Annotated in this window: 303 protein-coding genes, 17 tRNA genes and 1 rRNA gene; 89 read left to right on the plus strand and 232 right to left on the minus strand. The window is 60.4% G+C overall.

What is annotated here, in order from left to right:
* Positions 1-314: 314 nt before the first annotated feature.
* The 7 genes from AAAX35_RS00005 to aspS all read right to left on the minus strand — a co-directional run bounded on the left by AAAX35_RS00005 (position 315) and on the right by aspS (position 7,239).
* Positions 315-1,394: a substrate-binding domain-containing protein gene (locus AAAX35_RS00005; RefSeq protein WP_349116320.1), complete on the minus strand. Its 1,080-nt coding sequence runs from the start codon at positions 1,392-1,394 to the stop codon at positions 315-317.
* 144 nt (positions 1,395-1,538) lie between these two features.
* Positions 1,539-1,739, minus strand: coding sequence for a hypothetical protein (locus AAAX35_RS00010; protein WP_035136858.1), 201 nt, complete (start codon positions 1,737-1,739; stop codon positions 1,539-1,541).
* Positions 1,740-1,914: 175 nt separating this feature from the next.
* Positions 1,915-4,242, minus strand: coding sequence for a ferrous iron transporter B (locus AAAX35_RS00015; RefSeq protein WP_349116321.1), 2,328 nt, complete (start codon positions 4,240-4,242; stop codon positions 1,915-1,917).
* A 123-nt stretch (positions 4,243-4,365) separates the two neighbouring features.
* A complete protein-coding gene (locus AAAX35_RS00020; RefSeq protein WP_006234774.1) occupies positions 4,366-4,587 on the minus strand; it encodes a FeoA family protein in 222 nt (73 codons plus the stop codon).
* Positions 4,588-4,627: 40 nt separating this feature from the next.
* Positions 4,628-4,870 carry a FeoA family protein gene (locus tag AAAX35_RS00025; protein WP_022094360.1) on the minus strand — a complete coding sequence of 81 codons (243 nt, stop codon included), beginning with the start codon at positions 4,868-4,870 and terminating at the stop codon, positions 4,628-4,630.
* A gap of 188 nt (positions 4,871-5,058) precedes the next feature.
* A complete protein-coding gene (locus AAAX35_RS00030) occupies positions 5,059-5,307 on the minus strand; it encodes an HPr family phosphocarrier protein (protein ID WP_195404046.1) in 249 nt (82 codons plus the stop codon).
* Positions 5,308-5,451: 144 nt separating this feature from the next.
* On the minus strand, positions 5,452-7,239 hold the full coding sequence (gene aspS / locus AAAX35_RS00035) for an aspartate--tRNA ligase (protein WP_349116322.1): 1,788 nt from the start codon (positions 7,237-7,239) through the stop codon (positions 5,452-5,454).
* Between the two features lie 256 nt (positions 7,240-7,495).
* Between aspS and serB the strand changes: the two genes are divergently transcribed.
* The 4 genes from serB to AAAX35_RS00055 all read left to right on the plus strand — a co-directional run bounded on the left by serB (position 7,496) and on the right by AAAX35_RS00055 (position 10,522).
* The gene (gene serB / locus AAAX35_RS00040; protein WP_055285969.1) at positions 7,496-8,131 is read left to right on the plus strand and encodes a phosphoserine phosphatase SerB; all 636 of its coding nucleotides are present in this window, start codon (positions 7,496-7,498) and stop codon (positions 8,129-8,131) included.
* 114 nt (positions 8,132-8,245) lie between these two features.
* On the plus strand, positions 8,246-9,028 hold the full coding sequence (gene larB / locus AAAX35_RS00045) for a nickel pincer cofactor biosynthesis protein LarB (RefSeq protein ID WP_349116323.1): 783 nt from the start codon (positions 8,246-8,248) through the stop codon (positions 9,026-9,028).
* Positions 9,029-9,038: 10 nt separating this feature from the next.
* Entirely contained in the window at positions 9,039-9,980 is a 942-nt protein-coding gene (locus AAAX35_RS00050) for a LarC family nickel insertion protein (RefSeq protein ID WP_349116324.1), read from the plus strand.
* Positions 9,981-9,982: 2 nt separating this feature from the next.
* Positions 9,983-10,522, plus strand: coding sequence for a TetR/AcrR family transcriptional regulator (locus AAAX35_RS00055; protein WP_349116325.1), 540 nt, complete (start codon positions 9,983-9,985; stop codon positions 10,520-10,522).
* 305 nt (positions 10,523-10,827) lie between these two features.
* On the opposite strand, the gene larD is transcribed toward AAAX35_RS00055, so the two are convergent.
* From larD to AAAX35_RS00150, 19 genes are all read right to left on the minus strand, one after another.
* Entirely contained in the window at positions 10,828-11,559 is a 732-nt protein-coding gene (larD, locus tag AAAX35_RS00060; protein WP_349116326.1) for a D/L-lactic acid transporter LarD, read from the minus strand.
* 49 nt (positions 11,560-11,608) lie between these two features.
* Positions 11,609-12,886: a nickel-dependent lactate racemase gene (gene larA, locus AAAX35_RS00065; protein WP_349116327.1), complete on the minus strand. Its 1,278-nt coding sequence runs from the start codon at positions 12,884-12,886 to the stop codon at positions 11,609-11,611.
* A 576-nt stretch (positions 12,887-13,462) separates the two neighbouring features.
* Complete coding sequence (locus AAAX35_RS00070; RefSeq protein ID WP_349116511.1) at positions 13,463-16,195, minus strand: phosphoenolpyruvate carboxylase; 2,733 nt, start codon at positions 16,193-16,195, stop codon at positions 13,463-13,465.
* A gap of 338 nt (positions 16,196-16,533) precedes the next feature.
* On the minus strand, positions 16,534-17,847 hold the full coding sequence (gene hisS, locus AAAX35_RS00075; RefSeq protein WP_349116328.1) for a histidine--tRNA ligase: 1,314 nt from the start codon (positions 17,845-17,847) through the stop codon (positions 16,534-16,536).
* Positions 17,848-18,194: 347 nt separating this feature from the next.
* On the minus strand, positions 18,195-18,938 hold the full coding sequence (locus tag AAAX35_RS00080) for an MFS transporter (protein ID WP_349116329.1): 744 nt from the start codon (positions 18,936-18,938) through the stop codon (positions 18,195-18,197).
* A gap of 40 nt (positions 18,939-18,978) precedes the next feature.
* The gene (locus AAAX35_RS00085; protein WP_349116330.1) at positions 18,979-20,277 is read right to left on the minus strand and encodes a M20 family metallopeptidase; all 1,299 of its coding nucleotides are present in this window, start codon (positions 20,275-20,277) and stop codon (positions 18,979-18,981) included.
* Positions 20,278-20,405: 128 nt separating this feature from the next.
* On the minus strand, positions 20,406-21,377 hold the full coding sequence (locus AAAX35_RS00090; protein WP_349116331.1) for a DMT family transporter: 972 nt from the start codon (positions 21,375-21,377) through the stop codon (positions 20,406-20,408).
* A gap of 201 nt (positions 21,378-21,578) precedes the next feature.
* On the minus strand, positions 21,579-23,768 hold the full coding sequence (locus AAAX35_RS00095; protein WP_117790208.1) for a YhgE/Pip domain-containing protein: 2,190 nt from the start codon (positions 23,766-23,768) through the stop codon (positions 21,579-21,581).
* Positions 23,769-26,534, minus strand: a complete 2,766-nt coding sequence (locus AAAX35_RS00100) for a YhgE/Pip domain-containing protein (protein ID WP_349116332.1) — start codon at positions 26,532-26,534, stop codon at positions 23,769-23,771.
* A 314-nt stretch (positions 26,535-26,848) separates the two neighbouring features.
* Entirely contained in the window at positions 26,849-28,873 is a 2,025-nt protein-coding gene (gene htpG, locus AAAX35_RS00105) for a molecular chaperone HtpG (RefSeq protein ID WP_055309659.1), read from the minus strand.
* A gap of 202 nt (positions 28,874-29,075) precedes the next feature.
* Positions 29,076-29,576 carry a GNAT family N-acetyltransferase gene (locus AAAX35_RS00110; protein WP_349116333.1) on the minus strand — a complete coding sequence of 167 codons (501 nt, stop codon included), beginning with the start codon at positions 29,574-29,576 and terminating at the stop codon, positions 29,076-29,078.
* 39 nt (positions 29,577-29,615) lie between these two features.
* Positions 29,616-30,266 carry a CpsB/CapC family capsule biosynthesis tyrosine phosphatase gene (locus tag AAAX35_RS00115; RefSeq protein WP_022094060.1) on the minus strand — a complete coding sequence of 217 codons (651 nt, stop codon included), beginning with the start codon at positions 30,264-30,266 and terminating at the stop codon, positions 29,616-29,618.
* A 17-nt stretch (positions 30,267-30,283) separates the two neighbouring features.
* Positions 30,284-31,021: a CpsD/CapB family tyrosine-protein kinase gene (locus AAAX35_RS00120; protein ID WP_055309657.1), complete on the minus strand. Its 738-nt coding sequence runs from the start codon at positions 31,019-31,021 to the stop codon at positions 30,284-30,286.
* Between the two features lie 2 nt (positions 31,022-31,023).
* Entirely contained in the window at positions 31,024-31,680 is a 657-nt protein-coding gene (locus AAAX35_RS00125; RefSeq protein ID WP_349116334.1) for a Wzz/FepE/Etk N-terminal domain-containing protein, read from the minus strand.
* Positions 31,681-31,875: 195 nt separating this feature from the next.
* A complete protein-coding gene (locus AAAX35_RS00130) occupies positions 31,876-33,300 on the minus strand; it encodes an ATP-binding protein (protein ID WP_342995928.1) in 1,425 nt (474 codons plus the stop codon).
* A gap of 3 nt (positions 33,301-33,303) precedes the next feature.
* Complete coding sequence (locus tag AAAX35_RS00135; RefSeq protein ID WP_117770432.1) at positions 33,304-34,032, minus strand: response regulator transcription factor; 729 nt, start codon at positions 34,030-34,032, stop codon at positions 33,304-33,306.
* A 64-nt stretch (positions 34,033-34,096) separates the two neighbouring features.
* Positions 34,097-34,972, minus strand: a complete 876-nt coding sequence (gene pstB / locus AAAX35_RS00140) for a phosphate ABC transporter ATP-binding protein PstB (protein WP_349116335.1) — start codon at positions 34,970-34,972, stop codon at positions 34,097-34,099.
* A 103-nt stretch (positions 34,973-35,075) separates the two neighbouring features.
* Entirely contained in the window at positions 35,076-36,314 is a 1,239-nt protein-coding gene (locus tag AAAX35_RS00145; RefSeq protein ID WP_349116336.1) for an ATP-binding protein, read from the minus strand.
* 26 nt (positions 36,315-36,340) lie between these two features.
* Positions 36,341-37,036 (minus strand): response regulator transcription factor, encoded by a 696-nt coding sequence (locus tag AAAX35_RS00150; RefSeq protein ID WP_250786886.1) that lies wholly within the window; start codon positions 37,034-37,036, stop codon positions 36,341-36,343.
* A gap of 197 nt (positions 37,037-37,233) precedes the next feature.
* Between AAAX35_RS00150 and AAAX35_RS00155 the strand changes: the two genes are divergently transcribed.
* On the plus strand, positions 37,234-38,574 hold the full coding sequence (locus AAAX35_RS00155; RefSeq protein WP_349116337.1) for a D-alanyl-D-alanine carboxypeptidase family protein: 1,341 nt from the start codon (positions 37,234-37,236) through the stop codon (positions 38,572-38,574).
* A 161-nt stretch (positions 38,575-38,735) separates the two neighbouring features.
* On the opposite strand, the gene AAAX35_RS00160 is transcribed toward AAAX35_RS00155, so the two are convergent.
* The 9 genes from AAAX35_RS00160 to serS form a co-directional block, all read right to left on the minus strand.
* Positions 38,736-39,233 (minus strand): hypothetical protein, encoded by a 498-nt coding sequence (locus AAAX35_RS00160; protein WP_349116338.1) that lies wholly within the window; start codon positions 39,231-39,233, stop codon positions 38,736-38,738.
* Positions 39,234-39,795: 562 nt separating this feature from the next.
* Positions 39,796-39,886, minus strand: a tRNA-Ser gene (locus AAAX35_RS00165).
* Positions 39,887-40,095: 209 nt separating this feature from the next.
* On the minus strand, positions 40,096-41,178 hold the full coding sequence (locus tag AAAX35_RS00170; RefSeq protein ID WP_349116339.1) for an AAA family ATPase: 1,083 nt from the start codon (positions 41,176-41,178) through the stop codon (positions 40,096-40,098).
* Between the two features lie 162 nt (positions 41,179-41,340).
* A complete protein-coding gene (locus AAAX35_RS00175) occupies positions 41,341-43,722 on the minus strand; it encodes a hypothetical protein (RefSeq protein WP_349116340.1) in 2,382 nt (793 codons plus the stop codon).
* Between the two features lie 440 nt (positions 43,723-44,162).
* Positions 44,163-44,239, minus strand: a tRNA-Arg gene (locus AAAX35_RS00180).
* A gap of 158 nt (positions 44,240-44,397) precedes the next feature.
* Positions 44,398-44,474: transfer RNA gene (locus tag AAAX35_RS00185), tRNA-Arg, on the minus strand.
* 354 nt (positions 44,475-44,828) lie between these two features.
* Positions 44,829-44,905: transfer RNA gene (locus AAAX35_RS00190), tRNA-Arg, on the minus strand.
* 74 nt (positions 44,906-44,979) lie between these two features.
* Positions 44,980-45,357 (minus strand): hypothetical protein, encoded by a 378-nt coding sequence (locus tag AAAX35_RS00195; RefSeq protein ID WP_349116341.1) that lies wholly within the window; start codon positions 45,355-45,357, stop codon positions 44,980-44,982.
* Between the two features lie 173 nt (positions 45,358-45,530).
* On the minus strand, positions 45,531-46,814 hold the full coding sequence (gene serS, locus AAAX35_RS00200; protein ID WP_349116342.1) for a serine--tRNA ligase: 1,284 nt from the start codon (positions 46,812-46,814) through the stop codon (positions 45,531-45,533).
* A gap of 111 nt (positions 46,815-46,925) precedes the next feature.
* Between serS and AAAX35_RS00205 the strand changes: the two genes are divergently transcribed.
* Positions 46,926-47,099 carry a DUF6724 family protein gene (locus AAAX35_RS00205; RefSeq protein ID WP_006235069.1) on the plus strand — a complete coding sequence of 58 codons (174 nt, stop codon included), beginning with the start codon at positions 46,926-46,928 and terminating at the stop codon, positions 47,097-47,099.
* A 157-nt stretch (positions 47,100-47,256) separates the two neighbouring features.
* Here the strand turns inward: AAAX35_RS00205 and proC are convergent, their stop codons facing one another.
* From proC to AAAX35_RS00335, 26 genes are all read right to left on the minus strand, one after another.
* Positions 47,257-48,027, minus strand: a complete 771-nt coding sequence (gene proC, locus AAAX35_RS00210; protein WP_349116343.1) for a pyrroline-5-carboxylate reductase — start codon at positions 48,025-48,027, stop codon at positions 47,257-47,259.
* Between the two features lie 73 nt (positions 48,028-48,100).
* The gene (gene rlmH, locus AAAX35_RS00215; RefSeq protein ID WP_349116344.1) at positions 48,101-48,571 is read right to left on the minus strand and encodes a 23S rRNA (pseudouridine(1915)-N(3))-methyltransferase RlmH; all 471 of its coding nucleotides are present in this window, start codon (positions 48,569-48,571) and stop codon (positions 48,101-48,103) included.
* A 6-nt stretch (positions 48,572-48,577) separates the two neighbouring features.
* On the minus strand, positions 48,578-49,516 hold the full coding sequence (locus tag AAAX35_RS00220; RefSeq protein ID WP_349116345.1) for an SPFH domain-containing protein: 939 nt from the start codon (positions 49,514-49,516) through the stop codon (positions 48,578-48,580).
* 306 nt (positions 49,517-49,822) lie between these two features.
* Positions 49,823-49,909: transfer RNA gene (locus AAAX35_RS00225), tRNA-Leu, on the minus strand.
* 43 nt (positions 49,910-49,952) lie between these two features.
* On the minus strand, positions 49,953-50,870 hold the full coding sequence (locus AAAX35_RS00230; protein ID WP_349116346.1) for a TatD family hydrolase: 918 nt from the start codon (positions 50,868-50,870) through the stop codon (positions 49,953-49,955).
* Positions 50,860-51,720: a 16S rRNA (adenine(1518)-N(6)/adenine(1519)-N(6))-dimethyltransferase RsmA gene (gene rsmA / locus AAAX35_RS00235; protein WP_349116347.1), complete on the minus strand. Its 861-nt coding sequence runs from the start codon at positions 51,718-51,720 to the stop codon at positions 50,860-50,862. Before rsmA ends, AAAX35_RS00230 begins: the two co-directional genes overlap by 11 nt.
* A gap of 107 nt (positions 51,721-51,827) precedes the next feature.
* Positions 51,828-53,429, minus strand: a complete 1,602-nt coding sequence (metG, locus tag AAAX35_RS00240; RefSeq protein ID WP_349116348.1) for a methionine--tRNA ligase — start codon at positions 53,427-53,429, stop codon at positions 51,828-51,830.
* 69 nt (positions 53,430-53,498) lie between these two features.
* Positions 53,499-54,377, minus strand: a complete 879-nt coding sequence (gene rsmI, locus AAAX35_RS00245) for a 16S rRNA (cytidine(1402)-2'-O)-methyltransferase (RefSeq protein ID WP_349116349.1) — start codon at positions 54,375-54,377, stop codon at positions 53,499-53,501.
* Between the two features lie 6 nt (positions 54,378-54,383).
* Entirely contained in the window at positions 54,384-55,445 is a 1,062-nt protein-coding gene (locus AAAX35_RS00250) for a cellulase family glycosylhydrolase (RefSeq protein WP_117770515.1), read from the minus strand.
* A 478-nt stretch (positions 55,446-55,923) separates the two neighbouring features.
* Positions 55,924-55,996, minus strand: a tRNA-Phe gene (locus AAAX35_RS00255).
* Between the two features lie 135 nt (positions 55,997-56,131).
* A complete protein-coding gene (locus AAAX35_RS00260; protein WP_195445762.1) occupies positions 56,132-56,416 on the minus strand; it encodes a ribbon-helix-helix domain-containing protein in 285 nt (94 codons plus the stop codon).
* Complete coding sequence (locus tag AAAX35_RS00265; RefSeq protein ID WP_349116350.1) at positions 56,416-56,682, minus strand: hypothetical protein; 267 nt, start codon at positions 56,680-56,682, stop codon at positions 56,416-56,418. The genes AAAX35_RS00260 and AAAX35_RS00265 overlap by 1 nt, the downstream gene beginning before the upstream one ends.
* A gap of 58 nt (positions 56,683-56,740) precedes the next feature.
* Positions 56,741-57,100, minus strand: coding sequence for a DUF192 domain-containing protein (locus AAAX35_RS00270; RefSeq protein WP_349116351.1), 360 nt, complete (start codon positions 57,098-57,100; stop codon positions 56,741-56,743).
* On the minus strand, positions 57,097-57,573 hold the full coding sequence (locus AAAX35_RS00275; protein WP_349116352.1) for a hypothetical protein: 477 nt from the start codon (positions 57,571-57,573) through the stop codon (positions 57,097-57,099). The genes AAAX35_RS00270 and AAAX35_RS00275 overlap by 4 nt, the downstream gene beginning before the upstream one ends.
* On the minus strand, positions 57,573-59,633 hold the full coding sequence (locus AAAX35_RS00280; RefSeq protein ID WP_349116353.1) for a hypothetical protein: 2,061 nt from the start codon (positions 59,631-59,633) through the stop codon (positions 57,573-57,575). Before AAAX35_RS00280 ends, AAAX35_RS00275 begins: the two co-directional genes overlap by 1 nt.
* Before the next feature lie 76 nt (positions 59,634-59,709).
* Positions 59,710-60,210 (minus strand): TadE family protein, encoded by a 501-nt coding sequence (locus tag AAAX35_RS00285; protein ID WP_349116354.1) that lies wholly within the window; start codon positions 60,208-60,210, stop codon positions 59,710-59,712.
* Entirely contained in the window at positions 60,185-60,403 is a 219-nt protein-coding gene (locus AAAX35_RS00290) for a hypothetical protein (RefSeq protein WP_147333370.1), read from the minus strand. Before AAAX35_RS00290 ends, AAAX35_RS00285 begins: the two co-directional genes overlap by 26 nt.
* Before the next feature lies 1 nt (position 60,404).
* On the minus strand, positions 60,405-60,968 hold the full coding sequence (locus AAAX35_RS00295; protein WP_349116355.1) for a hypothetical protein: 564 nt from the start codon (positions 60,966-60,968) through the stop codon (positions 60,405-60,407).
* Entirely contained in the window at positions 60,932-61,165 is a 234-nt protein-coding gene (locus tag AAAX35_RS00300; RefSeq protein ID WP_349116356.1) for a hypothetical protein, read from the minus strand. Before AAAX35_RS00300 ends, AAAX35_RS00295 begins: the two co-directional genes overlap by 37 nt.
* Before the next feature lie 10 nt (positions 61,166-61,175).
* Complete coding sequence (locus AAAX35_RS00305) at positions 61,176-61,817, minus strand: type II secretion system F family protein (protein ID WP_349116358.1); 642 nt, start codon at positions 61,815-61,817, stop codon at positions 61,176-61,178.
* Complete coding sequence (locus tag AAAX35_RS00310) at positions 61,814-62,740, minus strand: type II secretion system F family protein (protein WP_349116359.1); 927 nt, start codon at positions 62,738-62,740, stop codon at positions 61,814-61,816. The genes AAAX35_RS00305 and AAAX35_RS00310 overlap by 4 nt, the downstream gene beginning before the upstream one ends.
* On the minus strand, positions 62,713-64,041 hold the full coding sequence (locus AAAX35_RS00315) for a CpaF family protein (RefSeq protein ID WP_349116360.1): 1,329 nt from the start codon (positions 64,039-64,041) through the stop codon (positions 62,713-62,715). Before AAAX35_RS00315 ends, AAAX35_RS00310 begins: the two co-directional genes overlap by 28 nt.
* Positions 64,038-65,681, minus strand: coding sequence for a P-loop NTPase (locus AAAX35_RS00320; RefSeq protein WP_349116361.1), 1,644 nt, complete (start codon positions 65,679-65,681; stop codon positions 64,038-64,040). Before AAAX35_RS00320 ends, AAAX35_RS00315 begins: the two co-directional genes overlap by 4 nt.
* Positions 65,681-66,340, minus strand: coding sequence for a Flp pilus assembly protein CpaB (gene cpaB / locus AAAX35_RS00325; RefSeq protein WP_349116362.1), 660 nt, complete (start codon positions 66,338-66,340; stop codon positions 65,681-65,683). The genes AAAX35_RS00320 and cpaB overlap by 1 nt, the downstream gene beginning before the upstream one ends.
* Before the next feature lie 252 nt (positions 66,341-66,592).
* The gene (gene rsgA, locus AAAX35_RS00330) at positions 66,593-67,672 is read right to left on the minus strand and encodes a ribosome small subunit-dependent GTPase A (protein WP_349116512.1); all 1,080 of its coding nucleotides are present in this window, start codon (positions 67,670-67,672) and stop codon (positions 66,593-66,595) included.
* 345 nt (positions 67,673-68,017) lie between these two features.
* On the minus strand, positions 68,018-70,699 hold the full coding sequence (locus tag AAAX35_RS00335; protein ID WP_349116363.1) for a cation-translocating P-type ATPase: 2,682 nt from the start codon (positions 70,697-70,699) through the stop codon (positions 68,018-68,020).
* A 441-nt stretch (positions 70,700-71,140) separates the two neighbouring features.
* Here AAAX35_RS00335 and pyk point away from each other — a divergent pair, with 441 nt between their 5' ends.
* Entirely contained in the window at positions 71,141-72,601 is a 1,461-nt protein-coding gene (pyk, locus tag AAAX35_RS00340) for a pyruvate kinase (RefSeq protein WP_138374409.1), read from the plus strand.
* A gap of 422 nt (positions 72,602-73,023) precedes the next feature.
* Positions 73,024-74,097 (plus strand): hypothetical protein, encoded by a 1,074-nt coding sequence (locus AAAX35_RS00345; protein ID WP_225094193.1) that lies wholly within the window; start codon positions 73,024-73,026, stop codon positions 74,095-74,097.
* Here AAAX35_RS00345 and AAAX35_RS00350 read toward each other — a convergent pair.
* From AAAX35_RS00350 to pheS, 6 genes are all read right to left on the minus strand, one after another.
* On the minus strand, positions 74,094-74,942 hold the full coding sequence (locus AAAX35_RS00350) for a hypothetical protein (protein ID WP_349116364.1): 849 nt from the start codon (positions 74,940-74,942) through the stop codon (positions 74,094-74,096). The genes AAAX35_RS00345 and AAAX35_RS00350 overlap by 4 nt on opposite strands.
* A gap of 80 nt (positions 74,943-75,022) precedes the next feature.
* Complete coding sequence (locus tag AAAX35_RS00355) at positions 75,023-75,793, minus strand: ABC transporter ATP-binding protein (protein WP_229090555.1); 771 nt, start codon at positions 75,791-75,793, stop codon at positions 75,023-75,025.
* A 46-nt stretch (positions 75,794-75,839) separates the two neighbouring features.
* Positions 75,840-76,676, minus strand: coding sequence for an energy-coupling factor transporter transmembrane component T (locus AAAX35_RS00360; RefSeq protein WP_349116365.1), 837 nt, complete (start codon positions 76,674-76,676; stop codon positions 75,840-75,842).
* Positions 76,654-77,739 (minus strand): cobalt transporter CbiM, encoded by a 1,086-nt coding sequence (gene cbiM, locus AAAX35_RS00365; protein ID WP_349076059.1) that lies wholly within the window; start codon positions 77,737-77,739, stop codon positions 76,654-76,656. The genes AAAX35_RS00360 and cbiM overlap by 23 nt, the downstream gene beginning before the upstream one ends.
* A gap of 246 nt (positions 77,740-77,985) precedes the next feature.
* Positions 77,986-80,439 carry a phenylalanine--tRNA ligase subunit beta gene (gene pheT / locus AAAX35_RS00370; RefSeq protein WP_349116366.1) on the minus strand — a complete coding sequence of 818 codons (2,454 nt, stop codon included), beginning with the start codon at positions 80,437-80,439 and terminating at the stop codon, positions 77,986-77,988.
* Positions 80,440-80,502: 63 nt separating this feature from the next.
* Positions 80,503-81,579 (minus strand): phenylalanine--tRNA ligase subunit alpha, encoded by a 1,077-nt coding sequence (pheS, locus tag AAAX35_RS00375; protein ID WP_035136801.1) that lies wholly within the window; start codon positions 81,577-81,579, stop codon positions 80,503-80,505.
* Between the two features lie 502 nt (positions 81,580-82,081).
* Here pheS and AAAX35_RS00380 point away from each other — a divergent pair.
* Positions 82,082-83,665, plus strand: a complete 1,584-nt coding sequence (locus tag AAAX35_RS00380) for a carboxypeptidase M32 (RefSeq protein WP_349116367.1) — start codon at positions 82,082-82,084, stop codon at positions 83,663-83,665.
* A gap of 147 nt (positions 83,666-83,812) precedes the next feature.
* Here the strand turns inward: AAAX35_RS00380 and glmM are convergent, their stop codons facing one another.
* The 3 genes from glmM to AAAX35_RS00395 all read right to left on the minus strand — a co-directional run bounded on the left by glmM (position 83,813) and on the right by AAAX35_RS00395 (position 88,650).
* Positions 83,813-85,144, minus strand: coding sequence for a phosphoglucosamine mutase (gene glmM / locus AAAX35_RS00385; protein WP_349116368.1), 1,332 nt, complete (start codon positions 85,142-85,144; stop codon positions 83,813-83,815).
* 12 nt (positions 85,145-85,156) lie between these two features.
* Positions 85,157-87,478 carry a DUF4012 domain-containing protein gene (locus tag AAAX35_RS00390; protein WP_349116369.1) on the minus strand — a complete coding sequence of 774 codons (2,322 nt, stop codon included), beginning with the start codon at positions 87,476-87,478 and terminating at the stop codon, positions 85,157-85,159.
* 149 nt (positions 87,479-87,627) lie between these two features.
* On the minus strand, positions 87,628-88,650 hold the full coding sequence (locus AAAX35_RS00395) for an EamA family transporter (protein ID WP_349116370.1): 1,023 nt from the start codon (positions 88,648-88,650) through the stop codon (positions 87,628-87,630).
* Between the two features lie 289 nt (positions 88,651-88,939).
* On the opposite strand from AAAX35_RS00395, the gene AAAX35_RS00400 reads away from it, so the two are divergent.
* Positions 88,940-89,014: transfer RNA gene (locus AAAX35_RS00400), tRNA-Val, on the plus strand.
* 294 nt (positions 89,015-89,308) lie between these two features.
* Positions 89,309-89,995, plus strand: coding sequence for a DUF5710 domain-containing protein (locus AAAX35_RS00405; protein ID WP_349116372.1), 687 nt, complete (start codon positions 89,309-89,311; stop codon positions 89,993-89,995).
* Between the two features lie 445 nt (positions 89,996-90,440).
* Here the strand turns inward: AAAX35_RS00405 and AAAX35_RS00410 are convergent, their stop codons facing one another.
* Entirely contained in the window at positions 90,441-91,523 is a 1,083-nt protein-coding gene (locus AAAX35_RS00410) for an HNH endonuclease (protein WP_349116373.1), read from the minus strand.
* A 215-nt stretch (positions 91,524-91,738) separates the two neighbouring features.
* Between AAAX35_RS00410 and AAAX35_RS00415 the strand changes: the two genes are divergently transcribed.
* Positions 91,739-92,230 carry a hypothetical protein gene (locus AAAX35_RS00415; protein ID WP_270226133.1) on the plus strand — a complete coding sequence of 164 codons (492 nt, stop codon included), beginning with the start codon at positions 91,739-91,741 and terminating at the stop codon, positions 92,228-92,230.
* Positions 92,231-92,330: 100 nt separating this feature from the next.
* Here the strand turns inward: AAAX35_RS00415 and AAAX35_RS00420 are convergent, their stop codons facing one another.
* The gene (locus tag AAAX35_RS00420) at positions 92,331-93,797 is read right to left on the minus strand and encodes an ATP-binding protein (protein WP_270226134.1); all 1,467 of its coding nucleotides are present in this window, start codon (positions 93,795-93,797) and stop codon (positions 92,331-92,333) included.
* Between the two features lie 404 nt (positions 93,798-94,201).
* Here AAAX35_RS00420 and AAAX35_RS00425 point away from each other — a divergent pair, with 404 nt between their 5' ends.
* The gene (locus AAAX35_RS00425) at positions 94,202-97,246 is read left to right on the plus strand and encodes an insulinase family protein (RefSeq protein ID WP_349116374.1); all 3,045 of its coding nucleotides are present in this window, start codon (positions 94,202-94,204) and stop codon (positions 97,244-97,246) included.
* A 366-nt stretch (positions 97,247-97,612) separates the two neighbouring features.
* The gene (locus tag AAAX35_RS00430) at positions 97,613-98,209 is read left to right on the plus strand and encodes a 5-formyltetrahydrofolate cyclo-ligase (protein WP_349116375.1); all 597 of its coding nucleotides are present in this window, start codon (positions 97,613-97,615) and stop codon (positions 98,207-98,209) included.
* A gap of 23 nt (positions 98,210-98,232) precedes the next feature.
* Here AAAX35_RS00430 and metA read toward each other — a convergent pair whose 3' ends face one another.
* Positions 98,233-99,159, minus strand: a complete 927-nt coding sequence (gene metA / locus AAAX35_RS00435; protein ID WP_006235124.1) for a homoserine O-succinyltransferase — start codon at positions 99,157-99,159, stop codon at positions 98,233-98,235.
* Positions 99,160-99,370: 211 nt separating this feature from the next.
* Between metA and AAAX35_RS00440 the strand changes: the two genes are divergently transcribed.
* The gene (locus AAAX35_RS00440) at positions 99,371-100,348 is read left to right on the plus strand and encodes an L-lactate dehydrogenase (RefSeq protein WP_117563734.1); all 978 of its coding nucleotides are present in this window, start codon (positions 99,371-99,373) and stop codon (positions 100,346-100,348) included.
* A gap of 132 nt (positions 100,349-100,480) precedes the next feature.
* Here AAAX35_RS00440 and AAAX35_RS00445 read toward each other — a convergent pair whose 3' ends face one another.
* The 12 genes from AAAX35_RS00445 to AAAX35_RS00500 form a co-directional block, all read right to left on the minus strand.
* On the minus strand, positions 100,481-101,449 hold the full coding sequence (locus AAAX35_RS00445) for an SIS domain-containing protein (RefSeq protein WP_349116376.1): 969 nt from the start codon (positions 101,447-101,449) through the stop codon (positions 100,481-100,483).
* Positions 101,450-101,593: 144 nt separating this feature from the next.
* Positions 101,594-102,349, minus strand: a complete 756-nt coding sequence (locus AAAX35_RS00450) for a GntR family transcriptional regulator (protein ID WP_349116377.1) — start codon at positions 102,347-102,349, stop codon at positions 101,594-101,596.
* A gap of 2 nt (positions 102,350-102,351) precedes the next feature.
* The gene (locus tag AAAX35_RS00455) at positions 102,352-104,331 is read right to left on the minus strand and encodes an ATP-dependent DNA helicase RecQ (protein ID WP_349116378.1); all 1,980 of its coding nucleotides are present in this window, start codon (positions 104,329-104,331) and stop codon (positions 102,352-102,354) included.
* Between the two features lie 344 nt (positions 104,332-104,675).
* Positions 104,676-105,395, minus strand: coding sequence for a GntR family transcriptional regulator (locus tag AAAX35_RS00460; RefSeq protein WP_349116379.1), 720 nt, complete (start codon positions 105,393-105,395; stop codon positions 104,676-104,678).
* A 219-nt stretch (positions 105,396-105,614) separates the two neighbouring features.
* Positions 105,615-106,622 (minus strand): YitT family protein, encoded by a 1,008-nt coding sequence (locus AAAX35_RS00465; protein ID WP_349116380.1) that lies wholly within the window; start codon positions 106,620-106,622, stop codon positions 105,615-105,617.
* A 354-nt stretch (positions 106,623-106,976) separates the two neighbouring features.
* The gene (locus tag AAAX35_RS00470) at positions 106,977-107,606 is read right to left on the minus strand and encodes an HAD family phosphatase (RefSeq protein ID WP_349116381.1); all 630 of its coding nucleotides are present in this window, start codon (positions 107,604-107,606) and stop codon (positions 106,977-106,979) included.
* A 158-nt stretch (positions 107,607-107,764) separates the two neighbouring features.
* Positions 107,765-108,748: an SIS domain-containing protein gene (locus AAAX35_RS00475; protein ID WP_260699123.1), complete on the minus strand. Its 984-nt coding sequence runs from the start codon at positions 108,746-108,748 to the stop codon at positions 107,765-107,767.
* 198 nt (positions 108,749-108,946) lie between these two features.
* Positions 108,947-109,780, minus strand: a complete 834-nt coding sequence (locus AAAX35_RS00480) for a PTS system mannose/fructose/sorbose family transporter subunit IID (RefSeq protein WP_152067312.1) — start codon at positions 109,778-109,780, stop codon at positions 108,947-108,949.
* Between the two features lie 13 nt (positions 109,781-109,793).
* Positions 109,794-110,588, minus strand: a complete 795-nt coding sequence (locus AAAX35_RS00485; protein WP_006235136.1) for a PTS sugar transporter subunit IIC — start codon at positions 110,586-110,588, stop codon at positions 109,794-109,796.
* A 36-nt stretch (positions 110,589-110,624) separates the two neighbouring features.
* Positions 110,625-111,548, minus strand: coding sequence for a PTS mannose/fructose/sorbose transporter subunit IIAB (locus AAAX35_RS00490; protein ID WP_349116382.1), 924 nt, complete (start codon positions 111,546-111,548; stop codon positions 110,625-110,627).
* A 183-nt stretch (positions 111,549-111,731) separates the two neighbouring features.
* Positions 111,732-112,814: a DMT family transporter gene (locus tag AAAX35_RS00495; RefSeq protein ID WP_349116383.1), complete on the minus strand. Its 1,083-nt coding sequence runs from the start codon at positions 112,812-112,814 to the stop codon at positions 111,732-111,734.
* 397 nt (positions 112,815-113,211) lie between these two features.
* Positions 113,212-114,204 (minus strand): SIS domain-containing protein, encoded by a 993-nt coding sequence (locus tag AAAX35_RS00500; protein WP_006235139.1) that lies wholly within the window; start codon positions 114,202-114,204, stop codon positions 113,212-113,214.
* A 205-nt stretch (positions 114,205-114,409) separates the two neighbouring features.
* Here AAAX35_RS00500 and AAAX35_RS00505 point away from each other — a divergent pair, with 205 nt between their 5' ends.
* Entirely contained in the window at positions 114,410-115,132 is a 723-nt protein-coding gene (locus AAAX35_RS00505) for a GntR family transcriptional regulator (protein WP_349116384.1), read from the plus strand.
* Positions 115,133-115,153: 21 nt separating this feature from the next.
* Here AAAX35_RS00505 and AAAX35_RS00510 read toward each other — a convergent pair whose 3' ends face one another.
* The 27 genes from AAAX35_RS00510 to AAAX35_RS00640 form a co-directional block, all read right to left on the minus strand.
* Complete coding sequence (locus AAAX35_RS00510) at positions 115,154-115,744, minus strand: N-acetyltransferase family protein (protein WP_349116385.1); 591 nt, start codon at positions 115,742-115,744, stop codon at positions 115,154-115,156.
* Positions 115,745-115,823: 79 nt separating this feature from the next.
* Positions 115,824-116,849, minus strand: a complete 1,026-nt coding sequence (locus AAAX35_RS00515) for a beta-eliminating lyase-related protein (protein WP_349116386.1) — start codon at positions 116,847-116,849, stop codon at positions 115,824-115,826.
* A gap of 45 nt (positions 116,850-116,894) precedes the next feature.
* Positions 116,895-117,758: a phosphatase PAP2 family protein gene (locus AAAX35_RS00520; RefSeq protein ID WP_349116387.1), complete on the minus strand. Its 864-nt coding sequence runs from the start codon at positions 117,756-117,758 to the stop codon at positions 116,895-116,897.
* A 211-nt stretch (positions 117,759-117,969) separates the two neighbouring features.
* Entirely contained in the window at positions 117,970-121,602 is a 3,633-nt protein-coding gene (gene mfd, locus AAAX35_RS00525; protein ID WP_349116388.1) for a transcription-repair coupling factor, read from the minus strand.
* Between the two features lie 222 nt (positions 121,603-121,824).
* On the minus strand, positions 121,825-123,303 hold the full coding sequence (locus AAAX35_RS00530) for a hypothetical protein (RefSeq protein ID WP_349116389.1): 1,479 nt from the start codon (positions 123,301-123,303) through the stop codon (positions 121,825-121,827).
* 197 nt (positions 123,304-123,500) lie between these two features.
* Positions 123,501-124,547 carry a zinc ribbon domain-containing protein gene (locus AAAX35_RS00535; RefSeq protein ID WP_349116390.1) on the minus strand — a complete coding sequence of 349 codons (1,047 nt, stop codon included), beginning with the start codon at positions 124,545-124,547 and terminating at the stop codon, positions 123,501-123,503.
* Between the two features lie 118 nt (positions 124,548-124,665).
* A complete protein-coding gene (nth, locus tag AAAX35_RS00540; RefSeq protein WP_349116391.1) occupies positions 124,666-125,331 on the minus strand; it encodes an endonuclease III in 666 nt (221 codons plus the stop codon).
* Positions 125,332-125,394: 63 nt separating this feature from the next.
* Complete coding sequence (locus tag AAAX35_RS00545) at positions 125,395-127,197, minus strand: ABC transporter ATP-binding protein (protein WP_349116392.1); 1,803 nt, start codon at positions 127,195-127,197, stop codon at positions 125,395-125,397.
* A 123-nt stretch (positions 127,198-127,320) separates the two neighbouring features.
* On the minus strand, positions 127,321-128,676 hold the full coding sequence (rmuC, locus tag AAAX35_RS00550) for a DNA recombination protein RmuC (RefSeq protein ID WP_349116393.1): 1,356 nt from the start codon (positions 128,674-128,676) through the stop codon (positions 127,321-127,323).
* A gap of 51 nt (positions 128,677-128,727) precedes the next feature.
* Positions 128,728-129,291, minus strand: a complete 564-nt coding sequence (locus AAAX35_RS00555) for a hypothetical protein (protein WP_349116394.1) — start codon at positions 129,289-129,291, stop codon at positions 128,728-128,730.
* Positions 129,288-129,818: a DUF6036 family nucleotidyltransferase gene (locus AAAX35_RS00560; RefSeq protein WP_349116395.1), complete on the minus strand. Its 531-nt coding sequence runs from the start codon at positions 129,816-129,818 to the stop codon at positions 129,288-129,290. The genes AAAX35_RS00555 and AAAX35_RS00560 overlap by 4 nt, the downstream gene beginning before the upstream one ends.
* A 123-nt stretch (positions 129,819-129,941) precedes the next feature.
* The gene (locus AAAX35_RS00565; RefSeq protein WP_349116396.1) at positions 129,942-130,364 is read right to left on the minus strand and encodes a hypothetical protein; all 423 of its coding nucleotides are present in this window, start codon (positions 130,362-130,364) and stop codon (positions 129,942-129,944) included.
* Positions 130,365-130,796: 432 nt separating this feature from the next.
* Positions 130,797-131,429 carry a hypothetical protein gene (locus AAAX35_RS00570; RefSeq protein ID WP_349116397.1) on the minus strand — a complete coding sequence of 211 codons (633 nt, stop codon included), beginning with the start codon at positions 131,427-131,429 and terminating at the stop codon, positions 130,797-130,799.
* Between the two features lie 311 nt (positions 131,430-131,740).
* On the minus strand, positions 131,741-132,280 hold the full coding sequence (gene rbr, locus AAAX35_RS00575) for a rubrerythrin (protein ID WP_006235152.1): 540 nt from the start codon (positions 132,278-132,280) through the stop codon (positions 131,741-131,743).
* A 114-nt stretch (positions 132,281-132,394) separates the two neighbouring features.
* Complete coding sequence (locus tag AAAX35_RS00580) at positions 132,395-133,300, minus strand: adenine glycosylase (RefSeq protein WP_349116398.1); 906 nt, start codon at positions 133,298-133,300, stop codon at positions 132,395-132,397.
* A gap of 21 nt (positions 133,301-133,321) precedes the next feature.
* The gene (locus AAAX35_RS00585) at positions 133,322-133,807 is read right to left on the minus strand and encodes an Rrf2 family transcriptional regulator (protein ID WP_349116399.1); all 486 of its coding nucleotides are present in this window, start codon (positions 133,805-133,807) and stop codon (positions 133,322-133,324) included.
* 359 nt (positions 133,808-134,166) lie between these two features.
* Positions 134,167-134,244: transfer RNA gene (locus AAAX35_RS00590), tRNA-Asp, on the minus strand.
* Between the two features lie 408 nt (positions 134,245-134,652).
* Positions 134,653-135,120: a YfcE family phosphodiesterase gene (locus AAAX35_RS00595; protein ID WP_117821523.1), complete on the minus strand. Its 468-nt coding sequence runs from the start codon at positions 135,118-135,120 to the stop codon at positions 134,653-134,655.
* A 95-nt stretch (positions 135,121-135,215) separates the two neighbouring features.
* On the minus strand, positions 135,216-135,932 hold the full coding sequence (locus AAAX35_RS00600) for a response regulator (RefSeq protein ID WP_006235156.1): 717 nt from the start codon (positions 135,930-135,932) through the stop codon (positions 135,216-135,218).
* Positions 135,933-136,004: 72 nt separating this feature from the next.
* Positions 136,005-137,348 (minus strand): histidine kinase, encoded by a 1,344-nt coding sequence (locus AAAX35_RS00605; protein ID WP_055310084.1) that lies wholly within the window; start codon positions 137,346-137,348, stop codon positions 136,005-136,007.
* Positions 137,345-138,532, minus strand: coding sequence for a glycosyltransferase (locus AAAX35_RS00610; RefSeq protein ID WP_117803913.1), 1,188 nt, complete (start codon positions 138,530-138,532; stop codon positions 137,345-137,347). The genes AAAX35_RS00605 and AAAX35_RS00610 overlap by 4 nt, the downstream gene beginning before the upstream one ends.
* Before the next feature lie 171 nt (positions 138,533-138,703).
* Positions 138,704-139,963 (minus strand): MFS transporter, encoded by a 1,260-nt coding sequence (locus AAAX35_RS00615; RefSeq protein WP_006235159.1) that lies wholly within the window; start codon positions 139,961-139,963, stop codon positions 138,704-138,706.
* A 101-nt stretch (positions 139,964-140,064) separates the two neighbouring features.
* Positions 140,065-141,009 (minus strand): zinc dependent phospholipase C family protein, encoded by a 945-nt coding sequence (locus AAAX35_RS00620; protein WP_349116400.1) that lies wholly within the window; start codon positions 141,007-141,009, stop codon positions 140,065-140,067.
* Between the two features lie 92 nt (positions 141,010-141,101).
* Positions 141,102-141,836 carry a response regulator gene (locus tag AAAX35_RS00625; RefSeq protein ID WP_117743933.1) on the minus strand — a complete coding sequence of 245 codons (735 nt, stop codon included), beginning with the start codon at positions 141,834-141,836 and terminating at the stop codon, positions 141,102-141,104.
* A gap of 38 nt (positions 141,837-141,874) precedes the next feature.
* Positions 141,875-143,266: a histidine kinase gene (locus AAAX35_RS00630; RefSeq protein WP_346981649.1), complete on the minus strand. Its 1,392-nt coding sequence runs from the start codon at positions 143,264-143,266 to the stop codon at positions 141,875-141,877.
* Positions 143,267-143,378: 112 nt separating this feature from the next.
* Positions 143,379-144,656, minus strand: a complete 1,278-nt coding sequence (locus tag AAAX35_RS00635; RefSeq protein ID WP_117633809.1) for an amidohydrolase family protein — start codon at positions 144,654-144,656, stop codon at positions 143,379-143,381.
* A gap of 131 nt (positions 144,657-144,787) precedes the next feature.
* Entirely contained in the window at positions 144,788-146,239 is a 1,452-nt protein-coding gene (locus AAAX35_RS00640) for an APC family permease (protein WP_349116401.1), read from the minus strand.
* A 354-nt stretch (positions 146,240-146,593) separates the two neighbouring features.
* Here AAAX35_RS00640 and AAAX35_RS00645 point away from each other — a divergent pair, with 354 nt between their 5' ends.
* Entirely contained in the window at positions 146,594-147,595 is a 1,002-nt protein-coding gene (locus AAAX35_RS00645) for a C39 family peptidase (protein WP_349116402.1), read from the plus strand.
* A 152-nt stretch (positions 147,596-147,747) separates the two neighbouring features.
* Here the strand turns inward: AAAX35_RS00645 and arcC are convergent, their stop codons facing one another.
* From arcC to AAAX35_RS00660, 3 genes are all read right to left on the minus strand, one after another.
* Positions 147,748-148,710 carry a carbamate kinase gene (gene arcC, locus AAAX35_RS00650; protein WP_006235166.1) on the minus strand — a complete coding sequence of 321 codons (963 nt, stop codon included), beginning with the start codon at positions 148,708-148,710 and terminating at the stop codon, positions 147,748-147,750.
* Positions 148,711-149,365: 655 nt separating this feature from the next.
* Positions 149,366-152,905, minus strand: a complete 3,540-nt coding sequence (gene nifJ / locus AAAX35_RS00655) for a pyruvate:ferredoxin (flavodoxin) oxidoreductase (protein WP_347478456.1) — start codon at positions 152,903-152,905, stop codon at positions 149,366-149,368.
* Between the two features lie 451 nt (positions 152,906-153,356).
* Entirely contained in the window at positions 153,357-153,830 is a 474-nt protein-coding gene (locus AAAX35_RS00660) for an FHA domain-containing protein (RefSeq protein ID WP_349116403.1), read from the minus strand.
* A gap of 516 nt (positions 153,831-154,346) precedes the next feature.
* On the opposite strand from AAAX35_RS00660, the gene AAAX35_RS00665 reads away from it, so the two are divergent.
* Together AAAX35_RS00665 and AAAX35_RS00670 are read left to right on the plus strand one after the other, a co-directional pair.
* Positions 154,347-155,705, plus strand: coding sequence for an SPASM domain-containing protein (locus tag AAAX35_RS00665; RefSeq protein ID WP_349116404.1), 1,359 nt, complete (start codon positions 154,347-154,349; stop codon positions 155,703-155,705).
* A gap of 169 nt (positions 155,706-155,874) precedes the next feature.
* Positions 155,875-156,078 (plus strand): hypothetical protein, encoded by a 204-nt coding sequence (locus AAAX35_RS00670; RefSeq protein ID WP_124785779.1) that lies wholly within the window; start codon positions 155,875-155,877, stop codon positions 156,076-156,078.
* 1,096 nt (positions 156,079-157,174) lie between these two features.
* On the opposite strand, the gene AAAX35_RS00675 is transcribed toward AAAX35_RS00670, so the two are convergent.
* From AAAX35_RS00675 to AAAX35_RS00705, 7 genes are all read right to left on the minus strand, one after another.
* Positions 157,175-158,803: an ABC transporter ATP-binding protein gene (locus tag AAAX35_RS00675; protein WP_117564924.1), complete on the minus strand. Its 1,629-nt coding sequence runs from the start codon at positions 158,801-158,803 to the stop codon at positions 157,175-157,177.
* Positions 158,804-160,092: 1,289 nt separating this feature from the next.
* Positions 160,093-161,031 carry an FHA domain-containing protein gene (locus AAAX35_RS00680; RefSeq protein WP_349116405.1) on the minus strand — a complete coding sequence of 313 codons (939 nt, stop codon included), beginning with the start codon at positions 161,029-161,031 and terminating at the stop codon, positions 160,093-160,095.
* Between the two features lie 3 nt (positions 161,032-161,034).
* Positions 161,035-162,879: a hypothetical protein gene (locus tag AAAX35_RS00685; RefSeq protein ID WP_349116406.1), complete on the minus strand. Its 1,845-nt coding sequence runs from the start codon at positions 162,877-162,879 to the stop codon at positions 161,035-161,037.
* The gene (locus AAAX35_RS00690) at positions 162,876-163,574 is read right to left on the minus strand and encodes a hypothetical protein (RefSeq protein ID WP_349116407.1); all 699 of its coding nucleotides are present in this window, start codon (positions 163,572-163,574) and stop codon (positions 162,876-162,878) included. Before AAAX35_RS00690 ends, AAAX35_RS00685 begins: the two co-directional genes overlap by 4 nt.
* A 48-nt stretch (positions 163,575-163,622) precedes the next feature.
* Complete coding sequence (locus tag AAAX35_RS00695) at positions 163,623-163,781, minus strand: hypothetical protein (protein WP_349116408.1); 159 nt, start codon at positions 163,779-163,781, stop codon at positions 163,623-163,625.
* Between the two features lie 245 nt (positions 163,782-164,026).
* Positions 164,027-164,623 carry a recombination mediator RecR gene (gene recR / locus AAAX35_RS00700; protein ID WP_349116409.1) on the minus strand — a complete coding sequence of 199 codons (597 nt, stop codon included), beginning with the start codon at positions 164,621-164,623 and terminating at the stop codon, positions 164,027-164,029.
* 13 nt (positions 164,624-164,636) lie between these two features.
* Positions 164,637-164,957: a YbaB/EbfC family nucleoid-associated protein gene (locus tag AAAX35_RS00705; RefSeq protein WP_006235174.1), complete on the minus strand. Its 321-nt coding sequence runs from the start codon at positions 164,955-164,957 to the stop codon at positions 164,637-164,639.
* Between the two features lie 341 nt (positions 164,958-165,298).
* On the opposite strand from AAAX35_RS00705, the gene AAAX35_RS00710 reads away from it, so the two are divergent.
* A complete protein-coding gene (locus AAAX35_RS00710) occupies positions 165,299-165,772 on the plus strand; it encodes a hypothetical protein (RefSeq protein ID WP_349116410.1) in 474 nt (157 codons plus the stop codon).
* A 21-nt stretch (positions 165,773-165,793) separates the two neighbouring features.
* On the opposite strand, the gene dnaX is transcribed toward AAAX35_RS00710, so the two are convergent.
* A complete protein-coding gene (dnaX, locus tag AAAX35_RS00715) occupies positions 165,794-168,274 on the minus strand; it encodes a DNA polymerase III subunit gamma/tau (RefSeq protein WP_349116411.1) in 2,481 nt (826 codons plus the stop codon).
* Positions 168,275-168,389: 115 nt separating this feature from the next.
* Between dnaX and AAAX35_RS00720 the strand changes: the two genes are divergently transcribed.
* The 7 genes from AAAX35_RS00720 to pknB all read left to right on the plus strand — a co-directional run bounded on the left by AAAX35_RS00720 (position 168,390) and on the right by pknB (position 179,413).
* A complete protein-coding gene (locus AAAX35_RS00720; RefSeq protein ID WP_349116412.1) occupies positions 168,390-169,106 on the plus strand; it encodes a hypothetical protein in 717 nt (238 codons plus the stop codon).
* A gap of 144 nt (positions 169,107-169,250) precedes the next feature.
* Positions 169,251-171,104: a serine/threonine-protein kinase gene (locus tag AAAX35_RS00725; protein WP_349116413.1), complete on the plus strand. Its 1,854-nt coding sequence runs from the start codon at positions 169,251-169,253 to the stop codon at positions 171,102-171,104.
* Positions 171,101-172,114 carry an FhaA domain-containing protein gene (locus tag AAAX35_RS00730; RefSeq protein WP_035136732.1) on the plus strand — a complete coding sequence of 338 codons (1,014 nt, stop codon included), beginning with the start codon at positions 171,101-171,103 and terminating at the stop codon, positions 172,112-172,114. The genes AAAX35_RS00725 and AAAX35_RS00730 overlap by 4 nt, the downstream gene beginning before the upstream one ends.
* 6 nt (positions 172,115-172,120) lie before the next feature.
* Entirely contained in the window at positions 172,121-172,537 is a 417-nt protein-coding gene (locus AAAX35_RS00735) for an FHA domain-containing protein (protein WP_006235180.1), read from the plus strand.
* On the plus strand, positions 172,534-174,432 hold the full coding sequence (locus AAAX35_RS00740) for a Stp1/IreP family PP2C-type Ser/Thr phosphatase (protein ID WP_349116414.1): 1,899 nt from the start codon (positions 172,534-172,536) through the stop codon (positions 174,430-174,432). Before AAAX35_RS00735 ends, AAAX35_RS00740 begins: the two co-directional genes overlap by 4 nt.
* Before the next feature lie 16 nt (positions 174,433-174,448).
* Entirely contained in the window at positions 174,449-177,319 is a 2,871-nt protein-coding gene (locus tag AAAX35_RS00745; protein ID WP_349116415.1) for an FtsW/RodA/SpoVE family cell cycle protein, read from the plus strand.
* Between the two features lie 132 nt (positions 177,320-177,451).
* On the plus strand, positions 177,452-179,413 hold the full coding sequence (gene pknB / locus AAAX35_RS00750) for a Stk1 family PASTA domain-containing Ser/Thr kinase (RefSeq protein WP_349116416.1): 1,962 nt from the start codon (positions 177,452-177,454) through the stop codon (positions 179,411-179,413).
* 284 nt (positions 179,414-179,697) lie between these two features.
* Here the strand turns inward: pknB and AAAX35_RS00755 are convergent.
* From AAAX35_RS00755 to AAAX35_RS00785, 7 genes are all read right to left on the minus strand, one after another.
* Positions 179,698-179,773 (minus strand) — tRNA-Arg (locus tag AAAX35_RS00755).
* 303 nt (positions 179,774-180,076) lie between these two features.
* A complete protein-coding gene (locus tag AAAX35_RS00760) occupies positions 180,077-180,475 on the minus strand; it encodes a DUF956 family protein (protein ID WP_006235193.1) in 399 nt (132 codons plus the stop codon).
* A 120-nt stretch (positions 180,476-180,595) separates the two neighbouring features.
* On the minus strand, positions 180,596-181,516 hold the full coding sequence (locus tag AAAX35_RS00765) for a PTS system mannose/fructose/sorbose family transporter subunit IID (protein ID WP_055310058.1): 921 nt from the start codon (positions 181,514-181,516) through the stop codon (positions 180,596-180,598).
* A gap of 16 nt (positions 181,517-181,532) precedes the next feature.
* Entirely contained in the window at positions 181,533-182,351 is an 819-nt protein-coding gene (locus AAAX35_RS00770; protein ID WP_006235195.1) for a PTS mannose/fructose/sorbose transporter subunit IIC, read from the minus strand.
* 18 nt (positions 182,352-182,369) lie between these two features.
* Positions 182,370-183,359 carry a PTS sugar transporter subunit IIB gene (locus AAAX35_RS00775; protein ID WP_148332486.1) on the minus strand — a complete coding sequence of 330 codons (990 nt, stop codon included), beginning with the start codon at positions 183,357-183,359 and terminating at the stop codon, positions 182,370-182,372.
* 378 nt (positions 183,360-183,737) lie between these two features.
* On the minus strand, positions 183,738-184,166 hold the full coding sequence (locus AAAX35_RS00780; protein ID WP_349116417.1) for a hydrogenase maturation nickel metallochaperone HypA: 429 nt from the start codon (positions 184,164-184,166) through the stop codon (positions 183,738-183,740).
* A 30-nt stretch (positions 184,167-184,196) separates the two neighbouring features.
* Positions 184,197-186,974 carry an FAD-dependent oxidoreductase gene (locus AAAX35_RS00785; RefSeq protein WP_349116418.1) on the minus strand — a complete coding sequence of 926 codons (2,778 nt, stop codon included), beginning with the start codon at positions 186,972-186,974 and terminating at the stop codon, positions 184,197-184,199.
* 188 nt (positions 186,975-187,162) lie between these two features.
* On the opposite strand from AAAX35_RS00785, the gene AAAX35_RS00790 reads away from it, so the two are divergent.
* The 3 genes from AAAX35_RS00790 to AAAX35_RS00800 all read left to right on the plus strand — a co-directional run bounded on the left by AAAX35_RS00790 (position 187,163) and on the right by AAAX35_RS00800 (position 190,634).
* On the plus strand, positions 187,163-187,825 hold the full coding sequence (locus AAAX35_RS00790; RefSeq protein ID WP_349116419.1) for a TetR/AcrR family transcriptional regulator: 663 nt from the start codon (positions 187,163-187,165) through the stop codon (positions 187,823-187,825).
* A gap of 63 nt (positions 187,826-187,888) precedes the next feature.
* The gene (locus AAAX35_RS00795; RefSeq protein ID WP_238057916.1) at positions 187,889-188,896 is read left to right on the plus strand and encodes a DUF5692 family protein; all 1,008 of its coding nucleotides are present in this window, start codon (positions 187,889-187,891) and stop codon (positions 188,894-188,896) included.
* Between the two features lie 241 nt (positions 188,897-189,137).
* Positions 189,138-190,634 (plus strand): hypothetical protein, encoded by a 1,497-nt coding sequence (locus AAAX35_RS00800; protein WP_349116420.1) that lies wholly within the window; start codon positions 189,138-189,140, stop codon positions 190,632-190,634.
* A gap of 117 nt (positions 190,635-190,751) precedes the next feature.
* On the opposite strand, the gene AAAX35_RS00805 is transcribed toward AAAX35_RS00800, so the two are convergent.
* Entirely contained in the window at positions 190,752-190,946 is a 195-nt protein-coding gene (locus AAAX35_RS00805; RefSeq protein WP_238057913.1) for a hypothetical protein, read from the minus strand.
* Positions 190,947-191,078: 132 nt separating this feature from the next.
* Positions 191,079-193,706 (minus strand): ATP-dependent chaperone ClpB, encoded by a 2,628-nt coding sequence (gene clpB, locus AAAX35_RS00810; protein ID WP_349116422.1) that lies wholly within the window; start codon positions 193,704-193,706, stop codon positions 191,079-191,081.
* 891 nt (positions 193,707-194,597) lie between these two features.
* Between clpB and AAAX35_RS00815 the strand changes: the two genes are divergently transcribed.
* The gene (locus AAAX35_RS00815; protein WP_260699699.1) at positions 194,598-195,245 is read left to right on the plus strand and encodes a hypothetical protein; all 648 of its coding nucleotides are present in this window, start codon (positions 194,598-194,600) and stop codon (positions 195,243-195,245) included.
* Between the two features lie 168 nt (positions 195,246-195,413).
* Here AAAX35_RS00815 and AAAX35_RS00820 read toward each other — a convergent pair whose 3' ends face one another.
* From AAAX35_RS00820 to dnaK, 5 genes are all read right to left on the minus strand, one after another.
* Positions 195,414-197,714, minus strand: a complete 2,301-nt coding sequence (locus AAAX35_RS00820) for a hydratase (RefSeq protein ID WP_349116423.1) — start codon at positions 197,712-197,714, stop codon at positions 195,414-195,416.
* Positions 197,715-198,167: 453 nt separating this feature from the next.
* On the minus strand, positions 198,168-198,584 hold the full coding sequence (locus AAAX35_RS00825) for a helix-turn-helix transcriptional regulator (RefSeq protein ID WP_006235210.1): 417 nt from the start codon (positions 198,582-198,584) through the stop codon (positions 198,168-198,170).
* A 72-nt stretch (positions 198,585-198,656) separates the two neighbouring features.
* Entirely contained in the window at positions 198,657-199,622 is a 966-nt protein-coding gene (locus tag AAAX35_RS00830) for a DnaJ C-terminal domain-containing protein (RefSeq protein ID WP_035136622.1), read from the minus strand.
* A 107-nt stretch (positions 199,623-199,729) separates the two neighbouring features.
* Entirely contained in the window at positions 199,730-200,572 is an 843-nt protein-coding gene (locus AAAX35_RS00835) for a nucleotide exchange factor GrpE (RefSeq protein ID WP_349116424.1), read from the minus strand.
* Positions 200,573-200,574: 2 nt separating this feature from the next.
* Entirely contained in the window at positions 200,575-202,467 is a 1,893-nt protein-coding gene (gene dnaK, locus AAAX35_RS00840) for a molecular chaperone DnaK (protein ID WP_006235214.1), read from the minus strand.
* A 658-nt stretch (positions 202,468-203,125) separates the two neighbouring features.
* Here dnaK and AAAX35_RS00845 point away from each other — a divergent pair.
* Positions 203,126-203,311, plus strand: a complete 186-nt coding sequence (locus AAAX35_RS00845) for a 4Fe-4S binding protein (protein ID WP_006235216.1) — start codon at positions 203,126-203,128, stop codon at positions 203,309-203,311.
* A gap of 114 nt (positions 203,312-203,425) precedes the next feature.
* On the opposite strand, the gene AAAX35_RS00850 is transcribed toward AAAX35_RS00845, so the two are convergent.
* The 4 genes from AAAX35_RS00850 to nadA are packed head-to-tail and all read right to left on the minus strand — an operon-like array spanning position 203,426 to position 207,292.
* Entirely contained in the window at positions 203,426-203,971 is a 546-nt protein-coding gene (locus AAAX35_RS00850) for a transcription repressor NadR (RefSeq protein ID WP_148332500.1), read from the minus strand.
* Positions 203,971-204,831, minus strand: coding sequence for a carboxylating nicotinate-nucleotide diphosphorylase (gene nadC, locus AAAX35_RS00855; RefSeq protein WP_035136620.1), 861 nt, complete (start codon positions 204,829-204,831; stop codon positions 203,971-203,973). Before nadC ends, AAAX35_RS00850 begins: the two co-directional genes overlap by 1 nt.
* A 3-nt stretch (positions 204,832-204,834) precedes the next feature.
* On the minus strand, positions 204,835-206,211 hold the full coding sequence (locus tag AAAX35_RS00860; protein ID WP_226812466.1) for an FAD-binding protein: 1,377 nt from the start codon (positions 206,209-206,211) through the stop codon (positions 204,835-204,837).
* 55 nt (positions 206,212-206,266) lie between these two features.
* Positions 206,267-207,292 (minus strand): quinolinate synthase NadA, encoded by a 1,026-nt coding sequence (gene nadA / locus AAAX35_RS00865; RefSeq protein WP_349116425.1) that lies wholly within the window; start codon positions 207,290-207,292, stop codon positions 206,267-206,269.
* Between the two features lie 292 nt (positions 207,293-207,584).
* On the opposite strand from nadA, the gene AAAX35_RS00870 reads away from it, so the two are divergent.
* The gene (locus tag AAAX35_RS00870) at positions 207,585-208,307 is read left to right on the plus strand and encodes a LytTR family DNA-binding domain-containing protein (RefSeq protein WP_349116426.1); all 723 of its coding nucleotides are present in this window, start codon (positions 207,585-207,587) and stop codon (positions 208,305-208,307) included.
* Positions 208,307-209,584 (plus strand): GHKL domain-containing protein, encoded by a 1,278-nt coding sequence (locus tag AAAX35_RS00875; protein WP_349116427.1) that lies wholly within the window; start codon positions 208,307-208,309, stop codon positions 209,582-209,584. The genes AAAX35_RS00870 and AAAX35_RS00875 overlap by 1 nt, the downstream gene beginning before the upstream one ends.
* An 18-nt stretch (positions 209,585-209,602) precedes the next feature.
* On the opposite strand, the gene AAAX35_RS00880 is transcribed toward AAAX35_RS00875, so the two are convergent.
* Positions 209,603-210,178 (minus strand): hypothetical protein, encoded by a 576-nt coding sequence (locus AAAX35_RS00880; protein WP_035137124.1) that lies wholly within the window; start codon positions 210,176-210,178, stop codon positions 209,603-209,605.
* A 136-nt stretch (positions 210,179-210,314) separates the two neighbouring features.
* Here AAAX35_RS00880 and trxA point away from each other — a divergent pair, with 136 nt between their 5' ends.
* The 8 genes from trxA (at position 210,315) to AAAX35_RS00920 (ending at position 217,581) form a co-directional block, all read left to right on the plus strand.
* The gene (gene trxA / locus AAAX35_RS00885) at positions 210,315-210,635 is read left to right on the plus strand and encodes a thioredoxin (protein ID WP_035137123.1); all 321 of its coding nucleotides are present in this window, start codon (positions 210,315-210,317) and stop codon (positions 210,633-210,635) included.
* A gap of 230 nt (positions 210,636-210,865) precedes the next feature.
* The gene (locus AAAX35_RS00890; protein WP_006235225.1) at positions 210,866-211,114 is read left to right on the plus strand and encodes a hypothetical protein; all 249 of its coding nucleotides are present in this window, start codon (positions 210,866-210,868) and stop codon (positions 211,112-211,114) included.
* Between the two features lies 1 nt (position 211,115).
* Complete coding sequence (gene nikR / locus AAAX35_RS00895; RefSeq protein WP_198019884.1) at positions 211,116-211,628, plus strand: nickel-responsive transcriptional regulator NikR; 513 nt, start codon at positions 211,116-211,118, stop codon at positions 211,626-211,628.
* Positions 211,629-211,745: 117 nt separating this feature from the next.
* Positions 211,746-214,217 (plus strand): carbamoyltransferase HypF, encoded by a 2,472-nt coding sequence (gene hypF / locus AAAX35_RS00900; RefSeq protein ID WP_349116428.1) that lies wholly within the window; start codon positions 211,746-211,748, stop codon positions 214,215-214,217.
* Between the two features lie 134 nt (positions 214,218-214,351).
* Positions 214,352-214,612 (plus strand): HypC/HybG/HupF family hydrogenase formation chaperone, encoded by a 261-nt coding sequence (locus AAAX35_RS00905; protein ID WP_055310039.1) that lies wholly within the window; start codon positions 214,352-214,354, stop codon positions 214,610-214,612.
* Positions 214,612-215,724, plus strand: a complete 1,113-nt coding sequence (hypD, locus tag AAAX35_RS00910) for a hydrogenase formation protein HypD (protein WP_349116429.1) — start codon at positions 214,612-214,614, stop codon at positions 215,722-215,724. Before AAAX35_RS00905 ends, hypD begins: the two co-directional genes overlap by 1 nt.
* A 48-nt stretch (positions 215,725-215,772) precedes the next feature.
* Positions 215,773-216,807 carry a hydrogenase expression/formation protein HypE gene (gene hypE / locus AAAX35_RS00915; protein WP_349116430.1) on the plus strand — a complete coding sequence of 345 codons (1,035 nt, stop codon included), beginning with the start codon at positions 215,773-215,775 and terminating at the stop codon, positions 216,805-216,807.
* A gap of 105 nt (positions 216,808-216,912) precedes the next feature.
* Positions 216,913-217,581 carry an HAD family hydrolase gene (locus AAAX35_RS00920; RefSeq protein ID WP_349116431.1) on the plus strand — a complete coding sequence of 223 codons (669 nt, stop codon included), beginning with the start codon at positions 216,913-216,915 and terminating at the stop codon, positions 217,579-217,581.
* Positions 217,582-218,074: 493 nt separating this feature from the next.
* Here the strand turns inward: AAAX35_RS00920 and AAAX35_RS00925 are convergent, their stop codons facing one another.
* Together AAAX35_RS00925 and AAAX35_RS00930 are read right to left on the minus strand one after the other, a co-directional pair.
* Complete coding sequence (locus AAAX35_RS00925; protein WP_349116432.1) at positions 218,075-218,632, minus strand: hypothetical protein; 558 nt, start codon at positions 218,630-218,632, stop codon at positions 218,075-218,077.
* Positions 218,633-218,868: 236 nt separating this feature from the next.
* On the minus strand, positions 218,869-219,405 hold the full coding sequence (locus AAAX35_RS00930; protein ID WP_349116433.1) for a PTS glucose transporter subunit IIA: 537 nt from the start codon (positions 219,403-219,405) through the stop codon (positions 218,869-218,871).
* A 577-nt stretch (positions 219,406-219,982) separates the two neighbouring features.
* On the opposite strand from AAAX35_RS00930, the gene AAAX35_RS00935 reads away from it, so the two are divergent.
* A complete protein-coding gene (locus tag AAAX35_RS00935) occupies positions 219,983-221,155 on the plus strand; it encodes a Fic family protein (RefSeq protein ID WP_035136612.1) in 1,173 nt (390 codons plus the stop codon).
* A 353-nt stretch (positions 221,156-221,508) separates the two neighbouring features.
* Here the strand turns inward: AAAX35_RS00935 and pyrE are convergent, their stop codons facing one another.
* The gene (gene pyrE / locus AAAX35_RS00940) at positions 221,509-222,192 is read right to left on the minus strand and encodes an orotate phosphoribosyltransferase (protein WP_154518188.1); all 684 of its coding nucleotides are present in this window, start codon (positions 222,190-222,192) and stop codon (positions 221,509-221,511) included.
* Between the two features lie 437 nt (positions 222,193-222,629).
* Between pyrE and mgtA the strand changes: the two genes are divergently transcribed.
* Positions 222,630-225,398 (plus strand): magnesium-translocating P-type ATPase, encoded by a 2,769-nt coding sequence (mgtA, locus tag AAAX35_RS00945; RefSeq protein WP_349116434.1) that lies wholly within the window; start codon positions 222,630-222,632, stop codon positions 225,396-225,398.
* Positions 225,399-225,579: 181 nt separating this feature from the next.
* Here the strand turns inward: mgtA and AAAX35_RS00950 are convergent, their stop codons facing one another.
* Positions 225,580-227,124, minus strand: a complete 1,545-nt coding sequence (locus AAAX35_RS00950; RefSeq protein ID WP_349116435.1) for a helix-turn-helix domain-containing protein — start codon at positions 227,122-227,124, stop codon at positions 225,580-225,582.
* Between the two features lie 377 nt (positions 227,125-227,501).
* Between AAAX35_RS00950 and AAAX35_RS00955 the strand changes: the two genes are divergently transcribed.
* From AAAX35_RS00955 to AAAX35_RS00970, 4 genes are all read left to right on the plus strand, one after another.
* Positions 227,502-228,239 carry a DUF4428 domain-containing protein gene (locus AAAX35_RS00955; RefSeq protein ID WP_035136607.1) on the plus strand — a complete coding sequence of 246 codons (738 nt, stop codon included), beginning with the start codon at positions 227,502-227,504 and terminating at the stop codon, positions 228,237-228,239.
* A 24-nt stretch (positions 228,240-228,263) separates the two neighbouring features.
* On the plus strand, positions 228,264-229,586 hold the full coding sequence (locus AAAX35_RS00960) for a hypothetical protein (protein ID WP_349116437.1): 1,323 nt from the start codon (positions 228,264-228,266) through the stop codon (positions 229,584-229,586).
* Positions 229,587-229,634: 48 nt separating this feature from the next.
* The gene (locus tag AAAX35_RS00965; RefSeq protein WP_349116438.1) at positions 229,635-230,870 is read left to right on the plus strand and encodes an SPFH domain-containing protein; all 1,236 of its coding nucleotides are present in this window, start codon (positions 229,635-229,637) and stop codon (positions 230,868-230,870) included.
* 80 nt (positions 230,871-230,950) lie between these two features.
* The gene (locus tag AAAX35_RS00970; protein ID WP_349116439.1) at positions 230,951-231,793 is read left to right on the plus strand and encodes a hypothetical protein; all 843 of its coding nucleotides are present in this window, start codon (positions 230,951-230,953) and stop codon (positions 231,791-231,793) included.
* Positions 231,794-231,903: 110 nt separating this feature from the next.
* Here the strand turns inward: AAAX35_RS00970 and AAAX35_RS00975 are convergent, their stop codons facing one another.
* From AAAX35_RS00975 to AAAX35_RS01025, 11 genes are all read right to left on the minus strand, one after another.
* Positions 231,904-232,524 (minus strand): response regulator transcription factor, encoded by a 621-nt coding sequence (locus AAAX35_RS00975; RefSeq protein ID WP_138375254.1) that lies wholly within the window; start codon positions 232,522-232,524, stop codon positions 231,904-231,906.
* Positions 232,521-234,014: an ATP-binding protein gene (locus AAAX35_RS00980; RefSeq protein ID WP_349116441.1), complete on the minus strand. Its 1,494-nt coding sequence runs from the start codon at positions 234,012-234,014 to the stop codon at positions 232,521-232,523. The genes AAAX35_RS00975 and AAAX35_RS00980 overlap by 4 nt, the downstream gene beginning before the upstream one ends.
* A gap of 2 nt (positions 234,015-234,016) precedes the next feature.
* Complete coding sequence (locus AAAX35_RS00985) at positions 234,017-235,816, minus strand: histidine kinase N-terminal 7TM domain-containing protein (RefSeq protein ID WP_349116442.1); 1,800 nt, start codon at positions 235,814-235,816, stop codon at positions 234,017-234,019.
* Positions 235,817-236,069: 253 nt separating this feature from the next.
* A complete protein-coding gene (locus AAAX35_RS00990; protein WP_349116443.1) occupies positions 236,070-236,714 on the minus strand; it encodes a DUF4867 family protein in 645 nt (214 codons plus the stop codon).
* Between the two features lie 144 nt (positions 236,715-236,858).
* Positions 236,859-237,347 carry an S-ribosylhomocysteine lyase gene (locus tag AAAX35_RS00995; RefSeq protein ID WP_055310646.1) on the minus strand — a complete coding sequence of 163 codons (489 nt, stop codon included), beginning with the start codon at positions 237,345-237,347 and terminating at the stop codon, positions 236,859-236,861.
* A gap of 201 nt (positions 237,348-237,548) precedes the next feature.
* Complete coding sequence (locus tag AAAX35_RS01000; RefSeq protein ID WP_349116444.1) at positions 237,549-238,559, minus strand: LacI family DNA-binding transcriptional regulator; 1,011 nt, start codon at positions 238,557-238,559, stop codon at positions 237,549-237,551.
* Between the two features lie 182 nt (positions 238,560-238,741).
* Positions 238,742-240,160, minus strand: coding sequence for a 6-phospho-beta-glucosidase (locus AAAX35_RS01005; protein WP_349116445.1), 1,419 nt, complete (start codon positions 240,158-240,160; stop codon positions 238,742-238,744).
* A gap of 146 nt (positions 240,161-240,306) precedes the next feature.
* Complete coding sequence (locus tag AAAX35_RS01010; RefSeq protein ID WP_040360110.1) at positions 240,307-241,755, minus strand: PTS transporter subunit EIIC; 1,449 nt, start codon at positions 241,753-241,755, stop codon at positions 240,307-240,309.
* Between the two features lie 70 nt (positions 241,756-241,825).
* Positions 241,826-242,665: a PRD domain-containing protein gene (locus AAAX35_RS01015; RefSeq protein ID WP_349116446.1), complete on the minus strand. Its 840-nt coding sequence runs from the start codon at positions 242,663-242,665 to the stop codon at positions 241,826-241,828.
* 248 nt (positions 242,666-242,913) lie between these two features.
* Positions 242,914-243,888: a nucleoside hydrolase gene (locus tag AAAX35_RS01020; protein ID WP_161144658.1), complete on the minus strand. Its 975-nt coding sequence runs from the start codon at positions 243,886-243,888 to the stop codon at positions 242,914-242,916.
* 30 nt (positions 243,889-243,918) lie between these two features.
* Positions 243,919-244,881 carry a ribokinase gene (locus tag AAAX35_RS01025; RefSeq protein ID WP_161144657.1) on the minus strand — a complete coding sequence of 321 codons (963 nt, stop codon included), beginning with the start codon at positions 244,879-244,881 and terminating at the stop codon, positions 243,919-243,921.
* A gap of 186 nt (positions 244,882-245,067) precedes the next feature.
* Between AAAX35_RS01025 and AAAX35_RS01030 the strand changes: the two genes are divergently transcribed.
* Positions 245,068-247,311, plus strand: coding sequence for an acyltransferase family protein (locus AAAX35_RS01030; protein WP_349116447.1), 2,244 nt, complete (start codon positions 245,068-245,070; stop codon positions 247,309-247,311).
* A 544-nt stretch (positions 247,312-247,855) separates the two neighbouring features.
* Here AAAX35_RS01030 and AAAX35_RS01035 read toward each other — a convergent pair.
* The 8 genes from AAAX35_RS01035 to AAAX35_RS01070 form a co-directional block, all read right to left on the minus strand.
* On the minus strand, positions 247,856-249,052 hold the full coding sequence (locus AAAX35_RS01035) for an Nramp family divalent metal transporter (protein WP_006235731.1): 1,197 nt from the start codon (positions 249,050-249,052) through the stop codon (positions 247,856-247,858).
* Between the two features lie 74 nt (positions 249,053-249,126).
* Complete coding sequence (locus tag AAAX35_RS01040; RefSeq protein ID WP_117758587.1) at positions 249,127-250,971, minus strand: CBS domain-containing protein; 1,845 nt, start codon at positions 250,969-250,971, stop codon at positions 249,127-249,129.
* 328 nt (positions 250,972-251,299) lie between these two features.
* Positions 251,300-252,706: a polysaccharide deacetylase family protein gene (locus AAAX35_RS01045; protein WP_349116448.1), complete on the minus strand. Its 1,407-nt coding sequence runs from the start codon at positions 252,704-252,706 to the stop codon at positions 251,300-251,302.
* 72 nt (positions 252,707-252,778) lie between these two features.
* Positions 252,779-253,534, minus strand: a complete 756-nt coding sequence (locus tag AAAX35_RS01050) for a hypothetical protein (protein ID WP_055252569.1) — start codon at positions 253,532-253,534, stop codon at positions 252,779-252,781.
* The gene (locus AAAX35_RS01055) at positions 253,534-253,923 is read right to left on the minus strand and encodes a YtxH domain-containing protein (protein WP_035136593.1); all 390 of its coding nucleotides are present in this window, start codon (positions 253,921-253,923) and stop codon (positions 253,534-253,536) included. Before AAAX35_RS01055 ends, AAAX35_RS01050 begins: the two co-directional genes overlap by 1 nt.
* Before the next feature lie 136 nt (positions 253,924-254,059).
* Positions 254,060-254,893 carry a hypothetical protein gene (locus AAAX35_RS01060; RefSeq protein ID WP_226790502.1) on the minus strand — a complete coding sequence of 278 codons (834 nt, stop codon included), beginning with the start codon at positions 254,891-254,893 and terminating at the stop codon, positions 254,060-254,062.
* Between the two features lie 24 nt (positions 254,894-254,917).
* Positions 254,918-256,291, minus strand: a complete 1,374-nt coding sequence (locus AAAX35_RS01065; RefSeq protein ID WP_118206595.1) for a hemolysin family protein — start codon at positions 256,289-256,291, stop codon at positions 254,918-254,920.
* A 110-nt stretch (positions 256,292-256,401) separates the two neighbouring features.
* Complete coding sequence (locus tag AAAX35_RS01070) at positions 256,402-257,085, minus strand: hemolysin III family protein (RefSeq protein WP_349116449.1); 684 nt, start codon at positions 257,083-257,085, stop codon at positions 256,402-256,404.
* Positions 257,086-257,271: 186 nt separating this feature from the next.
* On the opposite strand from AAAX35_RS01070, the gene AAAX35_RS01075 reads away from it, so the two are divergent.
* Complete coding sequence (locus AAAX35_RS01075) at positions 257,272-258,237, plus strand: alpha/beta hydrolase (protein WP_349116450.1); 966 nt, start codon at positions 257,272-257,274, stop codon at positions 258,235-258,237.
* A gap of 164 nt (positions 258,238-258,401) precedes the next feature.
* On the opposite strand, the gene AAAX35_RS01080 is transcribed toward AAAX35_RS01075, so the two are convergent.
* From AAAX35_RS01080 to AAAX35_RS01105, 6 genes are all read right to left on the minus strand, one after another.
* Positions 258,402-259,607, minus strand: coding sequence for a DUF362 domain-containing protein (locus tag AAAX35_RS01080; RefSeq protein WP_349116451.1), 1,206 nt, complete (start codon positions 259,605-259,607; stop codon positions 258,402-258,404).
* Between the two features lie 206 nt (positions 259,608-259,813).
* On the minus strand, positions 259,814-262,480 hold the full coding sequence (locus tag AAAX35_RS01085) for an FtsX-like permease family protein (protein WP_349116452.1): 2,667 nt from the start codon (positions 262,478-262,480) through the stop codon (positions 259,814-259,816).
* Between the two features lie 8 nt (positions 262,481-262,488).
* Complete coding sequence (locus AAAX35_RS01090) at positions 262,489-263,202, minus strand: ABC transporter ATP-binding protein (RefSeq protein ID WP_349116453.1); 714 nt, start codon at positions 263,200-263,202, stop codon at positions 262,489-262,491.
* 325 nt (positions 263,203-263,527) lie between these two features.
* A complete protein-coding gene (locus AAAX35_RS01095) occupies positions 263,528-264,733 on the minus strand; it encodes an ABC transporter permease (RefSeq protein ID WP_349116454.1) in 1,206 nt (401 codons plus the stop codon).
* On the minus strand, positions 264,720-265,907 hold the full coding sequence (locus AAAX35_RS01100; protein ID WP_349116455.1) for an ABC transporter permease: 1,188 nt from the start codon (positions 265,905-265,907) through the stop codon (positions 264,720-264,722). Before AAAX35_RS01100 ends, AAAX35_RS01095 begins: the two co-directional genes overlap by 14 nt.
* Before the next feature lie 9 nt (positions 265,908-265,916).
* Positions 265,917-266,855 (minus strand): ABC transporter ATP-binding protein, encoded by a 939-nt coding sequence (locus AAAX35_RS01105; protein ID WP_349116456.1) that lies wholly within the window; start codon positions 266,853-266,855, stop codon positions 265,917-265,919.
* 210 nt (positions 266,856-267,065) lie between these two features.
* Between AAAX35_RS01105 and AAAX35_RS01110 the strand changes: the two genes are divergently transcribed.
* Complete coding sequence (locus AAAX35_RS01110; RefSeq protein WP_349116457.1) at positions 267,066-268,211, plus strand: histidine kinase; 1,146 nt, start codon at positions 267,066-267,068, stop codon at positions 268,209-268,211.
* On the plus strand, positions 268,208-268,837 hold the full coding sequence (locus AAAX35_RS01115; protein WP_055310726.1) for a response regulator transcription factor: 630 nt from the start codon (positions 268,208-268,210) through the stop codon (positions 268,835-268,837). Before AAAX35_RS01110 ends, AAAX35_RS01115 begins: the two co-directional genes overlap by 4 nt.
* Before the next feature lie 596 nt (positions 268,838-269,433).
* Here AAAX35_RS01115 and AAAX35_RS01120 read toward each other — a convergent pair.
* The 9 genes from AAAX35_RS01120 to AAAX35_RS01160 form a co-directional block, all read right to left on the minus strand.
* The gene (locus tag AAAX35_RS01120) at positions 269,434-276,825 is read right to left on the minus strand and encodes an FctA domain-containing protein (RefSeq protein WP_349116458.1); all 7,392 of its coding nucleotides are present in this window, start codon (positions 276,823-276,825) and stop codon (positions 269,434-269,436) included.
* A gap of 718 nt (positions 276,826-277,543) precedes the next feature.
* Positions 277,544-277,885, minus strand: coding sequence for a 4Fe-4S dicluster domain-containing protein (locus tag AAAX35_RS01125; RefSeq protein ID WP_349116460.1), 342 nt, complete (start codon positions 277,883-277,885; stop codon positions 277,544-277,546).
* A 7-nt stretch (positions 277,886-277,892) separates the two neighbouring features.
* Positions 277,893-278,981, minus strand: coding sequence for a nickel-dependent hydrogenase large subunit (locus AAAX35_RS01130; RefSeq protein ID WP_349116461.1), 1,089 nt, complete (start codon positions 278,979-278,981; stop codon positions 277,893-277,895).
* A 5-nt stretch (positions 278,982-278,986) separates the two neighbouring features.
* Complete coding sequence (locus AAAX35_RS01135; RefSeq protein ID WP_349116462.1) at positions 278,987-279,706, minus strand: NADH-quinone oxidoreductase subunit C; 720 nt, start codon at positions 279,704-279,706, stop codon at positions 278,987-278,989.
* Entirely contained in the window at positions 279,706-280,290 is a 585-nt protein-coding gene (nuoB, locus tag AAAX35_RS01140) for an NADH-quinone oxidoreductase subunit NuoB (RefSeq protein WP_349116463.1), read from the minus strand. Before nuoB ends, AAAX35_RS01135 begins: the two co-directional genes overlap by 1 nt.
* Positions 280,291-280,302: 12 nt before the next feature.
* Entirely contained in the window at positions 280,303-283,185 is a 2,883-nt protein-coding gene (locus AAAX35_RS01145; protein WP_349116464.1) for a proton-conducting transporter membrane subunit, read from the minus strand.
* Positions 283,186-283,365: 180 nt separating this feature from the next.
* A complete protein-coding gene (locus AAAX35_RS01150; protein WP_006235758.1) occupies positions 283,366-283,761 on the minus strand; it encodes a transposase in 396 nt (131 codons plus the stop codon).
* Positions 283,762-284,210: 449 nt separating this feature from the next.
* On the minus strand, positions 284,211-286,241 hold the full coding sequence (bilR, locus tag AAAX35_RS01155) for a bilirubin reductase, long form (RefSeq protein WP_349116465.1): 2,031 nt from the start codon (positions 286,239-286,241) through the stop codon (positions 284,211-284,213).
* A gap of 540 nt (positions 286,242-286,781) precedes the next feature.
* Positions 286,782-286,858, minus strand: a tRNA-Met gene (locus tag AAAX35_RS01160).
* A gap of 197 nt (positions 286,859-287,055) precedes the next feature.
* On the opposite strand from AAAX35_RS01160, the gene AAAX35_RS01165 reads away from it, so the two are divergent.
* Complete coding sequence (locus tag AAAX35_RS01165) at positions 287,056-287,829, plus strand: type III pantothenate kinase (RefSeq protein ID WP_349116466.1); 774 nt, start codon at positions 287,056-287,058, stop codon at positions 287,827-287,829.
* Between the two features lie 198 nt (positions 287,830-288,027).
* Here AAAX35_RS01165 and AAAX35_RS01170 read toward each other — a convergent pair whose 3' ends face one another.
* From AAAX35_RS01170 to AAAX35_RS01180, 3 genes are all read right to left on the minus strand, one after another.
* The gene (locus AAAX35_RS01170; RefSeq protein ID WP_349116467.1) at positions 288,028-288,729 is read right to left on the minus strand and encodes a hypothetical protein; all 702 of its coding nucleotides are present in this window, start codon (positions 288,727-288,729) and stop codon (positions 288,028-288,030) included.
* Positions 288,730-290,478, minus strand: a complete 1,749-nt coding sequence (folP, locus tag AAAX35_RS01175) for a dihydropteroate synthase (protein ID WP_349116468.1) — start codon at positions 290,476-290,478, stop codon at positions 288,730-288,732. It abuts the gene before it with no gap.
* Between the two features lie 95 nt (positions 290,479-290,573).
* Positions 290,574-291,326, minus strand: a complete 753-nt coding sequence (locus AAAX35_RS01180) for an NAD-dependent protein deacylase (RefSeq protein WP_138113649.1) — start codon at positions 291,324-291,326, stop codon at positions 290,574-290,576.
* A gap of 135 nt (positions 291,327-291,461) precedes the next feature.
* On the opposite strand from AAAX35_RS01180, the gene AAAX35_RS01185 reads away from it, so the two are divergent.
* Positions 291,462-292,280, plus strand: coding sequence for an exodeoxyribonuclease III (locus AAAX35_RS01185; protein WP_349116469.1), 819 nt, complete (start codon positions 291,462-291,464; stop codon positions 292,278-292,280).
* Between the two features lie 151 nt (positions 292,281-292,431).
* Here AAAX35_RS01185 and AAAX35_RS01190 read toward each other — a convergent pair whose 3' ends face one another.
* Genes AAAX35_RS01190 through AAAX35_RS01200 form a run of 3 tightly spaced genes read right to left on the minus strand, consistent with a single transcriptional unit; the run spans position 292,432 to position 295,671 of the window.
* Positions 292,432-293,145 carry a DUF6580 family putative transport protein gene (locus tag AAAX35_RS01190; protein WP_349116470.1) on the minus strand — a complete coding sequence of 238 codons (714 nt, stop codon included), beginning with the start codon at positions 293,143-293,145 and terminating at the stop codon, positions 292,432-292,434.
* Positions 293,146-293,149: 4 nt separating this feature from the next.
* Positions 293,150-294,793: an ATP-binding cassette domain-containing protein gene (locus tag AAAX35_RS01195; protein WP_349116471.1), complete on the minus strand. Its 1,644-nt coding sequence runs from the start codon at positions 294,791-294,793 to the stop codon at positions 293,150-293,152.
* Positions 294,793-295,671, minus strand: coding sequence for an energy-coupling factor transporter transmembrane component T (locus AAAX35_RS01200; protein ID WP_349116513.1), 879 nt, complete (start codon positions 295,669-295,671; stop codon positions 294,793-294,795). The genes AAAX35_RS01195 and AAAX35_RS01200 overlap by 1 nt, the downstream gene beginning before the upstream one ends.
* A gap of 208 nt (positions 295,672-295,879) precedes the next feature.
* On the opposite strand from AAAX35_RS01200, the gene glmU reads away from it, so the two are divergent.
* The 5 genes from glmU (at position 295,880) to gltA (ending at position 301,941) form a co-directional block, all read left to right on the plus strand.
* Complete coding sequence (glmU, locus tag AAAX35_RS01205; protein ID WP_196031373.1) at positions 295,880-297,292, plus strand: bifunctional UDP-N-acetylglucosamine diphosphorylase/glucosamine-1-phosphate N-acetyltransferase GlmU; 1,413 nt, start codon at positions 295,880-295,882, stop codon at positions 297,290-297,292.
* Positions 297,293-297,486: 194 nt separating this feature from the next.
* Positions 297,487-298,473: a ribose-phosphate pyrophosphokinase gene (locus AAAX35_RS01210; protein ID WP_022094252.1), complete on the plus strand. Its 987-nt coding sequence runs from the start codon at positions 297,487-297,489 to the stop codon at positions 298,471-298,473.
* Positions 298,474-298,697: 224 nt separating this feature from the next.
* The gene (gene pth, locus AAAX35_RS01215) at positions 298,698-299,327 is read left to right on the plus strand and encodes an aminoacyl-tRNA hydrolase (RefSeq protein WP_349116472.1); all 630 of its coding nucleotides are present in this window, start codon (positions 298,698-298,700) and stop codon (positions 299,325-299,327) included.
* A gap of 374 nt (positions 299,328-299,701) precedes the next feature.
* On the plus strand, positions 299,702-300,541 hold the full coding sequence (locus tag AAAX35_RS01220) for a sulfide/dihydroorotate dehydrogenase-like FAD/NAD-binding protein (protein WP_006235793.1): 840 nt from the start codon (positions 299,702-299,704) through the stop codon (positions 300,539-300,541).
* Positions 300,532-301,941, plus strand: a complete 1,410-nt coding sequence (gltA, locus tag AAAX35_RS01225; RefSeq protein ID WP_117647774.1) for an NADPH-dependent glutamate synthase — start codon at positions 300,532-300,534, stop codon at positions 301,939-301,941. Before AAAX35_RS01220 ends, gltA begins: the two co-directional genes overlap by 10 nt.
* 326 nt (positions 301,942-302,267) lie before the next feature.
* On the opposite strand, the gene AAAX35_RS01230 is transcribed toward gltA, so the two are convergent.
* The gene (locus AAAX35_RS01230; protein WP_349116473.1) at positions 302,268-303,830 is read right to left on the minus strand and encodes an LPXTG cell wall anchor domain-containing protein; all 1,563 of its coding nucleotides are present in this window, start codon (positions 303,828-303,830) and stop codon (positions 302,268-302,270) included.
* Between the two features lie 56 nt (positions 303,831-303,886).
* Positions 303,887-305,506: an LPXTG cell wall anchor domain-containing protein gene (locus AAAX35_RS01235; protein ID WP_349116474.1), complete on the minus strand. Its 1,620-nt coding sequence runs from the start codon at positions 305,504-305,506 to the stop codon at positions 303,887-303,889.
* A 194-nt stretch (positions 305,507-305,700) separates the two neighbouring features.
* Between AAAX35_RS01235 and AAAX35_RS01240 the strand changes: the two genes are divergently transcribed.
* Positions 305,701-306,498: a helix-turn-helix transcriptional regulator gene (locus AAAX35_RS01240; RefSeq protein ID WP_349116475.1), complete on the plus strand. Its 798-nt coding sequence runs from the start codon at positions 305,701-305,703 to the stop codon at positions 306,496-306,498.
* A 52-nt stretch (positions 306,499-306,550) separates the two neighbouring features.
* Here the strand turns inward: AAAX35_RS01240 and AAAX35_RS01245 are convergent, their stop codons facing one another.
* The 11 genes from AAAX35_RS01245 to purF form a co-directional block, all read right to left on the minus strand.
* The gene (locus tag AAAX35_RS01245) at positions 306,551-307,174 is read right to left on the minus strand and encodes a cytidylate kinase-like family protein (protein ID WP_117746190.1); all 624 of its coding nucleotides are present in this window, start codon (positions 307,172-307,174) and stop codon (positions 306,551-306,553) included.
* A gap of 48 nt (positions 307,175-307,222) precedes the next feature.
* A complete protein-coding gene (locus tag AAAX35_RS01250; RefSeq protein WP_006235796.1) occupies positions 307,223-307,861 on the minus strand; it encodes an amino acid ABC transporter permease in 639 nt (212 codons plus the stop codon).
* 3 nt (positions 307,862-307,864) lie between these two features.
* The gene (locus AAAX35_RS01255; RefSeq protein WP_349116477.1) at positions 307,865-308,611 is read right to left on the minus strand and encodes an amino acid ABC transporter permease; all 747 of its coding nucleotides are present in this window, start codon (positions 308,609-308,611) and stop codon (positions 307,865-307,867) included.
* A gap of 25 nt (positions 308,612-308,636) precedes the next feature.
* Positions 308,637-309,512: a transporter substrate-binding domain-containing protein gene (locus tag AAAX35_RS01260; protein ID WP_161144972.1), complete on the minus strand. Its 876-nt coding sequence runs from the start codon at positions 309,510-309,512 to the stop codon at positions 308,637-308,639.
* Positions 309,513-309,520: 8 nt separating this feature from the next.
* Positions 309,521-310,252 carry an amino acid ABC transporter ATP-binding protein gene (locus AAAX35_RS01265; protein WP_022094215.1) on the minus strand — a complete coding sequence of 244 codons (732 nt, stop codon included), beginning with the start codon at positions 310,250-310,252 and terminating at the stop codon, positions 309,521-309,523.
* Positions 310,253-310,499: 247 nt separating this feature from the next.
* Positions 310,500-310,943 (minus strand): GatB/YqeY domain-containing protein, encoded by a 444-nt coding sequence (locus AAAX35_RS01270; RefSeq protein WP_117769746.1) that lies wholly within the window; start codon positions 310,941-310,943, stop codon positions 310,500-310,502.
* Positions 310,944-310,997: 54 nt separating this feature from the next.
* A complete protein-coding gene (locus AAAX35_RS01275; protein ID WP_349116478.1) occupies positions 310,998-312,218 on the minus strand; it encodes a peptidylprolyl isomerase in 1,221 nt (406 codons plus the stop codon).
* A 170-nt stretch (positions 312,219-312,388) separates the two neighbouring features.
* Positions 312,389-312,853 (minus strand): PTS sugar transporter subunit IIA, encoded by a 465-nt coding sequence (locus AAAX35_RS01280; protein WP_349116479.1) that lies wholly within the window; start codon positions 312,851-312,853, stop codon positions 312,389-312,391.
* Positions 312,854-313,005: 152 nt separating this feature from the next.
* The gene (purN, locus tag AAAX35_RS01285; protein ID WP_349116480.1) at positions 313,006-313,707 is read right to left on the minus strand and encodes a phosphoribosylglycinamide formyltransferase; all 702 of its coding nucleotides are present in this window, start codon (positions 313,705-313,707) and stop codon (positions 313,006-313,008) included.
* Positions 313,697-314,800: a phosphoribosylformylglycinamidine cyclo-ligase gene (purM, locus tag AAAX35_RS01290; RefSeq protein WP_349116481.1), complete on the minus strand. Its 1,104-nt coding sequence runs from the start codon at positions 314,798-314,800 to the stop codon at positions 313,697-313,699. Before purM ends, purN begins: the two co-directional genes overlap by 11 nt.
* Before the next feature lie 157 nt (positions 314,801-314,957).
* Complete coding sequence (gene purF, locus AAAX35_RS01295; protein WP_052043972.1) at positions 314,958-316,628, minus strand: amidophosphoribosyltransferase; 1,671 nt, start codon at positions 316,626-316,628, stop codon at positions 314,958-314,960.
* A 294-nt stretch (positions 316,629-316,922) separates the two neighbouring features.
* Between purF and AAAX35_RS01300 the strand changes: the two genes are divergently transcribed.
* A complete protein-coding gene (locus tag AAAX35_RS01300) occupies positions 316,923-318,152 on the plus strand; it encodes a putative ABC transporter permease (protein WP_349116482.1) in 1,230 nt (409 codons plus the stop codon).
* A 90-nt stretch (positions 318,153-318,242) separates the two neighbouring features.
* Here AAAX35_RS01300 and AAAX35_RS01305 read toward each other — a convergent pair whose 3' ends face one another.
* The 15 genes from AAAX35_RS01305 to rpsF all read right to left on the minus strand — a co-directional run bounded on the left by AAAX35_RS01305 (position 318,243) and on the right by rpsF (position 335,298).
* Positions 318,243-318,662, minus strand: coding sequence for a molybdenum cofactor biosynthesis protein MoaE (locus AAAX35_RS01305; protein ID WP_349116483.1), 420 nt, complete (start codon positions 318,660-318,662; stop codon positions 318,243-318,245).
* A gap of 64 nt (positions 318,663-318,726) precedes the next feature.
* A complete protein-coding gene (locus AAAX35_RS01310) occupies positions 318,727-319,725 on the minus strand; it encodes a class B sortase (RefSeq protein ID WP_349116484.1) in 999 nt (332 codons plus the stop codon).
* A 35-nt stretch (positions 319,726-319,760) separates the two neighbouring features.
* Positions 319,761-320,225 (minus strand): 5-(carboxyamino)imidazole ribonucleotide mutase, encoded by a 465-nt coding sequence (purE, locus tag AAAX35_RS01315; protein ID WP_006235810.1) that lies wholly within the window; start codon positions 320,223-320,225, stop codon positions 319,761-319,763.
* Positions 320,226-320,669: 444 nt separating this feature from the next.
* A complete protein-coding gene (gene carB / locus AAAX35_RS01320) occupies positions 320,670-323,984 on the minus strand; it encodes a carbamoyl-phosphate synthase large subunit (RefSeq protein ID WP_349116485.1) in 3,315 nt (1,104 codons plus the stop codon).
* A 1-nt stretch (position 323,985) separates the two neighbouring features.
* Positions 323,986-325,425 carry a glutamine-hydrolyzing carbamoyl-phosphate synthase small subunit gene (gene carA, locus AAAX35_RS01325; RefSeq protein ID WP_349116486.1) on the minus strand — a complete coding sequence of 480 codons (1,440 nt, stop codon included), beginning with the start codon at positions 325,423-325,425 and terminating at the stop codon, positions 323,986-323,988.
* A gap of 211 nt (positions 325,426-325,636) precedes the next feature.
* Positions 325,637-326,599 carry a hypothetical protein gene (locus AAAX35_RS01330; protein ID WP_035136527.1) on the minus strand — a complete coding sequence of 321 codons (963 nt, stop codon included), beginning with the start codon at positions 326,597-326,599 and terminating at the stop codon, positions 325,637-325,639.
* Between the two features lie 19 nt (positions 326,600-326,618).
* Entirely contained in the window at positions 326,619-328,391 is a 1,773-nt protein-coding gene (locus AAAX35_RS01335) for an ABC transporter ATP-binding protein (RefSeq protein ID WP_349116488.1), read from the minus strand.
* Between the two features lie 81 nt (positions 328,392-328,472).
* Positions 328,473-329,168 carry an NUDIX hydrolase gene (locus AAAX35_RS01340; RefSeq protein ID WP_349116489.1) on the minus strand — a complete coding sequence of 232 codons (696 nt, stop codon included), beginning with the start codon at positions 329,166-329,168 and terminating at the stop codon, positions 328,473-328,475.
* Between the two features lie 21 nt (positions 329,169-329,189).
* Positions 329,190-330,494 (minus strand): phosphoribosylamine--glycine ligase, encoded by a 1,305-nt coding sequence (purD, locus tag AAAX35_RS01345; protein ID WP_349116490.1) that lies wholly within the window; start codon positions 330,492-330,494, stop codon positions 329,190-329,192.
* A gap of 118 nt (positions 330,495-330,612) precedes the next feature.
* On the minus strand, positions 330,613-331,899 hold the full coding sequence (locus AAAX35_RS01350; protein ID WP_022094075.1) for an adenylosuccinate synthase: 1,287 nt from the start codon (positions 331,897-331,899) through the stop codon (positions 330,613-330,615).
* Between the two features lie 93 nt (positions 331,900-331,992).
* Positions 331,993-333,384: a replicative DNA helicase gene (gene dnaB, locus AAAX35_RS01355; RefSeq protein ID WP_022094074.1), complete on the minus strand. Its 1,392-nt coding sequence runs from the start codon at positions 333,382-333,384 to the stop codon at positions 331,993-331,995.
* A 225-nt stretch (positions 333,385-333,609) separates the two neighbouring features.
* Positions 333,610-334,149, minus strand: coding sequence for a 50S ribosomal protein L9 (rplI, locus tag AAAX35_RS01360; RefSeq protein WP_022094073.1), 540 nt, complete (start codon positions 334,147-334,149; stop codon positions 333,610-333,612).
* Between the two features lie 15 nt (positions 334,150-334,164).
* Positions 334,165-334,431, minus strand: coding sequence for a 30S ribosomal protein S18 (gene rpsR / locus AAAX35_RS01365; protein WP_006235829.1), 267 nt, complete (start codon positions 334,429-334,431; stop codon positions 334,165-334,167).
* A 72-nt stretch (positions 334,432-334,503) separates the two neighbouring features.
* Positions 334,504-334,956, minus strand: a complete 453-nt coding sequence (gene ssb / locus AAAX35_RS01370; protein ID WP_006235830.1) for a single-stranded DNA-binding protein — start codon at positions 334,954-334,956, stop codon at positions 334,504-334,506.
* 48 nt (positions 334,957-335,004) lie between these two features.
* Entirely contained in the window at positions 335,005-335,298 is a 294-nt protein-coding gene (gene rpsF, locus AAAX35_RS01375) for a 30S ribosomal protein S6 (protein ID WP_006235831.1), read from the minus strand.
* A gap of 494 nt (positions 335,299-335,792) precedes the next feature.
* On the opposite strand from rpsF, the gene AAAX35_RS01380 reads away from it, so the two are divergent.
* The 4 genes from AAAX35_RS01380 (at position 335,793) to AAAX35_RS01395 (ending at position 338,333) form a co-directional block, all read left to right on the plus strand.
* Positions 335,793-335,883: transfer RNA gene (locus tag AAAX35_RS01380), tRNA-Ser, on the plus strand.
* Positions 335,884-335,931: 48 nt separating this feature from the next.
* Positions 335,932-336,022 (plus strand) — tRNA-Ser (locus AAAX35_RS01385).
* Between the two features lie 369 nt (positions 336,023-336,391).
* The gene (locus AAAX35_RS01390) at positions 336,392-337,081 is read left to right on the plus strand and encodes a TRIC cation channel family protein (protein WP_229065363.1); all 690 of its coding nucleotides are present in this window, start codon (positions 336,392-336,394) and stop codon (positions 337,079-337,081) included.
* 106 nt (positions 337,082-337,187) lie between these two features.
* Entirely contained in the window at positions 337,188-338,333 is a 1,146-nt protein-coding gene (locus tag AAAX35_RS01395) for a polymer-forming cytoskeletal protein (protein ID WP_349116491.1), read from the plus strand.
* Between the two features lie 128 nt (positions 338,334-338,461).
* Here AAAX35_RS01395 and typA read toward each other — a convergent pair whose 3' ends face one another.
* The 14 genes from typA to AAAX35_RS01465 form a co-directional block, all read right to left on the minus strand.
* A complete protein-coding gene (typA, locus tag AAAX35_RS01400) occupies positions 338,462-340,300 on the minus strand; it encodes a translational GTPase TypA (RefSeq protein WP_006235837.1) in 1,839 nt (612 codons plus the stop codon).
* Between the two features lie 117 nt (positions 340,301-340,417).
* The gene (locus AAAX35_RS01405; protein ID WP_089572580.1) at positions 340,418-340,867 is read right to left on the minus strand and encodes a hypothetical protein; all 450 of its coding nucleotides are present in this window, start codon (positions 340,865-340,867) and stop codon (positions 340,418-340,420) included.
* 30 nt (positions 340,868-340,897) lie between these two features.
* Complete coding sequence (locus tag AAAX35_RS01410; RefSeq protein ID WP_349116492.1) at positions 340,898-341,254, minus strand: hypothetical protein; 357 nt, start codon at positions 341,252-341,254, stop codon at positions 340,898-340,900.
* A 33-nt stretch (positions 341,255-341,287) separates the two neighbouring features.
* Complete coding sequence (locus AAAX35_RS01415) at positions 341,288-341,788, minus strand: bifunctional nuclease family protein (RefSeq protein ID WP_349116493.1); 501 nt, start codon at positions 341,786-341,788, stop codon at positions 341,288-341,290.
* 158 nt (positions 341,789-341,946) lie between these two features.
* Positions 341,947-342,023 (minus strand) — tRNA-Ile (locus AAAX35_RS01420).
* A 4-nt stretch (positions 342,024-342,027) separates the two neighbouring features.
* Positions 342,028-342,103 (minus strand) — tRNA-Ala (locus AAAX35_RS01425).
* 67 nt (positions 342,104-342,170) lie between these two features.
* Positions 342,171-342,247 (minus strand) — tRNA-Ile (locus AAAX35_RS01430).
* A 297-nt stretch (positions 342,248-342,544) separates the two neighbouring features.
* Positions 342,545-345,253: a DNA gyrase subunit A gene (gene gyrA / locus AAAX35_RS01435; protein ID WP_349116514.1), complete on the minus strand. Its 2,709-nt coding sequence runs from the start codon at positions 345,251-345,253 to the stop codon at positions 342,545-342,547.
* A 41-nt stretch (positions 345,254-345,294) separates the two neighbouring features.
* Positions 345,295-347,325, minus strand: coding sequence for a DNA topoisomerase (ATP-hydrolyzing) subunit B (gene gyrB, locus AAAX35_RS01440; RefSeq protein ID WP_055310298.1), 2,031 nt, complete (start codon positions 347,323-347,325; stop codon positions 345,295-345,297).
* Between the two features lie 105 nt (positions 347,326-347,430).
* Positions 347,431-347,994 (minus strand): DciA family protein, encoded by a 564-nt coding sequence (locus AAAX35_RS01445; protein ID WP_271734049.1) that lies wholly within the window; start codon positions 347,992-347,994, stop codon positions 347,431-347,433.
* Entirely contained in the window at positions 347,981-349,087 is a 1,107-nt protein-coding gene (gene recF, locus AAAX35_RS01450) for a DNA replication and repair protein RecF (protein WP_349116494.1), read from the minus strand. Before recF ends, AAAX35_RS01445 begins: the two co-directional genes overlap by 14 nt.
* 9 nt (positions 349,088-349,096) lie before the next feature.
* Positions 349,097-350,200 carry a DNA polymerase III subunit beta gene (gene dnaN, locus AAAX35_RS01455; RefSeq protein ID WP_349116495.1) on the minus strand — a complete coding sequence of 368 codons (1,104 nt, stop codon included), beginning with the start codon at positions 350,198-350,200 and terminating at the stop codon, positions 349,097-349,099.
* Between the two features lie 238 nt (positions 350,201-350,438).
* Complete coding sequence (locus AAAX35_RS01460; RefSeq protein WP_349116496.1) at positions 350,439-352,163, minus strand: DnaA/Hda family protein; 1,725 nt, start codon at positions 352,161-352,163, stop codon at positions 350,439-350,441.
* A 15-nt stretch (positions 352,164-352,178) separates the two neighbouring features.
* Positions 352,179-353,531, minus strand: coding sequence for an ATP-binding protein (locus tag AAAX35_RS01465; RefSeq protein WP_349116497.1), 1,353 nt, complete (start codon positions 353,529-353,531; stop codon positions 352,179-352,181).
* Positions 353,532-353,876: 345 nt separating this feature from the next.
* On the opposite strand from AAAX35_RS01465, the gene rpmH reads away from it, so the two are divergent.
* The 9 genes from rpmH to AAAX35_RS01510 all read left to right on the plus strand — a co-directional run bounded on the left by rpmH (position 353,877) and on the right by AAAX35_RS01510 (position 358,907).
* Positions 353,877-354,011 carry a 50S ribosomal protein L34 gene (gene rpmH, locus AAAX35_RS01470; protein WP_019127408.1) on the plus strand — a complete coding sequence of 45 codons (135 nt, stop codon included), beginning with the start codon at positions 353,877-353,879 and terminating at the stop codon, positions 354,009-354,011.
* A 20-nt stretch (positions 354,012-354,031) separates the two neighbouring features.
* Entirely contained in the window at positions 354,032-354,370 is a 339-nt protein-coding gene (gene rnpA, locus AAAX35_RS01475) for a ribonuclease P protein component (RefSeq protein WP_006236191.1), read from the plus strand.
* Positions 354,367-354,591, plus strand: a complete 225-nt coding sequence (gene yidD, locus AAAX35_RS01480; RefSeq protein ID WP_082222962.1) for a membrane protein insertion efficiency factor YidD — start codon at positions 354,367-354,369, stop codon at positions 354,589-354,591. The genes rnpA and yidD overlap by 4 nt, the downstream gene beginning before the upstream one ends.
* A gap of 29 nt (positions 354,592-354,620) precedes the next feature.
* Positions 354,621-355,391, plus strand: a complete 771-nt coding sequence (locus AAAX35_RS01485; protein WP_006236192.1) for a YidC/Oxa1 family membrane protein insertase — start codon at positions 354,621-354,623, stop codon at positions 355,389-355,391.
* Between the two features lie 44 nt (positions 355,392-355,435).
* Positions 355,436-356,005 carry a R3H domain-containing nucleic acid-binding protein gene (locus AAAX35_RS01490; protein ID WP_022093802.1) on the plus strand — a complete coding sequence of 190 codons (570 nt, stop codon included), beginning with the start codon at positions 355,436-355,438 and terminating at the stop codon, positions 356,003-356,005.
* Between the two features lie 96 nt (positions 356,006-356,101).
* Positions 356,102-356,839 (plus strand): 16S rRNA (guanine(527)-N(7))-methyltransferase RsmG, encoded by a 738-nt coding sequence (gene rsmG, locus AAAX35_RS01495; RefSeq protein ID WP_229030414.1) that lies wholly within the window; start codon positions 356,102-356,104, stop codon positions 356,837-356,839.
* 134 nt (positions 356,840-356,973) lie between these two features.
* Positions 356,974-357,774, plus strand: a complete 801-nt coding sequence (locus AAAX35_RS01500; RefSeq protein WP_022093800.1) for a ParA family protein — start codon at positions 356,974-356,976, stop codon at positions 357,772-357,774.
* Positions 357,767-358,663, plus strand: a complete 897-nt coding sequence (locus tag AAAX35_RS01505; RefSeq protein WP_349116498.1) for a ParB/RepB/Spo0J family partition protein — start codon at positions 357,767-357,769, stop codon at positions 358,661-358,663. The genes AAAX35_RS01500 and AAAX35_RS01505 overlap by 8 nt, the downstream gene beginning before the upstream one ends.
* Positions 358,653-358,907, plus strand: coding sequence for a hypothetical protein (locus tag AAAX35_RS01510; RefSeq protein WP_349116499.1), 255 nt, complete (start codon positions 358,653-358,655; stop codon positions 358,905-358,907). The genes AAAX35_RS01505 and AAAX35_RS01510 overlap by 11 nt, the downstream gene beginning before the upstream one ends.
* Positions 358,908-359,107: 200 nt before the next feature.
* Here AAAX35_RS01510 and rlmN read toward each other — a convergent pair whose 3' ends face one another.
* A complete protein-coding gene (gene rlmN / locus AAAX35_RS01515; RefSeq protein ID WP_055287295.1) occupies positions 359,108-360,160 on the minus strand; it encodes a 23S rRNA (adenine(2503)-C(2))-methyltransferase RlmN in 1,053 nt (350 codons plus the stop codon).
* 85 nt (positions 360,161-360,245) lie between these two features.
* Between rlmN and AAAX35_RS01520 the strand changes: the two genes are divergently transcribed.
* Together AAAX35_RS01520 and AAAX35_RS01525 are read left to right on the plus strand one after the other, a co-directional pair.
* Positions 360,246-361,211 carry a D-alanine--D-alanine ligase gene (locus tag AAAX35_RS01520; protein ID WP_349116500.1) on the plus strand — a complete coding sequence of 322 codons (966 nt, stop codon included), beginning with the start codon at positions 360,246-360,248 and terminating at the stop codon, positions 361,209-361,211.
* Positions 361,205-364,099 (plus strand): helicase C-terminal domain-containing protein, encoded by a 2,895-nt coding sequence (locus AAAX35_RS01525; RefSeq protein ID WP_349116501.1) that lies wholly within the window; start codon positions 361,205-361,207, stop codon positions 364,097-364,099. The genes AAAX35_RS01520 and AAAX35_RS01525 overlap by 7 nt, the downstream gene beginning before the upstream one ends.
* Before the next feature lie 54 nt (positions 364,100-364,153).
* On the opposite strand, the gene AAAX35_RS01530 is transcribed toward AAAX35_RS01525, so the two are convergent.
* Positions 364,154-364,942 carry a WYL domain-containing protein gene (locus tag AAAX35_RS01530; protein ID WP_349116502.1) on the minus strand — a complete coding sequence of 263 codons (789 nt, stop codon included), beginning with the start codon at positions 364,940-364,942 and terminating at the stop codon, positions 364,154-364,156.
* Positions 364,929-365,951: a WYL domain-containing protein gene (locus tag AAAX35_RS01535; RefSeq protein ID WP_349116504.1), complete on the minus strand. Its 1,023-nt coding sequence runs from the start codon at positions 365,949-365,951 to the stop codon at positions 364,929-364,931. The genes AAAX35_RS01530 and AAAX35_RS01535 overlap by 14 nt, the downstream gene beginning before the upstream one ends.
* Positions 365,952-366,149: 198 nt before the next feature.
* On the opposite strand from AAAX35_RS01535, the gene AAAX35_RS01540 reads away from it, so the two are divergent.
* Entirely contained in the window at positions 366,150-369,341 is a 3,192-nt protein-coding gene (locus tag AAAX35_RS01540) for a hypothetical protein (protein WP_349116505.1), read from the plus strand.
* 21 nt (positions 369,342-369,362) lie between these two features.
* Positions 369,363-369,581, plus strand: coding sequence for a hypothetical protein (locus AAAX35_RS01545; RefSeq protein WP_022094153.1), 219 nt, complete (start codon positions 369,363-369,365; stop codon positions 369,579-369,581).
* Positions 369,582-369,647: 66 nt separating this feature from the next.
* Here AAAX35_RS01545 and AAAX35_RS01550 read toward each other — a convergent pair whose 3' ends face one another.
* Complete coding sequence (locus tag AAAX35_RS01550; RefSeq protein ID WP_349116506.1) at positions 369,648-373,079, minus strand: SpaA isopeptide-forming pilin-related protein; 3,432 nt, start codon at positions 373,077-373,079, stop codon at positions 369,648-369,650.
* Between the two features lie 297 nt (positions 373,080-373,376).
* Here AAAX35_RS01550 and AAAX35_RS01555 point away from each other — a divergent pair.
* The 11 genes from AAAX35_RS01555 to AAAX35_RS01605 all read left to right on the plus strand — a co-directional run.
* Positions 373,377-373,451, plus strand: a tRNA-Gly gene (locus AAAX35_RS01555).
* 426 nt (positions 373,452-373,877) lie between these two features.
* A complete protein-coding gene (gene purB, locus AAAX35_RS01560; RefSeq protein ID WP_055251306.1) occupies positions 373,878-375,224 on the plus strand; it encodes an adenylosuccinate lyase in 1,347 nt (448 codons plus the stop codon).
* 128 nt (positions 375,225-375,352) lie between these two features.
* On the plus strand, positions 375,353-375,616 hold the full coding sequence (locus AAAX35_RS01565; protein WP_006236206.1) for a TIGR03905 family TSCPD domain-containing protein: 264 nt from the start codon (positions 375,353-375,355) through the stop codon (positions 375,614-375,616).
* A complete protein-coding gene (locus tag AAAX35_RS01570) occupies positions 375,616-376,827 on the plus strand; it encodes a hypothetical protein (protein ID WP_349116507.1) in 1,212 nt (403 codons plus the stop codon). The genes AAAX35_RS01565 and AAAX35_RS01570 overlap by 1 nt, the downstream gene beginning before the upstream one ends.
* A 153-nt stretch (positions 376,828-376,980) precedes the next feature.
* Positions 376,981-377,703 carry a response regulator transcription factor gene (locus tag AAAX35_RS01575; RefSeq protein ID WP_006236208.1) on the plus strand — a complete coding sequence of 241 codons (723 nt, stop codon included), beginning with the start codon at positions 376,981-376,983 and terminating at the stop codon, positions 377,701-377,703.
* A gap of 11 nt (positions 377,704-377,714) precedes the next feature.
* Positions 377,715-379,280 (plus strand): ATP-binding protein, encoded by a 1,566-nt coding sequence (locus AAAX35_RS01580; protein ID WP_349116508.1) that lies wholly within the window; start codon positions 377,715-377,717, stop codon positions 379,278-379,280.
* Between the two features lie 118 nt (positions 379,281-379,398).
* Positions 379,399-380,277, plus strand: coding sequence for a phosphoribosylaminoimidazolesuccinocarboxamide synthase (locus AAAX35_RS01585; RefSeq protein ID WP_117743382.1), 879 nt, complete (start codon positions 379,399-379,401; stop codon positions 380,275-380,277).
* Positions 380,278-380,853, plus strand: coding sequence for a hypothetical protein (locus AAAX35_RS01590; RefSeq protein WP_117848470.1), 576 nt, complete (start codon positions 380,278-380,280; stop codon positions 380,851-380,853).
* 89 nt (positions 380,854-380,942) lie between these two features.
* A complete protein-coding gene (locus AAAX35_RS01595; protein WP_349116509.1) occupies positions 380,943-382,223 on the plus strand; it encodes an aminopeptidase in 1,281 nt (426 codons plus the stop codon).
* A gap of 28 nt (positions 382,224-382,251) precedes the next feature.
* Positions 382,252-382,327, plus strand: a tRNA-Lys gene (locus AAAX35_RS01600).
* A gap of 777 nt (positions 382,328-383,104) precedes the next feature.
* Positions 383,105-383,428: ribosomal RNA gene (locus AAAX35_RS01605) — 16S ribosomal RNA — on the plus strand; the annotation flags it as partial.

Consider the following 383,428-nt stretch of genomic DNA (forward strand, 5'->3'; position numbering starts at 1 on the left):
GCTCGGGCGGCGCGCCAGGGAGATAGTGGACGAGATAGTCGAGAGGCGCGGTCTCAAGAAGGAGTAACATCGGGACTTGCAGCGACGGACCTCAGGACGCTCTTACACCACGTCTGCGCGCGCCACCCCACGCACCGTCCTCAATGCCCTATTTGATGCTCATATTGCGCCCAATCGGCATAAATAAGTGCCGCCGATGGCGAATTACGCCATCGGCGGCACTTAAAACAGTCGTTCTGAGCCTCTTTCGGGACACGCCATTGCTGAATACTCCAAAAAATGCACGTCGCAAGAGGGGGTACCAGACCAAACGGCTAAATTCCCGCAAGCTCGCAGTAACGGTCAACGTTGCTGGCAAACACCATCTCCACAGCACCCTTCTGCACGGGCTCCGCCGGAGTTTTACCCCACAGCAAATACTCGCCCAAGGTCTTGGCACCGCGGTAGGCCAGGCTCACCGGGTCTTTATAGACAATATTGGTAAAGATGCCACGACGCAAGGCCAAGGCGCTCTCGGGGAACAGGTCGTTGCCGATTACCATGACCTTGCCGGCCTTGCCGCTCGAAACAAGCGCGTTGGCGACTACCTCGGAACCAACGGCAAAAACGCTACAGATGAGCTCGGGAGCATCCGGCGCACTCAAGCGCTGCTCAAGCTCGCGCTCGAGCTGTTTGACTTGCGCATGGGCGCCGGCAAGATCCTCAACCTGCCATGGAATATCACGTTCGCGCAGGTAATTATGGAAGGCGCGGGCGGTCAGATAGTGTGAATCGGTATAGGGGTCGCCCGCCAACAGGAGCACGCGGGCGTCAGCCCCAGAAGCGTGAACCAGGTTTGCCGCCTGCTCTGCCATAAGACTGCCCGCCGCGGAATAGTCTGCCAGACTGGCACCCAGGCGATCGAGGTGCGGTCGGTCGCCATCGACGAGCTCGATCGCCACACCCGCCTCGGCAATCTGCCTCAAAAGCTCGGTTGCGCGGTCATCGCTCGGAACATAGGCAAGCAGGCCATCAATCTTCTCGCCTACCTGCAGGCGCTCATCAATCTGCTCGAGCGCATCGGCGTAGCCACCCACGCCAAATTCAACACGTTCAACCGTAATGCCCCGGTCGATGACCTCCTGCTCAAAGCGGTTGCAGCCTTCCCAAAGGTAACGGAAAAAGTACGCTCCCTCGCGCGATGCGCGGGGCAGGCAAAACACCAGGTTGATATCCTTGCGGCGCAGGCTCGAGGCACTCGTATTGCGATGGTAACCCATGGCCTCGGCCTTAGCATTCACTTTGGAGCGCACGGATTCGCTCACGCCGGCTTTACCCGTCAGGGCCTTGTGCACGGTATTGATGGAAACGCCAAGCTCGGCGGCTATGTCCTTCATGGTTACGCGAGCGCTCATGGGGATACTCCGTTATAGATAAGTTGCCAATTAACAGTACAGGTAACGATACCCCAAAATCACTCTTCAACTCGCCGCGCTCGCCCCCAAATGTGCAAAGCGCCTCGCGAACGGATGCTCGCGAGGCGCTTGGATGCCTAGACCTTATTTAATACCGCGGCCCAAGTCTTCGGCGATTTTGTCCACGCCCTTAAGTGCGGCGCACGTCTTTTTGTTGGAGCAATGCCCCGTGCAAACGCCACCCTGAGCGCAGTCGGCGCAGGTGCCCTTGCGGTAGATGCGCACGCATACCGCGACAAACGCAATACCGATAACAGCCAGTACAACAATATCGATAGGTGCCATAGCAAGCCTCCTCTAGTTAACCACCACTTACTTTACCCCATTCTCCACCTACCAAAAAGGGACAGGTTTATTTTGGTCGGTTTTATCTGCGGAAACGCCACATCTCCCCTACCAAAAAGCCCGAGTGTCGCTGGGACACCCGGGCTTTCGGAAAGGGGTTGATCCTTATTCGGACTTAAGCGGAAACTGCGGCGGAAGCAGTGTTGGTCTCGTCCTCATCGGTCCATGCATGTTTGGGCATGGGACGGAAGATCTGGAAGAGCATCGCGACCAGCAGCACGATAGCCACAACCGTCCAGAAGCCAAACTGACCCAGAACAAGCAGGTTGTAGAACTGGTTGATGAACAGGCCGATAACCCAAGCGAAGGCGCACTCGTAGCCGATGGCAATCGCAGTCCACTTGCCGGAGTCCATCTGGTTGCGGATGGTGCCAATGGCGGCAAAGCACGGAGCGCACAGCAGGTTGAAGGCGCCGAAGGCAACGCAGGCGCCCATGGTGGGGAACATGCCGGCAAACGCGGTCCACAGGCTCGGGTCGGTTTCGCCCGCGTCGGCAACGGAGAGCAGCGAGCCGGCGGTGGCGACGACGTTCTCCTTGGCGACAAGGCCAGAGACGGTCAGTGCGGTTGCCTGCCAGGTGCTAAAGCCGAGCGGGGCGAAGATCCAAGCGACCAGGTTGCCCAGCATGGCAAGCACGGAGTAGTCCATAAACTCCTCGGGGATGCCGTCCATCGCAGGCAGGAAGCCAAAGGAACCGTTATAGCTACCAAAGTTGGAGAGGAACCAAACGACGACGGTGGACGCAAAGATGACCGTGCCGGCCTTCTTGATAAAGGCCCAGCAGCGCTCCCACACGTGCAGCGCCCAGGAACGGATCGCCGGGAAGTGGTAGGCAGGAAGCTCCATGACAAACGGGGTCGGACGGCCGGCGAAGAGCTTGGTCTTCTTGAGCATGAGGCCCGAGGCGATGACGGCAAAGACGCCCAGGAAGTAGAAGAGCGGGCTGATCCATGCGGCCGTGGTGGAAGAATCGCCAATGATGGAGCCCATGAGCAGGGCGATGATCGGCAGCTTGGCGCCGCAGGGGATGAACGTGGTGGTCATGACCGTCATGCGGCGGTCCTTCTCGTTCTCGATGGTCTTGGTGGCCATGACGCCGGGGACGCCGCAGCCCGAGGACACGAGCATGGGGATGAACGACTTACCGGACAGGCCAAAGCGGCGGAACACGCGGTCCATGATGAAGGCGACGCGGGCCATGTAGCCGCAGTCCTCCAGGAAGGACAGCATCACGAACAGCAGGAACATCTGCGGCACAAAGCCGAAAATGGCGCCCAGGCCGCCAACGATACCGTCGCAGACCAGCGAATCGACCAGGCCACCGTCCTCGGTGCCACCCGCCACGAGGGCATCGTGCACCATGGTGGTGATACCCGGGACATAGGGGCCGTACTGTGCCGGGTCGACCGAGTCGGCGTCGTCACCCGCGGCCTCGACAGCCTCATCGTAAGCATCGCGGCCCTGACCGAGCACATACCAACCGTCGGTGCCAAAGAGCTGATCGTTGGTGAAGTCGGTCACCGTGCCGCCCAAGGTGGAAACGGCAATGTAGTACACGCAGAACATGATGACGACAAAGATCGGCAGGCCCAGGATACGGTTGGTAACCACGCGGTCGATCTTCTCGGAGGTGCTCATCTTGGCCGGAGCCTTGGTCATGCACTCGTCGATGATGTGCGCAATCACGCCATAGCGCTCACCGGTGATGATGGACTCTGCATCGTCGTCGCAGTCCTGCTCGCACTGAGCGACCAGCTCTTCGACGCGAGCGGCTTTCTCCTTGGTGAGGTTGATGAGCTTGCAGGCGTCCGCGTCGCGCTCAAACAGTTTGACCGCGTAGTAGCGACGCTTGTTAGCGGGAACGCTCGCCGGAAGGTTGTTCTCGATGTGCGTCAGAACGTCCTCGATGGAGGAGTCGAACTTGTGCTCCGGCACCTGCCCCTTGGAAGCAGCGGACTTCTTGACCTGCTCGAAGAGCTCCTTGATGCCCTTGTTCTTAAGAGCCGAGATCATCATGACCGGACAACCGAGCTTCTTGGAGAGCTTGTCCGTGTCGATCTTATCGCCGTTCTTCTCGACCAGGTCGGCCATGTTGAGGGCAACGACCACGGGCAGGCCGGTCTCGATAACCTGAAGCGCCAGGTACAGGTTACGCTCGAGGTTGGTGGCATCGACGACTTGGACGACAACATCGGGCTCGCCACTCATGAGGTAATCGCGCGAGCATTGCTCCTCGGGGCTGTAGGGGGAAAGCGAGTAGATGCCAGGGAGGTCCGTGATGGTAACGTTCTTGTCGCTTAGGAGCTTGGCCTCCTTTTTCTCAACCGTGACGCCGGGCCAGTTGCCAACGTAGCCGTTGGCGCCGGTGATCAGGTTGAAAAGCGTGGTCTTGCCGCAGTTGGGGTTACCCGCCAACGCGACATGGATCTGAGAATCCGCCATTCAATCCTTCTTCCTTGTGTGCCTGCGCTGCTTTCTCCGCGCAGGCTGGATAATGTGCTTCAAAGTTGCAGCATCAAGTTAGAAAAACCTAACTTTATCTGCAGAAATATACGCCTCGGGCCCTTACTGGACCTCGACGACGGCCGCCTCCTCCTTGCGGATGGAAAGCTCGTAGCCGCGCACGTTGATCTCGACCGGATCACCGAGCGGTGCAACCTTCACGACCTTGAACGAAGTGCCCTTGATGAGCCCCAGATCCATAAGGTGGCGGCGAAGCGCACCCTCACCGTGAAGCTTGACGATGGTGGAGCTCTCGCCCACCTTAACGTCACCCAACGTCTTCATTTACTTGTCCCCCTTTCAGTGCGTACAGAAATACCGTCGACTAACCGACGGTCATGATGTGCATGGCGACCTTGGAATCGATGCCAAAGCGTGCGCCCAGCACCGTGACGATGATATTGGCGCCACTCGAGCTCACCACGTGGATTTCGTTGCCCTCGACAAAACCGAGGTCCTTGAGGTGGTGTTTCATGTCCTCATTGCCCTTTACACGAGACACGCGCACGGTTTCGCCCGCTTTTACCATCGAAAGCGGCATGGCCGGCATCTGCGGTCCGCAAGACATGAGTGGCTCCTAACGTCAGTTCGTCCTCAACATCGACGCGATAAAAGTTAACCACGTCTATGTTCGCTTTAGTAAACTAGCACGTGGTTAACTTTTTGGAAAGGGTCCCTATTCAGATTTCGAAAAAGTTTCCTATATGAAACAAAAAGGCGCGGCAAAGAGCTGTCCTTTGCCGCGCCCAGTCATGCTTAAAGCGAGAGGTTTCTGATCGACGTAACGCAGGAAGCCTCGTCTACGCCCGAAACGCGGAAGACGACGCTCTCGCCGCACTCGCCGTAGAGAGCCATGAGGCCCATAACGTCGCGACCGTCGGTATGGCGGTCGCCGATGCTGACCGACACGTCGCTACGATGCTTGGCAATAATGTCATAGAGCAGCGCAACCGGGCGGGCATGCAATCCCAACGGATCTTTAATCGTCTTCGTAAACTCGACCATGTCCCCTCCCGCGACGTCGTACATTCGGCCGGCAAAACCCAGCCATGTGGTAGCTATTGTACGTTACCGGCGCACCCCCGTCTCACAAAAAACGAGGGAAGGCACACGTCCTTCCCTCGTTGCTGGCAATAGGTAGCCGCTCGCCTACATCAGGCGCAGGCTGACGTCCTTGAGCTGGGCGCCGGAAACGGCACTCGGAGCACCCGACATAAGGTCGGAGCCGCTGGCCGTCTTGGGGAACGCCATGACGTCGCGGATGGAGTCGGAACCGGTGAGCAGCATGCACACGCGGTCCAGGCCCAGAGCAAAACCACCCATCGGGGGTGCACCAAACTTGAGCGCCTCCATGAGGAAGCCGAACTGCGACTCGGCTCGCTCCTCGGTGAAGCCCAGGAGCTTGAGCATAGACATCTGCATCTCGGCGTTGTGGATACGCATACCGCCGCCGCCGGCCTCAAAGCCGTCCATGACAAAGTCGTAGGTGCAGGAACCGGCCGCCAGCGGGTCGGCCTCGATCTTGGCGATGTCGGTCTCGGTCGGCAGCGTGAAGGGCTGATGCTCGGCAGCGTAGGCCTTGCGGTCCTCATCCCAGTGGAACAGCGGGAAGTTGACGACCCACAGGAAGTCGTGGCCCTCACGCTTGATCTCGAGTGCGTTGGCCATGTGGGAACGCATGCCGCCCAGGATCTCGTCAGAGAGCAGGCGCGGGCCGGCGGCAAACATCACAAGATCGCCGGGCTCGACGTCCATGCGCTCACGCAGAGCAGCCATCTCCTCGTCCGAGAAGAACTTGACGATGGGGCTGTTGATGGAGCCATCCTCGCGGAAAGCGATCCAGGCCAGACCCTTGGCGCCAAACGTGGAGGCCACGCCGGCGAGCTTATCGATCTTGGCACGTGCCCAGGCACCGGCACCCTTGGCGTTGATGGCCTTGACGACGGAGCCCTCCTCGTTTGCGGCGGTCGCAAAGACCTTGAACTTGGAGTTGGCAAAGATGTCGGTCAGGTCGATCAGGTGCATGCCATAGCGAGTATCGGGCTTGTCGGAGCCATAGGTGTCCATGGCCTCCCAGTAGTTCATGCGACGCAGCGGCGTGGGCATCTCGACGCCCATGCGGCCGAAGGCATCGGCCAGGACCTCTTCGAGCGCACTCATAACGTCGTTCTGGTCCACGAAGGACATCTCGATATCGACCTGGGTGAACTCGGGCTGACGGTCGGCACGCAGGTCCTCGTCGCGGAAGCACTTGGCGACCTGGTAGTAGCGCTCGACGCCACCGACCATGAGCAGCTGCTTCAGGAGCTGCGGGGACTGCGGCAGGGCGTAGAAGTTACCCGGCTGGATACGGCTGGGAACGATGAAGTCTCGAGCGCCCTCGGGCGTGGACTTAAACAGGGAGGGCGTCTCGACCTCCATGAACTCACGGTTGTGCAGCGCCTCGCGAATGGCAAAGGTGAAGTCGGAGCGCAGCTTGAGGTTGGCCATCATCTCGGGACGGCGGAGGTCCAGATAGCGATAGCGCAGGCGGGTGTCCTCGCTGGTCTCGATGCCGTCCTCGATCTGGAACGGCGGGGTGACGGACGTGTTGAGCACCTCGGCGTGGTCGGTCAGGACCTCGATCTCGCCGGTCGCGAGCTTGGTGTTGGTGGTCTCCTCGCCACGGGCGCGCACGACGCCGTGAATCTTGATGGGCCACTCGGGGCGCATGGTCTCGGCGATCTTAAAGGCATCGCCGTCGGAGTGCTCGGGGTCGAAGGTGAGCTGCGTGATGCCCTCGCGGTCACGAAGGTCGCAGAAGATAAGGCCGCCGTGGTCGCGGCGACGACTCACCCAACCGGTGAGGGTGACCTCTTCGCCCACGTTCTCGAAGCGAAGCTCGCCGCAGGTACGGGTGTGCATGGAATGCTCATCGATGGGACGGGTCTGGCTCATACCAGTGATCCTCCTTTATGGATCTGTGCCGCCCCGTGTCGTTCCGGGCGGCGTCGTACAGATTTGCCCAGCCTGCGTAAACCGCGCAGCCAGACATGGCGTTCTATCTTATCGCACCTGTGTCGATGTGCCGCGGAAAAGTGGCTCCTGCCCAAAGACTTGACGGAGACGAAACAATTGATGCGTCGCGGCACCCGTCTGCACGCGTCACGTGCGACAATATGCCCCAATAAAACAGCACTTGGAAAGGCCCGTCATGACTGCACGGCTCATTGTTATGGATATCGACTCCACGCTCATCAACCAGGAGGTCATCGACCTGTTGGGCGAGGAGGCCGGCGTAGGCGAGCAAGTGGCGAAGATCACTGAACGCGCCATGCGCGGCGAACTGGACTTTAAGCAGGCGCTCGAGGAGCGCGTGGGGCTGCTTGCCGGCTTGGACGAGAGTGTGTTCGAGCGTACCTTTGAGCGCGTGACGTTTACTCCTGGCGCGCTGGAGCTTGTGCGCTCAGCGCACAGCAAGGGCTGGAAGGTCGGCGTGGTAAGCGGCGGCTTCCATGAGGTGGCCGACAAGATCGTGGCCGCCGCGGGCATCGATTTTTGCCTGGCTAACCGCCTAGAGGTCGTGGACGGCAAGCTCACCGGTAAGCTGGCGGCAGACATCGTGACCAAGGAATCCAAGCTCATCCAGCTGCTGGATTGGGCGGTTGAGTGCGGTGTCGACATGGCCCACACCGTCGCGATCGGTGACGGCGCCAACGACATCCCCATGATTCAGGCCGCGGGCACGGGCATCGCGTTTTGCGCCAAGCCCAAGACGCGCGAAGCCGCCCCGTTTGCCATCGATGAGCGCAACCTGATGCTCGCCATGGACATCATCCTGCGCGACTAGTCGATCCTTCTAACAAGAGAATCAGTCTGTCCTATAGTTTCCGAACAATTTTGTCTTAGTGTTCGGAAACATACCCTTTGAGTGCTAGACTTTGCGCCGTCGAAGGGAACATATATGGATAAGCGAGATCTTGAGCAATTGCTGAGCGATGTTGCCGGCGGAGTAGTCACCCCGGCAGTCGCCCTTACGCGCATCCAGACGGCTCCGACCGCCGATTTGGGCTTTGCGCAGCTCGATCTTTCGCGCGGAGTGCGCCAGGGAGCCGGCGAGGTTGTCTACGGTGCCGGTAAAACCGCCGAGCAAATTGCCGCCATTATCGAAGCGTTGTGCGATGCCGGCCAGGAGCGCATCCTGGTCACGCGCCTGGATGCCGAAAAAGCCGCGCTCACCGCTGAGCTTCTCGGCAACGACATTGACCTGGGATATGTCCCAGACGCCCAGCTCGCCCTCGTGGGCGGCAAGCCCTCCCCCACCGGCAACGGGCGCATCGTCGTCGCCTGCGCCGGCACGAGCGACTTGCCCGTCGCCGAGGAGGCCGCGTTGACGGCCGAGTTCTACGGCAACGAGGTCGACCGCCTCTACGACGTAGGCGTCGCCGGCTTGCACCGCTTGCTCGCGCATGCCGAGGAACTTGCCCGGGCGCAGGTGGTCATCGCCATCGCCGGCATGGAGGGCGCCCTGGCGAGCGTTATCGGCGGTCTGGTGAGCTGCCCGGTCATCGCCGTTCCCACCAGCGTGGGCTACGGCGCGAGCTTTGGTGGCGTAGCCGCGCTGCTCGCCATGCTCAACTCCTGCGCCAGCGGCGTTTCGGTCGTCAATATCGACAACGGCTTTGGTGCCGCCTACCAGGCAAGTCTTATCAATTATCTGAGCGCCGGCACACCCCGTACCCGTTAAGGAGCATTCCATGTCCAACCATCAGCATACGCTTATCATCGACGGTACCTCGGGCATCAGCGGCGATATGACCGTCGCGGCCCTGCTCGATCTGGGCGCCAACGAGAAGCACCTGCGCGAACAGCTCGCCACGTTGCCGGTCGACGGCTTTTCAATCGCCGTGACGCGCGTAAACAAGCATGGCATCGACGCCTGCGATTTCGACGTCCAGCTTGCAGAGGGCCTCGAGAACCATGATCACAATATGGCCTGGCTCTACGGCAACGAAGCAGCTGTCGAGCATATGCATGAGCATGAGCACCACCATCATGACCATGACGAGCACGAACACGAACACTGCCACGAGCATGAACACGTGCACTGCCACGAGCATGAACATGAGGCCCACGGCCATGGCCACGAGGGCCATCATCACGCCCACCACCATCACCACCGCTCTTTGGCGGACGTCACCGCCATCATCGACGGTTCACAGCTAAGCGATGGCGCCAAGCGTCGCGCCCTCGCCATTTTTTCCGCACTCGCCGCTGCCGAGGCAAAGGCTCACGGCAAAACGCCCGACACCGTCATGTTCCACGAGGTGGGCGCCGTTGACTCCATCGTCGACGTCTGCTCTGTCGCCATCTGCCTCGACGACCTGGGTATTGAGGACATCGTGGTCGAGTCGCTCTCCGAGGGTCACGGAACCATTCGCTGCGCCCACGGCCTTATGCCCATTCCCGTCCCCGCTGTCGTCAACCTGTGCCAGGCGGGCAATATCGCCCTCACGCCTGCACCGGTCGCCGGCGAGCTCGTGACGCCCACGGGCGCCGCCATCGTCGCCGCGCTGCGCACGTCCGACCAACTGCCCTCACGCTACCGCATCGAGGCCGTCGGCTACGGCGCCGGTAAGCGCCCCTACGAGGGTTGCTCCGGCACGCTCCGTTGCCTGCTTGTTCACGTGGATGCATAGCCATGGATGCCCGCAAAACCAAAAGCCGCGCCGCCATCGTCGCAGCATTCTCCGAGCTCCTTCGCGAGGAGGACTACGGCAAGATCACCGTCGGCGACATCATCGCTCGCGCCCATGTAGGTCGGGCCACGTTCTACGGCCTCTTCAAGAGCAAAGACGACCTGCTGGCCGAGCTCGTGAGCGACATCTGCACCCATGCCCTCGACGACGATGGCGCACCGCTCGATGATCCGCTCGTACAAGTCGAGCATATCCTCAACAACCTCTGGGAGCGCCGCCAGGGTGTACGGGCACTGGTAGCCGGCGCCGGTTCACGCATCTTCGCCGACAGCCTCCGCAAGACCATCATGTCACGAGCGGCTGAAACCGTCCCCACCGACCCAAACGGCCCCGCCGCCACCATGGACCGCAGCTTCCTACTACACCACATAGCCTCAAGCTTCGTAGGAATGGTCCAATGGTGGGCCTGGCACAATTTCCAAGCAGATAAAGCCGACGTAGCCAAAGACTACTTGTCAGCCATAAAGCCCCTCTTCACCTAAGTAAGAAGCTCATCCCACATCATCGACCCAGCCCAGGGCTCCGCGCATCCCAAAGTGTCACTCGCGCTTCAACGCCCCCACCAGCAACAAGCCCCTCCCATCCAAATTCAGATATATATGTTGGGTTGCTTGTTCGAATACAGCCAAGAATGCCCAGGGCTCGGTAGGGGTTAACTTTCCAACGCACTCCGCAGGACGCAAAAAGGCTCGCCGCACGAAGTGCGCAGCGAGCCTTTTTGCATGTCCGAGGACGCGTTGGAAAGTTAACCCCTACCGAGCCCGGACCTTATAGAGCCGTCCTTTGACTAGAACATGCCCAAGAAACCGTGCACAAACAGTGCGGCCAGAGCGGCACCGACAAACGGCGCGATGCCAGGAACAAGCAGACCATACTTCCAGTTGTTGTCGGCCTTGTTCTTAATCGGCAGCACCTGATAGGCCATGCGAGGACCAAGGTCACGAGCCTGGTTCATGGCAAAGCCGGTGATGCCGCCCATGCCCATGCCAACGGCCCAAACGATCAGACCGACGCAGATAGCGAGCATCAAAACGTTCTCGCCAGCACGGTTAGCAGCAGCAAGGATGGCGCTGATGAACACAAAGGTGCAGATAGCCTCGCAGAAGAAGTTACGGGCATAGTTGGTGCCCTCGGTGGTGGGGTTGGTCGAGAAGATGTTGCGCTGAGCAACGGGATCGATGACACCATCGGAAGCCTTGAACTCATCGGCATACATCAACCACGCGATCACGGCACCCGCAAAGCCGCCGAGCATATCGGCAACCATGAAGGGGATGCAGCTGCTCCACGGCACCAGGCCGACGATGCACTGGGCAAGCACCATGGCGGGGTTCATGCACACGGCGCCGCCAAAGATAAACAAGGCGACCGAGATACCAAAAGACCAAGTGGTGATGGCAAACATATGACCAGAGCCCTGATACTTGGTGCCCTTGAGCACGGTATCGCAGTGTACGCCCACGCCAAAGATGATCATGAGGGCCGTTGCGCCGAATTCGCAGAGGAGTTTGGTAAGCATAAAACCTTATCTTTCTTGTCGGTTATAAACGATTCGTTTAGGCCGCACGCTAGTGCTGCGCGACGACAACGCCCAGGCCATCGGGAATGACGGCCACCTTGGCGTCAGCACCCTTCATCTCAAAGGCGAGCTTGAGCGCCTCCTCGAGGGTGTTAACCGGCGTCATGTGCATATCCTTAATCATCTGGTGATCGCACAGGTCGGTGACCATAATCACAGGGTGATGCGCCAGGATGCGGGCGAAAATCTGGCTCGTCCACTGGTCGGGCAGGGTCTCGTCCTTGGGACGATCGATGCAGGCACGCTCAAACTCTGCCGGATCGTTGTCAGCGATGTTGTGATAGAAGCCCTCGCCACCGTGACCGTCGGCACAACCGGCAACGTCGATAATCACACCGCCCTCGGGAAGCGTGGCCTCGGCAGAGCACATGCCCTTCACGGCCTGGTAGATGTTCTGGTCGAGCGGGTAGCCGCCGTTGGTGGTGATGGCAATCTCGCACTCGACGGACTCAACGCCTGCAAGGCTCTTCACGAACTCGCAGCCAGCCTCGTGTGCCTTGTGAATGTCGCCGGCGAAGGAGCCGATGACCTCATGCTTGCCGTTGAGCACAACGTTCAGCACAAAGGCAAGGTGAGCCATCTCGGCAGCGGCAAACATGTCCTCGCTCACGTGGTTGTGGCACAGGTTGCCGGCACGCGAATGAGAATCGTTCACAAACTGACCGTTGTGGTTGTACATGATGGTCTTGTAGCTGGCAATGCCGGGCAGGACGGACTTGCGGCTACCAGAGAAACCGGCAAAGAAGTGCGGCTCAATAAAGCCCTCGGCAAGCAACAGATCGCAGTCGGCGGCAATCTTGTTGATGATGCACTCGCCACCAGAAGGCAGGGTGCCGATCTTTTTCATCATGCTGTCATCAGTCGCAACGTGCATAACGATTTCCTCGTTGGCAACGATCTCCTCGCCATACTTGTTGACGAGCTCCTCGTGCGTCGACGGACGATGCATACCCGTAGCAACCAGAATGCGCACGCGAGCCTCGGGCGCAGCGGAATGGATGTGATGCAGCAGAATAGGCATCATCACACGCGAGGGGACGGGACGCGTATGATCGGAGCTAATGATGACAATATCCTTCTTGCCAGCACAAAGCTCCTCGAGCGAAGGCGAGCCATAAGGGTTGGCAAGCGACTCCTCTACCAGCTCTTCCTGCGATTTCGTAGTCTTAAACTCGTTTTGGTGACCTTCCATCACACTCGCGAAGTTCTTATCCTCGAGCTCCAGATGCAACGTCTTGTGGTCAAACGGCAGTTCACATTCAAACAATGACGAGCGCCCTCTTCCTTTCAACTGACACACTAGATAAACCGTTGGAAGGATACGCCGCTCACCGAAAAACGCCACCGTCCACCGACTCATTAACACAACGTTCATATTTGGCCCACAACAAAACAACCGCGATCCCAAACGGGACCGCAGCCGCTACAGTCGTAAGGCGAGGAGCGCCCCATGCATCTCAATCCCGATCGATAAGACGCGAAGCGCGAAGCGCCAAACGCGCCGCCGGGACAAACCCCATCCAAAACGCGCGAAGCGCACCATTATTCTCCTCAGCCCCAATCCCTGAAGACCGAGGACGAAGGGACCCGACGGGTTTCCCTCTGAATGCATTCCGCAGCACGAAGCCCTTTCCAAACGCGCGAAGCGCACCATCTTTTTCCCAGCCAGTAATCCGCCGAAGACCGGACATCGCAGGGCCCGCCATTAGTTTACTTTTAGGCACACTCCGCAGGACGCAAGAAGCCCTCGCCGCACGAAGTGCGCAGCGAGGGCTTCTTGCATGTCCGAGGACGTGCCTAAAAGTAAACTAATGGCGGGCCCGGACGACTACAGGGCTATCGATTACCCCGTGTTCTGCAATCCTGCCGAGACGCCGGTCACAGTCGAAAGAATCAGGCTCATGTACTCGGCCTTCTTCTCCTCGGCCATCTCGTCCTGGTTCATACGCACCTCACGAAGGGCGCGGACCTGGGCGATGGACAGGGCGTCGACATAGGGGTTACGCACGCGAACGGCGCAGCCGAGCACGCGACGACGCTGCAGCGGCCACTCGTCACCGACGATGGCAAGGACCCACTTACGCGTGAGCTGCATCTCGGTGAAGACCTTCTCGGACAGATCCTGGCGGTCGCCCAGGTGCAGATACATCTTGGCAATGCGCTGATCGGTCTTAGCAATCGACATCTCGATGTTGTCGATAAAGGTGCGGAAGAACGGCCACTCCTGATAGGCAGCCTTGAGCTGGTCAAGGTCACCCAGCTGCTCGCAGGCGGTGCCCAGGCCGTACCAAGCGGCCAGGTTGATGCGTGCCTGGCTCCAGCTGAAGATCCACGGAATGGTACGCAGGTCGTCGAGCGACTTGGCGCCCAGGCCGCGCTTGGCGGGACGCGAGCCGATCGGCAGCAGACCGACTTCGGTCAGCGGCGTCACGGTCGAGAACCACGGTGTAAAGTCCTCGGTGTTCAGCAGGTCCAGATAGCGCTCGTGGCTTGCGGCGTTGAGCTTCTCGGCCATATCCCAGAACTTCTGCGTGGTCTCGGTGTTGGTCTTCTCGACACTCGGGGCCGACTGCAAAAGCGTTGCGGCGGCAACGGACTCAACATGGCGCTGAGCCAGCGTGCGGTTGCCGTAACGGGCAAAGATGACCTCGCCCTGCTCGGTGAGCTTAAAGAAGCAGTTGACCGAACCCTTGGGCTGCGCCAGCACGGCCTTGTTGGCCGGGCCGCCGCCACGGCCCACGGCACCGCCGCGACCGTGCATGAGCACCAAGTCGATATCGTTCTTCTCAGCCCACTTGGCGATGCGCTCCTGCGCGGAATGCAGCGCGAGCATGGCCGTGGTGGGACCGGCATCCTTGGAGGAGTCGGAATAGCCCAGCATGACCTCCATGCGGCGGTTGGTCTGGGCAAGGCGCTTCTGCACCACGGGCAGCGTAAGCATCTGGTCGAGCACGTCGACGCAGCCCTCGAGGTCCTCGAGCTGCTCAAACAGCGGGATCACGTCGAGCTCGGGGACATCCTCCTCGTGTGCGAAGGACAGGTGGGCCAGCTCGAAGACGTCGGCCACATGCTGGGCGCTCTTGGTAAACGAGATGATGTAGCGGTGCGCCATCTTCTTGCCGTAACGCTTTTGGATGGAGCCGATGGCACGGAAGGTATCGATGACCTCGCGTGTCATGGGCTGCAGGTCGCCATGGATACCGTTCTCGTGGATATCCTTGAGGGCGCGGGCATGCACCACGGAGTGCTGACGGAACTCCATCTCGACCATATGGAAGCCGAAGGACTCGACCTGCCAGATGATGGTCTGGACCGGGCCGTAGGCGGCACGGACGGCACCGCAGGCAGCCAGCGAACGCTGGACGACGCGCAGGTCATCCAGGAACTCATCGGCGCTGTGGTACATGGTGTCGGTGATACGGCGCACGGTGGCGTTCAGACGGTCGGCCATGACGAGCATGACGGCGCGATGCGGCTCGTGCTCGGAGATCAGCTCGGCGCGGGCCGTGTACCGAGGGCTCATCTCGACCTGATGGTTCCACAGGTTAATGAGCTCGGCAGAAGGCTTGCTGTAGGTGGCCTCGAGCGTGAGGTTGCGGCCGATGCGGCGGCATTTGTCCTCGAGTTTGAGTACCATGTGGGTGAAGTACTTGGCGGCGACCTCGCGGCTTACCTTGGCGGTAACGTTGGGGTTGCCGTCACGGTCGGAACCGATCCAGCTGCCGGGGTGGAAGAACGCCGGGCACAGCGGCGGCACGGTGCCGGCCTTGTCGCCCAGCACCCAGTCGTCAAAACGACGGTAGATGACGGGGATAACGTCGAACAGCGTGTTATCGAAGATGTCAATGATGGTATCGGCTTCCTCGACCGGCGTGGGCTTCTTGAGCGCGATGGGGCTCGTGCGTACCAGGGCGTCGATCTCCTGCAGCATATGGCGCTCGTTCTCCACCAGGTCGGAGCCGCCCAGACGCGGACGCTCCTCCAGCAGGTTGGAGATACGGCGAATCTTGCCCTCGACGGCCTTGCGACGGGCCTCGGTGGGATGCGCGGTAAAGACGGGATGGAACTCGAGCTTGCCGAGCAGCTCGTTGGCGCCCTCGACGCCCAGCTCATTCACCAGCTGGTGATAGGCGACGGTGAGCTCGTTGGCGGGATCGACCTCGGTATCGGTCGACGCACCGGCCTCGCGCTCGCGCAGCTGCGCCACACGGTAGTTCTCCTCCGACAGGTTTGCCAAATGGAAGAAGCTCGTAAAGGCGCGGACAATGACCTGCTGCTTATCGAGCGGCAGGCTGTCGATCAGATCGACGACCTCACGAAATGCCACGGCAGTGGGCTCGTCGGCGGTAGGCACGCCCTGCTCGTCGACGGCTTCGTCGGCAGCGCGGGTACCGGGGTTGCCGGCATTGGCCACAATCTCGGCCGACAGGATCTTGTCGAACAGGTCCGCGATCTCAGGATCATACTCGCTAAGCACACGACGCTCCAGGCGCAAGAACAGCGCCAGATTATCGCGCAGCTCCTCGGGGATCTCGATCTCGGCGAGACGCTCCCTGGACTCGGCATTCGAGCCGATTCGGTTAACGAGGCGGTTGACCACGGCAGCGACGCGCGCCGCGGCTTCGGGTACAGACTGGTTGCTTAGGTTCTCAGCCACGTTTCCTCCCATTCCTCCTTCTATGCACGTAACATGCGGTATTCATTATAGGCGCTTGAGAAATACTTTCGACACTGATTGCGCTTTACCACACAAAAGTATTTTCTGCATTGCAAGGGTTTTTGCCCCAAATGGTCGTATTTCTCGGTGGGCGGCATACGTAAACGGGGGCATTCCGCATAAAAGCGAAACACCCCCGTAACAATCGCTCTCCATGAGCAGGGCACGTTAGCAGGCCCGCAGCTCAAAAAGATGCGCTACAGGCGCTCGCGAACCGCCTCGACCACGTTGGCCAGATCGACGAGGACCTCGTCATGGCTCTGCATGTCGCGTACCTTGACCTTGCCGGCGGCGAGCTCGTCGCCGCCCAGGACCAAAATGAGCTTGGCGCCCACCTTGTCGGCCTGCTTAAACTGAGCCTTGAGCGAACGACCCTGGTAGTCGGCCTCGGTTACGATACCTGCAGCGCGAAGCTCCTGCGTAATGGCAAAAACGTTCTGGCGCAACTCCTTGCCGGCGTTGGCGACGTAGACACACGGGGTCTCATCGGCGCCCAGGTCACTGCCAAAAGCCTGCAGGGCCAGCAGGGCGCGCTCAAAGCCGACAGCAAAGCCGACGCCGGCCGTAGGCTTGCCGCCCTCGAGCTCGACCAGGCCGTCGTAGCGACCGCCGCCACCGATGGAGCCGACACCGGCGCCGGGGGCCTCGACCTCAAAAACGGTGCGGGTGTAGTAGTCCAGGCCGCGCACCAAGGTGGGATCCTCGACATACTCGATGCCGACGGCATCCAGATAACGCTTGACCTGCTCGTAGTGCTCGCGGCACTCGTCGCACAGGTTGTCGCCCATCAGCGGGGCCTCGCCCATGATCTCGCGGCAGTGGTCGTTCTTGCAGTCGAAGGCGCGCAGCGGGTTAAGTTCGGCGCGCTCGCGGCACTCGTCGCACATCTCGTCGGCGTGATCGAGAATGAACTGCTTGACCTGCTCGCGATAGGCCGGACGGCACTGGGGATCGCCCATCGAGTTAATGAGCAGACGGAGCTTGGAAAGATCGAAGCCCAGGCGCTTGTAGAACTCCATGAGCATGATGATGCACTCGGCGTCTGCCGCCGGATCGGGAGCGCCGAGCCACTCGATGCCCACCTGATGGAACTGGCGCAGGCGGCCCTTCTGGGGACGCTCGCCGCGGAACATGGCCTCGGCGTAGTAAGCCTTAAACGGCGTGGAGCCCTGGGGCACCAGGTTGTTCTCCACGACGGCGCGCACCACACCGGCCGTGCCCTCGGGACGAAGGGCCAGACGCTGCTTAGGCTTGAGCTTGGTATCGGTACCCTCGGTAAAGACGCGCTCCAGGTTGGCGCCGCTAAACACGCGGAACATCTCCTTGCGCACGACGTCGGTCGACTGGCCGATGCCGTGGACAAAGACGTCCACCTGCTCGATCGCGGGCGTCTCGATGGGCTTAAAGCCAAACGGCTCGAATACGCCGGCCGCAATCTGCTGCATCTTTTGCCAGGCGCGCATCTCGGCGCCGATAAGGTCGCGGGTTCCCTCCGCCTTCTGTGCCTGCATGGGCAAACACCTTTCTTTTGTATCGCGTCATAGGTAGTGGACATTATACGGCACAAAGCAGCAACGCGGCGGCGCGTCTGACCGAACGAGGGTATGGGGGCTCGTTCGGCCAGATGCCCCGCCGCGGTTTGTGATCCGTTTTCCTCCGTCCCCTTCGGATCACGCGATCTGTTGGGGACGGAGGAAAACGGATCATTTCGTAGGCCCGTGGCCGCCTTGGAAACCGAATGATGGTACGAGCATCCATTCGGCTTCCAGGGCGGCCACAAGCAGAACGGGGCAAACAGAAAAGAGCGACGGACGTCTACTCCCCCGCCACGCTTGCACGCAGCTTGGCGGCGATGGGCTCAGACGCCAACAGAAACACCAACATAGCCACCGAGCACGCCAGGCACACAATCCAGGTGCTCGCAAAAGAGGCCGTGGCGTCGAAGAGCACGCCCGAGACAATGGCGCCCACGGTGCCGCCGACCATCTCGAGCGAGGTAATGGTACCCGTGACCTTGCCCAGGTCGGCCATACCAAACTGCTTGGACGCGGCTGGGCAGCGCCGCCAGCATGCAGATAGCCGCGAGCACCAGGAAGGCGGAACGCCAGCCAACGCTCACGATAAGCGAGCTCACGATGGGAGACAGAATAGCGCCGCCAAAGCCCGAGCCCGAAAGTGCGATGGAGATGGCAAGGCCTCGCTTGGCCGTAAACCAGTTGGCGGTCACCAGGCTAATGAGCAGTCGGGTCGAGGCAACGGCAAAGCAGCCCGAAACGGCAAAGAGCACGTAGACCTGCCAAAGCTCGCCCACAAAGCTCATGCCGACAAGCACGGCAGAGGTGGCGATTACAGTGAGGGAGCCCAAAACACGGCCGCTTACTTTATCGGCAACATGGCCAATGACAAGTGAGCCGATAACGCTCACCACGGTAGAGATCGCATTGGAGATGTTGTACTGCGCAAGGGAAATGCCCAGGTCGCTGACGATCAGCGGCTGAAACAGGCTCATGCAGTTGACGAAAATCGTGTAGCACGTGGCCATGATCACAAAGCCGGAGGCCACGACGAGCCAACCAGGGAAGAGCTTACGTTGTTGGGACATACTGTTCCTTTTTTAAAAAAACGAGTAGCAAGGTTGGGTGCTACCGGTGGTCGGCGATGTAGCCCAAAGCGACGGCGGCATAAGCCGCGGCGCCAAGGGGAAGCTCAGCATCGCTAAAACGTGCCTTGGGATGATGCTGAGCAAAATGCTCGTCCGTATCAGTCACGGCAGCGCCCACGGTAAAGTACGCACTCGGGATCTCGCTCGAAATCAACGCGAAGTCCTCGCTCGCCATGGCGTGGAACAGCGGCAGGAAGGCGGCCTTGGGCAGCGCCACACCCACATAGCCAAGCGAAGCCTGAGTCATATCGTCATCGAGTACGAGCGGGGGAACATCCGAGAGCGTCTCGATAGTCGCCGGCGTACGATAGGTCGAGGCAACGCCTTTAACGACCTCCGCGATGCGGGTCTTGAGGTGCTCCATGAGCTCGACGTCGAAGCCACGCAGCGTTCCCTCGAGCACACAAGTGTCGGGGATGACATTTGCGGCCTGACCGCCGGCGAACTTGCCAACGGTAAGCGCGACCTCCTTGGCCGCCGGCACCTCGCGGGAGATGAGCTCCTGAAGCGCCAGATGCACATGGACGCCGGCCGTGATGGGGTCGATGCAGATCTCGGGGCTCGAGCCATGGCCGCCCTTGCCCTGAAGCGTGATGCGAAAACCGTACACGCCCGAGAGCGCCGGGCTGCCGTAGAGCACCAGGCCAAGCGGCGACTGGCTATTGACATGCATGGCAAAGGCGGCCTGGGGACGCGGATTCTGCAGCAGACCGTCGGCAATGGCGGCGCGGGCGCCCTCAAAGGTTTCCTCGCCCGGCTGGAACAACAACTTAACTGTGGCGTTGGCGTCGACAAGCTCGGACTCGCGGGCCTTGAGCAGGTGGGCGGCACCAAGCAGGGCCGTCGCATGCATATCGTGGCCGCAAGCATGCATGCAGCCGTTGACAGAGGCGAAAGGCTCGCCCGACTCTTCCGCGACGGGCAGTGCGTCCATGTCGCCACGGAGCATGATGACCGTGCCGGCCTGATCGTCCGTGCACATACCGTTGCCCTGGGCCGCCACGGCCGCACCAGCACCAATAAGGCCCACAACACAGGAGCCGTCGACGAGCGTGGCAAACGGGATGCCCATCTCGGTCAGACGTGCCTGGATATACGCAGAGGTTTGCGGAAGGCGATTACCCAACTCGGGCGTCTGATGCAGGTCGTGGCGCCACGCAGCAAGTTTGTCTGCAAAAGCTTGAGCCTCGGCAACAAGACCGTCACCGATAGCGGCTTGCGCTGCCTGGGTGGCCTTGGGCGCTGGTTGCGGTTGAAGATTGGACTGAGCTGGTGCCATAGATGCCCTCCAGTATTATTTGTGCAGCAAACACTTTGATAGTCTAAAGTGCAAGGCATAACTGTAAGGGCGTTACATAAAAAACGCCGCCCCAGGAGGGCGGCGCAACAAGTTGTTTACAATTGCGCTCAATTATTTCGGCGCAAAAAATCGAAATGTGTCTCGCTCAAGATGATCGACAAGAAGATGAGGACGAAGCCGGCGAGCAGGCGCGAGGTGAGCGCCTCCCCCATCAGCAGCACCGAGAACAGCACGCCCGAAGGCGACTCCATCGAAAGGAGCAGTGAGCCCGTCGAGGCCGAGACATGCGCCAGGCCGACGTTTTGGATGAGCAGAGCCGCGCATGTGCAACCAACCGAGAGAAACGCCATCGCGCTGATAAAGCTCGGCGTCCACACGGACAGAGGCGCTTGGGCCTCGAATAGCAGCGACGTTGCCAGGCTCAGCACGCCGTTGCCCACAAACATCCAAAACGTGATGACGTTGATGTCCATTTTGCGACCGTACTTGGCAGTCACCGCCATCTGGATGGCGAAAAAGACCGCACCCGCCAGCGTAATGACATCACCGATGTTGAATTCAACGCTATCGAGCGCCACCAAGCCAATGCCCGCCAAGCACAGCAGCGCCGCGCCCAGGTTATAGCGGGTGAGTTTTTCGCCGCTCAGAAAATAGCTCGCGAACGGCACAACGATGCAATACGTGCCCGTCAAAAAAGCATTCTTGCCCGCCGTGGTGTGCGCCAGACCGACTGTCTGCAGGGCGTAGGCGGCCCACATAAGTGCGCCCATGCCAAGTCCGACGATAAGGTTGCGGGCGTTGAGGTGCGCGATGATGCGCTTGTGGAAGATGAAAAACATGACCAACGCCGCAGGCAGAAAGCGCACGTAGAGCAGTTCGAACACCGGAATGGTGTCGAGCGCGTCCTTCATGGTCGTAAAGGAGTAGCCCCAGACGACTGCCACCGAAAGCAGCAGGACTTTCCAGAACAGCGGCGAGCGAGCGCCGGCGCCGCGGGAGGTGCCGCCCGCGCCCAGGTCCTCGCGAGCAACAGGGCTATCGGGCATCATTTCGATATTGTCAGTGGCATGCTGGGCCATAGGGCATCCTCGCGCTCAATCTGGGCGTGGTGTCCGCACGCGCATGGCTGCGTGCCGCCTCATGGTCAAATAAAAGCAGGGCGCACCGGACCCCCGGCACGCCCCGCTACTGTAGCAACAACCAAGCAGCCCGTGCAATTCACTACGCTAAAGCATCGGGTTGGAAGATCTCGATGTTCCGACGGCGTTTACGTTGCTGAACTAAATCAATTTGGTTGACTCCAGTTTTTCGATGATCCAGTCGTTGGCTTTGATGACCGGGCGGCGGAAGACGACGCCCAGTGCCAGCGACGGAATCAGATAGCTCGCCAGAATGCCTAGCTCAATCCAGTACTCCATGTGGTACGCACCGGCCATGGCGGCATGCATGGCGTTGATGCCGTGGGTGAACGGCAGGAACGGATAGATCGCCTGGAACACGGGGCCGGTCATCTCGATGGGGAACGTGCCGCCCGAACCGCCGACCTGCATGACCAGCAGCACGACGGCGAGCGCCTTGCCGATATCGCCAAACGAAACCGTAAGCGTGTAGACGATATTGGAGAACACGAGACTCGCGACCCAGCCCGCCAGCACAAACTGCAGCGGGTCGTCGCACTGGATGCCAAAGAACAGGATGTCGCCCGCACACACGAGCGTTGCCTGCAGCAGGGCCAGACCGCCAAAGAACAGGTAGCGGCCCAGGTAGATCTCGTGCAGGCGCACGGGGATGAGCTCGTTGATAAGCTCATCGTCAACCGAGACCTTCATCATGGCCGCCAGCACAATCGAGCCCACCCAGAGCGACAGAATCGTGTAGAACGGTGCCATGGCCGAACCGTAGTTGCGGATCGGATAGACCGGCTTGCGATCGAGCGCGACGGGGCCGGAAAGCGACACGGCCAGACCCTCGGGATCATTGCCGATCATCGTCTTGATCGTAGCGAGGTCATCCGACATCAAGGCGCCGTCGAGCTCGTCCTTAAACGCACTGATCTTGTCCGACGCCTCGCCCAGCTGATCAGAAGCCTTGTTGACCAGCTTTGCAGCTTTGGAGAGGCCCTTTGCCAGCGAACCGGATGCGTCGGTCAGGCCAGCAACAGCACTATCCAGATCGTTCGAAATACCGTTCAGCGAATCCAAAACGCCCGAGATGGTCTTCTTGAGCTCCTTTGCCTTGGCCGAAAACGTAGAGTCGTAGTCAGTCTTGGCGCCCGAGATACCAGCCTTGGCATCCGCGATTGCCTGATCGACCTCGGCACGCGACTTATTAACCTCTGCCATGCTGTCAGAGAGAGACTTCGCGGTGGCCGTCAAGTCCTTGGCGTTGTTGCGATACTCCACAGCAATCCTGCTCAGCGATGTTGCCACAGACTTGAGGCTGTCCTGGAGTTTTTCGTCAGTCACCTGATCGGCAAAGCTGCGGAGCTGGTCGGCCGTGGCGTCGATATCGTCGGCACGCGTGTTGAGCGCCGCCGCGGCATCGTTGAGCTGGGACACTGTAAGGTCGACATGTTGATTCGCGGCATCAAATGCCTTCGCAAGCTCGGCGGACACGTTGTCAAACGAGCCCGCGCTTCCGTCAATCGCGGCATTGATGGCGTCGTTGGCGTCCTTCAGCGCTTCCTTGGAATCGCTAATACCGCTCTTGACATGCTCCATCAGCTGCTTCGTTGACTCATCGACCGTGCCCGTCTGCTTGAGCATGCCGCTCGCCGACGTCAGCGAATCGGACGTGGAGCTCAAAATGCCCGCCAGCGACGAAGCATTTGCCCGAACGTCTCGCAGGTCCTCAATCGAATCGCCGAGCGTCGAGGACAGGTTGGCGATAAAGTTACCCACCTGGTCGGTGCTCATGTAATCGAGCAGGCTGGACACCGTCTTAAGACCGATCGTCGTAATGGTCTCGGTAAAAGTTTTGTTAACCTGGCTCTGGACGGCGCTCGAACCCTTCTCGGTCACGATCTGCGCAATGGCGTTGGCCTTCTGATTCTCGTAGAACTCGATATCGGCATGCTTCACGTCGGTCGAGAAAAGCGTCATCATGTCAGCGCTAAACGTTTTGGGGATAACGACGGCAGCATAGTACGCGCCCGACTTAACGCCCTCGATAGCCTTTTCGCGATTGTTGAGCACAACCCAATCGAAGCTCTCGTTGCCGCGTAGGGTGGCGGTCACGTTTTCGCCCACGTTAACCTCGACGGGGATCAAATCGCTCTCGTAACCCTCATCGGTGTTGACCACGGCGATCTTAAGATTGCCGGTGTTGCCGTACGGATCCCAGCTGCCGGCGATGTTAAACCACGCGTACAGACACGGTACGATAATGAGGCCCATCACGACAACCAAGCCGATCACGGAGCGAGACACGTTTTGGACATCGCGCTTAAACAGATGCAGGATGTTCTTCATTTATGCCTCACCTCCTTTGGAGTGCTTGCCAAGCGCGGTGGTATCTCCATCATTTGTGGCTGTGCTGTCGCTGCCCTGAGATTTATGGTGCGAGCCGATATGCGGCAAGCGGCCCGTGGACTGATCGCCGCCCTTGGCACCACGCTCGCTGGCGTTGAGGCCAAACATGTGGCGGGCGGCAGGAATGGCGGCCGTGTGTTCGCGCATCTCGCGACGCAGGTCCTCATCCGAAAGCGCCGAGATGCGCATCTGGGTATTGAGGCTCGCTCGGATATATTCGATATTGATAAGCCAGCCGCAGATGGCAATAACCGAGATGATCCAAATGACAAGCAGGATGATCTTGCCGTTATTGTCGATATCGAGAACCGTCGACAGGACAAAGAGCAGGACCTGAACGCCCACCACGGCGGCAAAACCACCCTTGATGTAGTACGGGTAGCGATGTTCAAAGGCGACCGCATGATCGAGCAGTTCGCGACGGTACGAATCGGAATCGAGCATGACGCGCATGGCCGTGCGCAGCGAGTAGCGCTGGCGCGGCAGGTCGTTGGACTCGCAAATCATCATACCGGTCGTGGAGAGCTGTTTATCAAAGAGCAGGTTAAGGTTGAGCAGCAGCGGACGCAGCTGCAGGCCGATAAAGAGCGCCACGATCAAGAACACGCCCAGAATGCACAGGTTAAACAGGTAGTTGAACGAATACATGCCGCCGACCGTCTCGCGCAGCAGATTGATGCCGTAGGTAAAGGGCAGCAGCGGGTGCAGCCACTGGAAGAAGCCGGGCATCATCTCGATGGGGTACATGCCCGACGAACCCGGGATCTGCACGATGACGAGAATGACGCCGATAGCCTTGCCGATATGCTTAAACGTGGTGGACAGCGCATAGATGATATTGACGTAGGTGAACGAAATGGCGATGCCGCCCAGCACGAACAGCAGCGGGCTGACGCACTGCACGCCAATCACCAGATCGCCTACCGTAACGATGATGGCCTGCAACGCGCCCAGGATCACCATGAGCAACCAGCGGCCAAAGTAGCCTTGGCGCGCAGTAAAGCTGCCAACACCTTCACGGTCGACCTCGAGCTTGTAAATGGCGATGAGCACATAGCCGCCCACCCAAAGCGCCAGATTGGTGTAGAAGGGAGCGATGCCCGAGCCAAAGCTCTTGACCGGATAGATTGACTTGGACGTCAACTCAACCGGAGACGCCATGAAATCTGCCACGTCATTGACATCGACGCCCATCAGATCGGCCAGCTCGCCCATGGACTCGGAGGTCTGCAGCGCCGCGATGTCATTGGCGGCGGTTGCAAGCTTGTCCTGGACCTTGGCAAGCGAGGAATCGGTCTGGGACAGCGTGGTCTTGGCCTGGCCGAGCGTAGCGCTAAGCTGCGCCAACGTGCCGCGCGCATTTGCAAGTGTAGGTGTCATACCCGAGACGATACCGGTCAGGTCGCCCGAAACGGCAGCAAAAGAGTCGAGCGCGCTCGAGGCCTTCGGCAGCGCGTTTTGGCCCAAGTCCGTCTGGGCTTGGCCAAGGTTGGTCGCACCGGTATGAATTGCGTTATTGATAGCGTCACTGGCACCCGAAACAGCCGCTGCGTCATTCGCCATGGCGCTCGACTGCGCGGACAGACCGTCCTTGATGCTCTGAAGCTTTTCATTCTGCTCTCGAAGCAAATCGATGGTCGATACAATGCGCGCGTCAATTTCCTCGGAACCTGTCGACGTGTCATTGGCGAGAATCTCCAAGTGCCCGATAACGGCCTTATTGTGGTCGATCGTCGCTTGAAGAGACTCGAGCGAGTTGTCGATACGGGTGGTCGTAGATGTGACCGCGCCCGTCAGCTTGCCGATGGCAGCGTTCGCAGAGGCCGACGTCTTGGTGAGCGCAAGGCTGCCTTCCGAGAGCGCCTTGGAGAGCGAGGTGATGGAGTTGCCCGCCGTGGTGCGAGCTTCGCTCAGCAGGTCGTTGCCCTGGGAGATCGCCTGCGTCAGCGACGGTGCCTGGCCTTGCAAGCCGGCAAGTGCCGCATCAGCCGAGGCGATAGCGCCACTCGTCTTATCGATGGCGGCATTCATATCGCCAATCGAATCGCGCACCTCGCCCAAGGTGTCGGACGCCTCGGACACCGAACTTGCCAGCGAGTCCTGAGTCTGGGTTGCCTTGTCCTTTAAATCGACACCGGCATCCTTGGCGATACCGGCAACAGTCTTGCCTACCGTAGAGACAAATTCCGAGTTGATCTGCTCCTCGATGGTGTTTGCACCGGTATCGGTAACCTTGGGCGCAATGGCGCTCTTCTTCTCATTGACGTAGTACGTGAGCTTGGGCTGATGGTAGTTGCCGTCGAGCATCGAAACCAGGTTATCCGAGAAGTTCTTGGGAATCACGATAGCGGCATAGTACTCGCCGCTCTCGACGCCCTCCTTGGCATCGGCCGTCGAGCCGACGAACGTCCAGCCCAGCTGATCGTTCTCCTTGAGCTGATCGACAACCTGGTCGCCCGCGTTGAGCTCGCCCACCAAGTCGTTTTGGGTGCCCCGATCGTTGTTGGCGATGGCAATCTTGATACCCTGGGTGTTTCCGTACGGATCCCAGTTGGCCACGATGTTGTACCAGGCATACAGCGAGGGAATAACGCACACGCCAAGGGTAACCACCAAGGCGACGGGGTTCACAAGCAGTCGCTTAATGTCGCGCTTAAATATCGCAAAGGACACCTTTGCATTGGATAGTTTGCTGCCGAGACTCACGCTTGGACCATCCATCCTGTCGTTAAATCGAATCGTACTATCGACAACCATTGTACGTAGGCGCTTTAGCGTCTCAAAGCACAATGGTATTGAGTTTTGCGGGTAGCAATATACTACGAAGACAAATTAACGTACAGTTGTACAGTATCTTTAATTTCAGCAGGTCACAAAACCACAACCCCGACAAATAATTGATCCCTTGGGGACGGAGGAAAACGAGAGTGGAAAATCTCCCACTTCAAGCCCGCATTCGAGCCAAAAGTGGGAGATTATCCACTCTCGTTCTAATCTAGTTACGGTGCCGTATCCCCGAACTACATCAAGTTGCAAACAGATGCCGCGAAGGCCACGGGGTCCTCGGGCAGAATACCCTCGACCAGCAGGGCCTGGTCATAGAGCAGGCCGGAGTACTGCTTGATCTTGTCGGCGTCGCCTGCCTTCTGGGCAGCGACGAGCTTGGCAAAGACCGGGTGCTTGGCGTTGAGCTCGAGCACGCGCTGACTCTTGGGCATGCCGTCGGGCGCGCCCTCGGGTCCCTTCTGGAGCACCTTCTCCATCTCGAGCGAAAGTGGGCCCTCGGTGGTGATGCAAGCGGGGGCATCGGTCAGGCGCGCGGAGACGGCAACTTTCTCGACCTTGTCACCGAGCGCCTCCTTCATAGCGCTGAAGAGGTCCTCGTTTTCCTTGGTGGCGTCCTCGGCCTCCTTTTTCTCGTCCTCGGTCGCCAGGTCAAGATCACCGGTCGCGACGTTCTTGAGCTCCAGATGACGATCCTCGACCTCGGGCTCGGCACCGTCGGCCACAGCCTTCTCGGCAGCCTCGCGGGCAGCATCGTCCTCGTAGATCTTGGGCATATCGGCGGCAACGTACTCACGCATAGCCTGGAACGTGAACTCATCCACATCCTGCGTCAGCAGCAGCACGTCATAGCCGCGGTCGAGCACGCCCTTTACCACGGGCATCTTGGCCAAGCGCTCGCGCGAGTCGCCGGCGGCGTAGTAGATGGCCTTCTGATCCTCGGGCATGCCCTTGGCATACTCGGCCAGGGTAATCATCTTCTGTTCCTTGGCAGACCAGAACAGCAACAGGTCGGCGAGCTCATCGGCCTTCATGCCATAGCTCGAGTAGATGCCGTACTTAAGACCGCGGCCAAAGTTCTCAAAGAACTTCTCGTAGGCCTCGCGGTCGTTGTCACGCATATCCTCAAGGTCGGCGGTAATCTTCTTTTCCACACGCTTGGCGATGGCCTTGAGCTGACGGTTCTGCTGCAGCGTCTCGCGCGAGATGTTGAGCGACACGTCGGCGGAATCCACGACGCCGCGGACAAAGTTGTAGTAGTCGGGCAGCAGGTCGTCGCACTTCTCCATGATCAGGACGTTGGAGCTGTAGAGCGCCAGGCCCTTCTCGTAGTCCTTACTGTACAGATCGAACGGCGCGCGGCCCGGCACAAACAGCAGGGCGTCGTACTCGAGCGTGCCCTCGGCGTGGAAGCTGATGGTGCGCGCAGGATCGTCAAAGTCGTGGAACGTAGACTTGTAGAACTCGTCGTAGTCCTTCTGCTCGACATCGGAGCTGCGCTTCTTCCAGATCGGCGTCATGGAGTTGACGGTCTCGAGCTCCTGGTAGTCCTCGTACTCGGGCTTGTAATCGTCGCCGGCGTCCTCGGGCTTGGGTTTCTGGCGGCTCTTGGACACCATCATCTGAATCGGGTAGCGCACATAGTTGCTGTACTGCTGAATCAGGCTCTTGAGACCCCACTCGGTCAGGAAGCGATCGTAGGTCTCGGCCTCGCCGTCGGCATCGAGCTTCTCGTTCTCGCGCAGCGTCAGGATGACATCGGTACCGTGCTCGGCGCGCTCGCCATCTTCGATGGTGTAACCCTCAAGACCATCAGACTCCCACACGTGAGCGGTGTCCTCGCCATAGGCGCGGCTGACGACCTTCACGTGGCTGGCGACCATAAAAGCCGAGTAGAAGCCCACGCCAAACTGGCCGATGATGTCGACATCCGAACCCTGCTGCTCGGCGTTCTCGGTCTTAAACTCCTCGGAGCCGGAATGGGCGATGGTGCCCAGATTGCGCTCGAGCTCCTCGGCGGTCATGCCAATGCCGTTATCCGAGATGGTAATGGTGCGGGCGTCTTTATCAAAGGAGACGCGAATGGCCAGGTCGCCCTGGTCGATCTTGACGCTCGGATCCTGCAGGCTCTTAAAGTTGAGCTTGTCGACGGCGTCGCTCGCGTTAGAGATAAGCTCGCGCAGGAAGATTTCCTTATTGGTGTAGATGGAGTTGATCATAAGGTCGAGCAGTTTTTTGCTCTCGGTCTTAAATTGACGCATGTGCAGTCCTTTCGCGCTACCCCTGCCCGCAAAAACGGCCCGGTTGCCCGAGCCGCATTGCAGACCTGCTATGTTCAGACTTAGATTTTATAACCCAATAGCGCGCATATATACACACGGTATCGAAAAACTGTATGTCTGAGCGCTCCAATGCGTCAATTGCCAAGGAGTGTCCCCAACTGCCGGCAGAAAAGGAACGTCCCTATCTGCCATCTACGCGCTTGGCCATCCAGACATGGGGTTGGCCCTCGTCTTCGTAATCTACCGGGGCAATTTGCGTGTAGCCCGCCTTTGCATAGAGCGGAAGCACGTATTCCTGCGCATGCAGCTTAATAAGCTTAGCGCCGGCATCGCACGCAGCAGCTTCGCTGGCTTCGACAATCTTGCTTGCCAGACCGCGACGGCGCATGGTGGACAGCACGGCGACGCGCCCCATAATGTAGGTCTCCCCCGCCGCAACGCCTTCGTCCATGTCGCATGCCGGCAACACCGGGGCCTCTGCGTCAGCCACGCGCTCAAGCTCTTCGGGAAACACGCGCGAGCAACCGGCAAGCTCGCCGTCTACATAGAGCGTCACATGAATGCAGTTTGGATCCTCGTCGATAGCGTCGAACTCATTCTCGTAGCCCTGCTCGCCCATAAAAACGACGCGGCGCACCAACGCCGCGTCATCAAAGCATCCCGTCTTAAGTTGGATATCCATGGCTGCCCTTTCATTCAATGCGAACGTTAGGGACAGATATTAGCGAAAATGAGCTCCGCGCACACTAAACTTCGCGCGAGCCTTCGCCAGGCAGTCGTAATGACCCACGTTATGGGCATCGCTCGCGATGAAGCTGTACAGGTTCTGATCGAACAGGCGCTGTGCCGGCTTTTTCTCGCGACCAAAGCGACCGCCGGCAATAAAGTCCGCCGAAGCCTGCAGCTTGCAGCCCATATCGACCAGGCGCTCCGCCACGCTTACATCCTTTTGAACCGCACGATAGCGCTCAGGATGAGCGATGATCACCTGGTAGCCACGGCACTGCAAATCGTAAATCGTGTTCTCGTACTCTCTAAACGCATACGCATCGGCATGCGTCGAAAGCTCGAGCAGAAACTCGTTGGTTCCATCGAAATGCAAGTGCTCCGCGGCATCGATACCAAGCTCAACGAGCTTTCGATGGTTGACCTCGAAGCCCATCTGGAGCGGAAAACCGTCAGCGTTATCACGCAGCAGCTCAAAGGCATCCCACATCTTGTCGTAATCAAAATAGGGATCACGGCAGTGAGGAGTGCAAACGATTCTGGTTACACCGGCCCGCTTGGCAGCCTCGAGCATCGCCAAGCTCTCATCGAGATCGGCGGCGCCGTCGTCTACACCCGGCAAGATATGGCAATGAATGTCACGCATAGGTCAGCCTTAATCAACTAAACGTTTGCTCGGTTGGTGAAGATGCCCTTTTTGGAAGTCCCCTGATCGTCGGAGCCCTTCTTCACCTTCTTACCGTCCTTGGTGTAGTAGGAGTAGTAGTACTCGCTGGTCTCGGTCTCGCAGTAGTTCATAACGGTACCGATGAGCTTGACCTTCTCGGACTTCTTAAGCTGGCCGATAGCGTTGAGTGCCTCCTCGCGCTTGGTGAAGTCCTCGCGCACCACGAACAGCGTACCGTCGGTCAGGCTGGCAATCTCGGCAGCATCGATGAAGGTGCCGACCGGGGGAGCATCAAAGATGACGTACTGGAACTTGGCGGACAGTGCCTTTACCAACTTGGCAAAGCGGTGAGAGACGATGATGTCGGCAGGATTGGGAATGTGCGGCTCGGCATCGAGGAAGTAGAAGTTCTTCTGACCCGTCTCGACAATTGCCTGGTCAATGGAGATCTGCTCGGAAAGGACCGCATAGAGTCCGCCGCGCGAACGAACGCCGAGCATATCGGAAAGGGACCTGCGGCGCATATCGGCCTCGACCAGGAGCACGGACTTGCCGCTCGTGGCGATTGCCTGAGCAAGGTTAATGGAAACCGTAGACTTGCCCTCGTTGGGAATCGAGGAGGTAACGGTGATGGTGCGAATGGGGTCGTCCACACTCGCAAAGCGGATGTTGGCCAGAAGGGTCTTGGCGGCATTCTGTACAACGAGCTTATCGGTGTTCTTTGCCTTAGCCATGCCTATTTACCACCTTTCATAGCCGGAATTCGGCCAACAACGGGAATGCCCAGGAGCTCTTCTGCCTCTTCGGCACCGCGGATGCGGGTATTGAGCATGTCTGCCAAAACGACATAGGCAACTGCGATAAAGATACCGGCGAGGAACGCGACGGCAATATACAGCGTGCGCTTGGGGCCGCTGGGGGCTTCGGGGGTCTTAGCCTCGTCGATAACGTTGATGCTCTGGGCAGCGCCGACGTTCTGAGCGACCGTACTCACCGAGCTGGCCATGGCCTTTGCGACCTTAGCCGTCTCCTTGGCATCGGTGCCGGTAACCGAAAGCGTAATGACACGCGTGGTGGTCTCAGAGGAAACAGACACCTTGTAGTCATCCAGGTCAGCAAGGCCCAGCTCATTGGCAGCACCGCTCTTAACGCTATCGCTATCCAGCAGCGTGGCAATATCGTTGGAAAGCATCTGGCTCGCCGAGAGATCGTTATAGCTCATCTGACCGCTATCGTCGGTCTTGGCGAGAATGTACATGCTCGTCGTCGCGGTATAGGTGTTGTCCATCGCAACGAAGGACACGATGCCCATGGCGATCGCGCAGACCACCGGAAGGGTGATGACCAGCTGAAGGTGCTTCTTCAGCAGCTGGAACAGTTCGAGAAGGGTCATGCAGCTTGCCTTTCATTTCCCCAGTTCGGATTGACAAAACTGTCCGTATGTTATCGCATCTTTTTACCGAGGCCAAACTCTATACATAAGAAACAGGCTCTCCTGTAAAAATGTCGGAAGCAATCGTAAAATTGCACAACAACGCCGCACCCGAAAGTCAAATGCGGCGTCTACATCAATATCTATGTTGCATCGCTATGCGAATGGCTCGTCCTGCTGTATGGGAAACGTCACCGTAATGGTGGTTCCCACGCCCAACTCGCTCGACAGATCGAGCGTGGCGTGATGATACAGGGCCGCATGCTTGACAATGGCAAGCCCCAGACCGGTTCCGCCGCGTGCCTTGGACCTACTCTTGTCCACGCGATAGAACCGCTCAAATACCTTGCCCTGTTCTTCAGGCGCGATACCGATTCCCGTGTCGGCGACCGCGAGGAACGGATGGCCTTCGTCGTTGGTGCCGCACTGCAGCGTAACCGTACCGCCGGGTCGATTGTAGCGGATGGCGTTGCTTGCCAGATTATAGATGAGCTCGTCGATCAAGCGCGACACGCCTTCGATGACCACAGGCTTGGTCTCATGACTGATCGTCACATTCGCCTGACGGGCGACCTGTTCAAGACGCTGCTCAACCGCGTAGATGGCACGCGAGAGCTCAATAGGCTCCGTGGACCCAATGGGCACCGCCTCGCCCTCAGTTGCACGCTCGGCCTCGTCCAAGTTAGACAGCGTAAGGATGTCGTTGACAAGCGCCGCCAAACGGCCCGCCTCACGATAGATGCGACCGCCAAAGTTGCGCAGGTCGTCCTCGCCCTCGACCATGCCGTTTGCGATGAGCTCGGCATAGCCCGAAATCGCCGTAAGCGGAGTCTTGAGCTCATGGGTGATATTCGCCGTGAACTCGCGGCGCATACGGTCGTTGTCCGCTAGCACCGCCATTTGGCGCTTGAGTTCCTGGCGCTGCGACTCGATACGCTCAAGCATGGGGACCATCTCGGCATAGGCGTGCTCATAGCTACGGCGTGGGTGGTCCAAATCCACCTCTTGCAACGGAGCGATGATGGCACGGGACTCGCGGCGCGCCATAAAAAACGAGAGCACCGCACCCGCTGCTGCGATAAGCAGCATCGGCGCCACCATCGACAGCAAAATCGCCGCAACGCCAGGCTGGGCCTGCGCCAAGCGGACAACCTGGCCGTTATCAAGGGCGACGGCGCGATACAGCATAATCTCATCGAGCGTAGAGCTTGCGCGCTCCGCGGAACCCGAACCATTCTCAAAGGCCTCGATGACCTCGGGGCGATCGCCGTGGTTGGGCAGTGTGGAAGGCGACGCCTCGTTGTCGTAGGCAACCGATCCATCCTTGTTAATCAGCGTGATGCGCAAGTCCTCACGATCGAGGCTACGCAAGAACGGGATGGGCTCCTGCTGCTCGTCGAGGGCGGCAGCAATGAGCTCGGTTTCCTGCGCCAGGTTGGCACTCGTGGCATCCGCCAAGGTGTTTTGCACAAAGAACGCACCCAGCACCGTAAACGCCACGATAACCGCCATGGCACAGACAAAGATCGTCACAAAAACGCGGTGCGACAGCGTATGTTTTCCCTGGGGGGCGAAGACCACGGGTTACTCCTCCGATGCGGTGGCCGCGGTGTCGTCACCTTCGGCACCATCGCCGGCAGAAGGCTCGGCCAAGCGGTAGCCCACGCCGCGCACGGTCTCGATGGCGCTGGCATGCTCGCCCAGTTTTTGGCGAAGCGTCTGCACGTGCACGTCAACGGTGCGCGAACCGCCGTCGAAGTCCCAGCCCCACACGCTCTGCAGCAACGACTCGCGGGTAAAAACCACGCCGGGCTTGCGCATGAGGTACTCGAGCAAGTCGAACTCGCGCAGGGTGAGCTTAAGCGGCTCGCCGGCAACGGTCACCTCGCGATGGCTGGGCGAGAGCACGATGTCGCCCACGCTGAGCACATCGCTCGCCTGCTTGACCATGCCGCCGCGACGCAGCAGTGCGCGGCAGCGGCTGGCGAGCTCCATGAGCGAAAACGGCTTAGTCAGGTAATCGTCAGCACCGCCATCGAGCGCCATCACCTTGTCGAGCTCGGTATCCTTGGCGGTAAGCATCATGATGGGCACCGTCGCCGTCAGGCGATCGGCACGCAGGCGACGCATAATCGCCAAGCCATCGGTATCGGGCAGCATGATATCGAGCAGCACGGCATCGGGTACCCGTCGCGCCACGGCAGCCTTAAACTCGCCGTCGCACGAAAAGCCCTCGGCCTCGATTCCCTGCTTATGCAGCGCATAGACCGTCAAATCCCTGATGTTGTCATCGTCCTCGACGTAATAGATCATGTTGAACCCCTTTGCGGCCGACATGACCGCATCTTAACCCTAAAGGTGCCTGTACTAGATGGTATCAGCCAAAACGGCCCGTCAAATAATCCGCCGTGCGCGGATCGATCGGGTTTTTGAAGAGCCGGGCAGTGGGCGCATGCTCCACCAGCTCGCCCAGCAAAAAGAACGCGACCGAGTCGGAGATGCGCGCAGCCTGCTGCATGTTGTGCGTAACGACCACCAGCGTGCAGGTCTCCCTGAGCTCGCAGGCCAGCTGCTCCACCACCAGCGTCGATACGGGATCGAGCGCCGAGGTCGGTTCGTCCATCAGCAGAATGTCGGGCTGCACGGCCAGCGCACGGGCGATGCACAGGCGCTGCTGCTGTCCACCCGAAAGACCCAGACCCGATTCTTTGAGCTTGTCCTTGACCTCGTCCCACAGGGCGGCGCGACGCAGGGAGTCTTCGACCAGCTCGTCGAGCACGGCGCGATCGCGCACGCCCATGCCGCGCGGACCATACGCGACGTTGTCGTAGATGCTCATGGGAAACGGGTTGGGGCGCTGGAACACCATGCCCACGCGCTGGCGCAAACGGCAGATGTCGTAATCGCCCAGGATATCTTGACCATCGAGCGCAATTTTGCCCTCGATGCGGCAATCCTTGATGCCGTCGTTCATGCGGTTAAAGCAGCGCAGCAACGTGGACTTTCCGCAGCCCGAAGGCCCGATGAACGAGGTGATCTGCTTGTCGCGGATCTTGATATTCACGTCCTTGAGCGCATGATGGTCGCCATAGAACAGGTCGAGGCCCTCGACGTCGATGCGCGTCGGCGAGGCGGCAAGATCCTCTGCCGTGGGGCGAGTCGCATCCCCAACCTCGCGCTCGTGCGCGGCCTCGGCCTGCGCTTTCATGAGTTCTTCAAGCTCCGTGGGCTCCACAGCCGCAGCAGCCGTCATACCGCATACCTCCACATCGATATCAATTCAGCAGTATCGATAGTAGAAATCGCGGCTCATATGCACGTGAGCGCATTGTCAAGTGTTTGTAAGGGCACGCTGGCTATGCGGCGGGCAGCTCGATGGTGAATATCGTGTGTTCGGGCGTCGATTCACATGCAACGGTACCGCCGTGTGCCGCGATGATCTCCTTGGCAATAGCAAGGCCCAGACCGGCACCACCGCGATTGGTCGCACGCGCCGCATCTAGGCGATAGAACTTCTCAAAGATCACCTTGAGCTTAGCAGCAGGGATAGGATCGCCCTGATTGATAAAGCGCACGCGCACGCCGTCATCGTCTTGGCGCCTAGCCTCAATCGTGATAGTGGAGCCCTCGTAGCTATAGGCGACGGCGTTTTTCATGATGTTGTTAAACACGCGGGCCATCTTGTCGCCATCCACGAGCACCGTCAGGTCCTCGCGAATATCAACTTGGGCTTCCTTATGCTGCTCGTTGAGGATGGGATAGAACTCGTCAGCCACCTGAGCCAGCAGCAACCCCAGATCAACATAGCCGCGCGTGAGCACGATATCGTGGAAGTCAAAGCGCGTGATATCGAAGAACTCTTCGATGAGCGCATCAAGCCGGTGCGCCTTGTCGAGCGCCACGCCCGTAAAGTGCGTACGTTGCTCAACCGGCAGCTCGGGAGCCTCTTGCAGCAGCGAAAGATAGCCCACCACGCTGGCAAGCGGGGTGCGCAGGTCATGTGCCAAGTACGTGACCAGATCGTCCTTGCGATGCGACTCGTCACGCAGAGCTTGCTGCACCTTGCGCTCACGGTCACGCACGCGGTTAAGGGCGCCCTCGACCTCCAAGAAGTCGCCGTCGATGTTGTCCCAGGTGTCGGGGTGATCGATCAGGCGATCTTGAATACGAGCGGCCAGCATACAATCGGCATGCTGCTCGCCCTGTTCGTAGCCCTGGTAGTACAGGGCGCGGCCGCAAAAGAACAGCACGCACGCGGCAAGCGCCAGCACAAAGCCAAGCATGTTGAATACAAAGCCGGCATCGAACAGCACCGGCCCTTCGATGCCGCCGAGCGCCATGGCGCCAATCGCCAACATCATGGCCCACGCGGCGCCGCCAATCACCACGCAGCGGCGAACGATTTCGAATCGATCGATCAGCAAAAAGCCGATAAGCAGCACCGCCAAGATTCCAGCGATGTTATCAATGCCAATCAGCAGCAGGGTCAACAAAAAGAGCAGCACCGTTGCAAGCGCGCGATTGTCGACGACCGACCTCACGTATTCAAAGAGTCGATCGGGCACCTCGAACGCTTGTCTATCGTCTTTTGTCATATCAAGATCCTCACAAGCGAAAAGCGTTATTCGATTATGTAGCCGACGCCCCAGACGTTTTTGATAAAGCGCGGCTTTTGTGCGTCGTCGCCAATCTTTTCGCGCAAGTGGCGAATGTGCACCATCACCGTATTGTTGGAGCCGGGCATAAAATCCTCGTTCCACACCGCACGGAACAGGTCCTCCACGGCCACCACGCTGCCGCGATGCTCGACCAGATACAGCAAGATTGAATACTCGGTGGGTGTGAGGCGTACCGGCGCACCGTCCACCGTCACGGAACGAGCGTCGCGGTTGATCTCCAAGCCGTCGAGCTGAATGGTCGGCGACTCGGCCGCCTGTGCACGGCTACCGTAGCTGGTGTAGCGGCGAAGCTGAGCGTGCACGCGCGCGATGAGCTCCAGCGGACGGAACGGCTTAACCACGTAATCGTCCGCGCCAAGCGAAAGGCCCTCGATCTTGTCTTGCTGGGCATCGCGCGCCGTCAGCATGATCACAGGATAGGTATGGCTGGAACGGATCGTACGCAGCAGCTCAAATCCATCGATATCGGGCAGCATGACATCCAGCAGCGCCAAATCGAACTCCTGCTCCAAGATTGCCTTGGCAGCATCGGCCCCGCTATAGGCAATCTGGACATCAAAGCCCTCTTTTGTAAGGTAGATACCAACCAAGTCGGCGATGGCCTTCTCGTCATCAACTACCAGTATGCGCTCGTTCATGCGTGCTCCTCTCGCGCTCCATTATGCCCGAGGCGACGCACGCCACACACAACAAGCGTGGGTGATTAAGTCGGCCTTAAGCACCCTTGTGCCCGTTCGGGAGCGGATGTGGGCCACGCACGCACGCGATGATCGCCGACGCCGGCAAACGATATACTCTAGTTCCAGAAGAGACCATCCCGTCGAAAGCGAAATCCGTGAAGCCCCTCACCTCTTTTGCAAAGCGCTCAGCCCAGCTTGCCGCCGGCTTTGTCTGCGCTATCGCCCTTGCCGCTGGCGTGCCCACCGTCGCCGGCGCCCAAGTGCTCACGACCGACAATGTTTGCGGCAAAACCGCCGATGCGCGCGGCATCACGGCCGAAAACCTGCCCGATATCGATGCGACCAATGCCCTCGTCATGGGCAAAGACGGCACCGTCTACTATGCCCGCGACGCCGATGAGCAGGTCAAAATTGCCTCGATCACCAAGGTCATGACCGCAATCCTAACCGTCGAGAATTGCAAGATGGACGAGAAGGTCACGGTGAGCAACGCTGCAGCCACCGTGGGCAATTCGACCGCCGGCTTGCTCGAAGGCGACAAGCTGACCGTGGAGCAGGCGCTGCGCGGCCTGATGATTCCCTCGGGCAACGACGCCGCCATCGTGCTCGCCGAATATGTGGGCAAGAAGATCGACCCTAAGACCAAAGACGCCGAGGCCACCTTTGTGAAGGCCATGAACGAGCGCGCTAAGAAGCTCGGCTGTACCGGTACGCTTTTTGAAAACCCGCATGGTCTGGACTTTGATGAGTGGGCTGGCGATATGCACTCAACCGCACATGACGTGGCGCTGATGATGCAGGAGGCCATAAAAAACGACACGATCCGCGAGGTCGTAGCGAGCGAGGATTCCTGGATCGAGGTCACGGGCGCCGACGGCACCGACCATTCGCATTCCATGGACACGCATAACTATTTGCTGGGCCAAGATGGCAACATCGGCGGCAAGACCGGCACCACCGACGACGCGGGCTATTGCTTTACGAGCGCCTACAACCGCGACGGCGACGAGATCTACACCGTTATTTTGAACTCCACCACCACCGATCAGCGCTTTACCGATACCGCCACCCTTGCCAACTGGTACTACGGCCACAAGGTGACGGTCGCAATCGCCAACACGCAGGAAAAGACCGCCAACGGCAACCCGCTTATGGCGCGCGTTGGCCAAACCGACTGGACGGATAAGACAATCGACGCCACACTCGCCGATCCTACGGCGCAAGCGACCGTGTTTTCCCTTGCCGGCGAGGTGACCGAAAAGGTTAGCTACGATGATCTTTCGGGCACGGTACATGTGGGCGACAAGGTGGGTAGTGTCACGCTCAAGCAAGGCGACACCAAGATCGCCGTCATGGATTTGGTTGCCGACGAGGAAGGCTCGGGGCCGAATCCCATTGAGTGGCTCCTTGTAAAACTCGACCGCCTGGGCCGCCGCATCGACAACCGCCCACTTACGGCAGAAAGCGAGACCGTAGCCAAGGCACCCGAGGTGTAGGGCTGGGGGAACATTACATTTGAGATTGGAGAGGCGTCCAACGGGGCGCCTCTTTTTGAATACCTCTTAAACGGGATGCGTCAGAATCACCAAAGCGACATTGCTAGCCGTTTACCTTCGCTGTGTCTTTTCGGACCTTGAAAACGGGTCCACCGGGCATGCTAGTAGATCCTTTCGACCTCCTTGGTCAAGGCCCTGAAAAGATCCCCAGCTGAGGGGTCTGCCCCAGGACACAGCGATTGCCAGGCACCCGTTTCTCCGATGGTGCCCGCACTCGTCATAACAAGATCGTCGCTCCGCCTGCGAATGGAGACACTAACGGAGCGACCATTATGGAACCCATGGATATCGACTTTATTTATGCGCCCATCAGCTAGATAACTAATCGTGACATTGATGCTGTCACCATACTCCGGCAATTCGAAGCCGTGGGAATCCATCAATAGCTTCACGTCCTGATGGTAAATGCGGGCCTCGACGACATTCTTGGGCATTTTCCCCGTCTTTGTTGGAGAGCAAAAGCTGATGCTTGGCTCCTCTTCGCTCATGCCTCGGTCAAACCTAAGCATGCACGGGCATACCGACTCAATGGTTCGCAAGGCGTCCGCCGCGACCTTTTCCTCGGTAAACATCTCCACGTCGATGCCGTTTTCTTCCATATAGGCACGGTTTTTACGTTGAAGCTCTAGCCGAGCCGCAGCCTCCCCATCTCCACGCTGTTCCCAATTTCCGGAGTCGGCGACATTTCGATCGAATGTAGAATCAACGGAACATGGCGCTTGCTGTTGAGTCGGATCACTGTCGCCGAGACGCCTCAGCTCGGAGCGCCTGATTTAGCAACGGCGCGAGCGACATCCCCAACTCCGACGGTCGTTCTGCTGTATACGGCATTGTAAGCAGCCTTCTTCGGATTTTTGATCCACCCCATGCCCTTCTTACCATAGCCGGGGATTATCGCCCGCTTTACCGCGCGCTTCGCTCTGCCGGTCGTTCTTGCCTTGAGTGATGTCTTTAGATTCGGCTTACGCAGCCCGACCTTTACCATATTTCTACTCCATCCCCTCGGAACCCCACACCGGGGTGCACGAGCACGTCTGGGTCTCCCCGTTTTCAAGCGCCCCGTGTTTGCCTAATGTTCACGCCCTTTCGGACTCTAATCCCCAGCCGCCATTCTTGATAATAAAAAAGGGCCCCAAATGGGACCCTTCTTCAAAGTCATACTGGCGGAGAGCTGGGGATTCGAACCCCAGATGCCCTTTTGGGGCATACTCGCTTAGCAGGCGAGCACCTTCGGCCTCTCGGTCAGCTCTCCGTAACAGCCGTTCTATAGTAACCAAACAGCCGAAGTTGGGCAAGGGGAATTTTGAGGCGTTTCCTCTTTTACCTCTCTTTTACCAGTAAACGTCTCAGTCAATCATCTCAATCTGTAACATCTGCAGGCCGTAATCCCCTCCAGATGTTACAGATTGAGACAAAGATACAAGGACAGCCCCAGCGACAGCGCGGACAGCCCATTCTTTATTAGTTCTCTCGAACGGTCTCCAACAGATAATCGCGCATGTACGGAATTGCAAACGAAACACAGCCATAGCCCGCGGGCTCAATCAACCCCGCATCGATCAGACGCTTGCGATATGACCCAACTTTGTTCGCCGACAAACCCATCTTCTTGGCGATATCGCCGTTGGCGATATCGACGCCCTCGCATTGAGCCATCGCCGCGAGATACTGAAACTGCCGTTCCGACACCCTGCGCAGCGCTGGGGCAATCACCATAGCATTAAAGCTATCAAGAGCCGCCTGGATACCCTTACGAGCCGCCTCTTCGCTCACGCTCTCCGCCCCACTGCGCGCAGCAACCTGCCAAGCGTAATATCCGACCAGCTGGACCATAAAGGGATAGCCTGCCGAAGCTTTTGTTAATAGCTCAGCGGCACCTTTGTCGAGCTCCTTGCCCGCTCGTCTCATCGTATCCTCAAACGATCCGCCAACTTCAAAATCGGAAAGCCGAGTAAGTTCAACATGTTTGGCTCGCTGAAGGAACGTCAACGTATCATCCACCACCACGCCATCTACCGATGTCGGCAGCCCGGCGAAAGCGAAAGCGACATTCGCTCCTTGGCGGATCAAGAGCTGTATCTCATTGCCTAGCTCGCGCATTTCCTCAGTTGAGGCATCCTGGATCTCGTCGAGCGTAATGAGCAGACCACCGCGCTTCGCAGCATCGTACATCGCCTCGCCCAGATGAGAGGCCGACTTCGACATCTCCATGGAGCCAAGGCTGACCCCTAAAATCGATGGGGAAATCGAGATTGATTCAAGACGAATGTTTCGCTGCAGAGCCTCGAGGATTCTATTGCAAAAACCAGCATTGGAGGCAACGTCAACGACCTCGAATCCTTTTTTGCGTGCAAGGTCACCCAATGCATTAAGGAGCACCGTTTTACCTGTGCCTCGGACGCCCGAGATGCGCATGAGTCGATCGGGGGCACCAGGACCATTCTCAAGAGCCTCGGCAAAGTCATCCAAAACAGTGTCCCGTCCGATAAGCTCAGGCGGATTCATGCCCGCCGTTGGCTTAAAGGGGTTAACAGCTTTCGTCATTCTGCCCTCCTCTGCTAGTTTTAACAACTTTAACAAAGTTTAGCAACTTTAGCAGAGTTTAACAGTTTTAGCAGGCTCGGCGGCTTTATGCCTTACCGATCCTGCCGGGTCCTCCCGCCCGCGCCGATACAAATAGCGCGGTGCGGCCCCTCTATATCGCCCCTACCCCAGCGAGCGACTGAGGGAGCCGAGCTCATCGTTACCCATGGTGCGCCACATTTGGAAGATGCAGACGCGCGCCAGGAAAAAGAAGCCGTTATCGACCAGCTGCACGGCGGCATCCGCCAGCTGGTTGGTCACGGCGGACACGGGAGGCAGCTCGAGCCCGGCCTTCCGGATGGTCTCAACCGCATCCTCGAACGTCGGCGGCTCATTGACGCCCATCTCGTTCATAAGGCCCTGCATTTCCTCCAGCGCGCTGCTACCCGACTCCTCGCCGCGCGGCACGAGGCGGTAGCACGCCAACGCGAGCTCGAGCTGGTCGCAGTTCCAATAGGCAAACGCCAGACGATAGAACAGATAACCGATTGCGGAACGGTCACTGGCAATGCGCAGGCCGTGGCGCGCCACCTCGATAATCTCGTCAAAGCGCTCCAGGCGCGCCAGCACGTTGATGAGCGCAAAGTGCGACTGCATGGACGAGCGAGCCAGATCGTAAAGACGACGCACCTCGGGCAATGCCCGTTCAAAATCCTCCTGCTCGGCGTAATAACTGCAGATCTCGTGCTGGGCAAAGTACAGCGCATCGGGAGCACGTAGGATGCGCACCGAGCGATCTTCCTCCATTACCGGCAGCACCATACGCACCAGCTGGTTGTCGCAAAACTGCGTCTGAACCGGACCCGTTGCCAAAAGCTCGGCAACGGCGCACTTAGCCTCCAACTCCTCAACAAGACGGGAGAAACCCTCAAACGCGCTTGCACGGTCAACTTTTGCCTGCTCGCGCAACTCGACGACGCGCGCCACATACGGGTCATCGTCCATCTCCATGACCTCGAGCTCATCAGCCGTATCGGCAAGCAGCAGGTCGCGCAACGCCGGCGGTAGCGAACGGTGGTCGTCACGCGGGCGAGCGTGAACCTCTGCAGGCTCAATCGCATCCGGCGCGTCCGACTCATATGCCTCAAGCATGCGCTTGCACGGCATATCGTCCATATCCATGCTCTCAAGATCCTTGGCGACAGGCACGCAATTGGCCAGATAGGCCGCACGCCCAAAGGAATATGTTGCAATGACGCGCTCGCCCTGCTCGCCGTCGGGAACCGCAATCTGAACATAGCAGCGCGCAATGCAGGCACCTGCGGCAAAACACGCCGCCGCAAGCGTAAGCGCCACGCGCGCGTCGTGCTCCGCGGCCCAAATCACACGCGCGTTCTCGTCCAACTCGCGCCAGACATCATCCTGAGCGTCGTATTCACGTTGTGGCATGGCATCCACGACAGAGTGTCCAAACCGAACGAGCATAATCCCCTCGGCAACGTTTGCCCGATAGGTATAGTCGAGCCGTGTGACCACGTTAAGTGCCTCGACAATACGCGCGAAGCGGCTGCGCACATCCCACTCACCGCCCGGCCGGCAAGCTACCGTTCCCGGTTTGCCCCACGGGTTGTCGCTCGAGGCCGTATCGAGCAGTCGGGGAACATCGTTGGTCGTCTTGGCGATATGCCACGCGTCAAAGAGCGCGCAGCCCTCAAGACTCGGCGAGGATGCCGCTGGGACCAATCCGGCCCCAATGCGCTCAAGGATGCCGGAGAGGCGGTTGAGACGGCACTCGATAGCAAGCAGCATGTCAATCTCGTCCTGGTCCAGCAGGCTACGATCAAAATTGAGATAGAACAGCTTTGAGCGGTCAATGCGCGCTAGGCTCATTTCGGACTTGGCAGCAATGGTGCGCAGGCGGGGCAAGTCGATCTCGCTCATCAGGGCGGCGGCATAACGCTCGATACCGCTCGGATTCTCGGCATGGTCAACACGGTAAAGCAGCGTCTCGATAGCATCGGGGAGCGGTGCCGTGTCAAAGCCCAAAAACACCTCGACCGGCTCGGGCAACTTTACGAGTTTGATCTTGTCGACAACGTTTTGCATGCCTGCATCGAGACCGTCGACGCCCGCCGTGTTCGCAATAGCGCTTTCGGAGTTGGCAAATATCACGTAGCGCAAGAACATCGAGGCCATGAACTCGCCGAAAGGAAGGGCGCGGGTCGAATTCCATGTCTCGTAGTCGGACTGCTCGCGCATGGGACCTTCGGGGGAGCCGGCAGTTCGTGCACAAGCGCGCATTGCACCGTTGGCTTCCCTCACCATAATCTCGCCAATACTGGAATCGGACTCGTGAAGGACCAGCTCCATGTCAGGGTCCTCGGGCAACGGTACTTCCCGAACAGGACGATCAACCTTATAAACCTTGCCCGACACGCTCACGTAGCCCAAGAGCGATATGTGAGTTTTGCCGACAAATTCAACGACATAGCACGACTCTTTGGGGTCCTCGCCAAAGACTTTCCAGACAACACCATATGAGCGCCCCGCAGGCTGCTCTGGCATCGATGGAAAACGCTTTTTGGGGTCGAGAAATCTGAGCTTGTATGTCGGACGCTCTGCCACGAAATATCACCCTGATCGGTCGTCGAGAGAAGGAGCGGTCGCGGATGGGCCGCGACACCTACTCGGAATCTTACACGAGTCGATAAGAAATAGTCTCCCGCGGGCGGAGGTGCACGATTCCGGTCGCGTATCAAATATCGAGTGCCGGCGTAAAAGAAAAGCCCCCGTCGCCGGAGGCTTCAAGCTCAAATGGTGCGGCGTATAGGATTCCGCGCATCCGCTGCGCGGATCCGCGCCGGCTTCGCCCGCCTGCCGGCGCGCTCGCCCGCTCGCTACGGACGCTCCGCGTCCGCTTCACGCTCGCGCCTCGACCGAGGTTCGAATCCATGGGATGCCGCCATAAAAGAAAAGCCCCCGTTACCGGAGGCTTTAAGTTCAAATGGTGCGGCGTATAGGATTCGAACCTATGACGTTCTGATTCGTAGTCAGACCCTCTATCCAGCTGAGGTAACGCCGCGACTTGTTAATTATTATGCACATGGACTGAATATTGGTCAAGCACTTTTCGAAAAAAGTTATCAAATTTAATTTTTACTCATTTTTGACCACTTGATGCAATCTTCGACGCATCGCGATATAAGAAAAGCTCCCGTTGCCGGGAGCTTTAAAGTCAATTGGTGCGGCGTATAGGATTCGAACCTATGACGTTCTGATTCGTAGTCAGACCCTCTATCCAGCTGAGGTAACGCCGCAACGCACGGATTATTATGCACGCGAGCCACCGATGGGTCAAGCGACAATTTGAAAAAATTTTACGGAGCGGTGATTAGGCTGTTCACGCCTCGACCGAGGTTCGGATCCGTGCGGTGTTGCCATAAAAGAAAAGCCCCCGTTGCCGGAGGCTTCAAGTTCGATTGGTGCGGCGTATAGGATTCCGCGCATCCGCTGCGCGGATCCGCGCCGGCTTCGCCCGCCTGCCGGCGTGCTCGCCCGCTCGCTACGGACGCTCCGCGTCCGCTTCACGCTCGCGCCTCGACCGAGGCTCGAATCCATGCGGCGTCTGCCTAAAAGAAAAGCCCCCGTTACCGGAGGCTTTCGATTTCAATTGGTGCGGCGTATAGGATTCGAACCTATGACGTTCTGATTCGTAGTCAGACCCTCTATCCAGCTGAGGTAACGCCGCAGCGCAAGACATATAAAACCACTTTAGCTTATTGGAGTCAAGCACAATCTCAAACTTTTTTGAGAATATGTTCCTCACGCAGCTCCGCATGCGCCGGCGTCCCCCATGCGATCAATCGGTTTTTCAACCACATCGAACCCAGCACCGAGCTCCCTCAAAAGCGAGCGCACGCGCTGGGCACAGTCATAATCGGCAAACGAGATACTCAACATGCGCGCAACCTGCTTAGAAGTCCCAACTCCATAGAACTGCTCAAGCGCCACAAGCCCCTCGTGCGTCACAAAGGTCTCGACCACATGCGGCGACTCCTCAAAGCACCATTGGGTCAACGGACCCTCGCTCGTCTGCCGCACCACCAAACCACCCATACCGGATGGCTCACACGTAACTAGTAGGTGCTCCCCACCTTCATCGCTTTCAAACAAAATCATCCGCTCGTCAAACAGATCCATTGCATCCCCTTTCTCTCACCCGTATCAAGTAAAAGCATAGCAGGTAGATGACTGTATACAGAACGTTTGTTCGTGTGTTTTCTATTGAGCTGTCCGCACGATATGGTAAAGCTCCGCGCACAAAAAGGGCGCCCCGGAAAGGAGCGCCCTTGCAAATCGCTTATGCAGGCAACCTACGCGACCGGCTCGATCTTCTCGAGGCCGCCCATGTAAGGACGAAGAACCTCGGGGATCGTGATGGTGCCGTCGACGTTCTGGTAGTTCTCCAGAATGGCGGCCATGGTGCGGCCAGCCGGCAGGCCGGAACCGTTGAGGGTGTGCAGGTAGCGCGAGCCCTTGAAATTCTCGGGGTCGCGATACTTGATATTGGCGCGACGGGCCTGGAAGTCGCCGCAGTTGGAGCAGGAGCTGATCTCCTTGTAAGCGTTGTAGCTCGGCAGCCAGACTTCGATGTCGTAGGTCTGACGGGCAGAGAAGCCAAGGTCGCCGGTGCACAGGCTAATCACGCGATAAGGAAGGCCCAGCTGCTGCAGCAGGTACTCGGCCTCGGCGGTCATGCTCTCGAGCTCCTCGTCGGACTCCTCCGGCTTGGCAAACTTGACCATCTCGACCTTGTCGAACTCGTGCTGGCGGATGATGCCGCGGGTGTCGCGGCCGGCGGAGCCGGCCTCCTCACGGAAGCAGGGAGTGAAGGCAGTGTAGCGGCGCGGCAGGGTGTCGGCGTCGAGAACCTCGCCAGCGTGCAGGTTGGTAAGCACGACCTCGGCGGTGGGGATCAGGAAGTTATCGCCCGAGACGTGATAGGCGTCGTCCTCGAACTTAGGCAGCTGACCCGTGCCAAACATGGTCTGACGCTTGACGACGATAGGCGGCCACCACTCCTTAAAGCCACGGCTGGTGTGCGTGTCGAGGAAGAAGTTGATGAGGGCGCGCTCCAGACGGGCGCCGGCGCCACCGAGAACGGTGAAGCGGCTGCCGGAGAGCTTGTTGCCGCGCTCGAAGTCGAGGATGTCAAGGTCGGTGCCCAGGTCCCAGTGCGGCTTAAAGTCGAAGTCGAACTCACGCGGGGTGCCCCAACGACGGCGCTCGATGTTCTCGTCCTCGTCCTTGCCAAACGGAGTGGCCTCGCAAGGGATGTTGGGCAAGTGAGCCATAAAGTCGTACTGCTCCTGCTCGAGAGCAGTGCGGCGCTCGGCCAGACCGTCAATCTTCTCGTTGACGGCGCGCACGGCCTCCTTGGCGGCCTCGGCCTCGTCCTTCTTGCCCTCCTTCATCAGGGCGCCGATCTTCTTGGACTCGGCATTACGCGTGGCCTGGAGCTCCTCGACCTCGGTGATGACGGCACGGCGCTCGTCGTCGAGCTCAAAGAACTTCTCGCGATCCCAAGACGTCTGGCGGTTAGCCATGGCGGTATCGATGGCATCGGGGTTCTCGCGAACAAACTTGATATCAAGCATTAGATCCTCCGGCGATATACATTCCATTTAGGTTGCAACCTTGTACATGTATGGGCAAGTATATACTTATGAGCGTTTACGACCCAACTCAACTACGCAAGAAGGCACCCAATGGACGCAGTTTTTTCCTTTTTGTTTGGCACCCGCACCGGTTTTGCCATCCTTTTCGCCGGCGGCATCCTGCTGTTTGCGATTCTTGCCTTTGTAATGGAGAAGCGCACCCATAAGATGTACGTCGACCGCGGGCCCAAGTCCGAGGATGAGGAAGACAGCTTCTGGGACTAACCTGCCAAAAAGGGACAGGTTTATTTTGGTCGGTTTTATCTGGGCAAACGCAAGCGCCCCGCAACTGGAATTGAGCCAGTTGCGGGGCGCTTTTCGCACATGCGACAAAACCGCAGGAAAAACCTGCCAAAATAAACCTGTCCCTAAATGGCGGGTTTTACTGGAGGGTGGCGTCGATGGCCTTGACCAGGGCGCTGCGCATGCCGGCGTCCTCGAGCGCGACGACGCCCTTGATGGTGGCACCGCCGGGCGAGCATACGGCATCCTTCATCGCCGCAGGATGCTGACCAGTCGCAAGCTGCAGCTTTGCCGTGCCCAGCACCATCTGGCTCACAATGCGATAGGCATCGGCGCGCGGAATGCCGTGCTTGACGGCCGCGTCGCCCAGGGCCTCGATCGCCATGGCGACAAATGCCGGTGCGCATCCGCCCACGGTACCGCCCACAAACAGCAGGCTCGTGTCGAGCTCGACGACAGTGCCAAGCTTACCGAGCAGGTCGAGCACCGCGGCACGCTGCTCGCCGTTGAGCGTAGAGGACTTCTCGCAAGCGATGACGCCCTCGCCCACCGAAACCGGCGTGTTGGGCACCGTCGAGATGTGCGCAACACCCGGCAGGACCTGCTCCCACTTGGCGCTATCCCAAGTCCAGGCGACCGAAAGGACAACTTTGTCGGCTAGAGCGTCCTTGAGCGGAGCGAAGACCTTCTCGATCATGTACGGCTTGACCGCGGCAACCACGATATCAGATGCGGCGACAACCTCGGCGGCATCGTGGCAGGCGACCATGCCGCGCGCCTCGCAGCGCTCAACCAGTGCGTCGTAGCGACCCGCGCAGGCGCACATGTCGCTCGCAGCTACACCGGCAGCGATCCAGCCATCAGCCATAGCGCTCGCCATATTGCCAAAACCGACAAATCCAATCTTCATATTACATAGTCCTTTCAGACACATTCCTCAAAACGAAAGGTATTGTCCCACGCCATTGTTTCGTATTGCCGACCTATTTGTGATACGGCTCGCCACGGCTGATCTTGCAGGCACGGTAGATCTGCTCCAGCAGCACCACACGCGCCAAGTTATGCGGCAAAGTAATGCGTCCAAAGCTGAGCATCTCGTCGGCTCGTTCGCGCACATCATCGCTCACACCGTCCGATCCGCCAATCACAAAGGCGATGTCGCTGTTACCACGCAGCATAAGATCATCGAGCCGCGCCGAAAGCTCCTCGCTCGAGCGCTCTTTGCCCTCAATGGCCAGCAAGATCACATGCGCTCGAGGCGGCAGGGCTGCAAGTATCGCCGCCCCCTCCTTGTCGCGCGCGGCATCCACGCCGCCCGCCTTAGCCGGGTCGATATCGGCCACCTCGCGGATATCCACCTTGGCATAGGCACCTAGGCGCTTGGTGTACTCAGCGCACGCGTCCTTCCAAAAGCGCTCCTTGAGCTTACCGACGCAAACGACGGTGTACTTCACGCGCACCTACTCCTTCGAATCGTTTTGCACTTTGTCGGCGGTCAACATCTGCTCGAACATCGAGGCCGACTGCGAGAAATCGCTCGGCAGCACGACCGTCGAGGTTTTACCCGTGCGAGCGAACTCCGTCATCATCTCGGACCACTGCGTAAACATGAACAGCTGGTTGGCCTCGTCGTTGCCGACACCCGTCTCCTGGATGATCTCGAGTGAATCCTTGATGCCCAGCGCGATGGCCTTGCGCTGGTTGGCGATGCCCTCGCCCGCCTTTTCCATCGCCTCGGCCTCGGCGGTCGCCTCGGTGACGCGCTTGATGCGATCGGCCTCGGCGAGCTCCTGCGCAGCAGCGCGCTTGCGCTGGGCAGCGTTGATGTCGTTCATGGAGTTCTCGACCTCGGTCGGCAGCGCGATCTTGGTGATGAGTGTCGACACGAGGGTGAATCCGTAGGCCGCCATCTGCTCGGACACGGTGGCATTGACGTCCTTGGCGATGTCATCCTTCTTGGCAAAGACCTCATCGAGCGTGTAGACAGGGATGGAAGAGCGCAGGGCATCGGTGATGAAATCGCGCATCTGGTCGACGGGCTCCTGCAGCATGTAGTAGCTCTTGTAGATGCCCGAATCTGCCGGGCCAGCGCCCATGTCATAGCTCACGTGGTACTGAGCAGAGACTTCAAGGCCGATGGTCACGTTGTCCTGGGTCTTAACGTCGATGCCGAAGCCGTTTTTCATGGTGCGCAGACTCACCGTGGCGGCCTTGCGGTCGATTACGGGCACCTTCATGTGGAAGCCCGCGTTGACGATGCGGTTAAATTTGCCCAGACGCTCGATGATCACGGCATGCTGCTGTTCAACGACATAGCAGGCGTTGGGGAGCAGCAGCAACAAAATGATGATGGGAAGTAGAAGGCTTGTAAGGGCGGCAATGATACCGGACAGCAGCATGGTCTCTCCTCTGATAGGCACACGTTGGCACTAGGATACCCACACAAAGCAACCACGTGACATCAACAAGAGGCCCATAACAAAAAAGCTCCCATTGCTGGGAGCTCTTTCATTTAATGGTGCGGGCGAAAGGACGTCCGCGCATCCGCTTCGCGGATCCGCACCGGCTTCGCCCGCCTGCCGGCGGACTCGCCAGCTCGCTAAAAACGCTCCGCGTTTTCTTTACGCTCGCTCCTTCACAGGTTCAAGTCCCCACGATGGGCCCATAACAAAAAAGCCCCCATTGCTGGGAGCTCTTTCATTTAATGGTGCGGGCGAAAGGACTTGAACCTTCATGGGGTTGCCCCCATACGGACCTGAACCGTACGCGTCTGCCAATTCCGCCACGCCCGCGTGCAGGAATTAGAATAACGGAGCGCCACCGCGAACGCAAGAACTATTTTTGAAAAAGTTTGCAGGCATTTTCCCAGGCGGCTCGAGCGATTGCCTCAGCGTCCTCGCCGGTACGATCGACGCGGTCGTTGACCAGCGCGTTTGCTGTGATGGAAATCATTGCCGGCTCGCACTCAAGACCACGAATGGGCTCCGGCGCCATATACGGGCAATCCGTCTCGAACAAAATGCGATCGAGCGGGGTTGCCGCAAATGCCTCGCGCACGTCGTCGTTGCGCTTAAAGGTGGCCGCGCCGCCATAGGCGATATAGCAGCCCAAACCCACAAAGCGCTCCATTGTGGCGCGATCTTCGCCAAAGCAGTGCAGCACGCAACCGGCCTGAGGCACACCCACCTCGCGCAGCACGTTGTACGCATCCACGTGCGAGGTGCGCTCCCCATCCGAGTCCTCGTGCCGCAGGTGCAGCTCCACCGGCACATCGCGGCGCACGGCAACTTCGAGCTGACGTGCCATGCAATCAATCTGCACGCTATGGGGCGCCGGTGCGATGTCGTCGTCGTAATCCATGTGGTAGTCCAGACCGATCTCGCCGATACCGGCGCACAAAGGGTCATCAAGCGCGGCAACGACCTGTGCGTGAATGTCGTCGGTATAATCCGGCGCGCCATAGGGGTGAACGCCAGCGAGATACTTGACCTGCGGAATATCCCGTATCGGCAGAATTTCGCGCACGAGCCAGTCACTATAGTCCGTCACGCTGCGCTTGTCGGCGATGGGGTCGAGCATCGTCACCAACAGGTCGACGCCCGCGGCTTTGGCGCGCACGAGCGTCTCGGGCACTTCTTTGCCCCAAAACGAAAGCAGATGCGCATGAGTATCGGCAAGCGGTGCCAAGGGCACGGGACAAGCAACCGTCTTCTTTTTCTTGGTAAACGTCACGCGTTCGGCATTAGGCATCATGGATTAGCTCCTGGGCCAGACGGATAAAGTCGGCAACGTCAAGCGTCTCGGCGCGCGTGGTGGGCGCGATATCGCAAGCCACAAAGGCGGCATCGAGCACGTCCTTGGCAAAACCATTGGCGCTCATGGAATTGCGGATGGTCTTGCGACGCTGAGCAAATGCAGCGTCAATCACGCGGGTCACAAACTCGCGATCGAGCCCCTCGGGCACCACGCCGTCAGCACGGTCAATACGCACGACGGCCGAGTCCACGTGCGGCGCCGGCATAAAGCAACGCGGCGGCACCTCAAAGCGACCCGTAACCTGCGCATATAGGCCAAGCTTTGCCGTATAGCCGCCATAGGTCTTGTTGCCCGGCGTTGCGGCAATGCGATCGGCAACCTCCTTTTGAACCATGACAACGGCGCGCTTGAGCGCAGGCATCGTCTGGAAGAACTGCAGAATGATTGTCGCTGCCACGTTATAGGGCAGGTTCGCGACAAACACCGTCGGCTCACCGCCCGCAGCCTGCTCAATCTGCCCCGGCGTCACCTTGAGCGCGTCGCCCATGATAAAGCGGAAGTTGGCATAGTCGGCGGCGTGGGCATCGAGCACCGGCTCGAGCTCGGGATCGGCCTCGATCGACGTGACACACGCCGCCTCCTGCAGCAGCGCAAGCGTAAGCGTACCAACGCCCGGGCCAACCTCGAGCACGCGCTCATCGCCCGCAAGCTCAGAAAGCTCGCAAATGCGCTCAATTACATGGTTGTCGATCAGGAAATTCTGTCCCAGGCGATGCTTGGTCGCAAGGCCAAACTCCTCCAGCAGTTCCCTTGTTGCCGTGGGGTTTGCCAAAGGCGAAGTTGTCATAGTTGCCTCCTTAGCATGGTGGCGGCGTCTTGAAACAAAAGGGCATGGACCGTTGCGGCCATGCCCTTACATCTAAACAGCAAATTGCCGATATGGCGCGCGGCGTCTTAGCCCAGACGCGGGAACAGCGGCTCGCCCTTCTCGACGGGCTGACCACCGGCAAGCAAGCCCCAAGCGCAAATGCCCTTAAGGTCGTCGCTCGTGGCCTCGTCCTCGCAGGACAGGCGGCGCAGGGCCTCGGCAGAAGTCTGAGGCATGAGCGGCATCAGCAGGTGAGCGGCAATGCGGATGGCCTCGAGCAGGTTGTAGATCACAAATGCCAGCTCGTCAGCCTTGGCCTCGTCCTTGGCAAGTGCCCAAGGCTCGGAGTCCTCGATGTAGTGGTTGGCGGCGTGGATGAGCTCCATGACCTCGTCCTTGGCTCCACCGTAATCGAGCACGTCCATCTTGGCCATGTAGCGCTCGACCAGGCCATCGACGATCTTTGCCAGCGGGTTGTCGAACGCGTCGAACGACGCGGGCTTGGCGGGCGCGCAACCGTCAAAGTACTTGCCGCTCATGTTGAGCGAACGCGAAATCAGATTGCCCCAGCTGTTGGCCAGGTCGGCGTTGTAGACCTGCTCCATGCGATCGAAGCTGATGGCACCGTCGGTGCCGGGGACGACGTCGGTCATGAAGTAGTAGCGATAGCCCTCAACGCCCAACATGTCGATAACGTCCTGCGGAGCGATAGCGTTGCCACGGCTCTTGGACATCTTCTCGGCCTTGCCGGTCTCGGCATTGCGCACGGTCAGGAAGCCGTGGGCAAAGACGTGCTCGGGCAGGGCCTCGCCGATGGCCATGAGCATGGCGGGCCAAATGACGCAGTGGAAGCGGATGATGTCCTTACCCACGATGTGGAACTGCGCGGGCCAGCGATAGGCCAGCTCGGCACGCGCCTCGTCGGTGTCGACACCGTAGCCGACGGCCGTCATATAGTTGAGCAGCGCATCGAACCACACGTAGGTCACGTGGCCCTCGTCAAACGGGACCTGAATGCCCCAGTCAAAGCTCGTGCGGCTCACGGAAAGGTCGTTAAGGCCGCCTTCGACAAAGCTGCGCACCTCGTTCATGCGGAACGCGGGCTCGACAAAGTCGGGGTGCTCGTCATAAAGCTTGAGTAGCTTGTCCTGGAAGGCGGAAAGCTTAAAGAAGTAGGACTCCTCCTGCACGCGCTCAAGCGGACGGTGGCAGTCGGGGCACAGGTGCTGGCCGACGCTGCCGTACTCCTCGTCGCCCTTCTGAACCTGCGTATCGGTAAAGTAGGTCTCGTCAGGCACGCAATACCAGCCGTCGTAGCTGCCCTTATACAGGTAACCGGACTCCTTCATGCGCTCCCACAGGTACTGTACGGCATGATGCTGGCGCGGCTCGGTGGTGCGGATGAAGTCGTCGTTGGAAATCTCGAGCTTGTTCCAAAGCTCCTTGAAGTGTGGGGCCTGGCTGTCAGTCCACTCCTGCGGCGTCATGCCATGCTTGGCTGCGGCCTCGGCGACCTTCTCGCCGTGCTCGTCCATGCCGGTCAGGAACTTGACGTTATAGCCGGCGGAGCGGCGATAGCGAGCCTGAACGTCGGCGATGATGGTGGAATAAGCCGTGCCCAGGTGCGGATCGGCGTTGACGTAGTAGATGGGCGTCGTGATAAAGAACGAAGGCTTGCTTTGATCCATGGGGTTTGTCCTCCAGAAAAACGTTGCATACAGGGGATGATTCTAGCGCAAGGGCTGGATATCCTCCATCTATTGCATATCGAGCACCATGGCATAGACATCGCGCTTGCGGCGCGAATACTTCTGAGACAGGCGCTTGGCCACCGCAGAGGCGGGCTCCCCCTCCTCGAGCGCGGCGCGGATATCCTCGCACAGGGCCTCGTCGGGATCCGCTGCCGCGGCGCCAACCGGCACGATACCGGCCTCCTCATCCTCGTTCGGCGGCGCGATGACCAGCGCAATCTCGCCCTTTACCTCGCCGCGAGCACGCAGCTCCTCGGCGAGTTGGGCAGCGGGCCCGCGCAAGACCTCCTCGTGCAGCTTGGTGAGTTCGCGGCAGACGGCAACCTCACGCTGGGAAAAGACCTCCGCCACGGCCTCGAGCGTCGCCACGATGCGATGTGGAGACTCATAGAAGATGAGCGCGCCGGGCACTACGGCAAGGCGCTGCAAACGGCGCACGCGGTCGCCGTGCTTTCGGCCCAAAAAGCCCTCGAAGAAAAAATGCTCGCAGGGAATGCCGGACGAAACGAGCGCCGTAACGCAAGCAGAGGGCCCGGGAATAACTTCTACGGGCACATCGGCCTCACGCGCTGCCTCGACCAGCGCCTGACCGGGATCGGACACACTCGGCATGCCGGCGTCCGAGGCAAAGGCGAGGGTCTCCCCCGCCAGCAGACGGTCGACCAGACCGGCGGCGCGGCTGGCGATCACATTCTCGTCGCAACGGACAAGCGGCTTGGAAATGCCCAGGTGCATCAGCAGCTTTGACGTCACACGCGTGTCTTCGCAGCAAATGGCATCGGCGGCGGCAAAGGCCTCGCCAACGCGCGGGGACAGGTCACCCAAGTTGCCGATGGGCGTGCCGACCACATAGAGTTTGCCCGTATGGGCGCTGTTTTGCGTCATATCAACCTATTCAATCATGCCGCGCTCGAGCGTACCGAGCGCCGCGCGGGCGTCCCATGCTGCAATGCGCTTCTCGGTCTTCCACGTTTGGAAGAACCAACCGGCAGCCGGCGCAAACGAAGCCAGCTGGTTGGCGATAAACACACGCTCGTAGGCATTACGTCCCTCGGGCGTAACCGACGAGTTGGCAAAGATCGCCGCGCCCGACCATTCGCCCACCAGCACGGGGAACCCAGTCGAAATCGCTTCTTTAAGCTCGCGCTTGTTACGCGAAATCGCCGTCGTCAGCCCGCGGGGGCTCGTGATGTCGAGCGCATACTCGTCGCGGTAATGGTACAGGTGAAGGTCCATGTAGACGTTCTTATACTTGGCGCCGCGCATAAAATGCTTCCATTCGCTGGGATGCCCCGACGACGAGAAGACGACGATCTTATCCTCGGGCATATACGAACGGACGAGCTCGTAGGCATCGCGATAGAAATTGCGCAGGTAGTGGGCCGGAATGCCGTCCGTCATGGTAAAGAGACTCTTGCGGACGCTCATCTGCGGCGTGTCCAGCAGCTCAATGCCCAGCAGGCTCTCGGCCTCGCCGTAGCGATCGGCCAAGCGCTCGAGCACGTCGAGTGCGACATGACGGCCGTTGGTGGACGAATGCCATTCGGCAACAGCCTCCGGCGTGGTGGGCGAATCGTTGGAATCGCCCTGGCCACCGGGCACCGTCGCCAGATCGAGCAGCACGCGGATGTCGTACTTGGCTGCCCACTCAATTGCACGGTCGATGTAGTCGACAACCGAGATGTAGGACGCATCGGACTCTTGCGAACCAAAGGCATACCAGGGCACCGGCAGACGCACGGCATTGAGACCGATCTGCGCCATGCGGCAAAAATCGTCCTCACTCACAAACGTCTCGTAATGACGGCGCATGCGCTCGTTATAGGCGGCGGTGCCCATGGCCTCCTGCAGCTCGGCCGCATTGGATGCACCGGTCGCCGCGTATAGCGACGGGGTCACCCAAGGCTCGGGAATAAACCAGCCAGAGAGATTAACGCCGAGTATCCTCTCCATCACTGCCCCCTTCGGATCGTGCAGGCCAAACCTGCATCGTATTGCATAGGAAAAGTATCGTTTTGAGTATACCCGCGCGTGCGGACAGACGACCGAACGGTCTGCAAAGTGGCGCAAAAGCGGGAGGAATGTCTGGGGCGGGCCCGAGCTAGTGCGCCGAGATGTGCACGCACGTCGGAAGCAAGCGCCGGAAAGCGCATCCCGCTCTAAAGCCCAATTCTGGGATGCATTTTCCGCGGAACCCCACATAAAAGAAAAGGACCCCTTTGCAGAGGTCCTAGCCAATTCAAGGTGGCGGGGAAGGGAATCGCGTCCGCGCGCCGCGCGGACGGACCGCTGCGGCGCTTGCGCGCCTTGCGAGCTGCGCTGGCAAACGCTACCGCGTTTCCTCAGCTCCGCGCCCTCACGGGGTTCGATTCCGTGCAAGGGCTACATAAAAGAAAAGGACCCCTTTGCAGAGGTCCTAGTCAATTCAAGGTGGCGGGGAAGGGAATCGAACCCCTGACACGAGGATTTTCAGTCCTCTGCTCTACCAACTGAGCTACCCAGCCATTTGAGGTGTGCCTTGTTTCAAGGCTTGATTAGTATAACCAAGGACGCGCTCCGGTCAACCGAGAATTTGAAAAAAGTTTTTGAGCACGGCGCCAGCCACAAGGCCGACCCTATAGAACAGCACGTTAGAGACATCAACCCACCGCAAGAAGTTTTTCGCTCAAGGCTGCACGGGCAAACTCACTTGGCGTCATTCCTTCAGCCGCCGCCCGACGACGAATCGCCTCCTTCATCCCTAGGGGAATCTTGACCGATAGCGTTGCCGTCCCTTCGCTTGAGAGCGGAGGCCGCCCGTGCACGATCCCCCCAACGGTATGCTCGCCGTCCGGAAACCCGCCATGCTCGTACGACTCGCACCACGCGTCAATCATTTCATCCGTTACAACCTGACCATTGGCAGCCGTATACGCCTTGCTCATCATCGACCCCTCTGCCGAGCTTGCTCGATCTCTTGCCAGAATTTCTTCTGAACCGGAGACAGGGCATGAATAATGAGCCATCCACGAATTAGTTCGACTGTAACAAGTTCCACACTTCGACCATCTGGAAGCCATCCAATGGCAAGCCATCTCGGCGGCTCGTCCTCCGACTCGCGGCGAATGCACTCAGTAACCGCGAACCAGGCACCAAGCACTTGCTTTTCCGTCAAGTGTTTTTTGGCGTTGGGATGGATCTCAACATCCATGCATCTTCTCCTCCATCTTACCCAATTTCGTATGACGAAAGTCCGCTGTCGCCAATTCTTACGCCGGCACTTGTTGAAAGGCGGGAGGTGTAGCGAGGATTGAAGGGCGTTCCAGCACCGCCCAGGCACCGGGACAGGAACACATGCGCCAAGGACGGACGTTTTCGTAGCATGCGAGGATGCTGCCGTTGCGGTCGATAAAAGCAATGTCGATGGGGTAGGCCATAAAGCAGGTGTGGACCGAAGAGCAGCGTGGGAACGCCATGACGAGCGGCAACCTGTTGGCGGCAATCGGAGACCGTCCCAGCATGCCGCGCAGGCGCACGGCAAACGACTCCGCCACCACAAACTCGGCAGGCGTCCAACCCAGCCTGTTGAGCGCCCGCGCGTAGGCAATGTAGGATGAGGCCGCGGTCACATAACCACCCCCGGACGCCACGGATCGACCGTCACTGCGCGCTCGTGCGACAACTTTGCCGGTGCCCCCAGCGAAACGCCGGCGATGCTGAGCGAGCTCGGCCACGGCTCGTAGCGCATGGTACAGGTATAGGTCCTAAACGTGCCGGAGAGCGAAAGCAGACCGCCATCCGATGTCGTCGCACCCTGCTCGCTCGAGACCTCAATCTGCAAGTCATAGCCTTCCATGGCATGTTGGATCTGAGCCTGAACGGTCGCGGAGGCATCGATGGAGCTGTCATCGCCCTCCCCGCTCGGCGCCACGGCATGCGCTAGCACGATATCGGGCACCACGCGATCGAAGCGCGCGACCGCGCCGGCAAAGACCATGACGTTGTACACGATGAGCGCCAGAACCAGCAGGACGGGCGTGACCACGGCCATCTCGACCGTCGCCTGGGCGCGCTCCTCGCGCAGGCGCTTGCGGATGCTCATTACGACCCACCGCCCAGGGCACCCGCCAGCGTGGCGACATCGACGGTGAGTGGAATGGAACCGCCGCCGGGCAGCGGAATCTCCGCAAGCGTGAACACCGTGCCGCTGATGGTGCGCTCGACTTGATATTCCAGCGCCTCGCAAAGCGCCTTGGGGTCGGTCACGCCCAGCGGAATACTTCGTAGCTTGTCCTGCACTTTAGAAAGACCTGTGATGTCAGACCCAGGGCTCTTGATGACATTGGCGGTGTCGGTCAGCACCGGCTTTCGCAGGCGCAAGTCGCACGGCTCCAAGCCCAGCGCCGCCACGGACGCCGAAACGGTATCGCCGAGCCACGATGCAATGGAGCCCAGCGCGCCACTGCTCCCTCCCAGGCCATCGATCATCTCATCCATAAGCTCGTCGGCCGAGCCCTGGATGTCTCCGTATCCCACAAGTAGCCGTCCCCAAACATCCATGACGCCATCGAGTACGCCGGCAACGCCACCCGAACGTTCCTCCAACGTCGAGAAAAACCGCGAGAGAACGTTGTTCTGCGCCGTCGCGTCATCGGGTGCCAGCACCGCAGCAGAGATCGAACCGCGCTCACCAAGTCTGACTGTCGTGTTAAACGAAGAGTTGAGCTCATCGGGGCTCGAGATGGCACCCGAAACCGCAAAGGCGACCACGCCGTTGCGACCGGGCGGGGCGATACGCGGACGCTCGCCCGAAAGCGTTTTAATAGCCTCGTCAAACGCATTGCCCGCACGGTCAGCCTCGTCCTCGGTCTGGCGCATGAGCTCAAGCTCTTTGTTGCGGCATTCGACGTAGTCTTCCAGAGCGTCTTTGAATCGATCAAAGTGGTACTCGAAGCCGTTTTCGATTGAAGTCGAAGGAGCCGCAACGGCGCCGAGCGACGAAACACCAAAATGGCATCTGTTGCATTTGTCCTGCCCGTCATAAGCAGCGACCGAGGCTAGCCCGCCTGGCGTCCCTTTCTTATAGTTGGGGCAACTCGTTCCGTAATGCAGATACGTCTTGCCATCATTGGCACTGGCTGGCCACACCGCATCGGTATAGAGCTCCGTCGCTCGCACCTCGTCGGTGTTGCGCGGCAACAGCGGGATATAGAAAGCGACTTCATCTCCGTCCTCGGTTACATATGCACGATTGACCTCTGTACTCGCATAGGTGTAAAACGCCTTGCGCGCCGCCGACTCCGCCTTCATCTCGACGCTTGAACCCTGCGGTTTTTCGTCTGCCAGACGCTGGTGATAGTAGGTCTTCGCGCGATCGAACGCCACCTGTGGCTCCCATGTGACGCTCGAGGCATAGTGCGGATTCTCAATATCCGAAAGCTTCGCCAAACTCCTCGCGCGTTCCCACATGCATGAGCAACTGCCGACCGAAGCCGGATCCGACCCGCCGCAATCCGCAAGCCAGGCGCGCTCTTTTGCTTTCGCCGTCTCCTCCGAGGCCTTCTGCAGCTCATCTGCTGCGCGTTCCAGATCTTTCGATGTGTCTTTAATGATATCGGTCGAGATCTCGGACCCCTCGAGCGCAACGAAATCCGACTCGGACGTCCTGGGTACGGCAAGCGCCGTACCGGTATAGGTCGCGCCCTCGGTTTCCTGCGCCGACACGGCCTGCGTAGCTCGCGCAGCGACCAGATACGGTAGAGCCGTCTCGATTTTCTGCAGGCCCTTGGAGGCGCTTTTGGCAAACTTGTTGCGCGTTTTAATGATCTCAATTCCCGTGTCGACCATATCGCCCGCGGCAAGCTCGGCACCCGGAATAAGGATGGCGACCAAGCCGGTGCCGATCGTGGCAAACCCCGCCAGGCCCAAACTCAAAATGCTCGCATCCACCACCGTCGCAGCCGTGTGGTAGGACGACACCACATTGGCGCCTGCCAGCGCGCCGCTATCGGCAGCCACCTGGGTGTCCCCCGCGCGCGACATGCTCCATATCGCCGCCGTTGACGAAAACAGCAGCGTGAGCACCACCAAGATGACCACCGCAGAGGAGAGCGTGGTATAGGCACCGTCTTCGATAAACAGGTCGATCCCGGCTCGACCCATAAAGCCGCCTCGCTTGCAGCGAGCACGCGGTCGGCAACGGCCCGCAAGCCCCCTCGTCACCTTCAACAGGCAGCGCTTAATCCCATGCAGCAATCCATGAATCATAATCTCCCTCCAGCCACTCGGGACGCGATTGGTACGAGACGTCGACCTTAAGCTCGACATAGCCGTTTTTGCCTGCGCTACCCATAGCCTGCGCAAACGCACCGATCACGGGCAGCGGTTTAACCTCGCCGGTAACGGAAACAGACGAGACGCCGCCCGCATCGGCCCGACCAAGCTCGATATCCCACGACAGGGGCCCGCCGGCATGGAAAATCGAAACGTCGGGAACCGCGGCAAGACGGCGGCGGGCAAACTCCTTAATATCCTCGTCATCCCCCACCGTCGTCGTGGTCATGAGCCGCGCGGTCTCGGCGGCGGCAGACTCCATGACCGCGCGTGTATAGAGCAGGCACACCGGCTGCAGCGCCAACAGGACGAGCGTCAGAAACGTCGGCAGTAGGAATGCCGCCTCGACCGTAGACTGAGCCCGGTCCTCGCGCGCAACATCAATACAGCACGATGTCCTTAGCACCCGCAGCAGCGTCGACAACCGATGTCGAGGTGACGCCGTGAGATGCCGTCCGCTCGACCAGCGCCGCCAAGCGCCCATCGGCACCGGCACGCCAAAGCCCTGCGATCGCCAGCACGATGGAAAGCAGTGCCACCGTGACGATGGCGTATTCGACCGTTGCCTGGGCAGATTCCTCGCGCAGGACATCATGCATTTCACGACCCCTCCTTTGAGTTCGTTGTCTGCGGGGTCAGGCGGACCACGCGCAGGCAACACGAAGTATCACCAGCATCCGCGGCAACCGTCACCATATCGACCCAGCCGCGTCCGTCACGCACGATGGCGCCCCACACGTTGCCCTTGATGTCGAGATAGCCGCTCAGAGCAAGTTGCGCCGTGGGCACCTCGCGATAGGCACGCAGCATATCCGCCGCCGCCTCGGTCATCGGTCGGCACTCGGACCATGCGAGACGAACAGCGACGGCATTGTTTGCAGATGAACCCGTTGCAGCGTCCGCTCGCTCGTCGAGTGCTTGCAAGAACGTTTGCGCCGTGACGGCGGCATTCGCATCGGCCGCGTCTCGCGCATCGTCTATTTGAGACGCCGCAGCCGAACCCGATCCCGCATCCGCGGCAGCCCCTAAACGTTGTTGCCGTGCTGCGTTAAGCCCCCAAACCGCCACTGCCACTGCCACGACCGCACAGGCGAGCACCAGCAACGCGCCGACGGGACGGGCGCCCTCTACAGGCTGTTGATGCCCTCGCTGATAGCGCTCCATAAATCTTGGACCTTGCCCTTAAATGCGACGATGGCAATGATGGCAATCACCACGAGCACACCGACTAGGATGGCGTACTCGGTGGTGCCCTGCGCGCTCTCTTCCCGCAGCAGTTCTTCGGCACGCTGGCGAGCGTGAATTGACTGGCAAAACGCCAAGCTCCAGACCTTGTCAACAACGTCAGTCATCGTATTCATGTATTCCTCCCTACATCATCCCGCCTGCTCCCAGCAGCGGGCCCAATATGGACAGAAGCAACGCCGGCAAGATGAGCGTGCCGGTGGGAATCAGCAGCTTGACCGGCGCGCGCTCAATCTCGCGCTCGACTGCAGCGCGATGGGCCGCGCGAATCTCGCGACTTTGAGCCGCCAGCGTCTCGGCAAGCGGGGCACCGAGGGCAAGCGCCTGCCCCGCTGTGATGGCAAAGGTCTCGAGCGCCCGCACATTCAGGTCGCGCGCGGCCGCCAGAAGCTCGTCCTCGCGCGTCCCCACGCCCACCTGCCACGCCATGCAGGCTCGCTCAAGGCGGAGCGCCAACGTCGATCGGCGATTGGCGCAAAAAACCTCAAGCGCCGCATCGAACGAAAGGCCAGCAGAAAGCCCCAGACGCACCACGTCGATCATCTCGGACACCTCGCCAAGCGACACCTGCGCCGTACCACCCGTGCCGAGCATGCCCTTCAACCGTGTTACCAGGCCATCGGTCACCGAGCGGGCAGCCGCGACAACCAGCAGCGCCTCGCATTTGCAGACCTGGGCGATCTTGCATGCGTCTGCACGCTCCAAACCCGTCACGATAAACACACTGAGCGCGCACAGGCACGCCGCGGCCCCGACCAAGACGCTCATAGCTCCACCCGCATAATGCGCCGGATAACCACCAGCGCGACGGCGTTGAGGGCAAGGCCCAACACCACGGCACCGGCACCCGCCGGCGTTGCAAGGCCGCGGCGAAAGTCGGCCGAAAGCAGCGCCAGCACCGCGCACATACCCGCCGGCATCGCCGAGACCATGTGTGCCGACATACGAGCCTGCGATGTCTTGACGTCCAAGCGGCGCTTGAGCTCAATGCGCTCCCCCACCATGCTCGACGCCTCGGATAGCAGGTCGGCAAGCGGGGCGCCGGTTCGCTGCGACACCTTGAGCGCCAAAGTGACAAGCGAAAGGCCGGGGGCATCGATACGGTCGAGTAGGTCATCCAACGCATCAGTCGCCGAGACGCCGCAGTCGATCGCCGCCGCCACGCGCAAAAACTCGGTATGTACCGGCTCTTGCGCGTGAGTTCCCACAAACCTCATGCCCTGGGCCAGCGAATGACCCGAGGCGAGCGACATAGAGAGCGCCGTAAAGGCCTCGGGCATGGCTTCTTCCACATCGTGTTGCTCGCGGCGACGGTCGAAGGTGTCGCGAGCGGCGCCTACGCCAAACGGTGCGAGCAGCCCCAGGACAAAGCCGATGGGCGACAGCGATACGACAGTCAGGGCAATGCCGCAGACACCACTCGATAGCAGCAAGCATGCCAGGCGCGCCTCGTCATCCTCGATAACAAGGCCAAGGCGATGTGCTGGAACCAGCGCCGCCCAGGAGCGGGCAATCTTTTTTAGCAGGTCGTTTTCTACCAACTCGCGCGGCAGCCTCTCGGCAACCGACTCAAGCGCATGACTGACCAGTTCCGCCGGCGGCACGCGCGACACACGAGGCTCCGCCCCGCACGCCACCGCGGCAGAAAGCCCTGTCAAGCCCCCTACGACGAGGGGCACAACGATCTCCATTCGTCCACCTCCTCTTGTGTGAGCGTTCCCGAGCGCAGGCCCTCCGCGATAAACGGAGGCTCGCGATCGAGCGTCCAGGTGCGCGTGGCGGCATCGAACGTCACGTAGCGCTCAAGCTCCACGCCGCCTGACGTGCCGCGTCGCACCCCCGAATAGGAGGACACGAAACGCCTGCCGTCCGCATGACGCTCGGACATCACGATGCCGTCGAGCGCCATGGCAATCTGCTCCTCGATAAGCTCGCTCGGCAGATCGATGCCATAGCGCGCAAGCAGCGTCAAACGCACCACGGTCTCCTGCTCGGTGCCCGCATGAAGCGTGGTGAGCGATCCGTCGTGCCCGGTGTTCATGGCCTGCAGCATGTCGCAACATTCCGCACCGCGCACCTCACCCACCACAATACGGTCGGGACGCATGCGCAGGGCGTTGGTCACCAGATCGCGGATTGTCACCGCGCCCTCGCCCTCAATTGAAGCCTCGCGCGCCTCCAGGCGAACCACATGCGGGTGATGCGCAAACTTGAGCTCGGCGGAGTCCTCGATCGTCACGATGCGCTCGCCGGTGGATATCTCGCATGACAGCGCGTTGAGCAGCGTGGTCTTGCCCGATCCCGTGCCACCCGCAACCGCCAGATCTTGACGCAGCGACACCGCACACGACAGCAGTTGCGCATACCAAAGCGGCAGCGACCCCAGGCCCACAAGCTCGTCCAACGAACAGATGCGATCTGAGAACTTGCGGATGGTGAGGATTGGCCCATCAATCGCCACGGGCGGGATCACCGCGTTGACGCGATAGCCCGTCTTGAGGCGGGCGTTGACAATGGGGCTGCGCTCGTCGATGCGCCTGCCCAGCGGCGAGATGATGCGGTCGATAAGCACGCGGATCTGCTCGTCATCCTCAAATGCATGCTCGATGGGATATAAGACGCCGCCGCGTTCAAAGAAAGCCGAGCGGCAACCGTTGACCATGATCTCGGTGACGGTGTCGTCCTCGATGAGCGGCTGCAGCGGGCCCAGGCCCACCACGTCGTCCAAGATCTCGTCGATGATGGTCTCGCGCTCGGGCGTCGCCAGGTCGCCCGGCTCCTCCACGTTGAGCGCCGCCTCCACCGCAGGACGCAATTCCGAGCGGGCGCGCGCCGGATCGATGTATGCGCTGATACGCGCCACCTCGTCATAGCCCATGCGGTCCATCACGGCGCGCTTGGTGCGGCGCTTGACGGCACGGTGGCGCCCCGCATCAACAGGCGCCGCCGCCGCGGCCGCACCGGCTTCCTTAATCCTTGTTTGCAAGCTCATCGCGAATCACCCTCGCGCGACCAGGGAAGACGGATACGTGGGCGCTCGGTGCGCGTCGCGCGGTCGGTGACCATGTCACTCCAGGGACCGACGGCGCAGCCCAGCTCCACGAGCATCTCGCGCGTGGCTTCGCGCACGCTGGTGGCAAAAGCGCTGGTCTGGCCCACTGCCTCGTCAGCACGGCCGAATGCCATGAGCGCCGTCAAGTCCTGCCCGCCGTCGGCAATGCGAATCTTGGAGCTCAACGCGCAGGTAATCTCAAAGCGCATGGCGACATCCTCGTCGGCGCCGCGCGCGCCAAACCGGTTGAACACGGCGCTCATGCGCGTACGCGGCACGCCCACACGGCTCGCCAACTCGATGACGCGTGCCGCGGACGTCGCAGACGACACCGATGGATCGCCCACGACCAGGCAGCGGTCGCTCGCCGCCACCGCGGCCGCCACGGCGTCGCCCCAAAAGACCGAGGTGTCGACAAGCACCACGTCGGATTCGCGGCGCAAGACATCGAGCAACAGCTCCACCGGACGCGCCATGAGCTCGGCCTGTTCGGGCGCGGCGACCGGGCCCCAAAGCGTAACGCCCGGGGCCACGCGCATCGAGGCGGCCACGATGTCCGATTCGGCAAGTGTGCCCGCAGCCGATGGCTCGATAAGCGTCGCCATGTCATGCGGGGTATCGGCACCCAGCAGGTCGTAGAGGTTTCCAAACATCAGGTCCAAGTCGAGCACGGCAGCGCGCAGGCCCAGCAGCGACGCCGCGTGCGCCATGGCGGCGACGATCGTCGACTTGCCGCAACCGCCCGAACCCGAGACGGCGCAGACAACCGGGGCTCGATGCGACGAAGCGGCGGCATCCGCCGACGGCGTGGGGGCAGGCGGCGCCGGCACAGGCGGCAACGTCCCCGTCTCCCCGGCAGCGCTCATATGCTGCGCCCAAGCCGGCATGGCAGGCTGCTCGGTCCGCGGGGCCGAATCTGGGGACTTCACGGTCGCATCGACACGAACATTGTCGTTCCCGGCAAGTCCCTCAACCTCGTCGAGCTCATCGACCAGGCTCACGCCATGCACGTATCCCATATCTACAGCCAAAAGATCCTCGCCATACGGCACCGGCTCTCCGACTTCATCGTATGCAAGGGGGTCCCGGGGACACCGACCATGCTCGGCTTCCGCTTTTCCACAATCATCAACACGCGGGCCTCTTGTAGCGCGAGGCGCCCCGGGTTCCCTATCAACAAAAGCCTCGGGCTCAATCGTCATACACCGGCCGTAATCAACCGTTCCCTCGCCCGCGCGCCCGTTGCCGCATATGCTGCGCGCAGCGATAACCTCGGTCGCCCCCGCGCGAAACAGCCCCTCGATATCCGAAGGATCGAGCGTCTCTATCAGTACGACCACGCGGCTCACACGGCCCTCGGCCGTCAGGCGTGCAACAGTCTTTCGCACGTCTTCGGCATCGAACAGGGCTGCCGCGATAATCGCCGCCCCGCGACGCGACGGAAACGCCCGCGCCATGGACACCAGCCCATCCAGGTCGCCCACGCGAAGCACCTGCGCGCCCGCATCGCGACCCTCGACTTCCCGCTGCAGCAATCCGTAATCACCACACGCGCAGCATGCAAGCCAGATCGCCTTCATCACTCGTCGCCTCCGCTCTTTTTGCCGCGCACCGTGGCGGGAATCGTCAAACTGACCGTCCCCTTGCCCGAGGCCCCCAGCAATTCCTTAACGTCTTCGGGGTCGGCCGCCAGCGTCACCCATTCGATCTTGCCTTCGCGCGTGGCGCCGGCCACTTCGCTGGTATCGATCACGCGCGCGCCGCACAGCCGATCGGTCACGCCGTCCTTTTGCACGTACACGTCCACGTAGCTGCCCACGCCCGTGGCGCCCCCGACCGAATGCTCGGCATCAACCGCCACCGAAACGGCGACCTTGCCTTTGGGCACCTCGAACGTGTGGCTTTCGGCCTTGGTGTAGACATCGCAAATCACGGCATTTTTAGGGATGCGTGAGGTCGTCACGTCGCCGCGCACCTGGCGCAACTCGGTCGCCGCATCGCGCGGCAACAGGCTCGCCAGCCATTCCTGGGTTATGACATTGGTCTCGTCAAGCGTCTCGCCCGCATCGATATCGCGTGCCGCGACGCACACCTCGACGCGATCGCCGCCATACTTGGCCAGCGTCTCGGCCTGGGCCTGCTCAGCCCGCGAGCGGATCGACGATGCGTAGACCATGCAGAGCAACGCGGCGAGCACGCCCGCGATCAGACTGATGGCGATGCGCTTGCTCTTGTTCACGGCCGCTCCTCTCAAGGTAGCACCGGGCGGATGCCCGTACCACCATTGTCCGAGCGGGCAAGCAGCAAAACGACGCGATCGCGATCTTGGTTTTGAGTGTCAAACCAATTGCCGACCAAAAGCTGACCGGCCCGTCAAGCTCGTGGCAAGGTTTTGGTCAGCACGTCGGCAAAACGCACGTTTAGGGGCGCATCGGCAATAAAAAAGCCGCCTCCCGTGCCATTGGGAGACGGCTGTCATAGGTAGATTCGATTACAGATGGACATCGGGATCGAGCATCTGAGCACTCACACGCATGGATGACGCCAGATTTTGGAACGTCTCCAGGCGCAGGCTGTCGATCTGCCCGGCATCCTCGGCCTCGCGAACGGCGCAGCCCGGTTCGTGGGTATGCGTGCAGTCGCCAAACCGGCACGCACGCGACGCCTCGACGATCTCGGGAAACGCGCGTGCCAAGCCCCGCTCATGCCCCACGAGCGGCAGGCTGCGAAGGCCCGGCGCGTCAGCAATAACGCCGGCTTCGCCCGGCAGCGCCACCATCACGCGCGCGACCGTGGTGTGACGACCCTGGTCATCGCGCTCACGCACGCCGCCGGTCGCCAATGTATCGTGACCCAGCAGCGCGTTGAGCAGCGTCGACTTGCCAGCACCCGATTCACCCAAGATCATGGCGCAGCTCCCGGCGGGCACGCAGGCGCGCACCTCGTCCAGGCCACGACCCTCGGCAGAGGACGTCACGATCACGCGCACGTCCGGACCCACCAAGCGGTGCACGCGGTCCAGATCGCGTTCGAGCTCATCGGCGTCGCAGCGGTCGGCCTTGGTGAGTACCACCACCGGCTCGGCATCGCAGTCGAGTGCCAACACCAGCGAGCGCGCCACGCGGTCGAGCAGTACCTCGCCGGCGCCGAGCGCCTGCACGATCAGCACGCTATCCACGTTGGAGCAAAGCACCTGACGCTCGCCGCGAGCGCGTCCGCGCCAGCGCTCAAAACTCGTGCGGCGTGGCAGCACGCACTCGATCACGCCCATGTCGTGCCCGGGCGCACGACGCACCGCCACGCGGTCGCCCACGGCGGGCAGCAGAACCTCGTCCTCGCCACGCGACTTGGCAAACCCCACGGCATGCTCGGCACGAAAGGTGTCATCGGCAGTCGCCACCAGCGGAAACCCACGATCCAGGCGCACCACGGCACCAAGCTGCATCTGCTCGGGCTCCTCGGCCCGAGCACAATAATCATCGAAGGCAGCCCGCTGAGCATCATCGACCGGCAGATCGTCGAACGCCGGAACATCCTGCAGCGCATCGAGTCCCGGCACGCTTGCCAGCAGCTCCTCGGCAGACGCGGGAGCTTCGGTCGCAAGCTTCCGACGACGATCGCGCTTAGCCCGCGCCCCCGTCGTCTTTTTCTTCGCTTTAGCTTTAGCCTTAGCCACAAACGCCTCCCAGCAGCCAAAATCACAACTGAGCAGGTATTTTAAATCAAAAAGAGCTGGCCGGGCAAAGCCCGACCAGCTCACAAACTTTCCCTCAGCCCTTTTCATCCGCACGGGAGAAAAGCCAACAAGGATACCGCAGGGCCCGCCCCGGAAGCCCTTTCTCCCGAACGATCCCGCAGCGCGAAGCGCGAGGACCAGTGAGGGAGAAAGGGCGTGGGGCGGGCCCGGACGAGTACGCTACTCTTTCTCCACAGCGCGCATGATCGCCTTGTAGATCTCCATCAGCGGGATGATCAGGAAGGCCAGGCCCAGCGCGGCAAGAACGCCCTTGAGCTCAAGCGTCACAGGGCCAAAGAACATCTCGGCAAGCGTCGGCTGTACGGTCACGATCACCGTCAGCACCAGCGCCAGCGCAGCGGAAGCCCACAGCCACTTGTTCTGCTTCTTCATGGTGAACAGCGACGCACGACGGCTGCGCATATTGAAGCAGTGGAAAATCTCGACCATGTTGAGCGTGATGAACGCCATCATCACGCCTTCCTCGTCGGCATTGCCGGCGATCATATCAGCGATGTGAATGTAGCCCATGTCAAAGTACACGCCCACAAAGAAGCTCGCCAGCACCAGCGCGGTGATGATCAGACCCTGGACCACGCAGTCCAGACCCATATGTCCGGCGAAGACACCGTCCTTAGCGTTGCGCGGCTTGCGCTTCATAATGTCGCCCTCGGCGTCCTCCATGCCCAGCGCGAGCGCGGGGAAACAGTCGGTGACCAGGTTCACCCACAGCAGCTGCACCGGCTGGAAGATGGTAAAGCCGATGAGCGTGGCGATAAACACCGAGAAGACCTCGGCAAGGTTTGCCGAAAGCAGGAACTGGATGACCTTGCGGATGTTGTCGTAGATGCGACGGCCCTCTTCGCAGGCACCGATGATGGTGGCGAAGTTGTCATCGGCAAGCACCATGTCGGCGACGTTCTTGGTGACGTCGGTACCGGTGATGCCCATGCCAACGCCGATGTCGGCGCGCTTGATGGACGGGGCGTCGTTGACGCCGTCGCCCGTCATGGCCACGATCTGGTCGCGCGACTTCCAAGCCTCGACGATGCGGGTCTTGTGCTCGGGCTGAACGCGGGCGTACACGCCGTAGTCCTCGATGTGCGCGTCGAGTTCCTCGTCGCTCATGCGGTCGAGGTCGGCGCCCGTGATGGCCTGGCTGCGATCGGTGACGATACCCAGCTGCTTGGCGATGGCCACGGCGGTGTCGATGTGGTCGCCCGTAATCATGACGGTGCGGATACCGGCATCGTGGGCCTCGCGGATGGCGTCGGCGACCTCGGGGCGGACCGGGTCAATCATGCCGGACAGGCCGCAGAAGACCAGGTCGTGCTCGAGCGCAGCGGGGCTGCAGTCGGCCGGGACCTCGGTGTAGGTGCGGCTTGCCAGCGCCAGCACGCGCAGGGCCTCGTCGGCCATGGCCTTGTTGGCGGCCACGAGCTCGGCGCGACGCTCCTCGGTCAGCGGAACGACCTTGTCGCCCTCGTAGATATGGGTGCACAGGCCGATCACCACGTCGGGCGCGCCCTTGGTGTACTGCTCATACTCGCCGTCCAGGGTCTCGACGACCACGGACATCATCTTGCGGCCCGAGTCAAACGGGGCCTCGCCCACGCGCGGATGCTCGGCAGTCAGGCCAGTGAGCCCCGCCTTGCCGGCATCGTTGACGAGCGCACACTCGGTCGGCTCACCCACGGCCTCGCCCAGCTCCTCGTCCCACTGGGCGTCGGAGCACAGAGCCATGCCGGCCAGGAACTTCTCCTTAGGCGCAGCGAGCTCGTGCTTGACGACGGTCATCTTGTTCTGGGTGAGGGTACCGGTCTTGTCGGAGCAGATGGTCTGCGTGCAGCCAAGGGTCTCGACGGCAGAGAGCTTGCGGATAATCGCCTGACGCTTGGCCATCTTGGTCACGCCGAGCGACAGCACGATGGTCACGACGGCAACCAGGCCCTCGGGGATGGCGGCGACGGCAAGCGAGACAGCGACCATAAAGGTGTCGAGCAGCGCGGTCGGATCGGTGAGAACGTTGCCCACGCCGTGGCGGATGATGTCGACGCCAAAGATGACGACGCAGATGACGATAACCATGATGGTGAGGATGCGGCTGAGCTCGGCGAGCTTCACCTGCAGCGGCGTGAGCTCTTCCTTGGCCTCGGCCAGGGCGCCGGCGATCTTGCCCATCTCGGTGTTCATACCGGTGCCGACCACGACGGCGCGACCGCGGCCGTATACCACGGTGGAACCCATGTAGCACATGTTCTTGCGGTCGCCGAGCGGCACGTCGTCGGTGCCGACGGCGAGCTCAATGACGTTGGCATGCTTCTCGACGGGCACGGACTCGCCGGTAAGGGCGGCCTCCTCGATCTTCATCGTGGCGCTCTCGAGCACACGGCAGTCGGCCGGGACGGAGTCGCCCGCCTCGAGCATGATCACATCGCCGGGCACGAGCTCGGCGCTCGGCAGGTGCACGAGCTTGCCGTCGCGCAGCACCTTGGACTGCGCCGCGCTCATCTCCTGCAGGGCCTCGAGAGCCTCCTCGCTTTTAGCCTCCTGGACCACGCCCAGCACCGAGTTGACGATAACGACGAACATGATGATGGCGACATCGGCAAAGTCCGCCTCGCCCTTGACCATGCCCGTGAGCGCGCTGATGACGGCGGCAACGATCAGCATGATGACCATGGGGTCGGCCATCTGCTCAAAGAAGCGCTTCCACAGCGGCGTCTTCTCGGCTTCCTCGAGCTTGTTAGGGCCTGTCTTAGCGAGGCGCGACGACGCCTCGTCGTCGCTCAGGCCGAGGTTCTCATCGACACCTTGGTCGCTGAGCACCTCCGCCGCGGCGGACAGGTATTCCTTTTGCATATAGAGTCCCCTCCTGGGATTCGGGCCACTCAGCAGATTGATGCCCGATCATAATTCCCAGGAGAAGGGCAAGGGCTCATCAAGGCTGCCGTGCTGAGCGGCAGTTGATAGTGGAGCTATGGTACCCCAAAGCAACGCGTCTAGCCAAAACAATCCATTTGGAAATATGGTCCATAAGCAACGGTGCAGACCGTGTGATGCTCAATACTGATAAAACGTTTTTTCTTCGGCGCATCATCAAATTGAAATATCGCCCAGATAGCAGCGGTTAGAACGGTTGGTAAAGTTTTTGCATATACCGTTTTTCCGCAAAAAATGAACTTCTAATTCGGCATACGGTCGATTTTTTGGGGTATTCGGACGCCATTTCGTTATAATCAACTCGGTTTTATTTCTTATGGTTTATCTATCAGCGCAAGACGATGTCAGATGGAGGTCTGAATGTACAAGCGCACCAAGATTGTATGCACCATGGGTCCCGCCTGCGATAGCGACGAGACCATCCGCGAGATGATCAAGGCGGGCATGAACGTCGCCCGTTTTAACTTCTCGCACGGCTCCTACGACGAGCACCACGGTCGCATCGAGCGCGTCCGTCGTATTTCCAAGGAGCTCGGTATGCCCGTCGGCATCCTGCTCGACACCAAGGGCCCCGAGGTCCGCACCGGCCTTCTGGTCGACGGCAAGAAGGTTGCCGTCAAGACCGGCGACAAGATCGTCGTCACCGCTCAGCCCACGACCGAGGATTTCCACGGCACCTCTGAGCACATCTCCCTCGACTACCTGGCTCTGCCCTCCGAGGTCGAGAAGGGCTCCCTCATCCTGATCGATGACGGCCTGGTTGCCCTCGAGGTCGAGTCCGTCGACGGCCAGGACATGACCTGCGTCGTTAAGAACGACGGCCTGATCGGCGAGCGCAAGGGCGTCAACATGCCCAACGTCAACATCTCGCTGCCCGCCATCACCGAGCGCGATCGTCAGGACATCCTCTTTGGCCTGACCGAGAACATCGACTACATCGCCGCTTCCTTCATCCGCGACGGCGAGTCCGTCCGCGGCATCCGCGAGCTTTGCCGCGAGAACGGCGGCGAGCACGTGACGATCTTCCCGAAGATCGAGTGCGCCCTGGGCGTCGAGAACTTCGACGAGATCCTCGAGGCTTCCGACGGCATCATGGTCGCCCGTGGCGACCTGGGCATCGAGATCAAGCCCGAGCTCGTTCCGCACATCCAGAAGGAGATCATCGCCAAGTGCAACGCGGCCTACAAGCCCGTTATCACCGCTACGCAGATGCTCGACTCCATGCAGCAGAACCCGCGCCCGACGCGCGCCGAGGTTGCCGACGTTGCTAACGCCATTTACGACGGCACCGACGCCGTTATGCTGTCCGGCGAGTCCGCTGCCGGTAAGTACCCGGTCGAGGCCGTCAAGATGCAGGCCAGCATTGCTCTCGAGACCGAGAAGTACCTCCCGGCTCACGCTCCGCTCGAGGTTCCGGCTGACGCTCACGGCACCCGCGTTGTCAACAACGTTGTGGGTATGTCCGCTGTGAACATGGCCACCACCGTTGGCGCCAAGTGCATCACCGTGCCGACGACCACCGGCCGTACTGCTCGCCTGATCTCGCACTTCCGTCCCAACATGCCGATCTGCGCGTTCTCCCGCCACGAGTGGGCCGTCCAGCAGATGATCATGTACTGGGGCGTTATCCCGCACCAGGCCGAGATTACCCAGGGCACCGTCAACGGCACGATCGTCAAGGCGATCGAGACCGCTAAGGAGCTCGGCTACGTCGAGGCCGGCGACCTGACCGTCGCCACCGCTGGCGATCCCCGCATGAGCGTCCAGCTCGAGGACAAGGTCTCCTCGACCAACGTCGCTTACGTCGCTCAGGTGCGCTAAGTCGTACTTGCAAGCACACTTGCATCGCAAAGGGCCCGGAAGGCGAAGCCTTCCGGGCCCTTTTTCTGTGCCAATGCCGGCGCACGGCAAAACACACACTCATTTCTTTACCAAAAGCGCGAAATCCACCCTTCGAGACCCAATGAATAAAGTCCCAAGCGCTAAAAGTGTTCGCCCGGTGGCAAACCCACACCTTAACCGACGCTGCTAAATCGTTTTAGCAAGAGCCGGATTGACCTGCTTTTCGGAAGTATGCGGCAAATTCTGATACCTCCGAGCACACCCCGTTTTTTCGCAACAAAATGCCTGATAAACTAGCCTCAAAAGCCAGGTCTGCTCACAAGGTTTAGATTTTGCCGCATACTTCCGAATTGACACTGGCATCGCACGGTCCAAAAGCATATTTCGACCAGGAGGACGTCATGGACCTGACGCTATGCGGTCAATCCGCTTTTTACTATCACCGTATCCCGCCACAGATATTAGGCCTTTACCCTGCCATTAGCCTTGGCAATATGGATCGCAGATGTTGCGGCCTCGGAAGTCATGCAGTTGTAAAAGACCTGCTTCACGCACCGCTTCACAGGATTGTATTCACTCGGGCACAATCCGGGTCGCGAAGCCTGTTTAAATCGCACCTCCTGACCCAAGAGCCGCCTCCCGGGTCGTTTAGGCAAACCGAGCATGGGTTTGATGTCACATCGCCCGAGTTCACACTGCTCAACCTTGCTACGCAGGTCTCACGCAACCAGCTGCTTATGGCGTGTTATGAGATGTGCAGCTCGTTTGCTGTGTATACACCCTGCAAACGAGCGCAACGGCAACTTGATGAAGCTATTTCGCTTAAGCTCATTCCACCCAACTGCGGCTGGGAGCGGGTTATCGACGTCAACGGCAAGGATACCAACCTGTGGAAGCGCACGCCGCTTCTTTCCGCAGCGGATATCGCCGCGTTCGCCAAGCAGGCCGCAGGCCTGCGCGGTGTTAAGCAGCTCCGCTGGGCCGCCGAACGCATGACAGGACAGACCGCCTCGCCCTTCGAAGTACAGACCTCCATGCTTATCTCGCTCCCCCGCGACGAGGGCGGCATGGGCATCAACATCGCAAACAACGTGCGCATCCCACTCAGCGACGCCGCGCGCTCGCTGTATGACAAAACCTGCTGCTACGCCGATATCCTCATCGAAAGCGCCACCGACAGCATGGGTGTCATCCTTGAATGCCAAGGCCGCTCCGCCCACGACAGCGAAGCCGCGAGCCTCTCCGATGCCGAGCGCGCCACCGCGCTCACAAGCATGGGCTACGACGTCATCCAAATTACCTTTGGCCAGATTAAGGATAAGAAGAGCTTCGACCACATAGCCGAGCTCATCCATAAAAAGGCTGGACTTTCCTACACCCCAAAGACCAAACAGGAGCGCGCCGCCGAAGTCACCCTGCGGCAAGAGCTACTTGTCAATTGGGTTGAGCTATTCACCGCCAAGCCGGCCAGCTAGCAGCTAGCAATCAGGGGGACTGCGGGAACGCCAGAAGCGGCAACGCGAGCCGCAAAGCCCGCCTCGGTCAGCTCGATGACCTCGGTAAACGTTGCGTCGAAGAATTTCTCGGTCAGCAGGCGGTATGGCGGATGGTCGGGCTCGCCGGGGTTTTCGCGCACGATCTCGTGCATAACGCCGATGGTCTTGAGCACATACTCCTTATGGATGGGATACTGCCCAAAACGCGTCGCCGCAGTATACAGGCGATCGGTCGCGCGCGGAATCGAAACAATGCCGAGCGTCTTGCCAAACCAGTCAAAGTCGCCTTGCTTTTTAATGCGGAACTCCTCGCACGGCTTGCCGCCGTGCGCCTCCAGGTACTGATTCACGCGCGTATTCCATACGGTATCGGCCACCAGATGCGACCAGACACCCAGTGTCAAATCGAGCAACGACTGCGCCACATCTTCGGATGCAAGCGAGAACTCACAGGCGCCGGGACCGGCAACCGGCTCGGCATCCCTGTAGCGCTGGGGATAGTGCACGCGATTCAGTCGCTCGCGCTCATCGACAATCGAGGTGGCCGCGGCTGGCGCACCGGTGGGCGAACTTTTAAGCAACGGTGCCACATAGGTATCCCAGAACTCATGCTCACGAGGCTTAGGGATAGGCTCGGGCTTTGCAAAGTGCGTAATGCGGTACGGGATGGGATCGGCGATGCCAGGGACCATATAGCCCACGAAGATATCCGGAACCACGCAGCCAAACAAAAAGGCATTGCGGTCGCGCACGCTATTGGCAAGCGCACCGGTGCGCTCCAGCAAACGCTCCGTCTGAGCGATATGAATGTTCCAGCTTGGCATAGCCACCCCCATAAAAAACCTGGATAACTATACCATCACGGCAAAGCCGCGCGGGCGGCTACGCACGCTCTACGCAGCAACTAGTCCGTAGCACCGCTTTCGGTTCCATACGACGGCGAAGGCGCCTCGATCACATGGTGATATCGATCGATATAGATTGCACGGGCACCCAGGCGTCGCACCAAATCCTGGTGATGTGTGCTCATCAAGACCGTCTTACCCGCCGCGACGTAGGCCAGCAAGAAGTTGACCACAATGTCGCATGAATCCTCGTCGAGCCCATTGGTAGGCTCGTCGAGGACCAAGATATCCGGGTTCATCGACACCACCGCAGCCAGCGCAACGCGCTTCTTTTGCCCGCCCGAGAGCTGATAGGGAGAGGCGTCGGCAAGGTCGGCAACCTGGAACAGCCCCATGGCATCGCGCACGCGGCGCTCGAGCTCGTCTGCCGGCAGCCCCATCTGCGCGGGACCAAAAGCAACTTCCTCGCCCACCGTAGCGCAGAACAGCTGAGCATCGGCATTCTGAAACACAAAACCTACGCGCTGATGAAAACGCTGAGCGGCCGCGGAATCCTTTAGAAACGCCTCATCGATCACGTGCCCGTCAAACAGGTATGCCCCTGCATCCACGAGTTCAAGGCCGTTAATAAGACGCATAATCGTCGTCTTGCCGCAGCCGTTGGGACCGAGCAGGGCAACGAGTTCACCACGGTCCACGCGCAGCGAAACGCCGTCGACCACCGTATGGCCCGCATAGGAAAACACCACGTCGCGAAACTCGATGAGCGGCGTTGCCTCGGCGCCAACAGCACCGCTCGCGCCCATCGCGTCATTTGTATCGTTTGCCAAAACGTCGCCCTTCCCCATTTGCATCCCCAGTCGGAACCAGCAGCGCCTACAGCACGGCGCACAACACTGTCAGCAGCGCCACGCCGGCCGCATAGGCCGCATCGCGCCAGCCAAACCTGGCGCGCGCGGGAGCCGGATACGCACCGGCAAAGCCGCGGCAAAGCATAGCCTCGTCCATCGCGCGGCTGCATTTCATCGCCTTGATAAAGGTCATGCCCATGATACCCGCGATCGAATCGGTACGCGAAAATCCCTCGGGCGCACGGCCAACGCTGCGCAGCATGACCGATTCGCACAGATCGTGCGCCGTGCGTCCCAGCACCTCGATATGCTTGAGTGCCATATCAAACGTAAAGATAACCTCGTCGGGCAGGTGCAACATCTTGAGCGCCGCCGACATGCGGCTCCAGGTAAGCGTCCACGAAACGCCCAGCACCAGCGACACATTAATGAAGGTCTTGAGCGCGATCTTGAGCATGGCGCCCGTGGCAGACGCGCCCAGCAGCAGGGCAGGCAATGCCAGAACCACCGCAAGCCCCGTGGCGCCGAGCGTCGGTACAATGGTCGCACGCAGCCCGCGTGCGGGGCGCACCGCGACCAGCACCAGCGCGATAGCCGCCATCAACATGAGGTACAGCGGGCTCTGCGTCAGACACACGCACAGGACGCAGACGAGCATCCCCACCAGGCGCACCGGAGCCGAAACGCAAGAAAGGGCGCGGTCGACCATCGACCCGCCCTCGTGCGCGCCTCCACCCAGGCGAACCCGCTCAAGCAGGCTCGCCAGGTGCAGGACGTTCTTTTGCATCACACGATGCCGAGCCCCCACGGGCTCGTAACGCTGCTCGACCGCAAGCCAGCTAGGCAGCTCGGCTATTGCCATGAGCACCGCTTTCCTTAACCGTCAGCGAGATCAGACGGAATGCGATGGTGAGCACCGCCACGCCAATCACGCCGGACAGGATATACATGGCAGCCTGACCGGCAAAGCCAAGACCCTGCTCCTCGGAATAGGCCTGCAGGTAATCACCCGTAGGCAGAGCGTCGGCAAAGGTCGGGGTATCAAGGCCGACCGAAGCCTGCAGGCTGTCGTCACCAGCCTCCTGAACGGCGGTCGCGGCGCCCTCGGCGTCCCACTCGCCCCATGCGTCACCTGTGGCAAGCAAGCCGAGCGGCGTAGCCACGACAAGCACGGCAACCAAGATGAGCGTGGGGACCAGCGAGGTCTTCTTGGCAGCAGCGCCCTCGGCAGTAAGCTGGCCATCGACGGCCTCGGGCCCGACGATAACGCTCGGCGCCGTCTTCTTAATGAAACCGTAGATGGCGGCCGTCGCCACGCCCTCGATCACGCCGGCAACCAGCATATGCGGGATCAACATGGCCGGAATAGCCACGGACAGCGGGAAGGGGCAGTACAGCGGCGCGCCCGAAGCGTTGGTAAAGAGCATCGGCTGAATACCAAACTCGATTGCCGCGCACAGGGCCGCCAGGCACAGGCCGACCCAACCGCTCACGACGGCAGAAACCGAGGTGCCCCAGCTCTTGTCGTGCAGGCGGCTGTTGAGCGCACGGAACACGATAGCAGCGACAAACGGCAGCACAAAGGCCATGTTAAAGCAGTTAGCGCCAAACGACAGAACGCCGCCGTCGCCAAACAGCAGCGCCTGCAGCGCCAGCGCAACCGAGACAGCGATAGCCGCGGCCTCGGGGCCTAGCAGCAGTGCAATGAGCGCGCCGCCGACGGCGTGACCTGTGGTGCCGCCGGGCAGCGGCACATTGAACATCATAAGCAGGAAGGAGAACGCGGCGCAGATGCCCAGGAAAGCCATGTGCTCGCGATCGAGCGTGGCGCGCACTTTCTTGATGCAGTGGATCCAAACGGGCACCATCGCCACTGCCATGACGGCATCGGTCTGCGGGGACAGATAATTATCTGGAATGTGCATGTACGCCTCCCGGTTATCGGCGCACGGAATTGCAACGCCGCTTGAATCACCTTGTCAGTGTTACGTATTGTCAGATTCGTAACACGCCGCGGGCTATCATAGCAAAACGGCGCACTGCCGACAAAGCAGCACGCCGTTATGTAATGCGCGTGTCATATATGCAGGCTCAGCAGCGCCTTATACCGGGCATAGCAGTCACGTAGGATTCGGCAGCAGCCACCGCTGACCCATACCCCAGCGCAGGACCTAGCCGCGGACCTCGCCGTTTACGCCCTTGCACACCTTGGTGACGATCTTCTGGTGCGCCTTTTCGACCTCTTCGCTGGTGAGCGTGTGGTCGTCGGAGCGATACGTAAGCGCAAAGGCCATGGATTTCTTGCCCTTGCCGATGCGGACCGGATCGCGGTAGACATCGAACAGGCGCACGCCCTCGAGCAGCTTGCCGCCGGCACTCGTAATACGACGCTCAAGATCCTCGCAGGTCACAGTGTTGTCGACCACGATAGCAAGGTCGTGCTCAACGGCCGGGTACTGCGAGAACTCACGGTAGTTCTCCTGGTTGCGGGCGCCCTTGATCAGCTTGTCCAGGTCGAGCTCAAAGGCAACGACGACCTCGTCAATGCCCATAGCCTCGCGCGCCTCGGGGTGGATCTCGCCAACCCAGCCCAGCACGGTACCGCCCGAGAGCACCTCGGCAGCACGACCCGGCTGCAGGAAGGCATAGCTCTCGCCCTCGACGGGACGGAATCGAACCTTCTCGATGCGCAGCTGAGCAAGCAGCTCCTCAACGATGCCCTTGCCAAAGAAGAAGCGCAGCTTACGGTACTTCATGCTCCAGGACTGCTCGCTCCACTGGCCCGAGAGCACGCCCGCTACGGACTTGGTCTCCTTGGGCAGGCTGGCGTTCTCGCGACCGTGGAACAAGCTGCCGACCTCGTACAGGTGCACGTTGGGCGTGCCGTGGGCCTCGTTATAGGCCACGGATTGCAGCAGGCCCGGCAGCAGCGAACGGCGCATCTCGGTCTGCTCGGCCACCAGCGGGTTCATGAGAACCACGGGGCAGCCGCGGCCCTCGGTGGACATGCCAATCTTCTCCAGGTCGCCCGGGGCAGCAAAGCCAAAGGTCGTGGTCTCGTTGAGGCCACAGGCGCGCAGGATCTCGCCGACCTTGCGGGTAAGCTTCTGCTCGCGCGTCAGACCGCCGATGTGGTTCTTGGCAGCCGGAATGGTTGCCGTGACGCGACCCATGCCCCATAGGCGCAGGACCTCCTCGATCAGGTCGATCTCACGCGGCAGGTCGGGACGGAAGCTCGGCGGCGTGACCATAAAGTCCTCGCCGTCGCGCTCGACGGTGCAGCCCAGGCGGGTGAGCGAGCGCTCGATAAAGTCGGGCTCGATGTCGGCACCGCAGATGGCGTGCACGCGGGCCAGGCGCAGCTTGATGCTGTCGATGGTCTTGGGCGCGGGGAACACGTCCACATAGCCGGGGGCGACCTCGCCGCCGGCGATCTCCTCGATAAGCGCGCACGTCACATTGGCGACGTCCACGCAGCCGGTCTCGTCGACCTGGCGCTCAAAGCGGATGGAGGCGTCGGAGATCAGCGACAGGTCACGGCTGGTGTGCGAGGTGCGGCCGGCGTTGAAGCAGGCGCTCTCGACCATCACATCGACGGTATCGTCCTCGATCTCGGAATCCATACCGCCCATGACACCGGCCAGCGCCACGGGACGCTCGCCGTCGGTGATGAGGCCCATGCCGGCGTCGAGCACGCGCTCCTCGCCGTCGAGAGTCGTGAACTTCTCGTCCTGCCGGGCGGCGCGAACCACCACGCGACGGTGGCCATCGCGCTCGGCAAAGGTGTCGAGGTCAAAGGCGTGCAGCGGCTGGCCGGTGAGCATCATCACGTAGTTGGTGATATCGACGATGTTGTTGTGCGGGCGCACGCCCAGGGCGTTGAGGCGCTTGACCATCCAGTCGGGCGAGGGACCGACCTTCACGTTGCGCACGATGCGGGCGACGTAGCGGTCGCACAGGCCCTCGTCGGCAATCTCGACCGAAAGCTCGTCGTCGGTCGCGCGGCCGGTCTCGACCTTGATGGCGGGCAGCTCAACGTGGAAATCGCGGTCGAAGATGGCACCGGTTTCGCGGGCCATGCCGATCATGGACAGGCAGTCGGGGCGGTTGGGCGTGATCTCGCAGTCGAGCACGGTGTCGCTCGAGCCCACGTACTCGGCAAACGGCATGCCGCAGGGCGTATCCTCGGGCAGGATCATGATGCCGGAGTGGTCGCCGCCCAGGCCGAGCTCGCGCGCGGAGCAGTTCATGCCCATGGACACGACGCCGCGAAGCTTGCTCTTCTTGATCTTGACGTCGCCGGGCAGGACAGCGCCGATCATGGCCGTGACGATGTGGTCACCAGCCTCGAAGTTCTGCGCGCCGCAGACGATCTGCAGCGAGGCGGGGTTGCCATCGGCGTCGAGGTTCTTGTCGCCCACGTCGACCGAGCACACATACATGTGGTCGCTATCGGGGTGCGGGGTCTTGGTGAGCACCTTGGCGGTCACCACGTGGTCGAAGGACTCGCCCACGGTGTCGATCGCCTCGACCTCGGTACCGGTACGGATATATTCGTCCGAAAGGGTCTTGGGATCCTCCGGAATATCGATCATGGTCTTGAGCCAGTCGTAAGAAACGCGCATCTAACTGGTCTCCTTTCATAAATGCGGCTTTGAGCCGGAAACTGCAACTAAGAAGAAAGCGTTCTAGAACTGGTTCAAGAACCTCATGTCACCAGTCATCAACGTGCGCAGGTCGGGCAGGTCGTAGCGCAGTGCCGCGACGCGCTCGGCGCCAATACCAAAGGCGAAGCCGGTGTACTTCTCGGGGTCGATGCCGCAGTTGATCAGGACGTTGGGGTCGACCATACCGCAGCCCAGGATCTCGATCCAGCCGCTGTGCTTGCAGAAGTTGCAGCCCTTGCCGCCGCACACGTGGCAGCTCACGTCCACCTCGCAGCTGGGCTCGGTGAAGGGGAAGAAGTGCGGGCGGTAACGCGTCTTGCGATCCTCGCCAAACATGCACTTAACAAAGTAGTCGAGCGTGCCCTTAAGATCGCCAAAGGTGATGCCCTCGTCGACGACCAGGCCCTCAATCTGGTTGAACTGCGGCAGGTGGCAGGCGTCGGCCGTGTCGGGACGGTAGACGGTGCCCGGGCAGATCATGTAGATGGGCGGCTTCTGCGACTCCATGGTGTGGATCTGCACGCCCGAGGTCTGGGTGCGCAGCAGCACGTCGGACTCACCGTGAGCGTGAGCCTCGGGATGCGCGACGCTGCCGGGGTTGTTGTCGACCACATAGAACGTGTCGCGAGCCGAGCGGCTCGGGTGATCCATGGGCGCGTTGAGCGCGGTGAAGTTGTAGTAGGAAGTATCGACCATGGGGCCGGACTCGACGGTGTAGCCGATACCGCAGAAGATGTCCTCGGCCTCCTCGATGATCTGCTTGATCAGGTGCTGGTGACCGATCTGCGGACGGATGCCCGGCAGCGTGATGTCGACGGCCTCGTGCTCGAGCGCGTGCTTGAGGGCGGCAGCCTTCATCTCGGTGGTGCGCTCGTCGAGCATGCCCTCGATCAGCTGGCGCATCTCGTTGGCGCGTTTGCCCATCATGGGACGATCCTCGGGGGCGAGCTTGCCCATCATGCGCATCAGGCCGGTGATACGGCCCTTGCGACCGAGCAGCTCAACGCGCGCAGCCTCGAGCTTGGCAGCGTCGTCGGCGCCTGCGACGAGCTCCTTGGCCTCTTCCTCGAGTTTGACCAGATCATCAATCAGACTCATGTCTTCCCTTTCGTCTCTCGCGCATCTCGCTTGCCGGGGCGGCTAGCACCCGATAGCTGCGGATGTGCGGCCCGGTTCGGTAACAAAAAACCGCCCTCGGGCATGTACATTGCCCAAGGACGGTTGAATTCCGCGGTACCACCTTGTTTGACCCGGCGGATGTCTGGCCCGCCGTGCCCACTCTGCGCCCCTTGTCGCGAGGCTCACGGCTTCCCTACTGGGGCTTCGCTGCCACCGGCCGCGCGCCCGTTGAGGTCGCTGCTCGGGAGTGAACGCTTGGCCCTTGCCACCGCAGGAAGGCTTGCAGCCCATGACCTTCCCTCTCTTGCCGGCGACACGGCGGGCAAAACCCTCTCCGTCAACGCATTGGGCTATAGGATAACACATTTCGCGGGCGCATCGCCGCGTTCCGTTTTGTTCGCGCTGGGTACAAGGCAGGTAGCTGTGCAAACTGGCCGTGCACCCGTCTGCGGCGCTCGGCCTGCGAGATTAAGGATGCGGTATGGGAAAGAAACTCGATAAGAAGGCCAAGGCCGCCGTGGCAAAGGCTGCCAAGGGCGTCAAGGCTGCTAAAGTCGACAAGGCCGTCAAAAAGTTCCGCAAACTCGAGGGCAAGCTGTGGACTCGCGAGTACCTGCTCAAGATTGCCGAGTTCGATGGAGCGACGATTGCTCCTGCCAACGGCGCTGCCGCCCGTGCCGACGCCATGTGCACGCTTGCCGGCGAACATCACAAGCTACTGACCAGCGAGAAGTCCGTTGAGCTCGTACGCTCGTTAGCGCGCGAGACGGTTGCAGGCGGCAAAATCGACGACCCGCAGCTGCTCGACGAGATCCGCGTGCTCGGCCGCGACCAGCGCGAGGCAAGCGTTATTCCTACCGAGGAGGCCGAAGCCTGGACCAGGCTCACCTGCGAGGCCGACGCCGTGTGGCACAAGGCCAAGACGGCCAACGACTGGGCGAGCTTTGAGCCCTATGTGGATAGAATCGTCGCCCAACTTAAGCATCAGGCCGAACTCATGGACCCCAAGCGCGACCCATACGACGTTTGGCTCGACCAGTACGAGCGCGGCCTTTCTGCCGAGAGCTTCGACGCGTTTTGCGAGGAGGTCAAGGCCACGGTCGTGCCGCTCGTGCACGCCATCGGCGAGCGCGGCCAGCAGCCCGATGCCGACTTTTTGCACGCCCGCGTGCCCGAGGCCGCCCAGCGCGCCATGAGCTTCGACCTGATGAAGCTCGTCGGCCTGAACCTGGACGACACCACGCTTGCCTTTACCGAGCACCCGTTTAGCGAGGGCTTTGCCGTGGGTGACGCGCGCATCGCGACACACATCTACGAGGACGATTGCATCTCCAACGTCTACAGCATCATCCACGAGGCGGGGCACACCATGTACGAGCTGGGCGTCAATCCCGCCTATGCGCGCACGTGCCTGGAGGGCGGCACCTCCATGGGCATCCACGAGAGCCAGAGCCGCTTTTTCGAAAACACCGTGGGTCGCAGCCGCGCCTTTATGGGACCGCTGCTCGAGGTGCTGCGCCGCCACGCACCCGAGGTCTACGGCGACGTCGACGAGGACACGCTCTACCACGCCGTGAACATCGCGCAGCCTTCGCTGATCCGCACCGAGGCCGACGAGCTCACCTATCCGCTGCACGTTATGGTGCGCTACGAGATCGAGCGCATGCTGTTTGCCGGCGAGGCTACGGCCAAGGACATCCCCGCGCTTTGGAACCGCTTCATGGATGAGTACCTGGGCATTCCCGTTCCCGACGACACGCACGGCTGCCTACAGGATACGCACTGGAGCGGCGGCTCGTTTGGCTACTTCCCCACCTATGCGCTGGGCAGCGCCTACGACGCCATGTTTGTGCCGGCCATGTGCCGCGACGGCGTCGACCTTACCGGCGCCTGCGCGAGCGGCGACCTGACACCCGTCCGCGCCTGGCTGGGCGAGCACATTTGGCAGTGGGGCCGCGCCAAGGACGCGCCGGAGCTCATCAAGGGCGCGTGCGGCATGGCGTTCGATGCCCGCTACTACTGCAGCTACCTGCAGGACAAGTTCACCACGCTGTACCAACTGTAAAGCTTAGGCGACACGCCAACGCAAAGGGGCGCCGCAGGATCTATCCCGCGGCGCCCCTTTACACCCAGCCACCAACCCGACAGTTAGGGACGTTCCTATTGTGCCGGCAGAAAAGGAACGTCCCCAAGTGCCAGATTGGCCGCGTAACTAAAGAGCCTCGAGCGCGTTGGCGATGCGCTTCATGGCAGCATCGGCGGATGCTTGGTCGGGCGCCTCGGCCAGCACGCGGATAACCGACTCGGTTCCGCTCTTGCGCACGAGCACGCGGCCCTCGCCTGCCAGCGCAGCCTCGGCCTCGGCGATGGCGTTCTGCACGCCCATGTTCTCGAGCGCGGCGTCCTTGTCCGCCACGTGCACGGCCACCTGCGCCTGCGGCAGCAGTTTGCACGGAGCCGTGAGCTGCGAGAGCGTCTCGCGCTCGGCACGAATCACTTCCATCACACGCAGCGAGGTCATAATGCCGTCGCCCGTGCGCTCGATATCGCCAAAGATCGTATGGCCCGTCTGCTCGCCGCCCAGGCTGTAGCCGCCCTCGCGCATCTTGGCATACACGTGACGGTCGCCCACGCCGCTGGTCACGGCGCTCAGTCCGGCAAGCTCCAGCGACTTGAGCAGACCAAAGTTGCTGGCGATCGTCGGCACCACGGTACCGCCCGAGAGACGCCCGTGCTTGTTCAGGTACACGCCGCACACGTACAGGATCTGGTCGCCGTCGACCACGCGGCCGCGCTCGTCCACGGCCAGGCAGCGGTCGGCATCGCCGTCGTAGGCAAAGCCCACGTCCAGACCCTGCTCCACCACGTGGCGCTGCAGGCGCTCCATATGCGTGGAGCCGCAGTCGACATTGATGTTAAAGCCGTCGGGCGCGGCGTTGATCACGCGCACGTCGGCACCGAGCGCGTCAAACACCGGCTTGGCCACCGAGGAAGCCGAGCCGTTGGCGCAGTCGATACCGATCTTGACGCCCTGCAGCGAAAAGTTCGCACTTGCAATGAGCGAAGCAATGTAGCGGTTGCGACCCTGCATGTAGTCCACCGTGGCGCCGATGTGGTTACCCGTGGCCAGCGGCACCTCGCTCTTGCCATCGATATAGTCCTCGATGAGCTCCAGTACGTCCTCGTCCATCTTAAAGCCGTCGCTGTTGACGAGCTTAATGCCGTTATCGCAAAACGGGTTGTGGCTCGCGCTGATCATGATGCCGCAATCGAAGCAGCCTTCCACGGTCTGATGCGCTACGCCCGGCGTGGGGATCACGTGCAGCATATAGGCGTCCGCACCGCTCGCGACCAGGCCGCTCACCAGCGCCGCCTCGAACATGTAGCTCGAACGACGCGTGTCCTTGCCCACGATCACGCGTGCCTTGCGCTCGCGGTTGGCACCGTAATACCAGCCCACAAAACGGCCAATCTTATAAGCGTGCTCTACCGTCAGCCCAACGTTGGCCTCACCGCGAAAGCCGTCGGTGCCAAAGTACTTCATATCTTACTTATCCTATTCGAACGTTTGAGCGGTTGGCGTGGTACGAACCTTAAGCTCTTTGTGCCCAGAGTCCTTCGAAGTCGTGACCGTGTACTCGACCTTTATGTCTTGTCCAAGAAGCATGTGGACACCGCCCCATGCAACCTTCAAGCCATCGTGCGTCGCTTCGTTCATCTCGATAGAACCGGAGCCCGAAGTCTTAATGTCCGAAATGCTGCCTCCCGCAGGAGCATAGAGATAAAGCCTCAGCACCTCATCATCAATATCCTGGCTAATGCCGTTATGGCCCTGGAAATAACCAGGCATCTCGGCCTTCTCCTGGGGGGTCATCGTGTTTTTGAGCGAGGTGGTCACTCGATACGTCGTCGAGCCATCGGCATTTTCAACCGAAGAATCGATGGTGACTCGCTTATCGAGGAGCCAATCCATCTTTGAATAGCTGTAGTTGTTCACATAGACGCCCAAAATCGGAGCCTCCGACGTATCGGTTTGGAGAGCGCCCGATATTCCAAGAGCCTTCGCGGCCTTTTCCTCGTCATCATTTCTCGAATACATGAGGATGCGACCCTCGGAAGCGCCCTTTTCGATGGCGGCAGCAATCTTAGTAATATCGCTGGAGCCCAGTTCGTCCACGATCTTGTTAAAAGCTGATCCGGCAACCGCCGCAAAAATGGCGTCCTGTTCCTCTACCGGGTAATTCCAATAAATATCGTGCAGCAGCACCTTTACGGCGTTGCTTCCATCAACGACGGTGCCGTCAGGAAGCTGTGTGCCGCCTACAACGCCGAGCATATACTGCAAAAATACCGGATCGACTGCAAATACGCCGTCGATGTCATCTCCGACAATGGCCTTCTGCATATCGCTGGCAAGCTGAGCCGCACGCGGATAATCAGGCGTCATCGTAACGTCGCCCATCGTGTATCCGAGCGTGTTGAATCCGGTCAGGCCCCATCCGGTCGTGAACAAGTTTGCCTCTTCATCGGTGATGGGAAGCGGGCTCAAAGGCTCTTTCATCATGTCGACTTTGACAAAATCGCCCAGTTCGAGCTTACCGTCAGTCACCGACATCACGCCGCGAGAACCGGGGAAACCGCCGCAGGCGCGGATCTCGACATTGCTCATCGCGAGCACAAGGTAATGACGCGTCTGGCCGTTGGCGCCGAGCATCTGGGGAAGGACGGGGGCGACCTTCTCCGCCGCGTCAACCGCGCCGTTGAGGGTGGCAAAGCCGTCCTTGGCCTTATCGACCAGCTCGGTCACCTGGGAAATATGAGTATCGCCAATGCCCTGGACCTTCTCGTTGGCGCTCTTGAACACCTTCGAGCTGCTGGAAAGCGAATCGGCGACCGCCTGCAGCGCGGACACGTTAATCATGCCGTCCTGGAACAGCTTGCCGGGCGTAGCCTGCGAAAGGTTATCGGCCATGGGAACCAGCGCATTGCTCGAGACATCGGACAGGGCGTCAATCATGGTGCGGGCCGCATTGATATCGCTGCCATACACCGGGATAAACGAAGCCGCCGCCCACAGCGGGCTCGAGGTCTCCGCCTTCATGCTGTTACAGAGCTCATCGATCTTCTTCGCGTCGTCAGGCAGCGTCGAAAAATCGCCCGACGTGACCTTGTCCTTAAGGCCACCGACGATCTCGACAGCCTCCTTCGCTTCGCTCTTTACGGTCTTTGCCGAGTTAAGCAGCATAAAGCCGCTTGCGCCAAGCGCAACGAGAAGCACCGCGACTACAACGGCAATAATGGCGCCGGTGTGACGCTTTTTGCGCTCGCCCTTGCGATGGCGATGACGGACCAGACCGTCAGAGGTCGAACTCGGCGAAGCGTCGCCACCGTAGTTCAAGCCAAAATCGTAATAATCTTCCTTGGAACCCGAGCCCGCAAACTCGGCACCGCTATCATCCAGGCGGGCGAACGTGCCAGTCTCGGAGGCGCCGGTGTAAATCGTGCCAAGGTTACCCGTAAGCCCCGCGCCACCGGCAGAGGGAGTATTGTTGGCGGCCTTGTCGGCATTAACGTTGCCGGCGGCATTCGCGGCGTTGGCAGCACCTGCGTTGTTCGCGGGTACCGAAGGAGCCCCGCTCGGCTGCGACGTGGAGGTTGCACCGCCCGCAAAGACATTCCCTCTTGCACGGCCGGTCTTTTTTGCCTTTTGAGACTGCTCGTACAGAGCGGTAAACATCGCCGTCTCGCCCGGGGACACGCGCTTACCGGAACCGCCCTGTCCAGCGCCGCCCGGCGTGCCGGCCTTACCAGCCCCGTTCGGACGCGGCGGAACTGCAGGGCGGCCGCTATCGCTGCCCTTAAAGTGATTACCAGCCATAAAGAAATCCTCGCAATTGAGTCGCAATGAAAAAGTCCATAACGTTACTAGTTTATGGCATTTTGAGCATCGACAGCTAAACTCCAGACACGGACATCAATTGGCGAAAATGCGGCACAACACCTTTTCTGTCTTGGCGGCGGCGCTAGCTACACCGTGAGGAACATCATTACGATGATCATGACAAAGCCGATAAGGTCGGTCGGAAAAAACACCGTGCCCAGCATAACGGCGCTGGTGATGGTCGCCGAAACCGGCTCCACAGTTCCGATGAGGCTCGCGCGCACCGAGCCGATGTCCTTAACGCCCTGCATATAGAGCATGTAAGCAAAAAACGAGCCGATAACCACGAACACCGCGAGCGCCTCGATACCGGCGGCATCGAGCGCCGGCATATGCGCCCAGGGCTGCACGAAGACACATGAGGCCACGCCCGCCGTGAGCATTGCCGAGCCCGTGACGATGGGGCTACCGTATTCGGGCAGGATCTTGGCGGGAATCACCGCCATACACGCGGCGCTGACCGCACACATAAGACCTGCTGCCAGGCCAAGCGGCGAGATATTCAGGCTGGTAGGGTCGCCGCCGGTGGCAATTAAAAAGGTTCCACCCAGAGCCAGGCCAATGCCGATGACTTCGCGAGTACGCGGCATGCGGCGATCGGTCACGCAGGCGTAGCCCATGATGATAACGAGCTGCAGGCACTGGAGCACCGTCGCGGTTCCGGCGTTCGTCAGGCGCACGGCCGAAAGATAGCAAAACTGGTTGAACAGCAGGCCAAAGGCGGTAAAGAGCAGCAGCTGCTTGCGATCGGCGGGTGTGGTCCAGAGCTTAATCAGGCGCTCGCGGTCGCGCGTAACAACCACGGCCATAAAGAGTAGACCGGCGAGAATCTGACGCACGCTCATAAGCCACAAGGTGTCGACGTGGTAGGTATCGAACAGAAAGCTCGCGCTGGTGCCCGAGAAGCCCCAAAACGAACCGCCCACCAACGTAGCCAAGACGCCCGTGATCATCTTGCGCGACGACGCATCGTTAAGGCGGTCGCGCCAGGCGCGGCGGGTGCTACGGCTGAGCTCGTCGGTGCCCTCGGGCACATCAATGTTCGACATATCGGTCATCGGCACCGAAGCCCCTGCGCCTTCGACCTGCTCGACACACTCTTTGCTCATTCCACTCCCCCGAAACAGCCTGGAAACAATTCGGCTTACCTTACCACGGCGAAGTCACCAGCTGGAGGCTTGTCCGCTTATCGGTAGGACAATTCCGCAGGCGTCTTTCCATAGCTCGATACCGCAATGGCCTTGCATTATGCGACAGCCAAATCGCGGCAGCAGGCTCTTTTGAAATGGATATGGCAAAGCCCCCGAATTCCACAATGTAAGCGATTTTTAAAAATGTTCTTGCCACCGAGTTCAGGCTCCGTTATATTATCCCTTGCGCGCTTGCGCACCCTTGATCGGGCGTTTAGCTCAGGGGGAGAGCGCTTCCCTGACACGGAAGAGGTCAGAAGTTCAAATCTTCTAACGCCCACCAAATGTTCGCAGCTCAGAGGCTATGTCCTCTGGGCTGTTTTGTTTTATGTCGCCAAATCCGCTGGCAGCTCCAACCGCCCAAACAACCACCCCGCCCATGCGCAAAACCGCGTCAGCGACCCAAGCGCCTATCCCGGCTGACCCCGCAGTCAATCAAAACCGCCCCAATAGCCACCGAGGCCGAGACCAACGCGTCTCGAACCCATCTGAGCCGCAGCTTCTCGGCAAAACGCCACAACGTCCACACCCTGCGGTATCCTTGAGTCACTTGCACCTGCAGCACCAAGGAGCCGCCATGCGCACCGAGCTCGATGTCCCCTTTTCGCACAAAGAAGAAGCCAAGGCGCTGGGCGCCAAATGGGACCGGACCAAGAAGATCTGGTATGTACCCAGCGGCGTCAACCCCGAGCCCTTTGCCGAGTGGCTGCCCGGTGTTGACCGATCCGACCCCTCAGCGCCGTATATATATCTAGTACTGGGCAAGCGCGAGTGCTGGAAGTGTCACAAAGAGACCCCGGTCGCGGCCTTCGGCATTCCCTATCGAGCCGATAACGACGAGAGCATCGTAATCGCGCACGCGCCCAACGAAGCCGGGCACATTGCCATCGACACGGTCAACGCCAACGCACTCGCCATCGTGCCCGCTCTTGGCTGCGTGCCGGGCGAGATCCGTGACTACCTTTCTAAGCGCTGCGGCTACAAGCCCGTAGGCGCGCGAGCCTCCAAAGCCCCGTCGCTCGGCAACACGTGCACCAGTTGCGACGCGCTGCAAGGCAGCCGCTATCTGTTCGAGGAGCCCTCGTCCCCGTTTGCCCTCACTGCCATCAACAAGCTGCCGGCACTGGAGTTTATACGCGTCGAAGTTGCCGGCGTCTTTGGCGTCCCGGCCACGCGTACCGACTTTGACCAGGCGCTCTTTACCTGGGCACGCGACCATCACGCCGAGTTCCACAGGCAACTCGGTGAGGGGGTTTATTTGTAGAGGCAAAAGACACTCACAGCCAACTCCTCCGCATCACCTATCCCTCGTCGCCGGCGTCGTACACGATATCGAGGCCACAAACAGGGCATTTCTCCGGATACACCGGCATATGAACGCCCGTCCGTTTTCTCACTTCGTCGCTGAGTCTGTCGCGCGCATCGATGAACCGAATGTCGAGACACGGTTATTTGCGAGCCGCAGCAAGGGCAGGTGACGACAAACGACCCGCAATCAACCTCTACGCTCGGAAACATATTGTTGTCTATAAGGGCACACGGCAGTTTTCCGTACTTCCCCATCGCAATATCGCCTCGCCAGCTCATACACGCTCCCCTCTCGCTATACAAATCAGGAAGAGCATGCACCGGCGGGTGGGCGCGATATTGCATCGCCACGCGATCCGATCAAACAACACGATTGTCAAAGAATGCCAAAGCCAAATACGCTAATACGGCAGAAGCCCCGCCTTTTCACGCTTCTTTTCCGAGCGATCGAACTCAATGCGATGGGCCTCAAGAAACACCGTATTGGGTCGCCACTGACGTTCATTCGGCTGCCTTAGCGTCGCACCCGCAAAGGAAACGTAGTCGGTCTTATCCAGCAGGTACGATCCGCACAGCCGATATTCGCCGCAAACAGGCTCAAACGAAATCAGGTGAGCATCAAATAGGGAATGAAGATCGCGCCGAAGCAGAATGCCGTTGCTGGCAACCTGCGATTTGGGTCCCGAGTAATTCTCGATATGTGCAGCCTCCAGAGCTTCGCTGACGCCGCAGTCCGACACCGCGCAACGGCCATCATAGGCGGCAACGAGCTGTTTGCGGAACCATTGCTGCCCCAATCGCTCGCGCCTTAACGCATAGCGGACCTTTTCGTCGTCGGTCGTACCCTGTCCGGTAAACTCAATATCGACGGGCATGTGCTTCAGATAACTCATGTCGGGTGCAAAACGAGGGTCCGGTCCGCCTTTATGAACAGGACCGTGCAGAACAAACCATCCGTTTTCGGGCTCGAACCGCTCAACAAACGCAAGGCCGAGCACCTTGTAGCCCACCTCGGTTGCAAATATGACTCCGACTGGAACGCCACATTCCATGCAGTTGAGCATTTTACGGTTGTAATTCTGGTCTCGAAAACCAACGGTACCCGGCGCTTGAACCGAGTACTTAATGACCCACGTACCATCGTCCAAATAGAGCGGAGGCACATCGGTGTAGAAGCTCTTTTTAGAGTTATGGACCGAAAGCGCAAAGATCTTATTGGGATCTTGCTTCACCCGATCCTGGCCCGGCCAGAAGATCCCTGAATCCCGCGTTACGGGAAAGAAGTCCGAGCCAATTCTCAAACGATACTGATACTGAGGGCTATCTTCCTTGGTGTGGTGCGGAAGGCTGGTCCAAACGCCGCCGCGCCGTTCCTCACCCAGAAACCACTCCCATGCCTCAACGTATTCGGAAGGCACGAGACTGCAGGCACGGTCATAGCTTGGTCCATCCATCAACGGAACAGCAAGGTCAATGTCGTTCATCGCCAGCACCTACAACCATACGAACGCGAGTCATGCCCCTCAATAATATGGCCGAGAGTCAATTATTACGAGATCTCATTCCGCGATCGGCACATCGTTGATGCTCTCGGTTTGCCGCTGGCGCGCTTGTACCCCGCTGCCCCACTCCCCTGTATACTGATGTAGCACGTGTTTCATCCGGGCTTGTTGGGCCGGTTCGTTCATGGGAGGTTCTTGTGGCTGTTTCGAATCCGCCTAAGGGAAGCGTTTCTTCTTCGTCCATCAGGCCGGTTACGCGCAAGGCCGTGCGTTGCCAGCGCGAGGTCGCCTGGCTTATCACGCAGGCAGCGGGCAGGCTTGTGGCGACCACTCAGGACGTCAATGCGCCTACACCGAGCTTTGTGTTAGCGGCGGCGCTGGATTTTGTGCGCCAATTGGAGCTTGCCGAACAGGATGCCAGCGGCCACCTCGACTACCAGAATGTTATGGCGCCCGACCTGCAAACGTTCTGCCACATGGCCAAGTTGCCCGCCGCGCCCAATGCGCTTTCGGACGCAGGCTACATGTTTACGCTTTCGGGCGCGGACCTTATCCGCGACATCTATGCATACTGCAGCGAGCTCGCCGAGCGCAGCGTCTTTGGCACGGCTGAAGTCAAACCGGGAAATGTCATCAAGCTGGTTCTTAGGCTGTTCTTGATAGACGGGTTCGGGGCCATGCCGGCGTAAGCCGAGTCTTTAGCATTACCATCGACTGGGCAACAACCGCTTTACCTTAATGGACGTCAATCGAGGGTCGATTATTGGGTCGCCTCGTCCACTAACGCATCTATCCCACGCGCTCCGACAGTCGATACTTGCGGTTGCGGCTCGTCGCCGGCGCCGTGGGCTCAAGCTCGCCTTGAGCAATGAGCGCGTTGACGCGCGACCTAACCTGGGAAATTGTGAGCCCTGTGTGCTCTGCCAGCTCGCGCGTCCCCAGCTCGCCGTAGTGTTTGAGTGCCGTCACAATTAAGCCCCCGCCATGATCGACCGGCTCGATCTTTGAACGGTAAAGTACGACCTTGAACCGATCGAATCCCGGGCAGAACAGGGGATCGGCCAGACCATGCGCGCGCATGGCATCGATCATCATCGGGATGCCCGAGCCATTGCCCTCAGCCGGCGAACCTGCGCCATCCGGCAGCGGGACAATCGACATGAGCTTCACAAGCGTCGCGTTACGGCATCGGGAGCTGCCGTCAAACAAGTTCTCGCGAGTCTTTCCCCCGTAAAGGCCGCCAGGATTCGTCACCTCGACACGATCGTCAAAGACGTCGACGGCGATCGATTGTCCACAGAACCGATCCCCGTATTCTCGATGGATTACGGCATTGGCGATTGCCTCGCGCAGAACCTCCTCGGGAATCTCAAGCGAGTCGACACGCGAGACGCCTTGGACGGTCGAGGTTCGCCGCAAATTCTTGGCGACGGCTGCGACGGCATCCGAGATCATCTCGCCCAACGTTCCCTCACAGATTGTGCGGTCCATGAACCTCAGCGACCCCGCCATGCCCTTCTGAGTTCCCGCATGGACAGCCACGTCAATGAAGAGCTTGGGATAGAACTGCTGAGGGTAAACGCCCGCGGCAAGGAGGCCGGCCTTGGTAACATTGCCCTGGAAGTCGAGGAAATTCAGACGCTCCATCTTTGTCTTCTTGTCCGCCGCACCGCGCATCGCTCGAGGCGTCAACGAATAGGCACGCTCTATCGTGCGGTCGACCAGCGACTCGTCGAGATCGCCCACACTCGTGCCGGGCACCGCATCGCGATCGCTAGGACTCGTCCGCTCATATGACGGCAGTGCCAAAACCTCAGTCGACGAAAGCGGGACATCTTTGTCATCGATGCGTTTGTAGCTGCCACCTTGAGCGCCCCGCTCTATGACATAGCAAGGCTTGCTCGACGGGTCGAGCTCCTCAATCGTAATGACGAGAACGATGACGCCCTGAAGCTCCACTCGCTCGATCGCGTATTTGGGCGGATTGGCCAGCTTTCCGCGACCGCCCGCATCGCCCATGCCCGCCACGAATTGGTTGAGCACTTTCTCGGTCTCAAAGTTTGCAACTGGGACAAAACCCGCGCGCTCGCTCACTCCGAGTACGATGATGCCGCCGGCGGTGTTTGCGAAAGCGCTGACCGTTTCCCATACGTCGCGGGAAAGCGTCGTGGCGCTCTCCTTGACCTCGACGTTAAAATCGTCCGAGCCCATGCGCCTTAAAGACTCGAGCAGACCGGTCAGTTCGTTTTCGTTCATCTGCACGTCCTTTCGCTCGGTTCTGCGGAGAATGCCGCGAATAAATTTCCTTCGTCTCTCAGTTATCTCTTGTAATTATCTCTCATCTTTCTGTTATCTCTCATATTAGAGACGAATGAGATATGAGAGATGTGTGGGCGGCGGATGAGCGTGGATTTTGGACGGTCGGAAAATGAGGGTGGATATTTGGACGGTTTTTGGGCGTTTTGAGGCTGATTCCGTCCGAAAATCCACTCTCATTCGATAGGCGTCCAAGTTTCCACGCTCGCGCGGCGGGCACGCGGGGCCTTTACCCAATCCGTTGGCATCGTCTTCAGTTCGCCGCAGAACCGCAGCCCCATATGGGTATACTCACGAGGATTCGACTCGATTCGCCCCCGCTGGGGCGTCAAAGGAGACTACATATGTCCACTACCTCAACCGACCCGCGCGCCGCTGCTGCCGCGCTGCTGGTGCCCGGTACCACCTGCCACGGTTTTGCCGTCGAGCGTTGCGAGACCGTGCCCGAGCTCGACTCGGACGCCTACGTGCTGCGCCACACCGCATCGGGCGCTCGCCTGCTGTACCTGGCATGCGACGACGAAAACAAGGCCTTTGCCATTGGCTTTAAGACGCCGCCGGCCGATTCCACCGGCGTGTTCCATATTCTTGAGCACTCGGTGCTGTGCGGATCGGCCAAGTTCCCCGTCAAGGAGCCGTTTGTCGATCTGATCAAGAGCTCCATGCAGACGTTCCTCAACGCCATGACCTACCCCGACAAAACCATCTACCCCGTTGCTACCACCAACGAGCAGGATCTGTACAACCTGATGGACGTGTACCTGGACGCGGTGTTCAACCCGGCCATCTATACCAAACCCACCATTTTTGAGCAGGAGGGCTGGCACTACGAGCTGGACCTGCCGGAGGGCGTCGAGGGCGAGGGCAACGGCAGTTCCGCAAGCCTGCGCGAGGGCACGCTGCGCTATAACGGCGTGGTGTTCAACGAGATGAAGGGCGCGCTGTCCGACCCCATGAGCGTGCTGGACGACGCCGTCAACGCCGCGCTCTATCCCGACACCGCTTATGCGCACGAGAGCGGCGGCGACCCGCGCGCGATTCCCGCGCTCACCTACGAGCAGCTCCTGGACACGCACGCGCGCCACTACAATCCTTCCAACTCCTACATCACGCTCTACGGCGACCTGGACGTGGGCCGCGCGCTGGCCTTTTTGGACGAGCGTTATCTGTCGCAGCCGAGTGCCGCGAGCCGTCGCATGGACGCAGCCGTCGCCGCTGGTGAGGACCCGTCCACGCTGGCGCCCAATCCGCTGGCCGTGCAGGCGCCCGTGACCTGCGAGTACAAGCGTGTCGAGATGGCAACCACACCCGAGAACGCCCTGGTGGGCCTAGGTCTTGTGCTGGGCAGCGCGCTCGACCGCAAGCGCACGATCGCGGCGGACATCCTGTTCGAGGCACTGCTGGGTTCCAACGAGGCACCGGTTAAGAAGGCCATTCTGGCCGCCGGCCTGGGCGGCAACGTGGTGAGCTACACCGCGGCCGAGAGCCTGCAGCCCTACGAGCTCATCATGCTGCAAAACGCGCAGCCCGGCGTGGCGCGCGAGCTGCGCCGCGTGTTCAAGGACGCCTGCCGCGACCTGTGCGAGCACGGCGTTCCGCGCGAGCGCCTGGAGGCCATCATCAGCAGCAACGAATACGACCTGCGCCAGCGCGACTACGGTATCGCCGACGGAGTGGCCATTGCGTGCGACGCGCTGAGCACCTGGCTCTACGATGACGACGCCGCGACGCTGGCGCTCAAGTACGGCCCGGTGTACGAGGAGCTGCGTAGCGAGCTGGACGGCAGCTATTTTGAGGACCTGCTGCGCGAGCTCGTGCTGGAAAACGACCACATGGCACTGGTCGAGCTGGTGCCGGTGGACGCCGCCGAGGGTTCGGAGGGTGCCGAGGCCGCCGAGCTGGCAGCCAAGCGCGATGCCATGACCGATGCCGAGCTGGCCGACGTGGTCGAGCGCACGGCCGCGCTGCGTGCCGCGCAGGAGGCGGAAGACACACCCGAGGCCAAGGCCACGCTGCCGCGCCTGCGCGTGTCCGACATTGGCGAGGCGCGCCCCGAGCCGCCACTGATCGTGGACACGACCGCGCCCATCCCCTGCCTGCGCCACGGCATCCCCACCAACCGTCTGGCCTACGCCATGCAGTATTTCGACCTGAACTGCGTCGCGTTTGAGGACCTGCCCTATGTGACACTGCTCTGCCGCCTGCTTAAGCAGCTGCCCACGCGCGAGCACTCGGCCGAGGAACTCGACAACTTGCTCGCTGGCAAGCTCGGCTTTTTGAGCTTTACGACCGAGGTCATGACGCAGCCCGAAGTAGACGGCGTGCGCCCCTACCTGCAGGTGAGCGCCGGCGCCCTGTCCGAGAAGATCGATGCACTGGCGAGTCTGCCGCGCGAGGTATGGTCGAGCACGCTTTTGGCAGACGCCGACGCCGACCGCATGCGCGACGTGCTCACGCAGATTCGCATTGGGCTTGAGCAGGGCTTTATCAACAACGGCCACTCGGCGGCGCTCGGTCGCGCGATGAGCTACAGCTCGCCTTCGGCCGTGGTGCGCGAGCAGCTTTCGGGCGTTGATTTCTATCTGTTCCTGCGCGATCTGCTCGACCACTTTGACGAGCGCCTGGACGGCCTGCGCGCCAAGCTTACCGAGCTGGCGGGCCGCATCTTTGTGGCCGACGGCTGCATGGCGAGCTTTACCGGCAGCGACGAGGACTTTGACGCGTACTGGGATGCCGCGGGCGACCTGGGGCTGGACGCTGGCGACGGCGCCGATGCCGGCCGCGACGCGCTCGTGGTGCCGGCGCCGTGCGACCGCCACGAGGCTTTTGTCATCCCCAGCGACATCTGTTTTGCCGCGCGTGCGTGCGATCCGCGTCGCCTGGGCATTGACGTGACGGGCGCCTGGGCGGTTGCCGCCAACGCGCTCTCCTACGATTACCTGTGGAACGAGATTCGCGTGAAGGGCGGTGCGTACGGCTGCGGATTCCGCGCAGCCGGCGAGCGCCAGACGGCGTTCTACACCTACCGCGACCCGGCGATCGATCCTTCGATTGAGCGCGTGGAGCGCGCGGGCGCATGGCTTGGCAGCTTTGAGCCCGACGAGGCCGCCTTTGAGGGCTTTATCGTGAGCTGCGTGAGCGGCATGGACGCGCCGGTGAAGCCGTACGCGCTCACCAAGCGCCGCAACACGACCTACCTGGCCGGGCTCGATCCGCATGCGCGCGAGGAGCGTCGCGCCCAGATGCTCGCCGCCACGCCCGGTGAGCTGCGCTCGCTCGGCGCCGACGTGACGCGCATCGCAGCCGAGTCGCCCACCTGCGTCTTTGGCGGCCGAGACGTCATCGCCAAGAGCAACGCCGGCTTTAACGTCATCGACCTGCTGGGCTAACGCACAAAGGTAGATTTTTGGGACATGCCCGGAAATCTACCTTTTTCTGCGGCTTGGGCGAGGCGGCGCAGCCCACCGCGGCGGTTTGTCTCGATCTGTAACATCTAGACGGCAATATCGGCTCCAGATGTTACAGATCGAGACGTTCCCGAACGGCACCAGCTCTTTGTCTCAATCTGTAACATCTAAGTCCAATTTTGCCAAGTTACTGTTACAGATCGAGACAAACCGCCGCAGACACCCATCACAACACAGACCACCACGAAGGTGCATGTATCCCCTTCGTGGTTGTTTTGCTGTTTGCCCAGATAAAACCTGCCAAAATAAACCTGTCCCTTTTTGGCAGGTTTGCTAGAGGAGGTTGGGATGGACAAGGCTAAATTGCGGCGAGCGGTGATTGCCCGGCGCGATGCGATTGATTTGGATGTGCGGGCGGCGAAGTCTGCCCTTATCTGTGCGCGGCTTGTTGAGCGACTGGGTCGCTCGGATCCCGCGGCACCGCACACCGTTGCCGTCTATGCCGCGATGGGTTCCGAAGTCAATCCTGCCGCGTTTGCCGCAGCGGCCGCCAAACGCGGCTGGCGCGTAGCCTATCCGTGCATGCTCTCGGCAATTGATGCCGCAGCTTGTGGCCAGCGCATGTGTATGCGGGCAGTTGCTGCTGCCGATGCGTCCTCGGCTCCGTTTATCGGCCACCCCACGCGAGCCTTCGCGGCCACGGACATCGACAGCAGCCGCTTCCCTATCGTGCCTGCCGAAGCTCTCGACATGATCGTCGTACCGCTTGTAGCCTTCGACCGCGCCGGCGCACGCCTGGGCTATGGCGGCGGCTGCTATGACCGCTACCTGCCCATGCTCTCACCCACATGTCAAATCATCGGCATCGCCTTTGACGAGCAGCGTGTCGATGGCGTTCCTACCGATGCGCACGACCTGCCGCTACCCCACATCATCAGCGCCTAACGGCTGGCGCACCTCCCGACGGCCTAGTGTTCCTCGCCGGCGCGGGCCAGGTCGTAGGGCGTGGTCTGGTAGACGTAGTAGTTGAGCCAGTTGGTGTAGAACAGCTGAGCCTGGCTGCGCCAGACGTTACGCGGCTCGGCGGTGGGGTCATCGCCCGGGAAGTAATGCGCCGGCACCTGAGGGTTGAGCCCGCGCTTCACGTCGCGCTCGTACTCCAGGCGCAACGTGTCGGTATCGTACTCGGGATGACCAAATACAAAGAAGCGGCGGCTGTCGGTCGACTTGACGATGTACAGGCCAACCTCGTCGGACACGGCCACAACCTCAAGCTGCGGCTCGGCCTCCACGTCCTCGCGGCGCACATCGGTGTTGCGCGAATGCACGGCATAGAAACGGTCGTCAAAGCCGCGAACCAGCGGGCTTTGCGGCTTCACCAGATAATGCTCGAACACGCCGCTCGCCTTTGCCGGCAGGTCGTACTTCTGGATACCGTAATGATGGTAGAGCCCCGCCTGTGCGCCCCAACAAATGTGCAGCGTGGAGTGCACGTGCGTGGTGGACCAATCCATGATCTGGCAGAGCTCGGGCCAGTAGTCGACCTCCTCGAACGGCATCTGCTCCACGGGCGCGCCCGTGATGATCAGACCGTCGTAGTGGATGTCGCGGATGTCGTCGAACGTGCGGTAAAACGTCTCCAGGTGGCCGGCGCTCACGTGCGTGGCCTCGTGCGTCTTGGTGCGCAGCAGGTCCACCTCCACCTGCAGCGGCGTGTTGGAGAGTTTGCGCATGATCTGCGTCTCGGTGGCAATCTTGGTGGGCATGAGGTTGAGAATGAGCACGCGCAACGGACGGATGTCCTGGTGCAGCGCGCGGTACTCGGTCATGACAAAGATGTTCTCGCTCTCGAGCTGCGCGGCGGCAGGGAGGGCGTCGGGGATGCGAATGGGCATGGATGCTCCTTACGAGTCAGTTGCAGCTATGGTACAACGACCGGCCCCATCCGCGCGAGCGCATCGCCCAGCGATGCCGTCAGCGGCCCAAATCACTCCAAAAGTAGAAATTAAGGCATGTCCCAAAAATCTATGGCGCTTTAGCCTAGCAAAGTGACGGCAGGAGGCTACAATGGTCCGACGTGAAAAACTCGGCCGGAAGGATACTCATATGTACCAGACGCGTAAGATCGGTGTGGTCGGCCAAGGCCACGTAGGAGCACATGTCGCCAACAGCCTGCTTATGCAGGGCATTGCCGATGAGCTGTACCTGTGTGATATCAACGAGGCCAAGGTGACGTCCGAGGTCCAGGACCTGCGCGACTCCCTTTCGTTTGTCCCGTACAACACCAAGATCGTCAACTGCTACGACCACTACGAGGAGCTGGCCTGCTGCGACGTCATCGTCAACGCCGCCGGCAAGGTCGCGCTTGCCGCTGGCAACCGCGACGGCGAGCTGTTCTTTACCACCGACGCCGCCCGCACCTTTGCCAAGCGCATCGTCGACGCCGGCTTCGACGGCATCTTTGTGAGCATCTCCAACCCCTGCGACGTCGTGTGCACCGAGCTGTGGCACCTGACCGGCTACGATCCCAAGAAGATCATCGGCTCGGGCTGCGGCCTGGACTCCGCCCGCCTGCGCACCGAGATCTCCAAGAAGGTCGGCGTGAGCCCCAAGTCCATCGACGCCTACATGATCGGCGAGCATGGCTTTAGCCAGCTTGCAGCCTTTAAGGCCGCGACCATCGCCGGCAAGAGCCTTAACGAACTTCAGGCCGAGAACCCCGACAAGTACGCCTTCGACCACATGGAGGTCGAGGAGCTCGCGCGCAAGGGCGGCTATGTAACCTACCAGGGCAAGCAGTGCACCGAGTACGCCGTCGCCAACTCCGCCGCACGCGTCTGCGCCGCCGTGCTTCACAACGAGCACGCCGTGCTTTCCGCCTCCACGCTTATGACCGGCCAGTATGGCGAGGAGGGTATCTTTACCTCCCTGCCGTGCGTGATCGGCGCCGAGGGCGTCGAGGAGGTCTACACGCTCGACCTGTCCGAGCACGAGCTCGAGGGCTTCCACAAGAGCTGCCAGCACATTCGCGACAACATCGCCCAGCTCGACTGGTGGGACGCCGAGGCCTACGACGCAAAGTAGGCCGCTGGCTGCCGCAACCTTGCGAATCTAAGCGCGATACCAAGCGGGCCGCGCCGGAAATCCCCGGCGCGGCCCGCTTTTTTGACTCACGCAGTGCCCTTGCGAATCGAAGGTGAAAGGTTTTCCCGTTACCTAGTACTGCTCGATGCCCATGTAGCGACGGACCTCGGGGCTGTGGTCGAACACCTTGCCGCGAGCGGCGCGCAGCTCGCAGCTCATCGCATAGAAGAAGATCGGCTCCAGGAACGAACGCACGCTGGTGGGCACCTCGCCCACGCCGTACTCGAGCGCATCGAGCACCATGACCGTATCGGTGTGCGTGTTGAGGAACGCCAGCGCGCGCTCCTCCATGGGGCGGCACTCGCCCGATCCGAGCTGTACAAAGTAAAACACGCCGGGCTCGGTGGCCTCGAACGGGCCGTGGAAATACTCGCCGGAGTGAATGTAGCAGCAGTGCTGCCATTGCATCTCCATAAGCGAGCAGATCGCCATGGCGTAGGTCTGGCTAAAGTTGGGGCCGGATCCCAGGATGTAGAAGAACTTATGCTGCTGGCAGAGCTCGGCAAAGCGATCGCCCAGCTCGGCATTGACCTTCTCACGGGCAGCGGGCAGCAGCGCATCCATCTGCTTAAGGCCGGCGTACATGTCGGCGAGTGCCTCGTAGCCTTCCTGCTGGTCGAGCAGCTCGGCGGCGATCAGAGCGCCGATACCCTGCGGCACCTCGGCCTGTGACACGCCTTCGCCCCACGGATAGACCCAGGTGGCCCACTTGCCGTTATCGATCTTGGAGCCCTCGCAGTCGGTCATGGCCACGACCTCGGCGCCGGCAGCCAGCGCCATCTCGCAGCCGTCGACGACCTCCTGCGTGTTGCCGCTGTGGCTGCAGGCGATGACGAGTGACTTCTTGCCAAGACTCTTGGGAGCCATCAGGCAAAACTCGCGTGCCGTGTAGACCGTCGAGGCAAACGTGGTGGCCTCGCGCTTGAGCAGCTCGTTGGCCGGCATCAGGTCGATCATCGAACCGCCGCAGGCGATCCAAAAGACGTTCTCGATCTTGCCCTTGCGCTCGATAATTTCCTGAATCAGATCGTGTGCGTTCATGGTGATGCCCCTTCTTGTGTGGCGGCTTTGAACGACGGCAGCTCGTACCTGAGGTCGTTCTATGTTGTCCTATTTATAGCACGCACGACGACGCCCGTGAAGTCATTTCACCAAACTTGTTCCATGTTGTTCTATCTATGGACGTTAGATGTCGAACACGTAGCGCGAGCCCACGATCTTTTGGCGTCCGAGCAGCAAGGGCCGATCGTCCGCATCGGTAAAGTACGCCTCCATATAGAAGAGCGGCTCGCCGACCGGCACCTCCAACAGCGGGGCCGCCTGAGCATCGGCGAGCGCGATCTCCACGGTGCAAGGGTCGGACTTGAGCGGTGCGCGGCCTGAATGCTCGGCAACGAGCGCAAAGATCGAGTTATCGGTGAGGTCCTCGTCGGCAAGCGTCTGCAGATAGGGATGGTCAGCCAGCACAAAGGCGTTGTTCTCGAGCATGACGGGCACGCCGTCTGCCGTGCGCACACGCTCGACCACGATGAGCTCGCAGCCGGGTTCCACCCCAAAAAACGCCGCGTCCTCGCGCGTCGCCGCAACCACCGTGCGCGACACCAGGCGTGCTCCGGCCACCATGTCGTTGGCAGCGCAACCCTCGGAAAAGCTCTGAACGTCACCCTTCTGGACAATCTTGCGCTTGAGCTTGGGCGCGCACACGAACGTGCCCCTCCCCTGCTGGCGGTTGAGATACCCCGCGCGCGACAGCTCCTCAATGGCGCGGCGCACGGTGACGCGTCCCACACCATAGGACTTAGCGAGCTCCATTTCGGAAGGAATGCGCGAGCCGGATGCGTACACGCCACGCGCGATCTCGCCCTTTAGGTCGTCCATAACCTGCTGGTACAGCGGAACGGCGGATACCTCAGTGCGCTCGGTTTTATCGTCGAATGCCATCGTTACGCTCCATCCCGTGCATGCTCGGACTCAAACTCTTCAATCGCCGCCATAAACTGCTCGCCAAAGGCGTCGGCCTTTTTCTCGCCAATGCCGTTGACCTGGATAAGCTCGTCGCGCGTCTGTGGACGCAGGCGGCACAGACCGCGCAGGGCCTTGTCGGAAAAGACCATATACGGCGCCATTTCCAGCTCGGTCGAGATCTCCTTGCGCAGGGCACGCAGGCGCTCGAACAACTCGGCATCGTCGCCAACACGCGGGCGCTGATCCAGCTCAGCCTCCTCACGCAGCAGATCGACGGCGCGGCGGGCGCGGGCCGAGGCCTTGCGCTTGGACGCACGACGCTTAACGGTAAAGGCGAACGCCTCGTCCTCGACCTCGCCGGCACGCGGACCCAGCCCCACGACCGGGTACTGCCCCTGCGAGGTGGCCAGATAACCGCGGCCGCACAGCTGGCCGATGATGTCCTTGATGCGCCCGACCGATTCGCTCGACAGCTCACCGTAGCCGCGGTCCTCGTCCAGATGCATCTGGCGAATGCGCTCGGTGTTGCCGCCATGGAGCACGTCGGCGACCAGCGATTTGCCAAAGCGCATGGGGCGCGTGGCCACATAGCGCACGGCGGCGCGGGCCATATCGGTGACGTCCTCGACCTCGAACTGCGTGAGGCAGTTGCTGCAGTTGCCGCAGCCCTCGGCCTCGTCCGTGGCGGCGCTGCCCGTACCAGCCGCGGCATGCTCAGCCGCGGCCTCGTCGCCAAAGTAGCGCAGCATGTATTCGCGCAGGCAGCCGGTAGTATTGCAGTAGCCCTCCATCTGGCTGAGCAGGCGGTAGCGGTTCTGGAGCGCCCATGCGCGCTGCTCGTCGTCGAGCGCCTCATCGGCAGCATCGCCGCGGTCGATCAGAAAGCGACGCATGCGAAAATCGTTGCCGTTCCACAGCAGGTGGCAGCTGGCCGGGTCGCCATCGCGGCCGGCTCGACCCGCCTCCTGGTAGTAGGCCTCGATGCTCTCGGGCACGTTGTTGTGGATCACGTAGCGCACGTTGGGCTTGTCGATGCCCATACCAAAGGCGTTGGTGGCAACCATCACCTGGATATCGTCGTCGATAAAGGCACGCTGGCTTTGGCGACGGGCGTCGTTGCCCATGCCTGCATGGTAGCGGCCAACGCGAATGCCGCTGGGGCCCAGAGCCTCGGCAAGCTCCGCGGCCAGCGTGTCGACCGTCTTGCGGGTCGAGCAATACACGATGCCGCTCTCGCTCGAATGCGCAATCACGTAGTCGCGCACCCACGCGGTCTTGGCCTTGTCGCCCATCTCCTCGCAACCAAAGTAGAGGTTCTTGCGATCAAAACCCGTCACCACCGTCGCGGGGTTTTGCAGACCAAGCATCTGCTGAATGTCCGCGCGCACACGCTCGGTCGCCGTAGCGGTAAAGGCCGCCACGATGGGGCGCTGCGGCAGGGAATCGATGAACTCGCGAATCTGCAGGTAGGCGGGGCGGAAATCCTGACCCCATTGGCTTACGCAGTGGGCCTCGTCAATGGCCACGAGCGGCACGCCAATGCCGCCGTCCGCCGCGGCCTCCCGCGCAAAGGCCAAAAAACGCGGCTCGAGCAAGCGCTCGGGCGCCACGTACATAAGCTGGTAGCGGCCCTCGCGCGCCCGCTTGAGCACGGTGTTTTGCTGGGCCGGAGTAAGGCTGGAGTTGAGATAGCTGGGTCGCGCACCCGCCGCGAGCAACGCACGGGTCTGGTCCTCCATAAGCGACAGCAGCGGACTCACCACAAAGGTGATGCCGGGCAGCATGAGCGCGGGCACCTGGTAGCAAATGGACTTGCCGGCGCCCGTGGGCATAACACCCAGCGCATCACGACCGGCAAGGATCGCATCGACCATGCGGTCCTGTCCCGGGCGAAACGAGGTGTAGCCAAAATAGGCGCCGAGCGTGTCGAGCGCCATCTGCTGCATGCTATCGGTCATGGTTTCCTAACGTTCAAGTCATCTGCCGCCGATTATACGCCGCCACGCGGGCAGCAGCACACGGCCGCCGCCCAGACTAGTCGTTTAAGAACGCCCCCAACGGCTAATCTCTTGACAAACGCGGAATTATCGTAGGTTGAGCATAAGTCAGCGAAAACGCCCCTAGGCGAGCAAGGTGACGTGAAAGAGGAGGGAAGCGTACTTTTGTACGCGACCGACGATTGAACGTCAGATTGCCGCTTAGGGGCGTTTGCAGCGTCGACCGGTCCGCCGTTCGTTAGAACGGCGGAACCAAAGGCGCAGCGTCGAGCCGTTGCGCGGTTTGGAAAACCGCGCAACTAGAGCTACATCACCATGACGTAGCGGCTACCCACGTAGTACTGTTTGCCGAGCAAGACCGGCTCATCGTTGGGACCGGTAAAGCCGGCACGCAGGTTGAGCAGCGGATCGTGCGGAGCAATGCCCAGCTCGGCCGCCTGCTCGGTATTGGCGCGAACGGCCTCGACCGTGCGGTAGCCAACCGAGACAATCGGCGTTCCGCCAACACGCTCGACCTCGGCAAAAATCGACTTGTCCTCAAGATCGGCCGTCAACAGCTCACGGTAGGCGTCAAACGGCACAAAGATGTTCTCCTCAAAGATGGGCTCGCCGTCGGCTGTACGCACGCGCTTAATATGCAGCAGCAGCGCGTCCTTCTGCAGGCCAAAGAACTCCATCTCGTTTTGGCGCGCCGGAACGATCTGGCGATCGATCACGTGCGCACCGGCCTTCATGCCGTTGCCGGCACACAGCGCGGTAAACGTCTGCAGCGTCGAGGCGTGAAACTGGCGATTGATGTGCGGCGTGGAGACAAAGGTGCCGCGGCCCTGCTGCTTAACCAGGTAACCATCGGAGCACAGCTCCTCGACAGCGCGGCGCACCGTAATACGGCTCACCTCGTACTGCTCGGCTAGTTCAAGCTCGGACGGAATACGCTCCTTGGGTGCATAAACACCTTTCTCGATCGCATCCTTGATTTCGTCGTAAATCTGCTGGTAAAGCGGTGCATTTTTGGGCGCGGGCATATCTGATCACTCTTATCGAAATATCGAAATAACTAATACGTATATAACGTCTAGTTTCATGTTACCTCATATTGATAAAACGATACACCCTCCCTACCAAAAAGCGACAGCTTCATTTTGGTAGGTTTTATCTGGGCAAACGAGAGCCTCTCGAAAGCAACGGGGCTTTCGGGGGGCTCGTTCGGATGGGTTGCGCAGGACCGGCAAAATGCCAATACCCTACTTGCCGTCGTCCTGCTGCAGGCTGTCCTGTTCGCTGAGGCGCGCCTGCCTGCTGGCCATACGTGCGGGCTTGTCGGGATCGGGAACGGCCGTGGGCATGGGCTCGTCGACATGACCACCCCACCAGCCGCCCACAAAGTTGAGCGTGTGGAACACATTGATCACAGCGCCGGGGTCAACATCGCACACCAGCTTGATAATGTCCTGGCTCTCGTAGGTCGAGACAACGGTGTGCAGCAGGTACATCTTTTCGCGGCTGTATCCGCCGACGACCTCGGCGCAGCTAATGCCGTGCTGAAAATGGTTTACGTAGGCAGTCATGACCTCGTCTGCCTTACGCGTCGTGATCTGCAGCGTCACGCGATCGTAGCGACGATAGAAACTGTCGATGGTCTTGGTCGAAATAAACTGGAACACAATGGAATACGCCGCCTTGTCCCAGCCAAACATAAAGCCAAAGATCGCCAGGATAAAGCAGTTGAAACCAAAGATGACGCCCCAGATGGTCTTGCCCGTGTGGTTGGAAACCCACAGCGCGATAAAGTCGGTGCCGCCGGTGGATGCGCCGGATTTAAGCGCGATGGCAGCGCCCAGACCCGAGACCACGCCGCCAAAAATGATTAGCATGATCTTGTCGCCCAAAAATGGAGCGAAGTGAAAGACGTTGAGGAACAGCGACGAGAGCACGACCTGCATCATCGAGAAGATGACGAAGCGCTTGCTGATGCCGCTCCAGCATAGGAGCGCCACGGGGATGTTGAGCGCGAGCATACCGAGCGAGATGTCGATGTGAACGCCGCCCAGCGAGGTAACGCGATCGAGCAGGACCGCAACGCCGGTGAGGCCGCTCGGAAGCAAGTCGGCGGGCTGAATGAACGCCTGGATCAGGAATGTCTGGAGAACGGCGGAAATCGTGACCGCCACGGCAGTAATAGCGCGGCGGACGATGGTGAGGCGGCCGAGTACGAGCACTCGGTCCGTGAGCTGATCGATGGCGTTCGCCACGCAGGCTCCTTTCGAAGGCAGATGTAGTTGTGGGGTATGTCCGCGATTGTAGCATGGAGCGTGCGGGGGCGCTTCAATTCACCCTCTCTCGACAACCAAAGCGGGACCAGCAACCCCACGACCAAAGGCCCAAATTACAAGTGAGTAGACTTTACGCGACCTGCAGAGCACACCCAAAACCGCCACCCCTGTGACCTGCGGTTTTACTAGAGCAGATGCGCTTTGTGCTCGTCCTGCACCAAAAAGTCTACTCACTTAATCCGAATCGAAGCCAAACGGATCCAAATAGATGACAAATTAAGCCAATCCGCAGCAAAAGACGCGTGAATCAGTGCTTCTCGCGGCGGATTGACGCTACAAAGCGGCCAAAATGTCGGTCAGATTATCAATAACGGCATCGGCTCGCGATTGATCGAGGTTGACGCCCTCGTGCGGACGCAGTGCCAGGACGCGGGCGCCGGAACGTTTGCCAGCCTCGATCCCCAAAGGCGAATCCTCGATAACCAGGCACTCGGCAGGCTCCACCCCCAGCGCCTCCATGGCACGCAGGTAGATCTCGGGGTCGGGCTTAAACGCACTGCACTCGTGACCGCTGATGGTGTAGTCCAGCACGTCGGCGATACCGGCAATCTCCACCAGCTCGTCGATCAGCTCGCGATAGGACGAGCTCGCGATGGCGCACTTCACGCCGCGCTCATGTAGCTCACGCATCACCGGTTCCGTCTGCTCGTTGAGCAGCTCGGCATACGGAACGGGGTGGTCCGGGCTATAGACCTGCTTGTACTCCACGCGCAGACGCTCGCGCAGCTCAATATCGTCGGGCACCAGCGCCTCCCAAATGGCGGGCTCGTTAGACCCCGAAAGATCGGGGATCTCGTCAAAGTGGAACCCCTTCTCTTCCATAAACGCCACGCGACGACGGTTGTAGAACCACTCGGTATCGACCAGCACGCCGTCCATGTCAAACAGCACTGCCTTGATCATACGCATCTCCTCCCACCTGCCAAAAAGGGACAGGTTTATTTTGGTAGGTTTTATCTGGGATTTGCGACGCGACAGACACGCCCTCCCCAAAGCAAAAAGGGGACGGGGCGCAAACCCCATCCCCTCTCAATCAACCCGTAAGGTCTACTTACTTGTGATTAGTAGGAAAGCTTCCACATGTAGCGACGCATGGTCAGCGGGTGCTGACGGGCCTCGGCGATCTGGTTGCCGTACTCGCGCATAACGGCGAGGTGCAGCAGCGGGTTGAAGTAGGTGACGACGCTCGCGGGCACGGCGTCGGCCAGGCCGTAGTCCTTGGAGTCAATCAGAGCGACCTTGGCGCCCATGCGCTCAAGGAAGGTGAGGGCGCGAGCGTCCATCGGACGGGTGGCGCCATCGGACATGAAGAAGACGTAGGGCTTACCCTCGGTGGAAACCTCGAACGGGCCGTGGAAGTACTCGCCGGTGTTGTAGGCGGCGGCGTCGATCCACTGCATCTCGGTGAACAGGAAGGCGGCGTGAGAATAAGCCATCTTCTCGGAGGCACCGGAAGCCATGAAGTAGATCATCTTGTCGTCCTTGAAGTCCTCGGCGAACTTCTTGGCGAGCTTCTTGCAGTGCTGAGCGGCGTTCTCGCAGAGATCGAAGACGTTGGTGAGGCCGGTGATCATGTCCTCGTAGTGGTCATAGCCCTCGGTCTGCTGAAGGATCTCGACAGCAAGAGCGATGGCGTAGCCGGGCTTCTCGCACTTGGCAGCGAAGTTGGCGTGGAAGCCGTGAACGATGACGTAGTCAGCGTCGACGGTCAGGGCGGAGCCAGCCTTGTTGGTGAGGGAGACGACCGGGCAATTGTGCTTCTTGGCGGTCTTGTTGGCCTCGACGGTCTCGGGCGTGGAGCCACCGAGGGAGCAGGTGATCACGAAGGTGTGCTCGTTGACCCAGGAAGGCGTGTCGTAGTTGAACTCGTTAGCGGTGAAGATCTGAACGTTCAGCTTGTCCGTGTTGTTGGCCAGGAAGTACTTGGCGGGGTAAAGGTCGGACATGGAAGCACCGCAGCCGACGAAGGCGACGCTGTGGATCTCGTGGTTGGACAGGACGTCAGCGACGATCTGCTTAGGGAGGTTAAGGTCGATCTCGTACATCTGACACATTCCTTTCGATTTTTGCGGCGCCACATTGCCGAGCGCTCGCAGGGTTACCGTGGTTTGGACCGAGTCGCCGGCCCGTTGAGGATGTGTCAAAGGAACTGTCCCTTTGACACATTTAGGGATGGAAGCCTGCCTGGGGTATGGGATGTCAGGCAGGCTCCCCGGGGAAAGCGATTAGACGCTTGATCGCGACTAGGCCAGGATGCCGGCCGCGGAGAGGGCGATGCCGCCCACGATGGCGATCACGAGAAGCCAACCGGTGTTGACGTTCTTCTTGATGAGCCAGTACATAAGGCCGGTGAGGCCGAGGGAGATCATCTGGGGCATCATGCCATCCAGGATGTCCTGGATCACGACGGTGCCGTCAGCGAACTGCAGCGGGGTGGTGGCGCCGATCAGCGTGGCGATCATGCCGCCCACGGACATAAGGCCCACGATGCCGCAGACATACATGAGCTTCTCCATGAGGTCGCCGCCCTGAAGCTTGCTCAGGTACTCGTGGCCACCCTGATAGCCCATCTTGGCTGCGAACCAAGTGATCAGCACGGAGGGCACGATGGAGATGAGCATGGCCAGGATCGGGCCCATGATGGAGCCCTGCTGAGCCAGCTGAACGCCCAGACCAAAGGCGATAACGCGGATGGTGCCCTGGAAGAAGGAGTCACCAATACCGGAAAGCGGGCCCATGAGGGAGGTCTTGACCGCGTTGATCGAATCGGGGTCGAAGTTCTCGGGATCCTTGGCGTACTCCTCCTCCATGGAGGCGGCGAGGCCCAGGATGAAAGCGCTCGTCTGCGGGGTGCAGTTGTAGAACGCCATGTGACGGTGGTAAGCCTCTTTCTTAGCAGCGAGCTGCTTGGGGTCGGACTCATCCGGATAGAGGCGATCGAGCGTGGGAACCATACCGTAGAGGAAGCCCATGTTCATCTGACGCTCGTAGTTCCAAGAAGCCTGGATGGCCCAGGAGCGCCAGAAGAACTGGCTGACCTTCTTGTTCAGGGACACGTCCTTGGTTGCGGTTGCCATAGTGTGTTCCTCCTTAGTCTTCGTCGTCTTCGAGCGGATCGTAGTCGGAATCGACACCGGCGGCTGCATGGGAACCGTTGAACTTGAAGCCCATGAAGACGACAGCCAGGCACACACCGATCAGAGCGACCGCGATGACGGACAGGTTGAGGTAAGCGGCGAGCAGGAAACCGATGAACAGGAACGGAGTCATACCCTTCTTGATCATCATGGTGAGCAGCAGGGCCAAGCCGTAGGCGGTCATGATCTTGGTCGAAACGTTAAGACCAGTGGACAGCCACTCGGGAACCATGTTGACGATGGCCTGAACCAGGTCGGTGCCAACAAAAACGGCGAGGAAGATCGGCAGGAAGTACATGACGGCGTACAGACCGGAGCCGGCGCAGATGTGCATACGGTAGGCGGTCTTGAACTTTCCGTTATCGATCGCGCTATCTGCCACATGGGTGAGGGCGGCGATGATGGAACGGAACACGATGCCGAGAAGCTGACCCAGGACGGCGACCGGGATGGCGATCGTCATGGCGGTCTCGGCGGAAGCATCGGTCAGGCACGCAAAGGCAGCGGCCACGATGCCGCCCAGGACCATATCGGGCGGAACGGCGGCGCCGACCTGCACCAGGCCCATGGACACGAGCTCGACGGCGGCACCGACGGCAAGGCCGGTGGGCACATCGCCCAGCAGCAGACCGACGAGCGTAGCGCCAACGAGGGGCTGCTCGAAGTTAAGACGACCGAGCAGGCGGGAGTCCCACATGCAGAACACGCCGACGAGGCCGACGAGCACCGCACTGATGAACGTATTCATACCCTTCTCCTTTCAGTCAGGCAAAAGCCTGGTTGATTACAGCTTGGCGTCGATGTCGACGCTCTGATACGTAGGGGTCTGCTGGACGTAGAGCTTAATGCCCATGTCGAGCAGCTGGTTGACGTCGGCCTTCTGGTTGGCGTCGAGGAAGACGGAGCTGTCCTTGCCGCCGACCTGATCGGCACCGTCGTGGTTGGCGGTGGCGCCCAGGTTGATGGCGTCGAGCTTGTAGCCCTGGCAGAACTGCAGCATCTCGGCCGTGTTGCCAAAGACGAACATGACGCGCTCGCCGAGGGTGTTGAGCTTGTCCATCTTGGCGAGGGCACGCTCGACGGTGAAGACGTTCAGGCGCACGCCCTGAGGCTTGGCCAGCTTAAGAGCGCCCTTCTTGATGTCATCGTTGGCGGCAGCGTTGTCGACGACGATGATGCGCTCGGCCTGAACCTTGGTGGTCCAGGTAAAGACGACCTGGCCGTGCAGCAGACGGTAGTCAAGACGTGCGAGGACGATCTTGGCGGGACCGGAGCTGTGACGGGGCGCCTTTGCCTTCTTAGCGGGAGCCGCGGGAGCCTCGACCGGCGCGTTGGGGTTGGTCAGACCGGTGCGGGCCTCGTTGATGAGGGCCGCGAGCTCGGCGCCCTTGACGGGAACGGGGCTCATAGCGAGCGTGAGCGCCAGCGGAATGTTGAAACCACTGACAACCGTGAACTTCGTGCCGTTCTTGGAAAGCTCGACCATGTTGTTGTTGACCGAGCTGCCGAGCATATCGGTCAGCACATAGACGGTGTCGTCCGCGTTGAACGTGGCGATCATGGCGTCCACCTTATCGGTGATAGGCTCCTTGTCGTCACGAGCAAGCGACACGACGTGGACGTTCGACACGTCGCCGAGAACCATCTCGAGCGTGTCTTTGGCGCCTGCGGCCAGGCCGCCATGAGATGCGAGAATGATCTGATTCATCTTGCCTCCTCCTTTTCGTTATGGTCATTATAACGTCTTATACGTTGCTTATATTGCTAATTAGTATAAAGACCGTTTGCGGGTGAAAATCGACCGTTCGCGGGTTTAACGCACTTGAAACGTGGGAGCTGGGCAGGCCGGCGACGGCGGGATAACCCCAGGTCGGACGCCGTGCGCAACCCCCTATCGCACGAAGTACCAGGGGCTTTCTTGCACGGTGGGCTCCAAGGCAATGCCCGTGCGTTCCTTAAACAGATCCATGTCCTGAGATTTTTCGGTCCACCACGCGTTGGGCTTAAAGGTCATGCTCTCAACGACATGACCGACAAACACACTGTTGCGCAGCTTGGAGAAGTCGGTGTTCATAATCAGGATGGACGCGAGCACCAGCACAATGCCCAGGACCTTGATCGCGCCGGCGGGCTCGGCATAGACACCAATGCCCACCAGTACGGTGACGACCGTCTCGAAAGACATTACGACGGGAACCTTCGATGTCTCGAGTCCCATGGACAGACCCTGCATATATAGGATGTAGGCCACGGCTGTGGGGATGAGTCCAAAACCAAGGAACAGCAGCAGCAACTGTGGCGACATTGCCGCGGCGACATCCGGCCACGGAGCCGCGATAGCTGCCATAACCGCACCGCCAAAAACAAAGCCCCAAAACGTGACAGCCAGCGGGTGGACCGTCTTGGTTGCTATCCGGCTAAACACCGCGAGTGACGCACCACAAAGGCCTGCAATCACGCCCGACGTGACGCCCCAAACCGAAAAATGAAAACCGGAAAGGTCACCATTGGTCACTGCAAGCACGCAGCCAACGATGTTAAAGACAATGGCAACGAGCTTGTTGGGGGTCACGTCCTCGCGATAAAGCACGCGGCCGAGCATGACGCCAAACACCGGCGAGGTGTAGAGCAGCACCGAGGCCGTGGACATGCCCACCTCGCCCATGCACTCGTAATAGCAGGTGTTGGCGGCGGCCAAACCGACGATACCGACAAGCGCGCAGGGAACGAGCTCTTTAGGACTTGCCTTGAACAGAGCCAGCGGACCCTGAGCCACGGTAGACCCCTCACCCGGACGGCAGCCCATAAACATCAGGACCGGCGCCAAGATAAGCGCTCCGACCAACAAGCGAAAGGCAGCCATGCTCTGGGACGAAACGCCCATGGCCGAGATGCCGTTTACAAAGATTCCGATGCTGCCCCACATAAGCGCGGCGATCAGCACCAGCACATAGCCCAGATTGCTTTTCTTCAACGCAGCCTCCTCGGTATTGTTTCCAATATGTTTCACACTACGTTATAGTCGTTATATACATTTTTCAAGACACAAATCGGCGAGCGGAAAAATCTGCTCTACCGCTACAACCCATTGGTGCAAAGGGGTCAGGTTCATATGCGCCAACTTGGTGCAAAGTAACCTGTCCCCAATGACTAGGACTGTCCCCAAGTGCCGAACGTCTCCAAGTGCCGCATCTGGGCCAAGGCGACGCCGATGCTTTGGCAACGCCAGCGAAAACCCACCTGAGCGAGCAAGGTGCCTTGAAGCGAAGCGGCATTGACCTTCTGGTCATGCCGCTGAAGCTGAAAGGCAGATTGCCGCTCAGGTGGGTTTGCAGCGTCGAGCCGTTACGGCGTTTGGTAAAACGCCGTAACTAATAATCCAGCTTCCACATGTAGCGGCGCGTCATGTAGTCCTTGTGGGTGACGGCAGAGAGCGCGCGCATGTACACGTTGTTTAGGATCGGCGCAAAGATCAGGTGGTTGAAGTACTCGCTCACGCTGTCCTTGATGTCGTTGAGGCCAAGCTCCTTGGCGTCGAGCTGATAGACGCGCTCGCCACCGTACTGGTTGACGAAGCGGATGCCGCGCTCGTCGTTGCAGCGGCTGCGGCCGACGCTGATGAGCTGGAACAGCGAGGTGCGCTTGTCCAGGATCTCGAAGGGACCATGGAAGAAGTCGCAGGTGTTGATGGTGCAGGAGTCGATCTGCAGCATCTCCTGCACGTTGCAGATGCTAAAGACGTAGGCGGCACCAAAGAGCGGACCCTGAGCCATGACGTTGATGCAGGGCTTGTCGGCGTTCTGCTCGGCCCACTTGGCAGCGAGCGGACGGGTGTACTCGACGGCCTTGCGATAGATGGGGTCGACCAAGTCGAACGCGGCCATAGCGGTCTCGTACTCGGCATAGCCCTCGGTCTGCTGCGTGAGCTCCATGGCGATCATGGTCACGACGGCGGAGTTGGTGCGGCCCATGCAGGACTCATCGACGGCCAGGCTGTCGTACTGGATCTTGTAGTCGCAGACCTCGGTGAGGCCGGACTCGTCAACATAGATGGCGATGGTGCTGGCGCCGTGGTCCTTGGCGACCTGGGCGGCAACGATGGTCTCCTTGGTGCCGCGCATGGACACGACGACGGCCAGGGTGTTCTCGTTGACGTAGGCCGGGGTGGCGTGCACGAACTCGTTGCTGGTGTAGCTGGAGCTCACGACCTGCGTGGCCTCGTGCTCCATAAAGTACTGGGCAGGATAGTTGCCGCCGTTGGATCCGCCGGCGCCAATCCACACGACGCGCTTGATGCCGCCCTTGTCAGCCTTGTCAGCCAAAACCTGGGAGACGACGTCCTTAACCTGTTCCTGAGTAGTCATCGTGCATCAGCCTTTCTTCTCGTTTGATGCTCTCGATGGCATACAAGTTACATACATGTTTTGGTTATGTCGACTAGTTGTATGCTATATTTGTCTTAGATATTTTGCTGATGCGGTTTTCGACAACTGGCTACCAGCGGTTTTGTTGTTGTATTGAATATATGCTTGCTTAGATAGGCATACAAGTTAGATACAGGTTGATCACATGAACGCTTCGTCTAAAAAGAAACTGAGCCAATACGAGCGCTTGGCGGGCATGTTGCGTGACCGCATCGCCGCCGGCATCTACGCACGCGAAGACAAGCTGCCGTCCGAGATGGAACTCATGGACGAATCGGGGCTGTCGCGCAGCACCGTGCGCCACGCCCTTAAGGTTCTCGTTGATGAGGGTCTGGTTCGAACCGAGCGCGGGCGCGGCGCCTTTGTGGCCGACACGCCCGCGCTCCTCGAGAACAACCTGATGTTTTCGAGCTATACCAAGCAGGTCGAAGGCCAGGGCATGAAGCCCACCACGCGCACCGTGGACTCGGGCTTTGCCAAGGCGGCCGGCAGCATAGCTAAATTCTTTGACGCCGCCGTGGGCAGCAAGCTCGTCAAACTTGTCCGCCTGCGCTACCTGGACGACGCGCCGCTGTGCCTGGAGACAACCTACCTGCCGCCAAGCTTCGAGACGCTCATCGACCGCGATATCAACGGTTCGCTCTACGCCACGCTGCGCCAGGAATTCCATCGCGCGCCGGCACAGGGGCATAAGACCTTTGAGGTGTGCTATGCCTCGCAAAACGAAGCGTTTTTGCTCAACGTTGAGCGCGGGCAGGCGCTGATCCTGATCACCGACTACGTCTACGACACCGACGGCCGACCGCTCCATGTCTCCAAGCGCATCCAGCGCACCGACCGCGCCAAATACACCGAACCCATCGGCTAACCTGTCAAAATAAACCTGTCCCTAAATGGTAGGTTTGGGGAGGTCGGGGAACCAGGTTGGCTTGGGTTGGTTGGGTGTGCGCTCGGCCAGGACCAACTCCATCCAGCACATGTCGTACCAGCGGCCGAACTTTTGGGCACAGCGGTCGAAAGCACCCACCAAGCGATATCCCATATGGGCATGGAAGTCCTGACTGTTGTGCGTCAGGTACTCGTCGTCCTTATCGTGCGGCACGGCGATGAGCGCGCACATGTTGGTGATGCCCATCGCGACCAGGCATTGTTTGAGCGCATCGTGCAGCTTGCGGCCCAGCCCGCCGTGACGCACGTCGCGCGCCAGGTAGATCGACGTCTCGACCGACCAGTCATATGCCTCGCGGCTGTTGAGCGGACTCACATAGGCATAACCTACCGGACGCCCGTCCAGCTCCATCACCAGATACGGATAGCGCTTGAGCGTACGCTCGATGCGCCCGGCGAACTCCTCAACGCCCGGCACCTCGTATTCGCAGGTAATCGCCGTCTGGCGCACATACGGCTCATAGATGGCAAGCAACGCCGGCGCATCATCGGGCGTCGCCAGGCGAATCGTCGGCTCGGACATCTCGGTCATACAACCCTTCCCCCTCAAAAACAGAGGCCGCCTTGCGCCAAACCCAGCGCAAGGCGGCCCCCCCCGTCATTACATCAGGCTACAGGACAGCCGCCAACGCGTCGATATCCTCCTGCGTCGTGGCCCAGCTGGTGCAAAAGCGCACCACCGTGTGGGTCTCGTCGTACTTTTCCCAGTACTCAATCGCCGCATGCTCGCGAATGCGCGCCATGTCCTCGTTGGGCAGAATCACGAACTGCTGGTTAGTCGGCGTCTCCAAGAAGAACCGGTAGCCGTGCTCGTGCAGCACGCGACGAAGCGCCTGCGCGGTTTCGATCGCCTGACGGCCAATCTCAAAATACAGGCCATCGGTAAAGAGCGCCTCAAACTGCACGCCCGTCAGGCGGCCCTTGGCCAACAGCGCGCCGTGCTGCTTAATGCGCGGAATGGGATGCGCCGGGGCGTGCATGCCGCAGAACACCACAGCCTCGCCGCAGAGCGCGCCGCACTTGGTGCCGCCGATGTAGAACACGTCGCACAGCTGCGCCAGCTCGGGCAGAGCAATGTCGCACTCATCGGCCGCCAACGCATAGGCCAGACGGGCGCCATCCACAAACAGCGGAATCTCGCGCTTCTGGCACACTGCGTGAATCGCCGCGAGCTCGGCCTTGGAGTACAGCGTGCCGTACTCAGTCGATAGGCTCACGTACACGGCACCTGGGAACACCGTGTGCTCGTAGCTCTCGTTTTCGTAGAACACCTGGATATAGCTCTCGAGGTCCTCGGCGTGCATCTTGCCCTCGTAGCCGGGAATGGTAAGCACCTTGTGGCCGCCAAACTCGATGGCGCCCGCCTCGTGACAGGCGACGTGGCCAGTCTCAGCAGCAACGACGCCCTCGTACGGCGCGAGCAGCATGTCGATTACCGTCGCGTTGGTCTGCGTGCCGCCCACCAGCAAAAACACATCGGCATCGGGCGCCTGACAGGCCTCGCGGATGAGCTGCTTGGCACGCTCGGTGTGCGCATCGGTACCGTAGCCGGGCTGCGGCTCCATATTGGTGTCGACGAGCGCCTGCAGCACTGCCGGGTGTGCGCCGTGGGAATAATCGTTGTTGAACGCGAGCATGGCAATCCTCTCTTACCGGGTATCGGCCAGATGATTCAAACGGAGCTATTGTACGCCGTTGGGATAGGCAATGCGCGCGGCGAGACACTCAAGCGCCAGCACCAGGGCAAAGCCGCAGCTCACGTCGCTCAAAAAGTGTGCGCCAATCACGATGCGACCAAACGCGACGAGCGCCGCGACGGCCGCCGCCACCCAAAAGACCACGCGACGACGCGAAGGCTTTTCCTTAAAGGCCGCCGCGGGAAGCCCGGCGAGCATAAGGCCAATCGCCGCGTGCGCCGTGTGTCCACTCGCGAACGACTTAAAGCCGTCCTTGATTACGCCGGCCGCAATATAGCTCCACTTGTCGGGGTTGCCGATTACCCACCACGGCTGAAACTCGAGCCCCTGCGTCACCTCGATCACGCGCATGCGCGGGCGCGACCACAGCGGCTTGACGATCACGTTGAGGATAATGGCCTGAGCGACCCACACGGCAAGCACCATCAACGCCCAGCGCGTGAGCTCGTCAGGCTCGGTCGCGCACGTGAGGCGATAGACGATAAGGTTGGCGGCGATCACCAGCACAAACGTCAGCACCAGCTGAACGGCAATGAGTTTACCGCCAACCCGCAGGGACGAAACGATCTCGTAGCCGGCCAGGCCAACGTTGACGAGGATGCCGAGCACGGCGAGCCATTTGCTCCCCCTGGAGTCGGGACGCACCGCGCGTACGAGCATAACGCCCGCGACGCTTGCCGTCAGCTCGAACGGCAGCTCGCCGGCGGCCTCGATAAGGCGACCGTACATACTGCCGATATTGAACAGCGCGCTCGAGATCTGATAATCAAAGAAACTGCCAACGCCCAGACAAAGGCACAGGACAACCGCGATAATGGCGACATCTTTCTTATAGATGTATCCGAACATGCTTTCCTTTCGGTCGGGCGAAGGGTCGACCCGCAACATGGTGGGGCAAAGATAGCTTTGTCCCATAAATACCCTTACAGGTTGAGCATAAGTGAGCGAAAACGTTCCATTTGTGGCAAGGTGGCCCGAAGGAGGAGGGAAGCGTACTTGCGTACGCGACCGACGAGTGAGGGTCAGATTGCCCAAATGGAGCGTTTGCAGCGTCGACCCGCTAGTCGTCGTCGCTAGCACCCAACTGCTGCAGCAGCATGAGCGCCGCGGCCACGGGGCCGGTGCCGTCGTTGGCGTCGAGACCGCGACCCAGGCCGCTGCCCGCGCCGGCGCCCGCCTTGTAGGGCACCGACAGCTTGCGGCTCTTGGGGAAATTCACCGCGCCATAGCGGGTCTTAAGCTCAAAGGCCACCTTCTTGGGCACGTCGACGCCCAAAAACGTGATGCGGCCGCCACTGAGCGTGACGCTCTCGAGCCCCAGGCGCTCGCCGCGAATGCGGATACGCGCGCGATTGAACAGGTTGAGTCCCGCCAGCGGCAGCTCGCCATGCGCAGCCTCGGTCTCCTCCTGCACCTCATCGATGCTCTCTAGGTCCTCGGCCGCTGCGAGCTTACGGTACACGAGCACGCGCTGGTCCACCGCCGGCAGGTACTCCTCGGACAAGAAGTAGTCGGCCGGCAGGTTAATACCCACGCTCGCCGCCTCCACGCCGGCGTCGTCATCGCCGCGCGCCTCGGCCACGGCCTGGCCCAGCATCTGCGTAAACAGGTCAAAGCCCACGCTCGACAGGTTGCCGTGCTGCTCGGCGCCCATAAGCGAGCCGGCGCCGCGAATCTCCAGGTCGCGCATGGCGATGCGCATGCCGCTGCCCAGGTCCTGGAACTCGGAAAGTGCAGTCAGACGCGCCGTGGCCTCTTCGGTGAGCGGTAGCTCGCCCGGGAACATAAAGTACGCGTAGGCCTGCGTGGCAGAACGGCCCACACGGCCCTTGAGCTGGTAAAGCTGTGCTAGACCCAGGCGCTGCGAGTCCTCGATGATGAGCGTGTTGGCGGTCGCGTTGTCGATGCCGCTCTCCACGATGGTCGTGGCGATGAGTACATCGATCTTTTTGGTCGCGAACTCGATCATCACGTCCTCGACCTCGCGCGGGCTCATCTTGCCGTGCGCCACACCCACGCGCGCCTCGGGCGCGGCCTCGTGCACGCGCGCCACGGCGTCGTCGATGGTTTTGACGCGGTTGGACACGTAGTACACCTGACCGCCGCGACCCACCTCCAGGCGAATCGCCGCACTCACCACGTCGGGGTCGTACTCCCCCACGTGCACGATCACGGGACGACGCCCGGTCGGCGGCGTCGTGATCAGGCTCATGTCGCGCACGCCGCTCGTGGCCATCTGCATGGTTCGCGGAATCGGCGTGGCCGAGAGCGTGAGCACGTCAATCTGCTCGCGCAGGTTCTTGAGCTGCTCCTTGTGCTGCACGCCAAAGCGCTGTTCCTCGTCGATGATCACCAGGCCCAAGTTCTTGGGGTTCACATCGGCCGAAAGCAAGCGGTGCGTGCCGATGAGCACATCGATCGTGCCCTCGGCAAACGCCTTGAGCGCGCGCTTCTGCTGCGCCGGCGTGCGGAAGCGGCTGAGCACCTCGACCTCGAGGCCAAACGGGGCAAAGCGCTCAAAGAAGGTCTCGTAGTGCTGCTGGGCCAGAATGGTCGTGGGACAGAGCACCATGACCTGACGGCCGGAGTCCACACACTTAAACGCCGCACGCAGGGCGACCTCGGTCTTGCCAAAGCCCACGTCGCCGCAGAGCAGGCGGTCCATGGGCTTGGGCGCCTCCATGTCGGCCTTAATATCGGCGATGGCCTCCAGCTGGTCGCGCGTCTCGTCGTAAGGGAAGCTCTCCTCCATCTCAATCTGCTCGGGCGTGTCGGGCGGGCAGGCGATACCGGTAATCGACGAGCGGCGCGTATACAGGTCGACCAGGTCAAACGCCAGCTTTTTGGCGTTCTTGCGCGCCTTGTTGGTAGCGCGCGTCCAGTCGGCTGTGTTGAGCCTGGTCAGGCGCGGCTTGTCGCCGTCGGGGCCAACGTAGCGCGTGATGCGGTCGACCTGCTCGAGCGGCACGTAGAGCTTGTCGCCATCGGCATATTCCAGCAAAAAGTAGTCGCGTTCCTTGCCGCCCACTTCCTGGCGCGCGATCTCGCTAAAGAGCGCGATGCCGTGGGTAGCGTGCACCACGTAATCGCCCGGCTTAAACGGGAACGTGATCTGCGTAATGTCCACCTTGCGGCGGCTGCGCGCGCGGTTGGCGTCCATGCGGGCGTTGAGGTCGGCGATCGAGAACACGGCCAGGTTGGCATCGGGCACCACCACGCCCTGCGGCAAGGCGGCATCGACAAAGGTCACACGTCCGCGCGAAATAGTGGGCACGGCGGCGCCGGCGGCAGCCTGCGCGGCGCCCGCCTCGAGCGAGCGGGCGTTGAGCGCGTCGGCCTTACGCTCGCGAATGGAAGCATGAGCCTCCTGGCGTGCGGCACGGTCGGCGGAATCCGCCGCTGCCACGCGAACGCGGTCGCCGATAGCGCCGACATTTTCGGGCGCCGCGGTCAGCGATTCCTCAAAGGTAACGCCCTCGTCGCCAAAGGTGAGCTCCATCGACTCGCGCGCACCGCGGTCGGGGATGGCAAACACGCAGGCATAGCGCTTGCCCACGACCTCCTGGATGCGCGTCATAAAACGGTTGTCCGAGCCTGCGATGGCCGGCTGCTCAATCTTGAGCTCGGCCGTCACCGCACCGCCGGCACGGATGAGGCTCACGTAGTTCAGGCGCTGCTGGGCACCAAAATCGAGCTGTTGGGCGCGCACGTACAGACCATCCAGGCGGTCAATCCCTGCCTCGCCGGCACGGGCCTCAATATCCTCGTAGGCGCGCAGACAGTCGTCGAACAGCGAGCGCGGCTCGGACAGAACCACGAGTGCCTTGCCGCTCACGTGCGCCAACGGGCTTACGGTCTGGCCGTACATCACCGGCAAAAAGCGGTCGAGCTCGGGCGTGACGATGCGCGCATCCACCATCTCGAGCAGCGCCGCCAGCTTGCTGTCGTCCTGGCTGGCGCGATAGAGCGCCACATGCATGTTGTGGACGGCATCGTCGGTAAGCGCCAGCTCGCGGCAGGGGAAGATCTCGATACTGTCCTCGTTGCCGATGGTTTGGCCCGTGGAGCTCACCATACGGCGGATGCGGTCAATCTCATCGCCGAAAAACTCAATGCGCACGGGCGCCTTTTCCTGCGCGGGAAACACCTCGACGGTGTCACCGTGCACGCGGAACAGACCGGGCGCATCGGCGGCACCGGCATTGGTGTAGCCCATGCCCACCAGGCGCTGCGGCACCTCGTCAAAGGGAATCTCCTCGCCCACCGCAAAGGTCGTGGACTCCCAATAGCGGCTCTCGACCGGCGGCACGCAACGCAGCAGCGCGCGAGCCGAGGCGACCATGATGCAGTTGTCCCCGCGCACGATGCGCCCCAGCGCCTCGCAGCGCTGCGCTACCACGGCGTCGTCGGGCGCCTGCTCGCGCCACGGATAGTCCTTACGCTCGGGAAAGCGGCACACGTGCGCCAGGCCCACATAGGCGGCAAGGCTGCGCGCGGCGCGATCGGCCGCATCCTCGCCGCTCACAATGTAGACCGTCGGGCGCGGACGACGCGCAAACTGGGCGGCCGCCATAAGCGTGCGGCCCGACTGAGACACGGCCAGCGTCACGTCCTCGCCAGAATCGAGCCCGGCCTCGACGGTCTGCAGCGCCTCGGCAGTGTAGAGCTGCGCGGCTATACGGTGAATGAGCATGCTGTTCCTCCGGCATTGCAACGCCAAAAGCCCGCCGAGGCAAGCTCGGCGGGTCGTTCGTCAAATTCGTTGCCTGTCATGGTAGCGCATGGAGAGGACTCCGGCTCAAGCGTACGCCCGGCCCCGCAACAAAAACGCCAGATAGAACCGGGCTCATCGGCTTCGCCAAAATCTCCCCGTCACTTCGAACGCCGCAACCACGGAAGGTGCCCCAAGAAACGGCTATTCCTCAAAAAAGCTCGCAACGTTCAAGCGGCTCGTCCACTCGCCTATGGTGTTGGCAAAGCCGACGCGTGTGTACACGCCCGCGAAACGACCGCGATACAGGTACAGGCCTTCCATATTAGAAGCGGGCGCAAAACCGAGATCATCCACAAGTCCTTTGGGTGCCTCTCCTCGATGCGGCCCATTGACAAGCGTTCCGCGCAAGCAGGGAGTCTGATACTGCTGAGCATACTCCTGTACAATCGCCCCAGCGGCCGCAGCGCGAGCAAGCACCTGGGACCATTCCCGTTCCGTGGCATCCAAGCCGGCAACAACGCCAACCGCGTTGTAGCCGCCGCACGGCTTGACAATCCATCGATCCTTTTCGGCAAATCTCGACAACTGGGCGCTTTCGTCCAAAATCTCGGTATAGGGCACATGCTCCCGTACAAACGATTGCTCCTCCGGGCTCAACAAGGACTGACCGGCCCGAGACCACAGAAATGCAAATACGGTCTTAGTCGCACACGGCCACGTTCTAAATCCGCCGACGACGCATGCGAGCCCTTCTTGGGCAGCCTCAATTAAGGCCGAGCGTCCGTCGCACGGCTTATCCCACAGCTCGCCGGTCACCGCGCGCCGCCAAACGCAATCAATAGGACCGGCGGCATCGCACAGCCGCCTAGCACCGCTCTCGTCTTCGCCAATCCGCAGGTCGCGCACATCCGCAAAGCGCGCCACCACACCCCGTCGCCTCATAAGGTCGACAAAATGAGCCGCATCTTCCAAGTCGATGCTTTCCGAATAGTCGACGATTGCCACCGAAGCAGGATATATTTTTGATTGCGGTGCATAGAGCCCCTCGTCAACGCGGGCCCCGTCGTCCGATCGTGCACTATCCTCGGTGCGGCGAGGATGGGCCAGCTTCCACTCTGCATAGGTCTCAAACAATGCGTCTATCCAGCTACCGCACAAATCGTACTGCCGAAAGCCGGGGTGGTCGGATGCAAATTCCTCAAAGGAAGGCGTCATTCGCACCGCCTGACAGACCGCATCGGTCACTACCATTCCGGCACTGCCGTCGGTATTGAGCTCGCAAAACGTATACGAACCGGCATCTTCGTCAAGAAAGATATCAACACGCGCAAGGGGAATTTGGCAATCATAGCCGGCATCCATAGCGCACAGGTCAGCAAAAGCCGGATCCATGCGAAACCACGCACGCACGGAGGCATCGGAACAAAACGCCCGCGTCACCTTGTCCATAATGCCGTACATGCGCTCGGCGGCCTCCTTAAGAAGCGCCGTCATATCCATGTCGAATATCTTTGGCGTCAGAGCCCAGGGCGCAGGATCACCATGGTAGAGCGCATGGGTTTGAGACAAGTATTCGTCGCCTTTGCGACGACCAGGTAGGTCACCTTCGCGCGTGCGTACGATGCGTTCAAAATAATCTTCGAGCTCTCGCGTCTTCAATGTTGCCACGTTACCCTCCATTGCTTGATTTTTTGCTCATGCTACGCCAGCACGCACGACTTCGGCGCGCGTGAATAGGCTTCTAAATTAGCAACACATTTTTGCATGAGGCGGCAGGAGGCGACAAATACTCCAGCTCAAGCGCATGCCCAGCCCCGCAACAAAAACGCCAGACGGACGAGTCGCCTGGCGTTATCAGAGTGAGCTATACGCCGAGTCTAATCGTAGACGCCCATTTTAAGCAGTGTGAAGGTCGGGGCGCCGTCACCCTGTGCGACGCGGACCGTGCAAGTTTCGGTACGGCCCCTGGATGCATCCGCTTGAATTGCGGCGATGAACTGGTCCTTTGGCAGGCCGTAGGTGCTCTCGGGGATGTCGGAAGGAAGTAACGCACCGCCAGCACTGTAAACCTCATAGGTGAGCTCGTAGATGTTGTCGCCAAGGTCAGTCGCGCCCGTAACGATGGCACACGATGGGTTGTAATTTCCCTGGCCGTATTCCTGCTTCAGATACAAGTACCCGTCATGCGCTTCGGCCGAATCGGCAAGCATCTGCCCACCCGACCCTTTATCAAAGGTCATGTCAGCATCCGAGAGCGTCAGACCCGTCAGGCGATTGAGTTCCCTATTGATCACATCGGTCGCCATGCGCTGATAGTGACCGTTGTCATAGTCGCCTTTCTCGATTCGATACGGCGCGTTGTCAATAAAATGGCACCAGATAAACTTGACCAGCTTGTATTTCTCGTCATCAGAAAGTCCGTCAGTCGAATCGAAGCCGCCCGCCTGATACCAGTCCCGATCGAAGTGCTCCTCCGTAAAGTTCGACAGGAACAGGTTCGCCGCGGCATAAGTTGCCTGGTCGTTGAGGTCGACCTTTACGCTGCTGCCCGTCTGCCCGGGCTCTTCCGGCTCCTCTTGCTCTTCGGCAGGCTTCTCCTTGGCGCTTCCCTGGTCCTTAAGCTCGGCCGAACCCTCGTCAGACCCCAGCACCGTGATCTGCGATGAATTGCCCTGCCCAAGCGGACCCAGCACGCCGGTCAGCGCCAGAGCGGCACCGCCGGCAACGAGCACGCCCACCACGCACATGCCGACAATCACCGCGCGCTTATACGACTTCTTCTGCACGGAAGGCATCCCTGCCGCCGGCATCGGTGCGGGCTCAGCAGGCGCGGCCGCCGGAGAGGCAGCGCCCATGCGTGCCCCGCAGTTCGTGCAAAAATCGGTTCCGTCGGGCATCTCGGAGCCACACTTGGTGCAAAACATATTCGGGCATCCCCTTACAACAAACGGCATCTGCCGTCATCATATTGAGCCCTCGCGACCCAAATGTGTTGCGCAACATTGGCCAAAGCCTTCGGACGCCGGCAAAACGTGCCGGGCCCTACCCCGTCACGCGCACGCTGGGGCAAAGGTCTGCCAGTGGGCACTCGTCGCACTTAGGTTTGCGGGCGTCGCAGATCTCGCGGCCAAAGGTAATCCACTGGTGGTTGACCGACTCCCAATACTCGTGCGGCAAGATCTTGAGCAGATCCTGCTCGGTCTTGAGCGGCTCTTTGGCGTGCGTCTTGGGACTCAGCATCAGGCGGTGCGCGATGCGGTTGACGTGCGTATCCACCGCGATGCCTTCCACGATGCCGTACCCCACGTTGAGCACGATGTTCGCTGTCTTGCGCCCCACGCCCGGCAGCTTTACAAGCTCCTTCATGTCGGCCGGTACCTCGCCGCCGTAGTCGGCAACGATCATCTGCGCGGCCTCCACGGCATGCTTGGCCTTACTCTTATAAAAGCCGAGTGACTTAATGGTGTCCGCCACGTCGGTCACACTTGCCCCGGCCATGGCCTCGGGCGTTGGCCACTGGGCAAACAGTTGGGGCGTCACCTTGTTGACCTGCGCGTCGGTCGTCTGCGCCGAGAGCAGTACCGCGACGAGCAGCCTAAAGGGATTCTCGTGGTCCAAGAAGCACTCGACCGGGCCATAGCGACGGTTAAGGCGCTCGCACACCTCGATGGCGCGCTCGCGTTTGGCGGCATTGGTCTCGCGTGGCATAACGACTCCTCGGCTCGGCAGAAACAAAACTTCACGGAAACGATTGTCCCACGTACGGGGGCTTTAAGCCTCCAAAAATGCGCCAGTCTGGCGACCCCACAGGCTTGCATACTCGCCGCCCGCCTCGACAAGCTGCGCATGCGTACCGTCCTCGACAATCTCGCCGTCCGCCAGCACCACGATGCGGTCGAGCGCCGCCACGGTGGACAGGCGATGCGCCACCACAATGGAGGTGCGGCCGCGCATCAGGTTCTCGAGCGCCTCCTGCACCAGCGCCTCGGACTCACTGTCGAGGGCAGATGTCGCCTCGTCGAGCACCAGAATCGGCGCGTCGGTAAGGATGGCGCGGGCGATGGCCACGCGCTGGCGTTGACCACCCGAAAGCTTAACGCCGCGCTCGCCCACCATGGTGTCAAAGCCATGGGGCAAGCGGTCGATAAACTCAGTCGCGTTGGCCAGGCGCGCGGCCTCGCGAATCTGCTCGTCAGTGGCATCGGGGCGGCCGTAGGCGATATTCTCGCGAATGGAGCGGTGAAACAGTAGCGCCTCCTGCGGCACGTAGGCAACCTGGCGGCGCAGGCTCTGCTGCGTGCAGCGCGAGACATCCTGGCCGTCCACGAGCACGCGGCCGCCCTGAACGTCGTCCAGGCGCAGCAACAGCTTGGTGAGTGTCGTCTTGCCCGAGCCCGATTTGCCCACCAGGCCCACGCGCTGGCCCGCCGCCACATGGAGCGTCAGGTCGTTGAACACACCCTCGCCCGCCGCGGCGTCACGGTATGCAAAGCTCAAGTGCTCAAAATCAATCGCGCCCTCGGTCACTTTGAGCTCGGGGGCGTTCTCGTCGTCTGCCACCAGACGCGGCTCGTCCAGGACGCGCGTCATCTCGGCCGCATCGCCGAGCGTGCGGTTGATGCGCTGCATCATGGAGCTCACGTAGTTCAGCCGCATGGTGAGGTTGTACGTATAGGTAAAGATCATGACGAGCGCGCCGGCAGAGATGCCAAACCACGCGTTGCCGCCCGCCACGAACACGCTCACCACAGCCATGGTGATGACGATAAGGCCCGAGGTCGTAAAGTTGCGTTGCATCATGGCGTGCATCGATACCGTTTCGGCATCGCGCGCGGCGCGGTCGGCAGCATCGAACAGGTCGCGCTCAAAATCCTCGCGCCCACAGGTCTTGACGGCCAAGATGTTCGTGACCGCATCGGACAGCACGCCCGAGAGCTTGTTCTGCGCGGCGGACGTCGCGGCCGAAAGCGGCATGATGCGCTTGTACATAAGCCAGACAAACGCGATGTAGACGACCATGATGCACACCAGGATCACGGTAAACGTCGGCACCACCGGGGCGAGTGCGGCCACGGTGCAGATGACCGAGGTGATGGTGGGGATGAGCGAATACACCGTCACGTCGACCAGACCCGTGTAGCCGCTCATAAAACGGCTTGTCTGGCTCACAAGCGATCCGCCAAAGCGGCTGGTATGGAATGTCATGGATTGGTTGGAGAGCGTGTCGAAGCATAGACGCGCCAGGTGATAGTTGCCTGCGATCTCGAGCTTGTAAACGGTGTAGTCCTGTAGCTTGGAGAGGATCTGACCCACCAGGTTAACGAGTACGAGCGCCAGGATATAGGGGCCGAAGACCTCAAACACCTGGTCACCCGCCACGGGACCGGCTTGAACGCGGTCGACAATGAGGGCCATCACATAGGTATTGGCAAACGTCAGCAAAAAGATGTAGCCCGCCGACGAGAATACCGAGAGAAAGACAATCAGCGGCTGCGTGCGCGTGACACCCCAAAACCGCTGCAGCGTGCGGCGCACGGTGGAGCGGCTGAGCGGGCTGGTGCTTCTCTGAGACATGGGCTTCCTTTCGCATCTGATAGGGCGAATCGCCATTGTTGCACATTGAAGCGCACTTCGGGCAAGCGCGATGCGAAAAGCGTCCGCGCCGTGCTCGTACAGGCGCCCCGCCGTCAGATGCAGCTAGTCCTCGTCTTTTTGGTCTGCGAGCAGCTCCGCGGACGTAAGCCCCAAAATCTCGTCGGCCTCCTCGGCATCTTCCAGCGCGTCGATGTCCTTGAGCTTGCGCTCCATGACGTTAGTGCGCGTGGTGATGATGCCCTCGACCGTTTTGCCCGCGGTCTCGATCTGCTGCTGGGCGCGGCGCAGCGCCTTTTGATAGCGCGGCAGCTCGGCCTTGACGGCGGAGAGCACGCGCAGCACGTCGTCGGTACGTTTTTGCAGCCTAAACGTCTGGTAGCTCATCTGCAGGCTGTTGAGAATGGCCGCCATGGTGCTGGGGCCGGCAACGTTGACGTGATAGTCGCGGCCCAGGGTCTCGATAAGCCCGGGGCGGCTGACGACCTCGGCGTACAGTCCTTCAAACGGCACGAACATGATGCCAAAGTTGGTCGTTGCCGGCACACTCAGGTACTTTTCGCAGATATCCTTGGCCTCGCGCTTGACCATGGTGTCGAGCGTCTTGCGCGCAGCCGCCACGGTCTCCGCATCGCCCGACTCCTGCGCGTCGAGCAAATGCTCGTACGCGTCGCCCGGAAACTTGGAGTCAATCGGCAGCAGCACGGGGTCGCCCTCGTCCACCGGCAGCTTGACGGCAAACTCAACGCGCTCCGAGGCGCCGGGCTTGGTGGCGACGTTTTCCAGATACTGGTCGGGTGTAAGAATGTCCGCCAGAATTGCACCCAGCTGCACCTCGCCCAAAATACCACGCGCTTTTACATTGCCCAGCACGCGCTTAAGATCGCCCACGCCGGTGGCGATAGATTGCATATCGCCCAAACCCTTGTACACAGCCTCGAGCTGGTCGCTCACCTGCTTAAACGATGCCGACAGGCGATCGTTAAGCGTGCGGGAGAGCTTCTCGTCCACCGTCGCACGCATCTGATCGAGCTGCACGTTGTTGTCCTTGCGGATAGCGCCCAGCTGGGCATCGACCGTCTCGCGCACTTTGTCCAGACGATGCTCAATGCCTTCGCGGTTGGCGCCGAGCTGTTGGGCCGTCTCGCGGCGCAGGTCATCCATCCGGTCACCAGCTTGCGAGAACTCGCGTGCGATGGCCAGGTAACGTTGCTGCTCCACGGCCGCATCTGTCGTCTGCTGCTGCGCGATGGCATTGGCCGTGCGGCGAGTTTCGGCCAGCGCGACGTTCAGGGCATCGAGTGCGTTGTTGGCCTGCTCGAGTGCTGCCAGCGTTTCCGCGCTACTGTCGCCACGCTCCCGCAGCTCGGCGCGAAGGCCCTTGAGCTGCAGGGCACAAGCCACAGCAACCCCCACCGCCACCAAGGCGATCACAACAAGCACGATATCAATAGCAGACATAGTCTCCGCCCAACAAACCCAATCGATCATCAATCAAAACCGCGATCAATCTTACCCCGCCACACGCACCGGGCGCCCGGCCCCTTCTTGGGTGCCCCTCTCCTCCGCATATTCCATAATGCGGCGTGCCGTCTCCCTGCTCACCTTTGAGTCATCGCCGGCCAAGTATGCGTATACGTTTCCTTTATTCAGGTGCAGAGCACGGCAGAGGCCATAGCGCGTTACACCCGATTCCTCCAATGCTTCCAGCGTTTTCTTTCTCATCAGGGCGTTCACCCTTCTGTCGGCCGCCGGCTTTTCCTTCGCCGCTCTATACGCGCGCCAAACGTTGGCATAACGGTTAGGGAGTTTGTCTTCGGCGCATAGAGATACCAGGTTACCCGTTTGGCCGTACAAGGACAAAACGCCTCGGTAACCCTCTTCCATCCACGAGCCCTCGGATAAACCCAGAACGTATTCTGCTTTGCCCTGCGCCAAAGCGAGCAAAAACAGAGGCTCCGCCACGCGCGGCGCAACCGTCATCGCCTGCTCAACCAGTTTTCTAAAACTCAGTGACTGCTGTCCGGATAGCTCTCGGCAATAGCCTTTTAAGAATCCCTCAAAGGTCAGATTCAACCGAGCACCTCCTTTTTGTATTGCCTGTATGCGCAGACCATCTCTTGATAACTCCGCTCCGAAGGCGACGACGCCAGCGCCTCTCCCTCGTCGAATATAAGCCGTTCGAGCAACCCCCAATCAAGTCGGTCGACGAATGCCTGACTATGAAGATCGACGATGTCGTTCGGTCGATAGGCATAGAGCTTCATTACCGCCAGGTCCTCCAAGGATGGCGTAAAGTACCTGATAAAACGCGCCCCAATATCTAACGGAATCAAACGATCTTCGTAATTGAATGGCATCTGGTTGCAATATGCCACCGCCATACCGTTCACCTCGGGGTATCGAGCTATGATCTCGCGGAGGCACCTGTCTGCCTCAAACACATCAATGTCATGTGTAACCGACCGATTCGTCACATCGTTTAGCATGAAGGCGCTTCCTCCCACCAATACAACGCTCGGCCTGTCGTCTCTTGGACCTATTTCCAGCTCTGCCTCTTCGTCAATGCCCAAAAGAGTCTGCTCTAAATCCTGCTTATACATAACAAATCCTATTATTATTCATCTTCAATAATACTATTCAGTCGCACGACAGGGCCCACAGGATGCAAGAATTTTACTCGTGGCGATAATCCCAACACCCTAGAAGTCCTAATGTGACAAACGCTAGCTCTCCCAGCCGGTGCGAATGGTTGTCATGACGTCGCCTAGGCGCTGGCCCAGGGCTGACAGATGTTGGAGCACCTCGTTGGGCGATGCGCCGTTGAGGATGCACGTGAGGGCATACGACGCCAGAAAGATGGCCACAAGCCCTAACGGGATGAGCACGATCATCGCCAAGGTGCGCAGGCGCTGGCCCACGCGGCGACGACGCGTGCGGCGTTTGTCGAACGCAAGCTCCTGCGCATATGAATCTTGTTGTACGGAATAGTTCTCTGGCGCCGATCCGCCCGCAGGCGAAACCGCAGGCGTGGCATTTTGCGCAGGGGGCTGGGCGGCTACCCCTTGCATTTGCATCTCCATAAGCCGTTGCTGTTGGCGCAACATGCGCTCGGCTTGTTGCTGCGGAGTCTCAAGAAACAGATCCATGCTGGCCTCCAAAATCGGAGCATTCGACGCTTACGACCAGCATCCCGCACCGCCATGACCGCGACAACGCAATCGCCGGCAATAGCCACAAAGTTTCTTCTGCTCAAAAGCTGTCGAAAAGCTCAACAACTCCCCTACCAGCACTTTCTCTGAGCTTTTTTCGTCAGCAATCTTTTGGCCTTCCACCCTTACGCCAACTGACCAAAATCTAACCAAAAGCTTGACGAAAATTGTGGAGACCGGGACCCCCACAAAAAGTGCCGCCCCAAAGGGGCGGCACACAAACTTATTATCAGCTTTTCTGTAACGAGCATGCGACGACTCAACGCCGGAGCGCAGGGCGGGGAAACCTTTGCCTCGCGCGACCCTGCGAAGCCGTGAGCGAGAGGGGAAGGTTTCCCCGCCCTGCGCTCCGTGGTCGGTGAGGACAGACTACATGCCCGCGAGACCGCGGGCGGCGGTGGCGCACATAAACGCCAGGGCCAGAATCACAAGCGAGCCGGCAATGTCAGCCAGGGCGCCCGCAAAGCGACGCTCAAACAACCAGCTCTCGAAGTGCGGGGCAACGTTGCGCCAAACACGCCACAGCAAGATGCCCATACCGATGACGCCCGGGATATTGAGCAGTAGGATCTCGGAGCACAAAAGACCAATCAGGTTGCCGGCGGCAAAGCCCGCATCGCCCTCGCAGTATTTGCGGTAGACCATATACAGCATGTACGCCACAAACGGCTGCAAGCACGCAGAAATAAACGTGACCACCATCGAGGGGTCCTGCGAAAAGACCTCGGTGAGTTTATCGACACTCGTGGCGTCCTTCGAAGCCAAGAACAAACCGATAACCACAAGGGGCACCACGCCCAAAATTACCTCGACCAGAGTAAACAACTTGGCAGTCAAATCCTCACTAGCCGAATTCAAATGAGGCGCCCACTCAGGATGAGCATGCGCGCCGACTTTCTTGTCCTTCTCGGCACGATCGGCCTTTTTACCCTCGGCAACCCGACGACCAGGATCCTTGCGAGTTCCCGCCGCAGCAACCCGAGCCCGAGACTTCTTACCCATACAAAAACACCCCATCAGGTAGTAGATAAACTAAAAGCCGCTACCCAGTGTACCCCCTAAACAACGGCGCCGCCCCAACCCGGAGCAAGCCCCGTCAACCAAATGGCCGCAACCCAATCCCTATACAAAACGTGCCGCCCCTATCGGGGCGGCACGCAAACTTCTTATCAGCTTTTCAGTAACGAGCACGCGACGACCCAAAGCGGGCCGGGAGGGCCGGACTACCTTCCCTCAACGCGACCCTGCGAAGCCGTGAGCGAGGAGGGAAGGTAATCCGGCCCTCCCGGCCCAGCTCACGCCAGCGCCAAGCGTTAGTAGTTCACCACCTGCTCTTCAAAGTACGCCTTGGGGTGGTTACACACCGGGCACACCTCAGGCGCCTCGGCACCAACGTGCAGGTGCCCGCAGTTCAGGCACTTCCACACCTTCACGCCCTCACGCTCAAACACCTCGCCCGACTCGATGCGCTCGACGAGTTTGTTGTAGCGCTCCTCGTGGGCCTTCTCGACGGCGGCGACACCACGGAACTTCTCGGCGATCTCGGCAAAGCCCTCCTCCTCGGCGGTCTTGGCGAACTCGTCGTACATCGTGGTCCACTCGTAGTTCTCGCCCGCGGCGGCGTCGCGCAGGTTGTCCAGAGTGCCCGGAACGGCGCCGTCGTGCAGATACTTAAACCACAGTTTGGCGTGCTCGGACTCGTTGCCCGCCGTCTCGGCAAAGATATTCGAGATCTGAACGTAGCCGTCCTTTTTGGCCTTGGATGCATAGTAGCGATACTTGGTGTGTGCCTGGGACTCACCGGCAAAAGCAGTCTCGAGGTTCTTCTTGGTCTGAGAGTTCTCAAAATCCATAGGTGTACTTCCCTTCAACACATGCCGCCCATAGGCTTTGAGCGGCCTTGTCTTTAGGATGCCCTCAAGCCGAGAATTTAAACCTTATAATCCTGTTCTTCAGATTCGAGCGAGCTATACACTCAGCCAACGATCGCCCTCGGAGCGGCAAAAGCCCTCGCGCTCCAGATCGGCAAGAATACTTGCGACCAGCTCGCGCTCGACCGACTCTCGGCCGGCTGCCGTCTCCATTTCGTTAACGCCCACCACGGCATCAGCAAGCGTAATCCCCGCCGGCTGGCCATCGCGCGCTGCCAGCAACATGCGCACGATATGCGCGCGTTTTTGGCGACGCGAGCCCTCGAACTTGGACTGACGACTATAGCCCGCCGAGCGCCTGGACGGATTGGGCAGCGTCTTCTTAAGATACGCGCCATAATCTAGCAGCGCGTAATACCACGCGCGCGGCGTGTCGGCATCGTCTTGAGGCACGGCAAAGGGCGCGATCTCATCCGCCACCGCACCGGGGGCCGCCGGACAGGCGGCTTGAATCAGCGGCACCAGCTCGCGATCGGGAACAGCCGGCACATCGGGAAAGAAATGATGCAAAAAGACCGTGCGCACGTTGGTCTCTAGATACACACCCGGAAGATCAAACGCAAACGACCGGATACCCTGCGCCGTTGCCGGGCCAATACCAGGCAGAGCGACCAAGTCACGCGTCTCACGCGGAAACTCCCCGTCCCAGTCCTCTACAACGCGCTGAGCGGCCCCGTGAAGCGCCAGAGCGCGTCGGTTGTAGCCCATGCCCTGCCAAGCGTCCAAAACATCGGAAGGCGCGGCCTGGGCAAGCGCCTGCACAGTCGGAAAACGATCGAGCCACACCGGCATGCGCGCCTCCACACGCGGCACCTGTGTTTGCTGCAGCATGACCTCGGAAAGCCAAATGATGTACGGGTCACGCGTACGGCGCCACGGAAGGTCGCGATAACGCAGGACCCCTTCCGAACGAATCATCGAACGAAAGGGGTCCTGAATCATGGCTATGCTCCTTATGCGGCGCTATTCCTCCCGGTAAGCGCACGCGCAGGTGGCGTACTCGGGAAACGCTTCGCGGTCGGCGAACTTGGGATCGACGGCCGGGAACTGGCGGTGAGCGACGATGTCGCCGAGCGAAACGGAATCGAGGTAGTCGCGCATCAACGCCTGGGCTCCGGCCCACAGGGGATGATAGCAGCACGCGCCCATGCGCGCACAGTCACCATCGGGCGCAGTGCAATCGTTCATAACCATAGGACCCTGAACGGCCTCGACGACCTGACGGATAGTGACGTCGTCCGGACTGACCTTGAGACGCATGCCACCGTGGACGCCACACAGGCTCTCCACAATACCGGCCTGGACCAAACCGTGCTGAATCGAGCGGGCAAACGAATACGGAACATTGACCTCTTCGGCAGCGGTGCGAACAGAAAGCAAACACTCCGGATCCTCGGCAAGCATCGCCAGCATACGAAGGGCGTAATCAGTCTTCCTCGATATGTCCATTTTTCCCCTTTCAAGGAATACGAACAGCTCGAACGAGCTCCGGGGCCGAGCTTGTGTCGAGACGCTAAATGACCGCCAGGACATCCAAATGGTAAATCGGATATCCACTGAGTGCCGCGCTTGGAGCGAAATGCATCAGATGCGGCGCACAGTGCAATTTAGTATAACCTAACCCCCTGTCTCGTAGAACAGGTGTTGCGCAACAAAGCTGTTGTTCAGACAGATATACTTATTAGATTTTACTTGCGTTCCCGAAGGCGCGAGGATTCTGGGCGAAGATGCACCAGGGCGATCGTTCTATCGAAACAAAGTGCATCAAACGCAAAAAGCCACGTCCGAAGACGTGGCTTTAATTGCGTTGGCGGGAAGTACGGGGCTCGAACCCGCGACCTCCGACGTGACAGGCCGGCGCTCTAACCAAACTGAGCTAACTCCCCAGGCAGACGTTCGCGTTTGTTTCCGCTCGCGTGCGCTGCGGGGATTAGTATACACAGAAGTCTGTCTGGCGCGCAACAACTTTTTTGAAAAATTTTTTGGGGCCATCCGGGAGGGCTTCCGGGGCTGAGGGCGGGGGTTAAGTTTGCTGCTCTACAGTCCTGCGCAAGACGGAAAGCACATTAAGTGCTTTCCTTTGCGTGCGGAACTCGCGACAAACTTAACCCCCGCCCTCAGCCCCGGAAGCCCTCCCTGCCGTCACATTATTCAACCAGTTTTGCGGGCGTGCGCCGCTGCGCGGCTAGCCCGCGTGCTCCTCGGCGGGGTTGGTCTGATTGTTTTTGTTGAAGCTCTGCCTTTGGCTTAAAGAAAAACGGGAGACGCATCTGCATCCCCCGTTTTTGTTGCGGTTAGTCTAGGTCAATAAACTTGGTACTTATGATCTTGCCGTCTTTGACGAGCATTCTGGCCATGGTGGGGCCTCGGGTGCCTCTGGGGTAGCTGGCGCTGCCCGGGTTGAGGACTAAGCAACGGCCCACTTGGGCTTCTTTGGTTACGTGGGTGTGGCCGTTGATGGCTACGTCTACGGATCCCACCGGAAGGTCTTCGCGGTAGTGGGCTACGGCGAATTTGAGGCCTTCGTAGGTAAAAAGCGCAAGACGGTCTACATCGGGGCCGTAGTCGCGGTAGTAATCGTTGTTGCCCAGTACGGCCCGCACGGGGGCGATGGTGCATAGGTGCTCGTAGTCCATCTCTGACGTGAGGTCGCCGGCGTGGATAATCAGGTCTGCGCCCTCAAGCTCATCCAAGAGCGCAGGCGATAAATAGCCATGGGTGTCCGAGATGATGTCGATGCGCTTGGCGCTTGCGCTGTTCATGGGATCCTTCCGCAAAAAACGATTCGGCAGATACATACAAAAAAGGCCCCACGGCTCCGCAGACGATGGGTCTACAGGGCTGCGGGGCCAGTGTGCTAGAGACTCAGGGCCTTCTTAAGCGGCACGACGCGGCGGCGCGAAACCGGCACGCGTTCGTCGACGCCCGTAATGCCCAGCTGGATGGCACCCGAGGGCACCGTCTCGACATCCGTGACGCACGCCAAGTTGACGATATAGCGGCGGTGAACACGGAAGAAGCCAAAATCGCAGAGCTTGGCCTCAAACTGCGCCAGCGAGGTCGTCGACAAAAAGCGATCATCGACGGTATAGATGCAGGAGTAATCGTCCTTGGCCATGATAAAGCGAATGTCGTCCACGGGAATGAGCACCTTGCGGCCGCCCTTTTCCACCGGGATACGCTCGATGGTCACCTTGCTGTCCGTAACCGGCTTGGCGCGTTGCATGACCTTCTCGATCGCGCGATCCAAGCGAGCTTCCTCGACCGGCTTCATCAGATAATCGACGGCATCCACGTCGAATGCCTCGACCGCATGGTCACTATACGCAGTCACAAACACGATCGCCGGCGGATTTTTGAGCTTATGCAGCGCCTCGGCAAGTTGCAGGCCCGAGGCACCGGGCATCGAGATATCGAGAAACACGACATCCACGCGACTTTCCATAAGCATCTCGATGGCGGAGCGGACGCTCGACGCCTCCGTGATCGTGCCGATCTTGCCCGTTTGCTCGAGCAGGAAGCGAAGCTCCGAGCGAGCCGGCGCCTCATCATCCACAATCATCGCACGCAGCATAGGGATAAAACCTTTCGTCAACTAACTACGCCGGGCATCCGTCGCATGACGTTGAGCCCGTAGCCTTTTATTTTACTCTTGAATGTCAAAGATGCTCTCTGACAAATCAAGATGAAGGAGCACTTTGGTGCCCTTGCCCGGCGCCGATTCGACACGCGTATAGGAGTGCGGCCCATAAAAGCGATGGATGCGCTCCGAAATATTGTGCATGGCCACACCGGCGCCGCCACCCTGGGGAGAGCTGGCGTCGGGACGGGCAGAGCGCTCGTCAAACAGTCTGGCGGCGGTACCCTCATCCATGCCCACGCCATTATCGGCCACGGCAATCAAGATTGCATCCTCGCCGTCTTGGTGAACGGTCACGTCGATCCTCAGGGCGTCGTCATCACCCATACCATGACGTACGGCGTTCTCGACAATCGGCTGGATCACGAACGCCGGCACCAGCGTATCTTCCACGTCCTCGGACACATCGAACGTCGCAAGCACGCGGTCCTCGCCAAAGCGGGCCTTCTCAAAGGTAAGGTAGCGCTTGGTCTGTGCAACCTCGCGCGAGACCGGAATAAGCGATCCCGAGTTGTCGAGCGTGGCACGATAGAACGATGAGAACTCACGAAGCAATTCGCGGGCCCGCAGCGGGTCGGTGCGCGTAAACGATGCAATGGTGTTCAGCGTGTTGAACAGGAAGTGCGGGTTAATCTGCGCTTGCAGCGCACGCACCTCGGCGCGCGCCGTGAGTTCCTTTTGCACCTCGAGCTCGTGGATGGCGAGCTGCGTGGACAAGATCTCGGCAAAGCCCGAGGCAAGCGCGTACTGGGTACGGTCGACGGCGCGCGGGGTCTTGTAGTAGAACTTGAGCGTGCCGACGGTACGATCGCCTACCTTGATGGGGGCGATAATGCCGGCGGGGACTTGGTTGTGCGAACCGTCCGAGCCCACGACATCCACCATACGGTTGAACGACTGCACGATGCCATGTTCGATAACGTAGCGTGTGGCAAGCGTGTGGATGGGAGAATCTGGCAGTAGTTTTTCCTCAAACTCGCCCGCGCAGGCCAACACGTTGCCCTCGTCGGTGATGGCAACTGTCATGGCGCGCGTCTCGGGCAAAATGCGCCGGCACACCAAACGCGCCGACTCCTGCGTCAGACCGCCCTTAATGTCCTCGAGCATGGCCGAGGCCACCGAGAGCGTCTCCTCGGTGTACTGGGAGCGCACCGAATCGGGATTGAGCGTCAAAAAGATAAAGATGCACAGAAAGATGCACAGCAGCGCGCAGGCAATCACCGTGGCGATCGGCTCGATACCGGTCACCAAGGCAAAAATAAAGTACACCAGCACGCAAATGGCGCAGGCAACGGCAATGATGCGAAAAATTGATATTGAACTATCGCGCTGGGCGCGGCGGTCGATCATTCGGCCCCCTCCAGGATACTGATCAGTTGTGCGTCACGCCAAAGCCCGTCCATGATCTTGGGCCAAAAGCTCTGGAAACGCAGGTAGCTTGCAGCGTTTTGGCGCGCATAGGCCTTTGCCTCGCCGATACCATGGCGCCAAATGCGCAGGTAGCCCTCATGCTCGCGGGTAAACACGCTGCGGACCATAGCGGTCTTGCGCACGCGGTCGTCGAGCTCGCGCGAAATCCACGGGCCCGGGTAGGGCATGAGCGATGCCGCCGTAACGGGAATGAGCTCCTTTTGATGCGCGGCGAATGTCAACTTGGCCCGTTCGTAGTACCAACGGTATACATCCTGCATAAAGCGCGGTGAGCGCTTTTCGGACTCCGGAGGCAGATGGCGCACGGTCCACTCGTTATCGAACCACACGTCGTAGCCAAACATGCGCATGTTAAAGAGGTAATCCAAGTCCTCGCCGCGGGTGATAAACGGGTCAAAGGCTACACGCGTAAAGGCGCGGGCGTGCAGGGCCATCAGGCCGCCGCACACGTAGTTGGAGCGCGAGATGCGGGTGCCCGAGAGCGCCTTTTTCATCCAACGGTTGAACTCGATGCGCTTGGTCCACCAACGATGGCAGATGCCCGCCTTGTCCGTGGGAGCCAGCGGCGAGCCGTCGCGATCGTAGAAATAGCCGCTCTTGACCAAGATCGGCAAGCCCTGACGCGTCTGCTGCCCCAACGCATAGGTCGCGCGCTTCATAAAGTCGGCGTCGATGACAGTCTCATCGTCATCCAAAAAGATAACCGCGTCATGCCCCAGCACAGCGGCACAGGCTAGCCCCATGTTGCGGATGGCACCGTAGCCTCGCAGGCTCACGCACTCGCCCGAACCCTTGGGCGCGATCTGAGCAACCCGGTCTGCAATGCGCGAGGCCTGGGTGTTGGTGACAACGGTGACCTTGAGCGTGGGATGTGCGTCGACAATCTCGTGCACGCGCAACGACACATCGGCTGTGGCAGAAACGGGACAGACCACCAAAAGGATGATGCGCGGGATGTCACGTACCTGCTCAAGCGAGGCCAGACAGCGGTCGAGTTCGGGATTGTCGGCGTTGAGTCGCGTCGAATGGTCATAGGTGCCAGGGGCGTTTGCGCAAGCGTCATCGCCCGCCCAATACGTTGGAATCACGACTGTGGCGTTCATGCCTTACCCTCCCTGCAACACAAAAACGGGACGCCGCCAAACACAGGCGACGCCCCGCGACCTAGCTGATTCCATCATACCCACTTGGGCAAATCATTGCTCGCAAGTCGCAATGTTTATTGCGGATAACCCCAAAAGAGTACCGTGGACAGGCACAATAGCCGCTCGCTCCTATGCGGCATGCTCTGCCGCCCGAGTCATGCGGGACAGGCGGACCAGCAGCATAAAGCCAACGATCAGCAGCACGCCAATGGAAAGGACGCCCAGCGACGGGTTGCCGGTCAGCGAGGTGACGACCGACACTAGGAAAGTGCCCATGACGCTTGCATAGCGACCGAAGATGTCAAAGAAGCCGTAGTACTCGTTGGACTTTTCCTTGGGGATAATGCGACCAAAGTAGCTACGGCTAAGCGCCTGCACGCCGCCCTGGAACAGGCCGACCATAATGGCAAGCACCCAGAATTCAAAGGCGGTCTTTAGGAAGAACGCGGCGAACAGCACAATGCCCATGTAGGCGGCGACTGCCACCAAGATCATGTTGAGCGTGCCCACGCGTCCGGCGAGCTTGCCGTAGATGATGGCGGACGGAAAGGCCACGAACTGCGTGACGAGCAGCGCCAGGACCAACTGGGTCGAATCGATGCCCAAAGCCGAGCCGTAGCTGGTAGCCATGGAAATGACCGTGTGCACACCGTCGATATAGAAGAAGAACGCAATCATGTAGACCAGCACGGTCTTGTTGTGGGCGATCTCGCGCATGGTGTGTCCGACCTCGGAGAACACACCGCCCACGATGTGGCCGATAGTGTCCTCGGGACCGCGCTCGCGACCGTACTTTTGCTTATAGGTGCGAATGAGCGGCAGGGTAAAGATGAGCCACCAGGCACCAGTGATGATAAACGACAGACGCGTTGCCAGCATGGTGGGGACGCCAAGAGCGGGGCCACCCATGATGAGCGCCAGGCAGATGACGAACGGCACGGTGGAACCGATGTAGCCCCAGGCATAGCCCGAGCTGGACACGGCGTCCATGCGCTCGTCGGTGGTAATGTCGGGCAGCATGGCGTCGTAGAACGTCATAGAAGAGTTAAGGCCGATGGTGCACAGCACGTACACGGTCAAAAATGCCATGGCGGACATTGGGATAGCCTGCGCCAAGCAAAGCACCAGGCCCGTGAGGAAGAAGCCCAAGAAGAACTTGATCTTGTTGCCGGCGTAGTCGGCAAGCGCGCCCAGAATGGGCATGAGCATGGCGATGACCAGCGAGGCGATCGTCTGCGCATTGCCCCAGGCGACCACCAGGTCGGCCGAAGAAGCGCCGGTATTGATGGCGTTAAAGTAAATGGGCACCACCGAGGTATTGAGCAGCACGAGGGCCGAATTGCCCACATCATACATAACCCAGTTACGCTCGAGCTTGGTGTATTTCATGGACAGGGACCCTTCGTATTCGCCCGATATGCAGTTAGTTCATCGTACCCCAATTGTCCAGAACCGCCGGTAAGGATTCGGCAAAGGGGCACGCACGGGCCCTATTCCTCGCGGTCGAACTCCTCATCGGCTTCGAGCACGCGACCGCTGTAGTTGACGTGACTGGTCACGGCATCCATGTCACCGGTCTCGATAAAACGTGCGACCGTGCACTCGTAATCGCCCAGCGCGCGATCAAAGACCTCGGGGAAACTCTCGTTCGAGACCTCGTCGGTAAAGGGATTCTTCCATGTCAGATGGCCTAGGTTACCGGTGCGCTCGGGCAACTCCGTCGTCACGCGATGGGCAAGGCCGTCGAGCAGCGAGTAATCGTGCACCAAGCCCTCAACCAGCGAGATCGCGCGCGTCTTTGCGGAGCCGGCCGGCTCAATCGCGCGGTAAAGTCGCTGCATATTGGCAACGGCAGCACCGTACTCCCCCGCCGGAATGTCAATGCCGTACACGCGTCCGGCAACATAGCTCATCAGCACGCCGGCCACGCGATTGATGCGATCGGTGGTGACGATCTCGCCCGCCGGCGGGTAATCGTCAACCGTAGCGCCATCGCGTTTAAGCTGCAGCATCAGCACATCCAGGTCGCTCTCGATCACGGCATGGACCTGACTGCTCGAATCCTCAAGCTCTGAATCGGACTCCACGATGCCAAACTGCTGCTCATAGACAAAGGGGTGGGCGTTGCGGTCGAGCACGTAATGAGACAGCAGGCCCAGCGCAAAAGCGCGACCCAAGCTGGCGTCGCGCGGCAGCAGATGCGACACGCCGTCGCGCAGGCACGCGAACTGGCGAGACATGCGCGACCGATGCATGACCTGCGCCAGCAGCGTGCAGTCGGAAACACGCGGTGTCAGAATGTGAAAGAAAAACGGGTCGGGGCCTTGGTTGCCCAAGATAAAGGCAATGCGCTCTTCATCGGACGTGATGACGCCCTGCGGAAGACGGTCGATGCTTTCCTCGCCAAACAGATGATGGGTGATAAGCGCGGGCATAATGATCCTTTCGATTTCATTCGATGCCACCCATTATGCCCACCGCGCGCCCATGCCAAACCTGCGATGGTAAACGACGGCACGCAGACCGTCTACGCAAGCCCCAAGTGTGCTTTAACCTCGGCAGCGCGACGGCGGGACACGGGCACCGTCGAGGTTACGCGATCGAGCCTGAGCTCCATAAGACCCGTGGAACCGATCTCGACATTGTGCACGTCTTCCAAATTGACCAGATAGCTGCGATGAACGCGAATAAAGCCCTCGGAGACCAAGCGACGCTCGAGCGAAGAGATCGACTCATTGATCAGGTATGTTCCCTCGGCGCAGATGGCGTTGCAAAAATCGGCGCGCGCCTCAAAGTAGCAGACGTCTGCGGCGGGAATGAACACCTTTTTGCCCCCGCGGTCCACCGTCAGACGCAAAGGCTGGCGCGGAGCGTGGATAACACGACGGACACCCAAGGCTGCCTCGATCTTGTCGAGTGCCTTTGACAGGCGTGCGTCCTCGACCGGCTTGACGACATAATCGACGGCATCGAGGTTATAGGCATCAGCCGCATACTCGGCAAACGCCGTCACAAACACAACCACCGGCGGCGTCTTTAGGTTCTGCAGCGTCTCGGCAAGCTCAATTCCCGAGCGACCGGGCATGGTAATGTCTAAAAACAGCACGTCGGGCTTGTTCGACAGAATCGACTCCACGGCTTCGGTGACATTGCCCGCCTCGGCAATCTGGCCCACACGCGTATCCTTTTCCAACAGATAGCGTAGCTCAGCCCTAATGGGAGGTTCGTCATCAACCACCAAGATGTTCCAGCCTTCGGACATATGTGCTTCCCCTCTTTTTCTCTCAATCCAACCGCGTGCTACGCCGTCAACGGCGCGGGCTCATGCGGCTCGCCGTTCAGCTCGACGATGACCTGCGTTCCCACGCCCTCCTGGGACTTCACGCGCATGCCGGAATCTTCTCCGTAAAAGAAATGGATGCGCTGAAGCACGTTGAAGAGCGCCAGGCCGCAACCTCGCTTGACGGAGCCGTCGGCGGTAATGCTCTCGGGCTCCTCCAGGCGGTGTTGCTCAAACAGATGCGCGCAGACCTCTTCGCTCATACCGATGCCATCGTCCTCGACGATGATCTCCAAACCGTCATCGGTCTCGAAAGCCCTAACATGAATAGAAAGCGGCTCGGTCTCGCGCTGCGCGTGCTTGATGCAGTTTTCGAGCAACGGCTGCAAGATAAACGGCGGCACCATGCAATCGCGCACCTCAAAGTCGATATCGACCGAGACGCGCAGACGGCCGTCGCCATAACGAGCCTGCATAAGATTGATATAGCGAGTGCCCTGTTCCACCTCGTGCTCGAGCGTGGTGAGCGTATCGGAATCAGAAAGCGTCTGACGATAGTAGTTGGAGAAGTCGATCAGCAGCGACCTGGCCTTGTCCGGCTCGGTACGTACGAGTGACACGATGGTGCTGATGGTGTTAAACAGAAAATGAGGATCGACCTGCGATTGCAAGGCGCGCAGCTCCACGCGGGCCGTAAGCTCGTCCTGGCGCTCAAGCTCAAAGCTCGCAAGCTGCGTGGAAATGAGGTCGGCAAAGCCCGAGGCAAGCGCCGTCTGGCGCATATCGATGCTGCTCAGACGGGGATAATACAGCTCGAGCGTGCCCACGCAATGCCCGCGCACGGTAAGCGGTGCGACAATACCGGCGCGCAGGCGCGGAAAGTAGCCACCCGTCTCGGTCGAGGCATCGCGCGAGAACACGCTTTGCTCACCGCTGTTGATCACGTTGAGCGTAGTCCGCAGTACCACCGGGGTGCCCGCGGGGCATTTTGCCGAGTCCTCGCCCCAGCTCGCCAACACCTGCCTGCCGTCGGTAAAGCAGATGGCAGAGGCGATAGTTTCGGACAGGATGATCTTAGAGGCGCCCAGAGCAGCTTCGGGCGTAAGGCCGCGCGACGTGTAGGCGAATATTTTTGATGCGATGGCGAGCGTGCGGTCGGTTGCGCTCGATGTGAGGTCGTCGGGAACGACAAAGACGTACGAGAAGAAGAAGCACAGCATGACCAAGCCGGCAATGACGACAACGGCCGGAACGGGATTGGGATTATCGGTTAGATCCCAGATGAGCAGCAGGATAAGCAGTGGAACGACAATACCGAGCAAGATGGCTTGAACCACATGCTGAGCGGTACGAAAGACCTTGGTAGAGTTGTAGCTCTTGCCCAGAATCAGCCTATTGAGATCCACTGTCATCTCCTTCTTACTGACGCACCCCATAGCAATAAAGAGGGCCGCAAGCGACCCTCTCCATTGCATTATGCAATCAAATACTGTGTTTTACATCAAGCCATCGATGAACGGTAGCTTAGGCGCTGTACTTGTTTGCCTCGCCGAAGGTGCCGGCCTCGACAATCCAGCCGTCCTTCATGATGACGTCCATGTTGTCGGTGTTGAGCACGTGGATGTCGGCGGCGACGTCACCGTTGACGACCAGCAGGTCGGCGCACTTGCCGGCCTCGATGGAACCGGTCTCGTCCTCGATGTGGCACATCTTGGCACCGTTGAGGGTTGCACAGGTGATGGTCTCGACCGGGGTGAAGCCGATCTTGTCGACGAACTCGTACATCTCCTCGATGGAGCAGGTGCCATACGGGGTGACGAAGGAGAAGGAGTCGGAGCCGATCGTCATGACGACGCCGCGCTTCTTGGCCTCGCGCAGGCAGTCGTAGTTGCGCTGCAGCTCCTTCTCGACCAGGGTGCCCTCGTACTTGTCGTGCAGTTCGGGGACGTAGACGGGCGGATAGGTGGCGTACCAGGTGGGCAGGAAGGCGATCGTCGGGGTGAAGAAGGTGCCCTGCTCGGCCATGAGGTCCATGGTGCGCTCATCGATATCGAAACCGTGAATCAGCTGTTCGCAGCCAAAGCGAACGGAATCGTAGGCAGCGGCGTGATTGTTGTAGCAGTGGCTCCACACGGGGATACCGACCATCTTTGCCTCTTCGACCACGGCCTGGATCTCCTCGGAGCAATAGTGCTGGTCGCGACCGGAGTCCCAGCGCCAGATGCCGCCACCGGTAGCCCAGATCTTGATGGCATCGGGGTTCTCGCGCAGGCGACGACGGACGGCCTTGCGCAGATCCCAAGGACCGTCGACTTGATCGCCCCAGGGATGCGATTCCTTGTTGAGCTCCTGGCTGCAGTGGTGGGAGTCGCCGTGGCCGGCAACGCGGCAGAAGCCAAGGCCGGTGGCCAGAACGCGCGGGCCCTTGAAGACGCCCTTGTCGATGCAGTCACGGATCTGGATACCAAAGCGGCCGATCTCGCAGACGGTGGTGAGGCCGTGGGTGAGGCAGTCGTAGGCCTGCTTGACTGCGACAGCCTGCTTCTCGAGGAGCGGCTGCATGACCCAGTCGGTGTCATCGTCGGTCAAGTTGCCCGAGAAGTGCAGGTGGGTGTCGATCAGGCCGGGAAGGACGGTCTTGCCGGCGGCGTCGATAACTTCAACGCCCTCGGGAAGGTCCTGCATGGCGCCGGCGTACTCGATCTTGCCGTTGTCGTCGACGAGAACGAGGGAGTTCTCGACCGGCTCGGCACCGGTACCGTCGATGAGCTTACCGCCAACGATTGCATACTTAGTGGACATGGTTCCTCCTTATGGATCCATATAGTGGGCGAGGCCGTGTTGGGTTAAGGCCTCACAAAGCTACCCAAGTGGCGCCGGGTTCGGTGCGCGGAAGAGAGGGTCCCGCGCACCTGATCCGCCCCGGCTAGGCGTTACTTTTTGCGGGAATTGGTGAAAGCCATGAGGGCCAGGCCAATAGCCAACCAGCCGATCACGATGCTCCACTCCACCATGTTGAGGGAGGCGGGAGAGAACGGAATCACGAGCAGGCCGATGATGATGGCGCAGGCAGCGATAGCGAGGCCGATGCCAAACTTACCGCCGGGCACCTCGTAGGGACGAGGCAGGTCGGGCTCGGTGAAGCGCATGCGCAGGCAAGCGAGGGCGACCATGCCGCAGGAGAAGATGAAGGCGAGAGCCGACACGTTGGTCAGAGGGATGAGCATGTTCTTGCCCAGGAACGGACCGACGACGGTGATGACGCCCAGAACGACGCAGGCGAGCTTGGGAGCGCCGGACTTGGGGTCGACCTCGGCGAACTGCTCGGGCAGCTGGCCCTTGCGGCCCATGGCGAGCATGATGCGGCTCGTGGCGCCGTAGAAGGAGTTCATCGGGCCCATGGGTCCAAGCGTGGCGATGACGAGCATGGCCAGGTACAGAAGCATGTTGATGCCCTTGAGGCAGGCGAGCGCGGGAACCGGGCTCTTAACAAACTCATGCCAGTCGAGGATGGTGCCGAACGAGTAGATGCAGACCATGTAGAAGCCGCCGGCGGCCAGCAGGGCCAGGGAGATGATCTTGCCGAACTTGTTCCAGTTGAGGCCCTCGGCTGCTTCCTCAGCCTGCTGAGGAATGGTGTCGAAACCGGCGTAGAAAAACGGAGTCAGAACCAGGACCGACACGATGCCGGCGAACAGGCTGGTGCTCTCGGTAGCGGCCTTGCCGCCGCCAGCGCCGGCGACCTGGGAGAACACGGGCATGGCGTTGTCCGGCGAGCCGCTGAACAGCGAGACGCCCATGGCGAGCAGCATGCCGCAGAGCAGGGCCTTGGTCAGGAAGGCCTGGAGTTTGGCAGCCGAGCTGGCGCCGCGGAAGTTGAGGAAGATGACGTAGACTGCAAAGCCGAGCGCGATCAGCGTCGGGAACAGGTAGACGTCGGCCCCCAGTATGGTGTAGAGCTTGACGGCGCGCAGCCACTCAAGGCCGGGCAGGCTGCCGAACATCTCGGACACGAGGGTCGAAATGGCGATGGCCTCCCACGGGCACAGGATGCCGTTGCCCAGGGCCAAAAGCCATCCGGTGATGTAGCTCAGCGTACGGCCAAAGCTACGATCGACATACTCGACGATGCCGCCCGAGATGGGGATAGCAGCCGTGAGCTCACCGAAAACAGCTCCGACGGGCACGAGGAAGATTGCACCCAAGAGGAATGCGATCATAGCGGGAACGGGACCGCCGCCCACGACCATCCAGTCGCCGACCTGCAGAACCCAACCGGTACCGATGATGGCACCGAAACCGATGGTGAAGAAGTTCCAGAGCGAAAGCGTTTTCTTCATGCCGCCATTATCCTCGACTGCAACTTCTGCGTTCTTGTCCGCCATTGTTCCCCTCCTTTCCTGTTTGACGCCCTTGGCGTCACCCCTTGCGCGGTCCGTTTTGCCGCGCGCTTTTATTCCATGGCTTTAAGATACGGCCTTGGCGCAGCAGCGCCGCTCGCAGCTCGACCGAAGGCAGAACTGCAAAACGAGCGGCACCGTTTTTGGGACGAACGGCGGGAGACGTCATTCGTCTTGGACGTTTTCATCTTGTCTGCTTTTGAAGACCTGTTGCCGTGACGCTTGGCGCGCGGCGCGGCAACGTTCATACCATTTGTCGGGCTTTTGGCGCACATGCCCATGTGTCGTGCATCTTTTTATGTAGGATAGACAAGTTACACATGAGGCAAGGTGATTCGAATGGCATACGGATACAATGACGGCGACCAACGGCCACAAAGCGTGCGCCTTGCCGGCCGCACCACGCCAACGCCCAGAAGCACCTCCGACAACGACGACCCGCAGCGCCCCCAAGAGCAGCCCGGGGCTTCTTCGCGGCAACAAAGCCGTGCCGTGCAGCAGTCAGACCGCGTGAGTACGAGCACACGCCAACGCCAGACCGACACATCGCAGCCACGCCGCTACGATCGCCGTAAGACCGACTACTACGTCAAGCGCTCCTTTTCGCGACCTCAACGCGATCGCGGCAATTCCGCCCCTCACCCTGCGTCACACGCCACAAGCCACGCGCTTCCGGCCCGCCGCCTACGCCTTACGCTCTGCTCCATCGCCGCCTGCCTCGTCTTTGTGTTTTTGGGATCCTGTATCTCCCACGGATCAGCCGGTCTTGAGCCCACTGCCGAGGACAAGCTGCTTAAAGCTCCCGTCGCACCCGGTTACTCCTTTGCGTTCTCGACCCCACGCTCGCAATGGCAGGCCGGCACCATGCCCCACATCTACCAAATTGACCCCGCATGGTCGGAGCTGCCCTATGCCGGTGGCACTATTCGCGAAAACGCTTGCGGTCCTACCTGCCTCACCATGGTCTATATCTTTAAGACCGGCCATACCGATAAGACGCCGGTCGATATATGCGCACTGGCCGAAGCCGGCAACTACGCCCCCACCGGTGCCACCGAGTGGTCGTTTATGACAGGCGGTGCGTGGCAGCTGGGGCTCAACGGAACACAGCTCTATAACGATCGCGAATCGATTGCCCAAGCACTTCGCTCGGGTGTGCCCGTCATCGCCGCAGTGCGCCCCGGTACGTTTACCAACGTAGGCCACTACATCGTGCTCTACGGCATCGACGATGCCAACCAGATTGGCGTCTACGACCCCAACTCGGCCAGCCGCAGCGCCCGCCGCTGGGGCGTCGTAGAGGTCCTCAACGAAGTCGAAGCCATGTGGGCCTACTACTAGTCATTTAAGAACGTCCCCAATGACTACTCACCCATCGGGGACTAGGTAAATAGCAAAAGCCCCGCAGTCGGAGCGGACTGCGGAGCTCATGAAGAGAGGCTAGTTTGTGGGCGTCTTGTCTGGCGCCCACGAGAGAGGCAATGGAGTAGAGGCTACTCGTGGATGCGGGTACCGGAGAGACCGGCCATGGTCTCGGCGGCCTTGTCCAGAGCACCGATGATGCAGGTGCGGCCCTTGCGGGAACGGGCGAACTTGATGGCAGCGCGGACCTTGGGCTCCATGGAACCCTTGCCGAACTGGCCCTCGTCGGCCAGGCGCTCGGCCTCGTCGGCGGTGAGGTCCTCGAGCTCCTCCTGGTTGGGCTTGCCAAAGTTGATGGCGACATGCTCAACGGCGGTCAGCAGGAACAGAACGTCAGCGTCGCAATCCTCGGCCAGCAGCTCGCCGCCCAGGTCCTTGTCGATGACGGCGGGAACGCCCTTGTAGCAGCCCTTGTTCTCGTAGTCGCGGACGACGGGGATGCCGCCGCCACCGCAGGCGATGACGATGAACTCGTTATCGAGCAGGTTGAGGATGGAGTCGGCCTCGACGATCTTCTTGGGATCGGGGGAAGCGACGACGCGACGCCAGCCGCGACCGGAATCCTCGACGAAGACCTTGGAAGGATCCTCGGCCATGAACTCCTTGGCCTGCTCCTCGGTGTAGAAGGGGCCAATCGGCTTGGTCGGGTTCTTGAACGCAGGGTCGTCCGGGTCGCACTCGATCTGGGTGACGACGGTTGCGGCGTGCCAACGCTTATAGCGCTTGTGCATCTCGCGGCCAATGCCCTGCTGCAGGTGATAGCCGATGTAGCCCTGGGACATGGCGCCGCACTCGGGCAGCGGCATCTCGGGGGTGCCGATGGCGTCGTGGGCGGCGGCGAAGGCGTTCTGGATCATGCCGACCTGCGGACCGTTGCCGTGGGTGATGATAATCTCGTTGCCCTGCTCGATCAGGCCGAGGAGGGCGTGGGCGGTGTTGCTCACGGCCTCGATCTGCTCAACGGGGTTGTTGCCGAGGGCATTGCCGCCAAGGGCGACGACGATACGATCGGGCTTGCCAAGAGGCTTAGACATTGCTGGAATCCTTTCTGTAAAAGGCCTACAACCCATTAATAACCCGCGCCCGTGCGATACGCGAGTTTATTAAGGTTTATATTCTCTTTATCGCTCATTTTATTCATTTTGAAAATAGCGGAACGGTGAACGGTCGTTTTTGTCCGCTCAGCGTACAGAACTCCAGCTCAGACATATCTACGTAATTTACGTGCGACTTTATTTAAATGAAGCGAGGATTATGTCGGATTATGCAAACTACATCTCTGCTAAACACAAAACGGACAGCGCAATATCTTACTCGCGCTATACGAGATTCTATGCACTTATAAGTCGAGTATGCACCCCTGCAAAAACAAGGGGCTTTTCATCCAGCAAAAGGAATAAAGAAGCGCTCCGAAAAGGCGGCAACAGCCAAGTCCCCCATCCATCCCCAAAGTGGCGCGAGGTTTCGCGGCAAAGCCGCGAAACAGCGAAAGGGACGGAATACCCGGCCAACTACGTCCTTCATCCGCCCACACAATCCAAGGACGTAGTCGTAGCAGGATCTGAGGGCTGACCTTCGCGGACACTCCGCAGGACGAAAGAACCCCCGCCGCACATAGTGCGCAGCGGGGGTTCTTTCATGTCCGAGGACATCCGCGAAGGTCAGCCCTCAGATCCTGCGGTGGGAGACCTAGGCCTCGTTATACACCGTTTTGAGCTTCAGCAGGTGCTGATAGCGGTCCATAGCAGCCTGCTCATTCTCCTTGAAGAGCTCCTCGGCGCGCTCGGGGAAGGAACGCGTCAGCGAAGCGTAACGGGCCTCGTTCATCAGGAACTCCTGATAACCGCCCGCGGGCTCCTTGGAATCGAGCGAGAACTTCTTGCCGGCAGCAGCCTCGGGGTTGAAGCGGAAGAGGTTCCAGTAACCGCACTCGACAGCCTTCTTCATCTCGGCCTGGCAGTTCTGCATGCCGCCCTTCTTGATGGAGTGCATCTCGCAGGGGCTGTAGCCGATGATGAGGGACGGGCCGTCGTAGGCCTCGGCCTCGTGGATGGCCTTGAGGGTCTGAGCCGGGTTGGCGCCCATGGCGACCTGCGCCACGTAGACGTAGCCGTAGCTCATGGCAATCTCGGCCAGGGACTTCTTCTTGGTCACCTTACCGGCAGCGGCGAACTGAGCGACCTGGCCCAGGTTCGAGGCCTTGGAGGCCTGACCACCGGTGTTGGAGTAAACCTCGGTGTCGAAGACGAAGACGTTGACGTTGTGGCCGGAAGCCAGGACGTGGTCCAGGCCACCGAAGCCGATGTCGTAGGCCCAACCGTCGCCGCCGAAGATCCAGAAGGACTTCTTGGTGAGGTAAGCCTTGTCGGCGAGGATCGCCTTGGAAGCGTCGCAGCCGCACTTCTCGAGCTCGGCAACGTAGGCAGCAGCAGCGGTCTTGGAGGCCTCGGCGTCGTTGACGGAGTCAATCCAAGCCTGGCCGGCGGCCTTGAGCTCATCGGACGGACCATCGGCAGCGATGATGTCCTGGGTAGCGGCGATCAGCTTCTTCTGGACGGCCTCGTAACCGACGGCCATGCCCAGACCGTGCTCGGCATTGTCCTCGAACAGGGAGTTGTTCCACGCCGGGCCGTGACCGTCCTTGTCCTTGCAGTAAGGAGCGGTGGCAGCGGGGTTGCCCCAAATGGAGGAGCAGCCGGTGGCGTTGGAAATGAACATGCGGTCGCCGGCGACCTGGGTCACCAGACGTGCATAGGCGGTCTCGGCACAGCCGGCGCAGGAGCCGGAGAACTCCAGGTAGGGCTGCTTAAACTGGCTGCCCTTGACGTTGGCCGCGATGAGCTCCTTCTTCTCGGAGACGTTCTCGACCATGTAGTCCCAAACGGGCTGCTGGTCCATCTCCTGCTCGGTGGGAACCATCTCGAGGGCGCCCTTGGGGCAGACCTTGACGCAGTTGGTGCAACCCATGCAGTCGAGCGGGGACACAGCCATAGTGAACTTCATGCCCTTGGCCTTGGGGCCCATGGCGTCAAGCGTGCGGGTAGCCTCGGGCGCGGCGGCAGCCTCGTCCTCGGTCATCGCGAACGGACGGATGGTGGCATGCGGGCACACATAGGCGCACTGGTTGCACTGGATGCACTTGGTCTCGTCCCAGTGGGGAACGACCACAGCGACGCCGCGCTTCTCGTATGCGGAGGCGCCCAGCTCAAACTGTCCGTCGGCGCAACCGACGAAGGCGGAAACAGGCAGGCTGTCGCCATCCATGCGATCGATGGGCTCGAGCAGGTTCTTGACCTGCTGGGCGATGGCAGACTTGGTCTCCTCGGAGAGCTCGACGGGAGCGGCATCCTCGGCAGTTGCCCAGTCGGCCGGAACCTCGAACTTACGGAAGGCGGTAGCGCCGGCATCGATGGCCTTGTGGTTGGCGTCGACGATAGCCTGACCCTTCTTCATGTAGGACTTGGTAGCCGCATCCTTCATGTACTGCAGGGCGTCCTCGGCGGGCAGGACCTTGGCCAGCGCGAAGAAGGCGGACTGGAGCACCGTGTTGGTGCGCTTGCCCATGCCGACCTTGGCCGCCAGGTCGATAGCGTCGATCAGGTAGACGTTGACGTTGTTGTTCGCGATGTAGCGCTTGGCCACGGCGGGCATGTGCTCGGCGAACTCCTCGTCGCTCCACTGGCAGTTGACCAGGAAGGTGCCGCCCGGCTTGACGTCGCGGACCATCTTGAAGCCCTTAACGATGTAGCTGGGGTTATGGCAGGCGACAAAGTCGGCCTTGGTCACGTAGTACGGCGAACGGATCGGGGAATCACCAAAGCGCAGGTGCGAGACGGTGACGCCGCCGGTCTTCTTGGAGTCGTACTGGAAGTAGGCCTGGACGTACTTGTCGGTGTGGTCGCCGATGATCTTGATCGAGTTCTTGTTGGCGCCGACGGTACCGTCGCCACCCAGACCCCAGAACTTGCACTCGATGGTGCCGGGGGCTGCGGTGTTGGGCGCATCCTCGGCCTCGGGCAGGCTCAGGTTGGTCACGTCATCGACAATGCCGATGGTGAACTCGCGCTTGGGCTCGTCCTTCTTAAGCTCCTCGAAGACAGCGAACGCGGACGCGGGAGGCGTGTCCTTGCTGCCCAGGCCGTAACGGCCGCCGACGACCTTGATGCCCGTCTTGCCGGCCTCGTAGAGAGCGGAGACGACGTCCTGGTAGAGCGGCTCGCCGATGGAACCCGGCTCCTTGGTGCGGTCCATGACGGCGATCTTCTGGACGGTCTCGGGGAGAACGTCGACGAAGTGCTTGATGGAGAACGGACGGAACAGGCGAACCTTGACCAGGCCGACCTTCTCGCCGTGAGCGTTGAGGTAGTCGATGACTTCCTCGAGCACGTCGCAGAAGGAGCCCATGCACACGACGACACGATCGGCGTCGGGAGCGCCGTAGTAGTTGAACAGGCCGTAATCGGTGCCGAGCTTCTCGTTGATCTTCTTCATGTAGCCCTCGACGACGGCGGGAAGCTCGTCGTAGACCTTGTTGCAGGCCTCACGGTTCTGGAAGAAGATGTCGCCGTTCTCGTGGCTGCCGCGGGTGTGCGGGTGCTCAGGGTTGAGCGCGTGGTCGCGGAAAGCCTGGACGGCGTCCATGTCGCACATCTCGGCCAGATCCTTGTAGTCCCACATGGCGACCTTCTGGATCTCGTGGCTGGTGCGGAAGCCGTCGAAGAAGTTAAGGAACGGGGTCTTACCCTCGATAGCGGCAAGGTGAGCCACCGGCGAGAGGTCCATGACCTCCTGGACGTTGCCCTCAGCGAGCATGGCGAAGCCGGTCTGACGACAGGCCATGACGTCGGAGTGATCGCCAAAAATGTTCAGGGCGTGGGAAGCGACGCAACGCGCGGAGACGTGGAAGACGCCCGGAAGCTGCTCGCCCGCGATCTTGTACATGTTCGGGATCATCAGGAGCAGGCCCTGAGAAGCCGTGTAGGTGGTGGTCAGAGCACCGGCGCCCAGCGAACCGTGAACGGTACCGGCTGCACCTGCCTCGGACTCCATCTCGACGACCTTGACCGGGGTGCCGAAGATGTTCTTTCGACCCTGGGCCGCCCACTGGTCGACATGGTCGGCCATCGGGCTGGACGGCGTAATGGGATAGATTCCCGCTACCTCGGTGTACGCATACGAAACATATGCGGCCGCCTCGTTGCCGTCCATAGACTTAAACTTACGCGCCATATACCCCTCTCCTCTCATATAGGTATACAGGCCCCGGCGATCGCCGGGATGTTGGCGTTATGGGATTTACGCTGTTGCTTCCAATCATCTGGCAGGCAGGCTCAGCAGCAGGTACGTGGCGTGGAGAGAAGACATGCCGAGGCGAGGAGCAGCTGATGCGCCCCACAGACCCGACCGCCCGTCTTGCACATGACCGAGCGCCGCAAAGGCCGCATGCCGGATGCTCCCGGGCACGCCCCGGCGATGGGAAGCGCCCGCAACGGAAATCCGCATGCGGGTTTATTGTACCCCGCCGTCAAGTGTAATTTCGGCAAATATAGGCGGGCGGTAAAGGTTTACCCCGACTGACCGCCAAAGGCCAGAATGGTCCCTCCATCCCCGGACGACTGGCTCTGACGCGCCAAGGAGTGTCCCCAAGTACCGGCAGGAAAGGAACGTCCCTAACTGCCGGCTAGAGGGCGCCGAGCAGGATGGCGTAGGTGGTGGATTCGCCGAGTTTGAGCTCGTCGCCGGGGTTGAGCTGGGCGGAGCGGCCGGGCTCTACTTGAATACACACACTCGTGGCCCCGTTTACCACCATGGTGCCGTTAGTGGACGACAGGTCCTCGACAAACCATGCGCCAGACTCGTCGCACCAGATATGGGCATGGCGGGCCGAGACGTCGTCGGTGATGCCGCCCTCCCCCGTTGCCAGCGCGCCGATCTCAACGCCCTCCTCACTCGGCTGAATCCAGCGCGGGACGCTCACCACGTAGCCGTTTTGCACGCACAGCAGTCCCAGCGGATGCGCCGGCGCGACCTCGTGCTCGCCCGCGACCGAAGATGTGCTCAGCGAGCGCGGCGTCGACGTGTCGCCGCCACGGGTCGCATGAGCGCGGCGGCTCGCCCGACTTGGAACTAAGGCGGGCGTGAGAGCAAACGGCATAGGGAACGAATCTTGCGGATGTACTCCTCGACGTCAGGCAGGTAAGCCCCACGAAGTCACCGGGGAGGCCCAAGCGGCCCGGCACCACTTCCAGATTCTGACCAGGGCGAGTCGTTCGCCGGTGGCCGAAGGCTCGCTCCCACCCAAAAGGGGAGATTCGCGTTGTTCCCCAATCGCTCTCGCATCTTTCATTTTGCTCGAGGTGGGCTATAAAAACTTTCCTGGTGAAAGGCGGCGATTGGTTTCCTTTCTTTCTAGAGGAGCGCGCCTGTAATCTGTTTTCATCCTAAATCAAGTTAAGATCGGACCTTCCAGAGGCAAGTCGACTCAAACTGCGAGGCTCCATGTTGGAATAAAGAGCGCTGTCGAAGTGCCAACAACACAAAGCTTGCCAGTCTCAAATAGAACCTTTTGGGAGTCCGATTGGGCCGCACACCGAATCCCCGCTGGTGGTTTTTTATAGCTGCGCAACAATAAACAAGGTTAGTGCCAGTCCAGCATGAAATTGAGGAACGTATGCATTTTTTCTCAGTAAGTGATCGTCGTTACTGCTTCGATGAGGTCACTCGCAATTGCTTTCAGGTTGACCAAGCATCAGAAGATGCGCTTCGCATATTTGAAGCATCGGGAAGAACGGTCAACTCGAAGTTGCTAACAAAGTCACTTGCTGCGAAAGGCTACGACCAAACGACCATAGCAGAACTTGAAGACGACATTGATGAGTATCAACGATTGTCTGAGCGGACTTTCTTAACAAAAGACACGCCTCGAAAACTTAGATCCATCGAACTCCACGTTTCACATGCATGCAACCTTGGTTGTAGTTACTGTTTTGCCGGTAAAGGAGATTATGGAACGTCTCCTCTGCTGATGACAGACGAGATGGCCTTCAAGGCGGTCGACTACCTCGTCGCAAGTTCATCGGAAAACGAAACGCTTGCGATCGTCTTTTTTGGTGGGGAACCCATGATTAACGAGCCGCTGATATGGAAAACGGTCGACTATTCAAAAAGAATATACCCCAATAGAAACTTTACCTATTCTATTACGACCAACGGAACGCTTTTGAATGACACTGCTGTGAATTCTTTCAAGGAGCACGGGTTTTCTGTTCTGATTAGTCTCGATGGTACAGGATGCAAGCACGATGCATCGCGCCCGTACAAGACGGGAGGCGGCTCTTTCTCCGATATCGACAAAAACGTTCGTCGTTTTTCCGAGTCGTTCCCCTTCGGCGCAAGAGCGACCTTAACAAATAATAACTGTAACCTTGTTGAAGACTATCTTCAGTTTAAAGAGATGGGCTTCAGAAGGATTTACTTCTCGCCCGTGAGCTCATTCGATGAGAATATCAAACTCGACGAACACTCATTAAACAAAATCAGGGCGGGCCTAATAGATTTGGCGGATCAATATCTCAAACAGATTGATCAAGGGGAAAAGCCCTTGTTTAGAACATTGAAAACTGCAGTTGATTTGATTATGAGTAACAGGATCGCCTTTGTCGGATGCGGGGCTGGCAGGCGTTTTATTTCCGTGACTCCCGAAGGGGACGTATACCCCTGTCACAGGTTTGTCGGGATGATGCGATTCAAAATGGGCAACATCGTCACCGGAATTGACGAAACTAGGTATATTGAAAACTGGAGTCAGGGTGTCGAAAAAAGAATTGACTGTACGGACTGTTGGGCTCGGTCTTTCTGTGGTGGGGGCTGTAGCTGGGAGGCTGCAGACGAGCACGGCTACTTGCCCAAGAGTCTACACCCTGCATCATGTGAATATAGAAAAATGTGCTACGAGATGGCTTTTGACCTTATTTCCCGCCAATCATCTTCGCAGGAGAAAAATCAACGAGAAGCTACTGTATCGGAATAAGCGGTTCAGCGCATTGCTGTCACCATTGTGGAGGTGTTCGTTCTTCTGATTACCGTCTGCGAAGCTTATTGCTACGTTCGCCAAAACCATTCTAGAAATATGGTGAACTAGACATCTTGGTTTGTTATACACAATATTGAGGTTTTTCTGCACTCAAAGGGAGGTAGTCGTGAAGCATATTCATCCGATTAATCCAGGAAGTGGCGACGAGGCAGGCGTGAAGCCGATGTCTTTTGACTGCCTCTTGGGCATTACTGACATCTGTACTGTTTATGATAAAGCAGATGGCTGTGGTGCATACGATTACTGCGACTATGACATGGATGGCGGCAGCATCTGCGTTGTAGATCACTGTGGCATTGATCAAACGTAGTCTCTAATTGGATTAAGGTGAGGAGCTGTTATGAAGCATATCCATCCTGTTGGTTCAAATGAACATCCTCCCGTTGAGCCTTGTTGTCTTGGAGTTGATATATGCAATTTTTACGACATCGCCGAGTGCCCTGTTGCGGATTGGTGCTATGTCGATAAAGAATCAAGCTGTGTTTTGCCAGCAGATTGGTGCGATCCAGTTGACGAGTAGTTTTGTGGCTAGGAACTATTTGGTCCAATTCAGAATAAGATGGGAACAAATACCAAAATCTCGTGTCTGGGAGGAGTTATGCCATTATTGCAAGGTCTCGTTGGATTAGCCTTTATACTTGCGTTATATCTGGCACCTTTTTTAATTCTATTCTTCATTATCCGACTCTTTCTTCGGAGAAAATAGGAGTGTCACGCAAACATTAGCGTAGCTTTCTTCCAATATGAGCCGAGCATTGGCAAGTGGAATAAGAAGCCCGACCGTTCGCCACATGAAAGTGATCGGACGGGCTTCTCTATTTAACCCGGGCCGCCACCCATAGCGGCTTTCCAAGCGTATTCTCAGTGCAAAGCAATCGTCAGTTTAATCCTATGCGCTGATACCGCATTTCATTTGTTCGGCTCGAATTCTACGGCCTGGCAACCCTCGCACTCTCCGGCAAATGGATTGAACGCGAAGGCAGAGATGATGTGTGCGTGGACATCGAGGCTGCTGTAGGCAACATACTGGGACATGGACCCCCGCTGCGCGTGGTATGCGGCCCGGCATATTCATTGCCGTCCAACCCCGTGTAGTTGCAGCAAAGGGTGGAACCTCAATGCTCAGCTCATGTTGTCCGTGGGACACGAGAATCGTAAGTACACTTTGGTGCGATTCTCACGCTGATACTGAGCCACCTGGAATAAGATACGTCGCGACAACACTTCGCTTCACCTCTGTCTCGACAAGATGACGTAGACTAAAGTTTCCTTTAGTAAGAGAACGAGAACTATATCTGAAAGCGTTGCGATGGCGTGAAGGCACCGAGTCCGAACCGCCTGAATGCTACGTGCATCTGCATCGCCTTTTTGTTATCTCTGCCAGTTGGGTAGCACTACACTTGTCATCATTTACCCTGGTACATGCTGCCTAAATCCACTACCCCTTCTACCGCGCCGACCATCTCGTCATCGTGAGAGACAACGATGATCAGCTGGCTTTGCTTGTTGCGCTTAACATAGGCCGCAAGCTCGGCGCGGCTTACAGCGTCTAACCCAGTCGTGGGCTCGTCGAGTACCAAAACTGACGACTTGCGTGAAATCGCCGACCATAAGTACACTCGGCGCAGCTCACCGCCCGAAAGCGCGGAGCAACGTTTCCCGAGCAACTCCTTCACGCTGTTTTCCAGCGAAAGTAGGCCATCTACACCCCGGTGATAGGAAGAAAAGGGCGTGTCGAAATACTCTAACAGCTCTTTCACCGTTTCGTCCGGCGCGAAGCACGACTGTGGGCAGCACGATATCTCTCTCGCACGTATGTAATCCAAGTCGCATTCTTCGATTGGCACGCCGTTGTATTTTACTTTGCCTTTCGATGAGTATAGCCCGAGCATCAAGTAAAGAAGTGACGTCTTGCCTCTTCCGTTTTCCCCAACTATGCAATATGTACCAGGACCGGAAAACTTGAAAGAAAACCCGCCGAGGACCTCTCGGACAGATCCGTCTGGAAGGGCAACCGAGAATTCCAAATCAGATACCGAAATGTCATTTATTTCATCGAGTTTAGCTAAATCGGTCCGATTCCACCCCGATCTCTCCTTTTCTCTCGTCGCGATAGCCGTCCTATCCCATGATGCTTTGGCATCTTGATAGGATTTGAACAATGACATCATACTTTTCAAAGTCTTAAAGAGAACCGCGAAGTATGTACCGATGATAGTGTACTCGCCTATTGACATAGTTCCGTTAATGATTCGTACTCCGGAAACAACAAGTATCACCGCTTGAAACAACGCTGCGAAAAGACCATCGAGCGATGTCAGAGAATATGATAGCTTTCCGGAGCGCAAAACTTTGGGAAAATAGCTCTTAAACCCAGCGTCGAGCGCTTGTTCGCTCTTGCCGTACGAAGATGTCAGTTGAATGTTGAGAATCTGATTAAGCTGCGATGCAATTGCGGCGTAAAAGGCGCTGTCCGCCTCTTTCTTCTCATACGTGACCCTATACAAAAGTTTCCTCAACCCAGTAATTACACAGAAATACACGATGAGGAGAATGATGGAAAACACCGCGAGAGTTGAATCAATTGACCATATGATAAGCAATACGATGGGAATGGCTACAATGGACAGCGGCGCACTGATAAAATTCGCCAAAACGAAGGATGAGACCACGCTGGAGTCGGAAATAATCCGTTGCGTTGTATAGGCTGGATCGATGGTCCGACTCACCAAGTAATCGTCTCTTTCAAAACGCAAGACGGCCTCCCTGAGAAGATCAAAGGAAAGTCTCGTGGTTATGCGAATGGAAAGTGTTCCTGCAAAATAAGTAAAGAGGGTGGAGAAAACTCCTATTGACGCAACCAGGAGCGCGAAGAGTACGGCGTCTCTTTCGCTGCGGTTACCGAGAAGAAAATCTAAGAATTTCCCGTTCACGTATGGCATGGCATAGGAGAGAGCGGTTCCAATCACCGTGATAGCAATGAAGACGAAAGCCCCTTTTGCTCTGATGAACCTCGAGAGAACGCATCGAATCAAGGAAGGCCCCAATCTACCCGCCACAAAACATCAATCACTGATACCTTACACCTCAACACAACAGGAGCGAAGATTTGCCAATGAGACTGCTTTAAGATTGCCTTGGGCCAATACGATCTCAAGCTCTTCCTACAAGAGAGTCGGAATCGGACATCTCCTCCGACGAACCTGGCAATCGGGCGGTTGAAATATCTTTTTCAACCGCCCGATTGCCACAATAGATTTGAGCATCCGCCCACAAACGTCCGCGTTTTATACCCATCAAATCCTTTGCCTTTTGTCGTCTAGACTAGAAAAATCGCTCGAAATAACGCAACCGGCCTGCTCGCTTGAAGAAACCTAAGCCCGTAACGTAGATGTGCAAACTTCCGAAACGCCTTGCGCGGCATAGTGCGTATAAACTTCGTCAACCGCCTCAGAAATATCTGAGTATCGCGCCGGGTCAAAAGCATACGATGTCGCAGCTATACCCTGCACCCATTCGGAACGCGGATTAATTGAATAGCCACACAGCATCATCATACATGCATCTAGACCTGATTTCCCAAGTATCCGACGTATTGATGAGAGCATCGCGGGTCGCCCCTGCACCATCGTCGTCACCCCTATTAGCAGTATTTACCGTTTTTCTCTAAATGCGTATCGCCACCCTTAAGAATACGAAGTGTTTTATCCAGACCCGATTGTCCTCCATCTCAAACGAAGGGATAAGGAATCTCATCCGGAATCGGCAGTAACGGAGGATTCACAACGACAAGCGAAAAACATGAGTCATCTCTCAGAGGGGAGTAAAGGCTCCCCTCAAGCACCCTAGTTTCGTCATCCAAAGAGTTGATGGCAGTGTTTTTCTTACAAAGGTCGACAACAAAAGGGTTGATTTCTACAGATGTTACATCCATGCCACAGTTGGTAAGTATCAGGCCCTGTATTCTGGGGCCAGAACACAAATCGAGAGCCTTCCGTGCGCTCTGCGGTGTAAGGCGCCAATCTCAGCAAATCTGTCCCACAATACTGCGCTGAAGAACAAGACGGAACCCCTGAGCCAAACTCCCCTATACCTTATTAAGGCTAAGACAGGCAAGTTCACGCACCCGGCATATTCCAGAATAACATCCTATTGTTTTAGATGCTCTACAAGCATGAACAGCCGCGAATCGGAAAGTTCTTCTAGTTTCGCCCCGACTGACCGCCAAGGGCCAAAATGGCCCCTCCATCCCCGGGCGACTGGCTCTGGCGCGCCGAGGAGTGTCCCCAAGTGCCGGCAGAAAAGAAACGTCCCTATCTGCCGGCTAGAGAGCACCGAAGAGAATGGCGTAGGTAGTGGATTCGCCGAGCTTGAGCTCGTCGCCGGGATTGAGTTGGGCGGAACGGCCGGGCTCGACCTGAATGCAGACGCGCGTGGCCCCGTTTACCACCACGGTTCCGTTGGTGGACGACAAGTCCTCGACGTGCCAGATATTTTGAGCATCGCACCAGATATGGGCATGGCGGGCCGAGACATCGTCGCCGACGTCGGTAATATCGCCCTCACCAGTGGCCAGCGCGCCAATCTCAACACCCTGCTCACTCGGCTGAATCCAGCGCGGGGCGCTCACGACAAAACTGTTTTGTACGCGCAGCAAGCCCAAGGGGTGCGTCGGGGCGGGTTCGCGTTCGCCCGCGGCCATCGACATGCCAAGCGAACGCGGCGTGGAGGTGCCTCCGCCACAGGTCGCGTGCGCGTAGTCGATGGCATAGTTCACCGAGGACCGCACATCCGCCGAACAGCCGACGGCGACAAACAGCACCAGCACGGCCTCGGCGCGCTCGGCAGGCATGAGTTCCGCCGCCTGGGACAGGCGATCGAGCGCGTTGCGATAGAGATTCGTGTCCTGGTGGCACTCTTCGAGCGCGCGTACCATCGGTTCACCTGCAGGACCGCACACCATATTGATCACAGCCGTGGAGTCCATGGGATTGCGCTGGCGCAGGGCCAGTTGCGACATAATACGCGCAGCCGAGGTACCGTATTCGGCAAAGTAGCGCTGCTGAAGCGTGCCGACCGGCGCGCGAACGATAAAGCGGGAAACCCAAGAGCGATCGGCGGCTCGGCTCTGCGGGCTGCGGCCGTCGGCGAGCGGACGGGACGAAAGCACCAGGCCGCACAGCTCGATATGGCTCAGATGCGCCGCGCGCTTAAAGATGTCAAACATGGCCCCGCATGGGGTGAGCTCAACTTGAGATGCCATGACCTAGGCCTCCTTGGTCGTAGAAATAGAATCGGACGATACTTCAACAGGTCCGCCAAAAGTACGGGCAGCTGCGGCTCCACCGGCAAGCGGAGTCGCCATCTGGGCTTTTGTGCGTCGCGGTGCCGAAACGGGAAGTTCAAAGGCAAAGCCCATCGCAAGCAAAAACCACGTAAGCGTATAGGTTGCAACCAGAGCGGCAACAAGGCCGCCCATCACGGCGCGTTGGGAAAATACGCTACATGCAGCCACAACCAGCACCGGAACCTCGCAGGCAGAAAGCGCAAGCACGCCCTGCAGGAACCCCGAGCGCCGATTGCGCGCAAGTGCCCCCGTGGCAACGCCGGCTATGCCTGGCAGCGCCAACGCCAGTGCGGCAATAATACCCGGTAGCGACCCAGACCACACGAGCGATCCCAAAGTCGCCGTCGCGCGAGCGCCCGACGCCAGCAGCGCGGCCGAAACCACGACCACAGCCCAAACCACGCCACAGACGACCGTCGCGCCGACCATCAGCGCGCGACGAACCGCGCGGCCAGACGCATCCATGGGGCACGGCGTGAGCGGCTCGCCGCGGAGCGAACGACCGACATTTTGCGCATAGTGGTCACAAAACGCCGAGAGCGCCGCCTCGACCGCCGCCGGCTCGGGACGATCTTTTTGATGGCTGGACAGACAGGCCATCACCACGTCGAACAGCTGGGCATCGACAAACGTCAGCGCATCGCGTAGCTCTTCGGAATCCGGCTCAAGCCCTAGCTGCTGGGCCTGCTCGGCCGCGGCGAGCGCCACATCGGGCTCACGACGAAGCAGCTGAGTCAAATCACAACCGGGCGCATGGGCACCAATGGGATAGTCGGGCCGCGTGTCCATCTTGAGACGGTAGGGGCTCGCGATGTCGCGCGTCTTTTTGCGCGAACCCGAGGTGCCCGAAGTGCCCGGCGCGGCTTCGTATGGCGCGACGCCGGCAATGAGCTCGTAAACCGTGCTTGCCGCGGCATAGACGTCAATCGCCGGCGACATACGCAAAGCGCGCAGGTCGGGAATATCGTCGGTGAGCATCTCGGGCGGGGCATAGGCAACCGTCGCGCGACGCAGCGTGGCATAACGCTCCGTAAACGACGCCTTGCCGCCGGTACCGGCCACGGCCGACGCAGGCTCAAGCGCCAGCGACGAGCCAAAGTCGATCAGGCACAGGTCAAAGGTGCCCTCGGCAAGCTGCCGGTCAAGCGGTAGACGCGCCGTACGCACCATAATATTAGCGGGCGAGATATCGCGATGGACAAAGCGCTCGCCCACCAGGCTCATACGGCAGAGCAGATCGAACAGGTCGCGACCCAGACGCGCCGCCGCAAGCGGCGACAGGCGTCCGGCATCGTCCACGGCAAGTCGCGAACGCAAGTGGGCAAGCGTCTCGCCCTCGACCCATTCCATGACAATTGCAGGCACACCGTCGACCTCGCCCCAGCCATAGAGGCGGGGAAAGCCCTTAAGGCCCGAAAGGGCGCGATGGCATTCGTATTCCTCGCGAAACGCCGCCTTGAACTTGGCGACCAGCGCCTCGTGAGCGGCATCGTCATCAAACTCATCGCGCGTCGGCAAGATGAGCTGCTTGAGTGCCACGGCCTCGCCTTGGGCGTTGACAGCACGCGTCACGCGGCCGATACCGCCACGGCGCATGGTGGCATCGTCGGCAAACAGCATCGTAAAACGACGCAGATAGGCAGGCAGTTCGTCCTGACCGAGCGCAATGGCCGGCTCAAACCCGTCGACACGCGCCAGGCGCAGGCCGACCATGGGATCGCGACCGAGCGATTGTGGTGTGGTGGATGCAAGATCGGTCATCATAGGGCAAGCGCCGCCACGTTATTGTTGAAGTTACCGAGTGCGGCGTCATCATCGCCGTAATGGCCGACCCATTGACATAGGTTGGTGTAACAGCCCCACAGATTGGCATACTGCTGATACCACTTTGACCGGGGCGAGAATGTCTGACGACCGAACTCGGCTCGAATGACAAACATCTCCCCGACCAGGCTGTCGCACGGCCTGGAATCTCCCGTAGAGTTATAGGTCGAGACCACGTCATTGGCACGAGAAACGTAGCCGTCGAGCATGTTGTACTTGGTCACAAGCCAACTGTGAATGCTCTCTTCCTCAGCAGCGGAAAGGCCACCGGAGTTTGCATCGTTGTCAGTGTTGCCGCCCGTCGAGCCGCCATTTCCAGACCCTCCGGTAGAGGAGCCCGACCCAGAGCCGCCGCTCGAACTCGACGAATTCGAGCCGGAGCCAGAAGTATCCGAGCTACCGGGCTTTCCGGACTGCTGGGCGTCCTGCTCCTTCTGCTGCTCGACCTTATTCACCGTTGCCGCCACACTATTGTTGGACAACCGATCGATGATCTTGGTGTTGGTGAGCACGATGGTTTTGCCATTGGCAAGCGTGACTTCGTTGTCCGGGGCCTCGGCGCCGTCCGCATCGTCGGTGCCAAACACAATATGCGCGACCACACTTGCCCAAGCATATCCAGTCGTGGTACCCAAATCACTTTTGACCTCATGCCCCACGCGCGGTTCGCGTGCGGTATGCGCCTACATCATGGACGGCACGGTCATGCCATAGGCAGAAACGCCAGCTATGACCAGCACCAGCGAGCAAGACAGCAGTGCGTACGCCCGCGGCGCCAAGCCCAGTCGGCGTCGCATGCGCACCGCGGCGCCGCGCTTTGTCTGAGTGCCACCGGGCCGCATGCGTTCTCCTCCAACAAAAACACGCCGCTTGGGAGCGGCGCATTCATTCAAATCCATATTTGAGTGTATCAGCGAACCCAAAAGGTTGCGCAACGAATGGGCAAATTAAGGATGCGAGCGGAAGCATCCATGCGATAAGCGGATACGAAGCATCTTTGTTGCACAACAAACTCACAGTCGCACGGGGAAATTATGGCTACCCCGTGCGTCGCGAGGAAAACATACGGCAGGAGCAGGCTCGCCGCCTAGATCGCGCGGCGGGCCTCGATAGCGCGGCCAAGCGTAAGCTCGTCGGCATACTCCAAGTCGCCGCCCACGGGAAGGCCGCTCGCAAGACGCGACACCTCAACGCCCAATGGCTTGATGGTGCGAGCAAGGTAGCTCGCCGTAGTCTCGCCCTCAATGTTGGGGTTGGTGGCGATAATGACCTCATGGATGTCCTCGTGGCCCAGGCGCGCCAGCAGCTCGCGGATACGCAGCTGCTCGGGACCGATCTTGTCCATGGGGCTGATCACGCCGCCCAGCACATGGTAGAGGCCATGGTAGCTGCCCGTGCGCTCGATTGCCTGAACGTCGCGCGGCTCGCCCACCACGCAAATGCGAGTGGTATCGCGCATCGGGTCCTGGCAGATGGAGCACTCGTCGGCCGTGGCGTAGTTAAAGCAACGGCTGCAAAAGTGGACCTCCTGCTTAACCTCCAGGATGGCCTCGGCCAGGCGGCGGGCCTCCTCGGCATCGGCCTCGAGCAGGTAATAGGCGATGCGCTGGGCCGACTTGGGACCAATGCCCGGCAGACGGCCCAGTTCATCGAGCAGTTTTTGCAGACTGTGATTCGCACTCATATATATGCGTGTCTTAGAACGGCATGCCCGGGATGTTGAGGCCGCCGGTGATGGCGCCCATCTGCTTGTTGGCGAGCTCGTTGACGCCGCGGACGGCCTCGTTGACAGCAGCCATGATCATGTCCTGCAGCATATCGACGTCCTCGGGATCGAGGGCATCGGGATCGATGGTGAGGTTGACGAGCTCCATCTCGCCGTTAACGGTCACCTTGACCATACCGCCGCCGGCAGAGGCGTCGACGGTCTGGGACTTGAGGTTCTCCTGCGCGGCGGCAAGCTGCTCCTGCATCTTGCGAGCCTGCTTCATCATCTGCTGCATGTTCATACCGGCCATAATGGCTCCTTTACGTGCGGCCGCACGCCAAGCTGCAAGGGCAGCCGGAGCGCGGCGGGACTTTCAAACTCAAAAATCGTACCACGGCACAAGGCCAGCGAGCAGGGCAGACACGCTACCTCAGTCGATATACATGTCCTGGAGTGCAAGCCGCACCCAAAGATTATGCAAAGTTGAATAATTCGCATCTGCATAATATCGAAAGCTAAATCTTGTAGAGCCGGAATCCGACATTTAATGCGTACCACTAAATGGCTAAATGCCGAGCCACTACTCGAGGCGGCGCTCATAACGACGGGGTATAATTTGATTGCCATAGATAGCAATTTGGAGGTGCCCCCATGAATGCCCCCGACGTGCTCCAAAACATCCGCTCAAAACACCCCGTTGCATATTTTGTTCTCTATCTCTTTGTCGGCTGGGCATTGCTGGTTGTCATCACCCATGCTATAGCCTTTGGAGCAGAACTACTGATAGCCAGCTCGGACCAGCCCGTCGTCAAATGGGAAGCGACCGATAAGTGCACCGACGGAACTCGAACCATTTACTACAACAGCCCGTCCCTCTACCAAGAGTTCAAGGTCAAGATAAAGGACTCCAAGATTGTCGATGCCGAACTAGGCTCTTTCTTGACAATCGGAGCAACCCTCAACGCCGAGCAAGTCGAATACACGGACAGCCATGCGACGTATCGTATCGACCTCAGCATCCTAGGCCGACCGTCACGCACTTGTCTGCTCGAATGCGATATACGCGGCACCACGTTGCACATGTCCGAAATACAGATGCGCCCGGACAAAGAGACCTCTTCTTGAGCAGTATACCCGCCTGCGCAGCTACTCCACCGGTTTGAAGATGGTGGACTGGCCGAAGACGCTGCGGATGAGGGCTTTGGCCTCGTCCTCGGTCTGCGGGATGCTCGGGGCTGCACCCTGATGGCCGAAGGGGCTGCCCGCACCGGGGTTGGACTCCCAGGGAGTCGCGGGGACGTCGTCGCTTGTAGGGGCCGCGGGTGCCGCCGCAGCGGACTTGGGCGCGGACGCCGCACCCGGCACGTCGAACGGAGGCAGATCGTCCCCGCTCGCATCGCCGGCGAAGCCGCCGACCATAGCGTCGTCGTAGGGCACCTGCTCGGATTCCCACGGCACGACAGGCTGAGCCTTGGGAGCGGACGCGCGCTCGGGCGCTCGGGGCGCGGGCTCAGTCGGGAGCTTACCCGTGGCAGGAGCGCCGGCGGGGTTGTCGGAGCGTAGCCAGGGGGCTTTGCCCAGGTCAGACGACTTGGGCGCGGGCGAGACGGGCTTGAGCGCGGGTGTCGGAGCAGCCGGTTTGGGCGCTGCAGGCTTAGGCGCCAACGGGGTCGATGCCGCTACCGGCGCCGCTTGCTGCTGCGGCGCGCTGGCGCTCGAGGATACAGGGGCCGCCGAGGACACGGGTTGCGGGTCCGCAGATGCCGCAGCCCGTGCAGATGGAGAATGCTCCTCATGTTGAGGAGCCGGCGTGCCACCCCCATCCAGGACATAGTCGACGGTACGACGACCGAAGACCGCGCAGACCGTCGGCAGGACCACCGATTGCGTGTCAGCGCGGCCGAGCATCTTGATGGCAAAGGTCGAACCCGCGGGGAACGAGACGGTGAGCTTGGAGCCGTCGTCGGCCGTGGCGCGGGCGTTGAGCAAAAGCCCTGCGTAGGAAGCCTGACGCGCCTTGACACGCTCGACGACCTCGGCCCATTTGCGCTGCAGCTCTCCGGCATCCTCGACCGCGGGCGTCTCGGCAGCACCGGCGGCGGCAACCTGGGCGGCATTGTTGGACTGGGGCTTAGGTGCCGGAGCGGTGGCAGGCGCGGGGGCCGCAACGGGCTGAGACGTCGGAGTCGGCGCAGGCTGAGGTGCAGGCGCTGCAGGCTTGGAAGCTGACACGGACGCAGAACGGGGCGCAGGCTGGGCAGCCGGAACAGCAGCACCACGGTCCCAAGGCATACCGACCTGGCGCGCGGACGTAGCAGCGGGGGCAGTGGATGCCGCCGGAGCGGCAGCACGGGCGCCCGAAATGAGCGTCGGCTGTTGGGCAGCAGCGGGTACGGATGCTGCAGGCGCGGCGGCCTGAGCAGCAGCCACGCTCGCCGGCACGGCGCCGTTGGCAACCATGGCCTCCAGGCGTGCCACGCGCTCGGCCAATGCCTCAATCGTTAAATCAGCCTCGGGACGAGCCAGACGCGTGCAGGCAATCTCGAGCACCAGGCGCACGTCGCTCGCGCCCCTCATCTCCAGTGCGGCATCGTCGAGCACTGTCAGCACACGAGCCAGGCGGTCGGCAGGATGCTCGCCAAAGGCAGCGGCCTCGGCAGCAAGCGCCTCGGCCTGCTCGGAGCCGCACTCAAACAACTCGGCACGGGCACCGGCAACGCAGGCAACATACACGTCGCGCACGTGCGCCACCAGGTCGCGCGTCAGTTCCAGCAGATCGTTACCTTCCTCGACCTGCGCGCGAATCAGTCCATAGAGCTCGGCAACATCGCGATCGGCGATGGCGCGGGAAAACTCGCCCAGAATCTGGTCCGAAACCTCGCCTAAAAGCGAGCGGGCGTCGTCCGCATGCACAGAACCGTTGCCAAAGACGCTCAGCTGCTCCAGCGTGGACAGCGCGTCGCGCATGCCGCCCTTGGCATGGCGCGCCACGATAGCGAGCGCCTCGTCGTCGTAATCGAAGCCCTCCTGCTCGCACACGTATGCCAGGCGGCGCTCGATATCCTCGTTGCCGATGCGATGGAAATCGAAACGCTGGCAGCGCGAGAGGATGGTCTCCAGAATCTTTTGCGGGTCGGTGGTGCACAGCACAAAGATCACGTGTGCCGGCGGCTCCTCAAGAGTCTTGAGCAGCGCGTTGAACGCCGCCGTCGTGAGCATGTGGACCTCGTCGATGATATAGATCTTGTACTTGCCGCGCACCGGGGCAAAGTTGACGGAGTTGATGATCTCCTCGCGCACGTTGTCCACGCCGGTACGGCTTGCGGCATCGAGCTCGTAGACATCCGGGTGGTTGCCCTCGGCGATGAGCTCGCACTCCTCGCAAGTACCGTCGGGCATGCAGCCGCTTGCACCCTCGGCGCGCGCCGCCTCGGCATTGCGGCACAGCAGCGCCTTGGCCAGAATGCGCGCCATGGTGGTCTTGCCCGTGCCGCGCGGTCCGCAGAACAGGTAGGCGTGGGACAGGCGCCCCTCGGTGATGGCGTGCTCGAGCGTCGAGACGATATGCTGCTGGCCCACCACGGAGTCGAAGGTGAGCGGGCGATACTTTCGGTACAACGATTCCATGGGTGCTCCCCCGGGTATACTGAGTCTTGTTGCCGCGGCGGCCATGCGGTCGCACGGCATACTGCATTCATAATAACCCGTACGGCGAGCCCGCCGCGATAGGAGTCCAAAGAGCATGGCAGACGCAGAGAGTAACCTCGTTCCCTCCGAAGCAGCCGACCAGGTCGAGGTCGCACTCGAGGAGCAGGCCGCAGCCGACGACGGCATCCTGTACCTCAACGAGTACCAGTATGAAAACGACCTGGTCACCGACTTCGCCCGCCTGGTCGCCTCGCCCAGGCGTCGCGGCTCGCTGTATGTCGCCGCGGCAATTGCCGCGCTCATCGGCATCGGCATGCTGGTGGCCGGCGGCAACTGGATCAAGTTTGGCGTCGTGTTGATCGTGTTCGGCGCCTTTTTGGCCTGGTGGAGCAAAAACCTGCACCACACCCTCGCCCGCGACTTTATCGACGCCGTCGAGGCCGACGAGTCCATGGGTGGCCGCTATCGCCGCGTCGCCGCCAACGAGGACGGCCTGATGGTTTGGGGCAAGAGCGGCAAGTCGCAGTTCTTCCCGTTTGACAAGCTCGACCACGTACTCGACGGCGAGCGCATCTTTGTGGCCATGTTCGCCGACCAGGGCGTGACGATCCCCAAGGACACCTTCGTCCGTGGCGATGCCGAACAGTTTGGCTCCTTCCTCAAGGCCCGTATCAACAAAAAACTCCGCATCGAGACCAAGAAGAAGAAAATGAAGGCCGAGAAGGCCGCCGCCGAGGCCAAACAGGGCGACAAGCCCCAGGAGACCAAGGGCAAGCAGCGCAAGCAGAAGAAGAACAAGAAGAAGCGCTAAGGGCAAGCCAGACAGGCAGCCTCGCATCCCGTTATCCTCGCCATCCGCCCGAGCGTGCTACACTAGCAGCATCTATGCCACCGCGAACGGCTCGGCTCCGCGCCCGCCGCTCGCAAACGAACTTTAAACGCACGAGGGTTGGCCATGCCGCTTTTCTCGCAACATACCGCCCGGTTCTCGCCGGACGTTCCTTTGGAGGGCACCAGCTCTCGCGAGCTGCTCAAGCGGTACCAGCCGCTCGAGACACTTGCGACCGGCGGTTTTGGCTCCATCGAGATCTGCCGCGACACGCACCTGCGCCGCCGCGTCGCCATTAAGCGTATCCCCCTTATCAACGGTGCCGGCATGCCCGCCAGCGACATCATGGATGTCCTGCGCGAGGCGCACACCGCCGCCATGCTTCAACATCCCAATATCGTGCAGGTCATCGACTTTACGCACGACACAGCCTATGCCTACCTGGTTATGGAATATGTCGATGGCATGTCGCTGGCCGAGTTTTTGCACCGCGTGGACGGCCACTCACTTACCTTTGACGAGGCCGCGGCTATTGCCGATGCCCTGGGCCAGGCGCTCACCTTCGCCCATAGTAATGGCGTACTCCACCTGGACATTAAGCCCGCCAACGTGCTCATCGACCACTCGGGCAATGTAAAGCTCACCGACTTTGGCATGGCGCGGCTGTCGTCCGCCGGTGGCTTTGGCGGCTCGCGCGGCGGCACCATCGGCTACATGCCGCCCGAGCAGCTCGATATCGAGACCGGCACGGTCGACGAGCGCGCCGATGTCTTTGCCCTCGCCTGTGTGATCTACGAGGGCCTGTGCGGCAGCGCTCCCTTTATGGCGGCCACGCCCGCCGACTCGCTCGACCGCATCATCGGCGGCGCCACCTATCCCAGCGAGCTGATACCACACTTTCCCCCGGGAGCCGAGGCCGCGCTCATGAGCGCGCTCTCCCCCATGCCGCAGGACCGCCCCAACAGCATCGAGGCATTTTGCGACCAGCTCCTTGCCGGTCTGGGCAGCGTACGCGAGGGCCGTCGCAGCCTGGAGCAAATGGTTGGCGAGCTTTCGGATGACGAGCAGGAGCTCGACGATATCGAGCCGTCGCACTACGAGGACGACGCCATCGAGATCGACCCCGCACTCGGCTGGGCGGGCACGCGCTGGAGCCATGCGCGCGACTACACCATGCGCGCTATCTCGACGCTAGCGTGCGGCACCTTTAGCTTTTTGCTGATGCAAACGGCCGGGGTCGCGGCGCTTCCCGGCCTGGTCATTGCGGCTATCGCAATCGGAGCGGCGGCCGGCCTGGCCCCCCAGATCGGCTCGGCCATCTCGGCTGTGGGCTTTTTGGTGCTCATGGCCAACGCCACCATGCAGGCGCAGGGCATCCTGTCGATGTTGCCCGTCGCGGTGATCTTTGCCGCTGCCATGTCCGGTTGGTGGATTGCCTGGGGTCGCACCGAGGCTGCCGCGAGCGCCGCACTCACCTGTGCACTCGCGCTTGGCTGTCTGACCGGCAATACCTTCCTGGCAGCTGGGGTCGCCGCCGGCGTCGCGTCATTTTGGCTCGGCCCGGCAAGCGCCGCCGCGGCAACGGGCATGGGCACGCTTTTTGCCCGCCTGGCGACAGTCGCGCTTTCAGCCGGAGGCGTGCTGGGGCTCGGTAACGTTGCCGCAGCGCTGGGAGACCCGCTCCTTTGGGCTGCCTTTGTGCTGGTCGCGGCAACTGCCGCGGCGTCATCTGCGCTGCTCAATGCCCATGCCAAGCGTGCCGATCAGGGCTCAAACCTTGCCGCAATCGCCGCCATCGCTGTCACCGGCATCGGCTGCGCAGCGGCGTCCTGTCTTGCACACCATATGGAAATTGCCAGCCTTGCAGCCGCGGTCGTCGCCAAGGCGGCGGTTGCGGGAACCCTATCCTCTATAATCGTTGGGATATGCCTATATTTGCTCGGATACCAAAGAACCTATACGGAGAGTGATCTTTCGTGAACTTCCTGAACATCTTCGAGGACCACGTGGCCGGCATCTTCGGTGCCACCCGTGCCCCGTTCTCCTTTAAGAAGCTTGCTAAGCAGGCCGCTCGCGACATGGAGGATCAGACTCTGGTGATTAACGGCGTCAACACGGCGCCGGCACTCTATACCATCCTTATCGCCGCCGACGACGATCCCATGCTCGCCCCGTTCTACCCCGAGCTTTCGCGCGAGGTCCGCGAGTTTGTGAAGGCGCAGGCCGAAAAGCGCCGCTATGTCTTTGTCGGCGAGCCCCTCGTGCGCTTTATGATCGATCCGCAGCTGCGCGCCGGCAAGTTCTCGGTCTTTGCCGAGAACGTCGATGCCCCCACGCTCGGCCGCCTGTACGAAGAAGAGCGCGCCTATCAAAACGGCCTGGGCCAGAACAACTCCGCGGCAAGCCGTGCCGCCAGCGCCCCGCGCGCCGGCCAGCAGCAGTTTGCTGCCCCGCAGCAGCAGCGCCCCGCCGCCATGCCCCAGCAACAGCCGACGCCTCGCGCCGCCGCTCCCGACCCGCTTGCCGTGGCAGACCCCTTCGCGCCTAGCGTCCCCGACCCCGCCGCAGCACCCATCCCGGTGCCGCAGACCGTCTCGCGCGACGCGCTTGCCGGCATGGGCGGAGCCGCCGCGACCGGTGCCGCCGTGGGCCTAGGCGCCGCAGCCGGCATCGCCTCCAACATGGCGAGCACTCGCGCCCCGCAGCGCCCGCTCGCCCAGCTCGTCGACGTCGTGAGCGGCGAGAGCCATAGCATCACCTCCGCACAGGTGACCATCGGTCGCGAGCGCTCAGTTTCCGACATTGCCCTGCGCGACCCCAACGTGTCGCGCCGCCACGCCCAGCTCACCTTTACGGGCTCGGATTGGTCGATCGAGGACCTCAATTCCACCAACGGCACGCTCGTCAACAACCGCCGCATTACGCGCTGCCCACTGCGCAACGGCGATCTGCTGACGTTTGGCCTGAGTACCTTTGAATTTAGGGGATAGTCGCTTATGAACATCGATATCGTCCTTTTTGCAGGCCGCATCGTCTTGGTCGCCCTGCTCTATATCTTCCTGTTCGCCGTCATGAAGACCGGCGTGGGACTTGTGCGCGGGCAGCGCCGCGACTCGGCTATCTGGACGATTGATGTGGACAAGGGTCCGCGCGGTATCCGCGGCATCCACGTAGACATGCTCGGCCCCGTCATCGTCGGTCGCTCGCCATCTTCGGACATCTGCATCAACGAACCGTTCGTCTCGGCCTCGCATGCGCGCTTTTCGCTGCAGGGCCCGGCGCTCATCATCGAGGACCTCAACTCGCTTAACGGCACGCTCGTCAACGGCCGCCAGCTCGTGGAGCCCGCGACGCTGCGTGAGGGCGACGAAGTCCAGATTGGCGACGTGGTCATGAAGGTGAACCGTCGATGATCGACGAGGAGAACAAGTCCGCAACTATGACCGAGACGCCAACTGTCCCCGCAGCTGCGCCGGCTCATGCCGCTCCAGCGCGCCCTGCGACCGTGGAGCCCGAGGACACGGTGTTCTCCCTGCCTCTTTCGCATGTAACTCAAGAATATCCGGCACTCGTCGATGACGAGGACGCCAGCACCGAGCAGCTCGACGCCCCCATCGGCGCGCACGCTGCCGAGCAGCCCGCGGAACCGGAGGCAACGCCCGCACCGGCTCACTTTGCCGAGCCCGTCGCCGAGGCGATTAACGAGAGCGCTGCCGTGTTTGCAGCCTCCGAGCTTGCCGCGCCGGTATTCCCCGTCGCCCCGGCAAGCGAGGCGGCACCCGCATCCGCAACGCCTGCCGAAGTCGAGCAGCCCGTTGCCGCGCCCGCCGCAGCTCCCGAGCCCTCCGCTCAACCCCAGAGTACGCCCGCGCCGTCGCACTTTGCGACGCCCGAGCCGACGGCTGTCGAGCCGCAGCAGGACGGCGATCCCGCCGACCGCATAACCGAAGATCTCAACCTTCCGGACGTCTCCGACGCCGAGTCGGGCAACGATGCCGACACCGTCTCCCCCGGCGACACCGCCGAAATCGATGTCGCGGCCGTGGAGGCAAAGCTCAAAGATCCCGGCTCGACCATGAGCTTCGAGCCGCTGACCGACGAGCGCATCGAGACCGACTCGACCTACGACGCCGGCACCACCACACAGCTTATGTGGGGCGCCCGCTCCGACGTCGGATGTGTGCGCCCGCACAATGAGGACTCCTATCTGGTGCAGTCGCCGCTCTTTTGCGTGTGCGACGGCATGGGAGGACACGCCGCCGGCGAGGTGGCATCCTCCATCGCCGTCGAAACCATCGCCAAGACGGCGCCGCAGTCCGCCGACGCCGCGCGCCTGGCCGCAGCCGTCGAGGCCGCCAACGCCGCCGTGATCGAGGCCGCCCTCAACGGCCTGGGCAAACCCGGCATGGGATGCACGGCCACCTGCGCCTACATCGAAAACGACACGCTCGCCATCGCCCACGTGGGCGACTCGCGCGCCTACCTGCTCCACGAGGGTACGCTCATCCGCGTGACCCGCGACCATTCCTACGTGGAGGAGCTCGTGGATGCCGGCGAGATTACGGCCGACGAGGCCCGCGTCCACCCCAACCGCTCGGTCATCACCCGCGCGCTGGGCTCGGATCCCGCTATGTATGCCGACCACTTTACCCTGCACATCGAGGAAGGCGACCGCCTGATTCTGTGCTCCGACGGTCTTTCGAGCATGATTCCCGATAGCGATATCGAGAACATCGCTACGCAGTCCTCGAGCGCACAGATCTGTGTCGACAACTTGGTGGACGCGGCGCTCGCCGCCGGCGGCCACGACAATGTGACCGTGGTGGTCGTCGACCTGGTCGACGACGGCGTCATGCGCGAGGCAAAACGCGTCCGACGCCGCAATGTCACCATCGCCACCGTCTTGGCCCTTGTCTTTGTGCTGATAGCAGGCATCTGGGCATACACGGGCGTCACCGGCTCCTATTACTTGGGAACCTACCACGGCAATGTCGCCGTCTGGCGCGGCCTGCCCGGCAAGACGCTCGGGGTCGAGCTCCACTGGCTCGAAAGCGAAACCAGCATCAAGCTGTCCGACCTGCCCGAAGACACGCAAAACCGCCTGAAGGCAGGCATTCCGCAAACGAGTGTCGACGATGCGCAGGACACCATTTCCAAGTACCGCCATCAGATTGACGAGGAGCAGACCCGTCAGGTGATTGACGCGCAAGCGATTCGCGACAACACCAATCAGGAATCCACCTCCGAGTCAGATTCCGAGAAAACCGCCGAACAGTCAGCCGAGGCCGAAGCCTCCGATAAGAATTAGAAAGGGAGTGCCGCTTATGAGTCGCCGCAACACCGAACTGCTCTTGCTCATCGCCTCGGCGTTCCCCGTCATCCTGCTCTATGCGATGTACGTGCTCACCGCGGGTGCCACGATTTCCTTTGAGACGCTCGCCGTGCCGATCGGCCTGTTCGCCGCCTTCGCCGCGGCGCATATCGCCGTGCGCATCCTGGCGCCCGGCGCCGACCCCGCCATCCTGCCCATCGTCTTTGTGCTCTCGGGCATCGGCATCACATTCGTGACGCGCCTGGCCCCCGACCTCGCCATCTCGCAGCTCATCATCTTGTTTGTCTCGGTAGCGCTCATGGTGGGAACGCTCGCACTGGTCAAGAACCTCGACGTTGTCATGCGCTACAAGTACACCTTTGGCATTATCGGCATCATCCTGCTGATGCTGCCGATCTTTATCGGCACCACGATCTCGGGCTCCAAGCTGTGGATTCGCATCGCGGGCTTCACCATCCAGCCCGGCGAGTTCGCCAAGGTCTTCATCGTCTTGTTCCTGGCAGGCTATCTGGCCGAGAACCGCGAGCTGCTCTCCATCTCCAACCGCAAGATCCTGGGCCTCAAGATTCCGCGCTTCCGCCTGCTGCTGCCGCTGTTTGCCGTGTGGGGCGTGTGCCTGCTCATCGTCGTCTTCGAACGCGACCTGGGCTCGGCCGTCCTGTTCTACACCATCTTTTTGCTGATGCTCTATGTTGCCACGGGACGCTTTTCGTACGTCATCATCGGCCTTGCGCTGCTGGCCGTTGGAGCCGTGGGTGCCTACAAGTTCCTGTCGCACGTGCAGGTGCGCTTTCAGGTCTGGGTCGATCCGTTTAAGGACGCCCAGGGTCAGGGCTACCAGATCGTACAGTCACTTTACTCGCTGGCTGACGGCGGCCTGGTTGGCGTCGGCATCGGCAATGGCATGGCAAACAACATCCCCGTCGTCGAGTCCGACTTTATCTTCTCGGCCATCGGCGAGGAAATGGGCCTTTTGGGCGGCGGCGCCGTGCTCATCCTGTTTATGCTTTTTGCCGTGCGTGGCCTCACCACGGCAGCCCGCGCCAAGTCCGACCTTGCCGCCTTTAGCGCGACCGGCCTTACGGCGGCCATCAGCTTCCAGGCATTCTTAATCGTTGGCGGCGTAACCCGCCTGATCCCGCTGACCGGCGTCACCCTGCCCTTTATGAGCCAGGGCGGCTCCTCGCTGCTGGCGAGCTTTATCATCGTCGCGCTGCTGCTGCGCGCCGGCGACGAGGCAACCGGACGCGAAGCCGAGCTCACCGGCACCGGCACCATGGCCGCCATCACCGATGACCAGGTCGCATCCGCCGCTGCCCCGACCGGTACGCGTTTTGCCAACGCACCTTCCTACAGCCACGGCAACCACTCCGCGGGTTCTCGCATGCGTCGTCGCCTGCTCGACACGCCTGAGTCCGGCGTGCTCGGCCGCGTGGCGCTTGCCAACCGTCTGACTCGTGCCGTGCTTGCCTTCACGGCGCTGTTCGCCATCCTTATCGGCAACCTCACCTATGTCCAAGTCATCAAGGCGAAGGACTATCAGGATATGCCGACCAACAACCACACCATCGCCCGCTCCAAGTACATCCAGCGTGGCTCCATCATCACGTCCGACGGCGTGACGCTAGCCGAGTCGCTGCAGCAGGAGGACGGCACCTACGCCCGTTCCTACCCCAACGGCAACATGGCCGCGCACGTGGTGGGCTACGTGAGCCAGCAATACGGCACCGCCGGCATCGAGAGCGTCATGAACGATACGCTCACCGGCTCCAAGGATTACTCCAGCTGGAACAACGCCATCGCGTCGCTCGCGGGACAGACACAGCCGGGCAATACCGCCAAGCTCACCATCGACTCGCGCATCCAGACGGCTGCCGAGCAGGCGCTCAAGGGCTTTAAGGGCGCTGTGGTGGTCATGGATCCGCGCACCGGTGCGGTCCTTGCGTGCGCGAGCTCACCCACCTATGACAACACCAACATCGATGCCCTGATGCAGTCGGGCGGTGGCGAGGACGGCTCCATGTACGACCGCGCCATGGACGCGCTCTACACCCCGGGCTCGACCTTTAAGGTCGTCACACTCTCCGCGGCGCTCGAAACCGGCACCGCCAGCCTTACCAGCACGTACCAGGCGCCCGGCTCCATGGACATCGGCAACGCGCCGGTCACCAACTCTGCCAACGAGAGCTACGGCACCATCAGCCTGCAGCAGGCCTTCGCCGTGTCGTCCAACGTCGTCTTTGGCCAGGTGGCCAACGAGGTCGGCGCCAACTCGCTGGTACAGTTTGCCAACGCCTTTGGCTATGGGCAAAAGCTGGGTCAGGACCTTACCGCCGCGGCCTCCATCATGGCCGACCCGTCGCTTATGACCGAGTGGGAGACCGCTTGGGCAGGCGCCGGCCAGCCCGTCGGCATGGACCACACGCCTGGCCCGCAGACCACCGTCATGCAGAATTGCGTGATCGCCGCCGCTATCGCCAACAGCGGCGTGGTCATGGACCCGTTCTTTGTGTCACAGATACTCGCCCCGGACGGAACCGTGGTTAAGACCACGCAGTCCCGCTCGCTGGGCCAGGCTGTCAGCTCCACCACGGCCGACCAGGTCAAGCAGGCCATGCTCGCCGTCGTCCAGTCCGGTACCGGCACCGATGCCCAGATTCCGGGCGTCAAGGTTGCCGGCAAGACCGGTTCGGCCGAGACCGGCGGCACCAACGTCAACTCTATGTTTGTTGGCTTTGCACCTTACGATTCACCCACGGTTGCCATCTCGGTGGCCCTGGAGGATTACGACAAACACGACGTCGAGGCGGCCAAGATTGCCGGCATCGTCCTGACCGCAGCGCTCGCCGCACAGGGAGCGTGATGCCCGTGATCAAAGCGGAAACTTATGGCACGCCGCGGCCGATGAGCTAGCGGCAACGCGCCACACGGCCCCGGCGGCCACACGTTTGGTACTACACACATCGTTGAGCGAATAGTTATGTTAGGAGCAGGAATGGAACAGAGGGTCCTCGGGGGAAGATACCTCCTCAAGGATAAGGTGGGAACGGGCGGTATGGCGACCGTCTTCCGTGCACAGGATCAGGTCCTCGACCGCACGGTTGCCGTCAAGATCATGCTGCCGCAGTATGCCGGCGACGCCACCTTCGCCGCCCGCTTTAAGCAGGAGGCCCAGGCAGCGGCCGGCCTGTCCTCCCCCTATATCGTGGGCGTCTACGACTGGGGCAAGGACGGCGACACCTATTACATCGTCATGGAGTACCTGCGCGGTACCGACCTTAAGAGCGGCATCAAGAGCCACGGCGCCCTCGATCCCAAGAAGGTCGCGCAGATCGGCTCGCAGATCAGCTCCGCGCTTTCGGTCGCACACAAGCACGAGATCATCCACCGCGACATTAAGCCGCAAAACATCATGGTGCTGCCCGACGGCAACATCAAGGTGATGGACTTTGGTATCGCGCGCGCCAAGAACAGCCATCTCACGCAGGATAACAACGTGCTGGGCACCGCCCACTATGTAAGCCCCGAGCAGACCCGCGGCCAGGACCTCGGCCCCACCTCGGATATCTACTCGCTGGGCGTCGTGATGTACGAGTGCGCCACCGGTCGCGTACCCTTTGACGGCGACGACGCCATCTCGGTCGCGCTCAAGCAGGTCAACGAGCTCCCCATCCCGCCGAGCCAGATCAACTCCGGCGTCGATGCCGATCTGGAGCGCATCATCCTCAAGTGCATGGAGAAGGACCCGGCAAACCGCTTCCAGACGGCCGACGAGCTGCGCCAGGTGCTCAACAGCTACCTGTCCGGCCGTGCCGTCAACGTCTCGGAGCCCACGCGCATCATCGGTGCCGCCGGCGACCTGGGTGCCACCAAGACCCGCGAGCTTTCCGACTCAACGCGCGCTATGGTTCGTCCCGTCTCGGGCGTGAGCGGTCAGAACACCGCCCGTAGCGCTGTCTCGGGCTCCACGGGCTCCTACGAGGTCGAGAAGCCTAAGTCCAACAAGAACAAGATTATCGCCGCCGTGATTGCCGCCGTCGCCGTGATCGGCGTTGTAGTGGCCTTTGCCACGGGCATGTTCAGTGGCGAACAGGTCACGGTGCCCGACGTGCTGGGCAAGGACCAGAAAACCGCTATTGAGCTGATCAAGGAAGCCGGCCTTGAGGTTGGCACCGTCGACCAGAGCTACAACGACGATGTCGACGAGGGAAAGGTCGCCGAGCAGACCCCCAACGGCAACACCAAGAAGGCCAAGGGCACGAGGGTGAACCTGGTAGTCTCCAAGGGCCCTAAGCCCTCCGAGAAGGTTGAGGTTCCGCAGCTCGTCGGCCTGACCAAGGACCAGGCCGAGGCCGCACTGGCAAGCGTGGGCCTGAAGGGCAGCGCTTCGGAGGAAGCCAATGAGGCCGAAGAAGGCCAGGTCTTTGAGCAGAGCACTGTTGCCGGCAAGGAGGTCGAGAAGGGCACGACCATCTCGTACAAGGTCTCCAGCGGCCCGGACACCACCTCGGTGCCCGATCTGACCGACATGACCGAGGCCCAGGCGCGCAACGCTCTCGACATGGCTGGCTTTGGCGTCGACGTGAGCTACCAGGAAAACGACTCGGTTACCGAGGGCACCGTAATTAGCTGGAACCCCAGCGGCAAGCAGAAGCCCGGTGCCACGATCACCGTCGTCATCGCCAAGAAGTCCGGCAAGGCCAGCGTCCCGGGCAACCTGTACGGCAAGAGCATCTCCGCCGCCGTCACCGCGCTCAACAACGCCGGGTTCTACAACATCGCATTCTGCGATCAGAACGGCAACCCCGTGAGTGGCAACGAGAATGCCACCGTTACGGGCGTCTCCCCCACCGGCAAGCAGTCCACCGACAGCACGATCACGCTAACAGTCGCACTTTCTGGCTCGGGCTCTGACTCTGGCTTGGGCACGGGTGACGATTCCGGTACGAACAACTAGTCGCCACCCCACCGCTCATCACGGCTTTCGCCGCAAACATATTCGCTCACAGGCGCCCGCTTGCTCCCCCAGCAAGCGGGCGCCTCGTTTTTGACATGGCATGAACCAGAAGAGCCCGGCACCGTAGCGGTACCGGGCTCGATATTCCTCTGGTGCCCCCGGGCGGATTCGAAAACTCCCCCCCCCGCGGGGAAATTGGTGACGCGGGTGTCGACGGTCCGAATCCGCCGGCGGTCCCCACAAACCAGAAACGGCGCCGCTCTCGCGACGCCGTCATAATCTTCTGGTGCCCCCGGGCGGATTCGAACCGTCGACACCCGCTTTAGGAGAGCGGTGCTCTATCCCCTGAGCTACGGAGGCATGTTGTACTAGTGTAGCAGATTTACGCCGTTGTAATACAGCGTATAGCCACTCTTCGAAGTTGCGGTGGAACAGCCCTCCGGAAAGTGTGTCCCACTATCCAGGCAAATTCTGGGTCAAACTTTCCCAATGGGACCTCGCTGGAAACTGTGTCCCAGAATTTCGGCTCGAAACGGGACACGGTTTCCCAAACGACCCCGTTCCGGAAACTACATCCCGGAATCGGCGCTCGAACTGGGATGCACTTTCCCAATCGAGCCCCATGGGAAACTGCGTCCCACTTTGGGGGGCGCTCTTTAATGACTAGTTACCTTTGTGGAAGAGGTTTTTGATAACGGAGGGGATGCTCTTGGCGCCCTTGGCCGTCACATCGATAAAGTCGGGCGAACGCACAAGCTTATCCTCGTCGACGTACTTGCGGACAGCACGAAGCGTCTCTTTGTCGTCGCGCGTCGAAAACGTAAAGTGACCGTTGTCCTTGGTGAAGATGGCAAAACGCGTGATCTTCTTGGTGCCGCGTAAAACCTCGGCGGCAATATAGTCGACCTCGTCCCACGGGATTTGAATATAATCCTCGGGATTGCGCTCGTTGTAATACTCGAACGCCTTATTGCCCACCATCACGTTACCGTGGCTGGTAAGCCCCATCAGGCAGGTTGCCGGCGTTGCCAGATCGACCGTGCTGTTCTGAGATTGCGCCATGCGCGCCTCGCCCTCCAAATAAAACAATCGGACCGCATCCAGTGTACCCACCGGGTGCGGTCCGTTTCAATGGCTCAAAAGCCCTTGCCTAGCAATTCTCGGTCTTAAGCCGAAGCGTGCTTACATGAAGCCGCAGAAGCGACCGATGATGCCGACGGCGAAGAGAGCCAGGATGATGACGATCGGGCTGACCTTCTTCTTGAGGAGCTTGCAGACCAGCAGGGTCAGGCACACGGCGGCAAGGCCGGGGATGAGCTGATCGAGGTTGGCCTGAAGCGTGGTGACCTTCATCTGATCAAGGGCGGTAGCACCGACGGAGTTGTACATCGTCAGCGCTTCCTTGATACCCTCGGAACCGGAGGGCAGGCTAGCCCAGTCGATAAAGGCGCCAGCAGACTGCTTGACCGTGGAGACGATCGGGGTGAAGGAAATGGACACCCAGCGCTCGACCAGGGCGCCGATGATGAACATACCCAGGATGGAAGCGCCCTCGGTGACCTTGCCCATCAGACCACCGGAGAGGTCCTTGGCGATGGAGGAGCCGACCTTGTAGCCAAACTCCTGCGTGTACCACAGGAAAGCGTAACGGATGATGTTCCACGCGAAGAAGAACAGCAGCGGACCGACGATGCTGCCGGACATGGCCAGGGAAGCGCCCAGAGCGCCCAGAATCGGGCGAAGGGTGAACCAGAAGACGGGGTCACCGACGCCGGCGAGCGGGCCCATCATACCGACCTTGACGCCCTGGATGGCGACGTCGTCAATCGGGGCACCGTTGGCGCGCTCCTCCTCGAGAGCGAGGGTAACGCCAATGACGGGGGCGGAAACATAGGGGTGGGTGTTATAGAACTCCAGGTGGCGCTTAAGAGCGGCAATCTGGTCATCCTTGCTGGTGTAGAGCTTCTTGATCGCAGGGATCATTGCGAAGCACCAGCCGCCGTTCTGCATACGCTCGTAGTTCCACGAGCCCTGAAGGAACTGATGACGGAAGCAAACCTTCTTGCGGTCAGCCTTGGTGAGCTGAATCTTGTTCTCTGCCATATGTATCACTCCCCTCCTACTCGTAATCGTTCAGAATGTCGCCGAGCGGGTCGCCGGAGCCACCGCCCATGCCGCCACCCTGCTTGGCCAGATCCTTAAGGCCAAGGTAGATGAGGGCAAGGGAGATGCCGATGAGACCAAGGGCAATCAGCGTGAGCTGAGGGATGGCAGCAAGGACAAAGCCGAGGACGAAGAACGGCCAGGTCTCCTTGGTGGCCATCATGTTGATGACCATGGCGTAACCGACGGAAGCGACCATGCCGCCGCCGACAGCCATGCCGCCGGACAGCCAGTCGGGCATAGCGTTAAGCGCGTTGGTAACGGCCTCGGCCGGGATGACGCACAGAAGCACTGCCGGGATGGCGATACGAAGGCCCTGCATGAGGATGGCAGCATACTGCCAGCGCTCGATGCCGGAGAAGTCGCCCTTCTCGGCGCAACCGTCCATGGCGTGAGCGATAGCGGTAGCAATGGTACGGCAGATCATGGTCAGGAACAGACCAGCGACCGACAGCGGGACGGCGACGGCGATAGCGGTGGTAACGGCCTTGGCCGAATCGGTGGCGCCACCGTTGAGGGCGAGCACCATGATAATCGAAGAAGCGACCGAGGCCAGAGCGGCGTCAGGCGCGACAGCGGCGCCGACGTTAGCCCAGCCAAGGGCCATCATCTGGAGCGAACCGCCCAGGAGGATGCCCTCCTGAAGGTGACCGGTTACGAGACCGATAAGCGTGCATGCCACGAGCGGCTGATGGAACTGGAACTCATCCAGAATGCCTTCCATACCGGCAAGCAACGCGACAATCGCAACAAGCAGAATAGTGATTGCAGACATGTATCGGACCCTCCTTTACTATGCTTGAGCGGCCAGTTCGGCCTTAGCTTTCTTCAACATGGCGTCGAGATCCTCGGAGGAATCCGAAGGAACCTTGCGGACCTCGAACTTGACGCCCTTGGCCTTGAGGGCCTCGAGAGTCTTGACGTCGTCATCGCCCATAGCGACGGCGTTGGTGACGACGACCTTGCCCTTGGAGTGAGCCATGGAACCGATGTTGACTTCCTTGATGTCGACGCCGGCCTCGATGGCCTTGAGCAGATCCTGCGGGTTCTCAAAGAGCAGCATGGCCTTGGTGTCACCAAAGCGCGTGTCCTTGACGACCTCGGCCATCTTCTTGATGGGCACGACGTTGGCATGGACTCCCGGAGGGGCAGCCTGCTCGATCATGGTCTTGCGGAGCTCGTCGTGAGCAACGCCGTCGGAAACCACGATGATGCGGTTGGGGTTGATCTGCTTGGTCCACGTGGTGGCCACCTGACCATGAAGCAGACGGGTGTCGATACGGACGTGGGCAATCTTGATGTGCCCGTCGCCGATGACCGTTCCCGGAGGAATGGCGCCTGCAGGAGCAGCGGCGGCCGCAGCCGGCTTCTTCTCCTCGGGCTCCAGAGACTCGGGCTTGACGCGCACGCCAGCCTTAGCCTCAGTCACGAGATGTTTTGCGATCGCATGTGCAGTGTTCTTTGCGTCAAAGCGCTGCGAATATGCCTCGATGAGCATAGGCAGGTTGACACCGGTGACGATAGCCCAGGAATCGTGGCCCTCGATGAGCCCGCTGATCTGGTTGAACGGCGTGCCGCCCCACAGATCAACGAGGAAGAGCACCTGCTCCTGGTCCTCGAAGGAAGCGACTGCTTCCTCGACCTTGGCACGGAAATCGTCGGGGCCCATGCTCGGCTCGAGCGAGACCACGGCAACAGACGGCTGATCGCCAAAGACCATCGAGCCCGTCTGCTTGATTCCAGCTGCCAAGTCCCCGTGGCTAGCAAGAACAATACTTACCATCACATAACCTCCTTTTTGTCTACGTATTTCCTACACGACATGAAAGGAGTATACCTGTTTGGATTGTGGAATTATAGCTAAATTCGCAAAAGGTTGGATTATTTGTTTAAACGTCTAAGTTTGTTACAAATTGGTTACGTTGCTGCTTTTCGACTCATTACCCGCTAAAGCGTTGCTCATCAAGCCATGTACTTTACAGATACAAGCAGGCTGTTCATTAATAATGATTTTAAGCAAGTGCGAATGTACTTGTACTGCTGCTATTTTGTTTAAACAGAAATGGCTTGACTATTTTCGTGACTTATGTTCTAGCGCAAGTAGTCGTTGGGAACGTTCTTGTTTGACTAGTCATGTAAGAACGTCCCCAACGACTAAGGACTAGACGATGCGGAGGGGGTTGGCGGCGTCGACGGCGTCGGGAGCGTCGGAAGGGCCATCGGGGGCAGCGCCTGCCGGGTCCTCGTCGGGGGTCTCGATCTGCTTGATCATGACCTCCTGGCCCTGCAGCAGGTATGTCTCGCCGCTACCGCAATGGGGACAGGTCTTGCCGTGCTCGACCGTCGCGTAGTCGCAGCCACACGCCTCGCAATGTGTCACGGCCTCGACGGACTCCACGATAAGCTCCGCGCCCTGCGCGATAGGCTTTTTATCTGCTGCCCAGCGCCAAGCGTCGAGCAGCAAGTCGGGAACGACGCCCGAGACCTCGCCCAACAGCAACGTTACGTTCGAAACGCGACGCACGCCATGAGCGCGCGCTACATTCTCGACATCGCGAATGATGTGGTAAACGATCCCCAATTCATGCACTTTTTCTTCCGCCGTTCCCGTTATGGCTACTTACTTGCGACCGAACTTAATCTTGATGACGCGCTTTAGAGCGTACTTGCCGAGGCTTGGGAGCTTTTGCTCGTATTTGACCATCGTGGAGCACTCGGGACGGTCGCGATCCAGATGGATGGCGTCGAACGCGCACTTGGTGGTGCACAGGCCGCAGCCGATGCACTTGTTGGGGTCGACGATCGAGGCACCGCAACCCAGGCAACGGGCGGTCTCGGCGCGCACCTGCTCTTCGGTAAAGGTCTCGACGTACTCGCTAAAGGGCGCAGCCTTCTCGCGGTCGCGGTTAACATGCGCCACCTCGCGGCTCGCGTTGTCATAGCTCTCGATCACGACATCGTCGCGGTCGAGCGCGGTGTAGCGGCGCTGGTTGCGGCCGATGGTGAGCGTGGAGCCCGGCTGCACAAAGCGATGGATGGACACGGCGGCCTCGTGGCCGGCGGCGATGGCATCGATGGCGAAGCTGGGGCCAGTATAGACATCGCCGCCCACAAAGATGTCGGGCTCAGCGGTCTGATAGGTCTGGGGGTCGGCAAGGGCACCCTGGCCGCGGCCAAGCTCCACCTTGGAGCCAGCCAGCAGGTCGCCCCACACAATGGACTGGCCAATCGACATGACCACACGATCGGCATCGACACGGCGCAGATCGTTCTCGTCGTACTCGGGCGCAAAACGGCCCTCGTCGTCAAAGACACGCGTGCAGCGCTTGAAGGTGATACCGCACACACGGCCGGACTCGTCCAGGTGAACCTCCTTGGGACCCCAGCCGCAGCTGATGTGAGCGCCGTCCTCAACGGCCTCGCGACGCTCTTCCTCGCTGGCGGGCATCTGGGCCTCGCTCTCCAGGCAGAACATCTCAACATGCTCGGAGCCCAGACGGCAGGCGTTGCGGGTCACGTCGATAGCCACGTTGCCGCCGCCCACTACGATGGTGCGGCCGGGTAGCGCGTCGATCTTGCCGCTGTTGACCTCGCGCAAGAAGTCGACGGCCACGGTCACGTCCTCGGCATCCTCGCCCGGAATACCGGCAAGGCGGCCGCCCTGGCAGCCGATGGCAACATAAAAGGCCTTAAAACCCTGCTCGCGCAGCTCATCGAGCGTCACATCGCGACCGACCTCCACGCCATAGCGGAACTCGGCACCCATCAGGCGAATGATCTCGACCTCGGCCTCGATAACGTCCTTCTCCAGCTTAAAGCTGGGAATACCGTAGGTGAGCATGCCGCCCGGACGCTCGTTCTTCTCGAACACGACGGGCTTATAGCCCTTCTCGGCCAGATAAAAAGCGCAGGACAGACCGGCCGGGCCGGCACCGATGATGGCGATCTTCTGGTCGAAGCCGCCGGCACGCGTCGGCGTCACCACGGGCGGGACATAGCGGGTCGCGGCGTCCAGATCGCGCTGGGCGATAAACTTCTTGACCTCGTCGATGGCCACGGCGGCGTCCACACGGCCGCGGGTGCAGGCATCCTCACAGCGGCGGTTGCACACACGGCCGCAGATAGCGGGCAGCGGGTTCTCGCGCTTAATGAGTGCTAGGGCCTCGTCATAGCGACCCTGCGCCGCGAGCTTCAAATAACCCTGAACGGCAACATGCGCGGGGCAGGCCGTCTTGCAGGGCGCGGTGCCGGACTTGTGCGTCTCGATGCGGTTGTCATTGCGGTAGTTGGGCGACCACTTGGTGTGGTCCCATTTGGTGGCATCGGGCAGCTCCTGGCGCGGATACTCGGGCACCTGTCCGCCGGCCTTTTTGCTGCAGAGCTTCTGGCCCAGCTTAGCGGCACCGGCCGGGCACACCTCAACGCAGCGACCGCAGGCCACGCACTTGTCCTTCTCGACCTTGGCGACATAGGCCGAGCGCGACAGGTTGGGCGTGTTGAACAGCTGCGAGGTGCGCAGGGCGTAGCACACGTTGACGTTGCAGTTGCAGATGGCGAAGATCTTGTTCTCGCCGTCGATGTTGGTGATCTGGTGCACAAAGCCGTTGTCCTCGGCCTGGCGCAGGATGTCGTAGACCTCGTCGCGGGTCACGTAATGGCCACGATCGGTCTCGACCACGTAGTCGGCCATATCGCCCACGGCGATGCACCAATCGGCCGGGTCGTCGGCGCAGCCCTCACCCATCACGCGACGGCTCGCGCGGCAGCTGCAGGTGCTAGCGGCATACTTACCCTCGTATTTGTCGAGCCAGTGCTCAATATGCTCAATAGGCACCGACGTGCTCGCGGCGTCAATGGCCTTCTCGACCGGAATGACGTGCATGCCGATACCGGCGCCTCCGGGCGGCACCATCGGTGTGGCCTTGGACAGCGGGCCCTTGGATGCCTGTTCAAAGAACTTGGCGTAGACCGGGTGCTCCTCGAGCTGGCTCACGCGCATGTTGAGGAACTCGGCGGAACCCGGCACCAGCATGGGCAGCACCCATTGCTTGGCGCGCTCGGGATTTTCCCAGTTGTACTCGAGCAGGCCCGTGTAGCTCATATCGTCGAGCATCTTCTCGATCTGGGCCTCGGGCATGCCGGTGAGTTTGACCATCTCGGGCAGCGTGTAGGGACGGCGCATCTTCATCTTGCAGAGCACTTCGGCCTGCTCGTCAGTTGCGGCCTCGGCAAACGACCAGTACTCGTAGCCCAGCAGCTCGTCGCGATGCAGCAGGCGGTTAGTGCAGTGCTCGCACAGTTTGACGATGGCCTCGCGCGGATGCTCCGGCAGCGGCGGCACAAACTCCGCACCGATATCGGGCTCGGTGTAGCTAATCCCCGGTCCGTTGAGAATCATAGTCGTCCCTTCTCTTGCCGCAGCCTGGCAGGCACGCAGCGCCCCTCTTTTTACGGGCTCGACATGCCCCCACGCCGTTCACCCGTTATTGTTGACATTGTGTCAAAAACAGTATTGACGAACCGTCAACAATATTCAAGACTGTTAGGCGAACGGTCAGGCTCAAACGGATGAAAGGCGGCAAGCACATGAGCAGTAACGCAGCGAACACCTCTGTGGCCGGCGCCGTCCCCGCGCCCGACAGCACGGCAAAGCGCTTGACGGGCGACGAACGCCGTCGCGAGATCCTCGATGCCGTGCGCACCGTAAGCTCCGAGCTGGGCGTGTCCCACCTATCGGTATCGGCCGTGACCAAGCGAGCCGGCTGCACGCGCTCGCTGTTCTACCACTACTTCGCCGACATGGACGCCGCCGTCACCGCCGTCATGGACGAGGCGATCGACGGCTTTATCTCCGAACTCGAGCAGTGGAACGCCGGCCGCACCGTCGGCGATATCGAGGGCGCGCTCGACACCGTCGCCCCGCTCTTTAAGCGCCTGGTCGCCAGCGGCCGCGAACTGCCGAGCACGCTCACCTCAAGCAGCGGCGCGCTCTACGGCGGCTTTTTGCACAACGTGGTTCAGCGCGTGGCGCAGTATATCTGCGACACCACCGTGGTGGACTTTGTCGCCCATCATGAGCTACGCATCGACCATGTCTACGAGACGTTCTACACCCTCATCATGGGGTTGTTGATGTATATCCGCACGCACCCCGATGTGCCCGACGAGACGGTCAAGGAAATCATCGCCTCGACACTCCACATCGAGGGCTATACCGCCAAGTATCCGGAGCGCAAGCCCCAGAACTGACGACATTTGGCCAAACTGCCCGCGATCAGAAGAGGGGCCGCGGGCGTGTGAAAGGAGAGCAGCATGCTGTTCGATGTTTGGGGTAGCGATACCCTTATCCACTGGGCCGGCTGGGCCATGGTCTTTATCGGCTTGATCGTGCTCAACGAGGTCGGCCGCCGCACCAAGCTGGGCGCGGCCATCATCTTTGGCGTGGCTCCGCTGGCCATGACCATCTATTGCGTCGCCATCGCCATCGGCGTCTCGCAGGGTGCCGAGTGGGCGCTCACCAACCCCACCCATGTGTACCAGAACAGCTGGTTCCACTACGCTAAGGTATACGCGGCGCTCGCCGGCTGCTGGGGCTTTATTGCCATTAAGTACCAGTGGGGAAAGATCGGCAAGGCGCGTTGGTTCCGCGCATGGCCGTTTGTGATCGTCGCCATCAACATCATGATCGCCGTCGTGTCCGACTTTGAGAGCGCCTATCACTTCTTTGTCCTGGGCGAGTCCACCTGGGTCACCTCCGAAGGTGCTACGCAGCTAGCCGGCTGGAACAACGTGTTCAACGGCATCGCCGGTATCATCAACATCTTCTGCATGACCGGTTGGTGGAGTGTCTACGCCTCCGAGGATCAGACCGACATGCTGTGGCCCGATATGACCTGGGTCTACATCATCGCCTACGATATCTGGAACTTCTGCTACACCTACAACTGCCTGCCCACCCACTCCTGGTTCTGCGGCTTTGCGCTGCTGCTGGCGCCCACCGTCGCCGCCTTTATCTGGAACAAGGGCGGCTGGATCCAGAACCGCGCCTTTACGCTGGCTATTTGGTGCATGTTTGCCCAGGTATTCCCCTACTTCCAGGAGGAGTCCATCTTTGTGACCCACTCCACGCTCGACCCCGGCGCCGCTACCGCGGTCTCGATCGCCGCACTGGTCGCCAACGTCGCCGCGATCATCTACATCGCCTACCGTGCCAAGAAGCTCGGCCGCAATCCCTATAAGCAGGATGTCTTTGAGGGCACCAGCGATTGGGAGAAGGCTACCGCCCGCCGCGCCAAGGTTGATTACGCGCACGCCGAGTAACGCGCCTGACGCAAACGTCGCTTGAATGTGAAGCCGCCTGGCCGACTCCGCGCAATGCAACGTATTGCATGCCCCCGGAAAGCGATTTGTCCGCTTTCCGGGGGCTTTTTGTTGTTACGCGCATCCACGCACATATTCAAAACCTCTCGCACAGATAAAATCAGATTTCCAATCGCCTGACAGCTCTATATGACTCTGTTTTTGGGTACATTGTTGTCCCGATATTGAGCTTGGGGGATGTATGAATGATGAGACGATGGGCCAAGAGGATGCGGCCCAAGATGCAGAAGCTTGCGCTGAGGCCTTGGAGAGCTTAGACCGGATTTCACTCGATGAGATTGCGTTTGACGATTCGGGCGTTGATGTGCAGGATGAGCCGGAAACCGAGGCGCAATCCGATGATCAGGATGCAGGCGACGTTGAGCCTGCCGAGGATGAGGCAGATCACGAAGGCACCGAAAGCGAGGCCGGCAACCAGCCCGAATCCGACACGGGCGAGGAAACCGTCTTGCTCGACAGCTTGCCGGCCGAGGATTCGCTGACTCGCGAGCTTCCTGGCCTGGGTTCCGCACCAGCCGTGGACGAGACCATCGCCATGGGCGATATACCCCTGCCGTCCGTTCCCTCGGCACGCGAGGCCGAGGTCCGCCATCGCAAGATGTCGCCCAAGCGCCGCAATCTGATGGTCGCCGGTGTCGTGGCCGTCGCGCTCGTCGCCGGCGGTGCAGGCTATGCTGCCTGGAACGGATATCAGCAAGAGCAGGCTGCCGCTGTCGCCGCCAATGCCCACACGATGATGTCGGTGCAGATTGGCGTGCATGCCGCGGGCCTCGACTGTTCCACTGGCTCCAAGATTCCCGTACAGGTGAGCGGTCAGGATTCTGACGGCTCCTCCGTGAGCGAAACGCTCTATGTTGACGAGCACGGCCGCGGCATCAAACTACTGCCCGGCGATTACACGCTCTCCATCGCTGCCTCCCCCATCGCGGCCGACGGCACCATCTATACCGTCCCGACCACCAAGACGCAGGTCACCGTTAAGAGAGATGGACAGGATTTAAGTGCCCAAGCTACCTTTAAGTTCAAGGTGCCTTCGGCCGACACGGTGACTGACGACCAGATCGATGCCGCCGCCAAGTATGCCGAGGAGGGCGGTGCGAGCTCCGCCGCGGCTGCCAAAGTGCTCCAGCAGGCAGCAACCGCGCGGCGCGACGCCGCCGTCAATGCCGTGAGCGCGCAAAAGGCACAGGCGTCCCGTGATGCTGACGCTCGCCACAAGGCAACCGACCTCTACCAGCTCGATATTCCCGTCGAGTGGTACGGCAAGGTCGCAACTTGGCAAAACGGAAGCACGCTATGCATCTATCTGGACGACGACACCAATACGCCGCTCGTGACGCTCGTCGCGGTGCGCGAGGGCGAGACCTTTACGCCCGATGACGGCGATACGGTTTTGGGCACGGTCAGCCTGGGCAACGGTTATACCGTCTATGCCAGCGGCCCCGTCTATCCGTACGTGGTGCCCCAGACTATCAACGGGCGCACCCAGAATCCCGTGTCGACCTACCCCATGGACACGGCCATTGAGCTTGTCGAGCTGACGACCGGCAACCGCTATACATATAGCCAGATCAAGAACGACCTGATTGGCAAAGACGGCAACGCAGACGCCGCCACCAAACTCGAGACCGACTACCTCGCGCAGATCCTGCTGCCGAGTATCAAAGCCCAGGACTAGCCGGCCCGAAGACAGCCGCCCAACGCAGTTGCGGTGAAATAGGGATTGTTTTTGCTGGTCAAACCGCAAAACAGTCCCTATTTCACCGCAACTTTTTGGTGGCCTTTTTGGTGGCACTCAGCGCCAGGGGTCGGCTTCGAACATTGGCTCGCGCTCGGGGCGGCGATCGCTGTAGGGATCGTAGCCGTCGTCGTCCTCGTTCTCGGCACGGATGTAGGGGTCGCGCGGCTTGGGTGCCGGCTTAGGCACAGGCTTGGGTGCGGCGAGTGCGGCATCGGTCGCCGGCGCACTTGTCTTGATCTCGTCTTTCATCTGCATAGCTCCTTGCATCGCATCCGTTCAACATTATCGATTGTCGCACGAAAAAGGGCGGCGGACCCAATTGGATCCGCCGCCCTTGGCGTTTAGAGACGGCTGGCAGATTTTAAGGCATGTCCCATAAATCTACTCGGCGTCGGGGACCTCGTAGGTGGCCGCCGGCGTGTTGTCGCACACGACGGTAAAGCCGCCGTCCTTGTCGGCATCGACCGTCACCTGATCGCCCTCGCGCACCGTGCCGTCGATGATAGCGGCGGCGATGGCATCCACGACCTCGCGCTGAACCAGACGCTTGAGCGGACGGGCGCCAAAGACCGGGTCCAGGCCGCCCACGGCGAGCATCTGCTTGGCCGCCGGGGTGATGGCAAGCGTCATGCGCTCCTTGGCCAGACGCGCGCGGACGTCGGCGAGCTGGATGTCGACGATCTTCTCGATCTGCGCCATACCGAGCGGATGGAACACCACGATATCGTCGATACGGTTGAGGAACTCGGGGCGGAAGGTCTGAGCCATGGCAGCGTCGACCTGATGGCGCATCTCCTCCTCGTCCTTACCGGACAGATCGGCGATGGCCTTGGAGCCCACGTTGGACGTCATGATGATAATCGTGTTCTTGAAGGACACCTGGCGACCCTGGCCATCGGTCAGACGACCGTCATCAAGCACCTGCAACAGCACGTTAAAGACATCCGGATGAGCCTTCTCCATCTCGTCGAGCAAGATCACAGAGTACGGACGACGGCGCACGGCCTCGGTGAGCTGACCGCCCTCGTCGTAGCCCACGTATCCCGGGGGCGCACCGATCAGACGCTGGACGCTGAACTTCTCCATGTACTCGGACATGTCGATACGCACGAGTGCACGCTCGTCATCGAACAGGCACTCGGCCAGCGCCTTGGCGAGCTCGGTCTTGCCCACGCCGGTGGGGCCCAGGAAGAAGAAGCTGCCGATGGGCTTGTCCGGATCGGAGAGGCCCGCACGGCTGCGACGCACGGCCGCGGCGACAGCGGAGACCGCCTCGTCCTGGCCGATGACGCGCTTATGCAGCTCGCCCTCCAAGCCCTTCAGCTTGTCGAGCTCGCCCTGCATCATCTTGGACACGGGCACGCCGGTCCAGGCACTCACGACCTCGGCGATCTCATCAGAGGTCACCTGTTCGTTGAGGCCCTCGCCGTCCTGCTGCTTTTGTGCCTCGAGCGCAGCCTCGGAATCCTGAATCTGCTGCTGCAGGCCCGGAATCACGGAGTAGCGCAGCTCGGACGCACGGCCCAGGTCGCCGTTGCGCGTCGCGCGCTCCTCTTCGCTCTTGGCCTCGTCGAGCTGCCCCTTGAGCTCCTGCACGTGGTCGATGGCGTTCTTTTGGTTGAGCCAGCCGGCCTTTTGCACGTTGAGCTTTTCCTGGACCTCAGCGATCTCTTGGCGCAGGGCCTCCAGACGCTCCTTGGAGGCGTCATCGGTCTCCTTCATGAGCGCCTGCTCCTCGATCTGCAGCTGGGTGAGCTGACGCGTGGTGGCGTCGATCTCGACCGGCATGCTGTCGAGTTCCATGCGCAGGCGGCTTGCCGCCTCATCGACCAGATCGATGGCCTTGTCGGGCAGGAAGCGGTCGGCGATGTAGCGATCGGAGAGGTCGGCAGCTGCCACGAGCGCGCTATCGGTGATATGCACGCCGTGGAAGATCTCGTACTTCTCCTTCAGGCCACGCAGGATCGAAATGGTGTCCTCGACGGTAGGCTCGCTCACCATCACGGTCTGGAAACGACGGGCGAGCGCCGCGTCCTTCTCGATGTACTTGCGGTATTCGTCGAGCGTGGTCGCGCCGATCGCGTGCAGGTCGCCACGGGCGAGCGCCGGCTTGAGGATGTTGCCGGCGTCCATGGAGCCCTCGGTGGCACCCGCGCCCACGATGGTGTGGAGCTCATCGATGAACAGGATGACCTTGCCCTCGGACTTTTGCACTTCCTTGAGCACGGCCTTCAAGCGGTCCTCGAACTCGCCGCGGTACTTGGCGCCGGCGACCAGCGCGCTCATGTCGAGCTCGATAAGGTCGCGGTCGCGCAGGGTGCTCGGCACGTCGCCGGCCACGATACGCTGGGCAATGCCCTCGACGATGGCCGTCTTGCCGACGCCCGGCTCACCGATGAGCACGGGGTTGTTCTTGGTACGACGGGACAGGACCTGGATGGTGCGGCGAATCTCATCGGTACGGCCGATGACCGGGTCGAGCTTACCGGCGCGGGCAAGGTCGCAGATATTGCGGCCGTACTGCTCCAGCGCCTCAAACTGCGTCTTGTCCTCGGCGGACGTCACGCGGTCATCGCCGCGCAGCTCCTCGTAGACTTGCTCGATGCGCTCCTTGGTGACGCCTGCGTCGCGCAGAACGCGGCCGGCCTCGCCCTTGTCCTCGGCAAGTGCCATCAGCAGATGCTCGGTCACCACAAAGCTGTCGCCCATCTTGGTGGCCTTCTTCTCGGCCTTCTCGATGACGCGGACGAGCTCGTTGGACAGGCCCATCTGCTGGCCCTCGCCCGAAACCTTGGGCGAGTGGTCGATGGCATCTTGCGTGGAGCGTGCGAGCTGAGCCGGGTCGGCACCGATGCGCTCGATGATCACGGAGATATTGCGCTCGCCGGCACCGAGCAGGGCGGACAGCAGGTGAATCGGCTCCACCGCGCCGGCCTGCGCGTCGGCAGCCGTGCTCATGGCGGTCTGCAACGCCTCGCGCGACGTCATTGCTAGCTTATCGATTCTCATGGAATCACCTCTCTTGGGGTGGCCGCCCTACGGGGCGGCTTCACGTTGTTCGAGAAGTATTGTTGCCAGCTTTGCGCGATCTTATACACAAATCTAAGTCTCTATATATAAGATTTTCTGAGTGATTGAGAGATAGGGGATAGAGATGTCGGCCCGCCGCCGCACAGGCGCGCTACCGTCTCAATCTGTAACATCTATCGACCGTTTCTGGCTCCAGATGTTACAGATCGAGACGAATTGTTCGGCGGCACCCGTTTGTCTCAATCTGTAACATCTACTCGGCAAATAGAGCTCTATCTGTTACAAATCGAGACGAACAGAAGACACCCGAATCGAAAATCTAAATCTGTAACACCAGGCCCACTTTTAGCGGCCAAGATGTTACAAGTCGAGACAAACCGAGAACCACCACAAAGGTGCCTGTCCCCTTTGTGGTGGTTTTCGACAAAAAGAAGCCGCTCCAATAAAAAGAGGCGGCATCAAGCAAGTCCATTTCTTAGCGTCCCTCAAGACCCAACGAGAACGCAGCGATGGAATCGAGAACCGACAATAGCCCGTTCGCACAGATAGAGGCAGAGATTCAAGGTCAAAGTCCGGCTTAAACGGCTTAGCTATCGCACGTCACATTGTTCTCGTCGTCCCCCTATCGTATTTATAGTGCTTATAGTGAAAATAGTGAGTTTAGTGAGAAGAGTATCGCTCAAAACTCGTGGACTCAATTATTGACCTCACGCCCAGAATGAGTGGGGCAAATACTTCTATTAGAGGTCAAATCGAAGCCCAATAGGGCCTTTTCGCCCCGTCATTTCGACCGATCGCTTTCTTTTGAATAATGTCGTAAGCTGGTATCACTTATCTTAATGAATGCATACTGTTTGCGAGGTACCCGCCGTGAAACGCTCCACCTATATCGGCCTGCTCGTCTTAGCGTTTGCAATTACCGCAGTCGGCGTGGGCATTATCTATCTCGCATTTCTCCCTGCCTCGGCAACGCAGGCGGCGGTTGAAACCGTAAGCTACCCCATCGAAATCCTCACCGATATCATCAAACCCGATTCAATCACCGTCGATTTCGACGGTACGCCCGCAGCGCTTGGGGTCAGTAACTATCCCCGAATCGAACTTGGAGCCACGCGCTATACCCAAGATGAGCAGCTTATCGGCAAGGCAACCAGTTTACTCAAAGGCAAGACGTTTAAGCGATGGTACGGCGCCGCAATATATCGAGCCAAGAATGGCCAAATGGTTGGCGGGTATTATTCGACCCTTGAGCTCGATGCGGCAAACGGGAGCAGATTGTGCAACGTCTCATACGACCCCGGCTACGTGGACAATGAAGGACCGGGGGTCTATATCTCGGATGGCGACGTAATCTACGTCATGGAGGGCGACCAGACGGCAGTCGTCGATTTTATGGATCGGTGTACCGAAGATGCCTACGAACAAACTTGCGAGCCCGATCCGCAGACAGCGCGCAACAGTGGCTCGTCACGCACTTGGCTATTTGACGATGAAATAACCTGGACCCCATCGAAATAAGGTCCCGCCGGGCAGGCAACTTTGTGGTGGTCCCGGTCAATTATTAGCGCCCCTCAAGACCCAACGAGAACGTCGCGGTAGCCCCGGCCACACCTTTCCCTCGGGCGACCCTCGCGAAGCGCGTGAGCACGAGGGAAAGGTGTGGCCCCGGGCGGACAATTAAGTGCGTTACTCGGCAGCTGCCTTGAACTTGTTGTAGTTGATCAGGCAGCCAGCCTTGACGATGGCACGCTCCTCTGCCGTCATATCGGCAATGTAGAGCTCAATCTGCTCGACCGCACCATCGGCGCGCACCACGTAGGCGGCGATGCCCTTCAGGTCGCCATCGAGCGCGGCGCGGATACCCGGCACAAAGACGTAGTCGCCCACCTCAAAGCTGGGCTCGGCCTCCATCTGGAAGGGCACCATGCCCCAGTTCATCACGTTGGAGCGATAGCGCTTGGTGGCGTACTCGTGGACGATGTTGGCCAGGCCGCCAATTACGCGCTGGCAGCTCGCGGCCTGCTCGCGGGCAGAACCGTCACCGGGCTTCTTGGCATAGAGCATGGAGCCGTACTCAGTCGCCTTGGCATCGGCCGCGACACCCGCGCCGGTCAGCGCCTCAAACACGCTGGCAAGCTCGGCATCGAGTGCCACCAGGTCGCCCGCTGCCTCGCCGGCAACGCGGCGCTTTTCCACCGCGTCGACCTCCTTGGAGCGGCCCACGTAGGCAGGGTCGCGACGGCTGAGCGTAAACTCGGCCAGACCCAGCGGGTTGGAGCGGAAGGAGCTCGTCTCGCCCGAGGGAATGAGCTCGTCGGTCGTGGTGACCGGGTCCATGATCTTGGAGCACACCTTGAGCAGGATGTCGTCGCCGAGAGGCTCCATCGCGGGCCACGACTTGATGTTGGGACCCTCGACCAGCTCGTCGGCAGGCTCCGCCTTGCCAAAGCCCCAGTACACGCGCTTCTTGTACGGCGCGTCGTCAAAGGTGTACTCGCAGGCCTCGTCCCAAGTCTCCTCGGGCAGGTCGGTCGCCGGCGTCAGGACGCCGCCGTTGGCAGCCGTCGCCGCAATGGAGCGAGCGTCCATCAGGGCCACGGCGCTCAGCTGGCCATTACCCGGCTTGGAACCCTCGCGGTTAGGGAAGTTACGCGTGGTGTGGCGGATGGACAGACCGTTGTTGGCAGGCGTGTCGCCGGCACCGAAGCATGGACCGCAGAACGCCGTGCGCACGATCGCGCCAGCCTCCATGAGGTCGTAGATATAGCCGCGGCGTGTAAGCTCGAGTGCCACGGGCTGGCTCGTGGGATAGACCGACAGCGAGAACTCGCCGCAGCCGGTGTTGGCGCCTTTGAGCACGCGGGCAGCCTGGACCACGGAGTCGTAGTTGCCGCCCGAGCAGCCGGCGATAACGCCCTGCTGCACGCGCAGCTTGCCGTCGACGATCTTGTCGAGCAGGCTAAAGTGCGTCTTACCCTCGCCGATCTTGGCGGCCTCGAGCTCGACCTCATGCAGGATGTCCTCGAGGTTCTCGTTGAGCTCGTCAATCTCAAAGCCGTTAGAAGGATGGAACGGCAGCGCGATCATGGGCTTGATGCTCGACAGGTCGACCTCGACGCAGCCGTCATAGTAGGCAACATCGGCGGGCTTGAGCTCGCGGTAGTCGTCGCCGCGGCCGTGCATGGCCAAAAACGCGCGCGTGTCCTCATCGGTGGCCCAGATGCTCGACAGGCAGGTGGTCTCGGTGGTCATGACGTCGACGCCGTTGCGGTAGTCGGTCGTCATGCTCGCGATGCCGGGGCCCACGAACTCCATTACCTTGTTCTTGACGTAGCCCTTGGCAAAGACGGCGCGGATGATGGCGAGCGCCACATCGTGCGGGCCGACGCCGGGGCGCGGGGCGCCCGTGAGGTAGATGGCGACGACGCCGGGATAGGCAACGTCGTAGGTGTCGCGCAACAGCTGCTTGGCCAGCTCGCCGCCGCCCTCGCCCACGGCCATGGTACCCAGGGCGCCGTAGCGGGTGTGCGAGTCGGAGCCCAGAATCATCTTGCCGCAACCGGCAAAGTTCTCACGCATAAAGGAGTGGATGACGGCGATGTGCGGCGGGACGAAGATGCCGCCGTACTTCTTGGCAGCCGAGAGACCAAAGACGTGGTCGTCCTCGTTGATGGTGCCGCCCACGGCGCACAGCGAGTTGTGGCAGTTGGTGAGCACGTAGGGCAGCGGAAACTGCTCCATGCCCGAGGCGCGCGCCGTCTGGATGATGCCGACAAAGGTGATGTCGTGGCTCGCCATGGCGTCGAAGCGAATCTTGAGCGCCTCGGGGTCGCCGGACGTGTTGTGTGCTTGAAGGATCGAATACGCGATGGTGCCACGCTTGGCATCCTCGGGCGTCTGCGTAATACCGCGCTCGGCAGCCTCGGCCGCAGGCACAACCTCGCTGCCGCCGCGCAGGTAGATGCCGTCCTCGTACAGCTTGACCATACTGTCTCCCACTCTGCCCAAGAGATTTGGGCGCATAGCATACATTCGTTCAATATCGTGCCATAGAACGGTTGCGAGTGGGTTACGAATCTACACGTTCACTTTATCTCAGTAAAGTAAAGGACGAGCCCAGTGTGGGTCGGAAGATTTGGCGCAAGGGCGTCCCTTTCGACTAGTCATTTAAGAACGTCCCCAATGGCTACCCATAACAACGTCGATGTTTTGGCAACGACAGCGAGCGGGGCCCCAATGGCTACCAACGACTACCGCATCCGGAGCAAGGCGACGCCGCAGGCAGGGGACGGACAGCGAGCGACGTCCAGAGCGAACAAGTTGGCATGAAAAAGGCAAGGCATAGACCTTCTGGTCATGCCTTGCCTTTTGAATGACAAATTGTCGCTCTGGACGTCGCGCAGCGTCGAGCCGTTACGCCGTTCGGCAGAACGGCGTAACCTAGAGATCCCCGCCGGCGCCCAAAAGTTTGCGCATGACTTGCTCGGGGTTGACTGAGCCGTCGCGCGGGGCCAGGGCGGTGATCTTCTTCTGCATCTTGTACTCGTGCAGCTCGTCCTCGAGCTGGCGCACGCGGGCGCGAAGCTTTTCGTTCTCGCGCTCGCGCTCCTCGGCACGCTCCTTCATATCGAGGATGCGCACCACGCCGGCAAGGTTGATGCCCTCGTCGGTCAGCTGGTTGATGAGCTCCAGGCGCTCGATATCGGCACGCGAATACAGACGCGTGTTGCCGCCCGAGCGCTGGGGGTTCACCAGGCCCTTGGACTCGTAGACGCGCAGAGTCTGCGGATGCATGCCGGTCAACTCGGCCGCCACGCTGATCATGTACAGCGGTTTATTCCTATTGTCCTCGGCCATGCTACCTGACCCCTTTCCGTCTCGTTATCGTCCATCATAAGCCCGCGGGCGCGGGTGTGCGCCACGACCGCCCTAGTACGTCGCCTTGTAACGGTTGACCTTCTCGCGATAATCGCGCGTGTCGGCCTCGCGCAGCTTGGTCATGGCATCGCGCTCGTCATCGGACAGGTTCGTGGGGACCTGTACCTTGATTTCGACGAGCAGCGCGCCTGTGCGGCCACGGTGCTTAACGTCGGGCGCACCCATCTCCTTAAAGCGGAACTTCTTGCCCGTCTGGGTGCCAGCGGGCACCTTCAGACGAACCGTCGCGCCGCCGGGCGTGGGCACATCAACCGTGCAGCCGAGCGCCGCCTCGTAGACCGAGATCGGCACCTCCATGGTCACATCGGCACCCTTGCGCTTAAACAGCGGGTGCTCCTCCACATGCGTGGTCACGACCAGGTCGCCGCGCTCGCCGCCGGCAACGCCATACTCGCCGCGACGCTTGTAGCGTAGCTTGCCGCCGTCGACCGCGCCCGCGGGCACCGAGACCGTAATGGTCTGCTGCTCGCCTGTCGAGGGAATGCGATAGGTGACCTTGTGCGTCACGCCGCGAAACGCGTCCTCGGCCGTCACATCGACGGTCAGCGACAGGTCGCCGCCCTTGCGAGCACGGCTGCGACCCGCGCCGGCACCGGCAGCGCCCGCAGCCCCGGCAAAGCCCGAGCCCCAATCGCTGCCCCAGGCGCCGTTGCCGCTAAAGATGCTGTCGAAGATGTCGCCCCAGCCGCTGGCACCTGCGCCGGCACCGTAGCCTCCGCCATACGCGCCGCCTGCGCCCGGCATGCCGCCAAACATGAGCATCTGGTCGTACTCTTTGCGCTTCTTCTCGTCCGAAAGCGTCTCGTAGGCCTCGCTGATCTCCTTGAACTTGGCCTCGTCGCCGCCGGCATCGGGGTGATATTTTTGCGCGAGCTTGCGAAACGCGCTCTTGATCTCTTTGTCGGAGGCGCTCTTGGATACGCCCAGGATGTCATAGAAGGTTTTGCCTGCAGCCATCGTAGCTCCTCTCCTGTTTCACCCGCCGCCCAGCGGGCGGCGGCTCATGCTTTCATATGGCACTAGGCCAGAAAGGGCCCCGGGTGTTGCCCCGGGGCCCTTCTCAATTACTCCTCGGTGCTCTCGGCCGTATCGGCCGCAGCATCCTCGGGCGCCGCTTCGGGCTCCGGTGCGGGGCGCTTCTCGCCACCGTAGGTCACCGTCACCATCGCGGAGCGCAGGATGCGGTCCGCCATGCGGTAGCCCTTCTGGTACACGTCGTTGACGGTCTCGTCGTACTGCGATGCGTCCTCGACGCGACCCACGGCCTGATGCTCGAGCGGATCGAACGCCTCGCCCTTGGGGTCGATGGGCTCAACGCCCTCGTGCGCAAACACATCGAGCAGCTTGGCATGTACCGCGTCAACGCCATCGACGAACTGCTTAAAGTCGTCGGAAAGCTCTTGACTGCGGGCATGGTCGATCGCGCGCTCGATATCGTCGATCACCGGCAGCAGCGCGGTGACGAGCTTCTCGGTCGCGCGCTCGCGCTCGGCGATACGCTCATTGGCGGTGCGGCGACGGAAGTTCTCCCAGTCGGCCTGCAGACGGGCGGTACGCTCGGTGGCGTCCTTTGCCTTGTCCTCGGCGGCCTTCTGAGCCTCTGCCGCAGCATCGAGCTCATTGCGCACGTCGGCAAGCTCTTTCTGAGCCTGCTCGAACTTGAGCTTAAAGTCGTTGTCGGCGGCTTCCTCACCGGCGCGGATAGCGGCTTCCACCATCTCGTCCTCGGTCATCGTCGCCTCCTTGTTGGAATCCTCTACTTGGTTCTCGGCAGCCTCGGCGGCCGGGGCCTCGTTGGCCTCGGTAACGTCTGCGGCCTCTACGGGAATCTTCACGTCCTTCTCCTCAGAGTCAACGGGGGCGGCACCAACGGCGGCCGCCTCCGTGCGAGCTTTACGGGCGGACATGATTATTTGTCCTCGTCGTCCACAACCTCGTAGTCGGCGTCGACAACGTCATCGTCGGCAGGCTGGGCGCCAGCGGCACCGTCGGTCTGCTGCTGAGCGTCGGCATAGACAACCTGGGCCAGCTCGTAGGCCACGGACTGCAGGGACTCGCCGGCGGCCTTGATGGCCTCGACGTCAGAGCCCTCGAGCGCCTTCTTGGCGTCGGCGATAGCGGCCTCGGCCTTGGACTTCACGTCGGCGGAAACCTTGTCGCCCAGCTCGTTGAGGGTCTGCTCGGTGGAGTAGCACAGACTGTCGGTCTGGTTGCGGACCTCGACCTCTTCCTTCTGCTTCTTGTCCTCCTCGGCATGAGCCTCGGCGTCCTTGACCATACGATCGACTTCGTCGTCGGACAGAGCAGTGGAGCCGGAAATGGTGATCTGCTGCTCCTTGCCGGTGCCCTTGTCCTTAGCGGAGACCTTGACGATACCGTTGGCGTCGATGTCGAAGGTGACCTCGATCTGCGGCACGCCGCGGCGGGCAGCCGGGATACCGGTCAGCTGGAACTTACCGAGCGACTTGTTGTCGCGGGCAAGCTCGCGCTCGCCCTGGAGCACGTTAATCTCGACGCTGGTCTGGTTGTCGGCAGCGGTGGAGTAGACCTCGGTCTTGGAGGTCGGGATCGTGGTGTTGCGGTCGATCATCTTGGTCATGATGCCGCCCATGGTCTCGACGCCCAGCGACAGCGGGGTAACGTCGAGCAGCAGGATGCCCTCGACGTCGCCGGTGAGCACGCCGCCCTGGACGGCAGCGCCGTCGGCAACGACCTCGTCGGGGTTCACGGACATGTTGGGCTGCTTGCCGGTCATGGTCTTGACGAGCTCCTGGACGGCGGGCATACGGGTGGAGCCGCCGACGAGGATGACCTCGGTCAGATCGGAGAGCTTAAGCTTGGCGTCGCGCAGGGCGTTGGTGACAGGCTGCTTGCAGCGCTCGAGCAGGTCGCGGGTGATCTTCTCGAACTCGGCGCGGGTCAGCGTGTAGTTGAGGTGCAGCGGGCCGGACTGGTTCATGGTAATGAACGGCAGGTTGATGGTGGTCTGCTGGGCGGCGGAGAGCTCCTTCTTGGCGTTCTCGGCGGCCTCCTTCAGACGCTGCAGGGCCATGGGGTCCTGACGCAGGTCGACACCGTTCTCCTGCTGGAACTTATCGGCCATCCAGTCGATGACGCGCTGATCCCAGTCGTCGCCGCCCAGGTGGTTGTCGCCCGAGGTGGACAGAACCTCAAACACGCCGTCGGCGAGGTCGAGGATGGAGACGTCGAAGGTGCCGCCGCCCAGGTCGAAGACCAGGATGCGCTGGTCGGTGCCCTGCTTGTCCAGGCCATAGGCAAGAGCAGCAGCGGTCGGCTCGTTGACGATACGCTTGACGTTGAGGCCGGCGATCTTACCGGCGTCCTTGGTGGCCTGACGCTGGGCGTCGTTGAAGTAGGCCGGGACGGTGATGACGGCGTCGGTGACGGTCTCGCCCAGATACTTCTCGGCGTCGGCCTTCATCTTGGCGAGCGTCATGGCGCTCACCTGCTCGGCGGTGTAATCCTTGCCCTCGATGTCGACGACGGCACGGCCACCCTGGCCCTCCTTGACCTCATACGGCACGGTCTTGATCTCGGAGGTGCACTCGGAGTACTTGCGGCCCATGAAGCGCTTGATGGAGAACACGGTGTTCTTGGGGTTGGTGACAGCCTGGTTCTTAGCGGCCTTACCCACGACGCGGTCGCCGTCGGCACGGAAGCCCACAACGGACGGGGTGGTGCGGTCGCCCTCGGCGTTCACGATAATGGTCGGAGAACCGCCCTCGAGGACGGCCATTGCGGAGTTAGTAGTACCAAGGTCGATACCAAGAATCTTGCCCATTAGAAATTCCCTCTCTCTTGTGCGTTTGCACCGACTCGGCGGTCTGCCGAGCGGTGTTTCGGCTTGTCTTTCAGGATGTAGTGTATCCCCTTATGGGCCGGAATATACAAAATCTAAGTCAATTCATATAAGATTTCTTATTGCCGAGAGTTTAGGTTCGCAAATACGCAGGTAGACGCACTGTTTGAGTTCTCGGCAAATCTATCGAGATCTATGTAGAGATGGCTGAGGCTTGAGTCCGGGGGTGCCTGGGGGCCGTCTTGCGGAAAGCTCATCCCGGTTTGAGCGTGGATTCCGGGTCGCAGTTTCCGTCTGAAGGCTCAACCGGAAACCGTATCCCGTTTTGGGAGCTGATACCGGCTCGCATTTTCCGCTAGCGGGCCTAACCGGAAACTGCAACCCGTTTTTCGACAAAATAATGGGATGCGGTTTCCGCAAGCACGCTCAATCGCCCTATATTTCAAGTCACCTTTAGCTAACATTTACGCAGCTCAACGGCCCCACCTGCGTGTTTTCTAGTAAACCTTGGCATACTCGGCGAACGGTATGAAGATGCCGGCCAGAGGGTATTGCAAACGGTCGCTCCCGTGGTATGTTTTTGCCCGAATCAAACCGGCGCGCATCGCCTGTAGCGTCGGTCAACAGAGAGGAAACTACCATGGCTCATCCCGTAATTGATGCCGACGAGTGCATCGCTTGTGGCGTTTGCGTCGACTCCTGCCCCGCTGGCGTTCTGGAGCTCCAGGACGTCGCTACCGTCGCTGACGAGGACTCCTGCGTCGCCTGTGGCGCTTGCCAGGACGCTTGCCCCGCTGGCGCGATCACCGAGATCGTCGAGGAGTAACGACTCCCCCACCTGCACACTCAAAAGTACACCGTGCACAAAAAAGGAGGCCTCCGCATCGCCGCGGAGGCCTCCTTTTGCATTCGTGGGCAGCTAATTGGGGACGGTGTCGGGCTAGGACAAATCATCCTCGTAGGGCATTAAATCGGCTAGGTAGCCTTTCTCCTTGAGCATCGCCTCAATTTCGTCGAGGGTCTGTTCGTCCTCCGCCGCAATGCGATGGAAGTGATAGCCGCTCGTCACCGTTAGCAGCGGAAAGCTCTTGCCGCTCTCGATATCGCGCAGATAGCGCTCGACATCGCGGCGATTGCGGATGTCCAGATCAGCCGTGATCTTACCGTATACGCGGTGATTGACGATCACATTGAGCACGGAGCCGCCGGCGTCGACAATACTCGTGAGCTCATCGCCCGCCTGCTCCACACTGTGGCGAACCTTGACCAAGCGCGTGGGCACAGCGGGGCTGCTGGGGGCCTCCTGCAGCACATAACCACGGTTGGTCGCCACGATATCGTGCCCGTCGGCGCGCAGCAGAGCGATGTCTTGCACGACAATCTGGCGGCTCACACCCACCTCGCGGGCAAGTGCGCTGCCCGAAACGGGTCCCTTGGCTCCCTCGAGCACGGCCATGATGGCACGGCGACGCTCGCGGGCGTCCATTATTTACCGTCCAACAGACGCAGGTGCTTGAGCGAGAGGTCGAGAATCGGCGCAGAGTGAGTCAGCGCCCCCGAGCTAATAAAGTCAACGCCCAGGTCGGCGAGCGCGCGGATATTGCTGGCATCCACGTTGCCCGAGCACTCGGTCTTGGCGCGGCCGGCGATAAGTTCAATAGCGGCGGCCATGTCGTCATGGGTCATGTTGTCGAACATGATGATGTCGGCGCCGGCCTCCACGGCCTCGCGCACCATGTCCAGGTTCTCGCACTCGATCTCGACCGTCGTGGTAAACGATGCATGGGCGCGCGCCATCTCGATCGCGCGCGTCACGCCACCGGCGGCATCGATGTGGTTGTCCTTGAGCATGACGGCCGTCGACAGGTTGTAACGGTGGTTGCTGCCGCCGCCAATCTCAACCGCCGCCTTCTCAAACACGCGCATGCCCGGTGTGGTCTTGCGCGTGTCGACGAGCACGGTCTTGGTTCCCTCGAGCGCCGCGGCCATGCTGTGCGTATAGGTAGCGATGCCGCTCATGCGCTGCAGGTAGTTGAGCGCCACGCGCTCGCCCGAGAGCAGCACACGCGCATCGCCGCGCACCTGACCCACGTGGTCGCCGGCATGCACCTCGTCACCGTCGGCAACATCAAACAGCACCGAGCTCTGCGAATCCAGCAGCTCAAAGGTGCGAGCGAACACATCCAGGCCGGCAATGATGCCATCGGCTTTGGCGATAAGCTCCACCGTGGCGGGACGCGCCGTGGGGCACACGCTCGCCGTGCTCACGTCCTCAAACGTAATGTCCTCGCGCAGAGCTTGCAGAATCAGATCATCGACGACGAGCTTCATGGTAATGGGATTCATGGTCTACTCCTCCACGGCCTGCGTGCCGGCGGCACGGGCCAAATCATCGATTGCCAGAGGGTCGGCGCCCAGGGCGCGATGACGGCCATCGAGCGCGGGATCGCCCGCCTGCTCCACGGCCAGCGACTCGCCGGTACGCATATACCACGCGGCGCGACGACCCCAGACCAGCGCCTCGAGCAGGCTGTTTGAAGCAAGGCGGTTCTTGCCGTGAACGCCGTTGCAGGCCGTCTCGCCCGCGGCGTAGAGCTCGGGCATCGAGGTGCGGCCGTCCTTGTCGACCCACACGCCGCCCATAAAGTAGTGCTGCGTCGGCGTAACGGGAATGGGCTCATCCAGGATGTCGCGACCGTCCTCCAGGCAGCGCGCGCGGATGTTGGCGAAGTGCCCGGTCACCACGTCGCGCTCGACGGGGGCAAAGCTCAGCCACTCGTGCTCGGTGTCATCCTGCTTCATCTGCTCGCGGATGGCGGCGGCGACAACGTCGCGCGGCTGCAACTCGTCGGTAAAACGCTCGCCGGCGGCGTTGAGCAAAATCGCGCCCTCGCCGCGGCAGCTCTCGCTGATCAGGAACGTGCGACCCGGCTGCGGCGAGAACAGACCCGTGGGATGGATCTGCACGTAGTCCAGGTGCTCCATCTTAATGCCATGCTCCTGAGCGATGTAGCAGGCGTCGCCCGTGAGCTGCGGGTAGTTAGTCGAGTGGTCGTAGACGCCGCCAATGCCGCCCGTCGCCCACAGCGTGTGGCGGGCATGGATCTTAAACGGCTTACCGGCATGCACGCCCTCAGCGGCATTTGCCAGCTCGTCGGCGGGGCGAACCGAGTTGTCCTCGTCCACGGCTACGGCGACGACGCCGGTGCACACCGTGGCGTCATCGCGCTCGGCGGTCAGGATGTCGGTCATGGCCACGTGCTCCAAAATCTGCACGTTGTCCAGCTTGCGAACGGCCTGGAGCAGCTTGGTCGTGATCTCCTTGCCCGTAATGTCGGCATGGAAGGCAATGCGCGGACGGCTGTGCGCGCCCTCGCGGGTAAAATTGAGGCTGCCGTCGGCCTTGCGCTCAAAATCCACGCCCATCGCTAGCAGGTCGTTGATGACCGAGCGGCTCGAGCGAATCATGATGTCGACGCTCTCGCGGCGGTTCTCGTAGTGGCCGGCGTGCATGGTGTCCTCAAAAAAGGCATCGTAGTCCGAGCCTTCGGGCAGCACGCAGATGCCGCCCTGCGCGAGCATCGAATCGCACTCATCGACCGCGCCCTTGGAGAGCATGATCACGCGCGTGCTCGTCGGCAGATTGAGGGCCGCGTACAGACCCGCCACGCCGCAGCCGGCAATGACGACGTCGCACTCCATATCGGGGTATTGCTTGGTTTCCACAGGAATCCTCTCCCTTGAATGTGACATAAGGGACCGTCCCTCATGCAACATTGTTCTAGCGTGCTGCGTACTCGAGCATACGGTCGAGCGTGAGCTTGGCCTGGTCTGCTGCCTCGTCCGAGACGCCGATCTGCACCTCGCCCTCGCCCGTCTCCAGGCAGCGCACGAGCTTTTCGAGCGTGATGAGGTCCATGTTGACGCAGGTGGGCTGCACCGCGGGGAAATAGAACTTCTTGCCGGTGCCCTGGCAGCGGCGCTCGAGCTCGTAGAGCACGCCGCGGACCGTCACGATAATGAACTCGCTCGCGTCGAACTCCTCGGCATACTTGATGATGCCGGCGGTGGAGCCGATGTAGTCGGCCTCGGCCAGAACGTCGGCCTTGCACTCAGGATGCGCCAGCACGAGCGCGTCGGGGTGGGCCTCCGTCGCGTCGACGATCTGCTCGACGGTGATGATGTGATGGCGTGGGCAGTAGCCGTTGTTGAGGATGACGTGCTTTTGCGGCACCTGCTCGGCTACGAAGCGTCCCAGGTTTTGGTCGGGAATGAACAGGATATGCTGCTGCGGCAGCTCGGACACGATCTTAACGGCGTTGGAACTGGTGACGCACACGTCGCTCCAGCTCTTGATCTCGACCGTGGAGTTGACGTAGCACACCACGGCCAGGTCGTCGCCGTACTCGGCGCGCGCCGCGTCAACCGTCTCGCGCTTGACCATGTGCGCCATGGGACAGTCTGCGCCCGGCTCGGGCAGCAGCACGGTCTTGGTGGGATTGAGCAGCTTGGCGCTCTCGCCCATAAACTCCACGCCGCACAACACGATGGTCTGCTGCGGCAGGCTTTTGGCGAGCTTTGCCAGGTAGAAGCTATCGCCGACGTAATCGGCAACGGCTTGGACCTCGGGCGCCACGTAATAGTGCGCCAGGATCACCGCGTCACGTTGGGTTTTTAGTTGCTGAATGGCCTCGACGAGCTCTGCGGGCACCAATGCCGCGCGCTCCGTTGCCGTCGTTGCCGATGCCAAGCCGGCCGCGATATCGCGTGCAAGCTCCGACGCATCCATGTTCGCGCTCTGTGCCATCAAGGCCCCTCTCTTTTGGCGAATCTTGGGGCTTTAGTATGACACCTAGGTTTACAGCTGACAAGACAGCTGTAAACCTAGGTGTAAAGTTGAAATAAAGATTCAATCATGTGGCAGGTCCATATTCGAACTGGCAAGCTGAGGATAGCTGAGCTCTCGATGGCGCAGGAGGCATCTTTCGCCACCGCAATACCGCTTGGCGCGAGTTGCACGCCGTGGGGCGCAAACGGTCCGCACCCCCACAAGCGGTCCGCACCCAATGTGGCAAAATCGAACTACTTAAGGGGGCCGAATGCTCAAGATTATTGCCTGCGACGATGACGTCGCTTTTCTAGATAGACTGCACCGGATGATCGACCGTTGGTCGACCGAGACGGGCACGGCGGTCGATGTTGCGCTCGTCACGCGCGGCGAGGACCTGCTGGCCCGCCATGCCGCATCGCGCGCCGACATCATTCTGCTCGACATGATCATGCCGCTCGTCAACGGCATGGACACCGCGCGCGAATTGCGCCAGGCCGATACCGCCGTGCGCCTGGTGTTCCTCACCTCGTCGCCCGAGTTTGCACTGGAGTCCTACGAGGTCCGTGCTTTCGACTATCTGCTCAAGCCCGTGACTTACGAACGCCTGGCGCAGTTACTTAACGAGCTTTCGAGCATGCGCCCGGCGGCAACCGACGAGCTCGTGATCAAAACTTCCTTTGGCTACCACGCCCTGCGCCTGTCCGACATCGAATATGCCGAGGCGCGCAACAAGCACGTGGTCTTCCACCTGCGCGACGGACGCGACATCGAGGCACTCGAGTCGTTCCGCAGCGTCGAGGACCGTTTGGCGCAAAATGCCACCTTCTTTAAATGCCACCGCAGCTACCAGGTCAACCTGCGCAACATCGATCACTTTGACCGCACGGACACTGTCATGCGCTCGGGCGCGTGCATCCCGCTTTCGCGCAGTTGCAAGCAGGGATTCCAAGACGCCTACTTTGCGGTGCGCTTTGAGGCTGGGAGACACTGATGGTCTCCTCGGTCGAAATGGTCCTTTGGGCAATCCACCACGCCACAACGCTACTCTTTGGCGTCTTTGCCTCGGCGGCGCTGTGCGGTGTCGAGATCAACCGGCGTCATGCGCTTGAACTGGTGCTGGTCGGTGCCGTAACCGGATGCGCATTTGGCCTCGCCAATGCCGTCGGCGGAGAGCTTTTCGCCCGCCAGGTATATCCGCTCGTCGTGCATCTGCCGCTCATCATCTATTTGTGCGCGCGCTACCGCCTGAGCCCGCTGCTTGCCGTGCTCGGCATTACGAGTGCCTATCTGAGCTGCCAGTTCAGCAATTGGATGGGCATCGCCGCATTTGCCGCAACCGATTCTCAGATCGCGTACTATCTGGCGCGCATCGCGACCACACTCGCCGTCTTTGCCGTCCTGCTGCATTGGGCCGGCGACATCGGTCCGCGCTTGGCGATTAAAAGCACCACCGAGCTGAGCATCCTTTTAATCCTGCCGCTCGTCTATTACGTCTTTGACTATGCCACCAACGTCTACACCACGCTGTTCCACTCGGGCTCGGTGGTGACGGTTGAGTTTTTGGCATTTGCGCTCTGTGCCTTCTATCTTATGTTTCTTGCCGTTTACCTGCGCGAATACGAAGAAAAGGAAACCGCCGAGCGAGAGCGCTGGATGCTCGAAACCCGCGACAGCGCCGCCATCAAAGAGCTCGAGGCTTGGCGTCAATCTGGGCGCGAGCTGTCGATTCTGCGCCACGACATGCGCCACTTCCTACGCGGCCTGGCCGCTTTAATTGAGGAGGGCCACACCGACGAGGCGCTCGATCGCATCGACGAACTCTGCGAAGCCGGCGACCGCACCGCCGTACGCCGCTTCTGCGCCAACGAGACCGTAAACATCGCGCTTTCGTCATTTAACTCGGATATCAATAGAAACGGCATTACCGCCAACCTGCGCGCCGCCGTACCCGAAACCATCCACGTAGGTGACGCCGACCTGTTTAGCGTGCTCTCAAATGCCTTGGAAAACGCTATCACCGCCGCAAGCGCCGCACCCCAAGGAAAGCGATTCGTCGACTTTGACCTGCGATTAGAGGACGGCCAGCTGCTGCTGTTAGTTTCCAATACGTTTGACCGCGCGCCGCGCATGGTCGACGGCATGCCCGTGACCCGGCATGCGGGCCACGGCTTTGGCACCAGGAGCATCAAACTTGCCGTGGAGCGCATGAACGGCAACTGCCAGTTCCGCATTAACGGCGATCGGTTTGAGCTGCGCGCTGTGATGTAGGGGCTGCCGCCAGCCTCGCTACAGCGGAGCGGCTGCCGGGGTCAGCTGCTTGATGTATGCCCACATGCGCTGCTTGGCGGCTTTGTCAGTGAGTGCCGCCTCAAAGCCGTCGAGCGCGAGCACGCGGCGGCCCTGCACATGGGCGACCAAGCCGGGCTTGAGCATAGCGGTATCGAAGTCGTCGATTGCCACAAGCATGTCGGCATAGGTCTCGCGCATGGTATCGGCCGCGCGATCGTCCAGCAGCAAGACCGCCTCGGGGTCCAAGGCCTCGAGCGCCTCGCGGAACAGCTCGCACGGTAGGCCCTCGCCTGTCGCGACCGCCCCGTCACCCACGCCGGCGACGCTTGACAGCACGCAAAAATCCTCGGGCGCGTAGCCGATGGCCCCAAGCGCCTTGCGCAACGCCGCGCCATCCGGGCCGGCGGCAAGCTCGCCACCCGAACGCTCGGCCTCGTCCAAATCGCCTTTGACCAGCACGATCGGCGAGCACGCGTTGCCCGCGATACGCACGCCGCGACCCGCGAGCGATGCGAGCTCCTGCTCGGCCGCCTGGGCGATGGCTTCTTTTTTCTGGCTTTGTGACGTGGACATGCGCTCTCCAATCGTTTGCGTGCCCACCATTATATAAAAGAGCTGCCCGCGAGTGGTTGCTTTGCGGGCGGCTGGGTATAAGCACGGTCGTACTGAGTTTTACGCGGCCGAGCCGCGTCGCATTATGGAGGTCACCATGGCTGACATTAATCAGATTACCCCCGAGAACTTCGATTCCATCGTTAACGACAGTCTGCCCGTGCTGGTCGATTTTTGGGCACCGTGGTGCGGGCCCTGTCGATCCCTCTCGCCCATCGTTGACGAGGTTGCCGATGAGCTGGCGGGCAAGCTTGCCGTTGCCAAATGCAACGTCGACGACAACCAGGACCTGGCCATGAAGTATGGCGTCATGAGCATCCCCACGCTGGTTGTGTTTAAGAACGGCGAGGAGATTGACCGATCGGTTGGCGCTCTGCCCAAGGCGAGGCTGCAGGCGCTGCTGGAGAAGCATCTGTAATACGCTTGTTACATGTTGCCGTCTGCCTGCCGTCCATGAGCGCTTTTGCACCGCTCGCCGGACTTCTGGATGCACCGAGTGCAACCACGGATAGTATGGTAGTCACAAACAGCCCCAGTGAACGGGTGCGGGTCGCACAGACTCGCACCCGTTTTCTTATGCAGCTGCGCACAGAGCGGGCGTAGTAAAATCTGAACCACTGAACTGCCCCATACAAAAGGAGATTTTCCATGCATGACGTCGGAATGAACATGAGCCAGCTTGCCATGAGCGTCAAGCAGGTCGACGACACCATCGAGCTCGCTCACGAGTGGAGCCATCAGCTGCTGCATGCGACCGAGAATTTTGACATGGAGCGCATCGGCGCCAAGCTCGAGGCCGCCATGGCCGCGCTCCACGAGGCCCACGACGCACTCGAGGGCTACGAGGAAGCCATCGAGGCCGACCACAACTCCGTCGGCTCCGTGAAGCTGGTGTAAGGTGGCCGAACACGAGCACTGCTGCGGGTACGAGCACGAGCATCCGCACGGGGCGGACGGTGACGCGGGCTGCCACTGTAGTGGCTCCGGCTCCGAGCTGGTCCGTTTTTCGGTTACCGCACCCGACGACCTGCTGCGCCGTTTTGACGAGCAGATCGCGCGCCGCGGCGACGTGGCCAACCGCTCCGAGGCCGTACGCGATTTGATTCGCGCCTCGATCGCCAAAGAGCAGATGCGCACGCCCGATGAGCACGTTATCGGGTCGCTCACCATGATCTACGACCATCACACCGGCGATCTGACGCGCCGCCTGGACGAAGTGCAGCACGACTACACCGACGAGATCGTATCGACCATGCACGTGCATCTGGATCACCACAACTGTTTGGAGATTCTGGCGCTCAAGGGTCGTGGCGAGCGCGTCTACGAACTAGCCGACCGCCTGCTGGGCCTGCGCGGCGTTAAGCACGGCGAGCTCACCTGCGCCGCCACCAAGCAGAGCCTGGGGCTATAGCGGGATTTCCCGCAGCGCACCTGCCAAAAAGGGACAGGTTTGTTTTGGCAGGTTTAGAAGTTTTACCTACCAAAATAAACCTGTCCCTTTTTGGTCGGTTTTGATGAGGGGTGTCGCATGCGGCATGCGCATATTCATGTGACGGGCATTGTGCAGGGCGTTGGCATGCGACCGTTTGTGTATCGCGAGGCCATGGCACATGGCATTTGTGGATGGGTGCTCAATGCGGGCGACGGCGTGCATATCGAGGCGCACGCTCCGGCCGATGCGCTCGATGCTTTTGTTGCCGCGCTTTCTGAGCATGCGCCTGCGGCAGCCCGCGTAGAGCATGTCGAGGTTGTGGACTTGGCAGCCAACGGTTGGGATGCCGCCAACGAACAGGGCTTTCGCATCGTAGCATCGCAGGACCAGACCGCGCACACGACGCTCGTCTCGCCCGATATTGCCACCTGCAACGATTGCTTGCGCGAATTGTTCGATCCCGCCGACCGACGCTATCACTACCCCTTTATCAACTGCACTAACTGCGGGCCACGCTTTACCATCATCCGATCGTTGCCTTATGACCGAGCGGCCACCTCGATGGATTGTTTTCCCATGTGTCCCAAGTGCGCCGCGGAGTATGCCGACCCACTCGACCGGCGTTTTCACGCGCAACCCGATGCCTGCTTTGATTGCGGGCCGCATATTACGTGGCGCGAGGCTGTAAACGGCAATGCGTGCGGGAATTCGTCCGCGACACCGACCGTCGGCACCACACGCGAGGCCAGCGACGCTATCATCGAGCGCTGCGTTGAGCTGCTGGCCAGCGGTGGCATCGTCGCCATCAAGGGCCTGGGCGGATTCCACCTGGCCTGCGATGCTGCCAACGAACAAGCGGTGCGCGAGCTGCGCCGTCGCAAGCGTCGCAGCAACAAGCCACTTGCCGTCATGGTTCGCAGTCTTGCCGATGCCGGGCGCCTGTGTCATATCGACGATGCTGAACGCGATCTGCTCGCTGGCAGTATCCGCCCCATTGTGCTGCTGCGCCGGCGCACTGTTGGCGAGGGCAACGGCGGTTCCCCCGACATCCTCGCTCTCGCGCCATCTGTCGCGCACGACCTTCCTGAGCTCGGCGTCATGCTCCCCTATACGCCGCTTCAACATCTGTTGCTTGCCGCGGCAGAAGCCTGCGGTATGCACGCGCTCGTCATGACCAGCGGAAACCTGAGCGAAGAACCCATCGAGACCGACGACGACCTTGCCTGGGAACACCTCGTTGCCGCCGGCATCGCCGACGCGCTGCTCGGTAACGACCGCGCGATCCTCTCGCGCTACGACGACTCTGTAGTGCGCGTGGTCGACGGCGCCATTATGCCCGTTCGCCGCGCTCGCGGATATGCACCCCAGCCGCTGCCGTTGCCGGCGCTCGACGGCGCTCCGTCCTGCGTGCTCGCCTGCGGGCCACAACAAAAGGCCACGATTGCGCTCACGCGTGAAGGGACGAACGGCGAGACGACCTGTTTTGTGTCGCAGCATATCGGCGATGTTGAAAACGGCGGGACCTTCGATGCCTGGAACGCCGCGCGCACGCGCTTGGAAGATCTCTTTGACTTGGCGCCCGCCGCCTTGGCCTGCGATTTACACCCCAGCTATCTATCGGGCCAGTGGGCGCGCGAGCAGGCGCGAAAATGCAATCTGCCGCTCGTCGAGGTGCAGCACCATCATGCGCATATCGCGAGCGTAATGGCCGAGGCCATCGCCGCGGGCCAGCTTACAACCGACGCGCGTGTCCTTGGCATCGCCTTTGACGGCACCGGCGCCGGCACCGATGGGACCATTTGGGGCGGCGAGTTTCTTGTTGCCAGCCTTGGCAGCTTTGAGCACGCCGCGCATTTGCGCACTTGGGCGCTCCCCGGTGGGGCGGCCTCCGTGCGCGACGCCCGCCGCAACGCCTTTGCCCTGCTCAGTGAGCTCGGCCTGCTCGAGCACCCAGGTGCCGCTCGGCTTTTGGACAGCCTCGACGAGCAAACGCGCAGCGTGACAGCTACCATGATCGAGCGCGGCATCAACAGCCCGCGTACCAGCAGCATGGGGCGTCTCTTTGATGCCGCGGCGGCGATTCTGGGCATCTGCGACAAGGCGACCTACGAGGGCGAACCCGCCATAGAACTCGAAGCCGCCGCCTGGCGCGCGCTCGACAACGAAATCGCCCATTTTCCCGACGACAACGCCGGCTATTTCGCATCTAGCCCATCGTGGCTGGACGGCCCCTATGTTCTGGACCAGAAAGCACTCTTTGAGGCACTTTTGGGAGGAATTGAAGCCGGAACGCCCGCCTACAGGCTCGCGCTCGACTTCCATATCGCCATCGCGCGCTCTTCGGCACGAATCGCACGCGAAATCTGCGCGCGCGAAGGCATCGATACCGTCGCGCTCTCGGGCGGCGTGTTCATGAACCGACTTTTGCTCCAGCTCCTCACCCGCGAGCTCAAAAGCATGGGTCTCACTGTCTTGATTCCCCAAACCGTGCCCGTTAACGACGGCTGCATCGCCTACGGTCAGGCGGCAGTCGCAAGCGCTCGTCTTGCGCAGATTGCATCGCAGTAGCTCACCCTCGCACGCCGCTGTGCCCAGCCGTCTCACAGGCGTAACGCGTTTGCCCGCAAACCCCGTGAGCGCTACCATCAACTGATGGATTATCAAGCGCCCGTCCAGCGCAAAGCGTATAAAAGGGGAACAATATGTGCCTTGCCGTTCCCGGTAAAGTAGTCAAACGCGACGACGACCTCAAGGCCACCGTCGACATGATGGGCATCGAGCGCCCCGTGTCGCTGCGACTCGTGCCGACGGCGCAGGTTGGCGACTATATTCTCGTACACGCCGGCTTTGGCATCCAGATTGTCGACGAGCAGGAGGCACAGGAAACGCTCGAGCTTGTTAATGCCATGTCCGAGCTGGTCGAAGAAGACCAGCTGACCACCAACCCGGCGGAGGCTTACTAGTGGCGCCCGAGCAGCCGGCGCGCTCCGGTATCGATTTCTCGGCATTCCGCGATCCCAAGCTGGCTCGCGAGCTCATCGAGCGCATTCATGAGCTTGCCGGCGACCGCGCCATCAACCTTATGGAAGTCTGCGGCACGCATACCGTGAGCATCGGGCGCTATGGCTTTCGCTCCATTATGCCGGCCGGGCTCAAGCTGCTGAGCGGCCCGGGCTGCCCCGTCTGCGTCACCGCCAACCGCGACATCGACCACGCAATCGCGCTCGCCAACATAGACGGCGCCATCATCACCACCTTTGGCGACATGATGCGCGTGCCCGGATCGTCCACCTCGCTCGCTGCACAAAAGGCGGCAGGGCGTGACATTCGCATTGTGTACTCCCCGCTCGATGCACTCGACATTGCCGAGCAAAACCCCGATCGCCCGGTTATTTTTATGGGCGTGGGCTTTGAGACCACAACGCCCACCATCGCCGCCGCCATCTTGGAGGCCGAAGCGCGCGGGCTTTTGAACTTCTCGGTCTATTGCGCCCACAAGACCACGCCGCCGGCGTTGCGCGCCATCGCCAACGATCCCGAGACCGCCATCGACGGCTTTATCCTGCCGGGACACGTCGCCACCATCACGGGCTTGGCGCCCTTTAGCTTTTTGGTCGATGAATTCAATACCCCGGGCGTGGTCACGGGATTTGAACCGGTCGATATCCTGCAGGGCATCTGCATGCTGGTCCAGATGGTTGTCGAGGACAGGCCGGCGATTGACAACGCCTACCGCCGTGGCGTCAACGCAGACGGCAACCCCGTGGCGCGCCAGCTGGTCGAGCAGGTGTTTGAGCCATGCGACACCACGTGGCGCGGGCTGGGGCCGATTGCCAACTCGGGCCTTTCCATCCACCCCGAGTTCTCGCGCTTTGATGCCCGCGTTCGCTTTGACGTGCCCGTTGAGCCGACGGTTGAGCCGCGCGGATGCCGCTGCGGCGACGTGCTGCGCGGAGCCATTACGCCGAGCAGCTGCCCGCTCTTTGGCCGCACCTGCACGCCCGAGTACCCCGTCGGCCCGTGCATGGTGAGTTCCGAAGGCAGCTGCGCGGCGTACTACCGCTACCGCGACTAGCCCGGGCACACCCGCACACCGGCACCACCCACGATTGGAGTTTTCGATATGTCCCATAGCGTTACCGATAGCACCGTCCTGCTGGGCCACGGCTCCGGCGGCCAGATGATGAAACGCATCATCGATGAGGTCTTTTTGGATGCCTTTGGGTCGCCCGAGCTGCTCGAAGGCAACGATGCCGGCATCGCCGCGCTGCCCGCGAGCGGGCGCATCGCCATGTCGACCGACAGCTTTGTAGTCTCGCCGCAGTTCTTCCCCGGTGGCAACATCGGCCGCCTCGCCGTGTGCGGAACCGTCAACGACGTCGCGACCTCGGGCGCCAACGTGCGCTACCTGTCGTGCGGCTTTATCCTCGAAGAGGGCTATCCCATGGATAGGCTCCGCCAGATTGTGCAGACGATGGCCGAGACGGCGCACGAGGCGGGCGTGTCCATAATCACGGGCGACACCAAGGTGGTCGAGCGCGGCGGGGCCGACGGCGTCTATATCAATACCGCCGGCGTGGGCGAGGTGCCTGCGGGCGTGGCGCTCAGCGGCGCAAACTGTCAGCCCGGCGATGTCATCCTGGTCTCGGGTACACTGGGCGACCACGGCATCGCTATCATGAGCCAACGCGAGGGCCTAGCGTTTTCGAGCACGATCGAAAGCGACGCCGCACCGCTCAACCACCTGATTGCCGATGTGCTTGCCGCAGCACCCGACACACGCTGCTTTCGCGACCCCACGCGCGGTGGCTTGGCGTCCACACTCAACGAGTTTGCCCAGGCCAGCAATATTGCCATGGAGGTCGACGAGGATGCCGTGCCTGTGCGTCCCGACGTGCAGGCCGCCTGCGAGATGCTCGGCTACGATGTGCTGCAGGTGGCAAACGAGGGCAAGATGGTTGCCGTCGTGCCGGCCGAGCAAGCCGATGCCGCGCTGAGCGCCATGCGCGCCGCCCGCTACGGCGAGAATGCCGCCGTCATCGGTCGCGTGCTGCCGCTTGCCGAGGGCGCCCGTCCCGCCGTGCGCGTGCGCACCGGCTGGGGTTCGACCCGCATCCTCGACATGCTCGTAGGAGAGCAGCTGCCAAGAATTTGCTAACGACAAAGGCTCAGGGCTATTAAAGATATTCAGATTCCAAACATGCCCGGCACGCATGCCCAGTATCATGGGGTGCGTTTTACAACTCAAGCGGCAGGAGCACCCATGGCAGCAGCTTTTTCCCATGTGATCTTTGACCTGGACGGCACCATTCTCAACACGCTCGAGGACCTGGCGGCCGCCGGCAACCATACCTGTGAGGCGCACGGCTGGCCCACGTTTGCCGTTGACGAGTACCGCTACAAGGTGGGAAACGGCATGCTCAAGCTGGTTGAGCGCTTTATGCCCGCCGAGTACGCAGGCGACGGCCGCATGTTTGAGCAGACGCTTGCCGAGTTTAGGGCTTACTACGGCGAGCACAAGGAGGACCACACCGCCCCCTATGCCGGCACGATTGAGATGCTCGACCGCCTGCGCGCCGCGGGTGTGCAGCTTGCCGTGCTCACCAACAAGGACCACGTCTCGGCGGCTCCGCTTATCGAGAAGTATTTTGGTTCCGAACGCTTTGCGCTGGTGCAGGGCCGCGTCGATGCGTTTCCCCCCAAGCCCGAGGCGCCTGTTACGCTACATGTGATGGAGGAGCTGGGCGCCAATCCGGCAACCACGCTCTATGTGGGCGATTCCAATGTCGATATCCTGACCGGCCACAACGCCGGCCTTAAGAGCGCAGGCGTCAGCTGGGGCTTCCGCGGCCGCGCAGAGCTGGAAGCCGCCGGCGCCGACTACGTGGTGGACACCCAGGGCGAGCTCGCAGCGCTGATCCTGGGCGAGTAACGAGCGACACTGCTTAACGCAGCTGCGACAATTCTTCCGCGCGGAAAGCGCATCCCGTTTTGGAGCTCCGGAATGGGATGCGCTTTCCGTTTGAGGCGCATCAGGGAAACCGCATCCCGTTTCAGAGCAATATTCCGGGTCGCACTTTCCGCAACCCACCCCATCCGGAAAATGCGACCCACTATTCGGCCAAAAACCGGGTCACGGTTTCCCAAGCAATCGATGCAACGCTGGCACAAGGAGTGTCCCCAACTGCCGGCAGAAAAGGAACGTCCCCAGCTGCCGCCTTCCCAATGACCACCATGGCAACGCCGCAGGTAGAGAACGGACAGCGAAAACGCCCCTAAGCGAGCAAGGTGACGTGAAATGAAAGGGCACTGACCTTCTGGTCGCGCCCTTGAAATTGAACGTCAGATTGCCGCTTAGGGGCGTTTGCAGCGTCGAGCAGTTACGGCGTTTGGTAAAACGCCGTAACGAACTACCGCGCAACGAACTAGCTCAGCATTGCATCCATCATCTCGGAGTTGACGGAGTCGTCGGCAGACCACTCACCGTCGTCGTTGCAGGTGTACTTGAAGATAACCGTGGTCTTCCTGGGCTCGGTGGCCTTGGTCACATCGACCATAACCTGACCGGCCATCTTGTACAGCTCGTCATCGGAAGGAACCGTGTCAAGCGCAGCGACCTTCTCCTGATACTGGGTGGAAAAGTCCTCGACGATCTTGTTCATGGACTTGCAGGTGATAGAGACCTCGGCGGTCGCGACGCCCTTGTCCTCGTCGACCGTCACGTCGCCGATCTTGTAGTCAAAGCCCTTGAGATAGGTCTTGGCATACTCCTTGGGATCGATACCCAGCTGCTCGAACTCGTCGCCCGAAGCCTCCTCCAGACCAGAGAGGAAGTCGTCGCCACCGTTCTTGACCTCGTCAAACTGCGTCGTAAGATCCTCGGTGATGAGCTCCTCAACCGAAGGACCTCCACAGCCGGAAAGCACGACCACACATGCAACCAAGACGGCCATGAGGGGCGCAAGCAGCAGCTTCTTTTTCATGTTGTTCCTCCCAATGAGCGGCACTGCGCTTCCCAGACGCGGCGCACGTTGTAATAAGTAAGCCCATACTATCCGCTTATGAACACCCTCGGCAACGCGAAGGCGCGGTCGGTTCGTTTTAGCGTCCGAACGGTTTGCAAGCCCGCCCAACGTGCAATAAAACGCTTTCCCGCGGTGCAATAAAAAAAGTGGCCGGAAAACCCGACCACCCTTGCACATCCTTTGGATGCCGCAGATTACTTGCGGACAACCTTAACGATGACGTCACCGGCGGCGACGGCAGACTCGGCCTCGACGGCGAGCTCGACATCGGCAAACTCGGCGGTGTTGGACACGGCCACGACGACGCAGTCCTTGTAACCGGCGGCAGCGATCTTGGCGCGGTCGATCTTGAGTATGGGCTGGCCGGCCTTCACGATGTCGTCAGCCTTGACGAAGCCCTCGAAGCCGTCGCCGTTCATGTTGACGGTATCGACGCCAACGTGCACCAGAACCTCGATGCCGCTATCGGACTGCAGGCCCACGGCGTGACCCATGGTGACGGTCACCTTGCCGTCGCAGGGAGCGTAGACCAGGTCGTCCTCGGGCCACACAGCGCAGCCCTTGCCCAGAACCTCGCCACCAAAGACGGGATCGGGCACGTCGGCCATCTTGATGACCTTGCCCTTGACGGGCGAGCACAGCACGTCGGCGCCAGCAGAAGCAGAGATGGAGGCCGGAGCAGCGGCAGCCGCGGGCTCAGCCTTCTTCTTGAACATGTCAAACAGACCCATACGTTTTCTCCTCTTGATTAAGCGCAACGTTGTGCGCATGCCTACGGTAATTATAGTGCCAAATGGTTCAAATGCTAAGGTGGGGACTCGAATCGCGAGCCCTTCCCGGTAGTGCTCGTGGAATGAGCGTCTCCTTTGCATCGCGGATCGATAAGCCGAGTATCGCCCGCGCACGGGACGGGCAGAAGCGGGCGCGCCAAACCCGGCACTTCTTTTCGCTCTCGAGTCCTGTCGCCGCCTTGTCCCTAACACTTCCTGACACCGACCGAAACGTGCCAAAATAAACCTGTCCTTTTTGGCAGGTTTGGCGAGTGTGGATTTTTGGACGCTTAACTAGCGAACGTGGATAATCTCCCACTTTGAGGCCGTCACCGAGCCAAAAACGGGAGATTATCCGCTCTCATTTTGGACAACCCCCCCCTGTACCAAGCCGAGCTCCATGGTCAAGTAATAACGACTTCTCATCATTAGATTGTTTACATCAATTCTAATAACTATTTAATCATTAAACTCGTTATTAGAATTGATATGATTAGCCTAATAACGAGTTTCCGGCACTAAAGATATGGAGGGCGCGATGCAAATCGAGGAGAACGGCCAGGGAACGCTCCGCAATAATCTATCGGGGAAATTGGCTTACTATTCGTTTTTTCCAACGCCCTTGCAATCATTGAGGCAGCTAAACCTCACCGAGGAAACCTATCGCACGCTTTCCGCATGCTCACGAAAGCTTGGAGAGCTTGAAGGCATGCTCTACTTTGTTCCCAACGCCGACATGTATCTGACAATGTACGTGCGCAAAGAAGCACTCCTTTCTTCGCAAATTGAAGGAACCCAGTGCACGTTTGACGACCTACTTAGTCCATCGCAAACACAACTCCATCATAAAGATGTCGCAGACGTCGTGAATTACGTCCGTGCTGTCGACCGCGGCGTAGAACTGCTCAAAAAGATGCCCTTGTGCACGAGACTTCTTAGGCAAGTTCATGCGGTCCTGCTGGACGGAGTGCGCGGAACGGAGAAGAATCCAGGCGAGCTGCGCTCCTCACAAAACTGGATTGGCCCCTCAGGCTGCACCATTGCAACCGCATCGTTTGTCCCTCCAAACATTGAAGATTTGAGTAACACGCTCCAGGACCTCGAACGCTTTATCAATGAGCCTCAAGTCGAAATGGATCCGATTGTGCGGGCGGCGCTCGTCCATTACCAATTTGAAACTGCCCATCCATTCCTAGACGGAAACGGTCGCCTGGGCAGGCTTCTCATTACACTTATGCTCATCAATGATGGCGTTCTTCATTCTTGCTTGTTCTATCCATCGTTCCAGTTCAAGAAAAATCGAAGCGAGTACTACCGGCAACTCACATCCGTAAGGGAGAGAGGCACTTACGAGGAATGGATAGAGTTTTTCTGCAACAGTCTTCTCGAGAGTGCGAAGGACTCGGTAGGGTCTTTAAAAAACCTTGTTGACCTCCATAACCGTTCCACAGCAACCATTACCGAAAATCTCGGAAGGACCGCTGCAAACGGGCAAAGGCTGTTGGGCATTCTTGAAGAGCACCCCATCGTCGACACCGCATTCATCGCTGCCCAACTCGATATCGGCAGGAGTACCGCGAGCTCGCTTGTCAAATCATTTGAAGAATTGGGTATCCTCCGTCCGCTCGACGAGTCAAGACAGAGATACCGGCAGTACGGGTATGAAGAGTATCTTTCGATTCTCAGGGAAGACGCCGAGCCGATTAGATAGGCATCGCAGCCCAGGCAAATTAAAGCGAGCGTGGATAATCTCCCACTTTGAGCCCGCACACAGGCCAAAACCGGGAGATTATCCACGCTCATTTCTGACTAGTCATTTAAGAACGTCCCCAATGACTACTCCGGCATCGCCGATGTTTCGGCAACGACAGCGAACGGGCCGCATTCGGAGCAAGACGACGCCGCAGGTAGAGAACGGACAGCGAGCGGGTCGCATTTGAGACAAGGTGACGTGAAACGAAAGGGCGCTGACCTTCTGGTCGCGCCCTTGAAGTTGAACGTCAGATTGTCCAAATGCGGCCCGCGCAGCGTCGAGCAGTTACGGCGTTTGGTAAAACGCCGTAACTACTCCTGAGCTCCGTACTGCTCGTAGTAGGCGTCGATGGCGGTCTTGAGCTCGTCATCGATGACGACCTTGCCGTCGATCTCGTGGTTATAGAGGGTCTCGACGACCTCGGCCATGGAGACGATGCTCGCGACGGGGAAACCGTACTTGGCCTCGATCTCCTTCTGGGCGGTGGTCACGCCACCCTTGCCGACCTCCATGCGGTTGAGGGACACGATCAGGCCCTTAATCTCGACATCGGCAGCAGCCTTGACCTTGGGATAGGTCTCGTCGATGGACTTGCCGCTGGTGGTAACGTCCTCGACCATGACCACGCGGTCGCCGTCCTGGGGCTCATAGCCCAGCAGGTTACCCTTGTCGGCGCCGTGGTCCTTGGCCTCCTTGCGGTCGCAGCAGTACTTGACCTCCTTGCCGTACAGCTCATGGTAGGCAATGGCGGTCACGACGGCCAGCGGAATACCCTTGTAGGCCGGTCCAAACAGCACGTCAAAGTCGTCGCCAAAGTTATCGTGGATGGCCTGGGCGTAATACTCGCCCAGCTTCTTGAGCTGATAGCCCGTCACGTAAGCGCCGGCGTTCATAAAGAACGGGGACTGACGGCCGCTCTTGAGCGTAAAGCTGCCGAACTTAAGGACGTCGGACTCGACCATAAACTTGATGAACTCTTGCTTGTAAGCCTCCATGCGGGCTCCTCTCGTAATCGCGTACGTGCCTTCCAGTTTAGCGCAGGCGAAGCGTAGATGCGGGCGCGCTTTGGGGCCACGGCATTCTGTAAAGGCTTTGTCAGGGGGAATGGTTTTCCGAACAATGGGGTTGACATGTCAAACCCCCTCATCAAGAATACGGGCGGATTAAAAAGGGGTACAAGATACCCAAAGCGCGCTGCGCTCAGCCTTTAGGAGGTGTGCCATGGAAGGCAGTCCTAGTCGAAAAACCTGCATGTCGCCCTCGGCACGCCGCGAGGACTCCGCACACGCATAAACGCCACCGGCAGATCGCCAAAACCACCACAAAGGCGCGCTGCACCCTTTGTGGGCTCAAGAGCTTGACGTGAGCGACATCTAGGTTTTTTGATGCAAATACGACACGTACGCTAACTCCCCTCAACAAGGAGGACCCTATGCTGATGCTCAAAACCGTCACGGTACTCGAAGCCATCTCCAAGCGCCGCCGCACGGCGCGCCCTGCCGCTCATACCGGTCTGTCCAAGAACACCATATTCGCCGCCACCCATAGTGCCGAGGACGCCCTCGTACTGCTTGACGCCACGGCAAACGGCCTCACCGTCGAGCAGGCAACTGAGCGCCTGAACGCCGTCGGCCCCAACACCATCGAGGCAACGACCAAAACGCTCGCCCGCCGCATCGCTGACGCGTTCATCGATCCCTTCGCCGGCATCCTCGCCGCGCTCGCACTGGTCTCGCTCTACATCGACGTGCTCGCCGTGCCCGAACCGCAGCGCGACCCCTCCACGGTCATCGTCATCGGCACCATGCTGCTGGTATCGGGCGGCATGAAGTTTATCCAGGAAGCCCGCAGCGGCAATGCGGCAGAGGCCCTCAAGGACCTGGTCTCCAACACTTGCACCGCCCTGCGCGACGGCGGGCGCATCGAGATCCCCTTCGACGAGCTCGTCCCCGGCGATGTAATCCGCCTCTCTGCCGGCGATATGGTGCCGGCAGATGCCCGCATCATCACCGCGCGCGACCTGTTTGTGATCGAGTCCGCACTCACCGGCGAGAGCGAGGCCGTCGAGAAGACCACCGCCGCCACCGTCGTCGAGGGCACCGACGGCTCCGCACTACCACTCTCTGCCTGCAAGAACATCGTCTTTACCGGCACCTCCGTGCAAAACGGCGCCGCCATGGCGCTTGTCGTTGCCACAGGCTCGGACACCTACCTGGGCGGCATCGCCAAGATGCTCAACGGGCGCGGCGAAAAGAGCGCGTTTGACCGCGGCGTCTCGAGCGTCTCCATGTTGCTCGTACGCCTGATGCTCGTTATGGCGCCGGCCGTCTTTGCCATCAACGCCGCCACCAAGGGCAACGTCATCGACGCGCTGCTGTTCGCCACAAGCGTGGCCGTGGGCATCACGCCGCAGATGCTTCCCGTCATCGTGACCACGAGCCTGTCGCAGGGCGCCAAGGACCTCGCCCGTCGCCAGGTTATCGTCAAGGAGCTGCCGGCGATTCAAAACCTCGGAGCGATGGACGTCCTGTGCTGCGACAAGACCGGCACCCTCACCGAAGACCGCATCGTGCTCGAGCGCTACCTCAACACCGATGGCAACGAGGACGCGCGCGTGCTGCGCCATGCGTTTTTGAACAGCTTCTTCCAGACCGGCCTCAAAAATCTTATCGACCTGGCCGTAATCGACCGTGCCGATGTGACGCCCTCGACCGTCGTGCCCGATTCTATGCTGGGCCAGAGTCTGCGCGACCGCTACACCAAGGTCGACGAGGTTCCCTTCGATTTCTCGCGCCGTCGCCTGAGCGTAGTTGTCGCCGACGCCCAAGGCAAAACCCAGATGGTTACCAAGGGCGCCGCCGAGGAAATGCTCGAGATCTGCTCCTTTGTCGAGATCGATGGCATCGCTCAGCCGCTCACCGACGAGAAGCTCGCCCAGATTCGCAAGCAGATCGCCGGACTTAACGCCGAGGGCCTACGCGTAATTGCCGTGGCGCAGAAGACCAATCCGCGCTGCGTGGGCGAGTTTGGCATCGCCGACGAGTGCGACATGGTGCTGATGGGCTTTTTGGCCTTCCTCGATCCGCCCAAAGCAAGTGCCGCGGGCGCCGTCGCCACCCTCGAGGCCAAGGGCGTGGCGGTCAAGGTCCTAACCGGCGACAACGACCGCGTCGCCGCCACCGTCTGCGAGCAGATTGGTATCGATGCGAGCAACGTCTTGCTCGGCTCCGAGATCGATGCGCTCGATGACGCCGAACTTGCCGAGCGCGCCGAGAAAACCCACCTCTTCGCCAAGCTCTCGCCGCTGCAGAAGGCGCGCCTGGTACGTGTCATGCGCGAGATGCTCGGCCACACCGTGGGCTTTATGGGCGACGGCATCAACGACGCCGCCGCCATGCGTGCGAGCGATTGCGGCATCTCGGTCGATTCGGCCGTCGATATTGCCAAGGAATCCGCCGATATCATCTTGCTTCAGAAGGACCTGGGCGTGCTCGAGCGCGGCATCATCGAAGGCCGCCGCACTTACGGCAACCTGCTCAAGTACCTCAAGACCACGGTGAGCTCCAACTTTGGCAATGTGCTGTCCGTGACCGTCGCGAGCCTGTTCTTGCCGTTTTTGCCCATGAGCGCCCTGCAGCTGGTACTGCTATCGCTGGTCTACGAGATCGTGTGCATCGCACTGCCGTGGGACACCGTCGATGACGCCTGGACTGCCCGCCCGCGTGCCTGGGGCGCCGCGTCCATCAAGGGCTTTATGCTCGAGCTGGGCCCCGTGAGCTCGCTGTTTGACATCGTGACCTTCGCCGCGCTCTTCTTTGTCGTGTGCCCCGCCGCCGTGGACGCAAGCTGGTCCGAGCTTGCCGCCGCGGGCGACGTCGCGGGTATGGCGACCTTTGCTGCGCTCTTCCAGAGCGGCTGGTTTGTCGAGTCCATGTGGTCGCAGACACTCGTGGTCCACATGTTGCGCTCCCCGCATCTGCCGAGCCCGCGCGACCACGCCGCGCCCGCATTGTGCGTTCTTACCGTGCTGGGCCTGGCGCTCGTCACCTGGCTGCCGGCAAGCCCCATCGCCGATGCGCTCGGCCTCATGCCGCTGCCCACGAGCTTTTTTGGGCTGCTCATTGGCATCGTTACCGCCTATATCGCGCTCACCCAGCTGGCGAAGCGCCGCTACATTGCCCGCCACGGCGAGCTGCTGTAGCAAGTAGACGGAAAACACCCTGCCAGCTGCCGTTGCCACTACCACAGCTGCCAACGCCGCTGCCGTTGCCTCTGCCGCCGCCGCAGTCTATCCCCCCAGCAGTTGCGGTGAAATAGTTCCTGTTTAAAGCCCCGTGACTTTAATTTAGGGACTATTCCACCGCGACTTATTGGGAGATTAGCTAGTCCTTGGGTGTCCAGGACCAGAAGAAGTTGATGAGGGCCATGCGCGAGGCGGGGCCGGTCTTTTTGTTGATCGAGGAAATGTGACGATAGAGCGTGGAGCGCGAAAGGAAAAGCGTTGTGGCGATGTCCTGAACGCTCTGGTCCGAAACGACCAAGACCTCAAGAATATCGTGCTCGCGCTCTGTAAGCCCAAAGGTGGCGACGAAAGCATCGAGGCGTTCATCGGACGTGAGCTCCGCTGCCCACACGGGCTCGGGGTCGGAGCGTGTGGGCGCAAGATCCCCACCAAGATCGTCGGTGGCAAGCGGCAGGCCACCCTGCATCACGGCATCATCGGTTCGTTGCCCCAACTGCCCCAGCAGCGTAATCGCAATGCCCACAAACATCACGAGTGCCGCACCGATCGCAGCCAGCACGTTTTGACTCGAGATGATCGCCACCGCCGGCGCCGTCACGAGCATCGAGCACATGTTGTTGACGACGCGACCCATGCACGGCCAAAAATATGACCAGCGCGCATAGAGCGAGACGGCGGCATATTTTGTGGTAAAGAACACCACAAAGAAGCCCGAGCCCAGATAAAAGATGATTGTGGCAGCAAGCTCGTTGCCGCCATTGCCATCGACGATGAGCACAAAGAACGAAAGCGTGGACAGTATGGCGGCACATGTCATGCCGATATTCATATACGAGCGGCCGTGCAGGTCAAATAGGACGCCGGCAGCCAACGAGCTCACGACAAGCAGCAGGCGCGGCCAGTCACCCAAATCAACGGCTCCGGTAGCATGCAAGGTTGTGAGACCCGCGTTGAGAGCGGCGAATATGCCGGAAAGATACGCCGTCGCCACGGTCAGGCGGACCACGGCGCGGCGGAATGCCGCCTTTGCCTTGGGATCGTCTTGCCACTTGGCGCCATATTCCAAAGCATCTACCGAAAGCCCAGCAACACTGGGTTCAAAGCTGGGATCGGACTCGTCGCGCAGCTTGGCGCGTCGGGCACCGTGGAGCAACGCCACCTGCGCGATCGCACAGACAACCAGAACAGCCTGCTGAGGAATGCCGGCAGGCATCACCATGTGGTTGAGGACCTGCACCAGCACGCCCATGACGTAAGAAAGTGCGGCGGCGCGCGCCAAGCAGGGCGTCCGCGCAAAGCGCCGTGCAAAGCTTGCGTAGGCAGTCGATCCGCAGTAGCCCAACGCGCAGCACGCCACCAAACTGCCGGCAATTACCACCTCAACCTGAACCGCCATAATCAACAGCAGCAATGCCGCCACCAGCAAAACGCCCGTGACGTCACTCGTTGCGTCGATAGCATGGGGACGGCGATAGTACAGAATGGGACGCACAAAGAAGCCAATCACGCTCGCGCCGATGACAAGGCTCTCATAAATAACGACCTCGTTCGGAGACACGAACTCGGCCATGCGCGCATCAAAAAGATACTCGCACGCCAAAAACGTGAAGAAGAACAGCGCCAGGCATATAATCTCCCGAATGCCCCGACGCAGATATGCGGTTGTGTCTCCCATGTCCCTCATGGTTAACCCCCATTCGCTCAATTGTCTGGAAATCTATTTTAATAAAGAACCAGTCTCAATATCGAAGCCGAGCTCGAAATGCTGCCAATTCGACCCCAGCCGTCCACATCACGCCGCGATTTTGAGCCGCATGGACCAGAAGGGACACGCGCGATCTCTAGCTCGGCCAGGAGCGTCTCCAACTACCACTCATTTAAGTACGTCCCCAATGAGTGCCCAATGACTACCCGCGGCAAGGAGTGTCCCTATGTGTCGGATGAAAAATGGGCCATGTGTCCCAGTTGTGGAGACTCCTTGAGCCGTCTGGGTATCGCGAAGGATCGCGCACTCCCCCATCATCAAAAGTGACACACGCTACCAGTTGATGGGAGGCAGCCATGGGCTTCTTTGACAAGATGTTCGAGAAGAAAGAGTGCGCGATTTGCGGTACCGAGCTGGGACTTCTAGGTAAGACAAAAATCAATGAAGGCTACCTGTGCAAAGAGTGCGCCGGCAAGCTCTCCCCCTACTTTCACGGCTATCGCTCCAGCACCGCGGACGACATCCGTGAGCAACTCGCCTACCGCGAGGCCAACGCCGAACGCCTGTCTTCGTTCAACCCCACGCGCACGCTTTCTGCCGGGCGCACCAATATTATGCTCGATGAGGACGCGGGCCTGCTGATCATCACTTCGCAGAGCCGCTGGCGCGACGCCAATCCCGACATCATCGAGTTCTCGCAGGTACTCGGCTGCGATATGGATATCGACGAGCATCGCACCGAGATCTATCGCGAGACCAAGGACGGCGAGCGCGAGAGCTACAACCCGCCGCGCTACGACCTGGATTACGACTTTAATCTGACCATCCACGTCAACACGCCGTACTTTACCGAGATCAACCTGCGCGTGAACGACTCCACCATCGATCAGCGCGGCTCCATCGAATACCGCGAGGCCAAGCGCCAGGCAACCGAGGTCCGCGACGCGCTGGTGCAGCTGCGCCAGGAGACGCGCGACAGCGTCGTGGCCGCCAAGGCCCCCAAGACCGCGGTGACCTGCCCCTTCTGCGGTGCAACCACCATTCCCGATGCCAGTGGGCGCTGCGAATACTGCGGCGGCGCCATCGGCGCATAGCCTCCGGCAGCGAAAGGACCGATCATGGCCTTCGAGAGCGTCAACTATCAGTGCCCCGCGTGTGGCGGCCCCCTTCACTTTGCCAGTGCCGAGCAAAAGCTCGTCTGCGACTACTGCGATTCGCGTTTTGAAGTCGAAGAAGTCGAGGCCCTCTATCGCGAGCGCCAGGACAAGGCAGATGCCAAAGCCGATGCCGCAGCCGCGGCCCCCAAGCCTGCTGTCGACGATGCCGTGCAGGAGCTGGCTCAAAACGCCGGCTACATCTGTTCGTCGTGCGGCGCCGAGCTCGTGTCCGACGGCACCGTCGCCGTCACCACCTGCCCGTACTGCGGCAACTCCGCCGTGGCGCCCGGCCAGCTCTCTGGCGACTTCTCGCCCGACCTGGTAATTCCGTTTAAGCTCGGGCACGACGACGTCACGGCCGCACTCAAGGAACACTACAAGGGCAAGGTCTTGCTGCCCAAGAGCTTTGTCACCGGCAACCACATCGAGGAGGTCCAAGGTGTCTACGTGCCGTTTTGGCTCTACGGCGCCCGCGTGGATGGCGAAGTGTACTTTGACGCGACCAACGAGACCGTGACCGAGGAATCCGACCGCACCGTCACGACCACCGACCACTACGATGCCTATCGCAAGGGCAATATCTCGTTTAAGCGCGTGCCCGTCGACGGATCGTCCAAGATGCCCGACGGCCACATGGACGCCATCGAGCCGTTTGACTACGACGCACTGCGTCCGTTCTCGGTCGCATATATGCCCGGCTACATCGCCAACCGTTACGACGAGGACTGCGAGACCTGCAAGGCGCGCGCCGAGCGCCGTATGGAAGAAAGCACGATCTCGGCCCTGCGCGAGACCGTCGTCGACGAATACGACGATGCTACGGTCGAAAGCAAGCAGCTCGACTACACCTGGGAAGACAGCGACTACGCCCTGTTCCCCGTCTGGATGCTCTCCACCTCGTGGAACGGCAAGAGCTACCTGTTTGCCATGAACGGCCAGACCGGCCGCTTGGTCGGCGAGCTCCCCTGCTCCAAGCCCAAGCTCGCCATCGCCTCGGTGCTGTTCTTCGTGATCGGATTTATCCTCTCCCAGATTCTCTTTATGGGGGAATACGCCTTCGATCCGGATTACCTCATCTTTGATATCGAGGGCATCCTCATCAACATCATCGCGCCGCTGATCATCGTGATTATCGGAGACGTGCTACTGGTAGGCCAGCTCAAGACGGCCAACGAAGCAACCCATGCCGATGAGTATTGTGGCGAGCTCGACCTGACCGAGAAGCACGACACCTTCAGCCACACCGAGACCACCGTTGTCATGAAGGACAACAAGGACGATTAGCCATTCTGACCGATACCACCCGGCCTTTGACGAGAAAGGAAGATCACCATGGGACTCTTGAAAGCCGGATTGGGAGCTGCCGGCGGCGTCATGGCCGACCAGTGGAAGGAATTTATCTATTGCGAATCGATGCCCGCTGATGTCTTGGCCTGCAAGGGCAGCAAGCGCACCGGCGGCCGCAGCTCCAACACGCGCGGCGAGGACAACGTCATCTCCAACGGCTCCGTCATCGCCGTCAACGACGGCCAGGGCATGCTCGTGGTGCAAAACGGCAAGATCATCGAGGTCGCGCTGGAGCCCGGCGAGTTTGTCTTTGACACCGGCAGCGAGCCGAGCGTCTTTAGCGGCAACCTGGGCGACTCCATCAAGGAGACCTTCGCCAATATCGGCAGCCGCTTTACCTTTGGCGGCGACGCGGGCAAGGACCAGCGCGTCTACTTTATCAACACCAAGGAGATCATCGGCAACAAGTACGGTACCGCCTCGCCCGTGCCCTTCCGCGTGGTCGATAACAACATTGGCCTGGACGTCGACATCTCCGTGCGCTGCAACGGCGAGTATTCGTACCGTATCACCAACCCGCTGCTGTTCTACACCAACGTATGCGGCAACGTGACCGATAGCTACACGCGCGACAAGATCGACAGCCAGCTTAAGTCCGAGCTGCTCACCGCCCTGCAGCCCACCTTTGCCAAGATCTCGGAGATGGGCATCCGCTACAGCGCCATCCCCGGCCACACCACCGAGCTCGCCCGCGCGCTCAACGAGGTCCTCTCTGCCGACTGGCGTGACCTGCGCGGCGTCGAGATCGTGAGCTTTGGCGTCAACTCCATCGCCGCCTCGCAAGAAGACGAGCAGATGATCAAGGACCTGCAGAAAGCCGCGGTCATGCGCGATCCCACCATGGCGGCAGCCAACATTGCCAGCGCCCAGAGCGACGCAATGCGCGCGGCAGCCGCCAACCCCAACGGCGCGATGGCAGGCTTTATGGGCATGGGCATGGCAGGCGGCATGGGCGGCATGAACGCCAGCCAGCTGTTTGCCGCCGGCCAGGCACAGCAGCAGGCCGCCCCGCAGCCGGCTCCGGCTCCCGCCCCGGCTCCCGCCGCCGCACCTGCGGCAGGCGCATGGACCTGCAGCTGCGGCGCCACCAACACCGGCAAGTTCTGCTCCGAGTGCGGCAGTCCCGCGCCCGCCCCGGCACCGGCCAAGTGGTTCTGCCCCAACTGCGGCAGCGAAAACGGCGGCAAGTTCTGCAGCAACTGCGGAACGCCCCGGCCCTAGCCCCTCTATCTGGTAATTGGCGGGGGATCCGCCACCCCCGCATTTGCTTCTATGGGTTTCGTTCGATGAAGGAGGACACCATGAAGACAACGTTCAAAAAGTCCGTACTCGCATTCCTGACATGCGTCCTGGCGCTCGCCTTTGCCCTGACGGGCTGCAGCGGCGGCGGCAAGGACCCCAAGGCCAACTTCGTCGGCAGCTGGCAGTACTCGGGTGGAACCTTGGACGGCGAAGAGCTCACCGATGAGTACATGGATATGCTCAAGGAGTGGGGCCTCAACTGTATCCTGATCCTCGACGAAGACGGCACGGGCGTCCTCGACATGTTCCTTGAGGTCGCCGACCTGAAATGGGAGGCCAAGGACGCCACCACCGTAACGATTACCGCCGAAGATGAGTCGCACGACCTGAAGCTCAAGAACGACAAGCTCGTCCTCGAGGTGGAAGGCGACAAGCTTATCTTTACGAAGTCCGACAAGGACCTGTCCGGTACGGTGAAGAAGGATCGCGAGGCGGCCGAGAAGGAAGAGGAGATCGATGAGGCCGTCGAAGACGACGATGTCCAGAGCGTCGAAATCTCCCCCGCCGTCACCGTCGCCGATGACGATCTGTGCACCATCACCATCACCGAGAAGTTCAAGGACGACTGGGGCGACATCGGCTTTGTCGTCAACATCACCAACAAGAGCGACAAGGACCTGACCTTCTACGCTCCTTCCGGCAAGACCAACGTCAACGGCACCATGAAGGAACCCTGGTTCTCGGCTCACCTGATGCCCGGTACCAACGCCACCGAGGAATTCACCTTCTCGAAGGGCACGCTCGATAGCCTTGATGACCTCGTCAATACGACCATCGGCATCGACGCCTACCTGACCGATTCCTACGAGGACGTCGCCTCCTACACCGCGACCATCGCGTAGCGGCAGACCACGACAGCCGCGGATTGGCGGACACATCCGCGCATATGCCAGACGGGGCCGCAGGAGTTGATCCTGCGGCCCCGCCGCTTTATGCCGATGCGTAACGAGCGCTAGCGCTCCATGTTGGGAACGATGCTGCCCTCCGTTACTGCGCGCACGGCCAAGCGCATGATGTTGTCGTAGCCGGTCTTATTGAGAATCTCCGAGATGCGGCGTTTGATGGTGCCCTCGCTCATAAACAGCTCGGCCGCGATCTCGCGGCGGCTTTTACCCTCGCAGGCAAGGCGCAAGATCGACAGCTCGACATCGTCGAGGGCCGCCGTGCCCGAGAAGATGCTCTCGGGCGGCTTGGGAAACGTGCAGTAACCCGCCAGCGTGGAGCGCATCACGGCGAATAGCTCGTCGATACCAACGTTCTTGTACACAAAGCTGTCGACACCCGCCTCGCGCGCCTGGTCCACAAAGGTGATTTCGGGCATACCCGTCATGATAATGACGCGGCACTCGGGCAGTTGTTCTTTGATGCGCGCCGCCGCCACGATGCCGTTGGAATCATGCTCGGTACATACGTCCATCAGTATCATGTCCGGGCGCTCCTTAAGCACAACGTCCAAGGCATCCGAGGCGTCGGCGATCGCGGCAACAACCGTCATGTCGGGCTGGTCGCCAACGGAGCGCGCCAGGCTCTCGCGCAGGATGGCCTGGTCTTCGACTATAAGGACGCGGATCATGAACTTCTCCTTTGGACCGTGGCGTTGGAGGCGAGCGGGATGGACACCGTAAGTGTGAAGGGCGGGGCGGTGTGGACTTCCAGGCTGCCGCCCAGATTCTGTGCGACATGCCTCATACCAGGGATACCCGTTCCCTCGCGATACGATACGGGTGCAGGCGCGCCGTCGTTAGAAACGGTCATCCGCGCAACAGCACCGTCTTCCGACGTCTCCTGCCGCAGGCGCACATGGACCTGATGGGCCTGTGCATGCTTGGTGGCATTGGTCGAGGCTTCGCGGATAATCTGCAGAAAGGCTGCGGCGACACGCGCGTCGCTTGGCAGCTCGCCCTCCACATCGATCTGCACGCTCACCAGGCCAAAGGCATGGACGATATCGCCCAGTTGCTCTGCCGGTTCGGTGTCGCCCCCGCTGCGCAGATCGGCAGCGATTGAGCGCAGCAGCGGGTCGATCTGCTCGAGTGACTCGTCATCCAGGCGCCCCTCCTCCAGATAACGATGGAGGATGGACAGGCGCTGCCCGATCACGTCGTGCACGCGAGCGCGCATACGCAGATAGGCCGCATTGTCAGCAACTTTTTTGACTTCTTCGATCTGGGCTTGGAGCTCTTGGCCCGCAAGCTCAAGCAGGTGGTTGGCTTGCGCCAGGCGATCATGAGCATGCGCATACCCTGTTACATCCAGGCCGATAATGCGCTCGAAGAGGCGGCCCGAAACCATAACGTCATCGTGCACAAACAAGCGAATCTCGGCGGTAGAAACCTCGACCACCGCCCGCGCCTCACCAAAGCGGTCCAGATTAATCCGCACACGGTTCCTGCTGCTTTCGGGCATTTGCATGCTGAGTTTGCGCAAGTCGTTCCATGTACCGCTCATATCGCCTAGGTCGGTGGGCATATGAAGCTCCACCAGGTTTTTTCGCATGCAGCGGTTCATGAGCAGCGGACGGCCCCTCGGGTCCAGATACAGGATGCCCACGGGAATCACGTTGATGGTTTCGATCGTCGAGAACGCGGTGATATCCTCCTGGCGGTTGCGGACATCCATCAAGAGCGCCGCAATGGAGCGGAACAGGAAGAACGCTCCCTCTGCGATAAGGACCGTGGTCCACGCCGAGCCCATGGCAAAAACCACCGGCGGCGTCACGGCGGCAACGAGCAACAGTTCGGCCAGCATGACGGGGCGACGATAACGCACCATAAGCACCACGCCGTAGGCAAAGATTGCGGCATTGAGCCACAGCGCTCCGCCCATTGCCCTGGCACAAACGTCAAGCGGCGCCACCAGATATGAGCCAGACGACGCGAACAAGATGAGCGCCGAAATAACTAGGTGAAGCACAAGGCTCGCCTCGTAGGCACAAATCACCTTACGGTTATAGGACGAGCGGCGCGATGCGATGAGCGGGACGTGGATCGTCTGCAGACACGCAGCCAGGGCAAAGACAACATCGAGCGCAACGATTTGGGGAAGAATAAGCGAAATCTGCATCGTCACTCACCCGCCCTCGGCATCAAGACGATCATGCGCAGCTGGCCGGGCTCGCCCTCAAGGCGGTATGCCACGTTGCGCCCTTGCAGAGCGCTATCGAGCTCTTGCGCAGCGGGCGTCTGCGAAAGATCTGCATCATCGTTGGAAAAAAGCGTGGCGCGTAGCTCGACACTGCATCGGTCATGGTCGCCCAAGTGATACATAAGCGCCGGATGGTCGGTGGTGTAGGCAAAAAACGCAAAGTCATACACGCAGTCGTACAGGGCGCTTACCGTACTGGCGTGCAACGGGCGCCGTATGGCGATAATCGAGGCGCAATCGATATCGATGGTGCGCAGGTCGCTTGCGAGCTCGTTGGCAATGAGCTGAATGCGGTCGCGATCAAAACCGCTCTCCCCGTGCTGTGCCAACGTGAGCGACCCCTTGCGCTTGCAATAGGCGACGAGCATCTTGGCGCGCTGCAGCATGCGGTAACGCTCGTGCGAAGACGATTCATCGGTCAACGGCGGCAGCGAGCTCAGCAGGTCGTACATCCCTTCGAGCGCGCGGGCAAGCGCCTGGTCCACGTCTTGGACCAGCAAGGTCTCGGCCTCTTGGTCTGCCAGGTGCGTCTTAAGGTCGTAGTCGGCGGCGAGCAGCTCATTTTGACGCTGCAGCTCCATACGACGATGTGCCAGTTCACGGTTAAGCTCGTTGAGATCCGACACGTCTTGGGCAAGCAGGGCCGATCCGCCCAGCAGTGGAAAGGCACGGTACATCACATCGGGATCGGACGCCACGGCAAAGGCATGGGCGCGGCCGTGCGCCTGGGTCCGCAACTCCTCGCACACGCCCGCCGGCATCGGCTTCGACACCGGCGTGGCATAGACTTCCTGCAGGTCGCGCGTTAGAACTTTGAGGTCAAGCGGCAAGGTGTCGAAGATGCCGGCGATGTCGTGATATGACGGAATGACACCGCAATCGAGACAGATTTCCATCGCCACCACACACAAGACGCAATAGACGAGCGAGAAGTTGAGCCTCCATGCCCAGGGCACACGCAACGCATATGAGATGGCAAAGAACGCACCGCCCAGCAGCACGAGCGCCGCCGTGCCCGAGAAACGTTGGATGCGAAAGGACGAGGACCGGCCCACCAGGATAAAAAAGGCCACAAAGTTAAAGGCCGTCCACACGAGGACGGCGAAATAACCCCAGCCGTACGTGTAATCGTTGCTCCAGGTGTCGCTTGTACGGTCAAAGTGGAAGACCTGCTGGTGAAAATCGTTGGTGAGCACAAATCCGATAAGCAGGATAGCCACAATCCACAGCGCAGCGCAGTAGCGGCGACCCAGGCGGTGTTGCTCCAGGCCCGCAAGGCGCAGACCACACAACTGGTAGAGCAGCGGAATGAGCGTCATGGGCACGTAGTACAGGTACCACAGCACGGTGGCATAGAACGGCGTGAACGACTTGTACTTGAGAATGACTTCGATCATCCACAGGGCGCAGATGGTGGCGACGGCAACAAGGCGGCGGCGCAGCACATAGTCCAAACAGCGCAGATAGACCGATACGCCCCAGATCGAAAATATAATTGCGGCGACAAGCAGCGGGAGAGAGCTCGAGTGGGCGAGCGCATCCACGACCTCTTCGGACACCCCGCCATAGGCTGGCACGGCGTTAGAAAGTTTGGGGTCGAAGGCGAACAGTGCCGGCAAGACTGCCAAAAGCATGAGGAACATCGCGGTGATGACACCGGCGATAGCAAAGACGCGGTGGCGGTACACCTGATGTGTTATGCCAACAAGGAATCGCGGCATGGCGAAGAGCCTGCCGCCCCTGGGATCCGCCACGGGTGCGGATCGGGCGGCCGCGTTGCCGATATGTCGCTCGCGGGTACCCATAGTGCTTTTAGTGTACCGACAGATGGGTCGAAAAAGCGGGCCGCATGTCCCAAAATCCGCAGACGGCAAGGCGCCCGGCAGCCTCCCCCGTCTGGCACTTCCCGATATCCGCCCGCCCCAAACCACCGCAAAGGAGACAGGCACCTTTGTGGTGGTTTGGGGCGATGCGCTAGTCCACGGTGATGTCGAGATTTTTGCCGATGAGGCCTACGTAGCCGCCTTCGGCTGCCTTGGGGCTGTCAGCATGGCAGAGGACCCACTTGTCGGCCTTCCAGTAGCAGTAGCTGTCGCCGGCCGCAGGCATGTCGGCCGCGACCTCGGGGCGCGGGCCGTTGGTGCCGGCGGGCAGCGCCACCATCACCTGGAAGCCACCGTCGTCGACCATGCACGGCGTGTAGTGGAGCGTGGTGTTGAAGACTTCGACGACCGTACCCGCCGGCACGCGAAACGCCTTGACGCACGCGGTGTCGAGCTTGCCGTCCTCGATCTCCCAGCGATGCGCCACGAGCAGAATAAAGTCGCGCGCGCCCAGGTTGAACTCGCTCGCGCGGTGGTACTCCAGGCAGTTGAGACGCGTGTTGTGGCCGTTGCACCAGCCCAGCTGGAACGGACGGCCACCAAACACGAGAAAGCCAAGCTTGTCGGCATCCTTGACGTCCTCGAGCTCCGGCGCACTTGCAACGTACTTGCTGCCCTCGGGAATGGGCGTGGCAGAGAGCGCCTCGAGCACGGGCGACGTAAGCTCGGACGGAACGTTATCCCAAACGTTGCCATAGGACTTGAACTCGGGATCGTTGACAGAGTAGATATGCATGTTCGCTCCTGTTCGTTTATGTGACAGTATGAACATTCTAGAACAAACATAAGCGATTTTAAACACTCGTCCCGACCACTCAGCAAAAAGGCACCCCCGCATAAGCGAAGGCGCCCAATGCGCGCGTTTTGGGCGATAAAGCCCTTACGCCTGCTGATAGTGCAGGTGCTTCTCGTCGATATCGGCCAGGTCGCGGTCGAGATAGCGGCGCGCAAGCCAGTTGGCCATGGGGAGGTTCTGGTCCAGGTAGTTACCGCATTCCTCGGGAGCGGCACCGGGGACATCGCCCTCAAAGCCGGCGACAAACTCGAACAGCTCACGCACGAGCGGCAGGATCTCCTCGCTCGTCACCTCGCCAAACACAACCAGGTAAAAGCCCGTGCGGCAGCCCATGGGGCCAAAGTAGACAATGCGGCCCGACCACTCGGCATGATTGCGAAGGAACGTCGCGCCCAGGTGCTCGATGGTGTGGCACTCGGCCGTGTTCATGACCGGCTCCTTGTTGGGCGTGGTCAGGCGCAGGTCAAACGTGGTGACGGCGGCACCGGTCGCCGGATCGCGGTCGATGCGGCTCACATACACGCCGGGCTCAAGCAGCAGATGATCAACGGAAAAGCTGGCGATGCGCTCCATGGCAGATCCTCTCGATAGTCAAATTGGGACGGGGCTCTTTTAGCTGGTTCGATTGGTCGCACCAATCATACCAGTCAAAAAAGCCCCGTCCCAAATGAGCTACCCGGGACGGGGATCAATGAGTTTTAAATCCCCGTCCCAGAAAATCATTCTAGGTAATCTAGAAGGACTTTTCCGCTCTGGGGTCTGGCGCCGTTCCGACTAGATCTCGCGCACGCTTTGGCGCTCGACAAAGTAGGTCGACACGGCCGTCTTGCAGGTATAGCTCTTGGGGTTGCGGATGTTGCCCACCAGGCGACGCACCGTGATCTCGCCCACCTCGTGCTTGGGAACATGCACCGTGGTGAGCGGCGGGTTGGAGAAGGCGCCCAAAGACAGGTCGTCAAAGCCGATGATCGAGACATCCTCGGGCACGCGAATACCGTGCTCGTTGAACGCGCGCATGGCGCCCACGGCGAGCACGTCGTTCTCGGCAAAGAAAGCCGTCGGCAGATCGTCGCGCGAGACGTTGTCGAGCCACACGCCCATGTCGTGATAAGCGCCCTCGAGCGTGGTACCCAGCGTGACGTGCCATGCCGGGTTGGCCTCAAGATCCGCGTCCTCAAGCGCTTGGCGATAGCCGCGCTCGCGGTCCTTAAAGTTGCGGATCCGAAGGTCGCCCGCCAGATAGCCGATTTGCCTGTGGCCTTTCTCGATAAGGTAATCCACGGCACGCAGCACCGAATCGGTGTTGGCGATGACTACGGCATCGAAGTACTGGCGATCGCTCCAGCCGTCGAGCACAATCAGGTGGGCGGCAGCGTCGGCGAACAGGGCGTAGTCCTCCTCGCCCAGCTCGGTACCCATCAGCACGATGGCGGCCGACGGGTCGGCGATCAGGCCCTCGACCTGCGGGCGCACGGCGTCCAGGTCGCTAAAGTCGAGCGAGACAAAGCTCGTGCTCATGCCGTGGCGACGCGCCTGGCGCTCCACGCCCTCGATGACCGCGGGATGGAAGGTGCTCTCGTCCAGGATGGCGCCCGTCTTGCGCGCAAGCACAAACTGGATGCTCTCGAGCTGCGTCGACTGCTGATAGCCAAGCGACTGCGCGCACTCCAGGATGACCTTGGCGGTCTCCTCGCTCACGCTGCGCTTGCGGTTGAGCGCGTTGGACACGGTTGCGGGCGAAAAGCCGGTAATGCGGCTGATCTCGCGGACGCTTGCTTTAGCCATCGTTCCCCCTAGCATCGGTCGCGGCCGAGCATCGTGGCTTGACCGCCCCGTGGCTCGGCAACTAAACGACCGCAAATTCAATCTAAACAGAATAGTAAATGTTTAATAGCTAGTTTAGCCTGTTGTCAAGCGAAGTGGCACGACTATTCCCCCAACGGGCGCATTTGTCCATCTTAACGTTATTACGCAAGGTCTTCGCCATTGCTTGCTATTACGCGTCGGTACCATTCGAAGCTTTTCTTTTTACGTCTCTCAAACGAGCCCGCACCGCTATCGTCTCGATCGACATAGATAAACCCGTAGCGCTTACGCATCTGTCCTGTGGCGACCGAAACCAAATCGATCGGGCCCCAACAGGTATATCCCATGAGTTCCACCCCGTCGAGCTCGACGGTCTCCCTCATCGCCTCGATGTGGGCCCGCAGGTATTCAACTCGATAGTCGTCTTCTATTTCACCCGAATCTTCCGGCACATCAGGAGCACCCAAACCGTTTTCGACGATGAACAGCGGCTTTTGATAGCGATCCCAGATTTCATTCATGGTGACGCGCAGCCCTTTGGGGTCGATAAACCTCCCCCAAGGCTCCTGTTTTAGATACGGATTAGGCGCCGAGCGAAGAAGGTTCGAATCGAACTGACCTTCCGCATGCGCTTTTGCGACGCGCGTCGAGTAATACGAAAACGAGACGAAATCGACCAGGTTTGCAGCCAGTACTTCGCGGTCATCATCCCGATAGGGCACCTCAAAACCATGGCGGGCGTATTCCTTGAGAACATAGCTCGGGTACGCACCGCGCACCTGGACGTCGGCAAACATATAATGGCTGCGATTCTCAGCCTGCGCAGCCAGCACATCGTCCGGATCACATGTAGCCGGATAGAAGACACCTGCGTTGAGCATGCAACCGATCTTCGCCCCAGGGCACAGTTCATGACACGCCCCGACCGCACGGGCGCTCGCAACCAATACATGGTGCACGGCCGTGTGAACCGTTGCATAGCGATTCTCCCCTTGCTCGAAGATGATCCCCGCCGCCATAAAGCACGCCTGCGTCATGATGTTGATCTCGTTAAAGGTCAGCCAATAATTGACCAATCCCCGATAGCGCTCGAACACGGTACGCGAATATCGCTCGAACAGGTCGACCAACCTGCGATCGCGCCATCCGCCATACGCATCGACGAGATGCATGGGGACATCATAGTGGTTGAGCGTCACCAAAGGCTCAATGTCATGCGCGCGACACGTCCTAAAAACATCCTCGTAAAAGGCAAGGCCTTCTTCATTGGGCTCGGCTTCGTCTCCTTTGGGAAAAATGCGGCTCCAGGCGATTGATAAGCGCAGGCATTTAAAACCCATCTGGGCAAACAGTTCAATATCCTGCTTGTACCTATGGTAAAAATCAATGCCCTTGCGAGCGGGATAGAAGCTGTCGGGTGCCAACGCACGCGGATCAAGGTCTCCCCGCATGACGTCCATGCGTTGATCGCCAAACGGCAGCATGTCGGAATTGGCTAAACCGCGACCGCCTTCGTTCCATCCTCCCTCGCACTGGTTTGCAGCCAGAGCCCCGCCCCATAAAAAATCTTCTCTAAACATTATGGTGTCGTCCTTTCTATCAAATTCCCGGCCCACACTGTCGAACGCAACGGACTCGGCAAGTGCCGCGCAACAGCACAGTACCGTTGCGCGGCCAAGGGGTCGGACCGCGCAACGGCTGGGGAGTATATTTGTGCAGTAGCCTCTTATGCCTCGACGGATTCAACGGCCTCAGAATCGCCGCTCTTGGACTTCAACGGCATCTTCTCCTGTCCTTCAAATCCAAAAACCATCGCCAACGCAAACGTCACGGCACCGCCAGCAAGACACCCGATGGTGCCAGGGATGATATCCTGAGCAAACATGAGCACGTTCATCCATGGGAAACCAACGCCAGTGAAGATATAGACGTTGGCATGAAGAAGGCTTACCAGCAGACCACCGACAGCACCACCAATCATGTTCCAGGCAAGAGCCTTCTTGTCGCGAAACAGGATGCCGTAGATGATGGGCTCACTCACGCGACCGAAGGCATAGGTGATGAACAAGTTCCAGCCCGTGGCTCGACTCTCCTTGTCCTTAGCGCGCAGGCCATAGGCGAGCGCGATGGCAAGCGTGGTGTAGGCTACAACCGCGGCGCCGGGGTATAAGATGGCGTCGTAACCGTTCTGGAGCGCGGCGGGCAATATGGCGGTATAGATCGGCACGTGCATGCCGGTGGCGATGATCAGATTCCAGAATGCGCCGATAACCGCGGTCGCAGCGGGACCGGCAACAGAGGCGAGCCAAATGATGAAATCGGCCACAAGGCCCATGACAAATTGGACGGCAGGGCCGCAGAGGCACAGCGCGACCGGCAACATCACGAGCACCGTACCCACGGGTACGATCAGAACGCGCAACATATCAGGCGAGATCTTCTTAAAGAAGCGCTCAATATAGGACTGGGCCCAGGTGATCAAGATGACCGGAAGAACAGCCTGGGTGTAGTTGACGAGCTGCATGGGGATGCCGAAGACGCTGAAAGGCTTTCCGTCCTCAACAATAGCGAGCATGTCGGGATAAATCATCACAACAGCGATGAGCAGTGCCAGCACAGGACTCGTTTTGAACTTCTTAGCCGAGCTATAGGCGGCAAACACCGGGAAGTAGTAATACGCCGCATCGCCCACCAGGGAAAGGATCCGATACAGGTCGCTCGTTTCGGACATAAAACCGGCGCCTTCGGGCCCAAACAGAATAACGAGCATCTTGAAGATACCGGCGACACAAAAGATCGGAAGGATCGGGGTGATAGCGCCGCTCACGGCATCGAGCAGCTGATTGAAGAGGTGCTTGGGCGCCAAGCGCTCCTTCCAGCTAAGCTGAGGGCCATCGAGTTCCTCGTCAATCGATACCGTGACCTCGAATCCGCCCTGCTTACAAACCTCGTCGTAGACCTTGTCGACCGTGGGCCCGACCACCAGCTGCACCTGCCCTCCGGCGTGCACGACGCTGATGATAGACGAGATGTCCTCAAGCTTCTCATCATTCGAGAGGCTTTCATCCTTGAGGCTGAAGCGCAGGCGCGTCATGCAATGCGTAACCGAAGCCACGTTTTCCGCCCCGCCCACAGTGGAGAGAATCTGCTCTGCCACCTTTTTGTAATTTGCCATCATTGGCTCCTTTGCACAATCTTGGCTTACTGTTCGAATCGGCAAAGGTCATGCCCCGAATGGCTACGGGTTACAATCCTTTTTTGGAGATGATCCGATTGAGATGGATCATCAGATAGAGTTCCTCCTCCTCGGAGAGCGTGGCGTCCCACGTTTCACGACAATAGGAACCGATATGCTTCACGCACTCTGCCAACTGCGGAAACTCCTCACGAAAGTTCTTGTACATCTGCATGTTGGCGCTGTTCAGCGACTCGCCGGCTTGAATGCGCTTGAACAGGTACCGCAGATGCGTGGCGAAGCGGGTGAAATCAAAGGAATCGCGGTCGACAATAATGCGGAAATCGCTTTCGAGAATCTCGATAACGTCCTCGAGCATATCGTCGAACTGCTTTGTGGGCTCGGCCGTGGCTTTGACGGCTTCAACAACCCGTGCGTTCACGAGATTCATCGCAATACTGGCAATCTCATCCTTGGGAAGCCGCTCTCCGAGCTCCTTCTCGAGTCGCATGACGATAAACTGGGCAGGCTTGTATTCCTTCGGATACGTCTCCCGCACTTCATAGGCAAGAGGCATCGCGATGCGGACCCCCTTTTGGGCTCGCGCAACGGCAAACGACAGGTGATCAGCCATGAACAGCGTCGCATTGGTCGAGAGGTCGTAGGGCAGTTCGTTGGCAACGATGTCCATAACTTTCGCCGCAAACATCACGATATCCGAGGGAAGATCCCTCATGACATCTTGTCCTTTAGGATCAATGTCGTAAAACGTATGCTCGATTTTAGAAAGAGGGAGCTCTCGAGGAAAATCTCCGCCGAAACCGACGCCCCTGCCCATGGCGATGACATCTCGCCCCTGTCCGTCACGGCAAAGAACCGCGTTGTTGTTAAGCTTTTTAATTGCAAGCATGGTGAACCTCCTTTCAAGAACACTCACAGAAAAAGGCATGACCGCAAAAGCAGTGTTATTGCGGTCATGCCTTACGTAACAATCCGTGTTGTATTGCTCTTGGGCATGCCTCCACACAGGAGTAACAATCCAAGATGCAAAATGCATTATAGCGCTCTCCCCGCCCCGGGGACCATCGGGCTGGCGAACGGTAGATGTCGGCCCGCCAGCGGCCACATCGAGCAGATGGGCGTGCTTCGATCCCGAGCCTAGCCTAGGACACGGGCCATACGTGTCTTGAACTCGGACAGGAAGCGCGGAGCATCCACGGTCAGTGCCACAAGCGTGCTCTTGTCCGGATCGGACAGGCGGCGCTCATCGCAGATGGTGCGACCGCGGTACTCGCCCAGCAGATCAACACGCAGGTTGCAGCCGAGCGCACCTACGAGCGTGGGGTCGATCGCCACGGCAACGGCCAGCGGATCGTGCAGCGCACAACCACCCAGGTAGGGTGCGTTCATCTCGTACGAGCCAATGTAGTGCTCGACCATGCTCGCAAATGCGCAGCCCGCCATGGTGCCCGAGCCCGTCCAGCCGGCAATGTCGCGGCGTGTGAGCACCACGCGATGCGTCACGTCCAGACCCACCATGGTGAGCTTACGGCCCGAGCGCAGCACCGCGTCGGCTGCCTCGGGGTCGCTCGCCATATTGGCCTCGGCGCCCGCGCTCACGTTGCCGGGCACGGTAAGGGCGCCGCCCATCACGACCACGCGGCCGATGGACATCATCGCCGCCGTATCGCGCTCCAGGGCGAGCGCCAGGTTGGAGAGCGGGCCAGTCGCTACGTAGACCAGATCGGGACCATAGGTGCGCGCGGCATCGATCAGATAATCGACCGCAGCGTTGCCGTCGGCCGAGGTCGCCCCCACCGGCTCGTAGGGCGACGCGGGCACGCTCGCGCCGCCGATGCCGTTCTTGCCGTGAATGAGCGCGGTGGACGCCGGCGGCGTATAGGGCTCAGTCGCCTGCAGAGGACGGTCGGCACCCAGGTACACCGGAACCTCGGGGCGACCCAGCAGATCGAGCACCGCCAGGCAATTGTGCGCCGATTGCTCGACGCGCACGTTACCAAAGCACGTGGTGATGCCCACGAGCTCCACCTCGGGGCTCGCGATGGCATAGGCCAGCGCCATCGCATCGTCAACACCCATATCCAGATCAAGGATCAGCTTCTTGATTGCCATTGTTCTACTCCGCTTCTCCGTCTTTATCGTTTAACCAAACCAATGTTCAACTTCGGCGCGCGTGGGAATCGATTGCTGAGCGCCCAGGCGCGACACCGTCACTGCCGAGGCGCGAGCACCCGCGGCCATGCACTCAAAGAGCGGCAAGCCCTCTAGGCGAGCCGCCGCCAACGCGCCGATAAACGTATCGCCGGCGGCCGTGGTATCGACTACCGTACTCGAAAGTGCCGGCATGCGCAGCAGCTCACCGCCATCGCCGAGCGTAACCGAGCCGGCACCGCCCAACGTGATGACCGCAGCTCCGGCACCCTTGTCGAGCAGCGCATTGAGCGCGGTGACGCAACTCGCGTCATCCGTGGGCAGAATGCCCGTCAGCACCTGGCACTCGGTCTCGTTGGGGCAGACCAAGTCGACCGCAGGCCAGACCTCCGCAGGCAGCTCGCAGGCGGGCGCTGGATTAAAGACCGTATAGAACCCCAGCTCGTGAGCGCAAACAAGCGCCTCGGCCGTCGCTGCAAGGTCACATTCGCCCTGGGCGATAAAGACGCTTCCGGCAGCCGGGGCAATCTCGCTGGCGTCGCCGTCGAGCTCATGAGCCACCAGACGCCTCAGCGCGCAGGCAACGTCCGCGCCCGCAAGCGCATGGTTGGCGCCCGGTGACAGTACGATGCGGTTGTCGCCCTCGCAGCGAATGATGGTCGCCGTTCCCGTCTCCACGTCATCGCGATGCACTACAAAGTCACAGTCCACGCCGGCGTCTTGGAGCCCCACCACGAGCGACGCGCCGAACGCGTCGCGACCGACCGCGCCGATCATGTGCGTGCACGCGCCCATACGCGCGGCAGCTACGGCCTGATTGGCGCCCTTGCCGCCGGCGTTGGTGATAAACCCGCTGCCGCCGACGGTCTCGCCCGCGCGCGGTATGCGCTCGCACGCCACCGAAAGGTCCATGTTCATGCTGCCGAACACCGCAACGATGCCGCGATCTGCCATGGAAACCTCCTCATCTGCGGGCTTTGCACCCACCGTCGACCGTCGATTGCGCGCCTTCGCACCTCTATAACTTTAGTTCACTTTGATGTGAACGCACCCTTGAGGTTGCGCCAGCAGCAAGCATTCACAGGAGCAGGCAGCTACAATGAATACGTGCTGATTATTCTCGTCATTGGATGATGTTTTATGGAACAATTCCCACCATCGAGCCCACGCGGACCGCGCCGCGCGCTCGATAACCAGGCGCCGCACGAACGCCCGCGCGCCGACCGCCGCACCGGCGAGTCGCGACGCGGCCCGGTCCCGCATCGAACGCCCACCAACAAGGACGCCCATGCAGCCAAGACCAACACCGGCGCCACACGCTCGTCCGCTGCCGACAAGCAGGCACCCGCTCGTCCCAAGTCCCGCTACATTCCTGCGCTCGATGGTCTGCGTACGCTCGCCGTCGTCGCGGTGGTGCTCTATCACCTCAACCTCACGTGGGCTCAGGGCGGCCTGCTTGGCGTCACGATTTTCTTTGTGCTTTCGGGCTATCTAATCACGCGCCTGCTGCTCAACGAAGTCGCCAAGACCGGCCGCATCGACCTTAAGAGCTTCTGGATTCGCCGCATCCGTCGCCTGGTCCCCGCCGTGGTAACGGTAGTGTTCGTAACCTGCGCGCTGTGCACCATCTTTAACCACGTGATGCTCACCAAGATGCGCCCCGACATCCTGCCGTCGCTGCTGTTCTTCAACAACTGGTGGCAGATTGCCCAAAACGTCTCGTACTTCAATGCCCTGGGCGACCCTTCGCCGCTCACGCACTTTTGGTCGCTTGCCATCGAGGAACAGTTCTACCTAATTTGGCCGCCTCTGCTGTTTGCCATGGTATCCATGCATGTGAGCAAGCCCAACACGCGCCGCGTGGTTCTGGGCCTTGCCGCGGTTTCCGCCCTCGCCATGATGGTGCTTTACAACCCTGCCGCCGACCCCAGCCGCGTGTACTACGGCACCGACACCCGCGTGTTCTCGCTGCTGCTGGGTGCCTGGATGGCCTTTATCCCCGATCGCGACCTGGCGCCGGTGCGTCTCGCACGTCGTTTGGGGCTCAATCGCCTGGCTGGTGCCGCCAAGCACGGCAAGAACGCCGAGGGCAAGCCTGGCGAGAAGGCCGACGAATCAGCCGAGACCGCCCCGGCACAGCCGAGCGCCCTCGTGCGCTTTTGGTCCTCGCCCTCATCCATCGATGTGTTGGGCGTCGTGGGTCTGGTTGGCCTTGCCGCCATGGTCGCGCTCACCAACGGCTACACCGCGTTCCAGTATCGCGGCGGCACGCTGTTATGCTCCATCCTCACGCTCATGGTCATCGCGGCCTGCGTGCAGCCCCAGGGAATGGTTGCCCGTGCGCTGTCCGCCGAGCCGCTCGTGTGGGTTGGCAAGCGCTCGTACAGCATCTACCTGTGGCACTATCCGCTGCTGTTGCTCATGAACCCGGTCGCCAACATCAACGATACGCCCTGGTGGCAGTACATCTTGCAGGTACTTGTGGTAGTCGCCGTAGCCGAGTGCTCTTATCGCTTTATCGAAACGCCGTTTAGGAAGGGCGCCTTCGGCCGCACCGTCACCGAATTCCGCAATGGAACCACCACACCCGCCAACTGGGCACGCGCGCACGTCCCTGTCTGCGCAGCCTGCGCTATCGTGTTGGTCGTCGCACTGGGCGGTCTGATCTTTGTGCCCGAGACGTCTGCGCTGAGCGGCGAGGGCGCCGAAGTTCTGAACAAGGAAGCCAAAAACACCGCGCCCACCGACCAGCAAGCGGCCGACGACACCGACAAGGACAACGACGGCTTCCCCGATGGCTCCTACGACCTGTTGATGATCGGCGACTCCGTGTCGCTGCGCGCCGTTGATTCCTTTGACGGCGTGTTCCCGCACAGCCATATCGATGCCGAAAAGGGCCGCCAGTTTGATGCGGGCCGCGCGACATTTGAGGGCTATATCCAGCAGAACCTTGCCGGCAAGATCGTGGTCTTTGCCCTGGGCACCAATGGTTTGGTAACTGATGACCAGATCGATGCCATCATGGCCGATGCCGGCGACAAGCGCATCGTCGCGTTTGTGAACACACGCAGTCCGCAGCCGTGGGTGGGTTCCACCAACCAGGCTATCGCCAACGCCGCCACGCGCTACAAGAATGTACGCGTTATCGACTGGTACGGGCACAGCGCCAACCGCAACGACCTATTCGATGGCGACGGCACGCACCTGTCGACTACCGGCGTGACCGAGTACCTCAACCTGATCCACGATGCAGTCAAGAAAGACCTGCCCGTGCACCCCGAGGACCACGTCAACGATCCGCAGCCGGCAGCCGTCAAGTCCGCCGCCGACGCACTCGTCAATGCCCTCGCCTACAAGCCACACAAGCTGGGCACCGACAAGTAACGCGCAGCAAAATCTGCGTACACCCGCAGGGGGCGTCGGCCGTGGCCGACGCCCCCTGCGGCAGTTAGGGGCGCTCCTTTTGTACCGCCACTTGGAGGCACTCCTGGCGTAGCCAATGAAGACCTCTCCGGATGAATTCCAAGCCGCTCCGCCGCTCCAGACATCGTTTCCGTGCCTCGCACCTGCCCCAAACAATCAAAACAAGCCCTTTTCGCCGCAACCTCAAAGGTCTGTGGGCAAAAAAGGGCAAATATGAGTACTGTTACCATTTTAGTCGCAGGCAAAACCATCCAAAATGACGTTCGGGCGACCCCTACAGCCCCCTAAAGCAGCCAACCTGACTGGTTTAAGGCGTATCGGAACCAATTTTAATGAACATAATATATGTTATGTTCATTATCTTCTTGGATGTAAATGCTGTTCACTTAGCAACAGTACTCATATTTGGTATTTTTTGCCCACTGACATATAACTAACGCCCTATAGCAGACAAAAAACAGGCCGCAGCCCATCGCTGCGGCCTGTTCGGAAGCAAAAGTAGACGCTACGCGCTGTAGCCCATCGCTTGCAGCACAAACATGACGACCGTCAGCACCGTAATCACGCCGATAGTCGCCCAAGTGAGCACGTTCCATACGCGGCCGTTGCGATTGGCGCCCATAATGTGGCGATCCGCCGCGATAACCACCTGGAATACCAAGACTACGGGCAGCAGCACGCCGTTGATGACCTGCGAGGTCATCATAATCTGGAACAAATCGACGCCAGGCATGAGCACCAACACGGCAGAAATGCCGATGATGGCCGTAATGATGCCGCGATAGACCGGGGCCTCGTCCCAGCTGCGGTCGGCACCGCGCTCCCAGCCAAATGCCTCGCAGATAGCGCTCGACGTAACGCCCGGCAGCACGCAGGCAGCCAAGAAGCTCGCCGCGACCAGGCCCGAGGCAAACAGTACCGTGGACCACTGACCCGCAATAGGCTCCAGCGCGCGGGCAGCATCGGCAGCATCGCTAATCTGAATGCCCGCCGGGAACAACACCGTACCGGTCGTGATGATAATAAAGCCGGCAATGACATCGGCAGCAAGCGAGCCGCTCACGGTATCGATGCGCTGCAGCACGATATCGTCCTCGCCCGCGTTCTTATCGACCACGTTGTTCTGCGCCAAGAAAATCATCCACGGCGCGATGGTGGTACCGATCGTTGCGACCACGAGCGACACGTAGCTGGGATCATTTTGAATGTTAGGCACGACCAGGTCGACCGCGACCTCGCCCCAGTTGGGGCCGGCCATAAACGCGGCGACGATGTAGGTCACGAACACGCAGCTTACCAGCAGCAGAATCTTCTCGATGCGCTGGAAACTGCCCGACATGGTAAGCATCCACACCAGCAGCGCCACGAGCGGCACCGAGATGCTCGCCGGAACGCCAAACAGAGCAAGGCCGCTCGCGATACCCGCGAACTCCGAGATGGTCACCGCCGTGTTGGCGATCAACAGCGCTGCCATGGCCAGCACGCTCTTGCGCACGCCAAAGCGCTCGCGAATGAGCGACGCCAGGCCCTTACCCGTGACGCATCCGCAGCGCGCCGCGGTCTCCTGCGTCACGATAAGCAGCACGGTCATGACGGGAAGCATCCAGAGCATCTTATAGCCATAGCTGGCGCCCGCGCTGGAATACGTGGCGATGCCGCCAGCGTCATTGCCCGAAAGCGCCGCCAGAAGACCGGGGCCCATGGCGCCAAAGATGGCCGCGATGGTCAGCTTTTGCTTGGTGCTCGGCTTTTGCTTCGTATTTTGCACGCGACCACCTACCCCATGACCGACATGGTGAGCAGCACCGCAGCGGCGCAGTACGCTACGCACGAGATCATGACGGCAATAACGTTCATGGCGGTGCCCGACGTGTTGAGGTCATGCTCGTCACGCCAGAACAGCACCATCAGGTAAATCACGGCGCTCATGTTGCCAACCAGGCAAATGATGGCAGCGATATTAAAGCACCCGGTAAAGAGTTGCTCCTCAAACATGGGCGCATCGGGGAACGCAGCGGTGCGCACCAGCTGGGCGCACAGATAGGTCACGAGTGACAGAATCAGGCCCATGCCCGTGCTCTGGAAGAAGAACCCCAGATACGGCTTGGGCTCGTCGTCGTGACCGTCATACTCCAGGAAGTAGTTCTTGACGAACGACACCATACGCGAGGCAGCCAGCAACACGAGCGGCATGGCGCACATGGGGAACACCACCAAATGCGCGGAGCCCAGCGCCGTCCCCAGCACCGTTGCCATGATGCACGAGGCGATGCCCCACACGACGACCCAGTACTGACGATGCACGAACCAGCTGAGCACGTTCGTCGAGTCGTCCGACGCGCTATCGCCCGAGCCGACACCGGCGATCTGCAGGTCCTCCTGATGCTCCTCGGCAATAACGTCCATGGCGTCGTCGAAGGTCACGATGCCCAGGATATGACGGTTCTCGTCGCAGACAGGGATGGCAACCAGGTCGTACTTGGTCATCTCGTCCGTCACGTCTTCCTGGTCCTCGTCGGGTGACACGTAGACCAGATCGCGATAGGCGAGCTGGCCCAGCGTGGCGTCGCGGTCGGCCACGATCAGCGTGCGCAGCGAAAGCACGCCCGTCAGCATGCCGCTCGGGTCCTCGGTATAGACGTAATAGACGCTCTCAAAGTCCTCGTCGAGCTTGCGAATCGCCTCGATGGCGTCGCCGACCGTCGCCGTGGCGGGCAGCGAGACAAACTCCGAGGTCATGATGCGGCCGGCGGTGTTGTCCTCGTAGCCCAGCAGATTACGAATCGCCTTCTCCTCCTTGACGCCCATCAGGCGCAGGAGCTTCTCGGCCTTCTCATAATCGAGTTCGTCGATCAGGTCGGCAGCGTCGTCCGGGTCCATCATGGCCAGCATCGACGATGCGTCCGTGTCGGACAGGCCCTCGAGCATCTCGGTCATAAGCTCGTCGTCATCGAACTCCGAGATGGCCTCGGCGGCCTGGGCAGTATCGAGCTGCGCAAACACCTGCGCACGCAGGCGCGGGTCGAGCTGCTCGATAATGTCGGCGATGTCGGCAGGGTGCAGCTCGCCGAGCGTCTTGTGCGACACCGAGAGTTGAATGTTCTTGGTCGAGCGGTCGAGCAGGTCCATGTAGGACCAAGCGATGATGTCCTCACTGAGCGGCTTGCCCAGGTGCTTCATAAAGCCTTCGACGATATGCTCGAGCGCGGGGCTGATGGCGCGTAGCAGACCGCGAGCACCGACCTCGGCGCCCAGCAGGCGCAGCTGGTTTTCGCCCGACATGGAAAACTTGATGTCGTTTACGCGCACGACCTTCATGCCCTGCGTGTCGACAATCTGCTTGTTGAGCACGTCGCGGGCAAGCAAGAGTTCGGTCGGCTGCAGGTACGAAAAACGGATTTCGGTGGCCGACGTCTTAAGGTGTACACCCGTCTCGTCGATACGGTCGACCCATTTGCGCCAGCTGATCATAAACGGCGTCTTGCCGGGACCGCGGAACGCGAGCGACGTCACATGTGGAAAAACTTCGCCGGTAGCAATACCAAAATCGTTGACCACGCCGAGCTTTTCGCCATCGACGTCCAAGACCGGCAATTTGAGCATCTCACTCAGATAATTCAATGGTGCTCCCCATCATTATTCCTCCGAACGCGGCCGCATGTGCGGCGTCCGGGGGCTTCTGGATATGTATACGCATGCGCGGGCGGCACGCCGCTCGACGCTTACACCCCGTGCATGCGCAAAAAGCACCTGCATGGGGTCATCGACTGTATGGTCGAGGTTTGGATTTCACCTGTAACCTTTCTCTTGACCCTCATTAACCGCAGTAACTATAGCATCAGCATCGCCCTGCGACATCGAATTTATGCGCTGCACATTGCAGGCATACCAAACGCTGACGCATCCGTGACATAGCCATTGGGGACGTTCTTAAATGACTACCCAATAACTACTCTGTGGTGTCGTCGTCCTCGGCAAGTTGGGGGAACACGGCGTCCTTGGGCATGGTGGCCTTCGTCAGCGAGGTGAGCTTTTTGCTCAGCAACGTGTCCGTCTTGACCAGGTCGCTGAGCGTCACGATCTTGTAGCCGTCGGCAATGAGGCCGTCGATAATCTGCGGCAGCGCCTCGAGCGTCTGCTCGGCGCATTCGTCTCTATCGGTGAGCAGCACGATATTGCCCGGCGTCACCGAATCGAGCACCGTCGAGACCTGCTCGTCGGCACCGTTTAGCAGCCAGTCGCCCGAGTCAATATTCCACGAGACCACGGCGGAGACCAGGTCCATCGCATCAATCCAGTTTTGCTCGTCAAAGGCAGCGTAGGGAGCACGCAGCAGCATCGTCTTCACGCCGGTCGCCGACTTAATCGCATCGGTGCCTTTCGTGATCTGTTCGCGTACCGCCTCACGGTCCTGGCCCTTGAGCGAATCGTCGCTGTAGCTGTTGGATCCGACCTCGCACCCGGCATCGACAATCGCCTTGGCCGTGGCAGGCGAGGCCTCGACCGCATCGCCCGAAAGGAAGAACGTCGCGGTGACGCCCTTTTCCTTGAACACCTGCAAGATCTGTTTGGTGGCGCCGCTCGGACCCTCGTCAAACGTCAGCGCCACGTACTTTTTGTTGCCCTTGGGCGCCACGCTGGCGCACGCAACAACGCAATCGGTGACGGGCACAACCTCGCCGCGGTCTTGCGTCTTGCCCGACTGCTCGCCAACCCACACCTCGGAGCGGCCCTGGACACCCCACGTCTGCACATACTCGATAGCGCCCGTACCCTCGACCTTGAGCTTGGGCTCGATAACCGTAGCCTGAACCTCGTGCTTCTCGTAGGTGTTACGGCCATCCTTGACCGTCACCTTCTCGCCGCCCTCAAGTTCGCGGCTATCCCATTTGCCCTGTTTCACGCGCTTGCCGTCGACCTTCACCGACAGCTTTTCGCCCCCATGGCGCTTGAGCACGCTGTCATCGACGGCCAGCAGGTCGCCTGCGTCGTAGGTGCCAGTCAAATCCTGTTCGTCGATGAGATTCTGCAGCGTAGAGCCCACGCGCACCGCGGTCTTCTGGCCGTTGAGCTCCACGTCCACGCTGCGGTTGACGTAGCCCACGACGGCAGCGATAAACAGCACGAGTGCACAACCCACGGCGATAAGCGCGTAGGGCAGGCGAGACGAACGACGGGGTGTGCGGCTGTTGCCGATGCGCGCACTGCGATCGCTAAACCCGCGGCTATGGTTGAGGTACATCGCGCCGGGCTTACGGTGACGCTTGCGCTGGCCGCTGGGCAGCTGCCCCAGGTCGCGGCGCGCCGTCGGACGCGCACCCGAACGCCCGTTTAAGTTGGATCCGTTTTGGCGCATGTGCCCTCCCCCATAAACACAGCAAGCCGGAGCAACAGGTCTCCGGCTTGCCTCCCATCATTTGGTACGTCGCTATTTTGTAGCTTTTGACGAGCCTCCGCTCGCCTTTTGGTATTCATCCTTAAAGGCCTTGAACATGCCGCGCGTCTTGCCGAGCTGCTTGCCCAGCGCGCGACTACCCTTGTCCACGGCAACCGATCCCTTGTCGTCGAGCACCTTGGCGCCCTTTTTGACCTTGTCGCCCACCACGACGCTGGCCTCGGCAGCTTTGGCAGCCGCACCGCCCGAATACCCGAGCGACTTGACCTCGTCTGAGACGACCATCGCGCCGTTCTCATAGCCGCGCAGCATCGTCGGCGGCACCTGCGTGTCACCAACCAAAACACTCGAAGCAGCACCGGCGGTCACATAGAATGCCTGCACGATGCCCGAACGCGGCTTGAACTCCACATCCGAGCAATAGCCCACGACGTCGCCCGATTCCGTGCGCACGTCCATACCGACCCAGATGATGCAATCGTCCAGGTTGATGTCGAGGCGCTTGGCGGCGGCGGCATCGTACGTGTCCTTGACGTCATCGACCGCAATGGCGCCCTCGTAGACACCAATGGCGTCGAGCGCTACGAATCGGTCGGGACGCTCGATCATACCCGCGATATCGGACTGGCGGACCATAAAGCCGACCACGCGCGTACCGCCCGGGGTAAAGACCGGAAAGTGAATCTTTCCGAGCTTTTTAGGGCTGCGCGGCGTGCCGTCCTTTTTGGTGCGCTTGTCCTCGGTAGGCTTGCGATAGATCTTGGCGCCGACAAAATCCCCGGCGCGCATTATGCCTCGGTCGAGGGCTCCGCAGCCTCGGTATCAGCCTCGACGGCGTTCTCGACCACGACGTCGGCGGCAGGCGTCACGTTGCCGCCCGAAATGGCGTCGTTGAGCTGCTCGCGCAGCTGGTCCATGCGCTCGCGGGCCAGGTCGACCTTGGCGCGCAGGTCGTCGGTCTTGGCGTCGACCATCGGGCCAAAGTCATTCACCGCAGCACGGGCCTCCTCGGCGCTGTGCTCGTAGGTGTCGCGCATATTGTCCCAGGCGTCGTTGGCGATATCGGCAGCCATGGCGCGGGTCTCGGCGCCCGAGCGCGGGGCCAGAGCAACGCCGACAATAGCGCCGGCAGCGGCACCAAAAAGTGCGCCGGAGACAAAGCTGAAAGTCTTACCCATGATCATTCCTCTCCTGCGGGCACGTCGGTGCCCACCGTTTGAATGCTGTCCATTATACCCGCAGCGCATCACTTGCCGCTCCGCTCATCTGCGTACGGCAAAGGCGCAGGTACGTGATGGTGATAAACGCGTAGGCCTACTCCTGAGGCATAGCCGGCATGGCCACCGTGGCACCCGGGTCCTCGCCGGCGCCGTCCACGAGCGGCAGGCTGCCCTCATGCGCAGGTCCTGCCGGAACCGTCGCAGCACCGCCAAAGACGGCAGCGGAGGCCTCGTGGTTCTCGGCAACCGCGCCCTCGGTATCAATCGCCACCTGGGGCTCGTCGTCAAAGTTGGGGACACCCTGGGGCTCGGTGGGAACGGGCTCGGCGGTCGCATCGGAAACGGGCTCGGCGTCGACCGGCGCATCGCCCTCGTCAGCGCCCTCGTCCTCGGCAGCATCTTCGCCGTTCGCAGCGGCGACGGCCTCGTGAGGATCCTTGCCCTCGGCCCCGGCGCGCATGCCCAGCACCAGGTTGCGCAGGCCCGCGACCGTGCCCTCCACGTCGGGGGCAGGCTGGTCGGCGTGCAGATAGGCCCAGTCCATCATAAAGGTGGCCGAAGACAGCGCACCGATGGCCAGCGCGTCGTCGGGGCACGAAAGCTCAACCTCAAAGACGCGCTCGTCGTGCTCGCTTACGCGCGTGCGGCCGCACGAGATGCTACCGGCAAGACCGGTCTCGTTCATGAGCTCAACTGTCACGTGCTCCAGCAGGTGGCAGAGCTCGGTCTGGCCCATGCAGTCCTGGAACTCGCGGCCGGAATCGCCCAGGCACAGGTGCTTGGCAATCGCCGGCACCAGGTAGTACACGCGCGCCGTGGCCTCGATGTCCTCCGAGGTCATGAGCGGCATGCCGGGGTTCACCAGCACATGCGCGCAGATCTTGTCCTCGCTGACGGTGACCTTAAGGATGTTGAACAGGCCTGCCATAACTCTCCCCTACTCTTCCTTGTCCTACTCGTCGCCGTCGTGCGGATTCGCGGAACCCGCACCCGACGTCGTCGGCTCGTCTACCGAAGACTCGGAATCCTTCTTATCGGTTTCGGCCGGAGCGATCACGCGAATGAGCGAGATGCGCTGGCCACGCATCGACTGAACTTTAAACTTGTACCCCGCGACCTCAAACACCTCTCCGATGTCGGGCACCGAGTCACAAAGCTCCAAAATCCAGCCGGCGATGGTCTCATAATCATCGCTTTCCTCAAGCGGCCAACCAAGCTCAATCGCGTCATCGCACGAAAAACGCCCATCAACGAGCCACTCGCGGCGCGAAAGGCGCGTGAGATACTTGTTGTCGGGGTCGAACTCGTCCTCGATCTCGCCGACGATCTCCTCGACGATGTCCTCGATGGTGATGATGCCGGCCGTGCCGCCGTACTCGTCCACGACCACCACGATCTGGTCATGCGAGGTCTGCATCTCGGACAGCAGCGGCAGGATGTCCTTGGTGTCGGGCACAAAGGTGGCGTCGCGCAAAAAGCCGGCGATGGGCTGGTCGCCCTTGCCGTCGAGCGCGGGCTGAATCAGGTCCTTGATGTGCGCGATGCCGGCGACGTTGTCGGGATCCTCGTGATAGACGGGGATGCGGCTAAAGCCGGTCTGGCGCATGGTGGACAGCACGTCGGCGACCGTCTCGTCGTCCTCGCACATGGTGGTGTCCACGCGTGGCACCATGACCTCGCGGGCAACGGTGTCGCCCAGGTCGAAGATCTCGTGGATCATGCGCTTTTCCTCGTCGAGCAGGTCGTCCTGCTCCGAGACCATGTACTTGATCTCTTCTTCCGAGACGTTCTGGCGGTCGTCGGCACTCTTGATGCGCAGGATGCGGGCCAGGCCATCGGAGCAAGCACCGGTCAGCCACACGAGCGGACGGGCGATCTTTTGGAACACGGAAAGCGGGCCCACGACCTGCTTGGACACGCCCTCGGCATTGGCCAGGCCGATGCGCTTGGGGACGAGCTCGCCGATCACGATGGACACGAAGGCGACCGCGACGGTGATGATGACCGGCGCCAGGCCGCGCGCGATGGCGGAGAGCGGCGCGATGCCAAAGCTCATGAGCCACGTGGCGAGCGGGTCGGACAGACTCGTCGAGGCGACGGCGGACGAGGCGAAGCCCACGAGCGTGATGGCGACCTGGATGGTGGCGAGCAGCTGGTCGGAGTCGGCAGCCAGCTTAATGGCACGCTCGGCGCGCTTGTCGCCTTCCTCGGCCTCGTGCTCCAGCACGGCGCGCTTGGCCGTGGTGAGCGCCATCTCGGACATAGAGAAGTAGCCGTTGATGAGGGTCAAAACGAGGGTGGTGATAAGGGAGATGGTTATGTCCATCGGGAGTTTCTCGAACCTCCAAGATTCGGGACGTCGGATTAAAACGTTGACGGCGGATACGGCAATTGCACCGGCGCCCAAACAAGGACGCGGGCGCGCAGGCGTGGTCGCTAGATTACGAAGAGAATCACCGCCATGAACTGGAAGATGCTGCCGGCGAGCACCCACAGGTGAAACACGCTGTGAAGATAGCACACGTTTTTGGCGATATAGAACGGCACGCCCGCGGTGTAGCACACGCCGCCGACGGCGAGCAGGGCAAGTGCCACGGGGTTGAGCAGCGCCACAAGTTCGGGCAGCTTAAAGACGACGAGCCAGCCCATCAGCAGGTAGACCAGGCCGCTTACCCAGTGCGGTTGACGCTCGCGTAGGAAGCACTCGAGGGCGATGCCGATAATGGCGATGGCCCATACGGCAAAGAACAGCACGGCGCCGCCGTCGTTTGCCAGTGTGATGAGGCAAAACGGCGTATAGCTGCCCGCAATGAGCAGGTAGATGCAACTGTGATCAATAATGCGGAACACGCGCTTGGCGCGCGCGGACTGAATCGCGTGGTAGAGCGTGGAGGCTAGGTATTCGAGGATAATGCTAACGCCATAGACAATCGCCGCGGCCATGTGAGCCGGGCCTCCGCCGCGCAGGGCGGCGAATACGATCAGGAGCACCAGGCCCGCGATACCCAGCAGGCAGCCGACACCATGGGTGACGGAGTTCATGATCTCCTCGCCCACCGTGTAGTGTGGAACGGCCGCGGTCTTGGGTCGCGGCTTAGAACTGTCGCTCGAATCGGACATGCCGGTTACATCCTCCAACGTAAAGAGTTCTCAACACTATATCAAAGCGTCTAGGTACGTGCGAAATTTGCACCATACGTGACCCTTTGTTTACCCATTCTTTGTCTGTTGACGCATCAACGGCGAACGTCCATAATGCGCTTGCATTAAATGTTGATGTATTAACATCTTATAGGAAAGCTTCTTATGTCTCAAAACGCACGTTCCCATCGAAAGCTCAAGATAGCCGGCGTCGTTGCGCTGGTGGTTGTCGTTGCGCTGCTCGGATTTGCCGGCAACTTTCTGTTTGACTTCGCGCTGAATCCCCGCGCGCCGTACACCATGAAGATGATGCAGGATGGCAAAGACGACAAAAAAGGTGAGCAGCCGGATGCCGAGGAAACCGAGGCGCGAGCGTGGTTTAAAGAGAATCGCGAGAGCAGGAACCTCACCGCGGACGACGGGACCGAGCTTGCCGCCTGGTATTTTGCTGCGTCGGAGAGCACGCACGACTACGCCGTCTGCCTGCATGGATATACCAACGAGCCCATCGGTATGGCCCGATACGTCAAGCGATTCCACGACCGCGGCATGAACGTACTCGCGCCCGCCGCGCGCGCCCACGAGCGCTCCGGCGGCGACTATATCGGCATGGGCTGGCCCGAGCGGCTCGATGTCGTCGCATGGATCGAGCAAATCGTTCAGGCTGACCCCGAGGCACGCATCCTGGTCTTTGGCGAGTCGATGGGTGCGGCAACCGCCATGAACGTCGCGGGGGAATCTCTGCCCGCAAACGTGAAATGCATTATCGAGGACTGCGGTTATACGAGTGTTTGGGACGAGTTTTCTCTGCAGCTCAAGAACGTGTTCGGCTTGCCCAGCTTTCCCTTGCTCGATGTAGCAAACTTGGTATGCAACGTGCGCGCGGGCTACGACTTTCATAAGGCGAGCAGCGTGGAGCAACTCAAACACGCGACGGTTCCCATGCTGTTTATCCACGGCGACCAGGACACTTTTGTGCCGTACGATATGCTCGACCAAAACTACGACGCGTGCGCCAGCAAGGTCAAGCAAAAGCTCACCATCCATGGCGCCACCCACGCCAAGAGCGCGCAGGTCGACCCCGAACTCTACTGGAACACGGTCGACAACTTCCTCGACGAGTATTTTTAGGCAAAAAGCAACGTCTGAGGTTTTGTTGCCAAAAAACGGTTTGTGGTCGGCGGGATTCGATTTTTCGCCGCACTTCCAAAAAGCCGCCCGTGAGCGCTGTGCTCACGGGCGGCTTTTGCTCAACTAACGCTACAAAGGCGCTTGTTTTGTCCAATAGACAGGCGTTACTTGACCTCGATGAGCTCGTACTTGCTCGTGCCCAGGCCAATCTTCTCGGCGTGCGCGATGCACACGCGCCAGTCGGTATCGGGATGCGTGATGCAGAAGGGGTCCTTGGCCTGCTCGCCCTCCAGATGCTCGTGGTTGTGCTCCATCTTGGTCGCGCTATCGGTGAGCTCGGTGTTGGGCAGCGGCTCGGATGCCATGACGGCATCGGCGCAGGCCTGGTCGATGGCGACCGGGTCGAAGCTCGCGAACATGCCGATGTCGTTGACGATAGGCGTGTCGTTTTCGGGATGGCAGTCGCAGTTGGGGCTGATATCCATGGCAAGCGAGATGTGGAAGCTCGGGCGGCCGTCGACAACGGCCTTCGTATACTCGGCGATCTTGCAGTTGAGCACGTCGGCCGCGGCCTCATAGCCGGGCTTGATGGCGTCCTGGTTGCACACGCCGATGCAGCGGCCGCAGCCCACGCAGCGATCGTGGTCGATGGCGGCCACATGCACCGTGCGGGTGTTGCCGTTGGCAAGCTCGCGCTCGCGGGTATCGTCAAACGAAATGGCGTTGTGCGCGCAAATCTTTTCGCAGGCACGGCAGCCAATGCAGTGCTCGGCCGCGACGTTCGGCTTGCCGGCGGCATGCTGCTCCATCTTGCCGGCACGGCTGCCGCCCCCCATGCCCAGGTTCTTCATGGCGCCGCCAAAACCGGCCTGCTCATGGCCCTTAAAGTGGGTGAGGCTGATCACGATATCGGCGTCCATGAGCGCCTGACCAATCTTGGCCTCGTGTACGTACTCGCCGTCCTCGACCGGGACGAGTGCCTCGTCGGTACCCTTGAGGCCGTCGGCGATGATGATCTGGCAGCCCGTGGCATACGGGGTAAAGCCGTTCTGGTAGGCGGTATCGATGTGCTCGAGCGCGTTTTTGCGGCTACCAACATAGAGCGTGTTGCAGTCGGTGAGGAAGGGCTTGCCACCCAGCTCCTTCACGACATCCGCGACGGCGCGGGCGTAGTTGGGGCGCAGAAAGCTCAGGTTGCCCAGCTCGCCAAAGTGAATCTTGATGGCGACGAACTTGTTCTCAAAGTCGATCTGCTCAATACCGGCATGACGGATGAGGCGCTTGAGTTTGTCGAGCTGGCTCTCGCGAGCATGCGTGCGCAGGTTGGTGAAGTACACCTTAGCGGGTGCTGCGGGTGCAGTTGCGGTCATAGATATATCCCCTCGGTCTATATGGCGTTACAGACATAGAGGATGGTACCAGTTAAAGCAGAGTTAAAGTCAAGTACGGAACCTAGTCATTGGGGACGTTCTTAAATGACCAGTCGCAAGGGACACTCTTTCGCCGCCCGGCAGTTAGGGACAGTCCTTGCCAGCCGGCCGGCGAGCCGACGAATGGCAAGGACTGTCCCCGATGGCTACTCCTGCACTTTGAGGGCTTCGGCCAAGCTGACGCGCTTGATGGAGCGCGTGTGCAGCAGTGCCACGACCAGGTAGGTCGCAAAGCCGATTCCTGCGCACGCCGCCATGGACCAAGCGGGCACGTAGATCTCGATATTGCCGTTGTAGGCGAGCAACATCGAACGGAAGATGGCCGTGAGCGAGCCAATAATGACCGGCAGGCTCAGCACGAGTGACGCTGCCACGCACAACGTGATCGAGCGGATGTACAGATGCGAAATCTCGCTATCGCGATAGCCAAAGACTTTCATGTAGCTGATCGAACGGGCGCTGTGGTCGATCACAGCCTTGGTCAGCAGGTACATAAACAGCAGGAAGATAAACACCGCGAGCCCAATCATCATGCCGATCATTTTGCTCATCATGCCGATGAACTGGTCGCCCACGGCGCGCATGTCATCGGGCGTGGTGTCGCCGGCAAAGTAGCGCGAATCAAGGTCGAGCTTCTCATCGCTCACATAGCCGTTGAAGTAGGCGGCGTCGTTGCCGAACAGCTCGTTAAAGTCGTCGATGCTCATATAGACATTCATATCCGACTTAGAGCCCCAAACGCAGTCCTTGCCCACGTACTCAAAGGAATAATTCTTGCCCTCGTACTTGTCGCTGAGCGTGACCTTCTGGCCCTCGCTCCAGCCAAACTTGTCGAGCAGGCCGCCGCCAAAGACGACGTGTCCGTCGCCGACGTTGAGGCCTTTCCAATAGCACGAATCGGTTGAAATGCCGTAGACGGAAATCGTCTCCTCGCCATTCCCATCGCCTCGGTCGTATTGCAACTGGTAAACGGCATATTTCTCGGCCTGCGCGATTGCGCCCGCGCCGTTGTCAATCGTGTTGACCGGGTGAATGTCGTCGTTGTCGGTGTCGATCTTAGAGGCCTTGTCAATCAGGTCGATAGCCTCGTCGCGGTTGCAGCCGAGGATATCGGCAAGGTCATCGAGGCGCGCATAAAGCGCATCCTTCTTGTCCTGGACCTTGGTAAGCGCATCCTGCGCCGCAGTCAGGCTCTCGGCAGACGGAGATGCGGTCGCGGCATCGGCTGCCGTCTGCGCCGCATCGGCCGCGTCGTCAAGCTCGTCATCGGCATCTTGGGCGGCGGAAAGCAGCGCGCCGTCAACCGACTGCAAGCGCTCGAGTGCTGACCACTGCTCGCGCTCCTCGGCAGTGCCCTCGAGCTCCAGCGGCGCCTTGAGCGTGTACTGGTGCTCGGCGACCAGGCTTGTCTCGAGGTTGTCCGCGTAGTGCGTCATCGTGGGCAGAATCGCCAGGCCAAAGAGCAGCAGCAGCGAGGCAAACGCAATGCCCACAAAGAGCGTGGCAAAGTTGCCCAGGTTGCGCAGAAAGATACGCAGGCGGAAGCGGGAAACAAAACCCATGCGCTCCGACAGTTGCATACCGCGCTTGGTGCCCGATTTGCCGCTCGCCTCGTGACGAAGGAACTGCAACGGCGTCTTGCCCATTTTGCGAAACAGGCCCACCAGCGTGATGAGGATGAGCGCGGCGGCGGGAACCACGGCGCACTTCACAAAGATCTCCCAGCTCCAGTACACCTGGAAGGGCGGCAGGCTGTACGAACTGTAATAGAGGCTGCGCATGGGCTCGGTAAAGAACACAACGCCGAGCGCAGTGCCCAAAAGCGCCGCGACCACGCCCACGATGGCGGGAAGTGCCAGGTAGTGCAGGACGATCTCGCGACGGCGATAACCGCTGGCGAGCAGCGTGCCGATGATGGCGCTCTCCTCCTCGATGGTGGCGTCGGTAAGGACCACAAAGACGAACGCCATGATCACGATGATGATGTCGAGCAGCGTCATCCACATCATGGAGTCGCCGTCCACGTCATCGCGCGCATAGCCAATGCCCTGATTGGAATCGGCGTCGGTCAGATCGTCCACGCGCGCATCGGCGTCGGTCAGTGCCTCGACCATATCTTGCTCGGCGTCGATGCGGTCCGCGGTGGGGAGGTCGCGATCGGTAAAGGTGAAGGAGTAGGTGTAGGCGGGTGCGCCGCCGGCATCTTCGAGCGCGGCAAAGCCGCCATCGGTGACCTCGGCCACGCCGTACGTGATGGTGTTCACCGTAAAGTCCGAATTGTTGAGGAACAGCGCCTGACTATCGGGCTGGGTCATGATGCCGCAAATGGTGTAGGTGCGACCCTCGAGCTCGACTTTATCGCCCACGGACAGGTTGTTATTGGTGGCAAAGACACGGTCGATGGCCACCTCGTCATCCGCCTTGGGTTCCTTGCCCTCACAGTAGGACGCAATGTCCACCTTAGCGCGGTGCGCATAGGTGCGCAGAGTGCGCTTGGTGCCGTCGTCGCCGGCGGTCTTTTTGATGATGGCGTCGATGGAGAAATTCTTGTAGAGCGTGACGCCGCCGACGTCGCCGGCTGCATCCTCGGCGGCCTTGAGTTGATCGTCGGTAGCCTCGAAGGAGGTGGTCACGCGGCCGTCCTCAATCGTGTACGCATCGCGCATGTCGTCGATAAGGCAGCCGATGGAATGCGCTGCGAGCAAAAAGCCCGAGGTGAGGGCGATGCTTCCGCACATAAGAAGAAAGATGCCCAGGTACTTGCCGATATTGCGGCGCAGCTCGCGCGGGAGACGTTTTGCGAGAGGTGTCATGGCGCCGCCTACCAATCGAGCTCGGCGGCTGCGACGGGCGACTCGTTGAGCTCATCCTCGACGATGCGCCCGTCGCGCAGTCGCAGCACGCGATTGGCCATGCGCGCGATGGCGGCATTGTGGGTGACGATAATGACGGTGCAGCCGTACTCGCGGTTGACGTCTTCCATGAGCTGCAAGATTTCCTTGGACGTCTTATAGTCGAGCGCGCCCGTGGGCTCGTCGCACAGCAACAGACCCGGGTTCTTGACGAGCGCACGGCCGATGGCGCAGCGCTGCTGTTGGCCGCCCGAAACCTGACGCGGGAACTTGTTGCGGTGCTCGTAGAGGCCCAGCGAACGCAGCAGGTCGTCGACATTGAGCGGGTTTTTGGACAGGTGCGCCGTGACCTCGATGTTTTCCTTGATGGTGAGGTCGGGCACCAGGTTGTAGAACTGAAAGACAAAGCCCAGCTCGCGGCGGCGGTACTCACCCAGGTCGGCGGGCTTGAGCACCGTGAGGTCGCAGCCGTCCACCATGATGGAGCCGGCGTCGGCATCCTCCAGGCCACCGATCAGGTCAAGAAACGTCGACTTGCCCGAGCCCGAGGGCCCCAGCATGACGCAGATCTCGCCGCGATTGATGGACGTGTCGATGCCGTCGAGCACCGTCAGGCGCGCATCACCGTCGCCGTAGTGCTTTTTGAGATCCTTAACCTGGACATAGGCTTCCTGCGTTGCCATGGTATCCCCCGTTGTTAGCCTCGTACTACTTTATGAGCGTAATAGTAAACCATGGCGAACTATTTTGGAGCGGGGCCTGGATTTTATTTCAGACTAGTCATTGGGGACGTTCTTAAATGACTAGCTGTTAGGGACACTCTTTCGCCACCCGGCAGTTGGGGACGTTCCTTTCCTACCGGCAGTTGGGGACAGTCTTTGCCAACCCAGCCGGCAAAACAGCCGATCGGCAAAGACTGTCCCCAATGACTAGTCGTTTAAGTCTGTCCCCAATGACCACTCTTGGTCGTTTAAGTCTGTCCCCAATGAGTACCCGATGACTAGGTGGCTAGGCGCGGGATTTGGTGCGCGAGAGGGCTAGGCCTACGGCGGCGATGGCGGCGGCGAAGAGCACAGTGACGCCCAGATCGCAGGCGATGTCGCTCAGCACGGCAGACGTCAGATCCGAGGCAAGTGCCTTGCTGATCGCATCGTTCACCCAATATGTCGGCACAAAGTGCGCCACGGTCTGCACGGCCGAGCCCATGAGCGACAGCGGCATCCAGGCACCGCCCAAAAACGTCATGAGCATGCCGAGTAAGTTGCCCACGCCGTTGAGCAGCTCCTCGCGCGCACCCAGGCTCGACAACGCAAAGCCAACGGCCAGCGGCGTGCACGCCAGGGCAAACGTCGCCGCCAGCGCCAGACACACACGACCCGCGCCGACCTCGGCAACCGCGCCGGCAAAGCCCACGACGCCCATCATACTCGACACGAGCCAAATGCAGACGGTGAGCACGGCGGCGGCCGCAAACACGGCAAGCGAACGCTGACGCTCGGAGACCGGGCTGGCATCCATGCGGCGCACGCGCTCGGGCTCGTTCATGCCCGAGAACACCAGTCCCACCGACACGATGACCGACGAGATAATCGCGTACGCGCCAAAGTTGAAGTACGACTCGAGCGTGGCGGCAGCAGTCGAGTCGACCTTGACCTGCTCGATCTGGACCTCCGCGCGCTTTGCAGCGGCATGCTCGGCGGCCTTGGCAACGTCGCCGTTAGAAGCAGCGGGCTCAAGCGCCGCCGCAGCGCCCGCGAGCGAGATCCAGCGCGAGGCCTCGGCAGACGAAAGCGCCGCCGCCATGGTGCCGGCACCGTAGGTCACATCGAGCTTGGGCAGGGACTCCCCCACGCGGGCGGCCGCAACGAGGTCGTCCTCAAACCCCTCCGGGATAAAGAACACGCAGTCGGCGCTGCCCTTGGCGCTGTTGCTCTTGGAGAGCGCGTCCGCAAGGTCGTAGGTGTCGTCGCCGACGCCCATGACCAGGTCAAAACGCGAACCTAGGTGCTTGGTGAGCGCACGTGAAAGATCACTGCCGTCGCGGTCGACCACGATCACGTTGGCATCGTAGGGCTTGTACTCGGTGAGCTGCGACGAGTTCCAGCTCACCGAGGCCGCGATGAATACGCCCATGAGCGAAATGAACACCGTATAGATGAGCAGGTAGAATGGGTGCGCCAGCGCCATGCGAAGCGCGGTCTTAAAGGTGCTCATAGCGGCTCCTTCCAAAGATCAGCGTAGCGGCGGCGACAAACACCAGCGTCATGAGGACCAGCGCGCCGGCGCGAACGGCAAAAGGTCCCAAGTCTTCAAAGAAATACAGGCGGTTGAACATGTCGCAGATGAGCTTGACGGGGTTGAGCCAGCACTCGGCCGGACAGGCGCGGGCGACGTCATCGGCAAGCGCCATCGCCGGTTCGCCGTAGAGCCCAGCGAACAAAGCGCACGTGGTGGCAAAGCCTGTGAGGATGCCCGACTTGGATGCCTTGCCGCCCTTAACGGGAAGCGTGCCCACAAAGAGTCCCAAGCCCGTGGCGGCAAGCGCGGAAGCGGCACCGCCCACCAGACACAGCCCCTCGCGCCCGCCAAAGTCGACGCCCACAACCAGGCGCACGTAGCCGATCGCGATCGCCATCGAGGCAAAGGAGACCAGCCACGAGCCCACAAAGATACCGGCCAGCGACGCCGTTTTGGAAAGACCGCCCGCGCAGCGGCGCGCGCCAAGGCCCGACAGATTGGGTTGCAGATCGACGACGCTCAAGGCGGCAAACTCCGCAGACATCATCGCGACCAGGCCAAAGAGCGCGTAATAGTAGATGACCGTGCCATCGGGCGTGGTGCGTGTCAGGCTTACGCGGCGGGTGCCGCCCTCGAGCGACAGGGCGCGCGCAACCGCCTCCGAGTCGGCGAGCGCCGCCGGGTTGTCCTGGGCAATCTGGGACATGAGCTCGGCATTTTGTGTATACGAGCTTGCCACCGTCTCCAGGATGCTGCGATCGGTGAGCACCGATGATGCGCGCGAGCTGTCGTAGCTCGATAGCAGTGTGAGCTTGGGTGCGCCTGCGTCGTCGACCGTATAGATGCCCGCGACCTCGCCGGCCTTAAGCGCACGGTTCGCATCGGCTGCGTCGTCGCACTCGTGGATCTCGAGCAGCTGATTGTCGCTCTCCTTGGCAAGCGACGTCGCCACGTCCTTAAAGGTCGAGGCGTCCCAGGCCTCGTCCGCTATGACGGCAACCGGTACCGGGTCGACCGTGCCGTCAGAGCTCAGATTCGCAAACATAAACATGAACATCGTGGAAAGTGCGATGGGAAAGAGAGCGCCCCAGACCCACGTGCTCGGCCGGCGCAGCAGCGTCTTGACCGTAGTGATGATGGTGTTGAACATGACTGCCCCCTAGTCGCGCAGCTCGCGGCCGGTGATCTCGAGGAACACGTCGTTGAGGGTCGGCGGCTCGCTCCACACGCGGCCGAGCGCCACATCGGCGGCGCGCAGCGTGTCGAGGATGTCGACCAAATTGTGCGGGCTCGCTTCGCAGGTGCAGACGAGCTCGCCGCCGGACAGCTCGACGCTGAGCACGTGCTCGAGGGCGCGCAGCCGCTCGACCGTGGCTGGCTCGACGGCGCCCACCTCGACGGTCACGCGCTCGCCCATCTGAATCATGCGTTTGAGCTCGTCGTTGGTGCCCTGCGCCAGCACGCGGCCGCCGTCCATGATCATGATGCGGCTGCAGATCTGCTCGACTTCCTCCATGTAATGGCTGGTATACACCACCGTGGCGCCCTCGTCGCGCAGGCGGCAGATGCCCTCCAGGATGGCGTTGCGGCTCTGCGGGTCGACCGCCACCGTGGGCTCGTCAAAAAAGATGAGCTCGGGCTTGTGCGCGATGCCGCAGGCGATGTTGAGGCGTCGCGCCAGGCCGCCCGAGAGCTTGCCGGGGCGGAACTTGGCAAAGTCGCCCAGGCCGACAAAGTCGATGGCCTCGTCGACCAGCGCGCGGCGGCGCTTGCGGTCGTTGACGTAGAGGCTGCAGAAATAGTCGATGTTCTCGCGCACCGTAAGCTCGTCGAACACCGCCACCTGCTGCGGCACCACGCCGATGCGGCGCTTGAGGTCGTAGCGGGCGGGCGTCATGGGCTCGCCGAACAGTTCGATGGTGCCCTTGTCGTAGGCGAGCAGCTGCAGGATGCAGTTGATGGACGTGGTCTTGCCCGAGCCGTTGGGGCCCAGCAGGCCAAAGATCTCGCCGGGGGCGATGCTCAGGTTAAAGTGGTCGAGCGCAATAAGATCGTCGTAGCGCTTGACGAGGTTTTCGACGTGGACGATGTCTGTCATGAGGCGGCCCTTCTGTTGATTGCGGCCCGGTACGATTGCATCATCGCAGGAGCCGCCGACGCGCACCAGTGAGCTTTGTCACGAGTGCGAGGGGGCAGAGGTGAAACCCCCGCTCGCGCGAGCGATCGACGCCGCTTTGCCGCGCGGGAGGAATGTCACGGTTGCGCAGGCAGCCCCTCCACCGCGCGCGCCTTCGCGTACAATACCCGTATGAACAGGCTTTTCGACAAATCGATCGTGCTGGCGTGCTGTATTGCGGCCGCCATGGGTCTTGCTGTGGACGCTCGCCTGGTCGCGGCGTTTTGCCTTGGCGTTATTGCCACCTCGCTGGCCGAGGTCGTACAGGGAAACCGCGCCCGCCGTGTGAGCGAGGCCGCGAGCTACGCCTGCATCATCGCGGCTGTCTTCGTGCCGCCGTTTGTGCCGTTTGCGCCTCTCGCTCTCTATGACATCGCGCGACGCGTTCGCCGTGAACGAATCTGGCCCGCGCTGGCGATTGGCGCCGTGTTTGTCTGCGCGCTTGTCGCGGACCTTCGTGGTGGCGTGCTCACCACCCGAACGCTGTTGTTAACCGCCATCCTTTCGGTCGCCGCCACGTTGCTGTCGCTGCGCACCGCGCAGCTGGAGCGCGAACAGGAACGCATGCGTCGCACCCGCGACAAGCTGCAAGAACGCGCCCTGGCACTCGAGGCACGCAACCGCGACCTCGCCGACCGCCAGGACTACGAAGTCGAGCTCGCGACGCTCGCCGAACGCGCCCGTATCGCGCGCGAGATCCACGATAACGTGGGCCACCAGCTCACGCGCGCTTCGCTTCAAGCCGAGGCCCTGCGCGTGGTCCATGCCGATGAGCCCGGCGTCGCCGCCGATTTCGCCGACGTCAAACGCACGGTTGACGAGGCGCTCCAGCTCGTGCGCGCCAGCGTCCACGCGCTCAACGACAACGCCGTCGACCTTTCCGTGCAGCTCGAACGCATTGTTGAAGGCGCGCGCTCGGACGGCGGCCCGCAGATTGAGCTTGAAGTTTTGGCCGAGCATGCACCCGCAAACGTCGCCAACTGTTTTGCGGCGGTCCTGCGCGAGGCGCTTTCCAACGCCATGCGCCACGCTTGCGCCCAGACCGTCACCGCACGATGCATGGAGCATCCGTCGTTTTACCAGCTCATCGTTACCGATGATGGCGCGGACGCGACCCCGGCGAGCAGCAGCAACGTCGTAGAAGGCATGGGGCTCGCCTCCATGCGCGAGCGCGTCGAGGCGCTTGGCGGAACCTTCACCGCCGGCCTGCGCGCCGGCGCCCCCGGCTGGCGCGTGTTTGCCACCGTCCCCAAACAGCAAGGAGATGAGGACCGATGAGGCTCATCGTTGTCGACGACGACCGCTTAGTGGTCGATTCGCTCAAGATTATCCTGGGCGCCCAGCCGCAGATCGAGGTAGTGGGTACCGGCGCCAACGGCAACGACGCGGTTTCGCTCTATGCCGAACACGCACCCGATATCGCGCTGCTCGACATTCAGATGCCGGAACGCGACGGCCTATCGGCGGCACGCGAGATCCTTGAGCACGAACCCACGGCACGCGTGGTGTTTTTGACGACATTCTCGGATGACGAGTACATTGTGTCGGCGCTTAAACTGGGCGCCCGCGGCTACCTGATTAAAACCGATGTCGCCGCCATTCCACCAGCGTTGGCGCAGGTCATGGCTGGCAAGCGCGTGCTCGAGGGCAAGGCGATCGAGGACATCGATTTTGACGGAACGGACGTCGAGGCGGGCACGCCCCGCCGGCCCGCAGCCTTCGCCAGCCTGACCGACCGCGAGTTCGAAGTCGCCGAACTCATCGCCCGCGGCCTCGACAACAAAGAGATCGCCGCCACCGCCTACATGGGCGAAGGCACCGTGCGCAACCACATCAGCTCAATCCTGGCAAAGATGGGCCTGCGCAACCGCACGCAGATCGCTATCGCCTACCTGCGAGGGTAGTTGCCCGAAGACCGACCGTTCCGGCATAGCAAAATGGCTGCTACCGATTTAAGGCCATTTCAAAACTATGCCGGTTTACGGGGCCAAACTCAGGACCCCCATCCATACCCGCGTTTTCTGCAAAATGACGGCTCGTCTACCTGCGGTTTTATTTTCACGAATATCGGCATGGTTGGAGACTCGTAACTCAGCCCCGTAAACCGGCATAGTTTTGTTCGGGCGGCCCTGGACGAGTGCCTCCGCCAGCCTCGCGGGACCAAAATGATCCGTTTTCCTCCGTCCCCAAGGGATCAGCCGGAACCGCTCGCCACGAAATCGGCCCATCTACTACGTTTGACGCGATACCCATGACCATACCTTCGTTTTGAACAAAACCACAGGCGTTCTACCTGCGGTTTTGTTTTCGCGTTTTTTGGCATGGTTGGGGGTAAGGGGCTAAACGTAGTAGATGGGCCGGTTTCGTGGCGCGCCCCCGGCGCATAAAAGCGCCGCCACGGAGGAGGGAGATGCCTCCGTGGCGGCTGGGGTAGGAGTAGGTCGGAATTTAGCCCTGCCGGCCGCCCGGGGCCTTTTGGCCCCGGGCGCTGCCAGCGTGCCTAGCGCTTACGGATACCCCAGACCAGGGCTCCGACGCCGGCCGTGGCGATGACAAATGCCATAAGCAGAGCGGCAGCCTGCTGGTCGCCTGTGGCGGGCAGGAAACCCTTGACCGTCTTAACGATGTTCGTCACGGTCTTGGGCGTGCCGGGATCGGGCGTCGGCACGGGCGTCTCGGGCTTCTTGTACGTGTTGTTGAACACGATACCCTCGACGCTCTTGTCGCCCTTGGTAAAGGCAACGTTCGCCTTGAGGTTGCCCTCGCCGTCGTCGACCACGTTGACGGTCGCGGTAAAGACGGACTTGTCGTAGGTCATACCGGCCTCGTCGCCCTTGACCTCGCTGATGGTGTAGACGTACGTACCGGGCTCGTCGTACTCGAACTTGTCGAAGTTGATCTTGCCGTCGGCATCGTTGGTAACCGTAGACTCGATGTCCTCGCCAACGAGCTTAAAGCTAAACTCGTCCTTCTTGAGCTCGCGTCCCTCGAGCACCTTGATGGCGCCGATGGAAACCTGCGTGGGCATGGCGTGATACTTGTTGGTAAAGCCAGCCGACTCGGTGGTTCCCTCGAGCTTGTGCGTCGCGGTCAGCGTGCCGTCGCCGTTGTCGGAGACGGTGGTCACGACGGTGTAGGTCGTGCCGTCATAGGTGACGCCCTTGTACAGGCCGAGCGCGTTGGGGCAAGCCTCGCGCAGCGTGTACGTGTGCGTACCGGGCGCCTCGTAGCGGATCGGGCTCAGCGTAACGTTACCGTTGGCGTCGTTGGTGCCACTAGCGACAGTCACGCCGTCCTCGAGCAGCTCAAACGTGAACTCGCCAGCTGCAAGGTCGCGGCCGGTCAGACGCTTAACCGTCTTGACCTGATCGGTCACGGAAGAATCGGTAGGTGCCACGCCGTACGTGTTGGTGAACGTAAAGGCCGCACCGTCGCCGCCGTCGCGCTTGACGATCAGATGTCCGGCACCGTCATCGGTCACGGTGTAGGAAACCTTGCGCGTGGCGTTGGTGTCGTTGGTCACGCCAGGGGCGCTACCGGACTCGGCCACCGTGTAGGTAAAGGTGTGCGAGCGCGGGGCAGCGGGATCTGCGGGCTCGGACTCGTCGCTGGGCTCGTCGGCGTTGGCATCAGCGTCGGCGTCGGCCTCTTCAGCCTCTGCCTCGTCGGCCTCAGCCTCGTCAGCTTCGTCTGCCTCGGCCTTATCGGTCGCATCGTCCGTCACGCCCAGGGCGCGGTTGAGGTCCTCGAGCGTAAAGTGGATCTTGCCAAAGTCCACGTTGCCGGCCGCGTCGTTGGTTGCGGTCGTGCGCTCGGGCATCGGGGCACCCGCCTCGTCAGCGGTCACGGTAAAGGTAAACTTACCCGCGATGTCGGCCGGGGCCAGGCCCTCGGCTGCCTGGAGCTTCTTGGTGCCGATGAGTGCGGCATCCACGGCCTCGGCGCCGTAGACGTTTTCGAACAAGGGCTCGACGCCACCGTAGTCGACCGTTGCCGTCAGGGTACCGTCACCGTTGTCGACAACGATAACCTTAAAGCCAAAGCTCCACGTTGTAGCGGAAACGCCATTCGGCAGCCCGAATAAATCTTCGTAGGCCGTGTAGTTAATGGTCCAGGCAAGCTTACCGTCCTTATCGGTACGATAAGCAAGCCCAGCAGCCTCAAGATTAGCAAGCATCTCGGTGTCGTAGTGCAGCGCATCAAAGCTCACATGCCCGCCGATATTAGGCTTGAGGTTTTCGTAGCCCACAAGCTCGCCCTGATAGGCAATGCCGAACCAGAACTCGCCGTCGGCCATCGGACGACCGGTCAGGGTCTTGGTGGCGACAACCTGAGCAGCGGTACCACCAGGCGTATTGGTCGTAGCGCTGTAGCTGTTGTGGAACGGAACCAGGGCACTCTCGACCTTGTTCTCACCGCTCTTGTGGACCGTCGTATGCGTACCCTCGGGACCGCCGGAGACGGTCGTCGTGGCGGTAAGCGTACCGGCACCGTCATCGGCGACGGCGATCGTCACGGTACGCACGGCGTCGTCGTAGGTGTAACCGGGCTTGCCGTCATTCTTCTCGGCTACGGTGTACGTGAAGGTCTTGCCGGCGTCAGCCTGCGTAAACTTGACCTCATGGCCAGCCAGGATGTCGATCAGGCCGACCGTTGCCTCTGCCGTCGCAGGGGACTTGAAGTTGTTGGCTCCGGGCAGCAGGCCAAGCGCGTTGGCCGAGGCCTCGTCGGCAGGCGTCACGGTAAACGTGAACTGACCCTCGGTCATAGGACGTCCGGAGAGGCTCTTGCTGAGCTTGAGGCCGCCGGCCGCGGTGTAGTTAAGCTCAGTGCGGTACGTGTTGGTGAAGCGTCCGTTTTCCTTCTTGGTGACATTGGCGGTCAGCTTGCCCTCGCCGTCCTCAGTCACGGTCACTTCGGCGGTCGCGACATGCCCGTCATACGCCATGCCGGCCGCGTTACCCGCGTTCTCGCGGATCTCGTACGTGTAGGTTCCGGCAGCCGTGTAGCGGATCTTGCCGAACTTGACGGCAGCGATGCCATCCTTCGCATCGTGCTTGTTCACGGTCACGGTTGCAGGATCGGGCAGCGGGGTGCCCTCGGCGGCGGTGATGGTAAAGCTGAACTCGTCGGAGTCCGTCCAGTCGCGACCGTCGATAGCCTTACTCAGATCAAAGTCGAGCTCTGCGTCGAGCGGGGTCACGCTGTAGGTGTTCTTGAAGGTCGCAGCCGTGGCGTCCTTCAGGACATGCTCAGCCTTGAGCGTGCCATCGCCCTTGTCGGTAATGGTGGTCTCGATGGTGTACTTGGCGTCGCCGTACGTGATGCCCTTGCTGGTGGTTCCGCCGTTGACCTCGCGCAGCGTGTAGGTATGCTTGCCGGCCTCGGTGTACTTCACGGCGTTCATCGTGATGTTGCCTTCGGCATTGTTGGTGCCGGTGGCGACGACCTTGGCGTCCTCGCCCTCGCCCTCGACGAGCTCGAAGGAGAACTCGCCGTCCTTGAGGTCGCGCCCGGTCAGGAACTTGGTCGCGGTGACCTGGTCGGTGACACTGAACTCGCCAGGATTCGGCTTGTAGCTGTTGTTGAACTTCGCCTCGTCGGCTCCATTCAGCTCATGCTTTACCACGAGCTCACCCTTGCCGTTGTCGGTGACGGTCGTCTCGATGGTGTAGGTCTTGCCGTCGTAGGTGATGCCGTTGCCGGCGTCGCCCGGGACCTCGCGCAGCGTGTAGGTGTGCTTGCCGGCAGCGGTGTACTCGATGGGGCTCATCGTGATCTTGCCGCGGGCGTCGTTCTTGCCGGTGGCGACGACATCGTTACCCTCGACGAGCTCGAAGGAGAACTCGCCTTCCTTGAGGTCGCGCCCGGTCAGGAACTTGGCCGCGGTAATCTGGTCGGTGACACTGGAGCTCTTGGGGGCCACCGTGTAGGTATTCTCGAAGATCGCCTCGTCGGCGTTCTGCAGCTTGTGCTCCACGCTAAGGGCGCCGTCGCCGTTGTCCTTGACGATGGTCACGATAGTGTACTCAGAGGTGCTGTAGGTAATGCCGTTTTCGGTGGCGCCGGCCTTGGTCTCGCGCAGCATGTAGGTGTGCTCGCCAGCCGCGGTGTAGGTGACGGAATCCATCACGATCTTGCCGTCGGCATTGTTGGTGCCGGTGGCGACCACGTTATTGCCCTCGACGAGCTCGAAACGGAAATCGCCAGCCTTGAGGTCGCGCCCGTCCAGGACCTTGTCCGCGGTGATCAGGTCGGTGACGCTGGAGCTCTTGGGGGTCACGTTGTAGGAGTTCTTGAACTCGGCAACCTTGACGTCCTTCAGAACATGCGTGGCGCTGAGCGTACCGTCGCCGTTGTCCGTGATGGTGGTCTCGATGGTGTACTTGGCGTCACTGTAGGTGATGCCCTTGCTGGTGGTTCCGCCCTTGACCTCGCGCAGCGTATAGGCGTGCGTTCCGGCCTTGGTGTACTCGATGGGGCTCATCGTGATCTTGCCATCGGCGGCGTTCTTGCCGGTGGCAACGACCTTGACGTCCTTGCCCTCGCCCTCGACGAGCTCGAAGGAGAACTCGCCCTCAGCCATGTCGCGGCCGGTCAGGACCTTGGTCGCGGTAATCCGATCCTCGACAGGCTTCACGTTATAGGCATTGGTGAACGTAAATGCCACATCGCCGTCTGGCTTGTGGGATACGCTCAAATTACCCTTGCCGTCATCGGTCACGGTGTAGGAAACCTTGCGCGTGGCGTTGGCGTCGTTGATCACGCCAGCGACCTCGCCGGACTCAGTCACGGTGTAGGTAAAGGTGTGCTCGCGCTTCTCGGGCTTCTCGCCCAGAGCCTTGTTAAGGTCGTCGAGCGTAAAGGTAATCTTGCCAAAGTCGACCTTGCCCTTGGCATCATTGGTCGCGCTCGCGTTCGTGGGCATGGGTGCGCCCTCTTCACCGGTCACGGTAAAGGTGAACTTGCCGGCAATGTCAGCCGGGGTCAGGCCATCAGGAACCTGCAGATTCTTCTTGCCCACAAGCGATACCTCGACAGGCGCGGCAGTGTAGGCGTTCACAAACTCGTTGCCGGCATCGCCGTAGACAGCCGTCGCCGTCAGGGTACCATCGCCGTTGTCGACAACGGTCACATATGCGTCAATTGCCGCCGTGGTAGTGCTCACGCCCGCAGGCAGCTCGCCGGTCTGCTCGGCAGCAATGTAGCGAATGGTCCACGTGGGCTTGTCTGAGCTAGCGTCAAACGACGCCTTGTCTTCCTCGACCAGCTTGGCAAGCGACTCGGTCGTGTACGTCAGCGGACCGAACTCAACCTTGCCACCCTTGTTGGTTGCATCCAGCAGAACCTCGTCGTGCCCCGCATAGCTCAGCGCAAACTTAAATTCGTCATCGGCCATCAGGCGCCCCGTGAGCGTCTTGGTAGCCTCAAGAGTCAGCGGGGTTTCCGTCTTGGCGCTATAGATGTTCGTGAACTTAGTCTCACCCGAGGTCTTTTCAACGTCGGCCTTAAGCTCACCCTTGGCGTTAACCGTCACAGCCACCTTGAACGTGGCAACGTTCTTGCTGTAGGTAATGCCACCGGCGTCGCCCTTGACCTCGCGGACCTCATAGGTGTACTCGCCCGGCTCGGCATAAGTAATCTTGCCAAAGTTAATGGCTGCCTTGCCCTTGTCGAGATCGGCATTGGTCACAGTTACGGTCGCGGGGTCGGGCATCGGGGCATTGTTGTCGGACGTCGCGGAGAGCTCAAACTCAAACGCATCCGTATCCGCCCACTTGCGGCCCTCGAGCACCTTGGTCAGACCAAAGTCAGTCTTGGTATCCACCGTTGTCGGCTTGGTTGCAAGGCTAAAGATAATCTTGCCGTTGTTGCCCAGGTGCGAATGCACGTGCGTGGAAATCGCAACGGAGGAAAGGTCATTCCACCTGGAGTTAAGCACGTCGCGCGCGGTCTCGGTCTTGTTACCATTCACCTCCACATCGTCCTTGGTGGTATGCAGCTGGTCGATATAGGCCAAGCGCGCGGTTCCCTTATTAAAGGACCAATAGCCGTCATCTTTGACCAGAGCGCCGTCGTAGCTGGCGATCTCGTGCCCCTCAAACTCCACAACGGCATAGTCGTCCTTCGGCTTGCCGTTTGCGCCCATCGCCACAAACTCGTCCTTGTAGTAATAGACGTCGTTGCCCTGCGGCTTTACCGTCGCGCGCTGGGTGCATTCCTTGTCCGTGTAGATAGGCGTGATTTTTTGGAAGTAATAGTAGCTGTTGGTATCGGCGGGCTCAAACTCGGCGACAACATCGCCCAGCTCGCCGCCCGACCACTTGTTGGCCAGGAAGTAGACCGTCTGGTTGTCGGCGTCCTTGTGGTCATCGATATACTTCTTGAGCACCTTATCGGGCGTAAACAGGTTGTTGCGTGCTTCGTCCTTGACGCTCGAGGTGTATTTAATCTGAATAGGCTTGATGTCATTGAGCGACGTGCGCTCAAAGATCCCGTTTTCCATGTCCACGTGATAGCGGATCAGCGGAATCAGCGATGCGGGGATCTTAACCGTCACGATATCGCCCTGCTGCGCATTGGCAGAGCGCTCGACGGTGATGACCAGGTCCTTGGCCACGCCCGAAAACTCGTACGTGTCCGTATTGCCCTTGGTTGTCTTGGTCACTTCATCAAAGGGGACGCCATTAATCTGAGCGCTGACAAACGTATCGACCTGCATAAAGTCGCCCAGCTCATCACTGAAGGTGATGTAGCCGGACTTGCTCTCGTCGTAACCATCCTCGATCTGAGTGGGAGAGCCCTTGCCCGAGGTGATAGGGCTCGAGATATCATCAAACACCTTCTTGAGCTCATCGGCATTCGACGCAGCCTTGTAGAAATCGGAATTCTCGGTGCGCTTACCAAGCTCATTGGTTGTGTAGGACGTGGCGTTTGGATAGTTGCTCGACACGGCGTGCATGAACTTGTTTTCGTCGCTCGTCCAGTAGTTCGTAGGCTCGTCAGCGGGATTCGCATCATCAAAGATGCCGATGGTGTAGACCGTAGCGCCTTTCCCCTTCATTTTCTTGGCGGCGACTATGGCATTATTGGCAACCGTAGGGTTAAAGTTCCTGACGTCTGTGGGCGTGCCGTCCGTAAAGAACACAACTACCTTCTGGGCATCCTCGCGGCCCGACATGTCGCGAGCAAGTTCAAGGCCGTAATCAGCCCGCGTGGCACCGGCAGGTTCGATGTAGCCGACCGTATTCTTAAGTTCCGTCGCAGCGCTATCAACACACGGCGTCAGGCTCTTCATGGTCTGCGAGTAGTTGTGCGTGTATCCCCGACGATCGCGATACGTATCGTTGCCGATCTCGTTTTTCTTTGCACCCGAAAACTTAACGATGGCAACCTGATGCCGCTTATTCGTATCTTTAATGCTCTTGTTTTGCTCGGCGATGGTGTCGATAAAGGAACTGGCAGCTGCCTTGAGTGCGTCGATGCGTTTGGTCGAATCGCTGTCACCCATGTCATTATCCATCGACCCGGAGGCATCAAGCACCATCACGATATCGAGCGGTTTAGTGACCAGCGACGTTGTGTCAGAAGTCGAAGACATCGTGGAGAGCGTCGTCACAAAGTCGGACTTTTCGTCCTGCGCTGGCTCGACCGTCTTGTCCGTCCAGATTCGGCCTACATAACGTGTCGTCAGGTCCTGCTCGCCGCCCGACGCCCAGTACTGCCAGCGGCCGGTGGTGTCAGGGTCGACTATCTTTCCGCTCACCGTCGGTCCGTCCATTCCGGTGCTGGACCTGGCGTTGGCCTCGGGCAGCATGGCAAATGCTGCAGCCGGCAACACCAGCACCACGGCCAGTATCACCGCCAAGAGACCCCTCGTGTACTTACTCATCGCGTCTCCCTTCTCGCGGTCTCAGACCTTGCAACAGCCTAAAGTTACGAAATGAGACACAATTTGGGCAGGTGACACATGTTCCAGATTCGGTTTTTGGCGTGAGACAAATGTCTCACCAAAGTTGAGACACGGCGTTTTCGCAGGAAAACGGGTGCGACTCAAGATGGACGGGGCAAAAGGGCCCGTTTTCCTCCATCCCCGAGGGAGCAGTCGACGGCGCTCGCCACGAAATGAGCCTATCTACTACGTTTAGTCCGGTACCCCCGACCACAATCGCGTTTCATGCAAAATCGCAGGCGTTCTACCTGCGGTTTTCTTTTCGCGTTTTTCGCCGTGGTTGAGGGTAGCCACCCAAACGTAGTAGATGGGCCTATTTCGTGGCAGACGGGTCACGCGGCAACCCTCACAAGGCAAAAATGATCCGTTTCCCTCTGTCCACGGGAGATCAAGGGCTGCTACGGATATGGTGCTATTTCAAAACTATGCCGGATTACGGGGCTAAAGTCGGAGTCCTCATCCATACAGCCTTTTTTTGAAAAACGGCAAGCAGTCTACCTGCGGTTTTGTTTTTGCGATTTTCTGTATGGTCGGAGATTCGCTATCCAGCCCCGTAATCCGGCATAGTTTTGTTCGCGACGGCACAACCGCGCGTTTAAGCGCGGGGCCGGTGGGGCAAAATTGCCCCACCGGCCCCTATTCCAGTTCTATCCCAGCGTTACTCCGGCTTGGTTTCTACCGTGGGAGTCTTATTCGCCGCAACTGGAGTACGAGCGGTGTCCATAGTCAGGCAGTGCTTGGGGCAGCTCTCGATGCACTCACCGCACACCACGCAGGCATACGGGTCGATCGACCACGTTCCACCCTTGCGATCGACCGCGAGCGCGCCCGCCGGGCAGCGGCGCACGCACATGCCGCAGCAGATGCACACGTCCATGTCGTTGACGATGTGCCCGCGCAGGCGCTTGGGCGCCGCGAGCTTCTCCTGCGGATAGCACACCGTGACCGGCTGCTTGACCATAGAGCCCAAGGCCGTCTTGGCAAATGTCAGCAAACTCATGCCGCGCCTACCTTTCCGTGCAGCTAATGCAGGGATCAATGGTCAGGATAATCATGGGCACGTTGGCAATGAGCACGCCCTGCAGCGCATGCGTCAGACCTGCCAGGTTTTGCGACGTCGGCGTGCGCACGCGAAAACGGTCCAGATTCTTGGTGCCGTTGCCGCGCACATAGTAATACGCCTCGCCGCGCGGCTGCTCAATCACAACCTCGCCGCGCGCGCCGTCGGCCGGTGTAAGCTTGGTGCGCCCGCCGATCCCGTCGTGCGGAATCTTGCCCACAAGCTCCTTAATGATGTCCATGGCCTGCGTGACCTCGGCACAGCGCACCTGGCAGCGGGCATAGCAGTCGCCATCGCTAGCAACGATAGGCCCAAACGCGGCCAGATCAGCATAGGCGCCGTCGCCAAACATGCGCACGTCGTAATCCACGCCCGAGGCGCGACCGAACGGGCCGACCATCGACAGATCCAGCGCGTCCTTCTTGCTGATCACGCCCACGCCGTGCAGGCGCTCGCCGCAGCTATTGTCGTCCAAAAACGTATGCACCAAGGCCTCGTAGTCAGGACGCATGGCATCGAGCGCCTGGACAATGCCCGCCAGTTCGGAGTCCTCAATGTCGTGTTTAAGGCCGCCGATCTCGTTAATCGAAAGGATCACGCGGCCGCCGCAGGTGCTCTCAAAGATCTTAAGAATCTGCTCGCGTAGGGTCCACGAACGATAGAACAGTGCCTCGAAACCAAAGGCATCGGCGAGCAGGCCCAGCCACAGCAGATGCGAGTGAATGCGCGAAAGCTCGTGCAGAATGGTGCGGATATACTGCACGCGGCCGGGCACCTCGATGTCGAGCATGCGCTCGCAGGCGCTGGCATAGCCGCAGCTGTGGCCCACGGCGCAGATGCCGCAGATGCGCTCGGCGATGTAGCCAAACTGGTGCATATCACGCTTTTCGGTGAGCTTCTCGAGTCCGCGGTGCACAAAGCCGATCTGCGGAATTGCCTCGATGACGCGGTCGTCCTCGATCACCAGGTCCAGATGAAGCGGCTCGGGCAGCACCGGGTGCTGCGGGCCAAACGGAATAACGGAGCGATGTGCCATGGGCCTTACGCCTCCTTTTTCTGCTTGTCGCGGGCGGCCTTGGCGGCAAGCGCCGCGCGGACCTTGGCCGCTTTCTCGGGATCCATGGCGGCGAGCTTTGCCTCCATCTCGGCAGCCTTGAGCGCGGCCTTCGCAGCAGTTTCATCGTGCTGAGCATCGGAGCCGGCAGCCGCAGCGGGCTGAGCGACGGCAGCGCCCGCAGCATCGCCAGCGCTCGCAGCACCCTCCCCTGCAGCAGCCGCAGCCGCGGCGGCCTTTTCGGCCGCGGCCTTGCGCGCCTTGGCCTCGGCAGCGGCACGCACCTTCATGGCTTTCTCGCGCGCGGCCTTCACCTCGGGCGTGATAACGCTCATGGGCTCGGCAGTCGAGACCTGGTAGAAAAAGCCCTTAAAGTCAATCTGCATATCGGTGATGGCAAGACCGAATAGGTCGTGCGCCTCGTTTTCAAACGGGAATACCGCCGGATAGTACGAGCTGATGGACGGAATCTCCTGATACTGGTCGATGCCCTCAACCACCAGGTTCTCGATCGCATAGCTGCCGTCCTGCGCAATATGCTCCTGAGCAGCACGAACGTCGATAAACGTATAGACCAGGCGATACGATCCGTCGTCCACACAGCGCTCGGCATGCATCTGCACAAAGCGCGCGCCGGTACCTTTGAGCGCCTGCACATGCGGCAACAGCTCATCGATCCCGACGGTAGTGTAGATTGCCTTTTGCATTACTCGGCCTCCTTTGCAGCGGCGGGCGTCCCGGCAGGTGCGTCGCCAGCGGCAGGCGCGTCGCCGGCCCCCGCAGCAGCCACAAACCCGTCCTCGCCCAGCTCAACGCCACCGTCCCAGGTTGCGGCGCCGCCCACGGTAAGCGGATCGCCGCCAGCACGCATCACGGCCTCCTTCTGATCCAGGATGCCGCACGCCTCCACGATGGCATCGATCACGGTCTCGGGACGAATGGCGCACCCGGGCGCGTACACGTCCACGGGAATCGCGCGGTCCACGCCGCCGATCACGTTGTAGGCATCGCGGAACACGCCGCCCGAGCACGCGCAGATACCGCAGGCCACCACGCACTTGGGCTCGAGCATCTGGTTGTAGATCTGGCGCACGACGGGCAGGTTCTGGGCATTGACCGACCCCGTCACCAAAAAGATATCCGCATGCTTGGGGTTGCCGGTGTTGACCACGCCAAACCGCTCCGCATCGAACAGCGGCGTGAGCGAGGCCAGCACCTCGATATCGCATCCGTTGCAGCTCGAGCCGTCGTAATGAATAACCCACGGCGAGCGCGACATTTTATGATCCATGGATGCCGCCTCCTAAATAAACACGTCGACGAGGATGGGCATAAGGTTGAGCAGGCCAAACACCAGCGCCACGCCCCAGCCGAGCTTAAAGCAGCTGCGCCAGGTGCTGCGCGCGAAGGTGTTGTCGATTAGGACCTCGACAAAGTACGTCGCGGCCATCACGACCAGGGCGACCACCCAGCTCACCGGGTTGTCCCAAACAAAGAACATGCCCACCCACATCAAAAACAGCACGGTCTCGCACCAGTGCATAAGGGTCATCTTGGCCAGCGTGCCGCCGCTCATCTCGGTAGCGACGCCCTGGACGATCTCCTGATGCGCGTGATGCGAGTACGAAAGGTCAAACGGCGACTTGCGCAGCTTGATGGTAAGCACCGCGAGCAGCGCGAGGAAAATGGGCGCGCTGTACACGATGATGGGGGCCGACTGCCCCGTCACGGCGATGGAATCGAAGCTGTCGGTGGCAAGGTACAGGCCCACGCTCATCAGCAGAACGGCGGGCTCGTAACTCATAACCTGCAGCAACTCACGGTCGGCGCCGACCTGGGCAAACGGGCTTTGCGTCGAGGCGGACGCCAACACCACAAAGATCGCGGCGAGGGTAACCATAAACGCGCACAGAAGCGTGTTGGAGCCCGACACAAAGATGCCGCCGCCCACCACGGTAAAGATGAGCGCGCACGCCATATAGGTATCGTCCATGGTGTTTACGCTGGCGGGGGCCTTGCGCAGCAACTTGGCAACGTCGTAGAAGGGCTGCAGCAGGCGCGGGCCCACGCGGCCCTGCATGCGGGCGGACAGCTTGCGGTCGATGCCGTCGATCATGCCACCCACAAGCGGCGCCAGCAGGGCAAACGCCACGGTGCCAATAAATATGCCCACGACACCCGAGCCTTCAAAATACTTGCCGCGCAGCACCGAGGGCGCGCTCATGGCAAGCCGCTCGGGCCCAATCCACGCGCAACACAGCAGCGCAAAAAAGATAATGCTGCAGCACACGACGCCACCCGCGGGGCCAATACGCTTCTCGCCAAGGGCGTCCTCCGAGTACCAATTGCGCTTTTCGGCCTTCACCTCGTGTCCCATCGAGCCGCGGAAATGGCGATATTTGTCGGTTCCCACACCCGAAAGGTACACGTTGACGTGCGGCTTGTTGCTCACGCGGAATGAAGTCAGCAGCACCACGGCGATAAACGCCACGATAACCACCATCAGATACATGGCGTCCTTGCCGATAACGTACGGCACGCGGCCAAACACCATGGCCAAGTAAGGCGACACCAGACCGCTCGAGATAACCGGAAACGCCACGCAGCACAGAATCAGCAGCGCGGCGATGGTGTTGAGGGCCATCCATTCGGTCTTATGGACATTGACCTCAACGTTTTGAGCCGTGGGGTCGACGCCCGAAAGCTTGGCAAGCCACTTGCCCCAGAAGAAGAACGTCGCGGCCGAGCCAAAGGCAAGCACCATGATCATGAGCACGTTGCCGGTCTGCGCGAACGCCACCAGGGCGCCCCACTTGGACACGAGCATGCCAAACGGCGCCACAAACATGCCCATGATGCCCAGCATCATCAGGCGCGTCAGGTGCGGCATGCGGCTGAACATACCGTCCATGTCCTCGATATTGCGGCTGCCGATATGATGCTCGGCCGTGCCCACGCACAGGAACAGCAGCGACTTTGCCACCGTGTGGAACAGGATCAGGAAGATGGCCGCCCATACGGCCTCGGGCGCGCCGACACCCAAGCAAGCACTGATGAGGCCCAAGTTGGAAATGGTGGAGTACGCGAGCACGCGCTTGGCATTGCTCTGCGAGATGGCCATAAGGGCAGCGAGCAAAAACGTGATGGCGCCCACGCTCGTGACCATAAAGCCGGTCACGGGATAGATGGCATAGAGCGGGCTCAGCTTGACCATCAGGAACACGCCGGCTTTGACCATGGTTGACGAGTGCAGCAGGGCGCTCGTGGGCGTGGGGGCAACCATGGCACCCAACAGCCAAGTGTGGAACGGCATCTGTGCGGCCTTGGTGAGCGCGGCGAGCGACAACAGGATGACCGGCATGACCAGCAGCGCGGACTGCGCGGTTCCGGCGCCGGAAAGCTCAATCATGCCCGAGATGGTCAGCGGCATGCCGTTCACGTGCAGGTACATGAGTCCGGCCAAAAACGCGATGCCGCCCAGCATGTTGAGGATGATCTGGGTAAAGGCGTTTTTAATGGCCTCGGGCGTGCGCGTGTAGCCAATCATAAGGAACGAGCACACGGTGGTGATTTCCCAGCCGCAGAACAGCCACTCAAGGTTGTCGCTCGTCACGATAACGAACATGGCCGAGAGGAACAGGAACATGAGCGCCAGGAACTGCGGGCGACGGTCGGGTGCGGTCTGCCCGCGCAGCGCGGCCTCGTGCTCGTCATGGGCCTGGAAGTCCTTCATATAACCCAAGGCATACACGCAGATTAGGCTGCCGACGATGCCGACGGCGAGCACCATGATCACGCTCATGTAGTCCAGGTAGAGCGGCGTTGCCGTGACGGCTTCGGCCGCGGGCAACGTCATGGCCGCAAAGACGAGCGAGTCCACCAGCTGGACTATGCCGAGCACCGTGGTAAGCACGCTCTTATATTTGTGCGCGTTGTACAGGATAACGGCGCACAGAATTACGTCGATGACGGAGCTGATGATCGAGAGCGCATGCGAGGTACCGGGGGCAATCTCAAAGCTCTGCGGACCCGTGCAAAAAAACATGACGGCGACTACAACTGTCACCGCCATGATAATGCCGGAGCCTATGAGTCCCACCGCATCGCGGGCGCGGTAACCGCGCGCGAGCAGCATGCCCAGCGCCGGTACCAGCGGAAACAGGGTAAGGAAATACAGTAGCGTCATACCATCACTCCCCCATGCAAAAACGCTGCAATTGTTTAACGTTATAGCTCAATTGATGAGTAGCGGCGGCGGGTTTTCGGTCAACTGGGGAGTTTTAGGCGTACGGGGCAAGGGCACGTCCGCTTTGGAGCAGAGAGGCGGCAAGAAAAATGCGCCCCTGTGGGCGCACCATCCCGTTTGCTATTCCGCCTTTTTAACGCGCGGCTTGCGACCGCGCGGCTTATCGACCAGTGCGGACTCACCGCTCTCGCGGTACTGACGGCACCAAGCCTTGACCGAAGACTCGCTGGGAATCTTGTGCTTGATCATGGCCTCGCGAACCGTCAAGCCGTTTTCCAGACGGTCCTTAACCACAGCGAGCTTTACGTCGTACGAATAGGTGTGATGATGCGAACCGGCATTGAGAACGGCGTCGGCACCGCCCACGGCATACGCGCGGGCCCACTGACGAGCCGTGGCCTGGGGAATGCCAAGCTCCGCGGCGAGAGCGCGATGACCGACCCCCTCTTGGAGGATCTCGACGGCGCGCTGCCTAACCTCGGGCGCATGCGTGCGAGTCCTAGTTGCTTCCGACATACCTGCCACTTCTTAGCCTTAGCCGTTAATCTGCTTTCTTACGTGCAAGTTAGATAGTAGCATTTTACTGTTTGCTCAAAGCAGTTAATTAAAATAGACGCGGCGTTATCTGGGCATTTGGCACCAAATTACGACATTTCTTTATCGATTATTTACGCTGGTAGCTGACTCGCAGCTAATCGTCATTCGCTTGTCAACAAAATTGGCATCTCTTTATGTCCTTTGGTATAGAGGATATAGTTATTAACCCCTCCCCCAATATTTTTGAGTGATCTGCAAGGCAGTAGACGTCCTCACTCCTCATGATTACCGCGCATTGCCATTCATCGGAGCAAAACAAAAAGGGCGGGACCTGCTGCGCTTGCAGGCCCCGCACCGGTTGACACCCGACGGGACACAGCCGGGCGAGACGGATCCGTGCTACCGCCCCGCCTGGCCGCGATGTTCAACTACAGCTCGTTGGCCGCGTGATACGCCGTGCGAATGGCGCTCGCAATGTCGGCGGTGCGCTCACCCGAGCAGTCGCCCACGCAGGTCACGGGCACCGTCACGCCATCCAGGTCAAACGCGTTGGCCTTGGAGCCCACGGCCATCACCACGTAATCGCAGGCGATCTTCACCGGCTCCTCGGCGCCGTCCTCGGTGGTGCGAACAGCCTCCACGCCCTCGTCGGTAATGGCGGTCAGGCGGGTCTTCACGTGCTGCTCCACGTTGTGCTCGGCAAAGTCGCTCATGATCAGCGGCAGAATGGTCTCGGACTCGCCCGCGGCAATCTTGTCGAGCATCTCCACGATCGCCACCTCGCAGCCGTGCTGCAGCAGGTACTCGGCAGTCTCGGTGCCCACCAGGCCACCGCCAATGACGGCGACGCGACCGCTGAGCTCCACCTTGCCGGCCAGTACGTCCCAGCTCGAGACGACCTTCTCCGAATCGGCACCCGGAACGGGGATGACTACGTCGTGTGCGCCTACGGCCACAATCGCAGCGTCGGCGGCGTTGAGGTCCTCAGCGGTAGCGGCATGACTGAGCTCAACCTTCACGCCCAGGCCAGGCAGAATCTTCTCGTAGTACTCGACCGAGCGCATAATCTCGTCCTTGCGCGGAGGCGCAGCCGCCAGCACAATCTGGCCGCCCAGATGATCGCTCGCCTCGTAGACGGTCACGTCGTAGCCGCGCTTGGCCGCCACGCGCGCGGCCTCCAGGCCGGCGATGCCGCCGCCCACCACGGCGATCTTCTTGTCGCCCTCGCCCGGCTTAATGGCGATGGTCGCCTCGTCGCCGTTCTCGGCATTGAGCACGCACGAGATGTACTTGCGATTTTGAATCGCGTCGACGCAGCCCTTGTTGCAGTTGAGGCACTCGCGGATGGGCTCACCCGTGGCGGCCTTCAGCGCAATGTCGGGGTCGCACATGAGCGAGCGGCCATAGGCGATGATATCGGCCGCGCCGTCTTCCAGAATCTTCTCGCCGGCCTCAACCGAGACAACGCGGCCGACGGTTGCCACCGGCACGGAGACCAGGGCCTTGACGCGCTCGGCCACGGGCAGCGTCCAGTTGTAGGGCATGGCGCCCATGGGCGGAATGGTGTCGCCCATGTTGCCGGTGTGGTTGGCCTGTGCGACCTGAATCATATCGATGCCCGCGCCCTCGAGCAGCTTGGCGAACTCGCAGGCCTCGTCGGGTTGCAGGCCGCCCTTGCCGCGCGGCGTGCCGTCGGGGTTCTCCATGATCACGGGGAGCTTGTACTCCACCATCAGCTGCGGCGCGGCCTCCTTAATGGCAGCGACGACCTCCAGCGCGTAGCGAACGCGGTTCTCGAACGAACCACCGTACTCGTCGGTGCGCTGGTTGAGGATGGCCGAGCACAGCGAACCCACCAGACGATCGCCGTGAACCTCGATGGCGTCGATGCCGGCCTGCTGCGCGCGAGCGGCCGAAGCAGCGATGGCCTCCTTGATCTGGGTGAGCTGCTCTACGCTCGCCTCGTTCACAAAGTGCTGCATGTCGTGGTGCAGCTTGGCGTAGGCCTGGTTGCGGATCTCGTTGGACTCGGCCATCTTGGCGGCAAAGGTCTCCTCGTCGCCGGCGGCCTTGGCCTCCTGCGCGACCTTGGCGGCGGCCATGGATCCCATGACCATGCGGCCGACACCGGGCACATCGTACTCGGGGTGGAACAGCTGCAGCGCGACCTTGGCGCCGTGCTTGTGGACGGCGTCGGCCAGGGCCTTAAACGTGGGGATCTGGGCGTCGGTCGCCAGCTTGGGCGTGGGGCTTGCGGTCATGACGGGAGCAACGTCGCCGATGACGATGTAGCTCACGCCGCCACGGGCCAGGCGCTCGTAAAAAGCCAGGCTGCGCTCGCCAATGGAACCGTCGCGCTCCTCGTAACCGGTGGTCAGCGGCGGGAACATAATGCGGTTCTTGAGCTCAAGGGGGCCAACCGTAATGGGCTGGAGCAGCTTGGATGCAGGTGTGGTCATGGACATTCCTCTCTTGTAGGCGCGGCGGCAATGATGCCGCGTAGTTGTCTAGAGGATATGGCATGGGAATACAGCAGCGCAACGGAAATCGGCGAATATCAGGTGGCAGCAGGTGGATGGGGCAGAGCGGCCCGTCGGTTTGCCCGCCGGTTTATCTCAATCTGTAACAGTTACGCGGCAAAACCGGGTCTTACTGTTACAGATCGAGACATTCCTCTCGGCCCATCCTCAACAATCTAGATCTGTAACAGCTAGGCCCACTTTTGGCCCCTATCTGTTACAGATCGAGACAAACCAAACCCGCCTGCTAGAAAATCTAAATCTGTAACAGTTACTCGGCAAAAACCGTCCCTCGTGTTACAGATTTAGACAAACACGACCCAACCCACCGGTATATCTCGATCTGTAACACCTAGCCGCCCAAATCGGGTCTAGATGTTACAGATCGAGATTTTGTTTGAGAGGCCGAGAATTGGACCGAAAACACGGTCCCGAAATAACAAAAAAGCTCGCCGGCTAGGCCGACGAGCTGCAAGTTCTTGGTCGCGGGGGCAGGATTTGAACCTACGACCTCCGGGTTATGAGCCCGGCGAGCTACCAGACTGCTCCACCCCGCAATGTCTGGGCGCCTCATGTGCGCAAGAAAGAATATTACGCGGGAGTTCGGTAAACGGCAAGGAAAATCTCGTAGAGCATAATTCCTTCATATTTAAAACCCCTCAGCCCCTATCACCGTAAACGAATCGCGGCCGAGCGCCGTCGACGGCGCGTATACAATGGTGCGCGTCCTTTTATGCCAACACCGGGAGTAGACATGCTGCTCGCTATCGATATGGGAAACACGCAGACGGCCATGGGCCTGTTTGACGGAGACGAGCTGGTGCAGTCGTGGCGCATGCCCACCGACCGCTCCTATACCGCCGACGAGATCCATGTGCGCCTGATGGGCTTCTTTAAGATGTACGGCCTCTCGCTCGACGCGGTCGACGCGATCGCCTTCGCCGGCGTGGTGCCGCAGCTCTCGCGCGAGTGGCACACTGTGGCCGACCGCATTGCCGCGGACGCCATCGTTATCGGGCCGCAGACGGCCGCGGTGACCAAGCTGCGCGCGGCGCGTCCCCAGGCCGTAGGCGCCGATCGCGTCGCTAACGCCGTTGCGGCCGAGACCTTCTACGGCGCGCCGGCAATCGTGGTGGACTTTGGCACCGCGACCAATATCGACGTCATCGATGAGGACGGTTATTACATTGGTGGAGCGATTGCGCCGGGCATCCGCATTTCGATGGACGCGCTCGCCGCCCGCGCTGCCAAGCTCGCCAGCGTTCCGCTCGAGGCGCCCGAGCACGCCATCGGCCGTGACACCGAGGAATGCATCAAGGTCGGCGCCGTGATGGGCGCCGCCGCCATGGCCGAAGGCCTGGTCGCGCGCATGAAGCGCGAGCTGGGCCGCGACGATGCCACCGTTATCGCCACAGGCGGTCTCGCCGGCATCGTCGCCGGCTCGACCGATGCCTTCGACGTGGTAGATGGCCAACTCACCATCAAGGGCATCTGCGAAATCTACCGCCGCATGCAGAAGCTGGGATAGAGCAGGGGCTTAAGTCGAGCGCGCCCGATGCCACAGTCCCCGCAAATGCTCGCCAAGCCTATTCCTCAAAACTGAATAATTTTCAATTTTGAGGAATAGGGCGCTGGCAACCCATTCCCCAGATAGGCGAAACCCTCCCCGGCACAGGCCGAGGAGGGTCTTGTTGTCATCGTTGTCTTTGAGCTCTGGTGCCCTGCGTTACAGACCGCGAATCCGTACGGCCTCGGGCGGAAACTCTTGCTCGCCGGCATCGGTCTTGATGGTCGCGCGACCCCAGATGTCCAGGCCCGCAAACACACCGACCGCAAGCGGCAAGCCGTTGGGCGACACCGCCGCAACTTGGCGACCGAGCAGCGGCACCATGTCGAAATACTCGCCCAGCACGGGAGCCAGCGGCCCTGCGGCGCCTTGCGGCGTGTTGGCAACAACCGCCCAGGTGTCCACACGGGTCAGCACGGCGGCGGCGAGCGCCTCGACCAGCACTTCGTCAGCCACGTCCACACCAAGCTCGCTCAGCGCCGAACGCTCAATATCCACCGTCACGGCGCCGAACATGCCCGCGGCACCGGCACCGCCGTTGACGGCGACACGCGCGAACGACGTCTCGAACGCGGGCGCACCGCACACGATATCGCTCGGCCACTGAATACCCACCTTACCGGCAAGGCCCAACCCCGGCGTCGAAGCCGTGCCCGCGAGTGCGTCCATCATGCCCATCGCGGCCACAAACGGCAGGCCGTGGAAGGCGTGCATGTTCACGTCCGGACGCACGACCAGCGAAAACGTCAGCGATGCATCGCCCGCGTTCCACGCGCACCAGCCCGCGGACGCACCCTCGCGGCCCGCATCGCGCGCGGCGTCAAGCTCGGTACCGGCGGCTACAGCGTTCATCTCAATCATCTACATACGCCCCAATTCGCCCACGATATGGCCCACGCGGTCCTCGGGCTCCTTGACCTCGACGCCGTTGTAGCGGAAGAACCGCGCCGGGTCGTGCATCAGGTCCTCGAGCGGCACCAGCACAAAATCGCGCTCGCCGATCAGCGGATGCGGCAGGCGCAGCTTTTTGCCGCCGTGGGTCTCGCCGTCCATCCACAGCAGGTCCAGGTCGATGGTGCGCGGACCGTTGGCCTTGGCCTTTTTGGAGCGGTCGCGCCCCAGCTCGGCCTCGATCTTCATGAGCTCGTCGAGCAGCACCAGCGGCGCCAGCTCGGTCTTAATCTCGATGACGGCGTTGGCAAACGCGTCCTGGCGCGTCTCGTAGGCCGGCTCGCTCTCGTAAATCTTGGAGGAGTTGGACACGCAGGTGAGTGGAATCTCGGCGATCATCTCGCGTGCAGCGCGGATGTTGTCGCAGCGATGCCCCAGGTTGGAGCCCACGGCCACAAACGCGCGGCGCGGCTGCGGCTTGGCAACCGCCCAGTAGCCGTTCAGGAACTGCGCAAAACCCGCGGCGTCGTGCACGCGCACGATGTTGGCACCGGCCTGGATGGCGCCCAGGCACACGCCAAACGTAGCGGCATCGCGCTCGGCGGCCTCGGTCACGCCCGAGACGGCGCCCACAAAGCGCTTGCGCGACACGGCGCACATGAGCGGATAGCCCAGTGACGCCATCTTGGCAGTCTCGCGCTGGATGACGATGTCCTCGTTAGCCGACTTACCAAAGCCCGGGCCAGGATCAATGCAGATGCGGTCGCGTGACACGCCGGCATGGATGAGCGTGCGGGCCTGGTCGGACAGAAAGCCCATGACGCGGCGCATGATGGGCGCCGAATCGGGCAGGGTGAAGCGGCGGAGCTGCGAGGTGGGCACGTAGGCTTCCTCGCGGCGGGCGCTGCGGCGCATCATGGCGGCCAGGCGGTCATTGGACTCCGATGCGGCCTCGGTGGCTGCGGGAGTGGCCTCGGGCGCGGGCGCGACGGTCTCGGCGGCAGTAGCCTGCTCGGCGGCCGGCGTCTCCTGCCCCAGTTCGGTTACAGGCTCGGACGTGGGCTCCGGTTCGCCAAACGGCAGCGAGGGCTGCACCACGCCGCCCGGAAGCTTGGCCTCCGGCTTAGGCTCGCCCAGCAACTTGCCGCGACGGCGGCGAGCCGGCTTCTCGGCCTCACGCGCGGCCTCGGCAGCCGCCTCGCGCGCCTTCTCGGCAACAAACGCCGCTGCCGAGGTATCGAGCTGCACCGTCGCGTGCGTGCGGGCGGGTGCAGCGACCTCGCCGGCGTGCATCACGATGACGCCGCAGGTGCTCGTCTTAACAAACTCGACCATCTTGGGATCGGTGAAGCCGGTCACGTCGTTGACGATCGAGGCGCCGCAGCGCACGGCCGCCTTGGCAACCGCCACGTGGCGCGTGTCGATCGAGACGATGGCACCCTCTTTGGCCAGCGCGCGCACAACGGGCAGCACGCGGCGAGCCTCCTCGTCGGGGTTGACCGGAGTAAAGCCGGGACGCGTGGACTCACCGCCCACGTCGATGATGTCGGCGCCGGCGTCGAGCATCGCCAGGCCGTACTCGATGGCGGCATCGGGGTCGAAGTGCTCCCCGCCATCGCTAAACGAATCGGGCGTCACGTTGAGGACGCCCATGATGCGCGGACGGTCAAAGCTGAGCTCGTACTTTCCGCACCGCCATGTCTTGCTGTCGTTCGCCATGAACATCCTCCTAAAATGCCCACGCCGCCGAGCTTGGAGAGCTGGCGGCGGGGTCGCTTTGCACTCAGTCTTTCTATTGTATCCGCGCGCGCGGGCTAGAACGCAAACGCGGCCGCGATGTCGCAAGAAATCAGCAGGTCGGCATTTGCATCCTGATCGGTGGGAGCAAGGTTGCATATGGCCAGCGTATCGCCGGTAAAGTAACGCGTAAGGCCCGCCGCCGGATACACCACGAGCGAGGTCCCACCCACAATGAGGGCATCGGCCGCGGCGATGGCGGCAACGGCACCGGTCAGCACATGCTCATCGAGCGGCTCCTCGTAGAGCACCACATCGGGCTTGATGCGCCCGCCGCACGCAGGACACACAGGCACGCCCGCGGCGTCCTCGTGCTCGCGCGAGCAAATCCACTCGGCGCTATAGACCGCGCCGCACGACTGGCAAATGTTGCGATGGACCGATCCGTGCAGCTCGAACACGCGCTGCGAGCCGGCCGCCTGGTGCAGACCGTCGATATTTTGCGTCACCACGGCGTCGAGCTTGCCGGCGCGCTCCAGCTCGGCCAGCTTGGTGTGGCAGCGGTTAGGCTTAGCGTTAAGCGCGATCATCTTGGTGCGGTAAAAGTCGAAGAACTCCGCAGGATGTGCCTCGTAAAAGCTATGCGACAGCATGGTCTCGGGCGGATAGGCAAACTGCTGGTGATACAGGCCGTCCACGCTGCGGAAATCTGGGATGCCACTTGCCGTGGAAACACCAGCGCCGCCAAAGAAGACCACGCGCTTGTGGGTGTCAAACAGATCCGCCAGCGCGGCGGAGGCCTGCCTGGGGTCCGATATTGCCTGCGTCATATGAGTCCTCCGTCCTTGTTAGTCGGGCAGCGTTGAGCGACGTCCCAGCATGCGGCCTTTAAGTCAGCATGCACGGAGCCCACCCCGCCCCTGTTGCGCTAATCTTAAGCCTGCCAACCCCGTCGAAAGGACACCATGCCTCAGACTTACACTTTCGCCTCGTGGAACGTCAACGGCCTGCGCGCCGTGCTCAAAAAGGACCCGAGCTTTATCCAGATTGCGCAAGAACTCGACGTCAATATCCTGGCGCTGCAGGAGACCAAGCTGCAGGAGGGCCAGGTCGATATCGACCTGCCCGGCTATCACCAAACCTGGAGCTACGCCGAGCGCAAAGGCTATTCGGGCACCGCGGTCTTTAGCCGCCAGGAACCGCTGCGCGTGCTGCACGCCGACGCGCTGTTACCCTACGCCGGCGAGGGCGAGGCCGCCGAGCTCGTTGCCCAAGCCGCAACCGAGGGCCGCGTCTGTGCGCTCGAGTTCGACAAGTTTTGGTTTGTGGATGTCTACACGCCCAACGCGCAAAACGAACTCGCGCGCATCGATGTGCGCATGGCCTGGGACGATGCCTATCGCGGCTTTTTGAGCGCGCTTGAGCGCGAGAGCGGCAAGCCCGTCGTAACTTGCGGCGACTTTAACGTGGCGCACGAGGAGATCGACCTTAAGAACCCCAAGTCCAACCGCGGCAACGCGGGCTTTTCGGACGAAGAACGCGGCAAGTTTACCGAGCTGCTCAACGCCGGCTTCACCGATACCTGGCGCGCGGCAAACCCCGACGTCGAGGGCGTCTACAGCTGGTGGAGCTACCGCTTTAATGCTCGCAAGAACAACGCCGGCTGGCGCATCGATTATTTCCTGGTGAGCGACGCAATCGCCGACAACGTACGCGACACCGGCATCCGCGGCGACATCTTTGGCAGCGACCACTGCCCCGTCACCCTCACGCTAGAACTCTAGCCCCAAGTAATTCCTGGGGGACAGAGGAAAACAGATCATGTGACCCCTCTCCCCCCCCTATAAGTTGCGGTGGAATAGTTCCTGTTTGGGTAGCAAATAGCCAAAAACGAGAACTATTCCACCGCAAGTTCGTGAAGGAACGCGAAATGCCTTACAGCCCGTATTTCACGACGACGCGGTTGATGCGGCGACACCAGGGCTTGTACAGAGCGGCCAAAAACACGCAGGTCGCAAGGCCGTGCGTGATATCGAATGGCACCGCCGTGGCAAGACGCGCTACGGCGCCTGCCCAGGTGAGCGGCTGCACAAAACCGATGATGTCATACGCATTGATCACGACGCCGTACAGCAAGCCCGACGCAAAGCCATACGCCATCAGCGCCGGCAATCGCACGGTGCCGTCGGCGCGGTCGAACGCACCCGCGTACGCCAGCGCGCCGCCAACATAGCCAACCAGGCCCCAGGCATACATCTGCCACGGCGTCCACATGCCCTGCCCAAAAAAGAAATTGCTGGTCAGCGCCGCCAACGCACCGACCATAAAACCATTGCGGCGACCAAGCGTCGCCCCCGCGATAATGGCGATGGCGCTCACCGGTTTAAAGTCGGGAATGGGCCCAAACAGGATGCGCCCCGCCGCCGCCAGCGCCGCCAGCACCAGCGTGGGCATAATCTGGCGCAAACCCGGACGAGATGCCTCGTAACCCGCAAAGAACAGCGCGAGCACCAGCGCCACCACAATCAGCATGGCCAACGCTGCCTGCTCAACACCCGCCAGCAACGCCGCAGCCATCACCGCCGGCACCGCCAACAACAGCGGGATCTCCAGTTTTGCAAGCAAGCGCGAGAAACGACAGTCCGTCATCCCATCACGCCCTATAGAACACGTTGTCGGCAAAGAAGTCGGCCGGGGGCTCCATGCAGGCAATCTCGCCGTCAAACATCATGGCAACGTCGTCGGCTACCTGCTCGGCAAAGTCCAAATCGTGCGTAGCCATGATGACGGTGCCGCCAGCCTTCGCATGGTCACGCAGGGCGCGGGCGATGATGCGGCGGCTCTCCAGGTCCAAGCCCTTCGTGGGCTCGTCAAGCAGCAGCAGCTCGGGGCCAATCAGCAGCAGCTTTGCCAGTGCGAGCAGCTGGCGCTGTCCGCCCGAGAGGTCGTAGGGGTGGCGCGTCTCCAGGCCGTCCAGTCCCAAGCTCGCCGCGCGCTCCCGCGCCACGGTCTCGTCATATCCGCAGGCTGAAGCCCATTCCATCAGCTCATCGCGAACCGTCTCGGCAACCAGCAGGGCCTTGGGGTTCTGCGGCAGCAGCGCAGCCGAGGCCGCTCCGCGCACCATGCGGCCGCGCTGCAGCTTGGCGGTCTTCGCCAGCACCGAGAGCATCGTCGACTTACCGCATCCGTTGCCGCCCACGATCGCATGCACCGCACCGGCCGAAAACGCCACGTCGAGCCCACGCAGCACCCAACCGCTCGCGCGATTGTAGCGAAACCAGCCTTCCGACAGGGTGGTAGCCGACCCGCCGTGCATTTTTTGGAGTATTCTGCTTCCATCCGTGCGCGGAAAGGCTTCCGAGCCGTTCTCGAGCGACGTTTGCGCTACAAAATTGGACGATTTGTCCAATTCCGAACTTTTTTTCGCGCTCGATATGTCCCCGGGCGGCTCCAGAGAGCCCAAATTGTCCTCACGCCTGCTGAATACTCCGTTTTTTGCACATCGGATGGCACCCCACCCCAACATGTCATCGGAAAACAGCGATTCTCGGCGTCCCAAAGAAGCCATATCCGCCACCTCGCGCACGCGACCGCCCTCAATCCGGTACGCACGCGTCGCATATTCGAGCATCGGCCGCGGTTGATGCGTAGCCACAACAACCGTGCAGCCCAGCTCACGGTTCACGCGAAACAGCGCGTGCAGAAAATTCTTCTCGGCAACGGGATCGAGCTGAGACGTGGGCTCGTCGAGTAGCAGCACACGCGGACGCAGCGCCAAGACGGCGGCAAGCGACAGCAACTGCTTGCGGCCACCCGAAAGCGTATCGGTATCGCGATGAAGCCAGTCCTCCAGACCAAAGAAATAGCTGGTCTCGGCAACACGGCGACGCATCTCATCACGTGCTAGCCCCAAGTTTTCCAGGCCAAACGCCATCTCGTGCCACACGGTTTCGCACACGATCTGGTTCTCGGGATCCTGGAACACATAGCCCACGCGCTCCGCCGATGCCCGCACGTCCATGTCGGCAACGTTCTCGCCCAGCACGCGCGTATCGCCAGTGCGCTCGCCCGCCGGAGCGATCTCGGGCTTGAGCAGCGACAGCAGCGTCGACTTGCCCGATCCGGTACCGCCAACAAGCAGCGCAAATGCACCTTGGGGAACACGCCAATCAAGCCCCTCGAGCACCGGTGCCTCGGCCCCGGGATAGGCAAAACTAAGGCCCCGCACCTCAATCGCCGGCGCGGCCGAGCCATATGCCACACCCGCCGCCGAGCTCCTATCAAACCGAGCCATCAGCCAAACCTCTTCTCATCAATCGCGTGCAATGCGCAAGGCAGCATCATCCAGGCAGCGTACACGACATAGCCCAGCCACGGCGCCGGCACCGAGAGCTGCGGATAAAACGAATACTGCGTCGTCGCGGTCCACGCCACCGCCACCGCGGCAGCACCAAACAGCGCGAGCCCGCCCAGCGCGGCAACGTCGCTGCGCCCCAGTCGATACCGCGCATACGTCGTACGACGCGTCGCGGCACCCCACCCGCGCGAGCGCATCGCGTCCGCGCGCTCCAGCGAATCTTCCATGCCCCAGCCCATCAACACGCTCGACGCCCGCAGGCGCGAGCGCACGGGGTCGGCCGGCGCGCGCCCCAGCACATCAATCGCATCCTGCACCGCCAGCACCGTACGACCGCGGCGCAAAAACTGCGGGATAAGCCTCATGCACATCGAGATCATGAGCGCAATCACCGGTGCGGCATTACCCAGCAGCGCGAGCACCTTGTCGTATTCGAGCATCGACGCCGCGGCCTCAAACCATAGCACGCTCGCCACAAACAGCCCGCCCATGCACAGGCCGTATACCATGCTTTCCAGATACACCGCGCGCATGCCAATACGGAACAGCTCCGTCGAGCCCGAGGCGCTAAACAGCGGATTGACCAGCGCGATAATCAAAATCACCGGCAACTGCCAGCGGAGTGCGTCCAGCGTGCGGGCAGCCCCACGCGTCGCAAATCCATACGCCAGCCCGCCCGCAAGTGACAGCGCAATCAGCACCGGCTGCATCGAGAACATGGTGAGCCCCAGCGTCAGCACAATATAGAGTGCCGGCACAGCCGGATGCGACATCGAGAACGCCGCGACGGGCTCGCCGCCAAACTCCTCTTGCATGTTGTCCACGGGCACCCCCGTCCCCTCGCTCAAAAGACAGCTCCGCAGCACCGCCAACGCCGCACGCAAGCAGCGCAAACGCCACGACGGCGGCGCAAGCCCCAACCGCCGCAAACCAATCGTTACGCGCTCATCATATGCCTGCGGTATCATATTGCGCCGTGTATCGTTTCCAAACACACGTCTCTATAACGTAACAGGAGATCACATGGACGCAACCGCAATTATCCTCGCCGCCGGCGAGGGCACCCGCATGAAGTCGAACCACTGCAAGGTTTCGCACAAGATTCTAGGCAAGCCCATGGTTCAGTGGATCGTCGACGCCACCATCAAGGCCGGCTGCAGCCGCGTCGTGGTCGTCATCGGCAGCCACGCCGACGAGATGCGCGCCCTCATCGATGGCGCCTACGCCAACAGCGCCACCAAAGTCGAGTGCGTCGAGCAGACCGAGCGCCTGGGCACCGGCCATGCCGTCAAGGTCGCGCTCGAGGCCTGCGGCATCGCGCAAGGCCCCGTCGTCGTGCTCAACGGCGACCTGCCGCTCATCACCGCCGACACCGTCGCCAAGTTCGCGCAGACCGTCGCCACCGGCGAGCTCGCCTGCACCGTCATGACCATGACCCCGCCCGATCCTTTTGGCTACGGCCGCATCAAGCTGGGCGCCGATGGTCAGATCGAGCGCATCATCGAGCAGAAGGACTGCACGCCCGAGCAGGCCGCCACGCTGCTGGAGTGCAACGCCGGCTGCTACGCCTTCGACGGCGCGCAGCTTGCCGCCCACATTAACGAGATCGGCAACGACAACGCGCAGTCCGAGTACTACCTGCCCGACATGCTCGAAATCCTCAAGGGTCACGGCCAGGCAGTCTCCATCTTCCACTGCGACGACTACCGCGACGGCCTGGGCGTCAACAGCCGCATCCAGCTCGCGCAGCTCACCGCCATCGCGCGCGACCGCATCAACGAGCACTGGATGGCAGAAGGCGTCACGTTCATCGACCCCACGCAGGCCTGGATCGGTCCCGACGCCACCATCGGCCGCGACACCGTCGTGTGGCCGCAGACGCATCTGATCGGTCACGTCACCGTGGGCGAGGAGTGCCAGCTCGGCCCCAACAGCCGCCTCACCGACACCACCGTCGGCAGCGGCTGCATCATCGATGAGACCATCGCCATCGAGGCCGTCATCGAGAACGGCGTCGACTGCGGCCCGCGCGCCTACCTGCGCCCGGGCACCCACATGCTCGACGGCTCCAAGGCCGGTACGCACGTGGAAATCAAGAAGTCCACGATCGGCGAGGGTTCCAAGGTGCCCCACCTGTCCTACATCGGCGACACCACCATGGGCTCCGGCGTCAACGTGGGCGCAGGCTCCATCACCTGCAACTACGACGGCGTGCACAAGCACAAGACCGTCATCGGCAAGGACGCCTTCATCGGTTCCGACACCATGATGGTCGCGCCCGCCCAGATCGGCGACGGCGCGCTCGTGGCCGCCGGCTCCGTCATCACCGAGCCGGTCCCGGCAGACGCACTCGGCCTGGGTCGTGCCCGTCAGGTAAACATTGAGGGCTGGGCCGCCGATTATCGCCGCCGCCTGCACGAGGACGACGAGGCATAACGTTTTATCAAGCACAAAAGGAGCTGTTCCCATGGGGGGCGGCTCCTTTTTCTATCGTGACCTGCGCAACCGGATGAGTGGTCGGTTCGTGTCCGTTGACGGTAAAGACGTTATCAAGACTCGATAAACCCCGCCGCGCGGTTACAATGCAAAAAGGCATCTATATGGCATTCGATGTATAAAGGAGAAGGGTAATGCCGATTAATGATCCCGAGAAGTCGGAGAATATGCGCAAGTCCATCCGCGTGTATTCCGGTTCCTCCAACCGTCCCCTCGCTCAGAAGATTGCTGAGTACCTTGGGGTCGAGCTTTCGGGCCTTACGCTAAAGCAGTTCGCCAATGGTGAGATTTACGCCCGCTACGACGAGACCGTCCGCGGCGCCGACGTCTTCCTGATTCAGTCCGTGGCCGGCGGCAACGTCAACGACATGCTCATGGAGCTGCTCATCGCCACCGACGCTGCCAAGCGCGCATCCGCCCGCTCCATCACCGCCGTCATCACCCACTACGGCTATGCCCGCCAGGACCGCAAGGCCGGCCCGCGCGAGCCCATCACCGCCCGCCTCGTCGCCAACCTGCTCGAGCGCGCCGGTGTCAACCGCATCATCACCCTCGACCTGCACCAGGGCCAGATTCAGGGCTTCTTCGATATCCCGGTTAACCACCTGTCCGCGCTGCCGCTGTTTGGCCAGTACTACAACGACATGCACTTCGACACCGACAACCTGGTTGTCGTCTCCCCCGACGTGGGCCGCGCCAAGGCCGCCAAGAAGCTGTCCGACATGCTCGGCTGCGACCTGGCCATCGCCCACAAGGGCCGTCCGCGCCACAACGCCGCCGAGGTCATGGGCATCATCGGTGACATCAAGGGCAAGACCTGCATCATCAATGACGACATGATCGACACCGCTGGCACCCTGTGCGCCAACGTCAAGGAGCTCAAGGCTATGGGCGCTGGCGATATCTACGTCTGCGCCACCCACGGTATCTTCTCCGGTCCGGCCATCGAGCGTCTGAACGACGCCCCGATCGTCGAGTGCCTCGTCACCGACGCCATTCCCGTCGAGGTCGGCGGCAAGATCAAGACCATCTCGGTCGCCGAGGAGTTCGCCCAGGCCATCTCCGCCGTTTACCACGAGGAGCCCGTCTCCACGCTCGTCGGCGGCGACTTCGCACTGTAATCGCATCGTCCTTGTAACCCGGCGCATCGCCGTCGGAACAGAAGAAACCCCCGCGCTCCCCCTTGCTTCGCAAAGGTCGCGCGGGGGTTTCTTCTGTTCCGACGGCTCGCCCTGCCGCGGCCGCGCTTTTGTCTGGTGGGATTTCGCTGAAACGAAGTCTCGCCTTCGGCGGGCGTGGTAGCCTTTGTCGTTAATTAAACTTTTTATGTAACGGAAGGACAAATATGGCAGCTGCACAGCCGCTTAAGATTCGCATGGTTGCCGGGCTTGGCAACCCTGGCGAGGAATATGCCGAGACCCGCCACAACGCCGGCTTTAAGGCGATCGACGAGCTGGCCCGTCAGGCCGGCGTCACGTACTGGAAAAACCAAGCAGGCGCCGAGGTCGCGCTCATCAACATCAACGATCCCGAGGAAGAGTGCGGCAAGCGCCAGATTGTACTGGTCAAGCCGCAGTCGTATATGAATACCTCGGGTGGCCCCATCTCCAAGCTCTGCCGCGAGTACAAGATCAAGGCCGAGGAGCTGCTCGTAATCCACGACGAGCTCGATATTCCCGCCGGCGACGTCCGCGTTAAGGTGGGCGGCGGCCACGCCGGTCACAACGGCCTGCGCTCCATCATCGACAAGATGGGCAGCCGCGACTTCAGCCGCATCCGCACCGGCATCGGCAACCCTCCCGGCAAGATGGCCGTCGCCGACTACGTTCTTAAGCAGCTGCGCGCCCGCGAGGCCGCGGATTTCCAGGACACCTGCGCCCGCGCGGCCGACGCCGCCGGCCTGGCGATCGTGCACGGCGTGGTTTATGCCCGCGACCATGTCAACGGCGCCGCTTCCGCCAACGGCAAGCACTAAAACCTATCATTTAGGGACAGGTTTATTTTGGCAGGTTTTACCTGCGGAAACGCCCCAGTTGCGGCATCGCAATCAACCGCGCGCCGACATACATGCACAGCACCCCAAAGGGGGCCGGCCTCATCACAACCCGAGGCCGGCCCCCTTTGCCGTTTTACCTGATAAAACCGACCAAAATAAACCTCTCCCCCTTTGGTAGGCCAAAGTGGATAAACCCTGCTCCCAACCGCCGAAGACACACGTAAGTGACATGTCCATGAGGGTATAATTTGCACCGTATGTCTGCACAACGCCTGTGCGCGTACGGTTTTATTCGGGCTACCGTCCATTTCCGTGGAGGCACGGTTCGGCGGCCCTAACAAGAGAGGGGTTCTATGTATAAGATCCTGGAGAAGACGCAGTTCTCGGAGAAGGTGTTCAAGTTCCGCATCGAGGCGCCTGCAATCGCCAAGCATGCGCACGCTGGACAGTTCCTCATGGTTCGCGCCAACGAGACGGGCGAGCGTGTCCCGTTTACCCTGGCCGGCTGGAACGGTGACGAGGGCTGGGTCGAGTTCATCTTCATGGTGATCGGCAAGACCACCGAGATGCTTTCCACCTACGAGGCCGGCGAGTCGCTGCGCGACGTCGTGGGCCCGCTGGGCGTTCCCACCGAGATGGCTGAGGGCCCCTGCGCCGTCATTGGCGGCGGCGTCGGCCTGGCAATTGCCTTCCCGGTCGCCAAGCACCTGGTCGAGACCGGCCACGAGGTGCACGCCATCATGGGCGCCCGCACCAAGGACCTCCTGCTTATGGAGGACCAGTTCCGCGAGCTCCTCGACGAGGACCACATCCACATCACCACTGACGACGGCTCCTACGGCGAGCAGGGCGTTGTCACCGCTCCGCTGGAGCGCCTGCTGCAGGACAAGGCCGTGAGCCAGGTCTTCTGCGTCGGCCCCGTTCCGATGATGAAGTTCTCGACCCTCACCGCCCAGAAATACGACACCCCCATCACCGCGTCCCTCAACCCCATCATGGTTGACGGCACCGGCATGTGCGGCTGCTGCCGCGTCGAGGTGGGCGGCGTGACCAAGTTCGCTTGCGTCGACGGCCCCGACTTCGATGCCACCCTGGTCGACTGGGATGACCTTCGTGCCCGCCAGGCCGCCTACCGTTCCGAAGAGGGCGAGTCCCTCAAGGCCTATGAGGAAAAGAGCTGCGCATGCCACTAGTTAACGGTCGTTTCGTTGCCGATATGAAGTCGCCCCGCACCCCCGATAACGAGGAGCCGGCTGCCGAGCGCGCCTGCGACTTCCGCCCCGTCGACAAGGGCTTCACCGAGGAGATGGCGCTGGCCGAGGCCGAGCGCTGCCTCAACTGCAAGAAGCCGTTCTGTGTTGAGGGCTGCCCCGTCAACATCAACATTCCCCGCTTTATCGAGCAGATCCGCGAGAAGGACTTCGGCGGCGCCCTCGATACCATCCGCGAGGACTCCATGCTTCCCGCCATCTGCGGCCGCGTCTGCCCGCAGGAGAACCAGTGCGAGGGCAAGTGCATCCGTGGTAAGAAGTCCGAGCCCGTGGCCATCGGCCAGCTCGAGCGCTTCCTGGGTGATCGCCCCGAGCTCGCCTCCACGCCCAAGATGGCCCCCAAGAACGGCAAGAAGGTCGCCGTCGTCGGCTCCGGCCCGTCCGGCATCACCTGCGCCGGCGAGCTCGCCCGTAACGGCTTTGACGTCACCGTCTTTGAGGCCTTCTTCACCGGCGGCGGCGTGCTGGTCTACGGCATCCCCGAGTTCCGTCTGCCCAAGGCAGTCGTCAAGCGCGAGATTGACGGCCTGGAGGACATGGGCGTCAAGTTTGAGTACAACTCCGTCGTGGGCAACATGGCCACGGCCGAGGAGCTGTTCGAGCAGGGCTTCGACGCCATCTACGTAGCGACCGGCGCTGGCCTGCCCAAGTTCCTCAACGTCCCCGGCGAGAACCTGCCCAACGTCTTCTTCGCGAACGAGTACCTCACCCGCGTGAACCTGATGAAGGCCAACAAGTTCCCCGAGTACGACACCCCCACCAAGCACGGCAAGAACGTCGTTGTCTTTGGTGGCGGCAACGTGGCTATGGACGCCGTCCGTACCGCCAAGCGCCTGGGCGCCGAGCACGCCATTATCGCCTACCGTCGTACCGAGGATGAGATGCCTTGCCGTCGTGCCGAGCTGCACCACGCCAAGGCCGAGGGCGTCGAGGTTCTGCCGCTCGTCTCCCCGCTCGAGTTTGTCGCTGGCGAGGACGGCTCCGTGTGCGCCGTCAAGGTCCAGAAGATGGAGCTCGGCGAGCCCGACGAGTCCGGCCGTCGTCGCCCGGTGCCCATCGAGGGCGCCATCGAGGAGATCCCCTGCGACGTCGCGATCTCGGCTATCGGCACCAACGCCAACCCCTTCGCTGCCAAGATCGGCGGCAAGATGGAGCTCAACAAGTGGGGCTACATCGTCGCCGACGAGGAGACCGGCCAGACCACCGATCCCCGCATCTGGGCCGGCGGCGACATCGTCACCGGTGCCGCTACGGTCATTCTGGCGATGGGCGCCGGCAAGAAGGCCGCCGCTTCCATCACCAAGAGCCTGCTGGGCGAGTAACCACCTACAGCGCTAGCCACCAAACGGCAAAGCCCCCGTCGAGCACACGCCCGGCGGGGACTTTTTCTATGCCGACCGCCCGACCACCACAAAGGGGACAGGCACCTTTGTGGTGGTTTGGAGCCTGGTCGGCAAACCAATTCCGGCGTTTGTCTCAATCTGTAACAGTTAGAGACCAAATTCCTCGCCACGTGTTACAGATCGAGACGTTAGGTTAGCGGCTGAACAGTTCGCCTCAATCTGTAACACCTAGAGCCCAACTATCAGGTTTGGTGTTACAGATCGAGATTTTGTAAAAGCCGAGAATGGGCGCTGCCACCAAAAGCCTAGCGCTTGCGGCGCTTGGTTGCGGCGATGCCGGCAGCGGCAACGGTTGCGCCGGCGATGCCAAGGGCCGCTGCCGCCGTCGCGGCGTTGTCGCCCGTGGCGGCCAGAGTGCCCACGGACTTCTGGGCAGCGGTGGCCTTCGCGGCCGGCTTGGAGGCAGCAGTCGTGGAACTCGCCTGTGCCAGCGTCACGGACGGCGTGCCAGTCTCACTTCCGCCGCCTGGCTGCGGCGTGGGAGCCGGGGTAGGCTCAGGCTGCGGCGTGGGCTCAGGCTCGACCGCATCTCCGGAGCTGATTACCACGCTGCGGGCAACCTCGTCGGAGGTCCTAACATCCTGGATAGTGGACGACCCGGCAGCACCGATGACGAGTCCGTTTCCCGTAGTTTCTCGCACAGTGCCGCCGGCGGGAGTCGTAACTACCGATCCGCCATCAATTGAGAGACAAGGGGCTGCATCACCTTGATTGACAGCGTAGATTGCCGCTGCATTACCCGACACCTCAACATTTGAATTAATGATGTCAATTCGAGGGATGGCGGACTGGGAACCGGACTGGGAATATATTCCGTAGCCATGTTTACGACTGTGGCCAGTTCCGTCACCGCATCGAACTGTAAGGCTCGAATTCTCGACGAGCACCCGCGACACGCCGTCCTGCGCGCGCATCCAAACACCATCCAAAACCTCGGCACTATCACTCGCCACGAGCGTAACATCCGCCCCGTTGGTAATACTCAAATATGTATCCTTACCCCCGGACGAATACAGGGCGACCGACAACATGTTTGTATTACGCGCCGCCGCATCTAATTTTGCGTTATCCACCGCGATGCAGCCTCCATGCTCGGAGGAGATGTTTTCGGCATAGACTGCAACGGCATTGAGCCCCCCATTCGCCTCCGCCTCAACGTGGACGTCGGCGCCCTCGTTAATGGTTATGTTGCCTGCCCGCGTATGAATGCCGATGGTATGAGGCACTTTGTTCGTTGCCGTCACGTTAACGTTGGCACCGCGGATGTCCACGTCACCGCCGGCCTTACCGTCCCCCGAAACCGCTATCGTATCGGTCCCGGCCGTCGCGTTGAGAGTCACGTCACCCGAGATGGCGAGGCTACCGCACTCGACCTTAACAGCGCTCCTGCTCTTCTGTGGTTCGGCCGTCGCGTTGAGGGTTCCCTCCCCCGTGATGGCAAGGTTGCCGTCCTTGACCTCGATAGCGCTCTGCAAGGAATCGGCCGTTACGGTGTTGGTGCCCGTCACGCCGATATTGAGGTTGCCCTGAGCGCTGATACCGGCGCCGTTGTAGCCATTGAGCTTCATGTCGTCGGCGCCGTCCCAGGACCACGTTCCGGCCTCGTCGCCGGCGCCCTTGTTGTACTGCGTGCCGCCGACGTTGACCCATTTGGCGGCGAGCGCCACGCTGGGTAGCAGCAGCTGACCGACCATGAGCGCGCAAGCCCCCGCGCAGGCGAGCTTGGCGCCCACGCGACGCCACGTTCCGTGAGAGAGCGCGCACGCGCGGCCGTGGTCGATTGGGTTGTCATGGATTTGCTTTCGCATGTGAGCCTCCTTGTCGTAAGGGGTACCTCCGCTGTTTTATGTTGCGGAAGCTTGCGCTAGCGGTCGCGGCGCTTGGACGCGACGAAGCCGGCGCCGATGACGGACGCACCGGCGATGCCGAGGGCGGCCGCCGCCGTCGCGGCGTTGTCGCCTGTGGCAGCCAGAACACCGGAAGCGTTTTTGGCGCCGGCGGCAGTCTTGGTCGTAACGGTCTTGGTGACCGCCGTGGTGGTCTTTACGTCCTTGTCTACGGGCTTGAGGCCAGGCTTCTGCTCGGGATTGGGTATGGGGTCGGGATCGGGCTCCGGCGTCGGCTCAGGCCCCGGCGTCGGCTCCGGCTCCTGTCCGTCTCCAAAATCAATCACTACATCATGGGCGACCTCGGCAGAACCGACGATATCCGTAATAGCAGACGAACCGGCAACACCGATGACCTGCCCGTTCTGGGAACTTGGCCATTTCCCCGTATCGACAACCTTTTTCACATCGCGCACGGCACCATCCGTCGGAGTCGCAATCATCGCGTTCCCTCGTAAATCGATCATCGCGGCACGGAACAGTGTCGCATTCGCGGCGTTGCGGTTGATCGCATAGATCCCCGCAGTCGCGCCCGAAGCCTCAATCTTCGATTTGAAAATCTGGATACGAGGCGTTTCAAACCTGGTATTTGCCTCTGCCATGATTCCAAAACTTTGATTGCGAGCGGCGTCGATGCCGCTTGCGGCAGACAGGCTTCGAGACGTGAGGTTCGACTTCTCGACAAGCATCCACACCGCACCGTCTTGCGAGCGTGCGCTGATACCCGCCGAGCGCGAAGCCGCACTACCAGCCGAAAGCGTGACATCGGCTCCGTTGACGATTTTCATGAGGGTATTCTTCTTGATACCGAACGTATTGATGCACAAGGAAGCCCACGAGGCATCGCCAGTCTTAATCAACAGACTGGCGCCATCGATGGTGACATCGGCGCCGTGCTCATAAGCGGAATCCGGCTCTTCCTGCTCGCCTTCCTGGGCAGCGTGTCTGTTTGGAATGTTGTCAGCATGGATACCGCAGATGACCTGCATTGGACGCCAAGATCCTTCAGCCGATTTCGCCTCGATTTTGACATCGGCGCCCTTATCGATTGTCACGCTGCCGGCCGTCGCGCGAATGCCCGTCACGTTGTCCGCTGCGCCCGAAGCCGTCACGTTGACGTTGGCGCCGCTGATGGTCACATCGCCGCCCGAATTGCCGTCGCCTTCCGCCGCAATCACATCGGTCTGGGCCGTCGCGTTGAGAGTCCCGTCGCCGTTAATGGCAAGGTTGCCGTTCTTGACAGCAATGGCGCTCTGCCCGGCGTCGGCCGTGACGGTGTTGGTGCCCGTCACGCCGATGGTGAGGTTGCCCTTGGCGCCGATGGAGCCGCCGTCGTAGCCGTTGAGCTTCATGTCGTTAGCGCCATCCCAGGACCAGGTTCCAGCCTCGTCGCCAGCAGCAGTGCCCGCGTCGTACTGCGTGCCGCCCACGTTGACCCAGTCGGCGGCGAGCGCCACGCTCGGCAGCAGCAGCTGACCGGCCATGAGCACGCAGGCCCCCGCGCAGGCAAGTTTTGCGCCCACGCGGCGCCACGTTCCGTGAGAGAGCGCGCACGAGCAGCCGTGGTCGATTGGGTTGTCATGGATTTGCGTTCGCATGTGAGCCTCCTTGTCGTAAGGGGTGCTTCTATAACACCATGTTACGGGAAGATATCCGGATCCCGGGGCACAAATTCTCATGTGGCGCACCTGCCAGCGCAAAAGGCAACGAGCACGCTATTGCCAAGCGCGCCCCCCGAAAGGCCTGCCATCAATCCCTTTGTTGAGCCCTCTCATGCCCTCGCCAAACAGGCATGCTGGAGCATCGCGCTCGTCATGATTCTTGCCTGCTTGTTCTCGACCTCGACAACGTGGTCACACTCTCCAACGCCCACGGCACCATTGCCGTGCAAGCCTGGCCGCGCCTCTTTTTGGCGGCAAGCGGCCTTGCCGCCGGTGTTATCTTTGATCTTGCCGAGCGCCGCTACATGGGACTTGTCATGCTCGGCATCGCCGTGCTCTCGACCATTTCCATCCTGGCCGTGGAGGCCGGCGCCGATCCCAACCTGGGCCTTGTCGTCTTTTACCTGAGTTCGGGCTTTTTTGTCACGTTCTTTACCGCCACCTTTACACAGCTGGCACCGCGTATGCACGCGCCCGCTCTTTGGGCCGGCATGGGACGCGCCGCCAACAATGCATGCGCATTCACTACATCGGGCATCTCGCTTGCCCTTGTGACCTCGGGCAACGTTGCCCTCATCATGATCGGCGCGCTCGTTTTGCTCGTCGCCGCCTGCGCAGCATTCGTGGCAGCCGGCTTGTTCCGCCTGCCCCAAACCGAGCAGGAGCGCGAACATCAACAGCTTGCCGAGGAGGCGCTGGCAGCACCGAGTATCGAGGAGCAGCGTCAGGCCTTCATCACCGATCACGCTCTCACCCCGCGCGAAGTCGACGTGCTCGTGGCCGTAACCCAGGACGAACGCCCGCTCAAGCAGATCGCCGAGGAGCTCGGCATCTCGATGCGCATGGTACAGCGCCACCTGAGCTCTATCTACCAAAAGACCGACATACAGACGCGCGCCGGTCTCACCAAGGCCCTCCCCTCCGCCTAAAACAAAAACCACCACAAAGGTGCCTGTCCCCTTTGTGGTGATTTTTGGTCGGTTAGTCTTCGAGCTGCGCTACTTTGTAGCGGTAGGCTGCGGCAATAACGTCTTTGCAACCCTCGCGGCCCAGCTTGGCGCGGTTGACGACGATGTCTTTACCGCTCGTCATCTTCCACTTTCCGGCACTGTAGCGCTTATAGAACGCCTCGCGCGCCTTCTGCTGCTGCTTGACCAGCTTGGCGCCCTTCTTTTTGTTGAGGCCACGCTTCTTGCGCACGATCTCGACGCGGTCCTCAAAGGGCGCAGTCACCAGCACGGCGATGTGGTTGGGGTTGTTGCGCAGCAGATAATCGGACAGACGGCCTTCGATAATGCAGCTCTCGGTCTCACCCAGATCCAAAATCACCTGGCTCATCTTTTGGAACAACTTGTCCGAGTACGAACGCGCATCGTAGCGGTCGGGCAGAAACGCCATGTTCTCCACGGCCAGGCGCTCGTCGTAGGCGGCCATCTTGTCGAGCGACTCGCCCGCGCGCAGCGAAGCACGCACCAGCAGCTCGTTATCGTACAGCGGAATCCCCAGCTCATCGGCGAGGATACGACCAATCTCGTGGCCCTCGGCGCCAAAGTCGCGCGCGATGGTAATGACCACAGGATTCTTCTTGTTCTCCAGATCGCTCATCGCGATTCCTTTCTCTATGTGACAAAGGGGCTGTCCCTTTGCCACATTCTACGCTGCCACCATTCGCCTCTGATATGCGCGAACCAGCAGCGAGATACCAAAGTTGAGCACAAAGTACATCGCAAACACCAGGCCGTAGAGCATAAGCACCTGCGACAGGTCGATCGCGTGGGCCATCACGACGTTAGCCGTGTACATGAGCTCGGCCACGTTAATGCCCGAAAGATACGAGCTGTCCTTGATGACGGTCGTGCACTGGCTAAACAGCGCCGGAATGATCGTCTTAAACGTCTGCGGCAGAATGATGTAGCGCATGGTGGCAAAGAAGCCAAAGCCCTGGCTCTGCGCTGCCTCAAACTGGCCGCGCGGAATCGAGTTGAGGCCGCCGCGCACAATCTCGGCCATAACAGCGCTGGTAAACAGCGTAAAGGCGATGGTCGAAATCACAATGTCCAAACCCTGCACCGTAAAGTAGATAAACAGGATCCACAGCAAGTTTGGCGTGCAACGGAACAGCTCGATATAGGCGCTCACCAAAATACGGAACGGGCGGGGCGCATAGCTCTTAACGAGCGCCAGCACCGTGCCAAAGATGAGCGAGAAAAAGATCGACAGCGCCGAGATCTCGATCGTCTTAACAAAGCCGCCCCAGATGTAGAGCAGGTTGGTCGCGTTGAAGATTTCCATGCGCTAGGCCTCCTCTACGTTGTCGAGCCCCAGCTCGGCCAGGCTCACGCCGCGCGGACGCTCCTTGGAGCGGCGCTCGAGCCACTGCACCAGCATGGCGAGCGGAAAGCAGATGATGAAGTACATAAGGCAGCAGACGATATATCCCTGCAGGTAACCGTACAGACTCACAAAGTTGTCGGAACGGTACATAAGGTCGCCGCCGGCCACAAGCGCCAGCACCGACGTGTTCTTGACCAGGTTGAGCGCCTGGTTACACAGCGGCGGCAGAATGATCTTGAATGTCTGGGGCAGCACGATGTACCAGTACGCCTGTGCGCGGGTAAAGCCCTGGCTCTGGGCCGCCTCCATCTGACCGCGCGGAACCGCCTCGATACCAGTGCGGATGACCTCCGAGATGTAGGCCGCGTGATACAGGCCCACACCCAAGAAGCCCAGCACGAACGGTGCGATGCGCATCGGCTGGTCGGCACCGGTTATGGCCTGCAAAAACTGCGGACCGGCCATGTACATAAAGAGCACCTGCACGGGCAACGGGGTGTTCTGGTAAAACTCCACGTACACGCGGCTTATGGCGCGCAGCACGCGCGAGCGAGTGGTAGAGAACACGCCCAGCAGCGTGCCCAGCACCAGCGACAGCAGCAGGCCGGCAACGACCACCTGCAGCGTCACGCCAAAGCCCTCCCAAAAGGGCCCCATATTTTGAAATGTCGTCGACCAACGGTCGGCGTCAAATAATCCTTCGAGCATTTGATTCCTTCCTTGGACGATGCGCCTATACAAGACCCCAGGTCTTGACCTCTTGGTCGAGCCAGCCGTCGGCCAGGCGATCGCAAATCACCTGATCGACCACAGCCGAAAGGTCGCAGCCCTTCTTGGTCGCCACGCCGTAGCCCTGCTCGCCAAACTTGACCTCGGGCTGCAGCAGCTCAACGGTCTCGTTCATGTAACCGGCCAGCGTGGAGCGGTCCATGGCAAAGACGTCGATATTGCCGGCGTCGAGCGAACTCTTGATGATGGGATAGCCGCTAAAGGCCCTAAACTCGGGCTTGCAGCTAAAGCCGTTGTCCTTGATCATCTGCTCGATCAGGCCCTGCGTGGTGGCACCCTGGCTCACGCCGATGACCTTGCCGTCCAGGTCCTCAATCGAGGTAAAGCCCGAACGCTTCTTGACCATAAGTCCCACGTAGTCGGTGCGGTACGGCGTCGAGAAATCCCAACTCTTCTTGCGCTCGTCGGTGATGGTGTAGGTCGCCGCGACCACGTCGAGTTGGCCGTTATCGATCAGCGGGCCGCGCGTCTTGGGCGTCACGTCGGTAAACTCGACAAGCTCCTGGGCGCGGGCCTCCTTGTAGCTCACGCCAAAGACGGCAGCGGCGATCTGGTAGCACAAATCGACTTCCATGCCCTCAAAGCGGCCCTTGGCGGTGTCGTAGTAACCGTAGCCGGGAACGTCCTTCTTAACGCCGGCATTCAGATGGCCGCGCGACTTGATGGCCGCCAGCTTGGACCCCTTGTCGGAACCCTCGCTGCTGGTGGAGTTGCCGCAACCGGCAAGCGCGGTCCCCGTCAGCGCAAGCATGCCGGCGCCAGCCAGCTGCAAAAAGTGACGGCGCGACACGGCCGCCCTCGTCATATCCGTCATGTCCATCACCGCGCCTAGTGCAGAATCTTGGACAGGAACTCGCGGCAGCGCGGGTTCTCGGGGTTATCGAAGAAGTGCTCAGGCGTGCCCTCCTCCAGAATGCGGCCGTCCTCCATAAAGATGACGCGGTCGGCCACCTGGCGCGCAAAGCCCATCTCGTGCGTCACGCAGATCATGGTGATGTCCTCCTGCGCGAGCTCAATCATAACGTCCAGAACCTCCTGGACCATCTCGGGGTCGAGCGCCGAGGTCGGCTCGTCAAACAGGATGATGGGCTGCTTGGTGCACAGGGCACGGGCGATGGCGATGCGCTGCTGCTGACCACCCGAGAGATTCTGCGGATACTCGCCGGCCTTATGCGCCATGCCGACGCGCTTGAGCGCGGCGATGGCGATCTCGGTCGCCTCCTCTTTGCTCTTCTTTTGCAGCTTGATGGGCGCGAGCGTCAGGTTGCCCAGCACCGTCATGTTGGGATACAGGTTGAACTGCTGAAACACCATGGAACTGTACTTGCGAGCCATCTCCAGATGGTTCTTTTTGGTGAGCGGCGTACCGTCGATGACGACCTCGCCCGACGTGGGCTCCTCCAGATAATCGACGCAACGGATGAGCGTCGACTTACCCGAGCCGGAAGGCCCGATCATTACGAGCTTCTCGCCGCGCTTGACGGTGAGATTGATATCTTTGAGCACATGCAGGTCGCCAAAGTACTTGTTGAGATGCTTGATCTCGATCATGTCTGCCATGAATGTCCCTTCCCTGCGTTTACACGAGTTGCACTATTGTACGGAAAGAACCACGTTTCCGCAGCCCACACTACATTCCCGTAAAGAACCCGCAACCTTTAACCCACTCATTGGGGACAGGCTTAAATGAGTGCCCGCTCATTGGGCACTCATTTAAGTCTGTCCCCAATGAGTACCCAGCTCATCAAAAAGGGGCGCGACCGCGATGGTCACGCCCCCTCAGCATCGGCTATGTGTCGGCCAGCCCTTAAGCCAGCTTTGCTCCGACGATCTTTGCTGCTGCCGGTTTGTCGAAGTTGCCGCCGGTGGCCTTGCCGAGTGCTCCCATGACCTGGCCCATCTGCTTCTTAGAGGTCGCGCCCAGCTCGGCGATGACCTGCTCGATCAGGGCCTCGAGCTCCTCGCCCGAAACCTGCGCGGGCAGCAGACTCTCCAGAATCTTGACCTGCTCGGTCAGGTTGTCGGTACGCTCCTGGTCGGTACCGGCCTTAATGGACATCTCCAGCGTCTCGCTCGTCTGCTTAATCAGACGCTTGATCATGTTGTTGACGTCTTCCTCGGTCACATCGCGGCGCTCGTTGACTTCAATATTCTTCACCTCGGCCTTGACCTGGCGAATGATGGACAGGCGAACCTTGTCCTTAGCCTTCATGGCTGCGATCATTTCCTTCTGCAGCTCTTCGTTGGTCATCTGTAAATCCTCCTCAATAGCGTGGGCGGCACTCACGCGGGCACCGCCCCATGATTACTCAGTCGTCGACGCTTCGTCGGTCGAACTCTTGGTGACGCCCTTCAGGCTCACGTTATAGGGCACGTCCTTGGGCATGGGGTTAACGGTGATGTCGGCATCCTTCTTGTACTGCTCCAGCCACTCGCTGTACGCGGTACTTGCCGCCTGCGTCTTCACCACGTTGGAGACGTACTTCTTGATGTCCTTGGGTACCTGCTTAATGTTATCGACCTGATTATCGACATGGAAGTAGTCGGTGCACTTGATGATGTGGTAACCATAGGTCGACTCGACAACGTCGCTCACATCGCCCTTGTTGAGTCCCTCGAGCGCTGCCTGGTAGCTGTCGACGAAGGTGGTGAGCTTGTCCCAGCCCACATCGCCCTTCTTATCCTTGGAGCCGGTATCGTCGGAGTACTGCTTTACGGCGTCCTCAAAGCTCAGCTCGCCAGAGTTAATCTTGTCCAGGCACTCCTGCGCCTTGGCCTTGGCGGCGGCCTTGTCCTCGTCGGAGGCGTCGGAATCGACCTTGATCAGAATATTCGACGAGCGACGGGCGTCATTGTAGTTGGACAGGTTCTCGTTGATGTAATCGACAATCTCGCTGTCCTTGGGCTTGCTGGTGGGTGCCACGGCATCCTTGAGCTTCTGCTGCGCCAGGCTCTCCTTGAGCGAATCCTTGTAGGTGTCCTCGGTGTAGCCGTAGGTCTTGAGAGTCTTCTTAAAAGTCTTGGCGCCGCCTGCGCTCTTGCACGCGTCCTTCCAAGCCTTCTCGACCTCCTCGTCCGACACCGTCACGCCATTCTCCTTCTGCGCTTGCTGAAGCAGGATCTGCTGCGCGTAGGAGTCGATGAGCTGCTTGCGGTACTTCTTGGGCGTGAGGTCGTTGTCGACCAGGTACTGTGCCCAGTCCTTGTCCTTGGTGTAGCCGTAGGACGTGCGCATGCTCATGATCTGCTTGGTCACGGTGTCCTCGGTGAGGTTGGTGCCGTTGATAGTGGCAGCAACACCGCCAGTCAGCTTGTAGCCCGAGGTGTCCTCAGCCTGCGACATAAGGCCGGAGCACGCCATCGCCGAGACGGAAAGCAGCATCGCCAGCACGCCGATGACCACCAGAACGATCTTGACGGTCTTAGACACGTACGTCTTGCGTTGCTTCTTGCGAGAGCTGGAGGCGGCGCGGGCCTGCTGCTCGGGCGTCGGCGCGGCCTCGGAGTTCTTTTTCTTATTTGCCATAGTTGGCCTTTCGCATAACGAATCGAACAAACGCCATTGTGTCACAACGCAGCCCCCGCGGCACGCTTGGTGCATTGGGGACAGGTTAATCTGCACCATTTTGGTGCAAAGGGGACAGCTCTGGCAGCCGGCAGTTAGGGACAGTCCCCAAGTGCCGGCTCAGCCCCACCTTAGAAGTGACGGCGGATGGCGTCGACCATGCCCTGGGGCGTGGTCTGGCCGAGCACGTCGGCTGCGGCATCGGCGTCCATAAAGATGTTCATGAGCGCCTGCAGGGCCTCGACCTGACCGCCCGGCTCTGCGATGCCCAGATTGATGACGATCTGCGCCGGCACCGGAGCGCCCATGCCAGCCATAGCGTTAAATGTCACGGGCGCGGTGGGCTTCACCACCGCGATATAGGGCTTGGCCACAAACCCCGGATCGGTATGCGGAATGGCAATGTTTGCCGCCGGCATGGCAAGACCCGTGGGATAGGCATCCTCGCGCGTGCGAACGGCGTCGAGCCAACCGGATGCAATGTAGCCACGTGGTGCAAGCTTGCCCTCGAGCCGCGCAAACACCTCATCCGGCGTCGCACACTCCCAATCAAAAAACACCAGCTCAGGCGTAAACAGCGCTTCGTTATCCGCCATGCGCTCACCTCTCTCACCTAGCCATCGGGGACGTTCTTAAATGACTAGTCGTTAAAGAACGTCGCAGGTGACTACCCAAAACAAAAGGTGGCCACGCGCGCCTTGGCGCCAATGACCACCCTGACTACTCGGCTAAATTGTACTGTGCGCCGCTAGCCGCGAGGCGCGTCAATTGCGACCTTGCCGCTCTCCAGCACGTGGACGCGGCCGTCGGCGAGCATTTGCACGACCTCGGGATACAGCACGTGCTCAATCGCGTGGATGTGCTCCTCGAGCGTGTCGACATCCCAACCTTCCTCGACAGCCAGCGCGCGCTGGGCGATGATGGGGCCGTTGTCGTAGATCTCGTTGGCAAAGTGCACGGTCACGCCGGTCACCTTGACACCGCGCGCAAAGGCATCGTCAATCGCATGCGCACCGGTAAAGCTCGGCAGCAGTGCCGGATGCAAGTTGACCACGCGGTTGGGAAACGCCGCCAGTAGAGGCGTGTGCACCATGCGCATGTAGCCGGCCATGACCACATACTCGCAGCCGCGCTCGAGAAGCTCGTGCGCGATGATCTCGTCGGCGGCAATAGGGTCGGCATAGACATCCTTGGACAGCGTGAGCGTCTGGATGCCCGCGCGCTCAGCGCGCTGCAAACCCTTAGCCGAAGGACGGCTCGACACCACAAGCTCAATCGAAGCGTTGAGCTTGCCGGCGGCGATCAAATCGATCAGCGCCTGCAGGTTGGTACCCGAACCGCTGATGAGCACACCGATCTTGAGCGGCTCGGCCGTATCGGTGCCGGTCGGACGGGTGTAGGGCACAAAGCCCAGGCCCTCGACGGCAGCCATCTGCTCGTTAGCGCTCATCGGAGTACACGACCTTACCGGAACCCTTGACGCACTCGCCCACGCGGAACGGCTTCTCGCCCAGCGCGACCAGGGCCTCGGTCACCGCGGCCTCGTCCTCGGGGGCAACGATCAGGCACAGGCCGACGCCCATGTTGAAAGTCTTGCATGCCTCGTTGGGCGCGAGCTCGGCCTGGCGCGACACGTAAGTGATGACGGGCGGAACGTCCCAGCCCATCTCGGCACCGTTACGGGTGACCACGGCGTCGACGTCGTCGGCAAGCGCGCGGTTGAGGTTCTCGGTGATGCCGCCGCCGGTGATGTGGGCAATGGCGTGCACCGGAGCGCCACCACGCAGCAGCTCAAGAATCGGCTTGACGTAGATGCGCGTAGGGGCCAGCAGGGCGTCGGCCAGCGATGCGCCGCCGAGCTCCTCGAGCGGGCGGCTCAGCTCCTCGGCCTTAGCGGCGGCCTCGGGCGTGCCCGGCTTGATGCCGTCGACGCCGATGACCTTGCGCACGAGCGAGTAGCCGTTGGAGTGCACGCCGGTGGAAGGCAGGCCCAGAATCACGTCGCCGGGGCGGACGTTCGCGGGGTCGAGCATCTTGGGGCGGTCGACAACGCCCACGGTAAAGCCGGCGAGATCGTAGTCGGCAGGAGCCATGACGCCGGGGTGCTCGGCCATCTCGCCGCCCACGAGCGCGCAGCCCGCGAGCTTACAGCCATCGGCCACGCCCTTGATGATCTTTGCCATGTGCTCGGCCTCAATGTGGCCGATGGCAACGTAGTCCAGGAAGAACAGCGGCTCGGCGCCCGAAGCCAAAATGTCGTTGACGCACATGGCGACCAGGTCCTGGCCCACCGTCTCGTGACGATCCATGATCTGGGCGAGCACAAGTTTGGTGCCCACGCCGTCGGTACCGCTGATCAGAATCGGGTCTTCCATATCCTTAAGCGCGGCGGCCGAGAATAAGCCACCAAAGCCACCGATACCGCCGATGACCTCGGGACGGTTGGTGTCCTTAACCATTTGCTTAATGGCGTCGACGGCGCGGCCGCCCTCGGCGGTATCGACGCCGGCGTCCTCATACGTCACATGCTTGCTGTCGCTCATCTGAGCCTTCCTCTCCCACTACCGTGGCGCCGCGCGGGCGCCAAACGGTGCTCATAGTTGCGTTCATTTCGGCGCGCGCCATAACAGCACGCGCCGTCATATCAACAAAACAGCAGGTAAAACCTACCAAAATGAACCTGTCCCTACATGGCAGGTTTTAGGCCTCGCCGTGCTTCTCTTCCCAGCTGCGGTCGTCGTATTTCTCGACCACGGCGTCGTCGTCAAAGTGCAGCGGCTTATCCAGGTTGCGGGGCTTAAAGCCCTCCATAAACTTGTCGCGGCCAAAGCTCTCGGGAATCGCCACGGGGTAGCGGCCGGTAAAGCACGCATCGCAGTAACCGCCCTTGGGCATGACCTTCAGCAGGCCCTCGACCGAAAGGAAGGCCAGCGAATCGGCGCCGATATACTCGCAAATCTCGTCGACCGTCTTGTTGGCGCTGATAAGCTGCGACTGTACGTCGGTATCGATACCGTAGAAGCACGGCCAGATGACCTCGGGCGAGTTGATGCGGATATGAATCTCCTTGGCGCCAGCGTTGCGCAGCATCTTGACGAGCTGCACCATGGTGGTGCCACGCACGATGGAGTCGTCGATGACGACCAGGCGCTTGCCCTCGATGTTGTCGCGCAGCGGGTTGAGCTTCATGCGCACGCCCATGGCGCGCAGCTCCTGCGTAGGCTCGATAAACGTACGGCCCACGTAGCGGTTCTTGATGAGGCCCTCGCCAAAGGGAATGCCGCTCTCGTGCGAATAGCCCTCCGCGGGCGGCAGGCCGGAGTCGGGCACGCCGATGACCAGGTCGGCCTCGACGGGCTCCTCATGTGCCAGCTGACGACCCATGTCGTAACGGCAGGCATAGACGCTCTTGCCGTTCATGATGGAGTCGGGGCGGGCAAAGTAGACCTGCTCAAAGATGCAGTTGGCGGGCTCTTCAGCTGCAGGCACGCCCTGCTCGGATACCAGACCCTCGGCGCTGATGCGCAAGATCTCGCCGGGACGGACGTCGCGAACGTACTCGGCACCCACAATGTCAAGTGCGCAGGTCTCGGAAGCAACGACCCAGCCGCCGGCGCGCGTGACATGGACGGCGGAGTCGACCGTCGCGGCGCCGTCTTGCGAGGGCAGCTGCGAAACGGATGCGGCATCGGCTTGGTCCAGACCCTCGTCCACCAGCTTGCCCAGCACGAGCGGGCGAATGCCGTGCGGATCGCGGAAGGCGTAGAGCGCCTGCTCGTTGATGAGCGTCATGGCGTAGCCGCCGCGCACAAGCTCCATGGTCTTGCGAATGCCCTCGCGCAGGTGGCCCGTACGCTGGGTAAAGTAGCCGATAAGCTTGGTCGCGACCTCGGAATCCGAATTGGAGAGGAACGGCACGCCCAGCTCGATTAGCTGGCGGCGCAGCTCGTCGGTGTTGACCAGAGTGCCGTTGTGAGCAAGCGCGATAATGACGCTGTTGATGGTAGAAAGATGCGGCTGCGAGGCTTCCCAGCTCTTGGCACCGGCAGTGCCATAGCGCACGTGGCCCACGGCCAGCTGGCCGGAGAGCGTCGACAGGTCGGCGTTGGAGAACACGCGATCGAGCAGTCCCAGGTCTTTGCGAACCATAACCGTGCCGCCGTCGCCCACGGCGATTCCCGCCGATTCCTGGCCGCGATGCTGCAGCGCGCGCAGACCAAAGTACGTCAGTCGAGCCACATCGCGATCGGGCGCCCACACACCAAAAATGCCGCATTCCTCATGCAGCTGGTCGGAGTCCGGATCATACGTCGACATGGTCTTCACCTGTCCCGCGGCGCGCTCGGCCGCGTGGATGGTTTCTTGAGACATGGCATCCCCTCAGAGCCTCGTTATTTGGCGTTACCTGCCCTATTATACGCACGGCAAGACAAGCACTCCCGCGCATGAACAGCGCTTTTTAAAAGCCCACCGAGCTTATAATCCGTTTTGCAGCCAAACATTTTATTGGGCAACCGCCTCGGGGCCGACGATCCCGCATGCTTTCGTTGCGACGTGTCTCGCCCGCCGTTAGGGCTTGCATTGTTGCAATCGGGACGTTCGTCCTGTCTTTTGGCAGGTCGGCGGCGTATCCTTGTACCTACAGCAAAACGAGAAAGGTTATGTATGGATCGAAACGAACTCGACCCCAGCGTCCCCAGCGCCACGGAGGTCAAGAAGATCCCCCTCATCATTAAGGTGTACGCCGTCCTGTGCATCCTGTCCGGCGTGGGCACGCTCCCCTCGGTCGGCGCCTTTATGTGGCAGGTCATCACCGCGCTCATCAATGGCAACGCCGCCGCCAAGCTCGGCGACAACACACTCGTCGCGGTCGGCCTTATCGTCGCCGGCATCATGCTCTCTGCGGCAAGCGCCGTCATCCTGATTATCTTTGGCCTGGACCTTATCAAAAACCAGCGCCGCAACGCTGCCCGTCTGTCCTATATCCTTATCGCGTTTACCGTCGTCGAGCTTTTGGTTGACGTGATGCTCCAGGGCATCGGGCCCTTCTTGCTGCGCCCTGCCATCCAGCTCGGCATCCTCGTCGCGCTTTCGGCCACCGTCGACCCCACGCTGCGCCAGGAGCGCGAGCTGCAGCGCCGCCTGCAGGAAATGCTCGATCGCGACGCCGCCGCCGAGGGCATGCTCGGGCGCGATGAAACCGGCGAAGGCTACATTAAGCTCAACTACTTCAACCTGTTCTGGGTATTCTTTGTCTGCTGCATACTCGGCCTGTTCGCCGAGGACATCTGGCACATGACGGTCGACGACCCGGGCGTCTACCAGAACCGCGCCGGCATGCTGTTTGGCCCCTTCAGCCCCATCTACGGATTTGGCGCCGTGCTCATGACCATGGTGCTCAACCGCTTCTACAAAAAGAACCCCATCATTATCTTTTTGGTGAGCGCGCTGCTCGGCGCAAGCTTTGAGGTGTTCGTGGGCTGGTTTATGCAGACCTCGTTTGGCGTGGTCTCGTGGAGCTACTCGCATATGAAGCTCTTTGGCATGCCCGATCCGCTCGCCGTCCTTACCGGCGGACGTACCTGCACGGGCTTCGCCTGCCTGTGGGGCCTGGGTGGCCTCATCTGGATCAAGCTGCTGCTGCCGAGGCTGCTCAAGCTCATCAACATGATTCCGTGGAAGAGCCGCTACTCGGCTACCGTCATCTTCACCATCATTATGCTGGTCGATGGCGTTATGACGCTGCAGTCGCTCGATTATTGGTATCAGCGCGTCAACGGCACGGAACCGGATATTCCCGTTGCGCAGTTCTACGGCAAGTACTTCGATAATGACTTTATGGAGAATCGCTTCCAGAGCATGACCATGAGCCCCAAGGATGCGACGCGCGTGTAGCACCCACCGCGCCCAAAACGCAAAATGCCCGCCGGTATCACACGTACCGGCGGGCATTTTTATAAACGAGCCTTCTGTCGACGCAAGCCTCTACGCCTCGCGCTCGACCTCACTCACACATTCGTTCTTGATGGTGCCAACGAGCGCCTGCAGCGCATCGACCACGTGCGGGCGAATGTCCCCGCCGATGAGCACGAGCATGATGTCGTCACCTACGGCAAGCTCGCCGCTTGCCAACCACACGCGCACATAGCCGATACCCGGCATCGCGCTCGTCGCCTCGATGGCGGCCTGTACCTTGCTGGCGTCGTAGCCGAACACCATGCTGCCCACCTTGTGGCCCGGCGCCACGCCATCGGTCTCGACACCGCGCGCCTCGGCCTTGGGCGTCGCGCGCACCACACCGTTATGTGTCAGATACATACCGCACGCAGGTGCCGACGAATCGGCCTTGGCCTCGCGCAGCCAAGCATCAATCGAAGGCATCGTTTTGCCATTCTCGAGCATCATTTCTCCCTTACCGTCATCGAGTAGCCAATTTGGAACGGGGCTTTTTTAGCTACTCTCGAACAACTTATTCCTCGACCGGCGTGAGCACCATGACAGCACGCGTGTTGCTCAGCGATAACGAACGACAGGTCACAAGCGTTACGACCTTGGTTGCCGAAGCGGCACGATCGGTGGCATCGCTCGCCACGGCAGAGGCACCGTCGAGCATCTCGGACAGGTAGTTCTTGAGCCCGTCGTCGCCCTCAAAATTGCGCGTGCGCGCCTTGGCATACGTGTCCTCAACAACTTTGGTCGCCAGCGGTCGCAGCTTATACGTAGCATCCCGTGTGATGTAATACACAAACTCAATGCTATCGAACGTCGCCTGATCAGTGGTGTCCGAAATCACGTTGAACATCGACCCGTCGTTCATATGGTGTCCGTAAATCGTAGTCTGCTGATCCACCATGCCGGGCGCAGTGTCCTCGTAATCCAAGAAGATGGCACCCGATGCGTTGGACGTGCCATCGAACAACGTGTTGAGGTACTTGGAATTATCAGTAGCCTGCACTACGGGATAGTTAATGTTGGTGCCCGGTGCGTAAATCCAACCGACGACCTCGGGATTTGTCTGGGCAAGAGCATTGAAATCGATAATCGGCACGCCGCTGGCGTCCTTAGCGGGCGCATATTGCTTTTCGATCTTTTGGTACGACTCGCTCGCCTGCTTGTAACCAATCTGCGCATTGATAAAGATGGCGGCGGCGGCAACGATTAGGCCGATGCCGATGATGATGAGCAGAATGGGGATAACGGAGCGGCGCTTTTTGCGCGGCGGCTCGGTGTAATCCGACGGCGCGGCATGCGATGAAGACCGGGGCGGCTTCTTAGCATTGCTATAAGATGAAGGTCGATATGCGGCCGGCGCGTCCTGTCGACGATGCGTCGCCGGTGTCACGGGACGCGGCGCGCGCGGCTGCTGAGGAGAGGATGTCCGACCCTGCTGTGCCGCATGGGTAGCACCCGGCTTCGACGGATCGGGAATCTGAGAAGCTTTGAATCGTTTTCCCTGATAGTCGGACATGGCTCTCCTTATACTGCGGTGAAACGGCGGAACGCCTAGGCGTCGGCCATCTCCTGCTTCATCTTCTCGATAACCTTGCGGTACTCGGGGTCGCATGCACCCAGAATCTGCGTGGCGTAAATGGCGGCGTTCTTGGCACCGTTGATGGCAACGCAGGCCACGGGCACACCCGAAGGCATCTGCACCATCGACAGCAGCGAGTCCATACCACCCAGATCGCTCGTCTTCATAGGCACGCCGATAACCGGCAGCGGCGTAAACGCAGCCACGACACCGCCCAGGTGAGCAGCCTTGCCGGCGGCAGCGATAATCACCTTGATGCCGCGGTCGGCAGCGGTCGAGGCCCACTCATGGACCTTCGCCGGCGTGCGGTGTGCGCTCGCAATGACAAGCTCATAGGGCACGCCCAGTGCCTCGAGCTCGGCGGTGCAACCTTCCATAACGCCCAGATCGGACTTGGAGCCCATGATGATCCCGACAACCGGCTTCTGATCTGCCATAAACAAAGACCTCCTGTTGAGAGCGGTGACGCGGCGAATCCGCGACCCTTAACTACTGAGAGTAGTATAGCTGCTCCCGTCCCTGCGGTCTGCGGGTGCCCCGCGGCGGTCTGGTGTTTTCATCTTCACTCCAGTTGCTTCGCAAAGTCGTTCAGGTGAAAACACCAGACCGCCGCGGGGCACCCTCGACCTACCGGGAATTGCCATGACGTACGTTGGCTGAAATATTAACGTGGGATCCGCCGTTCGAACGAACGGCGGATCCCACACTCACTTTTTATTCTGCCCTAGTCATCGCGCAAAGCCCCTTCGGCAGCACACGGTGCAGCCAAGTCGCCGCAGGCCGGGGCGGAGGGGGCCGAGTTTCCTCCTGAGCGACTCTGCTTGCAGCCGGAGCGAAAGGGGGAAATCTCGGCCCCTCCCGCCCCGGCCGGACAGGTCGCACTACACCGTGTACTGCGGCAGGTCCTGCAGGGCGATGACGTCCATGCCCATGTCGTTGGCGCTGCCGTGGCCCTGCTGGTCCTCGCGCACGGCCTCGATAGCACTCACGTACGTGTTGGCGGCAGACATCGCGGTCACGCAGGTCACGCCGCGGCGCACCGCCTCGGTACGCAACAGATAGCCGTCGCCACGAGAACCCGGGCCATACGGCGTATTGACGATCACCGCAATCTTGCCATCGGCGATGAGGTCGCCAATGTTGGGGCACTCGCCGTCGTGCGGGCCGCTGATCTTCTCCACGACCTCGCACGTCACGTTGCCGCCGCGCAGTACACGCGCCGTACCCTCGGTAGAGCAGATGTCAAAGCCCAGATAGCGCAGGATACGGGCGACCGAAAGGATATGGCGCTTGTCGCGGTCGCACACGCTAATGAACACCTTGCCGGCGCTCGGGTCGGGCAGCTTGTAGTCAATCGCCAGCTGCGTCTTGGCGTATGCCTCGGGATAGCTCTTGGCGATACCCATGACCTCGCCCGTCGACTTCATCTCGGGCCCCAGGATAACGTCAGCGCCCGGGAAACGGCCCCAGGGCATAACGGCTTCCTTCATACAGAACCAATCGAGCTGACGCTCGTCGCTCGGCAGACCCAGGCTGGCGATAGAATCGCCCGCCATGATACGCGCCGCGCACTTGGCCAGCGGCACGCCGGTGGCCTTGGAGATAAACGGCACGGTACGGCTGGCACGCGGGTTGGCCTCGATTACGTAAACGGTCTCGCCCTTGATGGCGTACTGCACGTTGACCAGGCCGCGTACGCCCAGCGCCATCGCGATGCGGCGCGTGGTCTCGCGAAGCTTTGCCTGCAGGCTCTCGCTAAAACTGAACGGCGGGATGCAGGTCGCGGAGTCGCCAGAGTGGATACCGGCCTCCTCGATATGCTCCAGAATGCCGCCAATGTAGACCTCTTCGCCATCGCACAGGGCGTCGACATCGGACTCGATCGCACCCTCCAGGAAGCGGTCCAGGTACACCGGGTAGTCGGGGCTAATGCGCGCGGCCTCGGCCATGTAATCGCGCAGGTGCTCGGCATCGTAGGCGATCATCATGCCGCGGCCGCCCAGCACGTAGCTCGGACGTACCAGCAGCGGGTAGCCAATGTGCGCGGCCACGGCCTCGGCCTCCTCAAACGAGGTGGCCTGGCCCGCCGGCGGGTACATGATGCCCAGCTTGTCGAGCAGGGCGGCAAAACGCTCGCGATCCTCGGCAAAATCGATGGCGTCGGGCTTGGTACCCATGATGTTCACGCCACTCTCCTCGAGCATGCGCGCCAGCTTAAGCGGGGTCTGGCCGCCAAGCGTCACCACGACGCCGTCGGGGCGCTCAACATCGATAACGTCCATGACGTCCTCGTAGGTGAGCGGCTCAAAGTAAAGGCGGTCGGACGTGTCGTAGTCGGTCGAAACGGTCTCGGGATTGCAGTTGACCATGATGGTCTCAAAGCCGCGGGCCGCCAGCGCATAGCTCGCATGCACACAGCAGTAGTCGAACTCGATACCCTGGCCGATACGGTTGGGGCCGGCGCCCAGGATCATCGCCTTGGGCTTGTCCGCCGGCGTGGTCTCGTCGGGAGCTACGCACTTCTTGGCATCCGGGCTCGTGCGGTAGATGTTCTCGTACGTCTTGTAGTGGTACTCCGTGGCGCTCGAGAACTCCGCAGCGCAGGTATCGACCGTCTTCATGCTGGGAACCACGCCCAGACCCTTGCGGTAGGCGCGCACAAAGCGCTCGTCCGAGCCGGTCAGCGCGGCGATCTCGGCGTCGCTCGTGCCGTACTGCTTGAGCAGACGCATCGCGTCGGCGTCGATATCCTCCACACGCAGGCCGCGGATGCTCTCCTGGACCTGCACCATGTCGTTGATACGGTTGAGGTACCACGGATCGATACCGCAGATGGCATGGATACGCGCAACGTCCCAGCTGCGGCGCAGGGCCTCGACCACAAAGAAGATGCGATGCTCGGTCGGGGTTGCCACGGCCTGAGCGAGCTCGTCGTCGCCCAGTTTGTCGGCACCCTCCTTTCCACCGGCGCAAATGCCCTGGTGGCCGTCCTCCAGCGAGCGCATGGCCTTGCCAAAGGCCTCCTCAAAGGTGCGGCCAATCGCCATGATCTCGCCCACGGCCTTCATGCGCGTGGTGAGCGTAGGATCAGTGCCCTTGAACTTCTCGAAGGCAAAGCGCGGCACCTTGACCACACAGTAGTCAATCGTGGGTTCAAAGCAGGCGGGTGTAGCCTTGGTGATGTCGTTGACGATCTCGTCGAGCGTGTAGCCCACGGCAAGGCGCGCGGCGGCCTTGGCGATGGGGAAACCCGTGGCCTTGGAGGCCAGCGCGGACGAACGGCTCACGCGCGGGTTCATCTCGATGACGATCAGGCGGCCGGTGTTGGGGTTCACGGCAAACTGCACGTTGGAGCCGCCGGTCTCGACGCCGATCTTCTCCAGAATGGCGAGCGAGGCCACGCGCATGCGCTGATACTCAAGGTCGGAGAGGGTCTGCGCCGGCGCCACGGTGATGGAGTCGCCGGTATGCACGCCCATGGGGTCGAGGTTCTCGATGGAGCACACGATGATACCGTTGCCGGCGTGGTCACGCATGACCTCCATCTCGTACTCTTTCCAACCCTCGATGGACTCCTCGACCAGCACCTCGTGGGCAGGCGAGAGTTCAAGGCCCTGGCTCACGATGGAGACGAGCTCCTCGTGGGTATGCGCGATGCCGCCGCCGGCGCCACCGAGGGTAAAGCTCGGACGCAGCACGCAGGGATAGCCCACGCGCTCGGCGATGGTCTCGGCGTCGGCCACGCTGTAGGCATAGCCCGAGCGCGCGACCTCCAGGCCAATCTCGGCCATGGCCTCGTTAAAGAGCTTGCGGTCCTCGCCGCGCTCGATGGCGGCCAGGTCGCAGCCGATCATCTCGACGCCGTACTTGTCGAGCGTACCGTCTTTCGCCAGCTCGACGGCGGCGTTCAGACCGGTCTGGCCGCCCAGCGTGGGCAGCAGCGCGTCCGGGTGCTCTTTCTTGATTACGCGCTCGATAAACTCGGCGGTGATGGGCTCGACATAGGTGCGGTCGGCCAAGCCCGGGTCGGTCATGATGGTCGCCGGGTTGGAGTTGACCAGGATGACCTCAAAGCCATCCTCCTTGAGCACCTTGCAGGCCTGGGCGCCGGAGTAGTCGAACTCGCAGGCCTGGCCGATGACGATGGGGCCCGAACCAATGACGAGGATACGCTTGATGTCAGTACGTTTCGGCATGTTAGTTCTCCTCGGTCTCAGCGGTCTCGGACTCAGCAAAGTTCCAGCCGGCAAGGCGGTCCTTCGCGGTGTCGATGTCCAGGTAGTTCTCCTCGCCGTCCATGAGTCGCGTAAAGGCGGTAAAGAGATAGTGGGCATCGGTGGGGCCAGGCGAGGCCTCGGGGTGGTACTGGACCGAGAAGCACGGTGCGTCGAGCAGCTGGATGCCCTCGGCGGTGCCGTCGTTGAGGTTCACATGTGTCAGGCGAATGCGACCAAAGCGCTCGTTCATCACGACCGGCGCGATTCCGCGGCGCACCCAGACGCGCAGATCTCCATCGGCCGCATGCTCGGTCTCGCCGCCGGAAAGCTCGGGGACAAGCTTGCCCAAGCTGGGGAACAGCAGGCCAAAGCCATGGTTTTGCGCGGTGATCTCCACACGGCGGCTTACCAGGTTCATAACCGGCTGGTTGCCACCGCGGTGACCGAACTTAAGCTTTTCCATCTGGGCGCCGCAGGCCAGGCTGATCATCTGGTGACCAAGACAAATACCAAAGACCGGCACCTTGCCGATCAGCTGCTGCACCTGCTCGTAGGTCTCCACCACGGCGTCGGGGTCGCCGGGGCCATTGGACAAAAAGACGCCGTCGGGATTCATGTCGAGCACCTCACTCGCGGGCGTGTCCCACGGCACGACGGTAAGGTCGCAGCCGGCGCGGACCAGCCCCTCCAGAATGCCGCGCTTCACACCGCAGTCGTAGGCGGCCACTTTGTGACGGGCAGGAGCGGCAGCCGAAAGCGCAAAGTCATGCGTGGCAGGCAGGTCGGCAGCCACAAACTCATGAGGCGCGGGGCAACTTACGGTCTTGACCAGGTTCTCGCCTACCAGCGTGGGCGCTGCGGCCAGACGCTCGGCAAGCTCGTCGACGTCGAAGATCTCGGTCGAGATAATGCCCATCTTGGAACCATTGTCGCGCAGGTGGCGTACCAGAGCGCGGGTGTCGACGCCCTCGATAGCGACGATGCCGTGGGCGCGCAGATACTCCGGCACGCTGACGGCCGAGCGCCAGTTAGAAGGCGTGGTGCACATGTCGCGAACGATCATGCCGCGCATAGCCGGAGCGCTCGCAGGGCGCACGGCGTCGCCGGGGAAGGCCGACTGGACGTCGGTCTCGTCGATACCGTAGTTGCCGATCTGCGGATAGGTCATGGTTACGATTTGGCCGGCATAACTCGGGTCGGTCATGACCTCAAAGTAGCCCTCGAGCGAGGTATTGAAGCAGACTTCGCCGGTCGCGGTGCCCTCGGCGCCGCATGCACGTCCATAAAAAATGGTCCCATCCTCAAGATACAGGATGCAGGGACCGCAGGTGCCCTTGCTGGTTTTGGCCAGCATACGCTGGCAAAGCTCGCTGGGCGCGAAGGTGCGGGCGGCAGCGCCCGCGGTATGGTTGTTCGCCATAATTCTCCTTCCCGGTCTCACAGGACCGGCTTAAAGGTGTGTAGTTAGGCCTCGCGGTATTGTAACCGCAAGCATGCCTCATGGCGTTAATTTCATCGAAATGTTTACGAAATGATAATTATGACTTTCTATGCATAATGATTTTTCTGGGACGGGGATTAAAAAATCATCCCGCGCGGGCTTGTGGCTCACGCGGGATGATGGCGTCTTATTATTTCTTGTCCTGCTCCAGCAGTTCGGACGGTGTGCGATCGGGCTTGCCGCCGCGGAAAATCTCGCGGCCATGCAGACGATGCTCCAGGTCACGCTCGGCCTTTTCCTCGTCAATCTTGGTCTGGCTCACCACCGGGTCTTCAATTAACGACGACACCGAGTTCACCTGCTTCTGAATGCGCTCGGCGATGGTGTCATCCATACTCACGATGCGCATCTTCCAGTCGATACTCGTGGCGTTGGATGAGCTCTTGGTCCACACGAACGTCAAAATGGCGCTCTGGTGGCCGCGCGCGGGGAACATGCCAAAGAAGGAATCGTGCTGAATGTTGCTATCCTCGTCGATATAGGCGTGAACGTTATACACCACGCGGTCGATCTTATCGTTGAGCAACGCGTTGGTCGCAAGCGCCGCGGCCTGAATCTGCCCGTTGGACAGCAGCTCGAGCTCGTTGGCAGACGATGTGTCCAACACCGTCACCTCGACCGTGCCCGTGCGTTCATCGGCTTCATCGACGGTAAAGTCGAGCGGGAACTGCGTAAAGCCGTTACCCCATTCAAGTCCACCCTTGAGCGCGGTCGAAACGGTATCGACCGAAACGCTCTCGGACAGGTTGGCGGTGTTCAGACGACGCATCACGCCGTAGCCAATCTGCATGCCCACGATCAGCACCAAAATACCGATGACCACGGCCATCGCGGTCTTCGTAATGGTATGGCTCACCTGCGAGCCCGAAGGATCGTCCTCGGACAGCGGGTCGATATGTTTTGCCTGGCTCGCGCGGTCCTCGCTGCGCAGCTGCGCTAGCGCCGCTTTGTCACCGCGCTTGGCCGCAGCCTCCTTCTCACGCATGCGCTCGGTACGCTTTTTGGCGAGCGTGGGATCCAAGACGCCGGATGCATCGATTTCGGAGAATAACTCCGTCACTTCTTCCGGAGTCAAAGGGTTCTTGTCAGCCATAAACTTCCTGTCATATCAATCAGTCGAGCTCGTGCGCACGCGCACCTTCGAACTGCATTCGATAGTAACGGGCATAGGTGCCGCCACGGGCGAGAAGCTCCTCGTGCGTGCCACGCTCCACAACGCGACCATGCTCAACGGTCGCAATCTCGTCAGCATGCTTAATGGTCGAAAGGCGGTGGGCGATGATGATTGTGGTACGGTCGCGTGCCAGCTCTTCGAGCGACTCCTGGACCGCCTCCTCGCTCTCGTTATCCAAAGCACTCGTCGCCTCGTCCAAGATCAGGATCTTGGGGTTCTTGAGAAACACGCGCGCGATGGCAACGCGCTGCTTCTGTCCGCCCGAAAGACGACTGCCGCGCTCGCCCACGACCGTGTCATAGCCCTGTGGAAGCGACTCGATAAAGGCATCGATGTTGGCGCGACGGGCGGCGTCGGCGATCTCCTCCGCCGTAGCGCCCGGCTTGCCGTAGGCGATGTTCTCGCCAATCGTACCGTCAAACAGATAGACATCCTGCTGCACCAGGCCGATGGCACGACGCAGGCTCTGCTGCGTCACATCGCGCACGTCTTGGCCGTCGATGCTAATGGATCCGGCAGCCACGTCATAAAAGCGCGGCAGCAGCGAACAGGTCGTGGACTTGCCGCCGCCCGAAGGGCCAACCAGTGCGATGGTCTGGCCGGGCTTGATGGACAGGTCCATATGGTCGATAACGGGACGCTCGTCGGCATAGCCCTCGCCCAGCTCGACATCCTCGTAGTTAAAGCACACGTCGTGATACTCCACGGCGCCGGCGGTCACCTGCAAATCCGTGGCGCCCGGCTTGTCCTGGATATCCGGCGAGGTCGAGAGCACCTCGTCCATACGCTTAAAGCCGGCGATGGCCTTCTGATACGTTTCGGCCGAATTGACGAGCGTCTCGAGCGGCGTGCAGAACAGCGAAATATAGAGTGCGAAGGTCGCCATATCGACCGCCTGCAACTGTCCCCGGGCGACCAGCCATCCGCCCAGCAGCACTACGATCACATAGAGCACACCCGAGAGCAGGCCATACGTCGCGGTATAGACGCCCATGGCGTGATACATGTTCTCCTTGGACGAAAGATAGCGATTGTTGGAGGCGCGGAACTTGAAGCGTTCGGTCTCCTCGTTGGCAAAGCTCTTGACCACGCGCATGCCCGCCAGCGAATCCTGCAGCTGCGCATTGATGCCGCTGATCTTTTTGCGGTTGTCGCTAAAGACCTCGCGCATACGCATGTTTTGCCAAAACATGATGACCGCAAACGCCGCCGTCACCACGGCCATGGCGAGCGCCAGCACCGGGGCGATGGTAAAGAGGATCACAAACGAGCCGATAATCTCGATGCCGCAGATGATGATCCACTCGGGCACGTGGTGCGCCGCCTCGCAGATATCGAACAGGTCGTTGACCACGCGGCTCATCATGTCGCCCGAGCTGTTGCGGTCGAAGTACGCAAAGCTAAAGCGCTCATACTGGTCGAACAGGTCCTCGCGCATTTTGGACTCCATGCGCGCGCCCATCACGTGACCCCAATAGCTCACAAAGTAGCGGCAGGCGCAGCGGACGGCATACATCAGCACCAAGCCCACCGCGATCATGCCGAGCGCCTGCATAATGGCAGCCTGACCCTGAGTAAATAGCCCACCGGTCAAATTGCGCAGAATAATAGGAAAAGCAAGGTCAATGGCGGCAAGCACCAGAGCACAAACAGTATCAGCAACAAAAAGCCCCATCTGGGGCTCGTAGTAAGAAAGAAACCTCTTAAACATGCAGTCCTCGGAGATAAAACAATAACGTAAGACCCTGGGACAAAATAATCAGTAGTGTTTGCCCCAGGGTCGCCCTCGCTTTTAAAGCTCAGTTCCGCCTAGTCGGTGTGCGATGCTGTCGCAGGCCAAGGCGCCTACGACGGTCTTGGCGTCTTCGATCTTGCCGTCGAGTACGGCGTCGATCAGCTCGTGCAGCGGCACCAGGTCCACGTTGACAAACTCGTCATCATCGGGGTTGGGCGCATCAAACTCGAGCTTGGTAGCCAAGTAGATGTGGATGATCTCATCGCAAAAACCGCAGGACGTGACAATCGACGTCAAAAAGCGAATACGACCAGCCCTAAAGCCCGTCTCCTCATGCAGTTCGCGCTTGGCGCAATCGAGCGGGTCCTCGCCTGGATCGAGCTTGCCGGCGGGAATCTCGACCGTCACGCGGTCGATGGCGGTGCGGTACTGACGCACCAGTACGATCTTGCCGCTCTCGGTCAGTGCCACAACGGCCGCCGCACCCGGATGGCGAACGATATCGCGGGCGCTGCGGTGACCGTTGGGCAGCTCAACCTCAAGACGGTGGACGTCGAGGATCTTGCCCTTCCAGGCGCACTCCTCCGAAAGAATCTTCTCGTGCAGCTCGGCATCGTGCGGGTCGTCATCGCCCAGCACCAGCGTCGGCTCGTCAGCGACCTCGCCACCAGGCTCGCCCTCGGCGTGCCCATACATGCGGCTGTCCTCTTCGACGATCTGCGCGTCCACGAGCTCTTCGTTCTTCTCGTCCATCCGTCTCATTCCTCTCGGATTTTAGGCATCCCAGGCGTCGCGACCGCGCAGCGCGCGCAGGCCGATGTCGTGACGCAGGGTCTTGCCCTCAAAATCAATCTTCTCGCAAGCCTCGTAGGCAAGGTTGCGAGCGTTCTCGAACGTGTCGCCCAGAGCGGTCACGGCAAGCACGCGGCCACCATTGGTCACGAGCTGGCCGTCCACCACGGCAGTGCCCGCGTGGTACACGGTCACGTTCTCCATGGCCTCGGCATCCTCAATACCGGTGATGACCTTGCCCTTCTCGTAACTGCCGGGATAGCCCGCGCTCGTCAGGACAACGGCCACGGCCCACTCGTCGCGCCAGTCGAGTTCAATCTGATCGAGCTCGCAGTTGGCGCAGGCGAGCATGACCTCAACCAGGTCGTTCTTAAGGCGCGGCAGCACGACCTGCGTCTCGGGGTCGCCAAAGCGGGCATTGAACTCCAGCACCTTGGGGCCGGCAGGCGTAAGCATAAAGCCGCCGTACAGGCAGCCGCGGTAGTCGATACCCTCGACAGCGAGCTCGGCCACGGTCTGCTCCATGACCTTCACCATGGTGGCGTGCTCCTCGTCAGTCACGATGGGCACTGGGCTGTAGACACCCATGCCGCCGGTGTTGGGGCCCTTGTCGCCCTCGAGCGCGCGCTTGTGGTCCTGCGAGGTAGCCATGGGGCGCACGGTCTTGCCGTCGGTAAAGGCCAGCAGCGAACACTCGGGACCAACGAGCATCTCCTCGATAACCACGGTGCTGCCGGCATCGCCAAAGGTGCCGCCAAAGCACTCGCGCACGGCCTCCTCGGCCTGCTCAAGTTCGGTCGCCACGATAACGCCCTTGCCCGCGGCAAGGCCGTCGGCCTTCACGACCAGCGGGGCGCCCTGCTCGCGCACGTAGGCGAGAGCCGAAGCCTCGTCGGTAAACGAGCCGTAGGCTGCCGTCGGAATACCCGCGCGCTCCATGAGCTGCTTGGAGAACAGCTTGGAGCCCTCCATCTGGGCGCCCTCGGCACCCGGGCCAAAGCAGGGAATACCCGCCGCGCGCACGGCGTCGGCCACGCCCGCCACAAGCGGAGCCTCGGGGCCAATTACCACGAGTCCGCATCCGTGGCTCTGAGCAAACGCCGCCACGGCCGCAGGATCGCAGTCGTCGAGAACAACGTTCTCGCCGCAGCTCGCGGTGCCGCCGTTGCCCGGCGCGATGTAGAGCTTGCCGGCGCGCGGTGATGCCGCGAGCTTAGCTGCCAAAGCATGCTCACGGCCGCCGCTGCCCAACAACAGGATGTCGATGGTTTGAGTGTCCGCCTTCAAGGGTGCCTCCTCTATGGATGAATGGCCCGCTCCGCGCGAGCCCTTTGCAAGCAAATATACCCCTCGGCCGCCCGTCCGGGCTGCAAAGGGGTATATCGCAATAACCAAATAGTCCCGATTACTTCCAGAATCGGTTGATGATCTGCTCGCGACCGGCGCCAACGCCAATGAACGTCACGCGGGTGTGTGCCAGATCCTCGATAAACGCCACGTAGTCCTGAGCCTCCTGCGGCAGCTCGTCAAAGCTGCGGCAACCGGTGATGTCGCACTTCCAGCCAGGGAGCTCCTCGTAGATGGGCTTGGCATGCTCAAAGCGCACCTGATGCTCGGGCACGCTGGTATAGCGCTCGCCATCGACGTCGTAGGCCACGCACACCTTGATGGTGTCGAAGGCCGAAAGCACGTCGAGCTTGGTCACGGCGATGTCGGTGAGGCCGTTGACGCGCGAGGCATAGTTGGCGATAGGGCCGTCAAACCAGCCGCAGCGACGACGGCGACCGGTGGTCACGCCGTACTCATAGCCTTCCTCGGTCAGCGTGTGGCCGGCCTCGGACTCATAGGAAAGCTCGGTGGGCATGGGGCCCGAACCGACGCGGGTGATATAGGCCTTCATGACGCCCAGCACGCGGTCGACATTCTTCATACCCACGCCGGAGCCAGTGATGGCGCCGCCGGCGGTGCAGTTGGAAGACGTCACGTACGGATAGGTGCCGTGATCGATGTCGAGCAGCGTCGCCTGGGCGCCCTCAAACAGCAGGTCCTTGCCCTCATCGATCATGTTGTTGAGCAGCAGGCTCGTCTCGGTGATGTAGGGACGCAGGCGCTCGGCCATCGGCAGGTACTCGTCGCAAATCTGGTCCACGGTGTAGGTGGGCAGGTTGTAGATGAGCTCGAGCTCGGGGTTCACGCGAGCGAGAGCGGTCTCCAGCTTGTCGCGGAACAGCGCCTCGTCCAGCATGTCCTGCATGCGCAGGCCAATGCGGGCCATCTTGTCCTGATAGCACGGACCGATGCCGCGCTTGGTGGTACCGATGTTCTTCTTGCCGAGCTTCTGCTCAAAGGCGCCATCCAGATCGATGTGGTACGGCATGATGACATGCGCGTTGCCGCTAATCTTGAGGTTCTTGGTGGTGATGCCGTCGGCCTCGAACATGTCGATCTCCTCAAGGACAACCTTGGGGTTGACGACGCAGCCGTTACCGATCACCGACACGTGGTCGGAATACATGATGCCGGAGGGCACCTGGTGCAGGCCGTACTTCTTGCCGTTGACGACGATGGTGTGACCGGCGTTGTTGCCGCCCGAGTAGCGCACGACGGCATCGAAGTCGCCGGCGACCAGGTCGCAAATCTTACCCTTGCCCTCATCGCCCCACTGGGCACCGACCAAAACGGTTGACGGCATGTTTACTCCTTACATTCATGGACTGTCTACGCGCCACGCCGGCACGCAGAAGCACAAAACATTCCCAGTATACCCGTGCAACGGGCGCCTGTCCTACTCCTCGGCATGTGCCCCATCAAGCTCATAGAACTTGGTGGATGCCGGCAGGAACATCAGGTCGACGTCGCCGATCGGGCCCGAACGGTTCTTGGCCACGACGATACGCGTAACGCCCTCGTCGGGTCGATCGTCGCGCGAGGCTTCGGCCTCGTCGGCGGAGCGGTCCAAGAACATAACGATATCGGCGTCCTGTTCGATGGAGCCCGATTCACGAAGGTCGGAAAGCTGTGGGCGCTTGCCGGTACGGGATTCGACCTGACGCGAGAGCTGTGACAGCGCGATGAGCGGGATCTTGAGCTCCTTGGCCATGATCTTCAAACCACGCGACATCTCCGAGACCTCGACGGTACGGCTCTCGGAGCGGCGTCCCGGCGGAGGACTCACCAGCTGCAGGTAGTCCAAGATGATGATTGCCTTCTCCTTGTTATGGAGCATACGGCGGCTCTTGGCGCGAATCTCGGTCACTGTGGTGCCGGGCGTATCGTCAATCAGAATATCGAGCTTGGACAAGGTCTGCGTGGCCTCGTTGATATTGGCCCACTGCTCGGGGCTAATGCGGCCCATGCGGAAGTCACTGATCGAGATCATGGCGTAGGCGCAAATCAGACGCTGGGCAATTTCCTTGCCCGACATCTCCAGCGAGAAGAAGCCGACGGTATAACCAGCAGCGGCAGCGTTGAGCGCCAGATTCAGGGCGAACGACGTCTTACCTACAGCAGGACGGGCGCCGATGATGATGAGCTGGCCCTCGCGGAAGCCCATGAGCATGCGGTCGAGCGACGGGAAGCCCGTGGGCACGCCCGCAGCCTGGCCACCGGCCTGGCACACTTCCTCGGCCTCGTTATAGGCCTCGACCATAAACTCGGTCAGCGTCTTGTAGCTCGACTTGACCTCGCGTGCCGTAACCTTGAGTAGCTTGCTCTCGGCCAGCTCGACAACCTCTTTGGTGTCGGTGGGGGCGTTATATGCCAGCGCGTTGATCTCGTTGGTGGCGCCGATCAGCTCACGCAGCATCGAATCGCGGCGAACGATGGCGGCATGGTGCTGCCAGTTGACGAGCGACAGGGTCTGACCCATCAACTCCAAAATATACGCTTCGCCGCCCACGGCATCGAGCTTGTTGATGCTTCGCAGATAATCGATCAACGAGATGGAGTCGATGGGAATGCGGCTGTTGTACATATCGACCATCGCGGTATAGATGGTCTTATGAATGGGCCGGTAGAAGTCATCGGGCTGCAGCTCGACCTGGGCCTCTTCGACCACCTCGGGCGATAGCAGCATAGCGGCCAGTACATTGGCCTCTGCATCTTGGTTTTGGGGAAGACCCAACTTTGAGCCGCGGTCCTCAACCGTCAGCCCGGTCTCCCTATCGTCATATGCCATGAGCATCCTCATTCATATCGCTTGCGAGCATCCATAGTATCAGCCACGGTCCCAAAACGCGCCGCGCGCCGCCAATCATCACCGAACCAAACGGATGAACGGTCCTGTATATAGGACTTCGACGCAACGTTCACCATGACACTCGCTCAGCGCAAAAAAACAAAAGAGCGCCCTGGTTTCCCAGAGCGCCCTTCTTAGAACAAGATTGTTGCGTTGCAGCAAATGCTACTCGGCAGCAGCCTCAGTCTCGACCTCGGCGGTCTCGGCCTCGGCGACCTCAGCGGCCTCCTCGACCTCAGCCTCGGCAGCGAGCTCCTCGGCGGTAACGCCGACGAGAACGACAACCTCGGCCTTGATCTCGCGGTACAGCGAGATGGCAACGGTGTGGGCACCGGCAACCTTGATGGGCTTACCGAGCTCGACGCGCTTGCGGTCGATGTCCATACCGAGCTGAGCCTTGATGGCGTCAGCGATCATAGCGGCGGTAACGGAGCCAAAGAGGATGCCCTCGTCGCCGACCTTGACGTCAACGGTGACCGTCTTGCCCTCGAAGGCAGCCTTGGTCTCGTTGGCAGTAGCCAGACGGACGGCCTCGCGCTTGGCGATGTTGTTGCGACGCTCGTCAAGCTGCTTGAGGTTGCCCTTGGTGGCGGCAACAGCGAGCTTCTTGGGGAACAGGAAGTTCTCAGCGTAACCCTGAGCGACCTCTACGACGTCACCTTCGCCGCCCTTGCCCTTGATCTCATCGAGAAGAATAACCTTCATGATGCGTCTCCCTTCTTAGCCGCGGTCGCGGTTGCCACGAGAGGAAACCACGGGGACGGTGTACGGCAGGAGAGCCATCTCGCGGGCGCGCTTGATGGCGTTGGCGATGTCATGCTGATGCTGCGTGCAAGCGCCAGTGACGCGACGGGGCTTGATCTTGCCACGGTCGGTCATGTACTTACGGAGAAGCTGAGTGTCCTTATAGTCGATGAACTCAGTGTTCTCCTTGCAGAACTGGCAGTACTTACGACGCGGCTGACGTGCAGAAAAATCATTAGCCATGTCAAAATACCTTTCATTTGGCAACTTCGGCGAACCGAAGCCGCCTCTCACTCAAAAATAGGTGAACAACCCTTAGAACGGGATGTCCTCATCGTAGACGTCGACCGCGGGCGGCGTGGCCACCGGTGCGGCAGGACGTGCTGCGGGCGCGGGAGCTGCAGGGGCGTAACCGCCCTGATCGTAGCCACCCTGGCCACCACGGGAGCTCATAAACTCGATCTCATCGACGATGACCTCAAGCTTGCTCCGGCGCTGACCGTCGCGCTCCCAAGAGCTGTAGCGCAGCTTGCCCTCGATCGCGACCTTGTTTCCCTTTGCCAGGAAACGGCTCACGGCCTCGGCGCGGGTGCCGAACATGGTGCAGTCGACAAAGTTGGGATAGTCCTCCCACTCGCCAGTCTGCGCGTTGCGGCGACGATCGTTCACGGCGACGCCAAAGGACAGAACCTGGGTTCCGCCGGCGGTGGCGCGCAGCTCGGGATCGCGGGTGAGGTTACCGGTGATGTTCACTCGATTGATGCTCATAACTCACTACTTCCTCTTGGGGCACAAGCCCAGTCCAAAACGACAGTCTTACTCCTGGTCGTCGCGACGGACGATCATGTGGCGAACCACAGCGTCGGTGATGCGCAGGACGCGATCAAGCTCGGCGATCTGGGTAGGATCTGCGTGGAAGTTGATGAGGGTGTAGTCACCATCGGTGAGATCGTTGATCTCGTAGGCGAGCTTGCGCTTGCCCCACTCGTCAACGGAGTCGACCTTGCCAGCGCCCTCAGCGATCGTGGTATCGATACGCTTCATAACAGCGAGACGAGTCTCGGGGTCGAGCGACGGGTCAACAAAGAACAGCAGTTCATAAGCCTTCATATTGTCACCTCCTCTGGGCAAATGTGGCTTCAGGTCGTGAAGGTGCGCCTGAAGCAGGAAAAGACTTGGTAATAATATCTTTCAACCTCCTAGGCTGCAAGAATATGCAGCTACAACCTCATGACCTCCACATATGCCCATACTCGCACGACGTTTCATGCGCATTCCAACCAAATGCCGACCAAAAGCTTGACGGATCTGTGGACAAGATACGGTGCCGTGGGGACAAGCTGAGCCAAGTCGCAGGTCAACGGGCGCATGGTTGTGGTCTCAAAATGCATACCAGTGGTCTAATTGATCGCCAAAAAGATTTTAAATTCGTTTGCTCGTGGTCTATAAAGTCCTTTTTTGAGCAATTCGCATAGCATGATTTTGCTGGTCAGACTGCATGTGTCGCGCGTTTTAGGCACAGCGCGAGACGCTGTGGATCAAAAATGCCAACTTTTCTGTTTGCACTTTGCGATTCCTCGTGTATACTGACTTTCGCATTTAACGGAGAGTTGTCCGAGTGGCCGAAGGAGCACGATTGGAAATCGTGTAGGCGTCAAAAGCGTCTCCAGGGTTCAAATCCCTGACTCTCCGCCAGTTAATTCCAAAGCAGGCCTTCGAGCCTGCTTTGTTTTTACCCCACGCGGAGGGGTGGCAGAGTGGTTGAATGCGGCGGTCTCGAAAACCGTTTGGCCTGTATAAGGTCACGAGGGTTCGAATCCCTCCTCCTCCGCCATTTTGGTTGAGAAAGCTCCCGGGAATGGGAGCTTTTTTGTTTTGAGTCCCTAACAAGCAAATGCGGCGGAGGAGGAGGGATTCGAACCCGCCAGGGCGCGGAGCGTAAAGAAAACGCGCCCGTGGCGCGTTTTTAGCGCAGCGCGGTCGGCGCAAGCCGACCGGATAAATTTTGAGCGGAGCTCAAAATTTGGACATCCCTCCTATTCGACCACGCCCCCATCGCGTTCAGCATCAACCCGGATCCCCTAACATGGAACCTATGACCGTACCCAGTCCCGACCGTTTGCCGAGCAATAGGGTCGCAATCGGCGCCGAACATGTACTATGTACGGGCATTGTCTAAACCCGTAACTCAAAGGACCCCATCTTGCCCGTTGCCGCCGCTATGATCGTTACCGCACACGCCTCGGATGCCATGGTTGCCATCCCGTTTTGGCTCGAGATGTTCGCCGTCGTCGCGGCATCGATCTCGGGCGTGTTGGTCGCACGCGAGCACAAACTCGACCTGGTGGGCGCCGTCGCGCTCGCCGTGGTCTGTGGACTGGGCGGCGGTCTTTTGCGCGATATGACGCTGCAGGTGGGCAACGTCTACATCCTCAACCAACCGATGGCGCTCCCGCTCTCCATCGCCACCGCGGCCATCATCTACATCTTCCCGGCAATCGTCGACAAGCCCGAAAAGCTCATTCCCCTGCTCGATATCATCTCGGTGGGTATTTATGCGGCAACCGGCGCAGACAAGGCGCTGGTCTACGGCTTTGCGCCGGCGGTGTGCATCATGATGGGCTTTTTTACCGCGGTGGGCGGCGGCATGCTGCGAGATGGTTTTATGGGTGTGGTGCCGGGTATCTTCCAGCGCACCAACTTCTATGCCATCGCGGCCATCGCCGGATCGGCAAGCTATGTTTGCCTTGTCATGAGCGGCTTGGTCAGCAATGTCGTCGCACTGGTCGTTTGCGTCGTGGTGACCATGGGACTACGCTGGCTGTCGCTGCGCTTTGATATCAAAAGCCCCACCGAGGATGACATCGCACGCTTTTTGCACCGCAAAAAGTAGGTGGCGCGGGCTCATCCTTCGAAATGCAACCGAGAGGTTCTTTTAGAGCGCCCACGCGTTGGGTACCCTGTTAGGTGCATGTCGAGCATCTGACGAAGGATTCACTATGCCCTGTAATCAATTCCCGTCGACCCAGCGCCGTAAAGCGTGGGGCCGCATCACGATCTTATTCGCGCTCATCGCTCTAGCGGTCACCGCGCTTCCCACGGCGTCGTTCGCCGGCACGGACACCGCAGGCAACGTACTTGCGACCGACAATGACGCCAATTCGTCCGGCGTCGAAGGTGACCTGTACTGGGCAGGTCAGGCCCTCAACTTGGACGATGCGTCCATTGGCCGCGACATAATTGCAGCAGGCGAGAGCCTCTCCATCCGCGACTGCACGGTGAGCGGCGCCGTCCGCTTGGCGGCACGCACTATCGATATCGCCAAGACCACGGTTGATGGCAGCGTCACGGTCGTCGGTCAGCACGTTGTGCTCAATTCCGACAGCACCGCCAACTGTTTTTACGCGATAGGCGAGACGGTTGCCCTGCGCGGCTCTACCAAGTCGGCAGCGCTTGCGGGCGACACGGTGACCATCGATGGCACCGTCGAGGGCGATGTCGAGGTTTGGGCCGACAAGCTCATCCTGGGCAAGAACGCCCACATCACCGGCACCGTGAACGCGCACGTCTCCGAGGACCCCGAGCGTGCCGCAGGAGCCGAGGTAGGCACGCTCAAGATCGACCGCACCGTGAACGAGGATACTTCCACCGTTAACGATGTCATCGGCGGTATCGTCGCCGCGGCACTCTCGACCTGCTTTGTCGCTCTGCTGCTCGAGCTCGTCTTTCCGCGCGCGACCGCCAGCGCCGCCGGCATGCTCCACCAGCGCCCCATGCCCCTGTGGGTGAGCGGTCTTCTGGGCACGATTGCTATCGTCCCCGCCGTCCTACTGCTAATTATCTCTATCGCTGGTCTGTCGCTTGCCGGAGCCCTCTTGTGCGGCGTTATCGGCATCGCGTTGGTGTCGAGTGCCTTTGCGGGGTGCGCGATCTCCCGCATGGTCGGACACAACCAAAACCGCTACGCCATGGCAGCCGTGGGCGGCGTAATCGCAGGCGCCCTCACGGGGCTTCCCCTCGTAGGTGACTTCATCAGCGGCGTAGCCTTTGTCTTTATGCTCGGCTACGTTATCCAGATCATCTGGCGCAACGCCCACCTCAAGCCGCAGCAGCCGGCTAACACGCCAGGACTCCCCGCCGCTTAGCCGCCAACCACCATAAAGGGGCCAGGCACCTTTGTGGTGGTGCAGACCAGCTCAGTCCCTGTGCACAAAAAGGGCGCCGACCATCGCGGTCGACGCCCTTTCTTGTTAGTCGCTATAAAGCCCAGCGCTTATTTGTTGACCTGACCGGCGCGGACGGCAGCCTTCTTGCGGTCGGTGGCGTTGAGCAGACGCTTGCGCAGGCGGATGTTCTTGGGAGTGATCTCGACCAGCTCGTCGTCGGCGATGTACTCCAGCGCCTCCTCCAGCGAGAAGGTGCGGGGCGGCACCAGCTGGACGGAGATATCGGAGGTCGAGGAACGCTGGTTGCCCAGGTTCTTGGTACGGGCGATGTTGACGACCATGTCGCCGGCCTTGCTGCGCTCGCCCACGATCATGCCCTCATAGCACTCGGTGCCCGGCTCAACGAACAGCTGGCCGCGCTCCTGCAACGTGCCCAGAGCGTAGGCGACGGCCTTCTCGGTGGTCATAGAAATCATGGCGCCGTTCTGACGGTTGCCGATCTCGCCGGCATAGGGACCATACTCCAGGAAGGTGTGGTAGAACACGCCCTCGCCGTGGGTGACGTTCATGATGCGGTTCTTAAGACCCATGATGCCGCGCGTCGGGATTTTGAACTCGAGGTGCGTCACGATGCCCGAGGTGTCCATGCTCGTCATGATGCCGCCGGAGGTACCGAAGACCTCAACGACCTTGCCCGAGTACTCGTCCGGGCACTCGACGACGGCCTGCTCGACAGGCTCCATCTTGTTGCCGTTCTCGTCCTTCTTAAACAGAACGCGGGGACGGCCGACCTGGAACTCAAAGCCCTCGCGGCGCATGGACTCCATCAGGACGGACAGGTGCAGGATGCCGCGGCCAGAGACCTCGACGCCGCTCTTGTCCTCGAGCTCCTCGATCTTCATGGTCACGTTGTTCTCGGCCTCGTTGAACAGGCGCTCCTTGAGCTGACGGGCGCCCACGATGTCGCCATCACGGCCGACGAGCGGGGAGGTCGAAGCCTCAAAGACGATGGACAGGGTCGGCGGGTCGATCTCGATGGGCTCGAGCTCGACAGGGTTCTCGGGGTCGGTGTAAACATCGCCGATATCGGTGCGGTCAATACCCACGACAGCGGCGATATCGCCGGCGCCGACTTCCTGGCACTCGGTGCGGCCCAGGTAGTCGAAGGTAAAGAGCTGCTTGACGGTAGCGGTGGCGCTGGAGCCGTCGTTCTTCACAACCAGAATCTGGTCGCCCTGGTGGATGGTGCCAGAGTACACGCGGCCGATACCGATGCGACCGACGAAGTTGGAGTGGTCGATGGTCACGCACTGCATGGCCAGCGGGGCGTTCTCGTCAACCTCGGGCGCAGGCATGTCGTCGATGATCATGTCGAGCAGCGGGTACATGTCCATGTTGCCGTCGTTGGGGTCAAGGCGGGCAAAGCCATTCATGGCGCTGGCGTAGACCACGTGCTCCATGGCGAACTCAAGCTGGTCGTCGGTGGCGCCCAGGTCGGCCATGAGGTCCAGGCAGTCGTTGTAGGCCTTCTCGGGATTGGCGCCCGGACGATCGATCTTGTTGATGACGATCATGATCTTAAGGCCGGTGTCGATAGCGTGACGCAGCACGAAGCGGGTCTGGGGCATGGGGCCCTCAAAGGCGTCGACCAGCAGCAGGGCGCCGTCGGCCATACGCAGCACGCGCTCGACCTCGCCACCAAAGTCGGCGTGGCCCGGAGTGTCGATGACGTTGATCTTGACGTCCTTGTACTCGATAGAGATGTTCTTGGCGAGAATCGTAATGCCGCGCTCGCGCTCCTGGTCGTTGGAATCCAGGACGCGGTCCTCGACCTGCTGGTTGGCACGGAAGGCGTCCGTGGCACGCAGGAGCTTGTCGACCATCGTCGTCTTGCCGTGGTCGACGTGGGCGATGATGGCGATGTTCCTCAGATTGTCTACGCGCATGTAGTTCCCCTATCTTCTATCTATATACAACCGGCACGCGTATGCGACCCACCCAGCAACGCAACGCTCGGCGGGAATATTGAGCCTTTTACCGAAAACTCGTTTATTTTAGCGATTTTAGATGAGAGGGGTTTCCTCACCTGCAGGTTCAGGGTCGCTCCACATAAAACCATCGCCGGCGCCCATGCCCTCATACAGCACATATGCCGAAAAACCACTCTCGAGCGTGGTTTCGAAGAAGCTCACGAGCAGAGCATCGTGATAGCCGCCGTCAATCTCGACGCAGCCGGTGTAGCCGATGGCATAGCGAGCGATACGGCCCAGGCCCTCGTCCTTAAGACCCATCTTGTGCTCGGAGATAAAGTTGGTGGCCGCCTCGAGGCACGCCTCTTCGCCATCCTCATCGAGCGCCGCCAGATAACGGTTGGAAGCGGCGTCCTCAATTGCCACGACCACGCCAGGGTTTTCACCGGCGGCAAGGTCGTCCAAGAACGCGCCGATCAGATCGCACACCATGGCGTCGAGCTCGGCGGAGACGTTGCCGGCGTCCTGCATATCCTGTGCCATCTTTAGACCTTCCCATCGAGTCTGGCGTCGTTACAGTTCTTGTGCCTCGGCGGCGATCCTGGCGGCAGCGTCGCGGGCGCGCATCATGTCCGCTGCGCGCTTGTCGAGCACCTTGATCTGACTGGTCAGCATTACCGCATCGACCACGCCCCAGATCACCAGGCCCGTAGAGATCGAAAACCCAAGCGCACCAACTGTACCACGAAGGCGCGAGCAGATTGCCGCAACAAGGGCGGAGATGACAACCATCTTGATAAACGAGCCGCGGCGTTCGCGAAGCGTGCGGGCCTGCGTCACATAGGCAATGCGAGCCGCCTCAGAAGCCTCCGAGCGCATCTGGGCCTCGCGGACGATTGCAGCCGCCTCAGCCGACATACCGCCGGCCATCAGCGAACGCTCCGCAACCTGGACGCCCCGCATTTAGAAGTCATCGGGGGAGAGCGTATGGACGAACTCGTCGAACTTCTCGAACTCCTGCTCGTCGTCGACTTCCTCGGCGTGGGTAGAAACAGTGCCCAGGCGATTCATGATGTCGTCCTCCACAAACATGGGGGCATTGCTGCGCACGGCAAGGGCAATGGCATCACTGGGGCGGGCGTCGATCTTGCGCTCGTCACCATCGGCCAGTACGACGATCGTCGCGTAGAACACCGGCGGCTCGGCGCGAACGATCTCGATGCGCTCGAGCTTGGCGCCCAGGGCGCCAACAGTATCGAGCAACAGGTCATGGGTAATCGGGCGCTCGGCGCGGCCGCTATCGATGCCGCGGCTGATGGCAGCGGCTTCAAACGAACCAGTCTGAATGGAAAGGGAACGCCGCGGCGCGGGCGAGTCCGATTTGCTGCAGCGCTCGCGAAGCACGATAAGCGATGGCACGGGACCGGCGGCCATGACGATGGTCTCTATGTCGACACGAACCATGGAACACCTCCGGTACGTAGCGGTTAACACGCGGCAGTCCGCCGCATTGAATAGCTATACTACCCAATCTTTCGCACAGCACACAAAACCAAAATGAGATTTATCGCAGACAAGAAAAAAGCCCCGAGGCAATGCCCCAGGGCTCTTCACAGTTTTGATGGTGGACCTGACAAGATTCGAACTTGTGACCTCCCGGTTATCAGCCGGACGCTCTAACCAACTGAGCTACAGGTCCATCATGGTGGAGGTTAGGGGGATCGAACCCCTGACCTCAGGCTTGCAAAGCCCGCGCTCTCCCAGCTGAGCTAAACCCCCACGGAGACAGTAATAAACACCCCAGCGGCGACTCGGCTCTCGCTGGGGTGTTTATTGCGAAAGAAAGTGGTGGACCTGACAAGATTCGAACTTGTGACCTCCCGGTTATCAGCCGGACGCTCTAACCAACTGAGCTACAGGTCCATCGCGCAAGGGATATATTAGACGAGTCGTTACGCGCGCGTCAACAACTTTTTTGAAAATCTTTGGGAGGGGTGGTCGCTGGGCTGGCGAGATGGTTTTGGTTTGCTGCTCGGACAGTTCTGCGCAAGACGAAGGCCACATTAAGTGGCCTTCTTTGCGTGCGGAACTCGCGACAAACCAAAACCACCTCGCCAGCCCAGCGACCATGGGGTCCCAAGGTTTTCAAAAAAGCGGTCGGCGCGCAGTGCGCCGACCGCCGATATATGGGGTCTGATATTTTCTACCAGCTAGGGCCTCTTACTCGTCGAGGAGATCTTCTGGCATGTCGTTGCCGTCGCCTAGATCGACAGGGGTTTCTTCGGAAGCAGAGCCGTTTTCTGTGGCTTCGCCTTCGGGCTTTTCCTTGGCTGCCGTCATGCGGGCTACGGCGCATACGCGGTCGTTGTCGTCGACGGTCATCATCTTGACGCCCTGGGTGGCGCGGCCGGTCTGGCTGATCTCGTCGGTCTTGACGCGAATGACCGTCGCGCCCTCCGTCACGATGAACAGCTCGTGCTGCGGGCCCACCGTCTTCATGGCCGCGAGGTTACCCTTACGCTCGGTCATTTGGATGGTGTAGACGCCCTGGCCGCCGCGATTCTGCTCCGGGTAGTCCGCAACCGGCGTGCGCTTGCCGTAACCGCGCTCGGTGATGACGAACAGATCGCCGTTGCCGTTAGTGACTTCCATGCCCAGAACGCTCACGCCGTCCTTCAGACCGATACCGCGAACGCCGCTGGTATCGCGGCCGGTAGCGCGTACCTGCTCCTCGGAGAACATGATCGCCTTGCCCGCGGTGGTGGCCAGGATAATCTTGTCGCCCTCGCGCACGCGGCGCACGTTCAGCAGCGCGTCGTCGTCACGCAGGTTGATAGCGATCAGGCCGTCGCGACGGCTGCGGTCATATGCGCTCATCACGGTCTTCTTGACCATGCCGCTCTTAGTGGCAAACATCAGGTACTCGTTGGCCGGGAACTCGCGGCAGCTGATGACGCTCGCGATCTTCTCGCCGTCCTCAAAGGGCAGCAGGTTGACGATCGCGGTACCGCGCGCCTGACGCGTGCCAACCGGCAGCTCGTGCACCTTCAGGCGATAGACCTTGCCCTTGCTCGAGAAGAACAGCACGTACTCGTGCGTGGATGCGATAAACATCTCGTCGATAACGTCGTCCTCTTTGAGGTTGACGCCCGACACGCCCTTGCCGCCGCGCTTTTGGGCGCGATAGGCGGCCACCGGGATGCGCTTGACGTAGCCGGTGTGGGTGATGGTCACGACCATATCCTCGTCGGCGATGAGGTCCTCGACATCCAGGTCCTTCTCAACCTGGCTGATTTCGGTACGGCGCTTGTCGCCAAACTTCTTGGAGATCTCGCGCATCTCTTCCTTGATGACGCCCAGAATCTTCTCCTCGTGCGCCAGCAGGTCCTCGTAGTAGGCGATGGCGCGGCGCAGGCCGTCCAACTCTTCTTGGATCTTGTCGCGCTCCAGGCCGGTCAGGCGGCGCAGCTTCATCTCGAGGATGGCCGTGGTCTGCTCGGGCGTAAAGCCAAAGCGTTCGATCAGTCGGCTGCTGGCCTCGGAGTCGGTCTGCGAGGAGCGTATGATGCTGATGACCTCGTCGATATGGTCAAGGGCCATCAGGTAGCCCTCGAGGATATGCGCGCGGGCCTGGGCCTTCTTAAGGTCGAAGCGGGTGCGGCGGGTGACGACGTCGACCTGGTGGTCGATGTAGTGCTGCAGCATCTCGCGCAGGCTCAGGCATTTGGGAACGCCGTTGACAAGCGCCAGGTTGTTGGCGCCAAAGGTCGTCTGCAGCGAGGTGTACTTATACAGATTGTTGAGCACGACCTGCGGAATGACGCCCTTCTTGAGCTCGATGACCAGACGGATGCCCTTCTGGTTGGACTCATCGCGCATATCCGAGATGCCCTCGATGCGCTTGTCGTTGACGAGCTGGGCGATCTTCTCCTGCAGGGTGCCTTTGTTGACCATATAGGGAATCTCGGTAAAGACCAGGCGGCTGCGACCGGTCTTGGTGGACTCCACGTGTGCCTTGGCACGCACGGTAATGGAGCCGCGGCCGGTCTCGTAGCTCTGCTTAATGCCGGCGCTGCCCATGATGATGGCGCCGGTGGGGAAGTCCGGACCGGGCATGATCTGCATGAGCTCGTCGACGGTGGCGTCGGGGTTGTCGATCAGGTAGCAGGTGGCCTCGATCGCCTCGGTGAGGTTATGCGGGGCGATGTTGGTGGCCATGCCGACGGCGATGCCCTGGCTGCCGTTGACCAGCAGGTTGGGGAAGCGCGCAGGCAGCGCCACGGGCTCGGCGAGCGATTCGTCGTAGTTGGGCTGCCAGTCGACGGTATCCTTCTGCAAGTCACGCAGCAGTTCCATGGCGGGCTTGGCCAGGCGACTCTCGGTGTAACGCATGGCTGCCGCGCCGTCGCCGTCGATGTTGCCGAAGTTGCCATGACCGTCGATGAGCGGCGTGCGCATGGAGAACCACTGTGCCAGGCGGACCATGGCCTCGTAGACCGCAGAGTCACCATGCGGGTGGTACTTGCCGATAACTTCGCCGACCGTCCAGGCCGACTTCTTGTGCGGGCGGTTGGGGTAGATGCCGCTCTCGTTCATCGCGTACAGAATGCGGCGGTGCACCGGCTTTAAGCCGTCGCGCACGTCCGGCAAGGCGCGCGCCGTGATGACCGACATCGAATACTCGATGAACGACTGCTTCATCTCGCGGCCAAACTCCGAAATCTGGAGCTGGCCGCCGTTGATATCCTCGCCGGCCGAGGCGCCACGGTCGACTTCGCCAAAGCTCTCCTCGAGCTCGGCGTCGTCTTCTTCTTCCTCATCATCGGCATCGGGATTATAGGCGTCCGGGTCGCCGTCCTCGCCCTGCTCAGCACGAGCGAGCAGGCGCTTCAGATCATCGGGCATGCCGGCGTCGCTGGCCTCGTCCATACCCTCGTTATTGTTGATATCGTCTGCCACGTTACCTCCTCTTAAGCGTCAAGGAAGCGTGCATCATGTGCGTGCTTCTCGATGTACTCGCGGCGATAGCCGACCTCGGAACCCATCAGCTCGCGCACGGCGCGGTCCGCCACCACGGCGTCCTCGATCGACACACGCTGCAGGATGCGGGTCTTGGGATCCATCGTCGTCGAGGCAAGCTGCTTGGGGTCCATCTCGCCCAGGCCCTTGTAGCGCTGAACGGTATAGCCCTTGCGCTTTTTGGTGATCTTGCCGTCCTTGGCCTTGCCGTCCTCGTCGTTATCGTCGGGGTTCAGGCCCAGGCTCTGGATGGTGTCGCGCAGGATCTCGTCTTCGGGCTGGCGGCCGTTGGGATACACGTAGTGAATCTTGTTGCGCACCTTAATGCCAAAGATGGGCGGGCAGGCGACATAGACGTAGCCGGCATCGATCAGCGGACGCATGTACTTGTAGAAGAACGTCAGCAGCAGGATGCGGATATGTGCACCGTCGACGTCTGCATCGGTCATGATGATGATCTTGTGGTAGCGCGCCTTGGTGATATCGAAGTCGCCGCCGTCGCCGGCGCTCGTCGTGACGCCACAGCCGATCGCGGTAATCAGCGACTGGATGGTGTCACTCGAGAACGCGCGATGGTCACCAACGCGTTCGACGTTCAAAATCTTGCCGCGCAGGGGCAGAATCGCCTGGATGTCTCGGCGACGGCCGTCCTTGGCCGAACCGCCTGCCGAGTCGCCCTCTACGATGAAGAGCTCGGTCAGCTCGGCATCGCGCACCGAGCAGTCGGCGAGCTTACCGGGCAGGGACGCCGTCTCGAGCAGGCTCTTGCGACGCGTCGCTTCGCGCGCCTTGCGGGCGGCGTTGCGCGCCTTGCAGGCCTGTTGCGCCTTCTTGACGATCTCGCGGGCGGGCTTGGGATGCTCCTCCAAGTAATCGGCGAGGCCGTCGGTCACAATCTTGAGCGTGAGCGCGCGCATATAGGAGCTGCCGAGTTTGGCCTTGGTCTGGCCCTCAAACTGCGGATCGGGCAGCTTGACCGAGATAACGGCCGAAAGGCCCTCGCGCACATCGTCGCCGGTCAGGTTGGCGTCTTTTTCCTTGAGCAGGTTCTGCTTGCGCGCGTAATCGTTGATCACGCGGGTGAGCGCGGTGCGGAAGCCCTCAAGGTGCATGCCGCCCTCGGGAGTGTAGATGTCGTTGGCAAACGACATGACGTTCTCGCCGTAGCCGCTATTCCACTGCAGGGAAACCTCGACCTCGCCCATCTTGGTCACAGGCGCGTCCGGGTCCGATTTGCCCTCGATGTAGATGGGCTCCTTAAAGGCCTCGGGGACGTCCTTGCCCTCGTTGAGGAACTTGACGAAGTCGATGATGCCGCCCTCGTAGCAAAACTCCTCCACATGGGGAGTCGCCTCGCGCTCGTCGGTCAGCACGATCTTGAGGTTCTTATTGAGGAACGCCGTCTCCTGCAGACGGTTGTGCAGCGTATCGAAATCGTAGATGCAGGTCTCGAAGATCTCGTCGTCGGGCCAGAAGGTGACGGTGGTGCCCGTCGAATCCGAGGTGCCCACGACCTCCATCTTCTTAACGGTCTTGCCGCGCGAGAACTCCATCTCGTAGGTGTTGCCGTCGCGACGAACCTGAACGACCACGCGCTTGGACAGTGCGTTGACGACGGAGATACCAACGCCGTGCAGGCCGCCCGAAACCTTATAGGCCGAGTTATCGAACTTACCGCCGGCGTGCAAGATCGTCATGACGACCTCGAGCGTCGGGATCTTTTTAACAGGGTGCTCGTCGACGGGGATGCCGCGCCCGTTGTCGACGACCGTGATGGAGTTGTCGGCGTGGACCGTCACCTGGATCTCGGTGCAGAAACCGGCCATGGCCTCGTCGACGGAGTTGTCAACGATCTCCCACACCAGGTGATGCAGACCGCTGGCGCTCGTCGAGCCGATATACATGCCCGGGCGCTTACGAACGGCCTCGAGACCTTCGAGAATCTTAATCTCGCCGCCATCGTAATCGTTTTCGTTTGCCACACGTCCTCCTTCAGTCAAGAAAATGTGTACAGCCTTACTAGTTTATCGTAAAAAAATACCCTCGGGAACGAGGGTATTTGGCTCTACAAGGCCACCAGATGCGATTTAAGGCTCTTTTTTGCTTTGCACGCCCTTGGCCCACTCGGCACTGGCTCTCATGGCATTCTCGAGGGCCTCGCGCAGTTTTTGGTCTTCGATGGGTGCCACTTGGCGCTCAATCTCGGTGCGCTCGGCCTCGCTTAGGTCGGCGTGCGGGGCCGGCGGGCGCTCGGTCGTCGCCGGGCGCAGGCGCTCCTTGGCGGCGGGCGGCGTGTGACCGGGTGCGGTGGTTTTGAACACCAGGCCGTCCACATGCGCACCGGCGCGCTCCATGCGCGCGCGGATGATCTCACGCAACAGCGTCATTTCCTGCGTCCACGAGGGCGAATCGAGATATACCAGCAGCTCATTGGACTCGGGCAGGTAGCGCAGACCCGTCACATGCCGCCCCTCGCGCGTGCCCGAGCACACCGCGTTCCACGCGCGATAGACCGCGCGCGACTCCTCGGCAGCCTCCATCTGCGCACGGCGCTCAGGCGTCGCCGACGCCAGGATGCGCTGGCGCTCTGCGTTCAAAAACCCACTGAAGGCGACCGTCTCGCTCTCGCGCTCGTAATTAGCACGTCTCACCCATGCTCACCACCTTGGCTCGATCAAGCAGGTCATCGGTAAAGTATCCCAGGTTGGTCGTGGTTATGACCGTTTGGATATCATCGCCGATCAGCCGCAGAAAAGCACCGCGGCGCTCGCCGTCGAGCTCGCTCATCACGTCGTCCAAAAGCAGCAGTGGGGCGGTGCCCAGAACATCGCGAGCCACGGCCACCTCGGCCACCTTCCAGGACAGCACCAACGTTCGCTGCTGTCCTTGGCTGGCAAATGAACGAGCGGAGCGACCCGCCACGGTAAATTCAATCTCGTCGCGATGCGGTCCCACCAACGTCACGCCGCGGCGAATTTCCTCGTCGGCGTGCTCATCAAGGGCGGCCAGCATGCGCTCGTACGCCCAGCCCTTCAGCTCTTCGCGATCCTCGACCTGGGGCAAATCCCCCAGCGTGGACGTATAGGTCACGTTGGCAGCCTCACCGGACGCCACTTGCCCGTAGGCAGTGCGCACATGGCCCGCCAGCCGGTCGAGCAGGGCCAACCGGTGCACGAGCAGGGCCGAGCCCGCGCGGGCAATCGAATCGTTCCACGCGCCGAGCATCTCACGGCAGCACCAGGTCTCCTTGAGCAAGGCGTTACGCTGGGTCACGCAGCGCCCATAGGTGCTCGCAAGATCGGCATAGCGTGCGCTCAGTTGCATGCCAAAGCCATCGAGGGCGGCGCGGCGCACACTGGCGCCTCGCTTAACCATGTCCAGATGGTCGGGGCAAAACAGCACGCTCGGCAGAACCCCGCGCACACCGGCGGCAGAGCATCTCTTGCCGTTGCGGCTAAACGAGCGCTTACCGTCCTCCGCGCTCAATCCCATATCAAGCACGCGGCCGTCGCCCTCGAGCCTCAGCTCGACCTTGCACGAGCCCACGCCGTCATGGACGAGCTCGGCTGCGGTCGGATGCCTAAACGAGGCGCCGCTCGTCAGCAGCTGCAGCGCCTCTATGAGATTGGTCTTTCCCGCCGCGTTGGGTCCCGCAAGTATCGTCACGCCCTCGTCCAGGGCAAGGCAATAGCTCTCGAAACTGCGGTAGTGCGCGACGGAAAGATCGCGGGCGAACATGGTCATGGCGCAGCGCTAGATGCGGACCGGCATGACCAGGTACAGGTAGTTGATCTTGTCGTAGGACTTGAAGATGCCCGCCTGCGAGTAGCTCTTGAGCTCCAGCGTGATCTCCTTCTCCTTGGACAGGGCATTGAGGCAGCCGAAGATGTAGTGGTAGTTGAAGGCGATGGTACCCGACTCGCCCTCGGCCTCGACATCGATCGTCTCCTGCGCAAGGTCCTGGTCATTGGAAATGGAGGATAGGCCCATCTGCCCGTTCTCGACATCGATCTCGAACTTGACAGCGGGGTTAGCGCTCGCGATAACGGCCACGCGCTTGAGGGCGGCGTTAAAGGCGGCGACGTCGATCTTGACGCTCGTCACGCACGAATCGGGGATGAGCTGCTTGTAGTTGGGGTACACGCCCTCGATGCGGCGCGACACGTAGGTGGTGTTGCCGGCCTCAAAGACGACCTGGGTGTCGGTAGCCCCGATCATGATGGTCGTCTGGCTGGCCATGATGTTCAGCGCGTCGTTAAAGGCGTCGGCCGGAACGTTGAGTTCAAAGGAGCCCTCGAGGGTTGAGGTCTCGACCTGCGTATCGCACACGGCCAAGCGGAAGGAATCGGTCGCCACCAGGCGCACGGTGTTGTTCTCGACCTTCATGTGCACGCCACCCAGGATGGGGCGGGCCTTGTCGGTCGAGGTGACGCGCCACACACGGCCGACCATCTCGGACAAGATATCGGTCGGCAGTTCCACGGCGCTCTCGATGGCATAGGCTGGAAACTCGGGGAAGTCATTGGCATCGAGCGTGTTCAGACGGAACGAGCTCTTCTCGCAACCAATCAGCACCTGGCGCTCGGACAGCTCAAAGGTGACCGGGGCATCGGGGAGGGTCTTGGTGATATTGGAGAGCATCTTACAGGGGATAACCATCTCGCCCTCTTCTTCGACATGCGCCGCGATGCGATGACGGATCGAGATGGTGTAGTTAGAGGTCTGGAATTCCAAGATGCCGTCTTGGGCCTTAACGAGCACGCCCGACAGGATGGGAAGGGTGGATGCCGAAGCGACACCCTTCATAACGACGCCGATGGCTTGTGTAAGCGAGCTCTGGCTGACGGTGAACTTCATCTTTTAATACCTTTCTATAGATATAAATATCTTAATAATAGTAATAGCACTGACGAAACTGTTGATTACTCCCAAAGACGCAGGTCAGACCCAGAAAGAGAATCGACAGCAACCTGTGTGCAACAGGGGTGGTTTTCCACGTTCAAAACCTGCGCAAAACTTTTCATCACCGCGGGTTGGGTTTTAGACACCTTATGCCCGTGGTTTCGACAAGTTTTCAACAGGTGTCTCTATTTCCCTACGAGCGCAGTGTAATTTTATCGCGCAGCGACTTGAGGTCTTCGGTGACGGTGCGATCTTCCTGGATCATCTTCTGGACCTTTTTGTAGCTCGTGCTGACGGTCGAGTGGTTGCGGTTGCCAAATTCGGCGCCCACTGCCGTGGTCGTCATCTCGCACATCTCGATGGCCAGGTAGATAGCGATATGGCGTGCTTTGGCGATATTGGCGTTGCGACGCGGGCCGATGAGCTCCTCGTGCGTCACGCCGTACTGCTCTTCGATGACGGACTGAACCGTCTGGACGTTGATCTTTTTGGCCGATGTGTCGAAGTACTGGCTGGCGATGGCGTCGATATCGTCAAAGGTGAGCTCCCCGCCCTCGCGCTCGCGGTCCCCCGCCTCGCCGGCACAGCGCTCGCAGAAGCTCTCGAGTTCGCGGATGTTGGCGCCCGAGACCTCGGCCATGTGTTTAAAGTGCTCGTCGGTCAGGTGCCCGCCGTCGCCCCCATAGGCCGCCAGCAGCGAGTCGTCGCCTGCCTCGGGAGCGGCGACGATGGTGTTCTCGTAATAGCGCTGCAAGATCTTGTATTTCATCTCGTAGCTGGGCTCTGCGACCAGGCAGAGCATACCGGCGTTAAAGCGGCTGGTCAGGCGTTCGTCCATGCTCAGGTCCTTGGGGGCGCGGTCTGCCGCGATGACGACCTTCTTGTTGTTGCGGATGAACTCGTCCATGAGCTGGAAAAAGTAGTCCACGCTCGCGCGCTTGCCGATGATGTTTTGGATGTCATCGATGATGAGCACGTCCACACCGTGGTACGCCTGCATGATGGGGGCGTTGCTCTTCTTTTGGCGGTCGAACTCGGTCATCAGGTCGTCCAGATATGCCTGGGAGTTGGCATACTTGACCTTGATCTCGGGCGACTTCTCGGCGAGCTCGTTTTTGATGGCAAGCAGCAGGTGCGTCTTGCCCAGGCCCGATTTGCCGTAGATGAACAGTGATGTGCACGTGCCGCGCTCGTCCGCGAGGGCGGCAAACTTGAGTGCCGAGCGATAGGCATGGCTGTTCTCGGGGCCGTAGACAAAGTTCTCAAAGGTAAATTTTGAGTTCGCGGCGAGCGGGGCTCCATCCATATTCTGCTCGGCCGGCACGGTCGGTGCTGGCATGGATGAGGCGGGGGTCGCAGCTTGCGTGGATTTAGTCGGCGCTCCGCCCTTCATCTGGTTCATCATGCGACGAAAATCATCGGCCGAGAGCGTGTTCTTGATTGCAATGCCCGAATCCGCGCCCGCCGCTGCGTCGTGAGCGATGGGCATGTGCGTGACGGGTGCGTTCGTTGACGTCGCCGCCGCGGCCGGCAACGGTGCCATGGTTTCACGGGAAACATCGCTGCGCTGGTGCTCGATTGTCGGCACGTCGCCTGCGGAGGCCGGCGCCGCCGGGGAAGCAGCGGGAGCCGTGGTCGGCGCCGTCGCGGCAGCGGATTCCGTCGCGGCGCCTTGCGGTGCCACGATGTCGAGTGCAATCGGTGCAAAGGCGATTTCTTCCAGATAGGCCTCAATAGTCGGCTGATGCTTTTTGAGCTGCGCGATGGCAAAGCGCGAGGGGGCCTCGATCGTGAGCGTATCTTCGGTCAGGCTTATGGCGCGCGATTGCCCCAGCATGTTGATGAGGCGTGCATCTTGTCCGTCGCGCTGGCAAAAGGCGATGGCATCCCCCAGGATGATGCTTGCTTCCTCGTCCACTGTCTCTCCCGTTCTTTAGCTCTGAGCTCGCACGCGAGCGGCGCCGAGTTCGGTCAGATGGTATTTCTGGCCATGCTTGATGACCAAGCCGGCCTGCGCCAAGTCATTGAGCGTGCGTGACCAAGTGGGGGCCGAGTTTCCAAACGCCCTCGCCAGATCGGTTGCACCGCACGCTTGATTTTGCGCCAGATAGCCCAGCGCGGCGTTGCCGCGGTCGCTTACGAACACGTCCGGTTGTGGCTGCGCATACTGATTTGCTGCATTAGGATACATCATTTGAGCTGCTGGTTGTTGAGAACTCTGTGTCGGCGGCATTTGCTGTTGAAAACTTTGAGGCCACTGTTGGTAAGGCTGCGGAGGCGTCTGCTGGGCCCAGGGGTTGTACTGCTGCTGCGGCATCTGCTGGTACGGCTGCTGATATCCCTGCTGGTACTGCTGCGGGAACTGCTGGCCATACCCCAGTGGCGGCATCTGCTGATATGGATATCCCTGTTGGTACGGCTGATAGCCCATTTGCTGGCCACCCGGCGCCCCCGTCGCCTGCTGCATTGCTGCTGCATCCTGATCAGCCAGCGGCATGGCCTCTGGCATGTTTGGCGGCATCGACATAGATGCCGCCTGGGGTTCTTGTGTGGGAAGCATTCCGGGCTGCTGCATCTGCCTCACGGGGGGCTGCATCTGCTGCGTTGCCACGGGCTGCTGCGCAAAAGCTCCCGGCAGGGGATATGTGGGCTGCTCCGTCTCGGGCCGCACGGCAGCGCCGCGTCCGCCGGCACGCTCGATTTCCTGCACGCGTTTAGGGTTCAGGCTTACCGTAACCACGGTGCCGTTGCCCATGTTGTCCTCGATGGATACGGCACCGCCGGCGTTTTCCAAATACTCCTGCACCATGGGAAACCCTGCTCCGGTTCCACGGATATAGCGCTTCATCTTGCTGTTTGCGCTGGTAACGCCAAAGTCGAAAGCACGTTCCTTGTCGTCGATGCCGGGTCCTTGGTCAGCAAAGCGGATGGTGTCTCCGCCGTCCAGAATCGAGATGATGGGCTCGGCAAAGTGTGCGTGGATAAAGTTTTCGACAATCTCGCGGATGACCATGAGCGAGATATGGCCACCTTGTTCTTTCATGCACTGGTAGACGGTGTTGGTCGTCTCTTCCAAATACGTGCGGACATCTTGCGGATCAATGACGATCACCCGCGGTGTCGACAGCATGTCGTCATAGACGGCGATGCGCGCGGCGTACATGGCTTTTGGCGCCTGCGTGGTCGTCTGCTCGCCTTCCGCACGCTCTTCGCGCACGCCGGTGATGTGCTCGTTGTCGGGTGCCGGGTCTCCGGAATCGACCATGGTGTAAAAGTCGTCAGACATGCCGCTCGCAATCTTTCAAAAGGTTTCGAACAAATAGTAGCTCACCGTGCAACGTTTCTCATCTTTCGACAACTTTTCAAAACTTGTTGAAAACTTTGGAAAACGGGTGAAAAGTTCTCAACATTGCCAACATGACCTGTTGAAAACTCGATGAAATATCGTGAAAGGTTGCCATGAGGCGCAAATTTCGGTTGTGCTTATGGGGGAACCGTGTGAACTGTGCAACCTTTTACCTTTGATTTCTTGACATTTGAACATTGATTTCCCTACAATCTTCAAGCTCACGTGTCTATATCTGCGTCCGCGTCCCCGCGGACACTCGAAATGCAGCAGGAGGAACTTAAGATGAAGCGTACGTATCAGCCTAATAAGCGTAAGCGTGCCAAGACCCATGGCTTCCGTGCCCGTATGGCCACTAAGGGTGGTCGTGCCGTGCTCGCCCGTCGTCGCGCCAAGGGCCGCAAGCGTCTCACTGTCTAGCAGCGATACACACATCTCGCATGAAGACTATTAAGTCTCGGCAAGATTTCGAGCATGTGTTCAGTCAGGGGCGTCGTTTCAATCACCCTCTGATTCGAATGACCATATGTGAATCGGTTGGCGAAGGCGACTCCGGAAGGGTCGCCTTCGTTGGTGCTAAGCGACTCGGTTGTGCCGTCGTGCGCAACCGATCTAAGCGTGTGATGCGCGAGGCCGCCCGCAGCTGCGGATTTCCCGTTGCGGGTTATGACATCATCTTGTTTGCAACTCCCAAGACGAGGGTTTCCTCGCCGCAGGAGATGGACAAGGCGTTGCGTTCGCTTATGAAGCGCGCCGGCGTTGCCGGGGAGGAGCGATGAGCAATCACGTTTTGCGACGTGTTGCCATCGCTCCTATTCGCATATATCAACAGGTTATTTCGCCCTTATTGCCTGACGCCTGCATTTATTACCCAACGTGCTCGCAATACGCCATCCAGGCGATTGAGAAGCACGGTGTTTTGAGAGGCTGCTGGCTTGCTGTGAGGCGCATCGCTCGCTGCAATCCCCTGCACGTCGGCGGTTATGACCCTGTGCCCTAGCGGGCACTCGCTATCGGAGGAAAACTTACATGTGGGATTGGATCGTTAACATCCTTTTCGAGCTGCTCAAGCTCATCCAGACCTTTGCGGTCGACTGGGGCCTGTCCATCATCATCCTGGTGGTCATCATCCGTCTGCTGCTGACGCCGCTTATGCTCAAGTCGACCAAGTCGACGGCTCGCATGCAGGTGCTGCAGCCCAAGATGCTCGAGATCCAGGAGCGCTATGCCGACGATCCCCAGCGTCAGGCCGAGGAGATGCAGAAGTTCTACAGCGAGAACAAGTTCAACCCCATGGCTGGCTGTCTGCCGCTGCTGATTCAGATGCCTATCCTGTTCGCCCTGTTTACATTGCTGCGCAACCTGCCGCAGTACTTTAACGACGGCACGTTCTCGTTCTTCAACATCCTGCCCGACCTGACCACCACGCCGAGCGCTTCCTTTGCCGATGGCTTTATGGTTGCACTGCCTGCGCTGGTTTGCCTGATCCTGTTTGCCGTCCTGACCCTGATTCCGCAGCTCTATATGTCGCGCAACCAGACCGGCCAGCAGGCTCAGAGCATGCGTATGATGGCCGTTGTCATGACGGTCATGATGCTTTGGATGGGCTGGAGCCTTCCCGTTGGCGTTCTGCTGTACTACGACGTCTCGTCTGCTTGGCAGGTTATCCAGCAGATTTTTGTGACGCAGAAGGTCATCGACAAGGCGAAGGCCGATGAGGAGGAGCGTCTTAAGAACGCTCCGCTGCAGGTTGAGGTCACTCGTCGCGAGAAGAAGCCGCGCCCGCACAAGAAGAAGTAGTGGAATATCAATCTTATTTAGGTACCTAACTTTTGGAGTACGTTATGTCTGAAGAGATCATCGAGGATATGCTTGAGGAGGTTGCCCCGCAGGTCGCGGGCGATTATCCCGAGATTGCACAGCGCTACAAGGCTGGTGAAGAGCTGACCGATGAGGAGCTCGACACCATTGCCGATGTTGCGATTTCCATCCTGCGTTCCATCCTTTCGCACTTCGATGCCGCCAACTCTCCTATCGATGAGTATGAGGGCGACGAGGGTGAGCTGATTTTGGATGTAACGGCTCCCGACCTTGCTGTTCTCATTGGCCGTCATGGTCGCACTCTTGATGCTCTTCAGGTTATGTTCTCTTTGCTGGTGAGCCGCAAGCTTGGCTTTAGGTATCCGGTTGTAGTGGACGTCGAGGGATACAAGAGTCGCCGTCAGGATAAGGTCGCCTCCATGGCTCAGTCTGCTGCCGAGCGTGCCATCCGCACTCATAAGAGTGTTTCGCTTCCGCCCATGAATGCCTACGAGCGCCGACTGGTTCACATTGCACTTCGTGGCAACGATGCAGTCGATACTCATTCTGAGGGTTCTGACCCTGATCGCCATGTGGTGATTGTTGCTCGATAATCTACTCGAGCTTATGCTAGGGGGACGTGGTTTCCACGTCCCCTTTTTTTGTCAAAAGTTCTCGATACGCTGATTTTTGTCAGAAAGGAGCTTCTGTTGTTTGTACTTACCGATCAGCAGGCTGACGAGATGTTGAGTCGCCTAACTTCCTATTGCAAAGAATATTCCTTGAGCGTAACTGATATTGAGCTGAGGAAATGTATCCAGCATTTGGATTTGGTTCTAGAAACAAATAAGACAACCAATCTCACCCGTATTCTTAACGTAGAAGATGCTGCCGTACTTCATATCCTCGACTCACTTGTTTTGCTCCCCTATATCAATAAGGCTCCTGAGGGAGCTTTGCTCGATATGGGAACAGGTGCGGGCTTCCCTGGTATTCCATTAACCATAACCACGCATCGTAAAGCTACTTATATTGACTCTGTTGGCAAGAAGGTTGATGCGGTTAATTCCTTTGTCCATGCTCTTGGATTGAAACATGCTCATGCGGTTCATGATCGTCTTGAAGAATATGCTCGAAGCCATAAGAAGCAGTTCTCCGTTGTAACCGCCCGCGCACTGGCCCCTCTACCGATTCTTGTTGAGTATGCGGCTCCGTACCTGAAGGATGGAGGGCTATTTGTTATCACCAAGGGCAATCCTTCGGATGAGGAGCTTGCTTCCGGCATGTCAGCAGCTAAGATTTGCGGCTTCACTTTGCTTCTGAATGACGCAATTGATTTGCCTGAAGGCTTGGGTCACAGGGAGTTCATTGTTCTTAAGAAGAGTCATTCAGCATCCGTTTCATTGCCTCGTGCAAATGGCATGGCAAAGAAGAATCCGCTTGCTTAGATGTTTCACGTGAAACATAATGGATAGTAATTACTTGCCATGTTTCACGTGAAACATGGCAGTTGATATCGAATCGGAATGTTTCACGTGAAACATCCTCCGTTTGACAGCTTTAATACACACCAGGAGGGACCGTGGGATTTCGCGACGTTAAGCGTTCGAAGAGCGCTAAAGACACGCGTATTATTGCAATCATCAATCAAAAAGGCGGTGTCGGTAAGTCAACGACGGCTGTAAACCTTGCAGCAGCACTTGGTGAGCAGGGTCGTAAGACGCTCATTGTCGATTTTGATCCGCAGGGAAACAGCACAAGCGGATTTGGAATTGAAAAAGAAGACCTTGACCACTGCATCTATGATGCATTGTTGAATGATGTGCCCGCAGAATCGCTTGTTCTTGATACGAATTGCAAAAAGGTATTCGTAATTCCGGCAACAATTCAGCTTGCAGGCGCCGAAATTGAGCTCGTAAGCGCAATTGCTCGTGAAACTCGCCTCAAAGATTTGCTTGAACCTATTCAAGATGAGTTCGATTTTATATTCATTGACTGTCCGCCCTCGCTTGGTTTGCTGACTATTAACGCATTGACCGCCGCAGACAGCGTTCTTATTCCGATTCAGTGCGAGTATTATGCACTTGAGGGCGTTACGAAGCTACTTGAATCAATGAAGATGGTCAAATCGCGTCTAAATAAGGGCTTGGATACGTATGGCGTACTTATGACCATGTATGACTCGAGGACATCACTGTCGAATCAGGTTGTTGAAGAGGTTCAGTCGTACTTTGGTGATAAGGCCTTTAAGACGTTGATTCCCCGTACTGTTAAAATCTCTGAAGCTCCTTCTTTTGGAGAACCGGTTATTACTTATGCACCGCAAAATAAGGGTGCAAAAGCATATATGAATCTTGCAAAAGAGGTGATCAAGCGTGCCTAGCCCTAAAAAGCGCAGTGGATTAGGTCGTGGATTGAGCGCACTGGTTTCTGAAGCTGAATATGAAACCGGTGGTTCGTCTGCTGCAGCGACTTCTGAAACCAAGCTGCCCATCGAGGATATTGTTCCCAATCCGAATCAGCCTCGAATTCACTTCAATGAAACTGAACTTCGTGAGCTAAGCGAGTCTATCCAGGAACACGGTGTTTTACAGCCGCTCTTGGTTCGTAAACATGGCAACGGATATGAAATCATTGCTGGCGAGCGTCGCTATCAGGCATCCAAACTGGCAGGCCTTGAAGAGCTGCCAGTCATCATTAAAGAAGTTAATGATGAAGAAATGCTTGCTCTTGCACTTATTGAAAACCTTCAGCGTTCTGACCTAAATCCTGTAGAAGAGGCAAAAGGCTATCGTCAGCTCATTGATGCAAGTGGGATGACCCAGGAGGCTCTATCAAAGGCTGTCAGCAAGTCACGTTCTGCAATTACAAATTCGCTTCGCCTTCTGGATCTTCCTGAAGTCGTCCAGCAGATGATATTTGAAGGAAAGCTCACGGCAGGTCACGCTAGGGCAATCCTTGCCGTTCCATATGAGGATGCCAGAATTAGGCTTGCGGAGAAGGTTGTTGCAGAAGGTCTTTCGGTCCGTGCGACAGAAAATCTTGCTCCGTTATTTTCTGCCGGAGAGACACCAAAGACCTCTAGGCCTGCAACACCACAGTCGTTCAAGAAAGCCGCGCGCGTTCTTCGTCAGGTATTTAATACTAACGTGCGCGTGAAGAGTTCGCGTGGAAAGAACAAGATTGAAATTGAGTTCAAAGATGAGGAAGAGCTCTCTCGTATTCTTGGCGAAATGATTCAGTTTGATCAAGGAGGCCAAGATGAGGAATAAGATTTTAACAGCGATTGCATTGGTGACGAGTGTCGCGGCTGGTGCCTTTGCTGGCTATAAGATCGCGACAGACGATGAACTTCGAGGTCGTTTGCTTCGTGGCGCGCAAGATATCGTCGATACTTCCAAAAAGAAAATGGATGTTATGACGGAAGATGTTGCCATGTGTACAGCTCAGGTAACGAAGAATCCCAAGATTAATCAGGGTTGGGTCAGCAACCAATGGGAAAATGTAGGCTATTAGGTACCTAACAATTACTCAGCATATTTTGAGGGGGTCCTTGTCTGATTCATGAGACAAGGACCCCTTATTTTGGCCGTAAAAAATGGGACAGGTAGCAGCTGATTCAAAATTAAGGTCAATAAATGAAACGGCCACGGTTGCATATCCTGCAGCCGTGGCCGTTCGATGTTTCACATGAAACGTTTTGGGGTGCGACTCCCCTATGCGTTCTTCTGAACTTTGAAGCGCTGCTTCAGCTGTCCGCAAGCGGCGTCAATATCGTTACCACGGGAGTTACGAATCGTGGTCTCGATGCCACGGGACTCAAGACGACGCTGAAGATCCTCAACCTTATGAATCGGCGACGGCTTGAGCGGGCTGCCCTCGATGTCGTTAAGCTGAATCAGGTTAACGTGGCACAACGTTCCCTCGCAGAAGTCGCAGAGCGCCTGCATTTCCGGATTCGTATCGTTGACGCCTTCGATCATGGCATACTCATAGGTCGGGCGGCGGCCAGTCTTCTCGGTGTAGAGTTGAAGCGCCTCGTGAAGGCGAAGCAGCGTGTACTTCTTAACACCGGGCATGAGCTTATTGCGCGTCGACTGGATGGCGGAATGCAAGGAAACGGCAAGCGTGAACTGCTCAGGAATGTCCGCAAATTTGCGAATACCGGGAATAACGCCACTGGTAGAGACAGTGAGGTGACGAGCGCCGATACCGATGCCATCGGGGTCGTTGAGGATTCGCAGCGCCTTGAGAACCTCGTCGTAGTTGGCAAACGGCTCGCCCTGGCCCATGAAGACGACGCTCGTGGCGCGCTCGCCAAAGTCGTTGGATACATGAAGTACCTGGTCGACGATCTCTTGAGCGGTCAGAGAGCGCTTGAGGCCGTTGAGACCGGTGGCGCAAAAGGCACAGCCCATGCCGCAGCCTGCCTGGGTGGAAACGCAGACGGAAAGCTTGTTACGACGGGGCATGCCGACGGTCTCGACGGAAACGCCGTCGTGGTACTCGAGCAGATACTTGCGTGAGCCATCTTTGGAAACTTGCTTGGTTAGTTCAGTCGGCGTGTCGAAGGCAAAAGCCTCTTTAAGCTGCTCGCGGAAAGCCTTGGGAAGGTTGGTCATATCGTCAAACGAACAAACGTTCTTCTCAAAGACCCATTCGATGAGCTGCTTCGCGCGGAACGCGGGCTGGCCAAGTTCGGCCACGAGCTCGCGAATATCGTTTTGGCTCAAGTCGCGAATGTCCTGAGATTTAGTCCTGGGATTCATGGAAGCCTTTCGATTTTGGGGAAACGTAGAGGGTATCGCTACAATATGGTATCAGCTGCAGAAATTATAGAGGAGGAGTCTGCCCATGCCGGGTAAAAGCCTAGAGAACATGCACGTAGCGGTCTTGGCGGGTGGTCATTCCGCTGAGCGCGAGATCTCGCTCAATTCGGGAAAGAACGTTGTGGCGGCACTGAAGGAGGCCGGCTACACCTCGGTGGAGCTGCTCGACACGGCCGCTGATGACTTTATGGTAACCATGGCGACTGGCGGTTTCGATGTGGCGTTTATCGCCATGCACGGCGCCGGCGGTGAGGATGGCGCCATGCAGGGTGCCATGGAGACCCTTGGTATCCCCTACACGGCCTCGGGCGTGCTTGCCAGCGCCTGCGGTGCCGACAAGGAGGTCTCTAAGCTCCTGTACGCCAAGGCGGGCATTCCTATTGCCCCCGGCCTCGCGCTCGAGGTGGGCGATGAAGTCGATATCGATCATATCGTCGAGGTTTGTGGCGAGCGCTGCTTTGTGAAGCCGGCCGTCAACGGTTCCAGCTATGGCATTTCCCTGGTCCATGAGCCCTCCGAGCTGCCCGCGGCAATCGCCAAGGCGTTTGAGTACGGCGACAAAGTGCTGGTCGAGAAGTGTATCGAGGGTACCGAGATCACCGTCGGCGTATACGGCGAGGACGACGTGCGCGCTCTGCCGATTGTCGAGATTCGTAAGCCCAAGGACTGCGAGTTCTACGATCTGGACGTGAAATATGTCGACCCTACGGACATCCATCGCATTCCGGCGCAGATTTCACCCGAGAATTACGCTCGCGCTCAGGAGCTTGCCTGTGCTGCTCACAAGGCCCTCGGTTGCCTGGGTATCTCGCGCAGCGACTTTATCGTGAGTGAGGACGGCCCCGTTATCCTCGAGACCAATACCATTCCCGGCATGACCGATACGTCGCTGTATCCGGACGAGATCCGCCACACCGACGACATGACGTTCCCGCAGGTCTGTGACAGCCTGATTCGTATGGGCCTTCGTCGAGCGGGCATTGCATGCTAATCGAGGACGCGGTTTCGTCAGGAACGCCGCAGTTTGTCATCGACTCCTATGCCACGCTTGCCGAACGCGCCAAAACGCAGTCCTTCGGCCTTATCGAGGAAGATGTGATTGTCCTCGATACCGAGACCACAGGTCTTTCGGTGCAGGACAATGAGCTGATCGAGATCTCGGCGGCCCGTCTTTCGGGCCGCGAGGTCGTCGACCGCTTCGATACCTTCGTGCATCCCAAGCAGCTGATTCCCGCCGAGATCACCGAGCTCACGAGCATTACAAATGCCGATGTGGCAGATGCCCCGTCGGCCGTTGAGGCCGTAGCCGCTCTCGCCGATTTTGTCGGTGGTTGCCCGGTAATCGCACATAACGCCACGTTCGACCGCTCGTTTATCGAGTCGGTCAAAGGCGGCGTCAACGTGAGCGATATCTGGATCGATTCGCTGGCGCTGTCGCGCATCGCGCTTCCGCGCCTGGCATCGCACAAGTTGTCTTTTATGGCCGATCTGTTTGGCTGTGACTCGGTATCACACCGTGCCAATGCCGACGTCGACGCCCTGTGTGGCGTATGGCGCGTGTTGCTCGTGGCGCTCACCGACTTGCCTCAGGGCCTCATGGCGCGCCTAGCCGACATGCATCCGGATGTGCCTTGGTCCTATCGTCCTATCTTCTCATTCTTGGCAGGGCAGAACCCTGGTTCTATCTTCTCTCTCAGCGCCGCTCGTGCTGACGTTCTCAAGGCCGATCGCGCCGACGATCGGGTGGACGCCGACGAACTGCCGGTCCTCAAGATGCCGAGTCGTGAGGAGATTGAGGCAGACTATGCGCCAGGTGGCCTGGTCAATCGCATGTATCCCACCTACGAGCCGCGTGATGAGCAGATCGCGATGGCACTCGAGGTCCGCGATGCGCTGGTCACGGGCACTCATCGTGCAATTGAGGCGGGCACGGGCGTCGGCAAATCGATGGCCTATCTGGTGCCTTTTGCCGAGGCAGCGCGCCGTAACAACATCACGGTTGGTATTGCGACCAAATCGAACAATCTTGCCGACCAGCTCATGTACCATGAGCTGCCAAAACTTGCCGAGCAACTGGACGGTGGTCTGTCATTTTGCGCTCTCAAGGGCTATGACCACTATCCGTGCCTGCGCAAGCTTGAGCGCATGAGCCGAGGCCAGGTCGAGATTACCACCAAGCGCGATCCGGCGGACACGCTCACGGCGGTCGCGGTCATTATGGCGTACGTCTGCCAATCAGCCGATGGCGACCTCGACTCGCTCGGCATTCGGTGGCGCAGCGTCAACCGCCCCGACTTTACGACGGCCTCGCGCGAGTGTGCTCGTCGCCTCTGCCCGTTTTTCCCTGATAAATGTTTGGTCCACGGCGCTCGCCGTCGTGCGGCGCATGCCGATGTGGTGGTCACCAACCATTCCCTGCTGTTCCGCAATGTCGCGGCCGAGGGCAGGATTTTGCCTCCGATTCGTCATTGGGTAATCGACGAGGCCCATTCCATCGAGCGCGAGGCGCGCCGTCAGTGGGCGCGCGTGGTGTCGGCGGACGAATCACGCGTTCTGTTTGAGCGCCTGGGTGGCTCGAGCACCGGTGCGCTAAGCCAGGTTTCCCGTGATTTGGCAACCTCCGAGGGCTCTACGCTCTATCTGGGCCTTACTGCCAAGGCAACGTCGACGGTTGCGCGCGCGAGCATGGCAATCGCCGACGTGTTCGATGGCGTTCGCGAGCTCGGTCGCCGTGCCCGTGGGGGTTATGACAATGCCAATCTATGGATTGGCCCCGAGTTGCGCGAATCTGACGACTGGCATGATTTCTTACAGTCGGCCTACACTGCCATCGACGCATTGGAACAGGCTGACAAGAGAGTCGACGCGCTGGTGCAAGCCGTCGCCGCCGACAAGCCCGAGGTTGTTGTCGACCTGGGCGATATCTCACGCCGCCTGCACGAGCTGGCCGAGAACCTCAAACTCATCATTGATGGCACCGATGAACACTACGTGTATTCGCTGCAGGTCAATCGCAGGTTGCGTGCCGGCGGAGAGTCGATGACCGCAGAGCGCATCGACATTGGCGAGGCCTTGGCAACCGAGTGGCTGCCCGAGGTTCACACGGCTATCTTTGCCTCGGCGACCATGACGGTGTCCAAAAGCTTTGAACACTTTAACCATGCGGTCGGCCTCGATCGCATCGGTGCTTCAACATCCTCATCGCTGCACTTGGACTCGAGCTACGACTTCGATTCGAACATGGCTGTAGTCGTTGCGGGCGATATCCCCGATCCGCGCGATCGTGAGAGCTATCTTACGGCGCTCGAGCGCGTGCTGGTCGACGCCCATCTTGCCATGGGCGGATCGGTGCTCACGTTGTTCACCAATCGGCGCGACATGGAAGACCTGTACGCCCGCGTTGAGCCCAAGATGGCCCGTGCGGGTCTGGAGCTCAACTGCCAGCAGCGCAACTCATCTCCTCGTCGCCTGCGCGACCGGTTTATCAACGAGCCGACCTCGTCGCTTTTTGCGCTTAAGGCCTTCTGGGAGGGGTTTGACGCCAGCGGCGAGACGCTGCGTTGCGTCATCATTCCCAAGCTGCCGTTCTCGAGCCCCACGGACCCGCTCTCGTGCGAGCGCAACCTGCGCGAAGACCGCGCTTGGGCGCGCTATTCGCTGCCCGAGGCGGTGCTCGAGGTTAAGCAGGCGGCCGGCCGCCTTATCCGCTCGTCGACCGATTGCGGCGTGCTGATTCTGGCCGACCCGCGCCTGGTGACGAAGGGCTACGGGAAGAAGTTCTTAACGTCGCTGCCCACGAGCTCCTACCAGCGCATCGAATCGGCGCAGATCGGTCACTATCTGCAACTGTGGCGCGCACACCACGAGCGGCGGCGCTAAAGCGGACAGACGAGGGTTTTTGCCATATCGCACAGACGCTTTGACAGGGCGGGGTCATCCAAGATGCGGATGGCTCCGCCCGCTGCGCTCGATTAGGGTGATGCCGGCCCAGTCCAGATGCTCCGCCATATCGAATGGCATCAAGAGCTTTGCGCTACGCTGCGTCCGGGCAAGGGAATCGTGGAGGGATGCGACGCCCGGTGTGTGAGGCACGACGGAGTCTTCCGTCAAGGTGAGTCCCTCGATTTTATCCATGCGATAGGTGCGCTGCTCATCGACCGCGATGTCCCAGGCAATCAGGTATGTTTGGTCGCCGTTTACCGTAATGCGCAAGGGGTCGACCAGACGCTCGCGTGGCCGTGCATCGTCCATCGAGCGATACGAGATGCGGCAGCGAACGCCGTCCTGAATGGCGCAGCTCAGCTGCTGCCAGTGTGACCCGTGGTTGACGGTGTCAAAGACGCGCTGGTTATAGCCGAGCTCTTCGGGCAGAAGGGCATGTCGAATCCGAGCTGCCGTCTGCGGCTCGATCCCCAACGATTCAAGTTCGTGGTTGAGCACAGCGCCTTCGGCGGCACTCAGACGCAGCGGTAGCACACGTCCGGCGTCACCGGTGAGGACCACACGCTCGCCGTGGCATTCGCAGATGATGCGCGCACCCGATTCTCGGTCCGCGAGCGTCGAGACGATCTCGAGAATCTCGTCGAGCGATACTCCCGTGATGTCAAAGCGGTCGCAAATTTCGGTTCGTGTCATGCCGCTCTCGCCGGCGGCGTAGAGGGCCTCCATGATGTCGATGGCGCGCGAGAGTCTCTGCTCGCTGGTGAGTTTACGCACGGGCATGCTCGTGCACCGTCCTTTCAATGAGGTGGTTCCACGCCTGCTTGAGCGATTTGGGGGCCATGGGCCTCATGCCGTCCATGGCGTGGACCATGCAAAATGAGGCGGCGGCTTCAAGGTCGCGCACGTCAACGGTCCAGATCCATCCCGCATCGGTGTGTGCGAGCTCACCTCGCCCGCGCGTGAGGCCGTTGATCATATCGATCTGCGTCTGAGGGGCGAACGAGAACGTGGCTGCAACGGGCGGTCGGTCGGCGAAATCGAATTCAAAGAACAGATAGTCGTTGAGATTGAAGTCCGCAGGGATGGCGTAGGCCTTCGAAGGACGCCATGCGCGAACGATACGGTCGCAGCGGAATGTCCTGATGTCGTCGGTGACATTGTCGAGGCCGCAGAAGTACGCCACGCCCTCGCGTTCGAACATGCCGTAGACACAGACGGTACGTTCTTTCTGCTCGCCGCGTCCGTTCTGATATAAAAATCGCAGCGCGCATCGCTCGGCAAAGGCGCTCCATACCGCATCGACGGTGGGAGAGCGGCGGATCGGTACTTCGTCCACCGCCGACATGCCGGTGAGGTAGGCAATTTTGGAGCGAATATCGGCAAGCGGCGCGGCAAAGGTGGAAGAGCCGGCCGCTAGCGTCTGGTCGATGGCGTTGAGTAGGATATCGGCGTCGTCTGCGGTGATGAGGCCGCCTGCAGCAAACGTGTGCTCGCGGTCGATTGTCCACGAGCTTTCCTCGGTCTCCTGCGCACCGGCGGGGCGAACCTCCTTGATTAAGATGCCACGCTCGAGCAGTTTGTCACGATCGCGCCGAAACTTGCGCTTATCCGAGTCGATGTTGCCCGAGCCATATCCCAGGTCAGAATCCAAGACGATCTGCTCGGTCGTCAGCGGTTCGGGGGAGCTGTTGAGCACAAAGAAAAGATTGAGGATGCGCTGAGCCGTTTTATCGAAACCGGGCTCCGAATTCCCCTTTTTAATTGTCTCGGTCGTGTCGCTTGCCGTCATAGAGTCCTCGCATGAGAAGGTGGTTTGCTGCCATGATTTTAGTCCGATATGGAGATTAGGCTATATCCTTGTCCGCTCGGGGCGTTAAGATGGCCCGAATTCGGTCGTTTGCGCTCGCTCGGGGTATACTTTCGACTATATACGGTTCTAATGTGCATGCATTGGGCCTATTTGTCGGATTATGGATGTGGAGCGCACATGGCGAACACCCAGAACTATATTAACCACCTGCTGCAGAACACCGGCATTACGCCGGCATGCAGCGAAGAAGAGCGCTTGGCTGCCGAGGATATCGCTCAGATCTTCCGCAACCACGGCTTTGATCCCGAGGTTCAGGAGTTCAATGCCCCGGCGCCCAGTAGATTGGCATTTGCCGTTACCGGTATTCTTGCGTTTGCCGGCGCCCTGCTGATGGGCATCGGCGGCGGTATCGGCTTGGTCGGCACCTTGCTGGCCATTGTCGGCGCCGTTCTTTACGTGCTCGAGCGCACGGGCCACCCCGTGGTTTCGCGCCTGGGCAAGACGGGCGTGAGCCAAAATGTCATCGCCTACCACAAGGCCTCGGGCCCGCTCGCGTCCCCGCGTAACCGCCCGGTGGTCGTTGTCGCACACTACGACTCTCCCCGTGCTGAGCTGCTCGCCCGCGAGCCTTATGCTTCGTATCGTGCGCTCATCGCCAAGCTGTTGCCCGTTGCCACGGTTGCCCCCGCTGCCGTTGCCATCCTGCGTATTCTGCCGCTCCCCGGCGCGCTCAAGGTTCTGCTGTGGATTGTCGCGATCCTCGCTTCCCTCGTTGCACTCGCCAACGCGGTAAACATCATCTCTAACCGCCACATTCTTCCCTATACGTCTGGCGCGGTGTGCAACAAGTCTTCTGTCGCCGCTATGCTCGGCGTTATGGACAACGTTGCTCCCTTCCAGGGCGAAAACGAGTTTCCCGACGATGTTCCGTTCGATACCTATTTTGGGGAGCAGAAGCGTCGTGCCGAGGAAATGGCGCGCGCAGCGGCGGAATATGCCGCGGCCCAGCAGCAAAACGACTACGGCAACACCATCGAGTATGAAGAGCCTACCTACGCCGAGGACGAATTCGGTCAGCCGATTGCTCCCGACGCTCAGACCGAGCCCGAACAGGGTGAGGCTTTCGACGAGCAAATCGAGGGCTTTGAGGGTGCGTCTGCCGACGAGACGCTGATCGGCGCTATCGTGCCCGAGGATCAGAATCAGGCTGCCCAAGCCGAAGAGTTCAATGACGAGGTTCCCGCTGCCGAGCCGGCGGAGGAGTCTGCCGAGCCCGAGCCCAAGCTCTATCGCAACGCCGCCGGCAACATCCGCTTTGGTTCGGATGCCATCCGTGCGCTCGGAATGCTTCCCGAGTCCTGCACGCTCGATTACGAGGAGGGCGAGGAGCCAACGTTTGAGCCCGAGCCTGCCCCCGTCGTGGCTGCGCCTGCGCCCGTTGTCGCTGCGGATGATGAGTCTGCCGCGGTTACCGCTGCCGTTGCCGATCCCGAGGCGGTGTCCGCGTTCGATCCCGCGGCAGGACTGGACATTTTGGCTCCCGCCGCGCCGGCGCAAGACGTTGCGGACGAGTCTGACGACGATTACGTTGAACAGCCGAGGCGCGTGTCTTACGAGAGCGATACTGATTTCTCGGCCGAGATTCCCGCGGCAACGCCGCATGCCGACATTGCATCCGCGTTCTCGTCGATTGGCGCCAGCGCTTCCAACTTCTTTAAGGGTGCGTTTGCAAAGGGCAAGAAATTTGTCGACGATTTCGAGGAGAAGCGCGCTGCCGCACGCGAGGCTGCCGAGCAGGAGGCTATCGCTCAGCAGCAGGCAGCCGAGGCGGCACGTGAGCTCGCGGCGCAAGAGTTCGAGCAGAACGAGGCTATGCAGTCCGCGCCCGTCGAAGCCGCCGAAGCTACAACGTCCTTTGAGTCCCAGCAACCGGCGTCCGCGGATGTTGTTGAAGCGACGACGTCTTTCGAGGCTCAGCAGCACGTCGATAGCACCATGTCGTTTGATGCCGCGCAGTTCGATTCCACGATAACGTTTGAAAAACAGAGCACCGCGATTGCCGAGCCCCTTCCTGTTTCCGATGAGCAGGGCGACGTGGCAGACGATGACGAGCCTGTTGATGCTGCCGAAATCCAAGATGCCGCCGAGGACGAGCCCGTCGAGGCCAACTCTGACGAAGAGCAATACGCGGCAGCCGAGCAAGATGATTCGACCGAGGTCGAGCAGGAGGAAGTGCCTGCGGTTTCCGAGACTCCCGAGACGGATGAGTCGAGGCCTTATTCCACGCAGATTTTCACCATGCCGACCCCGAGTGGTTCCGGTGCCACGGTTGCCAATGTCGCTCCCACCCAGGACGAAACGGTCGATTCCCTTATGGCCCAGATTTCCTCCCAGGCATCGCCGCGCCCGCAGATGAATGTTCCCGATCCGGCGTCGGCACCGTCGCCTGCACCTTCCTCGTCTCCGCTGGCTTCGGTCCCCGATCCGTCGCTGCCGTCTATGAAGCAGGCAAACGTTGCGTCTCGCACGTCGCTGTTCGACCTTCCCGACCCCTCCGCACAGGTCAACGATCCCTTTGCTACTGCCCAGGGCCCCGAACCCACATCGGCACCCGTTGCGCCTCCTATGCCCGTTGCGTCGGGCGCACAGCCGATCGAGACCATTTCGGCTCCCGCCCCGGCGGCACCCAAGTCTCGTAAGCGCGGCCTGGGTGGTCTGTTCGGCCGTAAAAAGAAAAACGAGCAGGACAGCATGAGTGACTGGCTGGGCGTCGAAGACGATTACGATGCCAAGAAGTCCGGTCGCGGTATCGGTTCGTGGGATAACTTCGAGGACGATAACGATGGCTGGAAGGGCGGCGCTACGTCTTCCGATGGCGCTTCTTCCGAAGATATGCTCTCGGCTGTCGCCTCTATGGGCGATGATGAGCTGCTCGGTCACGATATCTGGTTTGTGGCAACGGGCGCCTCGGATTGTGATGGCGCCGGCATGAAGGCCTTCTTGGCTTCGCATCGCGATAAGCTCCGCGGCGTATTCTTTATCAATCTTGAATCCGTCGGCGCCGGTAGGCTTTCGGTGGTGACGGTCGAGGGCGAACAGCAGCTGCTCAAGGGCGATCGCCGCATCATGAACCTGGTCAGCAAGGTGTGCAAGTCGTTCCATGTCGATTGTGGCGCGCTCGAGATGCCCTATGCCAAGACCGATGCCTATGCCGCGCTCGAGGCGAGCCGCCGAGCCCTCACCATCGCCGGCGTGGACGGCACGCGTCTGGCTTGCGCTCGTACCGAGGACGACCTGCCCCACAATGTCAACCCGACGAACATTGCCACGGTATCCGAGGTCGTGACCGAGGTTATCCGCCGTTCGTAGACGGAGCTCTAAGGAGTCAACGTGTTTTCGTATATTAAGCGCCATTGGCCTGTCTACGTGATTTTGACCTTGATTGCCATTGCGTTAGGATTTGGGGCTGCCTACATCGTGGGTGCAAAGGGCTCGACCCCCGCCTCCGCAATCAGCGAAGAGGTGGAGCAAGAACAGAGTACGGGTGCCGATGGGATTCCTGAGTCCGAGCAGGCAATCGTTGATGGTGGATCTTCGTCTGCAGAGTAGATACGGCGATTTACATGATTGAAAGCGGGCGAGCCAGGGGACTGGCTCGCCCGCTTTTTCATCGCGCTAGCGCTTCTTTGGGATCGACCTAAGGCGAGCGAACCATAGGGCTGCGGCACCCGAGGTCAGGAGCGCGGTGATGCAAGCGGCGATGGGAGCTGATCCTGTTGCCGGTAGGTCCTGCGGTAGGGTACAGCGTTGAATGACACGGTCATCGTCATGTGACTCAAGTTTATCGCCGCCGCCGTTGCGGCAAAGATCGACGTGTGCGCTGTTGGTGAGTGCGGTTTGGGGCGTATAAGCCGACGTCGCCTGCATGTGCACGATTGCGCCCCGAGCGTCTGTGCCAAGGATTGCTTTGGCATCGTCAAGATCGTCGTGCTCATCTTTGAGATCATCGCGGTTCCAAGAATCCGCATCGCTTCGAGTCGTAAAGTCGGCGGCTACCGCACCGTATTCAATTCGAATGCCCGTTACGACGGTATTGGATGCAAGGTCGAGTTCTTTCGCCTCGAGTGTGGTGGATTCCGTGGTCGAGATATCCGCCTTCCAGAGGTGCCAACCGTCGTAATCGACGAGGCGGCAATCCTCACCCAGACTTTCCCTTACTTCGTCGGACTCAAGCCAAGGATTTTCGTGCCCATCGTCAAGTGTCGCGTTTGCCGGCTCATCGACGTCTGTCGAGTCCAACGGCGTCGTGCGATACCACACGTTGCACAGACCATTGAGGTCGCCGATGGCGACGGGGGTTTCGATTGAGACGAATCTCGCTGTATCGTCCTCGGCACACTCAAGATCATCGGTAAGTGTGAACTCATCAACCCAGGTAGTTGAATTGTTTCGAGCGTCGATGGTATAGGAGAAAAGCCCATCCGTATTGGTTTGCATCGCGGCACGGTTTTTACCATCGCCGTTAGCCAACAGGCCCTTTTCGATAGGTTGGACAAGTTCCTGACGCTTGTCGACCTGCCCCTTGATTTCGATGGGCGCATCCTTCATCGCGACGGATTGGACTTCTCCCGTATCCTTTATTTCAAACGTTATCTCCTCGGCAAGGTCATAGGTCCGCGGAGACATCATTTCGCGCAACGAGTAGGTGCCGGGTGCAAGATGTTCGACGCGGTGTGGCTTGTCGGATGAGGTCCAGGAGTCTATTTCGGTTTTATCGGGACCATATAAGGTGAGCTGTGCGCCTTCCACTTCCTGCTCACCGCTTGCATCGACCTTGGAGATATCAACCTTGGTGTAATCGTCGGATACGTTAAGCCGTGCTTCTACAACGGGTGTTTTCTGGTCGGCATAAGTAAGGTCGACAATATGGGTTGTCTGATCGAGCAAGAAGCCTGCCGGCGCTTGAGTCTCGACAACCTCGTAGCGTGCGGTGTCAGATCCCAGTGGGAGGTTGTCCGCGCGTGCTTCTCCAGTTTCATCCGTCGTGACGGTCGCGACAGTCTCACCGTCGAGCGCGGCAATGCTACCGTCGGGGCGCACGATATCACCCGAGGCACGGATCTCAAAGACGGCGCCCGCGAGGCTGCTCCCGTCTATGGCATCGGTTTTAACGATTCTGATGTTTCCGGTCGCGGCGTGGTCATAATACGAGGCGATTGCAACGGGCGTTAGGTTCATGTCGGTGGGTATGTTTACCTCGATCTCTTCGCCGACAAGATAGGGCTCTTTGGCCGAGGTTTCGCGTACATAATAGGTGCCCGGCACGAGCGATTCGGGCAGTGTGACGGTCCCGGTCGCGTCAGTCGTAAAGGTGTCCATTACGTTATGTGCTGGATACCAGCAAGTTTGTGAGACAGGTTCGTGATTGCTGTCGAGGAGTTGGAAGGTGAATCCGGCTAGGGGAACAGAAGCGCCTGTTTGGGCATCGCGTTTTACAATCTGGAGATGCGTCGACAGAGCGTGGTTGTCTACGATATATTGAAGCTCGGCGCCGTCGGAAATCTGATTGGCCCCGACGGTCCATTCCCCTGCACGTTTAAAACCCTCGGGGACGGTTTCCGGAACCTCGCGAACCGTGTAGCCGGCACGGTCGTATGGGACGGCTCCGTGGACACCGGCGGGTCGCTTGCCTGTGCCGAACCATGCTTCGGGCTGATCTTTGGTGGAGGCAAAGCCATAGATGTTTGTGGTCAGTGTGCCAACAACCTGCTGAGAGCTGTTGCTGACAACCTCAAAGACAACACCACCCGCCGGCTGCTCCAGGCCGGATTGGTCGCTATTGCCGTAATCCTTGAATTTGGAAATCTCAAGGTTAAACGCAATGGGGATATCGGAAACGCGAGATTCGATCTCGACCACGCCTGAATCGCCGAGTTGGTCGGCTCCAACGGTATAGGTCCAGCTGTCGTTGGATGGCAGGTAGCCCTCGGGGGCTTTTGATTCGTAGATGGTAAAGGTTCCTAAGGGGACATCGGCGAGGGTGGCCCGACCGCTTTCGTCGGTCGTGAGGATTTGTGCCCATCCAGGGGTTGATTGCGACACACACGTGAACTCTGCTCCTGCGAGTGAAGATCCCACCTGGGGGCCGGCATTCGTCGCGGCATCGAGTTTTACGATACGCAGATTGATGGTGCCGGGCTGTTCATCAATGGCGGCCCGCCCGCCGTCATTCCCCGTGGTAAAGGCAATACGATCGTGGCGGGGGACATAGCCGGCCGGCGCCTTCGTTTCAACTAGGTAGTATGCCGTGTTGGGCAGAAGTGTTGCTTGCGCTCGACCGTTGCTGTCCATCTTGATGGTGCCGACACGCGCGCCGCTGGCGCTCTCAAAAATATCGAATGTTGCCCCGGTAAACTGATAGGTATTGTTTCCGCTGGTAATAACGGTGTTAGCAGACTGCTTTTGGAAGGAAACAGAGACCGCCGGCAGTACATAGAGCATGTCTTGACGTTTGCTGCCGCCCGATACGGCCCCTAGATAGCGTCGCGCGCGGTGCGGAGCGGCTTTGATGCTTCCTGATTTTGCGCTGTCGTGGAGCCACCGCGCAGCCGCCACGACTTCATTGTCGGCGGTAAAGTGTCCGCTCTTGGTTTTACCCTGAGCGGTCGTGTAGGAGTAGGTGCCGTCGACATGGGTAGTGCCGTTGAGCATCCATACGGCAAGCTGGGTGGCGGCGCGGGCGCGATCGGGTGAAAGATGGTAACCGCCAAACGACGTGGTGGTGGGATATCCGTGACAAACGATTGCCGCGAACTCGTCGTCGAGCCACACCCAGCCTTGATCAAAGTTGAGCCATGGGCCGCCCGGTTTGGTGGGGCCGGGGCGCTCCTGGTTCATGCAGTAGGCAATCGAGGTGTCTTGAGCTTCATACTTGCCGATGAAGAAGGGCCCACAATCATCGCTAATAGTGCGGAAGCCGAGCTGGTCGTAGCCATCGACGGCAAATGCGGCTCCTGGTGCCAGGCAGCCGAAAAGCAGGAAGAGGAGCAGGAGCAGCGGACCTGTTGCGATTGCGCTGTGGACAGAGTGCGTGGGTGCGTTGGACATGGCTGCTCCTTATCCCTCGTGCGCCGCATGGGGAGGTTGCGACGCGTAGGATGAGGCTACCCCCGAGGTTCATGCGGGTAAGTACCGGAGCCTGACCAAAAGCTTGCCCGATTTCTGACAAATCGAGCTCAAATACAACAATCAGATAAAAGTGCAGGTAGAAGATGGTAAGAAAAGAAAGATAAAGGTCCTCATCTCCACAATTGGCGCGATTTTCAAACGATTCTCCACAGCTAAAACAAGCATCGACACCCTTGTATCGAACAAGACAACCGCGTTATACTATCCCCCACATATGCGGGCATCGCCAAGTGGTAAGGCATCAGCTTCCCAAGCTGACACTCGCGGGTTCGAGTCCCGTTGCCCGCTCCAGTAAAAAGCACAAGCACGACAGCGTTACGTTGCCGTGCTTTTTACTACTAAGCGCCGGGACTCGAACCCGCCAGGGTGCGAGCGTTAAGCAAACGCGAAGCGTTTGTAGCGAGCAGGCGAAGGCGCCGACAGGCGCCTGAAGCCGGTGCGGATTTGCGAAGCAAATACGCGGACGTCCCGTTGTCCGCTCCATGGAGCACAGAAGACCTCGGGACGGCCAATTCAACAAAGTCTTCCCCATCGTCACCGTGAATCCGAGGGGATCGACCGCAGCCGGTGCGGATTTGCGAAGCAAATAACGCAGACGTCCCGTTGCCCGCTCCAATTCCAAAATGTTAGGTTAATGCCTGCTGCCCATACTTGCACCTGCGCACGGTACAATGGTTGGGTTACGACCAACGTGCCAATAACCAAAAAGGAGCCGCTATGATCGATCGCTATACCCGCCCGGAGATGGGACACATCTTCTCCCTCGAGAACAAGTACGCCATTTGGCAGGAGATCGAGGTTCTGGCCTGCGAGGCCCAGGCGGAGCTCGGCAAGATCGGTATTTCCAAAGACGAGGCCCAGTGGATCCGCGACCATGCCAACTTTGAGAAGGCGAAGGTCGATGAGATCGAGGAAGTCACGCGCCACGACGTCATTGCCTTCCTGACCAACATGAAGGAATACATCGATGCCGATGTTCCCGAGGGCGACCCCAAGCCCAGCCGCTGGGTTCACTATGGCATGACCAGCTCGGATCTGGGCGACACGGCCCTGTGCTACCAGCTCACCCAGGCCTGCGACCTGATCATCGAGGACGTCAAGAAGCTCGGCGAGATTTGCAAGCGTCGCGCCTTTGAGGAGCGCAACACGCTCTGTGCCGGCCGCACTCATGGCATCCACGCCGAGCCGATGACCTTCGGCATGAAGTTTGGCTCTTGGGCCTGGGAGCTCAAGCGCGATCTGGATCGTCTTGAGGACGCCCGCAAGAATGTTGCCTTCGGTGCCATCTCGGGCGCTGTCGGCACGTACAGCTCCATCGAGCCGTTCGTCGAGGAGTACGTCTGCGAGCACCTGGGCCTGGTCCACGATCCTCTGTCCACGCAGGTCATCAGCCGCGATCACCATGCCTACCTTGCCGGCGTGCTTGCCACTACAGCGGCCACCTGTGAGCGCATCGCTACCGAGGTCCGCAATCTGCAGAAGACTGATACGCTCGAGGCCGAGGAGCCGTTCCGTAAGGGCCAAAAGGGCAGCTCAGCCATGCCGCACAAGCGCAACCCCATCACCATGGAGAAAGTCTGCGGTCTGTCGCGCGTCGTGAAGTCCAACGCCCAGGTTGCCTTCGATAACGTCGCCCTGTGGCACGAGCGTGACATTTCGCACTCCTCTGCCGAGCGCGTCGCCCAGGCCGATAGCTTCATCGCCCTCGACCACATGTTCCAGTGCCTCATCCGCGTTATCGACGGCCTGCAGCTGTATCCCGCCCGCATGATGGCCAACCTCAATAAGACCCGCGGCCTCATCTTCTCTTCCAAGGTACTGCTCGCCCTCGTCGACACGGGCATCACCCGCGAGGACGCGTACGCCATTGTGCAGGAGAACGCTATGGCAACCTGGCACGAGGTACAGGATTGTGTCTCCGGCCCCACCTTTAAGGAGCGTCTCGAGGCCGACCCGCGCTGCACCGTCAGTCAGGAGAAGCTCGACGAGATCTTTGATCCGTGGGACTTCCTCACCCGTATCGACACGGTCTTTGATCGTCTGGAGCAGCTGAGCTTCGAGTAGGTTCGGGCATAACGTTAGCTTTTTAGGGCGCTTTGCTGGTAATGTGTGTTGCCGGCAAAGCGCCTCGTTGCATTTAGGGAAAGACGGGGATAATAGTCGTCTCGAATAACATTCTGAGAGGGGATCGCATGATTTCGTTTGATTACAAGCCTCAGGGCGTGTGTGCTCGCAATATTCACCTTGATCTTTCCGATGACGGCAACAAGGTGATGGGCGTTGAGTTTACCGGCGGCTGCGACGGCAATCTCAAGGCTATCTCCAAGCTGGTCGAGGGCGCTCCTGCCGATCGCGTAATCGAGGTTCTCGCCGGTAATACCTGCGGTATGAAAAAGACCTCCTGCGCCGACCAGCTTACACGCGCTATCGAGGCCGCTCGCACCGAGATCGCCTAATGGGTATCGCCGATCACATCAAGAACGGAATATCGCGTCGCGGCTTTGTACTCGGTGGGGCTGCCGCGGGCGCTGCCACGGTGCTTGCCGGATGCTCGAAAAAAACGGGCACCAGCGATGATGCCGCCGGCGAGCCGCAGGTTATCAAGGATGATTCCAAAATCATCTCGATTACGGATGAGTACGAGGCAGTCGACATCGATCTTGAGCCGGCGGCGTCATGGACGCTGCCTCTGGGTACGCTGCTGTACTACTGCGACGGCGATTACGCCGCGGCGATGATGGCGCCCGCATCGGCACTGCACGCCAACACACTCGGTGTGCTCAACCTGGGCGATGGCTCGCTTACCACATTAATCGAGGATCCTATCGAGGGCACGGGATATGCATTCTACGATGTCCGTGCCGGCGACAGCGTATTCGCGTGGGTTGAGATGAACTTTGCCAATTCATCGTGGAAGCTCTACGGTCAAAATCTGTCGGGCGCTTCGCTCTCTGGCGACGTGGTTGAGCTCGATCGAGGTGGCAAGGACTATGATCCGCCGCTGTTTACGGCGTTCGGGTCATCAGTCATCTGGTATAAAATGCCCTCGGCAGGTGGCAATAAAACGAGTAGCGATTCGTTTTGCTATCGTCGCTCACTTGATGAATCCAAGGCCGAGGTAATTTGGAAATCGACGGGCCGCTTTGCATCGGCCCCGCGCGCGAGCGACGGCATTTTGACCATCTCGCCGCGTGTCCGCAACGACGAGGGCGTCTACTACGGCATAACGGCAATCGATCTGACCGACGGCAACAACACCAAGCGTGCCCAGTTGGTCCTTCCTTCGTCAGTTTTGCCTTTCGAGGCCGTATATATGGGCGATACCTTCGTGTTTTCTATCGAGGCGGCCTATAGTGGCGTGGGCAGCCTGGGCAATATGGGCACGTATATCGGTAATGAAGGAGGGCCGTACCTCTTCCTGTCACGCGAGCCGCTCGCATGTGCGGCTGGCAAGAAGAATAAATACCTTGTTAAGGTACAGGCGTCGCATTTCCTGATCGACACCTCTGCCAAGACCTATGGCTCGCTGCTGTCGCCCGACCGCGCTTTGGAGTATGGCGATTATCCAGCTACGGCGGGAAAATCGGACTCATTCCTTACGTACGCCACGGTGCGCAACAGCCAGGGTATACCAGAGACGGTCACTGCACGCCTATTCTCTCTTTAAGCTTAGAGGGGTTAAAAAGGCGCCAACAGGGGAATAAACGCGTTGTAATTGTGAGTACCGCCCGCCGAGCTGCCGCGTCATAGCGGCATCTGGCGGGCTCAGGTGCGTTAAAATGGGCTTGTTCTTAGCTAATTGAGACAGGGGGGCCGTGTTATGGCTTCAGATGCAAAAAAGATTCTGCTGGTCGAGGATGAGAAGGCAATCCGTGACGCCGTCGCTGCCTATCTCGAGCGCGAAGGCTACTGGGTTGTGGGCGTCGGCGACGGCCAGTCCGCGATCGAGGAGTTCGAGAAGCATCAGTTCGACCTGGTCGTGCTCGACCTTATGCTCCCCAAGATCCCCGGCGAGCGCGTTTGCCGCACCATTCGCGATACCTCGGATGTCCCCATCATCATGCTGACGGCTAAGGGCGAGATCGAGGACCGTATTATCGGTCTTGAGCTCGGCGCCGACGACTATCTGATTAAGCCGTTCTCGCCGCGCGAGCTCGTCGCCCGCGTTCGCGCTCTGTTCCGCCGTGCCCATCAGGCCGACGAGCCCGCCGTCGAGGTACTCGACTTCGGCGATCTGGTCATCGATATCTCGGGCCACAAGATCTTGGTCGAGGGCAAGGAAGTCGATCTGACGGCTTCCGAGTTCAAGCTGCTCACCACACTTGCCCGTCATCCCGGCCGTGTGTATAACCGCATGGAGCTGGTCGAGAAAGTGCTCGGGTATGACTTTGAGGGCTATGAGCGCACCATCGATAGCCACGTGAAGAATCTTCGCGCCAAGCTGGGCGATGATCCCAAGAAGCCCAAGTGGCTCTACACCGTCCATGGTGTCGGCTATCGCTTCGAGGCTCCGGCCAAGACCGATAAGTCGGACGAGAAATAGGGAAATCACATATGACACCTGCGCGCTTTGAAATCGGACAAAAGCACAAGCAGGAGAGCGAGGCGGGTTCCAAGGCTAGTTGGAACACGCCTCGTTCCGATTCACGGCCAACGATGAGCTATCCCTCGCGCATGGCACTTGCCTTTGCTCTGACATCGCTCATGACGGTATTGGTGCTGGTGGGCGTTGTCTCTGTTGTGTGGGGCACGGTCTTTTCGGATTACACACGCTCCAATATCGTCGAAATCGCAAATTCCGCTGCCGAGAAGTTGGCGACCTCATATGAGGAAAACGGCTCTTGGACCGCGGGAGAACTGCGCACGGTCGCAACGTCGAGTTTGGTTTCCGACGATCTGGGCATGCAGGTCGTCAATAAAAAGGGTGTGATCGTTTATGACGATTCCTGGCCCTCGGCAAGCGCCACCGCCGATGTACGCGAAAACCAGGCTACGACCGACGACACGAGCGGCAAGAGGGCATCGCATAGCCCGGTCTCGTCTGCTCCAACCGACTCCGATAGCGTTGCTAACGTCGAGATTGTAATGTCTTCCGGCGAGCATGTCGGACAGGTAAAGCTGTGGGCCATCGGCTCCGACGCTCTGCTCACCAAGGCGGACTCTGCGTTTAGGGAGAAGACCTTTAACGCCATGGCCCTCGCCGCGGTTGTTGCAATCTGCATTTCGGTCGTTATCGGATCGCTCGTGTCGCGCATGCTCACCAAACCGATTCATCGCATCACCAGTACCGCAAAGCAAATCCGTGACGGCGACCTGTCGGCTCGCACGGGGCTGCGCGGTGATGACGAGATCGATCAGCTGGGTGAGACCTTCGATGAGATGGCCACCTCGCTCGAGAAGGATATGAAACACGAGAAGCGCCTGACCTCGGATGTCGCACACGAGCTGCGCACGCCGCTTATGGCGATGCTTGCGACGGTCGAGGCCATGCAGGACGGCGTGTATCCCACCGACGATGAGCATTTGGAGACCGTTGCTTCCGAGACGCGTCGCCTGGCTCGTCTGGTGCAGCAGATGCTCGACCTGTCGCGCATGGAAAACAGCACGGCTCCGCTCAACCTTGAGCCGGTGGACATGGTTCCTTTCGTGCGATCGATTGTGAACGGCCAGGAGCGTCTGTTTGCCGACCGCGATCTGCGCCTGCGTTTTGCGGACGAGACCCAGGGTCACGACGATGTCGTCGAAGCCGATCCCGACATGATCACGCAATGTGTTATCAACCTCATGAGCAACGCCATGCGCTACACCCCCGAGGGCGGTTGGGTCGTGGTGTCGGTGCTCAGTGACCGCAGGCACGTCAGCATTGCCGTTTCTGATACCGGCATCGGTATTGCCAAGGACGATCTGTCGCGCATTTTCGGGCGGTTTTGGCGCGCCGATGCCAGCCGCGCCCGCGAAGCTGGCGGCCTGGGCGTCGGCCTCGCCGTGACCAAGCAGATCGTCGAGCGTCACCATGGCTACATATCCGTGGAGTCGGAGCTTGGAAAGGGTACGACTTTTACAATTCATCTGCCCCGCGAGCACACGGCGGACGCGGCATCTACTACAATGGAGCACTAGCTTTTCGCTATTCGGTGAAGGAGGGGCCGCGTCCCTGCCGCTCCGAGTTTGCGAAAACATGCGGGAAAGAACCCGCATTTCTGTCGTATTTAGGTAAGGAGTGACTCACGTGACAACGATGGAGCGTCGTCCGGATTCCCGTGGCAAGGTTCGTGATATCTACGATGCCGGTGAAAACCTGCTGATGGTCGCCACCGACCGCATTTCTGCGTTCGACTTCATTCTTCCCGACGAGATTCCGTTTAAGGGAGAGGTGCTCAATCGCATCTCGGCATTCTGGTTCGATAAGTTTGCCGACATCGTCCCCAACCATCTCGTTTCCATCGACCCGGCGGATTTCCCCGAGGAGTTTGCTGAGTATCGTGACTACCTCGCTGGCCGCGCCATGCTGGTTAAGAAGGCCCAGACGATTCCTATCGAGTGCATCGTCCGCGGCTATCTGACCGGTTCGGGCAAGAAGACCTATGACGAGAACGGCACCGTCTGCGGCATTCAGCTGCCCGAGGGTCTGACCGAGGCCTCCAAGCTTCCCGAGCCGCTGTTCACGCCGTCCACGAAGGCCGAGATCGGCGACCACGACGAGAACATTTCGTTCGAGCGTTGCTGCGAGATCGTGGGTGAGGACATCGCCGCGCAGATTCGCGACCTTTCCCTCAAGATCTACAAGGCCGCTGCCGAGTACGCCGCGACCCGTGGCATCATCATTGCCGACACCAAGTTCGAGTTTGGTGTCATCGATGGCAAGGTCACGCTGATCGACGAGTGCCTCACGCCCGACTCCAGCCGTTTCTGGCCTGCTGCCAGCTACGAGGAGGGCAAGATCCAGCCTAGCTACGACAAGCAATTCGTCCGCAATTGGCTCAAGGCCAACTGGGATATGACGGGGGAGACCCCGCACCTGCCCGCCGAGGTCATCGATGGCACGTCCGAGCGCTATCGCGAGGCCTTCCAGATCATCACGGGCTCCCAGTTCACAAGCATGAAGGAGAACGCATAAGTGAGTACCCGTAGCGCCACGAACAAGCGCACGCAATCCCACGAAGTTACCGGGGTTGCGCGCAAGTCTGCCGCATCTGCTAAGCCCGCCCGCCAAGCAGCGAGCTCCGTTCGCGTCGTGCCGGCTTCGTCTAAGGCACGCCGCAAAGAGCTCGAGAAGGGCGAGAACCTCGAGGGCCTCTCTAAAGAGGAGAAGCGCGCCCGCAAGGCTAAGCAGCGCGCCAAGGAGGACCGCATCTATACGGTGTCGAATATCCTCCTCAAGCAGGACGAGGACTACACCAAGCGCCGTCGCATCTGGTGGATTGTGCTCGCCATTGGCATGGTACTCGTCGTGGCAATTTGGGCTTCGCTCTACTTCGCTCCCGGCGGCACGGTGTCCAGTCCCGTCCAGATGGTCGGCATTGTTTTGTCCTATGTCATCATCTTAGGTGACTTTATCTACGACTTCGCTCGTATTCGTCCCTTGCGCAACATGTACCGCGCGCAGGCCGAGGGCATGTCCGAGAACAAGCTCAACGCTCTTATCGAGCGCGCAGCTGCCGAGGAGGACAAGAAGGACTCCAAGAAGAAGTAGCGTTTGCATACATACTTATCGCTAAGATATAAGGCGCGTCGTTTTTGTGGCGCGCCTTTTTACTGTTCTATAGATAGATGGAGTGGCACATGATTCGAGCTGCCCTGACGGTCGAAGAGGCCCTGGAGGGTATGAAGGCCCTGGAGCCCAAGATTAAAAACTATGCGCGTCTGGTTGTCCGCAAGGGCGTAAACGTCAAGCCCGGCCAGGAGGTTGTCGTTCAGTCTCCGGTCGAGTGCGCGCCTTTTGCCCGCTTGGTGGTCGCGGAGGCTTATGTCGCCGGCGCTGGCCATGTGACGGTCATTTGGGCCGATGATGCCGTGACGAGGCTCACGTACGAGCATGTCGATAAAAGCTATTTTGAGCAGACGCCCGAGTGGAAGCGCCTGCAGCTTGATTCCTTGGCCCAGGACGGTGCCTGCTTTATCTTTATCGAGGGTGCGGATCCTGCGGCTCTCAAGGGTATCGATCCCGCCAAGCCGGCCGCGGCATCCAAGGCGAGGAACACGCAGTGCAAGGTCTTCCGCCGTGGACTGGACTACAACATCAACCCGTGGTGCATCGCCGGCGCGCCGGTCGTGGCTTGGGCGCGCGAGGTGTTCCCGGGAGACGCCGATGAGGTTGCAATCTATAAGCTGTGGAATGCGATTCTGCACACCGCTCGTGCCGATGGCCAGGACCCGGAGAGCGACTGGGAGCTCCATGACGCCGCATTCGAAAAGAACCTGCGTTTCCTGAACGACAATCGTTTCGACTGCCTGCATTACACCGCAGCAAATGGAACCGATCTGACGATTGGCATGACGAAGGGTCACGAGTGGGCCGGCGGCAAGGGTAAGACGCCCGATGGACACCCCTTCTTCCCCAACATTCCCACCGAGGAAGTCTTCACTTCGCCCGATCGCATGCGCGCCGACGGTATCGTGTACTCGGCCATGCCGCTCATCCACCACGGCAATAAAGTCGACGATTTTTGGATTAAGTTCGAGGGCGGCCGCGTGGTGGACTACGACGCCCGCGTGGGCAAGTCAACGCTCGCAAGTATCATCGATACTGACGAGGGCGCTGCTCACCTGGGAGAGGTCGCGCTCATTTCCAAGAACACGCCGATCCGCGAAAGTGGTGTTCTGTTCTACGATACGCTCTATGACGAGAACGCTAGCTGCCATCTCGCGCTAGGTGTCGGTTTCCCCGAATGCATCGAGGGTGGGTATGACATGTCCAAGGAGGAGCTCCTGGAGCATGGCGTTAACGTCTCGAGCACGCACGTCGATTTTATGATCGGCACGGACGACATCGATATTGCGGGCATTACGCCTGATGGACGTGAAGTTGTGATTTTCCAGAACGGCCAATGGAGTTGGGAATAGTCCCAGACCGTGGTACAATGCCACCCGCGGGCCGTTAGCTCAGCTGGCAGAGCAGGGGACTTTTAATCCCAAGGTCCAGGGTTCGAACCCCTGACGGCCCACCATAGAATAGAAAAGCGACTGGCGGATGCCGGCCGCTTTTTTGTTACCGCGGCACGGGTTCGAACCCGAAAGGGCGCGGAGCTGAGTAAACGCGTGAGCGTTTGCCAGCGCAGCGCGCAAGGCGCGAAAGCGCCGCAGCGGCCGCCTGCGAAGCAGGCTGAACCCCTGACGGCCCACCCAAAGATTGTTGAGACGGTCAACTTCGGTTGGCCGTCTTTTTTGTTGCCGGTGCACGGGTTCGAACCCGAACTTCTCTATATATAAGAACGCTTGGCGAACAAAACCTGCCTTTTACCGACGGGAAACAAATAGCTGACGCTTTTGGAGTAAAGTTGCGCTCCAGAGATGACCGATGCCTTAACACCTATAAACCAGCTGGTCATCGCCAATATCAGAAGCTGCTGCTTCGAATACGGCCTCAGCGAAGCAACTGAGGGTTCTATTTATTTGTGAATAAAATATGGAGTGCGGGATTCCCGCCCACGGCGCCCCTCCGGTCTGGCAATATATCTCCTTGCCGCGCGGCCCGGTCGGACCGGATCAGCCGCGGGGCGTGCACCTTGAGAACCGGATACTGCGAGGATGGACACTAACTTCAGTGTCGCATCCGGGCAGACATCGAACCATTTGAAATGGTCTAACTTGGATTTGTTTTTCGCAAGGCCGCCGAGAGGCGGCCCCGAGAAATTCCTTTTCCTATCTAATAGAACCATATGAATCGAACGGAACCGATCAGCTAATAGTTGTGAGGACCGGACGGGCTCGAAGCCCATATATTTTGGACGGAGAGTTCGATCCTGGCTCAGGATGAACGCTGGCGGCGCGCCTAACACATGCAAGTCGAACGGCACCTATCTTCGGATAGAAGCGAGTGGCGAACGGCTGAGTAACACGTGGAGAACCTGCCCCCTCCCCCGGGATAGCCGCCCGAAAGGACGGGTAATACCGGATACCCCGGGGTGCCGCATGGCACCCCGGCTAAAGCCCCGACGGGAGGGGATGGCTCCGCGGCCCATCAGGTAGACGGCGGGGTGACGGCCCACCGTGCCGACAACGGGTAGCCGGGTTGAGAGACCGACCGGCCAGATTGGGACTGAGACACG

Origin of the sequence: Collinsella sp. CLA-ER-H11 (assembly GCF_040092445.1) — a bacterium.
Taxonomy (GTDB): domain Bacteria; phylum Actinomycetota; class Coriobacteriia; order Coriobacteriales; family Coriobacteriaceae; genus Collinsella.

Coding starts and splice junctions, on each gene's coding strand:
- AAAX35_RS00005 (WP_349116320.1), bottom strand. CDS start 1,394: ATGAGCGCTCGCGTAACCATGAAGGACATAGCCGCCGAGCTTGGCGTT.
- AAAX35_RS00010 (WP_035136858.1), bottom strand. CDS start 1,739: ATGGCACCTATCGATATTGTTGTACTGGCTGTTATCGGTATTGCGTTT.
- AAAX35_RS00015 (WP_349116321.1), bottom strand. CDS start 4,242: ATGGCGGATTCTCAGATCCATGTCGCGTTGGCGGGTAACCCCAACTGC.
- AAAX35_RS00020 (WP_006234774.1), bottom strand. CDS start 4,587: ATGAAGACGTTGGGTGACGTTAAGGTGGGCGAGAGCTCCACCATCGTC.
- AAAX35_RS00025 (WP_022094360.1), bottom strand. CDS start 4,870: ATGTCTTGCGGACCGCAGATGCCGGCCATGCCGCTTTCGATGGTAAAA.
- AAAX35_RS00030 (WP_195404046.1), bottom strand. CDS start 5,307: ATGGTCGAGTTTACGAAGACGATTAAAGATCCGTTGGGATTGCATGCC.
- aspS (WP_349116322.1), bottom strand. CDS start 7,239: ATGAGCCAGACCCGTCCCATCGATGAGCATTCCATGCACACCCGTACC.
- serB (WP_055285969.1), top strand. CDS start 7,496: ATGACTGCACGGCTCATTGTTATGGATATCGACTCCACGCTCATCAAC.
- larB (WP_349116323.1), top strand. CDS start 8,246: ATGGATAAGCGAGATCTTGAGCAATTGCTGAGCGATGTTGCCGGCGGA.
- AAAX35_RS00050 (WP_349116324.1), top strand. CDS start 9,039: ATGTCCAACCATCAGCATACGCTTATCATCGACGGTACCTCGGGCATC.
- AAAX35_RS00055 (WP_349116325.1), top strand. CDS start 9,983: ATGGATGCCCGCAAAACCAAAAGCCGCGCCGCCATCGTCGCAGCATTC.
- larD (WP_349116326.1), bottom strand. CDS start 11,559: ATGCTTACCAAACTCCTCTGCGAATTCGGCGCAACGGCCCTCATGATC.
- hisS (WP_349116328.1), bottom strand. CDS start 17,847: ATGCAGGCACAGAAGGCGGAGGGAACCCGCGACCTTATCGGCGCCGAG.
- AAAX35_RS00080 (WP_349116329.1), bottom strand. CDS start 18,938: ATGTCCCAACAACGTAAGCTCTTCCCTGGTTGGCTCGTCGTGGCCTCC.
- AAAX35_RS00085 (WP_349116330.1), bottom strand. CDS start 20,277: ATGGCACCAGCTCAGTCCAATCTTCAACCGCAACCAGCGCCCAAGGCC.
- AAAX35_RS00090 (WP_349116331.1), bottom strand. CDS start 21,377: ATGGCCCAGCATGCCACTGACAATATCGAAATGATGCCCGATAGCCCT.
- AAAX35_RS00095 (WP_117790208.1), bottom strand. CDS start 23,768: ATGAAGAACATCCTGCATCTGTTTAAGCGCGATGTCCAAAACGTGTCT.
- htpG (WP_055309659.1), bottom strand. CDS start 28,873: ATGCGTCAATTTAAGACCGAGAGCAAAAAACTGCTCGACCTTATGATC.
- AAAX35_RS00110 (WP_349116333.1), bottom strand. CDS start 29,576: ATGGATATCCAACTTAAGACGGGATGCTTTGATGACGCGGCGTTGGTG.
- AAAX35_RS00115 (WP_022094060.1), bottom strand. CDS start 30,266: ATGCGTGACATTCATTGCCATATCTTGCCGGGTGTAGACGACGGCGCC.
- AAAX35_RS00120 (WP_055309657.1), bottom strand. CDS start 31,021: ATGGCTAAGGCAAAGAACACCGATAAGCTCGTTGTACAGAATGCCGCC.
- AAAX35_RS00125 (WP_349116334.1), bottom strand. CDS start 31,680: ATGACCCTTCTCGAACTGTTCCAGCTGCTGAAGAAGCACCTTCAGCTG.
- AAAX35_RS00135 (WP_117770432.1), bottom strand. CDS start 34,032: ATGATCTATTACGTCGAGGACGATGACAACATCAGGGATTTGACGGTC.
- pstB (WP_349116335.1), bottom strand. CDS start 34,972: ATGACGGCTGCTGCGGCTGTGGAGCCCACGGAGCTTGAAGAACTCATG.
- AAAX35_RS00145 (WP_349116336.1), bottom strand. CDS start 36,314: ATGACAAAAGACGATAGACAAGCGTTCGAGGTGCCCGATCGACTCTTT.
- AAAX35_RS00150 (WP_250786886.1), bottom strand. CDS start 37,036: ATGAACGAGCGCATACTGGTAGTTGATGACGAGAAGGCCATCGCCGAC.
- AAAX35_RS00160 (WP_349116338.1), bottom strand. CDS start 39,233: ATGGAAGAAAACGGCATCGACGTGGAGATGTTTACCGAGGAAAAGGTC.
- AAAX35_RS00170 (WP_349116339.1), bottom strand. CDS start 41,178: ATGACGAAAGCTGTTAACCCCTTTAAGCCAACGGCGGGCATGAATCCG.
- AAAX35_RS00175 (WP_349116340.1), bottom strand. CDS start 43,722: ATGCCAGAGCAGCCTGCGGGGCGCTCATATGGTGTTGTCTGGAAAGTC.
- AAAX35_RS00195 (WP_349116341.1), bottom strand. CDS start 45,357: ATGGATCTGTTTGACGAGCGGATGATTTTGTTTGAAAGCGATGAAGGT.
- serS (WP_349116342.1), bottom strand. CDS start 46,814: ATGCTTGATATCAAGTTTGTTCGCGAGAACCCCGATGCCATCGATACC.
- AAAX35_RS00205 (WP_006235069.1), top strand. CDS start 46,926: ATGGACGCAGTTTTTTCCTTTTTGTTTGGCACCCGCACCGGTTTTGCC.
- proC (WP_349116343.1), bottom strand. CDS start 48,027: ATGAAGATTGGATTTGTCGGTTTTGGCAATATGGCGAGCGCTATGGCT.
- AAAX35_RS00220 (WP_349116345.1), bottom strand. CDS start 49,516: ATGCTGCTGTCCGGTATCATTGCCGCCCTTACAAGCCTTCTACTTCCC.
- AAAX35_RS00230 (WP_349116346.1), bottom strand. CDS start 50,870: ATGATGCCTAATGCCGAACGCGTGACGTTTACCAAGAAAAAGAAGACG.
- rsmA (WP_349116347.1), bottom strand. CDS start 51,720: ATGACAACTTCGCCTTTGGCAAACCCCACGGCAACAAGGGAACTGCTG.
- metG (WP_349116348.1), bottom strand. CDS start 53,429: ATGGATCAAAGCAAGCCTTCGTTCTTTATCACGACGCCCATCTACTAC.
- rsmI (WP_349116349.1), bottom strand. CDS start 54,377: ATGACGCAAAACAGCGCCCATACGGGCAAACTCTATGTGGTCGGCACG.
- AAAX35_RS00250 (WP_117770515.1), bottom strand. CDS start 55,445: ATGGAGAGGATACTCGGCGTTAATCTCTCTGGCTGGTTTATTCCCGAG.
- AAAX35_RS00260 (WP_195445762.1), bottom strand. CDS start 56,416: ATGAGCAAGGCGTATACGGCTGCCAATGGTCAGGTTGTAACGGATGAA.
- AAAX35_RS00265 (WP_349116350.1), bottom strand. CDS start 56,682: ATGGATGTTGAGATCCATCCCAACGCCAAAAAACACTTGACGGAAAAG.
- AAAX35_RS00275 (WP_349116352.1), bottom strand. CDS start 57,573: ATGAGCATCCGCAAGCGCCTGCGCGAGGAGCGCGCCCAGGCGACGGTC.
- AAAX35_RS00280 (WP_349116353.1), bottom strand. CDS start 59,633: ATGGGTCGAGCCGGGATCGACCTGTTTATCGAAGACGGTGCCTATACC.
- AAAX35_RS00290 (WP_147333370.1), bottom strand. CDS start 60,403: ATGCATGATGTCCTGCGCGAGGAATCTGCCCAGGCAACGGTCGAATAC.
- AAAX35_RS00295 (WP_349116355.1), bottom strand. CDS start 60,968: ATGGAGCGCTATCAGCGAGGGCATCAACAGCCTGTAGAGGGCGCCCGT.
- AAAX35_RS00300 (WP_349116356.1), bottom strand. CDS start 61,165: ATGAATACGATGACTGACGTTGTTGACAAGGTCTGGAGCTTGGCGTTT.
- AAAX35_RS00305 (WP_349116358.1), bottom strand. CDS start 61,817: ATGAGCGTCTTGGTCGGGGCCGCGGCGTGCCTGTGCGCGCTCAGTGTG.
- AAAX35_RS00310 (WP_349116359.1), bottom strand. CDS start 62,740: ATGGAGATCGTTGTGCCCCTCGTCGTAGGGGGCTTGACAGGGCTTTCT.
- AAAX35_RS00315 (WP_349116360.1), bottom strand. CDS start 64,041: ATGAGCTTGCAAACAAGGATTAAGGAAGCCGGTGCGGCCGCGGCGGCG.
- AAAX35_RS00320 (WP_349116361.1), bottom strand. CDS start 65,681: ATGAAGGCGATCTGGCTTGCATGCTGCGCGTGTGGTGATTACGGATTG.
- AAAX35_RS00335 (WP_349116363.1), bottom strand. CDS start 70,699: ATGCAAAAGGAATACCTGTCCGCCGCGGCGGAGGTGCTCAGCGACCAA.
- pyk (WP_138374409.1), top strand. CDS start 71,141: ATGTACAAGCGCACCAAGATTGTATGCACCATGGGTCCCGCCTGCGAT.
- AAAX35_RS00345 (WP_225094193.1), top strand. CDS start 73,024: ATGGACCTGACGCTATGCGGTCAATCCGCTTTTTACTATCACCGTATC.
- AAAX35_RS00350 (WP_349116364.1), bottom strand. CDS start 74,942: ATGCCAAGCTGGAACATTCATATCGCTCAGACGGAGCGTTTGCTGGAG.
- AAAX35_RS00360 (WP_349116365.1), bottom strand. CDS start 76,676: ATGGCAATAGCCGAGCTGCCTAGCTGGCTTGCGGTCGAGCAGCGTTAC.
- cbiM (WP_349076059.1), bottom strand. CDS start 77,739: ATGCACATTCCAGATAATTATCTGTCCCCGCAGACCGATGCCGTCATG.
- pheT (WP_349116366.1), bottom strand. CDS start 80,439: ATGCGCGTTTCTTACGACTGGCTCAAGACCATGATCGATATTCCGGAG.
- pheS (WP_035136801.1), bottom strand. CDS start 81,579: ATGAGTCTGATTGATGATCTGGTCAAACTCGAGGAAGAGGCCAAGGAG.
- AAAX35_RS00380 (WP_349116367.1), top strand. CDS start 82,082: ATGGGAAAGAAACTCGATAAGAAGGCCAAGGCCGCCGTGGCAAAGGCT.
- glmM (WP_349116368.1), bottom strand. CDS start 85,144: ATGAAGTACTTTGGCACCGACGGCTTTCGCGGTGAGGCCAACGTTGGG.
- AAAX35_RS00390 (WP_349116369.1), bottom strand. CDS start 87,478: ATGGCTGGTAATCACTTTAAGGGCAGCGATAGCGGCCGCCCTGCAGTT.
- AAAX35_RS00395 (WP_349116370.1), bottom strand. CDS start 88,650: ATGAGCAAAGAGTGTGTCGAGCAGGTCGAAGGCGCAGGGGCTTCGGTG.
- AAAX35_RS00405 (WP_349116372.1), top strand. CDS start 89,309: ATGCGCACCGAGCTCGATGTCCCCTTTTCGCACAAAGAAGAAGCCAAG.
- AAAX35_RS00410 (WP_349116373.1), bottom strand. CDS start 91,523: ATGAACGACATTGACCTTGCTGTTCCGTTGATGGATGGACCAAGCTAT.
- AAAX35_RS00420 (WP_270226134.1), bottom strand. CDS start 93,797: ATGAACGAAAACGAACTGACCGGTCTGCTCGAGTCTTTAAGGCGCATG.
- AAAX35_RS00425 (WP_349116374.1), top strand. CDS start 94,202: ATGTCCACTACCTCAACCGACCCGCGCGCCGCTGCTGCCGCGCTGCTG.
- AAAX35_RS00430 (WP_349116375.1), top strand. CDS start 97,613: ATGGACAAGGCTAAATTGCGGCGAGCGGTGATTGCCCGGCGCGATGCG.
- metA (WP_006235124.1), bottom strand. CDS start 99,159: ATGCCCATTCGCATCCCCGACGCCCTCCCTGCCGCCGCGCAGCTCGAG.
- AAAX35_RS00440 (WP_117563734.1), top strand. CDS start 99,371: ATGTACCAGACGCGTAAGATCGGTGTGGTCGGCCAAGGCCACGTAGGA.
- AAAX35_RS00445 (WP_349116376.1), bottom strand. CDS start 101,449: ATGAACGCACACGATCTGATTCAGGAAATTATCGAGCGCAAGGGCAAG.
- AAAX35_RS00450 (WP_349116377.1), bottom strand. CDS start 102,349: ATGGCATTCGACGATAAAACCGAGCGCACTGAGGTATCCGCCGTTCCG.
- AAAX35_RS00455 (WP_349116378.1), bottom strand. CDS start 104,331: ATGACCGATAGCATGCAGCAGATGGCGCTCGACACGCTCGGCGCCTAT.
- AAAX35_RS00460 (WP_349116379.1), bottom strand. CDS start 105,395: ATGCCCGCGCCCAAAAATGCACCGCTTTACCAGCAGATTTACGACGAA.
- AAAX35_RS00470 (WP_349116381.1), bottom strand. CDS start 107,606: ATGATCAAGGCAGTGCTGTTTGACATGGACGGCGTGCTGGTCGATACC.
- AAAX35_RS00475 (WP_260699123.1), bottom strand. CDS start 108,748: ATGTACGAGATCGACCTTAACCTCCCTAAGCAGATCGTCGCTGACGTC.
- AAAX35_RS00480 (WP_152067312.1), bottom strand. CDS start 109,780: ATGGCAACCGCAACCAAGGACGTGTCCCTGAACAAGAAGGTCAGCCAG.
- AAAX35_RS00485 (WP_006235136.1), bottom strand. CDS start 110,588: ATGAATACGTTCATCAGTGCGGTGCTCGTCGGCCTCGTCGGCGTGTTC.
- AAAX35_RS00490 (WP_349116382.1), bottom strand. CDS start 111,548: ATGAATCAGATCATTCTCGCATCTCATGGCGGCCTGGCCGCAGGCGCC.
- AAAX35_RS00500 (WP_006235139.1), bottom strand. CDS start 114,204: ATGACTACTCAGGAACAGGTTAAGGACGTCGTCTCCCAGGTTTTGGCT.
- AAAX35_RS00505 (WP_349116384.1), top strand. CDS start 114,410: ATGAACGCTTCGTCTAAAAAGAAACTGAGCCAATACGAGCGCTTGGCG.
- AAAX35_RS00510 (WP_349116385.1), bottom strand. CDS start 115,744: ATGACCGAGATGTCCGAGCCGACGATTCGCCTGGCGACGCCCGATGAT.
- AAAX35_RS00515 (WP_349116386.1), bottom strand. CDS start 116,849: ATGCTCGCGTTCAACAACGATTATTCCCACGGCGCACACCCGGCAGTG.
- AAAX35_RS00520 (WP_349116387.1), bottom strand. CDS start 117,758: ATGTTCGGATACATCTATAAGAAAGATGTCGCCATTATCGCGGTTGTC.
- mfd (WP_349116388.1), bottom strand. CDS start 121,602: ATGCTCATTCACCGTATAGCCGCGCAGCTCTACACTGCCGAGGCGCTG.
- AAAX35_RS00530 (WP_349116389.1), bottom strand. CDS start 123,303: ATGGAGGGTAACGTGGCAACATTGAAGACGCGAGAGCTCGAAGATTAT.
- AAAX35_RS00535 (WP_349116390.1), bottom strand. CDS start 124,547: ATGTTTTGCACCAAGTGTGGCTCCGAGATGCCCGACGGAACCGATTTT.
- nth (WP_349116391.1), bottom strand. CDS start 125,331: ATGCCACGCGAGACCAATGCCGCCAAACGCGAGCGCGCCATCGAGGTG.
- AAAX35_RS00545 (WP_349116392.1), bottom strand. CDS start 127,197: ATGTCTCAGAGAAGCACCAGCCCGCTCAGCCGCTCCACCGTGCGCCGC.
- rmuC (WP_349116393.1), bottom strand. CDS start 128,676: ATGTCTGCTATTGATATCGTGCTTGTTGTGATCGCCTTGGTGGCGGTG.
- AAAX35_RS00560 (WP_349116395.1), bottom strand. CDS start 129,818: ATGTATAAGCAGGATTTAGAGCAGACTCTTTTGGGCATTGACGAAGAG.
- AAAX35_RS00565 (WP_349116396.1), bottom strand. CDS start 130,364: ATGGATCTGTTTCTTGAGACTCCGCAGCAACAAGCCGAGCGCATGTTG.
- AAAX35_RS00570 (WP_349116397.1), bottom strand. CDS start 131,429: ATGGGTAAGAAGTCTCGGGCTCGGGTTGCTGCGGCGGGAACTCGCAAG.
- rbr (WP_006235152.1), bottom strand. CDS start 132,280: ATGGATTTTGAGAACTCTCAGACCAAGAAGAACCTCGAGACTGCTTTT.
- AAAX35_RS00580 (WP_349116398.1), bottom strand. CDS start 133,300: ATGATTCAGGACCCCTTTCGTTCGATGATTCGTTCGGAAGGGGTCCTG.
- AAAX35_RS00585 (WP_349116399.1), bottom strand. CDS start 133,807: ATGGACATATCGAGGAAGACTGATTACGCCCTTCGTATGCTGGCGATG.
- AAAX35_RS00595 (WP_117821523.1), bottom strand. CDS start 135,120: ATGAACAGCGCAAGCGCCAAGCGCATCGACATCATCTCGGACACCCAT.
- AAAX35_RS00600 (WP_006235156.1), bottom strand. CDS start 135,932: ATGCTGCGTGCGATGATTGTGGATGATGAGGCGCCGGCTCGCTCGGAG.
- AAAX35_RS00605 (WP_055310084.1), bottom strand. CDS start 137,348: ATGATCGACCGCCGCGCCCAGCGCGATAGTTCAATATCAATTTTTCGC.
- AAAX35_RS00610 (WP_117803913.1), bottom strand. CDS start 138,532: ATGAACGCCACAGTCGTGATTCCAACGTATTGGGCGGGCGATGACGCT.
- AAAX35_RS00615 (WP_006235159.1), bottom strand. CDS start 139,963: ATGAAATACACCAAGCTCGAGCGTAACTGGGTTATGTATGATGTGGGC.
- AAAX35_RS00620 (WP_349116400.1), bottom strand. CDS start 141,009: ATGCCCGCGCTTATCACCCATCATCTGTTTGGCGAGGAAAGCATCGAC.
- AAAX35_RS00625 (WP_117743933.1), bottom strand. CDS start 141,836: ATGTCCGAAGGCTGGAACATCTTGGTGGTTGATGACGAACCTCCCATT.
- AAAX35_RS00630 (WP_346981649.1), bottom strand. CDS start 143,266: ATGACAGTGGATCTCAATAGGCTGATTCTGGGCAAGAGCTACAACTCT.
- AAAX35_RS00635 (WP_117633809.1), bottom strand. CDS start 144,656: ATGTCCACTAAGTATGCAATCGTTGGCGGTAAGCTCATCGACGGTACC.
- AAAX35_RS00640 (WP_349116401.1), bottom strand. CDS start 146,239: ATGGCGGACAAGAACGCAGAAGTTGCAGTCGAGGATAATGGCGGCATG.
- AAAX35_RS00645 (WP_349116402.1), top strand. CDS start 146,594: ATGGCATACGGATACAATGACGGCGACCAACGGCCACAAAGCGTGCGC.
- arcC (WP_006235166.1), bottom strand. CDS start 148,710: ATGTCTAAGCCTCTTGGCAAGCCCGATCGTATCGTCGTCGCCCTTGGC.
- nifJ (WP_347478456.1), bottom strand. CDS start 152,905: ATGGCGCGTAAGTTTAAGTCTATGGACGGCAACGAGGCGGCCGCATAT.
- AAAX35_RS00660 (WP_349116403.1), bottom strand. CDS start 153,830: ATGCCGTTTGCTCTCACGCCCGCCTTAGTTCCAAGTCGGGCGAGCCGC.
- AAAX35_RS00665 (WP_349116404.1), top strand. CDS start 154,347: ATGCATTTTTTCTCAGTAAGTGATCGTCGTTACTGCTTCGATGAGGTC.
- AAAX35_RS00680 (WP_349116405.1), bottom strand. CDS start 161,031: ATGGCATCTCAAGTTGAGCTCACCCCATGCGGGGCCATGTTTGACATC.
- AAAX35_RS00685 (WP_349116406.1), bottom strand. CDS start 162,879: ATGATGACCGATCTTGCATCCACCACACCACAATCGCTCGGTCGCGAT.
- AAAX35_RS00695 (WP_349116408.1), bottom strand. CDS start 163,781: ATGCGGCCCGGTGGCACTCAGACAAAGCGCGGCGCCGCGGTGCGCATG.
- recR (WP_349116409.1), bottom strand. CDS start 164,623: ATGAGTGCGAATCACAGTCTGCAAAAACTGCTCGATGAACTGGGCCGT.
- AAAX35_RS00705 (WP_006235174.1), bottom strand. CDS start 164,957: ATGGCCGGTATGAACATGCAGCAGATGATGAAGCAGGCTCGCAAGATG.
- AAAX35_RS00710 (WP_349116410.1), top strand. CDS start 165,299: ATGAATGCCCCCGACGTGCTCCAAAACATCCGCTCAAAACACCCCGTT.
- dnaX (WP_349116411.1), bottom strand. CDS start 168,274: ATGGAATCGTTGTACCGAAAGTATCGCCCGCTCACCTTCGACTCCGTG.
- AAAX35_RS00720 (WP_349116412.1), top strand. CDS start 168,390: ATGGCAGACGCAGAGAGTAACCTCGTTCCCTCCGAAGCAGCCGACCAG.
- AAAX35_RS00725 (WP_349116413.1), top strand. CDS start 169,251: ATGCCGCTTTTCTCGCAACATACCGCCCGGTTCTCGCCGGACGTTCCT.
- AAAX35_RS00735 (WP_006235180.1), top strand. CDS start 172,121: ATGAACATCGATATCGTCCTTTTTGCAGGCCGCATCGTCTTGGTCGCC.
- AAAX35_RS00740 (WP_349116414.1), top strand. CDS start 172,534: ATGATCGACGAGGAGAACAAGTCCGCAACTATGACCGAGACGCCAACT.
- AAAX35_RS00745 (WP_349116415.1), top strand. CDS start 174,449: ATGAGTCGCCGCAACACCGAACTGCTCTTGCTCATCGCCTCGGCGTTC.
- pknB (WP_349116416.1), top strand. CDS start 177,452: ATGGAACAGAGGGTCCTCGGGGGAAGATACCTCCTCAAGGATAAGGTG.
- AAAX35_RS00760 (WP_006235193.1), bottom strand. CDS start 180,475: ATGGCGCAATCTCAGAACAGCACGGTCGATCTGGCAACGCCGGCAACC.
- AAAX35_RS00765 (WP_055310058.1), bottom strand. CDS start 181,516: ATGGCAGAGAACAAGATTCAGCTCACCAAGGCTGACCGCAAGAAGGTT.
- AAAX35_RS00770 (WP_006235195.1), bottom strand. CDS start 182,351: ATGTCTGCAATCACTATTCTGCTTGTTGCGATTGTCGCGTTGCTTGCC.
- AAAX35_RS00775 (WP_148332486.1), bottom strand. CDS start 183,359: ATGGTAAGTATTGTTCTTGCTAGCCACGGGGACTTGGCAGCTGGAATC.
- AAAX35_RS00785 (WP_349116418.1), bottom strand. CDS start 186,974: ATGATTCTCAACGGACCGGGGATTAGCTACACCGAGCCCGATATCGGT.
- AAAX35_RS00790 (WP_349116419.1), top strand. CDS start 187,163: ATGAGCAGTAACGCAGCGAACACCTCTGTGGCCGGCGCCGTCCCCGCG.
- AAAX35_RS00795 (WP_238057916.1), top strand. CDS start 187,889: ATGCTGTTCGATGTTTGGGGTAGCGATACCCTTATCCACTGGGCCGGC.
- AAAX35_RS00800 (WP_349116420.1), top strand. CDS start 189,138: ATGAATGATGAGACGATGGGCCAAGAGGATGCGGCCCAAGATGCAGAA.
- AAAX35_RS00805 (WP_238057913.1), bottom strand. CDS start 190,946: ATGAAAGACGAGATCAAGACAAGTGCGCCGGCGACCGATGCCGCACTC.
- clpB (WP_349116422.1), bottom strand. CDS start 193,706: ATGAGAATCGATAAGCTAGCAATGACGTCGCGCGAGGCGTTGCAGACC.
- AAAX35_RS00820 (WP_349116423.1), bottom strand. CDS start 197,714: ATGGTCAAGCTGTACGAGGACGGCATCTACCTGCGCGGCGGCAGCGAG.
- AAAX35_RS00825 (WP_006235210.1), bottom strand. CDS start 198,584: ATGGCCGAGGACAATAGGAATAAACCGCTGTACATGATCAGCGTGGCG.
- AAAX35_RS00830 (WP_035136622.1), bottom strand. CDS start 199,622: ATGGCTGCAGGCAAAACCTTCTATGACATCCTGGGCGTATCCAAGAGC.
- AAAX35_RS00835 (WP_349116424.1), bottom strand. CDS start 200,572: ATGTCCGCCCGTAAAGCTCGCACGGAGGCGGCCGCCGTTGGTGCCGCC.
- dnaK (WP_006235214.1), bottom strand. CDS start 202,467: ATGGGCAAGATTCTTGGTATCGACCTTGGTACTACTAACTCCGCAATG.
- AAAX35_RS00845 (WP_006235216.1), top strand. CDS start 203,126: ATGGCTCATCCCGTAATTGATGCCGACGAGTGCATCGCTTGTGGCGTT.
- AAAX35_RS00850 (WP_148332500.1), bottom strand. CDS start 203,971: ATGGACGCCCGCGAGCGTCGCCGTGCCATCATGGCCGTGCTCGAGGGA.
- nadC (WP_035136620.1), bottom strand. CDS start 204,831: ATGAATCCCATTACCATGAAGCTCGTCGTCGATGATCTGATTCTGCAA.
- nadA (WP_349116425.1), bottom strand. CDS start 207,292: ATGGCACAGAGCGCGAACATGGATGCGTCGGAGCTTGCACGCGATATC.
- AAAX35_RS00870 (WP_349116426.1), top strand. CDS start 207,585: ATGCTCAAGATTATTGCCTGCGACGATGACGTCGCTTTTCTAGATAGA.
- AAAX35_RS00875 (WP_349116427.1), top strand. CDS start 208,307: ATGGTCTCCTCGGTCGAAATGGTCCTTTGGGCAATCCACCACGCCACA.
- AAAX35_RS00880 (WP_035137124.1), bottom strand. CDS start 210,178: ATGTCCACGTCACAAAGCCAGAAAAAAGAAGCCATCGCCCAGGCGGCC.
- trxA (WP_035137123.1), top strand. CDS start 210,315: ATGGCTGACATTAATCAGATTACCCCCGAGAACTTCGATTCCATCGTT.
- AAAX35_RS00890 (WP_006235225.1), top strand. CDS start 210,866: ATGCATGACGTCGGAATGAACATGAGCCAGCTTGCCATGAGCGTCAAG.
- hypF (WP_349116428.1), top strand. CDS start 211,746: ATGCGGCATGCGCATATTCATGTGACGGGCATTGTGCAGGGCGTTGGC.
- AAAX35_RS00905 (WP_055310039.1), top strand. CDS start 214,352: ATGTGCCTTGCCGTTCCCGGTAAAGTAGTCAAACGCGACGACGACCTC.
- hypE (WP_349116430.1), top strand. CDS start 215,773: ATGTCCCATAGCGTTACCGATAGCACCGTCCTGCTGGGCCACGGCTCC.
- AAAX35_RS00920 (WP_349116431.1), top strand. CDS start 216,913: ATGGCAGCAGCTTTTTCCCATGTGATCTTTGACCTGGACGGCACCATT.
- AAAX35_RS00925 (WP_349116432.1), bottom strand. CDS start 218,632: ATGAAAAAGAAGCTGCTGCTTGCGCCCCTCATGGCCGTCTTGGTTGCA.
- AAAX35_RS00930 (WP_349116433.1), bottom strand. CDS start 219,405: ATGGGTCTGTTTGACATGTTCAAGAAGAAGGCTGAGCCCGCGGCTGCC.
- AAAX35_RS00935 (WP_035136612.1), top strand. CDS start 219,983: ATGCAAATCGAGGAGAACGGCCAGGGAACGCTCCGCAATAATCTATCG.
- pyrE (WP_154518188.1), bottom strand. CDS start 222,192: ATGGAGGCTTACAAGCAAGAGTTCATCAAGTTTATGGTCGAGTCCGAC.
- mgtA (WP_349116434.1), top strand. CDS start 222,630: ATGCTGATGCTCAAAACCGTCACGGTACTCGAAGCCATCTCCAAGCGC.
- AAAX35_RS00950 (WP_349116435.1), bottom strand. CDS start 227,124: ATGAGGGACATGGGAGACACAACCGCATATCTGCGTCGGGGCATTCGG.
- AAAX35_RS00955 (WP_035136607.1), top strand. CDS start 227,502: ATGGGCTTCTTTGACAAGATGTTCGAGAAGAAAGAGTGCGCGATTTGC.
- AAAX35_RS00960 (WP_349116437.1), top strand. CDS start 228,264: ATGGCCTTCGAGAGCGTCAACTATCAGTGCCCCGCGTGTGGCGGCCCC.
- AAAX35_RS00965 (WP_349116438.1), top strand. CDS start 229,635: ATGGGACTCTTGAAAGCCGGATTGGGAGCTGCCGGCGGCGTCATGGCC.
- AAAX35_RS00970 (WP_349116439.1), top strand. CDS start 230,951: ATGAAGACAACGTTCAAAAAGTCCGTACTCGCATTCCTGACATGCGTC.
- AAAX35_RS00975 (WP_138375254.1), bottom strand. CDS start 232,524: ATGATCCGCGTCCTTATAGTCGAAGACCAGGCCATCCTGCGCGAGAGC.
- AAAX35_RS00980 (WP_349116441.1), bottom strand. CDS start 234,014: ATGCAGATTTCGCTTATTCTTCCCCAAATCGTTGCGCTCGATGTTGTC.
- AAAX35_RS00985 (WP_349116442.1), bottom strand. CDS start 235,816: ATGCCGCGATTCCTTGTTGGCATAACACATCAGGTGTACCGCCACCGC.
- AAAX35_RS00990 (WP_349116443.1), bottom strand. CDS start 236,714: ATGCATATCTACTCTGTCAACGATCCCGAGTTCAAGTCCTATGGCAAC.
- AAAX35_RS00995 (WP_055310646.1), bottom strand. CDS start 237,347: ATGGAGCGCATCGCCAGCTTTTCCGTTGATCATCTGCTGCTTGAGCCC.
- AAAX35_RS01000 (WP_349116444.1), bottom strand. CDS start 238,559: ATGGCTAAAGCAAGCGTCCGCGAGATCAGCCGCATTACCGGCTTTTCG.
- AAAX35_RS01005 (WP_349116445.1), bottom strand. CDS start 240,160: ATGTTTAGAGAAGATTTTTTATGGGGCGGGGCTCTGGCTGCAAACCAG.
- AAAX35_RS01010 (WP_040360110.1), bottom strand. CDS start 241,755: ATGGCAAATTACAAAAAGGTGGCAGAGCAGATTCTCTCCACTGTGGGC.
- AAAX35_RS01015 (WP_349116446.1), bottom strand. CDS start 242,665: ATGCTTGCAATTAAAAAGCTTAACAACAACGCGGTTCTTTGCCGTGAC.
- AAAX35_RS01020 (WP_161144658.1), bottom strand. CDS start 243,888: ATGGCAATCAAGAAGCTGATCCTTGATCTGGATATGGGTGTTGACGAT.
- AAAX35_RS01025 (WP_161144657.1), bottom strand. CDS start 244,881: ATGGCAGATCGCGGCATCGTTGCGGTGTTCGGCAGCATGAACATGGAC.
- AAAX35_RS01030 (WP_349116447.1), top strand. CDS start 245,068: ATGGAACAATTCCCACCATCGAGCCCACGCGGACCGCGCCGCGCGCTC.
- AAAX35_RS01035 (WP_006235731.1), bottom strand. CDS start 249,052: ATGGGCCCCGGTCTTCTGGCGGCGCTTTCGGGCAATGACGCTGGCGGC.
- AAAX35_RS01045 (WP_349116448.1), bottom strand. CDS start 252,706: ATGCGCCAAAACGGATCCAACTTAAACGGGCGTTCGGGTGCGCGTCCG.
- AAAX35_RS01050 (WP_055252569.1), bottom strand. CDS start 253,534: ATGCGCGCCGGGGATTTTGTCGGCGCCAAGATCTATCGCAAGCCTACC.
- AAAX35_RS01055 (WP_035136593.1), bottom strand. CDS start 253,923: ATGGGTAAGACTTTCAGCTTTGTCTCCGGCGCACTTTTTGGTGCCGCT.
- AAAX35_RS01060 (WP_226790502.1), bottom strand. CDS start 254,893: ATGGCAGGCCTGTTCAACATCCTTAAGGTCACCGTCAGCGAGGACAAG.
- AAAX35_RS01065 (WP_118206595.1), bottom strand. CDS start 256,291: ATGGACATAACCATCTCCCTTATCACCACCCTCGTTTTGACCCTCATC.
- AAAX35_RS01070 (WP_349116449.1), bottom strand. CDS start 257,085: ATGTCCGATTCGAGCGACAGTTCTAAGCCGCGACCCAAGACCGCGGCC.
- AAAX35_RS01075 (WP_349116450.1), top strand. CDS start 257,272: ATGTCTCAAAACGCACGTTCCCATCGAAAGCTCAAGATAGCCGGCGTC.
- AAAX35_RS01080 (WP_349116451.1), bottom strand. CDS start 259,607: ATGACCGCAACTGCACCCGCAGCACCCGCTAAGGTGTACTTCACCAAC.
- AAAX35_RS01085 (WP_349116452.1), bottom strand. CDS start 262,480: ATGACACCTCTCGCAAAACGTCTCCCGCGCGAGCTGCGCCGCAATATC.
- AAAX35_RS01090 (WP_349116453.1), bottom strand. CDS start 263,202: ATGGCAACGCAGGAAGCCTATGTCCAGGTTAAGGATCTCAAAAAGCAC.
- AAAX35_RS01095 (WP_349116454.1), bottom strand. CDS start 264,733: ATGAGCACCTTTAAGACCGCGCTTCGCATGGCGCTGGCGCACCCATTC.
- AAAX35_RS01100 (WP_349116455.1), bottom strand. CDS start 265,907: ATGTTCAACACCATCATCACTACGGTCAAGACGCTGCTGCGCCGGCCG.
- AAAX35_RS01105 (WP_349116456.1), bottom strand. CDS start 266,855: ATGACAGACATCGTCCACGTCGAAAACCTCGTCAAGCGCTACGACGAT.
- AAAX35_RS01110 (WP_349116457.1), top strand. CDS start 267,066: ATGAACAGGCTTTTCGACAAATCGATCGTGCTGGCGTGCTGTATTGCG.
- AAAX35_RS01115 (WP_055310726.1), top strand. CDS start 268,208: ATGAGGCTCATCGTTGTCGACGACGACCGCTTAGTGGTCGATTCGCTC.
- AAAX35_RS01120 (WP_349116458.1), bottom strand. CDS start 276,825: ATGAGTAAGTACACGAGGGGTCTCTTGGCGGTGATACTGGCCGTGGTG.
- AAAX35_RS01125 (WP_349116460.1), bottom strand. CDS start 277,885: ATGAGTTTGCTGACATTTGCCAAGACGGCCTTGGGCTCTATGGTCAAG.
- AAAX35_RS01130 (WP_349116461.1), bottom strand. CDS start 278,981: ATGGCACATCGCTCCGTTATTCCGTTTGGCCCGCAGCACCCGGTGCTG.
- AAAX35_RS01135 (WP_349116462.1), bottom strand. CDS start 279,706: ATGCAAAAGGCAATCTACACTACCGTCGGGATCGATGAGCTGTTGCCG.
- nuoB (WP_349116463.1), bottom strand. CDS start 280,290: ATGGATCATAAAATGTCGCGCTCGCCGTGGGTTATTCATTACGACGGC.
- AAAX35_RS01145 (WP_349116464.1), bottom strand. CDS start 283,185: ATGACGCTACTGTATTTCCTTACCCTGTTTCCGCTGGTACCGGCGCTG.
- AAAX35_RS01150 (WP_006235758.1), bottom strand. CDS start 283,761: ATGTCGGAAGCAACTAGGACTCGCACGCATGCGCCCGAGGTTAGGCAG.
- bilR (WP_349116465.1), bottom strand. CDS start 286,241: ATGACCACACCTGCATCCAAGCTGCTCCAGCCCATTACGGTTGGCCCC.
- AAAX35_RS01165 (WP_349116466.1), top strand. CDS start 287,056: ATGCTGCTCGCTATCGATATGGGAAACACGCAGACGGCCATGGGCCTG.
- AAAX35_RS01170 (WP_349116467.1), bottom strand. CDS start 288,729: ATGATTGAGATGAACGCTGTAGCCGCCGGTACCGAGCTTGACGCCGCG.
- folP (WP_349116468.1), bottom strand. CDS start 290,478: ATGGCGAACGACAGCAAGACATGGCGGTGCGGAAAGTACGAGCTCAGC.
- AAAX35_RS01180 (WP_138113649.1), bottom strand. CDS start 291,326: ATGACGCAGGCAATATCGGACCCCAGGCAGGCCTCCGCCGCGCTGGCG.
- AAAX35_RS01185 (WP_349116469.1), top strand. CDS start 291,462: ATGCCTCAGACTTACACTTTCGCCTCGTGGAACGTCAACGGCCTGCGC.
- AAAX35_RS01190 (WP_349116470.1), bottom strand. CDS start 293,145: ATGACGGACTGTCGTTTCTCGCGCTTGCTTGCAAAACTGGAGATCCCG.
- AAAX35_RS01195 (WP_349116471.1), bottom strand. CDS start 294,793: ATGGCTCGGTTTGATAGGAGCTCGGCGGCGGGTGTGGCATATGGCTCG.
- AAAX35_RS01200 (WP_349116513.1), bottom strand. CDS start 295,671: ATGCAAGAGGAGTTTGGCGGCGAGCCCGTCGCGGCGTTCTCGATGTCG.
- glmU (WP_196031373.1), top strand. CDS start 295,880: ATGGACGCAACCGCAATTATCCTCGCCGCCGGCGAGGGCACCCGCATG.
- AAAX35_RS01210 (WP_022094252.1), top strand. CDS start 297,487: ATGCCGATTAATGATCCCGAGAAGTCGGAGAATATGCGCAAGTCCATC.
- pth (WP_349116472.1), top strand. CDS start 298,698: ATGGCAGCTGCACAGCCGCTTAAGATTCGCATGGTTGCCGGGCTTGGC.
- AAAX35_RS01220 (WP_006235793.1), top strand. CDS start 299,702: ATGTATAAGATCCTGGAGAAGACGCAGTTCTCGGAGAAGGTGTTCAAG.
- gltA (WP_117647774.1), top strand. CDS start 300,532: ATGCCACTAGTTAACGGTCGTTTCGTTGCCGATATGAAGTCGCCCCGC.
- AAAX35_RS01230 (WP_349116473.1), bottom strand. CDS start 303,830: ATGCGAAAGCAAATCCATGACAACCCAATCGACCACGGCCGCGCGTGC.
- AAAX35_RS01235 (WP_349116474.1), bottom strand. CDS start 305,506: ATGCGAACGCAAATCCATGACAACCCAATCGACCACGGCTGCTCGTGC.
- AAAX35_RS01240 (WP_349116475.1), top strand. CDS start 305,701: ATGCTGGAGCATCGCGCTCGTCATGATTCTTGCCTGCTTGTTCTCGAC.
- AAAX35_RS01245 (WP_117746190.1), bottom strand. CDS start 307,174: ATGAGCGATCTGGAGAACAAGAAGAATCCTGTGGTCATTACCATCGCG.
- AAAX35_RS01250 (WP_006235796.1), bottom strand. CDS start 307,861: ATGGAAATCTTCAACGCGACCAACCTGCTCTACATCTGGGGCGGCTTT.
- AAAX35_RS01255 (WP_349116477.1), bottom strand. CDS start 308,611: ATGCTCGAAGGATTATTTGACGCCGACCGTTGGTCGACGACATTTCAA.
- AAAX35_RS01260 (WP_161144972.1), bottom strand. CDS start 309,512: ATGGACATGACGGATATGACGAGGGCGGCCGTGTCGCGCCGTCACTTT.
- AAAX35_RS01265 (WP_022094215.1), bottom strand. CDS start 310,252: ATGGCAGACATGATCGAGATCAAGCATCTCAACAAGTACTTTGGCGAC.
- AAAX35_RS01270 (WP_117769746.1), bottom strand. CDS start 310,943: ATGACCAACGAAGAGCTGCAGAAGGAAATGATCGCAGCCATGAAGGCT.
- AAAX35_RS01275 (WP_349116478.1), bottom strand. CDS start 312,218: ATGGCAAATAAGAAAAAGAACTCCGAGGCCGCGCCGACGCCCGAGCAG.
- AAAX35_RS01280 (WP_349116479.1), bottom strand. CDS start 312,853: ATGGCGGATAACGAAGCGCTGTTTACGCCTGAGCTGGTGTTTTTTGAT.
- purN (WP_349116480.1), bottom strand. CDS start 313,707: ATGAGCGCTAACGAGCAGATGGCTGCCGTCGAGGGCCTGGGCTTTGTG.
- purM (WP_349116481.1), bottom strand. CDS start 314,800: ATGAGCGACAGCAAGCATGTGACGTATGAGGACGCCGGCGTCGATACC.
- purF (WP_052043972.1), bottom strand. CDS start 316,628: ATGTCTCAAGAAACCATCCACGCGGCCGAGCGCGCCGCGGGACAGGTG.
- AAAX35_RS01300 (WP_349116482.1), top strand. CDS start 316,923: ATGGATCGAAACGAACTCGACCCCAGCGTCCCCAGCGCCACGGAGGTC.
- AAAX35_RS01305 (WP_349116483.1), bottom strand. CDS start 318,662: ATGATGCTCGAGAATGGCAAAACGATGCCTTCGATTGATGCTTGGCTG.
- AAAX35_RS01310 (WP_349116484.1), bottom strand. CDS start 319,725: ATGTCCGACTATCAGGGAAAACGATTCAAAGCTTCTCAGATTCCCGAT.
- purE (WP_006235810.1), bottom strand. CDS start 320,225: ATGGCAGATCAGAAGCCGGTTGTCGGGATCATCATGGGCTCCAAGTCC.
- carB (WP_349116485.1), bottom strand. CDS start 323,984: ATGCCGAAACGTACTGACATCAAGCGTATCCTCGTCATTGGTTCGGGC.
- carA (WP_349116486.1), bottom strand. CDS start 325,425: ATGGCGAACAACCATACCGCGGGCGCTGCCGCCCGCACCTTCGCGCCC.
- AAAX35_RS01330 (WP_035136527.1), bottom strand. CDS start 326,599: ATGGCTGACAAGAACCCTTTGACTCCGGAAGAAGTGACGGAGTTATTC.
- AAAX35_RS01335 (WP_349116488.1), bottom strand. CDS start 328,391: ATGTTTAAGAGGTTTCTTTCTTACTACGAGCCCCAGATGGGGCTTTTT.
- AAAX35_RS01340 (WP_349116489.1), bottom strand. CDS start 329,168: ATGGACGAGAAGAACGAAGAGCTCGTGGACGCGCAGATCGTCGAAGAG.
- AAAX35_RS01350 (WP_022094075.1), bottom strand. CDS start 331,899: ATGCCGTCAACCGTTTTGGTCGGTGCCCAGTGGGGCGATGAGGGCAAG.
- dnaB (WP_022094074.1), bottom strand. CDS start 333,384: ATGGCATATGACGATAGGGAGACCGGGCTGACGGTTGAGGACCGCGGC.
- rplI (WP_022094073.1), bottom strand. CDS start 334,149: ATGAAGGTTATTCTTCTCGATGAGATCAAGGGCAAGGGCGGCGAAGGT.
- rpsR (WP_006235829.1), bottom strand. CDS start 334,431: ATGGCTAATGATTTTTCTGCACGTCAGCCGCGTCGTAAGTACTGCCAG.
- ssb (WP_006235830.1), bottom strand. CDS start 334,956: ATGAGCATCAATCGAGTGAACATCACCGGTAACCTCACCCGCGATCCC.
- rpsF (WP_006235831.1), bottom strand. CDS start 335,298: ATGAAGGCTTATGAACTGCTGTTCTTTGTTGACCCGTCGCTCGACCCC.
- AAAX35_RS01395 (WP_349116491.1), top strand. CDS start 337,188: ATGCCCTGTAATCAATTCCCGTCGACCCAGCGCCGTAAAGCGTGGGGC.
- typA (WP_006235837.1), bottom strand. CDS start 340,300: ATGCGCGTAGACAATCTGAGGAACATCGCCATCATCGCCCACGTCGAC.
- AAAX35_RS01405 (WP_089572580.1), bottom strand. CDS start 340,867: ATGGCACAGGATATGCAGGACGCCGGCAACGTCTCCGCCGAGCTCGAC.
- AAAX35_RS01410 (WP_349116492.1), bottom strand. CDS start 341,254: ATGGCCGGCGGTATGTCGGCTGAGGCGGCTGCAATCGTCCGCGAGGCC.
- AAAX35_RS01415 (WP_349116493.1), bottom strand. CDS start 341,788: ATGGTTCGTGTCGACATAGAGACCATCGTCATGGCCGCCGGTCCCGTG.
- gyrA (WP_349116514.1), bottom strand. CDS start 345,253: ATGGACGAGGCCAGCGACGCCGGCATGCCCGATGATCTGAAGCGCCTG.
- recF (WP_349116494.1), bottom strand. CDS start 349,087: ATGACCATGTTCGCCCGCGATCTTTCCGTCGCGCACTACCGCAGTTTC.
- dnaN (WP_349116495.1), bottom strand. CDS start 350,200: ATGAAGTTCACCGTCAGCCAGAGCTCGCTTACACAAGCCATCGGCGTC.
- AAAX35_RS01465 (WP_349116497.1), bottom strand. CDS start 353,531: ATGTCTGACGACTTTTACACCATGGTCGATTCCGGAGACCCGGCACCC.
- rpmH (WP_019127408.1), top strand. CDS start 353,877: ATGAAGCGTACGTATCAGCCTAATAAGCGTAAGCGTGCCAAGACCCAT.
- rnpA (WP_006236191.1), top strand. CDS start 354,032: ATGAAGACTATTAAGTCTCGGCAAGATTTCGAGCATGTGTTCAGTCAG.
- yidD (WP_082222962.1), top strand. CDS start 354,367: ATGAGCAATCACGTTTTGCGACGTGTTGCCATCGCTCCTATTCGCATA.
- AAAX35_RS01485 (WP_006236192.1), top strand. CDS start 354,621: ATGTGGGATTGGATCGTTAACATCCTTTTCGAGCTGCTCAAGCTCATC.
- AAAX35_RS01490 (WP_022093802.1), top strand. CDS start 355,436: ATGTCTGAAGAGATCATCGAGGATATGCTTGAGGAGGTTGCCCCGCAG.
- AAAX35_RS01510 (WP_349116499.1), top strand. CDS start 358,653: ATGAGGAATAAGATTTTAACAGCGATTGCATTGGTGACGAGTGTCGCG.
- rlmN (WP_055287295.1), bottom strand. CDS start 360,160: ATGAATCCCAGGACTAAATCTCAGGACATTCGCGACTTGAGCCAAAAC.
- AAAX35_RS01520 (WP_349116500.1), top strand. CDS start 360,246: ATGCCGGGTAAAAGCCTAGAGAACATGCACGTAGCGGTCTTGGCGGGT.
- AAAX35_RS01525 (WP_349116501.1), top strand. CDS start 361,205: ATGCTAATCGAGGACGCGGTTTCGTCAGGAACGCCGCAGTTTGTCATC.
- AAAX35_RS01530 (WP_349116502.1), bottom strand. CDS start 364,942: ATGCCCGTGCGTAAACTCACCAGCGAGCAGAGACTCTCGCGCGCCATC.
- AAAX35_RS01535 (WP_349116504.1), bottom strand. CDS start 365,951: ATGACGGCAAGCGACACGACCGAGACAATTAAAAAGGGGAATTCGGAG.
- AAAX35_RS01540 (WP_349116505.1), top strand. CDS start 366,150: ATGGCGAACACCCAGAACTATATTAACCACCTGCTGCAGAACACCGGC.
- AAAX35_RS01550 (WP_349116506.1), bottom strand. CDS start 373,079: ATGTCCAACGCACCCACGCACTCTGTCCACAGCGCAATCGCAACAGGT.
- purB (WP_055251306.1), top strand. CDS start 373,878: ATGATCGATCGCTATACCCGCCCGGAGATGGGACACATCTTCTCCCTC.
- AAAX35_RS01565 (WP_006236206.1), top strand. CDS start 375,353: ATGATTTCGTTTGATTACAAGCCTCAGGGCGTGTGTGCTCGCAATATT.
- AAAX35_RS01570 (WP_349116507.1), top strand. CDS start 375,616: ATGGGTATCGCCGATCACATCAAGAACGGAATATCGCGTCGCGGCTTT.
- AAAX35_RS01575 (WP_006236208.1), top strand. CDS start 376,981: ATGGCTTCAGATGCAAAAAAGATTCTGCTGGTCGAGGATGAGAAGGCA.
- AAAX35_RS01580 (WP_349116508.1), top strand. CDS start 377,715: ATGACACCTGCGCGCTTTGAAATCGGACAAAAGCACAAGCAGGAGAGC.
- AAAX35_RS01585 (WP_117743382.1), top strand. CDS start 379,399: ATGGAGCGTCGTCCGGATTCCCGTGGCAAGGTTCGTGATATCTACGAT.
- AAAX35_RS01595 (WP_349116509.1), top strand. CDS start 380,943: ATGATTCGAGCTGCCCTGACGGTCGAAGAGGCCCTGGAGGGTATGAAG.